Source organism: Micromonospora trifolii, assembly GCF_050516465.1.
GTDB classification, from domain to species: domain Bacteria; phylum Actinomycetota; class Actinomycetes; order Mycobacteriales; family Micromonosporaceae; genus Micromonospora; species Micromonospora trifolii.
This window is the reverse complement of the sequence record NZ_CP191526.1, coordinates 112,577-572,331: the sequence shown is the minus strand read 5'-3', so window position 1 is coordinate 572,331 and position 459,755 is coordinate 112,577. Positions and strand designations below refer to the sequence as shown.

At 71.6% G+C, this 459,755-nt stretch carries 405 protein-coding genes, 5 tRNA genes, 5 pseudogenes and 2 riboswitches (2 of these 417 running past the window's edge); of the genes and pseudogenes, 162 read left to right on the top strand and 253 right to left on the bottom strand.

All coding sequences use genetic code 11. The features are described from left to right. A protein-coding gene (locus ACQRWP_RS02610) for a LytR C-terminal domain-containing protein (protein ID WP_430503387.1) crosses the window boundary here: on the top strand, positions 1–493 show its 3' portion. It extends 20 nt beyond the left edge of the window; only the last 493 of its 513 coding nucleotides appear in the window; its start codon lies beyond the left edge, outside the window; it ends in the stop codon at positions 491–493. A gap of 102 nt (positions 494–595) precedes the next feature. On the opposite strand, the gene ACQRWP_RS02605 is transcribed toward ACQRWP_RS02610, so the two are convergent. Further along, the gene (locus tag ACQRWP_RS02605) at positions 596–1,414 is read right to left on the bottom strand and encodes an inositol monophosphatase family protein (RefSeq protein WP_430500629.1); all 819 of its coding nucleotides are present in this window, start codon (positions 1,412–1,414) and stop codon (positions 596–598) included. A gap of 668 nt (positions 1,415–2,082) precedes the next feature. Between ACQRWP_RS02605 and ACQRWP_RS02600 the strand changes: the two genes are divergently transcribed. Both ACQRWP_RS02600 and ACQRWP_RS02595 read left to right on the top strand, forming a co-directional pair. Next, positions 2,083–3,693 carry an RNA polymerase sigma factor gene (locus ACQRWP_RS02600; protein ID WP_430500628.1) on the top strand — a complete coding sequence of 537 codons (1,611 nt, stop codon included), beginning with the start codon at positions 2,083–2,085 and terminating at the stop codon, positions 3,691–3,693. A gap of 245 nt (positions 3,694–3,938) precedes the next feature. Continuing rightward, on the top strand, positions 3,939–4,172 hold the full coding sequence (locus ACQRWP_RS02595) for a DUF7455 domain-containing protein (RefSeq protein WP_007456919.1): 234 nt from the start codon (positions 3,939–3,941) through the stop codon (positions 4,170–4,172). Positions 4,173–4,516: 344 nt separating this feature from the next. Here the strand turns inward: ACQRWP_RS02595 and ACQRWP_RS02590 are convergent, their stop codons facing one another. The 3 genes from ACQRWP_RS02590 to ACQRWP_RS02580 form a co-directional block, all read right to left on the bottom strand. Next, complete coding sequence (locus tag ACQRWP_RS02590) at positions 4,517–6,250, bottom strand: DEAD/DEAH box helicase (protein ID WP_430500627.1); 1,734 nt, start codon at positions 6,248–6,250, stop codon at positions 4,517–4,519. Positions 6,251–6,440: 190 nt separating this feature from the next. Then, positions 6,441–7,103 carry a trimeric intracellular cation channel family protein gene (locus tag ACQRWP_RS02585; protein WP_210785165.1) on the bottom strand — a complete coding sequence of 221 codons (663 nt, stop codon included), beginning with the start codon at positions 7,101–7,103 and terminating at the stop codon, positions 6,441–6,443. A gap of 40 nt (positions 7,104–7,143) precedes the next feature. Further along, positions 7,144–7,362: a DUF3039 domain-containing protein gene (locus ACQRWP_RS02580; RefSeq protein ID WP_007456912.1), complete on the bottom strand. Its 219-nt coding sequence runs from the start codon at positions 7,360–7,362 to the stop codon at positions 7,144–7,146. Positions 7,363–7,450: 88 nt separating this feature from the next. Here ACQRWP_RS02580 and ACQRWP_RS02575 point away from each other — a divergent pair, with 88 nt between their 5' ends. Continuing rightward, positions 7,451–8,386 (top strand): pseudouridine-5'-phosphate glycosidase, encoded by a 936-nt coding sequence (locus ACQRWP_RS02575; protein ID WP_430500626.1) that lies wholly within the window; start codon positions 7,451–7,453, stop codon positions 8,384–8,386. Beyond that, the gene (locus tag ACQRWP_RS02570) at positions 8,383–9,282 is read left to right on the top strand and encodes a carbohydrate kinase family protein (protein WP_430500625.1); all 900 of its coding nucleotides are present in this window, start codon (positions 8,383–8,385) and stop codon (positions 9,280–9,282) included. The genes ACQRWP_RS02575 and ACQRWP_RS02570 overlap by 4 nt, the downstream gene beginning before the upstream one ends. Positions 9,283–9,347: 65 nt before the next feature. Here the strand turns inward: ACQRWP_RS02570 and ACQRWP_RS02565 are convergent, their stop codons facing one another. Beyond that, a complete protein-coding gene (locus ACQRWP_RS02565) occupies positions 9,348–9,707 on the bottom strand; it encodes a DUF3099 domain-containing protein (protein ID WP_030337423.1) in 360 nt (119 codons plus the stop codon). Positions 9,708–9,811: 104 nt separating this feature from the next. Here ACQRWP_RS02565 and ACQRWP_RS02560 point away from each other — a divergent pair, with 104 nt between their 5' ends. Further along, on the top strand, positions 9,812–10,096 hold the full coding sequence (locus ACQRWP_RS02560; RefSeq protein WP_030489374.1) for a hypothetical protein: 285 nt from the start codon (positions 9,812–9,814) through the stop codon (positions 10,094–10,096). Positions 10,097–10,113: 17 nt separating this feature from the next. Next, the gene (locus ACQRWP_RS02555; protein ID WP_238681291.1) at positions 10,114–10,425 is read left to right on the top strand and encodes a BrnA antitoxin family protein; all 312 of its coding nucleotides are present in this window, start codon (positions 10,114–10,116) and stop codon (positions 10,423–10,425) included. Positions 10,426–10,452: 27 nt separating this feature from the next. Here the strand turns inward: ACQRWP_RS02555 and ACQRWP_RS02550 are convergent, their stop codons facing one another. Next, positions 10,453–11,043 carry an HhH-GPD-type base excision DNA repair protein gene (locus ACQRWP_RS02550; RefSeq protein WP_430500624.1) on the bottom strand — a complete coding sequence of 197 codons (591 nt, stop codon included), beginning with the start codon at positions 11,041–11,043 and terminating at the stop codon, positions 10,453–10,455. On the opposite strand from ACQRWP_RS02550, the gene ACQRWP_RS02545 reads away from it, so the two are divergent. The 3 genes from ACQRWP_RS02545 to dtd are packed head-to-tail and all read left to right on the top strand — an operon-like array spanning position 11,033 to position 14,065. Continuing rightward, positions 11,033–12,121 carry a CPBP family intramembrane glutamic endopeptidase gene (locus tag ACQRWP_RS02545; protein WP_430500623.1) on the top strand — a complete coding sequence of 363 codons (1,089 nt, stop codon included), beginning with the start codon at positions 11,033–11,035 and terminating at the stop codon, positions 12,119–12,121. The genes ACQRWP_RS02550 and ACQRWP_RS02545 overlap by 11 nt on opposite strands. A gap of 37 nt (positions 12,122–12,158) precedes the next feature. After that, a complete protein-coding gene (locus ACQRWP_RS02540; protein WP_430500622.1) occupies positions 12,159–13,643 on the top strand; it encodes a DUF7059 domain-containing protein in 1,485 nt (494 codons plus the stop codon). After that, positions 13,643–14,065 carry a D-aminoacyl-tRNA deacylase gene (dtd, locus tag ACQRWP_RS02535; RefSeq protein ID WP_430500621.1) on the top strand — a complete coding sequence of 141 codons (423 nt, stop codon included), beginning with the start codon at positions 13,643–13,645 and terminating at the stop codon, positions 14,063–14,065. Before ACQRWP_RS02540 ends, dtd begins: the two co-directional genes overlap by 1 nt. A 14-nt stretch (positions 14,066–14,079) precedes the next feature. Here the strand turns inward: dtd and ACQRWP_RS02530 are convergent, their stop codons facing one another. Further along, positions 14,080–14,868 carry a sporulation protein gene (locus ACQRWP_RS02530; RefSeq protein WP_430500620.1) on the bottom strand — a complete coding sequence of 263 codons (789 nt, stop codon included), beginning with the start codon at positions 14,866–14,868 and terminating at the stop codon, positions 14,080–14,082. A gap of 231 nt (positions 14,869–15,099) precedes the next feature. Between ACQRWP_RS02530 and sigB the strand changes: the two genes are divergently transcribed. The 4 genes from sigB (at position 15,100) to ACQRWP_RS02510 (ending at position 17,524) form a co-directional block, all read left to right on the top strand. Next, positions 15,100–16,116 (top strand): RNA polymerase sigma factor SigB, encoded by a 1,017-nt coding sequence (sigB, locus tag ACQRWP_RS02525; RefSeq protein ID WP_430500619.1) that lies wholly within the window; start codon positions 15,100–15,102, stop codon positions 16,114–16,116. A gap of 123 nt (positions 16,117–16,239) precedes the next feature. Then, positions 16,240–16,617 (top strand): ArsR/SmtB family transcription factor, encoded by a 378-nt coding sequence (locus tag ACQRWP_RS02520; RefSeq protein WP_430500618.1) that lies wholly within the window; start codon positions 16,240–16,242, stop codon positions 16,615–16,617. Next, positions 16,614–17,120, top strand: a complete 507-nt coding sequence (locus ACQRWP_RS02515; protein ID WP_430500617.1) for an SRPBCC domain-containing protein — start codon at positions 16,614–16,616, stop codon at positions 17,118–17,120. The genes ACQRWP_RS02520 and ACQRWP_RS02515 overlap by 4 nt, the downstream gene beginning before the upstream one ends. Then, on the top strand, positions 17,117–17,524 hold the full coding sequence (locus tag ACQRWP_RS02510) for a VOC family protein (RefSeq protein WP_210815954.1): 408 nt from the start codon (positions 17,117–17,119) through the stop codon (positions 17,522–17,524). The genes ACQRWP_RS02515 and ACQRWP_RS02510 overlap by 4 nt, the downstream gene beginning before the upstream one ends. 10 nt (positions 17,525–17,534) lie before the next feature. Here the strand turns inward: ACQRWP_RS02510 and ACQRWP_RS02505 are convergent, their stop codons facing one another. From ACQRWP_RS02505 to ACQRWP_RS02495, 3 genes are read right to left on the bottom strand one after another with little or no spacing between them, the layout of a single operon-like run. After that, entirely contained in the window at positions 17,535–20,090 is a 2,556-nt protein-coding gene (locus tag ACQRWP_RS02505) for a GNAT family N-acetyltransferase (protein ID WP_430500616.1), read from the bottom strand. A gap of 24 nt (positions 20,091–20,114) precedes the next feature. After that, positions 20,115–21,296: an acetoin utilization protein AcuC gene (locus tag ACQRWP_RS02500; protein ID WP_430500615.1), complete on the bottom strand. Its 1,182-nt coding sequence runs from the start codon at positions 21,294–21,296 to the stop codon at positions 20,115–20,117. A 48-nt stretch (positions 21,297–21,344) separates the two neighbouring features. Beyond that, a complete protein-coding gene (locus ACQRWP_RS02495; RefSeq protein WP_430500614.1) occupies positions 21,345–22,205 on the bottom strand; it encodes a sulfurtransferase in 861 nt (286 codons plus the stop codon). A 100-nt stretch (positions 22,206–22,305) separates the two neighbouring features. On the opposite strand from ACQRWP_RS02495, the gene ACQRWP_RS02490 reads away from it, so the two are divergent. Then, complete coding sequence (locus ACQRWP_RS02490; protein ID WP_430500613.1) at positions 22,306–22,995, top strand: metal-dependent transcriptional regulator; 690 nt, start codon at positions 22,306–22,308, stop codon at positions 22,993–22,995. 34 nt (positions 22,996–23,029) lie between these two features. Here ACQRWP_RS02490 and ACQRWP_RS02485 read toward each other — a convergent pair whose 3' ends face one another. From ACQRWP_RS02485 to ACQRWP_RS02475, 3 genes are all read right to left on the bottom strand, one after another. Then, positions 23,030–23,581, bottom strand: coding sequence for a hypothetical protein (locus ACQRWP_RS02485; RefSeq protein ID WP_430500612.1), 552 nt, complete (start codon positions 23,579–23,581; stop codon positions 23,030–23,032). A gap of 98 nt (positions 23,582–23,679) precedes the next feature. Next, entirely contained in the window at positions 23,680–23,934 is a 255-nt protein-coding gene (locus ACQRWP_RS02480) for a DUF5522 domain-containing protein (protein WP_430500611.1), read from the bottom strand. Positions 23,935–23,968: 34 nt separating this feature from the next. After that, positions 23,969–24,958, bottom strand: a complete 990-nt coding sequence (locus tag ACQRWP_RS02475) for an asparaginase (RefSeq protein ID WP_430500610.1) — start codon at positions 24,956–24,958, stop codon at positions 23,969–23,971. 167 nt (positions 24,959–25,125) lie between these two features. On the opposite strand from ACQRWP_RS02475, the gene ACQRWP_RS02470 reads away from it, so the two are divergent. Continuing rightward, positions 25,126–25,689, top strand: a complete 564-nt coding sequence (locus tag ACQRWP_RS02470) for a dihydrofolate reductase family protein (protein ID WP_430500609.1) — start codon at positions 25,126–25,128, stop codon at positions 25,687–25,689. A 54-nt stretch (positions 25,690–25,743) separates the two neighbouring features. After that, positions 25,744–26,685, top strand: a complete 942-nt coding sequence (locus ACQRWP_RS02465; RefSeq protein ID WP_430500608.1) for a MerR family transcriptional regulator — start codon at positions 25,744–25,746, stop codon at positions 26,683–26,685. 32 nt (positions 26,686–26,717) lie between these two features. Here the strand turns inward: ACQRWP_RS02465 and ACQRWP_RS02460 are convergent, their stop codons facing one another. Continuing rightward, complete coding sequence (locus ACQRWP_RS02460) at positions 26,718–27,653, bottom strand: DUF2332 domain-containing protein (RefSeq protein ID WP_430500607.1); 936 nt, start codon at positions 27,651–27,653, stop codon at positions 26,718–26,720. 143 nt (positions 27,654–27,796) lie between these two features. On the opposite strand from ACQRWP_RS02460, the gene ACQRWP_RS02455 reads away from it, so the two are divergent. Beyond that, positions 27,797–28,909, top strand: coding sequence for an FAD-dependent monooxygenase (locus ACQRWP_RS02455; protein WP_430500606.1), 1,113 nt, complete (start codon positions 27,797–27,799; stop codon positions 28,907–28,909). A 50-nt stretch (positions 28,910–28,959) separates the two neighbouring features. Here the strand turns inward: ACQRWP_RS02455 and ACQRWP_RS02450 are convergent, their stop codons facing one another. The 3 genes from ACQRWP_RS02450 to ACQRWP_RS02440 are packed head-to-tail and all read right to left on the bottom strand — an operon-like array spanning position 28,960 to position 30,752. Then, positions 28,960–29,928, bottom strand: coding sequence for a CU044_5270 family protein (locus ACQRWP_RS02450; protein WP_430500605.1), 969 nt, complete (start codon positions 29,926–29,928; stop codon positions 28,960–28,962). A gap of 15 nt (positions 29,929–29,943) precedes the next feature. Then, a complete protein-coding gene (locus tag ACQRWP_RS02445; RefSeq protein WP_430500604.1) occupies positions 29,944–30,513 on the bottom strand; it encodes an RNA polymerase sigma factor in 570 nt (189 codons plus the stop codon). Beyond that, a complete protein-coding gene (locus ACQRWP_RS02440) occupies positions 30,510–30,752 on the bottom strand; it encodes a hypothetical protein (RefSeq protein ID WP_430503407.1) in 243 nt (80 codons plus the stop codon). Before ACQRWP_RS02440 ends, ACQRWP_RS02445 begins: the two co-directional genes overlap by 4 nt. On the opposite strand from ACQRWP_RS02440, the gene ACQRWP_RS02435 reads away from it, so the two are divergent. Both ACQRWP_RS02435 and ACQRWP_RS02430 read left to right on the top strand, forming a co-directional pair. Then, complete coding sequence (locus ACQRWP_RS02435; RefSeq protein ID WP_430500603.1) at positions 30,713–30,952, top strand: NIPSNAP family protein; 240 nt, start codon at positions 30,713–30,715, stop codon at positions 30,950–30,952. The two genes, ACQRWP_RS02440 and ACQRWP_RS02435, sit on opposite strands and share 40 nt — an antisense overlap. Before the next feature lie 76 nt (positions 30,953–31,028). Beyond that, a riboswitch (ZMP/ZTP riboswitch) is annotated at positions 31,029–31,110 on the top strand. A gap of 13 nt (positions 31,111–31,123) precedes the next feature. Then, positions 31,124–32,023, top strand: coding sequence for a bifunctional 5,10-methylenetetrahydrofolate dehydrogenase/5,10-methenyltetrahydrofolate cyclohydrolase (locus ACQRWP_RS02430; RefSeq protein ID WP_430500602.1), 900 nt, complete (start codon positions 31,124–31,126; stop codon positions 32,021–32,023). 71 nt (positions 32,024–32,094) lie between these two features. Here the strand turns inward: ACQRWP_RS02430 and ACQRWP_RS02425 are convergent, their stop codons facing one another. Both ACQRWP_RS02425 and nrdR read right to left on the bottom strand, forming a co-directional pair. Continuing rightward, positions 32,095–35,001: a vitamin B12-dependent ribonucleotide reductase gene (locus tag ACQRWP_RS02425; protein ID WP_430500601.1), complete on the bottom strand. Its 2,907-nt coding sequence runs from the start codon at positions 34,999–35,001 to the stop codon at positions 32,095–32,097. Positions 35,002–35,036: 35 nt separating this feature from the next. Next, positions 35,037–35,537: a transcriptional regulator NrdR gene (gene nrdR / locus ACQRWP_RS02420; RefSeq protein WP_354941865.1), complete on the bottom strand. Its 501-nt coding sequence runs from the start codon at positions 35,535–35,537 to the stop codon at positions 35,037–35,039. A 539-nt stretch (positions 35,538–36,076) separates the two neighbouring features. Here nrdR and lexA point away from each other — a divergent pair. Continuing rightward, complete coding sequence (gene lexA, locus ACQRWP_RS02415) at positions 36,077–36,862, top strand: transcriptional repressor LexA (protein WP_030489395.1); 786 nt, start codon at positions 36,077–36,079, stop codon at positions 36,860–36,862. A gap of 73 nt (positions 36,863–36,935) precedes the next feature. On the opposite strand, the gene ACQRWP_RS02410 is transcribed toward lexA, so the two are convergent. Both ACQRWP_RS02410 and hflX read right to left on the bottom strand, forming a co-directional pair. Beyond that, complete coding sequence (locus tag ACQRWP_RS02410) at positions 36,936–38,705, bottom strand: hypothetical protein (protein ID WP_430500600.1); 1,770 nt, start codon at positions 38,703–38,705, stop codon at positions 36,936–36,938. 50 nt (positions 38,706–38,755) lie between these two features. Continuing rightward, positions 38,756–40,210, bottom strand: a complete 1,455-nt coding sequence (gene hflX / locus ACQRWP_RS02405) for a GTPase HflX (RefSeq protein WP_430500599.1) — start codon at positions 40,208–40,210, stop codon at positions 38,756–38,758. A gap of 183 nt (positions 40,211–40,393) precedes the next feature. On the opposite strand from hflX, the gene ACQRWP_RS02400 reads away from it, so the two are divergent. After that, a complete protein-coding gene (locus tag ACQRWP_RS02400; RefSeq protein WP_112700124.1) occupies positions 40,394–41,860 on the top strand; it encodes an NAD-dependent malic enzyme in 1,467 nt (488 codons plus the stop codon). A 101-nt stretch (positions 41,861–41,961) separates the two neighbouring features. On the opposite strand, the gene dapF is transcribed toward ACQRWP_RS02400, so the two are convergent. From dapF to ACQRWP_RS02385, 3 genes are read right to left on the bottom strand one after another with little or no spacing between them, the layout of a single operon-like run. Next, entirely contained in the window at positions 41,962–42,807 is an 846-nt protein-coding gene (dapF, locus tag ACQRWP_RS02395) for a diaminopimelate epimerase (RefSeq protein ID WP_430500598.1), read from the bottom strand. Positions 42,808–42,814: 7 nt separating this feature from the next. Then, positions 42,815–43,717: a tRNA (adenosine(37)-N6)-dimethylallyltransferase MiaA gene (gene miaA / locus ACQRWP_RS02390; RefSeq protein WP_430503386.1), complete on the bottom strand. Its 903-nt coding sequence runs from the start codon at positions 43,715–43,717 to the stop codon at positions 42,815–42,817. A 17-nt stretch (positions 43,718–43,734) separates the two neighbouring features. Further along, entirely contained in the window at positions 43,735–44,502 is a 768-nt protein-coding gene (locus ACQRWP_RS02385) for a class III extradiol dioxygenase subunit B-like domain-containing protein (protein WP_430500597.1), read from the bottom strand. 150 nt (positions 44,503–44,652) lie between these two features. Here ACQRWP_RS02385 and ACQRWP_RS02380 point away from each other — a divergent pair, with 150 nt between their 5' ends. The 3 genes from ACQRWP_RS02380 to ACQRWP_RS02370 all read left to right on the top strand — a co-directional run bounded on the left by ACQRWP_RS02380 (position 44,653) and on the right by ACQRWP_RS02370 (position 49,574). Further along, on the top strand, positions 44,653–45,861 hold the full coding sequence (locus tag ACQRWP_RS02380; protein ID WP_430500596.1) for a DUF349 domain-containing protein: 1,209 nt from the start codon (positions 44,653–44,655) through the stop codon (positions 45,859–45,861). 513 nt (positions 45,862–46,374) lie between these two features. After that, a complete protein-coding gene (locus ACQRWP_RS02375; protein ID WP_430500595.1) occupies positions 46,375–47,970 on the top strand; it encodes a cellulase family glycosylhydrolase in 1,596 nt (531 codons plus the stop codon). A gap of 236 nt (positions 47,971–48,206) precedes the next feature. Next, complete coding sequence (locus tag ACQRWP_RS02370) at positions 48,207–49,574, top strand: cellulose binding domain-containing protein (protein WP_430500594.1); 1,368 nt, start codon at positions 48,207–48,209, stop codon at positions 49,572–49,574. A gap of 48 nt (positions 49,575–49,622) precedes the next feature. Here ACQRWP_RS02370 and miaB read toward each other — a convergent pair whose 3' ends face one another. Next, positions 49,623–51,116: a tRNA (N6-isopentenyl adenosine(37)-C2)-methylthiotransferase MiaB gene (gene miaB, locus ACQRWP_RS02365; RefSeq protein WP_430500593.1), complete on the bottom strand. Its 1,494-nt coding sequence runs from the start codon at positions 51,114–51,116 to the stop codon at positions 49,623–49,625. A gap of 220 nt (positions 51,117–51,336) precedes the next feature. Between miaB and ACQRWP_RS02360 the strand changes: the two genes are divergently transcribed. After that, the gene (locus ACQRWP_RS02360; RefSeq protein WP_430500592.1) at positions 51,337–52,245 is read left to right on the top strand and encodes an alpha/beta fold hydrolase; all 909 of its coding nucleotides are present in this window, start codon (positions 51,337–51,339) and stop codon (positions 52,243–52,245) included. A 64-nt stretch (positions 52,246–52,309) separates the two neighbouring features. Here ACQRWP_RS02360 and fxsT read toward each other — a convergent pair whose 3' ends face one another. The 6 genes from fxsT to ACQRWP_RS02330 are packed head-to-tail and all read right to left on the bottom strand — an operon-like array spanning position 52,310 to position 61,492. Then, complete coding sequence (gene fxsT, locus ACQRWP_RS02355; RefSeq protein WP_430500591.1) at positions 52,310–56,179, bottom strand: FxSxx-COOH system tetratricopeptide repeat protein; 3,870 nt, start codon at positions 56,177–56,179, stop codon at positions 52,310–52,312. Further along, positions 56,176–57,447, bottom strand: coding sequence for a TIR-like protein FxsC (locus tag ACQRWP_RS02350; protein WP_430500590.1), 1,272 nt, complete (start codon positions 57,445–57,447; stop codon positions 56,176–56,178). Before ACQRWP_RS02350 ends, fxsT begins: the two co-directional genes overlap by 4 nt. After that, positions 57,444–58,103, bottom strand: a complete 660-nt coding sequence (locus ACQRWP_RS02345) for a TIR-like protein FxsC (protein WP_238681825.1) — start codon at positions 58,101–58,103, stop codon at positions 57,444–57,446. The genes ACQRWP_RS02350 and ACQRWP_RS02345 overlap by 4 nt, the downstream gene beginning before the upstream one ends. A gap of 52 nt (positions 58,104–58,155) precedes the next feature. Then, positions 58,156–58,980, bottom strand: coding sequence for an aminoglycoside N(3)-acetyltransferase (locus ACQRWP_RS02340; protein WP_430500589.1), 825 nt, complete (start codon positions 58,978–58,980; stop codon positions 58,156–58,158). Further along, positions 58,964–61,273 carry an FxsB family cyclophane-forming radical SAM/SPASM peptide maturase gene (locus ACQRWP_RS02335; RefSeq protein ID WP_430500588.1) on the bottom strand — a complete coding sequence of 770 codons (2,310 nt, stop codon included), beginning with the start codon at positions 61,271–61,273 and terminating at the stop codon, positions 58,964–58,966. Before ACQRWP_RS02335 ends, ACQRWP_RS02340 begins: the two co-directional genes overlap by 17 nt. A 30-nt stretch (positions 61,274–61,303) precedes the next feature. Further along, the gene (locus ACQRWP_RS02330) at positions 61,304–61,492 is read right to left on the bottom strand and encodes a hypothetical protein (protein ID WP_354941896.1); all 189 of its coding nucleotides are present in this window, start codon (positions 61,490–61,492) and stop codon (positions 61,304–61,306) included. 163 nt (positions 61,493–61,655) lie between these two features. Between ACQRWP_RS02330 and ACQRWP_RS02325 the strand changes: the two genes are divergently transcribed. Next, positions 61,656–61,904, top strand: a complete 249-nt coding sequence (locus tag ACQRWP_RS02325) for a DUF2277 family protein (RefSeq protein WP_238681829.1) — start codon at positions 61,656–61,658, stop codon at positions 61,902–61,904. Between the two features lie 49 nt (positions 61,905–61,953). Here ACQRWP_RS02325 and ACQRWP_RS02320 read toward each other — a convergent pair whose 3' ends face one another. Together ACQRWP_RS02320 and selD are read right to left on the bottom strand one after the other, a co-directional pair. Next, entirely contained in the window at positions 61,954–62,433 is a 480-nt protein-coding gene (locus tag ACQRWP_RS02320) for a hypothetical protein (protein WP_238681830.1), read from the bottom strand. Between the two features lie 230 nt (positions 62,434–62,663). After that, positions 62,664–63,653, bottom strand: coding sequence for a selenide, water dikinase SelD (gene selD / locus ACQRWP_RS02315; RefSeq protein ID WP_430500587.1), 990 nt, complete (start codon positions 63,651–63,653; stop codon positions 62,664–62,666). Between the two features lie 195 nt (positions 63,654–63,848). On the opposite strand from selD, the gene ACQRWP_RS02310 reads away from it, so the two are divergent. From ACQRWP_RS02310 to ACQRWP_RS02290, 5 genes are all read left to right on the top strand, one after another. Continuing rightward, positions 63,849–64,604 (top strand): amino acid ABC transporter ATP-binding protein, encoded by a 756-nt coding sequence (locus ACQRWP_RS02310; protein WP_238660654.1) that lies wholly within the window; start codon positions 63,849–63,851, stop codon positions 64,602–64,604. A gap of 56 nt (positions 64,605–64,660) precedes the next feature. Then, a complete protein-coding gene (locus ACQRWP_RS02305; protein WP_430500586.1) occupies positions 64,661–65,539 on the top strand; it encodes a glutamate ABC transporter substrate-binding protein in 879 nt (292 codons plus the stop codon). A 41-nt stretch (positions 65,540–65,580) separates the two neighbouring features. Continuing rightward, on the top strand, positions 65,581–66,288 hold the full coding sequence (locus tag ACQRWP_RS02300) for an amino acid ABC transporter permease (protein WP_430500585.1): 708 nt from the start codon (positions 65,581–65,583) through the stop codon (positions 66,286–66,288). Further along, positions 66,285–67,256: an amino acid ABC transporter permease gene (locus ACQRWP_RS02295; RefSeq protein ID WP_430500584.1), complete on the top strand. Its 972-nt coding sequence runs from the start codon at positions 66,285–66,287 to the stop codon at positions 67,254–67,256. Before ACQRWP_RS02300 ends, ACQRWP_RS02295 begins: the two co-directional genes overlap by 4 nt. Before the next feature lie 73 nt (positions 67,257–67,329). Continuing rightward, positions 67,330–67,701 carry a hypothetical protein gene (locus ACQRWP_RS02290; RefSeq protein ID WP_430500583.1) on the top strand — a complete coding sequence of 124 codons (372 nt, stop codon included), beginning with the start codon at positions 67,330–67,332 and terminating at the stop codon, positions 67,699–67,701. Here the strand turns inward: ACQRWP_RS02290 and rny are convergent. From rny to ACQRWP_RS02245, 9 genes are all read right to left on the bottom strand, one after another. Next, positions 67,698–69,464: a ribonuclease Y gene (rny, locus tag ACQRWP_RS02285; protein WP_430500582.1), complete on the bottom strand. Its 1,767-nt coding sequence runs from the start codon at positions 69,462–69,464 to the stop codon at positions 67,698–67,700. The genes ACQRWP_RS02290 and rny overlap by 4 nt on opposite strands. Before the next feature lie 556 nt (positions 69,465–70,020). Further along, positions 70,021–70,725, bottom strand: coding sequence for a 3-keto-5-aminohexanoate cleavage protein (locus ACQRWP_RS02280; protein ID WP_430500581.1), 705 nt, complete (start codon positions 70,723–70,725; stop codon positions 70,021–70,023). Between the two features lie 37 nt (positions 70,726–70,762). Next, positions 70,763–71,461, bottom strand: a complete 699-nt coding sequence (locus tag ACQRWP_RS02275) for a regulatory protein RecX (RefSeq protein ID WP_430500580.1) — start codon at positions 71,459–71,461, stop codon at positions 70,763–70,765. A gap of 14 nt (positions 71,462–71,475) precedes the next feature. Continuing rightward, complete coding sequence (gene recA / locus ACQRWP_RS02270; RefSeq protein ID WP_053656326.1) at positions 71,476–72,522, bottom strand: recombinase RecA; 1,047 nt, start codon at positions 72,520–72,522, stop codon at positions 71,476–71,478. Positions 72,523–72,706: 184 nt separating this feature from the next. Further along, the gene (locus ACQRWP_RS02265; RefSeq protein WP_030489422.1) at positions 72,707–72,907 is read right to left on the bottom strand and encodes a DUF3046 domain-containing protein; all 201 of its coding nucleotides are present in this window, start codon (positions 72,905–72,907) and stop codon (positions 72,707–72,709) included. Between the two features lie 5 nt (positions 72,908–72,912). Next, positions 72,913–74,304: an MFS transporter gene (locus ACQRWP_RS02260; RefSeq protein ID WP_430500579.1), complete on the bottom strand. Its 1,392-nt coding sequence runs from the start codon at positions 74,302–74,304 to the stop codon at positions 72,913–72,915. Between the two features lie 101 nt (positions 74,305–74,405). Continuing rightward, positions 74,406–74,969 (bottom strand): hypothetical protein, encoded by a 564-nt coding sequence (locus ACQRWP_RS02255; protein WP_430500578.1) that lies wholly within the window; start codon positions 74,967–74,969, stop codon positions 74,406–74,408. A 132-nt stretch (positions 74,970–75,101) separates the two neighbouring features. Further along, the gene (locus tag ACQRWP_RS02250; RefSeq protein ID WP_430500577.1) at positions 75,102–75,806 is read right to left on the bottom strand and encodes a UdgX family uracil-DNA binding protein; all 705 of its coding nucleotides are present in this window, start codon (positions 75,804–75,806) and stop codon (positions 75,102–75,104) included. A gap of 326 nt (positions 75,807–76,132) precedes the next feature. Then, complete coding sequence (locus ACQRWP_RS02245; protein WP_430500576.1) at positions 76,133–77,473, bottom strand: aminotransferase class I/II-fold pyridoxal phosphate-dependent enzyme; 1,341 nt, start codon at positions 77,471–77,473, stop codon at positions 76,133–76,135. A 36-nt stretch (positions 77,474–77,509) separates the two neighbouring features. On the opposite strand from ACQRWP_RS02245, the gene ACQRWP_RS02240 reads away from it, so the two are divergent. Both ACQRWP_RS02240 and leuE read left to right on the top strand, forming a co-directional pair. Next, positions 77,510–78,754 (top strand): bifunctional pyridoxamine 5'-phosphate oxidase family protein/GNAT family N-acetyltransferase, encoded by a 1,245-nt coding sequence (locus ACQRWP_RS02240; protein WP_430500575.1) that lies wholly within the window; start codon positions 77,510–77,512, stop codon positions 78,752–78,754. Beyond that, positions 78,754–79,425 (top strand): leucine efflux protein LeuE, encoded by a 672-nt coding sequence (leuE, locus tag ACQRWP_RS02235; RefSeq protein WP_430500574.1) that lies wholly within the window; start codon positions 78,754–78,756, stop codon positions 79,423–79,425. Before ACQRWP_RS02240 ends, leuE begins: the two co-directional genes overlap by 1 nt. Before the next feature lie 129 nt (positions 79,426–79,554). Here the strand turns inward: leuE and ACQRWP_RS02230 are convergent, their stop codons facing one another. From ACQRWP_RS02230 to ACQRWP_RS02180, 11 genes are all read right to left on the bottom strand, one after another. Then, positions 79,555–80,484, bottom strand: coding sequence for a sporulation protein (locus ACQRWP_RS02230; protein ID WP_430500573.1), 930 nt, complete (start codon positions 80,482–80,484; stop codon positions 79,555–79,557). 149 nt (positions 80,485–80,633) lie between these two features. Beyond that, positions 80,634–81,698 carry a hemolysin family protein gene (locus ACQRWP_RS02225; RefSeq protein WP_112676136.1) on the bottom strand — a complete coding sequence of 355 codons (1,065 nt, stop codon included), beginning with the start codon at positions 81,696–81,698 and terminating at the stop codon, positions 80,634–80,636. A 52-nt stretch (positions 81,699–81,750) separates the two neighbouring features. Further along, positions 81,751–83,106, bottom strand: a complete 1,356-nt coding sequence (locus ACQRWP_RS02220) for a hemolysin family protein (protein WP_430500572.1) — start codon at positions 83,104–83,106, stop codon at positions 81,751–81,753. 202 nt (positions 83,107–83,308) lie between these two features. Then, the gene (locus ACQRWP_RS02215; protein ID WP_430500571.1) at positions 83,309–88,324 is read right to left on the bottom strand and encodes a fibronectin type III domain-containing protein; all 5,016 of its coding nucleotides are present in this window, start codon (positions 88,322–88,324) and stop codon (positions 83,309–83,311) included. Between the two features lie 179 nt (positions 88,325–88,503). Continuing rightward, positions 88,504–88,833, bottom strand: a complete 330-nt coding sequence (mnhG, locus tag ACQRWP_RS02210) for a monovalent cation/H(+) antiporter subunit G (protein ID WP_430503385.1) — start codon at positions 88,831–88,833, stop codon at positions 88,504–88,506. Continuing rightward, positions 88,833–89,096, bottom strand: coding sequence for a monovalent cation/H+ antiporter complex subunit F (locus ACQRWP_RS02205; protein ID WP_430500570.1), 264 nt, complete (start codon positions 89,094–89,096; stop codon positions 88,833–88,835). Before ACQRWP_RS02205 ends, mnhG begins: the two co-directional genes overlap by 1 nt. Continuing rightward, on the bottom strand, positions 89,093–89,704 hold the full coding sequence (locus tag ACQRWP_RS02200; protein ID WP_430500569.1) for a Na+/H+ antiporter subunit E: 612 nt from the start codon (positions 89,702–89,704) through the stop codon (positions 89,093–89,095). The genes ACQRWP_RS02205 and ACQRWP_RS02200 overlap by 4 nt, the downstream gene beginning before the upstream one ends. After that, positions 89,701–91,206 (bottom strand): Na+/H+ antiporter subunit D, encoded by a 1,506-nt coding sequence (locus ACQRWP_RS02195; RefSeq protein ID WP_430500568.1) that lies wholly within the window; start codon positions 91,204–91,206, stop codon positions 89,701–89,703. Before ACQRWP_RS02195 ends, ACQRWP_RS02200 begins: the two co-directional genes overlap by 4 nt. Continuing rightward, on the bottom strand, positions 91,206–91,685 hold the full coding sequence (locus ACQRWP_RS02190) for a Na(+)/H(+) antiporter subunit C (RefSeq protein WP_430500567.1): 480 nt from the start codon (positions 91,683–91,685) through the stop codon (positions 91,206–91,208). The genes ACQRWP_RS02195 and ACQRWP_RS02190 overlap by 1 nt, the downstream gene beginning before the upstream one ends. 55 nt (positions 91,686–91,740) lie before the next feature. Further along, positions 91,741–94,575 (bottom strand): Na+/H+ antiporter subunit A, encoded by a 2,835-nt coding sequence (locus ACQRWP_RS02185; protein ID WP_430500566.1) that lies wholly within the window; start codon positions 94,573–94,575, stop codon positions 91,741–91,743. 279 nt (positions 94,576–94,854) lie between these two features. Continuing rightward, the gene (locus ACQRWP_RS02180) at positions 94,855–95,241 is read right to left on the bottom strand and encodes a hypothetical protein (RefSeq protein ID WP_430500565.1); all 387 of its coding nucleotides are present in this window, start codon (positions 95,239–95,241) and stop codon (positions 94,855–94,857) included. A gap of 144 nt (positions 95,242–95,385) precedes the next feature. Here ACQRWP_RS02180 and ACQRWP_RS02175 point away from each other — a divergent pair, with 144 nt between their 5' ends. After that, positions 95,386–100,089 (top strand): Lhr family helicase, encoded by a 4,704-nt coding sequence (locus tag ACQRWP_RS02175; RefSeq protein ID WP_430500564.1) that lies wholly within the window; start codon positions 95,386–95,388, stop codon positions 100,087–100,089. Positions 100,090–100,248: 159 nt separating this feature from the next. On the opposite strand, the gene ACQRWP_RS02170 is transcribed toward ACQRWP_RS02175, so the two are convergent. Then, positions 100,249–100,806 carry a hypothetical protein gene (locus ACQRWP_RS02170; protein WP_430500563.1) on the bottom strand — a complete coding sequence of 186 codons (558 nt, stop codon included), beginning with the start codon at positions 100,804–100,806 and terminating at the stop codon, positions 100,249–100,251. A gap of 100 nt (positions 100,807–100,906) precedes the next feature. Here ACQRWP_RS02170 and ACQRWP_RS02165 point away from each other — a divergent pair, with 100 nt between their 5' ends. Together ACQRWP_RS02165 and ACQRWP_RS02160 are read left to right on the top strand one after the other, a co-directional pair. Continuing rightward, a complete protein-coding gene (locus ACQRWP_RS02165) occupies positions 100,907–101,707 on the top strand; it encodes an SAM hydrolase/SAM-dependent halogenase family protein (protein ID WP_430500562.1) in 801 nt (266 codons plus the stop codon). Between the two features lie 25 nt (positions 101,708–101,732). Beyond that, positions 101,733–101,975 carry a CPCC family cysteine-rich protein gene (locus ACQRWP_RS02160; RefSeq protein WP_238671784.1) on the top strand — a complete coding sequence of 81 codons (243 nt, stop codon included), beginning with the start codon at positions 101,733–101,735 and terminating at the stop codon, positions 101,973–101,975. A 33-nt stretch (positions 101,976–102,008) separates the two neighbouring features. Here ACQRWP_RS02160 and ACQRWP_RS02155 read toward each other — a convergent pair whose 3' ends face one another. Then, positions 102,009–103,271 (bottom strand): hypothetical protein, encoded by a 1,263-nt coding sequence (locus ACQRWP_RS02155; RefSeq protein WP_430500561.1) that lies wholly within the window; start codon positions 103,269–103,271, stop codon positions 102,009–102,011. A 109-nt stretch (positions 103,272–103,380) separates the two neighbouring features. Here ACQRWP_RS02155 and ACQRWP_RS02150 point away from each other — a divergent pair, with 109 nt between their 5' ends. Then, entirely contained in the window at positions 103,381–104,190 is an 810-nt protein-coding gene (locus tag ACQRWP_RS02150) for a DNA-formamidopyrimidine glycosylase family protein (protein ID WP_430500560.1), read from the top strand. A 165-nt stretch (positions 104,191–104,355) separates the two neighbouring features. Next, complete coding sequence (locus ACQRWP_RS02145) at positions 104,356–107,967, top strand: hypothetical protein (RefSeq protein ID WP_430500559.1); 3,612 nt, start codon at positions 104,356–104,358, stop codon at positions 107,965–107,967. A gap of 69 nt (positions 107,968–108,036) precedes the next feature. On the opposite strand, the gene pspM is transcribed toward ACQRWP_RS02145, so the two are convergent. From pspM to ACQRWP_RS02110, 7 genes are all read right to left on the bottom strand, one after another. Then, positions 108,037–108,822: a phage shock envelope stress response protein PspM gene (gene pspM / locus ACQRWP_RS02140; RefSeq protein ID WP_425696933.1), complete on the bottom strand. Its 786-nt coding sequence runs from the start codon at positions 108,820–108,822 to the stop codon at positions 108,037–108,039. Between the two features lie 23 nt (positions 108,823–108,845). Next, on the bottom strand, positions 108,846–109,718 hold the full coding sequence (locus ACQRWP_RS02135; protein ID WP_430500558.1) for a PspA/IM30 family protein: 873 nt from the start codon (positions 109,716–109,718) through the stop codon (positions 108,846–108,848). A 196-nt stretch (positions 109,719–109,914) separates the two neighbouring features. After that, positions 109,915–110,349 carry a helix-turn-helix domain-containing protein gene (locus ACQRWP_RS02130; protein WP_091400451.1) on the bottom strand — a complete coding sequence of 145 codons (435 nt, stop codon included), beginning with the start codon at positions 110,347–110,349 and terminating at the stop codon, positions 109,915–109,917. A gap of 219 nt (positions 110,350–110,568) precedes the next feature. Continuing rightward, positions 110,569–111,078 (bottom strand): CinA family protein, encoded by a 510-nt coding sequence (locus ACQRWP_RS02125; protein WP_430500557.1) that lies wholly within the window; start codon positions 111,076–111,078, stop codon positions 110,569–110,571. A gap of 221 nt (positions 111,079–111,299) precedes the next feature. After that, positions 111,300–111,890 (bottom strand): CDP-diacylglycerol--glycerol-3-phosphate 3-phosphatidyltransferase, encoded by a 591-nt coding sequence (gene pgsA / locus ACQRWP_RS02120; protein ID WP_357362565.1) that lies wholly within the window; start codon positions 111,888–111,890, stop codon positions 111,300–111,302. 77 nt (positions 111,891–111,967) lie between these two features. Beyond that, positions 111,968–113,476: a 30S ribosomal protein S12 methylthiotransferase RimO gene (gene rimO / locus ACQRWP_RS02115; protein WP_354941969.1), complete on the bottom strand. Its 1,509-nt coding sequence runs from the start codon at positions 113,474–113,476 to the stop codon at positions 111,968–111,970. 80 nt (positions 113,477–113,556) lie between these two features. After that, on the bottom strand, positions 113,557–114,480 hold the full coding sequence (locus tag ACQRWP_RS02110; RefSeq protein ID WP_430500556.1) for an ornithine cyclodeaminase family protein: 924 nt from the start codon (positions 114,478–114,480) through the stop codon (positions 113,557–113,559). Positions 114,481–114,571: 91 nt separating this feature from the next. Continuing rightward, a riboswitch (guanidine-III (ykkC-III) riboswitch) is annotated at positions 114,572–114,642 on the top strand. Between the two features lie 61 nt (positions 114,643–114,703). On the opposite strand from ACQRWP_RS02110, the gene sugE reads away from it, so the two are divergent. Together sugE and ACQRWP_RS02100 are read left to right on the top strand one after the other, a co-directional pair. After that, a complete protein-coding gene (gene sugE, locus ACQRWP_RS02105) occupies positions 114,704–115,018 on the top strand; it encodes a quaternary ammonium compound efflux SMR transporter SugE (protein WP_091400443.1) in 315 nt (104 codons plus the stop codon). Between the two features lie 83 nt (positions 115,019–115,101). After that, positions 115,102–115,347, top strand: a complete 246-nt coding sequence (locus tag ACQRWP_RS02100; RefSeq protein ID WP_091400441.1) for a hypothetical protein — start codon at positions 115,102–115,104, stop codon at positions 115,345–115,347. Positions 115,348–115,415: 68 nt separating this feature from the next. Here ACQRWP_RS02100 and ACQRWP_RS02095 read toward each other — a convergent pair whose 3' ends face one another. After that, entirely contained in the window at positions 115,416–117,875 is a 2,460-nt protein-coding gene (locus tag ACQRWP_RS02095) for a DNA translocase FtsK 4TM domain-containing protein (protein WP_430500555.1), read from the bottom strand. Between the two features lie 113 nt (positions 117,876–117,988). Here ACQRWP_RS02095 and ACQRWP_RS02090 point away from each other — a divergent pair, with 113 nt between their 5' ends. From ACQRWP_RS02090 to ACQRWP_RS02080, 3 genes are all read left to right on the top strand, one after another. After that, entirely contained in the window at positions 117,989–118,468 is a 480-nt protein-coding gene (locus tag ACQRWP_RS02090; protein ID WP_430500554.1) for a YbjN domain-containing protein, read from the top strand. Next, the gene (locus ACQRWP_RS02085) at positions 118,465–120,123 is read left to right on the top strand and encodes a YbjN domain-containing protein (RefSeq protein ID WP_430500553.1); all 1,659 of its coding nucleotides are present in this window, start codon (positions 118,465–118,467) and stop codon (positions 120,121–120,123) included. The genes ACQRWP_RS02090 and ACQRWP_RS02085 overlap by 4 nt, the downstream gene beginning before the upstream one ends. Positions 120,124–120,246: 123 nt before the next feature. Next, positions 120,247–121,299, top strand: coding sequence for an LPXTG cell wall anchor domain-containing protein (locus ACQRWP_RS02080; protein WP_430500552.1), 1,053 nt, complete (start codon positions 120,247–120,249; stop codon positions 121,297–121,299). Positions 121,300–121,378: 79 nt separating this feature from the next. Here the strand turns inward: ACQRWP_RS02080 and ACQRWP_RS02075 are convergent, their stop codons facing one another. The 5 genes from ACQRWP_RS02075 to ACQRWP_RS02055 all read right to left on the bottom strand — a co-directional run bounded on the left by ACQRWP_RS02075 (position 121,379) and on the right by ACQRWP_RS02055 (position 127,751). Continuing rightward, positions 121,379–123,067 (bottom strand): ribonuclease J, encoded by a 1,689-nt coding sequence (locus ACQRWP_RS02075; RefSeq protein WP_124816796.1) that lies wholly within the window; start codon positions 123,065–123,067, stop codon positions 121,379–121,381. 52 nt (positions 123,068–123,119) lie between these two features. Beyond that, positions 123,120–124,046 (bottom strand): 4-hydroxy-tetrahydrodipicolinate synthase, encoded by a 927-nt coding sequence (dapA, locus tag ACQRWP_RS02070; RefSeq protein WP_330440207.1) that lies wholly within the window; start codon positions 124,044–124,046, stop codon positions 123,120–123,122. Between the two features lie 47 nt (positions 124,047–124,093). Continuing rightward, a complete protein-coding gene (gene thyX / locus ACQRWP_RS02065) occupies positions 124,094–124,834 on the bottom strand; it encodes an FAD-dependent thymidylate synthase (RefSeq protein WP_030336847.1) in 741 nt (246 codons plus the stop codon). 990 nt (positions 124,835–125,824) lie between these two features. Then, on the bottom strand, positions 125,825–126,517 hold the full coding sequence (locus ACQRWP_RS02060) for a DUF2752 domain-containing protein (RefSeq protein ID WP_430500551.1): 693 nt from the start codon (positions 126,515–126,517) through the stop codon (positions 125,825–125,827). A 4-nt stretch (positions 126,518–126,521) separates the two neighbouring features. Further along, positions 126,522–127,751, bottom strand: a complete 1,230-nt coding sequence (locus ACQRWP_RS02055; RefSeq protein WP_430500550.1) for a winged helix-turn-helix domain-containing protein — start codon at positions 127,749–127,751, stop codon at positions 126,522–126,524. Between the two features lie 79 nt (positions 127,752–127,830). Between ACQRWP_RS02055 and ACQRWP_RS02050 the strand changes: the two genes are divergently transcribed. Further along, positions 127,831–128,382 carry an N-acetyltransferase family protein gene (locus ACQRWP_RS02050; RefSeq protein WP_430500549.1) on the top strand — a complete coding sequence of 184 codons (552 nt, stop codon included), beginning with the start codon at positions 127,831–127,833 and terminating at the stop codon, positions 128,380–128,382. Here ACQRWP_RS02050 and ACQRWP_RS02045 read toward each other — a convergent pair. Further along, positions 128,281–129,558, bottom strand: coding sequence for a glycosyltransferase 87 family protein (locus ACQRWP_RS02045; RefSeq protein ID WP_430500548.1), 1,278 nt, complete (start codon positions 129,556–129,558; stop codon positions 128,281–128,283). The genes ACQRWP_RS02050 and ACQRWP_RS02045 overlap by 102 nt on opposite strands. A 35-nt stretch (positions 129,559–129,593) precedes the next feature. Between ACQRWP_RS02045 and ACQRWP_RS02040 the strand changes: the two genes are divergently transcribed. Further along, entirely contained in the window at positions 129,594–130,175 is a 582-nt protein-coding gene (locus ACQRWP_RS02040) for a GNAT family N-acetyltransferase (protein ID WP_410820793.1), read from the top strand. Between the two features lie 40 nt (positions 130,176–130,215). Here the strand turns inward: ACQRWP_RS02040 and ACQRWP_RS02035 are convergent, their stop codons facing one another. The 4 genes from ACQRWP_RS02035 to ACQRWP_RS02020 form a co-directional block, all read right to left on the bottom strand. Beyond that, positions 130,216–131,103: a carbohydrate ABC transporter permease gene (locus tag ACQRWP_RS02035; protein ID WP_091400413.1), complete on the bottom strand. Its 888-nt coding sequence runs from the start codon at positions 131,101–131,103 to the stop codon at positions 130,216–130,218. 1 nt (position 131,104) lies between these two features. Beyond that, complete coding sequence (locus ACQRWP_RS02030; RefSeq protein ID WP_430500547.1) at positions 131,105–132,226, bottom strand: carbohydrate ABC transporter permease; 1,122 nt, start codon at positions 132,224–132,226, stop codon at positions 131,105–131,107. 72 nt (positions 132,227–132,298) lie between these two features. Then, entirely contained in the window at positions 132,299–133,549 is a 1,251-nt protein-coding gene (locus ACQRWP_RS02025) for a sugar ABC transporter substrate-binding protein (RefSeq protein WP_430500546.1), read from the bottom strand. A gap of 23 nt (positions 133,550–133,572) precedes the next feature. After that, positions 133,573–134,550: a LacI family DNA-binding transcriptional regulator gene (locus ACQRWP_RS02020; RefSeq protein WP_430500545.1), complete on the bottom strand. Its 978-nt coding sequence runs from the start codon at positions 134,548–134,550 to the stop codon at positions 133,573–133,575. Between the two features lie 157 nt (positions 134,551–134,707). On the opposite strand from ACQRWP_RS02020, the gene ACQRWP_RS02015 reads away from it, so the two are divergent. Further along, positions 134,708–136,813 carry an amylo-alpha-1,6-glucosidase gene (locus ACQRWP_RS02015; RefSeq protein ID WP_430500544.1) on the top strand — a complete coding sequence of 702 codons (2,106 nt, stop codon included), beginning with the start codon at positions 134,708–134,710 and terminating at the stop codon, positions 136,811–136,813. A 130-nt stretch (positions 136,814–136,943) separates the two neighbouring features. Here the strand turns inward: ACQRWP_RS02015 and ACQRWP_RS02010 are convergent, their stop codons facing one another. From ACQRWP_RS02010 to truB, 7 genes are all read right to left on the bottom strand, one after another. Further along, positions 136,944–137,414, bottom strand: coding sequence for a GNAT family N-acetyltransferase (locus ACQRWP_RS02010; RefSeq protein WP_430500543.1), 471 nt, complete (start codon positions 137,412–137,414; stop codon positions 136,944–136,946). Positions 137,415–137,482: 68 nt separating this feature from the next. Beyond that, positions 137,483–138,250 carry a 4-hydroxy-tetrahydrodipicolinate reductase gene (gene dapB / locus ACQRWP_RS02005; protein ID WP_430500542.1) on the bottom strand — a complete coding sequence of 256 codons (768 nt, stop codon included), beginning with the start codon at positions 138,248–138,250 and terminating at the stop codon, positions 137,483–137,485. A 108-nt stretch (positions 138,251–138,358) separates the two neighbouring features. Beyond that, positions 138,359–139,783: a M16 family metallopeptidase gene (locus ACQRWP_RS02000; RefSeq protein ID WP_430500541.1), complete on the bottom strand. Its 1,425-nt coding sequence runs from the start codon at positions 139,781–139,783 to the stop codon at positions 138,359–138,361. Positions 139,784–139,830: 47 nt separating this feature from the next. Next, a complete protein-coding gene (locus ACQRWP_RS01995) occupies positions 139,831–142,230 on the bottom strand; it encodes a polyribonucleotide nucleotidyltransferase (protein ID WP_430500540.1) in 2,400 nt (799 codons plus the stop codon). A 228-nt stretch (positions 142,231–142,458) separates the two neighbouring features. After that, positions 142,459–142,728, bottom strand: coding sequence for a 30S ribosomal protein S15 (gene rpsO / locus ACQRWP_RS01990; protein WP_030337594.1), 270 nt, complete (start codon positions 142,726–142,728; stop codon positions 142,459–142,461). Between the two features lie 199 nt (positions 142,729–142,927). Then, a complete protein-coding gene (locus tag ACQRWP_RS01985) occupies positions 142,928–143,857 on the bottom strand; it encodes a bifunctional riboflavin kinase/FAD synthetase (protein WP_354942011.1) in 930 nt (309 codons plus the stop codon). Positions 143,858–143,933: 76 nt separating this feature from the next. After that, positions 143,934–144,818 (bottom strand): tRNA pseudouridine(55) synthase TruB, encoded by an 885-nt coding sequence (truB, locus tag ACQRWP_RS01980; RefSeq protein WP_430500539.1) that lies wholly within the window; start codon positions 144,816–144,818, stop codon positions 143,934–143,936. A gap of 215 nt (positions 144,819–145,033) precedes the next feature. Here truB and ACQRWP_RS01975 point away from each other — a divergent pair, with 215 nt between their 5' ends. Beyond that, positions 145,034–146,044, top strand: coding sequence for a hypothetical protein (locus ACQRWP_RS01975; protein ID WP_430500538.1), 1,011 nt, complete (start codon positions 145,034–145,036; stop codon positions 146,042–146,044). Positions 146,045–146,065: 21 nt separating this feature from the next. Here the strand turns inward: ACQRWP_RS01975 and ACQRWP_RS01970 are convergent, their stop codons facing one another. Further along, on the bottom strand, positions 146,066–147,388 hold the full coding sequence (locus tag ACQRWP_RS01970) for an MATE family efflux transporter (RefSeq protein ID WP_430500537.1): 1,323 nt from the start codon (positions 147,386–147,388) through the stop codon (positions 146,066–146,068). A 204-nt stretch (positions 147,389–147,592) separates the two neighbouring features. Here ACQRWP_RS01970 and ACQRWP_RS01965 point away from each other — a divergent pair, with 204 nt between their 5' ends. Continuing rightward, positions 147,593–148,429 (top strand): hypothetical protein, encoded by an 837-nt coding sequence (locus ACQRWP_RS01965; protein ID WP_430500536.1) that lies wholly within the window; start codon positions 147,593–147,595, stop codon positions 148,427–148,429. A 445-nt stretch (positions 148,430–148,874) separates the two neighbouring features. Here the strand turns inward: ACQRWP_RS01965 and ACQRWP_RS01960 are convergent, their stop codons facing one another. The 9 genes from ACQRWP_RS01960 to rimP all read right to left on the bottom strand — a co-directional run bounded on the left by ACQRWP_RS01960 (position 148,875) and on the right by rimP (position 156,856). After that, positions 148,875–149,084: a DUF6186 family protein gene (locus ACQRWP_RS01960; RefSeq protein ID WP_181539437.1), complete on the bottom strand. Its 210-nt coding sequence runs from the start codon at positions 149,082–149,084 to the stop codon at positions 148,875–148,877. After that, a complete protein-coding gene (locus tag ACQRWP_RS01955; protein ID WP_350859803.1) occupies positions 149,084–149,491 on the bottom strand; it encodes a hypothetical protein in 408 nt (135 codons plus the stop codon). Before ACQRWP_RS01955 ends, ACQRWP_RS01960 begins: the two co-directional genes overlap by 1 nt. A gap of 103 nt (positions 149,492–149,594) precedes the next feature. Then, positions 149,595–150,644: a DHH family phosphoesterase gene (locus ACQRWP_RS01950; RefSeq protein ID WP_430500535.1), complete on the bottom strand. Its 1,050-nt coding sequence runs from the start codon at positions 150,642–150,644 to the stop codon at positions 149,595–149,597. Further along, the gene (rbfA, locus tag ACQRWP_RS01945) at positions 150,641–151,141 is read right to left on the bottom strand and encodes a 30S ribosome-binding factor RbfA (RefSeq protein WP_112624086.1); all 501 of its coding nucleotides are present in this window, start codon (positions 151,139–151,141) and stop codon (positions 150,641–150,643) included. The genes ACQRWP_RS01950 and rbfA overlap by 4 nt, the downstream gene beginning before the upstream one ends. 126 nt (positions 151,142–151,267) lie before the next feature. Beyond that, the gene (locus ACQRWP_RS01940) at positions 151,268–151,564 is read right to left on the bottom strand and encodes a DUF503 domain-containing protein (RefSeq protein ID WP_354942021.1); all 297 of its coding nucleotides are present in this window, start codon (positions 151,562–151,564) and stop codon (positions 151,268–151,270) included. A 90-nt stretch (positions 151,565–151,654) separates the two neighbouring features. Next, positions 151,655–154,684 carry a translation initiation factor IF-2 gene (gene infB, locus ACQRWP_RS01935; protein ID WP_430500534.1) on the bottom strand — a complete coding sequence of 1,010 codons (3,030 nt, stop codon included), beginning with the start codon at positions 154,682–154,684 and terminating at the stop codon, positions 151,655–151,657. 93 nt (positions 154,685–154,777) lie between these two features. Continuing rightward, complete coding sequence (locus ACQRWP_RS01930; protein WP_112624296.1) at positions 154,778–155,110, bottom strand: YlxR family protein; 333 nt, start codon at positions 155,108–155,110, stop codon at positions 154,778–154,780. Positions 155,111–155,126: 16 nt separating this feature from the next. Continuing rightward, a complete protein-coding gene (gene nusA, locus ACQRWP_RS01925) occupies positions 155,127–156,170 on the bottom strand; it encodes a transcription termination factor NusA (protein ID WP_238682199.1) in 1,044 nt (347 codons plus the stop codon). Then, positions 156,167–156,856 carry a ribosome maturation factor RimP gene (gene rimP, locus ACQRWP_RS01920; protein WP_430500533.1) on the bottom strand — a complete coding sequence of 230 codons (690 nt, stop codon included), beginning with the start codon at positions 156,854–156,856 and terminating at the stop codon, positions 156,167–156,169. Before rimP ends, nusA begins: the two co-directional genes overlap by 4 nt. Before the next feature lie 155 nt (positions 156,857–157,011). On the opposite strand from rimP, the gene ACQRWP_RS01915 reads away from it, so the two are divergent. The 7 genes from ACQRWP_RS01915 to ACQRWP_RS01885 all read left to right on the top strand — a co-directional run bounded on the left by ACQRWP_RS01915 (position 157,012) and on the right by ACQRWP_RS01885 (position 163,648). Continuing rightward, positions 157,012–157,539, top strand: coding sequence for a hypothetical protein (locus tag ACQRWP_RS01915; RefSeq protein ID WP_430500532.1), 528 nt, complete (start codon positions 157,012–157,014; stop codon positions 157,537–157,539). Next, positions 157,536–157,973, top strand: coding sequence for a ferritin-like domain-containing protein (locus ACQRWP_RS01910; RefSeq protein ID WP_124856468.1), 438 nt, complete (start codon positions 157,536–157,538; stop codon positions 157,971–157,973). The genes ACQRWP_RS01915 and ACQRWP_RS01910 overlap by 4 nt, the downstream gene beginning before the upstream one ends. A 53-nt stretch (positions 157,974–158,026) precedes the next feature. Then, a complete protein-coding gene (locus ACQRWP_RS01905; protein ID WP_430500531.1) occupies positions 158,027–158,629 on the top strand; it encodes a PadR family transcriptional regulator in 603 nt (200 codons plus the stop codon). Further along, a complete protein-coding gene (locus ACQRWP_RS01900) occupies positions 158,626–159,360 on the top strand; it encodes an ABC transporter ATP-binding protein (protein ID WP_225855205.1) in 735 nt (244 codons plus the stop codon). Before ACQRWP_RS01905 ends, ACQRWP_RS01900 begins: the two co-directional genes overlap by 4 nt. Further along, positions 159,357–162,134 carry an FtsX-like permease family protein gene (locus tag ACQRWP_RS01895; protein ID WP_430500530.1) on the top strand — a complete coding sequence of 926 codons (2,778 nt, stop codon included), beginning with the start codon at positions 159,357–159,359 and terminating at the stop codon, positions 162,132–162,134. The genes ACQRWP_RS01900 and ACQRWP_RS01895 overlap by 4 nt, the downstream gene beginning before the upstream one ends. A 74-nt stretch (positions 162,135–162,208) precedes the next feature. After that, entirely contained in the window at positions 162,209–162,709 is a 501-nt protein-coding gene (locus ACQRWP_RS01890) for a nitroreductase/quinone reductase family protein (RefSeq protein WP_430500529.1), read from the top strand. Between the two features lie 210 nt (positions 162,710–162,919). After that, positions 162,920–163,648 carry a nucleotidyltransferase domain-containing protein gene (locus ACQRWP_RS01885; protein WP_430500528.1) on the top strand — a complete coding sequence of 243 codons (729 nt, stop codon included), beginning with the start codon at positions 162,920–162,922 and terminating at the stop codon, positions 163,646–163,648. Between the two features lie 6 nt (positions 163,649–163,654). Here ACQRWP_RS01885 and ACQRWP_RS01880 read toward each other — a convergent pair whose 3' ends face one another. After that, on the bottom strand, positions 163,655–164,368 hold the full coding sequence (locus tag ACQRWP_RS01880) for a VIT1/CCC1 transporter family protein (protein WP_430500527.1): 714 nt from the start codon (positions 164,366–164,368) through the stop codon (positions 163,655–163,657). After that, positions 164,365–165,222: a type I methionyl aminopeptidase gene (gene map, locus ACQRWP_RS01875; RefSeq protein WP_430500526.1), complete on the bottom strand. Its 858-nt coding sequence runs from the start codon at positions 165,220–165,222 to the stop codon at positions 164,365–164,367. Before map ends, ACQRWP_RS01880 begins: the two co-directional genes overlap by 4 nt. 95 nt (positions 165,223–165,317) lie before the next feature. Here map and ACQRWP_RS01870 point away from each other — a divergent pair, with 95 nt between their 5' ends. Then, positions 165,318–165,632 carry an STAS domain-containing protein gene (locus ACQRWP_RS01870; protein WP_430500525.1) on the top strand — a complete coding sequence of 105 codons (315 nt, stop codon included), beginning with the start codon at positions 165,318–165,320 and terminating at the stop codon, positions 165,630–165,632. A 26-nt stretch (positions 165,633–165,658) separates the two neighbouring features. Here the strand turns inward: ACQRWP_RS01870 and ACQRWP_RS01865 are convergent, their stop codons facing one another. From ACQRWP_RS01865 to ACQRWP_RS01840, 6 genes are all read right to left on the bottom strand, one after another. After that, entirely contained in the window at positions 165,659–169,318 is a 3,660-nt protein-coding gene (locus ACQRWP_RS01865; RefSeq protein WP_430500524.1) for a SpoIIE family protein phosphatase, read from the bottom strand. 193 nt (positions 169,319–169,511) lie between these two features. Further along, complete coding sequence (locus tag ACQRWP_RS01860) at positions 169,512–170,063, bottom strand: pyridoxamine 5'-phosphate oxidase family protein (RefSeq protein ID WP_430500523.1); 552 nt, start codon at positions 170,061–170,063, stop codon at positions 169,512–169,514. Between the two features lie 47 nt (positions 170,064–170,110). Next, on the bottom strand, positions 170,111–170,818 hold the full coding sequence (locus ACQRWP_RS01855) for a gamma-glutamyl-gamma-aminobutyrate hydrolase family protein (RefSeq protein ID WP_430500522.1): 708 nt from the start codon (positions 170,816–170,818) through the stop codon (positions 170,111–170,113). A gap of 44 nt (positions 170,819–170,862) precedes the next feature. After that, a complete protein-coding gene (locus ACQRWP_RS01850) occupies positions 170,863–171,630 on the bottom strand; it encodes a 3-oxoacyl-ACP reductase (RefSeq protein WP_030489498.1) in 768 nt (255 codons plus the stop codon). Positions 171,631–171,635: 5 nt separating this feature from the next. Then, positions 171,636–172,982, bottom strand: coding sequence for an aldehyde dehydrogenase family protein (locus ACQRWP_RS01845; RefSeq protein WP_430503384.1), 1,347 nt, complete (start codon positions 172,980–172,982; stop codon positions 171,636–171,638). Between the two features lie 123 nt (positions 172,983–173,105). Beyond that, the gene (locus tag ACQRWP_RS01840; RefSeq protein ID WP_430500521.1) at positions 173,106–174,470 is read right to left on the bottom strand and encodes a glutamine synthetase family protein; all 1,365 of its coding nucleotides are present in this window, start codon (positions 174,468–174,470) and stop codon (positions 173,106–173,108) included. 90 nt (positions 174,471–174,560) lie between these two features. On the opposite strand from ACQRWP_RS01840, the gene ACQRWP_RS01835 reads away from it, so the two are divergent. Next, positions 174,561–175,709: a PQQ-dependent sugar dehydrogenase gene (locus tag ACQRWP_RS01835; protein ID WP_430500520.1), complete on the top strand. Its 1,149-nt coding sequence runs from the start codon at positions 174,561–174,563 to the stop codon at positions 175,707–175,709. Positions 175,710–175,726: 17 nt separating this feature from the next. Here ACQRWP_RS01835 and ACQRWP_RS01830 read toward each other — a convergent pair whose 3' ends face one another. The 5 genes from ACQRWP_RS01830 to pcaF all read right to left on the bottom strand — a co-directional run bounded on the left by ACQRWP_RS01830 (position 175,727) and on the right by pcaF (position 182,636). After that, positions 175,727–177,313 (bottom strand): amino acid permease, encoded by a 1,587-nt coding sequence (locus ACQRWP_RS01830; protein ID WP_430500519.1) that lies wholly within the window; start codon positions 177,311–177,313, stop codon positions 175,727–175,729. A 352-nt stretch (positions 177,314–177,665) separates the two neighbouring features. After that, the gene (locus ACQRWP_RS01825) at positions 177,666–178,166 is read right to left on the bottom strand and encodes a DUF456 domain-containing protein (protein ID WP_238679981.1); all 501 of its coding nucleotides are present in this window, start codon (positions 178,164–178,166) and stop codon (positions 177,666–177,668) included. Positions 178,167–178,283: 117 nt separating this feature from the next. After that, positions 178,284–180,503 carry a putative bifunctional diguanylate cyclase/phosphodiesterase gene (locus ACQRWP_RS01820; protein ID WP_430500518.1) on the bottom strand — a complete coding sequence of 740 codons (2,220 nt, stop codon included), beginning with the start codon at positions 180,501–180,503 and terminating at the stop codon, positions 178,284–178,286. A gap of 4 nt (positions 180,504–180,507) precedes the next feature. Continuing rightward, on the bottom strand, positions 180,508–181,320 hold the full coding sequence (locus ACQRWP_RS01815; RefSeq protein ID WP_430500517.1) for an SAM-dependent methyltransferase: 813 nt from the start codon (positions 181,318–181,320) through the stop codon (positions 180,508–180,510). A 110-nt stretch (positions 181,321–181,430) separates the two neighbouring features. Beyond that, positions 181,431–182,636 carry a 3-oxoadipyl-CoA thiolase gene (gene pcaF, locus ACQRWP_RS01810; RefSeq protein ID WP_430500516.1) on the bottom strand — a complete coding sequence of 402 codons (1,206 nt, stop codon included), beginning with the start codon at positions 182,634–182,636 and terminating at the stop codon, positions 181,431–181,433. Positions 182,637–182,742: 106 nt separating this feature from the next. Here pcaF and ACQRWP_RS01805 point away from each other — a divergent pair, with 106 nt between their 5' ends. The 4 genes from ACQRWP_RS01805 (at position 182,743) to ACQRWP_RS01790 (ending at position 186,979) form a co-directional block, all read left to right on the top strand. Next, positions 182,743–183,705 (top strand): glutathione S-transferase family protein, encoded by a 963-nt coding sequence (locus ACQRWP_RS01805; protein ID WP_430500515.1) that lies wholly within the window; start codon positions 182,743–182,745, stop codon positions 183,703–183,705. Continuing rightward, entirely contained in the window at positions 183,698–184,381 is a 684-nt protein-coding gene (locus tag ACQRWP_RS01800; RefSeq protein ID WP_430500514.1) for a DUF998 domain-containing protein, read from the top strand. The genes ACQRWP_RS01805 and ACQRWP_RS01800 overlap by 8 nt, the downstream gene beginning before the upstream one ends. A 168-nt stretch (positions 184,382–184,549) precedes the next feature. Next, positions 184,550–185,842: a dicarboxylate/amino acid:cation symporter gene (locus tag ACQRWP_RS01795; RefSeq protein WP_430503383.1), complete on the top strand. Its 1,293-nt coding sequence runs from the start codon at positions 184,550–184,552 to the stop codon at positions 185,840–185,842. A 69-nt stretch (positions 185,843–185,911) separates the two neighbouring features. After that, entirely contained in the window at positions 185,912–186,979 is a 1,068-nt protein-coding gene (locus ACQRWP_RS01790) for an NADH:flavin oxidoreductase/NADH oxidase (RefSeq protein WP_430500513.1), read from the top strand. Between the two features lie 48 nt (positions 186,980–187,027). Here ACQRWP_RS01790 and ACQRWP_RS01785 read toward each other — a convergent pair whose 3' ends face one another. Further along, positions 187,028–190,633 (bottom strand): ATP-binding cassette domain-containing protein, encoded by a 3,606-nt coding sequence (locus tag ACQRWP_RS01785; RefSeq protein ID WP_430500512.1) that lies wholly within the window; start codon positions 190,631–190,633, stop codon positions 187,028–187,030. Between the two features lie 1,100 nt (positions 190,634–191,733). Between ACQRWP_RS01785 and ACQRWP_RS01780 the strand changes: the two genes are divergently transcribed. Continuing rightward, positions 191,734–192,294, top strand: coding sequence for a hypothetical protein (locus ACQRWP_RS01780; RefSeq protein WP_430500511.1), 561 nt, complete (start codon positions 191,734–191,736; stop codon positions 192,292–192,294). Between the two features lie 602 nt (positions 192,295–192,896). Here ACQRWP_RS01780 and ACQRWP_RS01775 read toward each other — a convergent pair. After that, a complete protein-coding gene (locus ACQRWP_RS01775; protein WP_430500510.1) occupies positions 192,897–193,736 on the bottom strand; it encodes a GNAT family N-acetyltransferase in 840 nt (279 codons plus the stop codon). Further along, entirely contained in the window at positions 193,666–195,006 is a 1,341-nt protein-coding gene (locus ACQRWP_RS01770; RefSeq protein ID WP_430500509.1) for an MFS transporter, read from the bottom strand. Before ACQRWP_RS01770 ends, ACQRWP_RS01775 begins: the two co-directional genes overlap by 71 nt. 112 nt (positions 195,007–195,118) lie before the next feature. On the opposite strand from ACQRWP_RS01770, the gene ACQRWP_RS01765 reads away from it, so the two are divergent. After that, complete coding sequence (locus ACQRWP_RS01765) at positions 195,119–195,712, top strand: PadR family transcriptional regulator (RefSeq protein WP_430500508.1); 594 nt, start codon at positions 195,119–195,121, stop codon at positions 195,710–195,712. A 138-nt stretch (positions 195,713–195,850) separates the two neighbouring features. On the opposite strand, the gene ispG is transcribed toward ACQRWP_RS01765, so the two are convergent. From ispG to ACQRWP_RS01740, 5 genes are all read right to left on the bottom strand, one after another. Further along, a complete protein-coding gene (gene ispG / locus ACQRWP_RS01760) occupies positions 195,851–197,023 on the bottom strand; it encodes a flavodoxin-dependent (E)-4-hydroxy-3-methylbut-2-enyl-diphosphate synthase (RefSeq protein ID WP_210787026.1) in 1,173 nt (390 codons plus the stop codon). 9 nt (positions 197,024–197,032) lie between these two features. Then, entirely contained in the window at positions 197,033–198,283 is a 1,251-nt protein-coding gene (locus ACQRWP_RS01755) for a M50 family metallopeptidase (RefSeq protein WP_430500507.1), read from the bottom strand. Further along, positions 198,283–199,494, bottom strand: a complete 1,212-nt coding sequence (gene dxr, locus ACQRWP_RS01750; protein WP_430500506.1) for a 1-deoxy-D-xylulose-5-phosphate reductoisomerase — start codon at positions 199,492–199,494, stop codon at positions 198,283–198,285. Before dxr ends, ACQRWP_RS01755 begins: the two co-directional genes overlap by 1 nt. Before the next feature lie 208 nt (positions 199,495–199,702). Further along, complete coding sequence (locus ACQRWP_RS01745) at positions 199,703–203,674, bottom strand: CARDB domain-containing protein (protein ID WP_430500505.1); 3,972 nt, start codon at positions 203,672–203,674, stop codon at positions 199,703–199,705. 448 nt (positions 203,675–204,122) lie between these two features. Next, entirely contained in the window at positions 204,123–204,674 is a 552-nt protein-coding gene (locus ACQRWP_RS01740) for a GNAT family N-acetyltransferase (RefSeq protein ID WP_430500504.1), read from the bottom strand. A gap of 51 nt (positions 204,675–204,725) precedes the next feature. On the opposite strand from ACQRWP_RS01740, the gene ACQRWP_RS01735 reads away from it, so the two are divergent. Continuing rightward, the gene (locus tag ACQRWP_RS01735) at positions 204,726–205,565 is read left to right on the top strand and encodes a YhjD/YihY/BrkB family envelope integrity protein (RefSeq protein ID WP_430500503.1); all 840 of its coding nucleotides are present in this window, start codon (positions 204,726–204,728) and stop codon (positions 205,563–205,565) included. Between the two features lie 75 nt (positions 205,566–205,640). Then, the gene (locus tag ACQRWP_RS01730) at positions 205,641–207,236 is read left to right on the top strand and encodes a phytoene desaturase family protein (RefSeq protein WP_430500502.1); all 1,596 of its coding nucleotides are present in this window, start codon (positions 205,641–205,643) and stop codon (positions 207,234–207,236) included. A gap of 96 nt (positions 207,237–207,332) precedes the next feature. Here ACQRWP_RS01730 and ACQRWP_RS01725 read toward each other — a convergent pair whose 3' ends face one another. After that, complete coding sequence (locus ACQRWP_RS01725) at positions 207,333–208,913, bottom strand: Rieske 2Fe-2S domain-containing protein (RefSeq protein WP_430500501.1); 1,581 nt, start codon at positions 208,911–208,913, stop codon at positions 207,333–207,335. Between the two features lie 198 nt (positions 208,914–209,111). Between ACQRWP_RS01725 and ACQRWP_RS01720 the strand changes: the two genes are divergently transcribed. Continuing rightward, positions 209,112–209,333 (top strand): DUF2631 domain-containing protein, encoded by a 222-nt coding sequence (locus tag ACQRWP_RS01720; RefSeq protein ID WP_091400308.1) that lies wholly within the window; start codon positions 209,112–209,114, stop codon positions 209,331–209,333. An 87-nt stretch (positions 209,334–209,420) separates the two neighbouring features. Here the strand turns inward: ACQRWP_RS01720 and ACQRWP_RS01715 are convergent, their stop codons facing one another. The 3 genes from ACQRWP_RS01715 to ACQRWP_RS01705 all read right to left on the bottom strand — a co-directional run bounded on the left by ACQRWP_RS01715 (position 209,421) and on the right by ACQRWP_RS01705 (position 213,260). Continuing rightward, on the bottom strand, positions 209,421–210,584 hold the full coding sequence (locus ACQRWP_RS01715; RefSeq protein ID WP_430500500.1) for a DivIVA domain-containing protein: 1,164 nt from the start codon (positions 210,582–210,584) through the stop codon (positions 209,421–209,423). Positions 210,585–210,615: 31 nt separating this feature from the next. After that, on the bottom strand, positions 210,616–211,773 hold the full coding sequence (rlmN, locus tag ACQRWP_RS01710) for a 23S rRNA (adenine(2503)-C(2))-methyltransferase RlmN (RefSeq protein WP_091400305.1): 1,158 nt from the start codon (positions 211,771–211,773) through the stop codon (positions 210,616–210,618). Between the two features lie 104 nt (positions 211,774–211,877). After that, positions 211,878–213,260: a phosphatidate cytidylyltransferase gene (locus ACQRWP_RS01705; protein WP_430500499.1), complete on the bottom strand. Its 1,383-nt coding sequence runs from the start codon at positions 213,258–213,260 to the stop codon at positions 211,878–211,880. A gap of 382 nt (positions 213,261–213,642) precedes the next feature. Between ACQRWP_RS01705 and ACQRWP_RS01700 the strand changes: the two genes are divergently transcribed. After that, a complete protein-coding gene (locus tag ACQRWP_RS01700; RefSeq protein WP_430500498.1) occupies positions 213,643–214,086 on the top strand; it encodes a hypothetical protein in 444 nt (147 codons plus the stop codon). Positions 214,087–214,138: 52 nt separating this feature from the next. Here ACQRWP_RS01700 and frr read toward each other — a convergent pair whose 3' ends face one another. From frr to ACQRWP_RS01675, 5 genes and pseudogenes are all read right to left on the bottom strand, one after another. Then, entirely contained in the window at positions 214,139–214,696 is a 558-nt protein-coding gene (gene frr, locus ACQRWP_RS01695; RefSeq protein ID WP_204943784.1) for a ribosome recycling factor, read from the bottom strand. Positions 214,697–214,778: 82 nt separating this feature from the next. After that, the gene (gene pyrH, locus ACQRWP_RS01690) at positions 214,779–215,546 is read right to left on the bottom strand and encodes a UMP kinase (RefSeq protein ID WP_030335195.1); all 768 of its coding nucleotides are present in this window, start codon (positions 215,544–215,546) and stop codon (positions 214,779–214,781) included. Between the two features lie 161 nt (positions 215,547–215,707). After that, on the bottom strand, positions 215,708–216,535 hold the full coding sequence (gene tsf / locus ACQRWP_RS01685; RefSeq protein ID WP_387168164.1) for a translation elongation factor Ts: 828 nt from the start codon (positions 216,533–216,535) through the stop codon (positions 215,708–215,710). Positions 216,536–216,669: 134 nt separating this feature from the next. Further along, on the bottom strand, positions 216,670–217,614 hold the full coding sequence (gene rpsB / locus ACQRWP_RS01680) for a 30S ribosomal protein S2 (RefSeq protein ID WP_430500497.1): 945 nt from the start codon (positions 217,612–217,614) through the stop codon (positions 216,670–216,672). A gap of 389 nt (positions 217,615–218,003) precedes the next feature. Next, positions 218,004–219,105 (bottom strand): annotated as a pseudogene (locus ACQRWP_RS01675) (hypothetical protein). 166 nt (positions 219,106–219,271) lie between these two features. Here ACQRWP_RS01675 and ACQRWP_RS01670 point away from each other — a divergent pair. From ACQRWP_RS01670 to ACQRWP_RS01650, 5 genes are all read left to right on the top strand, one after another. Then, positions 219,272–219,631, top strand: coding sequence for a YraN family protein (locus tag ACQRWP_RS01670; RefSeq protein WP_355005226.1), 360 nt, complete (start codon positions 219,272–219,274; stop codon positions 219,629–219,631). A 30-nt stretch (positions 219,632–219,661) separates the two neighbouring features. Then, positions 219,662–221,182 carry a YifB family Mg chelatase-like AAA ATPase gene (locus tag ACQRWP_RS01665; RefSeq protein WP_430500496.1) on the top strand — a complete coding sequence of 507 codons (1,521 nt, stop codon included), beginning with the start codon at positions 219,662–219,664 and terminating at the stop codon, positions 221,180–221,182. Then, entirely contained in the window at positions 221,179–222,393 is a 1,215-nt protein-coding gene (dprA, locus tag ACQRWP_RS01660) for a DNA-processing protein DprA (protein ID WP_430500495.1), read from the top strand. Before ACQRWP_RS01665 ends, dprA begins: the two co-directional genes overlap by 4 nt. A gap of 339 nt (positions 222,394–222,732) precedes the next feature. Next, positions 222,733–223,719 carry a tyrosine recombinase XerC gene (locus tag ACQRWP_RS01655; protein ID WP_430500494.1) on the top strand — a complete coding sequence of 329 codons (987 nt, stop codon included), beginning with the start codon at positions 222,733–222,735 and terminating at the stop codon, positions 223,717–223,719. A 76-nt stretch (positions 223,720–223,795) separates the two neighbouring features. Next, positions 223,796–224,977, top strand: a complete 1,182-nt coding sequence (locus ACQRWP_RS01650; RefSeq protein ID WP_430500493.1) for an aminotransferase class V-fold PLP-dependent enzyme — start codon at positions 223,796–223,798, stop codon at positions 224,975–224,977. Here ACQRWP_RS01650 and ACQRWP_RS01645 read toward each other — a convergent pair. Further along, positions 224,898–225,596: a murein hydrolase activator EnvC family protein gene (locus tag ACQRWP_RS01645; protein WP_430500492.1), complete on the bottom strand. Its 699-nt coding sequence runs from the start codon at positions 225,594–225,596 to the stop codon at positions 224,898–224,900. The two genes, ACQRWP_RS01650 and ACQRWP_RS01645, sit on opposite strands and share 80 nt — an antisense overlap. 245 nt (positions 225,597–225,841) lie before the next feature. On the opposite strand from ACQRWP_RS01645, the gene ACQRWP_RS01640 reads away from it, so the two are divergent. Further along, the gene (locus tag ACQRWP_RS01640; protein WP_430500491.1) at positions 225,842–226,984 is read left to right on the top strand and encodes a sulfite oxidase; all 1,143 of its coding nucleotides are present in this window, start codon (positions 225,842–225,844) and stop codon (positions 226,982–226,984) included. A gap of 63 nt (positions 226,985–227,047) precedes the next feature. Here ACQRWP_RS01640 and ACQRWP_RS01635 read toward each other — a convergent pair whose 3' ends face one another. The 12 genes from ACQRWP_RS01635 to proS form a co-directional block, all read right to left on the bottom strand. Next, positions 227,048–227,371 carry a DUF2469 domain-containing protein gene (locus ACQRWP_RS01635; protein WP_007075222.1) on the bottom strand — a complete coding sequence of 108 codons (324 nt, stop codon included), beginning with the start codon at positions 227,369–227,371 and terminating at the stop codon, positions 227,048–227,050. After that, the gene (locus ACQRWP_RS01630; RefSeq protein ID WP_430500490.1) at positions 227,368–228,180 is read right to left on the bottom strand and encodes a ribonuclease HII; all 813 of its coding nucleotides are present in this window, start codon (positions 228,178–228,180) and stop codon (positions 227,368–227,370) included. Before ACQRWP_RS01630 ends, ACQRWP_RS01635 begins: the two co-directional genes overlap by 4 nt. Continuing rightward, positions 228,174–228,713, bottom strand: a complete 540-nt coding sequence (locus ACQRWP_RS01625; protein WP_430500489.1) for an NUDIX hydrolase — start codon at positions 228,711–228,713, stop codon at positions 228,174–228,176. Before ACQRWP_RS01625 ends, ACQRWP_RS01630 begins: the two co-directional genes overlap by 7 nt. A 47-nt stretch (positions 228,714–228,760) precedes the next feature. Then, complete coding sequence (lepB, locus tag ACQRWP_RS01620; protein ID WP_091400282.1) at positions 228,761–229,396, bottom strand: signal peptidase I; 636 nt, start codon at positions 229,394–229,396, stop codon at positions 228,761–228,763. Positions 229,397–229,406: 10 nt separating this feature from the next. Continuing rightward, positions 229,407–230,276, bottom strand: a complete 870-nt coding sequence (gene lepB, locus ACQRWP_RS01615) for a signal peptidase I (protein ID WP_430500488.1) — start codon at positions 230,274–230,276, stop codon at positions 229,407–229,409. A 182-nt stretch (positions 230,277–230,458) separates the two neighbouring features. Beyond that, complete coding sequence (rplS, locus tag ACQRWP_RS01610) at positions 230,459–230,815, bottom strand: 50S ribosomal protein L19 (RefSeq protein ID WP_030335223.1); 357 nt, start codon at positions 230,813–230,815, stop codon at positions 230,459–230,461. 144 nt (positions 230,816–230,959) lie between these two features. Beyond that, positions 230,960–231,733, bottom strand: coding sequence for a tRNA (guanosine(37)-N1)-methyltransferase TrmD (gene trmD / locus ACQRWP_RS01605; RefSeq protein WP_430500487.1), 774 nt, complete (start codon positions 231,731–231,733; stop codon positions 230,960–230,962). 11 nt (positions 231,734–231,744) lie between these two features. Then, entirely contained in the window at positions 231,745–232,299 is a 555-nt protein-coding gene (gene rimM / locus ACQRWP_RS01600; RefSeq protein WP_430500486.1) for a ribosome maturation factor RimM, read from the bottom strand. Then, the gene (locus tag ACQRWP_RS01595; RefSeq protein ID WP_186718042.1) at positions 232,299–232,559 is read right to left on the bottom strand and encodes an RNA-binding protein; all 261 of its coding nucleotides are present in this window, start codon (positions 232,557–232,559) and stop codon (positions 232,299–232,301) included. Before ACQRWP_RS01595 ends, rimM begins: the two co-directional genes overlap by 1 nt. Then, positions 232,534–233,049: a 30S ribosomal protein S16 gene (gene rpsP / locus ACQRWP_RS01590; protein WP_430500485.1), complete on the bottom strand. Its 516-nt coding sequence runs from the start codon at positions 233,047–233,049 to the stop codon at positions 232,534–232,536. The genes ACQRWP_RS01595 and rpsP overlap by 26 nt, the downstream gene beginning before the upstream one ends. 229 nt (positions 233,050–233,278) lie before the next feature. Next, positions 233,279–233,899, bottom strand: coding sequence for a DUF402 domain-containing protein (locus tag ACQRWP_RS01585; protein WP_430500484.1), 621 nt, complete (start codon positions 233,897–233,899; stop codon positions 233,279–233,281). 49 nt (positions 233,900–233,948) lie between these two features. Beyond that, the gene (gene proS, locus ACQRWP_RS01580) at positions 233,949–235,355 is read right to left on the bottom strand and encodes a proline--tRNA ligase (RefSeq protein ID WP_430500483.1); all 1,407 of its coding nucleotides are present in this window, start codon (positions 235,353–235,355) and stop codon (positions 233,949–233,951) included. Positions 235,356–235,424: 69 nt separating this feature from the next. Here proS and ACQRWP_RS01575 point away from each other — a divergent pair, with 69 nt between their 5' ends. Together ACQRWP_RS01575 and ACQRWP_RS01570 are read left to right on the top strand one after the other, a co-directional pair. After that, entirely contained in the window at positions 235,425–235,982 is a 558-nt protein-coding gene (locus tag ACQRWP_RS01575; RefSeq protein ID WP_430500482.1) for a hypothetical protein, read from the top strand. Between the two features lie 22 nt (positions 235,983–236,004). Then, positions 236,005–236,601, top strand: a complete 597-nt coding sequence (locus tag ACQRWP_RS01570) for a TetR family transcriptional regulator (protein WP_430500481.1) — start codon at positions 236,005–236,007, stop codon at positions 236,599–236,601. 308 nt (positions 236,602–236,909) lie between these two features. Here ACQRWP_RS01570 and ACQRWP_RS01565 read toward each other — a convergent pair whose 3' ends face one another. The 9 genes from ACQRWP_RS01565 to ftsY all read right to left on the bottom strand — a co-directional run bounded on the left by ACQRWP_RS01565 (position 236,910) and on the right by ftsY (position 248,177). After that, on the bottom strand, positions 236,910–237,989 hold the full coding sequence (locus ACQRWP_RS01565) for an amidohydrolase family protein (protein ID WP_430500480.1): 1,080 nt from the start codon (positions 237,987–237,989) through the stop codon (positions 236,910–236,912). Between the two features lie 65 nt (positions 237,990–238,054). After that, positions 238,055–239,614 (bottom strand): signal recognition particle protein, encoded by a 1,560-nt coding sequence (gene ffh / locus ACQRWP_RS01560; protein WP_430500479.1) that lies wholly within the window; start codon positions 239,612–239,614, stop codon positions 238,055–238,057. Positions 239,615–239,728: 114 nt separating this feature from the next. Next, positions 239,729–240,385 carry a response regulator transcription factor gene (locus ACQRWP_RS01555; protein WP_430500478.1) on the bottom strand — a complete coding sequence of 219 codons (657 nt, stop codon included), beginning with the start codon at positions 240,383–240,385 and terminating at the stop codon, positions 239,729–239,731. Further along, on the bottom strand, positions 240,382–241,545 hold the full coding sequence (locus ACQRWP_RS01550) for a sensor histidine kinase (RefSeq protein ID WP_430500477.1): 1,164 nt from the start codon (positions 241,543–241,545) through the stop codon (positions 240,382–240,384). The genes ACQRWP_RS01555 and ACQRWP_RS01550 overlap by 4 nt, the downstream gene beginning before the upstream one ends. 182 nt (positions 241,546–241,727) lie before the next feature. Then, entirely contained in the window at positions 241,728–244,058 is a 2,331-nt protein-coding gene (locus ACQRWP_RS01545; protein ID WP_430500476.1) for a [protein-PII] uridylyltransferase, read from the bottom strand. 14 nt (positions 244,059–244,072) lie between these two features. Then, positions 244,073–244,411 carry a P-II family nitrogen regulator gene (locus tag ACQRWP_RS01540; RefSeq protein WP_172862163.1) on the bottom strand — a complete coding sequence of 113 codons (339 nt, stop codon included), beginning with the start codon at positions 244,409–244,411 and terminating at the stop codon, positions 244,073–244,075. Positions 244,412–244,436: 25 nt separating this feature from the next. Beyond that, positions 244,437–245,849 carry an ammonium transporter gene (locus tag ACQRWP_RS01535; protein ID WP_430500475.1) on the bottom strand — a complete coding sequence of 471 codons (1,413 nt, stop codon included), beginning with the start codon at positions 245,847–245,849 and terminating at the stop codon, positions 244,437–244,439. Between the two features lie 276 nt (positions 245,850–246,125). Next, the gene (locus ACQRWP_RS01530; protein WP_181518597.1) at positions 246,126–246,989 is read right to left on the bottom strand and encodes an aminoglycoside phosphotransferase family protein; all 864 of its coding nucleotides are present in this window, start codon (positions 246,987–246,989) and stop codon (positions 246,126–246,128) included. Positions 246,990–246,995: 6 nt separating this feature from the next. Next, positions 246,996–248,177 carry a signal recognition particle-docking protein FtsY gene (gene ftsY, locus ACQRWP_RS01525; RefSeq protein WP_334508007.1) on the bottom strand — a complete coding sequence of 394 codons (1,182 nt, stop codon included), beginning with the start codon at positions 248,175–248,177 and terminating at the stop codon, positions 246,996–246,998. 161 nt (positions 248,178–248,338) lie between these two features. Here ftsY and ACQRWP_RS01520 point away from each other — a divergent pair, with 161 nt between their 5' ends. The 5 genes from ACQRWP_RS01520 (at position 248,339) to ACQRWP_RS01500 (ending at position 253,385) form a co-directional block, all read left to right on the top strand. Further along, on the top strand, positions 248,339–250,066 hold the full coding sequence (locus tag ACQRWP_RS01520) for an alkaline phosphatase D family protein (protein WP_430500474.1): 1,728 nt from the start codon (positions 248,339–248,341) through the stop codon (positions 250,064–250,066). A 10-nt stretch (positions 250,067–250,076) separates the two neighbouring features. Further along, entirely contained in the window at positions 250,077–250,517 is a 441-nt protein-coding gene (locus ACQRWP_RS01515) for a MarR family winged helix-turn-helix transcriptional regulator (RefSeq protein WP_430500473.1), read from the top strand. Between the two features lie 178 nt (positions 250,518–250,695). Beyond that, positions 250,696–252,315 (top strand): MDR family MFS transporter, encoded by a 1,620-nt coding sequence (locus ACQRWP_RS01510; protein ID WP_430500472.1) that lies wholly within the window; start codon positions 250,696–250,698, stop codon positions 252,313–252,315. A gap of 9 nt (positions 252,316–252,324) precedes the next feature. Continuing rightward, positions 252,325–252,819 (top strand): universal stress protein, encoded by a 495-nt coding sequence (locus ACQRWP_RS01505; protein ID WP_238681242.1) that lies wholly within the window; start codon positions 252,325–252,327, stop codon positions 252,817–252,819. A 44-nt stretch (positions 252,820–252,863) separates the two neighbouring features. Further along, positions 252,864–253,385: a DinB family protein gene (locus ACQRWP_RS01500; RefSeq protein ID WP_430500471.1), complete on the top strand. Its 522-nt coding sequence runs from the start codon at positions 252,864–252,866 to the stop codon at positions 253,383–253,385. A 6-nt stretch (positions 253,386–253,391) separates the two neighbouring features. Here ACQRWP_RS01500 and ACQRWP_RS01495 read toward each other — a convergent pair whose 3' ends face one another. From ACQRWP_RS01495 to ACQRWP_RS01485, 3 genes are all read right to left on the bottom strand, one after another. Beyond that, positions 253,392–254,012: an HAD family hydrolase gene (locus ACQRWP_RS01495; protein WP_430500470.1), complete on the bottom strand. Its 621-nt coding sequence runs from the start codon at positions 254,010–254,012 to the stop codon at positions 253,392–253,394. Beyond that, on the bottom strand, positions 254,012–257,626 hold the full coding sequence (gene smc / locus ACQRWP_RS01490; RefSeq protein ID WP_430500469.1) for a chromosome segregation protein SMC: 3,615 nt from the start codon (positions 257,624–257,626) through the stop codon (positions 254,012–254,014). Before smc ends, ACQRWP_RS01495 begins: the two co-directional genes overlap by 1 nt. Before the next feature lie 348 nt (positions 257,627–257,974). Further along, positions 257,975–258,169, bottom strand: coding sequence for a hypothetical protein (locus ACQRWP_RS01485; protein ID WP_007456482.1), 195 nt, complete (start codon positions 258,167–258,169; stop codon positions 257,975–257,977). Positions 258,170–258,561: 392 nt separating this feature from the next. Here ACQRWP_RS01485 and ACQRWP_RS01480 point away from each other — a divergent pair, with 392 nt between their 5' ends. Continuing rightward, positions 258,562–259,704: a CAP domain-containing protein gene (locus ACQRWP_RS01480; RefSeq protein ID WP_430503382.1), complete on the top strand. Its 1,143-nt coding sequence runs from the start codon at positions 258,562–258,564 to the stop codon at positions 259,702–259,704. Positions 259,705–259,820: 116 nt separating this feature from the next. Next, the gene (locus ACQRWP_RS01475; protein ID WP_430500468.1) at positions 259,821–260,663 is read left to right on the top strand and encodes an endo alpha-1,4 polygalactosaminidase; all 843 of its coding nucleotides are present in this window, start codon (positions 259,821–259,823) and stop codon (positions 260,661–260,663) included. Between the two features lie 138 nt (positions 260,664–260,801). Here ACQRWP_RS01475 and ACQRWP_RS01470 read toward each other — a convergent pair whose 3' ends face one another. From ACQRWP_RS01470 to rsmD, 9 genes are all read right to left on the bottom strand, one after another. Next, on the bottom strand, positions 260,802–263,021 hold the full coding sequence (locus tag ACQRWP_RS01470) for an MMPL family transporter (protein ID WP_430500467.1): 2,220 nt from the start codon (positions 263,019–263,021) through the stop codon (positions 260,802–260,804). A 220-nt stretch (positions 263,022–263,241) separates the two neighbouring features. Then, on the bottom strand, positions 263,242–264,099 hold the full coding sequence (gene mutM, locus ACQRWP_RS01465) for a bifunctional DNA-formamidopyrimidine glycosylase/DNA-(apurinic or apyrimidinic site) lyase (RefSeq protein WP_430500466.1): 858 nt from the start codon (positions 264,097–264,099) through the stop codon (positions 263,242–263,244). Beyond that, positions 264,092–265,015 carry a ribonuclease III gene (gene rnc / locus ACQRWP_RS01460; RefSeq protein WP_430500465.1) on the bottom strand — a complete coding sequence of 308 codons (924 nt, stop codon included), beginning with the start codon at positions 265,013–265,015 and terminating at the stop codon, positions 264,092–264,094. Before rnc ends, mutM begins: the two co-directional genes overlap by 8 nt. Then, entirely contained in the window at positions 265,012–265,995 is a 984-nt protein-coding gene (locus tag ACQRWP_RS01455) for a phosphate acyltransferase (RefSeq protein WP_430500464.1), read from the bottom strand. Before ACQRWP_RS01455 ends, rnc begins: the two co-directional genes overlap by 4 nt. A gap of 114 nt (positions 265,996–266,109) precedes the next feature. Next, complete coding sequence (gene rpmF, locus ACQRWP_RS01450) at positions 266,110–266,283, bottom strand: 50S ribosomal protein L32 (protein ID WP_030335284.1); 174 nt, start codon at positions 266,281–266,283, stop codon at positions 266,110–266,112. Positions 266,284–266,288: 5 nt separating this feature from the next. Further along, the gene (locus ACQRWP_RS01445) at positions 266,289–266,852 is read right to left on the bottom strand and encodes a YceD family protein (RefSeq protein ID WP_110562455.1); all 564 of its coding nucleotides are present in this window, start codon (positions 266,850–266,852) and stop codon (positions 266,289–266,291) included. A gap of 109 nt (positions 266,853–266,961) precedes the next feature. After that, positions 266,962–267,459 (bottom strand): hypothetical protein, encoded by a 498-nt coding sequence (locus tag ACQRWP_RS01440; RefSeq protein WP_430500463.1) that lies wholly within the window; start codon positions 267,457–267,459, stop codon positions 266,962–266,964. A gap of 259 nt (positions 267,460–267,718) precedes the next feature. Beyond that, positions 267,719–268,201 (bottom strand): pantetheine-phosphate adenylyltransferase, encoded by a 483-nt coding sequence (coaD, locus tag ACQRWP_RS01435; RefSeq protein WP_030335289.1) that lies wholly within the window; start codon positions 268,199–268,201, stop codon positions 267,719–267,721. Beyond that, a complete protein-coding gene (gene rsmD, locus ACQRWP_RS01430) occupies positions 268,198–268,761 on the bottom strand; it encodes a 16S rRNA (guanine(966)-N(2))-methyltransferase RsmD (RefSeq protein WP_425696833.1) in 564 nt (187 codons plus the stop codon). Before rsmD ends, coaD begins: the two co-directional genes overlap by 4 nt. A 395-nt stretch (positions 268,762–269,156) precedes the next feature. Between rsmD and ACQRWP_RS01425 the strand changes: the two genes are divergently transcribed. After that, a complete protein-coding gene (locus ACQRWP_RS01425; RefSeq protein WP_430500462.1) occupies positions 269,157–270,119 on the top strand; it encodes an LPXTG cell wall anchor domain-containing protein in 963 nt (320 codons plus the stop codon). A gap of 76 nt (positions 270,120–270,195) precedes the next feature. Here the strand turns inward: ACQRWP_RS01425 and recG are convergent, their stop codons facing one another. Both recG and ACQRWP_RS01415 read right to left on the bottom strand, forming a co-directional pair. Continuing rightward, positions 270,196–272,394 carry an ATP-dependent DNA helicase RecG gene (gene recG, locus ACQRWP_RS01420; protein ID WP_430500461.1) on the bottom strand — a complete coding sequence of 733 codons (2,199 nt, stop codon included), beginning with the start codon at positions 272,392–272,394 and terminating at the stop codon, positions 270,196–270,198. Beyond that, positions 272,391–274,004, bottom strand: coding sequence for a DAK2 domain-containing protein (locus ACQRWP_RS01415; RefSeq protein ID WP_430500460.1), 1,614 nt, complete (start codon positions 274,002–274,004; stop codon positions 272,391–272,393). Before ACQRWP_RS01415 ends, recG begins: the two co-directional genes overlap by 4 nt. 287 nt (positions 274,005–274,291) lie before the next feature. Between ACQRWP_RS01415 and rpmB the strand changes: the two genes are divergently transcribed. Continuing rightward, a complete protein-coding gene (gene rpmB, locus ACQRWP_RS01410; protein WP_007456456.1) occupies positions 274,292–274,483 on the top strand; it encodes a 50S ribosomal protein L28 in 192 nt (63 codons plus the stop codon). Positions 274,484–274,609: 126 nt separating this feature from the next. On the opposite strand, the gene ACQRWP_RS01405 is transcribed toward rpmB, so the two are convergent. Together ACQRWP_RS01405 and ACQRWP_RS01400 are read right to left on the bottom strand one after the other, a co-directional pair. Next, positions 274,610–275,071, bottom strand: a complete 462-nt coding sequence (locus ACQRWP_RS01405) for a GNAT family N-acetyltransferase (RefSeq protein WP_430500459.1) — start codon at positions 275,069–275,071, stop codon at positions 274,610–274,612. Between the two features lie 29 nt (positions 275,072–275,100). Beyond that, complete coding sequence (locus ACQRWP_RS01400) at positions 275,101–276,090, bottom strand: thiamine-phosphate kinase (protein ID WP_430500458.1); 990 nt, start codon at positions 276,088–276,090, stop codon at positions 275,101–275,103. A gap of 96 nt (positions 276,091–276,186) precedes the next feature. Here ACQRWP_RS01400 and ACQRWP_RS01395 point away from each other — a divergent pair, with 96 nt between their 5' ends. Then, positions 276,187–276,420 carry an Lrp/AsnC ligand binding domain-containing protein gene (locus ACQRWP_RS01395; protein ID WP_030487446.1) on the top strand — a complete coding sequence of 78 codons (234 nt, stop codon included), beginning with the start codon at positions 276,187–276,189 and terminating at the stop codon, positions 276,418–276,420. A 9-nt stretch (positions 276,421–276,429) separates the two neighbouring features. Then, positions 276,430–277,113 carry a DUF3515 family protein gene (locus tag ACQRWP_RS01390; RefSeq protein ID WP_430500457.1) on the top strand — a complete coding sequence of 228 codons (684 nt, stop codon included), beginning with the start codon at positions 276,430–276,432 and terminating at the stop codon, positions 277,111–277,113. A gap of 54 nt (positions 277,114–277,167) precedes the next feature. On the opposite strand, the gene ACQRWP_RS01385 is transcribed toward ACQRWP_RS01390, so the two are convergent. Together ACQRWP_RS01385 and ACQRWP_RS01380 are read right to left on the bottom strand one after the other, a co-directional pair. Continuing rightward, on the bottom strand, positions 277,168–278,268 hold the full coding sequence (locus tag ACQRWP_RS01385) for a D-alanine--D-alanine ligase family protein (RefSeq protein ID WP_112603452.1): 1,101 nt from the start codon (positions 278,266–278,268) through the stop codon (positions 277,168–277,170). A 195-nt stretch (positions 278,269–278,463) separates the two neighbouring features. Beyond that, positions 278,464–278,682: a hypothetical protein gene (locus ACQRWP_RS01380; protein ID WP_030335309.1), complete on the bottom strand. Its 219-nt coding sequence runs from the start codon at positions 278,680–278,682 to the stop codon at positions 278,464–278,466. A gap of 278 nt (positions 278,683–278,960) precedes the next feature. Here ACQRWP_RS01380 and ACQRWP_RS01375 point away from each other — a divergent pair, with 278 nt between their 5' ends. Together ACQRWP_RS01375 and ACQRWP_RS01370 are read left to right on the top strand one after the other, a co-directional pair. Further along, positions 278,961–279,806, top strand: coding sequence for a helix-turn-helix domain-containing protein (locus tag ACQRWP_RS01375; protein WP_430500456.1), 846 nt, complete (start codon positions 278,961–278,963; stop codon positions 279,804–279,806). Between the two features lie 5 nt (positions 279,807–279,811). Next, the gene (locus ACQRWP_RS01370; RefSeq protein WP_124817266.1) at positions 279,812–280,012 is read left to right on the top strand and encodes a DUF397 domain-containing protein; all 201 of its coding nucleotides are present in this window, start codon (positions 279,812–279,814) and stop codon (positions 280,010–280,012) included. A gap of 41 nt (positions 280,013–280,053) precedes the next feature. Here the strand turns inward: ACQRWP_RS01370 and ACQRWP_RS01365 are convergent, their stop codons facing one another. The 5 genes from ACQRWP_RS01365 to ACQRWP_RS01345 all read right to left on the bottom strand — a co-directional run bounded on the left by ACQRWP_RS01365 (position 280,054) and on the right by ACQRWP_RS01345 (position 285,109). Further along, the gene (locus tag ACQRWP_RS01365; protein WP_430500455.1) at positions 280,054–281,103 is read right to left on the bottom strand and encodes an ROK family protein; all 1,050 of its coding nucleotides are present in this window, start codon (positions 281,101–281,103) and stop codon (positions 280,054–280,056) included. A 183-nt stretch (positions 281,104–281,286) separates the two neighbouring features. Next, positions 281,287–282,072: a putative protein N(5)-glutamine methyltransferase gene (locus ACQRWP_RS01360; RefSeq protein ID WP_430500454.1), complete on the bottom strand. Its 786-nt coding sequence runs from the start codon at positions 282,070–282,072 to the stop codon at positions 281,287–281,289. Between the two features lie 8 nt (positions 282,073–282,080). Continuing rightward, on the bottom strand, positions 282,081–283,199 hold the full coding sequence (locus ACQRWP_RS01355) for a cystathionine gamma-lyase (RefSeq protein ID WP_430500453.1): 1,119 nt from the start codon (positions 283,197–283,199) through the stop codon (positions 282,081–282,083). Positions 283,200–283,207: 8 nt separating this feature from the next. Further along, positions 283,208–284,215 carry an NAD(P)H-dependent glycerol-3-phosphate dehydrogenase gene (locus ACQRWP_RS01350; protein WP_328650593.1) on the bottom strand — a complete coding sequence of 336 codons (1,008 nt, stop codon included), beginning with the start codon at positions 284,213–284,215 and terminating at the stop codon, positions 283,208–283,210. Positions 284,216–284,371: 156 nt separating this feature from the next. Then, positions 284,372–285,109 (bottom strand): lysophospholipid acyltransferase family protein, encoded by a 738-nt coding sequence (locus tag ACQRWP_RS01345; protein WP_430500452.1) that lies wholly within the window; start codon positions 285,107–285,109, stop codon positions 284,372–284,374. Between the two features lie 128 nt (positions 285,110–285,237). On the opposite strand from ACQRWP_RS01345, the gene cofC reads away from it, so the two are divergent. The 5 genes from cofC to ACQRWP_RS01320 all read left to right on the top strand — a co-directional run bounded on the left by cofC (position 285,238) and on the right by ACQRWP_RS01320 (position 290,968). Beyond that, positions 285,238–285,882: a 2-phospho-L-lactate guanylyltransferase gene (gene cofC, locus ACQRWP_RS01340; RefSeq protein WP_430500451.1), complete on the top strand. Its 645-nt coding sequence runs from the start codon at positions 285,238–285,240 to the stop codon at positions 285,880–285,882. 59 nt (positions 285,883–285,941) lie between these two features. Continuing rightward, entirely contained in the window at positions 285,942–286,139 is a 198-nt protein-coding gene (locus ACQRWP_RS01335; RefSeq protein ID WP_030335323.1) for a cold-shock protein, read from the top strand. Between the two features lie 291 nt (positions 286,140–286,430). Further along, entirely contained in the window at positions 286,431–288,557 is a 2,127-nt protein-coding gene (locus tag ACQRWP_RS01330; protein ID WP_430503381.1) for an RNA degradosome polyphosphate kinase, read from the top strand. Positions 288,558–288,581: 24 nt separating this feature from the next. After that, positions 288,582–290,102 carry a CHAD domain-containing protein gene (locus tag ACQRWP_RS01325; RefSeq protein WP_430500450.1) on the top strand — a complete coding sequence of 507 codons (1,521 nt, stop codon included), beginning with the start codon at positions 288,582–288,584 and terminating at the stop codon, positions 290,100–290,102. Further along, positions 290,090–290,968, top strand: coding sequence for an NUDIX hydrolase (locus ACQRWP_RS01320; RefSeq protein ID WP_430500449.1), 879 nt, complete (start codon positions 290,090–290,092; stop codon positions 290,966–290,968). Before ACQRWP_RS01325 ends, ACQRWP_RS01320 begins: the two co-directional genes overlap by 13 nt. A gap of 28 nt (positions 290,969–290,996) precedes the next feature. Here the strand turns inward: ACQRWP_RS01320 and ACQRWP_RS01315 are convergent, their stop codons facing one another. The 4 genes from ACQRWP_RS01315 to leuC all read right to left on the bottom strand — a co-directional run bounded on the left by ACQRWP_RS01315 (position 290,997) and on the right by leuC (position 295,979). Beyond that, positions 290,997–292,913 carry an endonuclease/exonuclease/phosphatase family protein gene (locus ACQRWP_RS01315; protein ID WP_430500448.1) on the bottom strand — a complete coding sequence of 639 codons (1,917 nt, stop codon included), beginning with the start codon at positions 292,911–292,913 and terminating at the stop codon, positions 290,997–290,999. 162 nt (positions 292,914–293,075) lie between these two features. Continuing rightward, positions 293,076–293,759: an HU family DNA-binding protein gene (locus ACQRWP_RS01310; protein WP_430500447.1), complete on the bottom strand. Its 684-nt coding sequence runs from the start codon at positions 293,757–293,759 to the stop codon at positions 293,076–293,078. Between the two features lie 172 nt (positions 293,760–293,931). Further along, the gene (leuD, locus tag ACQRWP_RS01305) at positions 293,932–294,519 is read right to left on the bottom strand and encodes a 3-isopropylmalate dehydratase small subunit (RefSeq protein WP_196921481.1); all 588 of its coding nucleotides are present in this window, start codon (positions 294,517–294,519) and stop codon (positions 293,932–293,934) included. A 14-nt stretch (positions 294,520–294,533) separates the two neighbouring features. After that, positions 294,534–295,979, bottom strand: a complete 1,446-nt coding sequence (gene leuC, locus ACQRWP_RS01300) for a 3-isopropylmalate dehydratase large subunit (RefSeq protein ID WP_430500446.1) — start codon at positions 295,977–295,979, stop codon at positions 294,534–294,536. A gap of 49 nt (positions 295,980–296,028) precedes the next feature. Here leuC and ACQRWP_RS01295 point away from each other — a divergent pair, with 49 nt between their 5' ends. Beyond that, positions 296,029–296,715, top strand: a complete 687-nt coding sequence (locus ACQRWP_RS01295; protein ID WP_007456408.1) for an IclR family transcriptional regulator — start codon at positions 296,029–296,031, stop codon at positions 296,713–296,715. 170 nt (positions 296,716–296,885) lie between these two features. Here the strand turns inward: ACQRWP_RS01295 and ACQRWP_RS01290 are convergent. From ACQRWP_RS01290 to ACQRWP_RS01275, 4 genes are all read right to left on the bottom strand, one after another. Then, positions 296,886–296,958 (bottom strand) — tRNA-Glu (locus ACQRWP_RS01290). Between the two features lie 174 nt (positions 296,959–297,132). Then, a tRNA-Glu gene (locus ACQRWP_RS01285) sits at positions 297,133–297,205 on the bottom strand. Positions 297,206–297,339: 134 nt separating this feature from the next. Beyond that, positions 297,340–297,411: transfer RNA gene (locus ACQRWP_RS01280), tRNA-Gln, on the bottom strand. Between the two features lie 108 nt (positions 297,412–297,519). Continuing rightward, positions 297,520–298,323: a fumarylacetoacetate hydrolase family protein gene (locus ACQRWP_RS01275; protein WP_410820681.1), complete on the bottom strand. Its 804-nt coding sequence runs from the start codon at positions 298,321–298,323 to the stop codon at positions 297,520–297,522. Between the two features lie 174 nt (positions 298,324–298,497). Here ACQRWP_RS01275 and ACQRWP_RS01270 point away from each other — a divergent pair, with 174 nt between their 5' ends. Beyond that, positions 298,498–299,961: a hypothetical protein gene (locus ACQRWP_RS01270; protein ID WP_430500445.1), complete on the top strand. Its 1,464-nt coding sequence runs from the start codon at positions 298,498–298,500 to the stop codon at positions 299,959–299,961. Positions 299,962–299,994: 33 nt separating this feature from the next. Next, positions 299,995–300,861, top strand: coding sequence for a 3-methyladenine DNA glycosylase (locus tag ACQRWP_RS01265; RefSeq protein ID WP_430500444.1), 867 nt, complete (start codon positions 299,995–299,997; stop codon positions 300,859–300,861). A gap of 44 nt (positions 300,862–300,905) precedes the next feature. Here the strand turns inward: ACQRWP_RS01265 and arfB are convergent, their stop codons facing one another. The 7 genes from arfB to ACQRWP_RS01230 form a co-directional block, all read right to left on the bottom strand. Continuing rightward, positions 300,906–301,331 carry an alternative ribosome rescue aminoacyl-tRNA hydrolase ArfB gene (gene arfB, locus ACQRWP_RS01260; protein WP_430500443.1) on the bottom strand — a complete coding sequence of 142 codons (426 nt, stop codon included), beginning with the start codon at positions 301,329–301,331 and terminating at the stop codon, positions 300,906–300,908. A gap of 34 nt (positions 301,332–301,365) precedes the next feature. Next, the gene (locus ACQRWP_RS01255) at positions 301,366–301,662 is read right to left on the bottom strand and encodes a hypothetical protein (RefSeq protein ID WP_238659950.1); all 297 of its coding nucleotides are present in this window, start codon (positions 301,660–301,662) and stop codon (positions 301,366–301,368) included. A gap of 98 nt (positions 301,663–301,760) precedes the next feature. After that, entirely contained in the window at positions 301,761–302,615 is an 855-nt protein-coding gene (locus tag ACQRWP_RS01250; RefSeq protein ID WP_430500442.1) for a S1C family serine protease, read from the bottom strand. A gap of 38 nt (positions 302,616–302,653) precedes the next feature. Beyond that, the gene (locus tag ACQRWP_RS01245; protein ID WP_430500441.1) at positions 302,654–303,613 is read right to left on the bottom strand and encodes a VWA domain-containing protein; all 960 of its coding nucleotides are present in this window, start codon (positions 303,611–303,613) and stop codon (positions 302,654–302,656) included. Continuing rightward, on the bottom strand, positions 303,610–304,623 hold the full coding sequence (locus ACQRWP_RS01240; RefSeq protein WP_430500440.1) for a DUF58 domain-containing protein: 1,014 nt from the start codon (positions 304,621–304,623) through the stop codon (positions 303,610–303,612). Before ACQRWP_RS01240 ends, ACQRWP_RS01245 begins: the two co-directional genes overlap by 4 nt. After that, positions 304,620–305,669, bottom strand: coding sequence for an AAA family ATPase (locus ACQRWP_RS01235; protein WP_430500439.1), 1,050 nt, complete (start codon positions 305,667–305,669; stop codon positions 304,620–304,622). The genes ACQRWP_RS01240 and ACQRWP_RS01235 overlap by 4 nt, the downstream gene beginning before the upstream one ends. 284 nt (positions 305,670–305,953) lie before the next feature. Continuing rightward, entirely contained in the window at positions 305,954–306,463 is a 510-nt protein-coding gene (locus tag ACQRWP_RS01230) for a hypothetical protein (protein WP_430500438.1), read from the bottom strand. 304 nt (positions 306,464–306,767) lie between these two features. On the opposite strand from ACQRWP_RS01230, the gene ACQRWP_RS01225 reads away from it, so the two are divergent. Continuing rightward, the gene (locus ACQRWP_RS01225) at positions 306,768–307,799 is read left to right on the top strand and encodes an endonuclease/exonuclease/phosphatase family protein (RefSeq protein ID WP_430500437.1); all 1,032 of its coding nucleotides are present in this window, start codon (positions 306,768–306,770) and stop codon (positions 307,797–307,799) included. A gap of 173 nt (positions 307,800–307,972) precedes the next feature. Here the strand turns inward: ACQRWP_RS01225 and cimA are convergent, their stop codons facing one another. Then, positions 307,973–309,556, bottom strand: a complete 1,584-nt coding sequence (gene cimA, locus ACQRWP_RS01220) for a citramalate synthase (RefSeq protein WP_430500436.1) — start codon at positions 309,554–309,556, stop codon at positions 307,973–307,975. A 316-nt stretch (positions 309,557–309,872) separates the two neighbouring features. Here cimA and ACQRWP_RS01215 point away from each other — a divergent pair, with 316 nt between their 5' ends. The 4 genes from ACQRWP_RS01215 (at position 309,873) to ACQRWP_RS01200 (ending at position 312,066) form a co-directional block, all read left to right on the top strand. Next, positions 309,873–310,070 carry a hypothetical protein gene (locus ACQRWP_RS01215; RefSeq protein WP_430500435.1) on the top strand — a complete coding sequence of 66 codons (198 nt, stop codon included), beginning with the start codon at positions 309,873–309,875 and terminating at the stop codon, positions 310,068–310,070. A 2-nt stretch (positions 310,071–310,072) separates the two neighbouring features. Beyond that, on the top strand, positions 310,073–310,603 hold the full coding sequence (locus ACQRWP_RS01210) for a carboxymuconolactone decarboxylase family protein (protein ID WP_430500434.1): 531 nt from the start codon (positions 310,073–310,075) through the stop codon (positions 310,601–310,603). Between the two features lie 178 nt (positions 310,604–310,781). After that, positions 310,782–311,240 (top strand): PRC-barrel domain containing protein, encoded by a 459-nt coding sequence (locus tag ACQRWP_RS01205; protein ID WP_430500433.1) that lies wholly within the window; start codon positions 310,782–310,784, stop codon positions 311,238–311,240. A 19-nt stretch (positions 311,241–311,259) separates the two neighbouring features. Further along, positions 311,260–312,066 (top strand): tyrosine-protein phosphatase, encoded by an 807-nt coding sequence (locus tag ACQRWP_RS01200; protein ID WP_430500432.1) that lies wholly within the window; start codon positions 311,260–311,262, stop codon positions 312,064–312,066. Between the two features lie 51 nt (positions 312,067–312,117). On the opposite strand, the gene ACQRWP_RS01195 is transcribed toward ACQRWP_RS01200, so the two are convergent. Both ACQRWP_RS01195 and ACQRWP_RS01190 read right to left on the bottom strand, forming a co-directional pair. Beyond that, the gene (locus ACQRWP_RS01195; protein WP_430500431.1) at positions 312,118–313,215 is read right to left on the bottom strand and encodes a branched-chain amino acid aminotransferase; all 1,098 of its coding nucleotides are present in this window, start codon (positions 313,213–313,215) and stop codon (positions 312,118–312,120) included. Between the two features lie 154 nt (positions 313,216–313,369). After that, entirely contained in the window at positions 313,370–314,401 is a 1,032-nt protein-coding gene (locus ACQRWP_RS01190) for a 3-isopropylmalate dehydrogenase (protein ID WP_430500430.1), read from the bottom strand. Between the two features lie 228 nt (positions 314,402–314,629). Here ACQRWP_RS01190 and ACQRWP_RS01185 point away from each other — a divergent pair, with 228 nt between their 5' ends. Beyond that, positions 314,630–315,472, top strand: coding sequence for an FAD:protein FMN transferase (locus ACQRWP_RS01185; RefSeq protein WP_430500429.1), 843 nt, complete (start codon positions 314,630–314,632; stop codon positions 315,470–315,472). A gap of 425 nt (positions 315,473–315,897) precedes the next feature. Continuing rightward, a complete protein-coding gene (locus ACQRWP_RS01180) occupies positions 315,898–316,254 on the top strand; it encodes a hypothetical protein (RefSeq protein WP_091393184.1) in 357 nt (118 codons plus the stop codon). A 74-nt stretch (positions 316,255–316,328) separates the two neighbouring features. Here the strand turns inward: ACQRWP_RS01180 and serA are convergent, their stop codons facing one another. After that, entirely contained in the window at positions 316,329–317,927 is a 1,599-nt protein-coding gene (gene serA / locus ACQRWP_RS01175; protein ID WP_430500428.1) for a phosphoglycerate dehydrogenase, read from the bottom strand. A gap of 265 nt (positions 317,928–318,192) precedes the next feature. Here serA and ACQRWP_RS01170 point away from each other — a divergent pair, with 265 nt between their 5' ends. Continuing rightward, positions 318,193–319,182, top strand: coding sequence for a hypothetical protein (locus tag ACQRWP_RS01170; protein ID WP_430500427.1), 990 nt, complete (start codon positions 318,193–318,195; stop codon positions 319,180–319,182). Between the two features lie 88 nt (positions 319,183–319,270). On the opposite strand, the gene ilvC is transcribed toward ACQRWP_RS01170, so the two are convergent. From ilvC to ACQRWP_RS01150, 4 genes are all read right to left on the bottom strand, one after another. After that, positions 319,271–320,284 carry a ketol-acid reductoisomerase gene (gene ilvC / locus ACQRWP_RS01165; RefSeq protein ID WP_112625850.1) on the bottom strand — a complete coding sequence of 338 codons (1,014 nt, stop codon included), beginning with the start codon at positions 320,282–320,284 and terminating at the stop codon, positions 319,271–319,273. 94 nt (positions 320,285–320,378) lie between these two features. Next, positions 320,379–320,894 (bottom strand): acetolactate synthase small subunit, encoded by a 516-nt coding sequence (gene ilvN, locus ACQRWP_RS01160; RefSeq protein WP_088946549.1) that lies wholly within the window; start codon positions 320,892–320,894, stop codon positions 320,379–320,381. Next, complete coding sequence (locus tag ACQRWP_RS01155; RefSeq protein WP_430500426.1) at positions 320,894–322,774, bottom strand: acetolactate synthase large subunit; 1,881 nt, start codon at positions 322,772–322,774, stop codon at positions 320,894–320,896. Before ACQRWP_RS01155 ends, ilvN begins: the two co-directional genes overlap by 1 nt. 188 nt (positions 322,775–322,962) lie before the next feature. Further along, positions 322,963–325,317 carry a putative bifunctional diguanylate cyclase/phosphodiesterase gene (locus ACQRWP_RS01150; protein WP_430503380.1) on the bottom strand — a complete coding sequence of 785 codons (2,355 nt, stop codon included), beginning with the start codon at positions 325,315–325,317 and terminating at the stop codon, positions 322,963–322,965. Between the two features lie 129 nt (positions 325,318–325,446). Between ACQRWP_RS01150 and ilvD the strand changes: the two genes are divergently transcribed. Both ilvD and ACQRWP_RS01140 read left to right on the top strand, forming a co-directional pair. Next, complete coding sequence (ilvD, locus tag ACQRWP_RS01145; protein WP_430500425.1) at positions 325,447–327,294, top strand: dihydroxy-acid dehydratase; 1,848 nt, start codon at positions 325,447–325,449, stop codon at positions 327,292–327,294. 126 nt (positions 327,295–327,420) lie between these two features. Continuing rightward, positions 327,421–328,263: a hypothetical protein gene (locus ACQRWP_RS01140; protein WP_430500424.1), complete on the top strand. Its 843-nt coding sequence runs from the start codon at positions 327,421–327,423 to the stop codon at positions 328,261–328,263. 116 nt (positions 328,264–328,379) lie between these two features. Here ACQRWP_RS01140 and ACQRWP_RS01135 read toward each other — a convergent pair whose 3' ends face one another. Both ACQRWP_RS01135 and ACQRWP_RS01130 read right to left on the bottom strand, forming a co-directional pair. Further along, entirely contained in the window at positions 328,380–329,207 is an 828-nt protein-coding gene (locus ACQRWP_RS01135; protein WP_430500423.1) for a DUF3152 domain-containing protein, read from the bottom strand. Between the two features lie 176 nt (positions 329,208–329,383). Next, a complete protein-coding gene (locus ACQRWP_RS01130) occupies positions 329,384–330,559 on the bottom strand; it encodes an ROK family transcriptional regulator (RefSeq protein ID WP_430500422.1) in 1,176 nt (391 codons plus the stop codon). Positions 330,560–330,722: 163 nt separating this feature from the next. On the opposite strand from ACQRWP_RS01130, the gene ACQRWP_RS01125 reads away from it, so the two are divergent. The 6 genes from ACQRWP_RS01125 to ACQRWP_RS01100 are packed head-to-tail and all read left to right on the top strand — an operon-like array spanning position 330,723 to position 335,722. Then, a complete protein-coding gene (locus ACQRWP_RS01125; RefSeq protein WP_210781094.1) occupies positions 330,723–331,451 on the top strand; it encodes an amino acid ABC transporter ATP-binding protein in 729 nt (242 codons plus the stop codon). 19 nt (positions 331,452–331,470) lie between these two features. Beyond that, the gene (locus ACQRWP_RS01120) at positions 331,471–332,439 is read left to right on the top strand and encodes a glutamate ABC transporter substrate-binding protein (protein ID WP_430500421.1); all 969 of its coding nucleotides are present in this window, start codon (positions 331,471–331,473) and stop codon (positions 332,437–332,439) included. 16 nt (positions 332,440–332,455) lie between these two features. Next, on the top strand, positions 332,456–333,100 hold the full coding sequence (locus tag ACQRWP_RS01115) for an amino acid ABC transporter permease (RefSeq protein WP_430500420.1): 645 nt from the start codon (positions 332,456–332,458) through the stop codon (positions 333,098–333,100). Further along, positions 333,097–333,966: an amino acid ABC transporter permease gene (locus ACQRWP_RS01110; protein ID WP_430500419.1), complete on the top strand. Its 870-nt coding sequence runs from the start codon at positions 333,097–333,099 to the stop codon at positions 333,964–333,966. Before ACQRWP_RS01115 ends, ACQRWP_RS01110 begins: the two co-directional genes overlap by 4 nt. Then, entirely contained in the window at positions 333,963–334,982 is a 1,020-nt protein-coding gene (locus tag ACQRWP_RS01105) for an asparaginase (protein WP_430500418.1), read from the top strand. The genes ACQRWP_RS01110 and ACQRWP_RS01105 overlap by 4 nt, the downstream gene beginning before the upstream one ends. Further along, positions 334,979–335,722, top strand: a complete 744-nt coding sequence (locus tag ACQRWP_RS01100; protein ID WP_430500417.1) for a copper homeostasis protein CutC — start codon at positions 334,979–334,981, stop codon at positions 335,720–335,722. Before ACQRWP_RS01105 ends, ACQRWP_RS01100 begins: the two co-directional genes overlap by 4 nt. Positions 335,723–335,792: 70 nt before the next feature. On the opposite strand, the gene ACQRWP_RS01095 is transcribed toward ACQRWP_RS01100, so the two are convergent. Both ACQRWP_RS01095 and ACQRWP_RS01090 read right to left on the bottom strand, forming a co-directional pair. Further along, positions 335,793–336,329 carry a hypothetical protein gene (locus ACQRWP_RS01095; RefSeq protein WP_430500416.1) on the bottom strand — a complete coding sequence of 179 codons (537 nt, stop codon included), beginning with the start codon at positions 336,327–336,329 and terminating at the stop codon, positions 335,793–335,795. A 133-nt stretch (positions 336,330–336,462) separates the two neighbouring features. Further along, complete coding sequence (locus ACQRWP_RS01090; RefSeq protein ID WP_430500415.1) at positions 336,463–338,913, bottom strand: glycoside hydrolase family 2 protein; 2,451 nt, start codon at positions 338,911–338,913, stop codon at positions 336,463–336,465. A gap of 112 nt (positions 338,914–339,025) precedes the next feature. Between ACQRWP_RS01090 and ACQRWP_RS01085 the strand changes: the two genes are divergently transcribed. Further along, positions 339,026–340,045 carry a LacI family DNA-binding transcriptional regulator gene (locus tag ACQRWP_RS01085; RefSeq protein WP_430500414.1) on the top strand — a complete coding sequence of 340 codons (1,020 nt, stop codon included), beginning with the start codon at positions 339,026–339,028 and terminating at the stop codon, positions 340,043–340,045. A 6-nt stretch (positions 340,046–340,051) separates the two neighbouring features. Here the strand turns inward: ACQRWP_RS01085 and ACQRWP_RS01080 are convergent, their stop codons facing one another. After that, on the bottom strand, positions 340,052–342,424 hold the full coding sequence (locus ACQRWP_RS01080; RefSeq protein ID WP_430500413.1) for a putative bifunctional diguanylate cyclase/phosphodiesterase: 2,373 nt from the start codon (positions 342,422–342,424) through the stop codon (positions 340,052–340,054). A gap of 217 nt (positions 342,425–342,641) precedes the next feature. On the opposite strand from ACQRWP_RS01080, the gene ACQRWP_RS01075 reads away from it, so the two are divergent. Next, positions 342,642–343,034, top strand: coding sequence for a PH domain-containing protein (locus ACQRWP_RS01075; protein ID WP_430500412.1), 393 nt, complete (start codon positions 342,642–342,644; stop codon positions 343,032–343,034). Here the strand turns inward: ACQRWP_RS01075 and ACQRWP_RS01070 are convergent. Further along, on the bottom strand, positions 343,028–343,954 hold the full coding sequence (locus tag ACQRWP_RS01070) for a 2-hydroxyacid dehydrogenase (protein ID WP_354943314.1): 927 nt from the start codon (positions 343,952–343,954) through the stop codon (positions 343,028–343,030). The genes ACQRWP_RS01075 and ACQRWP_RS01070 overlap by 7 nt on opposite strands. Positions 343,955–344,140: 186 nt before the next feature. On the opposite strand from ACQRWP_RS01070, the gene ACQRWP_RS01065 reads away from it, so the two are divergent. From ACQRWP_RS01065 to ACQRWP_RS01055, 3 genes are all read left to right on the top strand, one after another. After that, positions 344,141–345,958 carry a SpoIIE family protein phosphatase gene (locus tag ACQRWP_RS01065; protein WP_430500411.1) on the top strand — a complete coding sequence of 606 codons (1,818 nt, stop codon included), beginning with the start codon at positions 344,141–344,143 and terminating at the stop codon, positions 345,956–345,958. A gap of 92 nt (positions 345,959–346,050) precedes the next feature. Then, on the top strand, positions 346,051–347,223 hold the full coding sequence (locus ACQRWP_RS01060; RefSeq protein ID WP_430500410.1) for a PQQ-dependent sugar dehydrogenase: 1,173 nt from the start codon (positions 346,051–346,053) through the stop codon (positions 347,221–347,223). A gap of 60 nt (positions 347,224–347,283) precedes the next feature. Beyond that, on the top strand, positions 347,284–348,894 hold the full coding sequence (locus ACQRWP_RS01055) for a metallophosphoesterase (protein WP_430500409.1): 1,611 nt from the start codon (positions 347,284–347,286) through the stop codon (positions 348,892–348,894). 43 nt (positions 348,895–348,937) lie between these two features. On the opposite strand, the gene ACQRWP_RS01050 is transcribed toward ACQRWP_RS01055, so the two are convergent. Beyond that, the gene (locus ACQRWP_RS01050) at positions 348,938–351,295 is read right to left on the bottom strand and encodes a transketolase-like TK C-terminal-containing protein (protein ID WP_430500408.1); all 2,358 of its coding nucleotides are present in this window, start codon (positions 351,293–351,295) and stop codon (positions 348,938–348,940) included. 122 nt (positions 351,296–351,417) lie between these two features. Further along, positions 351,418–352,917 carry an Asp-tRNA(Asn)/Glu-tRNA(Gln) amidotransferase subunit GatB gene (gene gatB, locus ACQRWP_RS01045; protein ID WP_210781079.1) on the bottom strand — a complete coding sequence of 500 codons (1,500 nt, stop codon included), beginning with the start codon at positions 352,915–352,917 and terminating at the stop codon, positions 351,418–351,420. Positions 352,918–353,038: 121 nt separating this feature from the next. On the opposite strand from gatB, the gene ACQRWP_RS01040 reads away from it, so the two are divergent. Both ACQRWP_RS01040 and ACQRWP_RS01035 read left to right on the top strand, forming a co-directional pair. Then, the gene (locus ACQRWP_RS01040; RefSeq protein WP_430500407.1) at positions 353,039–353,284 is read left to right on the top strand and encodes a hypothetical protein; all 246 of its coding nucleotides are present in this window, start codon (positions 353,039–353,041) and stop codon (positions 353,282–353,284) included. Further along, positions 353,281–353,835 carry a hypothetical protein gene (locus ACQRWP_RS01035; RefSeq protein WP_430500406.1) on the top strand — a complete coding sequence of 185 codons (555 nt, stop codon included), beginning with the start codon at positions 353,281–353,283 and terminating at the stop codon, positions 353,833–353,835. Before ACQRWP_RS01040 ends, ACQRWP_RS01035 begins: the two co-directional genes overlap by 4 nt. A gap of 76 nt (positions 353,836–353,911) precedes the next feature. Here the strand turns inward: ACQRWP_RS01035 and gatA are convergent, their stop codons facing one another. The 4 genes from gatA to ligA form a co-directional block, all read right to left on the bottom strand. Next, positions 353,912–355,405 carry an Asp-tRNA(Asn)/Glu-tRNA(Gln) amidotransferase subunit GatA gene (gatA, locus tag ACQRWP_RS01030; RefSeq protein ID WP_430500405.1) on the bottom strand — a complete coding sequence of 498 codons (1,494 nt, stop codon included), beginning with the start codon at positions 355,403–355,405 and terminating at the stop codon, positions 353,912–353,914. Continuing rightward, a complete protein-coding gene (gene gatC, locus ACQRWP_RS01025) occupies positions 355,402–355,707 on the bottom strand; it encodes an Asp-tRNA(Asn)/Glu-tRNA(Gln) amidotransferase subunit GatC (protein ID WP_091393256.1) in 306 nt (101 codons plus the stop codon). The genes gatA and gatC overlap by 4 nt, the downstream gene beginning before the upstream one ends. Positions 355,708–355,852: 145 nt before the next feature. Continuing rightward, entirely contained in the window at positions 355,853–358,567 is a 2,715-nt protein-coding gene (locus tag ACQRWP_RS01020) for an EAL domain-containing protein (RefSeq protein WP_430500404.1), read from the bottom strand. 144 nt (positions 358,568–358,711) lie between these two features. Next, positions 358,712–360,847 carry an NAD-dependent DNA ligase LigA gene (gene ligA, locus ACQRWP_RS01015; RefSeq protein ID WP_430500403.1) on the bottom strand — a complete coding sequence of 712 codons (2,136 nt, stop codon included), beginning with the start codon at positions 360,845–360,847 and terminating at the stop codon, positions 358,712–358,714. Between the two features lie 319 nt (positions 360,848–361,166). Here ligA and ACQRWP_RS01010 point away from each other — a divergent pair, with 319 nt between their 5' ends. Further along, positions 361,167–361,703 carry a type II toxin-antitoxin system PemK/MazF family toxin gene (locus tag ACQRWP_RS01010; protein ID WP_430500402.1) on the top strand — a complete coding sequence of 179 codons (537 nt, stop codon included), beginning with the start codon at positions 361,167–361,169 and terminating at the stop codon, positions 361,701–361,703. 202 nt (positions 361,704–361,905) lie between these two features. Here the strand turns inward: ACQRWP_RS01010 and ACQRWP_RS01005 are convergent, their stop codons facing one another. The 7 genes from ACQRWP_RS01005 to ACQRWP_RS00975 all read right to left on the bottom strand — a co-directional run bounded on the left by ACQRWP_RS01005 (position 361,906) and on the right by ACQRWP_RS00975 (position 368,457). Next, positions 361,906–362,916 carry an ADP-ribosylglycohydrolase family protein gene (locus tag ACQRWP_RS01005; RefSeq protein ID WP_430503379.1) on the bottom strand — a complete coding sequence of 337 codons (1,011 nt, stop codon included), beginning with the start codon at positions 362,914–362,916 and terminating at the stop codon, positions 361,906–361,908. An 84-nt stretch (positions 362,917–363,000) separates the two neighbouring features. After that, a complete protein-coding gene (locus ACQRWP_RS01000; protein WP_425696779.1) occupies positions 363,001–363,366 on the bottom strand; it encodes a VOC family protein in 366 nt (121 codons plus the stop codon). Between the two features lie 36 nt (positions 363,367–363,402). Further along, positions 363,403–364,407 (bottom strand): methionine synthase, encoded by a 1,005-nt coding sequence (locus ACQRWP_RS00995; protein ID WP_430500401.1) that lies wholly within the window; start codon positions 364,405–364,407, stop codon positions 363,403–363,405. Positions 364,408–364,444: 37 nt separating this feature from the next. After that, positions 364,445–365,518, bottom strand: a complete 1,074-nt coding sequence (gene mnmA, locus ACQRWP_RS00990; protein ID WP_430500400.1) for a tRNA 2-thiouridine(34) synthase MnmA — start codon at positions 365,516–365,518, stop codon at positions 364,445–364,447. A 179-nt stretch (positions 365,519–365,697) separates the two neighbouring features. Further along, positions 365,698–366,873: a cysteine desulfurase family protein gene (locus tag ACQRWP_RS00985; RefSeq protein ID WP_430500399.1), complete on the bottom strand. Its 1,176-nt coding sequence runs from the start codon at positions 366,871–366,873 to the stop codon at positions 365,698–365,700. A 103-nt stretch (positions 366,874–366,976) separates the two neighbouring features. After that, on the bottom strand, positions 366,977–367,630 hold the full coding sequence (locus ACQRWP_RS00980; protein ID WP_430500398.1) for a class F sortase: 654 nt from the start codon (positions 367,628–367,630) through the stop codon (positions 366,977–366,979). After that, entirely contained in the window at positions 367,627–368,457 is an 831-nt protein-coding gene (locus ACQRWP_RS00975) for a DUF4397 domain-containing protein (RefSeq protein ID WP_430500397.1), read from the bottom strand. The genes ACQRWP_RS00980 and ACQRWP_RS00975 overlap by 4 nt, the downstream gene beginning before the upstream one ends. 230 nt (positions 368,458–368,687) lie before the next feature. Here ACQRWP_RS00975 and ACQRWP_RS00970 point away from each other — a divergent pair, with 230 nt between their 5' ends. Both ACQRWP_RS00970 and ACQRWP_RS00965 read left to right on the top strand, forming a co-directional pair. Next, entirely contained in the window at positions 368,688–369,290 is a 603-nt protein-coding gene (locus ACQRWP_RS00970; RefSeq protein ID WP_238684699.1) for an RNA polymerase sigma factor, read from the top strand. Further along, the gene (locus tag ACQRWP_RS00965) at positions 369,244–370,077 is read left to right on the top strand and encodes an anti-sigma factor (protein WP_430500396.1); all 834 of its coding nucleotides are present in this window, start codon (positions 369,244–369,246) and stop codon (positions 370,075–370,077) included. The genes ACQRWP_RS00970 and ACQRWP_RS00965 overlap by 47 nt, the downstream gene beginning before the upstream one ends. Positions 370,078–370,173: 96 nt before the next feature. Here ACQRWP_RS00965 and ACQRWP_RS00960 read toward each other — a convergent pair whose 3' ends face one another. The 4 genes from ACQRWP_RS00960 to ACQRWP_RS00945 form a co-directional block, all read right to left on the bottom strand. Next, the gene (locus tag ACQRWP_RS00960; RefSeq protein WP_387167849.1) at positions 370,174–371,133 is read right to left on the bottom strand and encodes an electron transfer flavoprotein subunit alpha/FixB family protein; all 960 of its coding nucleotides are present in this window, start codon (positions 371,131–371,133) and stop codon (positions 370,174–370,176) included. A 15-nt stretch (positions 371,134–371,148) separates the two neighbouring features. Beyond that, positions 371,149–371,928 (bottom strand): electron transfer flavoprotein subunit beta/FixA family protein, encoded by a 780-nt coding sequence (locus ACQRWP_RS00955; protein ID WP_430500395.1) that lies wholly within the window; start codon positions 371,926–371,928, stop codon positions 371,149–371,151. 187 nt (positions 371,929–372,115) lie between these two features. Further along, the gene (locus ACQRWP_RS00950; protein WP_430500393.1) at positions 372,116–372,529 is read right to left on the bottom strand and encodes a hypothetical protein; all 414 of its coding nucleotides are present in this window, start codon (positions 372,527–372,529) and stop codon (positions 372,116–372,118) included. Continuing rightward, on the bottom strand, positions 372,526–373,323 hold the full coding sequence (locus ACQRWP_RS00945) for a GNAT family N-acetyltransferase (RefSeq protein ID WP_430500392.1): 798 nt from the start codon (positions 373,321–373,323) through the stop codon (positions 372,526–372,528). The genes ACQRWP_RS00950 and ACQRWP_RS00945 overlap by 4 nt, the downstream gene beginning before the upstream one ends. Before the next feature lie 41 nt (positions 373,324–373,364). Between ACQRWP_RS00945 and ACQRWP_RS00940 the strand changes: the two genes are divergently transcribed. The 3 genes from ACQRWP_RS00940 to ACQRWP_RS00930 are packed head-to-tail and all read left to right on the top strand — an operon-like array spanning position 373,365 to position 374,497. Next, positions 373,365–373,757 carry a YidH family protein gene (locus ACQRWP_RS00940; protein ID WP_430500390.1) on the top strand — a complete coding sequence of 131 codons (393 nt, stop codon included), beginning with the start codon at positions 373,365–373,367 and terminating at the stop codon, positions 373,755–373,757. Next, a complete protein-coding gene (locus ACQRWP_RS00935) occupies positions 373,754–374,059 on the top strand; it encodes a DUF202 domain-containing protein (protein ID WP_430500389.1) in 306 nt (101 codons plus the stop codon). The genes ACQRWP_RS00940 and ACQRWP_RS00935 overlap by 4 nt, the downstream gene beginning before the upstream one ends. 27 nt (positions 374,060–374,086) lie before the next feature. Beyond that, positions 374,087–374,497: a PLD nuclease N-terminal domain-containing protein gene (locus tag ACQRWP_RS00930; RefSeq protein WP_430500387.1), complete on the top strand. Its 411-nt coding sequence runs from the start codon at positions 374,087–374,089 to the stop codon at positions 374,495–374,497. 48 nt (positions 374,498–374,545) lie between these two features. Here ACQRWP_RS00930 and ACQRWP_RS00925 read toward each other — a convergent pair whose 3' ends face one another. Together ACQRWP_RS00925 and ACQRWP_RS00920 are read right to left on the bottom strand one after the other, a co-directional pair. Beyond that, positions 374,546–376,168: an acetolactate synthase gene (locus tag ACQRWP_RS00925; RefSeq protein WP_430500385.1), complete on the bottom strand. Its 1,623-nt coding sequence runs from the start codon at positions 376,166–376,168 to the stop codon at positions 374,546–374,548. Between the two features lie 122 nt (positions 376,169–376,290). Beyond that, a complete protein-coding gene (locus ACQRWP_RS00920; protein WP_430500384.1) occupies positions 376,291–377,064 on the bottom strand; it encodes an enoyl-CoA hydratase/isomerase family protein in 774 nt (257 codons plus the stop codon). A gap of 98 nt (positions 377,065–377,162) precedes the next feature. Here ACQRWP_RS00920 and ACQRWP_RS00915 point away from each other — a divergent pair, with 98 nt between their 5' ends. The 4 genes from ACQRWP_RS00915 to ACQRWP_RS00900 all read left to right on the top strand — a co-directional run bounded on the left by ACQRWP_RS00915 (position 377,163) and on the right by ACQRWP_RS00900 (position 379,380). Then, positions 377,163–377,642, top strand: a complete 480-nt coding sequence (locus ACQRWP_RS00915; protein WP_410820624.1) for a DUF6232 family protein — start codon at positions 377,163–377,165, stop codon at positions 377,640–377,642. 94 nt (positions 377,643–377,736) lie between these two features. Beyond that, positions 377,737–378,219 carry a DUF6232 family protein gene (locus ACQRWP_RS00910; RefSeq protein WP_430500382.1) on the top strand — a complete coding sequence of 161 codons (483 nt, stop codon included), beginning with the start codon at positions 377,737–377,739 and terminating at the stop codon, positions 378,217–378,219. Beyond that, positions 378,216–378,605 (top strand): hypothetical protein, encoded by a 390-nt coding sequence (locus ACQRWP_RS00905; protein WP_430500380.1) that lies wholly within the window; start codon positions 378,216–378,218, stop codon positions 378,603–378,605. Before ACQRWP_RS00910 ends, ACQRWP_RS00905 begins: the two co-directional genes overlap by 4 nt. A gap of 46 nt (positions 378,606–378,651) precedes the next feature. Next, complete coding sequence (locus ACQRWP_RS00900; protein ID WP_430500379.1) at positions 378,652–379,380, top strand: hypothetical protein; 729 nt, start codon at positions 378,652–378,654, stop codon at positions 379,378–379,380. A 24-nt stretch (positions 379,381–379,404) separates the two neighbouring features. Here ACQRWP_RS00900 and ACQRWP_RS00895 read toward each other — a convergent pair whose 3' ends face one another. Then, entirely contained in the window at positions 379,405–379,863 is a 459-nt protein-coding gene (locus ACQRWP_RS00895; protein ID WP_430500377.1) for a rhodanese-like domain-containing protein, read from the bottom strand. A gap of 70 nt (positions 379,864–379,933) precedes the next feature. Here ACQRWP_RS00895 and ftrA point away from each other — a divergent pair, with 70 nt between their 5' ends. After that, on the top strand, positions 379,934–380,962 hold the full coding sequence (ftrA, locus tag ACQRWP_RS00890; protein WP_430500375.1) for a transcriptional regulator FtrA: 1,029 nt from the start codon (positions 379,934–379,936) through the stop codon (positions 380,960–380,962). A gap of 39 nt (positions 380,963–381,001) precedes the next feature. Here ftrA and ACQRWP_RS00885 read toward each other — a convergent pair whose 3' ends face one another. Then, positions 381,002–381,898: a ribokinase gene (locus ACQRWP_RS00885; RefSeq protein WP_430500373.1), complete on the bottom strand. Its 897-nt coding sequence runs from the start codon at positions 381,896–381,898 to the stop codon at positions 381,002–381,004. Between the two features lie 23 nt (positions 381,899–381,921). Beyond that, complete coding sequence (locus ACQRWP_RS00880) at positions 381,922–382,764, bottom strand: ABC transporter ATP-binding protein (RefSeq protein ID WP_091397101.1); 843 nt, start codon at positions 382,762–382,764, stop codon at positions 381,922–381,924. 131 nt (positions 382,765–382,895) lie between these two features. Here ACQRWP_RS00880 and ACQRWP_RS00875 point away from each other — a divergent pair, with 131 nt between their 5' ends. Beyond that, positions 382,896–383,894 (top strand): ABC transporter ATP-binding protein, encoded by a 999-nt coding sequence (locus ACQRWP_RS00875; protein WP_430500371.1) that lies wholly within the window; start codon positions 382,896–382,898, stop codon positions 383,892–383,894. After that, positions 383,891–384,904, top strand: a complete 1,014-nt coding sequence (locus ACQRWP_RS00870) for an ABC transporter permease subunit (RefSeq protein ID WP_430500369.1) — start codon at positions 383,891–383,893, stop codon at positions 384,902–384,904. Before ACQRWP_RS00875 ends, ACQRWP_RS00870 begins: the two co-directional genes overlap by 4 nt. A 126-nt stretch (positions 384,905–385,030) precedes the next feature. Here ACQRWP_RS00870 and ACQRWP_RS00865 read toward each other — a convergent pair whose 3' ends face one another. Beyond that, complete coding sequence (locus ACQRWP_RS00865) at positions 385,031–386,206, bottom strand: ROK family transcriptional regulator (protein WP_430500367.1); 1,176 nt, start codon at positions 386,204–386,206, stop codon at positions 385,031–385,033. 170 nt (positions 386,207–386,376) lie between these two features. Here ACQRWP_RS00865 and ACQRWP_RS00860 point away from each other — a divergent pair, with 170 nt between their 5' ends. The 4 genes from ACQRWP_RS00860 to ACQRWP_RS00845 all read left to right on the top strand — a co-directional run bounded on the left by ACQRWP_RS00860 (position 386,377) and on the right by ACQRWP_RS00845 (position 389,689). Then, the gene (locus ACQRWP_RS00860; protein WP_430500365.1) at positions 386,377–387,831 is read left to right on the top strand and encodes a glycoside hydrolase family 3 N-terminal domain-containing protein; all 1,455 of its coding nucleotides are present in this window, start codon (positions 386,377–386,379) and stop codon (positions 387,829–387,831) included. Between the two features lie 136 nt (positions 387,832–387,967). Next, entirely contained in the window at positions 387,968–388,537 is a 570-nt protein-coding gene (locus tag ACQRWP_RS00855) for a hypothetical protein (protein WP_430500363.1), read from the top strand. Beyond that, entirely contained in the window at positions 388,534–389,028 is a 495-nt protein-coding gene (locus tag ACQRWP_RS00850) for a thiol-disulfide oxidoreductase DCC family protein (RefSeq protein WP_430500362.1), read from the top strand. Before ACQRWP_RS00855 ends, ACQRWP_RS00850 begins: the two co-directional genes overlap by 4 nt. Continuing rightward, entirely contained in the window at positions 388,991–389,689 is a 699-nt protein-coding gene (locus ACQRWP_RS00845; RefSeq protein ID WP_430500360.1) for a TetR/AcrR family transcriptional regulator, read from the top strand. Before ACQRWP_RS00850 ends, ACQRWP_RS00845 begins: the two co-directional genes overlap by 38 nt. 220 nt (positions 389,690–389,909) lie before the next feature. On the opposite strand, the gene ACQRWP_RS00840 is transcribed toward ACQRWP_RS00845, so the two are convergent. Beyond that, positions 389,910–390,572, bottom strand: a complete 663-nt coding sequence (locus tag ACQRWP_RS00840; RefSeq protein ID WP_430500358.1) for a GNAT family N-acetyltransferase — start codon at positions 390,570–390,572, stop codon at positions 389,910–389,912. Positions 390,573–390,741: 169 nt separating this feature from the next. Here ACQRWP_RS00840 and ACQRWP_RS00835 point away from each other — a divergent pair, with 169 nt between their 5' ends. Further along, positions 390,742–390,936 (top strand): DNA repair protein, encoded by a 195-nt coding sequence (locus tag ACQRWP_RS00835; RefSeq protein ID WP_430500357.1) that lies wholly within the window; start codon positions 390,742–390,744, stop codon positions 390,934–390,936. Positions 390,937–391,081: 145 nt separating this feature from the next. Further along, positions 391,082–391,600: a hypothetical protein gene (locus tag ACQRWP_RS00830; RefSeq protein ID WP_091393365.1), complete on the top strand. Its 519-nt coding sequence runs from the start codon at positions 391,082–391,084 to the stop codon at positions 391,598–391,600. 10 nt (positions 391,601–391,610) lie between these two features. Here the strand turns inward: ACQRWP_RS00830 and ACQRWP_RS00825 are convergent, their stop codons facing one another. Both ACQRWP_RS00825 and ACQRWP_RS00820 read right to left on the bottom strand, forming a co-directional pair. Continuing rightward, positions 391,611–392,336 (bottom strand): Clp protease N-terminal domain-containing protein, encoded by a 726-nt coding sequence (locus ACQRWP_RS00825; RefSeq protein WP_430500355.1) that lies wholly within the window; start codon positions 392,334–392,336, stop codon positions 391,611–391,613. A gap of 60 nt (positions 392,337–392,396) precedes the next feature. Continuing rightward, positions 392,397–393,416, bottom strand: a complete 1,020-nt coding sequence (locus ACQRWP_RS00820) for a glycosyltransferase (RefSeq protein WP_430500353.1) — start codon at positions 393,414–393,416, stop codon at positions 392,397–392,399. A 123-nt stretch (positions 393,417–393,539) separates the two neighbouring features. Here ACQRWP_RS00820 and ACQRWP_RS00815 point away from each other — a divergent pair, with 123 nt between their 5' ends. Then, entirely contained in the window at positions 393,540–394,355 is an 816-nt protein-coding gene (locus ACQRWP_RS00815; protein WP_430503378.1) for a DUF72 domain-containing protein, read from the top strand. Positions 394,356–394,365: 10 nt separating this feature from the next. Here ACQRWP_RS00815 and ACQRWP_RS00810 read toward each other — a convergent pair whose 3' ends face one another. Beyond that, positions 394,366–396,210 (bottom strand): glycoside hydrolase family 15 protein, encoded by a 1,845-nt coding sequence (locus tag ACQRWP_RS00810; protein WP_430500351.1) that lies wholly within the window; start codon positions 396,208–396,210, stop codon positions 394,366–394,368. Between the two features lie 113 nt (positions 396,211–396,323). Next, on the bottom strand, positions 396,324–396,650 hold the full coding sequence (locus ACQRWP_RS00805; RefSeq protein WP_430500349.1) for a hypothetical protein: 327 nt from the start codon (positions 396,648–396,650) through the stop codon (positions 396,324–396,326). 197 nt (positions 396,651–396,847) lie between these two features. Here ACQRWP_RS00805 and ACQRWP_RS00800 point away from each other — a divergent pair, with 197 nt between their 5' ends. Then, on the top strand, positions 396,848–397,273 hold the full coding sequence (locus ACQRWP_RS00800) for a VOC family protein (protein ID WP_430500347.1): 426 nt from the start codon (positions 396,848–396,850) through the stop codon (positions 397,271–397,273). Between the two features lie 57 nt (positions 397,274–397,330). Here ACQRWP_RS00800 and ACQRWP_RS00795 read toward each other — a convergent pair whose 3' ends face one another. After that, positions 397,331–398,545 carry an FUSC family protein gene (locus ACQRWP_RS00795; RefSeq protein ID WP_430500346.1) on the bottom strand — a complete coding sequence of 405 codons (1,215 nt, stop codon included), beginning with the start codon at positions 398,543–398,545 and terminating at the stop codon, positions 397,331–397,333. 65 nt (positions 398,546–398,610) lie between these two features. After that, positions 398,611–398,907 (bottom strand): DUF6582 domain-containing protein, encoded by a 297-nt coding sequence (locus tag ACQRWP_RS00790; protein ID WP_196921397.1) that lies wholly within the window; start codon positions 398,905–398,907, stop codon positions 398,611–398,613. A gap of 144 nt (positions 398,908–399,051) precedes the next feature. Here ACQRWP_RS00790 and ACQRWP_RS00785 point away from each other — a divergent pair, with 144 nt between their 5' ends. Continuing rightward, positions 399,052–399,363: an amphi-Trp domain-containing protein gene (locus tag ACQRWP_RS00785; RefSeq protein ID WP_430500344.1), complete on the top strand. Its 312-nt coding sequence runs from the start codon at positions 399,052–399,054 to the stop codon at positions 399,361–399,363. A gap of 190 nt (positions 399,364–399,553) precedes the next feature. After that, complete coding sequence (locus ACQRWP_RS00780; RefSeq protein ID WP_430500342.1) at positions 399,554–400,744, top strand: DUF1996 domain-containing protein; 1,191 nt, start codon at positions 399,554–399,556, stop codon at positions 400,742–400,744. A 44-nt stretch (positions 400,745–400,788) separates the two neighbouring features. Here the strand turns inward: ACQRWP_RS00780 and ACQRWP_RS00775 are convergent, their stop codons facing one another. Next, a complete protein-coding gene (locus ACQRWP_RS00775; RefSeq protein WP_430500340.1) occupies positions 400,789–403,464 on the bottom strand; it encodes an RICIN domain-containing protein in 2,676 nt (891 codons plus the stop codon). A gap of 654 nt (positions 403,465–404,118) precedes the next feature. On the opposite strand from ACQRWP_RS00775, the gene ACQRWP_RS00770 reads away from it, so the two are divergent. Genes ACQRWP_RS00770 through ACQRWP_RS00760 form a run of 3 tightly spaced genes read left to right on the top strand, consistent with a single transcriptional unit; the run spans position 404,119 to position 407,632 of the window. After that, positions 404,119–404,721, top strand: a complete 603-nt coding sequence (locus ACQRWP_RS00770) for a DUF4956 domain-containing protein (protein ID WP_430500339.1) — start codon at positions 404,119–404,121, stop codon at positions 404,719–404,721. Further along, a complete protein-coding gene (locus tag ACQRWP_RS00765; RefSeq protein ID WP_430500337.1) occupies positions 404,718–405,539 on the top strand; it encodes a polyphosphate polymerase domain-containing protein in 822 nt (273 codons plus the stop codon). The genes ACQRWP_RS00770 and ACQRWP_RS00765 overlap by 4 nt, the downstream gene beginning before the upstream one ends. Continuing rightward, the gene (locus ACQRWP_RS00760; RefSeq protein ID WP_430503377.1) at positions 405,536–407,632 is read left to right on the top strand and encodes a CotH kinase family protein; all 2,097 of its coding nucleotides are present in this window, start codon (positions 405,536–405,538) and stop codon (positions 407,630–407,632) included. Before ACQRWP_RS00765 ends, ACQRWP_RS00760 begins: the two co-directional genes overlap by 4 nt. Before the next feature lie 64 nt (positions 407,633–407,696). On the opposite strand, the gene ACQRWP_RS00755 is transcribed toward ACQRWP_RS00760, so the two are convergent. After that, positions 407,697–410,681 carry a glycoside hydrolase family 3 C-terminal domain-containing protein gene (locus ACQRWP_RS00755; protein ID WP_430500336.1) on the bottom strand — a complete coding sequence of 995 codons (2,985 nt, stop codon included), beginning with the start codon at positions 410,679–410,681 and terminating at the stop codon, positions 407,697–407,699. Between the two features lie 286 nt (positions 410,682–410,967). Between ACQRWP_RS00755 and ACQRWP_RS00750 the strand changes: the two genes are divergently transcribed. Continuing rightward, entirely contained in the window at positions 410,968–413,820 is a 2,853-nt protein-coding gene (locus ACQRWP_RS00750) for an FtsX-like permease family protein (RefSeq protein WP_430500334.1), read from the top strand. Between the two features lie 20 nt (positions 413,821–413,840). Further along, positions 413,841–414,548 carry an ABC transporter ATP-binding protein gene (locus tag ACQRWP_RS00745; protein WP_430500332.1) on the top strand — a complete coding sequence of 236 codons (708 nt, stop codon included), beginning with the start codon at positions 413,841–413,843 and terminating at the stop codon, positions 414,546–414,548. Positions 414,549–414,556: 8 nt separating this feature from the next. Here ACQRWP_RS00745 and ACQRWP_RS00740 read toward each other — a convergent pair whose 3' ends face one another. Both ACQRWP_RS00740 and ACQRWP_RS00735 read right to left on the bottom strand, forming a co-directional pair. Further along, the gene (locus tag ACQRWP_RS00740; protein WP_430500330.1) at positions 414,557–414,907 is read right to left on the bottom strand and encodes a DoxX family protein; all 351 of its coding nucleotides are present in this window, start codon (positions 414,905–414,907) and stop codon (positions 414,557–414,559) included. Between the two features lie 76 nt (positions 414,908–414,983). Further along, a complete protein-coding gene (locus tag ACQRWP_RS00735; RefSeq protein WP_430500329.1) occupies positions 414,984–415,922 on the bottom strand; it encodes an oxidoreductase in 939 nt (312 codons plus the stop codon). Between the two features lie 96 nt (positions 415,923–416,018). Between ACQRWP_RS00735 and ACQRWP_RS00730 the strand changes: the two genes are divergently transcribed. From ACQRWP_RS00730 to ACQRWP_RS00700, 7 genes are all read left to right on the top strand, one after another. After that, a complete protein-coding gene (locus ACQRWP_RS00730) occupies positions 416,019–416,654 on the top strand; it encodes a TetR family transcriptional regulator (protein ID WP_430500328.1) in 636 nt (211 codons plus the stop codon). A gap of 64 nt (positions 416,655–416,718) precedes the next feature. Next, a complete protein-coding gene (locus ACQRWP_RS00725; RefSeq protein ID WP_430500326.1) occupies positions 416,719–419,841 on the top strand; it encodes a hypothetical protein in 3,123 nt (1,040 codons plus the stop codon). 266 nt (positions 419,842–420,107) lie between these two features. Then, complete coding sequence (locus ACQRWP_RS00720; protein ID WP_430500324.1) at positions 420,108–421,607, top strand: SulP family inorganic anion transporter; 1,500 nt, start codon at positions 420,108–420,110, stop codon at positions 421,605–421,607. Continuing rightward, complete coding sequence (locus ACQRWP_RS00715) at positions 421,607–422,059, top strand: MerR family transcriptional regulator (RefSeq protein ID WP_430500322.1); 453 nt, start codon at positions 421,607–421,609, stop codon at positions 422,057–422,059. The genes ACQRWP_RS00720 and ACQRWP_RS00715 overlap by 1 nt, the downstream gene beginning before the upstream one ends. Positions 422,060–422,162: 103 nt before the next feature. After that, positions 422,163–422,495: a hypothetical protein gene (locus tag ACQRWP_RS00710; protein ID WP_430500321.1), complete on the top strand. Its 333-nt coding sequence runs from the start codon at positions 422,163–422,165 to the stop codon at positions 422,493–422,495. Continuing rightward, a complete protein-coding gene (locus tag ACQRWP_RS00705) occupies positions 422,492–422,938 on the top strand; it encodes a MerR family transcriptional regulator (protein ID WP_430500320.1) in 447 nt (148 codons plus the stop codon). Before ACQRWP_RS00710 ends, ACQRWP_RS00705 begins: the two co-directional genes overlap by 4 nt. A 78-nt stretch (positions 422,939–423,016) precedes the next feature. Continuing rightward, positions 423,017–423,361 (top strand): YnfA family protein, encoded by a 345-nt coding sequence (locus ACQRWP_RS00700; protein WP_430500318.1) that lies wholly within the window; start codon positions 423,017–423,019, stop codon positions 423,359–423,361. Between the two features lie 71 nt (positions 423,362–423,432). On the opposite strand, the gene ACQRWP_RS00695 is transcribed toward ACQRWP_RS00700, so the two are convergent. Beyond that, positions 423,433–423,585, bottom strand: a complete 153-nt coding sequence (locus ACQRWP_RS00695) for a hypothetical protein (RefSeq protein WP_430500317.1) — start codon at positions 423,583–423,585, stop codon at positions 423,433–423,435. A 277-nt stretch (positions 423,586–423,862) separates the two neighbouring features. Between ACQRWP_RS00695 and ACQRWP_RS00690 the strand changes: the two genes are divergently transcribed. Then, positions 423,863–424,396 carry a hypothetical protein gene (locus tag ACQRWP_RS00690; RefSeq protein ID WP_430500316.1) on the top strand — a complete coding sequence of 178 codons (534 nt, stop codon included), beginning with the start codon at positions 423,863–423,865 and terminating at the stop codon, positions 424,394–424,396. 118 nt (positions 424,397–424,514) lie between these two features. On the opposite strand, the gene ACQRWP_RS00685 is transcribed toward ACQRWP_RS00690, so the two are convergent. From ACQRWP_RS00685 to ACQRWP_RS00665, 5 genes are all read right to left on the bottom strand, one after another. Next, entirely contained in the window at positions 424,515–425,084 is a 570-nt protein-coding gene (locus ACQRWP_RS00685; RefSeq protein ID WP_430500314.1) for a kinase, read from the bottom strand. Positions 425,085–425,099: 15 nt separating this feature from the next. After that, positions 425,100–425,762, bottom strand: coding sequence for a pentapeptide repeat-containing protein (locus ACQRWP_RS00680; RefSeq protein ID WP_430500313.1), 663 nt, complete (start codon positions 425,760–425,762; stop codon positions 425,100–425,102). 724 nt (positions 425,763–426,486) lie between these two features. After that, positions 426,487–427,503: a hypothetical protein gene (locus tag ACQRWP_RS00675; protein ID WP_430500311.1), complete on the bottom strand. Its 1,017-nt coding sequence runs from the start codon at positions 427,501–427,503 to the stop codon at positions 426,487–426,489. Positions 427,504–427,676: 173 nt separating this feature from the next. Then, complete coding sequence (locus tag ACQRWP_RS00670) at positions 427,677–429,503, bottom strand: exonuclease domain-containing protein (RefSeq protein ID WP_430500310.1); 1,827 nt, start codon at positions 429,501–429,503, stop codon at positions 427,677–427,679. A 156-nt stretch (positions 429,504–429,659) separates the two neighbouring features. Continuing rightward, the gene (locus ACQRWP_RS00665; RefSeq protein WP_430500308.1) at positions 429,660–430,916 is read right to left on the bottom strand and encodes a DUF4041 domain-containing protein; all 1,257 of its coding nucleotides are present in this window, start codon (positions 430,914–430,916) and stop codon (positions 429,660–429,662) included. A 618-nt stretch (positions 430,917–431,534) separates the two neighbouring features. Between ACQRWP_RS00665 and ACQRWP_RS00660 the strand changes: the two are divergent. Beyond that, positions 431,535–431,621: pseudogene (locus ACQRWP_RS00660) on the top strand (transposase); the annotation flags it as partial. Positions 431,622–431,665: 44 nt separating this feature from the next. On the opposite strand, the gene ACQRWP_RS00655 reads toward ACQRWP_RS00660, so the two are convergent. The 8 genes from ACQRWP_RS00655 to ACQRWP_RS00620 form a co-directional block, all read right to left on the bottom strand. Further along, a complete protein-coding gene (locus tag ACQRWP_RS00655; RefSeq protein WP_430500306.1) occupies positions 431,666–432,733 on the bottom strand; it encodes a hypothetical protein in 1,068 nt (355 codons plus the stop codon). 13 nt (positions 432,734–432,746) lie between these two features. Beyond that, entirely contained in the window at positions 432,747–435,860 is a 3,114-nt protein-coding gene (locus ACQRWP_RS00650) for a hypothetical protein (RefSeq protein ID WP_430500304.1), read from the bottom strand. A gap of 143 nt (positions 435,861–436,003) precedes the next feature. Further along, a complete protein-coding gene (locus ACQRWP_RS00645; RefSeq protein ID WP_430500303.1) occupies positions 436,004–436,561 on the bottom strand; it encodes a hypothetical protein in 558 nt (185 codons plus the stop codon). A gap of 616 nt (positions 436,562–437,177) precedes the next feature. Then, the gene (locus ACQRWP_RS00640; RefSeq protein WP_430500302.1) at positions 437,178–441,725 is read right to left on the bottom strand and encodes a PIN domain-containing protein; all 4,548 of its coding nucleotides are present in this window, start codon (positions 441,723–441,725) and stop codon (positions 437,178–437,180) included. Positions 441,726–441,827: 102 nt separating this feature from the next. After that, the gene (locus ACQRWP_RS00635; protein WP_430500301.1) at positions 441,828–443,294 is read right to left on the bottom strand and encodes a tyrosine-type recombinase/integrase; all 1,467 of its coding nucleotides are present in this window, start codon (positions 443,292–443,294) and stop codon (positions 441,828–441,830) included. Then, positions 443,291–443,692 carry a helix-turn-helix transcriptional regulator gene (locus ACQRWP_RS00630; RefSeq protein WP_430500299.1) on the bottom strand — a complete coding sequence of 134 codons (402 nt, stop codon included), beginning with the start codon at positions 443,690–443,692 and terminating at the stop codon, positions 443,291–443,293. The genes ACQRWP_RS00635 and ACQRWP_RS00630 overlap by 4 nt, the downstream gene beginning before the upstream one ends. Then, entirely contained in the window at positions 443,667–444,590 is a 924-nt protein-coding gene (locus ACQRWP_RS00625; RefSeq protein ID WP_430503376.1) for a DUF2637 domain-containing protein, read from the bottom strand. The genes ACQRWP_RS00630 and ACQRWP_RS00625 overlap by 26 nt, the downstream gene beginning before the upstream one ends. Before the next feature lie 376 nt (positions 444,591–444,966). Then, entirely contained in the window at positions 444,967–445,854 is an 888-nt protein-coding gene (locus ACQRWP_RS00620) for a replication-relaxation family protein (protein WP_430500297.1), read from the bottom strand. A gap of 508 nt (positions 445,855–446,362) precedes the next feature. On the opposite strand from ACQRWP_RS00620, the gene ACQRWP_RS00615 reads away from it, so the two are divergent. Then, positions 446,363–446,875 carry an HAD domain-containing protein gene (locus ACQRWP_RS00615; protein WP_430500296.1) on the top strand — a complete coding sequence of 171 codons (513 nt, stop codon included), beginning with the start codon at positions 446,363–446,365 and terminating at the stop codon, positions 446,873–446,875. Positions 446,876–446,979: 104 nt separating this feature from the next. On the opposite strand, the pseudogene ACQRWP_RS00610 reads toward ACQRWP_RS00615, so the two are convergent. The 4 genes and pseudogenes from ACQRWP_RS00610 to amcA all read right to left on the bottom strand — a co-directional run. Continuing rightward, positions 446,980–447,147: pseudogene (locus tag ACQRWP_RS00610) on the bottom strand (kinase); the annotation flags it as partial. Next, a pseudogene (locus ACQRWP_RS00605) lies at positions 447,143–447,343 on the bottom strand (cyclophane-forming radical SAM peptide maturase AmcB); the annotation flags it as partial. The pseudogenes ACQRWP_RS00605 and ACQRWP_RS00610, both read right to left, overlap by 5 nt. Before the next feature lie 44 nt (positions 447,344–447,387). Further along, positions 447,388–447,687, bottom strand: a complete 300-nt coding sequence (locus tag ACQRWP_RS00600; protein ID WP_430500294.1) for a hypothetical protein — start codon at positions 447,685–447,687, stop codon at positions 447,388–447,390. Next, positions 447,684–447,848 (bottom strand): multiple cyclophane-containing RiPP AmcA, encoded by a 165-nt coding sequence (gene amcA / locus ACQRWP_RS00595; RefSeq protein WP_327031735.1) that lies wholly within the window; start codon positions 447,846–447,848, stop codon positions 447,684–447,686. Before amcA ends, ACQRWP_RS00600 begins: the two co-directional genes overlap by 4 nt. 369 nt (positions 447,849–448,217) lie before the next feature. On the opposite strand from amcA, the gene ACQRWP_RS00590 reads away from it, so the two are divergent. After that, entirely contained in the window at positions 448,218–449,444 is a 1,227-nt protein-coding gene (locus ACQRWP_RS00590) for a helix-turn-helix domain-containing protein (protein WP_357071112.1), read from the top strand. A gap of 6 nt (positions 449,445–449,450) precedes the next feature. On the opposite strand, the gene ACQRWP_RS00585 is transcribed toward ACQRWP_RS00590, so the two are convergent. Both ACQRWP_RS00585 and ACQRWP_RS00580 read right to left on the bottom strand, forming a co-directional pair. After that, positions 449,451–450,131, bottom strand: a complete 681-nt coding sequence (locus ACQRWP_RS00585) for a YdcF family protein (protein WP_357071109.1) — start codon at positions 450,129–450,131, stop codon at positions 449,451–449,453. 145 nt (positions 450,132–450,276) lie between these two features. Next, the gene (locus tag ACQRWP_RS00580; protein ID WP_430500293.1) at positions 450,277–451,074 is read right to left on the bottom strand and encodes a DeoR family transcriptional regulator; all 798 of its coding nucleotides are present in this window, start codon (positions 451,072–451,074) and stop codon (positions 450,277–450,279) included. Positions 451,075–451,849: 775 nt separating this feature from the next. On the opposite strand from ACQRWP_RS00580, the pseudogene ACQRWP_RS00575 reads away from it, so the two are divergent. Continuing rightward, positions 451,850–452,127 (top strand): annotated as a pseudogene (locus ACQRWP_RS00575) (IS5 family transposase); the annotation flags it as partial. An 88-nt stretch (positions 452,128–452,215) separates the two neighbouring features. Here the strand turns inward: ACQRWP_RS00575 and ACQRWP_RS00570 are convergent. The 3 genes from ACQRWP_RS00570 to ACQRWP_RS00560 all read right to left on the bottom strand — a co-directional run bounded on the left by ACQRWP_RS00570 (position 452,216) and on the right by ACQRWP_RS00560 (position 455,972). Beyond that, positions 452,216–454,441 (bottom strand): N-6 DNA methylase, encoded by a 2,226-nt coding sequence (locus ACQRWP_RS00570; protein ID WP_430500292.1) that lies wholly within the window; start codon positions 454,439–454,441, stop codon positions 452,216–452,218. A gap of 10 nt (positions 454,442–454,451) precedes the next feature. Next, a complete protein-coding gene (locus ACQRWP_RS00565; protein ID WP_357071100.1) occupies positions 454,452–455,087 on the bottom strand; it encodes a hypothetical protein in 636 nt (211 codons plus the stop codon). Positions 455,088–455,899: 812 nt separating this feature from the next. Continuing rightward, a tRNA-Lys gene (locus tag ACQRWP_RS00560) sits at positions 455,900–455,972 on the bottom strand. Positions 455,973–456,159: 187 nt separating this feature from the next. On the opposite strand from ACQRWP_RS00560, the gene ACQRWP_RS00555 reads away from it, so the two are divergent. Continuing rightward, on the top strand, positions 456,160–457,422 hold the full coding sequence (locus tag ACQRWP_RS00555; RefSeq protein ID WP_430500290.1) for an Ig-like domain-containing protein: 1,263 nt from the start codon (positions 456,160–456,162) through the stop codon (positions 457,420–457,422). Between the two features lie 248 nt (positions 457,423–457,670). Further along, a complete protein-coding gene (locus tag ACQRWP_RS00550) occupies positions 457,671–458,963 on the top strand; it encodes an Ig-like domain-containing protein (RefSeq protein WP_430500288.1) in 1,293 nt (430 codons plus the stop codon). Between the two features lie 114 nt (positions 458,964–459,077). Here the strand turns inward: ACQRWP_RS00550 and ACQRWP_RS00545 are convergent. After that, a tRNA-His gene (locus tag ACQRWP_RS00545) sits at positions 459,078–459,150 on the bottom strand. Positions 459,151–459,262: 112 nt separating this feature from the next. Next, positions 459,263–459,755: the 3' portion of an oligoribonuclease gene (gene orn / locus ACQRWP_RS00540; RefSeq protein WP_430500287.1), read on the bottom strand. Its footprint extends 98 nt past the window's final position; only the last 493 of its 591 coding nucleotides appear in the window; its start codon lies off the right edge, out of view; it ends in the stop codon at positions 459,263–459,265.

Sequence of the window (459,755 nt, the reverse complement as noted above, 5' to 3'; positions counted from 1 at the left end):
CGGCCTGCTGGCGATCATCGCCCTGGTCTTCGTCGTCGTGGCCGTGGTCCGCGACAGCCAGGGCAACGTGGGCACCGCGGCGGGTTGCCCCGAGGGTTGGCCGCTGGCGGATCTGACCCTGCGCGAGCGCAAAGACGTCAAGATCAACGTGTTCAATGCCACGGATCAGCCCGGTCTCGCCCACACCGTCGCCGACGAGTTCAGCAATCGACAGTTCCAGGTCAAGAAGACCGGGAACGAGAAGAAGATCAACAGCGTCGCGGTGCTGCGGTACGGCCCGAAGGGTGTCGGGTCCGCGCACCTGCTCCAGGCGTACTTCCTCAACAACGCCACCCCGGGCTACGACGAGAAGCGCACCGACGACACCGTGGACGTCGTGCTGGGCAACAACTTCCAGCAGCTCGCCACCACGACCGAGGTCAACCAGTCACTCGGCGACTCGGGCCCGCCGGAGGCGCCGAAGGGCTCCTGCCCGTCTCCAGCGGCCAAGTGACGGTGTAACCGGCCCCAGGCGACGCCACGTCGGCGAGCCGGCACCGAGCCGGCCCACCGGCCAGGGCCGGCCGCCCAGGCGCCGGCCGACCTGGTTCACCGGTCAGGGCCCGCCTGCGGCGTCCAGCGCGGCCAACCGGTCGTGCAGCGGAGCGAAGAGCGCGGGCGGGGCCGCGACCACCAGGTCCGGTCCCGGCGGCCGACCGGCCAGGCCGGCGACCCGAACCCCCGCCTCGGCGGCCACCAGCCCGCCCGCCGCCAGGTCCCAGGCCGCAAGACCCTTCTCGAAGTACGCGTCGAGCCGCCCCTCGGCGACCAGGCAAAGGTCAAGCGCCGCGGCGCCGAGCCGGCGGATGTCCCGTACGTGTGCGATCAGCCCGGCCACCACCTGCGCCTGGTGCGCCCGACGGCCGGCGTCGTAGCCGAAGCCGGTGCCGACCAGCGCCTGCCCCAGGTCGACCTCGCCGGAGCAGCGCAGCCGGGCACCGTCGCGCCAGGCCCCGCCGCCGGCCGTGGCGGTCCATTCCTCGCCGGTGCTCACGTTGCGCACGACGCCGGCAACCACCATCCCGTCCACCTCGGCCGCCAGCGAGACCGCCGAGTACGGCAGCCCGTACAGGTAGTTCACCGTGCCGTCGATCGGGTCGACGATCCAGCGGACCCCGCTGGGCGCCGCGCCGGAAGCCCCCTCGCCGTACTCCTCGCCCAACACCGAGTCGTCCGGACGCAGCGCGGCCAACGCGTCGAGGATCTGCCGCTCGACCGCCCGGTCGGCGGCGGTGACCACGTCGGTGACGGTGCTCTTGGTGGCGGCGACGACGACTCCCTCGGCGCGCATCCGGTACGCGGTGTCGGCCGCGTCCCGAGCCACCTGCACCGCGATGGTCAGCAGCTCGGACGGTGTCGTAGCCGAGTTGGTCATGATTCGCCTCTTTCCGCAGTCCGGGTGCATGTGGGTGGGTGAAACTACCGACCCGGCCTCCGAAGATCATCGTTCCCGATACCGCGCGACGGCACCAGACCAGGATCTTTAATGCCTGGCATCCAGCTGGGAGGTGGGTGCACACGCGCCGCCCGCACGGCTTGAGCGGCCGACCTCCGGCAAGATGCCCCTTTAGGTTGGTAATGTCGCTTAAGTGCCTACCGCCCCGTCCATGCCCGGCTCACAACCGTTGCCCAACCGCGACCTGATCGGGACGCCACCGGCCGGACCGGCAGCGACCTCGGTGATCCACACGCGCACCCTTGCAACCGCCACATTGACCTCGTACTGCCTGCTCAAACGGCAGTTCGGACACGATCTGCGCGCCAATGGGCTCGACGACGGAAGCCCTTCGCCGGCCGCGCGGCTATCATTACCGCGAAGCCCATATCTCCGCCCCACCGACGGTCCCCACCGGCGGTACGCGGTGCGGAGCAGGATGATCGCCGCAGACGGCGTTACAATTCACCCCTGCCCACGCGGCACGGACCGCCGACCACCGGCCGGACCGTGACACGAGGGTCCCTCAACCACATCGCCCGGCACGGTAACCCTCGCTGCGCTGGACGAACCCGCCGTGCCCGCTCTTCGCCTCCGGAAGGTCATTCGTGACAGAACCCCGCCAGCCCGGCGCCGACGTTCGCTCGCTCACCGACACCCTGATCGCCCACGCGCAGAGCGCCGGTGGTCAGCTCACGTCGGCTCAGCTCGCGCGCACCGTCGAGTCCGCCGAGGTGACTCCGGCCCAGGCCAAGAAGATCCTGCGGGCGCTCTCCGAGGCGGGAGTGACCGTCGTGGTGGACGGCTCGGCGAGCACCCGTCGCCGCGTCGCCGCGGCCCGCTCGACCACGCCAGCGTCCCGGGCCACCACCGCCAAGACCACCAAGAAGGCCGCTGCGCCGGCCCCGAAGCAGGCGCCCGCCGCCGACGACGCCCCGGCGACGTCGGCCCCGCGCAAGGTGGCCGCTCGCAAGGCGACCGGTACCGCCGCCGAGGCTGCCGGCGCGACGCCGGCGAAGGCGACCCGGTCGACCCGAGCCACCAAGGCGACGGTGGCCGCGGCTGCCGGAGCCAAGCCGACCAAGGCTGGCGGCAAGGCCAAGGGCGAGGGCGCCGAGGGCGAGATCGACCCCGAGGAGCTGGCCGCCGCGATCGAGGACGTGGTGGTCGAGGAGCCGGCCGAGCTGGCCCAGGCCGCCGAGACCGACGCCGCCGCCTCGGCGACCGACAACGACTTCGAGTGGGACGACGAGGAATCCGAGGCCCTCAAGCAGGCGCGACGTGACGCCGAGCTGACCGCCTCCGCCGACTCCGTCCGGGCGTACCTGAAGCAGATCGGCAAGGTTCCGCTGCTCAACGCCGAGCAGGAGGTGGAGCTGGCCAAGCGGATCGAGGCCGGGCTCTACGCCGCCGAGCGACTGCGGGCTGCCGACGAGGGCGAAGAGAAGCTCGTCCGCGAGATGGTCCGTGACCTGGGCTGGATCTCCCGGGACGGCGAGCGGGCCAAGAACCACCTCCTGGAGGCGAACCTCCGACTGGTGGTGTCGCTGGCCAAGCGCTACACCGGCCGTGGCATGGCGTTTCTCGACCTGATCCAGGAGGGCAACCTCGGTCTGATCCGGGCCGTGGAGAAGTTCGACTACACCAAGGGCTACAAGTTCTCCACGTACGCCACCTGGTGGATCCGACAGGCCATCACCCGCGCCATGGCCGACCAGGCCCGCACCATCCGCATCCCGGTGCACATGGTCGAGGTCATCAACAAGCTCGGCCGCATACAGCGTGAGCTGCTCCAGGACCTGGGCCGCGAGCCCACTCCGGAGGAGCTGGCCAAGGAGATGGACATCACACCCGAGAAGGTGCTGGAGATCCAGCAGTACGCTCGGGAGCCCATCTCACTGGACCAGACCATCGGCGACGAGGGCGACAGCCAGCTCGGCGACTTCATCGAGGATTCCGAGGCCGTGGTCGCGGTCGACGCGGTGTCGTTCTCGCTCCTGCAGGACCAGCTTCAGCAGGTGCTCCAGACGCTCTCCGAGCGTGAGGCGGGTGTGGTACGCCTGCGCTTCGGCCTGACCGACGGCCAACCTCGGACGCTCGACGAGATCGGTCAGGTCTACGGGGTGACCCGGGAGCGGATCCGGCAGATCGAGTCCAAGACGATGTCCAAGCTGCGTCACCCGTCCCGGTCTCAAGTCCTCCGGGATTACCTGGACTGAGCGGGTTTCGTCAACCGAACGTGTCGTTTTGATCACCTGGCGTGCAACGCCAGATGGTGATCGTCCGGTTGCACGAATGTGATCGTTGACGTGGCACCCTTGGTACACGGCACACTGTCCCTGCCATGTGTGACCTCGGTCCCCCGCGGGCACACAGGGAAGGCAGTGCCTAGCAAGGGTGTTGCACGATAGGTGAGCAACGACCGAAGAGATTGTTCATCGGTGACGACCAGAGGAGGAAGGCGATGAACTCGACCCTCACGCCGCCGCCCGAGACGGTGGCGCCCCCAGCCGCCGATGAACGGTGCGACCGCTGCAATGCTGCCGGGAAGCTCCGAATCACTCTCGTGGGTGGGAGCGAGCTGGTGTTCTGCGGGCACCACGCGAACAAGTACGCGGAGGATCTCGTGAAGATCACCGAGCGGTTCGCAACGGAGCCCGATTTCAGCTGGCGTGGCGCCGATCTGATGGCGAACTAAATCCGCAAACCGACATAGCTGGCCGGAGGCACCCCGAGGGGTGCCTCCGGCCAGCTTTTCTGTCCAAACGCCCCGCGCGCCGCGCCCCGCCGCCCCGCGCCCCGCGCCCCGCGCCCCGCGCCCCGCGCCCCGCGCCCCGCGCCCCGCGCCCCGCGCCCCGCGCCCAGATCGTGCTCGAACCAGGGTGTAGTGGCCTCGACGACGCACCGAGGCCACTACATCCCGGATATTGCGCGATCTTGACGCGAGACACCCCGCAGGGGGACATCGGGGCCGTCCGTCCCGGGCAGGCAATCCTCGGCGCTCCGGCCGCCACGGTTGGGCGGGTCTGGAGCTGGGCGGGTCTAGAGGGTCTGCACAGTGGCGATGCGTTCCTCAAGCTGCTCGATGGTGGCCTGGGCGCTCGGCGGGCCACCGCAGAGCCGGCGCAGCTCGGCATGAATCTTGCCGTGCGGCTGGCCGGTGCGGTGGTGTCGGGCGGCCACCAGAGCGTTCAGCTGGCGCCGGAGCGCCACGCGACGCTGGGCGGCGCTCATGGGTGCGGGTGGCGCTGCCGTGGCCGCAGCGGCCGGCTGAGCGGCCCCGTCGGCCGTACGGCGGCGCTGGGCGGCGAGCTGTGCGGCCTGCCGCTTGGTCAGCAGCAGTGAGACCTGGTCGGCGGTGAGCAGGCCGGGCAGGCCCAGGTATTCCTCTTCCTCGGGGGTGCCGGCCTGGGCCGCGGTGCCGAACGACGCGCCGTCGAAGATCACCTGGTCCAGTTCGGCGGTGGCCGAGAGCGCCGCGAACCGCTTCTCCAGCTCACCGCTGGCCTGGTCGTCGCGCTGCGCGCGTTCCAGCAGGTCGTCGTCGAAACCGTCGGCTTCCTTGGGTTTGCCGAGTACGTGGTCGCGCTCGGTCTCCATCTCGCTGGCCAACCCGAGCAGGTGCGGCACGCTGGGCAGGAAGACCGACGCGGTCTCCCCGGCCCGGCGAGCCCGCACGAACCGGCCGATCGCCTGGGCGAAGTAGAGCGGCGTGCTGGCGCTGGTGGCGTAGACCCCGACCGCCAGTCGCGGGATGTCGACCCCCTCGGACACCATCCGCACCGCGACCAGCCACCGCTGCTCGGACGCCGCGAACGTCGCGATCCGGGCGGACGCACCCTGGTCGTCGGAGAGCACCACTGCGGCCTTCTCGCCGGTCACCTGCTCGATCAGCTTGGCGTACGAGCGGGCGGTCTGCTGGTCGGTGGCGATGATCAGACCACCGGCGTCGGCCATGCCCGCGTTGCGCAGCACTGTGAGTCGGGCGTCGGCGGCCCGCAGCACCTGTGGCATCCAGTCGCCGGCCGGGTCCAGGGCGGTACGCCACGCCTGGGCCACCAGGTCCTGGGTCATCGGCTCGCCCAGCCGGGCGGCAAGCTCCTCGCCCGCGTTGGTACGCCAGCGGGTCTCCCCGGAGTACGCCAGGAAGAGCACCGGCCGGACCACACCGTCGCGCAGCGCGTCGGAGTAGCCGTACACCGAGTCGGCGCGGGAGCGCAGCAGCCCGTCCCCGCCCCGCTCGTAGCTGACGAACGGGATCGGGTTGTCGTCGGAGCGGAACGGCGTCCCGGTGAGCATCAGTCGGCGTACGGCGGGTTCGAAGGCGTTCTTCACCCCGTCGCCCCAGGATCGGGAGTCGCCGGCGTGGTGGATCTCGTCGAGGATGACCAGGGTGCGTCGGGTCATGGTGCGCCGCCGGTGCACCTGCGGGGCCATCCCCACCTGGGCGTAGGTGACCACCGCGCCGTGGAAGTCGGCAGCGGAGTGCAGGTCGGCGTTGCGGAACGCGGCGTCGAGCTGGATGCCCACCCGGGCCGCGGCGTCGGACCACTGGTTCTTCAGGTGCTCGGTCGGCGCGACCACGGTGACCGCCTCGATGGTGCCGTCACCGAGCAGCTCCGCCGCGATCCGCAGGGCGAAGGTGGTCTTGCCGGCACCGGGCGTGGCGACCGCGGTGAAGTCCTCGCTACGGCGACGCAGGTACTCCACCAGGGCCTTGCGCTGCCAGGCGCGTAGTGCCGGGAACGTCTCGAGCACCGGCGTCCGGGCTGCCACGCGAAGCTCCTCTCCGACCGCACGATGGCGGACCCCGGGCGAGGGCCACGAGGATCCGCCGCCCATGAAAACGCCTCCGCGCAGAAGCTGCCGCGAAGGCCGACTCAGCATAACCAGCGCGGGCCGCCGGGCCCAGGCGACGCCACGCTGGTCACAATCCCGCACCCGACCGGACAGCGGCCCGACCGCCTCACCACTCCCGGTCGGTGCGTGGATCCGCCCCGTCGGCGCGGGGCGGGCGAAGCGTGGCCACCGGCGCGGACCAGCGTCGACGCAACGCGATCAGGCGCAGCCCGAAGACCAGGACGGCGGCGGCGGTGAGCGGTGCGGGCCCGGTCTGCCCGGTGACGTACAGCAGCACCACCAGGACCGAACCGGCCAGTGCGGCCAACGCGTAGATCTCCCGGCGCAGCACGACCGGGATCTCGGCGGTGAGCAGGTCGCGGCCGAGCCCGCCGCCGATCGCGGTGAGCATGCCGATCAGGCAGGCCCCGACGGCCGGCACCCGGGCGTCGAGCGCCTTGAGCGTGCCGGTGACGGTGAACAGCGCCAGACCGGCCGCGTCCAGCACCAGCACGGTGGTGCGCAGTCGGGCCAGTTGCGGGTGCAGCCAGAAGACGGCGAGCGCGGTGATCGCGGCGGTGGCGACGTACCGCCAGTCGGCGAAGGCCAGCGGCGGCACCTCGTCGATGACCAGGTCCCGGAAGATCCCACCGCCGAGGGCGGCCACGAAGCCGACGAACGCGACGCCGAACAGGTCCAGTCGCTTGGCCACCGCCGCCGAGGCCCCGGACGCGGCGAAGACCGCCACCCCGGTCAGGTCGGCGAGGAGCAGGGCGGTGGAGGTGGTCACCGCCGCAGGCTACGTCGCCGGTCGGAGCACCGGCCGAGGTTCACTCACGGTACGAGTCGTAGATCTCCTTGCACTTGGGGCAGACCGGCGAACCCGGCTTGGCCGCCTTGGTGACCGGGAAGGTCTCGCCGCAGAGAGCGACGACGAAAGTGCCCATGACGGCGCTCTCGGCGATCTTCTCCTTGCGGACGTAGTGGAACATCTCGGGACCGGTATCGGCGTCCTTCAGCTCCGGACGCTCGAGAACCTCTGTGCTCACGTCTGCACCTCCAACCGACAAGTTTGGCAGGTCATCACGGCCGGGTCCACTTGAGGCCGGCCGAGGCCCCACCCCGTACGGTGCCCGTGTGACTGACTTTCGCATCAGCTACGGCACCGAGGTGACCGAAGCCCAGCGCGACGGCCGGCCCGTCGTCGCACTGGAGAGCACCATCGTCTCGCACGGTCTGCCCCGGCCGGAGAACCTGCGGGTGGCCAGGGAGATCGAGCGGACGGTTCGGGACGCCGGGGCCGTTCCGGCGACGATCGGCATGATCGCCGGTGAGCTGGTGGTCGGCCTGGACGACGCGCAGCTGACCCGGCTGGCCATGGTCGACGGCGTGACCAAGCTCTCCGTTCGCGACCTCGCGGTGGCCGCCGCGACCGGCGCTGACGGCGCGACCACGGTGGCCGCGACCAGCGCGGTGGCCGCCGCCGCCGGGATCGGCGTGTTCGCCACCGGCGGGCTGGGTGGGGTGCACCGGGAGGCCGCGCACTCCTTCGACGAGTCGGCGGACCTGGTGACGCTGGCGCAGACCCCGATCGCCGTGGTCTGCGCCGGGGTCAAGTCGATCCTCGACGTGGGCGCGACGCTGGAGCGTCTGGAGACCCTCGGGGTCGCGGTGGTCGGTTACCGCACCCGCCGGTTCCCCGGCTTCTACCTGACCGACGCCGGCTTCGACCTGGACTGGTCGGTCGACTCGCCGGAGCAGGTCGCCGCGGTGCTCGCCGCCCGGGACGAGCACGCCGTGCACACCGGCGGGCTGCTCATCGCCAACCCGCTGCCGGTCGACGAGCAGCTCGACCCGCAGCTGCACGACCGGACGCTCACCGAGGGCCTGGCCCTGCTGGAGCGGGACGGGATCACCGGAAAGGCCGTCACCCCGTACCTGCTCGCGCACTTCCACTCGGCCACCGAGGGCGCCAGCCTGGCGGTGAACGTGCGGATCATCCTGCGCAACGCCGACCTGGCCGCGCGGATCGCGGTCGCCTCGGTGGCCCGCGGCACCGCCGTCCCGGCATGACCCGACCGGCCCGGGTGGTCGTCGTCGGGGACGTGATCACTGACGTGGTCGCCGTGTTGTCCGGGCCGCTCGCGGCCGGCTCGGACACCGGGGCCGCGATCAGTCTCGGCGGCGGCGGTCAGGCGGCCAACACCGCCGCCTGGATCGCCGCGCAGCGGGTGGACGTCACGCTCGTCGGGGCCGTCGGTGACGACGACGCCGGGCGGGACCGGGTGGCCGAGCTGGACCGGGCGGGCGTCGACTGCGCCATCGAGCGGGTCGAGGGCGCACCGACCGGCACGGTCATCGTGCTGGCCGCCGACGACGAGCGCACCATGGTCAGCCAGCGGGGCGCGAACCTGCGGCTGAGCGCCGCGCACGTCGAGCAGGCCCTCGCGGCGGCGCCCGACGCTGGGCATCTGCACCTGTCCGCGTACACACTGTTGGACGCGGAGTCGCGCGGAGCGGGGCTGCGGGCGTTGGCCGCCGCCCGCGAGCGCGGGCTCACCATCAGCGTCGACGCGGCCTCCGCGGCGCCGCTGCGGCGGGTCGGCGCGGCGGCGTTCCTGAGTTGGGTACGCGGCATCGACCTGCTCCTGGTCAACGCGGACGAGGCCACGGTTCTGGCCGGCGGGCTGGACCCGGCGGCGCAGGGGCGGGCGCTGTCGGCGACGGCTCGGAGGGTCGTGGTGAAGCGCGGCGCGGCCGGCGCGGTCTGGGTCGACCGCACCACGCCGGTCTGCGTGGCTCCGGCCCGCCGGGTGGCGGTGGTGGACGTCACGGGCGCGGGCGACGCCTTCGCGGCCGGTCTGCTCACCGCGTGGCTCGCCGGTGCCACCCCGACCGCGGCGCTGAGCCGCGCCACCGACCTGGGCGCGCTGGCCGTCTCCACCGCCGGGGCTCGGCCACAGGCGTAACGGCCAGCGCACGGCCACCGGGCACAGCGCGGCCGTGTCGAATCGAACCCTGGCCCGTTCGCGGGTCAGGGTTCGACGTCGATGACCTTGTGTGGGCGCTCCTCGGCGGTGAGGCTCATCGGCGGGGTGTCGTCCTGTTGGCGAGGGTGGAACCGGTTGGCCAGCCGGTGCTCTTCCTTCGGCGGCCGGTCGTTGGCCAGCAGCACGGCCAGCCAGGGGATGAGCACCATGCCGAGGCCGCACAGTGGCAGCCAGAGCCAGAGCAGTGGGGCGTTCGCACCGACCAGGATCGCGCCGACGATGATGCACAACACTCGGATGCCCATCATCAGGACATAGCGGCGCTGGCGACTGTTGAGCTGATCGTCCTGGCTGCGCGAGGCGTCGGTGATCAGAATCGGCTGGTACGCCTGACGCTTCACCATGGACCTCCTCGAGGGGGTTACGCCTCATCCTGTCACCGCAGGTCCGTGATCAGCGAACTTCGACTCATCCCGCCGCGTGTTACGACCGTGGTACGCTCCGCGATGTGGGCAGCAGGTTCAGCTTCACCGACGAGGCGTTGGCCAACCTGAGGGTCTACGACGTCACACCTGGGGAAGTCTGGGAGGCGCTGCACAGCGCCCGACGGGTCATCCGTCATCTGGGTGACGACGTGATGGTGGTCTACGCCGCCGCCCGTCGGGGCCGCCGGCTGGCGGTGCTGCTCGCCGAGGCCGATGGCACCGACAACGACTGGGACATTCTCTCCGCCCGCGAGTTGAGCGACGTCGAGTCCAAGCGCTACGACGAGGCCGTGCGGAGATCTCGGTAGATGAGGAGGCCGTGACGATGCACCGTAACGACGCGACCAAGCAGTTCCACGACGGCGGCGACCGGATCGCCGAGCTGATCGACGAGAGCCCGGCGGCCGAGCTGCCCACCCCCGACAGCGACGTGCCGATGGTGAGCCGCTCGGTGCGGCTGCCACTGGACACCTACGAGCGGGTCCGCGCCGCCGCCGACGCCCGGGGCATCGGGGTCACCACGCTGATGCGCCAGTGGATCGAGACCGGCCTGGCCGACCTGGACGACTCGGCCACCGTCTCGCTGGCCGACGTCCGGCGCGCGCTGGCCTCACTGGCTCATCCCACCGCCGCCTGAGCAGACCGCCCCTCGCCAGCGGTCGGGTCAGCCGCCGGCGGTCTTCGCCTTGGCCGCCGCCTTCATCTGCTGCTTGAACTCCCGCACCCGACGCAGCGAGTCTGCGTCGGTGACGTCGGCCACCGACCGGTACGCGCCCGGGTCGCCGTAGTCCCCGGCTACCTTCCGCCAGTCCTGCGGGGTCACCCCGAACCGCTTGCCGAGCAGGGCCACGAAGATCTGCGCCTTCTGCTTGCCGAAGCCGGGCAGCGCGGAGACCCGGCGCAGCAGTTCCGGCCCGTCGGCGACCTCGGCCCAGAGCAGCGCCGCGTCACCGTCGTATTGCTCCACCAGAACCTGGCAGACCTCCTGCACCCGGGCCGCCATGGCCTTCGGAAACCGGTGCAGCGCGGGCGGCTGGGCGAAGAGCGCGACCAGGGCCTCCGGGTCGTACCCGGCCAGCTCCGCCGCGTCCAGCTCATGGCCGAGCCGCTGCTGAAGCACGTACGGCGACGAGAACGCCTTCTCCATCGGCACCTGTTGATCAAGAACCATGCCGACCAGCAGGGCCAGCGGGCTACGCTCCAGCAGCCGGTTGGCCTCCGGGTCGATGGGCAGCACAAGCGTCATGCGGACCATCCTGCCCGGCCCACCCAGCCGGGCGGACACCGACGCTCCGACGGTGCACGACAGATGGCGCCCGCATGCCACGCTCGACGACATGCTTCGGACCGCCCCGCCCGGATCCCCGTACCACCGGCTCGGCCGCACCGACCGGCACCGCTGGTGGCAACCCGTCGTCGGCACCCTCGCGCTGGTCGCCTCGGCGCTGGTGGTCGTCTGCCTGCTCTTCGGCGTCGCCGCCGTCGTGGCCGAGCTCACCGACCGCCCGTACGACGCCGACGGGCTGCCGACCTTCGGCCCGATTCCGGACACCGCGCTACTGATCGCCTCGCTGGCACTGCTGCTCCCACTGCTGCTCGGCGCCGCCTGGCTCGTGCAGCGCCGACCCGCCGGCACGCTCTCCTCGGTGCTCGGCCGGCTGCGGTGGGGTTGGCTCGGCCGCTGCCTGCTGATCGCCACACCGCTGATCATCGTCATGTTGGTCGGCGCGGGCCTCTTGCTCAATCTGACCGGCGAGAGCTTGATACCCGCCCCGGACACGTGGGTGGGATTGCCGGAATTCGCCGCCGGGCTGCTGATGGTCCTCCTGCTGGTGCCGTTCCAGGCCGCCGCGGAGGAGTACGCCTTCCGCGGCTGGCTGTTGCAGGCCGTCGGCGCGTACCTGCGCTCGCCCTGGCCCGGGATCGCCCTCCAGGCGGTGCTCTTCGCCGCCGCGCACGGCTGGGGCAGCGGCTGGGGTTTCCTGGACCTGGCCTTCATGGGCGTGTTGTTCGGCTGGCTGACTGTGCGAACCGGCGGGCTCGAGGCCGCGATTGCGCTGCATCTGGTGAACAATCTGTTCGCCTTCGCCCTGGCGGCGGCGTTCGGCGGGCTCAGCGCCGACGAGACGATGGCCGACGCCCCGTGGCAGGTCATCGTCGTCGACGTGCTGGCCCTGTCGGCGTACGCCCTGGCCGTCGACCGGTTGGCTGCGCGTCGGGGGCTGGCGACAGTCGTACCGCCAGCCCTGGTCGTGGCGGTGCCCGGCGAGCCCTCGGCCCCGACCGGTGCGGAGCCGAGGCTGCCGGGCGTCGGGGTCGAATCTCGCGGGTGATGCTGGCTTCCTCCGCGACGGCAGGCAGGATGTCGGGGTGGACGAACACGACATGCTGCTCTCCCCCGCCGGTGTCGACGCGCTGCGGGCCGCGCTGACCGGGACCGGGTTCACCAGCCAGGGCATCGCCGAGCGGTTGGGCGCGCAGGCGACCGCCGCGGTCGCCCGCAACGACTACCGGGCCGCGCTGCGCGCCACCGAGGACGGCGACCCGCTCGGCACCCTGATCCGGCTGTTCATCTGCGCCCAGACCGAGGCCGAGGCCGCGGTGGCGGCCGCGCTGGCACCGCTGGGTCTGCCGGAAGCGCTGGCCGGCGGGCTGGTAGAGCGGCACGGCGACGGCCTGCGTGCCGGCGTGGACCTGGAGCCGTACGGCGAGGACTGGTGGGTGCTCGCCGACGTGCCGGCCAGCGCCCGCCCGGGTCGCCCGTTGCACGCCGAGCACGTCCTCGGCGTCGGCGGGGCGACCCACACGCTGATCGGCGCGACCATGCGCCGGCCGGTCGACACCGCACTGGACCTGGGCACCGGCTCCGGCATCCAGGCCCTGCACCTGGGCACCCACGCCAGGTCCGTGACCGCCACCGACCTCTCCGAGCGGGCGCTGCGCTTCGCCGCGACCACCGCCGCCCTCAACGGTCAGGACTGGGAGCTGCTCCGCGGCGACCTGGTCGCCCCGGTGGCCGGTCGGCGGTTCGACCTGGTGGTGAGCAATCCACCGTTCGTGGTCGGTCCGGGCACGACCACGCACGTGTACCGCGACTCCGGTCGGGTCGGTGACGCGATCGGCGCCGAACTGGCCGCCGCCGCCCCGGGCCTGCTCACCGAGGGCGGCACCATGCAGTACCTGGCGAACTGGGTACACGTTGCCGGCGAGGAGTGGGACGAACGGGTGGCCGGCTGGTTCGCCGGGACCGGCCTGGACGCCTGGGTGATCCAGCGCGAGGTGGCCGACCCGATGGCGTACGTCGACCTGTGGCTCACCGACGTCGGCGAGACCCCCGACCCGCAGCGGATGGCCGCGTGGCTGGACTGGTTCGACGCGCACAAGGTGGAGGGCATCGGCTTCGGCATCGTGTCACTGCGCCGGGGCGGGCACGCCGACCCGGTGGTCCGGGTGGAGGATCTGCGCCAGCGGGTGCAGCCACCGCTGGGCGATCAGGTCGCCGCCTGGTTCGACCGCCAGGACTTTCTCCGGGTACGCGACACCGAGGCGTTGCTCGCCGAGCGTTACCGGGCCGCCGAGGGCCTCCAGCTGCGACAGGAGGCCACCATGGGCGACGACGGCTGGGGGGTGGACCGGCAGGTCCTCGCGATGCCGCACGGCCTGCGCTGGACCGAGGAGATCGACCCGCTGGTGCTGGCGCTGGTCGGTGGCGCCGACGGCCGGCTGCCGCTGCGTGACCAGCTCGCCCTGCTCGCCGCCGCGCACGACGTCGAGCCCGACGAGATGGCCGAGGCCGCCGGCCCGATCGTGGCGCACCTGGTGGAGCGCGGCTTCATCGAGCCGGTGAGCGCCTGATGAGGGCAGTGGTGCAGACCGTTGGGCGGGCCAGCGTGACGGTGGACGGCGAGGTGGTCGGTGCCATCGAGAACGGCCTGCTGGTGCTGCTCGGCGTGACTCACACCGACACCGCGCAGACCGCTCAGACGATGGCCCGCAAGGTGCACGAGGTACGCATCCTGGACGGTGAGCGGTCCGCCGCCGACACCGGCGCGCCGATCCTGGTGGTCAGCCAGTTCACCCTCTACGGCGATGTTCGCAAGGGCCGCCGACCGAGCTGGACCGCCGCCGCCCCCGCCGAGGTCGCCGAACCACTGGTGACAGCGGTGGTCGACGCCCTCCGCGAACGAGGAGCGAAGGTCGAGACGGGCCGCTTCCGCACCCACATGCTGGTCGAGAGCATCAACATCGGCCCGCAAACCCTCCTCCTGGACCTCTAACCAACAGCGGTGATTCAGGAGAAGAGGCCTCGGCGGGACAGGGACTGGCGGAGCCAGTTGTCGAGTTCGGCGGTCCAGTCGGTGCGGTCGGCGGTGGCGTGGTCGACCGTGAACCGGCCGAAGGCGTCCCGGCCCTCGGTGAAGACACCGCCGCGCTTGTCGACCTCCAGCACCACCTGCATCTGCTGCGCGTCGGCGATGAAGGTGACCTCCAACTGGTTGATCGAGCGGGCGTACTGCGGTGCCGGGCTGAACTCGATCTCCTGGTAGAACGGCAACGTCTGGCGTACGCCGTAGATGTGACCACGCTCCACATCGGCGCGTGCGAACCGGAAGCCCAGCCGCAGCAACGCGTCCAGCAGTCGCTCCTGCGCCGGCAGTGGGTGCACCGACACTGCGTCCAGGTCCCCCTTGTCGACCGCGCGGGCGACCTCCAGCTCGGTACGCAGGCCCATCGTCATCCCGTGCAGGTGCTGCCCGTACAGCTCGGTGACCGGTGTCTCCCACGGCACGTCGAAGCGGAACGGCAGGTCGTAGCGCTGCCCCGGCTCCAGCCGGAACGCGCCGGTGACCTGCTGGCGGTGGAACTCCTGAGTGGTGTCGTGGTCGTTGTCACCACTCTCGACCTCGACCCGGGTGACCAGGCCGAGGGCGACGTGATCGATGTCGACCTGGTGGTCGCCGCCCATCACCTGGATGCGGCCCTCCAACTGGCCGCCCGGGCGGCAGTTCGGGTTGGCCAGCACCGTCTCCACCGACGGGCCGCCGACGCCCATCGCCTTCATGAGCCGCTTGAAGACCACACCGTCCTCCATTTGTCGTGTCGGCCGACCAGAGGTGGCCGGCCGTCCGCAACGTAGCCGGGGCGGGCAACCACACACTCCGACGACACACCGCACCGGCGATCCGACGCAATTCCTGTCGGGTGCCCGATCGCCTCACTCCCGTTTTACGCCCCGCCCGCCAAGCTGTTGTCACACCGGCACCACTGGGCCGGGAACACGGCACCGACGTGGAAACGGGGAGAGACAGAGATGGTCCTGCAGATGACGGAACACCGGACGCGCCCGGCCACCACGACCGACACTGACGGGGCCCCCGAGGCCCTCGTCGACCTGGACGCCACCGACGAGCGCGGCATCTCCACCGACCTGGTCCGGGCCTACCTCAACGGAATCGGCCGGACGAAGCTGCTGACCGCCGCGCAGGAGGTCGACCTGGCCCGGCGCATCGAGGCCGGCCTGTTCGCCGACGAGAAGCTGGCCACCTGCACCCCGGTCTCCGCCGAGCTGCGCGCCGACCTGGAGCTGATCGTCGCCGAGGGTCGGGCGGCCAAGGACCACCTGTTGGAGGCGAACCTGCGGCTGGTGGTCAGCATCGCCAAGCGCTACACCGGCCGTGGCATGGCGTTTCTCGACCTGATCCAGGAGGGCAACCTCGGTCTGATCCGGGCCGTGGAGAAGTTCGACTACGCCAAGGGCTACAAGTTCTCCACGTATGCCACCTGGTGGATCCGGCAGGCCATCACCCGCGCCATGGCCGACCAGGCCCGCACCATCCGCATCCCGGTGCACATGGTCGAGCAGGTCAACCGGATGGTCCGGGCCCGCCGCGAACTCTCGGTGACGCTGGGCCGCGAACCGACGGTCGCCGAGGTGGCCCGCGCACTGGAGATCCCCGAGATCCAGGTCATCGAGCTGATCTCCTACGACCGGGAGCCGGTCAGCCTGGACCAGGCCGTCGGCGACGACGGTGAGAGCGCGCTCGGCGACTTCGTGGCCTCGGTGGACCCGCGCACCGAGCCGGGCGACGCCGCCGCCCAGGGTGAGCTGCGCAACGAGGTCAGCGTCGTGCTCTCCACCCTGTCCCAGCGGGAGCAGGCGGTCATCCGCCTCCGGTTCGGCCTGGACGACGGCCGCCAGCGCACCCTGGACGAGGTCGGCCGGGAGTTCGGCCTGTCCCGGGAGCGGATCCGGCAGATCGAGAAGGTGACGCTGCTGAAGCTGCGCGCCCCGGAGCGGGCCCAGCGCCTGGAGGCGTACGCCTGCTGACGCACCCGGTTCCCACGGAAGGCCCCGGCGGTTCGCCGGGGCCTTCCGTGCTGTGCGGTGCTTGACGGCGGCCTTCAAGCCCTGATAGAACCAAATGGTTATTTAACCAGGAGGTTATGAGCGATGGGTGCGGAGTTGCTGGACGCGACCTTCGCGGCGCTGGCCCACCCGACCCGGCGGGCCATCCTCGCCCGGCTCGCGCGGAGCGAGGCCACCGTGACGGAGTTGGCGGAGCCCTTCGAGATGAGCCAGCCGGCCATCTCCAAGCACCTCAGGGTGCTGGAGCGCGCTGGCCTCGTCAGCCGGGGGCGGGACGCCCAGCGCCGGCCGTGCCGGTTGGAGGCCCGACCACTGCGCGAGGCGACGGCCTGGCTCGCCGACTACCGCGACTACTGGGCGGAGAGCTACCAACGCCTCGACGCGCTGCTCGACGACCTCCAAGCCGGTGACCGCACCGACGTCGAGCGTCGGCCCGACCGACCGGACGGGACGGGAGGGTGACCGGCGTCGATGATCCGCTCGTCGTCCACACCTCGGGCGACCGGGAGATCGTGTTGAGTCGGCTGTTCGAGGCCCCGGCGCAGTTGGTGTTCGGCGCCTTCACCCAACCCGAACTGCTGGTTCGGTGGTACGGCGCGCGCGGCTGGAGGCTGGCAGAGTGCGACATCGACCTGCGGGTCGATGGACGGTGGCGGTTCGTGTCACTGGGCCCGGAGGGCGCCCGGATGGTCCAGGCTGGGGTCTACCGGCACGTCGAGCCGACGCGCCGGCTGGTCTACACCGAACTCTTCGACGACCAGTCCTATCCAGGCGAGACGCTGGTCAGCCACGAGTTCTCCGAGGTGGCCGGGCGAACGACAGTCACCACCACCCTGCTCTACGCCACCGCAGGAGGGCGGGACACCGTGCTGCGGTACCCGATGGCGCGGGGCGTCGGGCAGAGCTTCACGCGGCTCGCCGAGCTGCTGAGCGCGACAGCGACGACAGGAGGAGAACAACCATGAACTGGACGTTGGAAGTAGTGATCGTGCCGGTCTCCGATGTGGACCGGGCCAAGAAGTTCTACGCCGACCAGCTCGGCTTCACTGTGGACCACGACACCGTGATCAACGACGAGGCGCGCATCGTCCAGTTGACGCCGCCCGGCTCGGGTTGCTCGATCGTGATCGGTAAGGGCGTCGTCCCGGAGATGCCGCCCGGCTCACTCAAGGGCCTGCAACTGGTGGTGCCCGACCTGAAGCGGGCCCACGAGGAGCTGGTCGGGCGGGGCGTGGAGGTCAGCGAGATCCAGGTGGTGGGTCAGAACCCCCGGCCGGTGCCGGACCCGCTGGACAACGTCGGCTTCGTCTTCTTCGCCGACCCGGACGGCAACACCTGGGGCGTCCAGCAGATCTCCAGCCGCGCCTGACCGGGCACGCTCACAGGCGGCGGGGGCCGGTGTCCGGGCGGGCGGCCGCCCCACCCACCCCCACCTGGGCGTGCAGGACCGAGATGCCGTCCGGGCGGGCGAGCACCGGGTTGAGGGTCAGCGCTCGTACCCGGGGCTGTTCATCAGCGAGCTGACCCACCCGCAGCAGCAGATCGGCCAGCGCTGCCCGGTCGACCGGCGCGGCCCCCCGGTGCCCGCGCAGCAGCGGCGCCGCCCGAGGCTCGTCGACCAACTCGGCCGCGTCACGGTCGGTCAGGGGCACCGCCCGCCAGGCCCGATCGCCGAGCAACTCGGTGGCGACCCCGCCCAGGCCGAAGCCGACCACCGGTCCGAACGCGGGGTCCTCCACCACCTCCACCACGCAGGCCACCCCGGGCGGGACCATCGGCTGGACCAGCGCGTCCGCGCCGAAGGTCGCTGCCAGGTCGGCGTACGCCCGGCGGAGGGTCGGCTCGTCGGGCAGGTCCAGCCGGACCGCGCCGAGGTCGAGCCGGTGCCGCAGCCCGGGGGCGGCCGCCTTGAGCGCCACCGGGAAGCCCAGCCGCGCCGCCGCGTCGACCGCCGCGTCGGCCGAGTCGACGGACACCGACGCCACCACGTCGATGCCGTACGCGGCCAGCAACGCATCCGGGTCGGTGGCGTCGGCCCGGAGCGCGGCCTGCGCGGCAGCCCGATCGAGGCCGGGCAGCTCCGGTGCCACCCCGGGCGGGCGGCGAAGCCACTCGGCGTACCGGTGCGTGCGGGCGAGCGCGCGGACCGCCTCCTCCACACCGCCGTACGCCGGCACCCCCGGCGGCAGCCGCCCGACCAGGAACGTCGCCACGGTCGGCTTGCCCAACGCGAGGGCGGCCGGCAGCGCGGCGGTCACGTCGACGTCCACCTCGGTCAACTGGCCGGGTAACGGCGGGGCGAAGACCACCACCAGGGCGTCCACCCGTTCGTCGGCGGCCGTCTCGGCGAGCGCGGCAGCGAACTCGGCGGCACCGGCACTCGGCCCGACGTCGCGGGGATAACCGTCGGCCACGCTCAGACCGTGCCCGACGCAGGCGGTCGCGGCGAGCCCGGTTAGCGCCGAGGAGTTGCCCACCACACCGACCCGGCCCCCGGCCGGCAACGGCTGGTTGGCCAACAGCACACCCACGTCGAGCAGCTCCGGCACGGTGTCCACCCGAATCACCCCGGACTGGGCGAAGAGCGCCGCCACCGCCACCTCGTCCGGCCCGGCGGCGTCACCGACCCCGGGCGGGCGGGCCGGCGAGGCGAGCGCGACGACCGGTTTGGCGCGGCCGATCCGCCGGGCCAGCCTGGCGAACTTCCGCGGGTTCCCGAAGGTCTCCAGGTAGAGCATGATCACGTCGGTGCCGGGGTCGTCCTGCCAGTACTGCAGCAGGTCGTTGCCGGAGACGTCGGCCCGGTTGCCGGCCGAGACGAAGCTGGACAGTCCGAGGCCCCGCCGGTCCGCCTCGGCGAGCAGCGCCACCCCGAACGCACCGGACTGACTGAAGATGCCGACCCGGCCGGCCGGCGGCAACGCCGGGGCGAGGGTGGCGTTGAGGCGTACCGTCGGGTCGGTGTTGGCCACGCCCAGGCAGTTCGGGCCGACGACCCGCATCCCGGCCGCGTGCGCCGCACGGACCAGCGCCCGCTGCGTGGCCGCGCCCTCGCCGCCGGCCTCGGCGAAGCCGGCCGAGATGACCACCAGGCCGTGCACCCCCGCGGCGGCGGCGTCGGCCACCACGGCTGTCGCCGCCTCCGGCGGGACCGCCACCACCGCCAGGTCCACCGGCGCTCCGGCGTCAACCGCCGACGGGTACGCGGGGAGGCCCGCCACGGTCGGCGCGCTCGGATGCACCGGCACCACCGCACCGGTGAACCCGCCGTCGCGCAGGTGCCCGAGCACCGCCGCGCCGACGCCCTGGCCGGTGGCACTGGCGCCGTAGACGACGATGCCGCGCGGGGCGAGCAGCCGGGCGATCGAGCGGGCCTCGGTCCGGTGCTCCCGGCCGCGCTGCACCTCCAGGCTCGCCTCGGTGGGCGCGATGGGGAAGCTCAGGTGGACCACGCCGTCGGCGTACTCGCGCTGGACCTGATAGCCGAAGTCGGCGAACACCCGCAGCATCGTCCCGTTGGCCGGCAGCACCTCCGCGACGAAGCTCATGATGTCGTTGCGGCGGGCCGCGTCGGCCAGATGTTCCATCAGCACCGAGCCGATGCCCCGCCCCTGGTAGGCGTCCTCCACCACGAAGGCCACCTCCGCCTCGGGGGCCTGCGGGCCGAGCCGCTCGTACCGGCCGACCGCGACGATCTGGTCGGCGGCCAGCACCACGAACGCCTCGCGGTCGTGGTGGTCCACGGTGACGAAACGGATCAGATCCCGCTCCGGGATGCGCGGGTACGGCGAGAAGTACCGCAGGTAGCGGGTGCGCTCGGAGAACCGGCTGTGCATCGCCACGATGCCCGGCGCGTCGGCCGGGTCGATCGGTCGCAACTGGACCGTGCTGCCATCGCTGAGCAGCACGTCGACCGGCTGGTCCACGGTCGTCACCGGAACGCCCTCCCCCGGCCCGGCTCAGTCCCGTGGATCGTGCGGGTCGAGCCCGAGCAGCGGGAAGACCGTCTTGCGGGTTGCCGCGATCGCCCGGTCCACCGCGTTCGGCTCGCCGGTCGGCTGCCACGGCTCGTACGACGGGTCGGCGTCGTCGGTCATCCGCAGCGGCACCTCCCGGCCCAGACGGCGGGAGGCGACCAGGTCCCGCCACGCGGGTGGGGTGAGCGTGGCCGGGTCGATCGGGTCACCGGTGGCCACGGCCAGCAGATGACTCCAGGCCCGGGGCACCACCTCGACGAGCGCGTACCCGCCGCCGCCGGTGGCCACCCACCGGCCTTCACACAACTCGTCGGCGAGCGCCCGCATCGCCAGGTAGGTGGCCCGCTGCCCGTCCACCGTCAGGTTCAGGTCGGCGAGCGGATCCAGTCGGTGCCCGTCGGCGCCGCACTGGCTGACCAGCACCTGCGGCCGGAACGCGCGCAGCACCGACGGCACGATCGCGTGGAACGCTCGCTGCCAGCCGCTGTCGTCGACACCCGGCGGCAACGGCATGTTGACAGCGGTGCCCTGCGCGCCCGGCCCACCCGTCTCGTCCGGGAAGCCCGTGCCCGGGAAGAGCGCCAACGGGGTCTCGTGCAGGCTGACCGTCAGCACCCGGGGGTCGTTCCAGAAGATGTCCTGCACCCCGTCGCCGTGGTGCACGTCGACGTCCACGTACGCGACCCGCTCGGCGCCCAGGTCGAGCAGGCGGGCGATGGCCACCGCCGGGTCGTTGTAGACGCAGAAGCCGGAGGCTCGGGCGGACATCGCGTGGTGCAGCCCACCGGCCACGTTCACCGCCCGGCGGGCGTCGCCGCGCCAGACCGCCTCGGCGGCGGCCACCGTCGCGCCGGCGATGAGCGCGCTGGACTCGTGCATCCCCTCGAAGACCGGGTTGTCGGAGGTGCCCAGCCCGTACCCGGCGAAGAGCGGGTCGCGCGGCGCGTTACGCACCGCGGCGAGGTAGGCCGGCTCGTGCACCCGGGTGAGCACTGCATCGTCGGCGGGCTCCGGCTTGACCACCCGCACCCCTGGCCGATCCAGGATGCCCAGCTCGCGGGCGAGCGCGATGGTCAGCTCCACCCGGACCGGGTCGAGTGGATGGTCACCCATGTCGTAGGCGAGCAGCGACTCGTCCCACACCACCACCGTGTCGTCGGACATGAGCCCATCGTCGCACGAGGACCGGCGCCGGCCCACCGCACGCGCTGGTCAGCGGCCGGGTGTCGACCCGGAGGCGACCGGCCGGGCCGGGTCGGCCACCCAGTTGCTCCACGATCCGACGTAGAGCGCGGCGTCCGCGCGGCCGGCCAGGTGCAGCGCGAGCACCGCCTGGGCGGCGGTCACCCCCGAGCCGCAGTACGCCCCGACGGCCCGCCCCTCGGTCACCCCGGCGGCGGCGAACCGCTCGCTCAACACGTCGGCGGCCAGGAATCGGCCGTCCGGCCCGACGTACTCACCGGCGGGCAGGTTCGCCGCTCCCGGCACGTGCCCGGCGACCGGGTCGATCGGCTCGACCTCGCCCCGGTAGCGGGGCGCCGTCCGTACGTCGAGCAGCACGGCGTCGTCCGCGGCGGCCAGCGCGGCGGCCTGCCCGGCGTCGAGCACCGGGAGATCACCGGGGCGCACCACGACGTCACCGGGGGGCGGGTTGGGCGCGTCGGTGGAGACGGGCCGGTCGGCGCCGACCCAGGCCGGGTAGCCGCCGTGCAACACACGGACCGACCGGTGACCAGACCAGCGCAGCGTCCACCAGGCCCGTGCGGCGGCCATGCCGTCGCCGCCGTCGTACACCACCACGGGGTGACCGGCGCGGACGCCGGCGGCCCGCAGCGCGGCCTGCAACGCGGCCGGGTCGGGCAGGGGGTGCCGGCCGCCGGCGCCCGGCGCCCCACAGAGCGCGGTGTCCAGGTCGACGAAGACCGCCCCGGGCAGGTGGCCGGCGAGGTAGTCGTCGCGGCCGGGCGGGCCGACGAGCCGCCAGCGGACGTCGAGCAGGGTGGGCGGATCGACCTGGTCGAGTTCGGCGACGAGCCGATCGACCTCGACCAACGGCTCCTGGGTACCGGACATGGCGACCATCCAACACCATTCGCGTAGACGGCACGCGGTTCGGCGAAGGTCGCCAGCCGTTCACCGAGGTAACATCGTGTACCGGAGGGCCGCTGACCTTATGAAGTCTCACGACCTGGTCGACACGACCGAAATGTACCTGCGCACCATCCTCGAGTTGGAAGAAGAGGGGGTGCCACCGCTGCGTGCCCGGATCGCCGAAAGGCTGCAGCAGAGTGGCCCCACCGTGAGCCAGACCGTCGCCCGGATGGAGCGCGACGGCCTGCTCACCGTCGAGGGAGACCGGCACCTGACGCTCACCGCCCAGGGTCGCGGCAGCGCCGTGTCCGTGATGCGCAAGCACCGCCTCGCCGAACTGTTGCTGGTCAACGTCATCGGGATGCCCTACGAGGAGGCCCACGAGGAGGCCTGCCGCTGGGAGCACGTGATGAGCGACGCCGTGGAGAAGCGGGTCTACGACCTGCTCAACCGGCCGAGCCGTTCCCCATACGGCAACCCGATCCCCGGGCTTGAGGAGCTGGGTTCGCCGGCCGCGGAGACCACCGAGGCCCCCGAGGGCGAGCGCAACCTGGCCTTCCCCGGCCTCTCCGGGTCGGTAGTGGTGCGCCGGATCTGCGAGAGCGTGCAGAAGGACGCCGACGTGCTGCGCCAACTGCACGCCGCCGGTGTCGACCCGGGCGCCACTGTGACAGTGGCCCAGGAGCGCGACGGGGTGTCGATCGACCGCTCCGGTGACCGGGTGCGGCTGCCCCGCGAGGTCGCCTCCCGGGTCTTCGTCGCCGCCAACTGAGTCGCCGCCCACTGACCAACCGGGCACCCGGGCGTCACAACGCCCGGGTGTCCACCTTTTTCGCCAACGCGGCCAGGTCACCGGTCAGCTTCTCCACCGCCGAGCGCTCACTGCCACGGGCCGCGGTCCAACTCACCGTGGCCAGCCGTCCGTCGCCGGCCAGCCAGCCCACCTCGGCGACCGGCCCGCGCCCGCTCGCCGCGGCGGTGGTCCGCTTGTACGCCTGCTGGCCCAGCCCGGTGACCTTCGCCGCCTTGTCCGGCACCACGTCAGCGCCGAAGCTGGTCTTGTCGATCGTGGTCTCGGTCACGCTGAGCGTCAGCTCCGGCAGGGCGGCACCCGCGGCCCGGACAACACACGTGTGGGTGTCGCCCTGTTCGCTGGCCGCCGCCACGTCGAAGCGGACCTTCACCGCCTGCTCGATCACCGTGAAGTCCAGCAGACGGCAGGCGCCGCCCGAGGAGGCCGCCGCCACGTCCACCGCGATCGGCACCGGCGGCGGCACCGCCACCGGTTCCGCCTCGTCGGAGCAGCCGCTCACCAGCAGCAGCCCGGCCAGCCCGGCGACAACGATCCGCCCGCGCACATCCCACCCTCTCGCCGACCGACGGCGGAAGGCGCCCGCCAGATGTCCGTCGGAAACCGTACGGGCTGTCGGTGTCGGGCGAAAGCCCTCACTGACGCCTATTCCGACGGTGTATCGCCCACGTACGGACAGTGCCGGCAGCCGCGCCCGCAGCACGTGCCGCGGCGGGCCAGGAACCCGGCGCTGAGCACGAACAGCCCGCTCTCCGGGTCGAGATAACCGGCCTCCCCAGCGGCCAACGCGGCGGTGTGCGCGGCGAGGATCCGGGCCCGGTCCGGGTGTTCGGACGACAGCCGGGACGGGTGCGGCTCGGTGAGCGGCCGGTCAGCCAGGGGTCGTCGCTCTCCGGTCACCGCAGCAGTCTAGGGACGAGCACCGCCGCCAGGCTCATCCGTGCCGGGCCAGCGCGGCGGCCACCTCGTCCCGGCCGGCACCCGCGGCGAGCAGCAGGCGCAGCAGCACCCGGGCCTTGTACGGGTCGAGCAGCCCCCCGTTGAGCAGGCCGCGTCGTTGCAGGTCGGTCTCCGAGCCGACCGCCCCGTACGTGTGGCGCAGCACCGACCCGGCCCCGGAGCGGGAGGTGAGCACGACCGGCATCCGCTCGGCCAGATCCCCGAGCACCGGGGCGAGCGCGGCGGGCACGTGCCCAACGCCGAACCCGGCTACCACCAGGGCGTGGTGGGTATGGTCCAGGTCGTTCAGCAGCAGCCCATCGTCATCCATCGTCACCACGTACAGGGCCACCCGGGTCGTGTCGAGCCGGTCCGGGTCGACGGGTGACAGCGGCTCGTGCCGCACCGGCCGGGTCAACACCCGCACCTCGCCCTCGATCACCTGCCCGAGCGGCCCGGTGTTGGGCGAGGCGAAGGTGCTGATGCTGGTGCTGTGCGTCTTGCACAGCCACCGGGCGGCGTGTACCTCGTCGTTGACCGCGACCAGCACGCCCAGGTCACGGGCGGCCGGGGCGGCAGCCACCCGCAGCGCCGCGAGCAGGTTCGCCGGCCCGTCCGCGCCGGCCAGCGTGGGGTTGCGCATCGCGCCCGTGAAGACCAGCGGGACGGCGTGCGGCCAGACCAGGTCGGCCAGGAAGGCCGTCTCCTCCAGGGTGTCGGTGCCCTGGGTGACCACGACACCGGTCGCCCCGTCGGACACCGCCCGGGACGCCTCGTCGACCACGGCGAGTAACTGCCGGCCGGTGAGGTGGGCGCTGGGCACGGCGTGGGTGTCCCGCACGTCGACCGGTACGCCCAACTGGGCCAGGCCGGGCACTGCGGCGGTGAGGTCGGCGCCGGTGAGCCGGGTGACCACACCGGGGCGGCCGGCGTCGGCGCCACCCATCGCGATCGTGCCGCCGAGGGTGATCAGGGCGATGGACACGGGTTTCGAGCCTCCGTTCGGCCGCTCGGTGCAGCGGCCCCGGGACCGTACCCGCCGTCCGGGATGCGACGACATGCCCCCACAGGCATCGCGGCGAGCGGTCGTTTCGTCGTACGGTCCGACGACGATCGGGTTCGACACCCGTCGACGCACACGGAGGAGACGCGATGCGGAAGATCGTTGTGCAGATGAGTCTGTCGTTGGACGGGTTCTTCGAGGGCCCGGGCGGCGACATCGGCTGGCACCAGGTCGACGAGGAGTTGCACCAGCACTTCAACGACGTGATCGCCCCGATGGGCGGGTTTCTCAGCGGCCGGGTCAGCCACGAGATGATGGCCGCCTACTGGCCGACCGCCGATCAGGACCCGGCCGCCAGCGGCCCGGAGCGCGAGTTCGCCCGGATCTGGCGGGACATGCCGAAGATCGTCTACTCGCGCACCCTCGACCACGCCGACTGGAACGCCACTGTCGTGCGCGAGGTCGACGTCGAGCAGGTCCGCAAGCTCACCGCAGAACCGGGCGGAGACCTGGCGCTCGGCGGGGCCGACCTGGCCGCGACGTTCGCCCGGCACGACCTGATCGACGAGTACCGGATCTACATCCACCCGGTGCTGGTCGGTCGGGGCCGTCGACTCTTCCCCGACGCCGAGACTCCGACCGGTCTGCGGCTGGTGGAGAGCCGGGTCTTCGGCAACGGGGTGGTCCTGCTCCGCCACCAGCGGGTCCGCTGACCGATGAGCGCGGCGGCTTGAGTCTCCACCGGGGGGAGACGCGAAGGTGGGGGCATGAGCGGCGAGACGCGTCACACGATCGGCGACCTGGCCCGACGGACCGGCCTGAGCGTCAAGACCATCCGGTACTACGCCGACAGCGGGGTGGTGCCGCCGACGGACCGGAGCCCGGCCGGCTACCGGCGGTACGGCCCGGCGGCCGTGGCCCGGTTGGAGCTGGTCCGGACGCTACGTGACCTGGGCCTGGACCTGGCCACCATCCGGCGGGTGGTGAACCAGGAGGTGCCCCTGCACGAGGTGGCCGCCGCACACGCCGAGGCGTTGGCCGTGCAGATCCGGGTGCTGCGGCTGCGTCAGGCGGTGCTCACCGTCGCGGCGAGGCGCGGGTCGGGCCCGGCCGAGGTGGACGAACTGCACCGGCTGGCCCAGCTCACCACCCGCGAGCGGGGGCAGTTGGTGAGCGACTTCCTGGACAGCGTCTTCGCCGGCGTCGGCGACCAGCCCGCCTACCCGGGTGTGATCGTCTCGTTGACGCCGGAGCTTCCCGACGACCCCAGCACCGAGCAGGTCGAGGCGTGGCTGGAGCTGGCCGAGTTGTGCCGGGACCCGGAGTTCCGGGCCCGGATGCGGCGGCTGGCGCAGCAACACGCCGCCGACCACGACGTACCGGGGCTGCCCCGCCCGGACGCCGTCGCTGTGGTCCGGGACGCGGTGGCCCCCGCCCTCGCCGCTGGTTTCGACCCGACCAGCCCGGACGCCGATCCGGTGGTTGCGGCCGTCACCAGCCGGTACGCGAGCCTGCACTGTCACTCCGACGACGCCAACCTGCGTCGGCGGTTGCTCGACCGGCTGATTCCGGCCAACGACCCCCGCCGGGACCGCTACCTCGACCTGTTGGCGGTGCTCAACGGCTGGTCCACCGGCGATGCGACGGCACCGGCGGTGGACTGGTTCATCCGGGCCCTGCGCCACCGCATGCCCGAGCCGGCAAGTTGAGCTGACCCAGTCGAATCAGAGGCCTGGTGACGTCAGCCGAACCAGGTCAGCGCCTGGCCGTGGCCTCTGGCCCAGGCCAGCGGCTTTCCGTCGAGCGCGAGGACGTTGTGCAGCGCATCGCTCGGCGGGTCGGGCAGCCCGTCGTACCGGAGCACCTCCGGCCCCTCGTTCGCCACCCAGTGCCCCGGCAACTCCCGGACCAAGCGGACGAACGCGTCCCGGCGCGGGGGCGGCACCTGATAGAGCACTGACGTGTGGAAGACCACCAGCGTCGCGTCGGTCGGCGCCCGCGCGGCGAGCGCCGGCAGGTCGTCCACCAGGTCGCCGCGGACCAGCAGCGGCGGGTCGGCCGCGGCGACCGCAGCCGCGGCGCGCAGTCGGGCCCGCCGGTGGGCGTGTTCCGGCCAGATCAGCGCGTCCAACCAGGACACATCGTCGGGGTCGGTCACGTCGAGCGGGTTGAGGTCCAGGCCGGCCCGCCACACCACCTGGGGTACGCCTGCCGGCGGCACCAGCCCGTTGGCCGCGCAGTCGAGGACCGGCTCATCGGAGCCGACCTGATGGTCGCCGTAGCGGTACGCGTACCGGTCGGGGTAGAGGCAGAGCCCGGCCGACGCACCGACCTCCAGCAGGGCGAGGGGCTGCGGCAACGCGGCGAGCACCGGCAGCAGGACGGCGCACCGGCCCGCCTCGTTCGTCTGGGTGGCCCGGGCACGCATCTGCGTCTCGATGGCCGGCCAGTGCGACACCACGTAGTCGTGGAACGCGGCCGGGTCGTCGACCGGGCCACCGAGCCAGCGGACGACGCCGAACAGCAGATTCGGCTGCCGCTTGGCCGGCGGAAGCCCGTCGAGCAGGGTGAGCAGGTCATCGTCGCGGGCGACGGCCTGCGACAGGCGCTCATACGTGGGCGACACCCCGCGCGCCTCGCGGCTGCCGAACTCGGCGTACGCCTCAGCGGTCGTCATGCCCTCATCGTCGCAGCCCATTCCTCGGTAATTCAGCCCCCATTTCCGTGCGCTGACTCACCCGCCTCGTAGAGTGCGGCGGCGGCCGGACCGTTGAGCAGCAGCTCAGAGGGGTCGGCGAGGGTAACGGGGAGGAATGTGTCGTGCGGGGTGACGGTGTCCGGGTACTGATCGTCGGCGGAGGTGTCGCCGGACTGGCGGCGGTGGCCGCGCTGCGCGAGTGGGGCGCGACGGTCGACGTGGTCGAGCGGGCGCCCGGGCCGACCGACTCCGGCACGGGCATCTACCTCACCGGTAACGCGACCCGGATGCTCGACGTACTCGGTCTGCGGGAGCCGGTCGCCGACGTCGCCGTGGAGATCACCCGGCAGCGCAGCGCCAACCAGCGCGGGCGTCGCCTCTTCGACATCGATGTGGCCGCACTGTGGCGGGGCGTCGGGCCGTGCGTGTCGCTGCCCCGGGCACAGCTGCACCGGGCGATGCTCGCCGGTGTCGGCGACGCCCCGATCCGCTGGGGCCGCCAGTCGGTCGCGCTCCTTGTGGAGGGCGACCAGGTCGCCGTCGAGTTCGACGACGGTGCCACCGAACGGTACGACCTGGTGCTCGGCGCGGACGGGGTGAACTCGGCCGTCCGCCGGCTCGCCTTCGACGGTCAGGCGGCCCGCGACCTCGGCCAGTACGCGTACCGGTGGGTCGCTCCCCGCATCGACGACGAGCCGGTCTGGTCTGTGCAGTTGGGGCGCGGTCTGCAGTTCCTGACCATCCCGATCAGCGCCGAGCAGACGTACTGCTACTACAACGACGGCCCGGTGGCCGACCGGCCCGGCTGGCGCGACGAGCTGGCCGAGACGTTCACCGAGCCGGTGGCCACCATGCTCAAGGCCCTCGACTACGACGACAGCACCCTGCACGCCGGGCCGAACCATGAGGTCGTGCTCGACTCCTGGTCCCGTGGGCCGGTGCTGCTGATCGGCGACGCCGCCCACGCCACCTCGCCGAACATGGCCCAGGGTGCGGCGATGGCCCTGGAGGACGCGGTCGTGCTCGCTTCCTCGTTGGCCAGCGCCAGCTCCATTGCCGAAGCCCTGCGCGGGTACGAGGCGCGGCGCCGCCCGCGTACCGACTGGGTGCTCAGCCAGACCCATCGCCGGGACAAGGCCACCGGGCTCCCGCCCGCGCTACGCGACCTGGTGATGCGCCGCCTCGGCGAGCAGATGTTCCGCTCGAACTACGGCCCCCTGTTCGCCCAGCCCTGACCGGTCCGACGTGACCGGCCCGGCCACGTCTGGGGCGGTGCCTTCACTGCTCAGGGCAGCTGGCCCGGCCGGTCGACGATTGCGATGCGGAGTAGCGCGACAGCGTCGGACAGGGACTCCTTGCCGTTGCGCACCACCGACCCTCGGGTGCCGAGGAATACGTGGGAGTCGCGATCAAAGATCAGGTCCTGGTTACCGCCGATCACCCCGGGCATCCGGATCGCCACCCCGTGCCGGCCAGCCGCGTCCACCACGTCGCCCGATATGACGACCGCTCCGGGCTCCCGTGCCAGCACTTCGAACAGCGCCGCCAGCGCGCGGGGCGGCACGTAGCCGCCGCGGACCATCGACCGCGCGGTGGTGTACGCCATGCTCTCGTCCCCGTAGAGGGCCTCCTCATCGGCCCCTTCGGGGAGATGCAGGTCGACAGGGTTCTCCCGAAGGTATCGAAGCAGCTCGTCCGGATCGGAGGGCAGGTCGCCGTGGTACGCGGGCGGTTGGAACGCGTCGAGTTCCTTCGTGGGATCGGCGGCATCGCCCATCCGGAGCACCTTCAACTCGCCCCACCCGTTCGGGTCGCTCTCCGGTCGGTAGCGTCCCTGCGTGTACGCGACTCCACCGGCCGACTGCCACAGTTGGCTCCGTGTGGTCTGGTAAGGACCGCTGTCCGGCAGGTCCCGGATCGTCACCAGGTATTCCGTGAAGACGTACTGATCGGGTCGGGCGGTGAGCTCCGGCTGCTGCCGGGCCGCGTCGGCCGCCAGATGGAAGATCTCCGACGCGCTGGCCGTCGGCGGCGGCTGATCGCCCACGCTGATCGTCTGCGCCACCAGCGCACCGGCGGTCAGCGTCACTGCCAGCCCGAACGTTCCGGCGAGGCGCCAACCGCGGAGGAACCGGGTACGACGCCCGGCGGGACGGGCCGCCGACGCCATCTCGGCCCGGTGGGCGACGTGTGCGGTCAGATCCCTGAGGAGCTGCTCCTCGAAACCCTGCGGCGACCGTTCGGTCTCGTTCATCGTCATCTCCGTCTCTCAGGCGAGGGTGGTGACCGGGCGGGCGAGCACGGCGCGGACGACGCGGCGGGCACGATGCAGACGGACCCGAGCGGCGACCGGCGACATCCCGAGCACTGTCGCCGCCTCCGCGACGGTGAGGCCGTCCACGGCGACGAGTTCGACAAGCGTTCGGGTGCCCTCGGGCAGCTCGCTCAGAGCCCGATGGGTGCGGCGGGCCGCCGACTCGGCGTCGATCCGCTCCTCGATGCGGGCGATGTCATCGGGGCCCAGGTCCCGCCGTCCGGCCAGTCGACCGGTCACCCGCAGCCGTTGAGCCGCCCGACGCCGCTCGTCGCCGATGACGTTGCGGGCCACCCCGTACAGCCAGCCGATCTGGCTACCCCGCTCCGGCCGGTAACCGGCCGCCGACTCGATCACCGCCAGGAACACGTCGGCGGTCAGGTCGGCGGCGAGATGCGGGTCGTCGACCCGCCGTGCCACGAACCGGCCCACCGCCTCCAGGTGCCGCCGGTAGAAGACTTCGAAGGCCACCGGATCGACTCCGATGCCGGAAATGTCGTCATCGGCTCGGCTGGGCTCATTCACAGGCCGTCCTCCCTCGTGCCTTCACACCCCTTCTTCGTAAGGCGGAGCACGAGTGTTACCGAACCATTCGGACGGCGGGCGCGGGTCGAGGCAGCGCCGTCGCGATCACCGGGCCGTATGGTGACGCCGTGATCACCTGTGTCGTGCACTACACCATCGATCCGGCGCAGATCGAAGCGTTTGAAGACTTCGCCCGGGCGTGGATGCGTCTGGTGGCCAAGCACGGTGGTGTGCACCACGGCTACTTCCTGCCCGCCGAGGCGCCAGCGACAAGGCCGAGGCGCTGTTCAGCTTCGAGAGCCTGGCAGTCTATGAGCGTTACCGCGCACGGTTCGGCAAAGACCCGGAGTTTGTCGCGGCGGACAGCATCCGCGACAGCTCGGGTTGTGTCGTGCGGTACGAGCGAACGTTCATGCGCCCGCTCCTGCCGACTGATTGAGCCCGACCGGCTCCCACGGCGCTGACGGTGGCGCTGCTGGTCCAACTGGGCAACCGCCCTGGTGATACGGCATCATCGAACCACCGGCGACTGGCGGCACGGGGATGGTGGAACCATCGGGGAGCCTCTCGCGGGCGTCGACCGCCTGGGCGCCTGCGTCGAGGAACCGTCATGACCACGACCAGCGAATCCGCCGAGCACCACACCCCATCCGGCACGGCCCGGCTCCTGCCCGGTGCACCGGTCGCCGAAGCCGTCCTGGCCGAGACCGCCGCCGCGGCCGCCCGCCTGCGCAGCCGCGGGATCACACCGAGCCTCGCCACCATCCTCGTCGGAGACGACGACGCCAGCGCCGGTTACATCGCCATCAAGCAGCGTCAGGCCGCCGCGCTCGGGTTCGCATCCCCGCACGTGCATCTGCCCGCCACCGTCACCCAGGCTGAGCTACACCAGGCCATTGCCCGGTTCAACAGTGATCCGGCCGTGCACGGGCTGCTCGTGCAGTACCCCGTGCCGGGGCACCTGGACTACGACGCGGCGCTGCAGACCATCGACCCGGACAAGGACGTCGACGGCATGCATCCACTGAACATGGGGCGTCTCGCCGTCGGCCTGCCCGGCCCGCTGCCGTGCACCCCCGCCGGCATCGAAGCCCTCCTGGCGTACTACGAGATCCCCGTCGCCGGTCGTGAGGTCGTCATCCTCGGCCGCGGCGCCACCCTTGGCCGCCCCCTGGCCATGCTGCTCGCCCAGAAGCGCCCGACCGCCAACGCCGCCGTCACCGTCGTCCACACCGGGGTGCCCGACTGGGCCCGCTACACCCGCCGCGCCGACATCCTCGTCGCCGCCGCCGGCGTACCCCGGATCGTGCAGCCTGAGCACGTCAAGCCCGGCGCCGTCGTCATCGGCGCCGGCGTCCGCTACGAAGGGCGGCGCCTCCTACCGGACGTGGACGAAGCGTGCGCCGAGGTCGCCGGCGCCATCACGCCCCGGGTCGGCGGGGTCGGTCCGACCACCGTCGCGATGCTGTTCCGCAATGCCGTGCGCGCCGCCGAGCGAGCGAGCCAGTAACCAGCGGAGGGCGGAAACGCCGCGAGCGCGGCAGGTGGTCCCTGCCGCGCTCGCGGGTGGTGCGTGGTACGTCAGCTGCAGCCGCTGGTGGAGCCGCAGCCCTCGCAGACGTAGCAGCTACCGGCGGGGCGCATCTTCGTACCGCAGGTGAAGCAGAGCGGCGCGTCGGCGGCCTTGCCGATCACGGCCTCCAGCAGTTCGGTGCTGGAACCCACGCTCGGAGCCGGCTTGGCGGCGGCCACGTCGGCCATCTCCTGGGCCGGCTGGGCGACAGCCTCCGGCTTGGCCGGGGTCTCCACCGGCGCGGACGACGCCATCGCGGTGAGCTCGGCGCCGTTGACGCCGGCGGCCTCCGCGTCGGCCTCGGCCCGCAGCTGCGCGGCCCGCTCCGAGGCGGTGAAGATGCCCAGCTCGGCGCGGCGTTCGTAGGGCAGGAAGTCCAACGCCAGGCGACGGAAGATGTAGTCCATCACCGAGGCCGCCATCCGCACGTCCGGGTCGTCGGTCATGCCGGCCGGCTCGAAGCGCATGTTGGTGAACTTGCTGACGAACGTCTCCAGCGGCACGCCGTACTGAAGGCCGATGCTGATGGCCACCGAGAAGGCGTCCATCACGCCGGCCAGGGTCGAGCCCTGCTTGGACATCTTCAGGAAGACCTCACCGAGGCCGTCGTCCGGGTAGGACGACGCGGTCAGGTAGCCCTCGGCGCCACCGACGGAGAAGCTGACCGTCTCCGACGGGCGCTTCTTCGGCAGGCGCTTACGCACCGGCCGGTACTCGATGACCTTCTCGACCGCGGCCGGCGCGGCCGGTGCGGTCTCGACGGCGGCCGGCTCGGTGGCCTTGTTGGACTTGGCCACCGAGAGCGGCTGGCCGACCTTGCAGTTGTCGCGGTAGATCGCCAGCGCCTTGAGGCCGAGCTTCCAGCCCTCGAAGTAGATCTTCTCGACGTCCTCGACGGTGGCTGCCTCCGGCATGTTGACCGTCTTGGAGATGGCGCCGGAGACGAACGGCTGGATGGCCGCCATCATCCGCACGTGACCCATCGGGGCGATCGTCCGCTCCCCCATGGCGCAGTCGAAGACCGGGTAGTGCTCCGGCTTGAGGCCGGGGGCGTCCACCACGTGGCCGTGGTCGGCGATGTGCTCGACGATCGCCTCGACCTGCTCCTCGGGGTAGCCGAGGCTGCGCAGGGCGCGCGGCACCGTCTGGTTGACGATCTGCATCGAGCCGCCGCCGACCAGCTTCTTGAACTTGACCAGCGCCAGGTCCGGCTCCACGCCGGTCGTGTCGCAGTCCATCATGAAGCCGATCGTGCCGGTCGGGGCGAGGACGCTCGCCTGCGCGTTGCGCCAACCGTTCTTGTCGCCGATCTTGTTGCCCTGGGTCCACTGCTTGGTCGCCTCGCGGACGATCGCGGTGGCCACCGGGCTGGTCGGCTTGATCTCATCGTTGGCCGCGGCGTGCTTACGCATGACCCGCTTGTGCGGCTCGGCGTTGCGGGCGTAGCCGTCGTACGGGCCGACGACGCCGGCCAGCTCGGCCGAGCGGCGGTAGGCGGTGCCGGTCATCAGGGACGTGATCGACGCGGCGACCGAGCGGCCCTGGTCCGAGTCGTACGGCAGGCCGGTGGCCATCAGCAGGGCGCCCAGGTTGGCGTAGCCGATGCCGAGCTGCCGGTAGGCGCGGGACGTCTCACCGATCTTCTCGGTCGGGAAGTCCGCGAAGCAGATCGAGATGTCCATCGCGGTGATGACGAACTCGACGGACTTGACGAACTTCTCCACCTCGAAGCCACCGTCGGAGCGGAGGAACTTCATCAGGTTGAGCGAGGCCAGGTTGCACGAGGAGTTGTCCAGGTGCAGGTACTCCGAGCACGGGTTCGACGCGGTGATCCGCCCGGTCTCCGGGCAGGTGTGCCAGTCGTTGATCGTGTCGTCGTACTGCAGACCGGGGTCGGCGCACTCCCAGGCTGCCTGGGAGATGGAACGGAACAGGTTCTTGGCGTCGACGGTCTCGATCACCGAGCCGTCCAGCCGGCCTCGCAGGTCGAAGCCCTTGCCGTTCTCCACCGCCGACATGAACTCGTCGGAGACCCGAACCGAGTTGTTGGCGTTCTGGTACTGCACGCTGACGATGTCGGAGCCACCGAGGTCCATGTCGAACCCGGCGTCACGCAGCGCGCGGATCTTGTCCTCCTCGCGCGCCTTCGTGACCACGAACTCCTGGATGTCCGGGTGGTCGACGTCGATGATGACCATCTTGGCCGCCCGGCGGGTCGCGCCGCCGGACTTGATGGTGCCGGCGGAGGCGTCCGCGCCGCGCATGAAGCTGACCGGGCCGGAGGCGTTGCCGCCGGAGGAGAGCAGCTCACGGGACGAGCGGATCCGCGAGAGGTTGACCCCGGAGCCGGAGCCGCCCTTGAAGATCAGCCCCTCCTCCTTGTACCAGTCGAGGATCGAGTCCATCGAGTCGTCGACGGCCAGGATGAAGCAGGCGCTGACCTGCTGCGGCGACGGCGTGCCCACGTTGAACCAGACCGGCGAGTTGAAGCTGAACACCTGGTTCAGCAGCATCCAGGTCAGCTCGTGCGCGAACACCTCGGCGTCGGCCGGGCTGGCGAAGTAGCCGTACTCCTCACCCGCGGTGCGGTAGGTGGTGACCACCCGGTCGATCAGCTGCCTGAGCGACCACTCCCGCTCCGGGGTCCCCACCGCGCCCCGGAAATACTTCGTGGTCACGATGTTGGCCGCGTTGACGCTCCACGACTCCGGGAACTCCACCCCACGCTGCTCGAAGTTGATCGAGCCGTCCCGCCAGTTCGTCATCACGACGTCACGGCGCTCCCAGGAGACCTCGTCGTACGGGTGGACCCCCTCGGTCGTCCACACCCGCTCGATCTTCAGCCCCGCGCCTGCCTTGTTTCGTGAACGGCTAGTAGTCACGCCGTTGCCCCCCTCGTCTGCGCGGTCACCCACCGCGCGTCCCAATCTCTTTGAAAAACTGTGAAGACTCAGCTGGTACGGCCGGCGGTCTCGACCGCATCGGCCCGGCCCTGCTCCCGGGCTCGCGCAGCGGCCCGCAACGTCTCGATCTCGCGCTCGAAGTCGGCGAGCGAGTCGAACGAGCGGTAGACGCTGGCGAACCGCAGGTAGGCGATCTCGTCCAGGTCGCGCAGCGGACCCAGGATCGCCAGGCCCACGTCGTGGCTGGGGATCTCGGCGGCCCCCTTGGCCCGGACCGTCTCCTCCACCCGCTGCGCGAGCAGCGCGAGTGAGTCGTCGTCCACCGGCCGGCCCTGGCACGCCTTACGCACCCCGCCGATGATCTTCGTGCGACTGAACGGCTCGGTCACCCCGCTGCGCTTGACGACCGCGAGGACCGCCTCCTCGACGGTGGTGAACCGCTTGCCGCACTCCGGGCAGGACCGCCGCCGTCGGATGAGCTGGCCGTCGTCGGCCTCCCGCGAGTCGACCACCCGGGAGTCAGCGTGCCGGCAGTACGGACACCGCATCGCCCACCTCCAAATAATGATCAACTGCGAGCACACCGGACACTCCCGGGCACGACTGACCGCGACGGTGCCGTCCTCGGACGACGCCCGCCGTGATCGACGTTACGGGAGTGCGGTCGGTAGTCAGACCCAACCTGTAGGCAACTTACGCCCGTGTCACTACTACATCTAGGGGTCGACCGTATGTCGCCGGGGAAGCCGGGTCAAGTTGGCCGGCGTGTCCGGCGCGTCACGGACCATCCGGTCAAACACGCCCCGCACAACGCCCGAAGACCCAACGTCACGATCCCGCCCGGGTTACCGGCCAGCCGGCCGGATCCGGCCGGAAAATGGTCCACGATCGAACACCAGTGCTACCTGACGTACCATTTATCAGAACATCCGTACGACCGGAGCGCTTTTTCACCCCGACACGCCGGTGAGAGGTCGTACAGATGTTTGAAAATGACTGATCTCACCTATACGGTCATGAACAACGTGGCACCACCGCACGCACCACGAGCCGACGAGGCACCCAGCGCCGACCAGGGAGGACGGACGTGACCGAGGACCGGGCCAGCCGGCCGAAGAGCCCGCAGCAGATCACCGAGGCGGGCCCCCCGGCCACCCGACGCCGCAGCGCCGCGCGCAGCCGGACGGGTCAGCCCGCCGTGCGCCCGGTCACCCCGGTGGTCAGCGCCTTCCCCGACCCGGCGACGGTCGACCTGACCGCCCGCCAGCGGCGCATCCTGGAATTCATCCGCAACTGGGTGGAACGACACGGCTACCCGCCGAGCGTCCGCGAGATCGGCGAGGCGGTCGGCCTCGTGTCGCCGTCCAGCGTCGCCTACCAGCTCAAGGAGCTGGAGAAGAAGGGCTTCCTGCGCCGCGACCCGAACCGGCCGCGCGCGGTGGACGTCCGCGCCCCCAGCGAGGCGATCGACGACGAGTTGTCGAGGGCACAGCGGCCGACGCCGGCGTACGTGCCGATGCTCGGTCGGATCGCCGCCGGTGGGCCGATCCTCGCCGAGCAGGCCGTAGAGGACATCTTCCCTCTCCCCCGCGAGCTGGTGGGTGAGGGCGAGGTCTTCATGCTCCAGGTCAAGGGCGACTCGATGCTCGACGCGGCGATCTGCGACGGCGACTGGGTGGTCGTCCGGCAGCAGCCCACCGCCGACTCCGGCGAGATCGTGGCCGCCATGCTCGACGGCGAGGCGACAGTGAAGACCTACCGGCGGCGCGACGGGCACGTCTGGCTGATGCCGCAGAACCCGGCCTTCGACCCGATCCCCGGCGACGACGCCACCATCATGGGCCGGGTCGTGGCGGTGCTCCGCCGGATCTGACCGATCGGCGGGTGGGTGCCGACGGCACTCACCCGCACCGCTCGTTCAGGCCGGATGAGCGCCTCAGCGCCGATCAGTAACGGTCGCCCCGGTGACCGCGACCGCCCCCGGGATACTGCCCGTACGGGTCGACGGGCGGCGCGTCGTCGTCACGTCGGCGGCCGGGCCGCTGACCCCGGTGGTCGGGCTCCTGCCCACCGCGCCGTGGCGGCTCCGCGCGACCGGGCTGACCGCCGTCGCCGCCGTACACGCCACCGCCAGGACGACCACCGCCGCCGCCCTGGGGGCGACCGCCGCCGCCACCCTGCGGACGACCACCGCCACCAGCCGGGGGACGACCGCCGCCAGCCGGAGGACGACCACCGCCACTGGCCGGAGGACGACCACCGCCACTGGCCGGGGGACGTCCGCCGCCGCCGTACACGCCAGCACCGCCGCCGTCCGGTCGCGGCGCACCGTAGCCACCGTCAGCCGGGGCCGGCCGGCCGGCGCCGCCGTACACGGCACCACCCGCTGGGGCCGGGCCGCCACGACCCGCACCACCTGCTGGGGCCGGGCCGCCACGGCCCGCACCACCGCCGTACACCGCGCCGCCGACCGGCGCGCCACCCCCGTAGACACCACCCCTGCGGTCATCGTCGGCCGGGAAGCCGTCGACGGCACGGCCCGCGCGCGGGCCGAACGGCTCATCATCCGGCTCCGACGGGTCGGAAGCGTCAGCGGGCGGCGGCCGACGGCGGGCGCGAACGATGCCGAAGATGCCGCCGGCGACCAACAGCAGGCCGATCAGCCCGACCGCCCCGACCAGGTACGTGATGTCGTCGAGGCTCAGCCCGTCGGTCCAGGATTTCGAGGCGGCCGGCTTGGCGCCGTCCTCGGCGGCCAGTGGCACCGCGGTCGACGTGGACGGGGCGTAGCTGAGGATGTCGAGCGGCTCGTCCTCGGTGAACCGGCCCGCGTCGGAGACGGTGAGGAACGACTTCCCGTCCGAGGTGTAACTGATGGCCTCGCCGAACGGGTCGGCCAGCGGCGTCACCCGCGGCTTGCCGGTGGTGAGCGCGCCCACGATGTCGCCACCGGTCACGTCGAACTCGAAGGCGTCCGCGTAGGTGCGCAGGACCACCCGGGAGCCGTCCGGTGCCCGGGACGCGCCCGTGATGGCGATCCGGCCGAACGTGTTGAGGGCGTTCTCCGTCTGGGTCTTCGGCAGCGTGAGCTCGCCGGCCTTACGCATCGGCACCGGGTCGGTGTCGCCACTCTTGAGCGCCGCCGACGGCGTGTAGATCTCGGCCTTGCCGCTGGTCACCTTGGTGATGATCAGCGGCTTTCCGTCGTCGCCGATGAGCAGCGCCTCGGCGTCGTGCGGCTTGGCCTCGGGGTAGGAGAGCCGGTGCAGCGTCGGCTGCTTGCCGCCGGTGACCGGCATCGACCAGAGCGCGACGCGGCTGCGGCGCTCCTTCGAGTCGGGGTTGTCACCGGTGTCGGCGATCCAGAGGGTCTTGCCGTCCTTGGACAGGGCGAGATCCTCGGTGTCGAACGGACCCTGCCCCGAGTAGCGGACCGGCTCCTTCGAGGTCTTGCACTTGCTGTCGAGGAAGAAGACCCGCTTGCGCTCCGGGACCTCGGTGCTGTCGTTGATGAGGATGTAGCCACTCTTGGTGGCGACCAGCCCGGACAGCTCCCGTAGGCGCTCGTCGGTGATCGTGCACCGCTTCTGGCCAGGGTTCGCGGCGGGCGGCCCGGACGCCCCAGGGGCGGGAGCCGCTGCGGCGACTCCGGCGAGCGCCACGGTTGCCCCGAACAGGCCGAGGACAACCGTGACCGAGGAAACAACGCGGCGCATTCGGCCAGTGTCGCATGCCGCGCGTTTCCGGTGGATGACGCCGTGGCCGCTCAGGACCGGCTGCCGGCCGCCTGACCCTGCCGCTCCACGTCGAACGCCGCCAGCTCCGCCGCCAACTCCGCGCCGACGCGGACGTGCAGCAGAGTGCCCTCCGGCAGGTGCGACGTGCTGAGCACCTCACCCGTGCGATGCGCCCGAGCCACCAGGTCGCCCCGGTCGTACGGGAGCACGGCCCGGACCTCCACAGCCGGGCTCGGCAGCCGCTCCTCGATCGCCGCGCGCAGCTCGTCCATGCCCCGCCCGGAGTACGCGGACACGAAGATCGCGTCGGGCCAGAGCCGCTTGAGCCGGAGCAGAGTGTCCTCGTCGGCCGCGTCCGTCTTGTTGACCACCAACAGCTCGGGGAGCCGGTCCGCGCTGACCTCGGCGAGCACCGCGTGGACCGCCCGGACCTGCTCCTCCGGATCCGGGTGGGTGCCGTCCACGACGTGCACCACCAGATCCGCCTCCGCGACCTCCTCCAGCGTCGAGCGGAACGCCTCGACGATCTGGTGCGGGAGGTGTCGGACGAAGCCGACAGTGTCGGAGAGGGTGTAGAGCCGCCCGTCCGAGGTGGTGGCCTTGCGGGTCGTCGGGTCCAGCGTGGCGAACAGCGCGTTCTCCACCAGCACGCCCGCGCCGGTCAGGCGGTTGAGCAGGCTCGACTTGCCGGCGTTGGTGTAGCCGGCGATGGCGACCGCGGGAACGGCGTTGCGGGAACGCCGGGCGCGCTTGGTCACGCGTACCGTCTTCATGCTCTTGATCTCGCGACGCAGCCGGGAGATGCGGTGACGGATGCGCCGCCGGTCGGTCTCCAGCTTGGTCTCACCGGGACCACGAACACCCACACCGCCGCCGGCACCGCCACCCCGGCCGGAACCACCGGTCTGCCGGGAGAGCGTCTCACCCCAACCGCGCAGTCGGGGCAGCAGGTATTGGAGCTGAGCCAGCTCGACCTGCGCCTTACCTTCCTTGCTCTTGGCGTGCTGGGCGAAGATGTCGAGGATCAGCGCGGTGCGGTCGACGACCTTGACCTTGGTGCGCTGCTCCAGGTTGCGCAGCTGCGACGGGGACAGCTCACCGTCACAGATGACCGTGTCGGCGCCGGTGGAGAGCACCACCGCGCCGAGATCGTCGACCTTGCCACGGCCGATGTACGTGGCCGGGTCGGGTCGGGTACGACGCTGGATGAGCCCTTCGAGCACCTGCGAACCGGCGGTCTCAGCCAGCGCGGCAAGCTCGGTCAGCGAGTTTTCCGCGTCGGTGACAGTGCCTTCGGTCCAGACGCCCACCAGGACGACCCGCTCCAGCCGCAGCTGGCGGTATTCCACCTCGGTGACGTCGGTGAGCTCGGTTGACAGGCCCGGGACGCGTCGGAGGGACTGCCGCTCCGACAGCTCCATCTCGCCGGTGGTGACGTCGTCGAGCTCGTCCTCGACGGGGACAAAGCTCTCCTGGTCTCGCAAGCGGTTCTCCTGTCCGTTTTGATAAGTAGAACGTAATCCTGACATGACACAACGCCGAACGCACCTGCTATATGCCCATGGTGAAGGTCGCCAAAAGTGGGGGCGAATGCTGGTCGGCCGCGACAACCCGGTAGAAATGCGGGCGGCGGCCGATCGGCCGCACAGCCGTTACGGAGGGATCCCGTGGCCATCACCCGAATGCCCAGCGCCGGATTTTCGATCACCATTCGGATCGCCGTGACCGCGGACGCCTCCTCGATCGGCCGGCTCACCACCTCCGTCGGCGAGGCCGGGGCGATCGTCACGGCGCTGGACGTGGTGGACTCGGACCCGACCCATGTGATCGTCGACCTGACCTGCGACACCGCCGACGCCGGTCACGCCGACCAGGTGGTCGACGCGCTGACCGCGCTGGACGGCGTGGACGTGCGCAAGGTGTCGGACCGAACGTTCCTGCTGCACCTCGGCGGCAAGATCGAGGTGACCTCGAAGGTCGCGCTGCGCAACCGCGACGAGCTGTCCCGCGCGTACACCCCGGGGGTGGCCCGGGTCTGCATGGCGATCGCCGAGAACCCGGCCGACGCGCGGCGACTGACCATCAAGCGCAACACCGTCGCGGTGGTCAGCGACGGCTCGGCGGTGCTCGGCCTGGGCAACCTCGGCCCGGCCGCGTCGCTGCCGGTGATGGAGGGCAAGGCCGCGCTGTTCAAGCGCTTCGGCGGGGTGGACGCCTGGCCGGTGGTGCTGGACACCCAGGACACCGACGAGATCGTGCAGATCGTCAAGGCGATCGCGCCGGCCTACGGCGGCATCAACCTGGAGGACATCGCCGCACCGCGCTGCTTCGAGATCGAGGCCCGGCTGCGCGAGGCGCTGGACATCCCGGTCTTCCACGACGACCAGCACGGCACCGCGATCTGCGTGCTGGCCGCGCTGACCAACGCGCTGCGGGTGGTGGGCAAGCGGCTCGAGGACGTCCGGGTGGTCGTCTCCGGAGCCGGCGCGGCCGGCACCGCGATCATGAAGCTGCTGCTGCGCCAGGGCGTCGGCGACATCATCGCGTACGACCGGGAGGGCGCCCTGCACCGCGGGCTGACCGGGCTCAACTCGGCCTGGCAGTGGCTGGCGGAGAACACCAACAAGGAGAACTACTCCGGCGACCTGCCCGGCGCCATCCGCGGCGCCGACGTGTTCATCGGGGTCAGCGCGCCGAACCTGCTCACCGGCGACGACATCGCGCAGATGGCGAAGGATTCGATCGTCTTCGCCCTCGCGAACCCGGACCCGGAGGTCGACCCGCGGGAGGCGCGCAAGCACGCCGCCGTGGTCGCCACCGGCCGCTCCGACCAGCCGAACCAGATCAACAACGTGCTCGCGTTCCCCGGGGTGTTTCGCGGCATGCTCGACGCGCACGCCGAGGAGTTCACCGAGGAGATGGCCCTCGCGGCCGCCCGGGCCATCGCGGACGTGGTCGGCGAAGAGAAGATCAACCCGACGGTGATCGTGCCGAGCGTCTTCGACTCCCGGGTCGCCCCGGCGGTCGCCGCCGCCGTCCGCGCCGCCGCGCACAACCCCAGCCCGCTCCCGGCCGCCGACCCCGGCCCGGCCGACCTCCCCGAGATCGCGGCGAACGCCAGCGCCACCCCGTAACGCGAACGACCCACCGGCCACGCCGTTGATCAAGAGGTTTGCGTCAGGAACAACGCGAAATCTGACGCAAACCTCTTGATCGACACGGGTGGGCGGGGGCGTCAGGGGCGGAGCGTGGGAAGGCTCAGCTCGCCGGTGGCCACCAGGACGGCTGGGCCGGAGAGCCAGCAGGAGTCGGCGGTGACCGTCACCGTTAGGCGACCGCCGGGCACGTCCACGGCGACCACGCCGGTGTCCCGGCCGGCGTCGCGCAACGCCACGGCACCCACCGCGCAGGCACCGGTGCCGCAGGACAGCGTCTCGGCGCTGCCGCGCTCGTACACCCGCATCAGGCTGTGCTCGTCGGTGCCGTCGACCGGGTCACCCGCCACGATGAACTCCACGTTCACCCCGCTCGGGAAGACCGCCGGGTCGAACCCGGGCGCGACGGTCAGGTCCAGTGCCGACAGCTCCACGCCGGCCGGCAGCACACAGACCAGGTGCGGGTTGCCGACGTCCACCACCGCACCCGTCAGGGTCAGCCCGCCGAGGGTGGCGGCGGAGCTGTCGTACACCTGGGGTCGGCGCATCTCGACGGACACGACGTCGCCCTCGACCAGCGCGCGCACGACGCCGGCCCGGGTGGCCACCGGCAGCGCCGCGCCGGCGGGCGTGGCCAACCCGGTGTCGAGCAGGTAGCGCACGAAGACCCGGGCGCCGTTGCCGCACATCTCGGCGAACGAACCGTCGGCGTTCCAGTAGTCCATGAACCACTCGGCCTCGCCGGCCAAACCCGCGCCGTCCGGATGCTTGGCCGCGCGGACCACCCGCAGTACGCCGTCCGCGCCGATGCCCCGACGCCGGTCGCAGAGCGCCGCGACCAGCTCAGGGGTCAGGTCGAGCTGACCGTCCGGGTCGGGAAGGAGGACGAAGTCGTTGCCGGTGCCGTGGCCCTTGGTGAACTCCACAGCCCCATCATCGCGCAGCGGCCGGCACCAGACGCAGGGCGGCCCCGATCAGGTCCGGGGTCGTCGAGTCCAGCCAGTGGATCCGCGGGTCGCGGCGGAACCAGGACCGCTGCCGGCGGACGAAACGCCGGGTCGCCCGGACCGTCTCGTCGTGCGCCTGCTCCTCGGTCAGCTCACCGGCGAGCAGGCGCAGCACCTGCTGGTAACCCAGCGCCCGACTCGCCGTCCGCCCCTCGGCCAGACCGCGCCCGACCAGCTCACGGGTCTCCGGCACCAGGCCGTCGGCCCACATCCGGTCGACCCGCAGTGCGATCCGCTCGTCCAGCAGGCCGGTGTCCAGGTCGACGCCGAGCTGCACCGACGGGTAGTACGGCGTGGGCTGCGGCAGCGAGGCGGCGAACGGCGCGCCGGTGAGCTCGATCACCTCCAGGGCCCGCACGATCCGCCGACCGTTGCCGGGCAGGATGCCCTCGGCGGCGACCGGGTCGGCGGCGCGCAGCCGCGCGTACAGCGGAGCCGGGCCGACCTCGGCCAACTCCCGTTCCAGCCGCTCCCGCAGCGCCGCGTCCGTGCCGGGGAACTCGAAGCGCTCCAGCACCGCCCGCACGTACAGCCCGGAGCCCCCGACCAGCAGCGGCACCCGCCCCCGGGACAGGATGTCGTCCACCGCCGCGCGGGCCAGCCGCTGGTACTCCGCGACGCTCGCCGGCTCGGTGACCTCCCAGATGTCCAGCAGGTGATGCGGCACCCCGTCCCGCTCGGCGAGGGTCAACTTGGCGGTGCCGATGTCCATGCCCCGGTAGAGCTGCATCGAGTCGGCGTTGACCACCTCCCCGTCCAGGGCGTGCGCCAACGCGATACTCAGCGCCGACTTGCCGGCCGCGGTCGGGCCGACCACCGCGACCACCATGCCGGCACCGGCGCTGGTCACACCCGCTCCCAGGACGCCACGAAGTAGGCCACCCCGTAGGGGGCGGAGTCGTGCAGCAACTCGCCGCGCCAATCACCACCGGCCGCGCGGGCCACGCCGGCGAGCACCTGCCAGGGGGCGCGACCGGCGGCCTTCAGCTCCGTCGACACCACCGGGTCGAGGTCGAGCAGGGCGTCCAGGTCCGCGTCAGCCAGCGCCGCGGCAACCCCCCGGTCGTACGGGAGAGCGCGCGCGTCGTCGTACCCGGGTGCTTTCTCCCCCCGGCAGGCCGACCCGTCCCCGAGCACCAGCAACGCCACCCGGTCACCGGCGGCACCGACCTCGTCGGCGAGCGCGGCCAGCTCGGCCTGGCCGGCGTCGGCGGCCACCTGCACGGCGGTCACCGGCGGTCGGGTGCCGTGGCGGGCCAACAGCCACGCGCCGATGGTCAGGCTCAACGGCAGCACCGCACCCCGGTCCGGTTGACCCGGCACCAGCGGCACGTCCAGGTCGACACCCCAGGGCTGGAGGGAACCGGTCGCCGGGGTGCGGATCGGGCCGGTCACCGGGCCGGTGCCCAACAGCACCACAATGTCCGGATCGGTGGCCAACAGCCGGCGTACGGCGCTGTCACAGGCCGCCCGCAGATCGTCCAGCTCCGGGGCCGCGGAGCCGGCCACCTCGGGCACGAGCAGGGGCGGATGCGGGCAGACGGCGGCGGCGACCAGTGGCACCCGTCCACCGTAGCGGGAATCCCCGGTGCGTCTCCGAGCCGATCCGGTCATTAGGCCCCTAGGACACCGTATGGTCACGGTCGGCGATAGGCGCTCGACGCGGACCGGGTCGGACCTGTGACAATGCCGGAAGCAACTTGGCTGCGCCGTGGCGGCGACGGGGGATCGATCCCTCGACGCCGGGAGAACGAGGATGGGCACATGAGCGACTGGACTGCCTTCGGACGGGTGGACGCGGACGGCACCGTGTACGTCAAGACCACCGAGGGAGAGCGGGTGGTCGGATCCTGGCAGGCGGGAGCACCGGAGGAGGGCCTGGCACACTTCGCCCGTCGCTTCGCCGACCTGGTGACCGAGGTGGACCTGACCGAGGCGCGACTCAAGTCGGGTGCGGCGGACGCCGGGCACTCGTTGAGCACGATCCGGCGGATCCGTGCCACGCTGCCCGAGGCCAACGTGGTCGGCGACATCGACGCGCTGGCCGCTCGCCTGGACAAGCTGGCGACCCTCGCCGAGGAGAAGGCCGGCGAAGCGCGCGCCGCCCGGGACGCCGCTCGCGGCGAGGCCCTGGCCCGCAAGACCGCGCTGGTCGAGGAGGCCGAGAAGCTGGCCGCCGAATCCACCGGGTGGAAAACCGCCGGGGACCGGCTCAAGGAGATCCTCGACGAGTGGAAGACCATCCGCGGGGTCGACAAGAAGGCCGACGGTGAGCTGTGGAAGCGGTTCGCCGCCGCCCGGGACGGCTTCACCCGCCGCCGCGGCGCCCACTTCGCCTCCCTGGACTCGCAGCGCAAGCAGGCGCAGACCGCCAAGGAGGAGCTGGTCGCCGAAGCGGAGAAGCTCTCGGACTCCACCGACTGGGCCGCCACCGCCAACCAGCTCAAGGACCTGATGACCCAGTGGAAGGCCGCTCCGCGCGCCTCCAAGGAGGCCGAGCAGAAGCTCTGGGAACGGTTCCGGGGTGCGCAGGACGCCTTCTTCAGCCGGCGCAGCGAGGTCTTCTCGGCACGGGACAACGAGCAGCGCGGCAACCTGGAGCGCAAGCAGGCCCTGCTCGCCGAGGCCGAGGCGTTGAACATCGACGCCGACCCGAAGGGCGCCCAGGCCAAGCTGCGGGAGATCCAGGCCCAGTGGCACGAGGCCGGCCGGGTGCCCCGCGAGGCGGCCGCCGGGCTGGAGCGCCGACTGCGCGTCATCGACGACAAGGTCCGTGACGTGATGGACTCGGCGTGGCGCCGCACCACCAAGGAGGACAACCCGCTGCTCGCCCAGATGCGGGCGCAGGTGGCGGAGGCCGAGGACCGGCTGGCCCGGGCGCAGAGCGCCGGGGACGCACGCCGGATCAAGGAAGCTGAGCAGGCCCTCGCCTCCAAGCGGCAGTTCCTCCAACTCGCCGAGCAGGCCGGCTGAGCTGACGACGTCCGGAGCCCTCGGTCCCCAGCGGGACCGGGGGCTCCCGCATGTCCGACCCCAGGCGTCCGCGCCCCCGCGCCCCCGCGCGTCCGCGTCCGCGTCAAGATCCGCGCAACTTCCCGGATGTTGCCACAGGCAGCAAGATCGTGCTCGAACCTGGATGTAGTGGCATCAGCGCGCCCGGAGACCACTACATCCATGTTCTAGCGCGATCATTCAGGGTTGCGCGGCGCAAAAAGGGCAGCGCGGGGCGGCGCGGGCGGGCAGGTTGACGCATTGACGTGGGCTGATCAGAATGAGCGACGGAGCCAGGTAGGGCCACCGGCACGAGGGCGACGAAGGCGGAACATCCGCCGTCGAGGGTCGCCGGTGAGCTTCCGCGAGTGACCACGTCCGTGTGACATGGGCCGTCGCGCACTGTCCGCGTACCCCTGAGGGACCGTGACGTGCGGACGGCCGCCTGCCGGCGTCGTCTCTGGATGGCGCCGGACCTCCGAAGTGGAGCTCGAATTGTTCCGTCCTAAAGCTCTCGGCGGCGCGCTCACTGCGCTCGTCACCGTCTCGGCTGGCGTGTTCCTCGCCGCCGCCGTCAGCACCAGCCCGGCCGTTGCCGCTGGCACCGGTACGGGTTATCTGCATACCAGTGGCAACCAGATCGTGGACAGCACCGGTGCCACTGTGCGGTTGACCGGCATCAACTGGTTCGGCATGGAGACCGACAACAAGACCTTCCACGGGCTGTGGTCGAACAACCCGTGGCGGGGACAGCTCGACACGATGGCCCGGCTGGGTTACAACACGTTGCGGGTGCCGTACTCGAACGACGCGCTGAAGCCGGGCGCCACCGCCAGTGGGATCAACGACTTCGTCAACCCGGACCTGATCGGGCTGTCGCCGTTGCAGATCCTGGACAAGGTGATCGACTATGCCGGCAGCAAGGGCATGCGGATCATCCTGGACCGGCACCGGCCGACGGCGGCCGGGCAGTCACCGCTCTGGTACACGTCGACGGTTTCCGAGGCGACCTGGATCAACGACTGGAAGATGCTCGCCCAACGGTACGCGGGCAACACGACGGTGATCGGCGCCGACCTGCACAACGAACCGCACGCGGAGGGCACCAACCCGGCGGCCACCGGGGCGTGCTGGGGCTGCGGCGACACCACCCGGGACTGGCGGCTCGCCGCCGAGCGGGCCGGTAACGCCATCCTCGGCGTCCAGCCCAACTGGTTGATCTTCGTGGAGGGGGTGAGCTGCCCGAGCGGCGGCCTCTCCAACGTCTGGGACGGCGACACCAGCAACGACGAGGACTGCGGTTGGTGGGGCGGCAACCTGTCGAAGGCGGGGCAGTTCCCGGTCCGGCTGAGCGTGGCGAACCGGCTGGTCTACTCGCCGCACGAGTACGCCACCTCGGTGTACCGGCAGACCTGGTTCGACGCCCCGGACTACCCGGCGAACATGCCGGCCATCTGGGACAAGTACTTCGGTTACCTCTACAAGCAGAACATCGCCCCGATCATGATGGGCGAGTTCGGCAGCACCCTTGTCGACCCGAAGGACAAGGTGTGGCTGGAGAAGCTGATGGCGTACACCGGAACCGGGGTGACCGGGATGTCCTTCACCTACTGGTCGTGGAACCCCAACTCGGGTGACACCGGCGGTATCGCGTTGGACGACTGGACCAACATCAACACCGCCAAGCAGGCGATCCTCCAGCCGTACCTGATCGCGCCGTCCGGTGGCGGCACCAGCGAGCCGCCGACCGGTGAGCCGACGGGCCCGCCGACGGATCCGCCGACCGGTGCCTGCACGGCCACCTACCGACAGGTCAACGCCTGGCAGGGCGGCTTCCAGGGCGAGTTGACCGTGAAGAACACCGGTTCGGGCGCGGTGAACCCGTGGTCGGTCACCTGGAGTTGGCCGTCCGGGGTGACGTTGGGCAGTGGTTGGAACGCCACCGTCACGCAGTCCGGTACGACGGTCACCGCGGCGGCTCCGAGCCACGCGCCGTCCCTGCCGGCGGGCGGTTCGGTCACCGTGGGCTTCACCGCCAACGGCACCGCGAGCACGCCGGGCACTGTGAAACTCAGCGGCACCAGCTGCTGATCCACCGGGACGGCCGGTGCGCACCGCATCGGCCGTCCCGGCCATTTACATCAAGGTTCTTCTATGCTTTCATCGGGAAAGCGCTTGCCTCTTCATCGGCGGGCGCGAGCGCGGGAGCCGCTTTCCTTCACGAACCTGCACTGGCGGGCCCGAGGACCACTGGTCCCGGCCGAGATTCGCCGCTCACGGGCATGGGCGTCGCGACACCTCCGTCCGCCTCATCGAAAGGAAGCAGCATGCGCACAGGACGGCGTCGAATGACGCTGATCGCCACCACGGCCGCAGCCACCGCCACCCTGGTCACCGCCGGGCTGTTGACCTCCGTGTCCGCCCAGGCGGCCGCCGGCTGCCAGGTGGCCTACTCGGTCGCCAGCCAGTGGCCGGGCGGGTTCACCGGCAACGTCACCGTCACCAACCTCGGCGACCCGGTCTCGGGGTGGACGCTGCGCTGGTCGTACGGGGCCGGTCAGCAGGTCAGCCAGGCGTGGGGCGCCACCGCCTCGCAGAGCGGCAGCCAGGTCTCCGCGACCAACGTCGACTACAACGGCAACCTCGCGACCAGTGCCAGCGCCACGTTCGGCTTCAACGCGAGCTGGAACAACTCCAGCAACCCGGCTCCGAGCAGCTTCAGCCTGAACAACGTGGCCTGCACCGGCAGCACCGCACCGACCACCCCGCCGCCCACCACGCCGCCACCACCGACCACCCCGCCGCCCACCACGCCACCACCGACGAGCAACCCGCCGCAGACCGGCCTGGTCGGCTGGGCCACCCAGAACGGCGGCACCACCGGTGGCGGCAACGCCGCCACCACGACCGTCACCACCGCATCCGCGCTGACCAGCGCGTTGAACGCGACCGGCGCCGCGGTGATCCGGGTGTCCGGGACGATCTCCTGCTCGGGCATGCTGCGGGTGCGGTCCAACAAGACCATCCTCGGCAACTCCGGCGCGACCATCGCCGGCTGCGGGTTCAACATCAACGGTGACCGCAACGTGATCATCCGCAACCTGACCTTCCGCAACTGGAACGACGACGCGATCAACGTGCAGGAGTCGGCCACCAACATCTGGATCGACCACAACAGCTTCACCAACGGGTACGACGGCGCCGTCGACATCAAGCGCGGCTCGGACTTCGTCACCGTCTCGTGGAACCGGGTCTTCAGCCACGACAAGACGATGCTGCTCGGCCACAGCGACGACAACGCCAGCCAGGACGTCGGCCACCTGCGGGTGAGCTACCACCACAACTGGTTCGACGGCAGCAACCAGCGCAACCCCCGGGTGCGCTTCGGCAACCCGGTGCACGTGTACAACAACTACTACCGAGCCAACGGTGGCTACGGCGTCGCGTCCACCGAGAACGCCGGGGTGCTCGTCGAGGGCAACTACTTCGAGAACGTCGACGACCCGTACCACCTCGGTGAGGGAGACTCGGGCCCCGGCAGCCTGGTCGCCCGCAACAACCACTTCGTCAACTCGCCCACCGGCCAGGCCGGTGGCAGCGTGGCCAGCATCCCGTACTCCTACCAGCTGGACACCGCGAGCAACGTCAAGTCCATCGTGACGGCGGGCGCCGGCGCCGGCCGGATCACCGTCTGACTCAGTCCTTCGCGGAAGGGCCCCTCGTTGAGGGGCCCTTCCGTGCGGTCAGTGGGTGGCGCAGCCAGCGGCGGGGGCAGCCGCGACCGGCGGCGCCCCGATCGTCGGCAGACCGAGCAACACCCCAGGGGTACGCGGGGAGCGACCCGCCTCGGCCGCGTCGCCGGCCCGGGTGCGTCGGTGCGCCACCGGCGCTCCGTCGGCGTTCAGGTGGTGCGGGGCGGCGTAGGTGACAGTGGTGTGCACGATGTCGCCCGGCCGGATCTGACCAGCGAGGGACTCCCCGTCGGCGGTCTCGGTCGCGAAGTGCACCAGTCGACCGTCGCGGGCCCGACCGGACATCCGGCCGGTCCGCTCGTCCTTGCGGCCCTCGCCGACCGCGACCAGCACCTCGACGGTTTCCCCGACGAGGCGCTTGTTCTCCGCCCAGGTGATCTCCTCGACGCAGGCGACCAACCGCTCGTAGCGCTCCTGCACGACCTGCTTGGGCAGCTGATCGTCCATGGTCGCGGCGGGGGTGCCGGGCCGCTTCGAGTACTGGAAGGTGAAGGCCGAGGAGAACCGGGCCTCCCGGACCACGTCCAGGGTGCGCTGGAAGTCGGCCTCGGTCTCACCGGGGAAGCCGACGATGATGTCGGTGGTGATCGCCGCGTCCGGCATCGCCGCGCGGACCTTCTCGATGATCCCCAGGTAGCGCTCGGAACGGTAGGACCGGCGCATCGCGCGGAGCACGTCGTCGGAGCCGGACTGCAACGGCATGTGCAGCGAGTGGCAGACGTTCGGCGTCTCGGCCATCGCGGCGATCACGTCGTCGGTGAAGTCCTTCGGGTGCGGGCTGGTGAAGCGCACGCGCTCCAACCCGTCGATGTCGCCGCAGGCCCGCAGCAGCTTGCCGAACGCGTACCGGTCGCCGAACTCCACGCCGTACGAGTTGACGTTCTGCCCGAGCAGGGTCACCTCCAGCACGCCCTCGTCGACCAGGGCGCGCACCTCGGAGAGGATGTCGCCGGGGCGCCGGTCCTTCTCCTTGCCGCGCAGCGCCGGCACGATGCAGAACGTGCAGGTGTTGTTGCACCCCACCGAGATCGACACCCAGCCGGCGTACGTGGACTCGCGGCGGGTGGGCAGCGTGGACGGAAAGACGTCGAGGGACTCCAGGATCTCCACCTCGGCGGCGGCGTTGTGCCGGGCCCGCTCCAGCAGCACCGGCAGCGCGCCGATGTTGTGGGTGCCGAAGACCACGTCCACCCAGGGGGCCTTGCGGACGATGTCGCCGCGGTCCTTCTGGGCCAGGCACCCGCCGACCGCGATCTGCATCCCGGGGTGCTTGTCCTTCACCGGGCGCAGGCGACCGAGGTTGCCGTAGAGCCGGTTGTCCGCGTTCTCCCGCACCGCGCAGGTGTTGAAGACGACGATGTCCGGGGTGTCGTCGGTCGGCACCGCGCGCACGTAGCCGGCCTGTTCGAGCAGGCCGGAGATCCGCTCAGAATCGTGCACGTTCATCTGGCAGCCGTACGTCACGACGTTGTAGGTCCTAGCCACCCTCTTGGTGCCCCTTCCCCTCGGGCTACCAGGGTAGCGGCCCGTTCGGGAGGCCCGACCCACCGGCATTGACCCGCTGGCCCATGGCGGGCATCCACGACGGGCAGTACGCTGCACAACAAGAATGTGTTCTGGGCGATTTCGGGGGCTTTGCACTCGGCGCCGACGATGCGCGGCTCCGTTCACGGGGGAGCACATGACGACCCGCGGGAGGCCAACCGTGACGCGACAAGATGCGACACAGCGCACCGTCACGACCCCGGACGGGCGGCACCTCGCGGTGGAGACCTCGGGAGCGCCGGACGGGCCGGCGGTCTTCCTGCTGCACGGCACCCCGGGCAGCCGCAGCGGCCCCCGCCCCCGGGGCATCGTCGTCTACCGCCTCGGCGTGCACCTCGTCTGCTACGACCGACCCGGGTACGGCGACTCCGACCGGCACGAGGGTCGGCGAGTGGCCGACGCCGCCGCCGACGTGGCGGCGATCGCCGACGACCTCGGCATCGACCGATTCTCGGTGGTGGGCCGATCCGGTGGCGGGCCACACGCCCTGGCCTGCGCCGCGCTGCTGCCGGACCGGGTCACCCGGGCCGCCGTGCTGGTGGGGCTCGCCCCGGCCGGCGCGCCCGACCTGGACTGGTACGCGGGCATGGCGGAATCGAACGTGGAGGACTACGGGCGGGCCGACGAGGACCTGGCCGAGCTCACGCTCAACCTGAAGGTTCGCGCGGACGAGGCCCGTCGGGACCCGATGACGCTGCTGGACTTCCTCCGCCCCCAACTGCCCGACGAGGACATCCGGGTCGTCGACGACGTCGCGATCCGCCGACTGCTGACCGACATGTACTCCGAGGCGCTGCGACACGGCCCCGAGGGTTGGATCGACGACGTGTTGGCGATCCGGCGCGGCTGGGGGTTCGACCTGGGCGCCATCCGCGCGGAGGTCCGGCTCTGGCACGGCGAGCAGGACCGCTTCTCCCCGGTGGAGCACTCCCACTGGCTCGCCTCGCGGATTCCGCGCGCCGAGGTGCAGGTGCAGCCCGGCGCCGCGCACTTCGGGGCGGTGGAGATCCTGCCGCAGACCCTGACCTGGCTGGCCACGCCGGACCTCGCGACCAGCCCGCAGCTCTGAGCGCCCGGCCAGGCCGGAGCGGCGGGCCGGCCCGGACAGTCGGCCCGCCCGCCGGACGACCCGCTCAGATGGTGTGTGGGTCGATCACCCGGACCACGAACCGCCGTTCGCGCAGGGTCTGCACGGTCGGGTGTTCCAGACCGATCACCTCGGCCAGCCGGTCCGCCACGACGCCGACGTCCTCGGTGGCCGGGCCGTCGGCGGCCCGCCTCGCCACCAGGGCGAGATCGCCGAGGCAGCGCAACGTGTCGGGGTGGTCTGCACCGATCACCGCGGCCAGTCGGCCGGCGGTCTCCCGCAGCCGGTCCCGCGCCGACTCCCAGTCACCCTCCTCGGCGAGACACACCGCCTGGTTGACCTCCGCCGCGAGGGTGTGCGGGTGGTCCGGACCGAGTACCTTGCGCAACTCGCCGACCGCCCGGGACGCCGACGCGAGCGCGTCCGACCTGCGCCCGAGCGCGCGCTCCGCCGCCGAGATGTTGCTCACCGTCGCCAGGGCGTGTGGGTGCTCCGGGCCGAGCCGGAGCTGCTCCTCGAACGCCACCCGCACGGCGTTCATCTCGGTCAGCGCCCGAGCCGCGTCGCCGACGGCCAACAGGTTCGCCGCGCGACTCGACCGGCACGCCACCGTGTCCGGGTTGTCCGACCCGAAGCGTTCGTCGAGTTCGCGGTAGGCCGTCTCGAACATCGGCGCGGCCTCGCTGCCCCGACCGGAGCTGCGCAGGGACACCGCCAGGTTGACCTGGGCGGCGAGACTCTGGCCGTCATCCGGCCCGAGCACCTCGCAGTACGTCTCGTACACCGTGCGCAGCAGGGTGGCCGACCTCTCGTACTCGCCAGCTTCCCGCAGGTCGCTGCCGAGCCGCACGGCGGAGACGAGGGTGTAGGGATGCGTGGGGCCGAGCACCAGCCGCCGCCGCTGGTGCACCTCGTCGTCCCAGCGACGGGCCGACCGGTAGTCGCCGACCAGCCGGTACGAGACGGCGAGGTTGTTGGCCGCGCTCAACGTCCGGGGGTGATCCTCGCCGAACACCTGGAGCCAGGAGGCGTAGGTGGACCGGTCCCGTTCCAGTGCCTCGGCGTAGCGGCCGAGCGCCCGCAGGTCACCGCCGAGGCTGCCGGCGGTCATCAGACTGTGCGGGTGCAACGGGCCCAGCAGCCGGCGTTGCTCGGCCAGCACCGCCTCGTCCAGGTCCCGGGCCTCGTTGAACCGGCCCAGGCTGCGCAGGATGTTCGCCCGGTTGAACCGCAGGTGCAGCAACTGGCGGCCCAGCGCCGACGCCTCGACCTCGTCGTGCGTGTCGCCGAGCCGGGCGCTCCAGGTGTCGTCCACCTCCTGGCTGAACGCGTCGGCCTGGTCCAGACCGCCGCGCTGCCACAGATAACGGACCCGGTCGATCAGCAGCTGACACACCGGCTCGTCCGGGCAGGTCAGCGCCTCGGAAACCTCCAGGTGCGGCCAGAGCATGCGCAGCCGGGCCCAGGTGGTCGGGTCGTCCACGTCGCCACGGGGCCGGGACGCGGCCAGCACCAGGTGCACCTGGTGGCGGGCGGCGACGATCTCGTCGTCGGTCATCCGGTCGCGAACCACCGCCTGCAACAGCCGGTGCACCTGGACCCGACCGCCCTGGACATCGAGTTTGAGCAGTGCCAGGCGGTTGATCTGCTGGACCAGGGCGCCGCGCACGAGCCGCTCCGACACCGACGGGTCGAACGGCACAAGGGCCGCCGCCATCTCGTCGCTGTAGATGAGTTCGAGGGCGATCTCCGGGGCCAGCACCGAGCAGAGCTGCAACAGCCGGTACGCGGCGGGCGCCTGCTCGAGCAGCCGGTTCAGCGACAGATCCCAGGTCGCCTCCACGGAGAGGGCGCTGGGGCCGTGCCGTTCGATCTGCCGCAGGTAGTCGGCGACCGACGTGCCGGTGTCGGCGAGCCAGGCGCCCGCCGCGGCCACCGCGATCGGCAGGTCGCCGAGAGCCTCGGCCACCCGGTCGGCCTCCTCGGCGCTGATCGTGGGCACCCGCTGGGCGAGGTGCGCCACGCTCTCGGTGCGGTCGAAGACATCCACCTGGATCGGGTTCGCCCGGTCACCCCAGGCGCGGTTGCGGGAGGTCAGCAGGACGTGCCCGGGGCCCTGCGGCAGGAACGGCTCAATCTGGTCGAGCTCTTCGGCGTTGTCCAGTACGACGAGCCACCGCTCGTACGGCTCACCACGGCCGAGCACCTGGAGCACCGACCGGACCGTGTCGGGCAGGGTCGGCCCGACGAGGATGCCGAGGCGACCGGCGAGGTCGGCGAGGGCGGTGTCGACGAACTGCGGCGGGTCCGCCACGATCCACCAGACCACGTCGTACGCGGCCTTGAACCGGTGCACGTATTCCAGAGCCACCTGCGTCTTACCGACGCCGCCCATGCCCTGCAGGGCGACCGGCAGCACCACAGCGCTGCCCCCGCTCTGCAACTGCGCGCGCAGCCGCGCCAGGTCGTCCTCGCGGCCGGTGAACCGGGCGTTCCGGTTGGGGGCGTTGAAGATCAACGGCTCGGTGCCGGGATAACGGGTGGCCCCGCCCGCCGGCCCGTCCGCCGACGACGGCACCGGCCGCCCAACCAGCCGCAAAACCCGCTCCACGGCGGTCGCGGCGCTCACGTTCACCAGGTTGGTGGAGCTCTGCGACGGGAACTCGGCCAGCGGGCGCAGGTCGGCGACGTACACGGCCAGGGCCGTGGAACCGGTGCTCGTGTCCCGGTCGGGCAGACCACCGGACGGCGTCGCCACGTAGGCCGGCGAGACCACTGTCAGCGTGCGCGGGGCCGGCGTACCGGCGGACCCGACGGCGGACGTCGGCTCCACCACCCGCAGCCCGGCCGAGCTGAGCACCCGCTCCAGCCACTCGGCCCAGATGGCGTCCTCCGGCGCGTACCGGAGCACGATCTGGTCGTCGATCGCCTCGGTGCGTCGGCGGAACCGGGCCTTGCCCCGCTCCCGTACCGACTCGTCCATCACCGGCAGCGCGGTCACCGCGCCGTCGGTGAGGATCCCGGTCAGCGTCTCAAACGCGGCCAGCAGCGACGTCGGTGAGCCCGGCGGGTCGCCGAACGTCGCGAGGGTCTCCTCGTACGCGTAGAACGGCCGGTACGGGACCTCCACCGCGGCCCAGTAACGCCGCCGTTCCGCCTCGGTCATGCCGGCCGGCAACCCGGCGAACCGGCGCATGGCCAGCAGGCGACCCGCCTCGGCCCGCTCCTTCTCGGCCTGGTCGACCCGCATCGGCACCGGCAGGACCCGGATGTCGCGCCGCCGGTACCGGTCCCGTACCGAGTGCGCCACCCGGGCCGCGCCGTCGATGCCCTGGTCGCTGAGGGTGAAGCAGTCGACCAGGGTGTCCGGTAGGTGCAGGGTGCAGATGTCGGCGACGTCGCTCAACCCCGTCCGGCTGTCGATCAGGGTGAAGTCGTACTGGCGCTTCATGTCCGCCCGCAGCGCCTCGAAGAACTGCGCCCCGCCCAGCCGGTTGTAGAAGTTGTCCCAGTCCAGCCCGCTCACCGAGACGGCGTAGTCGCTGTTCTGCCGGCCGGCGGAGAGGAAGTCGAGGCCGCCGCCGTCGGGGAAGTTCCAGCGCAGCGAGAACGCGTGCCGCCCGACCCGGGCGTACTGCTCCATCCAGCGGTCCGGCCGGTCGTCGACCCGGGTGGTCTCCCACTCGTAGTCGCGAATCATGTCGATCACGCCGCTGGTGCCCTGGATCGCCTCGGCGTCGAGGAACGGGTGGAAGAAACGGTGCAGACCGGGTGACTCGAGGTCCCAGTCGGCGACGAGCACCCGCCGGCCGCTGGCCGCCAGGATCCAGGCCACGTTGGCCAGCGCCATCGTCCGGCCCGTCCCACCCTTGAACGAGTAGAAGGTGACGACCTGGCCTTCGCGATCGTTGTTCATCGGTTTTCTCCGTGGGGACGCGGTGGGGCCGGATCATCAGGCGGGGACGCGGGGTCGGTGGAAGCGGTCGAGCCGGCAGCGGGCAGGCCGTCACGCAGGCTCGGCACGGGCTCCGGCGGTGGTTCGAAGGGGACGACCGGGCCGTACTTGAGGAACTGCCGGCGCGCCTCGGTGACCAGCGCCGGCATCAGGTCGACGAACTCCGGCATGTTGCACGCCCGCTTCACCTGGGGCAGACCGGCGTCGTGCAGCAACTGCGTCACCTCGGTGGCCCAGCGGGTGGCGTCCTGACTGTCGTCGTCGTCGGTGACCACCAGCGGAACGACCCATTCCCGCAGGCCGTGCAGCATGCGGGCGAGGACCGCAGCCGCGTCCGGCGCCGCCGCGATCCACGGGTCGACCAACAGCACGGCCGGCCGCCGATCGAGCATCGCGGAGGCCTGCGCGAAGTCCTCGGTACGGGCCGACAGCCCGAGCCGCTCGGCGGTGCTGACCGCGTACTCGGCGGCGGGCAGTTGCTGGCTGCGCCCGTACGGCCGCCAGAGCCGGCCGCTGGCGGCGTAGCCGGCGGGGTCGCGATCGGTCGGCAGCCGGTCCCGGGTCGGGGCCAGGACGGCGACGACGAAGTCCGGGTCGGTCGGCGACGGACGGACCACCTCGTCCAGGCCGGGCGCCCGGGACGGGCCCATCGGACGCCGCTCCGCGGTGTGCACGATCCGGCTCGCCAGGCGGCTCAGCATCAGCTCGTACTGGGCCCGGTAGGAGGCCAGCATGCAGAACGCGCGCAGGCCGTCCGCGGCGTACTCCGGGACGTCCCGGCCCAGGTCCAGGGCGCCGTCCAGCTCCGGGTGGGCCTCCCACGGGGGGAACGGGATCCACAGCACCGGGGTGAGATGGCCGGCGGTGAGCCGGGCCGACCCGGCGGCGGCCAACCGGGCCCGGAAGGACTCCTGCTCCCCCAGCGCCCAGGGGCGACTGAAGTAGCCGGGTGAGTAGAGCGGAACGAAGACCTCGGCGTCACCGAGCGCCTCGGCGAGGGCGGCCTTCCAGTCGGCGCCCAACGGGATGTGCTGGTCGAAGAAGCCGATCCGCATCCCGGCGACCGGTCGCGCCTGGCGCCGCACCTCGTCGGTCAGGTCGGCGAAGAACTGGCCGACCCAGACGTCGGCGTCGGCCCGGCCGCCCGGCGGCGGCGCCGAGTGGGCGTAGCTCAGGAAGAAGTACGTCCCGCGTGCCCCCGGCCGGCGCCGGGCCGTCGGGGGGCTCACTCCGGCTCCTCGGCGAACCGGTTGCACAGCTCGTCCACGCTTGCCGGCACCCAGGGTTCGACCAGGTACGACCGGTGGATGGCCACGATCCGTTGGGCGAGGCGCCAGACCACCGCCCGGTACGCGTTCTCCCACTGCATGGTCAGCAAGCCGTAGACCCCGTCCCGCTGGTAGTGCACCGCGATGTCGGGATCCGGCATCGCGGTCGGGGTGAAGCGCTGGATGTCGCGGAGCACCCGGGGCAGCGCCGTGCCGTTCGTCGGCGACCAGGTGACCGGCACGATCGCCGTCTCGTGGACCGAGGCGGAGCTGTGTCGCGGGGTGATCCGTCGGCGGGAGAACGCGTCCCACTCCCGGCCGCACCAGTCGCTGCCGAGCAGCGCGCTGGAGACCAGCGGAACGAAGACCTGGCAGGTGCCGGCGGCCTGGAGAAGCTCCGGGCTCCAGCGTTCACCGCCGGCGATGGAGCTGTCCAGGAAGCCGGCGTCCACTCCGGTCACCGGGCCGACCAGCTCGCTGACGTGGACGGAGAGGTCCTCGAAGAAACGGGAGACGTACTCGGCGGGTTTGCCGGTGGCCCGGCCGACCGGCGCCCGCGAGTAGCTGATGAAGAAGAGTGGGGCGCGTGCTTGGGAGGGTGCGTCCACTGTGCTCACCGCAGCCCCTCCGCCCTCCCCACGCGGCCGGACCATCAGCGTAGTCCCCGCGTCAACGTCGCGCCGCCAACCGGTTCGTGGCGAACCAACCAGTCGCGAAGTCGACAGCGGCTCGCGCGGGCAGCAGGCGGGCGTTGGCCCGCCCCACCCGACCGTGCCGCACCAACGGCGTCTCGTCGAGTGCGGCACCCACCGTCGGGAAGTCCCGGTCGTCCAGGTCCAGAGCTCGGAAGTCGAGGCGGACCCGCCGCCCGTCGACGAGCCGGAAGCACTGGTAGTCGCGCTCGGGCGGCGGCACCGGCAGCCGGTACTCGGCCAGGTGCAGGGCGCTGCACGCCTCGTAGCCGAGGCCGAGCAGCAGGATCTGCCCGTCCGCCGCGTAGAGGCCGCCGACCGGTGAGCGTTCCCCCAGGTGGCAGGTGAGGTCATGGCCGTCGGTGAGCTGCCGGGCCCGAGGGCCGAGCGCGACGAACGAGGTCTGCGGATGATCACTGCGCACCGCGCCGGGGGTGCACCGGACGTACTCGGCGAGCACACCCATCCGCTGCGAGGGGGTGCTCCGGCGGTCCCAGCCCGGCAGTGCCGCCTCGTACCGTTCCCGCTGCGCACGATCCATGCCGGCGGTGGCCGCCAGGTGGGCCCGGGAGGTGGTCGAGTTGCCGTCGTTGTGGGTGGGCACCAGCAGCGTGCCGGCCGGACCGAGGACGTCGCGCAGCGCGCCGGCGAGGGTCGCCGGGCCGTGTTCCAGCGGGCCCACCCGACGCAGGCCGCAATGCACCAGCAGGCACACCCCCGGGCGTACGCCCAACGCCCGCAGGTCGTCGGCGAGGCGGGGACGGCCCAGTCTGGGCGGTAGGTGCTCATCTGGACCCGACACGGGTCTCCTCCAGGGCGTGGTGCAGCTGGCCGACGAACCGCTCACCCGCCGCGGTGAGCGACCGGCTGGCCAGCAGCGCGTCGACGCCGTCCCGGGTCCACGCCAGGAAGTGGGCCGCGTGCGCCGACGCGTCCGGATCGTCGGTGGCCGCCCGGGACTGCCAGACCTGGGTGACGGCGAGATGGGCGTACACCCCCTGGAGGACGCCCTCCGGTGGCCGCGGGTCGGGGCGCCAGGGCACCCGGATCCGAAGGCCCTGCCCGGGTTCGACCAGGTCGTACAGGTCGAGCACCGCACCCAGCTTCGCGTGCTGCCACTCGTGCACGAGCAGCACCGCCATCGTCTCCGGGTCGGGATGGGGGGTGACGGCGACCGCGCCGAACGCGTGCCGGGCGGTCGCGCTCCGCAGGGGTCGCGCCGGGTCGGGCGCCAACGGAACCACGGCACGCAGGCCGCCGTCGAGCGCCGCCGCGTGCGCCGGCACGTCCCGGTGCACGACCCGCCAGGCCGCCGCCAGGGTACGGCCCAACGCCCGCGCCGCCGGAACGTCCAGGCGGGACTCCACCGGCTGGCCGTAGCAGTCGCGGTACGGGTCACCGTCCTCAAGGAGCAACCGGCCACCGGGCACCGACACGTCGCGGGTCGGAAACCAGCCGGTCGACGGCGGCGCCAGCGGATCGAGGAGCACCGTCTGCGCGACCGACCCGCCCCGGACCTGGAACTCGCCGGGCCGGACGGTCACCTCGGCGCTCTCCCCCAGGCCGGGCAGCACCAGGCTGCCGAGCGTGGGGAACGTGATCGTGCCGGCTCGCACCGGGACGTGCAACGCGGCCGGGACGCCGGCCCGCAGCGCCGCGGCGATGGCGATGGCGGGCAGTGGGTCGACTGCCGCGCCGAGGCCGGGCGGGGCCGACGAGTCGAGGCGATGCACCAACCAGGGCCGGACGAAGGGGTGCGCCAGGATCGCCCGGACCGCCTCCGGCGCCGCCTGGTCGAGGTGGACGAGCAACTCCCAGGCGGCAGTGGTGCCGGACCCGTCCCGGCAGGCCGCCAGCAGCGCCCGGGTGATGGAGAGCTGGGTGTCGGCGAGCAGCGCGAGCGTCGACGCCGAGCCGTGCCCGGTCGCCAGGTCGTCCAGCAACCCGTCGACGGGCGAGGTGGTCGACCCGTCCCCCGACGCGGGCGGGGCGGGTGGCGGGTAGGCGTCCACGGTGTCGATCAGGCGGAGCAGGTCGGCGCAGTACACCGAGGGGTTGTCGAAGCCGGTGCCGGTGCGCCAGCGGTGGGCGTACAGGCCGCCGCCGCACCGGTCGACCACCGGGCAGGCCCGGCAGGTCGCGCAGAGCCCGTCCACGCCCTCCTGCCGGACGGCGACCCCGGGGTGCCGCGCGACCTCGTCCACCGAGTGGTCGAACACGTCGAACCCGGTGCCGGCCGCGCCGTGGTACGCGGTCTTCAGCGAGTCGACCTGCTCCCAACTGCCGTCCGCCTCGATGACCAGCACGTCGGCCGGCGCGAGGCCGAACGCCTCGGTGCCGCCGCCACCCGGGCGCAGCGCCTCGAACATCCGGATCGACATCGTGCGCCCGTCGTCCACCCACCGCCGGTGCAGCCGCCCCAGCCAGTCCGCGTACGGGGTGGGCTCGGGGCCGGGGCGCTCCGGGGGGTGGTCCCAGGTGGCGTGGGGCAGCAACAGGTCGACCCGGGGCGGGCTCTCGGCCAGCAGCGCCTCGTACACCCGGTCGGGATCGTTGCGGACGTCGATCGTGCAGAGGATGCCGGCGTAGCTGGCGCGGTGTTCCGGCCGTCGGAGCAGGGCCAGCGCCCGCCGGACGAGGTCGTGGCTGCTGCCGCCGTGGGCGAAGACCCGGTGGCGGTCGTTGGCGGCACGGTCGCCGTCGAAGGAGACCCCGACCCGCACGTCGTACTCGACGAACAGCCGGCACAGCTCCTCGTCGAGCAGCACGCCGTTGGTCTGCATGCGCAGGTCGAGCCGCGCCCAGGGGGTGATGGCCGTGCGCAGCTCGGCCAGCACCTCCCGTAACCCGGTGGCCCCCAGCAGCAGCGGCTCACCCCCGTGCAGCACCACGTGCACGACCGGCAACTCGTGCTCGCGGGCGTGCTCGGCGATGCGTCGTGCGGCGGCCCGGACGGTGGCCGGCGGCATCCGCGCCGGACGGCCGCGCCAGGTCTGGTCGGCGTGCTGGTAGACGTAGCAGTGGTCGCAGCTGAGGTCGCACCGGCTGTGCACCTTCAGCACGAACTGGCTGATCCGCCGGCAGGATCCGCCCACTCCGGGCGGACCGCACCGGCAGACCATCACTCAGATGGACGAGTTGAAGGCGGCGACGGCCACGATGCCGGACGGCACGGAGTCGTTCGTGACGACGCGGCTGCGCACCGCCTCGATCAGATCGGCGTGCTCGACGGCGATCCGTTCCAGCGGAATGTGCAGGCTACGGGTGAGATCGTCTAGGTCGGGACGGGATGGGCGGGTGGGGGCATGGTCCACAATGAGTCTCCGGGGGCCCGGGGCGCTGGGAGCGCGAGCGGCGGCTGTGGCTCGAACGGCTCTGGTCCGTGACCAGGATAGACAAATATCGACCCAGTGTCACCGTCGGTACCACCGCCGGCACGGCGAGTGGCACGCCGCGGTGGACGGAGGAGGAGCTGACATGTGCCGGAGCATCAAGACGCTGCGTGAACCGTTCACCCCGCAGGTGACCGACGCGGACGTCGAGGCGGCGGCGTTGCAGTACGTCCGGAAGATCTCTGGCTTCCGGACGCCCGCCGCGCACAACGCCGCCGCTTTCGACGCCGCGGTTGCCGCCGTGGCCGAGGCGACGCGCACCCTGCTCGACCAACTGGTGGTGCGGGGTGCCGGATCGGGCACCACGGACCGGTCGGCCACCGCCGCCAACTGACCGCCGCTCACCGGCACGGCACCCCGGCCGGGCCTGACCCTGGGGAGGGTCAGGCCGCGGCGAGCGCCGGGGCGACCGTGTCGGGCGCCCAGCGCGAGCGGTGGCACTGCGACCAGCCTCGGCAACCCGGGTCGCCCAGCGAGCAGAGCCGCAGCCTGCTGAGCACCTCGCCGTCCTCGGTGTCCCGCACGTCGAAGTGCACCGGACGGACCGTGCCGTCCGGGGCGACGAGCAGGTGCCGGCCCGCGTCGAGCGTGTCGTCGCGCAACAGGCAGTTGCGGCCCAGCAATCGGGCCAGTGCCGCGATGCTCGCGTGCTCGGAGAGCTGCTCCGGCACCCCGTAGCAGTCCACCACCGTCGAGAACTCGCCCGGCGCCTGCCAGACGTCACACACCACCGCGTACGCCGGCAGCCGCGCCGGGTCGGCCACCGCCAACGGCATCACCACCCGACCAAGCGCCTCGGCCAGCGCCGGGTAGACCTCCACGGGTTGAGCCCCGTCGATTCTCCAGTTCCACAGCTCGGTCATTCCGCCTCCTCGCTGCGTTCGTCCCCACCGGCCTCCGGATCGGGCCTTACACACGATGGTGGGGGGCATTTGACCCCAGCCGGGGGCAAGTTACCGGTCTGTGACCATTCCGGGCAAAATTTCCCTGAGCAGCATTGCTCGGAGTAGCGGGAAGGTGACAGTTTATCGGCTATGGTGCGCCATTCGCACCACCGCCACCGCGTGTCCTGCCGCGGGTCGGCCGCCCCCGGTCAGCGCAGGATCACCCGGTGCTCCCCCCGGGGCAGCAGCTCGCCCACCACGGGAGCGCCGGGCACCTCGCCGGCGACCAGCAGCCCACCGGAGGTCTGCGCGTCGGCCAGCAGCAGCCGCTCGGCCTCGTCCGCCGCGCCGAAGTCGGTCCACGGGGTCACCCAGTCCAGGTTGCGCCGGCTGCCGCCGCTGACGAACCCGTCGCGCAGCGCCTCGCGGGCGCCGGCCAGATAGGGCACCCGGGCGGTGTCGATGGCCACCGTGAGCTGGCTGGCCCGGGCCAGCTTCGAGGCGTGCCCGAGCAGCCCGAACCCCGTCACGTCGGTGCCGCACCGGATGCCGGCGGCGACCGCCGCGCGGGCGGCGTCCCGATTGAGCGCGCTCATCGTCGCCACCGCCTCCGGGAAGCTCTCCCCGGTCGCCTTGTGCCGGGTGTTCAGCACACCCACCCCGAGCGGCTTGGTCAGCGACAACGGCACCCCGGCCCGCCCAGCGTCGAGGGTGATCAGCTCCTCCGGTCGGACCGTGCCGGTGACCGCGAGACCGTACTTCGGGCCGTCGTCGTCCACGCTGTGCCCGCCGGCCAGGTGACAGCCGGCCTCCCGCGCCACGTCCTGGCCGCCGCGCAGCACCTCACGGGCCAACTCCAGCGGCAGCACGTCGCGCGGCCAGCAGAGCAGGTTGAGCGCCACCAGCGGGGTGCCGCCCATCGCGTACACGTCGGAGAGCGCGTTCGCCGCGGCGATCCGACCCCAGTCGTACGCGTCGTCGACCACCGGGGTGAAGAAGTCGGCGGTGCTGACCAGGCCGGTCCGCTCATCCAGGCGCACCACCGCCGCGTCGTCGCCGTGGTCCAGCCCGACCAGCAACTCGGCGGTGCCGGTCGCCGGGCCGAGACCGGCCACCATGATCTCCAGCTCACCCGGCGGGATCTTGCAGGCGCAGCCACCGCCGCGGGCGTACTTGGTCAACCGTACCGGTTCGGTCATCCCCACATGATCTCGACAACACGCCACGATCGCCACCGTGACCACCCAGTCGGTGACCGAAATCGGACGCCCGAGAACGATCGCGACCGGTGTTACCGCTCCGTGACCCGCTGGGTTGTGTTCTGCCACATCAGGCCGCCTACAGTGGCCGCACCGGGGGTCAACCGACCCCGATCCGGGATACGACAGGGGACGGTGGACGACGTGACGACGGGCGAACCGCTCATCGTGCTGGACGCGGTCAACAAGTGGTTCGGGCCGCTGCACGTGCTGGACGACGTCTCACTGTCGGTGGGTCGGGGCGAGGTGGTCGTGGTGATCGGCCCGTCCGGCTCCGGCAAGTCGACGCTGTGCCGCACGATCAACCGACTGGAACCGATCAACTCGGGCACCATCACGTTCGACGGTCAGCCGCTGCCGGCCGAGGGCAAGCCCCTCGCGAAGCTGCGCAGCGAGGTGGGCATGGTCTTCCAGTCCTTCAACCTCTTCGCGCACAAGACCATCCTGGAGAACGTCACCCTCGGCCCGATCAAGGTCCGCAAGGAGAAGCCGGCCGCCGCTCGCGAGCGCGGCCTGGCCCTGCTGGACCGGGTCGGCATCGCCAACCAGGCGGACAAGTTCCCGGCCCAACTCTCCGGCGGTCAGCAGCAGCGGGCGGCCATCGCCCGGGCGCTGGCCATGCAGCCCAAGGCGATGCTCTTCGACGAGCCGACCAGCGCCCTGGACCCGGAGATGGTCGGCGAGGTCCTCGACGTGATGACCTCGCTGGCCAGCGACGGCATGACGATGGTCGTGGTGACCCACGAGATGGGCTTCGCCCGGCACGCGGCGAACCGGGTCATCTTCATGGCCGACGGGCAACTGGTCGAGGACGCCCCACCGGCGGAGTTCTTCGCGAACCCGCGTAGCGAGCGGGCCCGAGACTTCCTCTCCAAGATCCTCACGCACTAGGCGTCCGTAGTGGAGCGCGCCGTACTCGGTGGGCTCCGTTGAAGAAGGAGAAGAGTATGCGTATCAAGCGCGTTGCGGCAGTCGCCGCGGTCGCCGCTCTGGCGCTCGGCCTCACCGCCTGTGGTGGCGACGACGGCGGGGAGGGCACCGGCGCTGGCAGCAAGTCCTTCACCGCCGGCAGCACCATGGAGAAGCTGAACAAGGCCCAGAAGATCAAGGTCGGCACCAAGTTCGACCAGCCCGGCTTCGGCCTGAAGGGCCTCTCCGGCAAGCCGGAGGGCTTCGACGTCGAGGTCGCCAAGATCATCGTCAAGGAGCTCGGCATCCCCGAGGACAAGATCGAGTGGGTCGAGGCCCCCTCGAAGGTCCGCGAGGACGTGATCGTCAACGGCACGGTCGACCTGGTCGCCGCGACCTACACGATCAACGACAAGCGCAAGGAGCGGATCGCCTTCGCGGGCCCGTACTACGAGGCCGGCCAGAACATCCTGGTCAAGAAGGACGACACGACCATCACCGGGCCGGACTCGTTCAAGGACGGCACCAAGAAGGTCTGCTCCGTCACCGGCTCCACCCCGGCCGAGACGATCAAGCAGTACGTCAAGGACGTCGGCTCCCAGCTGGTGCTCTTCGACACCTACGACAAGTGCCGGGATGCCCTCAAGGGCGGCCAGGTCAACGCCGTGACCACGGACAACGTGATCCTGCTCGGCTACATCGCCAAGGACGAGGCGTCCTTCAAGCTGGCCGGCAGCAACTTCACCAAGGAGCCGTACGGCATCGGTGTGAAGAAGGAGGACGCGGACTTCCGCAGCTTCATCAACGACACGCTGGACAAGGCGGTCTCGGACGGCAGCTGGAAGAAGGCCTGGGACGGCACCGCCGGCAAGTTCGGCGCGGAACTGGGCTCGGCGCCCACCATCAACCGCTACTGATCTGATCCTTCGATCTGGAGGGTGGGGAGGAACACCGACCCGTGAACGTGCTCATCGACAAGTTCGACGTCTTTGCGGGTGGTTTCTGGCTCACCCTCCAGATCTGCATCCTCGCCGCGATCGGTGCCCTCGTCCTGGGCGCCATCGTGGCGGTGCTGCGCATCTCACCGGTGCCGCCGCTACGCGCACTCGGCACCAGCTACGTGAACGTCTTCCGCAACATGCCGCTGACCGTGGTGATGTTCTTCGCCGCGTTCGGCCTGCCGGCGCTCGGTTCCAACGCGGACTTCCTCCGCATCCCGGTGATCGACTCGCTGTTCACCCGGCTCGGCACCGATCTTCCGTACTTCCGGTTCGCGCTGATCGCCCTCGTGCTCTACACCGCCGCGTTCGTCTGTGAGGCGCTGCGCTCCGGGGTCAACGCGGTGCCCGCGGGCCAGGCGGAGGCGGCCCGGTCACTGGGCCTGACCTTCGGGCAGAACCTGCGCCACGTCGTACTGCCGCAGTCCTGGAAGGCCTCCGTGGTGCCGCTCGGCTCAGTGATCATCGCGATGATCAAGAATTCGGCACTGGCCGGCTTCTTCGGCGTGGTCGGCGATCTGTCGGCCAGTGCCGATCAGCTCACCGGGGCCGAGGGCTACGCGTTCGTCCCGGTCGCCATCGGCATCTCGCTCGGCTACCTGATCATGACGGTGCCGCTCGGCGCCCTGCTGGACCGGATCGAGAAGCGACAGGCGGTGGCCCGATGAGTCAGCAGACCAGCGTCCTCTACGACGTTCCCGGGCCCCGGCAGCGGCGGATCACGCTGATCAGCAGCATCGTCGCCGGAGTCGTCCTGCTCGTCGGGGCGTACTTCCTGATCTACCGGCCCCTCGAGGAGAAGGGCCAGCTCTCGATGGAGCTGTGGGGCCCGTTGGTCGACCCCTCCAACGAGAACTTCTCCCAGGTGTGGGACCGGATCGGCCTCGGCTTCAAGAACACTCTGATCGCGGCGGCTCTGGCCGTCGTCTCCTCGCTGGTGCTCGGCACGCTGCTCGCCGTCCTGCGGATCCAGCTCAAGAGCCTGACCCGGCTCCGGTTCACCGGTATGGCAACGCCGGTGGCCTACCTGCTGCGTGGCGTGAGCACGCTGCTGTCGGCGGTCACCCGCGTCTGCGTCGAGGTGTTCCGCGGCCTGCCCGTCGTGCTCACCATCTTCTTCGTGGCCCGGGGCTTCCCCGAGTTCGGTCTCTACTTCGACAACCTGTGGTACCTGGTCATCGGCCTCACCATCTACAACTCGGTGGTGATCGGCGAGATCCTCCGCTCCGGCATGGAGGGGCTGCCCGGCGGCCAGGGGGAAGCCGCCGCCGCCATCGGGCTGTCCCCGGCACAGACCACCCGGATGATCCTGCTGCCGCAGTCTTTCCGGATCATGCTGCCGGCACTGATCAGCCAGCTGGTCGTGGTGCTCAAGGACACCTCGCTGGGATTCATCATCAGCTACGAGGAAACCCTGAACATCGGCAAGCAGATCATCGGCGTGCTGGGCAACCCGATCCAGGTCTACGTCGTGATCGCCGTGCTCTTCATCGTGGTGAACTACTCGCTGTCGAAGCTCGCCCAGTACGTCCAGCGACGGCTCGCACGGGGCCGCAAGACTGCTGGCACCCCGGCGCAGAACCCGCCGCCTGCGGCACTGATGTCCCAGGCCGAGGGCACCGGCGGGGCCTTCTGACGCTCCGCTTGCAGTGGGGGCCAGTCCGGTGTCCGGGCTGGCCCCTTTGCTCCACACCGGCAGACTCCCACCGATGAACACCGTTGCCCGGTCCGTCCTGGGCGCGGTGTTGGCGCTGGCCGCCGCCACCGTCGTCTATCTGCACGGAGTGTGGGTAGGTCATTTCCTCGATCTCCGGGCCATCACCGAGTTCTGTCCCGCGAAGCCGTTGGCGTCGACGCCGACGAGCGCACACCTGCTGCCGCTGCGATACACCTGTCGTTACGCCGACGGCAGCACCAGTGACCTGGTGCCCCCGTACGTCAACCCGACCGTGTTCCTCTGTCTCGCAGTCGGGGCGGCGTGCACGGCACTGGCCGTGCGATCCGCCCGCCGGACGGCCAGGATCAGTCCGACCGTTGAAAGGGCCGGGCCACCTGCCGGACCGGCAGGCGCGACAGACTAACGGGCGATCTCGGTGACCCGGGACTCGCGGACCACTGTGACCCGGATCTGACCCGGGTAGGTCAGCTCCTCCTCGATCTGCTTGGCCACGTCGCGGGCCAGCACGGCCGCCCCGATGTCGTCCACGTCGTCCGGCTTGACCATCACCCGGATCTCCCGGCCGGCCTGCATGGCGAAGACCTTGTCCACACCGAGCTTGCCGGCCGCGATCTCCTCGATCCGCTCCAGCCGCTTGACGTACGCCTCCAGGCTCTCCCGACGCGCGCCCGGCCGACCACCCGAGCAGGCGTCGGAGGCCTGGGTGAGCACGGCCTCGATGGTCTGCGGCGGCACCTCGTTGTGGTGCGCCTCGATGGCGTGCACCACGTCCTCGTGCTCGCCGTACTTGCGGGCCAGATCCGCGCCGATGATGGCGTGGCTGCCCTCCACCTCGTGGGTGAGCGCCTTGCCGATGTCGTGCAGGAACGCCGACCGCTTGATGATGGGCACGTCCAACCGCAGCTCGGCGGCCATGATGCCGGCGATGTGGGCGGTCTCGACCAGGTGCTTGAGCACGTTCTGCCCGTACGAGGTGCGGTAGCGCAGCCGGCCGAGCAGGGTGACCAGCTCCGGGTGGATCTCGGTGATGCCGACCTCGACCAGGGCGTCCTCGGCGGCGCGGAGACAGAGCTGCTCCACCTCCTGCCGGGCCAGGTCGTAGACCTCCTCGATCCGGTGCGGGTGGATGCGCCCGTCCAGGACCAGCTTCTCCAGGGTCACCCGGCCCACCTCCCGACGGACCGGGTCGAAGCAGGAGAGCAGCACCGCCTCGGGGGTGTCGTCGATGATCAGGTTGACGCCGGTCACCGACTCGAAGGCGCGGATGTTGCGCCCCTCCCGGCCGATGATCCGCCCCTTCATCTCGTCGCCGGGCAGGTGCAGGACGCTGACCACGCTCTCCGCGGTCTGCTCGCTGGCGACCCGCTGGATCGCGTCCACCACGATGTGTCGGGCGCGCTGCTCGGCCGTGTTGCGCGCGTCGGACTCGATGTCCCGCACGAGTAGCGCCGCTTCCCGCTTGGCCTGCGTCTCGATGGCGTCGACCAGCTCCAGTCGGGCGGAGTCGGCGGTGAGCCCGGCGACCCGCTCCAGCTCCCGGCGGCGCAGTTCCTCCGACTCGGTCAGCTCGGCCTCCCGCTGGGCGAGCGCGGCCTCCCGGGCGGCGAGGGCGGCCTTCGCGGCGGTGAGCTGCCGCTCCCGCTCGGCGAACCGCTCCACCTCCTCGGTGTGCATCCGCTCCCGCTCGTCCATCCGAGCTGCCCGACGTTCCACCTCGGCGGCCTGCTCCCGGGTGGTGGCGGCGAGCACCGCGACCTCCCGCTCGCCGCTGCGCCGGGCTGCCGTCCGCAACTGCTCGGCGTCCGCCTCGGCCTGCTTGTGGGCGCGCTCCAGAACAGTGTCCGCCTCGGCCCGGGCGTCGTCGAGGACCCGACGCGCCTCGGCGCGGGCCGCCTTCGCCTCGGCCTTCGCCGCCGCCGCCTCGGTACGGGCTGCGGCGGCCGCGGACTTTGCCACGTCGATCGTGCTGTTCGCCTCGTCGGCCGCGGTCCGCAGCGCAGCGAGGGACTGCTCCTGGCGGTCCTTCTCGGCGATGAAGGCGGGATCCTCCGGAGCCGGCGCGGCGCCCATCCGGCGCAGTGTCCGGATGCCGACCAGCACGGCCCCGATCACCACCACCGCGAGGACGAGGACGGCCGCGAGGAGCACGACGTCGAACGCGTTCATACCGGGACCCCGTCGGGTCTACCGATGAACCTGTGCCGCCGCCCCGCCATGGCCGCCTCCCCTAACGTCGAGACCGCAGCGACCGTGCCGGGGGCACACTCCTGCGGCTGTGGACGCCCGACCGGAGCGGCTGGCCGTGGATAGCTTTCTCCGCCGGCGGTGCCCATGGGGCAGCGTCGGCGACCGGGTGCAGTTGTCGCAGCGTTCCGGACCGGCCTGTCCGGAACTGCCGCCAAAGGCCGTGGAGCCGGCCAAAGTGATGCTGTCTTGTTACGCGATCTATGTTGTGCGCTTAGCCTGCGATGGTCGGGCAATGTGAGCCTGTATGGCGAGGCTAGGTCTCCGGGGGTGCTCTGGTCAAGGACTCATGATCAAACCCCCCGAACGGAGAGAAGTTGAACCGTCACCGCGCGCTGATGTCGCGGCGGACAGGAGGGGACAAACTCCGCGAGGTGTGCTGCCCACTGGACGTGTCGGGCCTGCTCAGCGGCCGCCCAGGCGGTTGTCAGACGGGAGCGACGACGAGCGAGGTGTGACCGATCCGTCTTCTCCGACGTCAGCTGGCTCCGACGCCAACCGCTGCCGCGACCAGCGTCGCGTTGTCCGCGGCGGGTGAGCCGTCCGGCAGGCACAGGGTGTCCTCGAGCCCGATTCGGGTGTCCAGACCCCGGCGTACCGCCTCGGCGAGGACCGGCCAGGTCGCCGGACCCTCGGCGTGCAGCAGCACCGACGGCGCGTCCGCCGGCAGCGCGGCGAGAATCCGGGAGGCGTCGGCCAATGCGGCCGCCACGTCCTCGGCCATGCACTCGACCAGAACCCGCCCGGCCGGCACCCGCCACCGCCGGTACGCCGCGACCGCTTCGAGCGTCCACAGCCCCGCCTCGACGAGCACCCCGCGCTCGTGCAGGACGGCCGCTACCGCCTCGGCACCGGGCTCGTGCGCGTTGACCGAGGCGAAGTCGGGCAGCACCGGCCAGGCCCGGACGGCGGCCACCCGGGCGGCCGGATCCGGCGAGATCCAGGCGCCGGTGCTCACCCCGACCGGCAGCCCCGGCCGAGCGGCACGGATCGCGGTCAGCGCGTAGGCGATCACCGCCGGCCGCAGTGACTCGGCGCCGGCCTCGTCCCGGGGATGGACGTGCACGGCCGTGACGCCGAGCGTCGCGCAGCGGGCCGCATCGGCGGCCAACTCCGCCGCCGTGAGCGGCACGGCCGGATGGGCCTCCCGGCCGTGCCCACCGTTCAGACATGCCTTCAACATCGGGCCCGCACCTCCATCGGGAGTCGCAGCGGACCGCTCACTCGACCAGACGGTTGTCGCGCTCCAACTCGCCCTCGGCGTCGGCGAGCGCGTCGGCGTCGATCTGCTCGGCGAACTCGGCCGCCTCTGCGCTCTGCGCGGCGAGCGCGTCCTTCACCGCCCGGATGGCCACGCCAGGTGGGTAGCCCTTGCGGGCCAGCATCCCCACCAGTCGACGGAAGACCGCGTCCGGCTCACCTCGGGCGGTGCGCAGCTTGCGCTCCACCAGGCCACGGGCGGTGTCCGCCTCGGTCTCCTCGTCCAGCTCACCCAGCGCCTCGGTGGCCACCTCGCCGTCCACGCCCTTGCGGCGCAGCTCGTTGGCGAGCGCCCGGCGAGCCAGGCCACGCCCGGCGTGCCGGCTGGACACCCAGGCCCGGGCGAACGCGGCGTCATCGATGATGCCGACCTCGTCGTACCGGTCGAGGACCTCGGCCGAGACCTCCTCGGAGATGCCCCGCTTGGCCAACGCCCCGGCCAGCTCGGCCCGGGTGCGGGGCCGGACGGCGAGCTGGCGCAGACAGATCTCGCGGGCCACCTCGGACTCGTCGCGCGGGGGGGCCGGAGACTCGACGGTGTCGGCCTCCTCGGACCGACCCCGGCGGGCTCGCCGAGGGCGGGGCGGATCGGTGGCGTCGCCCGTACGAGGCGGACTGGCATCCCAGCCCCGCCCCGTACGAGCGCGTCGTCCTGCCATGGGTCAGCGACCGGTCAGAAGTCGACCGGCGGCAGCTCCGGGCCACCGGCGGCGTCACCCGCGCCGACCCCGACGCCGAGCTTCTCCAGGATCTTCTTCTCGATCTCGGCGGCCACGTCCGGGTTTTCCTTCAGGAACTCCCGGGCCTTCTCCTTGCCCTGGCCGAGCTGGTCGCCGTCGTACGTGTACCACGCTCCGGACTTGCGGATGATCGCCTGCTCCACGCCGACGTCGATCAGCGAGCCCTCACGCGAGATGCCCTTGCCGTACATGATGTCGAACTCGGCCTGCTTGAACGGCGCGGCGACCTTGTTCTTCACGACCTTGACCCGGGTGCGGTTACCGACCACGTCGGTGCCGTCCTTGAGGCTCTCGATGCGTCGCACGTCGAGCCGGACCGAGGCGTAGAACTTCAGCGCCCGACCACCGGTGGTGGTCTCCGGGCTGCCGAACATGACGCCGATCTTTTCCCGCAGCTGGTTGATGAAGATCGCCGTGGTGCCGGTGTTGCTGAGCACACCGGTGATCTTCCGGAGCGCCTGGCTCATCAGCCGGGCCTGGAGGCCCACGTGGCTGTCGCCCATCTCGCCCTCGATCTCGGCGCGCGGCACCAGGGCCGCCACCGAGTCGATCACGATGATGTCGATCGCGCCGGAGCGGATCAGCATGTCCGCGATCTCCAGCGCCTGCTCGCCGGTGTCCGGCTGGGAGACCAGCATCGCGTCGGTGTCGACGCCGAGGGCCTTCGCGTACTCCGGGTCGAGCGCGTGCTCGGCGTCGATGAAGGCGGCGATGCCGCCGAGGCGCTGGGCACTGGCCACCGAGTGCAGCGCCACCGTGGTCTTACCGCTGGACTCGGGACCGTAGATCTCGACCACCCGGCCACGGGGCAGGCCGCCAATGCCGAGGGCCACGTCGAGCGCGATGGAGCCGGTCGGAATGATTGCGGTCTGGACGACCGGCCGGTCGCCCAGCCGCATCACCGAGCCCTTGCCGAATTGCTTGTCAATCTGAGCGAGAGCAAGGTCGAGTGCCTTCTCCCGGTCAGGCCCTGCTGCCATGTTTGCCACCCCTGCCTTCGCCGGCGTCTTTGCTGAGCTTCGCGTCACGCGGACACGCTAGGCGCTAGGTCCGACAGAAAACCAGCCGACGGGCCGCGAGCTGTGGACGAGCACCCCGCTGTGGACAGTAGCCGAACAGGTGTACGACTCGACAAGCGACACGCGGAATGAGCGAGAAGGCTGCTCAGCGTAGTCGGGCGGGCACTCGATCGGGGTACGCGGCACAGACCGCCCGCCACACCACGTGCGTCTGCTCCCCCGATGCCAGGGCCTGCTCGATGGTCCGTCCGCCGAGCTGGGACAGCACCTGATCGCGGGCGATGCTGGCCGCGTAGCCGGGCCCGAACGCCTCGTCCAACCGCGTCCAGAAGTCGGTCAGCCGCACAGTGATCAGCCCTCCTCGTCCGGTGCCCCGGTCGGCACCGGGCGCAACGCTAGCGCCACCAGGGGCGCCGCCGCGACCGCCGCGAGCAGGGTGAGCACGGGATATCCGGCGAACTGCATGACAAACCCGCTGACCACGGCGGCCCCGGCCCCGGCCAACCCCATGATCAGGTCGGACAGCCCCTGGACGCTCGGCCGCACCTCGGCGGCCACCGACTCGGACAGCAGGGTCGAGCCGGCCACCATCGTCCCCGACCAGCCCAACCCGAGCAGAACCAGACCGACGGAGAGCCGGGGCGTGTGGTGCCCGGCGGTGCCGGCGACCGCGCAGGCGGCCAGCAGCAGCCCGACCCCGCCGAGGATCACCGCCCGACGACCGAGCCGGTCGGTGAGCCACCCGACCACCGGGGAGAACGCGTACATGCCGGCGATGTGCAGGCTCAGCACGATGCCGACCAGCCGCAACACGTCGGCGTCGGCGTGCGACTCACCGAGCCGCACCGGAGTCATCGCCATCACCGCCACCATCACCAGGTGACCCACCGCCACGGCGGCGATGCCGAGTCGGGCGGCAGGCTGTCCGCGTACCACCGACCAGGCCGCACGCATCCCGGCGCCGCGCGGCGCGCGCACCTTGACCGGCGCGGCGGCCGGCGTCGCACCGCCACCTGCCGCCGGCGCCTCGGCCGCCACCGCGGTCGCCGTCGCGTCGGCGGCCGGCGGCAGATCGGCGGCCGGCGCGTCGGCCGCCACGAGCCGCCGCGCGGTGAGCAGCGGGTCGGGCCGGAGCAACCCGAGGAGTACGACGGCGGCCAGCACGAACGCGGCCGCGCTGAACGCGAACGGGCCGGCCAGCGGGGGCAACCCCCAGCCGGTGGTGACCCGGTCGGCCAGCGCGGCGAAGTTCGGCGCGGCCACCGCACCGATGGTGGTGGCCCAGACGATCAGGGAGAGCTGCCGCCCCCGGCGGGCCGGCTCGGCGAGGTCCACCGCCGTGTAGCGGGCCTGGAGGTTCGCGGCGGTGCCCCCGCCAAAGAGCAGCATGCCGAGGAAGAGCAGCGGCACCCAGCGGGTGGCCGCGGCCACCACCACCAGCAGGCCGCCGACGGCGCCGACCGCGTACGCCAGCACCAGGCCCGGCCGGCGACCGTGCCGCGCCATGATCCGGGTGACCGGGATGGCGAGCAGCGCGGCACCGACCACCCCGGCGCTCTGCGCGACACCGGCCACCGCGGTCCCGGCGATCCGTGCGGCGAGCAGCGCGCCCACGGCGATGCCGATGGTCACGCCGATCCCGCCGATGATCTGGGTGGTGAAGAGCAGCCGCAGGGTACGCCGCTGGATCGACGCGACGTCGGGTCGGGCGGCGGTACGCGGCGCGGTCAGGTCGGTCGCCATCGGCGCTCCTGTCGGAAGGGGGTGACTCATCCTCGCGCACCCGCACCGACCGGCGGCAGTGGGTTTCGCCGGAGCGGGGTCGCCGCCGCCGCGGCCCGGACCTAGGGTGCCCGTGTTTCCAGCCGGCGGATACGGGTGAGGGTGCGCGCGGCGACGGCCACACTGACGGCGGCGACCACGCCGAAGAGCACCGCGAAGCCCTCGTTGTCGGCGGCGACGAGAGCGAGCAGGATCAGCCCGAGGGAGATGCCCAGGATGGACAGCAGCGCCGCCCAGGTGGCACGCCGCTGTCCGGCGAGGTAGCCGGGCAGGTCGGCCCGTACCGCGTCGTCCTCGGGCACGGTGCCGGTACGCATCGCCTCGCGCAGCGCGTACCCCTCGGGATCCCGCCGGGCATTCTGCTGGCCCGCCATCCGCCGACTCAGGTAGAGCGCCGGGCCGATCGAGACGGCGTTCAGCGCGGCACCCAGCACGGCTTCGTCAAGTGATTCCTGTCGGTCGAAGAGCCAGCGCACCGGCAGCCCGATGAGCACCGTCATCGGCACCCAGTAGACGGCCATGAGCTGCAAGCCGGGCGCCCGCTCGAAGAACCGCTTCCACCTCCCGCGACGCCCGGAGGCCACAGCGGGCGCACCCGCCCGACGCTCCTCGTTGTCGACATCCATCGACCCCCGTTACCCACCCACGCGACCCGCGACGCACTGTCGATCTTGGACAGTTTCCGTCAGCTGGGTGGGCCCCGCGAATGGAAACCGTCCAAGATCTGAACAGGTCCTGGCGGCGCGCGGGGTGGCTGGCTAGCCGGGCAGGGCGCGGGTGACGACGGTGAGGTCGGCGACCAGGCCCTCGTACGCCTTGTCCTGGTCGTCGGCCCGCAGGACGGCGGACGGGTGGATGGTGGCCAGCAGCCGAGCCTGCGGCGCGTCGGCCCGCTTTCCGGCGTTGTCCACCGGCACCTGCTCGAAGTCCGCGGGGTGTTGGGCCGACTCCGGCCAGGGCAGCAGCTCGCCCCGCTGTCGGGTGACCCGGAAGGACGGGCCGAGCAGCGCCTTGGCGGCGGTCGCGCCGAGCACCACCACGATCTCCGGGCGCAGCCGGGCGAACTCGGCGACCAACCAGGGGCGGCAGGCGGTGATGTGCGCCTGGTCCGGGGTCTGGTGGATCCGACGCTTGCCACGAAGCTCAAAACGGAAGTGCTTTACGGCATTTGTCAGGTAGAGGTGGCCCGGGTCCAGCCCGGCGTCATCGACGGCGCGGCGCAGCAGGCGTCCGGCCGGGCCCACGAAGGGCAGCCCCTTCTGGTCCTCCATGTCACCGGGCTGCTCGCCGACGAGCACCACGCGGGCGCTCTCGTCGCCCCGGCCGAAGACCGTCTGCGAGGCGTCCCGGTACAGCTCGCAACCCCGGCAGCCGCCGGCGGCGGTGCGCAGGTCGTCGATGGTGTCGGCGTCGGACGGGATGAACCGCTGGGCGCCCGGAGCGCTCCCGGTCTGCTCGGCCATGCCGACTGTTATATACCCGTTCGATGCTCGCCGCCGGATACGCCCCGGCGCCCCGGCCGCCTCGCGTCAGTACCCGTTACCGCCCCCGTCGCCGCCGGACGCGATCGCGATCAGCACGATGACGATGATGATGATCGCCACCGCCACCGCGATCCAGATCCCCTTACGAGCCCCACCAGAAGCCATGTCCCCCACCTCCGGGCGCCCGCATACCCGTCCCCGCCGTCCCGAATCCTCGCGGTCTTGCACTTTCTGTCACGACCAACACGCACAGGCCCGACATTTCACCAACACAACCCGCAAGATCGCGAGAGCGGGGGGTGGGGTCAGGTCGGGAAGCCCTGGGAGGGGGGTGGGTTCTCGGCGTGGGCCAGGGCGGCGGCCAGCGGGGCCAGGTCGACGGTGTCCAGGGAGCTGACGGTGATGCGCAGGGCGGGCGGGGCGGCGATCCGGTAGAGCGCGCCGGGGGCCACCGCCCAGCCGGCGTCGCGTAGCGCGGTCACCGTGCTGGTCTCGTCCGCGACCGGCAGCCAGACGTTGATGCCGCTGCGACCCTGTGCGGTCAGGCCGTGCTCGGCCAGCGCGGCGAGAAGCCCTTCGCGGCGCTGCTCGTAGCTCTGCGCCGCCCGCTGCACCAACTCGGTGACCGCCGGGTCCCGCCACAGGGCGAGCACCAGGCGTTGCAGCACGGTGGAGACCCAGCCGGCACCGACCCGGGTACGGCCGCTCACCCGGGCCACCGTCGTCTCGTCGCCGACGAGCACCGCCAGCCGCAGGTCCGGGCCGAAGGGCTTGCTCACCGAGCGGAGGAAGGCCCAACTCGCGGTCGCGCCGGCGAGCGGGTGCAGGGGTACGCGGGCCAGTTCGGCCGCGTGGTCGTCCTCGATCAGCAGCAGGTCCCGCCGGCCGGCGAGCAGAGCCCGCAACGCCTCCGCGCGCTCCTCGGAGACGGCGGCGCCGGTCGGATTCTGCGCCCGGCTGGTGATGATCAGCGCCCGCGCTCCGGCGGCGAGCGCCGCGGCCACCCCGGCGACCAGCGGCCCCTCGTCGTCCAGCGGTACACCGATCGGGCGCAGGCCCAGCGCGGCGACCAGGTCGAGCAGGTTGGCCCAGCCCGGGTCCTCGACCGCCACCGCGTCGCCGGGGCGCAGGTGGGCGCCGAGCAGCCGCTCGATGCCGTCCAGCGCACCGCCGGTGAGCGTCAACTCCCCGGCCGGTACGCCGTCGGCGCGCAGCCGGGCGCGGGCCGCCTCGGCCAGTTCGGGCAGCACTCCGGCATCGGAGTAGCCGACCGGCGGGGCGTCGGCGGCGGCGAGCGCCGCCAGGTGCGGGCCCAGCGGGGGAAGCAGCCGGGGGTCGGGTTCACCCCGGGACAGGTCTCGGGCGCCGGGCAACGGTGGGGGGCGCAGCGCGGAGCGGCGGGCGGCAACCGGCGGGCGCGGGCGCACCCGGGTGCCGTGCCGACCGGCGGTGGCGAGCAGGCCGCGCTGGCGTAGCTCCTGGTAGGCGCGGGCGACGGTGGCGGGGCTGACCCCCAACTCGACGGCGAGTGCCCGCACGGGTGGCAGGGCGGCCCCCGGTGACAGGGCGCCGGTACGGATGCCCGACTCGATGCTGGCCGAAATCTCGACGGCTGTCGTACCGGTGAGCTGATAGTGTGCTGACACAAATAAGAGATTGTACTAGAACAAAGGGGCGAGCGCATGTATCCACCCACCGCCCGGACCACACCCCACCGCTCCCGCGACAAGATGAGCTACGACCGGGCCGCCGCCCACGCCGTGCTCGACGAGGCGTACGACTGCGCGCTCAGCTTCACCGTCGACGGCCAGCCACGGGTGCTGCCCACCCTGCACGTCCGCATCGGCGACATCCTCTACCTGCACGGCTCCACCGGCAGTCGGCCGCTGCTCGCCGCCCGGGGCGACGACGGGTTGCCGGTCTGCGTCGCGGTGACAGTGCTCGACGGGCTGGTCTACGCCCGCTCCCAGTTCCACCACAGCGCCAACTACCGCTCGGTCGTCGCGCACGGCACCGCCCGACTGGTTACCGACGAGCGGGAGAAGCTCGCCATGCTCACCGCGCTGGTCGAGAAGGTCGGCGCGGGACGCAGCACCGCCACCCGCCCGCCCAGCCGTCGCGAATTGGCCGAAACCGCCGTACTGGCGCTGCCACTGCGCGAGGTGTCCGTCCGGGCCCGCACCGGTGGGGTCCGCGAGGACGAGGCCGACCTGCACCTGCCGCACTGGGCCGGCGTGCTGCCACTGCGACTGACCGCCGGGGCACCCGAGCCGGACGCCGGGGTCACCGCGCCGCTGCCGGCGTACCTGCGGACGCCCCGCACTCCCTGGCACGACCCGGTGCCGCTGCACGGCGAGCACGTTCGGCTGGAGCCGCTGGAGTTGGCCCACGCCGACGAGTTGCACACCGCCACCGCGGACGAGGAGGTGTGGCAGCACCTCGGCAGCACCCGGCCCAGCACACCGGGCGAGACCGCCGAGGTGATCGGCACCGCCCTGGCCGCCCAGCACCGGGGCGAGCGGGTGGCCTGGGTGCAGCGCTGCGCGGCGACCGGTGCGGCGGTCGGCACCACGTCCTACTACGAGATCGACCCGCAGCGGCAATCGGTGGCGATCGGGTACACCTTCCTCGGCCGGCCCTGGTGGCGCACCGGGATCAACACCGAGGCGAAGTTGCTGCTGCTCGGCCGGGCCTTCGACGACCTGGGCGCGGTACGGGTCGCCTGGCACACCGACATCCGCAACGTTCGCTCCCAGGCGGCCATCGAACGGCTCGGCGCGACCCGGGAAGGGGTGCTGCGGATGCACCGGCAACGCCCGGACGGCTCCTGGCGGGACACCGTGCAGTACGCGATGACCGTCGACGAGTGGCCGAACGCACAGGCCAGGCTGCGAGAAAGACTTCTGCGGACGGCACCGGTGGCGTGATGATGGCGGGCGTGCTGGGGATCAACGACATCTGGACGTACGTGCTGGGCACCGTGGCCATCATCCTGCTGCCCGGGCCGAACTCACTCTTCGTGCTCTCCACCGCGGCCAAACGGGGCGTCGCGGTCGGCTATCGGGCCGCCGGTGGCGTGTTCGTCGGCGACGGGGTGCTGATGTTCCTCTCCGCCGCCGGGGTGGCGTCGCTGCTCAAGGCGTACCCGCCGCTGTTCATGGTGATCAAGTACGCCGGTGCCGCGTACCTCGGTTATGTCGGGGCGACCATGCTGCTCGGCGCCGCGCGGCGCTGGCGCGACCGCAACGACCCGAGCACGCCGCGGCTCATCGACGCCGCGGAGCCGGCGGCGATGCGCAGCCCGTTCCGCAAGGCGCTGGTGATCAGCCTGTTGAACCCGAAGGCGATCCTGTTCTTCATCTCGTTCTTCATCCAGTTCGTCGACCCCGGCTACGCCTGGCCGGCGCTGTCGTTCCTGCTGCTCGGGCTGATCGCGCAGGTGACCAGCGCGCTCTACCTGACCGCGTTGATCTTCGCGGGCACCTTCCTGGCCGCCCAGTTCCGTCAACGCCGCCGCCTGGCGGCCGGTGGCACCACCGCCGTGGCCGCCCTGTTCCTGGCCTTCAGCCTCAAACTGGCCACCGCCAGCGCCGGCTAACCCTTCGCCCTCCCCGCTCGCGTCGATCATGGACTTGTGGTGCCCCGCAAAAGGTGTGAACGGGATATTCATCCCACCACAACTCCATGATCGACGCGGGCCGGCGGCGAGGCTGATCCGGCTGCGGGGTCAGGTGCCGTCGCCGCCGGAGCCGCCGCCTCCTACGCCGGCGCCGCCGGCGGTGCCGCCGAGGCCGTAGCCGGATTGGATCGGCTCGTCGGGATGGCGGCTGACGTGGGCCGACCCGGTGATCTGCGCGGACCAGTCGGCGTGCGCGGCCGCGGCGGCATGTCGGTTGATCGCCTGGCGGATCCAGCCGTCCACGGTGGCGACCCAGTCGCGTCGGTCGGCGTCCTCGTGCCAGATCCGGAACCGGCTGATGCTCTGGTGGGTGATTCCGGCCAGCGCGAGCCGGCGGTCCATCCAGAGGATCGCCTCCAGGCCCGCCGAGTTGGTCACGAAGATCACCTCCAGCTCGGTGATCGGGCCGGCGTAGAGCGGCCCCACCCAGTAGCCCCAGCGCTGGTGCAACGGCAGGGTGTGCTCCACCCCCGGCAACCCGCCCTCCTGCAACCCGGACTGGCGGATCATGAAGCCCAGCGTGCCCAGCGCCGCCAGCACGTGCTGCTGGGTGGGGATCGGATGCACGAAGACCGGCACCATGGCCCCCTGGTCACGGTCGGGGTCGAGCGACACCTCGGTCCGCAGGCCCATCCGCAGGCTCAGCAGCGGCACCCCACCGAAGGTGGTCACCGGGGTCTCCCAGGGCAGCGGGAAGGCGAAGTCGACAGCCCGCCGCCGACCGGCCGGTACGACGAACCGGCCGGCGATCGGCAGGTGGTGGAACTGCACGAGACGCCGGGCAGCGTTCGGGTCGTCCGGTTCGACAGTGGTGACGAGGCCGAGCCGGATGTGCCGCACGAGCACGTCCTCCGGGCCGGCCGCGAGGGTCACCCGCCCCGGCAGGCGCAGGCCCGGGCGGGTACTCGGGTTGGGCAGCGCGGTCTGCACGGAGAGCCCGGTCCGACCGGACTCCGGGGACACTCCCGTCAGCCGCACCGCGCGCCCCCTCCCGGGACGGGGCCCCGCCGGCCCCCACCAGGCGCGCCTACCCGGTCGGGGTCGGCTCAAGCCCGCCCGCGTCGAGCAGTGCTGCCAGGCCGAGCGCCGACCCGGCCGCACGTCGTCAGTACGGCCGGGTCGGCAGGTCAGCGCAACCGACGCCCGCGCGGGACCGTGTCGGTCTCGTCGTCGAACTCCCCGATGACCTCCTCCAGGAGGTCCTCCAGGGCCACGAAGCCGATCGGCCGGGCCGGGCCACCGCCGTTGCGTACCAACGCGAGCTGCGACTGCCGGGCCCGCATCGCCGCCACCGCCTCGGTGACCGAGGACGTGGCGGGCAGGGTGAACGCGGGCGTCATCAGCTCCCCGGCGGTGGCGACGCGGCCGGTGGTGACCACCCGTACCGCCTCCCGGACGTGCACGAGCCCGCACACGTCACCCGCCTCGTCGAGCACCGCGAGCCGGGATCGGCCGCTGTCCCGACTGACCTCCTCGATCCGCTCGGCCGGGTCGTCCCGGCGGACGGTGACCATGGTGGCGAACGGTTCCATCACCTGCGCCACCGACGTGCCCTGCAACTCCAGCATGCTGGTCAGCAGTTGGTGCTGCTCGGCACCGAGCAGCCCGTGCTCACGGGACTGCTCCAACAGGATCCGCAGCTCGTCCGGGCCGTGCACCTGGGCGAGCTGGTCCTGCTGGTTGACGCCGAACAGCCGCAGGATCGCGTTGGCCAGGGCGTTCAGCGCGGAGAGCACCGGCCGGGAGACCCGGGCGAAGGCGCGGAACGGCAACGCGAGCAGCGTCGCCGAGCGCTCCGCGTCGGTGATCGCCCACGACTTCGGTGCCATCTCCCCCACCACCAGGTGCAGGAAGGTCACCACCCCGAGGGCGAAGACCAGGGCGACCAGGTGACTGGCCGCGTCCGGTAGGCCCACCGCGTGCAGCAGGGGGCTGAGCAGGTGCTCGATCGCCGGCTCGGCCAGCGCACCGAGACCCAGGGTGCACAGCGTGATGCCGAGCTGCGCGCCGGCCAGCATCAGCGACAGCTCGCGGACGCCATCCAGCGCGGCGCGTGCCGCCCGGCCACCGTTCGCCGCCGCCTGCTCCAGGCGGTAGCGCTTGCTGGCCACCAGGGCGAACTCGGCGGCCACGAAGAACCCGTTCAGCGCCAGCAGGATCACCGAACTGAACAGTGCGATCCCGGGGCTCATCGATGCTTTCCTTCATTCGCGACTGCGGGATTCGCAAGCTCACTCCTCGCGCTCATGCAGTCACCCCCGGTTTGGTGAGCTGCAGCCGCACCGAGTCGGCCACGTGTCGATCCACGGCCAGCACCTCGACCAGCGCTCGGGGCTCCGCCTCGTTTTCCTCGCCGTCCGCTCCCTCGGGCAGCAGGCTGATCTCCAGCCGGTCACCGACCTCCGGCACCCGGCCCAGCTCCCGCATCACCAACCCGGACAGGGTGTCGTACTCCGGGGCCTCGGGCAGGGCGATGCCGGTGCTGTCGGCGACCTCGTCGATCCGCCAGCGGGCCGGCACCACCCAGGACCCGTCGTCCTGCCGGGCCGGTGCCCGGTCTGGCGGGTCGTCCTCGTCCCGGATCGGGCCGACCAGTTCCTCGGCGATGTCCTCCAGCGTGATCACCCCGGCGAAGCCGCCGTACTCGTCGACCACGCAGGCCATCTGCCGGTGCCCGGACCGCAGCCGGTCCAGCACTGTGGGCAGGGCCAACGTCTCCGGTACGAGCAGCGGCGGCCCGGCCACCGCGCTCACCGGGGTGGTGGCCCGCTCCCCCGGGGGTACGCCGAGCACGTCGGCGATGCCGACGATGCCGAGCAGGTCGTCGACGCCCTCCGCACCGCGTACCGGGAAGCGGGAGTGGCCGGTGTCCAGGAGCTCGACCACCCGGCTCACCGGTTCGTGCGCCCGGACGGTGTGTACGTCGACGCGCGGCACCATGGCCTCGCCGGCGGTCAGCTCGCGGAAGTCCAGACCTCGGTCGAGCAGCGTGGACATCTCGGCGTCGAGGCTGCCCTCCTCGCGGGACTCGGCGATGATCTGTTCCAGGTCCGCCGGGGTGGCGCCGCTGGGCAGCTCCTCGATCGGCTCGATGCCGATGCGGCGCAGCAGCCGGACCGATGCCCGGTCGAAGAGCCGGATCAGCGGCCCGGCGACGGCCAGGTAGATCAGAGTGGAGCGGCTCAGCGCCCGGGCCAGTTGCACGGCCCGGGCGATGGCCAGGTTCTTCGGGGCCAGCTCACCGAGAACCATCTGCACGACGGTGGCGATGACCAGGGCCAACGCCACCGACAGTGGCAGGCTGACCGCCTCGCTGACACCCGCCACGCCGAGCAGGTCGGCGAGGCCACCGCCCAGGTACGGCTCGGCGACGTAACCGACCAGCAGCGCGGTGACAGTGATGCCCAGTTGGGCACCGGAAAGCACGAAGGAGAGCCGGCTGGTGACGGTCAGGGCCCGGACGGCGGCCTGGTCGCCGTCATCGGCGAGCTGGCGCAGCTTGCCCCGGTCCACGGCGACATAGCCGAACTCCTGCGCCACGAAGTAACCGGTGGCGGCGGTGAGCAAGATGATCAGAAGAAGACCAACGACGATCAACACGGGTCGCTCAGGGCTCCCGGGGTCGTCGGTACGGGGATATGCCGGGCACGACCCGGCTGGCTACTGCTGCCCTCCTGGGCAGAGGAGTCGATCATGCCGTCATTTTATCCACCCCGGCTGGAGGCCCGCTGGGAGATGGTGGCGATGCGGGCAGCCCGGCCCCGGACTGCGTCCGGGGCCGGGCTGCCTGGTCGATGCGGGGTCAGTACAACCAGTTGCACCCCGAGGGGCCGCTGTAGTGACGACCCACCCCCCAGTGGATGTATCCGCCCCAGTAGAGATTGGCGTCCTTCTCGAACCTGTTCTCCAGGTAGGGGGTGCCGGTCTTCAGTTTCGAGTAGCCCGACTGGATTGCGTAGTCCGCGAGGAAATTGCCCGCGGACAAGTACCTCGAGTACGCGTCGGAATGGATCACCTCGTGCCGTGGGAGATCCGGGCCCCTGCTGTCGGCATAGCTCCGGCCATAGTCGTAACGGATGTTCGCCCGCTTGTACGCCTCACACCTCAGGCGGGCCCGGTACGAACTCTCGCTCCCGCCGTAGAAAAAGTAGTCTCCGACGGTTGCCGGTTGATCTCCCGCGGGAGAGGTGCCGTAGCACACCCGCGAGCCGAGGCCCGGGTCACACCAGCTTCCGCCCCCCAATACCCGGGTGGCGACGTAGTTGCTGCCATTGAGGTCGTTTCCGCCGCGGGTCCTCGCGTACTCGGACCGTTCGACGACCGCCTCGGCATTCGGGGACCTGGCGCTCTCCCCGGACATGTTGAAGGCGACCACGCGGAATTCATGCAACTCGCCGTCCGAGAATCCGTACTTCAGGGAGGCGGAGGTGCCCGAGGCGGGCAGCGGCAGACGAATCCAGTACGGATCCCCGGCGGTCCGGTACTCCATCCAGTAGAGCACCCCGGCGGTGCTGCTCCTGGTCCAGCTCAGGTTCACCTGGCTGACCCCGTTTGAGCTGGCTGAGACATACGACACGCCCAGGGGGAAGGGCGGCATGGGTTTGGCCGAGGCGACGTTGCTCGGCGCGCTGTCACCGGACATGTTCGTCGCCCGTACCCGGAAGTTGTACGTGGTGCCGTTGCCCAGGTAGCCGGCGACGAAGGTGCAGCACGAGGTGATCGGCACCTTGACCCTGGTCCAGGTCGACGAACTGCTGGTCTTGTACTCGACCAGGTAGTAGACGTTCGCCGTCGAGCTCCTGCTCCATGTCAACGTCACCTTGCCGTCCCCGGCCGACGCGCTCAGCCCCGACGGCGCCTGCGGGAACGGCGGCATGGGCCGGGCCGACGCGGTGTTGCTCGCAGCACTGTCCCCCGCCTGGTTGGTGGCGCGCACCCGGAAGTCGTAGGTCGTGCCGTTGCCGAGGTAACCGGCAACGAAGGTGCAGCACTGGGTGACCGGCAACTTCAACCGGGTCCAGTTCGCCGCGCCGGAGACCCGGTACTCCACGAGGTAGTACACCTTCGCCGTGGCGCTGGCCGTCCATTTCAGCGTCACCTTGCCGTCGCCGGCACTGGCGGTCAGGCCGGACGGTGCCTGGGGGAACGGCGGGAGCGGGGTCGCCGCCGCGACGTTGCTGGTCGCCGACTGACCGGCCATGTTGCTGGCTGCCACCTTGAACTCGTAGCGGTGGCCGTTGGCGAGGTAGCCCGCGGTCATCGTGCAGCAGGTCGCCGGCAGTCCGACCTTCTGCCAGGACTGTCCCGCGGTCACGTCGCGGAGGTAGACGTCGTAGTAGACGCCGCCGGTCGGGCTTGCCGTCCAGCCCAGGACGACCTTCCCGTCCCCCGCGGTGGCGGTGAGGCCGGACGGTGCGGACGGCGCCGGCGGCAGGGGCTTGGCGCTGGCCACCGACGTCGGTGTGGACTCCCCGGCGCCGTTGATGGTGGTGACCTTGAACTCGTAGACATCGCCGTTGCTGAGGTAACCGGCGGTCATGGAGCAGCAGGTGGTGACCGGACTGGCCAGCTTCTGCCACGACTGGCCGGCGCTCGCGTTGCGCAGATAGACCTGGTACCAGGAACCGCCGGTCGGGCTGGCGGTCCAGTTGAGGATCACCTTGCCGTCGCCGGCAGTGGCCGTCAGCCCACTCGGCGCCTGCGGCACCCCGCCCACGGCGGTGACCCGGACGGTCGCCGAGGCGGAGCCCTCCCCGCCCTGACTCTCACCGGTCACCTTGAACTCGTAGACATGGCCGTCGGCCAGGTAGCCCCGGGTCGCCGAGGTCGTGCTGCTGGGCAGGGCGGACTTGGTGAAGGTGGCCTGCCCGGCGGTGACATCGCGCTGGTAGACCCAGTACAGGAGGCCGGGTGCCGGTGCGTCCCAGTTCAGTTCGATGGTGCCGGACCCGGCCGGTTGACCGCGCAGGTTTGTCGGCGCGGCCGGACGGGGCTGGCTGCTCGTCGCGGACACCACGTTTCCGGTGGGGCCCTCACCACCGGAGCCGATCGCGGCGATCTTGAACTCGTACGAGTGGCCGTTGGTGAGGTAGCCGGCGGTCATCGTGCAGCAGGTGGTGACCGGGGCGGCGAGCTTGGTGAAGGCGGCGTCCCCGGCGGTCACGTCCCGCTGGTAGACCTGGTACCACAGATCCGGGGCGGGAGCCGTCCAGGCCAGCTTGATGGTGCCGTCGGCCTGGGCCGTCGCGCTCAGTCCGCTGGGGGCCGCTGGCAGCGGGGCCGTCGGCGTCACCGCGACGACGTTGCTCGCCGCGCCCTCCCCGCCCGACCCGTTGGCGGTCACCTTGAACTCGTAGCGATGGCCGTTGGTGAGATAACCGGCCGTCATCGTGCAACAGGTGGTGACCGGCAACTCGAGCGGGCTGAACGCCGTCTCGCCGGCCGTCACGTCCCGCACGTACACCAGGTGCCAGTTGTCGGCAGCACCGTCCCAGGTCAACACCGCCTGGCCGTCTCCGCCCGTGGCCCGCAGGTTGGTCGGAGCGGCGGGTGCCGCGACGTCCGCGGTCGCGGAGGCGACGGCGGACGTCGATGACTCACCGGCGGCGCCGAGCGCGCTGACCTTGTACTCGTAGGTGTGCCCGTCGACAAGGCCGCCGGCTGTCATCGTGCAGCAGGCGGTCACCGGCCACTCCAGCTTGGTGAAGCTCATCTCGCCGGCCGTGACGTCGCGCTGGTACACCTGGAACCAGACATCGGGCTGCGACTGCTGCCAGGTGAGCTTGATGCTGCCGTCCGCCTGCGCGGCTGCGGCCAGGCCGGTGGGGGTGGCGGGAAGGGGTCGCTGCGCCGTCGCCGTCGCCACCCCGGACTGCGCCGACTCGCCGCCCTTGCCGAGGGCGGTGACCTTGTACTCGTAGGTGTGCCCGTCCGCCAGGCCACCCGCGGTCATCGTGCAGCAGGTGTCCACCGGCCACTCCAGCCGGGTGAAGTCCGTCTCGCCGGCGGTCACGTCGCGCTGGTAGACGTAGAACCAGTCGGTGTTGTTGGCGTGCGTCCACTGGAGTTTGATGTCGCCGCTGGTCTGGGTGGTGGCGGTCAGCCCGGTGGGCGTCGGCGGTCTGCTGTGGAACGCCGTCGCGGTCACCTCGGCCGACCGTGGCGACTCGCCGCCGCCGTGCACGGCCACCACCTGGAACACGTACTGATGGCCGTTCTCCAGGCCGTTCAGCGAAAGGGTGGTGTCCTGCGGGGAGGAGTCCCACTGTCGGGTGGCCTCGGACTCGCCGGCGGTGACGTCACGCCGGTAGACCTCGTACCGCCAGACGTACGGAACGGTGTTCCAGTTGAGCGTGATGACACCCCCGTCGACGGCGGTCGCGACCAGACCGGTCGGCGACGCGGGCGCTCCGACGGTGACGGCCACCGTGGCGGGGGCGGAGAGCGGTCCGGCCCCGGCGGTGTTGCGGGCCGCGACCCGGAACTCGTAGGTGTGGCCGGTTTCGTAGAACACACTCAGCTCGGTGGAACTTGCGGTGATCCCGGTGGAGACCCGCGCGGGGTGGGTCTGCCCCGCCGTCACGTCCCGCTGGTGGACCTCGTATGTCAGGCCGGTGCCGGCGGGCGCCTGCCAGCGCAGGCTGACACTGCCGCTGCTGTCGGCCTGCGCCGTCAGGGCGGTGGGCGCGGCGGGCACCGCGGCCGGATCGGGCGTGGGCCGGGGCCAGTCGACCTCGACGAACCGGGGCCGGTAGGTGCTCACGTCGCCGTAGACGGCGTCCGCGACCAGACTGTTGACGTTGTACGACACCAACAGCTTCCCGGCGCGTGCCAACTCCGGGTGCACGCGGGAGTCGTACACGATGCTGCCCGGGATGGAGGCCGGTTCCGGGGCGGTGAACAACGGCACCGGACCGGCGAAGGGCCCGGTGGGCGAGCTGGCGGTGTAGGCCACGAAGTCGGCCGAGAAGGTCAGGTTGTTCTCCTGGGTGACCAGAACGTAGTCGCTGCCCACCTTCTGCATGCCGAAACCGGCACCAACGCCGGACAGCACCCGAGCGGAATCGCCCTGGGCAGTGGACCAGCCGCTGCCGGTCCAGAACTGCCAGGCGCCGGAGAGTCCTCCGGCCGGTACCCGGGCGACGTGGGCGAAGCGCATCTGGCCGACGGACTCGGCCCCGTAGATGTAGGTGAACGCGCCGTCCTCGAGCACCGCTGAACCCCAGGCGATCCTGTTGCCGTAGCCCCGGTCCACGATGCTCCGCACGGTGAGCGCCGGCAGGTCGAAGGTGACCACGGCGCTGTCCAGTTGGGCGAAGTCCAGCGGCCCGGCGCCCGTCGTCTTCATCCGCTGGTAGACCACCCGCAGCACGCCACTCTCGACCGTGCCGTCGCCGACCCAGTACTTGTCGGCGCTGCCATCGGTCGGGCGGACGAGCGAGGCGGGTGCGGCGGCCGAGCCGCCGTGCACTGTCTGGACCAGGTCGGATCCGTCCTGCACGACGATGGAGTTGTTCACCATCGGGGTGTTCTTCGGCAGAGTGTGGTCCGCGTTGACGGTGCCGATCAGGCTGTCCGAGAAGAGCCAGGCGTCACGGCCGTCAGGCAACGGGATGGAGACGGTGCTGTCTCCACTCGTCCACTTGCCGCCGGTGTCGCCGTACGAGTTGAACTCGGTGTTGAGTGCGGCGGCCGTCATCCCGCCCGCGGGCAGGGCGGCGGCGGCGGGCCCGGGCGGCACGCCGACCAGCAGGCCGAGGGTCACCGCACCGACGAGTGCGACAGCGACACGGGTCCGGGCCCGCGAATGTCTCTTCATTTGTGTCTCCCGTTGTGATGCGCACATCGTCACAGCGGTCGATTCGAAGCAGCAAGAGGCGTTCGGGCGAGGCGATAGATACCTGTACATCTAGAGATGGAACAGGAGTGTGTGCTAATCGCAGGGCGCGGTCGGACCGGCGATCACACCGCCGGCTGGGTCCGGGCGGCCGGGTCGGGTCACCGGTCGGCCAGTTCGTCGGCGTCGAGGAGACTGCGGTCCACCCGCCCCGACCGGTACGCGGCCCGTCCGATCATCTGGGCCGCAACCGGCGCGGTCGCCAACTGGAAGACCGCCACCAGCAGGATCATGCCCAGGTCCGCCGGGGAGCGCAGCCGCAGCGCGATGCCCAGCAGCAACAGCAGCACCCCGAGCACCTGCGGCTTCGTGGCCGCGTGCATCCGGCTCAGCGCGTCCGGGAATCGCAGCACGCCGATCGCGGCGGCCAGGCCGAGCAGGGCACCGGCCACCAGGCAACCGGCGCCGAGCCAGTCCGCGATCGTCGCGATCACTGCCGCTCCCGGACCGCGAAGCGGACCAGCGACACCGAGCCCACGAAGCCGAGCAGGGAGAGCACCACCAGCACGGGCAGTGTGGTCGCGTGCCGGTTGACCGCCGCCTCGGCGCCCACCGCGCCGACCATGGTGGCGAGCAGCATGTCCGCGGCGATCACCCGGTCCACCAGTGACGGGCCACGGTAGAGGCGCAGCAGCGCGAGCAGCGCGGTCACCGACAGCAAAACGGTGAGGACGACGGCCAGGAACGTGGTCACGAGCGGGTTCCCTTCTCGGAAGGTTCGGTCTCGACGCGGCGCAGTTCGGCGGCGGAGCCCACCGCACGGACGATCCGCCGTTCGACGGTGCGGGTGCGTTCCCGGGCCACCTCCAGGTCAGCCGGCCCGTGGGTGTCCAGCACGTGCAGGTAGAGCGTTCCGGAGTCCCGGTCCACCTCGAGGATCAGCGTGCCCGGCACCAGCGAGACCGCCTCGGCGGTGAGCGCCAGGTTCAGGTCGGTTGGCACCCGCAACCGGACCGCGATGATCGCTCCGCGCGGCCGGTAGCCGGGCTGCACGGCGATCCGGGCGATGTGCAGGCTCGCGCTGACCAGCTCGACGACGAACCGGCCGGCGAACACCAGCAGCGCCCCGGGCCGCAGCCGGCCGCCGAAGCTGACCGCCGGAAGCGGATAGAACACCAGCACCGCGCCGCCCACCAGCAGGCCGCCGACCAGGTTGGCCCAGCTGAGGTTGCCCCAGAGCAGGCTCCAGACCCCCACCAGCCACCCGAACGCCACCACCTGGTCGCGCCAGCGCCCGAGCCGGCCGCGACCCACCACGGGGGGCCCGGGGGCGTCGGGAGCCGGCTCCGGAGGGCCGTTCACGGCGCGCCGCCCGGGAACACGGCATGCACGTACGGGGTGCGCAAGCGCAGGTCGGCGGCCGCGTCCGCGGTGACGTCGAACAGCGGACCGGCCAGCAGGGTCAGCGCCAGCCCGAGGGCGACCAGGGCCACTGTGGCCCCGACCATCAGCTTCGGCAGCGGGACGGTCGGCTCGCTGGTGGCCAGCCGGGGCGCCCGCCAGAAGGCGATGTTCCACACCCGGGACGCCACGTAGAGGGTGAGCAGGCTGGTCACCGTGCCGGCCGCCACCAGCACCCCGGGCAGCGGCCCGCCGGCCGCCACCCCGGCCTGGAGCAGGCCGAGCTTGCCGAGGAAACCGGAGAACGGCGGCACACCGGCGAGGTTCATGGCCGGGACGAAGAACAGCACACCGAGCACCGGCGCCACCCGGGCCAGCCCGCCGATACGGCGCAGGTCAGTGCTGCCCGCGCGCTCCTCGACCAGCCCGGCGACGAGGAACAGCGTGGTCTGGATGGTGATGTGGTGCACGACGTAGAAGATCGCGCCGGAGAGCCCGGCGACGGTGCTCAACGCCACCCCGAAGATCATGTAGCCGATGTGGCTGACCAGGGTGAACGAGAAGACCCGCTTCAGGTCGGACTGGGCCACCGCGCCGAGGATGCCGACCACCATGGTCAGACCGGCGACGACCATGAGCAACGTGTCCGCGTGCCCGCCCGGAAACAGCAACGTCTCGGTGCGGATGATCGCGTACACGCCCACCTTGGTGAGCAGACCCGCGAAGACGGCGGTGACCGGGGCCGGCGCGGTGGGGTAGCTGTCCGGCAGCCAGGCCGACAACGGAAAGACCGCCGCCTTGATCGCGAACGCCAGCAGCAGCATCAGCTCCAGGGCCAGACGCACGCCGTCGGGCAGGTCGTCGAGGCGCTGGGTGAGCTGAGCGAGGTTGAGCGTGCCGGTGGCCGCGTACACCAGGCCCACAGCCATCAGGAACATCGTCGAGGAAAGGATGCTGACCACCACGTACGTCGACCCGGTCCGGATCCGGGTCTCGGTGCCCCCCAACGTGATCAGCACGAAGCTCGCGGCCAGCAGGATCTCGAAACCGACGAAGAGGTTGAACAGGTCACCGGCCAGGAACGCGTTGGTGACGCCCGCGGTGAGCACCAGGTACGTCGGGTGGAAGATCGCCACCGGCGTGGACTCGCTTGTCTCGCTGCGACCCTGGCCGATCGAGTAGAGCAGCACGCAGAGGGTCACCGCCGACGAGACCACCACCATCAGCGCGGCGAGTTGGTCGGCGATCAGCACGATGCCGACCGGCGCCGGCCATCCACCGACCGCCACCACCACCGGCCCGTGCCGGTACGCCTGCACGAGCAGCAGCAGCGCCACGGTGAGAGTGCCGCCCAGACAGAGCACACTGATCGCGCGCTGGAGGCGGGGCTTCCCGGCCAGCAGCAGCGTCAGTGCCGCACCGAGCAACGGCACCACCACCGGCAGCGGCACCAGCGCGCCCATCACGCCTCGTCCCCCCGTCGGAGCCGACGGCGGGCGGGCTCGGGATCGACCTGCTCCGGGTCGCCGTCCGGACCCTCCCCACCGTGGTCGACAGCACCCATCTCGTTCCGCACCGCCCGGCGGATGATCTGCCGGTCCTCCAGGTCGTCGGGCACCTCGTCGTCGCCCGTGAGATACCAACTGCGGTACGCCACCGCGAGCAGGAACGCGGTGAACCCGAAGGTGATCACGATGGCGGTCAGCACCATCGCCTGCGGCAGCGGATCACTCATCTGCTCCACCGCACCGGTGCCGACGATCGGCGCCCCACCCGAGCGCCCACCCAACAGGATCAACAGGTTCACCCCGTTGCCGAGCAGGATCACACCGAGCAGGATCCGGGTCAGGCTGCGCTCCAACAGCAGGATCACCCCGCAACCGACCAGCACCGCGACGGCCAGCACCAGCACCAGCGTTGGTTCCGCACCGCTCGCCGTCACTGTTCCGCCTCTGTTCGCGACTGCGGGGCTCGCAGAACCGGCTCACTCCTCGCGCTCACGGCCGGTCCCCCTTGTCGACGGCCAGGCCACCCGTGGCCGTTCCGGTGGCCTCGATGTGCCGGTCCACCTCGGCGCCGAGACTGCGCAGGATGTCCAGCACCAACCCGATCACGACCAGGTACACACCGACATCGAAGAAGAGCGACGTGACCAGGTGGACGTCGCCGACCAACGGCAGCACCCGGTCGACCTTGGCGCTCTCCAGCACCGACCCACCGACCAGCAGCGCCACCACACCGCTGCCCACCGACATGGCCAGCCCGGCACCGAGGATCGCACCGGCGCCGATCGGAGCCGCCTCGGTCAACTCGTACCGGCCGCCGGCCAGATAGCGCACCACCAGGGCGAGACCCGCCACCAGACCGCCGGCGAAGCCACCACCCGGCGCGTTGTGCCCGGAGACGAGCAGGAAGAGGGAGAACAGCACCACGGTGTGGAAGATCAGCCGGATGACCACCTCCAACACGATCGAGCGGCGCTCCTCGTACAGGGTGGGACCGCCGCGCAGCCACACCGGCCGGCCGGGTTCGTCCACCCGCTGATCCGACTCGGGCCGGCGCGGTCGGGGGCCGGTGCGGGACCGCTCGAAGATCAGGCTGGCCACCCCGGTCGCGGCCACCACCAGCACCGCCAGTTCGCCCATGGTGTCCCAGGCCCGGATGTCGACCAGGGTCACGTTGACCACGTTGCGGCCGTACCCCTGGACCACCGCCAGGTCCGGGAAGGCGGCACTGATGTCCGGTGCCCGACGGGCACCGGCGGCGGTGAGGGCCAGCCCGGCGGCCACCACACCCACCGCCAGCCCGATCGCCCGGCGAGCCCAGCGGGTACGCCGCAACGGACGGGCCGAGAACCGCTCTGGCAGACGACGCAGCACCAGCACGAAGACCGCGATCGTCGCGGTCTCCACCAGGAACTGGGTGAGCGCCAGGTCGGGTGCACCGTGCAGGACGAACAGCATCGCGGTGCCGTAGCCGGTCATCCCCACCAGCAGCATCGCGGTCAGGCGACGGCGGGCACCGACCGCCAGCACCGCGGCGACCGTGATCACCAACACGACCACCGGTTGCAGCAGGCTGTCCCAGAGCGGGATCCGGGCTCGCCACGGACTGGCGGAGATCATCGCCGTTCCGGGCACCAGCACCAGGGCGACCAGGATGATGCCCAGATACTGCGGTAGGGAACCTCGCTGGGTCGCGCCGGTGACCTCGATGGCCAACCGGTCGAACCGGCCCACGACCCACTCGTACCCCTGATTGCCGCTCACCGGCGTCCGAAGCCGGGCCAGCACCGGGGCGAGCGGCCCGCGCACGGCGAAGAGCAGCCCACCGCCGACGAGCGCCAGCACGGACAGGCCGAGCGCCGGGGTCGGCCCGGACCAGAGCGCCAGGTGCGCGTCGACGCCGCCGAGCAGATCGGCGTACGGGCGCAGCAACTCGTCCAGCACGCTCGCCGCCGGGCCGGCGAGCAGACCGACCCCGGCGAGCACCGCTGGCGGGACCAGCAGGGACGCGGCGACGGGTCCCGGCTGGACCGGTGTCACGCCCGGCCGGTCGGCGAAGGCGCCCCAGAGGAAGCGGGCGCTGTACGCGACGGTGAGCACGGTGCCGGCGACCAGGCCGGTGAGGAGCACCGGCTGATCGGTGAACGCCCCGAACACCGCCTCCTTGGACACGAAGCCGACCAGCGGCGGCACACCGGCCATCGACGCCGCGGCCAGCACCGCGACCACGAACAGCGGCCCGGACCAGTGCCGCAGCCCGGACAGCTCGCGCAGGTCACGGGTGCCGGCGCCGTGATCGATGATGCCGACGACCAGGAACAACGCCGCCTTGAACAACGCGTGCGCCAGCAGCATCGCCGTGCCGGCCAGGGCGGCGTCCGGGGTGCCCGAACCGGTTACCGCGACCAGGAGGCCGAGCTGACTGACCGTCCCGTACGCCAGCAGCAACTTCAGATCGGTCTGCCGCAGCGCGGCCCAACCACCGAGCAGCATGGTGGCCACGCCAGCGACCTGCACCACCGGCCGCCACGGACCGACCGTGGCGAGCACCGGCGCGAGCAGCCCGACCAGGTAGACGCCAGCCTTGACCATGGCGGCTGCGTGCAGGTACGCGCTGACCGGCGTGGGTGCCGCCATCGCGACCGGCAGCCACGAGCTGAACGGCAGCACCGCCGACTTGGACAGCGCACCGGCCAGGATCAGCAGCGCGGCGCCCACCAGGTACCCGCCGCCGGGCAGCGGCTGCGCGCTGATCTCCGACCAGCGGTAGGTGTCGGCGTGCTCGCCCAGCATGATGAACCCGACCAGCATGGCGAGCCCGCCCACCGTGGTGACGGTCAGCGCCTGCGCCGCCGCCCAGCGGCTGGAACGCCGTTCGGTGCTGTGCCCGATCAGCAGGTAGGAGAAGATCGTGGTCAGCTCCCAGCCGACGTAGAGCAGCAGCAGGTCGTCGGCGAAGACCAGGACGAGCATCGCGCCGGCGAAGGCGACCAGGACCCCGGCGAACTGCGCGAGCCCGACCGAGCGGGCATCGAAGTAGCGGGCGCTGTAGACCAGCACCAGCGCACCGATGCCGCCGATCAGCAGCGTCATCAACCAGGACAGCGTGGTGAGCCGCAACGCGATGTCCAGGCCCAACTGCCCGATCCACGGGTACGTCTCGACCACCGCCCCGCCGTCACTGACGGCCGGCGTGCGAACCAGCGCCCAGCAGAACGCTGCGGCCGGCGCCAGCGCCAGCGGATAGCAGGCGCCGGATCCCCACCACCGGACGAGAAGGGGTGCGACGAGGGCCGCCACGAGGTGGAGGACGAGCAGTACCAGCACCTGCGCTCCCGATCGACATGGCCGACGCCCGTGGCAGCGGTGGCGCCTAGCAGCGATCAGACGCCAGTTCCTCCCCCGCCGGGCGGTTTTGCCAGAATTCGCCCGCCAACCCCCAACCCGAGCCCCGACCCCGACCTCGCCTCGCAACCTCCCCGTCGGCGCCGATCTTGCAGTTTCGGTCGTCGAGATGCACGGAATGCCCCCTGTTCCGCGACAGCAAGTGCAAGATCGCGCAGGTGGACAGCTTGATCGACGCGGGAGGAGGGTGGCGGAAGGTCGTCAGCGCAGCAGGGCGTTGTTGAGGGGTTGCGCGTCGTCGGGTGTGGGGCGATCGCGGCGCAGCTCGGCCAGCAGGTCGAGGCGGCCGAGTTGGCGGGCGACCCGGTCGACCACCCGCTCGGCGGCGGTCAGCGACCGCACCGAGAGCAGGCGGCCACGGCTCTCGCGACGCAGCACGAAGTAGTGGACGGCGACGCGGACCTGACCCCGGTCGGCGGCGCTGGCCTGGGCGGTGCAAAGGACCAGCTCGCGCAGGCAGCGGGCGAGGCGTTCGGCGAGCTCCAGCTCGGGGCCGTGCAGACCGGCGCGGAGCGCGGCGAGGTGGCTGTCGACCTTGCGAATCAGCACGTCGGTGCCCGGTTCGACGGTGCGCTGCTCGCCGCCCATCAAATCCCCTCACCCCGGTTCGCGTTGCGAGTGAAGTTACTTTATGTTGCTCCTTAGAAGCAAGCAGTTAAGTGAGACTTAACGGATTAAGCGCACCTTCCACGCTTTTTGTTTCTGCCGGGCACTTTCCGCCGTGGGTCGCTCGTGGATGTCGGACCGGCGGGGCACCATGGACCGGTGACCGGGGCAGACGCAGACGCCGGCGCGGTGCTCGCCGGGTTCGGCCCGGCCACCCGCGCCTGGTTCGACAACGCCTTCGCCGCCCCGACCGCCGCGCAGACCGGCGCCTGGCGGTCGGTCGCCGCCGGCCGCAACGCGCTCGTGGTGGCGCCCACCGGCTCGGGCAAGACGCTCGCGGCCTTCCTCTGGTCACTGGACCGACTCGCCCGCGAGCCGGCGCCGGCCGAGGCCCGCCAGCGGTGCCGAGTGCTCTACGTCAGCCCGCTCAAGGCCCTCGCCGTCGACGTGGAGCGCAACCTGCGCGCCCCGCTGGCCGGCATCCGGCAGGCGGCCACCCGGCTGGGCGTCGCACCGCCCGACATCACCGTCGGCATGCGCACCGGCGACACGCCCGCCGACGAGCGACGAGCCTTCGCCCGCACCCCGCCGGACATCCTCATCACCACGCCCGAGTCGCTGTTCCTGCTGCTCACGTCCGCGGCTCGCGACTCGCTGCGCGGCGTCCAGACGGTGATCGTCGACGAGGTGCACGCGGTGGCCGGCAGCAAACGCGGCGCCCACCTCGCCCTCTCCCTCGAACGCCTCGACGAGCTGCTGCCCGCCCCGGCGCAGCGCATCGGCCTCTCCGCCACCGTCCGGCCGATCGACGCCTGCGCGCAGTTCCTCGGCGGCGCCCGCCCGGTCGACGTGGTGCAGCCGGCCACGCCGAAGACCATCGAGGTCAGCGTGCAGGTCCCGGTGGAGGACATGACCCGCCTGGACGAGCAGGAGCAGCCACCGGAGGACGACCTCGGCGGCCCCGGGCCCCGTCGGGCGTCGATCTGGCCGGCCGTTGAGGAGCGGGTCTTCACCCTCATCGGGCAGCACCGCTCGACAATCGTCTTCACCAACTCCCGCCGCAGTGCCGAGCGCCTCTGCGCCCGGCTCAACGAGCTGGCCGCCGAGGCGGTGGCCGCATCCGCGTCGGGCGAGGGCGCGATCGGCGTACCGGAGGGGTTGCCGGCCGGCGACGACCCGGCGGGCGACGACGGCCCGGCGTCCGGCGCGCAGCGGTGGGGTGGCCCCGCCGGGCCGGTGCGCAACCGACCGCCGGCCGAGGTGATGGCCCAGTCCGGCGTGGCCACCGGCGCAGCGCCCGTGATCGCCCGCGCCCACCACGGCAGCGTCTCCCGGGAGGAGCGCAAGCACATCGAGGAGGCGCTCAAGTCCGGTCAGCTCCCGGCGGTGGTGGCCACCTCCAGCCTGGAGCTGGGCATCGACATGGGCGCGGTCGACCTGGTGGTGCAGATCGAGGCGCCGCCCAGCGTGGCCGCCGGCCTGCAACGCGTCGGCCGGGCCGGGCACCAGGTGGGCGCGGTCTCGCGGGGGGTGGTCTTCCCCAAGCACCGCGGCGACCTGCTCTCCTGCGCGGTGGTCGCCGAGCGGATGACCGCCGGTGCCATCGAGGAGCTGCACTACCCGCGCAACCCACTGGACGTGCTGGCCCAGCAGATCGTCGCGATGGTGGCGCTGGAGCCGTGGCCGCTCGGCGACCTGGCCGTGCTGGTCCGCCGGGCCGCGCCCTTCGCCGAGCTGCCCGACTCGGCGCTGCACGCCGTGCTCGACATGCTCTCCGGCCGCTACCCGTCCACGGCGTTCGCCGAGCTGCGCCCCCGCCTGGTCTGGGACCGAGCCACCGACGTGCTCACCGGCCGCCAGGGAGCGCAACGCCTCGCGGTGACCAGCGGCGGAACGATCCCCGACCGGGGCCTGTTCGGGGTCTTCCTGGCCGGCGCCGAGCGGGCCGCCCGGGTCGGCGAGCTGGACGAGGAGATGGTCTACGAGTCCCGGGTCGGCGACGTCTTCCTGCTCGGCTCCTCCTCCTGGCGCATCGAGGAGATCACCCCTGACCGGGTGCTGGTCTCGCCCGCCCCGGGGCAGGCCGCGCGCATGCCGTTCTGGAAGGGCGACCAGCTGGGTCGGCCGGTGGAGCTGGGCCGGGCCATCGGCGCCCGGGTGCGCACCCTGCTGCGCCAGACCGACGAGGCGGCCCTGGCCGCGCTGCGCGACGGTGGGCTGGACGACTGGGCCGCCGGCAACCTGATGGCCTACCTGCGCGAGCAGCGGGAGGCCACCCGCTCGCTGCCCGACGACCGCACGGTCGTGGTCGAGCGGTTCCGCGACGAGCTGGGTGACTGGCGGCTGGCCGTGCACAGCGTGCTCGGTGCCCGGGTCAACGGGCCCTGGGCCCTCGCGGTGGGCCGCCGGCTGGCCGAGCGGTACGGGGTGGACGCCCAGGTGATGCCCTCCGACGACGGCATCGTGGTGCGTCTTCCGGACACCGCCGACGAGCCCCCCGGTGCCGACGTGGTGGTCTTCGAGCCCGACGAGATCACCCAACTCGTGGAGGAGTCGGTCGGCACCTCCGCCCTCTTCGCCGCCCGTTTCCGGGAGTGCGCCGCCCGGTCACTGCTGCTGCCGCGCCGCGACCCGCGCCGCCGCCAACCACTCTGGCAGCAACGGCAACGCGCCGCGCAACTGCTCGACGTCGCCCGCGAGTACGCGGACTTCCCGGTCACCCTGGAGGCCGCCCGCGAGTGCCTCCAGGACGTCTTCGACCAGCCGGCGCTGGCCGGGCTGATGCGCGACCTGGCCACCCGCAAGGTGCGGCTGGTCGAGGTGGAGACCAACGCGCCGTCGCCGTTCGCGCGGTCGCTGCTCTTCGGCTACGTCGGCGCGTTCCTCTACGAGGGCGACGCCCCGCTGGCCGAGCGCCGCGCCGCCGCACTCGCCCTCGACTCCACGCTCCTCGGCGAGCTGCTCGGCCGGGTCGACCTGCGGGAGTTGCTCGACCCGGCGGTGCTCACCGAGACCGACCGGCAACTGCGGTGGCTGACCGAGCAGCGCCGCCCCCGCGACGCCGAGGACGTCGTCGAGCTGCTGCGGGTGCTCGGTGACCTGAGCGACGCCGAGTTGACCGAGCGGGGGGTGCCGGAGACGTGGCTCAGCGAGCTGGAGGCCACCCGCCGGGTGCTGCGGGTCCGGATCGCGGGCGAGCAGCGCTGGGTGGGCGTCGAGGACGCCGCCCGCCTGCGCGACGCCCTCGGCGTGGCGCTGCCGATGGGGGTGGCCGAGGCGTACCTCGCCCCGGTGGCCGATCCGCTCGGTGACCTGGTGGCCCGCTACGCCCGCACCCACGGCCCGTTCGCCGCGGCCAGCTGTGCGGCCCGGTTCGGGCTCGGCGTGTTCGTCGTCGAGCAGGCGCTGCGCCGGCTCGGCGCCACCGGGCGGGTGGTCTCCGGGGAGTTCACCCCGGAGTCGGCCGGCGCCCAGTGGTGCGACGCCGAGGTGCTGCGGATGCTGCGCCGCCGCTCCCTCGCCGCGCTGCGCCGGGAGATCGAGCCGGTGCCGCCCCGGGCGTTGGCGACGTTCCTGCCCCGCTGGCAGCAGGTCGGCTCGTCCGCCCGAGGTGTGGAGGCGCTCGCCGCCACAGTGGAGCAGTTGCAGGGCACTGCGGTGCCGGCGTCCGCCCTGGAGCGGTTGGTGCTGCCCGCCCGGGTCGCGGACTACTCCCCCGCCCAGCTCGACGAACTGTGCGCCAGCGGGGAGGTGCTCTGGGCGGGGTCGGGCGCGATCTCCGGGGGCGACGGCTGGGTCACCCTGGCGTACGCGGACGCTGCGCCATTGCTGCTGCCGCCGCCGGACGAGGCGTTGACCCGCACCCCGCTGCACGACGCGGTGCTCGACGCGCTCGGCGACGGGCAGGCGCTGTTCTTCCGCCCGCTGGCCGACCGGGTCGGCTCGACCGACGACGCCGCGCTGACCGCGGTGATCTGGGACCTGGTCTGGGCCGGGCACCTCAGCAACGACACCCTCGCCCCGCTGCGCGCGGTGCTCGGCGCTGGCGGCGCACATCGCTCCCGGCCGTCCGCGCCCCGCACCCGTTACCGGCGGCCCGGTCGAGTTGCGCTGCCGACCCGGGGTGGCCCGCCGACGGTCGCCGGCCGCTGGTCACGTCTCCCGGAGCGGGACCTCGACCCGACCCGGCGGGCCGCCGCGCTCGCCGACCTGCTGTTGGAGCGGCACGGGGTGGTCACCCGGGGCGCGGTGATGGCCGAGCAGGTGGTCGGCGGGTTCTCGGCGGTCTACCCGGTGCTGTCGGCGCTGGAGGAGCGCGGCGCGGCCCGCCGTGGTTACTTCGTCGAAGGGCTGGGGGCGGCGCAGTTCGCCGTACCCGGTGCGGTGGACCGGCTGCGCGCGCTGGCCGAGCCGACCGACGGTGCCCGGGGTCGGGGCACGGCGGCCACAGTGCTCGCCGCGACCGACCCGGCCAACCCGTACGGTGCGGCGCTGCCCTGGCCGGAACGGGTGGTCGACTCCGGCGATGGGGCCACCCCGGCGACCGGGCACCGGGCCGGTCGCAAGGCGGGCGCCCTGGTGGTGCAGGTCGGCGGTGACCTCGTCCTCTACGTCGAACGCGGCGGCCGGACGCTGCTCTCCTTCACCGACGACACCGACACGCTCGCCGCGGCCGGCAAGGCGCTCGCCGACGCCGTCCACTCCGGGGCGTTGGGCGCGATGTCGGTGGAGCGGGCCGACGGCGAAGCGGTGCACTCGTCACCACTGCGGGACGCGTTGACCGCCGCCGGCTTCCGGGCCACCCCCCGCGGCCTGCGCCTGCGCGGCTGACCCCCCGTCCTGCTCGCGCCCCTTCCACTCCGCAGCGGGGCCGGCCCCGACGGGGACACACGCGATTGGGCGATATACCTGTGAGTCATTTAATGACTCACAGGTATATCGCTCCGAAGGACAGACATGCCCCGGGCCGTGGACACCACGGACCGGTGCTCAGCGCAGGCCGTTGAGCACCTTCTCGTAGCGCGGGCGGTCGGCGGCCGGGGTCTTCGCCTCCAGGTAGTTCAGCACCACCGCGCCGCGCTGGTACGACTGGCCGCCCCAGGTCTCCGCGATGTCGCTGGCGCTGGTCTCGTCCGGGAAGACGTAGACGGTGACGGCGTCGGTGGCCATCAGCTCGGAACAGCCCAGGCCGAGGCCGTCCGGCCCACAGTCGACCGAGCGGTCCTTCGGGTGCGCCACCTTCAAACCGGCGGCCCGGAACGCCTCGATGACCTGCTTCGCGCCGGGCGCACTGGCCGGGCGCTTGGGCAGCACCACCGGCGGCGGGCTGGCCGGCCGTCGCTGCGTCGTGCCCTGTGCGGCGGCGGAGGGCGGGGTCGCGCCGTCGGCATTGGGTGAGGCTTGGGGCGTCGGCAGGCCGGTCGGGGCCGCCTCGGACGAGACGGATGGGGTCGCGTTCGGGCTGCCGTCGTCGTCACTGCCACAACCGGCGCTGAGGGCGACGGCGACCAGCAGGATTCCGACTGCGGGGAGGTTCCGAGTTGTCACCAGGGCAGTCTGCCCAACGTCCTCCGGCGGCGGGAGGGGCCGGTCGGCCACTGCGCTGTCCCGTATCCGCCAGCACCCGCCGTTCTACTAGCCTGCGGACATGTCCGCCGTGCCCTGGATCTCGCTGACCACCGACTACGGCCTCACCGACGGCTTCGTGGCCGCCTGCCACGGGGTCGTCGCCCGGATCGCGCCGGCCGCCCGGGTGATCGACGTGACCCACCTGGTGCCGCCGGCGGATGTCCGGCGCGGTGCCGCCGTGCTGGCGCAGACCGTGCCGTACCTGCCGGTGGGAGTGCACATGGCGGTGGTCGATCCGGGCGTGGGCACCGCCCGACGGGGGATCGCGCTGGCCACCCCGGGTGGGTTGCTGGTCGGCCCGGACAACGGGTTGCTGGTGGACGCGGCCACCGCGCTCGGTGGGGTGACCGACGCGGTCGAGCTGACCGAGCCGCGCTGGCTGGCCGCCCGGGTGTCCGACACGTTCCACGGCCGGGACGTCTTCGCACCGGCGGCGGCCCGGCTGGCGCTCGGCGCGCCTCTGGCCGAGGCGGGCCCACCGGTCGACCCGGACGGGCTGGTGCGACTTCCGACGCCGACGCTGACCCGGGACGCCGAGGGCTTCACCGCCGAGGTGCTGACCGTGGACCACTTCGGCAACGTCCAACTGGCCGCGCCGGCCGAACTGCTCGACCCGCTGCCGGCCACGCTCCGGGTGGGTCCGCCCGGACCGACGCCGGCCCTCGCGGCGGTGCGCGGGCGGACCTTCGGCGACGCCCCGGCCGGCGGCTTGGTGGCGTACGTCGATTCGGCCGGTCTGGTCGCGGTCGCGGTCAACGGCGGGCGGGCCTCGGACCTCCTCGCGGCCTCCCCGGGGGACCTCCTGCGGGTATCGGGCTGATGTTCGACTGTGGAATGCTTCTCCGGTGGGTGAGCATGTGGTTCCTGTGGGCTGTCCCTGCTGTGCATCCCGGACCGGCGGGGGGACCTGCCCCGTCTGTTTCTGGACCGACGACGGCCAGACCGACGCCGACGCCGACGCCGTCCGGGGTGGCCCCAACGGCGACCTGAGCCTTACGCACGCCCGTCTCAACTACGCCGTCTACGGTGCCAGCCACCCGCGCTACCAGGACATGGTGCGGACGGCTCGCCCCGACGAGCGCCCCTGACGTTGACGGGGCGCCCGCCGGGGTGAGCGTGGCTCAGCAGACCGGCACGCTGCCGCCGTACACGCTGGAGATGTACGCGTGGCTGACGTACTGCCCGCTGGCCAGACGGTTCCAGCGGGTGGTGGTCCGGTAGGGGCCGGCGACCGACTGACCGGTGACGTAGCACTGGATCGGCACGTGGGCCAGCCGGGCGGCGAGGCCACGGGTCGCGTACGACGTGCTGGCCCCGGTGCGGATGTTGAGTGGCCCGTCACCGACCACGCCGCGCGGCCCGCCTCCGGTCCACAGATAGGCGACGTCCACCCAGGCGTTGGTGGTCAGCCGCAACCCGTCCCAGAAGGTGCCGTCGGCCAGGTCGATGCCGGCCGGGTTGAGCACGGTCCGCCCGAACTGGTCCCGTCCTCCGTTGTAGCCGGACTGGTAAGCGGCCTGCGCCTCGGGCCGGCCCTGCGGCAGGTTCTTCCAGTTCTCCCGGACCGACGAGGGGTTCCAGTAGTCGTCGCGGGTGTTCCACGGCCCGACGTCCCAGACCGGGGCGTACTCACAGCGGGAGCCGCTGGTGGTGCAGACCCGCACTGTGTAGTCGCCGGTGTTGATCGGCGAGAGACCCCGCCGCGACGGCAGCGCCGCGAAGTGGTCCCGGGGTTGCACGGTACGGCCGTTGGCGGTCAGCTCACCGACCAGTCCGATGCGGGTGGCGTACACCCGGTAGGTGCGGCCGGGCGTGGCGGCGGAGACGCCGGCGTTGGCGTCGGCGGTGAGCCGCACACCCCGTACCGTCGCCGTGGCGCCACCATCGGAGGCGGTGAGCACCACCCGGGTCTGCACCCGGGTGACCGGCCGTTCGAAGACCGCGCCGGAGGTGGCCGCCCGCCACTCCGTCCAGCCGGCCGCCCGCCAGCCGCGGACCTGCGCCTCCACTGTCGCCCCGGCCGGCACCGCGGCGTTGATCTCGGCGCGGACCCGGGTGGCCGGCCGGGCGAGAGTGCGGGGAGCGGTCAGCAGCATCCCCTCGGCGACCGCGCTGTGCGGGCTGCGGGCGCCGCGCCCGGTGGACCGGGCCTCCCGCAGGCGTAGGCCGGCGGCGGTGCGTCGGACGTTGACATCATCGCGGTCGACGATGGTGAGGTCGGCGCTCCACCGTTCGTCGCCGGGTGCGGCGGCGAGGAGGGTGATCGGGACGCCGCCGGGTGCGGCCGGGACAGGGCCGGTAGCGGGTAGGAGCGCTGCGGTGAGCAGGAGGGCGAGGGTGGCGATGAGGGCGAAAGATCGGATACGACAATGGTGTCGTGTCATGGGCATTCTCCTCAGAACCCCCTGACCTTCGCATGTCAGGAGATCATGAGGAACCTGAGTACAAATAGCGACACATGCGAATCTTGCTCGAAAGAGGGAGGATGGCAGGGTGCCCGAAGGCGACACCGTCTGGAACACCGCGCGCGTGCTGCACCGCGCGCTGGCCAGCGCGCGGATCACCGGCAGTGACTTCCGGGTGCCGCAGCTGGCGACCACGGACCTCACCGACTGGACCGTCCGCGAGTCGGCCAGCCGGGGCAAGCACCTGCTGCTGCGGCTCGACGCCCCGACCGAGGAACACTGGACCCTGCACTCCCACCTACGGATGGACGGCGCCTGGCGGGCGTACGCCCCGGGGGAACGCTGGAGCGGCCGACCCGCGCACCTCATCCGGGTGGTGCTGCGCAGCCCCAGCGCCGTCGCGGTCGGCTACCACCTGCACGACCTGACTCTGGTGCCGACAGCCGAGGAGGACCAGCTGGTCGGCCATCTCGGCCCCGACCTGCTCGGCCCGGACTGGGACCCGGCCGAGGCGGTCCGCCGCCTCGCCGACCACCCGGAGCAGACCATCGGCGAGGCGCTGCTCGACCAGCGCAACCTGGCCGGCGTGGGCAACCTCTACAAGTGCGAGGTGCTGTTCCTGCGGGGCGTGTCACCGTGGACCCCGGTCGGCGGGGTGCCCGACCTGCCGGGCCTGGTGGCCCTCGCGCAGCGGTTGCTCGCCGCCAACCGGGGCCGGTGGACGCAGAGCAGCACCGGCTCGCTGCACCGGGGGCAGACCAGCTACGTGTACGGCCGCCGCGCCCAGCCCTGCCGCCGCTGCGGCACCGCCATCCGCAAGGAGGAGCTGGGCGAGCGGGTCACCTACTGGTGCCCGGTCTGCCAGCCCGAGCGCCCCGGTTCGTCGTCATCCGGCTGACCAGGCTCTCGCCAGGCGGGACCCAGGGCAGAAACGGACGATTGGGTAATTCCTAACCGGCCGCCGGAGTCGCATGCTGCGGTTGAGCGCTCACCGACCGTCAGCAGAGTGCCGAGGTCCCCCACGCCGGGGTGGCGGACCTCGCGCCCCGAACCGGGGAGAGTCATGGCGATGTTCCGCAGACTCCGCTCCACCTTCTTCGAGCGGACCACCCACGACACCGACGCCGACGGCCGGGCGGCGTCCGTGCCGGCCGCGCGTACCGCCGAGGAGGCCGTTCGCACGCCGAGCCTGGACCCGGCCGTCGTGCCCCGCTACTTCGGCCCGGTGCCGAACTTCGCCCACAGCCCTCGCCCGACGCGGGACCCCGACGGGCAGGTGGTGGCCGGGACCGGGCTGCGCAAGTTCGTCGACCCACTGCCCCTCCCGGGCCAGCCCGGCCGTGGCGATCTCGGCAGCCACCTACCGGTGGCGGTGCCGGACACCATCAGCTATCCGGGCTGCGACTACTACGAGATCGGCCTACAGGAGTACGCCCAGCGGCTGCACCGGGACCTGCCGGCCACCCGGCTGCGCGGCTACCGGCAACTGAACCTGGGCACCGACCCGGCCGGACACAACACTGTGGCGCCTCCGGAGCGACAGTGGCACCTCGGGCCGATATTCCGGGCCCGTCGGGGTCGACCGGTTCGGGTGAAGTTCATCAACCAGCTCCCCGCCGGTCGGTCCGGCGAGCTGTTCCTGCCGGTCGACGACACCATCGAGGGGGCCGGCCTGGGCCCCCTGGACGGACCGGCGCCCTACCCACAGAACCGGGCCGTGCTGCACCTGGCCGGGGCGCAGACCGGCTGGACCAGCGCGGGCAACCCGGGGCAGTGGATCACCCCGGCCGGGGAGATCACCCCGTACCCGACCGGGCCCGGCCTGGCCCACGTGCCGGACATGCCGGCGCCCGGCGCCGGGGCCACCACGCTCTACTTCCCGAACGAACAGAGCGGCCGGCTGCTGTGGTTCCACGACAACACCCTCGGCCTGGCCCGGCTCACCGTCTACGGCGGACAGCTCGCGCTCTACCTGCTCACCGACCCGGCGGAGGACCAGCTCGTCGCCGACGCGGTGCTGCCGGCCGACCAGGTGCCGTTGGTGATCGAGGACAAGACGTTCGTTCCGGACGACACACAACTCGCCGCCGAGGACCCGACCTGGGACCGGGAACGCTGGGGCGCCCGGGGCAGCCTCTGGCACCCGCATGTCTACCAACCCCGGCAGAACCCGTACCGGTCCGGCGGACGCAACCCCACCGGCCGGTGGGACTACGGCCCCTGGTCCCACAACTCCTCTCCGGACGACGCCCGCGCCGACGGCTGGGTGCCGAACCCGTACCACGACCCGGTCGGCGCTCCGGACGAGCCGCCGCTGAGCCCCGGCGTACCGCACCCGTCGGCCGTTCCCGAGGCGTACGGCGACACCCCGCTCGTCAACGGCGTCGCCTACCCGTACCTGGAGGTGCGGCCGCGCGCGTACCGGTTCCGGATCCTCAACGCCTGCCTGGACCGCAGCCTCAACCTCCAGCTCTACCGCGCCTGCTCCGACGCGCCGATGTGGACGGCCGACGGGGCGCTCGCCGACCCCGACGCCGGTGAGGTGCCGATGGTGCCCGCCGCTCGGGCGGCGGACCGTCCGGCGGGGTGGCCGACCGACGGACGCGACGGCGGTGTGCCGGACCCGCGCGCCGCCGGCCCGGAGTTCATCCAGATCGGCAACGAGGCCGGCCTCCTGCCGGCGCCGGTGGTGCTGCCGAACCGACCGATCGGCTACCGCTACGACCGGCTCGACCCGACCGTGCTGAACGTCGACGGGCACACCCTGCTGCTCGCCCCGGGCGAACGGGCCGACGTGCTCGTCGACTTCTCCGCCATGCCGCCGGGCAGCACGCTGATCCTGTACAACGACGCCCCGGCCCCGCTGCCCGGCTTCGACCCCCGCTACGACCAGCACACCGATGCCCCGGACCGCAGCGCCGAGGGTGGCCCGCCCCCAACCGAACCGGGGTACGGCCCGAACACCCGCACCGTGCTCCAGTTCCGGGTCGCCGGGACGCCCGAGCCGCCGTACGACCTGAGCCGGCTGCGCGAACGGCTACCCCTGGCGTACGCGGCCAGCCAACGCCCGCCGATCGTCCCGCAGCCGGCGTACGACCCGGCGTTCGGCACCCGGACCCCGGCGCAGACGTTGGTACCGGTGCACGCCGCCACTGCGACGTTCACGCCGACGGCCGGCACCGGCCCGGTGACCCTGCCGATCGCGGTCAAGGCCGCACAGCAGATCTTCGAACCGGACCACGGCCGGCTGGCGGGCCGGCTCGGCGTCGGGCACCCGCACGCCGGGCCGCTCAACCCGACGACGCTGCCGCTCGGTGCGACCGACCCGGTCACCGAGGTGCTCTTCGCCACCGACCCCGCCGTGCCGGTGGGCGCCCCCGCCGACGGCACGCAGCTCTGGCGGATCAGCGGCAACGTCCGGCAGACCGAGCCGCTGCACGTCGGCGGCTGCGACGTGCAGGTGGTCAACCGGGTTGGCTGGGACGGCACGCTGCGACTCCCGCACGGCACGGAGCTGGGCTGGAAGGGAATCATCCGGGTCAACCCCCGGGAGGACGTGGTGGTGGCGCTGCGCCCGCTCGCGCCGACGCTGCCGTTCAAGCTGGGTGACAGCGTCCGGCTGCTCGACCCCTGCCGCCCGGCCGGAGCCCGCACCGGGTCGACGCCGGTCAGCCCGGCCGACGGGCGACCGGCCACGGTGGTCAACCAGCTGGTCAACCTGGGCTGGGAGTACCGCTGGCACAGCCAGCTCGCCGGCCACCACGACGGCGGGATGAGCCGACCGCTGGTGCTGCGGGTGGCGCCGAAGGCGCCGACCGGGCTGACCGCCACACCGGTGCCCGGCTCGGCCACCGCGCTACCCGCGATCGCGCTGGCCTGGACCAGCAACGGCGGGCGACCCCCCGCCACCAGCCACCTGCTGCAACGGGCCACCGACGCGACCTTCGGCGGCGAGGTCACCACGATCACCGTCGCGGCCGCCGCCACCCGCTACACCGACGCGACCGTCACCCCCGGGGTGACCTACCACTACCGGATCCGGGCGGAGAACGCGGTCAGCTACTCGTCCTGGTCGAACGGCGTACCCGCCTCGGTGCACCTGGCCGCGCCGAGCGGTCTGGTCGCGATGCTGCCGCCGGCCGCGCCGCTGCGCGTGGCGCTGCGTTGGACGAACCGCTCGTTCGCCACCGGCATCGACGTACAGCGGGCCACCAACCCGACGTTCACCAGCGGCCCGGGCACCACGGCGATCGGGGTCGGCGACAGCCACCTGGACGCGGCCGTGGCACCGGACACCACGTACTACTACCGGGTGCGGACCACCTACCTGGGCGCTGCCTCGGCGTGGTCGACCGTCGCCACGGTGACCTCGCCACCCGCGCCGGGAACCCCCAGCGGGGTGAGCGCCACCGCCAGCGCACCGGGGCCGGACACCGCGACGGTGACCCTGGCCTGGGAGGCGAGCACACCCGACGGTCCGGGGTCCGGGTTCACCGTGCAGCGGGCCCTCGACCCGGCCTTCGAGCAGGGGACGGCCACCTTCACGGTGACCGGTCGCGGCTTCACCAACACGGGGCTGGCCCGGGGCGTGAAGTACCACTACCGGATCCGGTCGTTCAACGTCGTGGGCACCTCGCCGTACACCGGGCCGGTCCTGGTGACGACGCCACCGTGACCGGCTCAGGGTCGGCGCGCGGTCCCGGAGCACGCGCCGTCGGCGCGCGCCCTCTCGGGGCGTGCGCCGTCAGCGCGTCGGGGCGCGCAGCGGGGTGCCGACGGCCCGCAGCTCGGCCAGGGCCCCGGCGACCCCGTGCAGCAGGTCGGTCGCCTCGGTGAGCCGGTCGGCCGCCGGGTGGGCGGTCTCCGGTCGGGCGTCCTCGGCCAGGTAGCCGGCGGCGGCGACCACCAGTCGTTCGTACGCCGCCACCCCGCCCTCCAGTTGAGCGGTCAGCGCGGCGTGCGCCTCGGCCAGCGGCGGCCGGGCGTCGGCCGGTGCCAGCCGCAGGGCGCGTTCGACGCTGGCCACCCGGGCGGCCAGGTCGCGCAGCGAGCGGTCGGCGGCGGCGGCCTCCAGCACCGCCGGCTCGGCCAGCCCGGTGAGCCGGGGGGCCATCCCGGCCAGGGTGAGCGCCGCCCGGTCCAGTCGGGCCCACTGCTCGCCGGCGCTGGTGCCGCGCAGCGCGATCCGGGAGCGGACTCGGCGCACCTCGGCCAGCACGCCCGGGCCGACCGGCAGCCGCTCGACGGCGGCGATCAACCGGGCCCGCGACCGGGCCGCCGCCTCGGCCGGGTCGAGGGCGGGGGGCGCCGGCTGGGCGGCCAGGGCGCGCACGTCGATCCAGCGCCAGGCGGCGAGCGCCACCGCACTGCCCGCGGCGCCGGCCCAGGCCGCGTCGGGCAGACCAAGGCCGGCGTACGGAGTCAGCACCACCGCCGCGCCACCGAGCCCACCGGCCAGCACACTCCACCGTCGGGCCGACCGGCGAAGCCGACCCAGCCTCCGGAAGTACCGTGTCCGCTCGTCTGCCACAGTGACCCCCTCGATCCGGTCGTTCAGCCGGCGGCGGTCGGGTCGCCGGTGCCCCGCTCGCGAGCCATGCTGGCGCGCAGCTCGTCCAGTCGGGCGGCGGCCGTCGGGTCGTTGGCCGGGCCGGCCTTCTCGGCCTGCGGCACAGCCGGTCGCTGGGCAGCGCCGCCGAGCTGCTCCCCCGCCATGCTGGACCGGATCTGCTCCAACCGGGCGGAGCCGGCCGAGTCGATCGTGGCCTTCTGAATTTCCAACATACGGCCCTCGACGGAGTTGCCGGCCAGTTCGGCGCGACCCATCGCGTTGGCGTACCGCCGCTCGATGCGGTCGCGCACCTCGTCCAACGACGGGGTGTTGGTGGGCGCGGTCAACGACGACATCGACTCCAGCGAGCGGGCCACCGTCTCCTGCATCTTGGCCTGCTCCAGCTGACTGAGCAGCTTGGTGCGCTCGGCGAGCTTCTGCTGGAGGATCATCGAATTGTTCTCGACCGCTCGGCGGGCCTGGGCGGCGGCGCCCAGCGCCTGGTCATGCAGGGTCTTCAGGTCCTCGGTGGCCTGCTCGGCGGAGACGAGCTGGCTGGCCAGCGTCTGCGCGGTCTGCTCGAACCGCACCGCCTCGGCCTCGTCGCCCTTGGCCCGAGCCTGGTCGGAGAGCACCAGGGACTGCCGGGCGTTGCCCTGCAACCGCTCGACCTCGGACATCTGCCGGGACAGCTTCATCTCCAGCTGACGCTGGTTGCCGATCACCGCGGCAGCCTGCTGAACCAGCGCCTGGTGCTGCCGCTGGGCATCCTCGATGGCCTGCTGGATCTGCACCTTGGGATCGGCATGCTCGTCGATCTTCGCACCGAAGAGTGCCATCAGGTAGTTCCAACCCTTGACGAACGGGTTCGCCATCTCCGTGGTATCCCCTCAGTAGCGTCGCTCCACCACGGCCGGGCCGGTTGAACCGACCGACCGTGACCGGCCGGTCTCCATCGTCCCAGCAGAACGCCAACGAGGCATCCGTACCGGGCGGTCGACAGCACCGGCGGCTCCTGCGAGCAACCCTACGCGGCCGGGGCCAGCCCGCCCATGGTCAATGTTCGGCGGCTCAGGCCGCGCAAACCACGTCCCGGTCGCGCTCGGTCGGGCGGACCCGGGTGCTGCGCAGGGTGGCCTTGAGCGGCGAGTCCTGGCGGACCGAGACAGCGACCTTGCCGTCGGAGGTGACCTGACGAACACCCCGGTTGGTGCTCTTGGCTGCGGCGTCGGCCGGCTCGTCCTGCATCGAGACGAGCACCCCGGGCATCTGCTCGGCGAGCGCCACGGTGTCGCTCACCTCGCGCAGCAGCTCGGAGAGGCGGGCGCCGAGGGCGTCGCAGATCGCGGCGAGCAGCTCGCTCGACGGTTCCTTGTGCCCGCGCTCGATCTCGGAGAGGTAGCCGAGGCTGACGTTGGCGGCGGTGGAAACCTCACGCAGCGTGCGCTGCTGGCCCTGCCGGCGCGCTCGCAGTGCGTCACCGATCACCCGGCGTAGCAGGATCATCGCACCTCCCCCTGAGGGATACCTCGCGCCCGCCGCTGGGCAGCCGGCCGCGGCGGACCGCGCCGACCCCGAACGTCGGAGCCTTCCCGCAACCGTACCCGTTGCGGGCCCGGGCGACATCCCGCCCCGCCCGTCGGTTCGCCGGGACGGGCTCACCGGGGCGCGCCGCCGCCCGTGTGGCGTCGGCTTGGGTGGCTCTGACCGATTCGGCCCTGGCGTTCACGACGTCGCGGCTGCGAGCCGCTCGGCGAGCAACCGCAGCGCCTCGACCACCGCCTCCGCGCGGACGTGGTCCCGCCCGCCGCCCAGGTCGAGCTGGCGGACCTCGCCGCCGTTCGGGCCGGCGACCGCGACGTAGACCAGGCCCACGGGTTTCCCGTCCTGCGGCTCCGGGCCGGCGACCCCGGTGGTGGCCAGCCCCCAGTCCGCGCCGCACCGCTGCCGGCCGCCCTCGGCGAGCGCCGCTGCCACCTCCGGGTCCACCGGGCCTCGCTCGGACAGCAGGTCATCCGGTACGCCAGCCAGGGTCGCCTTCAACTCGGTGGCGTAGACCACGAGGCCACCCCGGTAGACCCCGCTGACCCCGGCGATGTTCACGATCGAAGCGGCCAGCGACCCACCGGTGAGCGATTCGACGGTGGCCAGGGTCTCGTGCCGCTCGGCCAGCCGGTGCACGACCCCGGCCGCCGCACTGCCCACGTCGGCACCGTCCGCCTCAGCACCACTCACCCCAGCACCGTCCGCTCCGCCACCGTTCACCGACACCCCACCCGCCGTCGCACGAACCAGTCCTTCCCCACCCACAAGACCCCAACCCAACTGCCCCCAACCCCGACCCCGACCCAACCGTGTCGATCATGAAGTTAGCGTCACGACACGCCGCCTCGACTGGCAATAACCTCATGATCAACTGCGGGAGGGGGCCGAAGGGCCGAAGGGGGAGGGCAGGGTTAGCGGGGGCGGCGTAGGCGGAGGGCTTGGGCTATGTAGTCGAAGCCGGTGGCGACCGTGACCAGGACGGCGGCGGCCATGATCCAGGGGCCGACGGTGGCGAGCGCTGCCGGCATCGGCCAGAGGTACCAGGCGATGGCGAGGATCTGGAGCGCGGTCTTGACCTTGCCGCCTCGGCTGGCGGCGATCACGCCGTGCCGGATCACCCAGAACCGCAGCCCGGTGATGCCCAGCTCGCGGACGAGGATCAGCGCGGTCACCCACCAGGGCAGTTGGTCGTACCAGGAGAGCAGCACCAGCGCCGCGCCGGTGAGCGCCTTGTCGGCGATCGGATCGGCAACCTTGCCGACCGAGGTGACCAGCCCGAAGCGGCGGGCGATCCAGCCGTCCACCAGGTCGGTCGCCGAGGCCACCGCGAAGATCAGGCAGGCCGCCATCCGCCAGCCGGCGTGGGTCATCCCGGACATGATCACCGAGGCGCCGAAGACCGGCACCAGCACCAGCCGCAGGGCGGTCAGCGCGTTGGCCGCGTTGACGACGGGCACCACGGCCACCACCCGGCCCGGCGTCGACTCCGTCGCCCCGGTCACCGCCGCACCCCGCTCGGGCCGCCGTGGCGTTCCCGGCACCACACCACCTGGGTCCCCCGCTCCGCTCGGGCCCGCCGTCACCGTGCCGCGCCGGGCGCCGCCGAGATCATCTCATCCGGCACAGCGAGCAGGTCCACCCCTTCGGTGCCGGTCACCGTTGCACGCACCAGATCGCCCGGGCGCAGCGCGGCCAGGTCGACCCCGCCCTCGACCGGGGCGACCAGGGTGGTGGAACCGTCCACCTCCGGCGCCTGGTGGGCCGCCCGGCCCTCCACCACGCCGTCCTCGATCGAGTCGACCAGCACCTCGACGGTCGAGCCGAGCCGGTCCTCGGCCCGCTGCGAGCAGAGCTCGTCGGCGAGGGCGCTGAGCCGGTCGTAGCGCCGCTTGATCGTCGCGGCGGAGACCTTGCCGGGTAGACCGGCGGCCTCGGTGCCGTCCTCGTCGCTGTAGTCGAACATGCCGATCGCGTCGAGCCGGGCCTCGGTCAGGAACCGGACCAGCTCGTCGACGTCGGCGCGGGTCTCGCCGGGGAAGCCGACGATGAAGTTGCTCCGGGCGCCCGCGTCCGGGGCCAGGGCGCGTGCACTGGCCAGCAGCTCAAGGAACCGGTCGGTGGAGCCGAAACGCCGCATCCGGCGCAGCACCGGCTCGCTGGAGTGCTGGAACGACAGGTCGAAGTACGGTGCCACGCCCGGGGTGGTGGCGATCGCCTCGACCAGCCCGGGCCGGGTCTCGGCCGGCTGAAGGTAGCTGGCCCGCACCCGGACGATGCCGGTCACCGCGGCGAGCTGCGGCAGCAGCTTCTCCAGGGCGCGTGGGTCACCCAGGTCCTTGCCGTACGAGGTGGAGTTCTCGCTGACCAGCACCAGCTCCCGTACGCCGGTCTTGGCCAGCCATTCCGCCTCGGCGAGCAGCTCGTCCGGGGTACGCGAGACGAAGGCCCCCCGGAAGGCCGGGATGGCACAGAACGCGCAGCGGCGGTCGCAGCCGCTGGCCAGCTTGAGCGAGGCCACCGGGCCGGTGTCGAGCCGTCGGCGCAGCACCTGGCGCAGGTGCGCCGGGGTGTGCTCGTCGGTGTCGACGACGGTGCGGGTCACCGTGCCGTGGCCGGGCAGCGACACCCCGCTGTCGCGGCGCTGCACCGGGGTCAGCGGCAGCAGCTCGCGCCGGTCCCGTGGGGTGTGCGCAGTGATCTGCTCGCCGGCGACGACGGCGTTCAGCCGGGCGGCGATGTCGGGGTAGTCGTCGAAGCTCAGCACCGCCTGCGCCTCGGGCAGGCTGTCGGCCAGCTCCCGGCCGTACCGCTCGGCCATGCAGCCAGCGGCGACCACCTTGGCGCCCGTTCCGGCGGCGGCGAGCAGGGTCTGGATCGAGTCCTGCTTGGCCTTCTCCACGAAACCGCAGGTGTTGACGACCACCACGTCGGCGCCCTCGCCGTCGGTGGTCACCTGCCAGCCGTCGGCGTGCAGGCGGGCGGCCAGCTCCTCCGAGTCGACCTCGTTGCGGGCACAGCCCAGGGTCAGCAGGGCGACGCGACGGCCCTCGGCGTGGTCAGCGGGAGAAGGAGAGGTGGCAGACACCATCCGAGGGTACCGGGCCGGCCGGGTAAGCCCACGCACGCGGGCTGCGGAGACGGTCGACACGGAGGCGAACGTCATTCCGATCAGCGCGCCTCGGCGCCAACCCGGGTCAGCGCGTCGAGCAGGAACACCTCGGTGCCGGCCAGGCCGGTGGAGCAGAAGACGGAGATCTGGTCCGCGGTGGTCCGGCCGGGGACCGCGCCGGCCAGGATGCCGCCCAGGTCGCGCAACCGCCCGGCGTACGGGGGCGTGGCCGCGAGCATCGGCGGTCGGTAGTCCGCCGCCTGGGCCGGCGAATCGGTGACCAGCAGGTCGGCGGCGTCCAACAGGTCGGTGTCGAACTCGCTGCGGTCGCGCTGCTTGAAGCCGACCGCGTTGACGTGCGTGCCGGGGCTGAGGTCGGCGGCGCAGAGCACCGGGGTCGGGCTGGTGGTCGCCAGCACCACCAGGTCCCGCCCGGCGACGGCCGAGCCCGGGTCGGCCACCGCGCGGGCCGGCACGCCCAGTTCGGCACGGACCCGGGCGGCGAAGGCCTCCCGGCGAGCGGCGGACCGGCTGTGCACCACCACCTCGCGCAACGGGCGGACCGCGGCGGCGGCCCAGACCTGGGTCCACGCCTGCCGGCCGGAGCCGATCACCCCGAGGGTGGCGGCGTCGGGACGGGCCAGCGCGTCGACCGCGAGGCCCCCCAACCCTCCGGTACGACGGGAGCCCAGCTCCTCGCCGACCGCGACCGCCCGGATCGCCCCGGTCCGGGCATCGTGCAGCACCACCAACTGCTCACCCTGCGGGTGGCCGAAGGTGTCGTACGAGCGGAAGCCGTACCACTCGCCGACCAGGTGCCCGGCGGTGAGCACCATCCGCCCGCCGCTCAGCGGCGCGGCGGCCCGGGGCGGCGCGATCAGGCGTCCCTCGTACGCGGCCAGGAGGGCGGCGCGCATGGCGTCGACCGTGGTGGCGGCGTCCAGCGCGGCGGCGACCTCGGGGTCGGCGTAGAGCATGGTCATGCTGGCGATACTGCAAGTTGAAGTCAGGTGGAGGTCAACGGACCGTGGCGGTGGTCACCGCCCCGCCACCGGGTCGGTGCTAGCGTCGGCAACGGTGGCCGGATGTTCGTGGCCGCTCCGGACGAGTGGTGGGCGTACCCGGTCAGGCCAAGACGCCCCGCGTGACGTGCAGACTCGACTCGTCCCGGCGCGGCAGCCCGGGCGCTTTCCGGTGAGGTGAACGATGGCCTGGCTCGTACTGGTGATCTCGGGACTGCTGGAGACGGCCTGGGCGATCGCCCTGGACCGTAGCGCCGGTTTCAGTCGGCTGATCCCGTCCGTGGTGTTCGTGGTGACCCTGCTCCTGAGCATGGCCGGGCTGTCGTACGCGCTCCGGGACATCCCCGTTGGCACCGGCTACGCGGTCTGGGTCGGCATCGGCGCGGTCGGCACCGCGCTGGTCGGAATGCTGGCGCTCGGCGAGTCGGCGAGCCTCCCCCGGATCCTCTGTCTCCTGCTGGTGGTCGCCGGCGTGATCGGTCTCAAGATCTTCCACTGAGTTGCCCCGTCGGCAGGCGTGGCCAGCGCCCACAGTGGGTAGTGATCGATCCGTCACGACAGGCTCTCAAACCGGAGGAAGACATGGCCGACATGCCGAGCACCGTTCGTCCCCGCAGCAACGCCGCCCGCATCATCACCATCGTGGGCTTCGTCTTCGCGGTCCTGGCCCTGCTGCTCAACCCGATCATCTTCGGCGTGCTCGGCGTCATCGCGGGCGTCGTCGGCGCGGTGCTCGGTGACAAGCCGCTGGGTTGGTACGCCGCCGCGGCCAGCGTCGTCGCCGCGATCCTCGGTCTGGTGGTCTTCGCCGCGCTGATCAACAACTGACCGCTCCCCCACGTCACGGGCCCGCCGGATTCCGGCGGGCCCGTCGTGCGTCCGGGGTCGACGGCCGGTCAGTCCACGTCGCCGCGCAGGCCGACCAGGACCTCGTCCAGCTCGTCCGGCTTGACCAGCACGTCGCGCGCCTTCGACCCCTCGGACGGCCCGACCACTCCCCGGGTCTCCATCAGGTCCATCAGGCGGCCCGCCTTGGCGAAACCGACCCGCAGCTTGCGTTGCAGCATCGAGGTCGAGCCGAACTGCGAGGTGACCACCAGCTCCACCGCCTGCACCAACAGGTCCAGGTCGTCGCCGATGTCCTCGTCGATCTTCTTCTTGCTCTCCTGCGCCGGGGCCAGCACATCCTTGCGGAACTCCGGCTCACGCTGGTCCTTGCAGAACTTCACCACGTCGGCGATCTCGCGCTCGGTGACCCAGGCGCCCTGGATCCGGACCGGCTTGGAGGCGCCCATCGGCAGGAAGAGCCCGTCACCACGGCCGAGCAGCTTCTCCGCGCCCGGCTGGTCGAGGATGACCCGGGAATCGGCGAGGGAGGAGGTGGCGAACGCCAGTCGGGACGGCACGTTCGCCTTGATCAGACCGGTCACCACGTCGACCGAGGGGCGCTGGGTGGCCAGTACCAGGTGGATGCCGGCGGCACGAGCCAGCTGGGTGATCCGGACGACCGAGTCCTCCACGTCGCGCGGCGCGACCATCATCAGGTCGGCCAGCTCGTCCACGATCACCAACAGGTACGGGTACGGCCGCATCTCGCGTTCGCTGCCCGGCGGCGCCTTGATCTCGCCGTTGCGGACCTTGCGGTTGAAGTCGTCGATGTGCCGGACCCCGTTGGCGGCGAGGTCGTCGTACCGCATGTCCATCTCGCGGACCACCCAGTCCAGCGAGTCGGCCGCCTTCTTCGCGTTGGTCACGATCGGGGTGACCAGGTGGGGGATGCCCTCGTAGCCGGTCATCTCGACCCTCTTCGGGTCGATCAGCAGCAGCCGCACCTCGTCCGGGGTGGCCCGGGTGAGGATGGACACCAGCAGGGTGTTGAGACAGCTCGACTTGCCCGCGCCGGTGGCGCCGGCGATCAAAATGTGCGGCATCTTGGCGAGGTTGGCCACCACGTAGCCGCCCTCGATGTCCTTGCCGAGCGCGACCACCATCGGGTGGTGATCGCTGGTGGCCGCGCGCGAGCGCAGCACGTCGCCGAGGGCCACGTTCTCCGGGTCGGTGTTCGGGATCTCCACGCCGACGGCGCTCTTGCCCGGGATCGGACTGAGGATCCGTACGTCCGGTGACTTCACCGCGTACGCGATGTTGCGGGACAGCTGGGTGATCCGCTCGACCTTGACGCCGTGCCCCAGCTCCACCTCGTAGCGGGTGACGGTCGGGCCACGGGTGAAGCCGGTGACCGCGGCGTCCACATCGAACTGGTCGAACACGCCGGTCAGCGCGGCGATCACCTCGTCGTTGGCCTTGCTACGGGTCTTCGCGGCGGCCCCCGCGCTGAGCATGTTGGCCGGCGGCAGGGTGTAGTCCCCGGCCAGCCCGGTCAACGCGAGCTGCTCTGCCCGGGTCGGGGCGGGTGAGTGCTCCGGCGGCTCGACCGACGGCTTGCGGCTCCCCGGCACCTTCGCCGGAGACTTGCGCGGCAGCACCATGGTCTCCTGGAGGTCCGCGCCGTCCAGGTCCTCGAAGTCGTCCGGGTCCAGTGGCGCGGGCATCCGCTTCGCCGGTCGCTTGCGCGCGGGCTTGGCGGCCGCCTCGTCCGCCTCCTCGTCGGCTTCCGGTGCGCCGACCAACCCACCGGCGAGCAGACCCAGCCGCTCGGGGATCTTGTTGATCGGCGTCGCGGTCACCACGAGCAGGCCGAAGAGCAGCAGCAGGACGAGCAGCGGCACCGCCACCCAGGCGGTGACGGCCCGCTCCAGCAGCCCACCGACGCCCGCACCGACCAGACCGCCGGCGAAGTCACGCTCCAGCGGGTCGGCCGGGTCCTGACCGATCTGGAGCAGCGCGGCGGTCGACACCAGCAGCGAACCCCAGCCGATCAGCCCACGACCCCGGTGCTCCGGATCGGCCGGCTGACGCATCAGCCGCCACGCCCCGATCATCAGCAGCACCGGGACGACCACCGAGATCGCGCCCAGGAACAGCCGGATCGTGTCGGCCAGTCGCGCGCCCACCGGCCCCGCGCCGGACAGCCAGAGTGCCACTGCGGAGAGCAGGGCGAGCCCGAACATGAGCAGCCCGGCGCCGTCCCGGCGGTGCTCCGGGTCGAGGTCACGGGCCGAGGCGGCCTGCCGGCCAGCGGCGCGCACCGCCCAGCCCATCCCGTGCGCCAACCCCATCCACAGTGCACCGACCGCACGGCCGACGTAGACCGCCGGGCCGGGCCGGGCCGGCGTGGTGCGACGCCGGACCGGCGCCCGGGTGGCCTTCTTCGCCGGTTGACGGGCACGACTGTTGGTGCCACCGCGCGGCGACGCGCCGCGCCGCCGGCTCGCCTGAGAGGTACGGCCCGCCATAGAGTCACGGTAACGGTGGGGCCGGGCAGATCCCCGCTTTTCCGGGTCGTGTCCGCGCGTCGTAACACGAACCCCACCGCCGGCCGTGATATCCGCCTCAGAAGGGATGCCCCATGGCGTCGCCGGAAATCGAAGGCGATCCGGACGATCCGCTGGCCGGGCACCCTGGCGCCCTGCGTCCGCTGACCGGCGAACTGGTCGCCGCGGTGCTCGCTGCCCGCGGCCGGTCCGTCGACCCGACCCCGGACGGCGAGCTGGTGGGCCACTTCGACGACAACCTGATCTGGTTCCTCCGCGTCGGCGGGGACGGAGAGCTGCTCCAGATCCGCACCATGGTCGATCCGACCTTCGGCATCGAACGGGTGCCCGACCTGTACGCGTTCTGCAACTCCTGGAACCACGACCGGCTCTGGCCGAAGGCGTTCGTGCACGTCGACGACGACGGTCGGGCCCGGGTGTACGGAGAGGTGATCACCGACCTGGAACGCGGCGTGACCCCACACCAGCTCGACCAACTGCTCGACTGCGGCATCTCCACCGGCTGCCAGCTGGCCGTGGCGGTCCGTCGACTGCCCGGCGCGGTGCCGTCGTGACCGGCCGGGACGAGTTCACCGGCAGCCGCACCGGCACCCCACCGACCGGCTCCGGTGACCGCCTGGCGCGGGAGCGCGTACCGGCGCTGGAGGCCGCGCTCGCCGAGGCCCGGGACCTCCCCGACGGCCCGGCCCGGCAGGTGGCCCTGGAACGGCTCGCCGAGCGCGCCGACGCGGCCGGCGACGTCCGGTCCGGGATGGACGCGCGGTTCGCGCTGATCGAGGCGTACCTGCTGCACGGGGAGCGGTGGCGTCTGGTCGAGCCGGTCCGGCGGTGCCGGGCCGCCGCCGACCACCGACCCGACCTGCTCACCGAGACGGAGACCGGGCTGCTGCTGCGCTACCAGCGGTACGCGGTGGAGGCGCTGCTCGGCACCCCCCGGGTCGGGCTGGACCAGACCCGCTCCCTGCTGCACGACCTGGCCCACCGCGTCGGCGCGGACGGTCCGGACACACCGACCGTCGCGGAGCTGCACTGCCGGATCGCCGATCACCTGGGCGACGAGCCCACCGCCCGGCACTGGTACGAACGGTGGTCCGGAAGGCGGCCCGGCCCGGCCGGCGGCTGCCCGGGCTGCGCCTCGGCCCGGCGTGCCGAGCTGCTGGCCGGCTGGGGCGAGTGGAATGCCGCGGTCACCGAGCTCGCGGAATCCGACGGCGACCCGCAGTCCTGCACCGACCAGCCCGAGCGGGACCTGGTCGCCGGTCTGCTGCCGGCACTGCGCACCGGCGAGCCGGCGCGGGCGGCGACGGCGCACGTGCGGGCGTACCGCCGGCACCGGCGGGAGCGCGCGGCGTTCCCGCACCTCGCCGCGCACCTGCGGTTCTGCGCGCTGGGCGGGCACCTGGAGCGCGGGCTGGCCATTCTGGCCGAGCAGCTGCCCCGGTTGGACCAGCCGACCGACGATCTCGCCGCCATGGAGTTCGCCGCCGCCGGGGCCCTGGTCTGCGGGCTGGCCGCCGATGCCGGGCTGGGCGGTCGGACGATGCCCCGGCCGGCGTATGGCGAGCGGACGGCCACCGAGTTGGACGTCGCCGCGCTCGGGGCGCTGCTGCTCGGGGTGGCCAACGAGTTGGCCGGCAGCTTCGACGCGCGCAACGGCACCGGGCACCACTCCGGACGGATGGCCGCCTGGCTGGCCGAGCGTCCCCTCCCGGCGCCGGTTCCGCTGCCCACCGACGACGAACCTGACGACCTCGACGAGCCCGACACCGACCGGCCCGACGCCGATGCCGAGCTGGGCGAACGCGAGTTGTCGGCCCTCTCCCTCGGCATGATCGCCGCGATCCTGGACGGGCGTGGCGACCGGTACCTGGTGGACGAGGGCGAGACCGTGGTCGGCCACTGGGAGGGCGCGGTGATCCAGTTCCGGCGGGCCGGTGAGCGCGGTGAGGTGCTGCACGCCCGCGCCATGGCCAACCGCCGGCTGCCGGCTGCCCGCCGCGCCGAGGCGTACGCCTTCTGCAACGCGTGGAACCACGACCGGCTGCTGCCCAAGGCGTACGCGCACGACCTCGGCGACGAGTTGGTGCTGGCCGGCGACGTGGCCACCGACCTGGCGCACGGGGTCGCCCCGGCGCAGCTGCGGGTCCTCATGGACGCCGCCATCGCCACCGGCGTCGCGTACGCCGAGGCCGTCGCCGCGCTGCCCTGATTCGCCGGGGGCCCCAACGGTTGCAGTCGCCGCGCGACTGCACGACATCCGACAGCTCGCAACCGGGAGTACGGCACTGGGGTGATATCGCCGTCAGCCCACCGCAACCCCTCGGGAGTCGTCATGAACCGCCCGCTCCGGTCCGGCATTCTCGGTGCCGCCGTGCTCGCCCTGTCCGCCCTGGCCACCCCGACCGTTGCCGGTGCCGCCGCTGCGAGGCCGACCGTCTCGCCGAGCACGACGGCCGGGAGCGCCGCGCCCACGATCCTGGCCCGAGGCGACATCGTCTTCCTCGGCGGCGACCCGTGGCACCCGTCGGGCCCGCTGGAGGTCAAGGTCGTCAACGAGGGTGGGACAGCGGCGAAGGGCTTCTTCGTGCTCCGCCTGCCACCGGATGCCGACCTGACCGCGGGCGGCGACTGCCGGGCCGGCGACGGTGCGACGAGGACCTGGGTCTGCGGCGGCGCGGAACTGCCCGCCGGGGGCGACCGGACGTACCGCCTGACGGTGACCTCATCGGCCGCGCAGCCGGTCTTCGGGGCGACCGAGTGGGGTTCCGTTGCCGGTCAGGACGCCACTGGCCGCGCCGACCGACCCACCGACTTCCGGATCAACTGGCCGGACCGCACCACACTGCGGCTACGGGCCACCGCCGGCCCGGTCGTGCACGGTACCGCGACCCTCCGGGTACGGGTCACGAACACCGGCACGTTCGACATCGGCGGGTACTCGTTGAACGTCGCCACCCCGGACGGGGTGCGGGTGACCGCACCGGGGTGCTCCGACAGCGGCCGGATGAACGGTGTGGGCTGCGAGATCCTGCGCGAACGCCGCCTCGCGAACGGCGCCACGGACAGCTTCGACGTACGGGTGGCGGCCACTGGCGGCACGACGAGCGTTCGGCTCTGGCTCGCGCCCACCAACCGGTACACCAACCGGGACACCTCGGTGACGCTCCGGCTGACCGGCGGCGGATCCGGGGGCGGCGGGGCCACCACCGCGCCACCGGCCGACCCGACCACGCCACCGGCCACGCCACCAGCCACGCCCGCCCCGGAGGCAACGGAACTGCCGCGCACCGGCACGACCACCGTCGCGTACGGCCTGATCGGCGTGTCACTGCTGACCCTCGGCGGCGGACTGCTGCTGCTGCGACGCCGGCTCCAGCGCGACTGACCCGCAACGGCGAGCCCGATCGTGATACGGCGACGCCCGCCCGCACACGAGGTGCGGGCGGGCGTCGTGACGCGTGCGGTCAGACCTCGACGACGGTGGGAACGATCATCGGCCGACGACGGTACTTGTCGTTGACCCACCGCCCCACGGTCCGCCGGACGATCTGCTGAAGCTGGTGCGGGTCCGTGATGCCGTCCGCCGCGGCCCGGTTGAGCGCCTCGGTGACCAGCGGAACCACCGGGTTGAACGCCTCCGGGTCCTCGGAGAAACCCTTCGCGGAGAGCGTCGGGCCGGCGACCACCTTGCCGGTGACCGAGTCCACTACCACGGTGGTGGCGATGAAGCCGCCGTCGCCGAGGATCCGCCGCTCGGTGAGCAGCGACTCGCTGACGTCACCGACGGCGAGGCCGTCCACGTAGACGTACCGGCTCTTCACGTGCCCGACCAGGGTGGCGCGGCCCTCGACCAGGTCGACCACGTCGCCGTCCTCGCAGATCACCACCCGGTCGGCGGCGACCCCGGACTCGATGCCGAGCCGGGCGTGGGCGCGCAGGTGACGCCACTCGCCATGCACCGGCATCAGGTTGCTGGGCCGGACCACGTTGAGCAGGTAGAGCAGCTCCCCGGCGGGGGCGTGCCCGGAGACGTGCACCTTCGCCACGTCCTTGTGCACGACCACCGCGCCGGCCCGGGCGAGCCGGTTGATCACCCGGTAGACCGAGGTCTCGTTGCCGGGCACCAGCGAGGAGGCCAGCACGACGGTGTCGCCGGGGGCGATGGTGATGTGCCGGTGGTCGCCGCTGGCCATCCGGCCCAGCGCGCTCATCGGCTCACCCTGGGAACCGGTGGACATCAGCACAATCTCGTCCGGCGGCAGAGTGGTCGCCTCGTCGATGCTGATGACCAGGCCGGCCGGGATGTTGAGCAGGCCGAGGTCCCGGGCGATGCCCATGTTGCGGACCATGGAGCGACCGATCAGCGCGACCTTGCGGCCGTGCTCGGCGGCGGAGTCGAAGACCTGCTGCACGCGGTGCACGTGCGAGGCGAACGAGGCCACGATGATCCGACCCTTGGCCTTCGCGAAGATCGAGTCGAGCACCGGCCCGATCTCCCGCTCCGGGGTGACGAAGCCGGGGATCTCCGCGTTGGTGGAGTCGGACAGCAGCAGGTCGACGCCTTCGGCGCCGAGCCGGGCGAAACCGGCCAGGTCGGTGATCCGGCCGTCCAGCGGCAGCTGGTCCATCTTGAAGTCGCCGGTGTGCAGCACCAGGCCGGCGGGGGTACGGATGGCCACCGCGAGGGCGTCCGGGATCGAGTGGTTGACCGCGAAGAACTCACACTCGAACGGGCCGAGCCGCTCGCGGCCGCCCTCCCGCACGGTCAGCGTGTACGGCTGGATCCGCCGCTCGGCCAACTTCGCCTCGACCAGGGCGAGGGTGAACTGTGAGCCGACCAGCGGGATGTCGGGCTTGTGGGCGAGCAGGTACGGCACCGCGCCGATGTGATCCTCGTGACCGTGCGTCAGCACGATCGCCTGGACGTCGGCCAGCCGGTCCAGGATCGGACCGAAGTCGGGCAGGATCAGGTCCACACCCGGCTGCTCGACGTCGGGGAACAACACCCCGCAGTCGACGATCAGCAACTTGCCGTCGTACTCGAAGACGGTCATGTTCCGACCGATGGCGCCGAGCCCGCCGAGCGGGATGATCCGCAGGCCACCTTCCGGTAGCGGCGGGGGTAGTTCCGCCTCGATGTGCGCCTCGGTCACGCGTCCACCTCATTCTGCGACGCCGTTACTCGACGTCCATCGTGTCGTTCGTTCATTCGGGCAACTCCAGGCCCGCTGCCGCGAAGTCCGCGCGCAGCTGGGCGATCTCGTCGTCGGTGGCGTCCACGAGCGGGGGTCGCACCGGGCCGGCCGGCAGGCCCAGCGACGCCAGGCCCGCCTTCACCAGGATGGTGCCCTGGGTGCGGAAGATGCCGGTGAACAGCGGCAGCAGCCGTCGGTGCAGGGCCAGCGCGGTCGGCATGTCCCCCGCGTCGTACGCCTCGATCATCTGTGCGGTCAGCGCCCCGGTGAAGTGCGTCGAGGTGCCGACCACGCCCACGCATCCGACGGCCAGCGCCGGCAGGGTGAGGGCGTCCTCGCCGCTGTAGAAGGCGAGGGTGGTCCGGCTGGTGACCCAGCTGGTGGCGGTCAGGTCGCCCTTGGCGTCCTTGACCGCGACGATCCGCCCGTGTTCGGCGAGCCGGACCAACGTCTCGGTGTCGATCGGCACGCCGGAGCGGTGCGGAATGTCGTACAGCATCACCGGCAGGCCGGTGGCGTCGGCCACCGCGGTGAAGTGTCGCAGCAACCCGCTCTGCGGCGGCTTGTTGTAGTACGGGGTGACCACCAGCAGGCCGTGCGCACCCGCCTTCTCGGCGGCGGCGGCCAGCTCGATGGTGTGCCGGGTGTCGTTGGTGCCGACGCCCGCGACCACCTTGGCGCGGTCACCGACGGCCTCCACCACGGCCCGGATCAGGTGTTCCTTCTCCGCGTCGGTGGTGGTCGGCGACTCGCCGGTGGTGCCATTGACCACCAGAGCGTCGTTGCCCTGCTCGTCGACCAGGTGGCTCGCCAGCCGGGCGGCGCCGTCGAGATCGAGGGAACCGTCGGGGGTGAACGGGCTCACCATGGCTGTGAGCAGCCGGCCGAAGGGGCGGGACGCCGGTCGGGCCGCGGCGTCGAGGTGGTCGTGCGTCATACCCTCCAACCTAGCGGACGACCAGCCGGGGCCTGCCGGGGAAGGGCTCAGGACGCCTCGTGCGGGCTGGCCGCCACTTCGGTGCCGTCCGGCAGCGTGGAGATCACGAAGTCGGCGAACACGTTCGGGGCGACCCCCTGGAGCTGGCGCAGGCACTCCACGGCCAGCTCACGGATCTCCACATCGGCGTGCTCGGTGGCCCGCATCGCGACGAAGTGCCGCCACGCCCGGTAGTTGCCGGAGACCACGATCCGGGTCTCGGTGGCGTTGGGCAGCACCGCGCGGGCCGCCTGCCGGGCCTGCTTGCGGCGCAGCGTCGGGTTGGGCTCGTCGGAGAAGCGCTGCTCGAGGCCCTCCAGCAACTCGGTGTACGCCCGAACGCTCGCCTCGGCGGCCTCCACGAACTTCTTGTGAAGCTCCGGGTCGTCGGCGATGACAGCCGGCTCGACCATGGCCGCGTCCCGCTCCGGGACGTAGCGCTGCGACAGCTGGGAGTACGAGAAGTGCCGGTGCCGGATCAGCTCGTGGGTGAAGGAGCGGGACACCCCGGTGAAGTAGAAGGTGACCGACCCGTGCTCCAGCACCGAGAGGTGCCCGACCTCGAGGATGTGCGCCAGGTAGCCGGCGTTGGTGGCGGTCGCCGGATTCGGCTTCTTCCACGACTGGTAGCAGGCCCGACCGGCGAACTCGGCGAGCGCCTGGCCGCCCTCCGCGTCGGTCGACCACGGCACGTCGTCCGGGGCCGCGAATTGGGTCCACGCGATCAACTTGACCTGGGGCTGCACCATGTCCGGCATTCCTGGGACTTTAGTGGTGGGTTGCCGCCCAGCCCAACTCAGGCGCGCCCCGTGCAATGTCGATCACTCAGGTAGCGGCAAACCCGCCGATGCCCTGCTGTTGGTCCGAGGTCCCGGGTCCGGGTCCAGGGTCCAGGGTCCGAGGTCCGGGTCCGAGGTCCAGGTTCGAGGTCTAGGTCCGAGGTCTCCGGGGTCCGGGGTCGAGGCCGGGGCCAGGGCGGACAGTTCCATCGGCGCCCTTTGGAGCTGAATCGTTGGCGACATCAGCCCCGGCGGATGGGCCGCACAAGCCGACGACTGAGGCCCGAGCGCCGCCCAGGAGCCCAAGCGCCTAAGCGACCCGAACGAGCCGAGCGCGACCCGAACGAGCCGAGCGACCCGAACGAGCCGAGCGGCCCGAGCGCGACCCGAGCGGCCCGAGCGGCCCGGCGGCCCGAGCGGCCCGGCGGCCCGGCGGCCCGAGCGGCCCGGCGGCCCGGCGGCCCGGCGGCCCGGCGGCCCGAGCGGCCCGAGCGACCCGAGCGGCCCGGCAGCCGCTTCCGATCGCAAGATCGCGCAACATCATGGATGTAGTGGCATCCGTCGCGCCCGACCCCACTACATCCGGGATCGAGCATGATCTTGGAGCGAGACGCGTCGGCCTTTGTGCGCCGCGGACGCGGGTGCGCGGCTACCCAGTGGGGTGATCGACTCGGGTTCCTGAAAGTCGGGGTGTCCGGGTCGGATGGATGGCCCGGTTTCCTGGATGCCGAGTCGATCATGGGTGGTGGGCGCCGGAGGGCCCGTGATGACGTAAGCGAATCAGCTCCAAAGGACGCCCGAACAGCGCATGCCGGCCGAGCCCCGTATCCCGCCCGCCGGTCGCATCCGGGCACCGGCCCGTCGGGGAGCGGCAGGACCGGCGGCGGCGCGGCGGGCGGCGGCAGGACCGGCGGCAGCGCGGCGGCGCGGCGGGCGGCGGCGCGTCCGGCGGTGGCGCGGTCAGACGTAGAGCGAGGTGAACGGCGCCCAGGGCAGGTTGCGCAGCACCGAGAAGGCCAGCCACGCGGCCAGGAAACCGCCGATGACCTTGGAGCTGATCCGCAGCTCGGGCAGTCGCCAACCAAACGCCTGACTTCCGGCCCAGGCCACGAAGAGGTACGCGAGGAACGGCAGTGCGAAGACGAACAGGAAGTGGTGCCGGGCGGCGGCCGGCAGGTCGCCGTGCAGCACGTACCAGAGCGCGCGGGTGCCACCACAGCCCGGGCAGTCCAGCCCGGTGGTCAACTTGAGCAGACAGGTGGGTGCGGCGTCCGGGTCGGCGTAGGTCGGGTTGCTGAGCAGCGCGTAGCTCATGCCGATGGCAACACAGCCGACCGCGGCCAGCGGCACCGCCCAGCGCGGGGAACGTTCGTAGAGCCGCAACACGAACCGGGTCAGCCGGTCCGGCTCAGGCGCCGGGTAGCCACCAGGCGGGGTCGCCGGCCAGCCCTCCGGACCCGAGCCGCCGGGACCCGAGCCGCCGGGACCGAAACCGCCGGCACCGAGGCCGCCGGGACCAAGGCCACCCGGACCCGCTCGACCGGGATCGAAGCCATCGGGACCCGCGCCACCGGCAGCACCGTCGGCCGGCGCCGTGTGGACCGCGCCGGGGGCGGGATGCGGCTGGTCGACCGGTCCGGGAGCGCTCGTCACGCGCTCACGGTACACCGGACACGCCGGCCAACGCGGCGGTGAGCGGACCAGCCAGGTCGCCGGCCGCCGGCGGTGCGACCGCGTCCAGGCCGAGCCAGCCGGCGAGCCGGTACAGCTCGGCGGCGAGCGCGACCGCGGTCTCCCCCGGGTCGGCGCCGGGTTCGAGCCAGGCGGCCGGCACCAGCAGCACCCCGGCCTTGCGATCGGCCTTCAGATCGACCCGGGCGGTGAACCGGTCGCCCTGCAGGAACGGCAACACGTAGTAGCCGTAGACCCGTTGTGGCGCCGGGACGTAGATCTCGATCCGGTAGGTGAAGTCGAACAGCCGCTCGGTGCGGGCACGTTCCCAGATCAGCGGATCGAAGGGGCTGACCAGTGTGTTGCCCCGGACCCAGCGGGGCAGCCGGGCGGACGTGTGCAGCCAGGCCGGCTGTCGCCAGCCCGGCACAGTGACCGGCACCAGCTCACCGGCCTCGGCCAGCTCCGCGACGGCCTGCCGGGCGCCGGCGAGCGGCAACCGGAAGTAGTCGCGCAGCTCCGGCTCGGCGGCCACCCCTAGGGACCGCGCGGCGAGGGCCACCAGCGTCCGGTACGCCTCGGCGTCGGTTGGCGTGGGCGCGGCCAGCACCGCCGGGGGCAGCACCCGCTCGGGCAGGTCGTAGCGGCGGGCGAAGGAGGTGCTGCGCTCGGCGGCGACCACCTCCCCGGCCCAGAACAGGAACTCCAACGCCCGCTTGACCGCCGACCAGTTCCACCCCCAGTTGCCGGTCTCCCGGGGCGCGTCGTGCTCGATCTCGGCGGCGGTCAACGGCCCCCGGGCAGCCACCTCGTCACGGACCCAGGCGACCAGCTCCGGTTGCTCCTGGGCGATCCGCCGCATGCCGCCCCAGGATTCGCTGTGCGCGCGGGCCATCCGCCAGCGCAGCATCGGGTGCAACTCCACCGGGACCAGCGACGCCTCATGGCCCCAGTATTCGAACAGCTCACGCGGGCGCCGGTAGGCGGCCTGGTCGAGCAACGTGGTCGGGTAGGGCCCGAGCCGGCTGTAGAGCGGCAGGTAGTGCGCGCGTTGCAGCACGTTGACCGAGTCCATCTGGATCAGCCCGACCCGGCCCAGCACGCGACGCAGGTGCCGGCGGGTGGGCACGCCCGTCGGCGCCGGGTCGGCGAAGCCCTGGGCGGCGAGCGCCACGCGGCGGGCCTGGGCGAGCGAGAGTGATTCCGGTGCGGTCATCGTCGGCGACCTTAATTCATCGGTACGACGCCGGTGCGGGAAGCTGGACGTGACGACCAACGGGGCATAGAACGGTGCAATGCTGACCATCCGTCGGGAGGAGCCGGACGACGCCGAGGCGGTCGCCCGGGTGCACGTGCACGGCTGGCAGGCGGGCTATGCCGGCTTCATGCCGGACGAGGTGCTGGGACGGCTCAACGTGGTGGCCTGGGCGCAGCGTCGTCGCGACGTCGGCACCGCCGATCCGGAACACCCGTTCACCACCCTGCTCGGCGAGGTGGACGGGTTGGTCGTGGGCTTCACCACCTTCGGGCCGTACCGCCGCAACCAGGACCGGAACGACCTGGACCCGACGGTCGGCGAGGTGGTGGCGCTCTACGTGGAGCCGGCCCACTGGGGTGACGGGACGGCCGCGGCGCTGCTGGAAGCCGCCCGGAGCGGGCTCACCCAGCGGGGCTGGGCCGGGTACCGGGCGTGGGTGCTGGCGGACAACCGGCGGGCCCGGCGGTTCTGCGAGCGCGCCGGCCTGTCACCGGACGGTGAGCGGTCGACCTACCAGGTGCCGCTGGCCGGTGGGGGCCCGCCGGTCGGGTTGGTCGAGCTGCGGTACGCCGGACGCCTCGACCGCTGACCCGTTCGGGGTCAGCCACCGGCGGATCGGCAGGAAGGCCAGCAGCGCCAGACTGACCCACACGTAGGCGTTGCTGCCCAGGAAACCGTCGACGCCGGTGAAGTCCTTCTCCCAGAGCCAGACGGTCCGGCTGATCAGCAGCGCGTACCCGATGGTCGCGGCGACCAGCAGAACCCGCCGCCGCCGGCGGCCGGCCGGCGCGGCCATCGCGTTGTCGACCAGCAGGATCAACGCGGGCAGCAGCCAGACCAGGTGGTGCACCCAGGTGACCGGGCTGACCAGGCACATCACCGCGCCGGTCAGCGCCAGGCCGGTCGCCTCGTCGCCGGCCGCGACGGCGGCCCGGGACCGCCAGGCCCAGAGCGCCAGGGTGCCGAGCACCAGCAGCAGCCACAGCAGGGTGCTCGGGTGCTCCGGGTCGAGCCGGGCGACCACTCCGCGCAGTGACTGGTTGGAGACGAAGGCCAGCTCGCCCACCCGCCCGGTGTTCCACAGCGCCTCGGTCCAGAACTCCCGGGACGCGTCCGGGAAGAGCGCGGCGGCCAGCAGTGACACCCCGGCGGCGGTGCCGCTGGCGGTGAGCGCCGCCCGCCACCGCCCGGTCACCAGGAGGTAGACGATGAACACGCCAGGGGTCAGTTTGATCGCGGTGGCGAGGCCGATGCCCACCCCGGTCCACCGGTTGCCGGCCGGCAGCAGCCGCAGCAGGTCCACCGCCACCAGGAAGAGCAGCAGCGTGTTGACCTGGCCGAAGTTGACCGTCTCCCGCATCGGTTCGAACGCGGCGGCCAGGCAGAGCGCCACGGCGAGGGCGAACCACCGGGTCCAGCCGGAGCGGCGGGCGATCGGGTCGACCAGCCACCAGATCAGCACAGTGGTGGTGGCCACGCTGGCGAGCACGCTCACCACGATCGCGGCCGTCCACGGCAGGTACGCCATCGGCAGCATGACCAGCGCGGCGAACGGCGGGTAGGTGAAGCCGTACTGGGTGCCCGGTTTGAGGTAGTCGTAGATCTCCCCGCCGTCGTGCACCCACCAGGTCAACGCGCCGTAGTAGACCTTCAGGTCGAAGAACCCGTGCCGGACGGCCGCGACGGCGAGGAACCCGGCGACCGCCGCGGCGAGCACCACCACCCCGACGACCTGCGCGGTCGTCCTGTTGGCACCCTGCGCCACCGTCGTCTCCCTCGCCCTGCGTAGGCTTCCGTCCCATGGCTCTCGGGTACGTCCGCCCGGCGCGTCCCGAGGACGCCGGCGAGATCGCACGCATCCAGCTCGCGACCTGGCGGGTCGCGTACCGCCGGATCCTGCCTCGGCATGTGCTCGACAACCTGGACGAGGCGTTTCTCGCCCGGCGGTGGAGCGCCGCGGTGCTGGAGCCGCCCTCGGGCGCGCACCGGGTGCTGGTCGCCGTCGAACAGGCCGAGCAATCGTATCTGGTGGGGTTCGCCGCCTCCGGCCCGGCCGACGGCGAGGCGTTGGCCCCGGGTGAGCCGGCCGACGCGCTCGGCTCGGACGTGGCGGCGGTGACCGATCTGCTGGTGGAGCCGCGGTGGGGCCGGCGGGGGCACGGCAGCCGGCTGCTCGCGGCCACCGTCGACCTGTGGCGGGAGGACGGGATGAGTCGGGCGGTGGCCTGGGCGTTCGACGCTGACGAGGCGACCCGCAAGTTCCTCACCAGCACCGGGTGGGAGCCCGACGGCGCGGCCCGGGCGCTGGACGTCGACGACATGCTGGTGCCCCAGGTGCGCCTGCACGTGGGCGTGCCGACCGAGAAGGTACCGGCCGAGTGAACCGGTGTGGCGGCCCGGCCGGGTCGCCACACCGGGCCGGTCAGCCCTTGTCCGAGCCGTCGTTGGCGTCGCGGACGAAGTACCGCTGGAACACCACGAAGATGATCGCCACCGGGATGGTGGCCAGCAGCGCGGCGCCGAGCTTGAGCGGGTACTGGGTGCCCTTGCCGAGTGAGCCGCTGACCAGGTCGGCCAGTCCCCGCGGCAGGGTGAACAGGTCCGGGTCCTGCACCGACACCAGGCTGTGCGGGAACTCGTTCCAGGAGCCCTGGAACGACAGGATGGTGAGGGTGATCAGCGCCGGTTTCGCCATCGGCAGCACCACCGACCAGAAGGTGCGGAAGATGCTCGCCCCGTCGATCCGGGCGGCCTCCTCGACACTCACCGGGATCGACTCGAAGAACTGCTTCATGATGAACACGCCCGCCGCGTCGGCCAGCAGCGGCACCACCAGCCCGGCGTAGCTGTTGTAGAGGCCGAGCTGGTTGAGGACCAGGAACTTCGGGATCAGCAGCACCACCCCGGGCACCGCCATCACCGCGATGACGGCGGCGAACAGCCCGCCACGGCCGCGGAACCGCAGTCGGGCCAGCGCGTACCCGGCGAGCGAGTCGAAGAAGACCCGGCCGATGGTGACGAGCACCGTCACCAGCAGCGAGTTGCCCAGCCACAGGGGGAAGTTGGTGCCGGCGAAGATCCGTTCGAAGCCGGCCAGCGTGAGCGGGTCCGGAAACGGTGACAGCGGGTTCGCCGCCGCGTCGGGCTCGGTCTTGAGCGCGTTGCCGATCTGGATGACGAACGGATAGAGGAACACCAGCCCGAAGAAGACCAACGTGGCGTACCCCAGGAAGCGGGTGGCCAGGGTGCGTGCGGCGCGCTGCTGACGCCGCGCGGGCGCCGCCGCCGGGCGGTCGGTGAGCACGGCCATCTCAGGACCTTTCCGGTACGCGCCGACGCCACCAGCCGCGGCGCGGCCGGTCGGAGTCCCGCTCGGCCAGCGCCCGGCGCTGGATCAGGGTGAGCACGATGATGATCAGGAACAGGACGAAGGAGATCGCCGCGCCGGAGCCGTAGTCGAAGTCCCGGAAGGCGGTCCGGTACGACAGGTACGCCGGGGTGAGCGTGGTCTTGGCCGGGTCGCCCTGGCTCATCACGTACACCTGGTCGAAGACCTGCCAGGAGCCGATCATGCCGAGGGTGAGCACCAGGAAGGTGGTGGGCCTGATCATCGGCAGGGTGACGTACCGGAAGCGCTGCCACCGGGACGCGCCGTCGAGGGTGCTCGCCTCGTCCAGCGTGACCGGCACGTTCTGCAGCCCGGCCAGGAACATCAGCATGAAGGTGCCGGAGGTGGTCCAGACGACCAACGTGATGATCGAGATCATTGCCACGCTCGGGCCGGCCAACCAGTCCCACCAGGTCAGCCCGAACGGGCCGCCGTCGGCCAGTGCCGCCGGTGGCGAGTCGACGCCGACCGCGCCGAACAGCAGGTGCAGCACGCCCCGGGAATCGGCGAACCACTCCGGGCCGTCGATCCCGAGGAAACCGAGCAGCGCGTTCACCGCGCCGGAGTTGGCGAAGAGGAACAGGAACACCACGCTGATCGCGACCGAACTGGTCACCGAGGGGAAGTAGAAGGCGCTGCGGAAGAAGCTCTTGCCCTTGAGCATCCGGTTGTTGACGACCAACGCCAGTCCGAGCGCGAGCACGGTCTGCGCCGGCACCACGATCGCCACGTAGTAGATGTTGTTGCGGATGCTGGTCATGAAGTCGCGGCGGGCCAGCCCGTCCTCGGTGAACAACTGGGTGTAGTTGTGCGCGCCGACCAACGGGACGTCGCCGGTGAACGGGCTGCCCTGGCCGTTCCAGTCGGTCAGGCTGACCCAGAGCGCCATCAGGATGGGCAGCAGCAGGAACAGCCCCAGAATGACGATCACTGGTGCGACGAAGAGCCAGCCGGCGAGGTTCTCGTTGCTCCGGATGCCGCCCCTGCGTCGGCGGGGGTCGCCCCCGCCCGCGGTCGCTACGGCGGTCAGTGTCTCGGTTGCCATCTTCCCTCCCTTCCTCTCTCCGGCCGACGTACGGCGGGGGCCCCGATGCTCGCCGGGGCCCCCGCCATCACCTCAGCTCCCGCCGAGCGCCGCCTTGGCGTTCTTGTCGAAGTTCTGCAGCACGGTCTTCGGGTCGCCGTTGGTCAGCCCCTGGAGACCGGTGTCGAGGTCCTTGAGGACGCTGTCCATCTTCGGGGCGTTCACCGGGCCCTGGGCGTACGCGGCACCGTCGATGAACACCTTGTCCGCCGGGAAGGCGGCGGTGTACTGGTCGCGCGCCGACTGGCGGGACGGCATGACGCCGAACGCCTTCGCGAAGGTCATCTGCTGCTCGCCGCTGGTCATCGCCTCGACGAACTTGATCGCCTGATCCTTGTACTTGCTCTTCGCGGCGATGCCCCAGCACTGGGTGAAGGAGAGGGTGCCCTGGCCCTTGGGGCCGGCCGGCAGCGCCACGACCTTGTACTTCACGTTCGGGAAGTCGTTCTGGAGAGCACCCTTGATCCAGTTGCCCTCGATGGTCATGACGGCCTTGCCCTTGCCGAACGCCTCACCGGACCAGCCGGCGTCGAGCTGCTTCGGGTACTTGGCCAGCCCGGTGCTGAGCATGGTCTTGACGTACTGGAGGGCGGCGAGGTTCTCCGGGGTGTCGGCGGTGGGCTGCTTGCCGTCCTTGCTCACCAGCCAGCCGCCGTTCTGCACCATGAAGGCGCCGATCCGGTCCCGGGTGTCACCGAGGGCCAGCGGGACCTGCCCCTTGGCCTTGATCTTCTGGGCGACGGCGGTGAGCTGCTCCCAGGTCGTCGGCACGTCGGCGTCGGTCAGCCCGGCCCTGGTCCACAGGTCGGTGTTGATCTGCAGGGCCAGGGTCGAGAAGTCCTTGGGCGCGCAGTAGAGCTTGCCGTCGTACGTGAAGGTGGTGCGCAGGCTCTCGTAGAAGTCGCCCGAGTTGCTGACCTTGTCGCCGTACGGCTCGAGGGCGCCGACGCTGGCGTAGTCGGCGAACTGGGCCGCGTCCACGTAGAAGACGTCCGGCGGGGTGCCGCCGGCGAGGGCCTGACCGAGCTGCTGGGTGAGGTCCTGCGCCGGGGTGACCGTCGCGGTGTTGCCGGAGCTGCTGGCCCACTTCGCGGCGGCGTCCTGCACGGCCTTGGTCTCGGCCTCACCGGACGAGCCGATCAGGATCTGCAGGCTGGCCGGGCCGCTGGACTGGGCGGTGTCGCCGGAGGAGTCGTCGAAGCCGCTGCCGCAGGCGGCGGAGAAAAGGAGGGCGACGGCGGCGAGGCCGGCCACCGCTGCCCGGGTGATTGTTCGGGGTGCCATGGTTTCTCCTGGTGGGGGTGGGACTACGCGGTGTGCCGCAGCGCCAACGAGGGCTGGAGCAGCACGGGGGTGGGGGTTTCGTGGGCGCCGTCGAGGACACCGGTGAGCAGGTCCACGCAGCGGGCGGCGGCCTCGCCGAGCGGTTGGCTGACGCTGGTCAACCCGACCGCGGCGGCCACCGGCGTGTCGTCGAAGCCGATCACCGACACGGGCGGGTCGACGCCGCGGATCGCCTGGAGGGCGCCGAGGGCGAGTGAGTCGCTGGCGCAGACCACGGCGCTCGGCGCCACGGTGTCGAGCAGGTCGCGCATCAGGCGTTCGCCCTCGGCGATGCCGTCCTCGGTCTCCCGGTGCAGCCGGGTCGGGTCGACGCCGGCCGCGCGCAGCGCGTCGCGCCAGCCGGCCCGCCGGTCGTCGCCGACGCCGGAGCCGACCGGCCAGCCGATGAAGGCGATCCGCTGGTGGCCGGCGTCGAGCAGGCGCTGGGTGGCCTGGGCGGTGCCGGCGGCGCCGTCCACGTCCACCCAGGGGTGCGCGTCGAGCGCGTCCCATGGGCGACCGAAGGTCACGAACGGTACGTCCCGATCGGCGAGCCATTCGGTACGCGGGTCGCCGTACTTGGTGCCCACCAGCACGAACGCGTCCAGCTCGTAGGTGCCGAGCAGGTCGCCGTAGGTGGCGATCTCCCGGTCGTCGTCGGTGGCCGTGTAGAGCAGCACCCGGTACCCGGCGGCGTCGGCGGTCTCGGTGAGGCCGTGCAGGAAGCGGTCGAGCACGGAGCCGTTGATGCCGTCGCGGGTCGGGTCGATCCGGGCGGCGATGAGGCGGGACCGGCCGGTGCGCATCTGTCGGGCGGCCTGGTTGGCCCGGTAGCCGAGCGCGTTGATCGCGTCCTCGACCCGCTGACGGGTCTCCTGCCGCACGATGTGCGGGCTGTTGAGCACGTTGGACACCGTCTGCCGGCTGACTCGGGCGTGCCGGGCCACCGTCGCGATGGTCACCTTTTCGGCCACTTAATCCCTCTCGCCATCTTGAACGATCCAATTTGGATAAGGCAGGATTGGATCGTTCAAGTTTCTGGAATGTTTCGCACTTTGCACCGCCAGGGGCGCGTTGTCAAGATGGCCGCCCCGCACCCCGAGGATCTGGAGCCACGCCGTGATCGAACGCCAGCTGCAACCCCTCCTGCACGAGTTGGTCGGGGTGGTCTTCGCCCCGACCAGCGCGCTGGGGGACGCGACCGGGCAGATCCGCCCGACCGGCGTCCAGGGCGTCTTCCACGCCGATGCCCGGGTGCTCTCCCGCGCCGAGCTGCGGGTCGATGACCGGGAGCTCGAAGGGCTGACCCGCGGCGACGACGGCCCGCACGGCGCACACTTCGTGAGCCTGGCCCGCTGGCTCGGTGACCCCACGCCCGACCCCACCGTCCGCGTCGACCGGCTCCGGCGGGCCACCCGCAACGGCCTCACCGAGGAGCTGCGGATCGTCTCCACCGCCACGGTCGACGTACGGGCCACCATCTCCGTCGACCTCGGCTGCGACCTGGCACCCATCGAGGTCGTCAAGTCCGGTGGCGCCACCGACGCGCTGGCGGCCAGGACCGGTCAGCCGGGCACGCTCACCTGGTCGGGCACCGGGATCACCGTCAGCGTCACCGCGCCGGGCGCCGACGTGCTGGTCGGCGGCGAGCGGGCAACCGCGCCCCGGCTGGTCTGGCCAGTCGACCTGCCCCCCGGCGGCGAGACAGTGCTGCGCTGGCAGTTGACCGTCGACGACCCGCGCGCCGTCGTCGTCGGCCCGCCCGGCGAGCTCGAGTGGTCCCGACCCGAGGTGACCGCCGACGACCGACGGCTGGTCCGACTGCTCGACCGCAGCCTGGACGATCTGCGCGGCCTCCGACTGGCCGAAACCGGCGCACCCGGCGACGTGTTCCTCGGCGCCGGGGTGCCCTGGTTCCTCACCCTGTTCGGCCGGGACAGCCTCTGGGCCGCCCGGATGATGCTGCCGCTCGGCACCGACCTGGCCGCCGGCACCCTGCGTGTGCTCGCCCGGCGGCAGGGCACCCGCGTCGACCCGGCGACCGGCGAGGCCCCGGGCAAGATCCTGCACGAGCTGCGCCGCCACGCGTTCGCCCTGCCCGACAACGGCCTGCGCCTTCCGCCGGCGTACTACGGCACCGTCGACGCCACCATGCTCTGGGTCAACCTGCTGCACGACGCGTGGCGTTGGGGGATGCCCGCCGAGCAGGTCGAGCCCCTGCTGCCGCACCTGGAGGCGGCGCTGCGCTGGCTCGGCGAGCACGCCGACCCGGACGGTGACGGCCTAATCGAGTACGTCGACACCACCGGGCACGGCCTGTCCAACCAGGGTTGGAAGGACTCCGGCGACGCCGTTCGCTTCCGCGACGGCACCCTGGCCACCGCGCCGATCGTGCTGGCCGAGGTGCAGGGGTACGCGCACGAGGCCGCCGTGAACGGCGCCGCCCTGCTGGACGCCTTCAGCCGACCGGGCGCCGACCGCTGGCGCGAACACGCCGCCGCGCTGGTCGGCCGGTTCCGCAAGAACTTCTGGGTCGACGGTCGCCACGGACCGCAACCCGCGCTGGCCCTCGACCGCGACAAGCGCCCGGTCGACTCGCTGACCAGCAACATCGGCCACCTGCTCGGCACCGGCCTGCTCGACCGCGACGAGGAAGCCCAGGTCGCGCACCTGCTCACCACCGACACGATGGCCGCCGGGTTCGGGCTCCGCACCATGTCCAGCGACGACGCCGGGTTCAGCCCGCTGTCGTACCACTGTGGCTCGATCTGGACCCACGACACCGCGATCGTGCTCGGTGGGCTGGCCCGCGCCGGGCACCGCGAGGCCGCGCTCGGCCTGGCCGACGGGTTGCTCAGCGCCGCCGAGGCGTTCGACTACCGGATGCCGGAGCTGTACGGCGGCGACGACCGGGCACTGGTGAATCGCCCGGTGCCGTACCCGGCCGCGTGCCGACCGCAGGCGTGGGCCGCGGCGGGCACGGTGCTGCTGCTCCAGGCCGCCACGGGGCTCTACCCGGACGTGCCGGGCGGCACGGTCCGACTGGCACCCCTGGCGGGAGCAGAGTTCGGTGCCGTAGCGGTCGACGGCCTCCGAGTGGCCGACACCCCGGTGCGCGTCACTGTCGACCGCACCGGCGACGCCAGCGTCACCGGGCTCCCCACCCCGCTGACCCCGACCCTCCCCGCCCAACGCCGCCCCACAACCCCGTCCCTCCCCCGCTGAGGCCGGGACCGCCCCGCTCTGCCCCGCCGTCGATCATGGAGTTGTGGTGGGCAACAGCTCCATATGTGCCCCTTATGCGAGGCACCACAACTCCATGATCGACCCAGGCCGGCCTGCAAGATCGCGGGGATCAGGGGGTGTGTTCGGCGATCAGCTCGTCGTCGTCCACCGCCCCGGTGGGGTGGAAGCCCAGGGATGTGTAGAGGGCGGCGGCTGGGGTGTTGTCGGGGTGGTACGACAGGCGGACCGGGGGGTTGCCGTCCCGGGCGGCCAGCCAAGGGGCCAACGTCTGGACGGTGGCCCGGCCGACGCCCCGGCCCTGTTCGGCGGCGTCGATCAGCATTCCGCCGATCCAGTGCGAGCCGTCGTCGTCCACGCCCCACATGACGTGGCCGACAACGGTTTCGTCGGCGTACACGGCCAGCGAGGTCCACACCTCGGAGCGGGTGCTCAGCAGCAGATAGCGCGCGCCCAGCGCGGCTACGAACCGGCGCTGGTCGTCACGCGGGGCGACGTCGGCGACCGCCCGCCAGTTGTCGTCGTCGACCGGCCGCAGCGTCACTCGCCGCCCGGCCCGGTCGCCATGTCCACCATCGATCATCGGGGCAGCCTAGGGGCGGCCGGACCCGACCCGCGACCAGGTTTCGGCCCCGGAAGAACCCAGGCTGGTCAGTCGAGCAGGGCGTCCAGGCCGACGGTGAGGCCGGGACGGTTGCGCACCGCGCGGACGGCCAGCAGCACGCCCGGCATGAACGACACCCGGTCGTACGAGTCGTGCCGGATGGTCAGCGTCTCCCCGGTGCCGCCGAAGAGCACCTCCTGGTGGGCGACCAGACCGGTGGCGCGCACCGCGTGGACGCGTACCCCGTCGATCTCGGCGCCGCGCGCACCCGGCACCTCGTCCTTGGTGGCGTCCGGCACCGGGCCGAGACCGGCCTCGGCGCGGGCCTGGGCGATCTGGCGGGCGGTGTGGGTGGCGGTGCCACTCGGGGCGTCCAGCTTGCGCGGGTGATGCTGCTCGATGATCTCGACGGACTCGAAGTGTCGGGCGGCGCGCGCGGCGAACTGCATCATCAGCACCGCGCCGATGCCGAAGTTCGGGGCGATGACCACGCCCACCTCGGGCTTGTCGGCCAGCCAGCCGCGCACCTGCTCCAGCCGCTGCTCGGTGAAGCCGGTCGTGCCGACCACGGCGCTGATGCCCTGCTCGATGCACCACTGGAGGTTGTCCATGACGACGTCCGGCGTGGTGAAGTCGACGACCACCTCGGCTGCGGAGACGGCGGAGCGGCTGTCGCCCTGGTCGATCGCCGCGGCCAGGGCCAGATCGTCGGCGGCGTCGACCGCCTTGCAGACCTCGATGCCCATCCGGCCACGCGCACCAAACACGCCGACCGGCAGCTGCTGGGCCGGGGTCCTTCCCTGCTCGTCAGTCACGGGGCACAACCTATCCCAATCGGGACGGGCCCTTCCGGCCGGATCCGCTGTGCTCCACCCGTCGGGACGCCCGACCGGGGTGCCTCGACCGAGCTGGGGCGGCAGACCTCAGACCGCGAAGTCGCCGGCGCCGAACGGGCCCACCACGGCCAGCGACATCGGCCGGCTGAGCAGCTCGGCGGCGAGGACGTTCACGTCCTCCACGGTGACCTCGTCGACCCGGCGGAGCAGCTCGTCGACCGGCATCAGGTCGCCGTAGAGCAGCTCACCCTTGGCTAGCCGGCTCATCCGGGAACCGGTGTCCTCCAGGCCGAGCACGAAGGAGCCCTTGCTCATCCCCTTGCCCCGGGCCACCTCGGCCTCGGTCAACCCGTCGGCGGCCACCCGGGCCAGCTCGGCACGGGTCAGGGCCAGCACCTCGTCCACCTTGCCCGGCGCGCACCCGGCGTAGACGGCGAACAGGCCGCTGTCGGCGTACTGGCTGGCGTAGGAGTAGACCGAGTACGCGAGGCCGCGCTGCTCGCGGATCTCCTGGAACAGGCGGCTGGACATGCCGCCGCCGAGCACGTTGTTGAGCACCCCGAGGGCGAACCGCCGATCGTCGAGCCGGTCGATGCCGGGGCAGCCGAGGATGACGTGCGCCTGCTCGGTCTCCTTCGGCTCCACCACTGTGGTCGCCGGCTTGGTGCGTACCGCCGGGGTCGCCGCGCGGTGCGGCGCCGGGCTGGCCGGGTCGCTGTCCAGTGGGGTGCCGCGCACGGCCTGACGGACCAGCTTGACCACCGCGGCGTGGTCGAGGTTGCCGGCGGCGGCGATGACGATCTGCGGCGCGGTGTAGCGACCCCGGTAGAAGGTCTGGATCTGCCGCCGGGTCATCGGGGTGACGGTCTCCGCGGTGCCGGAGATCAGCCGGCCCAGCGGGTGGTCGCCGTAGACGGCCTGGACGAAGAGGTCATGAACCTCGTCACCCGGCTCGTCGTCGTGCATGGCGATCTCCTCCAGGATCACGCCACGCTCGGTCTCGACGTCGGCCGGCTCCAACAGCGAGTCCGCGACCAGGTCACACATCACATCGATCGCCAGCGGCAGGTCCTCGTCCAGCACGCGGGCGTAGTAGCAGGTGTATTCCTTCGTGGTGAAGGCGTTGGTCTCGCCACCCACCGCCTCGATCTGCGAGGAGATCTCCAGTGCGGTGCGCTTGTGGGTGCCCTTGAAGAGCAGGTGCTCGAGGAAGTGCGCGGCACCGGCCTGCGGGCCGGTCTCGTCACGCGAGCCGACAGCCACCCAGATGCCGAACGAGACGCTGCGCATCGCCGGAATCGCCTCGGTGAGGACGCGCAGACCGCTGGGCAACACGGTACGACGTACCGTGCCGCCCAGCGGGTCGTCGCTGAGCGTCCGGGTCACCGCGCGGGCGGTGCCGCCGGAGCGGCCCGCCCCGGTGTCCCGGGCTCGACTCGATTGGCTGGCCTGCCAATCGGAGGCCACCCCCCGTCGATCCGGTGGAAACGGCGCGCTGATGGCCCGACTCACGACTTGCTCCCGGTTCGACGAGGGGTGGGTGATGCGTTGTACGACTGTCAGCTGTGCCGGGTCCGGCGGCGCGGACGCTCGCCGCCCTCGCCACCCTCGCCGCCGCCGTTGCCGCCGCCGTTGCCGCCCTCGCCGCCGCGCTCCGGGCCACGCCCGCCACGGTCGCCGCCACGCTCACGGTCGCCGCGGTCACGCGGAGCCCGGTCGCCGCGGTCCCGACCAGCCGGCCGGTCGCCAGCGGCGGCCTCACCGGCGGCCGGAGCCTCGGTGCCCTCCGGGCGGACCTTGTCGAGGTAGATCTTGCCGCGGGCGTCGATGTCCGCGATCTCGACCTCGACCCGGTCACCGACGTTGAGGAAGTCCTCAACACGCTCGACCCGCTTGCCGTCGCCCACCTTGGAGATGTGCAGCAGGCCGTCACGGCCCGGCAGGAGCGAGACGAACGCGCCGAACGCGGCGGTCTTGACCACCGTGCCGAGGAACCGCTCGCCCTGCTTCGGCAGCGTCGGGTTGGCGATGCCGTTGATCCGGTCGACGGCCGCCTGGGCCGACGGGCCGTTGGTGGCGCCGACGTAGATCGTGCCGTCGTCCTCGATGGAGATCTCGGCGCCGGTCTCGTCCTGGATCGCGTTGATGGTCTGCCCCTTCGGGCCGATCACCATGCCGATCTTGTCCACCGGGATCTTGACGGTGGTGACCCGCGGCGCGTAGTCGGACATCTCGGCCGGAGCCTCGATCGCCGCCTTCATGACCCCGAGGATGACCTGCCGGGCCTCGTTCGCCTGCTGCAACGCGGAGGCCAGCACGTCCGACGGGATGCCGTTGAGCTTGGTGTCGAGCTGGAGCGCGGTGACGAACTCCGGGGTGCCGGCGACCTTGAAGTCCATGTCACCGAACGCGTCCTCGGCACCGAGGATGTCGGTCAGCGTCACGTACTGGGTCTTGCCGTCCACCTCGTCGGAGATGAGCCCCATCGCGATGCCGGCGACCGGCGCCTTCAGCGGAACACCCGCGGAGAGCAGGCCCAGCGTCGAGGCGCAGACCGAACCCATCGAGGTGGAACCGTTGGAGCCGAGCGCCTCCGACACCTGCCGGATGGCGTACGGGAACTCCTCGCGCGACGGCAGCACCGGAATCAGCGCGCGCTCGGCGAGGGCGCCGTGGCCGATCTCGCGACGCTTCGGCGAGCCGACCCGGCCGGTCTCACCGGTCGAGTACGGCGGGAAGTTGTAGTTGTGCATGTAGCGCTTGCGGTTCTCGGGGGACAGCGTGTCCACCATCTGCTCCATGCGGAGCATGTTCAGCGTGGTGACGCCCAGGATCTGGGTCTCGCCCCGCTCGAACAGCGCCGAACCGTGCACCCGGGGCAGCACGCCGACCTCGGCGGTCAGCGCCCGGATGTCGCGCGGGCCACGCCCGTCCATGCGGACCTGCTCGCGCAGCACGCGGTTGCGCACCTCGGACTTGGTCAGCGACCGGAAGGCAGCGCTGAGCTCCTTCTCCCGACCCTCGAACCGAGCGCCCAACTCCTCGGCGACCCGGGCCTTGACCCGGTCCAGGGCCTCCTCGCGGTCGGCCTTGCCGGCGATGGTGATCGCCTCGGCCACGTCGGCGCGGGCCAGCTCGGAGACGGCGTCGTACACGTCGTCCTGGTAGTCCAGGAAGACCGGGAACTCGGTGACCGGCTTGGCAGCAACCTCGGCCAGCTCGCTCTGCGCGCGGCACAGCTCACGGATCGCCGGCTTGGCGGCCTCCAGACCGCTGGCGACGACCTCCTCGGTCGGGGCGGTGGCACCGGCCGAGATGAGGGCGACGGCGTTCGGGGTGGCCTCGGCCTCGACCATCATGATCGCGACGTCGCCGTCTTCGAGCGTGCGGCCGGCCACGACCATGTCGAAGGTGGCGCGAGCCAGCTCCTCCAGGGTCGGGAAGGCGACCCACTGGCCGTCGATGTGGGCGACGCGGGTCGCACCGATCGGGCCGGAGAACGGCAGGCCGGAGAGCTTGGTCGACATCGAGGCGGCGTTGATCGCCACGACGTCGTACGGGTGCTGCGGGTCGAGCGCGAGGATGGTCTCGACGACCTGGACCTCGTTGCGCAGGCCCTTGACGAAGGACGGGCGCAGCGGCCGGTCGATCAGCCGGCAGGTGAGGATCGCGTCCTCGCTGGGCCGACCCTCACGGCGGAAGAACGAGCCGGGGATGCGGCCCGCGGCGTACATCCGCTCCTCGACGTCGACGGTCAGCGGGAAGAAGTCGAACTGCTCCTTCGGGTGCTTACCGGCGGTCGTGGCGGAGAGAACGACCGTCTCGCCCAGTTGGGCGATGACGGAACCGGCGGCCTGGCGAGCCAGCCGACCGGTGGAGAAGGTGATCTCGCGGGTACCGAAGGACCCGTTGTCGATCACGGCGGTGCGGGATTCGGTGCCGAGTTTGGTCTCGGTCATGTGCTGTCGTGCTCCTTCGCGTCGTGGGCCCACGACATCGGGGAGCTGCTCAGCCGGCCGGTCTTCGATCGAAGCGCCCGGGTGGCCGGCATGATGCCGGGGTTCCCGGGGGCCACTACCGGAGACCGGTACGCTGACCGGCTCCCTCTCGGGTGGTCGCGCGGCCCGTGTTTCCTTCAGGTGGGACGCGGTACGGGGGAGCGGCCGTCCGGCCACTCCCCCGTCACGTCACCGGCGCAGACCGAGCCGCTCGATGAGCGACCGGTAGCGGGCAATGTCCTTCTTCTGGACGTAGTTGAGCAACCGACGGCGCCGGCCGACCAGCAGCAGCAGCCCACGGCGGCTGTGGTGGTCGTGCTTGTGCACCTTCAGGTGCTCGGTCAGCTCGGCGATCCGCTTGGTGAGGACCGCTACCTGGACCTCCGGCGAACCGGTGTCGCCCTCGGCGGTCGCGTACTCCGCGCGGATGCTGGCCTTGGCTTCCTGATCGAGCGCCATGTTCTCCCTGTTTCGATGGGTTGATCAAGTGGGTGTCCGTCGTCCCGGTGGACCGGGAACGGACTGGTACCTCGCACCCGCGGCGTCGAGCAGGCACGCGAGGCCCCACGCCGGTCACCCGACGTCCCGGCAAGACTACCAGCACTCGCCGGTAACACCCGGCTAAGGGCCTCGGTGGCGGCCCGTCATGCCACCACGATCAGGCCAGTACGTGCCGGGTGCGCTCGACGTCCTGATTCATCTGGGCGATCAACGGCTCGATCGAGTCGTACCGGATCTGACCGCGCAGGTGCGCCACGAAGTCCAGGGCCAGCCGCTCGCCGTACAGGTCGCCGGAGAAGTCCAGCGCGTACGCCTCCACCCGCCGCTCCCGGCCGGAAAAGGTCGGGTTGGTGCCCACGGACACCGCCGCCAGCAGCGGCTCGTGCTGGCCGCGGCGGATCAGCCGGGCCGCGTACACGCCGTCGGCGGGCACCGCCGCGTACCGGTGGCAGAGCAGGTTGGCGGTGGGGAAGCCCAGCTCCCGGCCCCGCTGGTCGCCGCGGACCACGACGCCCTCCACCCGGTGTGGGCGGCCCAGCGCGGCGGCCGCCGCGCCCACGTCACCCGCGTCGACGCAGGACCGGATGTAGGTGGAGGAGAAGACGGTGCCGTCCTCGGCGACCAGCGGGCCGCCCTCCACGCCGAAGCCGAACGTCTGACCCAGCCGTTCCAGCAACGCCACGTCGCCGGCGGCCCGGTGCCCGAAGCGGAAGTTGCTGCCGACCACCACCAGCGCCGCGTGCAGGTGCTCGACCAGGACGTCGTGCACGAACTGTTCGGCCGGCACCCGGGAGAACTCCGGGGTGAACGGCACCACGCAGAGCACGTCCACGCCGAGCGCCTCGATCAGCTCGGCCTTACGGGCCGGCTCGGTGAGCACCGCCGGGTGCGAACCGGGGCGGACCACCTCGGCCGGGTGCGGGTCGAAGGTGACCACCACCGACTGCACGCCCAGTTCGCGGGCCCGGGCCACGGCGTGCCCGATCGTCGCCTGGTGCCCCTTGTGCACGCCGTCGAAGACGCCGATGGTGACCACCGAGCGTCCCCACCCGCCGGGCGCCGCGTCGTAGCCCCGCCACCGCTGCATGCCGTTCCTCTCTGCTGTCCCGCCGGCCGGCGGGTCGACACCGCCGGCTGCGGGCCGGCGGACCTGCGTTCCGCTGTCAGGCCGGGGCGAGCACGATCTCCGCGCGGGCCCGCCCGTCCCGCTCGCTGACGATAGCGATCAGACCGCCGGCCGGCCCGAAGACGGCGTACGGCCCGGTGAGGCCGGCCGGGTCCAGTGGCCCGCCGTGGGCGAGCACCCGGGCCTCGTCGGGCGTGGCCTCCCGGCGCGCGAAGAACCGGGCGGCCGCCGCGTCCAGTGGCAGGTTCACCACGTCCGGGGCGCGCTGCTCCAACTCGTCGAGGGTCGCCGCCTCGGCGAGGGTGAAGCCACCCACCGCAGTGCGCCGCAGCGCCGTGAGGTGCCCGCCGACGCCGAGCGCCAGGCCGGCGTCCCGGGCGATGGCCCGAATGTACGTGCCGGAGGAGCAGGTCACGTCCACGTCCACGTCCACCACGTCCGGCTCGGTGCGGCGGATCGCCAGCACCTCCAGCCGGGAGATGGTGACCCGCCGCGCCGGCAGCTCGACGCTCTCCCCGTCGCGAACCCGCTTGTACGCCCGCTGCCCGTCGATCTTGATGGCGCTGACCGCGCTCGGCACCTGGTCGACCTCGCCGCTCAGCCCGGCCAGCGTCGACCGGATCGCGTCGTCGGTGACCTGGCCGGCCGGCACGGTGGCGGTCACGTCGCCCTCGGCGTCGTCGGTGACGGTGGTCTGACCGAGCCGGATGGTGCCGGTGTAGCTCTTGCCGGCGCCGATCACGTAGGTCAGCAGTCGGGTGGCCCGGCCGACACCGATCACCAGCACGCCGGTCGCCATCGGGTCGAGGGTGCCGCCGTGCCCGACCCGTCGGGTCTTCGCCAGTCGGCGGATGCGTGCCACCACGTCGTGCGACGTCATGCCGCCGGGCTTGTCGACCACGATCAGACCATCGGTGCTCACGTCGGCCAAGCCTGCCAGATGGCCCGTACTCCGCAGTGCGTGGGCACGCCCGGCGTGACCCCAGCCTCCGCTCACGCGGTCTGAGCCGGTTTGTCGGGACGAGGGTCCATCCGGCGCAATGTCGAGCGGGGCAGCAGTGCCCGGGGACGCACTGATGCCCGGCACCTACTATCTGCTCGCGCACGCCACCAGCGGCGAGAGCTGACGGGGGAACCATGGAGAACACGTCGTCGAGCGAGCCCACACCGACGGACCCGGTCGACCCGCCACCGCCGCCCGCGGCGGTGGCGCAGGTCAACCCGGTGCAGCTACCGGAGTGGCTGCGGTCAGCGCAGACCGAGCACCAGCCCACCGGGTGGGACCGGGTCCGTTTCTTCTCGGCCCGGCACAACGGGGCGCTACTGCTCGGCCTCGGGCTGGTGCTGGCACTGCTGATGGTCGTCGGCGGCGTGGTGTTGGTCGGTCGGGTCGCCGACGGTGTCCGCACGTCCGCCTCGGCGAGCCCCACACCGAGCCCCACCCCACCGCTGAGCAGGGTCGGCGAACCACGGGACCTGTTCGCCGGGTCGCCGGCGGCATCCTTCGCGCCAGCCGAGGAGGCCGTGCGGATGCCGGCGGCCAAGGGCACCGGGCCGTTCACCGCGGCCCAGGTGCGGACCGCGCTGGAGTCGGTACGCAAGGCACTGATCGAGAGTCGGGTCGACGCCTCGATGTTCATGGGTGATCCGGAGCCGTTCCTCGCGCTGCTCGCCCCGGACGCCCGCGAACGGAGCCGGGGAGACTTCACCAACGGCAGCTTCCTGCGGTACGCCACGAGGATGGCGTCGCCGTCGGAGTGGGAGTTCGGCGTCCGCGCCGACGGCCGGGTCAGTTACCGGGCCACCAGGCAGAACGGTGTTCGGCTGCTGGAGGTCTCCACGGAGTTCGTGTGGGCGTACCCGTTCGACGTGGACCTGCGGGCGCCCGCCGGCGCGACAGTGGTGGCGCTGCGCGACCGGGTGGTGTGGCAGGTGCCGCACCCGGACGACGTGCCGGCCTCCGCCCGCGGCCTCTGGATCACCTCGGCGGAGGCCGTGACCTGGAACGCTGACTGCGCCCAGCTCCGTGAGGGCTGGGTGCAGGAGCAGTTCTGGATAGCCGACGTGCACCGGGATCAGATACCCGCAGGCGACCCGGGCACGATCTTCGACCTTGACGCTCCCGCGCCGACCACCACGCGCTGCTGACCGACAGGCCCGGCGACCCGGTCAGCGGACCGCGCCGGTCACCGCCCACCTGCCGTCGCGCAGTCGCAGCAGGAGGGCGACCAGCCGGATCACCACGAACAGGGTGAGCCCGGCCCAGATGCCGCCCAGCCCCAGGTTGAGCGCGTACGCCAGCCAGATGGCCGGCAGGAAGCCGCCGAGCGCCGCCACGATGGTGAGGTTGCGCAGGTAACGCACGTCGCCGGCGCCGATCAGCACGCCGTCGAGGGCGAACACCACCCCGGCCAGCGGCAGCATGACGACGAACCACGGCCAGGCCACCATGGCCTGCTCGCGTACCCCCGCATCGGAGCTGAACCACGACGGCACGACGCCGGCACCGGCGGCGACGAGCAGCGCGAAGCCCACGCCGCAGACGCCGCCGAGCAGCCCGATCCGGCGGGCGAGCGCCCGCGCACCGGCGTCGTCGCCGGCGCCGAGCGCGGCACCGACCAGGGACTGCGCGGCGATGGCGAGGGCGTCGAGCACCAGCGCGGTGAAGAACCAGAGTTGCAGGGCGATCTGGTGGGCGCCGACGGCGGCGGCGCCGAAGCGGGCGGCGACGGCGGTCGCGGACAGGAAGCTGGCCTGGAACGCCAGCCCACGGATCAGCAGGTCCCGGCTGAGCACCAGTTGCTGGCGGATCACGCGGGGTTGGGGCCGCAGTGACACCCGCTCGCCGACCAGGGCGGCGGCGAAGAGCACCCCGCAGAGCGTCTGCGCGACGACGTTCGCCACGGCCGAGCCGACCAGACCCAGCCCGCCGGGGTAGACCAGCAGCGGGCAGAGCAGCGCGGAGAGCAGGTTGGGACCGAGCACGAAGAACAGCGGGCGGCGAGTGTCCTGCACACCGCGCAGCCAGCCGTTGCCGGCGGCGGCGAGCAGCAGGCCAGGAGCGCCGAGGGCCGCGATCCGCAGCCACTGCGCGGCCGCGTCGGCCACCTCGCCACCACCTCCGGCGAGGGTACGCGCGAGCGCGCCGCCGCCGACCTGCATGCCGATCGCAATCAGCAGACCGACACCGAACGCCAACCAGGACGACTGGACGCCCTCGGCGACCGCGGCGGCCCGGTCACCCGCGCCGAAGCGGCGGGCCGCGCGGCCGGTGGTGCCGTAGGCGACCACGGTGCCCACCCAGGCGGTGAGCGTCATGACCGTGCCGCCGACGGCGAGCGCGGCGAGCGGCACCCGGCCGAGGTGACCGACCACGGCGGTGTCGACCAGCACGTAGAGCGGCTCGGCGGCGAGCACGACGAGGGCCGGCAGGGCGAGCGCGGCGATCCGCCGAGGCGAGGCGGGTCGGTGAGCGGTGGCGGCGTGGTTCATCGCCGCCGATCCTGGCATGGCTGCGGTAAGGAGCACAAGGCCACCGGTGACTTACGGGGCCACCTCTCGACCGGCTCGGCGGACGTCACCGAGGATCAAGGCCCTGATGCGCTCCCTGTCGCCGGCATCCCGGTTTGCGCCGCTCACTACCCTGTCCGAGGCTCCCACGCGGGGGGCACCACGACAGCGATAGGCCTTATCACAGTGAGCGACAGTTACCCTCCGCCCGACCCGAACGTCACGCCCTGGAGCGGCCCGCCGGCCCCGCAGCAGGGCGGCTACCCGCCGTACGGACAGCCACCACCCCAGCCGTACTACGGCACACAACTGCCGCCTCCGAACAAGTCGAACAAGGGCCTGATCATCGGGCTGGTCGCCGGCGCGGTGGTCCTCATACTCGCCATCTGCGGCGCGGGAATCGGCATCCTGCTCGCCTCCGATGACGACGAGCCCGCACGGGGTACGTCCTCCACCCCCACGCTGGGCACCGGCAGCACGCCGGGCACTGGGACCGTCCCTACGCCGGGGCAGGCGGATCCACCGAACAACAACTCGATGACCGCCCGTTACTCCAGCGACCTGGCGAACGTCTGCGAAGGCAGCCCGATCCTGAACGCGGCGCCCTACAGCGGCCCGGCCGGTGCCAAGGCGTACACGTTCTCGAACAACCCCGACCGGCCGACGTCCTGGTCGTCGACGTACGTCCCCTCGGACAAGTCCTACTACGCCAAGGGCGCGGACTACCAGAGGGTGTCGGTCGTCGGCTGCCTGAAGTTCGACGAGGGCAGCCAGGGCGCCCCGAAGAAGTGTCAGTACAAGGACAAGGCGGAGAAGCAGGTCACCATCGACTACGTCTCGTCGCGCTACACCCTGACCTTCTACGCGGCCAGGACCGCCGAGAAGATCGGCGACGGCGGCACCGTGACCGCCCCGACGAACAGGTGCCCGAGTTTCATCTCGTACGACAGGACCACCATGAGGGCGTACGCGACGCCGGACTCCGGCACCATCGAGGCGGCCCTGGACACGTTCCTGTCCTGAACGACTCGACCCCCACTGACGGCCGGACGGTGACGCCGTCGGCGCGACGCGTCGGCGGCGTCACCACCGGTCGAGATGAGTCACTGACGGGTGTCCATCGACGTCTGCAGCGCGCGGCGGGCCTGCTCGCGGGCGTCGTCGGTGGTGGTCTCGGGCTTGGGCTTGTTCGGCATGGTGGCGCTCCTCTTCCCAGGGCGTGAGCCGCCGACACGCGGCGGCCCTCACGGGCGGTCCTGCTGAGCGCCCCACGGCGGTCCGGGGTTACCGGAGCAGCCGACTGGGCAGCGTGAGCCCGGGTCGATCCGACCCTGGAGGGAGGCGGCACGGGGTGTGGCACCACCGCCCATGACCTGCACCGCTAGGCGGCACCGGCCTTCTCCCAAGTTATCGTTCAGGTCCACATACTGCTTACGGTTCCCGCCATCTGGACAGTCGACAACCTGGCTCAGCGAGCCAGGAAGTGCCAGCCCAGCCACCACCAGAACCCGAACAGACCGATCCGGCCCACCGGCACCGAACCGACCTCGTAGCGCATCACGTAGGCGCAGACCTCGCCCAGGGTGGGGATCCGCGACCCCTCCCGCCGGGCCATCCACTCGACCACCGCGAAGAGGACCAGCGCGGCGAGGAAGCCGCCGATCGCGAGCGCGCGCATCATCGCCGCACCAGCCCCCAGAAGGCGGCCAACCAGGCGAACCAGACCGCCGACCGGGTCAGTTGATCCTCCAGGAGAGGGTCGGCCAACCGGGAGAAGGTGGGGAAGTCATCGCCGGCAGCCAGCACGAAGGTCACGCCCTCGAAGACCCCGAAGACCACCACCGGCACCGCCCACCAGGCCGCCCCCGTGCCCAGCCGGCGTGGCGCCGGCCGGCGGGGCACCCGGTTGCTCAGACCGAGCCAGATCAGCACCCCACCCGTCCCGAGGGTGAACAGATTCGCCTCGGTGGAGAAGGACGCGAACCGGCCACCGACGAGCGACAGGCAGACGAGGACGGGAACGGAGACGGCGGGCCGGTCCCAGGCGCGGGGGGCCTCCACGGTGAGGTCGTGCGGCTGCTCCATCCCGCAATTCTTCCCGGTATCACGGAACGCGGGAAGACCAACACTCCCCGGAGCTGACCCTGATCTTCCAGACCGACGGATCGATGACGGCCGAAGCCCGGCGTCAGCCGATCAGCGCCGCGTCCAGCTGACCGCGGATCGACTCGACCACCTGCTCAACGGTGCCCCGACCGGTGAACCCGGCCGCGAACGTGTGCCCACCACCGCCCAGCGCTACGGCGACCCGACTGACGTCCACCGCGCCCTTGCTGCGCATCGACACCGCCCACTCGGCAGGCCTGGTCTGCTTCACCACACAGCTCACATCCGCCTCGGCGGTGCAGCGCACCGAGTCGATAAGTGCCTCCAGCACGTACGGCCGCTGGTCGTGCCGGGCCAGGTCGTCGAGGGTGGCGAAGGTCCAGACCAGGCCCCGACCTCCGGCGGCGGCCGGCTCCAGTCGAGCCCGGCCGAGCACCTCACCGAAGAGGCGGACCGCGCCGAAGGGCCGGGTGTCGAAGACCCGCCGGGAGATGTCACCCGGCGAGATGCCGGTCGCCAGCAATCGGGCGGCCATCTGATGCACCGCCGGAGTGGTCGCCTCGAACCGGAACGAACCGGTATCAGTGGTCAGCGCCACGTAGAGGCACTCGGCGATGGCCGGATCCACCACCACCCCGAGCCGGGCCAGCAACTGTTCGGCAACGACCGACGTGGCCGCCGCACCCGGGTCGATCAGGTTGACCGTGCCGAAACCTGGGTTGGAGGCGTGGTGGTCGAGCACCAGCGCCGCACCCGCCGACGACAACCGCCCGGCCAACTCGCCGAGACGCGACTCGCTCGCCGCGTCGAAGCAGATCACCAGCTCGGGCTCCGGGTCGGCGGCGTCCGCCGGGACCAGCAGGTCCAGCCCGGGCAGCCCTCGGAACGGCTCCGGCACCTCCGGCGGCCCGGGAAAGGTCGCCTGCACGTCGCGTACGCCGAACTGCCGCAGACCCAGACCGAAGCCGAGCATGCTGCCCAGCGCGTCGCCGTCCGGGTTGATGTGACAGATCAGCAGCACCCGGGCGGTCGGCGGGAGAGCCCGCACCAACGCCTCGGCCGCAGCCCAGTCCGCCTCGGCGGGGCCGAGCCCGGCTGCCCCGGCGAACGGGGCGCTGGCGGTGCTGGTCACCGCGTTTCCCCACCCCGCGGGGTCTCCTTGACGTCGGTGGCCTCGTCGGCCTCGTCCGTCTCGTCTGCCTCATCGGTCTCGTCGTCCACCCGGTACGGCTGGGCCTCGCCCGCGTACTTCGCCTGGGCGGCGAGCCGCTGCACCTCGGCGTCGGCGTTGCGGGCGGCGGCGAGCAGGTCGTCGATGTGCTTGACCTGGTCCTGCACGTCGTCGAGGACGAACGTGAGGGTCGGCGAGTGGCGCAGCCCGAGGGCCTTGCCGACAGTGCTGCGCAGCAGCCCCTTGGCGCTCTCCAGCGCCGCCGCGGTGTCCGCCTGGGCCACCGAGTCACCGAGCACGGTGTAGAAGACCGTCGCGTCGCGCAGGTCAGCGGTAATCCGGGCATCGGTGATGGTGATCATCCCGAGCCGCGGGTCCTTGATCTGGCTCCGCACCACCGACGCGACCAGCTCACGCACCCGTTCCGCGTGCCTGCGTACCTTGGCCGGATCAGACATCTCGCCACCTCCACGGCGTCCTGCTTCCGGTCGACCCGGCGGCCCGGAGGCCGCCGGCCGACCGGCCAACATCTCGAACATTACCTTCGGGGCCGCTCCGGTCGCCCGGCACAGCCGGCACCATGGTCAGTCGTCGTCCACGCCGTAGAGCCGGCGTCGAACGGACAGCAACTCGACCTCGGGGCGATTGGCCACCAGGCGCTCACAGGAGTCGAGCACCTCGCGGACGTGCGCCGTCTCGGCGGCCACCACGGCCACCGCCAGCTGCGCTCGACCATGCAGGTCGAGCGCACCCACCTCGGCGGCCGACACCTCGTAGCGGCGCAGCGCCGCCACGATCGGCCGTACATATGATCTCTTGGCTTTGAGCGACCGGGAGTCGCCCGGCAGCAGCAGGTCGAAGACCGCGGTTCCGGTGAACATCGCCCCGGACGATACCGCCAACCCGCCCCGCATGATCAAGGGGTTTACGCCACCCGGCGTAAACCCCTTGATCAGCGTGTCACTGCCGGATCAGGCGCGAACCTTCTCCCGCATCTCGAAGGTCTCGATGACGTCGCCGACCTGGACGTTGTTGTAACCACCCAGGGTCAGACCGCACTCGAAGCCCTCGCGGACCTCGGTTGCGTCGTCCTTGAACCGCTTGAGCGAGGTGATCGTGAGGTTGTCCGCCACGACCGCCCCGTCCCGAAGCAGGCGAGCCTTCGCGTTGCGTCGGATGATGCCCGACCGGACGATGCAACCGGAGATGTTGCCGATCTTGGACGAGCGGAAGACATCGCGAATCTCCGCGCTGCCCAGCTCGGCCTCCTCGTACTCCGGCTTGAGCAGGCCCTTGAGCGCCGCCTCGATCTCCTCGATGGCCTGGTAGATGACGGTGTAGTACCGGATCTCCACGCCCTCGCGGTCGGCCATCTCACGGACCTTGTTCGAGGCCCGCACGTTGAAGCCGATGATCGTGACCGGCTCGGACGAGGCGCTCGCGAGCATGACGTTGCTCTCGGTGATCGCGCCCACGCCCCGGTCGAGGACCTTGAGCTGGACCTCCTCGGGGATGTCGAGGTTGAACAGCGCGTCCTCCAGGGCCTCCACCGAACCGGAGACATCGCCCTTGAGGATGAGGTTGAGCGAGGTCTTCTCGCCCTCCTTGAGCTGCTCCATGAGCGTCTCGAGGGTGGCCCGACCACGCGAGTTGGCGAAGGACGCCGCCCGCCGCCGTGCCTGCCGCTGCTCGGCGATCTGCCGCACCGTGCGGTCGTCCGCCGCGGCGAGGAACGTGTCGCCCGCGCCGGGAGGCGCGGTCAGACCCAGCACCATGACCGGACGCGCCGGACCAGCCTCGGTGAGCTGGTTGCCGTTCTCGTCGAGCATGGCCCGGACCCGGCCGTGGGCCCCACCGGCGACGATCGAGTCGCCCGCCCGCAGGGTGCCCTTCTGCACCAGCACCGTCGCCACCGCACCGCGACCCTTGTCCAGGTGCGCCTCGATGGCCACACCCTGCGCCGGCCCGTCGATCGGAGCGGTCAGCTCCAGCGACGCGTCGGCGGTCAGCAGGACAGCCTCGAGAAGCTCCTCGATGCCGATGCCCGGCTTGGCGGCCACGTTGACGAACATGGTCTCGCCGCCGTACTCCTCGGCGACCAGGCCGTACTCGGTCAGCTGCTGGCGGACCTTGTCCGGGTTGGCGTCCGGCTTGTCGACCTTGTTGACCGCGACCACGATCGGCACGTCGGCCGCCTTGGCGTGGTTCAACGCCTCGATCGTCTGCGGCATCACACCGTCGTCGGCCGCGACGACCAGGATCACGATGTCCGTGACCTGGGCACCACGAGCACGCATGGCGGTGAACGCCTCGTGACCCGGGGTGTCGATGAAGGTGACCGCCCGGTCCTCGCCCTCGTGCGGGACGTGGACCTGGTAGGCGCCGATGTGCTGGGTGATGCCACCCGCCTCACCGGCCACGACGTTCGCCTTACGGATGGCGTCGAGCAGCTTGGTCTTACCGTGGTCGACGTGACCCATGACGGTCACCACCGGCGCACGGCTGACCAGACGCTCCTCGGCCACCTCCGCGTCGAGGTCGATGTTGAACTGCGCGAGCAGCTCGCGGTCCTCGTCCTCCGGGCTGACGATCTGGATGTCGAAGCCCAGGTGCTCACCCAGCAGGTGCAGGGTGTCGTCAGAACAGGACTGGGTCGCGGTCACCATCTCGCCCAGGTTGAACATCTCCTGGACCAGCGAACCCGGGTTGGCGTTGATCTTGTCCGCGAAGTCGGACAGCGAGGCGCCACGGGAGAGCCTGACGATCTGACCCTGACCCCGGGGAGCACCCGAGCTCATGGTCGGAGCCGACAGGTTGTCGAACTCCTGTCTGCGCTGCTTCTTGGACTTGCGACCGCGCGTCGGCCGACCACCCGGACGCCCGAAGGCACCCGCGGCGCCGCCGCCACGGCCACGACCGCCAGCACCCGGACGACCGCCGCCACCGGCCGGACCACCCGGACGGAAACCGCCACCGGGCGCACCCGCACCGCCGCCGGGACCGCCACGGTAGCCACCGCCACCGCCGGCACCCGCGCCGCCACCAGGGCCGCCTCGGTAACCGCCGCCGCCACCGGCGCCGCCGCCGGGACCACCACGGAAGCCGCCACCACCGCCGCCACCACCGGGACGACCAGCGCCACCGCCGCCGGGGCGACCAGCGCCACCGGGACCGGGGCGACCGGCAGCCGGACGCTGACTCGGCATGGACGCCGGGCTGGGCCGCGGCGGCATGGAGTTCGGGCTCGGCCGCGGCGGCATGCCCGCCGGGCTGTTGGGCCGAGGGCCACCCGCACCGGCGGCCGGGGGCCGCTGCTGCTGGCCACCCTGGATGCCGAACGGGTTGTTACCGGCACCGCGCGCCGGCGGACGACCGCCCGGCCGGGCACCCGGACCGGGAGCCGGCGTGTTCGGACGAGCTGCCGGCGAACCGGGACGGGGCGGCATCGCCGCGGGACCCGGCCGAGGGCCGGGGCGGTTACCGCCGTCTGCCGGAGGCTCCCGGCGAACGGGGTTGTCCCGCTGCTGCTGGCGGGCGGCCTGCGCGGCCTTGACCGCGGCCTCCTGCTCAGCCTTCAGCGCGGCGGCACGCGCCTCCGCGGCCGCCACCTCGATGTCGTGGGCACTCGCCGGCTTGGCGACCGGGGTCGCCGTCTGCGGAGCACCGGGAACCGGACCCTTGGGCTTCGGACCGGGTGCCGGCGCGGCCGGCCGCCGAGGCGGCATCGGCTTGGCCGAGACCCGGGACGCGCCCGGGGCCGGGGTTGGCGTCGGGGTCGGGTTTGAAGCCGGCGTCGACGCGGGCGCCGACGGGGCGGCGGCCGGAGCCGGGGCTCCGGCGGACGCGACGAATGCGTTACGCAGCCGTCGGGCGACGGGCGCCTCGACGGTGCTGGACGCGGACTTCACGAACTCGCCCATTTCCTTCAGCTTGGCGAGAACGGTCTTACTCTCGACCCCGAGCTCTTTTGCAAGCTCGTGTACGCGGGCCTTGCCTGCCACTGCACTCCTCACTCCGAGGTCGTGCGGGCAGCACCCGCAGCGACCTCACTCGTGCACTTGAAGCCTGGTCATTTCAGGGACTTCATCGTGTGCTCATGTCGGTCGTCCTACCCTGCTAGCGACCCTCGCCCGGTCGGGCTGACCGGACGTAGTGGTTGGCGCATCGACGTGCTCCGCCAGCGCACCGTGGTCGAGGACCTCGGTGCTGCGCAGCGCACGCCCGAAGGCGCGGCGCCGCACCGCCAGCGCGAAGCAGGCCGGATCCGGGTGCATGTTCGCTCCCCGACCCGGCAGCCTGCGGCGCGGATCAGGCCGGAGACTGTGACCAGCCTCGTCCCTGACCGCGACGATTCGCAGCAATTCGCTGGCCGGCGCACGTTGCCGGCAACCCACACAGGTGCGCTCCGGCTGCGCGCGTCGTACCACTGGAGGAAGTCTACCCCTAGCTCCCCGAGATCGCGCCGCCCGGCTCCCGCACGTGATCAGTTACCCCCCGCGCTGCCGGCGCGGTCTGCTCCGCATCGGAGCGAATGTCGATCCGCCAACCGGTCAATCGGGCCGCGAGTCGGGCATTCTGCCCCTCCCGACCGATCGCGAGCGAGAGCTGGAAGTCGGGAACGGTCACCCGGGCGGCCCGGTTGGCCAGGTCGACCACCTCGACCCGCAGCGCCTTGGCCGGCGACAAAGCGTTACCGACGAAGGTGGCCGGGTCGTCCGACCAGTCGATGATGTCGATCTTCTCACCGTGCAGCTCGCTCATCACGGCACGCACCCGCTGACCCATCGGGCCGATGCAGGCGCCCTTGGCGTTCACCCCGGGCACCGTTGAGCGGACGGCGATCTTCGTGCGATGGCCCGCCTCACGGGCGATCGCACCGATCTCCACGGTGCCGTCGGCGATCTCCGGCACCTCCAGCGCAAAGAGCTTCTTGACCAGCGCCGGGTGCGACCGGGACAGCGTGATCTGCGGCCCGCGCATGCCCTTGGCCACGTGCACCACGACGCAGCGGACCCGCTCGCCGTGCGCGTACCGCTCGCCGGGCACCTGCTCGGACTGCGGCAGCACGCCCTCCAGCTTGCCCAGGTCGACGCTGACGATGCCCTTCTCGGTACGCGTCTCGTGCGCCTGCACCACGCCGGTGACCAGGTCACCCTCGCGGCCGACGTACTCACCGAAGTGCACCTCGTCGGTGGCCTCCCGCAACCGCTGGAGGATCACCTGCTTGGCGGTCATGGCCGCGATCCGGCCGAAGTCGTGCGGGGTGTCGTCCCACTCGCGCACCAGGCTGCCGTCGGCATCCATCTCCTGCGCGTACACCAGGGCGGCGCCCGACCTGCGGTCGATCTCCACCCGGGCGTGCGGTTCGGCCCCGTCGGTGTGCCGGTAGGCGGTCAGCAACGCGGTCTCGATCGCCGCGAGAATCGTGTCGAACGGGATCTCCCGCTCGCGCTCGAGTGCGCGCAGCGCCGCGAGGTCGATGTTCACCTCTCCTCGTCCTCCACATCATCTTCGTCGTCGATGTCGTCTGAATCGTCGATCTCGTCGGAATCGTCCGCGTCGTCGAACTCGTCGTCCGGCTCACCGAGTTCGGCGAGCCGGGTGAACTCGACCTGCACGCGGCCGGGGCCCAGCTGGGCGTACGCCCAGGCGGCGCGGCCGTCGTCGGTCTCCAGGTGCACGCCCTCGTCGTCGGCCGCGACCACCCGGCCGGTCAGCTGACGGTCACCGGCGGGCTGGTCGTTCCGCTGGCCGGGCAGCGCGGCCGCGCCCCGCGCGGTGACCTTCACCAGTCGGCCCACGTTGCGCCGCCAGTGGCGGGGCAGGGTGAGCGGCCGGTCGACGCCGGGCGAGCTGACTTCCAGCTGGTACTCGCCGGCGACGATGTCGCCACCGGTTTCCTCCGCGGCGTCCAGCGCGGCCGAGACCGCGCGGGAGACGTCCGCGACGGCGTCCAGGTCGATCCCGCCGTCGGTGTCCACCATCACCCGCACCACGTGCCGGCGGCCGGCTCGGGAAACCGACAGGTCCTCCAGGTCGTAGCCGGCGTCGTTGACCACCGGCTCGATCACGGCCCGCAGTCGGTCCCGCCGGGCGGCGAGGTCACCGCCGCGGGGGCCCGCAGCACCGCGGGGTCGACCCGTCGGCCTGGTGGCACGGCCACGCTGCGTCATCTCCGCACCCTCTCCCTGGTCGACGGGGACCGGTCGTCCCGCCATGCCGGCACGCCACCGGAGTGGACACGCCGGTGGTTGCGCAGAGCGTAACGCGCCTGCCCGGCGGCGGACCGGGCGGCGCACCGACGCCGGTGCCCCCCGGACCGGCACGGATGGTGTTGACTTGGCCGGTGGGGATCGGCAGAACGACACAGCGCGACCAAGCATCCGGACATTCCCGGCGAAAGCTCCTGAGTGCCGGGGCGCTGCTGGTGCTCGGCGGGGCCGTGACGCCGCTGACCGGCTGTGATCTTTTCGACCGCGACGACCAACCAGCCCCACCGCCCGACCCGCTGCGGCCGATGGTGGACGAGTCACTCGCGCTGGCCGCCGCGTACCGGGCGGGCGCTACCGCCCATCCCGAGCTCGCCGACCGGCTCAACCCGATCGCCGAGACGCACACCGCGCACGCCACCGAGCTGGCCCGGGTGATCGGTGTGACACTGCCGTCGGCGGCCTCCGCAGCCCCGACCGCCGCCCCGGCCGCCGATCCGAGCGGCGCGCGCGCCGCTCTGCGGGCGCTGGAGAAGACCGCTCAGCAGTCCGCCACCGCCGCCTGCGCCGCGGCGCCCGCCGAGCGGGCGGCGCTACTCGGGTCGATCGTCGCCGCCCGGGCAACTCACCAGGAGGCACTGAAGTGAGGCAGCCGTCCGCCGGGGAGGCACTCGCCGCCGCCCTGTCCGCCGAGTACGCGGCCATCTACGCCTACGGACGGATCGGTGTCCGGCTCAGCGGAGCGGCGCGGGACGCGGCACGCCAGGCCGAGGCCGCGCACCGACGCCGACGTGACGCGCTGGTGGTGCAGCTCACCACGGCCGGCGGCGTCGTTCCGCCGGACCGCGCCGGGTACGCCCTGCCGTTCCCGGTCACCGATCGGGCCAGCGCCCTACGGCTCGCCGCCGAGGTGGAGGAGCGCACGGCCGCGCACTGGCGAGCCGCCCTGGCGTCCACCACCGGCGCCGACCGGGACCAGGCGCTGGCCGCCCTTGTCGAGTACGCCGTGCGGGCCACCCGGTGGCGGAAGACGGCCGGGCAGACCCCGCTGACTGTCCCGTTTCCCGGTCGACCCACCTGAACCCGGTCCACTCCGGTTGCGGTGCGCATACCAGGTATGCATACTCCGTTGCCATGTCCATCCGTCACGGGTTGCTCGCCCTGCTCGAACGCGGCCAGATGTACGGCTACCAGCTGCGCGCCGCGTTCGAGGAGTCGACCGGCTCGACCTGGCCACTGAACATCGGGCAGGTCTACACCACGCTGTCCCGGCTGGAACGGGACGGTCTGGTGCGCCCGCTGCCGGAGAGCGAGGCCGGGCAGCGCCCGTACGAGATCACCGACGCCGGCCGGGCGGACCTGGCGCTGTGGTTCGCCACCCCGATCAGCCGTAACGACCGACCCCGCGACGAGCTGGCGATCAAGTTGGCGCTGGCGCTGACCACCCCGGGGGTCGACGTGCGGTCGGTGGTGCAGGCCCAACGCAGCGCGACGATGCGGGCCCTTCAGGAGTTGACCCGGTTGAAGTACGGCAGCAACCGGCCGGAGGACCTTCCCTGGCGCCTCGTACTGGACTCGATGGTCTTCCAGGCCGAGGCCGAGGTGCGCTGGCTGGACCACTGCGAGACCAGTCTGGTCCGGCACCAACCCAGCGGCCCGGCGCCTCCCGCTCCCCGGCCCGATGGCGCTGACGTGCGGGACGCGGCTCGATGGGCCGGCGAGGAGGCACGACGGTGAGCGGATCGGACGACGCGGTGCTGGAGCTACGCGCCGTCCACCGCACCCACGGCGCCGGGCCGGCGGCGGTGCACGCGCTGCGCGGCGTCAGCCTGGTCGTCCGGCCCGGCGAGCTGGTCGCCGTGATGGGGCCGTCCGGCTCCGGCAAATCGACCCTGCTGGCTCTCGCCGGTGGGTTGGACCGTCCGACCGGCGGCGAGGTCCGGGTCGAGGGGCAACCGCTGGGGGCACTGGACCGCCGCGGGCTGGCCCAGCTGCGCCGCCGTCGGATCGGCTACATCTTCCAGCAGCTCAACCTGCTGGGCAGTCTGAGCGCACTGGAGAACGTGGCGCTCCCGTTGGAACTCGACGGGACCAGCGGACGTCGGGCCCGCGCACTGGCCATGGCAGCGCTCACCGAGGTGGGCCTACCCGCGTTGGGTGACCGTTTCCCGGACCAGCTCTCCGGCGGGCAGCAGCAGCGGGTGGCGATCGCCCGCGCGCTGGTGGGCGAACGCCGGCTGGTCCTCGCCGACGAGCCCACCGGGGCGTTGGACTCCCAGACCGGCGAGGCGGTGCTGCACCTGCTGCGCCGCCGGATCGACGCGGGCGCCGCCGGAGTGCTGGTGACCCACGAGGCGCGGCACGCCGGCTGGGCCGACCGGGTGGTGTTCCTCCGCGACGGCGTGCTGGTCGACACGACCGCACCGCTGGGCAGTGTCGAGCAGCTGCTGTCCGGCAGCGACCGGTGACCACTCGCCGTCCGACGCGGGCCCCCGGTCGGGCCGACATCGCGACGCCGCGGCCGGTCGCGCCGCCCGCCCCGGTCGGCCGGCGGCGGTTCGCCGAGCTGACCGGCTCCTGGCGGGCGGCGCTGCGGATCGCCCGGCGGGAGTCACGCCGGTCCCGGCGGCGGACCGCCCTGGTGCTCGCGATGATCGCCATGCCGGTGGCGGCGCTGGCCTTCCTGGCGGCGAGCTACGACATGGCCGAGCTGACCCCACAGGAACGCGTCGACCGCCGGCTCGGCGTGGCCGACGCGCAGTTGCAGTGGATCGCCAACGCCCCGGTGGGGCAGGACGAGTGGGGTGAGGGCTGGTACACCCGCGACGGGGAGCTTCCCGCGAAGGTCACCGCGGCCCAGCTGACCGCACTGCTCGGGCCGGGCAGCCGGGTCACCGAGGTGCGTCCACGCGTCCCGCTGACCCTGCGCGGCCCGCACCGCGACGAGGTCGTGAACGCTCGGGTGCTGGACCTCACCGATCCGCTGGCCCGCGGGCTGGTGCGGTTCCGGGCCGGCCGGGCGCCGCAGCAGCCCGGTGAGGTCGCGGTCAGTCCGAGGGCGCTGCGTCGCCTCGACCTGCGCCTCGGCCACGCCGTGGCCGCCGCCGACGGCAGCAGGGCGTACACAGTGGTGGGGGTGGTCGAGTTTCCCGACGACCTCGGACCGGTGGTGGCGCTGCACCCGGGGGCCGTGCCATCGACCGGTCCGGAGCCGGACGGAGTCTGGCTGGCGGACGTGCCGGGCACCGTCGACGCAGCCTTGGTGTCCCGGCTCAACGACCGTGGGGTGGTGGTCACCGCGCGACACCGGATCGGCTCGACGACCGCAGCGGACCGGACGCGGCTCGGGTCGATCATGGGGGACAACCCGAACGACCTGAGCACCGGCGTCCTGATCGCCGGCCTCGGGCTGCTGGAGGTCGTCCTGCTGGTCGGGCCGGCCTTCGCCGTCGGAGTCCGTCGCCGCCGACGGGATCTCGCGCTGGTCGCGGTGGCGGGCGGGGACGCCGCCCAGCTTCGCCGGGTCGTGCTGGCCGACGGTGTGGTGCTGGGTGTGCTGGGGGCCGCCGCCGGCCTGCTGGTCGGCGTCGGCGCGGCGTTCGCCGGTCGCCCGCTGATGGAGCAGTACGTCTTCAGCGCCCGTTTCGGCGGCTACCGCTGCTGGCCGAGCGCGCTGCTCCTGCTCGGCGGCGTCGCGGTGCTGGCCGGGGTGCTCGCCGCGCTGGCACCGGCCTGGACCGCCGCCCGGCAGGACGTCAGCGCCGGGCTCGCCGGACGACGCACCCCAGCGAAATCCCCGGGCCGGTGGTTGGCTCTCGGACTGGCGCTGGTGGTCGGCGGTGCGGGGCTGGCGGCGTTCGGGGCCACTCGGACTTCCCCGGCGGTGGTTCTCACCGGGCTGATCCTCGGCGAGTTGGGCCTGGTCTGCTGCACGCCCACGCTGCTCGGGGTGCTCGCCCGCCTCGGCCGGGTGTTGCCGCTGGCACCACGGATCGCGCTGCGCGATGCCAGCCGCAACCGGGCCGCCGCGGCACCGGCCATCTGCGCCGTGATGGCCGCCGTCGCCAGCAGCGTCGCCCTCGGCGGATACCTGGCCAGCGACGGCGCTCGCGACGCGCGCGCCTACCGGCCGGCGCTGCCGAACGGTCATGTAATGGTCAGCCCGGTCGGATCGGCCGGGCAGCCCACGCTGGCCCAGATCAACGACGCGGCCCGGAACCAACTCGGGGTCGGCGCGGTGGCCCCGGTGCGGACGCCAAGCTGCGGGGCGGGCCGCACCGGCTACTGCGACGTCGCACCAGTGCTCCCGCTGAACCGGGCCTGCCCCTGGCAGCCCGGCGTTCAACTCCCCGCGGCGCAGCGACAGCAGGCCCGCGCCGATCCCCGCTGCCAGATCCACGAGGTGGACTACTTCGGCGGCTACGTGGAACCCGGCGTCGACGACGGGACCGCACTTCCCCTGCTCACCGGCGCGGACCCGGCGACGACCGCCGCCGCCACGGCCGTGCTGCGCGCCGGTGGCGTGGTGGTGACCGACCCGCGCTACCTGCACGACGGTCTGGTGACCGTCCGGGTCACCGAGGTGGAGGCCGGGCCGGACGTGCCGGTCACCGCCCACGATCTTCCGGGGTACGCGCTGCCCCGGGCGACCGGCCAGCCCCGCCTGCTGCTGTCCGCCGCAGCCGCCCGGCAACTCGGCCTGAGCTGGTCTCAGACCGGCTGGGTGATCGGCACCACGACCCCGCCCGACGAGGAGCAACAGGCACGGTTCGCCGCCGTCCTGCGGCCATTCGGGACGCTCTCGCTGAGCGTGGAGAACGGCGGCGCCCCACGCGACGTCTCACCGTTGCTCCTGCTGCTCGCGGCGGCGGCCGGGCTGATCACCGTGGGGGCGGCCGGGATCGCCACCGCGCTCGCCGCCGCCGAGGGGCGCGCCGAGCTGACCACCCTCGCGGCCGTCGGCGCGGCCCCAGCGGTACGCCGGCTGCTGGCGATCTGCCAGGCCGGGGTCATCGCCGGTCTCGGCTCGGTGCTCGGCATCGTGGCCGGCCTCGGCACCGCCGCGATCGTGCTGGTCTCGGTGAACCGGCAGTACGCCAGTGACTGGCCGGCATCAGATCCGTACCCCTTTCTGGTGCCGTGGCCCGCGCTCGGGGTCCTGGTGCTGGTGCCGGTGGTGGCGATGCTCGGGGCGGGCCTGTTCACCCGGGCCCGGCTGCCGATCGAACGGCGACTGGACTGACCGATCCGCCGGGCGACCGAAAGGGGACCGCGGAGGGGTGCCGCCGGGGCCGGGCAGCCGGCAGACTGACCGGCGTGTCAGTGCTGGGAAGAGTCACCCGTCGGCTCGGTCATCATCGTTGGTTCGGCAAGGCGGCGCGTCTGCTGGTCCCCGTCGACCGGGTGGTCGGTCGCCTCACCCGGGGCCGGGTGGTCGCGCTGGGCCTGATCCCGTCCCTGGTGATCACCACGACCGGCCGTCGTTCCGGTAAGCCCCGTAGCAATCCGCTGGTCTTCGTGCCCGACGGCGACGCGTTCGTGGTGATCGGCTCCAACTGGGGGCAGACCCAGCACCCCGGTTGGGCGATGAACCTGCTCGCCGATCCCGCCGCCGAGGTGGACGTGAAGGGGCGGCGGGTCGCGGTGCGGGCCGAGCGGGCGTCCGGCGCCGAACGGGAGCGGTTGTGGCAGTTGCTGGTCACCGAGTGGCCCGCGTACCGCACGTACGTGCAGCGGGCCGGCGGCCGGGAGATCCACATCTTCCGGCTGGCCCCGACCGGGCGCGGCGCGCCCGACGGTCCGCCGGCGGCTGGCTAGGCTGACGCTCGGTAGCCAAGTCGAGGTGGTCCCGTGAGCGCGAGGAGTGAGCCGGGGTTGCGAGCCCCGCAGCCGCGAACAATGGCGGTCCCGTGAGCGCGAGGAGTGAGCCGGGGTTGCGAGCCCCGCAGCCGCGAACAAAGGCGGTCCCGTGAGCGCGAGGAGTGAGCCGGGGTTGCGAGCCCCGCAGCCGCGAACGGAGCTGGTCCGGTGAGTGAGCGAGCGGGCGTCGACCGGGGCGTCGACGATCGACGGTGGACGGTCGCGGAGCAGGTCGCCGAAGCGGTCCGACGGCGGTTCCCGGCCGATGCGCTCGCGATCGCTGTGCACGGGCCCCTGGCGCACGGTGACGACGACGGCGGCGGGGACCGCGAGGCCGGGATGTTGGTGGTCACCTATCGACCCGGGACGGGCCCGCCGCCGGCGACCCGGCGGGTGGACGGGGTGCTCGTCGACCTGACCGTGGCCGCCGCCGAGGACTACCTGGCCCAGGCCCGGGTGCTCTCCCCGCTCTGGCCGCTGACCGCCGACCGGTACGTCACCACGCAGGCGTTGCACGATCCGACGGGCTGGTTGCGGACGCTGCGCGACGAGCATCTCGCTCGGCTGGCTCGGGCCCGGCCGGCGGAGTTCAGCACCGCGGCCCGGCAGGCGTGGTACCGGGGCAGCGCGGCGCACTCCCGGGCGGCCCGGCTCGCCGAGTGGTACGAGACCGACCAGGCACTGCTGATGCTCGGTGAGGCCCGGCTGGCGGCGGCCACGGTGACCGGTCTGCTGAGTCGCACCTACTTCCGTGACCCGGGGGACGCGGTGCGGCGCACCGGGTTGGCCGGGGCGGACATGACCGAGGTGGGTGTGGTGCTGGCCCGGCAGGCCGAGGAGTTGGCCGCCCGTGGTCGCGCGGTCGACGGCACGATCGACGAGCTGCTCAGCACCTGAGGCGCGTCACAGCCCGCCCGGTACGCCGATCAGCGAGCCGATCAGGTAGGTGGCGCCGGCCGCCGCGGCGCCCAGCAGCAGCTGGCGCAGCCCACTGGTCCACCAGGGACGGTTGGTGAAGCGGGCCACCACGGCACCGGCGGCGAACAGCCCGAGCCCGCCGACGGCGAGCGCCAGCCACAGCTCGGTGGCACCGAGCAGGTACGGCAGCAGCGGGACCAGCGCGCCGACCGAGAAGAACAGGAACGACGAGATCGCCGCGGCCCACGGGCTGGGCTGGTCGTCGGGGTCGACGCCCAGCTCCTCGCGGACGTGCACCCGCAGCGCCTCCTCCGGGTCGCGCCGCACCGCCTCGGCGACCTGGGTGGCGAGATCCCGGGGCAGGCCCCGGGCCACCCACGCGTCAGCCAACTCCCGGGCCTCCGCCTCGGGGTGCCGTTCCAGTTCCCGTCGTTCCTTGGCCACCTCGGCGGCGACCTGCTCGTTGGCGGAGCGCACGCTGGTGTACTCGCCGAGCCCCATCGAGATCGCACCGGCGACGAGGCCGGCGCTGCCGGTGAGCACGATGCTGCGCGGCGACACTCCGCCACCGCCGACGCCGGCGATCAGGGCGATGTTGGTGACCAGGCCGTCCATCGCGCCGAAGACGGCCGGGCGAAGCCAGCCGCCGGAGACGTCCGCGTGGTGCGCCTCGCGCAGCGCCGCTGGGGTGTCGGTCACGGCAGGGTCAGGATCTCGTGGCCGTCGTCGGTCACCACGATGGTGTGCTCGAACTGCGCCGTCCACTTCCGGTCCTTGGTGACCACGGTCCACCCGTCGTCCCACATGTCGTACTGGTAGGTGCCGAGGGTGATCATCGGCTCGATGGTGAACGTCATGCCCGGCTCCATGATGTCCGTGGGGCGCGGGCTGTCGTAGTGCGGCACGTAGAGGCCGCTGTGGAAGGCCTCGCCGATGCCGTGGCCGGTGAAGTCACGGACCACGCCGTAGCCGAACCGCTTGGCGTACGACTCGATGACGCGGCCCACCACGTTGATCTGGCGACCCGGGGCGACGGCGCGGATGCCGCGCATCATCGCCTCGTGGGTCCGCTCGACCAGCAGCCGGGCCTCTTCGCTGACCTCGCCGACGCAGAAGGTGGCGTCGGTGTCACCGTGCACCCCACCGATGTACGCGGTCACGTCGACGTTGATGATGTCGCCGTCCTGGAGGACCGTGGTGTCCGGGATGCCGTGGCAGATGACCTCGTTGAGGCTGGTGCAGCAGGACTTCGGGAAGCCCTTGTAGCCCAGCGTCGACGGGTAAGCGCCGTGGTCGCAGAGGAACTCGTGCACCACCTTGTCGATCTCGTCGGTGGTCACGCCGGGCTTGCAGTGCTCGCCGGCGAGCTGGGTCGCCTGGGCGGCGAGCCGGCTGGCGATCCGCATCTTCTCGATGGTCTCCGGCGTCTGCACGTGCGAGCCACGCCACTCCTGCGGGCGCGCCTTGCCCACGTACTCCGGTCGGGCGATCTGGGATGGCACCGGTCGCATCGGGGAGAGCGTGCCTGGTGTCAGCGGCGGACGGACGGTCATGCCGCAAGCCTATCGCCGGGGCCGCTGGTGACCCGCGCCACGGCCGCCCGGTGGAGGTTGTTGCCCTGCCAGGGTGGCTGTGCCATGGTGTCAGCGTGGATCAAGGGGGAGCACCGCCCGTCTTCTCCGCCAGCGCCGAGATCGACGGTGACCACCTCCACGTCGTGGTGGCCGGCGAGGTTGACATGGCGACCGCGGACACGATGCTCCAGACGGCGCTGCGCGAGCCCGCCGGGAAGATCACTCTCGACCTGAGTGCTGTCACCTTCTTCGACTCGGCCGCCATCCACGCCTTGGTCCGGCTCGCCCAACAGGTTCCGGGCCGGCTCACCGTTCGTCCGTCCCGGCAGGTCCGTCGGGTGCTGGAGATCTCCGGCCTCGGCGAGCAGGGCTGGCTCGACCCGGCCTAGGCACCCGGCCGCTGCCGGGCGCGCGGTCAGTTCTGCAACTGCCGGCGCAGCGTCACCTCGGTGCCCTCGGCGGTACGCCGTACCGACAGCTCACCCAGTGCTCTGATCAGGTCCAGGCCCCGGCCCCGGAAGCCGGAGCCGGTCGACTCCCGCCACTGCCCGCTGTCGCGCACCGTGGCCGTCACCGTCCGATCCTCGATGGCCACCTCCACACTGATCATGGCCTCGGCGGGGTGTACCGGGTGCTCGATGGCGTTGGCGGCGGCCTCGGAGACGGCGACGGTCAGGTCGAACAGGTCGGTCTCGCCGACCGAGTGCGCGACCAGGAAGTCCTCCAGCCGCTTCCGCAGCACGCTGAGCCGGGTCGGGTCCGCTGGTAGCCGCAGCGCGAAGCGGTTCAGCTCCGCTGCCTCCAGGGCGAGGACCGCCACGTCGTCGCGGCGTGGCCGTCCGGTGACCCGCTCCACGACCGCGTCGATCAGGTCCACCACGTGCTCACTCGGGGTGGCCGCGTCGACGCGGAGCTGGGCCAGTGAGGCATCGATGCCGAGCTGACGATCCTCGATCAGCCCGTCGGTGTAGAGCAGCAGTCGAGTGCCGGCCGGCAACTCGCCCTCGACCGACTCGTACGTCGCGTCGGGGAGGGCGCCGACCGGTGGACCGAGCGCCCGGTCGTGCAGGAACGCCACGTCGCCTCCGGTGATCAACAGTGGGGACGGGTGACCGGCGCTCGCGTACCGCAGCCGACCGGTGCGGGGGTTGAACAGCAGGCAGACCACTGTCGCGAAGGAGCGGCCCTCGGTGGAGCCGACCAGCCGGTTGAGCCGGGTCAGCGACCCACCCGGATCGAAACCCTCCAGCACGTACGCCCGCAGCGCGTTGCGCAGTTGCCCCATCGCCGCGGCGGCCCGGACGCCCTTACCGACCACGTCGCCGATGACCAGCACCAGTTCGTCACCGTTTAGCGCGATCGCGTCGTACCAGTCGCCGCCGACCTCGACGTCGGCGCTGCCGGGCAGGTAACGGCTGGCCACCACCGCGCCGGGCAGTTGGGGCAGCGACCGGGGCAGCAGGCTGTGCTGAAGGGTGGTGGCGATGCGGTGTTCGGCCTCGTAGAGCTGGGCGTTCTCCAGTCGTACCCCGACGAGCCGGGCCAGCTGGGTCAGCGCGGCGTCGTCGGCCTGCGCCTCGTCGCCGTCGGCCCGCCAGACCTGCAACTCACCGAGTTGCTTGCCGGTGGTGCCGGTCAACTCGGCCACGAAGGACGGGTCGGCGGCGGTGGTGCCGCCGCCGTCCGCCTCGAAGCGCGCCTCGGCCGCGGTGACCACCACCCGAGCCGCCTCGGCGAGGCTCAACGCGTGCCGGGCGGCGACCTGGAGCACGTCGGCGGTGGATCGGGCGGTGTTCACCGCCACCGCCGCGTCGGCCAGCGCACGGAGCCGGCGGATGATCTGCCCGCGCAGCTGGCCCAGCTCGACGTTGGCCCGCACCCGGGCGATCAGCTCCTGCGCGGAGAACGGCTTGGTGAGGTAGTCGTCGGCGCCGACGGCGAGACCGGCGACGGCCTCCGCGGAGCCGGCGCGGGCGGAGAGCAGCACGATCGGCACATGCCTGGTACGCGGATCCGAGCGCAGCGCGCTCACCAGCCCGAACCCGTCCAGCCGAGGCATCATCACGTCGGTGAGCACCAGGTCGAACCCGCCCTCGCGGGCCAGCGGCAGGGCATCGAGCCCGTCGTTCGCGGTGACCACGTCCCAGGTCGGGGAGAGCAGCCGACTGACGTGCTCCTGTAGGTCGGCGTTGTCGTCGACGACCAGGATCCGGCCAGCCGAGGTGCCCTTCGCCGGCTGACGGTCGAGTTCGGGTGTCGACGCGACACCGGCCCACAGCGCGGTTTCCGCCACGAAGAGCCGGGCCTGCTCGGGCTCACCCATGGGCAGCGGGTCGAACGCCGCCACCCGGTCCGCCGGCAGGTGCGCCGAGCCGAACGGAACGGTCACCGTGAAGGTGCTGCCCACGTCGACCTGGCTGGTCAACCCGACCTCACCGCCGTGCATCTCGACCAGTTCCCGGACCAGCGCGAGGCCGATGCCGGTGCCTTCGTGGGTGCGAGCCCGCACCCCGGGGACCCGGTGGAACCGTTCGAAGACGTGCGGCAGCTCGTCCGGCACGATGCCGATGCCGGTGTCCGTCACCTCCAGCCGGGCGGCGCCCTCGACGGCCCGGATCCGCACCCGGATCTCGCCGTCGAAGGTGAACTTGACCGCGTTCGACACCAGGTTGAGGACGATCTTTTCCCACATGTCCCGGTCGACGAAGACCGGCGTCGGCAGCGGCGGACAGTCCACGCCCAGTCGCAACCCGGCCCGGTCGGTGGCCGAGCGGAAGGTGCTGGCCAGCCGGGCGGTGTAACCGGCGAGGTCGGTGGGCTGGTAGCGGGCGGCGAGCCGACCGGACTCCAGTCGGGAGAAGTCCAGCACGGTGTTGACCAGCTTGAGCAGGCGCAGCGCGTTGCGGTGCATCATGGTGAGCCGGTCGGTTTCGGTGGCGGGCAGCTCCGGGTCGGCCAGCATGTCCTCCAGTGGGCCGAGCACCAGGGTCAGTGGGGTGCGGAACTCGTGGCTGACGTTGGCGAAGAAGTTGGTCTTCGCCCGGTCCAGCGCGGCCAGCTCGGCGGCGCGGGCCCGTTCCTGCTCGTACGCCCGCTGGGTGCCGACAGCCCGGGAGATCTGGGCGGCGACCAGGCCGAGGAAGTCGCGGTAGTCGTCGCTCAGCGGCAGCTGACGGGCCACGCCGACGACCAGCGCGCCGACCGTCTCGTTGGTCGCCGTGAGCGGCAGCACGAGGGCCTGGTCGGCGGCGTCGACCGGCGGCGCGTCGAGCAGAGCGGCCACCTCGATCGTGGCGGGCGCGCCATCGGCGGTCAGCCGGGCCGACAACTGCGTAGCGACATCGACGGAGGGCGGGGTGGTGCCGGTGCAACCGGCCAGGGTGAGCTGGTCGTTGTCGTCGGCCAGATAGATCAGGGCGAACGGCACGTCCGCCCGGTGCCGGCCGAGCACCCCGGCGGCGGTCCGGCCCAGTTCCGTGGCGCTGCCGGTGTCGCTCAGCTCGGCACCCAGTTCGGACAGCGCCCGCAGCCGACGCTCGCCGAGCACCCGCCCGGTGGTCTCGCTGACGATGCAGTAGACGCCACTGACCGAGCCGTCGTCACCGCGGATCGGGTCGTACGAGACGTTGAAGTAGGTCTGCTCGACAAAGCCGTAACGGTCCAGCAGAAAGGGATGGTCCTCGCCCCGATAGGAGCGGCCGGTGCTCCGGACGCTGTCGAGCAGCGGGCCGAGCACCGCCCAGGTCTCCGCCCAGTTCGAGCGGGCCGGTTGGCCGATCACGTCCGGGTGTTTGCCACCGATGGTCGGCCGGTAGGCGTCGTTGTAGAAGGCCAACTGCTCGTCGCCCCAGAACATGACGATCGGCGCGCTGGAGGCGAGCATCATCCCGACCGCGTTGGAGAGCGCCGGGGGCCACTGACCGGGCTCACCCAGTGGGCCGGAGGACCAGTCGAAGGAGGCCAGCCGCTCGCCCATCTCGCCGCCGGCCGCGAACGCGGCGGCCAGCATCGGTGGGGTCTCGCGGCCGGACAGGGCGGGATGCCCGATGTCCGCGCCCCCCTGGGCCGAGCTCATGCAGCCTCCCGCTCCGGCCGTACCCCTCGACCGTTGATCTTCACCCGCCGTGCTCCGACTTGTACCCCAGCGGACCAGCAACGTAACGCATCACGAGCGATGGACGCTGCTTACGTACGCCGGAGCCGTCGGGCACCGGACAGTGCGGGTGGACGGCGGCGTCGAACGGCGGTGGCCGGAACGCTCTGACGAGTCAGAAGACCGGTAGTCCGTCGATGCTTGCCGCGTTCTTGGTGGCGCGGTAGACGACCAGATCATCGGTGCTACGGCGGGAGTGTGAGGTGAGTAACAGATCGCGTTCGGCCCGGAAGTCCATCAGAGGCACCGCGTATCCGCAGGAGTCACTGACCCGCTCCACGTCGACCGTGATGACCGCCCGGACGGCGTGCACGTCCGGCGGCGCGGGAAACTCGGCGAGCCGATCGGCGAAGTCCTCCTCGGTCACCGCGACGCTGCTGCCCCGACCATGCAACCGGATGATCTTCGGCGGGCCGTCGAAGGCACAGAACATCAGCGTGATCCGACCGTTGTCCCGCAGGTGGGCGATGGTCTCCGCCCCACTACCGTGATAGTCGAGGTAGGCCACCCGGTGCGGGCCGAGGATCACGAACGTGCCCCGCATGCCCTTAGGTGACACGTTGACGTGCCCCTCGACCCCGGACGGGGCGGTCGCCACGAAGAAGAGCGGCTGGGCCACGATGAAGTCACGCAGTCGACCGTCGATCTCCTGATAAACCTTGCCCATACGCCGATCCTCCCATCGGCGCCATCGACGGGCGGGGGCGATCTCAGTCACACCCGCCGGCCGGCGGCCCGCACCAACGCCGTGATCGGGCGGGGATCCGACTCGTTCTCCGGATGCCACTGCACCCCGAGCACGAACGGCAGGGCCGGGTCCTCCACCGCCTCGACCACGCCGTCCCCCGCCCAACCGGTCACCGTTAGCCGGCCCGGATCGGCGACCGCCTGGTGGTGGTAAGAGTTGACCTGGTCGACCCCGGCCAGCACCGAGGCGGCCAGGCTCCCCGGCGCGAACCGCACCGCGTGCGCCCCGTACACGCCCGGCGCCGGGCGGTGCTCCTCGTGACCCACCACGTCGGGCAGGTGCTGGTGCAGGGCGCCGCCGTACGCGACCGCGAGCAACTGCATCCCCCGACACACACCCAGCACCGGCAGCTCGGCGGCGAGCGCGGCGGCCAACAGGGTCAGCTCGCCGGCGTCCCGGTCCGGCCGGTCCTCGGTACGCGGGTCGGGCGGCTGGCCGTACCGCCCCGGGCCGACGTCCGCGCCACCGGCCAACAGCAACCCGTCGAGGACGGCCACCACGTCCGCGTCCACGTCGTCCGGCGGCAGCACCACCGCCCGGCCACCCGCGCCCGCCACCGCCCGCGAGTACGCCTCCGGCACCAGCACCGCCCGCACACCCCGCCAGGCCGCCCAGTCGGCGGCTTCGACGTACGCGCTGACCCCGATCAGCGGCCTCTTCCTCAGGGTTGGCACGGTTCGCGACTGCGGGGCTCGCAAACCCGGCTCACTCCTCGCGCTCACAGAGGAGTGACGTAGGCGCCCGTGATGCCTCCGTCGACCACGAACTGCGCGGCGGTCATGAACGAGGCGTCGTCGCTGGCCAGGAACGCCACCGCGGCGGCGATCTCCTCCGGTTGCCCGAAGCGACCCATCGGCACGTGCACCAGCCGACGGGCGGCCCGCTCCGGGTCGGCGGCGAAGAGTTCCAGCAGCAACGGGGTGGCCACCGGGCCGGGGCAGAGGGCGTTGACCCGGATGCCCTCGCGGGCGAACTGCACACCCAACTCCCGGGTCATCGCCAGCACCCCGCCCTTGCTCGCGGTGTACGCGATCTGCGACGTCGCCGCACCCATCAACGCCACGAACGAGGCCGTGTTGATGATCGAACCCTTGCCCTGGCGACGCATGTGCGGAATGGCGTACTTGCAGCACAGGTAGACGCTCGTGGTGTTGACCCGCAACACCCGCTCCCACGCGTCCAGGCCGGTGTCCAGGATGGAGTCGTCGTCCGGCGGTGAGATGCCGGCGTTGTTGAACGCGATGTCCACCCGGCCGTGCCGGTCGGCCACCCCGTCGAACAGGTCGCGTACCGCCGACTCGTCGGCCACGTCGGTGGCCACGAACTCGCCGCCGCACTCCTCGGCGGCCTTCGTACCGGCCGCCGCGTCGATGTCCACGCAGACCACCCGGGCCCCCTCGGCGGCGAACCGCCGCACGGTGGCCAACCCGATGCCACTGCCCGCCCCGGTGACCACGGCCACCCGGTCCTGCAACCGACCCTGCACTGGCGTCACTCCTCTGTCGCGATGAACACGTTCTTGACGTCCGTGAAGGAGTGCAGCGCGTCCGGGCCCAGCTCACGGCCGAGCCCGGAGCGCTTCATCCCGCCGAACGGGGTCCAGTAGCGCACCGAGGAGTGCGAGTTGACGCTGAGGTTGCCCGAGTCGACGGCGCGGGCCAGGCGCAGGGCCCGACCCACGTCCCGGGTCCAGATCGAGCCGGAGAGGCCGTACTCGGTGTCGTTGGCGAGCCGGACCGCGTCCGCCTCGTCGTCGAACGGCAGCACCGAGACCACCGGGCCGAAGATCTCCTCCCGCCAGTGCCGGTCGGCCGGCGAGTCGGCCAGCAGCACCGTGGGCGCGTGCCAGAACCCGGGGCCGTCGGGGCAGGAGCCGGTGAAGGCGACAGTCGCTCCGGCGAGATAACCGGCTACCCGGTCCCGGTGGGCCGCGGAGATCAGCGGGCCCATCTCGGCGGTGTCGCGGGACGGGTCCTCGACGCGCACCGCGCGTACCGCCGGTTCGAGCAGTTCCAGAAACCGGTCGTACACCGAGCGCTGGACCAGGATTCGCGACCGTGCGCAGCAGTCCTGGCCGGCGTTGTCGAAGACCGCGCCCGGCGCGGTCGCGGCGGCGCGTTCCAGGTCGGCGTCGGCGAACACGATGTTCGAGCTCTTGCCGCCCAACTCCAGGGTGAGTCGCTTCACCTGGACGGCGCAGCCGGCCATGATCCGGGTGCCGACCTCGGTGGAGCCGGTGAAGCAGATCTTGCGGACCGCCGGGTGGCTGACGAACCGCTCCCCCACCACCGAGCCCTCGCCCGGGATGACGGTGAAGACGCCGTCGGGCAGGCCCGCCTCGCGGGCCAACTCAGCCAGGCGCAGCGCGGTGAGCGGGGTCAGTTCGGCGGGCTTGAGCACCACTGTGTTGCCGGCGGCGAGCGCCGGGGCGAACCCCCAGGCGGCGATCGGCATCGGGAAGTTCCAGGGCACGATCACGCCAACCACACCGAGTGGCTCGTGGAAGGTGACGTCCAACCCGCCGGACACCGGGATCTGCCGCCCGGTCAACCGCTCGGGCGCGCCTGCGTAGTAGTCCAGGACGTCGCGGACGTTGCCCGCCTCCCACCGGGCGTTGCCGATGGTGTGCCCGGAGTTGCGCACCTCCAGCAGGGCCAGCTCGTCCAGGTGCGCGTCGACCACGACGGCGAACCGTCGCAACAACCGCGCCCGATCCCCCGCCCCCACCTGGCGCCAGGTATCGAATGCGGCAGCCGCCCGCGAGATGGCCGCGTCAACCTCGTCCACAGAGGCCGCAGCAACCTCCCGAAACTCCACCCCGCCAGCGGGATCCACCAAGACCGTCACACCCTCACCCCCTTGCGCGATCTTGCAGTTACTGCTCCGACAAGAGCCGTGAATCGCCACGAATCATCGACACAGAGTGCAAGATCGCGGGAGCCGGGGCGGGAGGCGCCGTGGTCAGAGGCGTTCGAAGCCACGGGTCAGCTCCCAGTCCGTCACCGCGGCGTCGAAGGCGGCCAGCTCGACTTTCGCCTGGTTGGCGTAGTGGGCCACCACCTCGGGGCCGAACGCCTCCCGGGCCGCAGTGGATTCTTCCCAGAGGGCCAGGGCATCGCGCAGGGTGCCGGGGACCCGCTCGGCCTCCGGGTCGTCGTACGCGTTGCCGGTGCACTCCGCGCCCAACTCCAGCTCGCCGTCGATGCCGTGCAACGCCCCGGCGACCAGCCCGGCGATCGCCAGGTACGGGTTGACGTCGGCGCCGGGCACCCGGTTCTCCACCCGCATGCCCTGCCCGTGCCCGACCACCCGCAGCGCGCAGGTGCGGTTGTCGACACCCCAGCGCAGCGCGGTCGGGGCGAACGATCCCGGCTGGTAGCGCTTGTAGGAGTTGATGTTCGGGGCGAAGAGCAGGCTGAACTCCCGCATGGTGGCGAGCAGCCCGGCGAGCACCCGCTGCCCGGTCTGCGACAGGTGCGCCGGGCCGTCGCCGAGCATCGCCGACGAGCCGGAGGAATCCCGTAGTGAGAAGTGGATGTGGCAGGAGTTGCCCTCCCGCTCGTTGGGCTTGGCCATGAAGGTGATCGCCATCCCCTCCTGTGCGGCGATCTCCTTGGCGCCGTTCTTGTAGATCACGTGGTGGTCCGCGCAGGTCACCGCCTCGTCGTACCGGAAGGCGATCTCGTGCTGCCCGAGGTTGCACTCGCCCTTGGCGCTCTCCGGGGTGAGCCCCGCGCCGGCCATCTCGGTGCGAATGCGACGCAGCAGCGGCTCCACCCGGGCGGTGCCGAGCAGGGAGTAGTCGACGTTGTACTGATTGGCCGGGGTGAGGTCGCGGTAGCCACGTTGCCAGGCGTCCTCGTACGAGTCGCGGAACAGCACGAACTCCAACTCGGTGCCGGCGTACGCGGTCAGCCCGTGCTCGGCCAGCCGGTCCAGCTGCCGGCGCAGGATCTGCCGAGGCGAGGCGACCACGTCACCCGAGCCGTCGAGCCAGGTCAGGTCGGCCAGCAGGAGGGCGGAGCCAGGCTGCCAGGGCATCCGGCGCAGGGTGGCGAAGTCCGGCACCATCGCGAAGTCGCCGTAGCCGCGTTCCCAGCTCGACATCGCGTACCCGTCGACGGTGTTCATGTCGACGTCCACGGCGAGCAGGTAGTTGCAGCCCTCGCTGCCGTGCTCGGCCACCTGATCGAGGAAGAACGGCGCGTGAAACCGTTTGCCCTGCAAGCGGCCCTGCATGTCGACCAGGGCCAGCACCACCGTGTCGATCTCACCGGCTTGGACGGCGACCCGCAACTCTTCCAGCGAAAACGGCGTTCTGCTCATCAGGGGGCCTCCATCACCAAGGTCTACTGGCAATCCGGATCACCGTCAATGCCCCCGGCCCGGTCGGCGGCAAACCCGCGAGGAGCTGTCATGCGTCTTCGAGCAATCCTGGCCGTCGCCGTCCTCGTCACCGGGCTGGGCACGGTGACGGCCGAGGCGGAGGCGGAGGCGCAGCCAACGCCTGGTCCGGTCATCGCACTGGGTGCCGGCGGTTTCGACTTCGCCGACCCGGAGGTCGTCGCGACGGGTCTCGACGTCCCCTGGGGGCTCGACTTCCTCCCCGACGGCAGCGCCCTCGTGGCGCAGCGCGACCTGGGCACCGTGGTGCGGATACGACCAGGTCAGCCTCCCGTGCAGGTCGCCCGGATCCCCGGGGTGGTCGCCGGCGGCGAGGCGGGGCTGCTCGGCCTGGCCGTCTCCCCCCGCTACTGGCTGGACAGGTGGGTGTACGTCTGCTTCACCACCGCCTCCGACATCCGCATCACGCGGTTCCGGCTCAGCACGCCGCAGACCCAGCAGGTGATCCTCAGCGGGCTCACGCGGGCGTCGGTGCACAACGGTGGGCGGATCGCCTTCGGCCCGGACGGGCTGCTGTACGCAGGCATCGGCGACGCCGGTGTCGCCTCCAACGCCCAGAACCTGGCCAGCCGCAACGGCAAGATCCTGCGGGTCCGACCGAACGGCGGCATCCCGGCGGACAACCTGTTCCCCGGCTCGCCGGTCTACAGCTACGGGCACCGCAACGTGCAGGGGCTGGCCTGGGACCCGAGCGGTCGCCTGTTCGCCACCGAGTTCGGTCAAGCCACCTGGGACGAGGTCAACGTCATCGTCCGGGGCGGCAACTACGGCTGGCCAATCGTGGAGGGCCCGAGCAACGACCCCCGGTTCCGTGCCCCGGTGGTCGTCTGGCCGCCGGCGCAGGCATCGCCGAGTGGTGCCGCCTTCACCAACGGCACCCTGTTCGTCGCCGCTCTGCGAGGCACACGGCTCTGGACCGTGCCGGTGGGGGCCTCCGGACAGGTTGGCACCCCGGTCGCCGAGCTCGTGGGCGCCTACGGCCGCCTTCGTACCGTCGTCGCAGCCCCGGACGGCTCGCTCTGGGTGGCCACCAGCAACCGGGACGCCAATGGCACGCCGGCGCCGGCGGACGACCGCATCCTGCGGTTCACGACCGGCGAGCGGCAGCCGCCGCCCGCCGGCCGTGCCGGATCCCACGCCGTTGACGCCGCGCAGCCCTGACCCGCCGCGGGGCACCGTCATTCCGACCCGTCGACCGCCGCCGACCGTCGTTCGTCAGCGGGTTCCTCGACGGTACGAACCGGGCCGGTGAACCACTTGCGGGCCGAGGCGTACCACCAGACGGCGACCACCAGTAGCACCCCGCCGACGGCGAGCGGCGCGTAGTTCACCGCCGACCAGGTGAACCCGTCGTTGCCGGGCACTCCGGCGGGCACGATCGGCAACACGAAGTAGACGGCGATGATCGCGATCTCGATCACCGCGATCCAGCCGAGCAGCTTGTACTTGCGGCCCAGCGTCCACGGCCCGGGGACGAACCGGTCGCCCATCCGCAGCCGGAGCGCGATCGGGATGAGGAACGACAGGTAGAGCCCGAGCACCGCGACGGAGACGACCGCGTAGAAGGCGATCGGGATACCGGCGGAGCTTTCGTACAGCGCCGGCAGGGTCAGCACCAGGCCGGCCAGGGTGGCGCCGATGATCGCGTTGACCGGGGTGCCGTTGCGGTCGACCTTCGACCACAGCCGCCAGCCGGGTACGGCACGGTCCCGGCTGAACGCGTACGCCATCCGGCTCATCGAGGTCACGCAGCTCATGCCGCAGAAGAACTGGCCGATGGTCGAGATGATGATGACGATCTTGAAGAAGACCGGGGTCAGCGCCGACTCGAAGATGGCGCCGGAGAAGCCGCCCGCGGCGTTGACCGCCTCGACGTCGGTGGCCGCGAAGAGGAACGCCAGCAGCAGGATCCAGCCGCCGACCGCCGAGTAGAAGATCGACTGCCAGAGTCCGCGGGCTGCGGCCTGTGAGGCGCCCCGGGTCTCCTCGGAGACGTGCGCGCAGGCGTCGAAGCCGGTGATCGTGTACTGGGTCAGCAGGAAACCCAGCGGCAGCACGTAGAACCAGAACGTCAGCCCGCCGATGTCCCCGTCGCCGAAGCCGGAGTTGTTGAACCGCTCGGTGAACACGAACTGGAAGCTCTGGTGGTTGTCGGGCACGAAGACCAGGATGGCCACCACGACGGCCGCGCCGGCCACGTGCCACCAGACCGAGACGTTCTGGAGTACGTCGATGATCCGGTGCCCGAAAATGTTGATCAGCCCGTGCAGCACCAGGATGATCACGAAGAGGACGAACGCCTGACGCAGCGTCCCGGCCCAACCGTCGAAGAGCGCCGACAGGGTGAGGTTGAGGAACGTCGCACAGCCGTAGTCGACCGAGGCGGTGACCGCCACCAGACCGATCAGGTTCAGCCAGCCGGTGAACCAGCCGTGCACCGGGCGGCCCATGGTGGCCGCCCACCAGTAGATCCCACCCGCGGTCGGGTACGCCGACACCAGCTCCGCCATGCAGAAACCGATGATCAGGATGAACAGCGAGATCAGCGGCCAGCCCCAGGAGATGGCAACCGGCCCGCCGTTGTTCCACGCCTGACCGAAGGTGGTGAAACAACCGGCCAGGATCGAGATGATCGAGAAGGAGATGGCGAAGTTGGAGAAGCCACTCCACTTACGGCGCAACTCCTGTTTGTAGCCGAGTTCGGCGAGCCGCCGGGCGTCGTCGTCCATTGGTTGCTCGGCGGTCGGCACGGGCGTCGTGGCCACTGCACACCTCCCTGAGGTGGTTCCGCGTGCGAGTGGGCAAAGTGTCGACCCGGCCGATCAAGGCGGTCAATACGTAGTCGGTGGGAATCTCACCGCCGTCGGGCTAATTGCGTTGCCGTCCGGCCGCCCCGGCCGGCATCCTGGACCAGTGACCAGGCCCGATAAGGGCCAACCCGGGCGCTCGGACCGCCCGACCCGGTGGCGCGGGGCACGCCTCTCTCTCACGTACGGCCACTCCGCCGTACCCGAAAAAGTGCCCCGCGCCCCACTCCACCTCGTGATCAAGGGGTTTGCGTCAGATTTCCGGCCATCCCTGACCGAAAGCTCTTGATCACCGCAGGAAGGGCGTGGGTCAGGTCAGGAGGAGGCCGGCTACCCAGAGGGCCGCGACCACGAGGCCGGCCAGGAACTCCACGAGCATCGACAGGCCGGCGGCCTTCAGGGCCTGCACGGTGGAGGGCCACGCGAGCTGGTTGCTGCCCAGCCGGAGCCGTTCGGCCGCCCACACCCCGGCGACGAAGCCGAGTACCAGGCCGACGACAGGCACCACGAAGAACCCGATGATGCCGAGCACCCCGCCGGCGAGCAGCGTGGACGTCGGCACACCGGTGCGCTTCAGGTTCCGGCCCGGCCACGCGTACTTGATCACGGCGCCGCCCCCGGCGACCAGGGTGGCGGCGGCGAACACCGCCCAGCCGCCCAGGCCGGCGCCGCCGAAGACCGCCCAGAGCAGCACGCCGCCCCAGCACAGCGGCAGCGCTGGCAGACCGGGCACCACCACTCCGGCCAACCCGGCCAGGATGGCCAGCCCGGCCACCACGGTCACCGCCGTCTGCGAGTCCGTCAGGTCCACGCCGCCACCCTCCGTCGCCACCCTCCGGATCGAAACAATCCCCCACTCACGCCAGCATTCCGCTTCGCTCCGTGCCGTCGCTTCGCGCCACGCTGCTGTGCCTGCTGGTTCGCTCGCTCACGCCAACACTCCGCTGCCGCGAAGCCGGGCCGTGATCACGTCGGCCGGGGCCGGCGCACCGAAGTAACGGCCCTGCCCGGTGTCGCAGCGCAGCGCCCGCAGCCGTTCCGCCTGCACGCCGGTCTCCACCGCCTCGGCCGTGACCCACAACTCCAGGGCGTGCGCCAACCGGACCAACGCGTCGACGATCCGTTCGTCGCGGTGGTCGGCCACCACGTCGGTCCCGTCCGCGCGGATGCCCTCGACGAACGGACCGGCGAGCTTCAGGCAGTGGATCGGCAACCGGCGCAGGTACGCCAGGTTGGAGTACCCGGTGCCGAAGTCGTCCACGGCCAGCCGGACGCCGAGCGCGGCGAGCCGGTGCAGGCTGCGCAGGGGTTCGCCGGCGCTGCCCATCACGGCGCTCTCGGTCAGCTCCAGTTGGAGCAGTTCCGCGGGCAGTCCGCTGGTCTGCAACGCGTCGGCGACGGTGTCCACGATGGCTGGTTCGTCGGCCTGCCGGGCGGCCAGGTTGACGCTGACCACCAGCCTGGCGTCGGGGAACTCCCGCCACCACCGCTCGGCGTCTTCGCAGGCCCGTCGCAGCACCCACTCGCCGAGCCGGACGATCAGGCCGGTCTCCTCGGCCAGGCCGATGAACCGGTCCGGCCCGATCAGGCCCAGCTCCGGATGCTCCCAACGGACCAGTGCCTCCACCGCGAGCATGGTGCCCTCCAGCAGCGACACGATCGGCTGGTAGTGCAGCACGAACTCGCCCCGGTCCAGTGCGGCGGGAAGCCCGGCGACCAGCGCCGAGCGGGCGATGTCCCGGGCGCCGCGCTCCGGGTCGTAGACCGCCCACCGGCCCCGGCCCGCCGCCTTGGCCCAGTAGAGCGTGGTGTCCGCGGCCTTCATCAGTTCGGATGCGCTGGTCTCCGAGGCCGGGCACTGCACGATGCCCACACTGGCCGAGACGGCCAACTGGTGCTCGCCGACGTGGACCGGGGCTGCGACGGCGGCCAGCGCGGCCTCCGCGACGGCGACCGGGTCGTCGGTGTCGTCTCCTCCGTCGACGAGGATCACGAACTCGTCGCCCCCCATCCGGGCGACCAGGTGGCCGTGGTCGGCCACGCACGCGGCCAGCCGCCGGCCGATCATCACGAGCAGCCGGTCACCGAGGTCGTGGCCGAGACTGTCGTTGATCGCCTTGAAGCCGTCCAGGTCGAGGAAGCACACCCCGACCTGCTGCCCGACGCCCGCGGTGTCGAGCACCCGTCCCAACGTCTCGAAGAACAGCGTCCGGTTGGGCAGCCCGGTCAGCGGGTCGTGCAGCGCCTGGAAGCGCAGCCGCTGCTGGAGTTCGTACCGCTCGGTGATGTCCTCGATCATCGCGACGGTGAATCGCGGCCGGCCCTCGTGTCGGATCAGCGAGACGGCAAGATCCGTCCAGACCACGGTGCCGTCCTTGCGGTGGTAGCGCTTCTCCACCCGGGCCGCGTCGTGCTTGCCCTCGATCATCTCCTGGTAGAGCTCCCACATCCCGGCCGCGTCGTCGGCGTGGAACAGCGCCGCCACGTTGATCTCGCGCAACTCCTCGATCGAGTAGCCGAGCATGTCGGCGAACGCCTGGTTGACGTCGATGATCCGACCGTCCACGCCGGCGATCCCGATCCCGATCGCGGCGCCGGTGAACACCGCCCGGAACCGTGCCTCGCTCGCACGCAGCGCCTGCTCGACCTCGTCGCGTGCCTGCCAGGCCGACCGGGCGATCCGCTCCTGCTGGCTGAAGGTGCGGTCGCGCAGGGCACGGGCGAACCCGGCGGCCAGCCCGCCCTGCACCGCCGCGACCCGGTCGGCGAGGTCGGCTGGCCGGTCACCGTCGCCCAGCACCTGACGCCCGAAGGTCGCGCCGAGCGCGTGCAGCGTCCACTCCAGGGCCTGCGGCTCGGTGATCTGCGCCTCCACCAGGGCCCGCCCGACCTCCTCGGCCGGGTGAGCGCTGAACGGCTCCGCCCGTACCACCTGGGCCAGCCGGAGCGTGTGCACCAGCAGCAGCCGCTCGGTCTCGGCCACGCTGAGCGGCACGAACCCGAGCCGGCGCACCGCGCGGGCCCAGTCGGCGGCGTACCCCTGGGCATCCGCCCGACCGGCAACGACCCCGGCGGGGTCCCGACCGGCAACGACCCCGGCGGGGTCCCGGCCGGCAACGACCCCGGTCGGGTCCGGGACGGCGGCCACGAGATCAGCCGGCGGGCTGGTCGTACCGGGCGACGCCCCCGAAGGCGCCGAACCGCTCCGGGTGCTCGTCCACGTCGGACGGTGAGTCCGGGCGCCAGAGCGGCATGTGCACCACGCCCGGTTCCAGGACGGTCCAGTCGCCGAAGAAGCCGGTGACCTGCGCGCGGGAGCGCAGGGTGATCTCGGTGGCGGTGCGGGCGGAGAGGCGCTGGGCGTCCAGCATCTCCTGCGGCTGGTCCTCGAAGGTGGAGTGTGAGACGACCAGGAAGCTGCCCGGCGCGGCGGCGGCCCGCAGGGTGGCCAGGATCGCCTCGGGCCGGTCGGTGTCCGGGATGAAGTGCACCACCCCGGCCAGCAGGATGCCCATCGGTCGACTGAAGTCGATCAGCCCGAGCTGTCGGGTCTCGGCGAGGATCCGCTCCGGCTCACGCAGGTCGGCGTGGATCACCCCGGTCAGCTCGTTGCCGGCCAGCAGCTCCCGGCTGTGTGCGACCGCCACCGGGTCGATGTCGACGTACACGACGCGGGCCTTGGGGTTCACCCCCTGCGCCACCTCGTGCACGTTGCCCACGGTGGGAATTCCGGAGCCGATGTCGAGGAACTGGTCGATGCCGGCATCGAGCAGCACCCGGACGGCCCGGCGCAGGAATTCCCGGCCAGAGCGCATGGTGGCGGCGAGATTCGGGGTCATGCTGGCGATCTGCTCCGCCAACTGCCGGTCGATCTCGAAGTTGTGCGCTCCACCCAGAAAGTAGTCGTACACCCGGGCCGCGCTCGGCCTGGTCAGATCGATCTCGGTCGGCAGTCCGTCCGGCATCAGCGTGCTCCCCAGTTCATCGCCGCGGCGCGGGACGGCACCGGCGTCGGGTCGCGCAGCGGGCACGCGTGGGCACCGGTCGACCCGCGGGTCGTGTGGTGTGGACCACTCTAGGCGGCTGACTCCAGCAACAGCGAGATGCCTTGACCAACGCCGATGCACATGGTGGCCAGAGCCCGGCGGCCGCCGCGGCGGCGCAGCTCCAGTGCGGCGGTCAGCGCCAGCCGCGCGCCGCTGGCGCCGAGCGGGTGCCCCAGCGCGATGGCCCCACCGTTCGGGTTGACATGGTCGGCGTCCACGGGCAGCCCCAGCTCGCGCAACACCGCCACGGACTGCGCGGCGAACGCCTCGTTCAGCTCCACCACGTCCACCGCGCCCATCTCGACGCCGAGGCGGTCGAGCAGCTTGCGGGTGGCCGGCACCGGACCGATCCCCATGATCCGGGGCGGCACACCGGCCGCCGCCGCACCGACGATCCGGGCCAGCGGGGTCAGGCCGTACCGGGCAACCGCCGCCTCGCTGGCCACCAGGAGCGCCACCGCGCCGTCGTTGACGCCCGAGGAGTTGCCGGCGGTCACCGTGCCACCGTCGCGGAACGGGGTGGGCAGCGCGGCCAGCTTTTCCAGCGTGGTCTCCCGGGGGTGCTCGTCGACCTCGACCAGCCGCGTCTCCCGACGACCGGCCGGCACGGACACCGCCACGATCTCCTCGGCGAACCGGCCGTCGGCCTGCGCCTTGGCCGCGCGCTGCTGCGACCGGTACGCGAAGGCGTCCTGCTCGGCCCGGCTGACGCCGTACTCGGCGGCCACGTTCTCCGCCGTCTCCGGCATCGAGTCGACCCCCCACCCGTCACGCATCAACGGGTTCACCAACCGCCAGCCCAGGGTGGTGTCGTACACCTCGGCCGAGCGGGAGTACGCCGACGTCGCCTTCGGCATGACGAACGGCGCGCGGCTCATGCTCTCCACCCCGCCGGCGATCACCAGCTCCGCGTCCCCGGCGACGATCGATCGGGCGGCGGTGGCGAGCGCGTCCAGGCCCGAGCCGCAGAGCCGGTTGACAGTGCTGCCCGGCACCTCCTCGGGAAGCCCGGCCAGCAGCGCCGCCATCCGGGCCACGTTGCGGTTGTCCTCGCCGGCCTGGTTGGCGCAGCCGAGCACGACGTCGTCGACCCGGGACCAGTCCACCGACGGGTGGCGGGCGACCAGCTCACGGATCACGTGCGCGGCCAGGTCGTCGGGGCGGACGCCGGCCAGCGCGCCCGCGTACCGGCCGATCGGGGTGCGGACACCGGCCACCAGGTATGCCACGGTCATCGCGAGTCCTTAGGGGGTGCAGACGGCGGGGGTGGGGCACGCCCACCGGGTCGCGAGGGCTGCCGGCCGCCAGGATATCCGCGCCGGCAGCGGATAGGTTGACGGCATGGCCCGGGCCCAGTTCAGCGCAGAGACCAGCGGCGGCGCGTTCGTCCGCCAGCCGAACCGGTTCACCGGTCGGGTCACCGCCGACTCGACCTCGCCACCCGGCGGCGGCCCGGACGAGCAGGACCGCTGGCCACTGGAGGCCGGCCGTTACCGGCTGATCTGGTGTCGGGCCTGCCCGTGGGCGCACCGGGCGAGGATCGTGCGCGGTCTGCTCGGGCTGGACGACGCCATCTCGCTGGGCACCGTCGACCCGATCCGGGACGAGCGGGGCTGGGCGTTCGCCCTCGACCCGGACGGCTTCGACCCGGTCCTCGGCGTGAGCTTCCTCTCCGAGGCGTACCTGGCCACCGACCCGGACTACACCGGCCGGGTGACCGTGCCGGCGCTCGTCGACACCCTGACCGGCCGGGTGGTCACCAACGACTATCCGCAGCTCACCCTCGACCTCTCCACGCAGTGGCGGTCGCTGCACCGTGCGGGGGCGCCGGACCTCTACCGGGAGGCACTGCGCCCCGAGATGGACGCGCTGATGGCCGAGATCCACACCGACGTGAACAACGGCGTCTACCGGTGCGGGTTCGCCACCTCCCAGGAGGCGTACGACGAGGCGTTCCGGGCGCTCTTCGCCCGACTGGACGCGCTCTCCGAGCGGCTGGCCGGGCAGCGTTACCTGATGGGTGACGCGATCACCGAGGCGGACGTGCGGCTGTTCACCACGCTGGTCCGCTTCGACGCCGCGTACCACGGGCACTTCAAGTGCAACCGCAACAAGCTGACCGAGATGCCGGTGCTCTGGGCGTACGCCCGGGACCTGTTCCAGACGCCGGGCTTCGGCGAGACGGTGGACTTCGACCACATCAAGCGGCACTACTACGGCACGCACCGGGAGATCAATCCCAGCGGCATCGTGCCACTCGGGCCGGACGAGTCCGCCTGGAGCACGCCGCACGGGCGTGGCTGAGCCGGGTCGGCCCGCCGCCCCGACCGTGCCGAGGGCCCGTGGCGACGTCGCCCGCCGGGTCGCCGGGTCCGCCGCGGCCGGCTGCACCCTGGCCGGTGCGGTGGCGGTGACGCTCGCCGTGGTCGCCGGTCCCGGTCCAGGGCTCACCGGGTACGTCAGCGAGGCGGGCATCGCCGGCAGCGCCCACGCCACGACGTACCGGATCGGGATCCTGGCCCTTGCCGGCGCGTTGCTGCTGATCGGCGCGGCGCTGCCCCCCGGGGTGTGGGCGGCGGCCCCGGCGCTGCTCGCCACCGGGGCCGTGTTCACCGCCGTGTCCGGGGCGGTGACCTGCTCCGACGGCTGCCCGTTGCCGCCGTTCGAGCGCGCCACGACGGCGGACCTGGTGCACGGCGGCGCGAGCATCGCGGCGACCGCGTCCGTGGTCTTCGCCATGATCGCGCTCGCCGTCTCCGGGCCGGCCGGCCGGACGGTGCGTCGGCTGGCCGGCGTCGCCGCCGCGCTGGCTCTGCCGCTCTGTGCCACGGTGGGACTGGCGATGCTCGTGATCGGTCGAGGCCCGGTGGTGGGGGTGCTGGAACGGCTGATCCTCGCCCTCACGGTGCTGTGGGGCGTGGGCACCGCCACCGCGCTGGCCCTCTGTAAGGAGCCTCACGCCGTCCGGTCCTTCCGATGAGCGGGAATCGGCGTATCGTCGGCCAGCGATGACCAATGTCTGGGGCCTCACTGTCCGCCTGTATGTCGATCTCCGACTGCAGGCCAGTGGCATCTGTCCGGGCTAGCCGCGTTCCTACGCCTGCCCCGATCGGACCGGACAATTGGATACATCCCCATGCCCTTCAGCCTGCGCAAAATTCCCTTCTCCGTGCAGATCCTGCTCGGCCTCGTGCTCGGCGTCGCGCTGGGCTTCCTGGCCCGCAGCAACGACCTGAGTTGGCTGACCAGCACCCTGCACACCGTCGGTAGCCTCTTCGTCCAACTCCTCAAGCTGGCCGTGCCGCCGCTGGTCTTCACCGCCATCGTGGTCAGCGTGGTCAGCCTGCGCGGCGTCGCCAACGCCGCCCGGCTCGCCGTCAAGACCCTGCTGTGGTTCGGCATCACCGCACTGATCGCGGTGAGCATCGGCATCGGCCTCGGCCTGCTCACCAACCCGGGCAAGGGCGTGACCCTCGACCTGGGCGGAGCGGCACCGCCGAAGAACACCGGCTCGTGGACCGACTTCCTCACCGGGATCGTGCCCACCAACCCGGTCGGCGCGTTCGTCGAGGGCAACGTCCTCCAGATCGTCTTCCTCGCCGTCGTCATCGGTGCCGCGGCCCTGCTGGTCGGCGAGGCCGCCGAACCGTTCGTGGCGCTGAACCGCTCCCTGCTGGAGATCGTCCAGAAGGCGCTCTGGTGGGTCATCCGGCTCGCCCCGATCGGCACCCTCGGCCTGATCGGCAACGCCGTCGCCTCGTACGGCTGGGATCTGCTGGCCCCCCTCGCGAAGTTCACCACCGCCGTCTACGTCGGCTGCGCCATCGTGCTGTTCGTGGTCTACCCGCTGGTGCTGATCCTCGCCGGCCGCCTCAACCCGCTGCGCTTCTTCGCCGGTGCCTGGCCGGCGATCGAGCTGGCCTTCGTGTCCCGCTCCTCGGTCGGCACCATGCCGGTGACCCAACGCTCCGTCGAGCGTCTCGGCGTGCCCCGCGAGTACGCCTCGTTCGCGGTGCCCTTCGGCGCGACCACGAAGATGGACGGTTGCGCCGCCATTTACCCGGCCCTCGCCGCGATCTTCGTGGCCCAGGTGTTCGGCGTGCACCTCGGCATCGGCGACTACCTGCTGATCGCCTTCGTCTCGGTGGTCGGCTCGGCGGCCACCGCCGGCCTGACCGGCGCGATCGTGATGCTCACCCTGACCCTCAGCACGCTGGGTCTGCCGCTGGCCGGCGCCGGCCTGCTGCTGGCCATCGACCCGATCCTGGACATGATCCGCACCGCCACCAACGTCGCGGGGCAGGCGTTGGTACCGACAGTGGTCGCCGCCCGCGAGGGCACTCTCGACCGGGCCGCGTACGAGTCCGCCGGCCGGCGTGACCTGACCGACCCGGAGCCGGTCGCCGACACCCGGCCCGAGCTCACCCCCGTTCCTGCCTGATCGATTCACCAGTACGACGACGGGCCCCTCTCCCCGGGGGCCCGTCGCCGTGTCGGAGAGGATGACCCCATGAGTTCCCTGTTCACTCCCCTGGCCCTGCGCGGGGTCACAGTGCCCAACCGGATCGCCATGGCACCGATGTGCCAGTACTCCGCCGGCCCCGACGGTCTGCCCACCGACTGGCACCTGATCCACCTCGGCAGTCGCGCGGTCGGTGGCGCCGGCCTGGTGCTGACCGAGGCGACCGCCGTACTCCCCGAGGGCCGGATCAGCCCGCAGGACACCGGCCTCTGGTCCGGCGCGCACGTCGACGCCTGGCGACCGGTGACCGCGTTCGTCGCCGCCCACGGCGCGGTGCCGGCCGTGCAGCTCGCGCACGCCGGCTTCAAGGCCTCCACCTACCGGCCGTGGGCACCGGAGAGCGGTGGCGTGCCGGACGCCGAGGGCGGCTGGACGCCCGTCGCCCCCGGCTCGGAGCCGTTCACCGCCGACTACCGGACGCCGACCAGCCTCGACGAGGCCGGCATCGCCGGTGTGGTCGAGGCGTTCGCGGCCGGAGCCGTTCGCGCCCTGGACGCCGGCTTCGCCGCCGTGGAGATCCACGCCGCCCACGGTTACCTGCTCAACGAGTTCCTGTCGCCGCTGACCAACCACCGCACCGACGCGTACGGCGGTGACCGGGCCGCCCGGATGCGGCTCACCCTGGAGGTGGCGCGCGCGGTGCGCGCCGCGGTCGGCGAGGACGTGCCGGTGCTGACCCGGATCTCCGCCACCGACTGGGTCGAGGGCGGCTGGACGATCGAGGACAGCGTGGTGCTCGCCGGTGAGCTGGCCGGCGTCGGCGTCGACCTGGTCGACGCGTCCTCCGGTGGGGTGAGCACGGACCAGCGCATTCCGCTCGGCCCCGGCTACCAGGTGCCGCTGGCCGCCCAGATCCGCCGCGAGGCCGGCGTGCCGACCGGCGCGGTGGGCCTCATCGTGGAGCCCGAGCACGCCGAGCAGATCGTCGCCGGCGGCGAGGCCGACCTGGTGCTGCTGGGCCGGGAGTTGCTGCGCGACCCGTACTGGCCGCGCCGAGCCGCCGCGAAGCTCGGCGTCGCGTACTCCGGGCCCGCCCAGTACGCCCGCGCCGCCTGATCCCGGCCGGTCGGGCGGCCGCCGCGTGAGCGGCCGCCCGACCGTCGGTCAACCGGCCAGGTGCGACCAGTCGCCCTCCAGGTCCTGCCAGGTGCCCTGAGCGGCCACCGTGCCGCCGAGCAGCACCACCACGTGGTCGGCCCGGACCAACGCGGCGCGCTTCGCGGTCGAGCCGACAACTGTCACCCCGTGGGCGCGCAACGCCTGCCACAGCGCCAGCTCGGTGGTGACGTCCAGCGCCGACGACACGTCGTCGGCGACCAGCAGCTCGGTACGCGGGGCCAGCGCCCGGGCCAGCGCCAGCCGCTGCAACTGCCCGCCGGAGAGCCGGGTGCCCTTGTGCCCGATGAGCAGGCCCAGCCCGCCACCGGCGGCGGCCAGGTCGTGGTCGAGCTGGGCGGTGCTGACCGCCCCCGCCGCGTCCACCTGGTGCCCGAGGGCGATGTTCTCGGCCACCGTGCCGGAGAGCACCCGGGGCAACTGACCGACGTAGCCGACCTGGTTGGGACGCAGGAACAACTCCGGCTCGGTGACCGGGTCACCATTCCAGGCCAGCTCGCCGGTGTGGTGCACGATCCCGGCCAGCGCCCGCAGCAACGAGGACTTGCCCGACCCCACCGGCCCGACGATCAGCACCAACTGCCCCCGCTGCACGGTCAGGTCCACGTCCCGGACGGCCACCGTCCCGTCGGAGTGCACCACCCCGAAGCGACGCAGCTCCAGCCGGCGCAGCGGATGCCGGGGCGGCATGGTCGGCGCGGGCGCCGTCCCGGCCGTCAGGTCGACCTCCGGCACCCCCGCGGAATACGCGCTCACCCCGGTCATCGCCGCCGTGCGCCGGGTCCAGACCCGCGCCGAGGGCAACTGCGAGATCAACGAGGCCGTCGTCCAGGCGAACCAGCGGGCCGCGCCCAGGGTGGAGACGGCCACCAGCACCGCCCCGGCGGAGAGCGAACCGTTCAGGTAGAGCGCCCAGGCGCCGATCGGCAACAGCCCACTGGCCATCGACGGTGTGGAGCGCGCCCACACCTGCACCGAGATCTCCCGCCGCTGCCGGTCGCTGCGCAGCACGTCCAGGCCCGCCAGGTGGCGCAGCACCGCCGCGGTCGCGCCGGCGAGCTTCACCGTCCGCGCCGCGGAGAGCGCGGACACCAGCGCCGTGGCGAAGGCAGCCCGCGCCGCCACCGTCGCCCGGGCCGCACGCTCCAGCTTCGGCCCGAACAACGTCGCGGCCAGCCCGGAGACCACCATCGTGCCGAGGAAGAACAGCCCGGGTACGACGCTGCCGGTGACCGCCGTCATGGCGACCACGAGCACCAGCGCGACGGTCTGGTCCAGCACGTTGTCGGCGAGTTGGACCACCCGCTCGGTGTCCCCACCCTGCGCCACCACCTCGGCGGGGGTGTGGGAGCTGACCCGGCGCGGCCCGGTCTGGCCGTGCACCAGGCGTAGACCGATCCGCAGCATCTGCCGCACCCACCACTGCGGGAACCAGACGTGGGTGTAGAAGGGCAGCGGCAGGGTGATCAGCAACCCCGCGACGATCCCCACCGCCGGCAGGTACGGGTTGCCGGTCCCGTCGACCAGGTCCGCCCAGAGCCAGGGCAGCACCGGGCCGTCCAGCCCGAGCAGACTGAGCCCGAGGAACAGCACGATCGCCGCCGCCCCGTACCGGGGATCGTTGGTGCAGAGTCGGAGGATCTCCCGCAGCGTCCGAGCCGGCGGCACCGGCGGCAGTGGCGGCGGGTCGGCCCGGGTCGGCGCGACCGCGCCCTGCGTGCTGTCGGGCGGTGTCTCCCGCGTGGCCTGCTCATTCGGCTGTACCCGCGTTGGTGCCGGCTCGGTCGGCCAGGCGGCGCCCTGCTCATTCGCCACGACCGGCTCGACCCGCGCGGGTGCCGGCTCGGCCGGCCAGGGGTCGGCCGGGCCGGGGCCGACCAGCAGGTCGGTGCCGACGCCGGTGCGACCGGTCGGCGCCACCGTGGCGTACGCGGCGGCGTGGCTGGTCGCCAACAGTTCGGCGAAGCGCGTCGACGTCTCCAGCGGACCGGCCTCGACCACCGCGCCGTCGGCCAGGACGACCACCTCGTCGCAGCGGCGCACCGAGGAGAGTCGGTGCGCGATGACGATGCCGATCCGGTCGCGCAGCAGTCGTTCGGTGGCCCGCTGCACCCGTGCCTCGGTGACCGGGTCCAGCCGCGCGGTGGCCTCGTCGAGGATCACCACGTGCGGCTCCCGGACCAGGATCCGGGCGAACGCCACCAACTGCTCCTGACCGGCGGAGAGCACGTGCCCGCCCTCCCCCAACCGGGTCGTCAACCCGTCCGGCAGCTCGGCGATCCACCCGGCCAGGCCCAGCTCGTCGAGCGCCCGAGCCGCCGCGTCGAGCAACTCCGGGTCGAAGAGCGCCACGTTCTCGGCGAGCGTGCCGGCCAGGATCTCGGTGCGCTGCGGTACCAACGCCACCCAGCGGCGCAACTGCTCGACGTCGAGGTCGCACAGGTCGGTTCCCCCGAGGAAAACCGTGCCCGGCGGCACGTCGACCGCCCGGGTGAGCACCTTCGCCAGCGTCGACTTGCCCGAACCGGTCCGTCCGATCAGCGCGTACGACCGACCGCGCGCGAAGGTGAGGCTGAGCCCGCGCAGCGCGGCCCCCCGGTCACTTTCGCCGTACCCGAATGTCAGGTCCCGGATGCGCAGGTCACCCTCGCTCGGGCTGGCCCCGCCGACCGGCTCCTGGCGGGCCTTGTAGAGCAACTGCACCCGCGCCCACGCGCCGAGGGCCTCCTGGATCTCCGGCACCATCCGGCTGACGTGCTCCGCGGTCGCTCCGAAGGCCAGGGCGAGCAGCCAGATGGCGGTGAGCCGGGCGGCGTCGATGCGGTCGGTGGCCAACGCCCAGGCACCGCCGAGCACCACCGCGCCGATGCCCGCCCGGATCGTCGCGGTCGCCACCGTCGCCACCCGGGCGGACAGCACCCAGACCACCAGGCCCCGGGACAGCACGGCGGCAGCCCGCCGGGCGTACAACCGCAGCACGTACGGCCGCGCCAAACTGGTGCGTACGTCGTCCTGGCCGTGCACCGCCTCCTCCATCACGGCGGCCAGGTCGGACCACGCCTCCTCCTCGGCCATCCGGGCCGGGCCGATCCGCGCCGTGGGCCGGCGCAGGCCGACCGCGAGCACCACCGTGAGCAGCACCATCGCGATCCCCGCCGGCCACCACACGAACAGCGCCACGACCATCGACAACAGACCGACGCAGAGGCCCTGGGCGAGTCGGGTGCCCTGGTTACGAATCGCCGACGCCACCTGATAGACGTCCCCGTCGATCCGGTCCAGCAACTCGCCCACCGGAGTGGTCTCCAGGGTGGGCAGATCCTGCCCGAGAGCGACACGACAGAGCCGGCGACGCACATCAGCGGACCAGTCGGCGGTCAGACCGGCCATCAGCAGACTCACCGCGAGGTCGCTGAGGACCACGGCGACCAGGGCCACGGCCAGTACGCCGAAGAAACCAGCCGAACGATGCACCAGCACCGCGCCGGCCAGCGCCGACGCGCCCGCCTGCCCCGCGGCCCCCAGCACGATCAGGACGGCCACGATCGTCATACGACGGGTCGAAGTACCCCACAGATCACGGAGCAGGCGCATGGAAAGTCCTCCGGGACGTGGGTGGCGGAGACCTCAGCCTGCCGGCACCACCCCGTCAACTCAACCGATTTTCCGGTCCTGAGCAGGGCATCCATCAGTTCCGCCAGCGGCGACAACTGACCTGCTCGATGCCGCAGCCACAGCCGCGCCGCCCGATGCCTGAACCAGACAGAGGGCACCGAACCGACGATTTCCGAGTCATCGTCGCCAGCGGCCGGGGCAAAGCCGGCACAGTGGGCGAACCAAGGCCGACGGTCCGGGGCCAGAGCCGGCGGGGTAGGCAGGTCAGGGCCGACAGGCCCGGATCGAAGCCGGCGCGGTGGGCAGGTCAGGGCCGGCAGGCCCGGGTCAGCGCCGGCAGAACCCCGGTGGCACTGCCGGCACCCTGGGAGTTTTGTCCGATCTGATGCCATCTAGACACCCGCGGTCCCATCAGAGGCTTCTTGATCGACTCGGGTTCCTTGATATCGCGGTGTCCCGGCATCCCGGATGCCCCGACTTCCGTGAACGCGAGTGGATCACGCGGGTGAGGGTGATTCGACGGCGCAGGCCCGGCGGGTGCGTGGGCGGTTTGTCCGTTGGTGGGTGCTTGCGGGGTTGTGACCGGGCGCACCCGTGGGCCGGAATCATGGCGGGGCCGGGGTCGTTACATACCCTGACGATCGCAGTACCACCGACCCGCCGCCCGACCCTTGAGGGCTGGTCGCGCAGGTTGGAATGCCAGCCCGCACCCGGTCGTTGCAGTCCCCACGACCGACCGCCTGGCACCGCCGAAATGCGGGTGCCGGCAGATGGGCCAACCCGGAACGACCTCGGCCCCCCGGTCGTTACAGTCCCCACGAACGACCGACGGGCACCGCCACGATGAGGGTGCCAACGGATGGGCCAACCCCGGAATTGCTCCGGCCCCCCGGTCGTTACATCTGGACCCGGCGCCACGAGCCCCCGCTCGCTAGGTCGCCGACCCGACGCCCGACAGGGCGTCACCCCCCCAGACTTCTTCCCCTTTGTATGTTGCAGCGCCGGACGAGGTGCTCACACCCTGCCGCCACCCCCCTGTTGGCGGTTCGGGTGTCCTACCCCCGAAGGAGCTACCCCTCATGAACACGATCTTCCGTAAGAGCATGCTGTCCGTTGCTGGTCTCGCGTTCGCCGGTGGTGTCTTCGCCGGCCCGATCGCCGCCCACGCCGCCCCGGCCGAGGGCAAGCCCGTCGCCGTGGCAGTGCAGCAGTCGGCGTCGAAGCCGCAGGGCGAGCAGTCCCACATCACCCTCAACGACGAGCAGAGCGCCAACGTCAAGGCCATCATCGCCGCCACGAAGAAGGCCGGCCTGCCGGAGCGGGCCGCGGTCATCTCGATCGCGACGAGCCTGCAGGAGTCGAAGCTGGAGAACCTCGGCCACCTGGGCGACATGAACGACCACGACTCGCTGGGCCTGTTCCAGCAACGCCCGTCCAGTGGTTGGGGTACGCCGGAGCAGATCACCGACCCCGCCTACTCCACCACCGCGTTCCTCAAGGGCCTCAAGCAGGTCGACGGGTGGCAGGACATGCCCCTGACCGACGCCGCGCAGACCGTGCAGGTATCGGCCTACCCGGACGCCTACGCCCAGTGGGAGCAGCAGGCCACCGACCTCGTCGCCCAGCACTGGAACAGCTGACCCCGCACCACCCGCAGAACACGCACACCAGCACCACCGCAGCACGGCAAGACCACAGCACGACACCGACCGCTGGCCGGCACCCGCAACCCAGGGTGCCGGCCAGCGGCATTTCTGTTGTGGCCAGACGCTGACCTCCGGTCATTAGCCGCCGCCGGCCGCCGGACGCCCGCCGCCGTCGCCGGATGCCCGCCGCTGGCCGCCCGCCGCCGGTCGCGGGACGCCCGCAGCCAGCGACCGGCCGCTGGCCGCTGGCCGCTGGCCGCTGGCCGCCGGATCCCGGACGCCAGACGCGGTCGCTGGCCGACCGCCGCCCGCGACCGGACGCTGGCCACCGCTCACCGCTCACCGCTCACCGCCCTCCGGCCACCGGGCCGCCGGCCACCGGGCCGCCGGTCACCGGGCCGCCGGGTCGCTGGTCACCGGGCCGCCGGGTCGCTGGTCCCAGAACTGGAGATCTCGCGGTGCCGGAGCCCTCGCGGGATGCGGATGTCATTCAACCCGCATCCGCCCGCAGATCTTGGACACTTTCCGTTCCGCGGGCCGAACGGTAACTGTCCAAGATCTGCGCGGATGCATCACCGCGAGCCGACCCGCAGCTGTCAGAAGAGGACGGTGGCCAGGGTGCCGATCGGCTGGAAGCCGCAGCGCTCGTAGACGCGCCTGGCCGGGAGGTTGAAGTCGTTGACGTACAGGCTGACGGTGGGGGCGACCCGGAGCAGCGCGTCGCGGACCACGGCGGCCATGGCGGAGGTGGCGATCCCCCGACCTCGCCATTCCGGTGCCACCCAGACGCCCTGGACCTGGGCCGTCCGTTTGGTCACCACGGCCAGCTCGGCCTTGAACACGACCTTGCCGTCGATGATGCGGGCGTACGCGCGGCCGGTCCGGACCAGGTCGTTGACCCGCCGGCGGTAGCTGCGTCCGCCGTCTTCGGCCAGCGGGGACACGCCGACCTCTTCGGTGTACATGGACACCGCCGCTGGGAAGAGCCGGTCGACCTCGCCGGAGCGCACTTGGCGTACCTCCGGATCGGCCGGTACGGGTGGCAGCGTGTCGGTGACCAGCAGTGGCTGATTTGGGCGTACGTCTCGCGCTGGCCCCCAGGTGTCGGAGAGGCGGTCCCACAACCCGAGGACGGCGTCGGCGCGGCCGACGATGGAGGAGCAGAGCCGTTCCTCGCCAGCGAGCAGGTCAGCGAAGGCAGCCACCGCGGCATCGCTGGCCAGCACCGGGGTCAGGTTGCCGCCGAGCCAGCAGAGTGATTCGAGGTTGCGCCGGGCCCCGTACCCCAGGATTCTGCCCTCGGCCCGCCACCAGGAGAGTCCGCGCGCGGCGATCCGCTCGGCGACCTGCGCGCCCGCGAACGGGTCATGGTCGAGCAGTCGCTCGACCGCGCGGCGCTCCGATTCCCCCAGTTGGCGTACCGGCACCGTCAGCACGACTATCAGCCTGCCAGATCGACCCCCCGCTCCGCCGGTCGAGTGCCGAGGCCGGTGCCGGTTCTGCTGGCCCACTGAGCGGCCGGGTCCGCCCGGCCCACCGGACGACCGGGGGCACCAGGGCTCCGAGCAGGAGGAACAGGGCACCGAGTACGAGCCAGCCAGGTACGCCCCAGCCGAGCGCGAGGGTGGTCACCACGACCGGTGCGAGCATCTTGCCCAGTTCGTAGCCCATGCCGTATGCCCCCTGGTACTGCCCCTGGGCGTCCGCTGGTGCCAGCCCGAAGGAGATCCCCCAGCCGGCGGCGGAGTGCCACAGCTCTCCGGTGACGTGCGCGAGTGCCCCGAGGCCGAGCAGGCCCATCGCTCCAGCGGTGGGCAGCGCGCCGCTGGCGGCGAAGAGTACGCAGGCCAGGGCGATGGCCACGCCCGCTCGGCGGGCGGCGCGGGCGGCTCCGGGCAGGGTGGCGGCGGTACCCGCGGCGCGTACCTGAAGGAGCACCACCAGCACGGTGTTGACCAGCGTCAACGCGGAGATCATCCAGGCGGGGGCCCGGGTGTGGCCGGCGATCCACAGCGGCAGGGCGATGGTGAGCAGGCTGAAGTGCATCGACATCAGCCCGTCGACCAGGGTGAAGGCGAGGAACGGGCGGTCCCGCAGGGCGACCAGCCGAGGGCCGTGCGTCGGGGCGGCGACCGGGGCGACGGCGGGCAGTCGGAGGAAGACCACCGCTGCGGCCAGTGACGTCGCCGCCGAGGCCAGGATCAGCGCGACGTACCCGGTTCGGGTGTCGGCGGCGATGGCGAACCCGCCGAGGACGGCGCCGACGGAGATCCCGACGTTCGTGGTGGCTCGCAGGTAGGCGCGGGTGCGGACCCGCTGGTCGGCTGGGATCGCTCCGGCGATCAGCGCGCCGCGGGCACCGCGCTCGACCGCGTCGGCGAGCGCGGTGGCCGCTCCCACCAGCACGAACGTGGGAAACGACCGGACGGCGATCAGGCCGATGGTCAGGGTGCCGGCGACGAAGAGCGCGCCGACCTGCACACCGCGTGGGCCGACGCGGTCGGCCAGGTAACCGCTCGGGGCGCTGGCCAACACACCGACCAGGGCCGAGATGGTCAGCCCGATGCCGACCTGGGTGGCTGACAGGCCGACCGACCGGGTGAGGAAGAGCGCGCTGGCGACGAGCCAGAGGCCCCGTCCAACGGTCTTGACCAGGGTGCCGAGGGTGAGGACCCGGGCCGGGCCCGGCGGGGGAAGCAGGCGCATGACCAACACCCTAACAAGACGTACGTACGGTTTGGTAAATCAGGGTTGTCGGCGATGCATTGCCGATATATCGTTGATGCATCAGCGATAGTCCAAAGGAAGGAAGAACCCGATGAGGTTCCACCGACAGCACCACCCGATGCACGAGGCCCGGATGCGGGGGTTCGGCTTCCCGCCGGTCCCGCCCGGTCCGCACGGTCATGGCCACGAGCACGGACACGGCGGCCCCTGGGGCGGCCGGGGCCGTGGACGGGGTCGGGGCCGGCGCCCCAACGTCCGAGCCTCAGTGTTGGCCCTGCTCACCGAGCGGGCGATGCACGGCTACGAGATGATCCAGGAGATCGACTCCCGCACCGGCGGTGCGTGGCGGCCGAGCCCGGGCTCGATCTACCCCACCCTCCAGCTACTGGAGGACGAGGGCGTGATCGTCGCCAGCACCGAGGAGTCCGGTGGCGGGCGGAAGCGGTTCACTGTCACCGAGGCCGGTCAGGCGGAAGCCACCGAGGCCGCGCAGACCCCGCCGTGGGCGGACGTCGCCCAGGGCGCTGTGAGCAGCTGGCACGACATCCGTGACTCCGGCGCACAGGCGATGAACGCGCTGCGCCAGGTGATGATGAACGGCACCGACGACCAGCGTGAGCGGGCCGCCCAGGTGCTCGACGAGACCCGGCGCAAGCTGTACGCGATCCTCGCCGAATCCGAGTGACGCCAGGCCGCACCACTGCAAGGCACGGCACGGGCAGCACGGCACGGCACGGGCAGCACAGCGCGAGAGCGCAAGATCAGCACAAACGCACAGCGGCCGTTCCCCACACGGGGAACGGCCGCTTTTCCAAGTGGAAAATCAGTGAACGGTGACGGTCGGGCCGGTGACCAGCCCGCGCAGCTCCTCGGGGAGCTCGGCGCCCATCTCGTCGGCGATCCGCAGCGCCTCCTCGATCAGCGTCTCCACGATCTGCGCCTCGGGCACCGTCTTGACGACCTGCCCCTTGACGAAGATCTGGCCCTTGCCGTTGCCGGAGGCGACGCCGAGGTCGGCTTCCCGGGCCTCGCCCGGACCGTTGACCACGCAGCCCATGACGGCGACCCGCAGCGGCACCGGCAGCCCTTCCAGGCCGGCGGTGACCTCCTCGGCGAGCTTGTAGACGTCGACCTGGGCCCGCCCGCAGGACGGGCACGAGACGATCTCCAGGCCCCGCTCGCGCAGACCGAGGGACTCCAGGATCTGGTTGCCGACCTTGATCTCCTCCACCGGCGGGGCGGACAGCGACACCCGGATCGTGTCGCCGATCCCCTCGGCCAGCAGCGCGCCGAAGGCGACCGCCGACTTGATGGTGCCCTGGAACGCCGGCCCGGCCTCGGTGACGCCGAGGTGCAGCGGGTAGTCGCACTGCTCGGCGAGCTGCCGGTACGCCCGGATCATCACGACCGGGTCGTTGTGCTTGACCGAGATCTTGATGTCGCGGAAGCCGTGCTCCTCGAACAGCGAGCACTCCCACAGCGCCGACTCGACAAGCGCTTCGGCGGTGGCCTTGCCGTACTTGCTCAGCAGGCGCTTGTCCAGCGACCCGGCGTTGACGCCGATCCGGATCGGCGTCCCCGCCGCTCCCGCGGCACGAGCGATCTCCTTGACCTTGTCGTCGAACTGCCGGATGTTGCCCGGGTTGACCCGGACCGCCGCACAGCCGGCGTCGATCGCGGCGAAGACGTACTTGGGCTGGAAGTGGATGTCGGCGATCACCGGGATCTGCGACTTCTTGGCGATCGCGGGCAACGCCTCGACGTCGTCCTGGGACGGCACCGCCACCCGGACGATCTGGCAGCCGGACGCGGTCAGCTCGGCGATCTGCTGAAGGGTCGCGTTGATGTCGGAGGTGAGGGTCGTGGTCATCGACTGCACGGACACCGGCGCACCACCACCGACCGGGACCGAACCGACCATGATCTGGCGGCTGGCCCGACGGGGAGCGAGCGGCGGGGGCGGCACGGCGGGCATACCGAGACTGATAGCTGTCACTTCAGGCACTCACCTTGAGAAGAGCGTGATGGGGTTGACGACGTCCGCGGCGATGGTCAGCAGCGTGAACGCTCCGCCGATCAGGATCACCGCGTACGTGAAGGGCATCAGTTTGAGGTAGTCCACCCGGCCGGGGTCGGCCCGGCCGATCCGCGCGTAGAGCCAGGAGCGGGCCCGTTCGAACCAGGCGATGGCGATGTGGCCGCCGTCCACCGGGAGCAGCGGCAGCAGGTTGAACACGCCGATGAAGAAGTTCAGCGACACGAACAGCATGAAGAAGACCAGCCAGGCGTTGTTCTCCACCGCCTCGCCGCCGAGTCGACTCGCGCCGACCACACTGATCGGGGTGTCGATGTCCCGCTCGCCGCCGGTGAGGGCGGTCCACAGGGCGGGAACCTTCTGCGGGAGGCGCTGGAGCGCCTGGGCGGTGCCGACGGCCAGTTGACCGGTGAAGTCGGCGGTGGCGCCGAAGGCGCCGACCGGGCCGTACGTCACGCGGGTTGGGGTGCTGGGGACGAGCCCGACGCCGAGCGCGGCCACCGGCGCGGCGGCGCCGTTGGGGTCGTTCAGCGGCGGACGCTGGGTCTGCGCGAGCACCGTGCTGGTGGTGCCCGGCTGCCCGTCGCGGACGTATGCGATCTGCGCGGTTTCGCCCGGCTTGAGCCCGCGCAGCGTAGTGAGCAGGTCGCCGTAGGAGTTGATCTGGGTGCCGTTGACCGAGGTGATCCGGTCCCCGTTGCGCAGTTGCGCCTGGGCGGCCGGGCTGGCCGCGTCGGCGGGGGTGCACGCCCGCACCGCGTTCTCCGGAACCACGCACTCACTGAGCTGGATGACGGCGGGCTCCTGGCGGGCCTGCGCGTCGGTGGTCGGGAAGTCGGGGTTGGGCAGGCCGGCGGAGACGGCGAGGATCCAGATCGTGACCAGGGCGAGCGCGAAGTGCGTGATCGACCCGGCGGCCATCACGATCGTCCGCTTCCAGACGGGGTAGCGCCACATCACGCGCGACTCGTCGCCCGGCTCGACATCGTCGTCCTGTGGCGTCATCCCGACGATCTTGCAGAAGCCGCCGAGGGGGATTCCCTTGAGGCCGTACTCCGTCTCACCCCGGCGGAACGACCAGATGGTGGGGCCGAAACCGACGAAGAATCTCGTGACCTTCATCCCGAACGCCTTGGCGGTCACCATGTGACCCGCCTCGTGCAGGCTCACCGAGATGAGAATGGCCAGGGCGAAGAGGACCACCCCGAGCAGGTACGACATCAAGCTCCTTCCACCGAACCCGCGATGATCTCCTGCGCGTGCGCGCGTGCCCACGACTCGGCCGCGAGCACGTCCTCGACGGTACCTGGTTCGTCGAAGTCCGGAGCCTCCTCCAACACCCGTTCGAGGGTGTCGACGATGCCGAGGAACGGCAGCCGGCCCGCCACGAACGCGGCCACGCACTCCTCGTTCGCCGCGTTGTAGATCGCCGGCCGGCAGCGCCCGGCCTCCCCGGCGGCCTTGGCCAGGGCGACGGCCGGGAACGCCACGTCGTCCAGCGGGGCGAACTCCCAGGTGTGCGAGGCGGTCCAGTCCACCCCGGCGGCAGCTCCGGGCACCCGGTCCGGCCAGCCGAGTGCGACCGCGATGGGCAACCGCATGTCCGGTGGGCTGGCCTGGGCGATCGTCGACCCGTCGACGAACTCGACCATCGAGTGGATCACCGACGTCGGGTGCACCATCACGGTGATGTCGGCATAGGGCACGTCGAACAACTCGTGCGCCTCGATCACCTCGAGGGCCTTGTTGACCATGGTGGCCGAGTTGATCGTGATGACCTTGCCCATGTTCCAGGTCGGGTGTGCGAGGGCCTGCTCGGGTGTGACCTGCGTCAACTCGTCGCGGCTCCGGCCCCGGAACGGGCCGCCACTGGCCGTGACGATCAGCCGGCGCACCTCCGGGCGCGAGCCCGAGCGCAGGCACTGGGCCAACGCCGTGTGCTCCGAGTCGACCGGCACGATCTGCCCCGGCCGCGTCACAGCGGCCTTGACCAGCGGGCCGCCGGCCACGAGCGACTCCTTGTTGGCCAACGCGAGAGTACGACCACCGCGCAGCGCGGCCAGCGTAGGAGCGAGGCCCAGCGAGCCGACCACCCCGTTGAGCACGATGTCGCACGGCCACTGGGCCAGCTCGGTCATGGCGTCCGGGCCGGCCACGATCTTGGGAAGCTTGAAGTCACCGGTGGCCCACCCGCGCCGGCTCGCCTCGGCGTAGAACGCGAGTTGCAGGTCCTGCGCGGCGGACGCCTTCGCCACCCCGACCGCCTCGACGCCCAGTTCGAGAGCCTGCGCGGCGAGCAGCTCGACGTTGCCGCCGCCGGCACCCACGGCGACCACCCGGAACCGGTCCGGGTTGCGCCGGACGATGTCGATGGCCTGGGTGCCGATCGAGCCGGTGGACCCGAGCAGAACAAGGTCGCGGGGGAAAGTCACCCGGCCATTCTTCCCCACCCCCGCTGCACGCCCGCTGGGAGCCTCAGCCCTCCCCCTCCGACGCTTCCGCTGGCGCTCCCGGCGATGATCGACTCGGGCTTACGGAAGTCGGGGCGTCCGCATGCCCCGGACACCCCGACTTCACTGAAACCGTGTTGATCAAGCGTGGTCGTCGACCGGGGGCCGCCGGAGCGGCCCCCGGTCCGGGTCAGCCGCCGTTGATGACGAACTGCGAGCCCGGCTGGATGACGATGTTGCCGTCGGCCGAGTTCGTGATCGTCACGTTGGTCAGGTTGGCGTTGCCGCGCGCGCCGCTCATCGCGAGGATGCCGGCACCGTTGACGGACCTGTCGATCCGCACGTTGGTGATGGCGACGTTCGGCATGTTGCCGCCACCGTTCTTGAACTGGATGCCGTCGTAGGTGGAGTCGATGATGTCGGTGTCACGGATGGTGACTCCGACGATGTCCCTGGTGGCCGGGAAGAGGGTGATGGCACCGAATTCCTGGTCCTCGTTCCAGAACGCGCCGCCGGTGCGGTAGAGGCCGTTGTTGGCGATCAGCGTCGTGCCGGAGAACGGCAGAGGGTCGTGGTCGGTCGCCAGCATGATGCCCGGGTAGTTGGCGGTGTCGTAGATCAGGTTGTTCTCGATCGAGTTGTCGTAGCCGCCGTAGATGGCGATGCCGTTGGCCCGCCAGGGCAGCTGGATGGTGTTGTTGACGAAGTGGTTGTCGTGCGCGATGTCGACGTTGCGGTCCTTGACGTACGGGTTGGCCCAGACGGCGAGCGCGTCGTCACCGGTGGTGCGGAAGGACGAGTTGAACACCCGCGAGTTACGCGTGCCGTTGCTGAAGTTGATGCCGTCGGCGTACGTGTTGCGGATCCGCATGCCGCTGAAGTCCAGCCCGTCGGCCGGCCCCCACAGGTCGGGGATGTTGTCGTAGTCGCGGCCCACCCAGACGCCCACGTTGGCGTGCTCGATCCAGACGTTGCTGATCTTCGTGCCGGTGCCGAAGCGCCCGTTCAGACCGACGCCGCCCTCGGCGTTGCCGTCACCACCGCGGATCCGGCCCGAGCCGAAGATGGCGATGTCGGAGATCTGGGTGTTCTTGTCGATGTCGAAGCCGAAGTTGCCCTCGTGCGGGTGGTTGATGCCGCCCACCACGTTCTGCGGCTCGGTCAGCGTGTAGAGCTGCGAGTGCCACATGCCGGCGCCCCGGATCGTGACGTTGCTGATGCCGACCTGGTTGTGCATGCCCCGGTTCAGCGGGTCGTCGGTCAGGATCTTCTGTTCCTGCCGCCACTGCCCGGCGGGGATCCAGACGCAGCTGATGACACCGTTCTGGTCGTCGGTCACCGCCCGCTGGATGGCGGCGGTGTCGTCGAGCCCGTCGTTCGGGACCGCACCGTACGAGGTGATCGAGGTGCAACCGGCCGGCTGGCTCGCCGCCGGCGCCACCTGCTCCAGATCGATCATGTCGATGACGTAGAAGGAGGCGGTGTCACCCGAGTCGCGCTGCAACTTGAACCGGGTGCCGGCCGGGTACGACTGCGCCAGCAGCGCGTTCGACTCGTCGAAGAGCCGCCGGGCGTCGGCCTGCGGGGTGTTGGTCAGCGCCTCCGGCCCGTCGGTGTTGCCGTAGAGCCAGCTGTGCTTCGACGACAGGGTCAACTTCCGGGAGAAGACGTCGTTGACGTAGAGGCTGATTGTCGCCTCGATGCCGCCGCCACCGGGCGCGTCCGGGATGGAGTTACGCACCACGATGGAGTTGGCCTGGTTGGCCGAGGTGAACTCGACGAACTGGCCGGTGCTGGCGAGTCGTACCGACTTGCGACCCGAGGACTCGCTGGCGAAGTTGGTGTGCCCGAAGGTGCGCAGCGGGTCGGCCTCCAGCAGCGTGCCCTGGTAACGGCCGGCCTCCGCCTCGTAGGAGACGTACGGGACGGCGGCCCCACGACCAACCACGATCGACTGGCTGAACGCGTTGTTGGTCTCGTTGGTCTCGGCGACAACGTTGGTGGCGTCGGCGGTTGCGGTGATGGTGGCGCCGCCGCTGGTGGCGGTCCAGCTACCGCTGACGGCCACGGTGACCGTCGCGCCGGCGGCGATGGAGGCGGTGTTGGTGTTGAGCGTGGTGCTGCCCGCCACCAGCCGGGTGACAGTGGTCGCGCCGGTCGCGGTGGTGCCCCGGTTGCGGACCGTCACGGTGAAGGTGACGGACGCCCCGACGGCCGGGTTCGGCGGGTTGGAGGCGATGCTGAGCACCTGGAGGTCGGGGCCCGGTGCCTGCGCAACCACCAGCGGCGACGCCGCGGTGCGGCTGTTGTTGCCGTTGTTCTGCTCGACGATCGTGTTCGCCGGGTCGACCACCGCCGAGACGGCGTAGCTGCCCATCGGCCGCGTACCGGCGTTGAACGACACGGTGGTCGAGGCGCCCGCGGCGAGCGTGCCCACCGAGGCGCTGCCGACGACCGCGCCGGCCAGGCTGAAGTTCACAGTGGTCGCACCGGCGGTGGCGGACCCGATGTTCTGCACCACGGCCGAGAGGGTGACCGGGGAGACCTCGCTGGGCGACGAGGGCGACCAGGTCACCGAGTTGACGACCAGGTCCGGGTTGGGTGCCGGGGTGCCGCACACCTCAAGCTCGGCCACCTGGCCGGACGGGGCACCGGTGTTGCCGGTGAACCGCAACTGAACGTCCGCGGTGGTCGCGCTGACGGGAATGGTCACCAGGTTGGTGCCCTGGGCGAACTGGTAGGCCGCCGCCGACACCAGACTGGTGTACGAGGACGACGCCTGGTCGCGGCCGAGGACCTGGATGGTCTGGGTGCGGGTGCCCCAGGCCGGGTCCGGGTTGAGCTTCACGGTGACGCCGGAGATGGAGTGGTTCGCGCCCAGCGCCACGGTCAGGTTCTGCGGGTAGCTCGCCGCACCCTCCCAGTAGGTGGTGAGCTGCCCGTCGTTCGCCTTGTCCGGGGTGAAGCTGAAGGTGGAGCCGCTCGCCGTCATGCTCTTGCCCTGCGCCACGTTGGTGCAGGCGGGCGGGTTGCTGCCAGTCCGGGTGACGGTGTTGCTGTTGCCGGAGAGGTTGCCGGCGCCGTCGCGGGCGCGGACGTAGTACGACACGGTAGCCGTCGCCGGTTGGGTGTCCTGGTAGGTGAGGACGGTGCCCAGCGTCGCGATCAGGCTGCCGCCCCGGTAGACGTTGTAGCCGGCGAGCCCGCTGCCACCGGAGTCGGTGGAGGCCCCCCAGGTGAGCGTGATCGTGCTGCCCGACGTGCTGTGCGACAGCGTCCCCGGGACGCTCGGCGCGGTGCTGTCACCACTGCCGGTGCGGGTCACCGTGTTGCTGTTGCCGGAGAGGTTGCCGGCGGCGTCGCGGGCGCGGACGTGGTACGACACGGTCGCCGTGGCGGGCTGGGTGTCGTTGAAGGTGGTCACGTTGCCGATGGACTGGAGGAACGCGCCGTTGCGGTAGACGTCGTAGCCGGCGATGCCGCTGCCGCCCGCGTTGTCGGTGGAGGCGACCCAGTTGAGGGTGATGGTGGTGCCCGACTGGGTGTACGAGAGGTTGCCGGGGACGCTCGGCGCTGTGGTGTCGGGGGTGGTGCCGCCGCTGCCGTACACCTCCAGTTCGGAGAGCTGCCCGGCCGGCCAGCCGCTGTTGGCGGTGATGGTGATCCGGACGTAGCGGGTGGAGGTCGAGCTGAAGTTGATCGTGACGGCGCTGCCGCTCGCCGGGTTGAAGGTGTACGTCTGCGACCCGACCAGGTCGGTGAAGGACGAACCGTTGGTGCTGCCTCGCACGCTCAGCGTCTGCGTCCGGGTCCCCCAACCGCTGGTCGGCAGCTTCAGTACGACCTGGTTGACGCTCTGCGATGAGCCGAGATCGACCTGCACCCACTGCGGGAAGGCGTTGTTGACGCTCTCCCAGTAGCTGCCCGCGTTGCCGTCGACGACCTTCGACGAGTCGTAGACGTCGGCGTGGCCGCTCTCCTGGGTGGGACGGCCCTGGGCGAGGTTGGTGGCCGCCGGGGCGAAGCCGGCGCTCGGGGCGGCCGCGGGGTCGGCCGGGCGGGCGGCGGCGGCCGGGTTCGCGACGGCGGTCGCCCCGGCCGTGGCGATCAGCGCGGCGGCGGCCGTGGCCGCCACCATCCTGAACAGATTCGTTCGTCTCATCACTGTCCTTGTCGTCGGGGGACGGTTGCCGCGGTGGCTGGACCACGGGGTGGGGGTGCGGCGGTGCAGCGCCGGCCGACGCGAGAGGGCCGGTGTCGAGAGAGACGGGGTGGTACGGGCGGCGCGGGGGCGCCGCTCGTCCTGGAAACACCAGATGGGTACGACCATCAACGGGCCTCCCCAGGAGGCCCGTTGAATCTTCCGAGAGCATGCGCAGAACGTGCATGCCTTTGTCCAAATCTTGCGTTACTTTGGCCCAAAGGTTACTGACGTGCTACGGGAGCGTCAACACTTCGACCACCGTGACTATTGATGGACTTGTCTGCCCTGACGGCCGCCACCCGTGCCGACCTGCCCACAATTTCGGGGAAGGTGCCGCCTCCCGACGGCTGGAGGCCACACCTTCCCCGAAGTTGTGCGGATCTTGCGTCAGGTCGTGCGGGAACGATCAGGCATCTGGTGCCGTCAGCACGAAGGTCTCCAGCAGTTCCCCGCCGTACCAGTCGGTGCGCTGGCCCACATGCTTCATGCCCAGCCTCCGAGCGACAGCCATCGACGGCTCGTTGCCCGGCGACACGACCGCGTAGATCTCCCGGGTACCGGTGGCGAACTCCCGGTCCAGCAGCACACGAGCGGCCTCGGTGGCGTAGCCGTGACCCCACGAGTCCGGATGCAGGTGCCAGCCCGTCTCGATGTCCTCGGTACGCACCGCCTCGTCCCGGCCGGGCAGCGGCTTGAGCAGCGCCGTGCCCACCACCTGACCGGTCTCGCGTACCTCGACCGCCCAGGTGCCGTACCGGCCACCGTCGTCGGCGTGCCGGTCCTGCCAGATGCGCAGCCGCTCGACGGCCTGGGCCGGGTCCGTCATCGGCATCCCCGACGACACGGCCAGCCAACGGGCGATCTCCGGGCGACGGTAGATGTCGTAGATCCGGGCCAGATCGGCCGGATCGTCGGTCCAGTCACGCAGGATGAGGCGTTCGGTGGTGAGAACAGTCATGACCGGCGATCTTAAGGAGTGACGGCCGCGACGACAGGGAAGGAGGACCCGATGGGCAACGGATGGCAGCGCGCGAAACGGATCACCAGTGCCGCGTTCCGTCCGGTGCGCGGACGGGACCTGTCGCTGCACGCCGCCGCGATCACCTTCTACGGGGCGATCGCCGTGGTGCCGGTCGCCCTGCTGGCGATCTGGCTCACCGCACTGGTGGCCGGGGCCGACCGGGTACGCCGGCTCACCTCGTACGCCGTGGAGGCCCTGCCCACCGCGATCGGCGCGCCCCGGGCGGTGGAGGCGCTGGTCGAAGCCGGGGTGGGGTTGACCCCGCTGCTGGCGCTGGCCTCCCTGCTGCCCGCCTCGCTGTACGGCGAGGGCCTGCGCCGGGCGTTCGTCTCGGTGGCCGCGCCCCGCTCCGACGAGCACCTGGTCGGCTGGCGGGGCCGGCTCCTGCTGCTGCCACTGCTCGCGCCAGCCCCCGCGCTGCTGCTGTCGATCCTGCTGGCGCTCCCGCTCACCACCCGTCTCGTACGCCAGGGCGGTTGGCTCGGTGTGCTCGGCGTGGTGCTGTCGTTCCTGGCGGTCTGGCTGGTGCTCACACCGGTGCTGGTGTGGGTGTTCCGGGTCGTCGGGCCGGCCTCACCGGACTGGCTCTCCACCCTCGGGGTCGGGTCGTTCACCGCGGCGAACCTCTCCGGCTTCCTGCACGGCTTCGTGCTCTTCGCCTCGCTCCCGCTGGACCTGGGAGTGCCCTTCGGCGGCTTCGACGAGATCGGCGGCGGCGTGGCCGTCCTCCTCTGGCTCTACCTGTTCCACGTGATCGTCCTGGCCGGCTACTCCGCCACCCTGGCCCTCTCCCACTGGCGCACGAACCCCAACCCCGAGGCCGGGTGATCAGGAGGGCGGGATGGGTGAAGCAGATAGCGGAAGGGGTGACCGGTTCGGTGGGGCGGACTAGGCTGCCGCGGCATGAGCAGTGAGATTCCGGCCCGCACCGACGTCGTGATCGTCGGTGCCGGGCACAACGGTCTGGTCTCCGCGGTCCTGCTGGCCCGGGCCGGCCTGGACGTCCTCGTGCTGGAGGCCGCCGACGTGATCGGCGGCGCGACCCGTACCGAGAGCCCGTTCCCGAAGGTGCCGGGGCTGCGCCACTCCACCGGCTCGTACCTGCTCGGGCTGATGCCCCCGGAACTGCTCGCCACGCTCGACGTCCGGATCCCGGTGCTGCGCCGCGACCCGCACTACTTCCTGCCCACCCCGGGTGGCCTCGGCTCGCCGTACCTGCTCTTCGGCAGTGACACCGCCGCCACCCGGGCGCAGCTCGCCGAGTTCTTCTCCCCCGCCGACGTGGCCGCCGACGACGCCATGCAGGCCGAGCTGGCCGCGCTGCGGGAAGACCTCGCCCCGGCCTGGCTGGCCGAGCCGCTGAGCGTTGAGGAGACCGCCGAGCGGCACGTCCGCCCGGCGCTGCGCCAGGTCTTCGTCGACCTCGTGCAGGGCTCCGTGGCCGACTACCTGGCCCGGTTCGAGTTCCGCTCCGAACTGCTGGTCAGCATGTACGCGGTCACCGACGGCCTGTCCGGGCTCAACGCCGGCCCGGACGACCCCGGCACCGGCCACAACTTCCTCGTGCACAACATGTGCCGACTGCCCGGCTCCGGCGGCACCTGGATGATCGCCGAGGGTGGGATGGGCACGGTATCCCGGACGTTCGCCGAGGCCGCGAGCGCCGCCGGAGCGACCATCCTGACCGGTACGCCGGTGCACGCGGTGACAGTGGACGGCGGCGCGGCGAGCGGAGTGGTGCTGGCCGACGGTCGGGAGGTCGCCGCCCGGGTGGTGCTCGGCGCGTGTGACCCGTACCGGTTGATGGACCTGTTGCCCGACGGCGCGCTCCCGGCGCGGCTCGGCGAACGGATGGCGGCGGTCCGCCGGCCCGGCACCACCCTCAAGCTCAACCTGGCGCTCACCGGGCTGCCCCGGTTCTCCTGCCTGCCGGACGGCACGCCGAGCCCGTTCGGCTCCACCATCCACCTGCTGCCCGGGTCGGCGTCGCTGGTCGGCGGGGCGGAGGCGTCGCCGATGACCGCGCTGCGCGCCATGTGGGCGGACGTGCAGGCCGGCCTCCTGCCGGCGGAGCCCACCATCGAGTGGTACCTGCACACCACCGTCGACCCGTCGCTCTCCGACGCCGCCGGGCACCACTCGTCGGCGCTCTTCGTGCAGTCCGTCCCCTACGAGCTGGCCGGCACCACCTGGGACGCGGAGCTGCCCGGCTACGTCGACCGGCTGCTGGGGATCGTCGAGCGGTACGCCCCCGGCACCGCCGACCTGATCGCCGACGCGGTGCCCCTGCCGCCGCCCGGCATCGAGGAGCACTTCGGCATCACCGGCGGGCACATCCACCACGTCGACAACACCGTCTCGTTCACCGACCGGATGCCCTACGCCACCGGCGTCGACGGTGTGTACGCCGGCAGCGCCGGCTGCCACCCGGCCGGCAGCGTCATCGGCGCGGCCGGCCACAACGCCGCCCGCCGCATCCTCACCGACCTGGCCCGCTAACCCAGACTCCCGCGATCTTGCACTTACGGACGTCGCTATGGGTCATATGCCCCGCTTTGTCGCAACAGCAAGTGCAAGATCGCGGTGGTGAGGGGTTCAGATCACTGCCTCGCCGGCGGGGGCGGGGGTTTCCGCGTCTACACGGTGGGCTCTCACCTTGTGGCCGACGCTCGTCAGGCAGCGTCCGCTGGGCAGGTCGAACCGCCAGCCGTGCAACTGGCAGGTGAGCTGGTCACCGTCGACGATGCCGAAGCGGGTCAGGTCCGCCTTCAGGTGCGGGCACCGCCGCTGCACCACCCAGTCGCCCAACGTGATGTCCTCGGCGTCGGTGCTGCGTTCGTGCTCGTCGTACCAGCCCTCGGCGTACTGGAGCCGCTCCTCGGAGAGGCACTTGAAGAACGCGTAGACGAACTCGTTGTACTGGCCGATCCGGGCCGCCGAGAACCGGCAGGACAGGAAGAGCGAGTTGACCCAGTCCACCTCGTCGATGAAGAGCAGGTGCTCGATCAGCGACCGCTCGGTGCGGAACCGGTAGCGCACCTTCTCGTCCGCGTACGGCCGGACCTCCTTGCCGGGGAAGTCCACCACGATCGACTCGACGCTCTCGCCGTCATAACCCACCAGGTCGAAACGGACCGGGCCGCCGACCCCCTTGGCCAGGTAGATCGACTCGTCGAGCAGCGGCTCGATCCGACGCTTCATCTCGCCGAGCACGTCCACCTCGGGGTGCCGCCAGGACGCCTTCTCCGCCTCGATGATCGGGCGCTTGCGCTCCCGCATCTCCTCCAGGTGCGCGACCTTGTTCGCGAAGAACTCCTGCACCGGCACCGGGTGGGTGGTGCTCGCGCCGTCCGTGGTGACCTCGGCGACGCTGCCCGGCAGCAGCACGATCCCGTTGGTGCCGCCGACCTTGGCGTACTCCGACAGGAAGACGGACTGGTCGGGGAAGATGTTGCCCTCGTCGCCGTGGATGTCGTTGAACTGCCACAGGGCGTCGTCGAGGAAGCACGGCGGCCCGGCGATCGGGAAGACGTGCGACGCCTTCAGGTCGTCGATGTAGCGCCAGGTCCGGTCGAACTGCCGGTCACGCTTCTGCTTGCCGAACGCGGTCTTCGCCGCCTGCGGCAGTTCGTAGACCATCGGGTACCAGATCGCACCGGAGAACTGGAGCAGGTGCGCGTGCACGTGCCCCAGTTCGGCGAAGACGCTCAGGTCGGTGGGGCGGGCGTCGTTCTGGTTGAGCAGCCGCACACCCTCGTACTCGACCCAGAGCGAGGAGTCGCCGATCGGCCCGTCGGTCGGGCTGGTCAACGCCTGAATCATGATCTTCAGGCCGCCGGGCAGCTCCACCACCTGCTCGTTGGGCGCCTTCAGGAACTTGGTGAATCCCAGCGCCCGGAACTCGTCCTCCATCTCCGAGGTGGGGAACTCGGGGAGCAGGACCGTGGCGTCCTTGGAGACGAAGTCGCGCAGGTGCTTCGCGTCGAAGTGGTCCCGGTGCAGGTGGGAGACGTACAGGTAGTCGACCTGACCCAGGCTCTCCCAGTCCAGCAGAGAATTGTCCGGGAACGGGAACCACGACGCGAAGTAGGCCGGGTTGACCCACGGGTCGCACAGGATGCTGCCCGCGGCCGTGTCGATCCGCATGCTGGCGTGCCCGGTTCCGGTCACTCGCACCGCACAGTCCCCCTCAAACAGACAATCAGGTGTACGCCAAACGCTACCGGAGCGAGTCTGACCGCCGCCCCGCGACGCCGGTAGTGCCGTCCAGCCCAGGTGGGGCGGGGCCGATGGCCAGGAAACCCCCACCCCACCGCACCGCGCACGAGGCGTGCCAGACTAACCAAAGATCCGATCGCGAGGGAAGGACCGACAGTGGCAGGAAGCGAGCCGGTAACGTCGCCAGACCAGCACAAGCCCGGGCACCGCAAGGCCGGGCAGATCGGCGCCGTGCTGTCCGCACTGGCGCTGCTGGCGATGATCTGCGGCAACCACGAGGGCAGGGTCGAGGACATCTGGCTGATCGGCCTGGCCGCGCTGCTGCTGATCATCGTGATCGGCGACGTCGTGTTGCGGCGCAGCGGCCTGCGCTCCTGACCCGACCCACCGCCGGACGACCGGCCGACGTACGCCGAGGGCCCGCCCCCACCTGGGGGACGGGCCCTCGTCCGTATCGCGTCGGGGTCAGCGCCCGAAGAGGATGTCCTGCACGTCCTTGAGCGCGGCGTCGACCTCGGCCTCGAAGTAGCCACCCGGCACCAGGCCGAACCGGAGCGTGTCCAGGTCCTTCGGGTCGACCGGCATCGGGTTGCGGCGCTGCATGCCACCGAGCAGGGTGTCGAAGAACCGGTCCACCTGGTCGGGGTCGTACCCGCTGCCGAACCGGCGCACCTGGAAGCTACGACGGATCTGGTCGACCCGGTACAGGTCGCTGCCGGGCGGACCGGCCATCGGGGGACCACCCATCGGCGGGCCACCCATCGGCGGGCCGGCCACCGCGGGCGGGCCGGCCATCGGCGGACCACCCATGCCCTGCTGCGGCAGCGGAGGCGGACCGGCCGGACCACGGCGCATGTCGCGCAGATCCCGCTCCGGCATCCGGATCTCGGCCGTCATGTCGGCGCGGCCGTGCCGCCCGGCCTCGAAGCCGTCGAAGCGCGGCTCCTCCGGCGGCGGCGGATAACCGCCGGGCGCGCGCTGGTCGTCGGGGCCGTACCCGCCACGCTGATCATCCGGGCCGTAGCCACCGGGTGAGCGCTGGTCGTCCGGGGGGCCGTACCCGCTGGGGCCGGCGGGAAGGCCGCGCTGCGGCATGCCGTGGCCACCCATCGGGCCGGGGCCCATCGGGCCACCGGGACCCATCGGAGGGCCGGCCGGTCCACGGGGCGCGTCGTAACCACCGCCGCGGGGGGCGTCGTACCCGCCGGCGAAGGCACCGGTCGGCTCGTCGTAGCGGCCATAGGGCGGGCCGGCCTGCGCGGGCATCGGCCGGGGCGGCATCGGCTGCGGAACCATGCCCCGGTCATCACGCATCGGCGGACCCATCCGGTCCGGTGGGCCCATCCGGTCACCCATCCGGGGGTCGCCACCGCGCCCGGCGGTGTTGCGCTCCTCCAGCTCGGCCAGCTGCCGCTCGACCCGGTCCAGGTGAAGGTCGACCTGCCACTCGTCGTAGCCGTTGAAGCGGACCCGGAAGACGACGTCATGGACCTCCTGGGAGGCCACCGGGGCGCCGACCTGTCGGCCGTCGAGCGTCGCCTCGACCCGGTCGAGGAAGGCATCCACCTCGTCGACCTTGTATCCCCGGCGGAGCGCCTTGCGCCGGAAACGCTGACCCTGACTCGCCACTATGTCTCCTGGTCTCGTTCGCCACGCCCGGTCACGCCGGTGCCTCTCCGGCGCGGTCGGTGTTGGTGTCGTTGTCTTCGGCGGCGGCAAGCTGGCCACACGCGCCGTCGATCTCGCGACCTCGGGTGTCCCGAACTGTGGTGGACACCCCGGCGTCGCGCAACCGCCGGACGAACTCCCGCTCGACCGGCTTCGGGCTCGCGTCCCAGCGGCTGCCCGGCGTCGGATTGAGCGGAATGAGGTTCACGTGGGCCAATTTGCCGGCCAGCAGCCGCCCGAGCAGGTCGGCTCGCCACGGCTGGTCGTTCACGTCCTTGATCATCGCGTACTCGATCGACACGCGGCGGCCCGTCCGGGCGGCGTAGTCCCACGCTGCGTCCAGCACCTCGGCTACCTTCCAGCGCTGGTTTACCGGCACGAGTTCGTCGCGCAGATCATCATCGGGCGCGTGCAACGACAACGCAAGGGTCACTGAGAGGTCTTCGCTGGCCAGTCGGTGGATGGCCGGAACCAGGCCGACCGTGGAAACGGTGATGTGCCGCTGGGACAGGCCGAGCCCCTCCGGGGCCGGGCTGACCAGCCGACGGATCGCCGCGATCACCCGGTTGTAGTTGGCCAGCGGCTCGCCCATGCCCATGAAGACGACGCGCGACAGCCTCGGCGGGGAACCGGCGACCACGCCGGAGGCCGCCACTCCGGCCATGTACACCGCCTGGTCGACGATCTCCGCCGTCGACAGGTTGCGGGTCAACCCGGCCTGGCCGGTCGCGCAGAACGGACAGGCCATGCCGCATCCCGCCTGGCTGGAGATGCAGACGGTCACCCGGTCCGGATAACCCATCAGCACGCTCTCCACCAGCGCACCGTCGTGCAGCCGCCAGAGCGCCTTGCGGGTCGCGCCGTCATCGCAGGCCAGCTCGCGCACCGGGTTGAGCAACGTCGGCAGCAACTGGTCAGCCAGCCGCTCCCGGGTCGCCGCGGGCAGATCGGTCATCGCCTGCGGGTCGCGGACCAACCGCCCGAAGTAGTGGTTGGAGACCTGCTTGGCGCGGAAGGCCGGCTCACCCAGCCCGGTGACCAACGCCTGGCGGCCGGCCAGGTCCAGGTCAGCGAGGTGCTGAGGGGGCATGGAGGCCCGGCGCGCGGCGGGGGCGACCGAGATGGCGGGGATCAAGGGCAGGCTCGTCATGGCTGGTCCAGTGTGTCACGCCTTCGGCGGCGGCTGCCGGTCCGGAGGTGTCGAACGGGCCGCGACCGCCGGAGCCGGATGGCCTGGTCGCCGTGATTCATACCTCAGTTCACCACCGGAACGAGGACCGCCAACAGCAGGTAGGCCGTCGGCACCGCGAACAGGATCGAGTCCAGCCGGTCCATCAGACCGCCGTGGCCGGGCAGCAGGTTGCTCATGTCCTTGACACCGAGATCCCGCTTGATCATCGACTCGGCCAGGTCGCCGAGGACCGCGGCGCAGGAGACGGCCACCCCGAACAGCGCACCCCACCAGGGGGCCACCTCGAACATCAGCCACAGCAGCAACGCGCCGCCCAGGGCCGCCGCGGTGACCGAGCCGGCGAAGCCCTCCCAGGACTTCTTCGGGCTGATCGACGGGGCCATCGGGTGGCGGCCGAAGGAGACCCCCGCCGCGTACCCACCGGTGTCGGAGAGGACCACCCCGATCAGCGTGGCCAGGATGCGCAGGCGCCCATCGTCGGGGGCCGCCGCCAGCAGCGCCGCGAAACCGGCGAGGAACGGCACGTAGACGGCGATCAGGGTGGCCGCGGTGAGGTCCCGCTGGAAGCCGGCCGGCCCATCACCCAACCGCCAGATCATGGTGCCCAGCACGGTGACCAGCAGCCCCAGGCTGAGCGCGTCCGGGCCGGCGTACCAGGCCAGCCCCACTGTCAACACGCCACCGGCGATCAGTGGCACCAGCGGTGGGTGCGCGCCGCTGCGTCGTACCGCGCGGGCCATCTCCCAGATGCCGATGGCGACAGCGGCGGCGATCACCGGCAGGAAGGCCAACGGATAGAAGACCAGCGGCACCACGATGAGCGCGCCGAGGCCGAGCCCGACCCCGATCGCCGCGGGAAGGTTGCGCCCGGCCCGCCCGGTGCCCAGCTGCTGGGTGGCCGGTCGGTCGAGGCTGGCCCGACGTCGCCCCTTCGACCGTCGACCGGTTGTCGGAGCCTCGTCCGGCACCACCTCGGCCCGCACGGGCGCGAGCTGCTCGGTCGGGTACCCCGGGTCGTCGAAGCGGATGGGAGGGCCGTCGAGGCGGCTCGGCTCGTCGAAACGCCCACCGTCCGGGCCGTCGTAACTGGGCGGACCGTCGCCCGCGGGAGGTCGGTCCGGGTAGCGGTCACCGCGACCCCGGTCGTCGTACCGGTCGGGCTGGTTGCGGTCGTCGAAACGATCGTGCCGGTCGCGGTCGTCGAAGCGGTCGTGCCGGTCGCGGTCGTCCGGGCGGACCGGGCGGCCACGCTCGTCGTACGGGTCCGCGGGGTGCGGGTCCGCGTACGGCCGGGCGTGCGGGTCGGCGTACAGCTCAGGGCCGGCGGCCGGACGGCGGCTCCACTGGCCGGCCTCCAGCTCCTGGTCCGGCCAGGGCAGCGGCACCGGGCGCTCCGGCCGGTCCCAGCCGCGAGGCTCGCTGCCGTAGGGGTCGGGGTGGGACATCACGCACCGCGACGCGGCACGAGAACCACCACATGACGCAAGACCACAAGCATCCCCTACACGTGCGATGTTCCTCCGATTGACCGCCCCGACGGTCGGTCGATCCCCGGTGTTCACCACCCGGTGGCCGGGAATCCTGCCGAGCCTACTGCACACGCCGGATCGGCACGGCGGACGAGGCACGCCCACGGACGCCACCCGGCGCCGCCAGGCCACCGGCCAGCGACGCACACCCATCCGGTACGGCAGACCGCAGGCAATCCGCAGCCGTCGATCCGACTCGTCCGGTGCGCGATCGAGTACTGAGCGAACGCGCCCGGCGTGGTCCGCTGGTGCCGCGCTGGCGCCAGCCCGCGCTCCGGAACGGGGGAAGGGCACTCACATGTTCAAGTTCGGTCTCGCGGTGTTGACGGTGGCCGCCATGGTCCTGGGAGCAGGGTCACCGGCCGCCGCCACCACGGCACGGACCAGGATCACCATCGACCGCCACACCAGCGAGCTGTTCCCGTTCGAGCCGCCCCTCGGCGAGCCGGGAGTGACGTACCCGGCAGCAGGGGTCACCGCCACCGCCCGGCGCTGCCCGGCCGGCATCGTCCTCATGTCGGCCTCGCTGGTGCAGGACGGCCTGCCGACCCTCTGGGCCACCGGGGGACACGGCGCCGGCGAGATCCTCTGCGACGGCGGCACCGTCGACCTCGGGATGGCGTTCGCCCGGATCGCTCCGGCGCTGCACCCCGGTCGGGCCACCGCCCACTTCTCGCTGCGCGACTTCAACACCGGCGAGCAGTTCGCCGAGAGCACCAGGACCGTCTGGATCCCCTGCTGACCTATGGAACGAGGCCCGTTCCCGACGTCGGGAACGGGCCTCGGAGCATGGGTCACACCTCGAGCAGCTCAGTTTCCTTGTGCTTCACCAGGTCGTCGATGTTGGCCACGTACCGCTGGGTCAGGTCGTCGAGTTCCTTCTCGGCGCGGCGACCGTCGTCCTCGCCAGCCTCGCCGTCCTTGACGATCCGGTCCAGCTCTTCCTTGCCACGGCGGCGGACGTTGCGGATCGCCACCTTGGCCTCCTCGCCCTTGTGCCGAGCCACCTTGATCATGTCGCGGCGGCGTTCCTCGGTCATCTGCGGGAGCAGGATGCGCAGCTGGTTGCCCTCGTTGTTCGGGTTCACCCCGAGGTCCGAGTCGCGGATCGCCTTCTCCATCGCGTTGATCTGCGAGTTGTCGTACGGCTTGATGATGGCCATCCGCGGCTCGGGCACCGCGATGGACGCCATCTGCGTCAGCGGCGTGGGCGTGCCGTAGTAGTCGATGATGACCTTGGAGAACATGGCGGCGTTGGCGCGACCGGTACGGATGGCGCCGAACTCCTCCTTCGCGTGCTCAACCGCACGCTCCATCTTTTCCTCGGCCTCGAGGAGGGTGTCGTCGATCACCGGTCTCCTCGCCTCCTTCTGTGCTCGTGGTGGGCTCTGCTGAAAGTCGTCAGACCGCTGTCGCCGTCGCCGTCGGCGGGACTCAGGCGGTGATCAGGGTGCCGATCTTGTCGCCACCCACCGCGCGGATGATGGTGTCGTCACCCTGCGCACCAAAGACCAGCATCGGCAGGCCGTTCTCCATGCAGAGGCTGAAAGCCGCCGCGTCGGCCACCCGCAGGTTGCGGCGCAGCACCTCGGAGAAGGTGATCGAGTCGAGTTTGCTGGCGGTGGGGTCGATCCGCGGGTCGGCGGTGTAGACGCCGTCCACGCCGTTCTTGCTCATCAGCACCACGTCGGCCCGGATCTCCAGCGCCCGCTGAGCGGCCACCGTGTCGGTGGAGAAGTACGGCATCCCGGCACCGGCGCCGAAGATGACCACGCGGCCCTTCTCCAGGTGCCGGATGGCCCGCAGCGGGATGTACGGCTCGGCGACCTGGGCCATCGTGATGGCGCTCTGCACCCGGGTCTCGATGCCTTCCTTCTCCAGGAAGTCCTGGAGCGCGAGGCAGTTCATCACGGTGCCGAGCATGCCCATGTAGTCGGCGCGGGCCCGGTCCATCCCACGCTTCTGCAGCTCCGCGCCTCGGAAGAAGTTGCCGCCGCCGACCACCACGGAGACCTGCACGCCGCGGCGGACCACTGTGGCGATCTGCCGGGCGATGGCCTGGACGACGTCCGGGTCGACGCCGATCGCGCCGCCACCGAAGACCTCACCGGAGAGCTTCAGCACCACCCGGCGGGCACGTCCCGGCGGCGGTGCCGTCGGATCGTCCAGCTCCAGCGTCCGGTCACTCACAACCTGCGTCATCCGCCCCGCCCTTCCCCACGCGCACGCCCCGTGCGGCGCGTACCGCGAACCTGCCGCTGCCGACCCTATGTGACGAGGAGGCCGCGGTGCCTGTCACGTACACCGGCGGCCTCCTCGTTGATGTCTCCTGCCCACGGGCGCCAGCGGCGCCCGGTGGCGGCTCAGGCCTGGCCGACCTCGAACCGCACGAAGCGGGTGACCTCGATGCCGGCCTCGGCCAGCAGCTGCTTCACCGACTTCTTGTTGTCAGAGACGGACGACTGCTCGATCAGGACGAAGTCCTTGAAGAAGGAGTTCACCCGACCCTCGATGATCTTCGGCAGAGCCGCCTCGGGCTTGTTCTCCTCGCGGGCGGTCTGCTCGGCGATGCGCCGCTCGGACTCGACGACCTCAGCCGGAACCTCGTCCCGGGTGAGGTACTTCGGCCGCATCGCGGCGATCTGCATGGCCACACCACGGGCGTCGGCGTCGCCGGCCTCGTCGGTCTTGCCGGTGTACGACACCAGCACGCCAACCGCCGGCGGCAGGTCCTGGGCCTTGCGGTGCAGGTAGACGGCGGTGGTGCCCTCGACCCGGGCGAACCGGTTGAGCACCAGCTTCTCGCCGATCTTGGCGGACTGCTCCTGGATCAGGTCCGCGATGACCTTGCCGTCCAGCTCGGTGGCGAGCAGCTCCTCGGCGGAGTTCACGCCGGCGCGCTCACCGTGCTCGACCAGCTGCTGGCCCAGCGCGATGAACGACTCGGTCTTGGCGACGAAGTCGGTCTCGCAGTTGAGCTCGAGCAGTGCCTTGCCGGAGTGGGCGACCAGGCCGTTCGCGGCCGTACGGCCAGCCCGCTTGCCGACATCCTTGGCGCCCTTGACGCGCAGGATCTCGACGGCCTTGTCGAAGTCGCCCTCGGCCTCGGTCAGCGCCTTCTTGCTGTCCATCATGCCGGCGCCGGTGAGGTCGCGGAGCTTCTTGACGTCCGCGGCGGTGATTTGGGACATGGCTCTCTCTTCGGTGTTGAGACGGCGTGTGGATGGTCAGAGGTGCCGGTTACCCGGATCCGGGCGGATCGTGCCCGGCGTACCGTCGCTGCCCGCCGTTCGCGAAAACGGACGGCGGGGCAGCGACGATGCGATCACTCCGCGGTGGCGGCCGCCGGCTGCTCGGTGGCGGCCTGCGCCGGCTGCTCGGTGGCGGCCTGCGCCGGCTGCTCGGGGGTGGCGGGCTGCTCCGCGGCGGCAGCGGCGGGCTGCTCGGCCGAGGCGGCCGGAGCGGCCGGAGCGGCCGACTCGTCGGCCTTCTTCGGCTCGAGCAGCTCGCGCTCCCACTCGGTCAGCGGCTCGTCGCTCGCGACACCCTCGGGCTTCTCGTCGTTGCCCCGGCGACGGCCGGAACGCGCGATCAGGCCATCCGCGACGGCGGCCGCGACGACCTTGGTCAGCAGCTCGGCCGAGCGGATCGCGTCGTCGTTACCCGGGATCGGGAAGTCGACCTCGTCCGGGTCACAGTTGGTGTCGAGCACCGCGATCACCGGGATGCCCAGCTTGCGGGCCTCGTCGACGGCGATGTGCTCCTTCTTGGTGTCGACGATCCAGACCGCGGCGGGAAGCTTCTGCATGTCCCGCAGGCCACCGAGGGTGCGGGTCAGCTTGATCTTCTCGCGGGAGAGCTGCAGCGTCTCCTTCTTGGTGTAACCGGCGGCGGTGCCGCTCAGGTCACCCAGACCCTCCAGCTCCTTCATCCGCTGGAGCCGCTTGTACACGGTCTGGAAGTTGGTCAGCATGCCACCGAGCCAGCGGTGGTTGACGTACGGCTGGCCGACCCGGGTCGCCTGCTCGGCAATCGCCTCCTGGGCCTGCTTCTTGGTGCCGACGAACAGGATGCTGCCACCCTCGGCGACGGTCCCACGCACGAACTCGTACGCCTTCTCGATGTACTCGAGGGTCTGGCGCAGGTCGATGATGTAGATGCCGTTGCGCTCGGTCATGATGAAGCGCTTCATCTTCGGGTTCCAGCGCCGGGTCTGGTGCCCGAAGTGGACACCGCTCTCCAGCAGCTGACGCATGGTCACGACGGCCATGGTTGGGGTACTCCTCAAGGTCCCTGGTTGTCACGCCCGGCCGGTGGCCGGGCGTCCTGGCGCCTGGTCGCCGACCCATGGTGGACCCGATCAAGATCGGGACCAGGGAGGCCGTCGCTCCACGACGATTCGTGAAGAGGGCGCGCGAGGTCGACCGCACGAGGCGGTCGCCAGTTGGCCAGTGTACGCCCCTCGCCCCTTCAGCCGCCCCGGGGTGCGCGTGGCGTGCTGCTCCGCCGCTCGCCCGCTCCGCCGCTCGATCGCGCGAGTTGCCGGGAAGATCGCACTGGTTCGTGGAAATAGTGGCCTCCGCGTCGGCCGGAGGCCACTATTTCCTGGTCTTTGTCCGAACCGTCAGCGCGCGCCAGGCCGGCGGGGGTCGGGCCGGGTCAGCCGGCGGCGAGCGCGGCGGCCACGAAGAGCACCAGGCCGACGGTCAGGTAGGCCGTCGGTGGGCGCAGCCAGCCCCGACCGTTGTCGGCGAGCGCCAGACCTCCGGTTCGTAGCCCGTACAGCCCGGTCGCGAAGATCGGCAGTCCGGCGACCAGGGAGATACCCACCACCACGTTCCCGGCGTCCACCGGGTCGCCGGTCACGCCCGCCAGCAGCACCCGCAACGCGGGGACCTCGAAGACCAACACCAGCAGAGCGAAGAGTACGGCCAGCACCGGTCGACGGGTCCGATAGACGCCGTCGGCGGCCGGCGGATACACCGGCGGCTCGCCTGCGGGCAGGTCGGGTCGCGGGCCGATCCCCGGCATCGGGCCGGTCGGCATCTCCAGCGGGTGCGGCGTGTCGCCGCCGCCCCGGGTCGGCTCGATGATCGGGTAACCGGCGAGCGGAGCGGGACGAGCCTGGTCAGGGAGCACGCTGGCCGGCGCGGTCGACGTGCTGTCGCGGGTGGTCTCCGGCGCGGCACCGGTCAGCGGGGATCCCGCCGTGGTCGCCTCGCGGGCGGCCCGGCGACCCGGCAGCTCACCGGAGGTCTCCGAGGGGTCTCGGTCCGCCCGCCGGGACCGGGTGGCCCGGTAACCGTCGGCTTCCGGCCGCGCGGCGCCCAACGGGTCGACCGCGCCGAAACGCCCCGAATCAGCCTCGCTCGCCCCGAACCGACCGGTCTGATCGTCGAGGGCACCGAAGCGACCCGAGTCCGACTCCGGCACACCGAAGCGACCGGCGTCGACGGCGCTCAGGCGACCCGAGTCCGACTCGGGCGTACCGAAGCGACCCGCGTCGACGGCGCCGAAGCGTCCCGAGTCCGGCTCGCGGCGGCGGCCGACGCCGGTGTCCTCGACGGAACGGCTGTCTTCCGCGCCACGCTGCTCGGGAATCTCGCTGTCCCGGTACCGCGGTTCGCCCGCGCCGCGCCACTCCGACTCGCCGTAACCGCGACCCCGCTCGTCGGGGTACCAGCGCGACTCCTGATCTTCCGGAAAACTCCGTCGTCCGTCCACGTCAGGCACCGTATGCGACCGGCCTCGCCCGCGCCATTTCAGCCCGGCCGGCCGCGCTGCCGATCGCCCGGGCAGCGCGGACACGAGTCACGCCGTAGCACAGCGCGGGCATGATCGTCCGACTGTCCACAGCACCCCTGTTGTCCACAGTTGGGCCCCTGCCGGGTCGCGGCGATCGCCTCGCGGCGGGCACGGTGCCGGCCATGACGAAGCGGAACCAGGCGGTTGGCGCGTACGGCGAGCAATGCGCGGCTCGGCACCTGACCGAGGCGGGGCTGCGCCCGATCGCCCGTAACTGGCGCTGCCCGGCCGGGGAGATCGACATCATCGCGTGGGACGGGCCGGTGCTCGCCTTCTGTGAGGTGAAGACCCGCCGGGGTGAGGGCTTCGGCACCCCGGCCGAGGCGGTCGTGCCGGCCAAGGCGCGCAGGCTGCGAGGGCTCGCCGCGCGGTGGCTGACCGAGACCGGTACGACAGCCGAGGAGGTGCGTTTCGACGTGCTGTCGGTGCGGCTGCCCGACGCCGGTCCGGCGCAGGTCGACCACCTCAAGGGCGCGTTCTGACATGCGTACCCGGAGGATCGGTGACGCGCCATGAGCTACGCGAAGGTGCTCTGCGTGGGGTTGGTCGGGGTGACCGGCCACCTCGTCGAGGTGGAGGCCGACCTGGCCGCCGGTCTGCCGGCGGTGGTGATCTCCGGTCTGCCGGACACCGCCCTGCACGAGGCCCGCGACCGGGTCCGCGCCGCCGTGGTCAACTCCGGCCAGCGTTGGCCCAATCGGCGGATCACCCTCAACCTGCTGCCCGCCACGCTGCCGAAGTTCGGTTCGGCCTTCGATCTGGCCATCGCCGCAGCGCTGCTGGGCGGGTCGGGTGAGCTGCCGCTGCTCCCCCTGGAGGGGGTGGTAGTCCTCGGCGAGTTGGGGCTCGACGGGACGGTCCGGCCCGTGCGCGGCGTACTCCCGATGGTCGCCGCCGCGGCCCAGGCGGGCGTCGCGCGGGTGATCGTCCCGGTCGGCAACGCCGCCGAGGCCGCCGTCATCCCCGGGGTACGGGTGCGAGCGGTGGACACCCTGCACCGGCTCGTCGCCTTCGTTCGGGACGGGACCCCGCTGATCGAGCCACCGGCGGACATCCCGGCACCGGTGGTCGGCGGACCGGATCTCGCCGAGGTCGCCGGGCAGCAGATGGGGCGGCGCGCCCTGGAGGTCGCCGCGGCCGGCGGGCACCACCTGGCACTGCTCGGCCCTCCGGGCGCCGGCAAGACGATGCTCGCCGAACGGCTGCCGTCGATCCTGCCCGAGCTGGACGACGACGCGGCGTTGGAGGTCACCGCGCTGCACTCGGTCGCCGGGCTGCTGCCGCCGGGCGGCCGGCTGCTGCGTCGCCCGCCGTTCCAGGCGCCGCACCACACCGCGACCGTGCCGTCGCTGGTCGGGGGCGGCTCAGGGCTGGCCCGACCCGGCGCGGTGTCGCTGGCGCATCGCGGGGTGCTCTTCCTGGATGAGGCTCCCGAATTCAGCAAGGGCGCACTGGAGGCGCTGCGCCAGCCGCTGGAGCACGGCCGTATCCAGCTGAACCGCAGCGGGGGCGGCACCGTGTACCCGGCCCGCACCCAGTTGGTGCTGGCGGCCAACCCGTGTCCGTGCGCGAAACCGGCCGGCGATGCGCACTGCGAGTGTTCGCCGCTGGCTCGCCGCCGCTACCTGGGCAGGCTCTCCGGGCCGCTGCTGGACCGGATCGACGTCCAGGTGCGGCTGATGCCGGTGCGGGCGGCCGAGCTGATGGCGGCCGACGGCGACGTCGAGCCTTCGGCGACTGTCGCCGCCCGGGTGGTGGCGGCCCGGCAGGCGGCGGCCGCCCGCTGGGCCGACCTCGGCCGGCGACTCAACGCCGAGGTGGAAGGGCCGCACCTGCGCCGACCGCCGTGGCGGCTGCCGGCCCGGGTCACCGTGGAGCTGCGTGGCCGGCTCGACTCCGGCTCGCTGTCGGCGCGCGGCTTCGACCGGGTGATCCGGATGGCCTGGACCATCACCGATCTGGACGGTCGCGACCGTCCTGACCGGGACGACGTCCGGGAAGCGCTTCAACTACGGACGGGGGAGGCGACGTGAGCGCCGAGGAGGAACGCAGGCTGGCCCGGGTCGCCCTGACCTGGTTGGCGGAGCCGGGCACGCGCGCGGTGCATCACCTGGTCGAACGGCACGGCCCGGTGGCGACCCTGGATCTGCTGCTCGACGGCGGCAGCCCGGACGGCTGGCTGCACACCACGGTCGCCGCACGCTCGGCGGCCGGCGACGCACGCGCGGTGGCTGCGGAGTCCCTGGAGCGGGCGGACCGACTGGGTGCCCGGCTGGTCACGCCGGACGACGAGGAGTGGCCGGCCCAGGTCGCCAGCCTGGCCGCGTTGCGGCTGCCGGACGTCAGCCGCCGGGTCGACGGTGAGACCGCCCCGCCGCTCTGCTTCTGGGTACGCGGGAGCTGGCCGCTCGGCGAGGCGCTGGATCGCTCGGTGGCCGTGGTGGGGGCACGGGCGGCCACCGGCTATGGGCAGCACGTCGCAACCGAGCTGGGGTACGGGTTGGCGGAGCGGGACTGGACGGTCGTGTCCGGTGGCGCGTTCGGCATCGACGCCGCCGCCCACCGGGGCGCCCTCACCGCGGGCGGTCTGACCGTCGCGGTGCTCGCCTGTGGGCTCGACCGTCCGTACCCGATGGGCAACGCCGCGCTCTTCGACCGGATCGCCGAGACGGGGCTGCTGGTCAGTGAGTGGCCGCCCGGTGCCGAGCCGCTGCGGCCCCGGTTCCTGATCCGCAACCGGGTGATCGCCGCAGGCACCCGGGGCACCGTCGTGGTGGAGGCGTCAGCGCGCAGTGGCGCGACGCAGACCGCGCGGCGAGCCATCCACGCCAATCGGGTGGCCATGGTGGTGCCGGGGCCGGTGACCTCGGCGATGTCCGTCGGCGCCCACGAGTTCCTGCGCGAGCACCCCAAGGCCCGGCTGGTCACCGGGGTGGCGCACGTGCTGGAGGAGGTGGGTCGGATCGGCGCGGACCTGGCCCCGCTGGCGCGTGGACCGCAACGGGCCACCGACGCGCTGGACGACGACGCGCGGTCGCTGCTGGAGGCGCTGCCCCGCCGAGGCGCGATGGGCGTGGACCGGCTCTCCTCGCGCGCCGGCCTCGACGTACGGACCGCGTTGCGCAAGCTGTCGCTGCTGGAGGAACTGTCCATGGTGGTCCGTCGCGACGACGGCTACGCCCTCGCCCCACCCGCCAAACAGAAGCGTGCGGCGGCGGAGACGTCCGGTCGACCTGTCACCTGAGCGGATGCGTCACCGCCGCCCGGCCGGGGTGGTCGGCAGGATGCCCGCACCCCCTCGTGCTCGGGGCCCCGGCCAGCCGATACTGCCGGTACGGTGCCCGGTCATGGGTGCAATCAAGCCGTGGCACATCAGCGTGCTCTGCTGTCTCGTCGTGACCGCCGTGCTCGTTGTCGGGTTGGTCGTGTTCCTCGTCAAGAAGAGCGACCGCCGATAGTTCGGGTGGACACCGGGACCGTCATGTCCGGTGACGTACCCGGCCCGGCCGTAGGCTGATGCCGTGCCAGCTGTGATCGAGAGTGCCGGGGCCGACGAACCGGCCGGCACGCCGGCGCGGCCACGATGAGCCGGTCCGACCGGGGCACCCGGGCCATGCACCAGGCACTGCCGCCAGCGTTGCGCGACGCTGTCGACGACTTCGCCGAGCACCTGTCCGGGGTTCGTAACCGGTCGGCGCACACCGTTCGCGCGTACGTCACCGATCTGGTCTCGCTGCTCGACCACGCCGTCCGGATGGGCTGCGTCGACCTCGCCGAGCTGGACCTGTCGGTGCTGCGCAGTTGGCTGGCGCGGCAGCGCACCACGGGTGCGGCCCGCACGTCGTTGTCCCGGCGGGCCGCGTCGGCGCGGGCATTCAGTGCCTGGGCACACCGGGCCGGGCTGCTCCCCGCCGACGTGGGCGCCGCGCTGGCGAGCCCTCGCGCGCACCGGGAACTGCCCAGCGTGCTGCGCGCCGACCAGGCCGCCGTTCTGGTCGAGGCACCGTCCCGGCAGGCACCGCCCACCAACCCGCCAGCGGAGTCGGGCCCGAGCGGAGCGGCCGAGGCGGTGCCGCTGCGGGACCGGGTGCTGCTGGAGCTGCTCTACGCCACCGGCGTACGGGTCAGTGAGGCGTGCGGGTTGGACGTCGGGGATGTCGACCACGGCCGGCGGGTGATCCGGGTGTTCGGCAAGGGCGGGCGGGAACGCTCGGTGCCGTACGGGGTGCCCGCCCAGCGGGCGTTGGACGACTGGCTGCGCCGGGGCCGCCCGGCGATGGTGGGCGCCCGCTCCGGCGACGCCCTGCTGCTGGGTGCGCGGGGTGGTCGGCTCAACCCGACGACCGCGCGTCAGATCGTCGGTGCGTACGCCGAGGCCGCCGGGCTGCCCCGAACCAGCCCGCACGATCTACGCCACTCCGCGGCCACCCACCTCCTGGAGGGTGGCGCGGACCTGCGCGCCGTGCAGGAGTTGCTCGGCCACTCGTCGCTGGCGAGCACGCAGATCTACACCCACGTCTCGGTCGAGCGGCTGCGTGCCGCCTACCGGCAGGCGCACCCACGCGCCTGATCAAAGGCCGGCAGGCACGCACGCGTGCCTGATCAAGGGCCGGAGGGCACGCGAGGGTGGCGGTTACGATCATCAAGTGAGCGTCCCGAATCCTCCTGAGCCGATCCCGGGCGCCCGCCTGCTCTTCTCCCTGGACCCGGCGGTCAGCCACCTCAACCATGGTTCGTTCGGCGCGGTACCGATCGGCGTGCAGCGCGCCCAGCAGCGGCTGCGCGACGAGATGGAGGCGAACCCGCTGCGCTTCTTCACCCAGGGGCTGGTCGACCGGATCGCGCACACCCGCCGGCACCTCGCCGGGTTCCTGGGCGCCGACCCGGACGGCAGCGCCCTGGTGGGCAACACCACCACCGGCGTCGCCGTGGTGCTCCAGTCGGTGGGCCTCAAGCCCGGCGACGAGGTGCTGAGCACCGACCACGGGTACGGCGCGGTGAGCCTGTCCATCCAGCGCGAGTGCCGCCGCACCGGCGCGGTCAGCCGGGTCCTGCCGATCCCCTTGGCCGCCACCGACGAACAGATCGTGCAGAGCGTCCGCGCCGGCCTGCGCCCCGGGCGGACCCGACTGCTCGTCGTCGACCAGCTCACCTCGGCCACCGCCAAGCTCTTCCCGACCGCCGCCATCGTCGGGGTGGCCCGCGAACACGGCGTGCCGGTGCTGGTGGACGCCGCGCACGCCCCGGGCATGCTGCCCACCCCGGTGGCCGGCATCGGCGCGGACTTCTGGGTGGGCAACCTGCACAAGTGGGCGTACGCCCCGCGCGGGACCGCCCTGCTGGCGGTGGCACCGCAGTGGCGGGACCGGATCGAGCCGCTGGTGGTGTCCTGGGAGCAGGAGTCGGGTTTCCCGGCCCGGCTCGAGTGGCAGGCGACGCTCGACTACACGCCCTGGCTGGCCGCTCCGGCAGGTCTGTTCACGATGCGCAGTCTCGGCGTCGACCGGGTGCGGGCGCACAACGCCGCGCTCGCCGCGTACGGCCAGCGGGTGGTGGGGGACGCCCTGGGGGTGACCCCCGCCGATCTGCCCGACCCCGGCGGGCCGGGGGTGGCTCTGCGCCTCATTCCGCTGCCGGCCGGCACGGGCACCACGATCGACGCGGCGCGGGCGTTGCAGGCGCGGATCGGTGAGCGGCTCGCCGCGGAGGTGGCGGTGATGAGTTGGAGCGGCCGGGGGTGGCTGCGGCTCACCGGCCAGGTCTACAACGCCGCCGACGAGTACGAACGGCTGGCCGCGCGGCTGCCGGCACTGCTCGCCCAGCGCTGACCGGACGGCCGGGAGCGGACACCGGGACCGGACCGACCGGGAGCAGGCGCACCGGGCCGAGGCCGAGCAGGGCCAGCGGGTCGAGATACTCCTCGCCCCGGCGCAGGCCCCAGTGCAGGCACGCCTCGGCCGGGCACCCCGGATGCCCGGGCAGCAGCTCGCCCAGCGGCGCGCCGGCGGTGACCGGCTGGCCGGGGCGTACGGCGGGTTGGACCGGCTCGTGGGTGGTCCGCAGCCCGTCGGCGTGCCCCACGGTGACCACCGGTCGACCGGCCACCAGGGCGGCGAAGAGCACGGTGCCCGGCCCGGCGCTGCGGACCACCGCTCCGGCCGGGGCGGCCAGGTCGACGCCGCGGTGGCCGGGCAGCCACGGTCGCGGCGGCGGGTCGAACCGGCGCACCGGGCGGGGCGGCCCGTCGAGCGGCCAGCGGAACCGCCCGGCGGACGCTGGGGCGGCGACCGGCTCCGCCAGTGCCGCGACCGGCACGGTCGGTGTCGGTTGGCCGGGCACCGCCGCGACCAGCACCGCCAGCCCGCAGAGCTGCACGGTCAGTGCGAGCGGAAGCGCGGCGCAGAGCAGCAGCGTGCGGCGGATCGAACGGGCGGATGGCGGTCGCATGACGGCAGCCTCCGGCCGACGCCGGGTCGCCGGCCAGCCCGGCCGACGCATCTGTGGACAACCGGAGGTGCTGTGGACGACCACCCAACGGCTTCGATGATCTGCTATGCCCGGGACGGCGGGCCGCTGTCCACGGCCCGTCGCGCGCACGCCGCCGTACCTCCGGTGCCGTTTTCGGGCCGCCACGAAGGGCCTAGGCTGGGCCGCGTACGGCGGGTCCCGCCGTCTGTACCGGGGAGGCCCTCATGACCACTCTCGATGACCGGACGCCGTCCACCGCCGGGCCGACGGTGGCCGACGTGAGCGGCCCGTCCCGGCTCGCGGAGCCGGACGAGACGATCAGCGCCGAGGAGTTGCAGCTCGCGGCCCGCAACCACGGCATCCCGCTGGAAGCGCTGCGCTACGACGTCACCCCGGCCGGGCTGCACTACCTGCTGATCCACTACGACATCCCGGAGCTCGACCCGGCGACGCACACGTTGACCATCGGCGGGGCGGTGGACCGACCGTTGACGGTCACCCTCGCCGACCTGCGCGAGCGGCCCCGGGTCACCCGGCAGGTGACCCTGGAGTGCGCCGGCAACGGGCGGGCCCTGCTGCACCCCCGGCCGGTCAGCCAGCCCTGGCTGGTCGAGGCGGTCGGCAACGCGGAGTGGACCGGCACCCCCCTCGCTCCGCTGCTGCGGGAGGCGGGCGTCGACCCGGACGCGGTGGACGTGGTCTTCACCGGCGCCGATCACGGTGTGGAGCGCGGGATCGAGCAGGACTACCAGCGGGCGCTTCCGGTCGCCGACGCGCTGCGCGAGGAGGTGCTGCTGGCGTACGAGATGAACGGTGCTCCCCTGCTGCCGCAGCACGGCGCGCCGCTGCGGCTGATCGTGCCGGGTTGGTACGGCATGGCGCACGTGAAGTGGGTCCACTCGATCGAGCTGCGGACCGAGCCGTTCGAGGGGTACCAGAACGCGGTGGCCTACCGGGTGCGCCGCGACGCCGACGACCCGGGCGTGCCGGTGACGCGGATCGAGCCGCGTGCGCTGGTCCGCCCGCCCGGCTTCCCCGACTTCATGTCCCGCCGTCGGGTGCTGCGGCCCGGCCCGTGCACCCTGGATGGTCGGGCCTGGTCAGGGCACGCCCCGGTGGTCGCCGTGGAGGTGACCACCGACGGTGGGGAGAGCTGGGCGCCGGCCGAGCTGGACCCGACGGGCGCGGGGGATTTCGCCTGGCGGCGCTGGCGGCACGAGTGGGTCGCCACCCCCGGCCGGTACGTGCTCGGCGCGCGGGCGACCGACGCGTCCGGGCGGACCCAGCCGGTCGAGCAACAGTGGAACCGTGGCGGCTTCGCCAACAACATGGTGCAGCGGGTCGAGGTCGTGGTGCCGGCCGAGTGATCGGCGGTGGGTGTCACGCCACGGGTGGGGGGCCCGTGGCACGGCCCGGCGGCTCGGGTGCGCTCAGCCGCCGAAGCCGGAGTCGGCGGGAAGTGAGATGTCGGGCTTCTCCAGCTCTTCGACGTTGACGTCCTTGAAGGTCATCACCCGGACGTTCTTCACGAAGCGGGCAGGACGGTACATGTCCCACACCCAGGCGTCGTGCATCTCGACCTCGAAGTAGACCTCGCCGTCGGAGTTACGCACGTGCAGGTCGACCTGGTTGGCCAGGTAGAACCGGCGCTCCGTCTCCACCACGTAGGAGAATTGGCGGACAATGTCGCGGTACTCCCGGTAGAGCTGCAGCTCCATCTCGGTCTCGTACTTCTCGAGATCTTCCGCGCTCATCGCACTCCGCCTTCCATGGCCACATCTTCCCCCACCGGCGTCGGAGGCCGAAGCTGCTCGCCCAACGCCACGCCGACGGTACCCCCTGACGCCCACGAGCGCTCCATCGGCTCATCCGAGCCGTGGCCGCCGGGCCGTCGAGCGCGCGGCGGCCGGCCGTCGCGGCCGGAGACCGCGGCGACATTGACGTACGAGAACCGGTGCTCCCGGCACGGCCCGTGCTCCCGCAGCGCCGCCGAGTGCTCCGGGGTGATGTAACCCTTGTGCTCGGCGAAGCCGTATGCCGGGAACACCCCGTCCAACTCCACCATGAGCCGGTCCCGGGTGACCTTGGCCAGCACGCTGGCCGCCGCCACACACGCCGCCACCCGGTCGCCCTTCCACACCGCCAACCCGGGCACACCCAGGCCGTCCACGCCGAACCCGTCGGTCAGCACGTACTCCGGGCGGGTGGTGAGCGAGGCGAGCGCCCGGCGCATCGCGGCCAGGTTGCACACGTGCAGACCCCGGGCGTCGACCTCCTCGGCCGGGATGACCACCACGGCGTACGCGAGCGCGCGGTCCACGACCTCCGCGTACACCCGTTCCCGGCTGGCCGGGGTGAGCAGCTTCGAGTCGGCCAGCCCCTCGATCTCGCCGCGCCGCCCCTCGGGCAGCACCGCCGCGGCGGCGACCAGCGGACCGGCGCACGCCCCCCGGCCCGCCTCGTCGGCGCCGGCGACGTGCCGGAAGCCACGCCGCTGCAACGCCCGCTCCAGGGCGTACAGGCCGGCCTCGCGGCGCACCACAGTGCGCGGCGGGGTCAGCACGACGCCTCGTCCTGGTCGGCGGTGGTCGACTGCCCCAACCGGGTCAGCAGGGCGGGTAGTTCGGGCGGGTAGAACCGGTCACCGCTGGCCGCCAGCTCGTCCGGAACCCACCAGCGGTGGTCGGCGATGCTGCGACGCTCGATGTCGTTGAAACCCGTGGTGTCCACCTGCCAGGAGTCCACCCGGAAGAGGAAGAAATCCTGCTCCTGGCGGTACCAGATGCCGTCGAAGGAGAACTCGGTCGCGTCGGACCAGACCGGCTCGCCCAACTCGGCCGGGTCGAGCCGCAGGCCGGTCTCCTCGGCCAACTCCCGGGCCGCACCCGCCGCCGGGGACTCCGACGGATCGAGCCCGCCGCCGGGAGTGAACCAGTATCGGTGCCCGGGTCGGGCCGGGTCGAAGCCCTCGAACAACAGGACCCGGCCGGCCGCGTCGACGAGCAGCACGCGGGCCGCGCGTCGAGGGGTGTAGGCACGATCGCCACTGTTCGCGCCTGCGGGGCTCGCAAGCTCACTCCTCGCGCTCACGGTCACCGCACCAGCCTGCCAGACCGAGGACGGATCGCCCACGCCCCGTCGGCCTACGGCTTGGGAATGCCGTCGAACCCGTCGGGCACCGTGAGCCAGGTGGCCCGGTTGACCGGCCAGAAGACGGTGAACGCCCGCCCGACCACGTCGTCCTCGGGGATCGTGGCCTCGGTGATGTTCTGCTGGGACTGCTGCCAGTGCTCCAGTGAGTCGCCGGAGGCCGACCGGTGGTCGCCCATCACCCACAGCCGGCCCTCCGGCACGGTGATGTCGAACTCCTGATCGGCGGGCTTGTCGCGAATCCCGTCCATGGAGAAGATGTACGGCTCGTCCAGCGACTTGCCGTTGATCATCAGCCGTTCCTCGGGGTCGCAGCAGACCACGTGGTCGCCGGGGATGCCGATCACCCGCTTGATGAAGTCCTCACCGTCGGGGTTGCCGCTCCACGCGGTCGGAGCCTTGAACACGATCACCTCGCCGCGGTGCGGTGATCGGAAGTCGTAGACCAGCTTGTTGACCAGCACCCGGTCATCGATCTTGAGGGTGTTTTCCATGGACGGGGAGGGGATGAAGAAGGTCTGCAGCACGAAGGCGCGGACCAGCACCGCGACCAGGATCGCCACACCCAGCAGGATCGGCAGCTCCTTCCAGAAGGAGCTGCGCGGCTTGTCGGTCTGCTCGTCAATCACGCCAAGGAGCCTACGTTGCCCGGCTGGACGGCACCGTCCGGAACGCGCGGGAACCACGTAGCGCGGCTGCCAACGGAAGCATCAGCAGCACACCGCCCTGCGGAGTCGGTCGCGCCGGAGGCGCACCGGGTGACGCCGTGGCCGGCCCGGAGACGTCCTCGAACGTGGACGGCACCGACAGCGCGCTCCACCGCGACGACGGCCAGACCACCATGAAGGCCCGGCCGACCACGTTGTCGATCGGCACCGGCCCCTGGCAACGCGCGTCCTGGGAGACCTCACGGTGGTCACCCATGACGAAGATCTGACCGGGCGGCACGACGATCTCGTCGAAGCGCCGGGAGCGACACTCAGCCGGGTTGGGCGGCAGGTCCAGGGGTGAGTCCCGCAGGACGTACGACTCGTTGAGCGGGGTGCCGTTGACGGTCACCCTGCCCTGACTGTCGCAGCACTTGACCCGGTCACCGGGGAGACCGATCACCCGCTTGATGAAGTCCTTCTCACCGGGGCGGCTCACCCCGACCAGGTCGCCGACGGTGCGGGCGAGCCGGCCGCCGACGCCGGGCTTCGGCTGCTCGTCGACCTGCGGCGCCCAGCGGTCGGTGCCCCGGAAGACCACCACCTCGCCGCGCAGCGGGTCACGAACGTCGTAGACGACCTTGTTGACCAGCACCCGGTCACCGACGAGGAGGGTGTCCTCCATCGAGCCGGACGGGATGAAGAACGCCTGGAGCAGGAAGGTGCGGATCAGCACCGCGAGGCAGAACGCGACCACCAGCAGCAGCGGCAACTCCTGCCAGAGAGGCATCTGCCGGCGGGTGCGGCGAGCCCGTCGGCGCCACGGATCGACGGTGCCGTCCTCGTCAAGCGTCTGCACCACGCCACTCCCCGGTCCGCAGAAACACCACCGCCCGGGAGCCTCGTCGAGGCTCCACGGGCGGTAGTGGACAACTGCCCGCCACCTGGGCGGGACCGCCGCCTCGCTGCGCCCGTACCGACCAGGGTAGTGCGCTCTGGTCAGTACGGCATACGCGCAGCTCGGGCGGCGTGGCGAGCGGGAAGTCAGCTGGGCTGCTTCTCCCGCTTCTCCTTGATCTTGGCCTTCTTGCCGCGCAGCTCGCGCAGGTAGTAGAGCTTGGCGCGACGCACGTCACCGCGGGTCACGACCTCGATCCGGTCGATGCCCGGGCCGTTGAGCGGGTAGGTCCGCTCGACACCGACACCGAAGCTGACCTTGCGGACCGAGAAGGTCTCGCGCAGACCGTCACCCTGGCGACGGATCACGACGCCCTGGAAGATCTGGACACGGGACCGGTTGCCCTCGACGACGCGGGCGTGCACCTTGACGGTGTCACCGGCCCGGAAGTCGGGAAGGTCGGTCCGCTTCGACTGGGCGTCAAGGGCGTCCAGGATGTTCATCGCTGCGTCCTCGTAAGGCTCACGGCGCACCGTCACTCGGTGCGCGGGTGGGTGATTCTGATTCCCGGGTGGTGATCGGCGAACCGACCCCCGGTCGGGGATCCTCGCAGCCGACCGCGGGCGCGGACGGATGCGGCAACCCCCCTACTTTGCCACATCCCCCGGTGGAGGTTGAAATCCGGCCTGGTCCAGGGCCGCGATGTCCCGTTTGTCGAGCCGATCGGCCGGCAGCGCGGCCAGCAGGTCCGGGCGGCGGGCCGCGGTCCGCAGCAGACCCTCCTCGCGCCGCCAGCGGGCGATCTTGCCGTGGTCACCGGAGCGGAGCACCTCCGGCACGTCGTGCCCACGCCAACTCGGCGGCTTCGTGTAGATCGGCGCCTCCAGCAGCCCGTGCGCGTGCGACTCCTCGTCCAACGAGCCCGCGTTGCCCAGCACCCCCGGCAGCAGCCGGGTGACCGCCTCCAGCATCACCAGGACCGCGACCTCGCCGCCGAAGAGCACGTAGTCACCGAGCGACACCTCGGTGACCGGCATCCGGGTGGCGGCGTGCGTCAGGACCCGCTGGTCGATCCCCTCGTAACGGCCGCAGGCGAAGAGCAGATGCGACTCGGCCGCCAGCTCGTGCGCCATGGCCTGGGTGAACGGGGCACCGGCCGGCGACGGCACCAGCAGCCTTGGCGGTGGGGCGTCGACCGGCGCGAGGGCGTCCAGTGCCTCACCCCACGGCTCGGGGCGCATCACCATTCCCGGCCCACCGCCGTAGGGGGTGTCGTCGACAGTGCGGTGCACGTCGTGGGTCCAGGTCCGCAGGTCGTGCACGGCGAGCTGGAGTACGCCGTTGGCCCGCGCCCGTCCGATCAACGACAGGTCCAGCGGGGCGAAGTACTCCGGAAAGATCGACACGACGTCGACGCGCATGCGGGCTGGTCCTAAAGGTCGAGCAGTCCGGCTGGCGGGTCGACGATCACACGTCCGCCGGCCAGGTCGACCTCCGGGACGATCGCCCGGACGAACGGGATCAACGCGGTGCGCCCCTCGGGGCGCCGCAGCACCAGCAGGTCGGACGAGGGTGCGTGGTCGATGCGGGCGACCTCACCCAGGCGTTCGCCGGCCGGGGTCACCACGGCCAACCCGACCAACTGGTGGTCGTGGAACTCCTCCGGGTCGTCCGGTGGGGTCACGTCGGCGCTGTCCACCACGAGCAGCGTCCCACGCAGCGCCTCGGCGGTGTTGCGGTCCGGGATGCCCTCGAACGCGATCAGCACCCGGCCCTGGTGGAAGCGGGCTTCCTCGATGGTCAGCTCCGCGGGAACCTGGAACGGCACCCCGGGCTCATCGCTGGTTGGAGGGGGTGTCGCCCCCGGCTCAGTGCGCAGCACCGTACCGGGGGCGAACCGTGCCTCGGGCTCGTCGGTCCGCACTTCCACGGTGACCTCACCGCGGACACCGTGCGGCTTGCCGATCCTGCCGACGACGAGCTGCATCAGTACGAGTCGACGATGTCGACGCGAACCCCGCGCCCGCCGATGGAGCCGATCACCTGGCGCAGCGCCTTGGCGGTCCGGCCGGACCGCCCGATCACAGTGCCGAGGTCCTCGGGGTGCACGCGGACTTCGAGCCGCTTGCCCCGACGGGAATCGACCAGCCGCACCCGGACGTCGTCCGGGTGGTCGACGATGCCCTTGACCAGGTGCTCCAACGCCGGACGCAGTGGCATATCAGGCCTGCTCACCGGCGTCGGCAGCGGCCGGGGCCTCGGCCGGAGCCTCGGTCTTCGGCGCCTCGGCGGTCGGAGCCTCAGCCGGAGCCTCGGTCTTCGGAGCCTCGGTCTTCGGAGCCTCGGCAGCCTTGGCGGCCTTCTTGGCCGGCTTGGCCGGGGTCTCCGGGGCGAGCCCGGCGGCGGCCTTCGCCTCAGCCTCGTACGCCGCCTTGCGGTCGGCCCGCTCGGGGGCGACCAGGAGCGGCGGCGGGGCCGGCAGGCCCTTGTACTTCTGCCAGTCACCGGTCAGCTCCAGCAGACGCTGCACCGCCTCGCTCGGCTGAGCGCCGACGGACAGCCAGTACTGGACCCGCTCCGACTTGACCTCGATGATCGAGGGGTCTTCCTTGGGCTGGTAAATCCCGACGAACTCGATCGCCCGACCGTCACGCTTGGTGCGCGAGTCGGCGATGACGATGCGGTACTGCGGGTTGCGGATCTTGCCCATCCGCAGGAGCCGGATCTTTACGGCCACAGTTGTTTCGCTCCTGTTGCGATCTCACCGGCCCAAACGGGCGGTGTGCATGGGTGAGCGCCGACCGGACCCGTGGGGTTGGGCCGGAGACTACTCGGTGGACTGGCGACGCGCCCGGGTTAGAGGGCGCCGGACGCGCGCCGGATACCAGCGACCCATTCTGCCAGATCCGTTGTCGATCGCACGCATCGGACCCGTACACCGCGTTGTCGGTGACCTGGAATACCGCTCAGCGCACCGGCGGACGATCCCACCCCGGTGGCAGTTTGTCCGGTACGCCCCACTCCGGCGGGGGTGCGAAGTCACACCAGGTGCCGTCGAACGGGAACTCACCGGCCTCGGCGAGCGCGATCACCCGCTCCCCCTCCGCGCGGACCGCCTTCTCGTCGGTCACCCAGTAGTCGGCGCCGAAGGCGAGCCGCTCGACGAACTCGTCCTCGTCCTTCCACTCCCAGCTGCGGTCCGGCCACACCACCACGTCCAGGTCCTGGTCCACCACGTCGACGCCGGCCACCGGGCCGTCGTCCCAGCGGACACCGGGCTCCTCCAGGTTGACGTACCAGTGGGCGAACCGGCCCTCGACGTCCCGGAACCACCAGACCGAGTGCGCCGCCCCCGTGGGCAGGAACTTCAGCAGCGGCGGGCCGTTCCAACGCCCCTCGGCCAACCGGTACGTCGACGAGATCCACTCGGCGAACGGCATCGCCCGCATCCCCAGCCCGGCCTCGGTCACCTCGTGGGCCACGGGCGAGTCCCGGGCGATCCAGACCAGCAACCCTCGATCGTCGTCGCTGACCACGCGGGCCGGCCGGACCCACCCGATCCGGCCGTGCCGCACGTTCCGATGCATGATCAGCCGACCCGGCTCGAACCGGTCGACAGGGTTGCCCGGCCGCACCTCAGTAGGCGCGGGCGAGAATGGCGATCAGATCCGGCTCGTCCTCCGAGTCCGGTACCGAACCGTCGGCGCGCAGCAGGCAGCGCACCGTGACGCCCTGACCGTTCGCCTCCGCCTCACCGGCCACGCCGACCGCCGACCACGGCACCCGCGCCCAGCCGGTCGCGGCGGCCTCGATCGCCTCGGCCAGGGTGGCCACCTCCACCGTGCGCGACTCGCGGTTGGCCAGCGCCTGGTCGTGCAGCACCTGCTGGTCGGTCTCCAGGGCGGCCAGCACCGCGGTGACCACGTCCGCCACCGGCGTCGGAGTCTTCGAACCGTCGGTGCGTCGCACCACCACCGCGTTACCGGCAGCGAGGTCACGCGGGCCGACCTCGACGCGTACCGGATAGCCGCGCAGCTCGGCGTCGACGGCCCGGCGGCCGAACGGGGTGTCGATCCGGTCGTCGAGCGCGACCCGGACACCGGCGTCGCGCAGGCCGTCGCGCAGCTTGGCCGCCGCCTCGCCGACGCCGTCGCCGTCCTTGACGATCATGACGTACGCCTGGATCGGCGCGAGCCTCGGCGGCACGCGCAGGCCGTTGTCGTCGCCGTGCGCCATGATCAGGCCACCGAGCATTCGGGTGGACGTGCCCCAGGAGGTGGTCCAGGCGTGCTCCCGGCCGCCCTCCTTCGACGAGTAGCTGATGTCGAACGCCTTGGCGAAATTCTGGCCCAGCTCGTGGCTGGTGCCCAGCTGCAACGCCTTGCCGTCGCCCATCATGCCTTCGCAGGTGTACGTGGCCGTCGCCCCGGCGAAGCGCTCACGCGTCGTCTTCAGGCCGACCACCACCGGAATGCCGATCACGTTGACCATCAGGTCCTCGTACGCCTCGTGCAGGATCCGCCGCGCGTACGCCCGGGCGTCCTCACGGGTGGCGTGCGCGGTGTGCCCCTCCTGCCAGAGGAACTCGCTGGTACGCAGGAAGATCCGCGGACGGAGCTCCCACCGGACCACGTTCGCCCACTGGTTGAGCAGCAGCGGCAGGTCCCGGTACGAGTCGATCCACTTGGCCATGAACTCGCCGATGACCGTCTCGCTGGTCGGACGCACCACCACCGGCTCGGCCAGGGGCTTGCCACCACCGTGGGTGACGACCGCCAGTTCCGGCGAGAAGCCCTCGACGTGCTGCGCCTCGCGCTTGAGGTAGCTCTCGGGGATGAACAACGGGAAGTACGCGTTCTCCGCACCCGCCGCCTTGATCCGAGCGTCCATCTCAGCCTGCATACGCTCCCAGATGGCGTAGCCGGCCGGTCGGATGACCATGGTGCCGCGAACCGGGCCGTTGTCGGCCAGCTTCGCCTTGGCGATCAGGTCCTGGTACCAGCGGGGGAAATCCTCCGCACGGGGAGTGAGCACGCGTGCCATGACCGCACATCCTATGCGCCGCTCGTCAGGGCAGTGCGCTCGGGCGCGGCATCGTTAGCATCTGCCGTCATGACCTTCCTCAATCCGCACACCGGAGCGGCTCCCACCCCCGAGCCCGAGGCCCCCGATCTGGCACACCTGGCCGCGAGATGGGTGAGCTGGGTGGCCCGGCACCGGCGGCCGACCAGCCCGATCGCCGACCCGTCCGGACGGCACGCCGGGCGTCACCAGCCCGCCGACGTGTGGTTCCTCGCGGGTACGCACGGTGGCTCTGTGCAACGGAGTTGCGTGGTTCCCGCCGGACGGCCGCTCTTCTTCCCGGCGTTCTGCTGGTGGCAGGTCGGCGGCGGAGCCGGCCCGGCCGAGGCCGACCTCGACGCGACCGGTCACGCGCAGCTCGACGGACTTCCGGTCGCGCTGACACCGGCCGGCTCGGCCGAGCCGTTCCCGGTTCGCGGCTTCTTCAACAACGTCGTCACCATGTGGCCGTGGTCCGTTCCGGTCTCCTGCTGGGGTCTGTGGGGGCTGATCCCGCCGCCCGGCCCCGGCCGACACGAGCTGAGCTTCGGTGGCACCGACGGCGGGCGGTTCTGGGTCGAGGCGCAGTACCAGATCGAGGTGCGCTGACCCGTCCTACACTTCGACCACCATGATTGAGCAGAGGGGCCGCACCCCGGTACGGACCGGCATCGTCGACGCCGCCCGCGCGCTGACCGTCGCGACCGGATGGGACGGCGTCCGGATGGGCGCCGTCGCGAACGCCGCCGGGGTGAGCCGGCAGACCGTCTACAACGAGTTCGGCAGCAAGGCAGGTCTGGCCGAGGCGCTCGCCCGCGCCGAGGTGGACCGGTTCGTCGGCGCCGTCCGGGCCGCTCTGCTCGCCCACGGCACCGACGTACGGGCCGGCGCGTACGCGGCTATCGCGCACACCCTCACCACGGCAGCGGAAAATCCGCTGGTCAAGGCCATCCTGACCAGCGCCCGGGGCGGCTCGGACGAACTACTGCCGTACCTCACCACCCGGGCCGAGGTGGTGCTCACCGAGGCGTCCGGCGCGCTGATCGACTGGGCCGGCGACCACCTGCCCGGAGCGGACCAGGCCGCGCTGGCCTTCGCCGCCGACACCATCGTCCGTCTGGTGGTCAGCCACATCGTGCTTGCCCGCGAACCGATCGAGCAGACCGCCACGGCCCTCGCCGACCTCGCCGTACACCTCTTCGGCGCCGCCGTCCGCCCAGCCCCCTGACCCGCACCCCGCACCCCGCACCCCGCACCCCGCACCCCGCACCAAGATCCGGGCAACTTCCCGGATGCTGCTGCCTCAGGCGCGCAGGAGGCAGCAGCATCCCTGATGTTGCCGGGATCTTTCTCATTGACCTCGCCGCCCGCCAAGATCGCGCTCGATCCTGGATCTAGTGGCATCCCCAAACGCCGAGGCCACTAATTCTTTGTTCGAGCACGATCTTGCGGCGCACCCGGCGCGGAACAGCCCGGCGCGGCGCGGCACGGCCCGGCGCACACGGCGCGACGCGGCGGGGGCGACGCTTGCGGGGGTTAGCGGATGATGCGGCCGCGGAGGATCGTGCGGGACGGGGCGCGGACGACGCGCAGGTCGCTACGGGGGTCTTCGGGGTAGACGGTCAGGTCGGCGAGGCCGCCTTCGACCAGGCCGGGGAAGCCGAGCCAGGCGCGGGCGCCCCAGGAGGCGGCGGCGAGTACGTCGATGGGTGCCATGCCGGCCCGTTCGTGCAGCAGCAGCATCTCCTCGGCGGCCAGCCCGTGATCGATGCCGCCGCCGGCGTCGGTGCCCACGTAGATCGGCACCCCGGCCTCGTGCGCGGCACGCACCACCTCGGGGAATCCGTCGCGCAGCGCGAGCATGTGGTCGGCGTACCCGGGGAACTTGCCCCGCGCCTGCTCGGCGATGCCCCCGAAGGTGGCGATGTTGATCATTGTGGGGATCAGCGCGGTGCCCTGGCGGGCCATCTCGTCGATCAGGTCGAGGCTGAGCCCGGTGCCGTGCTCCACCGAGTCCACTCCGGCCCGCACCATGATCTCGACGGCCGATTCGGAGAAGGTGTGCACCGCGGCGCGTACCCCGGCGTCGTGCGCCGCCCGCACGGCGGCGGTGAGGGTGTCCGCGTCCCAGGCCGGCGCCAGGTCACCGACGCCCCGGTCGATCCAGTCGCCGACCAGCTTGACCCAACCGTTGCCGGCCCGCGCCTGCGCGGCCACCGTGGCGGCCACCTCGGTCGCGTCGACCTCCACGCCGATGTCGCGCAGGTAGCGCTTCGGCGGGGCGACATGCTGGCCCGCACGGGCCAGTCGCGGCAGGTCCGGCTCGTCGTCCAGTTCGGGGTACGGGTACGGCGAGCCGGCGTCGCGGATCGCCAACACCCCGGCGTCCCGGTCGACGTGGGCCAACTCGCGGGCCTGGTCGAGCGACGTGATCGGGGCGCCACCTCGGGCGATGCCGATGTGACAGTGCGCGTCGACCAGCCCCGGCAGCACGAAACCGCCGTCGACGACGGTCTCCGCGCCCGACACCGGGGTGAAGGTCACCCGGTCGTCGACCAGCCAGAGATCCCGTACCTCGTCATCGGGCAGCAGCACACCGCGCACATGAAGAGCCATGCGCACAGTCCTACCCGATCACTCCCCGTCGGGGGCGAGCAGGTCGCCCCCGACCGGCACGACGGTCAGCGGGGGCGGTTGTCGCCGCCCTTGCCGAGCTTGTTGAAGTCGATCTTCGGGAGCTTGAAGCCGGGGGGCAGGCCCTGGCCGCCAGCGAGGTCGTTAGGGTCCATCCCCGGCGGGAGCTGCGGCATGCCACCCGGGAAGCCGGCGGGCATCCCGGCGCCGGCGCCGGTACGCGGACGACCGCCGCCCTTGGTGCCCTTGCGCTTGTTCTTCGGCGACTTGGTCGCCTTGCGGCGGCCACCGCCGGGCAGGCCCATCATGCCGCCCATCTGCTTCATCATCTTCTGCGCGTCGGCGAAGCGGTTGAGCAGCTGGTTGACGTCCATCACGGTGACCCCGGAGCCGTTGGCGATGCGCGCCCGGCGGGAACCGTTGATGATCTTCGGGTTGGTCCGCTCGCCCGGGGTCATCGACCGGATGATCGCGGTGACCCGGTCGAAGTGGCTGTCGTCCAGGTCGGCGAGCTGGTCCTTCATCTGCCCCATGCCGGGCATCATGGCCAGGACGTTGGCGATCGGACCCATTCGCCGCACCGCGATGAGCTGGTCGAGGAAGTCGTCCAGGGTGAACTGCTCACCGCCCATCAGCTTGGCGGTCATCTTCTCCTTCTGATCGGAGTCGAAGGCCTGCTCGGCCTGCTCGATCAGAGTGAGGACGTCGCCCATGCCGAGGATCCGGCTGGCCATCCGGTCGGGGTGGAAGACGTCGAAGTCCTCCAGCTTCTCACCGGTGGAGGCGAACAGGATCGGCTGCCCGGTGACCTCGCGGACCGACAGCGCGGCACCACCACGGGCGTCGCCGTCGAGCTTGGAGAGCACCACACCGGTGATGCCGACACCGTCGCGGAACGCCTCGGCGGTGCGGACGGCGTCCTGACCGACCATCGCGTCGATGACGAAGATGACCTCGTCCGGCGAGACGGCGTCGCGGATGTCGGCGGCCTGCTGCATCATCTCGGCGTCGATGCCGAGGCGGCCGGCGGTGTCGACGATGACGATGTCGCGGGCGGCGCGCTTCGCGTGCTCGATCGACGCGCGGGCCACCTGCACCGGGTCACCGGTGCCGTTGCCGGGCTCCGGGGCGTACACCTCGACACCGGCCCGGCCACCGAGCACCTGGAGCTGCCCGACGGCGTTGGGGCGCTGGAGGTCGGCGGCGACGAGCAGCGGTTGGTGCCCCTGACCCTTGAGCCAGCGGGCCAGCTTGCCGGCGAGGGTCGTCTTACCGGAACCCTGGAGGCCGGCCAGCATGATCACCGTCGGCGGCTGCTTGGCGAACTGGAGCCGTCGCCCCTCACCACCGAGCACCTTGATCAACTCTTCGTTGACGATCTTGATGATCTGCTGGGCCGGGTTCAGCGCCTGGGAGACCTCGGAGCTGCGGGCCCGCTCCTTGACGGCCGCGATGAAGCCCTTGACCACCGGCAGCGCGACGTCCGCCTCCAGCAGCGCGAGGCGGATCTCGCGCGCGGTGGCGTCGATGTCGGCGTCGGTGAGCCGCCCCTTGCCGCGGAGCTTGGTGAAGATCCCGGACAGGCGGTCACTCAAGGTGTCAAACACGCGAACATCCCGTTTGTCAGTGTTCCGGCGGGCACAACGCGGCCGGCACTGCGGAGTCCGGCCACCGCTAGGGTAACCGCCCGGCCGTAGGGCCGCTGTCGCCCGGCCCGGGCCTCACCCCGACACCAACCCCGACTGGTACGCGAACACGACGAGCTGGGCCCGGTCCCGGGCTCCCAGCTTGCCCATCGCCCGGCTGACGTGGGTCCGCGCGGTCGCCGGGCTGACCACCAGCTGTGCGGCGATCTCCTCGTTGTTCAGACCCTCGCCGACCAGGCCGACGACCTGACGCTCCCGATCCGTGAGCGTCTCCAGTCGGGGGTGCGGACGAAGCACCCGGGACGGCCGGGTGGCGAACTCCCGCACCACCCGACGGGTCACCGACGGCGACAGCAGCGCCTCCCCCTCGGCGACGAGCCGGATCGCGCGCAGCAGCTCGGCCGGTCTGGTGTCCTTGGTGAGGAACCCGCTCGCACCGTGGCGCAGCGCGTCGAAGACGTACTCGTCCAGCTCGAAGGTGGTGAGCACCACCACCCGCGTACCGGCCAGATCGGGGTCGGCGACGATACGGCGGGTCGCCTCGATGCCGTCGATACCGGGCATCCGGATGTCCATCAGCACCACGTCCGGCCGTTCCCGACGGGCCAACTCGACCGCCCGCAGCCCGTCGGACGCCTCGCCGGCCAGCGCCAGGTCGTCCTCGCTCTCCACCAGCGCGCGCAGCCCGAGCCGGACCAGGTCCTGGTCGTCGGCGATCAGCACCCGGATCATGTCGTCGGCTCCACGGGCAGCCCGGCGTACACCCGGAACCCGCCCCCGGCGCGCGGTCCGGTGGTCAACCGCCCGCCCAGCGCGGCGACCCGCTCGCGCATCCCGGCCAGACCGTGACCGCCCTCGCCGTCGGCCGGAGCCGTCCCGGCGCGGTCGGCGCCCACCCCCCGGTCGGTGACCTCGACGGTCACCTCGTCGACGCGGTAGTCCACTGTCACCTCCGCGCTCGCCACCCCCGCGTGACGCAAAACGTTGGTCAACGCCTCCTGCACCACCCGGTACGCGGCCAGGTCCACAGCGGCCGGCAACTCCCGCGGGTCACCGACCACGCGCACCTCGACGGCGAGCCCCGCCCCGGCGAGCCGGTCGCGCAGCACGGGGAGCCGGGCCAGGCCGGGTACCGGCTCGCGCTCGGCGCCCCGCCGCACCGCGCCCAGGGTGACCCGCAGCTCGTCCAGCGCCTCGCGGCTGGTCCGGCTGATCGCGGTCAGGGCCACCTCCGCCTGCTCCGGCCGCTTCGGCAGCAGGTGCAGGGCGATCTCCGCCTGCATGCTGATCGCGGCCAGCCCGTGCCCCACCACGTCGTGCACCTCCTGCGCGATGCGCAGCCGCTCCTCGTCGGCCTGCCGTCGCGCCTGCTCGGCACGGCTGCGGGCCTCCTCGGCACGGGTACGCGCGGTCGCCTCACGGCTCACCCGCACCACCACCCCCACCGCGAACGGTACGACCACCCAGGCCGACGCGGGCAGCACTCCCGTCCAACCCGGCGCCGGCCCCCGGCCGAAGAAGACGTGCGCCAACAACAGGACGAACGCGCCACCGGTGGCGAGCGCCGCCGGTCGCACCGGCAGGCACACGGCCACGGTGTACACCGCGACCAGGAACGTGACCAGAATCGGCCCGTACGGGTAGCCGATCAGCAGGTACGTCGAGGTGGCCACGGTGACCACGGCGAGGGCGGCGACCGGAGTGCGCCGCCGGACCAACAGGGCGAGCGCGGCGACGGCGATCAGCACCCGACAAGCGGCGTCCACCGGCCTCGACCCCGGCTGGTTGTCCCCGGCCAGACCGGTGGCGAGCAACCCGAACGCGAGCAGCACCAGGGCGAGCGCGGCATCCGCCGCCACCCCCGGCCACCGCCACTGCCCGCCTCGTCGCATGGCCGTCATTCTGCCCGCGCAGATGCCGCTCGACGTGCGTCCACGAGCGGCACCGCCCCTACGCTCCCGGACGTACCCGCCGCCCGCCACCACCCGCGATCTTGCACGTTGGGTCGCCGCAATACGTCTGTTGCGCAGTATGCGGGGACGTAAAGTGCAAGATCGACGCGGGAGTGGGGGTGTCAGACCGCGGCGAGGACCGCAGCCTCCAGGCGGGCCCGGGTGGCGTCGTCCGGCCAACCTCCGACCAGGTAGAAGGCGTCGACCACGTCGGCGCCGAGGGTGGAGATGCGGGCCGCGCGAACCAGGGCGCCGGCCTCGTCGAGCGCACAGGCGACCCGGTAGAGCAACCCGGCGGCGTCGGCGGCGCGCAGTTCCAGCAGTACGGCGTCGGTGGCCGCCTCGCGGTGCCAGACCACTCGTGGCGCGGCGCCGCCGCCACGGCTGGCGAGCGCGCGGCCGCGTAGCCGTTGGGTGACCGACACGTCGCCGGCGACCGCCCGGCGCAGGTCGGCGCGGAGGGGGACCGGGTCCGGCGGCAGGCCGTAGCGGGGCTGCACCCGGCACTCGACCAGGGCGCGGCCGTCGACGGCGGAGGCGTCCGCGGAGATCACCTCCAGCCGGTGCAGCGCCAGGCAGCCGGCCACCGTGGCGAGCAGACCCCGCCGGTCGGCCGCCGCGACCGACACCCGGTCGCCGGTCAGGTGGACGACCGGCAGGGGCCCGGCCAGCAGCTCCGGGTCCGGGGCGGGTGGCTCGGGGAGTACGCCGGTGTCCAGCGCGGTGCGAACACGGGCGACCAGCTCGGCGACGAGTCGGCCCTTCCAGTCTGACCAGGCCGCCGGCCCGGTCGCCGCCGCGTCGGCGCGGACCAACGCGTGCAGCACGTCGAGGGTGCCGGTGTCACCGACCGCCTCGGCCACCGAGGCGATGGTGACCGGGTCGGCCAGGTCCCGGCGGGTAGCCACGTCGGGCAGCAGCAGGTGCAGCCGGACCAGCTTGCCGATCAGCTCGACCTCCGCCGTGGGCAGACCGACCCTGGTGGCCACCGCCTGGGCAACCGGCACACCGACGGTGCTGTGATCACCGGGGAGGCCCTTGCCGATGTCGTGCAGGAGAGCGCCGAGGAGCAGCAGGTCGGGGCGCTCCACCTCGCGGGCGTGCCGGCTGGCCTCGTGCGCGGTCTGCACGAGGTGCCGGTCGAGGGTGAAGCGGTGCACCGGGTTGTGCTGGGGCAGGCTGCGCAGCCGGGTCCACTCGGGCAGCCAGCCGTCGACCAGCCCGTACCGGTCGCAGGTTTCCCAGGCCGGCACCAGGCCGGCACCGGCGCCGAGCAGGGTGATCAGCGCGGCCCGGGCCTCGGCCGGCCAGGGGGCGGGCAGAGGCGGGCAGTACGCCGCCAGCCACTCGCAGGTGGCCCGCGCGATGGGGATTCGAGTCGTGGCCGCCGCGGCGGCCACCCGCAGCGAGAGGCTCGGGTCGGGGCGTGCCCCGATCGCCGTACGGGCGAGCACCAGCTCGCCGTCGTGTTCCACCACGTCGCGGGCGACCGGGCGGCGGGCCGGGCGGCCGTTCCCGCCCCGGGAGCGACCGGAGCGAAGCCGGTCGGCGGCCCGGAAGGCGTCGTCCAGGGCGTGGCTGACCGTGCGGGCGTCACCGGCGACCCGACGCAGCAGCGCGTCGCCGTCTTCCACGACGGCTCCAGGCTGCCGCGCGGCGTCAGACGCGCCGGGCCGGAGTCGTCGCAGGTCGAGCAGGGTGGCCACTCCGTCGCGTTCCTGGGCGACCAGCCGGTCCACCCGTCGGCCGACCTGCTGGTGCAGGGCGTCGCGGGTGTCCAACAGGCGCAGGTGTGCGGCACGTACGGCGGGGCGCAGCGCGTCGGTGATACCGGCCGCGGAGATCGCCCGCAGCAGCCCCACGTCACGCAGACCACCGGCGGCCTCCTTGAGGTCGCCCTCCAGCAGGAACGCCAGCTCACCGTGCGCCTGCCAACGGGCTTCGGTGACCTCCCGCAGGCCGGGCAGGTGCCGGACGGCGGTGCGCCGCCAGTGATCGGCGGCGGTGCGGATCAGCGCGTCGGCCAGCGCCTGGTCCCCCACTACCAGCCGGGCGTCGAGCAGCCCGAGGGCGACCTTGACGTCGTCCTGGGCCACCGAGAGCGCCTCGGCGACGGTGCGCACGGAATGGTCGAGCCGCAGGCCCGCGTCCCAGATCGGGTACCAGACCGAGGCGGCCAACTCGTCCGTGCCGGGCACCCCGGCGTGCACCAGCACCAGGTCGAGGTCGCTGTACGGGGCACACTGCCGCCGACCCAGACCCCCGACGGCCAGCAGTGCCACCCCGTCCCGCGCCGGCAGCAACCCCCGCAGGAACGAGTCGTACGCCGCGGCCCGCCCCCGCCGGGCCGCTTCCCCGATCCCCCCGGGAAGGCCGACGACCTCGTTGATCAAGAGGTTCGCGTCACCGTCATCGGCGGGTCCTGACGCGTTCTTCTTGATCAACGAGGTCATGTCAGTGGCCGCGGTCAGAGTGCGTCGAGGCCGCGTTCGCCGGTACGCACCCGGACGACCTCTTCGACACCGGTGACCCAGACCTTGCCGTCACCGATCTTGCCCGTGCGGGCCGCTCCGACGATGGCGTCGACCACCTTGTCGACGTCGATCTCATCGGTGAGCACCTCTACCCGGATCTTGGGCAGGAACTCGACCGTGTACTCGGCACCCCGGTAGACCTCGGTGTGCCCCTTCTGCCGCCCGTACCCCTGAACCTCGCTGACGGTCAGCCCGGCCACCCCGAGGGCGTGCAGGGCCTCCTTCACCGCGTCCAGTTGGTACGGCTTGATGACTGCGGTCACCAGCTTCATGTCCAACCCCTCCATCCCAGGAACGTTAACCGGCGACCTTTTCGCTGACCGGCTCGGCGGGCTCCGCCTCCGGCTTGGCACCGCTCGTCGCGCCGCCACCGGGGGTGCCGATGCCGGCCATCGCGAACGCGCTGCCCGTGCCGCCGCCGGCCGGGGACAGGTCGTAGCTGCTCTCGGCGTGCTCGGCGATGTCGATGCCCTCGACCTCCGCCTCGCCCTTGACGCGGAAGCCGATCGTCATCTCGATCACGAAGGCGAGCACCCAGGCGATGCCGAACGACCAGGCGGTGACGATCAGGCCGGCGAGGGCCTGCCGCCCGAGCTGGGTCGCGCCACCGCCGTAGAAGAGGCCGTCGGAGGCGCCCACCACGTCGGTGATCGCGGCGTTGACCGAGTTGGTGGCGAAGAGGCCGAGCCAGAGCGACCCGATCCAACCACCGACGAAGTGCACACCGACCACGTCGAGCGAGTCGTCGTAGCCGAGCTTGTACTTCAGGCTGACGGCGAGCGCGCACACCGCGCCGGCGACGATGCCGAGCAGGACGGACGCCCACGGTGCGATGAAGCCACAGGCCGGGGTGATGGCGACCAGACCGGCGACGGCGCCGGACGAGGCACCGACCATCGTCGGCTTGCGGGTCTTGACCCACTCGACAGCGATCCAGCCGAGCACCGCCGCCGCCGTGGCGAGCTGCGTGTTGATGAAGGCGAGGCCGGCGACCGAGTCGACGGTCAGCTCCGAGCCGGCGTTGAACCCGAACCAGCCGAACCACAGCAGACCGGCACCGAGCGCGACCAACGGGATGTTGTGCGGCTTCATGCCCTCACGCGGCCAACCGAGCCGCTTACCGAGGACCAGCACCACGGCCAGGGCCGCCGCGCCGGCGTTGATGTGCACCGCGGTGCCACCGGCGAAGTCCAGTGCGTGGATGTCGCCGCCGATGATGCCGCCGCCCCACACCCAGTGAGCGACCGGGAAGTAGACCAGGGTGGCCCAGCCGAAGGCGAACAGCAGCCAGCCGGCGAACTTGGCCCGGTCGGCGATGGCACCGCTGATCAGCGCGACGGTGATCACCGCGAAGACCATCTGGAAGGCCATGAACACGTAGAGCGGAACGCCGATGCCGCTGGGGTTCTCCGCCGTGGCACCCCACAGGTCGGTTTCGGCGAGGAAGGTCTTGGTGCCGAGGTACGCGCCCGGGTCGCCCCAGAAGCCGTTCACGTCGGCCCCGAAGGCGACGCTGAATCCGTAGAACCACCACAGAATAGAGATGAGCCCGATAGCCGAGAAGCTCATCATCATCATGTTGAGTACGCCCTTGGCCCGGTTGAGGCCGCCGTAGAACAGCGCCAGTCCGGGGGTCATGAGCAGCACGAGCGCGGTCGAAACCAGCAGCCACGTGGTATTGGCGCCGTCGATCGTCGGTGCTTCAGGCACGCTGGCCTCCTAAAAGGTGAAGTCCTCCTTCGCGGCTTTCCGGGGCAGCGTCGCCCGTAGGCCGGTTGCGCGGAAGCTTCGCGGCCGGCTGTTTCACTTTGGGTCCCGTGCGGGTTTCCGTTTCGTGACGGGTTGTTTCGGACGTGTCACGAACTCCGCACAGTCATCAGCATGGACGACTGTGGATCGACCGGACGGCGCTCGTCGATGGCTGACCGGTCAATGGCATCGACCGGTGCGCTCGACGCGCCCGGCCGAGCATCGCCCGACCGGCGCTCAGCGGAGGGCGTTCTCCAGGGTGTGCCGCTCGTAGTCGAGCAGCCGCAGATCGCGCATCGGGCGACGCAGGTGACCCTTGTGCACGATCCGGACGAACGCCGGCTCACCGGCGGCGGCCATCCGGCGGATCCCCTCGACGTGGTCCACGATCCGTTTACGGATGGTCCGGATCAGCCGGTGCCGGTCCCGGGGGATCAGCCCGTACGCGTCGGCGAAGAGCCGGAGGCGGCGGGGCCGGTCCGGGTGCTTCCAGCCCAGGGTGATCGAGTCGCGGTCCGCGAAGATCGGCACCCAGGTCCAGGCCGCGTACGCCACGTCGTAGATCCGCGCTCCCGGTGAGGCGAGATCGAAGTCGATCAGCCCGAGGGTGCCGTCCGGACGCCAGATCACGTTGTGCGGCGCGGCGTCGTGGTGACAGATCACCTCGGTGTCCGGTGGTGGGGGCCCGAACGAGCGCCAGACCGCCGCCTGCGGAGGGGTGAAGCCGTACTGCGCGTCGTGGAACATCCGCAGCATGGTGGCGACGGTGACCAGGGCCTCGTCGGTCACCCAGTGCGGGGCGAGCGGATATTCTCCGCACTCCCCCTCCAGGTACGACAGCACCTCACGGTTGCGCTCGTCCATCCCGAGCGCCCGGGGGGCGCCGGTGAACCCCACGTACTCCAGGTGCCGCAGCAGCGCGTGCACGGACGGGGTCCACGGCCCGGCGTTGCGCCGCACCGTGTCACCCACGCGGACAACGGTGCTCACGTTGCCGCCGTGCAGCGGGATCTCCTGCGAAGTCACGTACGGTCTCCCGAGGCGCTGCGAGGGATGGCCGGGGTCACGCCAGCCCGCGTACGCGCGATCGTCAGTGGTCACCCGAGACTACGCGTCCCGGCCGGTGGCCTCGGTCCCCAGCAACGCGTCGACGAACTGCGCCGGGTCGAACGGGGCCAGGTCGTCCTTGCCTTCGCCGAGGCCGACCAGCTTCACGGGGATGCCGAGCTTGCGCTGCACGGCGATCACGATGCCGCCCTTGGCGGTGCCGTCGAGCTTGGTCAGCACCACACCGGTCACGTTCACCACCTCGGTGAAGACCCGGGCCTGCTCCAGGCCGTTCTGCCCGGTGGTCGCGTCCAGGATGAGCAGTGTCTCGTCGATCGGGCCCTGCTTCTCCACCACGCGCTTGACCTTGCCCAGCTCGTCCATCAGGCCGACCTTGTTCTGTAGGCGGCCGGCGGTGTCGATGAGCACGGTGTCCACGCCGGTGTCGATGCCGCGCTTGACGGCGTCGAAGGCGACGCTGGCCGGGTCGGCGGCCTCGGGCCCCCGGACGGTCTCCGCGCCGACGCGCGAGCCCCAGGTCTCCAGTTGGTCGGCAGCAGCGGCCCGGAAGGTGTCCGCCGCGCCGAGCAGCACGCTGCGACCGTCGGCCACCAGCACCCGGGCGATCTTGCCGCAGGTGGTGGTCTTGCCTGCGCCGTTGACGCCGACGACGAGGACCACCGCCGGCACGCCGTCCTTGGGGGCGGTCCGCAACGAGCGGTCCAGGCTCGGGTCGAGCGCGTTGACCAGCTCGGCGGCGAGCAGTGCCCGCAGCTCGGAGGCCGAGCGGGTGCCGAGCACCCGGGTGCGCTCGCGGAGCCGGTCGACGATGTCGCGGGTGGCGTCGACGCCGACGTCGGCGGTGATCAGGCTGTCCTCGATCTCCTCCCAGACGTCCTCGTCGAGGTGGTCACGGGCGAGCAGGCCGAGCAGGCCCTTGCCGAACACGCTCTGTGAGCGGGACAGCCGCGAGCGGAGCCGGACCAGCCGCCCGGCGGTCGGCTCGGGGACCTCGACCTGTGGTTCGAGCACCGGCGGCGGCTCGACCAGGACGCCGGTGGACAGATCGGACTCCGGTGCCTCGACCGGCGGGCCGGCGAGATCCTCCTCAGCCCTGGTGTCGACCTCCGTGCGCGGCAACGGGGGCTCGGGCCGTCGCCGCAATCGCGGCACGACCAGCCCGACTGTGCCGGCGATCAGCACACCGAGCAGGACCAGAGCGAGGACGAGATATTCGGCCATGCCGGAATCCTGTCAGATGCGGGCGGCGGCGTCCCAGCCACCGCACCCCGAGCCGTGCCCGGAGCGGTGCTCGGAGTCTCAGCCACCGCACCTCGAGCGGTGCTCGGCGTCTCAGCCACCGCACCCGGCCGGCGCCGGAGACCGGCGGTAGGCTCGGCCGCATGCCCGCCGCACACCTCCTCATCGGCCCACTTCTGCGGCGAGTGGTGGACACCCGGGCGACGATCTGGGTGGAGACGGCGGCGCCCGCCGTGGTCACCGTCCGCACCGCCAGCGGCGCCACCGGCACCGCGCCCACCTTCTCGGCGTACGACCACCACTACGCCCTCGTGGTGGTGGAGGGCCTTGCCCCGGACAGCGAGACCACCTACGAGGTGCTGGTCGACGACGAGATCGTCTGGCCGGTGCCGAGCAGCGGTTTCCCGCCCAGCGTGATCCGCACCCGGGCCGCCGACGATCGGGACCAGCCGGTCAATCTGATCTTCGGCTCGTGCCGGGAGACCACCCAGCACGCCACCACCCGCAAGCTGCCACCGGACGCGCTGGACGCGTACGCCCGGCGGTTGATGGCCGACCCGGAGTCGAATCCGCTGCCCGACCTGCTGGTTCTGCTCGGTGACCAGGTCTACGCCGACGTCACCTCGCCCACCGTGCGCCGGCTGCTGCGTCGACGGCGGCGGCGGCCGAAGGGCGCTCCGGCCGACCAGGTGGTGAGCTTCGACGAGTACACCAAGCTCTACCTGGAGTCCTGGCGTGATCCGGAGATCCGCTGGCTGCTCTCCACCGTGCCGAGCGTGATGATCTTCGACGATCACGAGATCATCGACGACTGGAACACCTCGGCGGCGTGGCGAGCCGAGGTGCGTGAGCAGCCGTGGTGGCAGGAGCGGATCGGCAGTGGGCTCGCCTCGTACTGGGTCTACCAGCACCTGGGCAACCTCTCCCCCGACGAGATCGTCGCCGACCCGGTCTTCGCGAAGGTCGCCGCCGCCGAGGACGCCACCAGCGTGCTGCGCGAGTTCGGCCACCGGGTCGACCAGGAGTCCGACCTGGCGCACGACACCGAGCGCTGGCGCGCGGTGCAGTATCAGTGGAGCTACGCACTGGACCTGGGCCGGACCCGGCTGGTCATGCTGGACAACCGGTGCAGCCGGGTGCTCGAGCCCAACAGCCGGGCGATGCTGCCGCCCGGCGAGTGGGCCTGGTTCCTCGACCAGGCGCACGGGGTCTACGACCACCTCGTGGTGGGCGCCTCGCTGCCCTGGCTGCTGCCGCAGGGCATCCACCACATCGAGGCGTGGAACGAGAAACTGGCGGACTCACGCCGACCGTGGGTGGCGCGCGGGGCGGAGAAGCTGCGCCGCGCCCTGGATTTGGAGCACTGGGCGGCGTTCCGGCGTTCCTTCGAGGCGCTCGCGGAGACGTTCGCCCGCATCGGCACCGGCACGCCGCGGCAGTCCGGCGCGCGGATCGGGGCCGGCCCGGCGTACGCCCCACCGGCGTCGATCAGCGTGCTCTCCGGTGACGTGCACCACTCGTACGTGGCGCGGGCCCGGTTCGCGGACCCGGCGGTGGTCACTCCGGTGCACCAGCTCACCTGTTCGCCGATCCACAACCAGGTGCCGGCGGGCATCCGTCCGCTGATGCGGCTGGGCTGGTCGCCCGGTCCGGCCGGGGCCACCCGGGCGCTGGCCCGCTCGGCGGGCGTACGGCGGCCGGGGGTGCGCTGGCGCAAGCTGGCCGGCCCGTACTTCGGTAACGCGGTCGCCACCCTGACCCATAACGGGCGCGGGGCCGACGTGGTCATCGAGGGCACCACCAAGGACGGGCACCTACGCCCGGTGATGCGGCGTCGACTCTCCGGCGACGGCGAGCCTGCCGCGCCGTAGTCTCTACGCCGTGGACGATCACCTGCCGGAGCCGATCCGGGCGGTCGAGCACGAGTTGACCGCTCTGCTGCGCCGTGGCCGGGCGGTCTCCTGGGAGATCGCCCGGGAGGTGCACCCGAACCTGGAGCCGAACACCTACGGGTTGCTGCTCTGGTTGCGGCGTAGCGGGTCGATCCGGTTGACCGAGTTGGCGGCGCGGCTGGGCGTGGGCAAGGGGACGCTGAGCCGGCAGATCAACGCGCTGGAGGTCCTCGGTCTGGTGCACCGCGACCCCGATCCGAGCGATCGGCGGGCCGCGCAGATCAGCATGACCGAGGAGGGGCAGCGCCGGTTCGACGTGGCCCGCGCGGCCCGGCTGGGTGAGTTCCTGCGCGCCCTGGACGGCTGGCCGGAGCGGGACATCGAGGAGTTCGCCCGGCTACTGGGCCGGTTCAACGACTCCTGGCAGTAGCCGCCCAGTGCCAGGGACTCCTGGCAGGTAGGCGCACAGACCCGGGGAATAGCGCGCCGGTCCGACAAGTTGTTGCTTCAGGCAACCAAGGCATACGGTTGCTTCAGGCAACTCTCAGGCGGCCCGTGTACCAAGCCCGCCGCCGTTCCACCTCGACTCCGCTCGGAGGCAACAAACGATGAGCCAGGCGACAGTGCCTTCCCAGGCGACCGCCGTGACCATGACCCACCGGCAGATCCTGGAAGCACTCTCCGGTCTGCTGCTGGGCCTGTTCGTCGCGATTCTCTCGTCCACGGTCATCTCGAACGCGCTGCCGCGGATCATCACCGAACTGCACGGCGGCCAGTCCGCGTACACCTGGGTGGTGACCTCGGCCCTGCTCGCGACCACCGCGACCACCCCCATCTGGGGCAAAATGGCCGACCTGACCAGCAAGAAGACCCTGGTCCAGCTGGCCCTGGGGATCTACGTGCTGGGCTCGGTGCTGGCCGGCCTCGCCCAGGGCACCGGTGAGCTGATCGCCTGCCGGGTGCTCCAGGGCGTCGGCGCCGGCGGCCTCACCGCGCTGGCCCAGGTGATCATGGCCACGATGATCGCGCCCCGCGAACGCGGCCGCTACAGCGGCTACCTCGGCGCCGTGATGGCCGTCGGCACCATCGGGGGCCCGCTGATCGGCGGCGTGATCGTGGACACCTCCTGGCTCGGCTGGCGCTGGTGCTTCTACGTCGGAGTGCCGTTCGCCATCCTCGCCCTGATCGTGCTCCAGAGGACCCTGCACCTGCCGGTGGTCAAGCGGAAGGCCGTGATCGACTGGTGGGGCGCCACCCTGATCACCGCGGCTGTCTCGGTGCTGCTGATCTGGGTCTCGCTCGCCGGCGACCAGTTCGCCTGGGCCTCCTGGCAGAGCGCCGTGATGGTCGTCGGCGCGCTGCTCCTCGGCGCGCTGGCGATCCGGGTCGAGACCCGGGCCGCCGAGCCGATGATCCCGCCGCGGCTGTTCCGCAACCGCACCATCACTCTCGCCGTCGTCGCCAGCATCGCGGTCGGTGTGGGCATGTTCGGCGCGTCGATCTTCCTGGGCCAGTACTTCCAGATCAGCCGCGGGCAGAGCCCGACCATGTCCGGTCTGATGACCCTGCCGATGATCCTCGGCCTGTTGGTCGCCTCCACGGTCATCGGGAGGGTCATCAGCAAGACCGGCCGCTGGAAGAGGTACCTGGTGATCGGGTCGGCGCTGCTCACCATCGGCTTCGCGCTGATGGGCACCCTGCGCGCCGACACCAGCTTCACACTGCTCAGCGTCTACATGCTGCTGATCGGCGTCGGCCTGGGCATGACCATGCAGAACCTGGTCCTCGCCGTGCAGAACACCGTCGGCCCGCACGAACTCGGCGCGGCCAGCTCGGTGGTGGCGTTCTTCCGCAGCCTGGGTGGCGCGATCGGCGTCTCCGCCCTCGGCGCGGTGCTCGCCCACAAGGTCAAGGACTACACCGCGGACGGCCTGGCCCAACTCGGTATCCCCGCCTCCAGCTCGGGCAGCGGCGGTGCCCTGCCCGACGTGCACACCCTGCCCGGCCCGCTGCGGGCGGTGGTGGAGAGCGCATACGGCCACGGCGCCGGTGACATCTTCCTGACCGCTGCCCCGTTCGCGCTGATCGCGCTGATCGCGGTGGCGTTCATCAAGGAGGTGCCGCTGCGCCAGCACAACGGCAACCCGGTTTCCGACGAGGTCGAGCGGGAATCGACAGTCGCTGCCGGCGCCGGCTCACCCGTGATCCGTACCGGCGAGCAGAGGTGAGGTAGAGCCATGGGCGTGGGAGCACCGGACCGCGAGGAGTACGGCCCCCGGACCCGACCGCTGCCCTTCGAGCGCGGCACGGACGGGCCTCGGGTGATCATGGTGGGTGTCGACGGCACCCGGACCTCCGAGCGGGCCGGCTCCTACGCCGCGGGCCTGGCCCGTCGACAGAGCGCCGCGTTGGTGGTGGTCTTCGTCAGCTCGCCGAGCGGGCTGACCGCCCTGGTGCCCGGCATGGACGCCGGCGCGGTCCAGCGCACCCACGACGAGTTGGCCGACGAGCTGCGCCGGGAGTGCCGGCGCGGGGCCGAGCAGTGGGGCATCCCGGTGACACTGCTGGTGCGGCGCGGCGACGCGTACGGCGAGCTGCGCGCGGCGGCCGACGAGTTCCAGGCCGACATGGTGGTGGTCGGTGCCTCCGAGCAGGCCGGACATCGGCTGGTCGGCTCGGTCGCCACCCGGCTGGTCCGCGCCGGCCGCTGGCCGGTCGTCGTGGTGCCCTGATAACCCCTCGCGGGGTGTCCGAGGTGCCGGGCAGGATGCGCGGCATGACCTGGATCGCACCGGAGATCACCCGGACCCCCGAACCGTACGTCGGCGACGAGCGCACCATGCTCGACGGCTGGCTCGACTACCACCGACAGACACTGCTGCTCAAGTGCGCGGGCCTCACCGAGGAGCAGTTGCGGACGCCGAGCGTGGAACCGTCCGGGCTGACCCTGCTCGGCCTGGTCAGGCACCTGGCCGAGGTCGAGGCCTGGTGGTTCCGGGAGAACTTCGCCGGCGAGCAGGTCGACTACCCGTACTTCACCCCGGAGAACCCGGACGCCGACCACGACGTCAGCGCCGCCGACGCCGAGGCCGACTTCGCCATCTTCCACCGCGAGGTGGCGCTGGCCCGCGAGGCCGCCGCCGGCCACGCGCTCGACGAGACGTTCACCGAGGTCGGCGCGAAGAAGCGCACCTTCAACCTGCGCTGGGTGTACGTGCACATGATCGAGGAGTACGCCCGGCACAACGGCCACGCCGACCTGATCCGGGAACGCATCGACGGCGTCACCGGCGAGTGACAGCGCTCAGTAGTCCAGGGCCGCCCGCAGGTAACGCAGGTCGGCGTGGCCGCCCCAGCGGTGCGCCGACAGCCCGGCGGACCGAGCACCCCGCACGGCCCAGTCCTCGTCGTCGACGCAGAGGACCCGGGCCGGCGGGGTGGCCAGGGCCACGCAGGCGGCCTTGAAGTATTCCGGGGCGGGTTTGTGCACGCCGATCACCGAGGAGTTGACCACCACGTCCAGCTCGCCGACCAGGCCGAGCGCGGCCAGGTCGGCGTCGAGCAGGTCGGTGGCGTTGGTGCCCAGCCCGACCCGGACGCCCGCCGCACGGACCTCCCGGACGAACGCCAGCACCTCCTGGTCGACCTCTCCCCGGTAGCTCTGCCACTGCTCCACCGCGGCGCGGGCCCGTTCCGGGCTGCCCACCGATTCGCTCAGGGCGTCCGCCACGCTGTTCATCCACTCGGCGTGGTTGACCTGACCGGTGAGCACCGGCTGGAGCCGCCCCCACTGCATGGCGATCTCGCCGAGCACCCCCTCGGAGAGGCCGTACTCCCGCTCGACGACGGCGGCCACCGCCGGGTCCCACCGGCGCAGTACGCCGTCGAAGTCCAGCAGGAGCGCCGTCGCGCGTTCCCGAGCCACTACCCGTTCTCCTCGCCGCGGCCGCGCCGCTGGTCGTCCTCGTCGGCCCGGTTGAGCCGTTGGCTGATCACCTGTGTGACCCCACTGCGCATGGTCACGCCGTAGAGCGCGTCGGCGATCTCCATCGTCCGCTTCTGGTGCGTGATGACGATCAGCTGACTCTTCTCGCGCAACTGTGCCAGCAACAGGATCAGCCGGCCCAGGTTGACGTCGTCCAGGGCCGCCTCCACCTCGTCCATGATGTAGAACGGGCTGGGTCGGGCGCGGAAGATCGCCACCAGCATGGCCACCGCGGTCAGCGACCGCTCACCACCGGAGAGCAGCGACAGCCGCTTGATCTTCTTGCCCGGCGGGCGGGCCTCCACCTCGACGCCGGTGGTGAGCAGGTCGTCCGGTTCGGTGAGGATCAGCCGCCCCTCACCACCGGGGAAGAGCACTGTGAACACCTGCTCGAACTCCCGGGCGGTGTCCTCGAAGGCGCTGGCGAAGACCTCCAGGATCCGCTCGTCCACGTCCTTGACCACTGTGAGCAGGTCGCGACGGGTGGCCTTGAGGTCCTCCAACTGCTCGGAGAGGAACTTGAAGCGCTCCTCCAGCGCGGCGAACTCCTCCAGCGCGAGCGGGTTGACCTTGCCGAGCAGGGCGAGTTCGCGTTCCGCCTTCGCGGCCCGCTTCTCCTGCACCGGCCGCTCGTAGCGCACCGGCTCGGGCACCGGCAGACCGTCACGTTCGGCCGTCGCGACGTCGACCTGGGTCGGCGGAACGGGCTGAGTCGGACCGTACTCGGCGACCAGCGTCTCCACGTCCAGCCCGAAGTCCTCGGCGGCCTTCGCCTCCAACTGCTCGATGCGCAGCCGCTGCTCCGCCCGGGCCACCTCGTCGCGGTGCACCTGGCTGGTCAGCCGCTCCAACTCCGCGGCGAGCCGCTTGGCGGCCCCGCGTACCTCCTGAAGCTCTGCCTCCCGCGCGGCGCGCTCCAGGGCGACCGCGTCGCGGTGCTCCTCGGCCGTCGCGATCGAGGTGGTCAGCCGGGTCAGCGCCTCCCGGGCGCCGCCGGCGACGGACCGGGCGATGCCCGCACCACGGGCGCGGGCGGCCCGCCGGGCCGCCGCGCGTTCCCGGGCGGCCCGCTCCGCGGTGGCCTGCCGGGCGAGCGAGTCGGCCCGGCCGGCGATCGAGGAGACCCGCTCCTCGGCGGTACGCACGGCGAGCCGGACCTCCATCTCGTTCTGCCGGGCCTGCGGCACCATGGCCGCCAGCTGATCCCGTTCCTCGGTCGAGGGCTCGGCGTCGACCGGGGTTTCCTCGGCCAGCCGTAGCCGCTCCTCCAGCTCGGCGAGCGCGGTGAGGTCCCGTTGCCGTGCGGCCTCGGCGCGGGAGCGGGAGTCGCCGAGCCGGTCGGTCTCGGCCTTCGCGGAGCGGGCCGCCGCCCCCAGCTCGGCCAGCCGGCGAGCGGCGGCGTTGCGGTGGCTCTCCGCCTCGCGCTTCTCGGCGGCGGCGTGCTGCACGACCTCCTTGGCGGCGGCCACCTCGGCGCGCGCCTCGACCAACTGATCACGCAGCTCCAGGCCAGCGCGTTCGGCGGTGACCCGGTTGGCGCGGGCCTCCTCGACGGCGGCCTGCACCTCGATGTAGCTGGGAGCCTTGGCCGACCCACCCGCGGCCGCGTACGCCCCGACCACGTCACCGTCCGGGGTGACCGCCCGCAGCTCGGGGTTGCTGGCGACCAGCTCCGCGGCGGCGGCGAGATCGTCGACGAGCGCCACGTCCCGCAGGGCCCGGTGCACCGCCGGACGCAGCTCGGCGCTGCACTCCACCAGGTCGGGCGCCCACCGGGCGTCGTCCGGCAGCTTCGGTCGCAGCGCGTCGGCGGAGCCGGTCATGCCGGGCCCCGCCGGACTGCCGACCAGCAGTCCGGCCCGGCCGGCATCGGAGATCTTCAGCAGCCGCATCGCCTCGACGGCCTCGTCCACCCCGCTGACGGCGACCGCGTCGGCGAGGCCGCCGAGCGCGGCGGCCAGCGCGGCCTCGTGACCGGGCGCGACGGTGAGCAATCCGGCGAGGCTGCCGAGCAGGCCGGGCACGTCGCCGGCGCGGGCGAGCAGCGCCCCCGCGCCGTCCTTGCGCCGCAGCCCCGAGGCGAGCGCCTCCTCGCGGGCCTTCCAGGTGGCGGCGTCCTTCTCCGCCGCCCGCTCGGCGTCGGACAGCGATCGAACGGTGGCCTGGGCCCGTTCCTGCACGGCGACCGCCTCGGCGTGCCGGGCGTCCAGGTCCGCGTTGTCCCGGTCGGCCTCGGTGGACTGGGCGGCGACCGCGTCCAGGTCGGCCTGCGCCTGCTCGGCGCGGCCCAGCGCGTCGGCGTGCGCGATCGCGAGGCGTTCGATCTCCTCGCCGGCGCTGGTGGTCCGGGCCCGGGCGGAGTTGACCTGGCCGGTGAGCCGGGCCATCCCCTCCCGCCGGTCGGCGATGGCCTTGGCCGCGGCCACCAGCTCGCGCTCGGCGGCGGCCAGCTGCCGCTCCAACTCCTGGCGGTGCTCGACCGCCTCGGCCAGTCGGATCTGGTCGTCGGTGAGCGCGCCGCGCAGCTCCTCCTCCTGCTCGCGGACGCGTTCCGCCTCGGCCTCCAGCTGGTCCGGGTCGCGGCCGGGCCGCTCGTCGTCGCCGGTGGCGCTGAGGTGCCGCAGCCGCTCCCGGGCCAACTGCTCGATCGAGCGGAAGCGTTCCTGGAGGGCGGAGAGCTTGTACCAGGTGTCCTGGGCGGCGGCGAGCAGCGGCGCGTCCTCAGCGAGGGCGGCCTCCAACTCACCGAGCCGGCCCTGCACCTCGGTGTGCTCACCCTCGATCTGCTCGCGCCGCTCGCGCAGGGCGGTCTCGTCGGCGATCTCCCGGTCGAGGGTGGTCCGCAGGGTGGCCAGGTCGTCGGCGAGCAGCCGCAGCCGGGCATCGCGCAGGTTGGCCTGGATGGCGGCGGCGCGCCGGGCCACCTCGGCCTGCCGACCCAGCGGCTTGAGCTGACGACGCAGCTCGGCCGTGAGGTCGGTCAAACGATTGAGGTTCAGTTGCATCGCGTCGAGCTTGCGCAGCGCCTTTTCCTTGCGCTTGCGGTGCTTGAGGACGCCGGCCGCCTCCTCGATGAACGCCCGGCGGTCCTCCGGCTTGGCGTGCAGCATGCCGTCGAGGCGGCCCTGCCCCACGATGATGTGCATCTCCCGGCCGATGCCGGAGTCGGACAGTAGCTCCTGGATGTCGAGCAACCGGCAGGAGTTGCCGTTGATCTCGTACTCGCTCTCGCCGGAGCGGAACATCCGGCGGGTGATGGAGACCTCGGTGTACTCGATCGGCAGCGCGCCGTCGGTGTTGTCGATGGTGAGGGTGACCTCGGCGCGACCCAGCGGCGCCCGGCCGGCGGTGCCGGCGAAGATGACGTCCTCCATCTTGCCGCCACGGAGGGCTTTGGCGCCCTGCTCGCCGAGGACCCAGGCGATGGCGTCGACCACGTTGGACTTGCCCGAGCCGTTCGGGCCCACCACGCAGGTGATCCCGGGCTCCAGCTTCAACGTCGTCGCGGAGGCGAAGGACTTGAACCCCTTCACCGTCAGGCTCTTGAGATACACCTACTCGATCCTCGTCCGGTGGCCGCCGTACCGTCGCCGGCTGTGGGGACCTGGGTGAACTCGCAGACTAACCCGGCGGTGGGAGCGGCCCGGCACGCGACCCGCCCCGTGTCGCGTCGACCGTGGGCGCGCTGCTGTTCCGTCGACCACGATAAAGACAAGCGCCTTTCATGATCGGCTTATCCGCCGACGCGCTTTTCGGTAACTGTGCGGCGCTGTTCCCACACGATCGGCCGCAAGATCATGAATCGTCGGCGCCGAAAAGGTGCCGGACAGTGTTGCGCGCCGGCACAGAGGTGTCGGCGCGCATTTTTGCGATGGTGCGATTCAGTTTTTACGACCTGAAGATCAGGTCAGCGCCGGCTCGGCCAGACGGAGCAGATCGTCCGCCTCCGCCGCAGCCGCCGCGAGCCGATCATTGTCGGCACGCAGACGCGTGATCTCGAACTCCAGTGCCTGAACCCTGGCACGCAGTCGGGTGACCTCGTCGAGCAGACGCCGGTCGGGCGCTGCACCTACGTGGCCGTAGAGGGCCTTCGCCATGCTGACTCCTTGATATGCGCTGCCGGAAAGGCCGGCCAACGCGCGCCCATTTGTACGCGGCTGTCATTCCAGGCTGTATCTGGGCATGACCGGGCGCGACTGGCGACACCTATATATTGAGCCGCAAACCCCTCCTTCGTCAAGTTCTCGCAGGCCGTAGATCATCTCTACGTCGACCTGTCCACTTGTCGGGGGGCTGCCGCAAGGCACGGACACTCTCTGTCCGGACGCCTTTACTGTACGCCCGGATCTGCGGAAGTCCGCACCCTGGCGTCCGACTTCCCCTTAACTCTTTCTTAGCCACGTTGCCGCAGGTCGTAGGCGCGCCGTAGCGTCACCTCGGCCCGCAACCAACCCCTGGAGGCATAGGCGTGTACGGCTGGACCGATCCGATGGACCCGAACGGCGCACCCCGGCGCGCCGAGGGGCCGACCGACGAGCCGGCCTGGCTGCACGACCGCCCGGAGCCCCGCTCGGCCTACCTCTTCGGCGACGAGCCCGGTCAGCCGGGCGACGAGTGGCACCGGGAGCAGCCCCCCGGCGGCCGGCAGCCGGACCCGGCGATCCCCGCCGAGGCGGCCGACGCCCACACCGCTGCCTGGGAGGCCTACCAGCCGGAGGGCGAGACCGGCGGCTGGGGCGACAGCCACCAAGCCCAGGACACCACCGGCGGCCGGCGCGCCGAGGCGCCCGGCGGCTGGCACACCGACACCGACCCGGAGACCACCGACGGCTGGCGCGGCGCCGCCGAGACCGGGCGGCCCGGCGAGGGACGGCACCGCTCCCCACGCCGCTGGCGCCGGCCGCTGATGATCGGGGGCGCCGCCGCAGCCGCCACCCTCGTGGTGAGCTTCGGCGTCGGCGCACTCACCCTGCCCGGCGGTGACGACGGGGCCGCGCAGCCGACGGCCGTCGACGACTCCTTCGCCACGTCGGCCGCGCCGACCGGGGAACCGGTGCTGGACACCCTCGCCGCACCCTCCCCGTCCACCATCCCCAGCCCGGCGTCTCCGAGCCCGTCGCCCAGCAAGGTCGTCAAGCCCACGCCGGCGACGTCGCGGAGCACCGCCGCGTCGCGCCGCAGCGTCGAGCGCAGCACCGCGCCGAGCAACACCGGCAGCTCCACTGGTTCCAACGGCTCCAGCGGCTCCGTCAGCGCTCAGGCCCGCGAGGTGGTGGACCTGGTCAACGCCGAGCGCGCCAAGGCCGGCTGCAAGGCGTTGAGCATCGACGACAAGCTGATGACGGCCGCCCAGCGGCACAGCCAGGACCAGGCCGACAACCAGAACATGTCGCACACCGGCAGCGACGGCAGCAACGCCGGCACCCGGCTGGACCGGGTCGGCTACACCTGGCGCACCTACGGCGAGAACGTGGCCTGGAACCAGAAGACCCCGGCTGCGGTGATGGACGCCTGGATGAACAGCTCCGGCCACCGGGCCAACATCCTGAACTGCGCGTTCACCGAGATCGGCGTCGGCATCGCCAACAGCAACGGACCGTACTGGACGCAGGTCTTCGCGGCGCCGCGCTGACCGCGCGTCGTTCCCGCCCCCGCGCTCGTTGACCCGGTGAGGTACGTCGGGCCGGAGCGTGGGGGCCGCGTACCGGTGCGGGCGGCGACCGGTCGTCCGGGACCCGGGAGCTGCCGATGCGGATCCGGCCGCGGCGACGCGTCGCCGTACGCCCACTGCGCCGCGTCCTGTCCGCCAGCGTCGCTGTCGTGCTGGTGGTGCCGGCGTACGGGTGCCGGCCCGCGCTGACCCCGCCCGGCGCGCCCACCGCGTGGCCGGCGGAACAGGCCCGGCACTGGCAGTGGCAGTGGCAGCTCAGCGGCCCGCTCGACCCGGCGGTGGACGCCCATGTCTTCCTACTCGACCCGGTGGCCACCACCGCCGCACAGACCGCCGAGCTGCGCTCCCGGGACCGCCGGTTGATCTGCCAGGTGAACGTGGGATCCGTCCGCTCCGACGACCCGGACGCCAGCCGGTTTCCGGAGATCGTTCGGGGCGCGGCCGGACGTCGACCCGACAGCCGGTGGCTGGACGTCCGGAGTTGGGACGCGCTCCGGCCGGTGCTGGCCGACCGGTTCCGGCTCTGCCGGGGCAAGGGCTTCGGCGCGGTGGCGCTCTTCGACGCCGACGGGTACGCGGCACGCACCGGCTTTGCGCTCGACTTCGACGACCAACTGCTGTTCAACCGCCGACTGGCCGAGCTGGCCCGCTCGCTGAGCCTCTCCCCCGGACTGGTCAACGACGTGCCGCAGCTCGCCGCTCTGGCCCCGGACTTCGACTTCGCGGTCAACGAGGAGTGCGTCCGGCTCGCCCAGTGCGCCAAGCTGCTGCCGTTCAGCGACGCCGGCAAGCCGGTCTTCCACGTCGAGTACACCGGCTCGACGGACGACTTCTGTGTCACCACCGTCGGCTACGGCTTCGCGTCGATCCGCAAGGACCGCACGTTGGACGCGTCCCGGGAACCCTGCCCCCTCCCCTAACCCCGCTGGACCCCGCCCCGCGATCTTGCACTTTCGGTCGCTGAATTGCCGGGGTTTGCCCGCTTTGTCGCGACAGAATCTGCAAGATCGGCGGAGCAAGGGCGGGGCGGGGGCGGGGCGGGGCGAGGGTTCGGGCGGTCAGGGCACCGGGACCAGTTCCGGGGCGGGGGCGGGCGGGTCGGTGGGCGCGGGTGCCGGGCGGGGGCGCAGGAAGCGCGGGGCCCACCAGTTGGCGTCGCCGAGCATGGTCATCAACGCCGGCAGCACCACTCCCCGGATGATCGTGGCGTCCAGCAGGATCGCCGCCGCCAGACCGATGCCGAGCTGCTTCATGTCGATCGTGCTCAGCGTGGCGAAGATCGAGAAGACCCCGACCATCACGATGGCCGCGCTGGTCACCACTCCGGCCGACGAGGTGATTCCGTACGACACGGCGTCACGGTTGGGCAGGCCGGACCGGACGCCCTCGCGGATCCGACTGACCACGAAGACGTGGTAATCCATCGAGAGGCCGAAGAGCACCACGAACAGGAACAGCGGCAGCCAGGACACGATCGCGCCCATCGACGTGAAGCCGAGCAGTCCCTGCGCCCACTCGCCCTGGAAGATCAGCACCAGCAGGCCGTACGCGGCACCGGCAGAGAGCAGGTTCAGCGCGATCGAGCTTGCCGCGATCACCACCGACCGGAAGGTGAACGTCATGACCAGGAAGGTCAGCACCAGCACGAATCCCATGACCAGCGGCAACTTGTCCCGGACGTGCTGGGCGTAGTCCTCGCTGTCGGCCACGCCCCCGCCCACCGCGTACTCGATGCCGGGAATGCCGCGCAGCTCGGCCGGGACCAGGTCCCCGCGCAGCTTCTCCAACGACTGCACCGACCGGTCGTCCCGACTGGCGTACGGGGTGGGGACGTCCAGCACCGAGACCCGCCGGTCGGCCGACACCTCGATCTTCGGGCCGTCCGCCTCGGCCGGGGCGAACAGCGGATCGCCGGCCGCCCGGGTGGACAGGCCGGTGAGGGCGGCGCGCACCCGATCGGCCTGGTCGGCGGGCGCCCGGACGGCCACCACGTGATTGGTGCCGGCGCTCGGGAAGGCGGCGGTGAGCCGGTCGTACGCCTGCATCGCCGGAGTCGTGCGGGGCAGGTCCTCCATGCCGGGGAACTTCAGCTTCATGCCGAGCGCCGGCGCGGCCAGCGCGAGCAGCAGCCCGACCGAGATGACAAGCGTCGCCACCGGCGCGCGCAGCGCGGGCCGGAGCACCGCCGGCCACAGCCGGGGCGCGCGGGGCTCGCCGTGCCGGCCGGTACGCGGCGCGGTCAGTCGCCAGAGCAGCGGCACCCGGGGCCGGTCCACCCAACGGCCGAGCCGGGCCAGCAGGGCGGGCAGGACGGTCAGTGAGCCAGTCACCGCGACGGCCACCACGAGGATCGAGCCGATGGCGAGGGACGAGAAGACCACGTCGCCGGCGAGCAGCAGCCCGGCCATCGAGATGATCACCGCGAAGCCGGAGACCACCACGGCGTGCCCGGAGGTCTCCGCGGCGATCTCCACCGCGTCCAGACCGGACCGACCCTTGGCGCGTTCCTCCCGCTCGCGACGGATGTAGAACAGCGAGTAGTCGACGCCGACCGCCATGCCGATCAGCAGGATCACCGGTGCCGTGGTGTCGGTGGCCGGCACCAGGTGCGAGGCGAGAGTGGACAGACCCATCGCGGCGGCGACCGAGGAGAGTGCCAGCAGCACCGGCACGCTCGCCGCGATCAGCGCGCCGAACGCGATGATCAGGATCGCCAGGGTGACCGGCAGACTGAGCAGCTCGGCACGCTTGAAGTCCTTGCCCAGGGTGTCGTCGAGGGCCTGACCGATCGACGGCCCGCCGACCTGCTCGACGCGCAGCCCGGGATGCGCGGCCTGCACGGTGGCGGTGGCGTCCCGCAACGGCTGCACCCGCTCCGAAGCTGTCTCCGGGTCACCCGACATGGTGATCGGCAGCAGCAGCGCCGAGCCGTCCCGCGCGGTGACCGGCTGGCCCACCCCGGCCACCCCGACGACCGTACGCAGCCGGGCCGCCGCGTCGTCGGCCGCCGCCTTCGCCGCCGCCGGGTCCAACGCGCCACCTCGGGAGGTGATGAGGACGTTGTCCACGGCCGGGTCGTCGAAGTCACCGGCGTCCACGATCAGGCTGGCCCGCCCCGCCTCGCCGATCGCCTGGTCGCCGCTGGTGGCCTCGTTGAGTCCGGCGGCGCTGCCGCCCACGAAGCACACCGCCACGAACACGGCCCACAGTGCGATCGCCCGCCACGGGTGCTCGGCGCTCCACCGCGCCAGCCGCACCGTCACCGGTTTTCTCCCCATCTCGGGTCCCCCTGTCACGTCAACCCCCTGTCAACGGTGCTGACGCTAGGTGCGTGACGAGGCGGTCACATCGGGGATCGACCCGGGCCCACCCTGGAACCACCGGACCGGGAGCGGGGGTGCGTTCCTCGGGCGTCGGCCCGCGATCCGGACGTACACCGGGGCCCATCCCGGAGCGACCCGCCGCGACCCGCCGGCAGCGCCCCGAGCCTTCTCCGGGTCATCCCCGAAGGGAACCCCGGGGCCGTGGCTGACAGTGCGGGCAGCTGTACGAGGATCGGTTCATGAACGCCTCGCGGCGGATCGGCGCGCCGCACCGACGGCACGGCTCGCCCTCGCGGCCGTAGGCGTTGAGCGCCCGGTCGAAGTAGCCACTCTCGCCGTTGACGTTCACGTAGAGGGCGTCGAAGCTGGTGCCGCCCTCGCTGATCGCCTCGGCCAGCACGTCGCGGACGTGGCCGAGCAGGCGCTGCGCGGCCGGGCCGGTCAGCGCGTCGGTGGGTCGGCCGCCGTGCAGCTTGGCGCGCCAGAGCGCCTCGTCGGCGTAGATGTTGCCCACCCCGGAGATCAGGGTCTGGTCGAGCAGTGCCCGCTTCACCTCGGTGTGCCGGCGGCGCAGCGCCGCGACGAACGCCTCGTCGGAGAACTCCGGGTCCATCGGGTCGCGGGCGATGTGCGCGATCTCGTCGGGCAACTCGGCGCCGCCCTCACTCACCGAGAGTCCGCCGAACGTGCGCTGGTCGACGAAGCGCAGCTCCGGGCCGTCGTCGCTGAACCGGAACCGGACCCGCAGGTGGGTTTCGTCCGTCGTCCCGGGTGGCTGGAGCAGCAGCTGACCCGACATACCGAGGTGCCCGACGATCGCGTCACCGCTGTCCAGTGGCAGCCACAGGTACTTGCCGCGACGGCGGGCGTCCAGCACCGTCCGGCCGGCGAGCACGTCGGCGAAGTGCACGTCGCCCGGAGCGTGCCGGCGGACCGCACGCGGATGACGAACCTCGACGGAGGTGATCCGACGGCCGACGACCCACTGGGCCACCCCCTGTCGGACGGTCTCCACCTCGGGCAGCTCAGGCACGCCGCCGACCCGTCTCGTGACCGTCGGCGCCCCCGGCCGGCAGCGCCTGCGCCAGGTGGTCGGCCTGCTCGGCCTGAGCCGCCCGCTCGGCGCGCTCCAGCGGCCCGAACGGCTCGTCCCGGTCGGCCGAGTCGTCCCGACCGATCGGCTGGTCCTGGCGGTCGTCGCCGGCCCGACCGTCCTGGCCGTCGTCGCCGTTCTGACCGTTCTGCTCGGCGAGCGTCCGCCAGGCGGCCTCGGCGGCCCGCTGCTCGGCCTCCTTCTTGCTGCGCCCCTCGGCGCCGCCGTACCGGTTGCCGGCCACCACCACCCAGGCGGTGAACGTCTTGAGGTGATCCGGGCCGGTGCCCTCGATCCGGTACTCCGGGACGCCGAGCCCGAGCGCCGCCGTCAGCTCCTGGAGGCTGGTCTTCCAGTCCAGTGCCGCCCCGCGACCGGCCGACTCGGCCATCAGCGGGTCGAAGAGCCGGTGGATGACGATCCCCGTGGTGTCCAGGCCGTACTGGAGGTAGATCGCGCCGAGCAGCGCCTCCAGCGTGTCGGCCAGGATGCTCGCCTTGTCCCGGCCCCCGGTCGTCTCCTCACCCTTGCCGAGCAGCAGGTACGCGCCGAGCCCGTCCGGGCCCAGACCGCGGGCCACGTCGGCGAGCGCACGCATGTTGACCACGCTGGCCCGCAACTTGGCCAACTGCCCCTCGGGCAGATCCGGGTGGTTGTGGAAGAGCGCCGTGGTGATCACCACGCCGAGAACCGAGTCGCCGAGGAACTCCAGCCGCTCGTTGGTGGGCAGCCCGCCGTTCTCGTACGCGTACGACCGGTGGGTCAACGCGCGCTGGAGCAGCTCGGGTTCCAGGCTCACTCCGAAGGCGGCTTCCAGGTGACCGACGGACGCCCGCCGCCGCTTGTCGTTGCTCATGTGCGTACCTCGGTGTCGGTGGAGCGGTCGGTGCGATCCGTCGCGGCGTCGCGGTCGAGCAACGCGGAGACCAGATCGGTGGCGCGCCGCCGCCACAGGTGGGCGGCGAGAGCTATGCCGGAGGCGACGTCGTCGGCGCGGGCGGACCCGTGACAGACGACCACCGTCCCCGCGACGCCCAGCAGGGCCGCCGCGCGGGGCGCGCCGCCCTGGGCAGGTGGGCCGCCGGCCATCGCGTACGCGCCCTCAATGGCCTTGAGCAGCACGTTACCGGTGAAGCCGTCGGTGACGACCACATCGGCGCGCGCGCCGAGGGCCACGTCGTACCCCTCGACCAGGCCGATGTAGCGCGCCCCGTCGGGCAGCGGTTCGACGGCGAGCAGAGGGTCGGTGGCGCGGCGGACCCGGTCGCCCTTGCCGGCCTCGGTGCCGACCGAGAGCAGCCCGACCCGTGGCGCGGCGATCGAGTGGGCCACCGCCGCGTACGCGGCGCCGAGCACGGCATGGCGGGCGAGGGTCGCCGGGCGGGGTTCCAGGGAGCCGCCGACGTCGAGCAACACGACAGGCCCCGCCACGGCGGGCAGGGTGGCGGCCAGCGCGGGTTGGCGGATCTCCGGCGAGCGGCCGAGGCCGAGCACGGCCGCGGTGACCGTGGCGCCGGTGGCGCCGGCGGAGACCAGGGCGTCGGCGGTCCCGTCCCGGACGGCGGTGACCGCGGCCCGGACGGTGCTCTCGGAGCGGGCGGCGCTGGGATGGTCGGCCATGCCGACGACATCGCGGACGGGCCGCACCGTGATCCGGGCGCGTTGCGCCGGATCGAGGGCAGCAATCAACTCGTCGGCGACCTCGGTCGGACCGACGAGAAGCAGATGCAGGTCAGGGTCGGCGCGCATGGCCCGCAGAGCGCCGTCAACCACGACGGCGGGAGCGTCGTCCCCGCCGAGGAGGTCAACGGCGATCCGCGCGGCGCCCGGCTCCACCGGAACGCCGGCCGGATTGGGCCGGCCGGCGTCGGAGGGAGCCGGAGCACCGGGCGAATGCCAGGATGCGCGCGCCGCCCGACCTGGGGTCGGGGGCGTCACTCGGCGTCCAGGTCAGACCTCGAGAACCTGGCGGCCGTTGTAGGTGCCGCAGACGGAGCAGGCGGCGTGCGGCAGCTTCGGGGACTTGCACTGCGGGCACGCAACGGTCGCGACCACGGTCGCCTTCCAGTTCGCCCGGCGGGACCGGGTGTTGCTGCGCGACATCTTGCGCTTCGGGACGGCCACGGTTCTTACTCCTCTGTAACGGTCAGTTGCGACAGGCCCGCCCAACGCGGGTCGATCTGCTGGTGACTGTGGTCGGCCGGCAGATCGTCCCAGTGCGCCCCGCATTCGGGGCACAGTCCTGGGCAGTCCTCCCGGCAGAGCGGGTTGGTCGGCAGCGTGAGCACCAACGCGTCCCGCAGCGCCGGCTCCAGGTCGATCAGATCGCCCTGCATCCGGCCCACCTCGTCCTCGTCGGTCGTGGCGTCCGTGGTGCTGTCCTCGTACGCGTACAGCTCCTGGATCGTCACGCCCATCGAGTCGTTGATCTCGCGCAGGCAACGGCCGCACTCGCCCCGGACGGGACCGGTGATGGTCCCGGAGACGAGCACGCCCTCGGACACCGACTGCAACCTCAGATCGAGGTCGAGGTCCGCGCCCTCCGGCACGCCGATCAACTCCACACCGAGGTCCGCCGGTGCCGGCACGACCCGCTGGACCTCACGCAACGCGCCAGGGCGACGCGGCAGGTCCCTCGTATCGAGGACCAGCGGCGACCTGGGGTTGAGTGTCGATGGCGAGTGCTTGGGCATAGTTAGACTCCGGCCGGTGAGAGGCCGACAAAAGAGGTTACCTGGGCGACCGCCGGACCGTCGAACCGGGGGCGACGCCCGCCTGAGAAGTCGGCTGGTGAGGTGCCGCTCAGAAGGGTAGCGGGCGTTCCGCCTCATCCCCACCGAAGGTGCCGATCTCCCGCAGCGCGTGCATCTTGTCCCGGCCGCGCTCTATCGAGGCCAGCGCCCGGGTGAGGAACTGCTCGAAGTTGGCCAGCGCGGTGTCGACGTAGTCGTCGACCTCCTCACGCAGGCGCTGCGCCTCGGCGCGGGCCTCGCCGATGATCCGGGCGCCCTCGTGCTCGGCCGACACGGTGATCTCGTTCACCGAGACCAGGCGGGCGTGTTCTGCCTCACCCTCGCTGATGATCCGGTCCGCCTCGCGCTTGCCGGCTTCCATGATCTTGTCGCGCTCCTCCAGGAGCGCGGCGGCGCGACGCAGGTCGGCGGGGAGATCGGCACGCATCTCATCGAGGGCAGCGATCATCTCACCCCGGTCGACCATGCAGTTGTTGCGCGACATCGGGACGGAGCGCGCCTGCTCCAGGATGGCGATCAGTTCGTCGATGCGATCGAGCGGGTCCACCGGCTACCTCACTCCTGTCGTTCGTCGGCCGACCTCCATGATGCGGGCTACGGCCGTTCCCCGCGCCACCAATCATGTCGTGCCCGCCCCACCGCCGCCCCACTCACCCCAACCCGGCGAGTCGCGACATAGTCACCCCCGGCTCCCACCGCGCCGATCTTGCACTTCCGGTCGCGCCAAACTGCGCCGAAAGAGGCAATCCGGGCACCATAAGTGCAAGATCGCGAGGGTGGAGGGGTGGAGGGGAGCCAGGGGCCGTTTAGCGGCGGGGGCCCAGGCGGGCCTGGAGGGCTTCGCGGACCGGGTCGGGGACGTGGGCGGAGATGTCGCCACCCCACTTGGCCACGTCCTTGACCAGGCTCGACGAGAGGAACGAGTAGAGCGGGTTGGTCGGCATGAAGAGCGTCTCGACGCCGGCCAGACCGATGTTCATCTGGGCCATCTGCAACTCGTAGTCGAAGTCGCTGACCGCCCGCAGGCCCTTGATCAGCACACTGGCCTGCTGAGCCCGGCAGAAGTCCACCAGCAGCCCTCGGAACGACTCGACCCGCACGTTGCCGTACGACGAGGTCACCTCGCGGAGCATCTCGATGCGCTCCTCGACGGTGAACAGGCCACTCTTCGACTGATTCACCAGCACTCCGACGATCACCTCATCGAAGAGCCGACTGGCCCGCCCGATGATGTCGAGGTGTCCGTTGGTGACCGGGTCGAACGAACCGGGGCACACCGCACGTCTCATGATCGGCGACCGTACCAAAGGGTGGTCTCGCCGTAACGGCGACTGCGCTCGGGGGTGATCCCGTCCACCCAGTCGAACTCCCTGGTGCGACGGGACCGCTCCACCACCACCAACGCGTCGGGCGCCAGCCAGCCGCCGTCGACCAGCGCGGCCAACAGCGCGGTGATCTCCTCGTCCGGCACCGCGTACGGCGGGTCGGCGAAGACCACGTCGTACGGCTCGCCGTCCGGCCCGGCGGCCAGCACCGTCGCCACCTTGCCGGTGACCAGACGGGCCGCCGGACCGGCACGGAGGGCCGCCACGTTCTCCCGGATCACCCGGGCCGCCCGCGGGTCGGACTCGACCAGCAACACGTGCCGGGCACCCCGGGAGAGTGCCTCCAGGCCGACCGCGCCGGAGCCGGCGTACAGGTCGGCGAAGCGGGCACCATCGAGATCGACCTCGGCCTGGACGGCACTGAACAGCGCCTCCCGGACCCGGTCCGAGGTGGGTCGGGTGCCGGCGCCGGGCGGCGCGGCGATGCGCCGGCCACCGAGGGTCCCGGCCACGATCCGGGTCACCGTTTCCTCCTGCTCATGCCCGCGACGCTACGCGATGCGGCGCGGACCCGGTCAGCACGGCGCGGATCCGGGGAGCTGGCCGGCGGCGACGACGCGGAGCACCTGAGCAGCCCCGACGGCTCGGAATCCATCGTGGAGCCCAGGCGGACGGACCGTCCCCAGTGATCGGACCGACACCTTCGGTATATCAAAGATCACGAATCGACTACATTGCCGGATGGCAATGATCTGAACTCCCCTCATTAACCGCCCATCAGTACAGTCACCCCCTGTCCCCGCTTTAGCCGCGGGAACACCACCGCGTCGCGCGACGCCTTGGTGAGCAGGTGACTCCCCGGTCACGATGTCTCCCGGCCTCCCGCCACGCGATCCGTACCCCCTCACCAGGAGCAGGCGTGAACCCTCCCAAGTCTCCGTTCCGGCGCGTCGCGGCCATCGCCGCGGGCGCGTTGATCGGCATCGCCGGCGTCGGCGTCCTCGCGAGCCCCGCGAGTGCCCACCACCCCGAGCCCTCCGGCACCTACTGCCTGACCTCCGACGGCCAGGTCAAGGTGACCTGGACGGTCGGCAACAGCGAGGACATCGAAGCGAAGATCACCAAGCTCGAGTCGACCGTCGCGGCCGACTTCACCGGCGGCCTGACGAAGGACGCCACCCTGCCGGCGAAGGGCAACGGAGTCCTCACCGGCACCCAGGCTCACCGCTTCGACACCAAGCGGCCGACGATCGAGCTGACCGTCGAGGCGCGGTGGGTGCGCTCCGACCGGATCGTGACCGAGGAGCGGACCGTCGCCGCCGAGTCGAAGGGCACCTGCGCGGCGGAGTCCACGCCCACGCCGAGCAGCCCGACGCCGACCGCCACTCCGTCGGCGACCCCCACCCCGACCCCCACTGTCGCCTCTCCGTCGCCGAGCCAGTCTCCGACCCAGACCCCGCCCCCGGCTGCCACCCCGGCTCCGGCGGAGCCGGTGGGCTCGGTCGAGTCGACCTGCGACAAGCTCACCTTCACGATCGAGAACCCCGCCGACGGTGAGACCGTCACGCTCACCCTCACCCCGAACAAGGGCGAGGTGAAGACGCTGGTCGTGAAGCCGGGCGAGACCGGTTCCGTCTCCTTCGACGCGACCGAGGGTCTGGTCGTCACGCCGGCCGCCGAGGGCCTCGACGACACCGCGCCGATCGCCTGGGAGCAGCCGGCCGACTGCGCCCCGGGTCAGGGTGGCGGTAAGGACGAGCCGGCTCTGCCGCTGACCGGTGCCGCCACCGGCGGCATCATCGCCGGCGCCGTCGTGCTGCTCGCGGCCGGTGCTGCCCTGTTCGTGGTGGCCCGTCGTCGTCGGGTTCGCTTCACCGCCTGAGACAACCCGCTCTGACACCTGAGGGCGCGTCGACCAACCGGTCGGCGCGCCCTCAGCCATGTAGTGGCCTGCGGAGTCAGCCCTTCTCCAGGTACTCCGCGCGGTCCTCGTCCACGAGTGCGGCCACCGAGGCGGCCAGCGCCGGGCTGCGGGCCAACTCCGGGTCGTCCTCGATCAGGGTGATCGCCTCGGCGCGGGCATCGCGGATCAGGTCGGCGTCGCGCCGCAGGGACAGCAACCGCAGGTGCGAGCGGTGCCCGGACTGGGTGGCACCCAGCACGTCGCCCTCGCGGCGCTGCTCCAGATCCAGTTCGGCGAGCTTGAAACCGTCGCCAGTGGACGCCACCGCGTCCAGCCGTTCCCGCGCCGACGAACCCTCGGCCGCCTCGCTGACCAGCAGGCAGAGCCCGGCGGCGGCACCCCGGCCGACCCGACCCCGCAGCTGGTGCAGCTGGGAGACGCCGAACCGGTCGGCGTCCAGCACGATCATCACGGTGGCGTTCGGCACGTCCACGCCGACCTCGATCACTGTCGTCGCCACCAGCACGTCCAGGTCACCGGCCGCGAAGGAACGCATCACCGCGTCCTTCTCGTCGGCCGGCAGGCGGCCGTGCAGCACCCCGATCCGCAGGCCGTGCAGCGGGCCCTCGGCCAGCAGCGGAGCCACCTCGGTCACCGCCAGCGGCGGCCGACGGCCGTTGTCGTCCTCGGGTGGCGGTTCCTCGTCGCTGGTCGGGCCGTCACCAATTCGCGGGCACACCACGTACGCCTGGTGGCCGGCGGTCACCTCCTCGCGCAGCCGACGCCAGGCCCGGTCCAGGTAGGCCGGCTTCTCGGCGGCCGGCACCACGTGCGAGGCGATCGGCGACCGCCCCCGGGGCAGTTGGGAGAGCGTGGAGACCTCCAGGTCGCCGTAGACGGTCATCGCCACCGTGCGCGGGATCGGGGTGGCCGTCATCACCAGCACGTGCGGCGGCTGATCGGCCTTGGCCCGCAGGGCGTCGCGCTGCTCCACGCCGAAGCGGTGCTGCTCGTCGACCACCACCAGGCCGAGGTCGGCGAAGTCGACCCCCTCGTAGAGCAGGGCGTGGGTGCCGAGCACGATGCCGGCGGCACCGCTGGCCACCTCGCCGAGCGCCCGGCGGCGGGCCGCCGCGCCCAGCGAGCCGGTGACCAGCTCGACCCGTGTGGCGTGCTCGGCGGAGCCCAGCTCACCAGCCCGCCCGAGCGGCCCGAGCAGGTCGAGCATGCCGCGGTGGTGCTGGGAGGCCAGCACCTCGGTGGGTGCCAGCAGCGCGGCCTGCCCACCCGCGTCGACCACCTGGAGCATCGCCCGCAGCGCCACCACCGTCTTGCCCGAGCCCACCTCGCCCTGCAACAGGCGGTGCATGGGGTGCGGGGCGGCCAGGTCCGCCGCGATCTCCACACCCACCTCAAGCTGACCGGCCGTCAGCTCGTACGGGAGTCGGGCGTCGAACGCTTCCAGCAGCCCGCCCGGGCGCGCCGGGCGGGGCCGGGCCGGCCAGTCGGCCGCCCGGTGCTTGCGCTGCACCAGGGTCACCTGGACGGCGAAGGCCTCGTCCCACTTGAGGCGCCGCCGCGCCTGGTGCAGCGCCTCCTTGCGGGACGGCCGGTGGATCTCGGTCAGCGCGGCGCCCAGCCCGACCAGCTTGCGGCTGGCCCGCACGGCGCTCGGCAGTGGATCGTCCGGCGGGGTGAACGTGTCCAGTACGACGCGCACGCAGCGCGCGATCACCCAGGTCGGCACGGCCGCGGCGGCCGGGTAGACCGGGATCAGCGCCCCGGCGAACTCCTCGATGTCGTCGCTGACCGCCGCCTCGCCGTCGCCACCCTCGCCGAGCAGGACGTACTCCGGGCCGTTGAGCTGCCGTTTGCCCCGGAACTCGGTGACCTTGCCGGCGAACAGGCCCCACCGGCCCGGACGCAGCTCGCGCTCGCGCCACGCCTGGTTGCCGAAGAAGGTCAACGTCAGGACCCCGCCGGAGCCGTCGCCGACGGTCACCTCCAGCAGGTTGCCTCGCCGCTGACGCATCGGGCGCACCGCGGTGCGCTGCACCTGTGCCAGCACGGTGACCTGCTCACCGACGTCCAGTGAGCGGATGTCGGTGTGTTCACCACGCTCGTCGTAGCGACGTGGAAAGTGGTAGACCAGGTCCCCCGCGGTGTGCAGGTCGAGGTGCGAGGCCAGCGCCTTGGCTGTCTTGTCCCCGACCAGCTTCTTCAGCGGAGTGTCCACCGTGGCTGGTTCGCTCATTCGATCCCTACCAGGAGCGGATAAAACGGCTGGCCGCCCGGGTACGCGTGCACCTCGACGAACGGCCAGCGTCGCGCGACGTGCGCGCGGACGGCATCGGTGAGCCCGGCCGGAGCGTCCACCCCGGCCAGCAGGGTGACCATCTCGCCGCCACCACCGAGCATCCGGTCGACCACGGCCGCGCAGGTGTCGGTGAGGTCGGTGCCGATCAGGTGCACCTCCCCCTCCACCAGCGCCAGCACGTCACCGGGACGGCACGGGCCGGCCACGGTCAGCGCCTCCCGGCTGGCATGGCAGACCTCGGCGTAACGGCAGGCGCCAGCCGCCTCGGCCATCGCGATGACGTCGTCCTCGAAACGGCGGTCACCGTCGCGGACCGCGAGGGCTGCGAGGGCCTGCACCGGCGAGCGGGTCGGCACCACGCTCACCTTTATGCCGTACCGATGTGCCTCGCGGGCGGCCGCGCTCGCCACCGCCTCGGTGTTGGCGTCGTTGGGCAGCACCACCACCCGGGCCGCGCCGGTGCTGCGGACGGCGTCCAGCAACTCGCCAGTGGACGGGTTGCCCGGCACGACGGTGGCGCCCTCCGCGGCGAACAGGTCGGCGATGCCGCCGCCGGTGGCCACCACCACCGCGGCCCGGCCGGCCACCACCGGGCCGGAGGGCGACTCCGACTGGTCGGCGAAACGGGTCACCGAGATCCGGTACGGGCGGCCGGCGGCGACGCCGGCCTCGACCGCCGCGCCCACGTCGTTGACGTGCACGTGCACGTTCCAGGTGCCTTCCGGCTCACGCCCGTCGCCGACGACGACCAGCGAGTCTCCCAGGGCGTCGAGCGCCCGCCGCAACCCGGTGACCGCCTCGGCTCGGGCGTCGAGCAGGAACTGCACCTCGTACGCGTACTCGTCGGAACCGGTCTCGCGGGCGACGGTGGCCGCCGGCCGGGCGGAGCGCGGCGCCGGCGCGGGCCGGGCGGTGCGCTCCCCGGTCAGCACCTCGACCAGGGCGTCGAGCAGCACGCAGAGCCCTCGGCCACCGGCGTCGACCACGCCCGCGCGGGCCAGCGCCGGCAGCTGTTCCGGGGTGCGGGCAAGCGCCTCGGCCGCCGCCCGGGCCGCGGCGCTGGCCACCGCCGGCAGGTCGTCGCTGTCCGTGCCCTCGGCCGCGGCGGCGGCTGCCGCGACCACGGTGAGCAGAGTGCCCTCGACCGGCCGGGAAACCGCGGTGTACGCGGCGGTGGTGCCGGAGCGCAGCGCGGCGGCCAACTCCCGGCCACGCACCGCCGGCACCCCGGCGACCTGGTCGGCGAAACCGCGCAGGATCTGCGAGAGGATCACCCCGGAGTTGCCCCGCGCGCCGAGCAGCGCGCCCTGGGCCATCAGCCGCAGCGCGTGCCCGTGCGCGGTCGGCCCGCTGTCGGGGAGAGTGTCCAGATCCATGGCGAGGGCCTGCTGTGCCGAGGTGAGGGTGAGCACCAGGTTGGTGCCGGTGTCGCCGTCGGGCACCGGATAGACGTTGAGCTGGTCGATCTCGCCCTGGTGGCGCTTCAGTGCGGCCAGCCCGCTCGCGCACCAGCGGCGGACCGCGGCGGCGTCGAGGGTGTCCAGCACGGGCAGAAGCCTACTGGCGCGCACCGACACCCGTCGGACTCGTCCGGCGTGTCCTCGCCGGCCTGGGCCGGCGCTGGCCACAGCGGGGACGAGCGCCTCCGGTACCCTTGCCGCCGGGCCGGCCCACCGCAGGGCGGACGGGCCCACGACCAGGCGTGAGCCGGGGCACGGGCGAGCGCCGGACCGGGCCGGTTGGCCGGGTCGGCGAGTCATCGGGTAACCTGACCAGGTTGCCCGGGCAGCACCTGCCGGCGACCTCATGAACGTATCAATCCCAGGAGTATCCCGTGGCTAGCGTGTGCGACGTCTGTGGCAAGGGACCGGGCTTCGGCCACAACGTGTCCCACTCGCACCGGCGGACCAACCGCCGCTGGAACCCGAACATCCAGTCGGTGCGTACCCCGGCCGGTGGCGGCAACACCAAGAAGTTGCAGGTCTGCACCTCGTGCATCAAGGCCGGCAAGGTCACCCGCGCCTGACGCGGTAGCACCCACCTTCTCGTACGGCTCAGCCGGCGGACCCTCGGGGTCCGCCGGCTCTGTCGTGTCCCCGGGGCAGACGCCGCACACCGGCCGCGCCGGGCCCGCCGGGGCTCGGCGCGCAGGTCAGAGGGTGCGGCCGAAGGAGACGCAGCCCTCCGCGTCCTTGTAGAAGCCGAAGTTCGGGATCCGCTCGTACCCGGCGGAGCCGTACATGGCGATCGCCTCGGGCTGCTTGTCGCCACATTCCAGGACCACTCGCTTGCGGCCCTGTTCGCGCGCGGAGCGCTCGACGGCCGCCAGCACCGCGCGGGCCACGCCCCGCCCCCGCGCCGCCGGAGCCGTGTACATCCGCTTCAGCTCCGCGGTGTCCGCGCCGTGGCTGCGCCAGCCACCGCAGCCGACCGGCTCGCCGGCCAGGTAGGCGACCAGGAACGCGCCATTGGGCGGCTCGAACTCGGCCGCGTCCACCGGGGTGTCGTCGCCGGTGCCGCCGTATCGGGCACCAAGGTCGGCCAGTGCGGCGTGGATCAGGTGCTGTGCCACCGGTGCGTCGAACCGCACCGCCCGGATCTCGATCTCACTCACGGTGTCCAGGGTACGGCGGCGCGCGGGCCTCACCGGAAGTGGTCCCAGCCGGCCGGGCCGTCGTAGGCGACGCCGTCCACCGTCACGCCGGCACCGTCGGTGACCAGGCCGATCGGCCGCCATTCCGGCGGCAGCGCCACCGCCGCAGGGAAGGTCGCGGCCAGCGCGTGATCGTCGCCACCGGCCAGGATCCAGGTGTACGGGTCGACGCCGAGCGCCTGCGCCGCGTCGGCCATCTGCCGGGGCACCTCGAACCCGTCGCGGCGTACGTCGATCGCCACCCCGCTGGCCGCCGAGACGTGCCCGAGGTCGGCGAGGAGCCCGTCCGACACGTCGATCATGGAGGTGGCGCCGAGCTGGGCGGCCTGCGGGCCGGCCTGGTAGGGCACCTGCGGCCGCCGGTACGCCTCGACCAACAGCCGGGGCGTACGGAAGCCCCGGGTCAGCACGGTCAGCCCGGCTGCCGCGTATCCGGTGCGCCCGGCCAGGGCGAGCACGTCCCCGGGCTGGGCACCCGAGCGCAGCACGGGCGGGCGGCCCGCCAGGTCGCCCAGCGCGGTGACCGCGACGGTCAGGGTGGGGCTGGCCGACATGTCCCCGCCGACGACGCTCGCGCCGACCGTCGCCGCCTCCGCGGAGAGCCCGTCGGCCAACTCCTCCGCCCAGGCGGTGTCCAGGTCCGCCGGCATGCAGAGCGCGACCAGCAGGGCGGTCGGCGTGGCACCCATCGCCGCGATGTCCGCCAGGTTGGCGGCTGCCGCCCGGTGCCCGACGTCGCGGGCCGAGGACCAGTCCCGCCGGAAGTGCCGCCCGTCGACCAGCACGTCGGTCGAGGCTGCCACCCGGCCGTCCGGCGCGGCCACCACCGCCGCGTCGTCGCCCGGGCCGAGCAGCGTCGTCGGCCCGTACGACAGCCGGGCGGTGATCCTCCCGATCAGCCCGAACTCCCCGATCCCGGACACGCCGAGGCCACCGCGGGCGTTCCGCCCGTGCTGCCCGGCTCCGCCGTGCTCGCTCACCGCTGCTCCTTGACGACCGATAGGGATCAGACCTGGTCCGTAAGGTAGTTTCACCCTTCGGGCCGCTCCCGGGCGGCGACGGACGGAGGTCGAGTCGTGGTACAGGCGTACATCCTCATCCAGACCGAGGTCGGCCGCGCACGTGACGTGGCGGGTCTCATCGCGGACATCCCCGGCGTGGTACGCGTCGACGCCGTCACCGGGCCGTACGACGTGGTCGTCCTCACCGAGGCGAACACCGTCGACGAACTCGGCAAACTCATCGTCAGCAAGGTGCAGATGGTGCCCGGCATCACCCGCACCCTCACGTGTTCGGTGGTGCGGCTGTAAGTGGACGAGATGACGACCTCCTCCTCGGCTCTGGACGACGACGGGGCGCGCGACGCGGCCGACCGGACGCCCGAGCCGGCTGACGGTAACCGCGAGTCGACCGATCCCGCCGCCGCCGCGCCGGCCGGCCGCGATCGGACCATGCGTGGCGCGGCCCTGCTGGCCACGTTGATCGCGCTGCCGATCACGCTGCTGGTGGCCGTGCTGGCTTTCAGCAAGCTCAGCCCGGACGCGCCGGCCGCCGCGCCGACGCCCTCCGCGACCACCGCCCGGGTGCAGTCCACCACCCCGGTGGAGATGGCAGCCCCGGCGCTGGCCGCCCGCCCGGCCACTGTCTGCCGGGCCCTGCTCTCCCAGCTTCCGGCGAGCATCCGCGACCTGGCCCAGCGGCCGGTCACCGCCGGTCCGGAGCAGAACGCCGCGTACGGCGACCCCGCGCTCACCGTGGCCTGCGGCGGCACCGAGCCGAACCTCCCCAGCACCGACGAGGTCTGGACGGTAAACCGGGTCTGCTGGCACCTGGCCGAGCAGGCCGACGCGGCGGTCCTCTCCACGGTCGACCGGGAGACGCTGATCACCGTGCGCGTCCCGCGCTCGTACGAGCAGCCGTTGCAGTGGTTGCCGACGATCTCCAGCACGATCGTGGCGAGCGTGCCCTCCGGCGGCGCCATCCCGTCCGGCTGCCAGCGCTGACGTCGAACCGGCTCCGCCCGCGCCTGCTGACCTGCGCGGGCGGGGCCGGACGGCTCAGTGCAGGCCGACGCCGCGCCGCTGGGCGGTACGGATCAGCCGGTTGACCAGCTTCGGGTACTCCAGGCCGGAGGCCGCCCACATCCGCGGGAACATCGACGTCGGGGTGAACCCGGGCATCGTGTTGATCTCGTTGAGGTAGACGTCCAGCTCGGGGGTGACGAAGAAGTCGGCCCGGGCCAGACCGGCACAGTCCAGCGCGGTGAACGCGCGGACCGCGTACTCCTGCACCTGGCGGGTCACCTTCTCCGGCAGGTTGGCCGGAATGTCGTACTCGCAGGAGTCGTCGAGGTACTTCGCCTCGAAGTCGTAGAAGTCGTGGTCGGCGACGACCCGCACCTCGGCCAGCACGGACGCCTCGGGCGCGCCCCCGGCCTCGCCCTCCAGCACACCACACTCGATCTCGCGGCCGACGATCGCGGCCTCGATGATGACCTTCGGGTCGAACTGCCGGGCGGCGGCGACGGCCGCGTCCAGCTCGGCCCAGTCGGTGACCTTGCTGACGCCGAACGACGACCCAGCCCGGGACGGCTTGACGAAGACCGGCAGGCCGAGCCGCTCCTTGTCCTGCTCGCTGAGCGTCATCCCGTTACGCAGCACGGCGTACGTGCCGACCGGGATGCCCTCGACGGCACAGAGCTTCTTGGTGAACTCCTTGTCCATGGCAGCCGCGGAGGCGAACACGTTCGCCCCGACGTAGGGGATGCCGGCCATCTCCAGCATTCCCTGGATGGTGCCGTCCTCGCCGTAGGTGCCGTGCAGCACCGGGAAGACCACGTCCACGTCGGCCAGCGCCCGGGGGCCCTCGGTCGGGTCGAGCACCATCAGGCCATTGCCGGTGGGGTCGGCGCGCAGCACGATGTCGTCGCCGGAGTCGGCGGTGATCTCCGGCAGCTGACGGGCGTTGATCGCGAGCTGGGCGGGGTCTCCGTTGGTCAGCACCCACTGGCCGGCCCGGGTGATGCCCACCGGCACCACCTCGAACTCGTCCGGGTCGAGTGCGCCGAACACGCTGCCGGCGCTGACGCAGGAGATGCCGTGCTCCGGGCTGCGGCCGCCGAAGACGATCGCCACGCGGGTCTTGCCTGGGGTGGTCACTCCGGTCACCTCTTCGTACGCGACTGCGGCTGGTCGTGCTCGCCGGTGGCGCTCACCCGGTTGACCTTACTGTGCGTGGCGACAGGGCGAGGCGATACCCGGCGAGCCACGGCACGACACGGCAATCGGCCGAGAGAGGATATACGGTGCGTGATCGGGCGGTAGCGGTGTCGCAGACCGCTGACCTGGGCCTGCTCAGTCCCGGGAGTGCCGGCGGCCGACCGCGATGACCTTCACCCGCTGCCGGCCGGCCCGCACCATGCCCAGCGCCATGAACGCTCCGGCGATGCGGTCGGCGGCCTCCCGGCTGCTGGCGCCGACGACCTGCCGGCGTCGTTCCGGCGCGACCCGCTCGTTGCGGTTGACGCCCTCGACGGGACGCACGTCAGTGAGCACCACGAGGAAGCGGGTCATCGCACGCCGCCCGAGGGTAAGGCGGGGGGCTCCGGGCGGGTTCGCACGTCGTCTCCTTCCGGCAGGCCGGGGTGGAGGGGCGGCACGCGACGATCGGGTACGGGGGAGAAACCCGATCGCCGCGCGCCCCATCCCCTCCGGTCGCTCACCACCACCGTCGCCACGACAACCGGCGGTGAGGACGCCATAACAGATTGACACGTGTACAGCCGTGAATGCAACTCTCATCGACGTTCTCTCATGCAGACGTTCCCGCAAATGTGTGCGACCATCGATGCATGGCTCCGAAGACCGCCCGTGCCCGCCGGCTCGGCATCGCCCTGCGCCACCACCGGGAAGCCGCCGGGCTGACGCTGGAGACCGCGGCGGATGAGATCAACAGCACCCGCAGCACGCTCTCCCGGTACGAGAACGCCCAGACCCTGATCAGCCCGGCCACCGTGCGCGCCCTGCTCACGTCGTACGGGGTGGGTGCCGAGGAGGTGGCTGCGGCGGTGCAGCTCGCCAAGGACGCCCGCAAGCCCGGCTGGTGGGTGTCGTACTCCTACCTGCTGGATCCGCGCACCATCGACTTCATCGCGCTGGAGGCCGAAGCGACCGCCATCGCCAACTTCGAGCCCTCGGTGGTGCCCGGCCTGTTGCAGACCGCTGACTACATCCGTGGCGTGATGCGCGGCGGGCCGCACACCCTCGGCGACGACCTGGTGGAGCAGCGGGTCAAGATCCGGCTCGACCGACAACAGCGGCTCACCGCCGACCAGCCGCCCATCCTCGACGCGATCATCGACGAGGGCGCGCTGCTACGGCCGGTCGGTGACCAGTCGGTGATGAACGGGCAACTACGGCACCTGGTCAAGATGGCCGAGTTGCCGAACATCAGCGTCCAGGTGATCCCGCTCTCCGCCGGCTACCACCGCGGCACCCGGGGTTCCCTGCACATCCTCGAGTTCGCCGACCCGGAGGACCCGATCATCGCGTCGGTGGAGACCGTCGCGGGTCAGATGATCCTCGACCGCGCCGGCGAGACGCGTACCTGCACCAAGATCATGGAGCATCTCCGAAGCGTGGCGCTCAGCCCGGCGGACAGCCGCGAGATGCTCCTATCAGTCCTGAAGGGACGGTAGGACCGATGACACCGATGATCACAGCGGCCTTGGCCGCGGCGCCGTGGCGCAAGAGCAGCCGCAGCGGCGACGAAGGCGCCTGCGTGGAGGTGGCCGCGATCCCGCGGCTCGTGGCAGTCCGCGACTCCAAGGACCCGGCCGGCCCGGCCCTGCTGTTCCCAACGGCGGCCTGGGCCGCCTTCGCCCAGGCACCACCGCAGCGCTGACCAGAAGTGCCATGCCGGTGCGGGCCGAGGCCCGCGCCGGCTCAGGCAACCAGCGGGCGGGGCTCCGGAACGGCGCGTAGCGCCTCCAGCGCGGCGATCGCGACGCCTCGGGCACCGGCCATGTCCCGGTCCGGTACCAGGGCGAAGGTGGCCAACGCCGCCTGCTCCTCGCGGAGCACTGTGTGCTCGCGAACCGTCGCCAGGAACCAGTCGCGGAACTCCGGTGCCGCCTCCACCACCCCGCCGCCGACGAAGTACGCGTGCGGGTCGGTGAAGTTCGCGGCCACGGTGAACAGCCGCCCCAACGCCATCGCCTGCTGGGTGAAGAGGTCCCGCGCGAGGGCGTCCTCGCGCTCGCCGTACCCCCGGACCAGCTTGGCCGCCCGGGCCACCGGCTCGGCGGCGAGCGGGTGGTCGGGGTACCGGGTCAGCCAGTACGGCAGCAGGTTGCGTTCGATGCCGGTCAGCGAGGCGACGCTCTCGACATCCCCGGTGAAGCCGCAGGCGCAGGTGGGCTCCGGCTGACCCGGGCCGAGCAGCCCGCCCAGCGGGATGTGCACGTGGCCCAACTCCCCCGCCATCCCGGCCGCACCGGCGATCACCCGACCGCTCTCGACCACACCGCCGCCCAGGCCGGTGCCGACGATCGCGGACACCGACGAGCGGTTCATAGCGTCGGCGCCGAAGTGGACGTGGTGCGCGTAGAGCGCGGCCGCGTTGCCGTCGTTGTGATAGATCACCGGAAGGCCGAGCCGTCGCTCCAGCGCACCTCGCACGTCGAAGCCGCGCCAGGCCGGCTGGGAGAAGTTGGTGGAGCCCCGCGACGAGATGACGCCATCGGCGCTGGCCGGGCCGGGAGTGTCCAGCCCGACCGCCTGGACCAGGTCGCGCGGCACGCCGGTCTGCGCCAGGGCACCGTCCAGCGCCTGGGCCAACGCCTCGATCGCCGCCTCCGGCCCGGATCGCACCTCGCTGGGGATCTCCAACAGCCCGTCCACCAGGAAGCGGCCGTCCACCGTCAGCACTGTGGCGTTGTTGCTGGTGCCGCCGTTGTCCAGCCCGACGACCACCGGCACCCCTGCGCTGCCCACCGAAACCGCCTCCCGCCGTCATGAGTGTGAGCCGAGGCTAGTGCCAACCCCCCTCCCCCGCCATGCCCGGGCGGCCCCACCCTCCCCGCGATCTTGCACTTGCTGTCCCGACACAAGGGGCATCCCCCTCATCCCGACAACCGAAACTGCAAGATCGCGGGGGTCGGGGTGGGGTGGGGTGGGTTAGAGGCGGCGGGCGAAGACCGCTGTGGCCTCTAGGTCTTCGTTGTGGCGCACGGTTGGTGCCAGGCCGGCTGCTTGGAATGCCTCGCAGAGGGCTTCTACCTGGGTGGTGCCGGCTTCGACCACCAGGTGACCGCCGGGGGTCAGCCACCCGGCGGCGTCGGCACCGACCCGGCGCAACACGGAGAGCCCGTCCGGGCCGCCGTCGAGCGCCACCGGGGCCTCGTGCAGTCGCGCCTCCGGCGGCATCAGCGCGACCGCGTCGGTCGGCACGTACGGGGCGTTGGCGACCACCAGGTCCAGCCGACCCCGCCACTTCTCGGGCAGCGGCGCGAAGAGGTCGCCCTCGTACACCTCGACGTTCAAACCGACGACGTTGCGGCGCGCACACGCCACGGCCGCCGGGTCGATGTCGGCGGCGGCCAGCCAGCGCGGCGCGAGCCGGTGCGCCAGCGCGACGGTGGTGGCCCCGGAGCCGCAGCACAGGTCGACCACGGCCGGCGCCGCGCCGGTCAGTTCGGCCGCCACCTCGACCAGCAGGGCGGTCCGGGCCCGGGGCACGAAGACGCCGTCGTCGACGGCTATCCGCAGGCCGCAGAACTCCGCCCAGCCGAGCAGGTACTCCAACGGTTCGCCGGCCACCCGACGGTCGGTCAGGTCGGCCAACGCCGCCGGGCTGCGCGCGGCGGCCAGCAGCAGCTCGGCCTCGTCCTCGGCGTAGACGCAACCGGCGGCCCGCAACCGGCCCACCAGGGCGGCCCGGTCGGTGGCGGAAGGAAGCGCCATGGGAGACGTCAAACCGATCCCGCCGCATCCAACGCGGCGGCGACGTCGGCCACCAGGTCTGCGGTGTCCTCCACGCCGCAGGAGAGCCGGACGAAGCCGGGAGCGGTGTCGTCGCCCCACTGCGCCCGCCGGTCCGCCGTGGTGTGCAGGCCACCGAAGGAGGTCGCCGCCGCCACCAGCCGGGCGGCCTCGACGAATCGGCCCACCCGATCGGCGTCGCCCAGGTCGAACGAGAGCACCCCCGGTATCCGGCGCATCTGCGCCGAGGCCACCGGGTACGCCGGGTCGTCCGGCCGCCCCGGCCACCGCAGGCCGGTCACGTCCGACCGGCCGGCGAGCAGGTCGACGACCGCGGCGGCGTTCGCGCTCTGCCGCGCCAGCCGCAGGTCGAGAGTGGCCAGTGACCGGTGGGCCAGCCAGGCGTCGAACGCGCCCGGAACCGCCCCGGTGGTGGTACGCCAGGTCGTCACCGCGTCGATCAGCTCGGCGGACCGGCTGGCCAGGTAGCCCAGCAGCAGGTCGGAGTGGCCGGTGAGCGCCTTCGTGCCGGAGGCGACCACCAGGTCGGCGCCGAGATCCAGCGGACGCTGACCGAGCGGGGTGGCCGTGGTGTTGTCCACCGCGAGCAGCGCGCCGGCGGCGTGCGCCCGCTCGGCCAGGGCCGCCACGTCGACCACGTCGAGACCCGGGTTGGCGGGCGTCTCCACCAACACCAGCCGGACGCCCTCGAACGACGGGTACGGCCCGACGGTCGGCACGAACAGCACCCGGACGCCGATCGCCTCCAGCACACCGGTGGCGAACGCCCGGACCGGGAAGTATCCGTCGGTGGGGAGCACCACGGTGTCCCCCGGCCGCAGCAGGGTGAGCAGCAGGCCGGTGATGGCCGCCTGACCGGTCGCGAAGACCCGGCAGTCACCACCCTCCAGCTCGCCCACCGCCGCCTCCAGCAGCCGCCGGGTCGGGTTGTCGGGGCGGCCGTAGCCGTTCGGCGACGTGCCCTGACCCTCGAACGGGTCGAGGTGGTACGGCGCGGCGAAGACCGGCCCGGGTAGGAACGGGTCTCCCGGTGCCGGCTCGGGCAGGCCAGCGCGTACGCAGCGGGTGCCGTCTCCCCACTCGCTCATCGGGTTCCTCACTCGTACGACTCGGGTTTGGCGGTGCGGCTCATCAGGGTCTCCACGGCGAGGCGAGGGTCCATCCCCTCGTGGCAGATCCGCTCGACGTGCTCGGTGATCGGCATCTCCACGCCGTGCGCCCGGGCCAGGTCGCGGATCGCCAGGCAGCTCTTCACGCCCTCGGCGGTCTGCCGGGTGGCGGTCTGGGCCTGCTCCAGCGTCTCGCCCCGGCCCAGATGCTCGCCGAAGGTACGGTTGCGGGCCAGCGGGGACGAGCAGGACGCGACCAGGTCGCCCATGCCGGCGAGGCCGGCGAAGGTGATCGGGTCCGCGCCGAGCGCCACGCCCAGTCGGGCCGTCTCGGCCAGCCCACGGGTCATCAGCATGGCCCGGGTGTTGTCGCCGAAACCCATCGCGGTGGCGATGCCGTACGACAGGGCGATCACGTTCTTGACCGCCCCGCCCAGCTCACAGCCGATCACGTCGTCGTTGGTGTAGGGGCGCAGGTACGGCGTCCGGATCGACGACTGGACGAGCGTGGCGCGGGCGCTGTTCGTCCCGGCGACCACTGTCGCGGCGGGCTGCTCGGCGGCGATCTCCGGGGCCAGGTTCGGGCCGGACACGACGACCACCCGGTCCGCGGCGACCCCGGCGGTCTCCACGATGACCTCGCTCATCCGCTTGGTGGTGCCCAGCTCGATGCCCTTCATCAGCGACACCAGGGTGGAATCCGGGTGCAGGTGCCCGGCCCATTCGGCGAGGTTGCCGCGCAGGGTCTGCGACGGCACGGCCAGCACCACCACCTCGGCGCCGGTGATCGCCTCGGCGGCGTCGGCGGTGGCGGTGACGCGGGCCGGCAGCAGCAGGTCGGGCAGGTACTCCGGGTTGCGGCGCTCGGTCCGGATGCTCTCGGCGACCGGCGCCCGGCGGGCCCACACCGTCACGTCCCGCCCCGCGTCCGCGAGGATCTTGGCGAACGCGGTGCCCCAGGAACCGGCACCGAGCACCGCGACGTGACCGTTCATGCCACCGCTCCGCTTCGCTTCGCGGCGGCCTGAACGGCACCACTGCCGAGCCCGACGATTCTCTCGCTTCGCTCGCTCATGCCACCGCTCCGCTTCGCTTCGCGGCGGCCTGAACGGCACCACTGCCGAGCCCGACGATTCTCTCGCTTCGCTCGCTCATGCCGCGTCGTCCCGCTGCTCGCGGCCGGCGGAGGACCGGACCGGTCGCTCCCACAGTGGCGGCGGGGTACCGCCACGGATCTCGGCGAGCATGTCCCGCAGCCGCAACATGATGGTGTCCGTCATCTCCTCGAGGGTGGCCCGGGTCGGCTGGGCGTCCGCCCACCGGCTCAGGTCGATCGGCTCCCCGGCGGCAACGGTCACCGGGATCCGGGGGCGCAGGCTGACACGGGTCGTCCGCGGGTCGAAGATCCGTTCCGGCCCCCACATCACCACCGGTACGACCGGGGCGCCGGTGGCCAGGGCCAGCCGGGCCGCACCGGTCTTGGCCTTCATCGGCCAGAGCTCCGGCTGTCGCGTGGTGGTGCCCTCAGGGTAGATCACGACCGCGCCGCCCTCGTCGAGCGCGGCGACCAGTGCGTCCAGCGAGCGGACGGCGTCCGCGCTGCCCCGCTCGACCGCGATCTGCCGGCACCGGTGCAGGATCCAGCCGACCACCGGCACCCGGAACACGCTGGCCTTGCCCAGGTACTGCGGCCAGCGCCCGGAGTCGTAGATGAAGTGCGCGGACACCAGCGGGTCGGCGTGGGAGATGTGGTTCGCCACGATGATCACGCCGCCGTCGCCGTGGAGGTGCTCCTGACCACGCCAGGTGCGCCGGGTCCAGACGGTCATCACCGGCTTCACCAGCCACACGGCGAACCGTTGCCAGAACCCCAGCCTCCGCCGTGCCACTGTGCCTCCTCTTCGCGCCCCAACCCCGTCGCGAAATCCCGCCCGCGACGCCCGCAGCGGAAATCATGCCTGCTCGCCCCCGGTACGGCCAGCGAGGGGCCCGCCGTCCGGCTGGCAGGATTGCGGACGTGACTCAGCCGAGGTGGGCCGTGGTGGTGCCGGTGAAGCGGCTGGCCGTGGCCAAGAGCCGGCTGCGGGGGGCGCTGCCCGGCGTACCGCATGAGGAGTTGGCGCTGGCCCTGGCGGCCGACACGCTCCGCGCGGTGCTGGCCTGCCCGGCGGTCGCCGAGGCCCTGGTGGTGACCGACGACCCCCGGGTGGCGGCAGCGGCGCGCGCCGCCGGCGCGCGGGTCCTGCCGGACGAGGCGGACGCCGGCCTGAACGCCGCGTTCCGGCACGGAGCGGCCGGGGCCACCGCCGGGTGGGTGGCCGGGATCACCGCGGATGTGCCGGCGCTGCGCCCGGCCGAGTTGGCCGGCGCGCTGCTCGCAGCGCAGCACGGCCGACCCGGGGTACGCCGGTTCCTGCCGGACGCGCCCGGCGGGGGCACGGTGCTGCTCACCGCCGGGCCGGGTGTGCCGCTGGATCCGCGCTTCGGGGTGGGCTCGGCGGTCGCCCATGCGGCGAGCGGGGCACTGCCGCTCGACGGCGACTGGCCCAGCCTGCGCCGGGACGTGGACACCGCCGCGGACCTGACCGCCGCCGCCCGGCTCGGGCTGGGGCCGCGCACGGCCGCACTGGTGGCCGCCGGTCGCCCCGCCCGCGCCGGCTGAACCGCCCCGGTGGGCTCAGCCCGCGCCACGGGCTGAACCTCCGGGTGTACGGTGCCAGCATGCAGGGCACGGTGGCCAGCTACGACGCGGCGACGCGCAGCGGTGTCCTGCTGCTCGACGACGGCACCGAGATGCGCTTTCCCGCCCGGGCCTTCGACGCCTCCGGGCTGCGGCTTCTCCGGCTCGGCCAGCGGGTTCGCATCGACACCGATCCCGACGGCGAGGTCGTCCGGGTGACATTGCCGACGATGATCTGACCCGTCGAGCCCAAGTTCATTTTGCGTTTACCGTAATCGGGTGATTATGAGCGGGTGAGCACCCCTCGCGAGCAACCGGCCCACCCGCCCGCCACCGACCTCCGCAACGGCTCCCGTACGCGCGGCACCGATGGGCGCTTCCGCCCGTCCCGCGCCGAACGTGCCGGTGCCGCCCGCGCCGACACGCTCGCCGACGACCCCGGCGCCGCCTCCTCCGGGCTGGACGAGGTCATCGACCCCGCCCCGAAGATCGAAGCGGACGGCCCGGCCGCCGGTGACGTCCACCCGGTCCTGCCGAACGACCTGCCGACCGGCGCCGCACCGGAGGACGACGACGAGCCCCCGGCGGCCCCGCCGCTGCCGGAGGACCGGTTCCTCAACCGGGAGCTGTCCTGGCTCGACTTCAACGCCCGGGTGCTCACCCTGGCCGAGGACCAGCGCACCCCGCTGCTGGAGCGGGCCAAGTTCCTGGCCATCTTCGCCAGCAATCTCGACGAGTTCTACATGGTGCGCATCGCCGGGCTGAAGCGGCGGCTCTCCGCCGGCCTGCCGGTGCGCGGCGGCGACCGGCTGCCCCTGCGTACGCAGTTGGAGCTGATCGCCGAGCGGACCGCCGCGCTGGGCGCCCGGCACGCCGCCTGCTTCGTCGACGACGTGCTGCCCAAGCTGGCCGACGAGGGCATCCGCATACTGCGCTGGGGCGAGCTGGGCGACGGCGAACGGGAGCGGCTGCGCACCTACTTCCGGGAGCACATCTTCCCGGTGCTGACCCCGCTCGCGGTGGACCCGGCGCACCCGTTCCCGTACATCTCGGGGCGGTCGCTGAACCTGGCGGTGGCGGTTCGTGACCCGGACGGCGGTTCGGAGCTGTTCGCCCGGGTGAAGGTGCCCAACAACGTCCCCCGCTTCGTCCGGGTGGACCGGGACCAGCCGGGCGTCCGGATGTTGCCGGTGGAGGACCTGATCTCGGTGCACCTGGGGCAGCTGTTCAGTGGCATGCAGGTGGTCGAGTGCCACCTGTTCCGGGTCACCCGCAACGCCGAGGTGGAGGTCGACGAGGACCGCGACGAGGATCTGCTCCAGGCCCTGGAGCGGGAGCTGGCCCGACGGCGGTTCGGCCCCCCGGTCCGGCTGGAGGTCGCCGCGTCCATCTCCGACCACATGTTGGAGCTGCTCGTCCGCGAACTGGACATGGACGACCAGGACGTGCTGCGGGTGCCGGGCCTGCTCGACCTGTCCGCGCTGTGGCAGGTCTACGGCGAGGCGGACCGGCCGGACCTGAAGGACCCGCCGTTCGTGCCAGCCACCCATCCCCGGCTCGCCGAGGGCGAGGTGCCGCGCAGCGTCTTCGCCACCCTGCGCGACGGGGACATCCTGGTGCACCACCCGTACCACTCGTTCGCCACCAGCGTGCAGCGCTTCATCGAGCAGGCCGCCGCCGACCCGAACGTGCTGGCCATCAAGCAGACCCTCTACCGGACCAGCGGCGACTTCCCGATCGTCGACGCGCTCGTCGACGCGGCCGCCGCTGGCAAGCAGGTGGTGGTGCTGGTGGAGGTGAAGGCCCGCTTCGACGAGGTGGCCAACATCGGCTGGGCCCGCACGCTGGAACGCGCCGGCTGCCACGTGGTGTACGGCCTGGTCGGCTTGAAGACGCACTGCAAGACCGCGCTGGTGGTCCGGCAGGAGGGCAACCAGATCCGTCGCTACTGCCACATCGGCACCGGCAACTACCACCCGAAGACGGCCCGACTGTACGAGGACTTCGGCATGCTCACCGCCGACCCGGAGATCGGCGCCGACCTCACCGACCTGTTCAACGTGCTCACCGGGTACAGCCGGCAGACCGCGTTTCGGCGATTGCTGGTCGCCCCGCAGGGCATCCGCAGCGGCCTCATCGAGCGGATCGAGCGGGAGATCTCGCACGTCCGCCTGGGCATGCCCGGCCTGGTCCAGTTCAAGGTCAACTCCCTGGTCGACGAGGGGGTGACCGACGCGCTGTACCGCGCCTCCCAGGCCGGCGTACACGTCGACCTGCTCATCCGGGGCATGTGCACGCTGCGCCCCGGGGTGCCGGGGTTGTCGGAGAACATCCGGGTCCGCTCGATCCTCGGCCGCTTCCTGGAGCACTCCCGGGTGTTCCGGTTCGGCAACAACGGCGAGGCCGAGTTCTGGATGGGCTCGGCCGACCTCATGCACCGCAACCTGGACCGTCGGGTGGAGGCGCTGGTGCAGGTGAGCGACCCGATCGCCCGCGCCGAGCTGGACCACGTGCTGACCGCCGCGATGAGCCCCGAAGTGGACGCGTTCGAGCTGGCCGGCGACGGCACCTGGACCCGGCGGACCGGTGGTGACAACGCCGCCCGGGCCCATCTGCAGGAACTGCTGCTGCGCCGCGTCGGTGGCACGGCCAGCTGACCGCGCAGCGCATAGGCTGAGCTGATGGTCGAGGAGGAGCAGAAGTACGAGGTGGACGACTCCTACGTGCTGCCGGACCTGGCCGGCACAGCCCCGGCCGGCGGTCGGGTCCGGGCACTGCCACCGGTGACGTTGGTCGCCCGCTACCTCGACACGGTGGACTTGCGGCTGGCCCGGGCCGGTGCCTCGCTGCGCCACCGCCGGGGCGACGAGCTGCCCTGGACGGTGAAACTACCGACCGGGACGCCGGGCGTCCGGCACGAGATCTCCCGTCCCGGGCCGAAGGGGCAGCCGCCGTCGGAGCTGGTGGAGTTGGTCACCGTCCTGCACCGGGGGGCGCCGCTGGCCCCGGTGACGGTGGTCCGGACGGTGCGGCACGCGTACGAGGTGTGTGACCGGGCCGGCACTGTGCTCGCCGAGGTGGTGGACGACCGGGTGACAGTGCTCGACGACGCCGGCAGCACCACCGATACCTTCCGCGAGGTGGAGGTGGAGCTGATGGCCGGCGACCGGAAGCTGCTCGACCGGGTCGGCGGGGTGCTGCGCGAGGCTGGCGCCCAGGGCGGGTCGTTCACGCCGAAGCACGTACGGGCGCTGGGCGCGACGGCGCAGGCCGATCCGGACCTGGTCGCGCCGGCCGGGTTGACCGCCGAGCCGAGCGCCGGTGACGTGGTGACCGAGGCGCTACGCAAGGAGATCCGTCGGCTGTTGGCGCACGACCCGCTGGTCCGGCTGCGCGCCCCGGCCGCCGGTGGCGACACCGCCGTGCACCAGATGCGGGTGGCCTGTCGACGCCTGCGCAGTGATCTGCGCACCTTCAAACCGTTGGTCCGCAAGACCTGGTCCCGTCCGCTGCGCGACGAGCTCCGCTGGCTGGCCGGAGTTCTCGGCGGGGCTCGCGACGCCGAGGTGCTGCGCGCGCGGCTGCGCCGCACCGCCGATGCCGATTCGCTCAGCCCGCTGGACCAGGGCGCGGTGGACAGGCTCGACGAGGTGCTCGCCGAACGGCAACGGCAGGCGCTCACCGCCATCGACGAGATGCTGCGCTCCGCGCGCTACCTGGCCCTGGTGGACTCCCTGGTGCTGGCCGCCCGCGCACCCCGGTTCACCCGCCGCGCGGCAGCCCCCGCCGCGCAGGCGCTACCCGCGCTGGTGGCCCGCCCCTGGCGACGGTTGACCGGGCCGGACGGCGTCGGCGGGCTCGACGCGCAGTCGCCGGACGAGCGCTGGCACGCCGTCCGCAAGGAGGGCAAGCAGGCCCGGTACGCGGTCAACGCGGTGGCCCCCACGGTCGGCAAGGGCGCGCGCCGGCTGTCCCGCGCCCTCGCCCGGGTGCAGGACGTGCTCGGCGAGCACCAGGACGCGGCGGTGGCGGCGGACACCTGGCTGGAGATCGCCGCCGAGCGACCGGACGACCACGAGCTGGCGGTCACCGCCGGGCGGCTGGCCGAGCGGGAACGCCTGTCGGTACGCCAAATGCGGGGTCTGCTCCCGGCCGCCTGGCACCGGGCCACCCGGCGACGGCGTACCAATTGGCTGCCGTGACGGGCATCCGGGCGGCGGGCGGGGTGGCCTGGCGACCGACCGACGACGGCGTACGCGTCTGTGTGGTGCACCGCCCCCGCTACGGCGACTGGACGCTGCCGAAGGGCAAGCTGGAACCGGGCGAGCATGCGCTGGCCGCGGCGGTCCGTGAGGTGGCCGAGGAGGCCGACGTGCGGGGCGTGCCGCAGGTGCGGCTGCCGTCGGTGCGGTACCGCAGCGAGGGGCAGCCCAAACTGGTCGACTACTGGTCGATGCTCGCGGTGGCCAGCGGCGGTTTCCAGCCGGACACCGAGGTGGACGACATCCGCTGGCTCGCGGTGGACGACGCGATCCGCTTGGTCAGCTACCCGCACGACGTCGAGGTGTTGGCAGCGTTCGCCGCCCTGCCGTCGGTGACGGCGACGGTCGCGCTGGTCCGGCACGCGCAAGCCGGTAAGCGGGCCACCTGGTCCGGCCCCGACGTCGGACGACCTCTGGATGCCAAGGGGTGGGCCCAGGCGAGCACGCTGGCCGAGCTGATCGCCCTGATCCGGCCGGCCCGGCTGGTGTCGGCGTCGCCGCGACGGTGCGTGCAGACACTCGACCCGGCCGCCGCGTTGCTCGACCTGCCGATCGAGGTCTGCGGCGACCTGGACGAGCCACAACCCGGCCAGCAGAGCGACGAGCAGATCCTGGCCACCGCCGCCCGGCTGCTGGAGCTGGCCGGCACCGGTGGGCAGTCGGCGGTGTGCAGCCAGGGCAAGGTCCTGCCGGGGGCCCTGGAGCGGCTGACCGGCCGCACCGATGAGGACTTCACCACCCCGAAGGGCGGCGGCTGGCTGCTGGCCTTCGCCGCCGACCGGCTGCTGGCCGCCGATCGCCTGTAGGGCCCGCGTTCGCACGGGCCCGGCCTGGTCAGCGGGGCGGCAGGGTCACTGTCACCGCGACCGGCAGGTGGTCGCTGGCAGTGCTGCGCGGCGCGACCGGATCACTCGGGGTCAGGCCGGGCGAGACGAAGATGTGGTCGATCTGCTGGCGCGGGTCGTCCGCCGGGCTGGTCGCCAGCGGTCGGGCGGCGGCCAACGCGTCGACCAGGCCGGCGTTGGCGAACTCCGCGAACGCCTCGTCGCCCGGCTCGGTGTTCAGGTCACCCGCCACCACCAACGGCCGACCGGCCGCGTACCGGGTGGCGAAGTCGGCGACCGCGCGGGCCTGGACCACCGGGCCCTTGCCCGGCGGCGGTTGCAGGTGGGTGCTGACCACTGCGGTACGGACACCGTCACCGAGGTCCAGCGTGACGGCCAGGGCCTGCGCCCCGGTGGGCGCGCCGACGGCGGCCAGCGGCAGGGTCCGCGGATCGCGCACCGGCCAACGGCTGAGCACCGCGTCACCCCAGACCGGGTCGGCGGCCGGCCCGAAGACGTACGGCATACCGAGCCGGTCGGACAACAGGTCCAGGGTGTCGTGCCCGCCGTTGAGCAGCCAGGCCCGGTCCACCTCGCTGAGCAGCACCACGTCGGGCCGTTGCCGGTCGACGACCTCGGCGAGGCCGGCCAGGTCGAACCGGCCGTCCAGCCCGAACCCCATCCGGATGTTGTACGCCACCACTGTCAACCGCTGCGGCGGGCCGTCCCGGTTGCTGGCCACCGGCACCTCGTCGGCGAGCACCGGTGCCAGCAGGGCCAGCGCGGTGACGGCGGCGGCGGCCCGGAGCGGCGGAAACGGCCCGGGCAGCCGGTGGACGACGGGGCGGGCGGTGAACGCCACGGCGGCGATCAGCACGGCCACCACCACGGGCACCGCCGCGTTGGGGTAGCCGAGGTCGTAGGCCGAGTAGTACCCGACCGCCCCCAGTGCGAAGACGAGCATCCCGGCGGCGACCGCGTACCCCCGCCGCGAGGCGCCGGCGCCGGCGCTCGCGGTGTCGCTGGCCGGCTGGCTGGTGTCGTCGGTCAGGGCCAGGCAGGCGCCGAGGCCGACCGCGGCGAGGAGGATGGCCGGCAGGAGCAGGTCGCCCCGGTCGAGGGCGAACAGCACCGCGCCGCCGAGCAGCGTCACCGGGCCGTACGCCCGGCCCCACCCACGGGGCGGCCGGGTCAACGCGGCGCACAGGAACCCGGCGACCGCCACCGGCACCGGCGCCAGGCCGAACAGCGGCGAACGGGCCACCCCATCCCCGGCGACGAGGTACGACATCCCGGTCCGGGCCAGTGCCGGGTTGAGCGCCACCATTCCGGCCAGCAGCAGCGCCGGCCCGGCCAGCAGCCAGGCTCGGCCCCCACCAGGGCCGACTGGGGCGTCAGCGAGGGCGTCAGCGCTGAGCTGGCCGGGTTGCGCCGTGCCGACCAGGAACAACGCCACCGCGACGGCGCTGAGCAGCCAGGCCACCCAGTCGCCCCGCCAGACCAGGTCGACGGTGTCCAGTACCGCGTGCAGGGCCGCGTTGACCGCGAACCCCAACGCCAGCCCCGGGACCGGGCGGTCGGTGTCGGCGGCGACGCCGACCAGCCAGACCAGCCCGGCGAGCAACCCGGCGGTGGCCAACCAGAGCTGCGTACGTCCGCCGGGAGCGGCGGTGAGCGCGAGCCGGGCGACGGCGAGCGCGACAGCGGCGACGACAGTGACCGGGCGGGCTCCGACGCGGCGGACCACGGCGGGTGCGCCCATCGCGAGCACGAACCAGCCGAGGGCGAACGCCCCCATCAGCTCGGCCGGGGTGGACGCCGCCTGACCGAAGATGGTGATGATGCCGGGCAGCCAGACCCGCAGCACGTCGATGAGGAGGAGCACGCCCAGCGCGAGCGTGCCGGTGGTGAGCTGGCGGTAGCGCACCGGCGCCCCATTTCCCGTCGACGGGCCGGCGGAGGGGTGGCCGGCACGGCGATTCTGCGCGAGCGAGCCAACCGGGTCAACGGTCCTCATACACCGGAAAGCCGTCCCGGTACGCCGAAAGGGCGCCCACCCACGGGTGGACGCCCTCGCGGTACCGGTCGGTCAGCGCTTGCTGGCCGCCTTCTTCGCCGGAGCCTTCTTCGCCGGCGCCTTCTTGGCCGCCGTGCTCTTGCTCGCCGCCGCGGTGGTCTTCTTCGCCGCGGTCGACCGGGTCGCGGCGGTGGTCTTCTTCGCCGCGGTGGTCTTCTTGCTGGCGGCCGTCTTGGTCGCCGTGGTGGTCTTGCTCGCCTTGGCCGGGGCGGTCTTCTTGCTGGCGGCCGTCTTGGTCGCCGTGGTGGTCTTGCTCGCCTTGGCCGGGGCGGTCTTCTTGCTGGCCGCCTTCGCCGTGGTCGCCTTGGTGCCCGCCGCCTTCGCGGTGGCCGCCTTGGTGCCGGTCGCCTTCGTGCCCGCCGCCTTGGCCGTGGCGGTGCTGGTGGCGGCCTTCTTGGTCGCCACCGTGGCCTTGGGCACCTTGCCGCTAGCCACCATTTCCTTGAACCCGGCGCCGGGGCGGAAGGTCGGGACTGACGTCTTCTTGACCTTCACCGCCTCGCCGGTACGCGGGTTGCGCGCTGTTCGCGCGCCACGCACACGCTTTTCGAATGCTCCGAATCCGGTGATCGCCACCTTCTCGCCCTTGGTGACCGCCGCCTGGACCTCGGTGAGGACCGCGTCGAGCGCGGCCGTCGCCATCTTCCGGTCCCCCAGGCGAACAGCGAGCGCCTCGATGAGCTCGGCCTTGTTCACGACTTCCTCCCGATTGTGCAACTGACTCGTCGCGAGCCATTCTGCGCGCACGGTATGCCCTGTGCTGCCGGGACACAAACATTCGGTAGAAAAAAGCCCTTGTGTCGTAACGGATTCACCCCCATCGGATGGCCCGATGGGGGTGAAATCCGCTGTGCGAGCGGCCTAACGGCTATGCCACGGAGGGCAGGAACGGCAGTCGGCGCGCCTCGTAGGAGTCGATGTCGGCGGCGTGGCGGAGGGTGAGTCCAATGTCGTCGAGGCCTTCCAGGAGCCGCCAACGGCTGAAGTCGTCCAGCGGGAACGACCAGCTCGCGTCCCCCGCCCGGAGCTGGCGGGCGGTCAGGTCGACGGTCACTGGGGTGGTGGGATCCGCCTCGATCAGGTCCCACAACTCTTCGACGGCTTTCAATTCCAACTCGACCGGCAACAGACCTTCCTTGAGGGCGTTGCCGCGGAAGATGTCACCGAAGCGCGGGGCCACCACGGCGCGGAAACCCCAGTCCCGTAGCGCCCAGACGGCGTGCTCCCGGGAGGAGCCGGTGCCGAACTCCGGGCCGGCGATGAGGATCGACGCCCCGGAATAGTTTTCATCGTTGAGCACGAATGCCGGATCTTCCCGCCAGGCGCTGAACAGCCCGTCGGCGAAGCCGGTCCGGGTCACCCGCTTGAGGTACACGGCGGGGATGATCTGGTCGGTGTCCACGTTGGACCGGCGCAGCGGCACGGCGGTGCCGGTGTGGGTGGTGAACTTGTCCATCTCGTCGGTCCCTTCTACAGGTCGGCGGGGGCGGCCAGCCGGCCGACCACGGCGGTGGCGGCGGCCACCGGCGGGGAGACCAGGTGGGTACGCCCGCCCCGGCCCTGACGGCCCTCGAAGTTGCGGTTCGAGGTGGAGGCGGAGCGCTCGCCCGGCTTCAGCGTGTCGGGGTTCATCCCCAGACACATGGAGCAGCCGGCGAACCGCCACTCGGCCCCGGCGTCGGCGAAGACCTTGTCCAGCCCCTCGGCCTCGGCGGCCTCGCGCACGGCGGCGGAGCCGGGCACCACGAGCATCCGGACGCCGTCGGCGACCCGGTGGCCACGCAGCACGTCGGCGGCGGCCCGCAGGTCCTCCAGGCGGCCGTTGGTGCAGGACCCCACGAAGACCACGTCGATGGGCAGCTCCCGCAGCGGGGTGCCGGGGCGCAGGTCCATGTACTCCAGGGCCCGACGGGCTGCGGTGCGCTCCGAGTCGGTGGTGAACTCCTCCGGGTCCGGCACCGGGGCGCTCAGCGGCGCACCCTGCCCGGGGTTGGTGCCCCAGGTCACGAACGGGGTGATCCGGCTGGCGTCCAGGGTCACCTCGGCGTCGAAGCGCGCGCCCTCGTCGGTGGGCAGCGTCCGCCACCACTCCACCGCCGCGTCCCAGTCCGCGCCCTGCGGCGCGTTCGGTCGACCCTTGAGGTACGCGAAGGTGGTCTCGTCCGGCGCGATCATGCCGGCCTTGGCGCCCCACTCGATGGACATGTTGGCGATGGTCATCCGCCCCTCCATGGAGAGGGCGCGGATCGCCTCGCCGCGGTACTCGACGATGTGCCCGCGACCCCCACCCGTGCCGACCTGCGTGATCAGCGCGAGCACCAGGTCCTTGGCGGTCACGCCGGGCGCGAGCCGGCCGGTGACGTTCACGGCCATCGTCTTCGGCCGGCTCTGCGGCAGCGTCTGGGTGGCCAGCACGTGCTCCACCTCGCTGGTGCCGATCCCGAAGGCGAGCGCGCCGAAGGCGCCGTGGGTGGCGGTGTGCGAGTCGCCACAGACGATCGTCAGGCCCGGCTGGGTGAGACCGAGCTGCGGGCCGATCACGTGCACGATGCCCTGGTTGTCGTCGCCCAGCGGGTGCAGCCGCACCCCGAACTCGGCGCAGTTGCGGCGCAACGTCTCGATCTGCGTACGCGACGTGGGGTCCGCGATGGTGAGCAGGTCACCACGGCGGAGGCGGAACGCCGGGTCGGCGTACCCGGTCGGGGTGTTGTGGTCCTCGGTCGCGAGGGTCAGGTCGGTACGACGCACCCGGCGCCCGGCGAGCCGCAGCCCGTCGAACGCCTGCGGGCTGGTCACCTCGTGCAGCAGGTGCAGGTCGATGAAGAGCAGGTCCGGCTCACCAGCGGCGGACCGTACGACGTGCGCGTCCCAGACCTTCTCGGCCAGGGTCCTCGGCTCAGGAGTGACTCCCACCATCTGGACATCCTAAATTCTGGGAGGTAAGTTTCGGCTTGTGGGACACAGTATGAGCGGTGTCGGCGTTCTCGACAAGGCGGTGGTCATCCTGGCCGCCTGCGTGGACGGCGCCAGCCTGGCCGAACTCGTCGAACGCACCAAGCTGCCTCGAGCGACAGCACATCGCCTGGCCCAGGCCCTGGAGATCCACCGAATGTTGGTGCGCGACACCCAGGGCAGATGGCGGCCCGGCCCCCGCCTGGGCGAGCTGGCCAACGCCGCACCGGACGTTCTGCTGACCGCCGCCGAGCCGCTGCTGGCCGCGCTGCGCGACGCCACCGGTGAGAGCGCGCAGCTCTACCTACGCCGCGCCGACGAGCGGATCTGCGTGGCGGCGGCGGAACGCGCCAGCGGGCTACGGGACACCGTTCCGGTCGGCTCGGTACTGCCGATGACGGCTGGCTCCGCAGCCCAGATCCTGCTCGCCTGGGAGCCACCGGAGGCCGTGATGCCGCTGCTGCCGCGCAGCAAGTTCACCGGCCGCACCCTCGCCGAGGTACGCCGCCGCGGCTGGGCGCAGAGCGTCGCCGAGCGGGAGGCCGGTGTGGCGAGCGTCTCCGCCCCGATCCGCGACCGCACCGGCCGGGTCATCGCCTCGGTCAGCATCTCCGGCCCGATCGAGCGCCTGGGCCGCCGCCCCGGCGAACGCCACGCCATGGCCGTAGTAAGAGCCGGCCAACGCCTGTCCGGCCTCTAACCCCGCTGCCCACCCCCGTCCAAACCCATTCTCTCTGCGTTGATCATGAGGTTAACGCCACCGGCATCGGCGTGTCGCGACGACAACCTCATGATCAACGCAGAGAAGCGGGAGACGGGGTGGGGTAACGAGAAAGGCTCATCTCGCGTAGCGAGATGAGCCTTTGGTTGTAGCCCCGACCGGATTCGAACCGGCGCTACCGCCTTGAGAGGGCGGCGTCCTGGGCCGCTAGACGACGGGGCCAGAACTTTCCGTTCACCACCCTCGCGGGCGGTGCGACTGTAGTCTAGCGGCACCGTACCCGGGCACGAGCGCGGGGTGCGCTGCCACCCGAGGGCCCGGCAGCGGGCCGTAACGGGCCCCGGCGGCGGACACGAAACAGCCCGCCTCACCAGGTGAGACGGGCTGTACACGCTGTAGCCCCGACCGGATTCGAACCGGCGCTACCGCCTTGAGAGGGCGGCGTCCTGGGCCGCTAGACGACGGGGCCAGAACAACTTTTGCTCCCCCACCTTAGTGGCGGAGGAGCTGCACTCTACCGAAGACCACCCTCCGCCCCCGAAGGGGCGGAGTCGAACTCCGTCAGAATCCAGCGTCTGGAAATTCTCGCGAACTCCAGCAGCGCTGGGGTACCAGGACTCGAACCTAGACTAACTGAACCAGAATCAGTCGGGCTGCCAATTACCCCATACCCCATTGGCCCCTTGCGGCGCCGGGAGTGAACTTTACCCTCCCGGTGCCGGCAGGCCAAATCCGATCCCCCCGAACCACCAGTGAGCTGCGGAAACAGGGGCATCAGACGGATCAGGCGACGGGAACCACCGGGTTGGTGAGCTCGCCGATGCCGTCGATCCGCACGGTGACCGTATCCCCCTCGACAAGCGGGCTAACCCCGGCTGGAGTGCCGGTGAGAACGACGTCGCCGGGCAGCAGAGTCATCACGTGCGAGATGTACGACACCAGGCCCGGCACGTCGAAGACCATGTCCTTCGTCCGGCCGAGTTGGCGTACCTCCATCTCCTCCGGGTTGCGACCCACCTCACACCGGATCTCCAGGTCGGAGACGTCCAGCCCGGTGGTGATCCACGGGCCGATCGGGCAGAACGAGTCGAAGCCCTTGGCCCGGGTCCACTGCCCGTCCGAACGCTGGAGGTCCCGAGCGGTGACGTCGTTGGCGCAGGTGTAGCCGAAGATGGCGCGTTCGGCGGCGGCGCGGTCGGCGCGGCGCGCACCCGGCGCCCCGATCACGACCGCCAGCTCCGCCTCGTGCTCGACCTGCTTGGAGAAGATCGGCAGTCGGATGGCGTCCCGGGGGCCGATCACCGAGGTGGACGGCTTGAGGAAGAGCAGCGGCTCCTTGGGCACCTCGTTGCCGAGCTCGGCGGCGTGGTCGGCGTAGTTGCGGCCGACGCAGACGACCTTGCTGGGCAGGATCGGCGAGAGCAGCCGGACGTCGGAGAGGGCCCATCGGGCCCCACTGAAGGAGAGATTGCCGAACGGGTGGCCCTCGATCTCGGCGATGGTCAGGGCCTGCGGCCCGGCCTCCGCTTCGCCTTCGACGGCACCGAACGACATTCCCTTGGCATGGGCGAAACGAGCGATACGCACCCGGCCAATCTAGCCCCGCCGGCGCCCCAACCGGCCAGGACCGGCGGTCGGGTGTGCTCAACCCGTCAGCGCGCGGCACCCTACCGGAGCTGGAGGTGACCGGGGCGGACTTCTCGACTTCGTACCCGCACGGAGGCGGCCCGCCCCTAGCGTCGGCTCCGGAGGTTCGTTCGTATGCCTGCATCGACACGACACCACAGAGCCCTCGCAGTGTTCGTGCACTGCCTCGGCATCCTCGCCGCCGTGCCGGCCCTGCCGACGGCGGCTCCGGAGGCGGCGGCCGCGCCACGACCACCGGCCGCGACGCCACAACCAACGGCTGCCGCGCCACGACCGCCGGCCGCGATGCCACAACCAACGGCGGCCGCGCCACCAGCACCGGCCGCCACACCAGCACCAGCGGGAACCCGGCCACCGGTGGCGATGGTCGCGCGCGTGACCGAGCCCACCCCGCCCTCGGCGCCACCGGCGATGGCACCGCCGACCCGGGCACCGGCGTCGGCGCCCCCGCAACAGGTCACGGTGGCGGTCGCCACGGAGAGCAGCCCGGCACCGAGGTACCGGATCCAGGTGCGCAACGTGAGCAACTCGCCGCTGGTGACCACCGTGCGTCAGGAACTGCCGCCCGGCTCGTCGACGACCGCGATCAGCGGTGGTGGCCAATCCACCCCGGCCGGCGGATCGGCCACCGAGGTGACCTGGCGGTTGCGGCTGCCCGCGCACAGCACCACCACCCTGGGCACCGCGCTCGCCGCGACCGCGCCGGGCCGGCCGCTGACCGCGCCGACCTGCGCGTTCACCAGTGACGGCAGCCGGCCGTACGACTGCGCCACGGCCACCTGGCAGGCGGCAGCGGCACCGGCGGCCGAGGTGACCGAGGCACCGCCGTGGCGCCGCTACCCGGCGCTGCTCGCCGGACTGGCGGTCCTGCTGCTGATCAGCGCCGCCCTGTTGTGGGTGTGGCGACGTCGGCGCGGGCGTCGGGTGACGGCTGCCGCGCTCTCCACCGGCGGCGGCGCCGAGGGGGGCCGCGGGACGGTCTACCCCCGCCCGGCGGCCCCGAGTCCGGTGCGGCGGCGGCGTACCCCGCCGGTCTGGATGTTGGTGGGCGCCGCCGTCGTGGTGCTGGCCGTCGTGGTCGGCACCGCGGGTTGGACGGCGACCCGGCAGGTAGCGGCGATCGACACGCAGAAGCAGCCCACCAGCGGCGCGTGGGTGGGCACCGGGGTCAACGGGTCGCTGGGCGTGCCGCTGCGTGAGTCGGCGTTCGAGTTCACCGTCTACCGGATGACCTGCGGCGCGCCCGGCACCGCCGGGAAGCCCGACGGCGGCGGTGCCGCACCGGCCAACGGGCGACGCTGCGAGGCAACCGTGGGTGTGCGCAACATCACCGGCGACCACCAGCCGTGGCACAGCGAACTGCAACGGGCGTACCTGCCCGGTGGGCGCTTCGTGAGCACCGACGAGTCGGCCACCCGGACGGCGAACCTGGGTCGGGACGTCTTCGCCGACCCGATGGCGGCGGGCACCCGGATGGTGCTCCCGCTGGTCTTCACCGTCGACGGGCGGGACCCGCCCCAGCAGCTGGAGCTGCGCAGCGGGGTGTTCTCCGCCGGGGTCCGGGTGCAGATGCCCTGACCGGCGTGCGGGCGGCGGTCGTACCCTGGATGCGTGACCGCCGCCCTCGCCCCCGCCGTGCTCGACGTGGCGCAGTGGCAGGCCCGCCGGCGGGCCCACGAGGAGCGGGTGGACGTCTGGCTGACCCCGCACCTGGCCCGGCGACGACGCGGTGAGCGGCATCCGGTTGCCGACTTCCTGTTCACCTACTACTCGCACCGCCCGGCCCAGCTGCGTCGCTGGCATCCGGGGCCCGGGGTCGAGCTGCGCGACGCCGATCCGGCCGAGTTCGGCCGCGACTACCGCGCCAGCACCGCCGGGGTCACCCTCGACACCGAGGGGGTACGCGCGCGGCGCAGCGAGTCGATCGCCTGGATCCGCTCCCTGCTGGAGGCGACGCGGGGACGGGCACCGCACTTCGGCTGCTTCGGGATGCACGAGTGGGCGATGGTCTACCGGCAGACCCGGGAGGAGCTGCGGCACAACGCCTGGCCGCTGCGGCTCAGCGCGGAGCGCACCGCCGAGGTCGTCGAGGAGCGGGGCGTGCGGTGCAGCCACTTCGACGCGTTCCGGTTTTTCACGCCGCCGGCCCGCCCGCTGAACCTGCTCACCCCGACCCGGGAGACGCAGCACGCGCACGAGCAGCCGGGCTGCCTGCACGCCAACATGGATCTGTACAAGTGGGCGTACAAGTTGTCGCCGTTGGTCGCCTCGGAGTTGGTGGCCGACGCGTTCGACCTGGCCCGGGACATCCGCACGCTGGACATGCGGGCCAGCCCGTACGACCTGGCGGCACTCGGCTACCCGCCGGTGCGGGTGGAGACTCCGGACGGCCGGGCGGAGTACGCGGCGGCGCAGCGCGGGTTCGCCGAGCGGGCCGCCGTGCTACGCGATCGGTTGCTCGCCGCCGTCCCGGCCTGAGGTAGAACCGCCAGGCTGATCGCGCTGGCTGAACGGCGTGGGGCCTAGTCGTCGTCGGCGCGGCGGTCCCGCTTGCGCAGGGACTGGCGTTTCTTCTCGGCCAGCCGGCGTTCCTTGGCCCCACGGGACGGGCGGGTCGCTCGGCGGGTCGGCGGTGGGGGCGCGGCGGCCTCCCGCAGCAGTGCGGTCATCCGGGCCCGGGCCGCCTCCCGGTTGGCCAGCTGGGCCCGGTGCTCGCTCGCGGCGATCGTCAGCACCCCGTCGATGAGGCGGTTGGCCAGCCGGGCCAGCGCCCGCGACCGCAGCCACTCGGGCACGGCCGGCGAGTTGGCCAGGTCGTAGCTCAGCTCGACCCGGGAGTCCGCGGTGTTCACACCCTGCCCGCCCGGCCCCGACGAGCGGGAGAAGCGCTCCCGTAGCTCCCCGGCGGGGACGACCCACCGGTCGGTCACCCGCAGTCCGTCGTCCACGCCCCGAGGCTAACCCGCGACGGCCCTCCGAGGGTCATCGGTGCGGAGGCTCACTCTGCGTCGGGGACTGGCTGGGCGCCGGCCCGGCGGTCTCCTCGTCGGAGCCGACGGCCGCGTACGCCACCGCGCCGAAGAGCAGTACCCCGATGACCGCGGCCTTCACGGCGACACCGCGGATCAGCGACCAGGCGCCCCGGCGGGCGCCTGGCACCGATTTCTTGACGGTCTGGTAATCGTTCCACCCGCGTCGTGCCCGGGCGTACGCCGACCCCACTGCACATCCGATGACCAGGCCCACCAGCAGGAGGACCGTGAGAAGAGGACGCTCCACCTCCGCCAGTATCCATACCGAGCGTAATATTTCCATGGTCCGATGCCGTCCCGCCGGATATCTGACAGTGGTGGCCCCCGTCAGGGCGTTCGAGCAGCTCAGCCACCCTTGCCGATGATCGTGTCGGCGGTCTGCTGCACCTGGTCGATCGGGATCGCGAACCCGATGCCGATCGAGCCGTTGCCGTCGATGGTGGCGATGGCGGTGTTCACCCCGACCACCTCCCCGCGCGCGTTGACCAGTGGCCCACCGGAGTTGCCGGGGTTGATGGACGCGTCGGTCTGCACCGCGCTGTGCCGGTTGTTGCCGAGCCGTACCTCCCGGTCGAGCGCGCTGACGATGCCCGCGGTGACCGTGCCGGCCAGACCGAGCGGGGAGCCCACCGCGAGCACCGGCTCACCGACCCGGGTCGCGCCCGGCTTGGCCAGGGGCAGCGGGGTGAGACCGGCCGATGCCGGCACCTTCAGCACCGCCAGGTCGCTGCGCGGCTCCCGTCCGACGACCTCGGCGGCGAACCGGCGGCCGTCGGGCAGCTCCACCGTCACCGGCCCGCCACCCCCCTTGGCCAGGATGTGGTCGTTGGTGATCAGGTGCTGCTGGTCGTCCACGGCGAAGCCGGAGCCGGTCGCGGACCCGCCGGTCGTGCCGCCGGCCAGCACCGACACCACCCCGGGTACGGTCCGCTCGGCCGCGGTGACCAGCTCGGCCGGCACCGGGGCGGCGGACGCCGCAGCCGGGCCCCCGGCACCGTCCCGGCTGGCCACCACACCACCGGCGAGAGCACCGGAGACGGCCGAGACCGCCACCACGGCCAGCACGGCGAGCAGCCGCCCAGGCCGTCGCCCGCCCGGGTCGCGTTGGGGCGCGTCCCACCACCCGCGCCCGTCCGGGTCGAGTTCCGGCGAGATGAACCAGGGACCGCGCGGTTCGCCCAGTCCGGTCTGTACTGCCATGCGTACTCCTCACGGTCGACGTCGGTTGTGCGCGGCGGTCAGGGCAGCCGGGAGAACCAGCGCATCGAGCCGGCGGCGGCACCCATCGCGAACACCAGTCCGAGGCCGATGAACCGGGCCGAGACGTCCTGCCGCTCGGTGCGGTAGCCCACCGAGCTGCCGATGTCGTCGTAGACGGCGCGTAGCTCGTCGGTGGTGCTGGCCTCGTGGAACATGCCGCCGGTCTCCTCGGCGACCGCCTTGAGGGTCTGGCCGTCCACCGGCACCTGGATGGGCCGTCCGCCTCGGTCGACGAACCCGGACGGGGTGCCGAACGAGATCGAGTGCACCGGCACCTCCGCCTTCACCGCTTCCGCGGCCGCCTCCATCGGGTCCATCCCGGAGGTGTTGGCGCCGTCGGAGAGCAGGATGACCCGGGCGGGTGGGGTCTCCTTGGCGGCTTCGCTGTCCAGGCTCTTGACCGCGCCGAGCGAGGTGTTGATGGCCTCGCCGATCGCGGTGCCCTGGACACCGGTGATGCCCTCGGCGAGCCGGTCGATCCCCTCGTCGAGGGCGTCTCGGTCGGTGCCCGGGGGCACCAGCACGGCCGCGCTGCCGGCGAACGCGACGAGACCCACGTTGAACTCGTCGGGCAGGCCCTCGACGAAGCGCCGGGCGGCCTCCTTCGCCGCGGCCAACCGGTCCGGTTCGACATCGGTGGCGAGCATCGACGTGGAGACGTCCACCGCCACCATCACCGTGGCCCGTTCCCGGGGCACCCGGACCTCGGCGCTCGGGCGGGCGAAGCCGACCACGAGCAGCGCCAGCATGGCCAGGAAGAGCCCGGCCGGTACGTGCCGACGCCAGGCGGGCCGCTCCGGCGCCACCCGGTCCAGCAGCCGCAGGTTCGTGAAGCGGACCGCGTACCGGCTGCGTCGCCGCTGCATCACCAGGTAGGCGACGACCAGGGCGAGCACGCCGAGCAGCAGCCAGAGTCGCAGCGGCGACTGCCAGATCACGCGGCACCTCCCCGGGGCCTGCCGACCGGCGCGGCGGCCAGCCGACGCTGGGCGTGCACGTGCCGGACGATGTCCGCGCTCCAGTCCCCGTCGGTGCGCAGCGGCAGGTGGGTGGCCCCGCTGCGGCGCAGCGCCTGGTGGACCTGTTCGCGCTGGGCGGTGGCGGCCTCGGCGTACCGCTCGCGCAGCCCACGGTCCGATGTGCACACCTCGCGGTGCCGACCGGTCTCCGGGTCGACGAGCGTGATCAGGCCGACGTCCGGTAGTTCCAGCTCACGCGGGTCGGTCACCTCGATCGCCAGCACCTGGTGCCGGACGGCCAGCCGGCGCATGGTCCGCTCCCAGGGCGCTGCCTGGCCGGGATCGTCGGGCAGGCCGTCGAGGAAGTCGGAGACCACCACGACCAGCCCACGCCGGTTGGCGATCCGGTGCAGCGCGTCGAGCCCGTCCGCCAGATCGGGCGGTAGGGCCGTCGGCCCGCGCCCCGGCCGGTCGGTGGGCGCGGTGGCCCGGGGGGCGGCGAGCAGCGCGCGGAGCAGAGCAAGCAGATGGGTACGCCCGCTGCGGGCCGGAAAGCGGCGTACCCCGTCGGCGCGCAGCACCTGGGCGCCGAGGCGGTTGCCGACGCCCGCGGTCAGGAAACCGACCGCCGCGACGGCGGCCACCGCCAGTTCCCGTTTGTCCAGCTCGGCGGTGCCGAACTCCATGCTGGCGCTGCCGTCGACGAGCAGCCAGGTGGTCAGTTCCCGGTCGGCGTCGACCTGCCGGACGTGCGGCACGGCGGTCCGGGCCGTCACCGCCCAGTCCATCCGGCGGACCTCGTCCTCACCCGGCCGGTACTCGCGGCTGCCGGAGGGTTCACTGCCGAGACCGGGCAGCAGACCACGGTACTGGCCGTGCAGCAGGCCGTTCAGTCGGCGGGTGACGGTCAGCTCCAGGCGGCGCAGGCGCTGGTCCGGGGCCAGCTCGGCCAGGCCGGGGTCGGCGGGCGCGACGGCGGCGCGTTTCATGCCGCCGCCAGATCCGGTGTCTGCTGCGGGTGTCCGGTGGCCAGCCGGGGCGGCGGCACCGCCTCGACGAGCCGTCGCACCACGCTCTCGGCCGACACCCCGTCGGCCACCGCGTCGAAGGAGAGCACCAGCCGGTGGGCGAGGACGTCGACGGCCAGCTCACGGATGTCCTCGGGCAGGACGTACTCCCGCCCTCGCAGCAGGGCCTGTGCCCGGGCGGCCGCGACCAGGCCCAGGGTGGCCCTGGGGCTGGCCCCGTACGCCAACAGCGGGGCGATCTCGGGCAGCCCGAACCGGCCCGGGTCGCGGGTGGCGAGGATCAGCCGCACCACGTACTCGGCCAACGCGTGGTGGACGAAGATCCGCTCGGCGTGGATCTGGAGGTCCCGCAGCCGTTGCGCGTCGAGCACCTGGCGCGGGGTCGGCCGGTCGGTGCTCATCCGGTAGAGGATGGCCAGCTCGTCGGCGTCGCTGGGGTAGTCGACCACCACCTTCATCAGGAACCGGTCACGCTGCGCCTCCGGGAGCTGGTAGACCCCCTCGGACTCGATCGGGTTCTGGGTGGCCAGCACCAGGAACGGCTCCGGGACCGGCCAGCTGCGCCCGCCGATCGAGACCTGCCGTTCGGCCATCGCCTCCAACAGTGCCGACTGGACCTTTGCCGGGGCCCGGTTGATCTCGTCGGCCAGCACCAGGTTGGCCATGATCGGGCCCAGTTCGATGTCGAAGGTCTCCTTGGACGCCCGGTAGATCCGGGTGCCGACGATGTCGGAGGGCACCAGGTCCGGGGTGAACTGGATCCGGGAGAAGGTGCCGCCGACCACTGTCGCGAGGGTCTGCGCGGCCAGTGTCTTGGCCACGCCGGGTACCCCCTCCAGGAGGCAGTGTCCGTTGGCGACCAGGGCGGTGAGCAGGCGTTCGACGAGGCGATCCTGCCCGACGATCACGCGTTTGACCTCGAAGAGGGTCTGTTCCAGCTCGATGCCGGTCGGCTCCGGATCGACCGGGCTGGGCATGCTGGCCAGGGTGTCCGAGATGTCCGTCACGGTGCTTGCTTCCCGGGCACACGCCCGGCAAACGTCGGATTGTGCGGCCCGGACCGGCCCGGAGTGGCCGGAATGGGGAGGAGCCGCGCGGAAGGGTGACGACCGTCGCGAGCTTGCCGAGGTGGGGACAACCAGCGAGGGACCGGCCACCGTGCGCCCGCCGGCACGAACCGGTCGTGGAGGGCCGACGCTCCCTGGGCCGCCGATCCGGGCGGGCGGTGCGCGCCGGGCAGACAGAGTCCGGCCCCCGCGCCGGAGGCGACGGGGGCCGGGTGTCGGTTCGGTCAGGGTGTGTGGGTGAGCAGGGTGAAGCCCAGGTTGGCCGGCGTTCCGGCCGAGTTGCGGGTCTGCACGAAGACCGCATTGGGTGTCAGCAGCCGCGGGGCGACCGAGACCTCGCCACCGGGCGGGATGCAGCAGGAGCCGGCCAGGGAGAGTGTGGCCAGGAAGGCACCGGCCGAGACGGTGTGACCGAAGATCACCTCGTACTCCCCGACGCCGTACTTGACCACTGTGCCGCCGCCGCGTGCCTTGGTGCCGTTGGAGTTGACGACGGTGAAGACGTTGGTGGCCACCAGTGGGGTGGCCGCACCCGCCTTCAGCGCGGCTTTCGCGATGCGCGCCGACTCGGCGCTGACCGGCGGCTGGGAATTCGTGCCGCGTGCCGCCGGCTGGACCGTTTCCTGCGGCGCCTTCGCCGACGGCTGGGCGATAGCGATGCCCCCACCGGCGAGACTGAGCCCCAGGACAGCGAACGTGACCGCCGCCACCTTACGTCGGAAGGATGTGCTCATGACAGGTCCCCCTTGTGTGACCGTGCGAATTCGGCCGACCCGCGGGGCGGGACGGATGACTGCCCATAAATAGGCGTACGACGACAGTTGGGCGGGGAAAGCTGCCTCGCTCTCACCCGACGAGATTGATTTCCTAGCAATCTGCATCCCACCTGAGCTGCGGTTACTACTCAGAGTTTCGTCGTTTAAACCAGATGGAACGTAGCACCGAAAAAAGCCGCCAGTCAATAGTTGATCTCGCTTTTCCAGGTTGTAAACCAGCCGTCAGATAATTGTGAAATGTGAGCGCACCACCATTCATGAAATGGCTTCGCGGGGTCCGCCTAGGATCACCGTCGTGAACGTTGACGCTCCGCCCGCGCACCGAAACGCTCGGCTCGGCACGGTGCTCTGCTGGCTTGCCGTCGTACCCGTCGCCCTCTGGGCGGCCGCCCGACTGCTCGGCCTGGACCGGGGGCCGCTGGTGCAGGCGCTCGCCTTCACGCCGTACGTCGCGGGCGTCAGCGTGCTGGTCCTGGCCCTCGCGCTCGCCCTGCGGCGCTGGTGGCCGGCGGCGCTCGCGGCCCTGGCGGCGGTGGCGTTGCTCGGCACCGTCGCACCTCGGGCGCTGGCCAACCCGCAGCCGGCGGCGGCCGGGCCGACCGTGCGGCTACTCACCGCCAATCTGCTCGCCGGTGCCGGCGACGCGCGGACGCTTGTGGAGCTGGTCCGGCGACACCGGGTGGACGTGCTCGCCGTGCAGGAGTTCACGCCGGACGCGGAGGGCGCCCTGGACCAGCTCGGCCTCGACACGCTGCTGCCGCACCGGCAGCTCAACCCGGAGGTGGGCACCGCCGGCTCCGGGCTCTACTCGCGGTGGCCGATCACCGACGGCGGCATCCGGCGCAACCTCGAAGGTTGGGGCTTCAGCCAGGCGTACGCGACGGTGTCCGTTCCCGGCGGGCCCCCGGTCCGCGTCGAGTCGGCCCACCCCTCGGCGCCGTACGCGCTGGACCAGGTGGGCGCCTGGCGTGCCGACCTGACCGCCCAACCACCGGCCACCCCGGACGGTGGCCTGCGGATCCTCGCCGGAGACTTCAACGCGACCCTCGACCACAGTCCACTGCGGGCCCTGCTGCGCAGCGGTTACGTCGACGCCGCCGACGCCACCGGAGAGGGCCTGACCGGCACCTGGGGTCCGTACGACGGCGACCTCATCCCACCCGTCACCATCGATCACGTCCTGGTCGACCACCGGATAGCGGTCCGCTCGGTGAGAGTGCTCGACCTGCCCGGCAGCGACCACCGCCCCGTTCAAGCCACCCTCACCCTCCCCACCCCCCAACCCACCCCCTAACCCACCCCCACCCCACCCCGCCCCGCCCCGCCCCGCCCCGCCCCGGTCGATCATGGACTTGTGGTGGGCGTTTTGGGCACCGAAGCCCCTTAGGTGCGCCACCACAACTCCATGATCGACGCCGGCGGGGGCGGGGGGCGGGGTGGGGAATGGGGGTGGGGTGGGGCGGCGAGTCAGACGGTGGTGGGGGCTAGGCCGTAGGTTAGGGCGTCTACCAGGGCGTGCCAGCTGGCTTCGACCACGTTGGGGTGGACGCCGACCGTGGTCCAGTCCCGGCCGCCGCCGTCGGAGGTTTCCAGCAGGACCCGGGTCACCGCGCCGGTGCCGTGGCTGCCCTCCAGGATGCGCACCTTGTAGTCGGCCAACTCGAAGTCGCGCAACTGCGGATAGTGCCGCGCCAGCCCCACCCGCAACGCCTCGTCGAGGGCGTTGACCGGGCCGTTGCCCTCGGCGGTGGCGATCACCCGCTCGCCGCGAACCCGGATCTTGACGGTCGCCTCGGAGACCACCGCGCCGTCCTCGCGGTGCTCGACCAACACCCGGTACGACTCCAGGGTGAACGGCCGGGCCGGGCTGCCCTCCGGCAGCTCGGAGCGGACCAGCAACTCGAAGGAGGCATCGGCCGCCTCGAAGGACCAGCCACCCGCCTCCAACTCCTTGACCCGCTTGGTGACCCGGTTCAGGGCGTCCGGGCTGTCGGCCAGGTCCAGGCCGAGCTCACGACTCTTGAGCTCGACGCTGGCCCGACCGGCCATCTCGGTGATCAGGATCCGCATGTCGTTGCCCACCACCGACGGGTCCACGTGGTTGTAGAGCAACGGGTCGACCTTGATCGCGCTCGCGTGCAACCCCGCCTTGTGGGCGAAGGCAGCGGCCCCGGCGTACGCCTGGTGGGTGTCGGGGGCGATGTTGGCGATCTCGGCGATGGCGTGCGAGACCCGCACCATCTGCGCCAGGCAGCCCTCCGGCAGGACGGGTATGCCGAGCTTGAGTTGGAGGTTGGCGACGACCGCGAAGATGTCGGCGTTGCCTGGGCGTTCGCCGTACCCGTTGGCGGTGCCCTGCACGTGGCGGACGCCCGCCTCCACGGCGGCGATCGTGTTGGCGACCGCGCAGGCGGTGTCGTTCTGGGCGTGCATACCGAGCAGCCCGGCGTCGATCCCCAGCCGGTCGGTCAGGTCACGGATCACTGCGGTCACCTGGGACGGCAGCATGCCGCCGTTGGTGTCGCAGAGCACCATCCGCTCGGCGCCGGCGGCGAGCGCGGTCTGCACCACTGCCGCGCCGTACGCGGGGTCGTGCCGGTAGCCGTCGAAGAAGTGTTCGCCGTCGACGAAGACCCGTCGACCCTCGCGGACGAGGTGGTTGACGGTGTCGTGGATCATCGCGAGGTTCTCCGCGCCGGTGGTGCGCAGCGCGCGCTCGACGTGCCGGGTGTCGGCCTTGGCGACCAGGGCCACGGCCGGGGTCTGCGCGTCCAGCAGGGCGCGCACCTGAGGGTCGTCCGCGACCGGAACACCGGCCTTGCGGGTGGCGCCGAACGCGACGAGTACGGCGTGCCGTAGGTCCAGCTCGGTGCGGGCGCGTCGGAAGAACTCGGTGTCCTTGGGTACCGCGCCCGGCCATCCGCCCTCGATGAAGCCGACGCCGAACTCGTCGAGCAGCCGGGCCACGGCGAGCTTGTCGACCACCGAGTAGGTGAGCCCCTCGCGCTGGGCGCCGTCGCGCAACGTGGTGTCGAAGACCTGGAACGTCATCAGGATCCTTTCTCGGAGCAACAAAAAGACCTCCCGCGGATGCGGGAGGTCTGCGCGCTCGGCAGAGGGGAGAGCCGGCGCGCTAGGTCGCAATAATCAGGGCGGTGCTGGTCACGATGGCCACTCTGCCACCCCTCTCCTGTTTTTGGGAGGAACAATCCAGATAGCGGGATGGTGACGGGGGGTTCGTTCGCACCGAACCGCCGCTCGTGATCGGCTTCACAAGCCACCAGGCCACTCATCGGCGGAAACAGCCATGCGGAAGCATCTGGAACGGATCCGATGATGGCCACCGCGCCGTCTGCAAGGAGGACCTGTGCTCACCGTCAGTGACCGCTTACCTGAGCACGGACTCGCCGCCTGCGTATCGCTGGGCGCCAACAACGCGTCCAGGACGATCAACCACACGTCCCACGAGGGCACGTGGTGTGTGGTCTTCGTCGGGCCGATGGACTTCACCTCCATCAGCCCGACGGAGATCGCCGACGAGGCCCTCTCCGTCGCCGGGGTCTGACCATGGGCCTGGACGCGATCAGGGCAGCTCTGCCGGAGTACGCCAAGGACATCAAGCTCAACCTGGGCTCCACCGTCGGTTCCTCGGCGTTGACCCCCGTGCAGACCTGGGGCACCGCGCTGGCCTGCGCGGTGACCGCCCGTAACCCGGTGGTGCTGCGGGAGATCGCGGCCGAGGCGCTCGGGCACCTCGGGCCGGAGGGTGTCGAGGCGGCCAAGGGCGCTGCGGCGATCATGGCGATGAACAACATCTACTACCGGGCCAAACACCTGATCGGCGACGAGCAGTACGCCTCGATGCCGGCCCGACTGCGGATGCAGATCATCGCGAGGCCGGGGGTGGACAAGGGCGACTTCGAGCTCTGGTGCCTCGCCGTGTCGGCCATCGCCGGCTGCGGGGTGTGCCTGGAGTTGCACGAGAAGAAGCTGCGCGCCAGCGGCTTCACCCGGGAGCAGCTGCACGAGGCCCTGCGGATCTCCGCAGTGGTGCACGCCGCTGCGGTCACCCTGGACGCCGAGGCCGCACTGGCCTGAACACGTACGCCCCGACGGGCCGATGCCGCACCTCGCGGCCCGACCCGTCGCCGTACGCGCTGCGGCCCGTCGCCGTACCGCGGCCTGTCGCCGTTTCCGGCCCCCGACGGCCGGGTAGCTCCTGCGGGGACGCACCCACCTACGCCGAGACGATCGGCGACAGTCAGGAGTGAACGGCATGGACAGGATCGATCCGCACGCCACCCACGCCGGGCCGGACCCGCTGCGCGGCGGCGACCAGGGCACGGTGCCCGGCGGCGCGCCGGCCGGCACGTTCGACCCCTGGCGCTACCGGGACCAGGCCGGCGTGGCCGATGCCGACCTGGTCGGCTACAAGGTCGAGGCCACCGACGGTGGAATCGGCAAGATTGACAGCGCCAGCCACGAGGTGGGCGGCAGCTACCTGGTCGTGGACACCGGGCCCTGGATCTTCGGCAAGAAGGTGATGTTGCCGGCCGGCACCGTCAACCAGGTCGACCACGACCAGCGCACCGTCTCCGTCGACCGGACCCGGGACCAGATCAAGGCCGCTCCGGAGTACGACGAGGCCAGCCACAGCGACCCGAGCTACCGGGATCAGCTGGGTGGCTACTACGACGAGACGTACGGCGCGCTCCCGCCCGGCACCGCACGGTGACTGTTCGACCCGACGGCCGGTGGGGCGCTGTCCCACCGGCCGTTACCGTGTGAGCGTGGACGCCACCGGGAACAACCCCCAGCTCTCGCTCCCCGCCACCTTCAACTTCCGTGACGTCGGTGGCTACCTCGGCCACGACGACCGGTCCGTACGCCGAGGCCGGCTCTACCGCTCCGACTCGCTGCACCGCCTCACCGAGCAGGACCGGGACGCGTTCGCCGCGATCGGGATCCGCACCGTCATCGACCTGCGCCGCCCCACCGAGGTGGAACGCGACGGCCGGGTGCCGGCGTACCAGGGGCTGACCTACCGGCACATCCACCCGGAGCACGCCGACTGGGCGGGTACGCCGCACGAGGAGGGCGCCAGCCTGGCCCGGTACCTCGCGGACCGGTACGCCGACCTGGCCCAGACCGGCACGGCCGGGTTGGCCGAGGCGGTCGGCCTGATCGCCGACTCCGCCAACACCCCGGTGGTGGTGCACTGCGTCGCCGGCAAGGACCGCACCGGCATCGTCTGCGCGCTGACCCTCGCCGTGCTCGGCGTCGACGACGCGGACATCACCGCGGACTACGCGTTGAGCAGTGTGGCGTCGGCCCGGTACAGCGCCTGGCTGGCCTCCGTCACCCCGGGCGGCGTGGACGTGCCGGCGCCGTTCCTGAGCTCACCAGCCGAGGCGATGCAGATCTTCCTGGACGAGCTGCGTGCGGGGCACGGCTCGGTCGAGGCGTACCTGCGCCACGCCGGGGTGACCGACGAGCAGCTCGCCGCGCTCCGCGACCACCTGCTCGACGAGCCCACCAAGGCGCAGCCCACCGACGCGTAGGGCCGACTGCGCCGGCCCGTCCGGGTGGACGGGCCGGCGCAGCGACGGAGATCAGAAGACCCGCTGCACCCAGCCGTGCGGGTCGGCCACCTTGCCCCGCTGGATGTCGACCAGCTGCTGACGAAGGGCCATGGTGACCCGACCGGGCTCGCCACCACCGATCAGGAACTCCCCGTCCGGGAAGCGGACCCCACCGATCGGGGTGACCACCGCGGCGGTGCCGCAGGCGAACACCTCCTTCAGGCGTCCGCTGGCGGCGTCGGCCTGCCAGTCGGCGAAGCTGACCGGCCGCTCCTCGACCTGGTGCCCGGCCGCGCCGGCCAGCGCGAGGACGGCGTCGCGGGTGATGCCCGGCAGGATCGTGCCGGTCAACGGTGGGGTGACCACCGTGCCGTCGTCGTAGACGAAGAAGACGTTCATGCCGCCCAGTTCGTCGACGAACCGGCGCTCCACAGCGTCCAGGAAGACGACCTGGTCACAGCCGGCCTCGATGGCCTCCGCCTGGGCCGCCAGCGACGCGGCGTAGTTGCCGCCGCACTTGGCCGCGCCGGTGCCACCGGGCGCGGCCCGGGTGTAGTCCGGAGAGACCCAGACGGTGACCGGCTTGACGCCACCGCTGAAGTACGACCCTGCCGGTGAGGCGATCACCATGTAGAGGTACTCGTTGGCCGGGCGGACGCCGAGGAAGACCTCGCTGGCGAACATGAACGGCCGCAGGTAGAGGCTGCCGTCCTCGTCGGTGGGGATCCACTCCCGGTCGATCTCGATGAGCTTGTGCAGCGAGTCGACGAACACCTCGGGCGGCAGCACCGGCATCGCCATCCGCTGCGCGGAGGTGGCGAAGCGGGCCGCGTTGGCGTCCGGCCGGAACATCGTCACGCCACCGTCGGCCGTGCGGTACGCCTTGAGCCCCTCGAAGATCTCCTGCGCGTAGTGCAGCACCGCACTGGCCGGGTCCATCGGGATCGGGGCACGCGCCTCCACCCGGGCGTCGTACCAGCCCTTGCCGTCGGCGTAGCGGACGGTGACCATGTGGTCGGTGAAGACCCGGCCGAACCCGGGGTTGGTCAGCAGTGCGGCCCGATCGGCGGCGGATACCGGCGCGAGATTCGGACGGATCTCGAAGTCGAGCTTGTCACCACCGCTCATCGCGCTGACCTCCCTGCGGGACAACGGCATGCGGGACCGCACACCGACGTGGCTGTGCCAGAAACTTACCCCGAACGGTCGTTAAGCGGGTAGCGCCGTCGGGCTGCCCGTGGCAGACCGGCCCCGGGGCCGGTCTGCGCTCGGGGCAGGGTGATCAGGCTACGGCGTGGGCGGCGAGCCGGTCGCCGACCTCTTCGGTACGCAGCGTTACGCCCGGCACCCGGCTGGCCAGCTCGGCGGCGACCGCCGCGTTGACCCGGGCGGCAGACTCGCTGTGCCCGAGCTGCTCCAGCAGCAACGCGGCGGAGAGCACCGCGGCGACCGGGTCGGCGATGCCCTGACCGGCGATGTCCGGCGCCGAGCCGTGCACCGGCTCGAACATCGAGGGGTACGCCCCCTCGGGGTTGATGCAGCCGCTGGCGGCCAGCCCGATGCCGCCGGTGACGGCCGCGGCGATGTCGGTGAGGATGTCGCCGAAGAGGTTGTCGGTGACCACCACGTCGTAGCGCTGCGGCTGGGTGACCAGGAACATGGCCGCCGCGTCGACGTGCTGGTACTCGGTGGCCACGTCCGGGTGCTCGGCGGCGACCGCGTCGAACGTACGCGCCCAGAGCGACCCGGCGTGGGTGAGCACGTTGGTCTTGTGCACGAGGGTGACCTTGCGCCGCTCCCGGCGGCCGGCGCGGGCGAACGCGTCGCGGATCACCCGCTCCACGCCGTGTCGGGTGTTCAGGCTCTCCTCGGTGGCGACCTCGGCCGGGGTGTCCCGGTGCAGGGAGCCACCGGCACCGGCGTAGAGCCCCTCGGTGCCCTCGCGCACCACCACGAGGTCGACCTCGCCCGGCTTCACGTTGCCCAGCGGGCCGGCGACCCCGGGCCAGAGCCGCGACGGGCGCAGGTTGACGTACTGGTCGAAGGCGAAACGGAGCTTGAGCAGCAGCCCCCGCTCCAGCACACCCGGCGGGACCGTCGGGTCACCGACCGCGCCGAGCAGGATCGCGTCGTGCCCGGCCAGCTCGGTCAGCACCGAGTCGGGCAGCACCTCTCCGGTACGGTGCCAGCGGGCGGCACCGAGGTCGTACTCGGTGGCCTGCACGTCGGGCAGCACCGCGTCGAGGACCTTGCGGGCCTGCGCGACCACCTCGGGCCCGATGCCGTCTCCGGCCACCACCGCGATCCGCGCCACGACCGCACTCCTCTGCTCAACGGTTCCGTTCGGGCAACGGTACGTCGCCGTCCCGCCTCCCGGTACGCCGCGTCCACGATCTGGGATGCAGGAATGCACAGCACCCTCTCAGCTGGGACTCATGAGGCGGTCATCTCCGCTGCGTACCGTAGTGCTCAGTGGGTCGCGGGGGCCCGCTGACCAACGGGGTCGCGATGACGCGGCGCCACGTGCGAGGGGGCAGATGCGATGCGCATCGACGAGCAGCCACGGACCCGCTGGCCGGACCCGTCCGCGTTCCGCAACCGCCGGCCGGACCTTCGACTCGGCAGCCGCCGGCACCGGATCGACCCGGCCGCCGCCACCGACGGCCGGATCGCGGTGCAGCACACCGTACGCACCGCGACCGCCGAGTACACCCTGCTGCTCAACGCCCCCGAGTGGCTCGGCCGCCGGGGCGTGGGTGAGGCGCTGCGGGACAGCGTCGCCGAGCTGCGCGCCATCGACCTCACCTACGGCCCCAACCGACCGGAGAGCCTGGTCTCCCGGCTGCGTCGGGGCGAGATCAGCCCGGAGTCGTACCCGCCGCTCGCCGACCTGGTGGACCGCTGCACCGCGATGCGCGCGGCCACCGACGGGTGGTTCGACGCCTGGGCGGTGCCCGGCGGCTTCGACCCGGGCGGCCTGCTCGGCGGTTGGGCGGTGGAACGCGCCGCAGAGCGGCTGCGAGCTGCCGGCATCCACGACTACGCCGTACTCGCCGGCGCCGACCTCGTCGTCCGGGGTCGCGCGCCGCACGGCGGACCCTGGCGGGTGGCGGTGCACCACCCAACCGCACCCGAGCGCGCGCCGCTGGTGCTGGAGATGACCGCCGGCGCGGTGGGCACCTCCGGGGTGACCGGGCGGCAGGGGCACGTGGTGGACCCGCACACCGGCGAGCCCGCCGATCACCTCGTCGCGGCCACCGTGGTGGGCCCCGACCTGGCGATCGCCGACGCCTACGCCACCGCGCTCTACGCCGCCGGCCCCACCGGCCTGGCGTGGTTCCGGGGCAACTCCGACTATCGCGCGCTCTTCGCGCACCGTCGCTGAGCGGAACGTCGCCGCACCGAGCCCGTCTCCCCGCGGTGCTCCGGCGCGTTCCCTGGGAGCCCGATTCGCACCTCGGCCGCCTACCGGCGAACCAAGCCGTTCCCGGTGACCTGTCGGCCGGTCGGGCCCGCGATCGGCCCCCACGGTCTCGGCAACGACCGTGGGGGCCGGTCAGCGACGAGTGCGCGTGGCTCGCACAACCGAGGGGTGCGGACCGGTCGGGCCGGACGTCGACCGCGCCACCCGAAGACGGGCCGGCGCCTCGAACTCGGCCAGTGACCGCAGTGCGTACGCTAGCGAATCGACGCAACTCGACGCAAGAGTCTCCACACCGGACCGTCGCGACCGGAGACTGCGGTAATCGGTGGTTGACCGGCGGCGAGGCAGTTTCGACATGGTGAACGGCGGATGGCACGCTATCCGCCGTGAGTTTCGATCTGAGCGTGTGGGCCCTGGAGGACGGGGCGACGCCCGAGGACGTGCGGACAGCGGTCAACGGTTGCCGGCAGGGGCGGCACGTGGACCGCTACCCCGATCCGCGGGTGGTCAGCTTCTACCGGGCGATCACCGCCTCCTATCCGGACCGTCACCCCGGCCCGAACAGCCCGTGGGCGGTGGCGCCGCTGCACGCAGCCCATGACCACGTCGAGCTGAACCTGCACCCGACCTGCGCGGACCAGGTTCTACTGGACATCGAGCGGCTGGCCGGCGAGCACGGGCTGATGCTCTTCGACCCGCAGGACGGATCGGTCTACCCGCCGCCGGCACGGCTGCCCGGCTGACCTGACCGGCGGCACGGACGGGAAATGACGAGGGGCCCGGCGAATCGCCAGGCCCCCACGGTGTCTGTCGTCTACTACTCGTCGCGCAGGTCGGCGGCGCTGGCCGACGTGGCGCCGATCGACTCGGCGGCCGAGGTGAGCAGGTCGGCGCCGAGCGCCTGGTCGACGGTGAGCGTCATCAGCGTCTCACCGCCCGCCTCCCGACGAGCCACCTGCATGGCGGCGATGTTGATGCCCGACTCGCCGAGCAGGGTACCGACCGTGCCGACCACACCGGGCCGGTCGGCGTAGCGCAGGAAGAGCAGGATGCCCTCCGCGCCGATCTCCACGTCGAAGCCGTCCACCTCGGTCAGCTTCAGCACGTCGCGAGCGCCGGAGTGGGTGACCGTGCCGGAGACACTGACCGTCCGGCCGTCCGGCAGCGCGCCGCGCACGGTGACCAGGGTCGGCTGCTCGGCCGTCTCGGCCAGGGTGGCCAGGGTGACCTCGACGCCTCGCTCGGCGGCCAGGTGCGGGGCGTTGACGTAGGTGACCTGCTCCTCGACCACGGAGCTGAACAGGCCCTTGGTGGCGGCGAGCTTGAGCACCGACACGTCGTGGCTGACGATCTCACCGCGGACCTCGACAGTGACGCTGGCGGCGACCCCACCGGCGACCGCGGTGAACGCCCGGCCGAGCTTCTCGGCCAGCGGCAGCAGCGGCCGAACGTCCTCGGCGACCACACCGCCGGCCTGCACGTTCACCGCGTCCGGGACGAACTCGCCCTGCAACGCCAGCTTGACGCTCTTGGCCACGGCGAGACCGGCCTTGTCCTGCGCCTCGTGGGTGGAGGCGCCCAGGTGCGGGGTGGCCACCACGTTGTCGAAGGCGAACAGCGGCGACGAGGTGCACGGCTCCTTGCTGTACACGTCGACACCGGCGCCGGCGACCCGGCCCTCGGCGATCGCGTCCGCGAGCGCCTGCTCGTCGACCAGCCCACCACGGGCGGCGTTGACGATGCGAACGGTGGGCTTGACGAGCGCCAGCTCCTTCTCACCGATCAGGCCCACCGTCTCCGGCGTCTTCGGCAGGTGGATGGAGATGAAGTCGCTCTCCCGCAGCAGCTCCTCCAGGCCGACCAGGCGGACGCCGAGCTGCGCCGCACGGGCCGGCTGGATGTACGGGTCGTACGCGATCAGCCGGGTGCCGAACGCGGCGATGCGAGAGGCGAAGAGCACCCCGATACGACCGAGACCGACCACGCCTACCGTCTTGCCCTGCACCTCGACGCCGGTGTACTTCGACCGCTTCCACTCCCCCGCCTTGAGCGCGGAACTGGCGCTCGCGGTGTTACGGGCGACGGCGAGCAGCAGCGCGACGGCCTGCTCGGCGGCGGAGACGATGTTGGAGGTGGGCGCGTTGACGACCATGACGCCCCGCGCGGTGGCGGCCGGCACCTCGACGTTGTCCAGCCCGACGCCCGCCCGGGCAACCACCTTGAGTCGCGGCGCGGCGGCGACGGCCTCGGCGTCGATCTGGGTCGCGCTGCGCACGATGACGGCGTCGGCCTCGGAGAGCGCCGAGAGCAGGGCCGGACGGTCGGTGCCGTCGACGTGACGGACGTCGAAGTCGTGGGCGAGCACCTCAATGGCGGCGGGGGCGAGTTCTTCGGCGATCAGTACGACAGGATTCATCGGTCCTCGTAGAGGTCGTGTTTGCGATCGGCCCGGGCGGCGGGGCGCCGCACTGCGCCCTGCGCTGATCCGTGCCGTGGCCGTCAGGTGCCGGCTGCTGCACCTACAGGCGATCGTAGGGGCCCCGCTGGTCGGCGTGTTCCGGTCTTCAGGGTGAGTGCCCTCACACGCCCGGTCGGGCGACGGACATCGGCCGTTCACCGGACCGACACGGTTGCTCGCGCCCACTACAACCGGAGGCACACCCCTGCGGGAGGATCCGCCCTTGTCGCTCGCCGTACGCGTCACGCTGCTCCGACAGCTGAGCCGCATCGATTTCCCGCGGTTCGGTCCGATGCTGGCCGAGGCGTTGGTCACCCGGTCCCACCAGGTGAAAAGCCGACGCACCTTCGTGTCCCGGCGCACCGCCGCCGCGGACGAGGCGGTCGCGCTCTACCGGCGGCTGGTCCAGGATCGGCCGGGCCGGCACGAGGTGGGGCTCGCGCGGGCGCTCGTCGCGCAGGGTTCGGTCCCCGACGACCGCACCGTCGAATCCGCGCTCGCGCAGGGCCGGGAGGCGATCGGGTACGTCGAGAACGCGACCGACCGGGACGGCCTCGCCGTCCTGGCCGCAGCGCAGCTGATGGTGGCCATGCAACTCCGCTCCGACGCACCCCGCGACGCGCTGCCGCTCGTCGAACAGGCCCGGGAGACCTGGCTACGGTGCGCGCCGCTCGGCGCCCGTGAGCGGACGGCGTTGGCCCGGTCCCTCACCGTGCTCGGCTACTGCCGGGCGGTGCTGGGTGAGCCGGCCGAGGCGCTCGCCGCCCGGGAGGAGGCGGTCGAGTTGTTTCGGCGGCTTCCCGGCCGGACACGGCTGAAGTACCTGCCCGCCCGACTCGAAGCGGTGACCGGGCTGGCGGACTCCCTCGCCACCCATCGTCGGTGGGCCGAAGCGCTGACGCTGACCACGGGCGCCCGTGAGGACCTGACCTTCATGAGTCGTTGGGAGCCCCTGCGGTTCCGGCCGGCGCTCGGCAACCTGTTGTTCGTGGTCGCCAGGTGCCACGTGGGGCTCGGCGAACCGGAGGCGGCCCTGGCGGCGGCCGAGGAGGCCGTCGGGCACTACCGCTGGCTGGCCGAGCACGACCCCGTTCGGTACCACCACCGGTTGGTCGTCGCGCTGCGCACGCTCGCCGGCACTCTCAAGGCCCTCGGCCGGTACGAGAAGGCCGCCTGGGCAGCCGCTGAGGCCGAGTCGATCGAAAGCCGCTGACGCAGGGGCTGCGGCCAACGGCCGGCGACCCGCGCTGGGGAGAGCGCTGGATCGCCGGCCGTTGGAGGACCGTTCTGTGTCGAACGGGTCAGGCGGTCTCGGTGATCGGGCGGTCGACCCAGCTCATCATGCCGCGCAGCTTCTTGCCGGTCTCCTCGATCGGGTGCGCCGCACCCTCGGCCTGCCACTTGGTGAAGTTGGGCCGGCCGGCCTCGTCCTCGGCGACCCACTCGCGGGCGAACTCGCCGGACTGGATCTCACCCAAAATCTTGCGCATCTCGTCCTTGACCCGGGAGTCGATGATGCGCGAGCCGCGGGAGAGGTCACCGTACTCGGCGGTGTCGGAGATGCTGTAGCGCATCTTCGCGATGCCGCCCTCGTACATGAGGTCGACGATCAGCTTCAGCTCGTGCAGGCACTCGAAGTAGGCGACCTCCGGGGCGTAGCCCGCCTCGGTGAGCACCTCGAAACCGGTCTGCACCAGCGCCGAGGCACCGCCGCAGAGCACCGCCTGCTCGCCGAAGAGGTCGGTCTCGGTCTCCTCGGTGAAGGTGGTCTTGATCGCGCCGGCCCGGGTGCCGCCGATCCCCTTGGCGTACGCGAGGGCGAGCGCGAGCGCGTTGCCGCTGGCGTCCTGCTCGACGGCGACGAGACAGGGCACGCCCTTGCCGTCGCTGTACTGGCGGCGGACCAGGTGGCCGGGGCCCTTGGGCGCGACCATCGCCACGTCCACCTCGGCCGGCGGCTTGATCAGGCCGTACCGGATGTTGAAGCCGTGGCCGAAGAAGATCGCCTTGCCCGGGGCGAGGTGCGGGGCGATCGACTCCGCGTAGATCCCGCGCTGGGCGGTGTCCGGTGCGAGCACCATGATCACGTCGGCCTCGGCGGCGGCCTGCGCGGGCGTGACCACCCGCAGGCCCTGCTCCTCAGCCTTGGGACGGCTCTTCGAGCCCTCCGGCAGACCGATCACCACGTCGACGCCGGAGTCACGCAGCGACAGCGCGTGGGCGTGGCCCTGGCTGCCGTAACCGATCACCGCGACCTTCTTGGCCTGGATCAGGCCGAGGTCGGCATCGTCGTCGTAGTACACCTCAACGCTCATGAGAACTTCCCTTTCGTACGACGGCCGGGGCGGCCCGTCGTGGTCTGTGCGGATGAATTCGCCGGACGGCCGGCCGGGGCCGGCCGGCGGCGGGTCAGGCGGCCCGCAGCGCGGGACCGGCGGTGATCGAACGCGAGCCGCGCCCGATGGCCACCAGCCCGGACTGGACCATTTCCTTGATGCCGAAGGCCTCGAGGTCGCGCAGCAGCGCGTCGAGCTTGTCCGGGGTGCCGGTGGCCTCGATGGTCAGCGTGTCCGGTGCGACGTCGACCACCCGGGCGCGGAACAGGTTGACGGTCTCCAGCACCTGCGACCGCGCGGACCGGTCGGCGCGAACCTTCACCAGCAGCAACTCCCGGGCAACCGAGACCTGCGGATCCAGCTCAACGATCTTGAGCACGTTGACCAGCTTGTTCAGCTGCTTGGTGACCTGCTCCAGCGGGGACGACTCCGCGTTGACCACGATGGTGATCCGCGAGACGTCCGGGTTCTCGGTCTCGCCGACCGCGAGGCTGTCGATGTTGAACCCGCGCCGGGAGAACAGGCCGGAGACCCGGGCGAGCACGCCCGGCTTGTTCTCCACCAGCACGGACAAAGTGTGCATCGTCATTAAATGTCATCCTCGTCGAAGGCCGGGCGGACGCCGCGGGCGAACATGATCTCGTCGTTGCTGGTGCCGGCCGCGACCATCGGCCACACCATCGCGTCCTTGCCGACCACGAAGTCGATCACCACGGGCGCGTCGTTGATCTCCATGGCGGCGGCGATGGTCTTGTCCACGTCATCCGCGCTCTCGCACCGCAGCCCGACGCAGCCCAGGGCCTCGGCGAGCTTGACGAAATCGGGGATGCGGTGCTTGTGGGTGCCCAGCTCGGTGTTGGAGTAGCGCTCGTTGTAGAAGAGCGTCTGCCACTGCCGGACCATGCCGAGATTGCCGTTGTTGATGACGGCGATCTTGACCGGGATGCCCTCCAGCGCGCAGGTGGCCAACTCCTGGTTGGTCATCTGGAAGCAGCCGTCCCCGTCCACCGCCCAGACCACCGTGTCCGGCTTGCCGACCTTGGCGCCCATCGCCGCCGGCACCGCGTAGCCCATCGTGCCGAGGCCGCCGGAATTCAACCAGGTGTACGGCTTCTCGTAGGAGATGAACTGCGACGCCCACATCTGGTGCTGGCCCACCCCGGCCACGAAGATGGCGTCCGGGCCGACGATCTCGCCCAGCCGCTTGATGACGTACTGCGGGGACAGGGTCCCGTCGACCGGCTCGTCGTAGCCCAGCGGGTAACGGTTGCGCAGATCGTCCAGCTGCGTCCACCAGTCACCGAGGTCGGCGGTGCGTCCCGCCGACCGCTCGGCGGTGACCGCGGCGATCAGCTCGTCGATGACGTGCTTGGCGTCGCCGACGATCGGCACGTCCACGTGCCGGTTCTTGCCGATCTCGGCGGGGTCGATGTCCGCGTGCACCACTGCCGCGTCCGGGGCGAACGAGTCCAGTTTGCCGGTGACCCGATCGTCGAAGCGCGCGCCCAACGCGACGATCAGATCCGCCTTCTGCAGGCCGTAGACCGCAGCGACCGTGCCGTGCATGCCGGGCATCCCGAGGTGCTGCTGGTGCGAGTCGGGGAACGCGCCGAGCGCCATCAGCGTGGTGACGACCGGGATGCCGGTCAGCTCGGCCAGCCGGCGCAGCCCGTCGGTGGCACCGGCCTTGAGCACCCCGCCGCCCACGTAGAGCACCGGCCGTCGGGCTGCGGCCATCAGCCGCGCCGCCTCCCGGATCTGCTTGCCGTGTGGGTGCAGGGTGGGCCGGTAGCCGGGCAGGTCCAGGGTGGGCGGCCAGGAGAAGGTGGTCGGGGCCTGGAGCACGTCCTTGGGGATGTCGACCAGCACCGGGCCGGGTCGCCCGCTGCTGGCCAGGTGGAACGCCTCGGCCAGCACCCGGGGGATCTCCTCGGCGTTCTGCACGAGGAAGTTGTGCTTGGTGATCGGCAGGGTGATGCCCTGGATGTCGGCTTCCTGGAAGCCGTCGGTGCCGATCAACGGGCTGGCCACCTGCCCGGTGATCGCCACCATCGCCACCGAGTCCATGTACGCGTCCGCGATCGGGGTGACCAGGTTCGTCGCGCCCGGGCCGGAGGTGGCGATGCAGACGCCGACCTTGCCGGTGGCCTGCGCGTAGCCGGTCGCCGCGTGCCCCGCGCCCTGCTCGTGTCGCACCAGGATGTGCCGGACCGTCGAGTCGTAGAGCGGGTCGTACGCCGGCAGGATCGCGCCGCCCGGAATGCCGAAGACGACGTCGACCTCGAGCGCCTCAAGGGACCGCACGAGCGAGCCGGCCCCGGAGATCGGGGTCGCGGCGGCGGGCCGTACCGCCGGGACGGCCGGGGTGGCCGTGCGCGTGGCGGCCTGGTCGACGTCGAGGGTCGGGTCGGCGGCCGCGCGGGCCCGGCGGGCGGTGTGGGCGAGGGTCTCGGGCGTGGGTCTCGTCATGGCGGTTCTGGCCTTCGGCTGGAGTGGCTGGTGGCTAGTCAAGCGATGCGACGCGGGCGCGGCCCGCTTCGCCAGGTTCCGATGGCAATAAAAACGGCCCTCGTGCAGATGCACGGGGCCAGCGCACTCTCGGTGAGGGAGAGTGCGCTCAGGTAAGTACTCGCAGCGACCGGTACGACGACATGCGGCTAAGCCTGACGCATCTCACGCGATGAGTCAACTGATCCCACATGTTGGTTAACGGAGGTCGGCGCGTCGGCCGGCGACGCGCCATCGGCAGGCGGGGTGAGCTGCCCGGACCCGCCCGGAGCGCGACGTGGCGCGGGCACCGGAGCGGGGCGCGCGCCCGGGGACGTGGCCGCCTCCAGCATCGCCTCCAGGTGCTCGGCCGGCACCCCCCAGCCGAAGAGCGCGCCCTGGCCGAAACGGCAACCGGCGGCCACCACAGCGGCCAACTCGGTCGGGGTGGTCACCCCCTCGGCGATCACCTCCAGCCCCAACTGGTGGCCCAGGCGCATGACGATGTCGACCATCGGGGCGAACGCCGGGCCGTCCTGGCCGACCGGACGGACCGGCTCGTGCTCGGCGACCAGACTGTGGTCGATCTTGAGGATGTCGATCGGCAACCGGCGCAGCTGCCCCAGCGACGAGTAGCCGGCCCCGAAGTCGTCCAGCGCGATCCGGACACCGGTCAACCGCAGCGCGGTGAGCCGCCGGATCAGCTCGTCCAGGTCGGTGGCGACCGCGTGCTCGGTGACCTCCAGCACCAGCCGCTGCGGCGGCACGTGATGGGCGCGCAGCGCCTCGGCGACCTGGACCACGTACTCCGGGGCGTGCAGCTCGCGTGGGGAGACGTTGACCGACACCCAGACGTCGTGCCCGTCCGCCAGCCACCGGGAGAGCTGGTAACAGGCCTGATGCAGCACCCAGGCGCCGAGCGGGGCGATCATGCCGCACTCCTCGGCGAGCGGGATGAACTCGTCCGGACGCACGTTGCCCAGCTCAGGATGGTGCCAACGGAGCAGCGCCTCGGCGCCGACCGGCCGCACCGACGGCAGCGACGCCACCGGCTGGAACGCCAACCGCAGCTCGTCGCGGTCGATGGCCCCGCGCAGCTCGTGCTCCACAGTCGTACGCCGACGCAGCAGTAGGTCGTACGCGGCGTCGTACCGCTCGATGCGGTTCTTGCCACGCTGCTTGGCGTAGCGCAACGCCAGGTCGGCGTGGCGCAGCAGCAGCTCCACGTCCGGCTCGTCGGCCCAGTCGGCCACCCCGATGCTCACCGACAGGAAGACCGGCCCCTCCGGCTGGTCGTAGGGCCGGTTGAGCACCCCGAGGAGCCGTTCGGCGACCCGGTCCGCCTCGACCGGCCGGCCCTGCATGAGTACGGCGAACTCGTCGCCACCCAACCGGGCGGCCACGTCGCCGGGGCGCAGGTTGCCGCGCAGCCGCCGGCCCACCTCGGCCAGCACGGCGTCGCCCACGTCGTGGCCCCGCATGTCGTTGACGTTCTTGAAGCCGTCCAGGTCCAGGCCGAGCAGCACACACGGGTTGTGGTCCGCGGCGTTGCGGTGCAGCGCCCGGAGCAGCCCGCGCCGGTTCGCCAACGACGTCAGCGGATCGGTGTGCGCCAGCTCACGGAAGTGCGCCTCCCGCTCGGCCAGGCGGCCCGCGTACCCCCGGACGTCGCGCAGGGTGAGGTACTGCCGTGCCACCAGGGCGAAGCCCTCCACGCTGCCGGCCACGATGCCCGCCGCGGTGAACCGGCCGTCCTGGGCGAGGTGGTACATCGCCGAGGCGGCCATCGCCAGCATCGGGGCGATCGCGTACTCGCCGTCGCTCCCGACCAGGTCCAGGTCGACCTGCCCCGGCCGGTCGGCCCGGTACACCGCGAGCGCCACGGTCAGCAGGCCGGCGGCGAGTACCGCCGCACCGGTCAGCGCCATTGTCGGCCCGGCCTGGCAGAGCCCGGCGCTCAGGCCCAGCCCGCCGCAGGTCACCGCGCTGATGCCGGCACCCAGCGCGGCGAGCCGTCGACGTGGGGTGGCGGCCCGGAAGACGATGATCACGACAAGCCCGGCACCGAGCGCGGCGCTCACAGTGGCCACCAGGATCGCCGGGCAGGCCATCGGGGTGGCGGCACCGAGCAACCGGGTGGGCTCGGAGAAGAGCACCCAACCGACGAACCACAGCGCCGCCGCCATGACCAAGCCGTCCAGGGCGAGCCGGGCCGTTCCCGCCGCGTTGGCGGCCACCCCGGGCAGCCGGAGCAGACCAGCGGCGAAGGCCAGCCCGCTCACCGCCGTGCCGATCGCCACCACTGTCGCCCAACCGGTGCGCTGACCCTGCTCGTGGGCCCAGTGGTCGTTGGCGCTGAGCGCGGCGAGCACCCCGGTCAGGAGGCTGAGCAGACCCCCTCCGGCGGCCGCTGCGAGCAGCACGTGTGCCGGTCGACGCCGCCCCGTCCGCCGCCGGGCGACGACGGTCAGCAGCACGACGGCCACCGCGGCGACGAGCCCGCTGAGCGCCGCGACAGCGACCATGCCCGGTGGAAAATGCACGCCTCCAAGAGTGCCGGATGGGCGCACGTCATGGGGGGCTGAGTGTGCATCTGTTGGGACACGGCAGATACCCGGGTGGGCCGGCGTGCCGACGGTGTCATGCTGGTATGCATGCCTGAGCTGCGGTCGAGGACCTCCACACACGGTCGGACGATGGCCGGCGCCCGGGCCCTCTGGCGGGCCACCGGGATGACCGACGACGATTTCGGCAAGCCGATCGTCGCCATCGCCAACAGTTTCACCCAGTTCGTGCCTGGTCACGTACACCTCAAGGACATGGGTGGCCTGGTCGCCGACGCGGTCGCCGAGGCCGGCGGGGTGGGCCGGGAGTTCAACACCATCGCGGTCGACGACGGCATCGCCATGGGCCACGGCGGCATGCTCTACTCGCTGCCGAGCCGTGAGCTGATCGCCGACGCGGTCGAATACATGGTCAACGCGCACTGCGCGGACGCCCTGGTCTGCATCTCCAACTGCGACAAGATCACCCCCGGGATGTTGCTGGCCGCGTTGCGGCTCAACATCCCGACCGTCTTCGTCTCCGGCGGCCCGATGGAGGCCGGCAAGACGATGGCGATCGAGGGCGTCGTGCACAGCAAGATCGACCTGATCGACGCGATGATCGCCTCCTCGAACGAGGCGGTCACCGACGAGCAGCTCGGTGAGATCGAACGCTCCGCCTGCCCGACCTGCGGCTCCTGCTCCGGCATGTTCACCGCCAACTCGATGAACTGCCTCACCGAGGCGATCGGGCTCGCGCTGCCCGGCAACGGTTCGACGCTGGCCACCCACGCCGCCCGCCGGTCGCTCTTCGTCGAGGCCGGCCGGACCGTCGTGGAGATCTCCAAGCGGTGGTACGACGGCGACGACGACTCGGTGCTGCCGCGTACTGTCGCCTCCAAGGCCGCCTTCGAGAACGCTGTCGCCCTGGACGTGGCGATGGGCGGCTCCACCAACACGGTGCTGCACCTGCTCGCCGCCGCCCGCGAGGCGGAGATGGACTTCGGCGTCACCGACATCGACGCAATCTCCCGGCGGGTGCCGTGCCTGGCCAAGGTCGCGCCGAACTCGCCGAACTACCACATGGAGGACGTGCACCGTGCCGGCGGCATCCCGGCGATCCTCGGCGAACTGGACCGGGGCGGGCAGCTCAACCGGAACGTGCACGCCGTGCACTCCCCCTCGCTGGCGCAGTGGCTGACCGACTGGGACGTGCGCGGTGGCTCCCCCACCCCGACGGCCGTCGAGCTGTTCCACGCCGCTCCCGGTGGGGTGCGCACCACCGAGCCGTTCTCCACCACCAACCGGTGGTCGTCGCTGGACACCGACGCGGCCGGCGGCTGCATCCGGGACCGCGAGCACGCCTACTCCGAAGACGGTGGGCTGGCCATCCTGCACGGCAACCTGGCGCCCGAGGGCAGCGTGGTGAAGACCGCCGGCGTGCCGGACGACTGCCTGACCTTCCGTGGCCCGGCGAAGGTCTACGAGTCGCAGGACGACGCGGTGACCGCGATCCTCGCCAAGCAGGTGGTCGCCGGGGACGTCGTGGTGATCCGGTACGAGGGGCCCAAGGGCGGCCCCGGCATGCAGGAGATGCTCTACCCCACCTCGTTCCTCAAGGGACGCGGGCTGGGCCGCTCCTGTGCGCTGCTCACCGACGGCCGTTTCTCCGGTGGCACCTCCGGGCTCTCCATCGGGCACGTCTCCCCCGAGGCGGCCTCCGGCGGGCTGATCGCCCTGGTCCGCGACGGCGACGAGGTCGTCATCGACATCCCAGGCCGGTCAATCGAGCTGAACGTGCCCGCCGAGGAGCTGGAGGCACGGCGGGTGGCCGAGGAGAAGCGCGACAAGCCGTACACCCCGACCGATCGGCAGCGCCCGGTGTCGGCGGCGCTGCGCGCGTACGCCTCGATGGCCACGTCGGCCAGCGACGGCGCCTACCGCCGCGTCCCGGAGTAACCACCGCTCGCGATCGACGCTGGATCACCGATGTAGTCGGCGAAACACGGTCCGCGGATGTCGGTCGCGTGGGCTAGCGTGTCGTCGATCGATTCGGGGAGAGCCCGGATTCCAGCGGGAAGAGGCGTGTACGTGTCATTTGGCAAGAAGTTCGTGGCTGTGGCGGCCTCGGCGCTCACCGCGCTCGCTGTCTCCGGGTGCGGCACGACGTCCGGCGGATCCGACGCGCCCAAGCAGCCCAGTGTCCTGGAGCTACTGGCCAGTGACCTGAAGGGGTCGCTGCAGAAGACCGCCGAGGCCACCGACAAGAGCGACTCGGTGACCGTGACGATGACGGGCACGGCGGGCGGCGAGAAGGTCTCGATGAAGGGCGTCCTGGACCTCGGCGACCCGGTCAAGGCCGAGATGACGACGACGGACGAGAAGGGCGCCGCGACGATCGTCCGGATGGTCGGCGCGGTCATCTACGTCGAGATTCCGGCCGAGGACCGCGCGGAGATGGACGGCAAGCGCTGGATGAAGATGGACCTGGGCGCCGCCGGCAAGCAGGCCGGGATGAACTTCGGCAAGCAGTTCGAGGACATCGACCCGACCAAGCAGGTCAAGACGCTGCTCGCCACCGAGGGCACGAAGGTGGTCGGGCAGGAGACGGTGAACGGGACGGCCACCGTCCACTACACAGTCACCACGCCGATGGCGACCTACCTTCAGCAGATCGACGCGAAGCTGCGGGCGGGCGTCGAGCAGCAGATGACCAAGATGGGCGTCAAGGACATCACCACCGACCTGTGGGTCGACGAGCAGTACCGGCCCAGCCGGGCAACCATGAAGATGGGCCCGCTGGGCGACCTGGTGATGGACTACACCGACTACGGCAAGGCGGTGACCATCGAGACGCCGCCGACGGCGGAGACCTTCGACTTCGCCGAGATGCTCAAGGGCCTGCAGGGTCTGACCACCACCAGCTGATCGGTTCGGTGTTCGGGCGGGCTCGGCGTCACGCCGGGCCCGCCCGTTCCGTTCCGTACTGCCGGTGCGCATGCCGAGCCGCCCGCCGGGCAGTGATCACCACGAGGTCCGTGCGGTCAGGACGGCGCCCACGGTCCGCTGACGAACTGGCCGTTGCCGACGAACGGGCTGACGTTGGGCACGCACCCGCCCAGGCCCATCGTCTGGGTCATCATGACCGGGGCCGGCTTGCCGCGACCGCCACACTTCATGTGGGCGAAGCCGAGGAAGTGACCGAACTCGTGATTGATCACGCCGGCGTGGTACTCGTCGATGCTGACCGGGTATCCCGGTGAGCCTTGGAGCCACCGCCGCAGATTGATCATGATGGTCTTGCCGTACTTGCAGGAGTAGACGCCCTCGGTGTCGACGCCGCTCGCGCCGCAGAGTCTGTCCACTGTCCTCGGTGTCGCGAGTCGCACGTCGACGTCGACAGTCGAGCTGCCGACCCGCTGGAAGGACCACGACGCCCGGGTCAGGTTCACCGCGGAGTTGGTGACCGGGTGCTGCGCGGACGTGGCCCATCCGTTCGGTGCGGCCAGCACCTGTTCGATGCTCGCGGCGAACCGGTCCGGCTTCCAGGCGGGGACGTCACCCCAGGCGATGCCCTTCTCCACCGAGACGCTGTAGCGCACCCGCTTCTTGCCCTTGCCGATCACGCGACCGTTGCCGGTGGCGGTGGTGAAGGTGCCGGCGGCCCTGGTGGGGATCTGCGCGTCGGTCGGGATCTCCGGAGTCGGGCTGGAGGTCGGCGTATCGCTGGGACTCGGAGCTGAGCTCTGCGTACTCGGGCCGGAGGGTGGGACTTCGGCCTGCCCGGACGCCGGTGCCGACAAGCCACAGGCGGCGGTTGCCAGCACCAATGCCAACGAGATCGGCACGAGCAGCCGTCCGTTGATCCGCACGTCGAAACCTCCAGGAGCAGTCACGGGTGAGTGAGGAACACCGGAAGGCTACGTGACTGCCTGTAAGGAAACTGTCAGGACGATCGGTGCCGGCATACGCGGAAAAGCACATAGATCCGGCATGCAACACAGAGAAAGGTCACACCAGGTGACCACCGCTGTCGCTTTGAGCGAGGTCAGGCGGGCGCCACGACGTGGTCGATCACCAGGTGGGCGGCACCGGTGATGCCGACGTCCTGGCCGGCGGCGACCCGTTCGATGAGCAGCGTCTGGGTGGCCAGCGGAAGGCACCGCTCGTAGAGGGTGGCCCGCATGCTGGCCAGCAGCGGCTCGCAGTCGGCGAGCCGACCACCGATGGCCACCACCTGCGGGTTGAAGAAGTTGACCACCACGGCCAGGATCTCGCCGACGGCGCGGCCGGCCTGCCTCGCGAGGGCGGTGGCCTGCCGGTCACCGTCGTCGATCAGGCGGATCACACCGGTCAGGTCGGAGACCGGCACGCCCTGCTCCCGGAGCGCGGTGACCAGGGCGGCGCCGCTGGCCACCGCCTCCAGGCAACCGGCGTTTCCGCAGGTGCACGGTGGCGCGGGGTCGGCCACCACCCGGCAGTGGCTGATGTCCCCGGCCGAGCCCTGCGCGCCCCGGTGCAACCGTCCACTGGAGATCACACCGGAGCCGATTCCGGTGCCAGCCTTGATGTAGATGGCGTGGTCCAACTCGGGATGCGCGGTGCGGTGTGCGCCGAGCGCCATCAGGTTGGCGTCGTTGTCCACGATGACCGGCACGTCGACGCGGCCGGCGCAGAACGCGGCGACGTCGAAGCCGTTCCAACCGGGCATCCGTGAAGGGCTGACGATCCGCCCGGTGGCATGTTGCACCGGACCGGGAATCCCGATGCCGACGCCGCGGAGCGCACCCGACGCCGAGCCGCCGTCGGCCGCCGGACCGCTGCCCACCAGCGTGGCGACCTCGGCCAGCAGGGCGCCGAGCACCGCCTCCGGGCCGTCCTCGATGCGGACCGGCAGGGTGCGGGCCTGGACCACCCGCCCGGAGAGATCCAGTGCGCCGACGCGGGCGTGATGCGCGCCGAGGTCGATGGCGCCGACCACGGCGCCGCCGGTGGGCACGGCGAGCTGGCGGGGTCGCCGCCCACCCCGGGACCTCCCGGCGCCGGTCTCCTCCAGCAACCCCTGGCTGATCAACGCCTCGACCCGCTGGGAAACCGTGGACGGGGAGAGCCCGGAGAGGCGGGACAGGTCGGCCCGACTGACGGCCGCACCGGTGGCCACCCAGCGCAGTAGCTCCCGGGGGCCGCCCCGGAGGGCATCGCGTGGCGCGTCGTCAATCGTCACGTCAGCTTCTTAGCACCCGGAGTTTGTTCAAGCAACCGGTTGACTTAGTTTGCTAGCTACCTTTAGATGGCGCTGTTGGTTCGATATGAAGCTGGCTTAGTTTTGTAGTCGAAGGAAGTGAGGCCGCCTGGTGGCACCGGAGACGACGGGTGCGGACCGACCGATGGTGTCGGTACGCGGCCTGAACAAGTGGTTCGGTCCGCTGCACGTGCTCAAGGACATCGACCTCACGGTGGCCGCCGGCGAGGTGGTCGTCGTGGTGGGGCCCTCCGGCTCCGGCAAGTCGACCCTGTGCCGCTGCCTCAACCGGCTGGAGACCGCCGGGCAGGGCAGCGTCGAGATCGACGGTGAGCCGTTGCCCGCCGAGGGCCGAGCGCTGGCTCGGCTACGCGCCGATGTCGGCATGGTCTTCCAGTCCTTCAACCTCTTCGGCCACAAGACGGTGCTGGACAACATCACCCTCGGCCCCACCCGGGTCCGCCGGATCCCCCGACCCGAGGCGCGGCAGCAGGCGATGGCCCTGCTGGAGCGCGTCGGTATCGCCGACAAGGCAGACCACCACCCGGCCCAGCTCTCCGGCGGGCAGCAGCAGCGGGCCGCGATCGCCCGGGCCCTGGCGATGCAACCGAAGGTGCTGCTCTTCGACGAGCCGACCTCGGCGCTCGACCCGGAAATGGTCAACGAGGTGCTCGACGTGATGGTCTCCCTCGCCGCCGAGGGGATGACCATGATCGTGGTGACCCACGAGATGGGCTTTGCCCGTCGCGCCGCCGACCGGGTGGTCTTCATGGACGACGGCCGGATCGTCGAATCCGGCGCACCCGACGACTTCTTCGCAGCTCCGCGCACCGAGCGGGCCCGCGACTTCCTATCCAAGATCCTCCAGCACTAGCCCCCAACGGGAGGGTGTCATGTCAATCCTCAAGATGAGCTTCACCGGGCGGCGGTCGCTCGCCCTCACCGCCACCGCGGTGGCGGTGGCCCTCGCTGCCGCCGGCTGCGGCGGCGACAGCGGCGGCAGCGCTCCGACGCTGCCCGGCAACCCCGGCCTGGGCGGCGACGGCGTGGTCGCCCAGTCGGTGTACGACGCCGCCCCGGTGGCCACCGACGCGGACATCCCGGCCGGTTCGACGATGGAGACGATCCGCAAGCGCGGCTACCTGAACATCGGCGGATCCCTGGACGCGCCGCTGCTCGCCCAGCAGAACCCGGTCAGCGGCACCATCGAGGGCTTCGACGCCGACATGGCGAAGTTGCTGGCGAAGTACATCATCGGCAAGCCCGAGGTGAAGACGACGACCATCGGCACCCAGACCCGGGAGGCCATGCTCCAGGCCAAGTCGGTGGACGTTGTCTTCCAGACGTACACGATCACCCCGCAGCGGGCCACCCAGGTCGCCTTCGCCGGGCCGTACCTCACCTCCGGCCTCGCGGTCGGGGTCCGCAAGGACGACACCTCGATCAAGAGCGTCAAGGACCTCGCCGGCAAGACCGTGATCGTCGGGGCGAACACCCCCGCCGTCACCGCGCTGCCCTCCGCCGCGCCCGGCTCGAAGCAGATCGCCTTCGGCACCGACCCGCAGGCGTTGCAGGCGCTGCTTCAGAAGCGCGGCGACGCGTACGTGCAGGACTTCACGCTGCTCGCCTCGGGCGCCAAGGCGAACCCGGGGATGAAGGTGGTGGGCGAGCCGTTCACCACCGAGGCGTACGGCATCGGCCTCAACAAGGAGGACGCGCAGTTCAAGGAGTTCGTCAACAACTGGCTGAAGAAGATCCAGGCCGACGGCACGTGGGCGAAGGTCTGGGAAGGCACCCTCGGCTCGGTGGTGGAGGGTGGGGCGCCCACCCCGCCCGCCCTCGGTTCCGCCGACGGCTCCTGAGCAGTCTCTCGTACCGATGGAAGCCCTCACCGCCCACCTGAGCGAGCTTGGCCACGGCCTGGTCACGACGGTCGAACTGACCGTCGTGACCACCGTCGGCGCGATGCTGCTGGGCATTATCGTGGCCACCCTGCGCATCGCCCCCGTCCCGCTGCTGCGCGCCATCGGCACCGCGTACGTGGAGGTGTTCCAGAACCTGCCGCTGCTGGCGCTGCTGGTGCTCTTCGTGTTCGCGCTGCCGACCATCGGCATCACGTTCCCGCTGTTCACCTCCGCCGCGATCGTCATCGCGGTGTACGAGGGGGCGTACCTGGCCGAGGCGATCCGCGCCGGGATCAACACGGTCGGTGTGGGCCAGGCCGAGGCAGCCCGTGCCATCGGGCTCACCTTCGGCCAGTCCCTGCGGCACGTGATCCTGCCGCAGGGACTCCGGGCGGTGATCCAGCCGATCGGCAACATCTGCATCGCGCTGCTGATGAACACCTCGCTGGCCGCCGCCGTCGGCGTGGTCGAGCTGACCCAGGCGGCCAACACCGTGAACCTGGTCGAGGCTCAACCGATCGCTGTCTTCACCGGCGCCGGCCTCGCCTACATGCTGCTGGCGCTGATCATCGGTCAGGTCACCGGCCTGCTTGAACGAAGGCTGGCGATCGTCCGATGAACAAGACGCAACAGATCCTCTTCGACGAGCCCGGCCCGCGCGCCCAACGGCGGATCCGGATCGCCACAGTGCTGGGCGCCGTTCTCCTGGCCGGCGCCCTGGTCGCGGCCGTCTACCAGTTCGCCAGCCACGGCGAGTTGGCCGCCGCCCGGTGGGAACCGTTCACCACCTGGCCCATCTGGCGGTACCTGCTCAACGGCCTCTGGGCCACGCTGCGCGCCGCCGCCGCGACCGCCGTGCTGAGCGCCGCCCTGGGGCTGCTGCTGGCGCTCGGCCGGCTGTCGACGCATCGACCGCTGCGCTGGCTGGCCGGCGCGTACGTGGAGATCTTCCGGACCGTCCCCACCCTGCTGCTGATCTACGTGACGCTGTTCGCCCTGCCGCAGTACGGGCTGAACTTCCCGCTGTTCTGGAAGCTCGTGGTGCCGCTGGTGGTCTCCAACTCGGCGGCGTTCGCGGAGATCTTCCGGTCCGGCATCCTGGCGCTGGACCGTGGGCAGACCGAGGCCGGCCTCGCGGTCGGGCTGCGCCGCGGGCAGGTGATGGCGCTGGTGGTCCTGCCGCAGGCGCTGCTCCAACTCGCCCCGTCCCTGGTCAGCCAGCTGGTCGGGCTGCTCAAGGACACCTCGCTCGGCTTCGTGGTCAGCTACACCGAGCTGCTCTACAGCGGGCAGGTGCTCTCCTCGTACACCCACCTGCTGATCCAGACGTTCCTGGTGGTGGCGCTGATCTACCTGGTGGTCAACGCCTCGCTGTCGAAGTTCGCCCGCGTACTCCAGGCCCGCAACGGCCGCTTCGGTGGCCGGCGCGGACGGCGGACCGCTGAACTGCCCCCGCCGCTTCTCGAAGGGAACACCCCGCGGTGACCATATTCCGCTACGCCGAACTGGCCCGGGTCGTGCGCAACGGCTTCGTCGAGAGCCGGCACTACGGCAGCGTCGTGGTGCTCGCCCCGGACGGGAAGGTCGCCCTCGCCGCCGGCGTACCCGACGAGCCGGTGCTGCCCCGCTCCACCCTCAAGCCGGTGCAGGCACTGGCCTGCCGGATCGCGGCGGGCGACGAGCTGACCGGCCCGGCGCTGGCCCTCGCCGCCGGCAGCCACACCGGCGACGACCGGCACGTCGAGGTGGTTCGGGCGATGCTGGCCGGGGCCGGCCTGACCGAGGACGCGCTCGGCTGCCCGGTCGACTGGCCGGAGGACGAACCGACCCGGGACCGGCTGATCCGCGCCGGCGGACAGCGCGACCGGATCCGGATGAACTGCTCCGGCAAGCACGCCGCGATGCTGGTCGCCTGCGTCGCCCGGTCCTGGAGTACCCACGACTACCTCGACCCCGACCACCCGCTCCAGCGGGAAACCGCCGCCGCCGTCGCCCGGCTGGCCGGCACGCCGATCGCGCACCACGCTGTCGACGGCTGCGGGGCACCGCTGTTCGGCCTGTCGCTGACCGGCCTGGCCCGCACCTTCCAGTCGTTGGTCACCGCGCCCGCCGGGAGCGACGAGGCGCTGGTCGCGCAGGCCATGCGCCAATACCCGGAGTACGTCGGCGGCTGGAACGGGCACCCGAACACCGACCTGATGCGGGCGCTGCCCGGCGTCCTCGCCAAGGGCGGGGCCGAGGGCGTGCTCGCAGTGGCCGCACCGGATGGTCACGCGGTGGCGGTGAAGGCGATCGACGGGTCGCCCCGGGCCACCACCGCCATCGCCCTCGCCGCCCTCGACGCCGTGGGCGTACCGGTGGGTGGGGCCGACGCGCTGCGCCAGGTGCCGGTGCTCGGCGGCGGCGTACCCGTTGGTGCCGTCACGGCCGTCATCGACTGGACCACAGCATCGTCTCGGACCGAAGCGGCATCGCCTCGCACGGAAAAGGAAGAATCATGAACACATTCGAGATCTGCATCGACAGCGTCGAGGGAGCGGTCGCCGCCGAGGAGGCCGGCGCCGACCGGGTGGAGTTGTGCTCCGCGCTCTTCGACGGCGGGCTGACCCCCAGCCTGGGCACCATCGAGACGACCCTGCGCGCGGTCAGCCGGATCCGGGTACACGTGATCGTCCGTCCCCGGGCCGGCGACTTCATCTACTCGCCGTTCGAGATCGAGGCGATGGAGCGGGACGTCCGGGCCGCGGTGGCGGCCGGCGCGCACGGCATCGTGATCGGCGCGTTGACCGCCGAGGGTGACGTCGACGTGCCGACCACCCGCCGGCTGATCGCCGCCGCGGGCGACGCCAGCATCACCTTCCACCGGGCGTTCGACATGACCCGCGACCCGTACGCGGCGCTGGAGCAGCTGATCGAGCTGGGCGTGCACCGGGTGCTCACCTCGGGTCAGGAGGTCAGCGTGCTGGAGGGTGCTCCGCTCATCGCCGACCTGGTGCGCCGGGCCGCCGGCCGGATCGTCATCATGCCGGGCGGTGGCATCACCCCGCGCAACATCGCCCGGATCGTCGAGGCGACCGGCGCCGACGAGTACCACTTCGCGGCCCTGGTCAGCTCGGACAGCCCGGCCGTGCACCGTAACCCGGCGCCGCTGATGGGTGGCAGCCTGAACCGGCCCGAGTACGAGCGTTCGGGCACCTCGGGCACCCTGGTCGGCCAGGTGCTCGCCGCCGCCCGCGCCTGACCCCGTCGTCAGCTTCGCCGAGCGGTGGGTCTGAAGGAGCTTCTCCAGTCCCACCGCTCGGCGGCCCGTCTCAGTACGCGACCAGGGCGATGACCAGCGAGGACACCGCGCCAAGCAGCAGCGCGACGCCGGTGCTGAGCCCGACCACCGCACTCACCGCCAACGCACGGGCCCGGGCAACCGGGACCGCCACGACCGCCACGACGGTGACGAGCGCGGCGACCAGGTGGATCAGCCGGTAGCCGAGCAGCTCCGCCACCGGGAAGAGGTGGACGCCCACGACCAGGGCGACCCACGGGGCGATCAGCTCGCGACGCCGCAGCCGGGCCAGCAGCCCGGCACCGATGGCCGCGATACCGAACTCGATGCCGACGACGATGCCGAAGGTACGGCTGGTGTCGGCGTCGAACGCCGTCCCGTCCGACCAGTGAGTCCAGGCGAGAAGACCTCCGGCGGTAGCGGTGAGCAGGGCGAGGATCGAACCGGCGACGAGCACCGGCCGCCACGGCTTCGGAGGCGCTTCCTGAGCCCAGCCGAACCAGCTGGAGGCGAAGAACCCGAAGACGAACGCTGTCGCCGCCGCGTCTCGGACATGTTCGGTGATCATTGCGCTCCTCGGGGTGCCGTCCGCCTTGCCGCGCCTGCCGCTGGACTGCGATGAGCGGTATACCTCAGCGGTATAAATATGCCGCTGAGGTATATCACTCACCGCGCCACCTGATCCGGCGCGAGCCGAGCGACTATCGCCGCTCGATGTCGTTCACACAGCGCAGCACCGGTCGACTGGTCAGGGCCGCCTCGTCCAGCAACCCGTCCGCGTGCACGGTGAACGTCGTCGACTCGCCGGGCAGCAGGGTGACCAGGGCCGTGTCCACTGTGGCTGAGTCGTCGAGGCGGTCCGCGAACAGCGTCAGGTCGCGCAGCACAGTGCGGGCCGTGACCCGGACCCGCTGCCCACCGTCGACCGGCTCGACCGTCGCGTCCCAGGCCGCCGCCGGCCAGTCCACCTCCCGGTCCTCGGCGAAGAACCACAGGGCGCGCTCCGCGGTGCCACCGGCCTCCGCGACCAGCAACTCGCGGCGGCCCTCGTCCGGCCGCGCGAGGTCCGCCGGCAGCGCCAGCACCACCGAGGAGTACGCCGGCACGTCGAGGTCGACCGAGGTCTTCGCCCTCGGCTCCCCGGTGAGCGTGAACCGGGTGACCGCGGCCGGTACGGCCCACGCCTCGGCGGTCTCGTTGACCGCGACCAGGGCCAGGCCGCCGTCGCGGGGCTGCACGGTGAGCAGCCGGTCGGCGTACGCGTGGCGCAGCGCGTACCACAGGGGTTTGCGGCGGCCGTCGCCGTCGACGGCCGACCAGGAGGTCACCGGCCAGCAGTCGTTGAGCTGCCAGACAATGGTGCCCGCGCAGACGTCCCGGTGGGAGCGGAAGTGCTCCACCCCGAGCTGGATCGCCCGGGCCTGGTTGAGCTGCGTCAGGTAGTGCCAGTCGTCGAAGTCCGCCGGGGCGGGCAGGTGCGCGTCGAGGCCCCGCTGGAGCTTGGCGTCACCGTTGGCCGCCTTCTGGTGGTGTGCCATGCCCGGTGAGTCGTGCGCCAGGGGTTCGTCGCTCAACGCCCGGCGCAGCGTGGCGTACGCCGGTGGGGCCTGGTAGCCGAACTCGGCCACGAAGCGCGGGACGTACTCCCGGTATCTGGTGTAGTCGTCGGTGTTCCACACGTCCCAGATGTGGGTGGTGCCGTGCGCCGGGTCGTTGGGGTGGATCGCCTCGGTGCCCGACCAGGGGCTGCCCGGCCAGTACGGGCGGGTCGGGTCCAGCTCGCCGACGATCCGGGGCAGCACGTCGAGGTAGTAGCCGCGCCCCCAGGTGCGCCCGGCGAGGGCCGGCTGCCAGTCCCAGTCGTGCCAGCCCCAGATGTTCTCGTTGTTGCCGGTCCAGAGCACCAGCGACGGGTACGGCGCGAGCCGGGTCACCTGCTCGGCGGCCTCGGCGGCCACCTCGGTGCCGAACGGCTCCTCCTCCGGGTACGCGGCGCAGGCGAAGAGGAAGTCCTGCTGGACGAGGAGACCGCGCTCGTCGGCGAGGTCGTAGAAGTCCGCCGACTCGTACCGACCGCCACCCCAGACCCGCAGCAGGTTGACGTTGGCCGCGACCGCCTGGTCGAAGCGCTCGGCCAGCCGGGCCCGGGTGATCCGGGTGGGGAAAGCGTCGTCCGGGATCCAGTTGACCCCGCGGACGAAGACCGGGACGTCGTTGACCGACAACGCGAACGGGGTGCCGTGCTCGTCGGGTGTGGTGTCCAGCCGTACCGAGCGGAAGCCGATCCGGTGCGACCAACTGTCCAAGGTGTCGCCGTCCGGTGCGTGCACTGTCACCTCGATCGGGTGGCGCGCCTGGTCGCCGTACCCACGGGGCCACCACAGCGCGGGCTCGCGGACGGTGAGGGTCAGCACGGCCGTGCGCTGCCCGGCCGGGACGACCACCTCGGCGCGGGCGCCGGCCACGGCGGCACGGACGGTCAGCGGGACGTCCGCGACCCGCTCGACCTCGACGTGCACCTCGACCCGGCCGTCGCGACCGTCCATGGTGACCAGTGGGCGGACGCTGGCCAGTCGCGCGGTCGACCAGGCGTGCAGGCTGATGTCCTGCCAGATCCCGGCGGTGACCACTGTCGGCCCCCAGTCCCAGCCGAAGTTGCAGGCCATCTTGCGGATGAAGTGGAACGGCTCCGGGTAGGCGTTCGGCCGGTCGCCGAGCCGCTCCTGCTGTGCCTCGGCGTAGCGGTACGCGGAGTCGAACGTGACGACCAGGTCGTTGTTCCCGTCGCGCAGCAGCGGTCGGACGTCGAACCGGTAGCCGCGGTGCATGTTCGCGGTGCGGCCGACCTCCACACCGTTGAGGGTGAGCGTGGCGACGGTGTCCAGGCCGGCGCAGACCAGATCGACGCGCTCGTCGTCGCCCGCCCGGTGGACGAAGGTGGACTGGTAGACCCAGTCGGTGCGCCCGATCCAGGCCACCGCCCGCTCGTTGTCGTCGAGGTACGGATCGGGGATCAGCCCGGCGTCGAGCAGATCGGTGTGCACGCAGCCCGGCACGGTAGCCGGCACGGACCGGCCGGCGACCTCCTCGGGCACCTGCGCTCCGGGGGCCGCTCGCAGGGTCCAACCGTCGTAGAGTGCCTGTCGGCTCACGATTTCACCGCACCTTCTGCATCGAAAGATGCCGGACTGAACCGGATAAGCTAAGCCACGGTACGGTTCGGAATCCGAGCTGTCAACGGCCACAGAGCGAAGGAGCACGCCGGTGAAGCGGCCGACCATCGCCGACGTCGCCCAACGCGCCGGGGTGTCCAAGGGCGCCGTGTCGTACGCGCTGAACGGGCAGCCCGGCGTCTCCGAGGCCACCCGGCAGCGCATCCTGGCCATCGCCACGGAGATCGGTTTCAGCCGCAGCAGCGCCGCCCGCGCCCTCTCGGCCGCCACCGCCGGGGCGATCGGCCTGGCCCTGTGCCGACCGGCGCGGACCCTCGGCGTCGAGCCGTTCTTCATGGCGCTGATCAGTGGTGTCGAGGCCGAACTCTCCGCCCGCTCGTACGCGCTGACCCTCCAGGTGGTGGCCGACCCGGACGCCGAGATCGCGGTCTACCGGCGCTGGTGGGGCGAACGACGGGTGGACGGGGTGCTCGTCTGCGACCTGCGCACCGACGACCGTCGCATCCCCGCACTCGAACAACTGCAACTGCCAGCGGTGGTGATCGGCGGCCCCGGCGGCACCGGTGAGCTGGCGAGTCTCTGGTCCGACGACGCCGCCGCGCTGACCGAGACGGTGGAGTACCTGGTCGCGCTCGGGCATCGGCGGATCGCCCGGGTTGCCGGCCTGCCCGACCTGCGGCACACCGAGATCCGCACCGACGCCTTCGCGGCGGTCTGCCAACGCCTCGGTCTGGTCGACGCGGTCACCGTCTGGTCCGACTACACCGGCGAGGAGGGCGGCCGGGCCACCCGCCGGTTGCTCAGCTCGGCCGACCGGCCCACCGCGGTCATCTACGACAACGACGTGATGGCCATCGCCGGGCTCTCCGTCGCCCAGGAGATGGGCCTGACCGTGCCCGGCGATCTGTCCATCGTGGCCTGGGACGACTCGCCGCTGTGCCGGCTGGTGCACCCGCCGCTGACCGCGCTGGGCCGGGACATCCCGGCGTACGGCGCGCACGCCGCCCGGCAACTGCTCGCCGTCGTCGCCGGGCAGCCGGCCGGGCGGATGCAGGACGAGACGCCCCACCTCACGCCGCGCGGTAGCACCGCACCGCCCCGAGGGAGATGAACCGGTTCAGCGAGACGCTGAGGGGAACTCCTCGAAGTACGCCTCGACCCGCTCGGCCGTCGCCGGCCGGGCCAGCGCGAACCCCTGCCCGTACCGGCAGCCACCCCGGCGCGCCCCCTCGACCTGGGTCGACGACTCCAACTCCTCGGCGACGACCTCGACGCCCAGCCGCTCGCCCACGTTGACCACCACGTCGATCAGCGGCGGTTGCCCGTCCGGCCGTGCGCCCACCAACTCTGGGCCCACCTTGAGCAGGTCGATCGGCAGGCGGCGAAGCTGGGCCAGCGAGGCGTGCTCGGCCCGAAAGTCGTCCAACGCGGTGCGTACGCCCAGCGACCGCAGCCCGGCCAGCCGAGCCACCACGGTCGGCAGGTCACCGGCGACCCTCGGCTCGCTCACCTCCACCACCAGCCGCTCCGGCGGCACCCCGTACGCGGCCAGTACGGCCGCGAGCCGCTGAACGAAGTCGGGCGTGGTCAGCTCCCGGGTCGTGACGTTGACCGCCATCCACAACTCCCGGACACCCACCGACCAGTCGGACAACTGCCGGCAGGCCCGATCCAGCACCCACCACTCCAACTCGCCGACCAGGTCCAGGTCCTCGGCGACCGGCAGCAACTCGGCCGGAAGCACGGTGCCGAGCACCGGGCTGCGCCACCGCAGCAGCGCCTCCGCGCCCACCGGCTGCCCGTCGGCCAGGTCGACCACCGGCTGGTAGACGAGGTCGAGCTCGCCGCGCGCCACCGCACCGGGCAGCTCGCGCTCCAGGTCGAGCCGGCGCACCAGCTGTTCCTCCAGGAACGCGTCGTACCACTCCACCCGGTCCCGGCCCAGCTGCACGGCCCGTCGTCGGGCCAGCTCGGCCTGCCGGAGCACGTCCGCCGGCCCGGCGCCGCTCACCTCGGCCAACCCGATGCTCGTCTGCACGCGCAGCATCGCGCCGGCCAGCCGGTAAGGCGGGCTGAGCGCGCTCAACAGTCGGGTGCCCAGCGCGTACGCCAGCACCGGGCCGGCGGCGGTGACCACCGCGAAGCCGGTCCCCGTGCACCCGGTGACCAGATCGTCGGGGGCGATGACCGCGCGGACCCGGTGCACCGCCTCGGCCAGCACGTCCTCCCGGGCCGTCGGGCCGAAACCCTCGGTGCCGTGCAGGTCCACCAGCAGCAGCGCGCCGGCCGGCGCCGGAACGTCGCCGATCGCGGCCAGTGCGTCCAGCAGGGCAGCCCGGTCGCCGGGGGCGCCGCTCGCCGCCGCGGGTCGCCGGTCGAGCCCCGACCAGGCGGAACTGTGGTCAGGCGACCAGGTCGAGCCGGCCACCATCGCGGTGGCCGCGCTCTCCGGGACGGCGGGGCCTCGCTCGGGCGGCGGCTCCGGCGTGCCCGGCCAGCGGGCCGGGGCCGTGCGGCGGTGCCGCAGCGACCGGCCGGCCGGTCGTCGATGAGCGGCCCGCCGAACGGACGTGGACGCGTCACCCGCGCGCAGCAGCTCGCGCAGCACCAGGGGCGGCACCGCCGCCAGGGCCAACAGCACGCTCGTCTGGTCCGGTGCGCGGCCGGCGCCCAGGTGCAGACCCGCCGCCAGCAGCAGCACCGCCGCGGGGAGCACCGACCGGGGCCAGGCCGCGGCGACCGGCTCCACCGGCTCCGACTCGTCCGCCGCATCCGCCGCGCCGACCGCGACGAGCAACATCCCGAACACCAACGGGGGTACGGCCAGCAGGGCCACCCGGCCGGCCGGCGCGGACGGCAACGTGGCCAGCAGCACCAGCCCGCCCAGGGTGAGCAGGACGCCGCCCCGGCAGACCGCCGCACCGGAGCGCCGCCGTGGCCCCGCGAACGCATTCAACGCGGCCATGCCCAACCCGCCGAGCGTCAACGCGGCGACCAGCCCAACCGGGGCCGGCAGGCCGCCCCGGGGCAGCAGCAACCAGCCGGCGAGGGCCAGACCGACGGCCGGACCGGTCGACTCGACCAGCCACCGCAGCCGGACCGAGGCCGCCGCCCGGGATCGGCCGGGAAGCCGGTACAGACCGGCCGTCGAGAGGGCCGCCACCACCAGCGACCCGATCAGCACGGCGAGGGTGTGCCCGATGCCGGCCAGAGGCAGCACGACGGCGGTGAGACCCGCCGCCACCACCGCCGCGTCGAGCAGCACGCCCGCCGCACGCGGTGTCGGGTCGGTGCCGCGCCGGGAGGCCAGCCGGGAGAGTCGCAGCCCGGCGAGCGTGGCGCCGGCACCGGCGGCCAGTGCGATCACCACCGAGGGCGGGACCAGGTCGACGGCAGCGGCGAGGAGGAGCAGCGCCACCGCCACGGACGTGGCGGCCTCCGGTGCCGCACGGCGGGGGACGAGGACGCGGAACGGGTACGCGAGGAGCACGGCGGTCGCCTTCGTGAGGGGGCACGGGGGCGGTGCGGCGGTGCGGGACATCGGACGTTGCGAGTCCGCTACCCACGATTGGCAACGATGGACGGCCGAATTGGTTACTTGCCGGTCACTCAGGGGAGACAACGACCTGTGTCACTGTACGGCGTGCCGCACGCTGCCGGCACCGCCCGCCGCGAGCCGAAACAACCCGGAGTGGGATCATCGGAGGGTGAGTAAGCCCGACACGGTCCGCTTCCGGTACAACCAAGCCATCCTGGTGGCCGCGATCATCGCCTTCGTCGGCGCCCTGCCGCTGGCCAACGCCCGGGACTACCTGCTGCCGGTGCTGCTCGTCCCGCTCGCCGTCGCGGTGTGGGCCTGGCGGGCCGGCACCGACGCCGACGCGCGGGAGCTGCGCATCCGTGCGCTGGTCGGGCAGCGTCGGATCGACTGGGACCAGGTCCTCGAGCTGACCACCGACCAGCGCGGGCGCGCGGTGGCCCGACTCGACGACGGCCGCCAGGTCACCCTGCCGGCCGTCCGTGAGGCGGATCTGCCCCGACTGGTCGCGGCGACCGGCCAGCCGCTGCCGGACGCTCCGGCGGAGACCCCCGGTCAGTAGCCGTCGACCACCGTGTTGATCAGCGGCTGTCCGGCGGCGAACCTGCGGACCTGATCGCCCACCAGTCGGTAGGCCCGTGGCAACAACCCGCGCACCGACCCGCCGACGTGCGGGGTGAGCAGCACGTTCGGCATGACCCAGAGCGGAGAGTCGGCGGGCAGCGGCTCCGGGTCGGTGACGTCCAACGCCGCCGAGATCCGACCGGTGCCCAGCTCGGCGACGAGCGCCTCGGTGTGCGCCACCGGGCCCCGGGCGGCGTTTACCAGCAGCGCCCCGTCCGGCATCGCGGCCAGGAACGCCTTGTCGATCAGGCCACGGGTCTGGTCGGTGAGCGGCACCAGCACCACCACCACGTCCGCGTCGGGCAGCAGCCGGGGCAGCTCTTCGACGGCGTGCACCCCCTGCTCAGGGCGGGCCGTCCTGGCGACCAGGGTGAAGCTCACGTCGAAGGGGGCGAGCCGGTCGCGCACCGCGGCGCCGATCGAGCCGGCGCCGATGATGAGCACCCGCTTGCCGGTCAGCTCGTCGGTCGGGGTGTTCTCCGCGTACGTCCAGCGCCGCTCGGCCTGCGCGCGGACGAACGCCGGGAACGCCCGCAGCTGGGTGAGGATCGCCGTGACGACCCACTCGGCGGTGGAGGGGTCGTGCACGCCCCGGGCATCGCAGAGGGTGACAGCCGGCGGTGTCCGGCCGGCCCAGGCGTCCGCTCCGGCGGAGAGCAACTGCACCACCGCCAGGTCGGGCAGCTCCCGCAGCACCGCCGTCGCGTCCGAGCCACCCAGGAACGGCGGCACCCAGAAGCGGACGTCGGCCGCCTCGGACGGCATCCGGTCGGTCTGCTCGAAGACCTCCACTGTCACGTCCGCGGGCAGTTCACCCAGGAGGTTCAGGCCGGCCTGGTGCGGAATCCATACCTTCACGTCCGCCGACGATAGTCCCCAACGCCGCGGCCGGTGCAGGCACGGCGGCGAACCGGCGTCCCGGGGGATGGCGCGTCGGGCCGGGGCGGGCGAGACTCAGCACACCGATGTTCGACTCCGACCCGAACGAGGTATAACGAAGGGTCGGAGGGCCGGTCGGCCTCCGCCCCGGCAGACAGGTGCTCGATGACCGACGGCTCCCCCGGCCCAGCCCGGCATTCGATCGCGCCACCTTCGGTGCTCGGCGACCCGGAGCGGCTGCGCGCGCTCGCCGACACCGGGCTCGACGCCGCCCCGGACGAGGCGTTCGACAGGTTCGCGCGGCTGGTCAGTGACCTGCTGGACGTGCCGGTCGCGCTGGTCTCCCTGGTCTCCGCCGACCGGCAGTTCTTCCCGGGCGCGGTCGGGTTGCCGGAGCCCTGGTCGGAGCGCCGGCAGACCCCGCTGAGCCACTCGTTCTGTCAGCACGTGGTGGACATCGAGGTGCCGATGGTGCTGCCGGACGCCCGGCTCTACCCCCGTGTCCGGGACAACCTGGCCATCGAAGACCTCGGTGTGGTCGCGTACGCCGGGATGCCGCTGACCGACCTCTCCGGCCGGGTGCTCGGCTCGCTCTGCGCCATCGACAGCAAGCCCCGTGCCTGGACGGCCGCGCAGCTGCGGACCCTGGCCGACCTGGCCGCCGCCTGCTCGTCCGAGCTGCGGCTGCGGATCGCGCTGGACGGCGCGCAGGAGGCCCGGCGGCGGGTGGTGCAGGCGCACGAGCGGCTGGAACTGTTGGCCGGGGTGAGCGAGACGCTGGCCGGCACCCTGGACGTGGGCACCGCGCTGCGCCGGCTCGCCGCCACCATGGTGCCGCTGCTCGCCGACTGGTGCCTGCTCACCCTGATCGGGCCGACCGGCCTGCCCCGCGAGGTGGTCTCGGTGCACCGGGACCCGGCCCGCGCGGCGGACGTCGACCGCTTCGGCGATCTGCTGCGCACCGGGCTGAGCTCCGAGTCGATCATCCGGACGGTGCTCCGGACCGGCCAGCCCCGGCTGGGCAGCGTGGCGTCCCTGGCCGACGTGACGAGGGGTACCACCCACCCGGAGATGGCCTCCATCGCCAGCCGGCTGGGCATCGCCTCCTACCTGAGCGTGCCGGTGCGGGGCGTCGGCGGCACGGTGCTGGGGGCGATCACCCTCGTCAACGGCGGCCAACGTCAGCAGTTCGACGACCGGGACCTGCTCACCGCTGTCGACATCGGCCGTCGGGCCGGCCAGGCCGTCGGCAACAGCTCGATGTACGGCGAGCAGCGGCACGTCGCCGAGGTCCTGCAACACAGCATGTTGCCCCGACTGCCGGTGGTGGCGGAGCTGGAACTGGCGGCCCGCTACCAGCCGGCGGCCGACCGGGTGGAGGTGGGCGGTGACTGGTACGACGCCTTCGTGCAGCCCGACGGCGACGTGATCGTGGCGATCGGGGACGTGGCCGGGCACGACATCGAGGCGGCGGCGACCATGGGCCAGCTGCGCAACCTGGTGCGGGGCAACGCCTTCGGCCGGCCGGACGCGGTCGGGTCACTGATGAGCAACCTGGACGGCGCCATCCGTGGCCTGCGACTGCCGATCGCCGCCACCGCGACGCTGGTGCGGATCTGTCCGCAGCGCGCCGGTGTGCACGAGGTGACCTGGTCCAACGCCGGGCATCCACCGGCCCTGGTCGTCCGGGTCGGCGGGGCGGTCGAGGCCCTGGAGGCGACGCCGGAGCCTCTGCTCGGCCTGGCCCGCCCGTCGCCCCGCAGCAGCCAGTCGACCATCCTGGCCACCGGCGACACCCTGCTGCTCTACACCGACGGGCTGATCGAACGGCGGGACCGCTCGATCGACGAGGGGTTGGCCGAGCTGGCGGGCCGGCTGACCGGCACCGACACGCTGTCCCTCGACGACATGTGCGACCTGCTGCTCGCCTCGATCCGGCATCGTGAGGACGACACCGCGCTGCTGGCCGTACGGGCTCGGTGAGGGGTCCACCGGGGACCATCGGGCGGGTCCGTCGGCACCCGTTGCATCTCGACGGGCCCGGCCGGGTCGCGCAGCGGGCTACCCTGGGCCGGGTGAGCGCCCGTCCCCCGTACCCTCGCATCCACCGCCTCCGGGTGGCCCTCGCGGCGTCCTGCGCGGCGCTGCTCTTCACCGCCGGTTGCAGCTTCGGCGAGCCGGCGCCCGACCCGGCCGGCGAACCGCCCAACCTGCCGACCCCGTCCGCGTCAGCGAGCCCCGGCGGCGCCGGCCAGCAGGCGGTGGCGACAGTGCTCGCCAAGGGTCTGCGGGTGCCGTGGGCGATCGCCTTCCTGCCGGACGGCGGCGCGTTGGTCACCGAACGGGACAACGGCCGGATCCTTCAGGTCGGGCCCGAGTCCGGGCCGGACGGGCTGCGGGTCCGACCGCTCCAGACCATCCCCGACGTAGCGGCGGCGGGCGAGGGCGGCCTGCTCGGCATCGCCGTCTCCCCCGACTACGCCCGGGACCAGACGGTGTTCGTCTACTACACCACCGAGCGGGACAACCGGGTCGCCCGGCTGCGCCTCGGCGGGCAGCCCACCCCGATCCTCACCGGCATCCCCAAGGCCAACGTGCACAACGGCGGAGGGCTCGGCTTCGGCCCGGACAAGCAGCTCTACGTCAGCACGGGTGACGCCGGCCAGCGCCCCCTCTCGCAGGACGTGAAGAGCCTCGGCGGCAAGATCCTCCGGGTCACCCCGGACGGCAAGCCCGCCGCCGGCAATCCGTACCCCAACTCCCCGGTCTGGTCCCTGGGGCACCGCAACGTCCAGGGTTTCGCCTGGGACGCCGCGAAGCGGATGTACGCCGTCGAGTTCGGTCAGAACACCTGGGACGAGATCAACCAGATCACCAAGGGCGGCAACTACGGCTGGCCGGAGGTCGAGGGTCAGGCCGGCGACAAGCGGTTCACCGACCCGATCGCGCAGTGGGCGACGTCGGACGCGTCCTGCTCCGGTCTGGCCGCCACGGACCGGCTGCTGGTCACCGGTTGTCTGCGCGGCAAGCGCCTCTGGGTGATGGAGCTGACCGACACCGGCACCCTGCTCGGTCAACCCAGTGAGCTGCTCACCAACCGCTACGGTCGGCTGCGTGCGGTGGCCGCGGCACCGGACGGATCGCTCTGGGTGAGCACCTCCAACCACGACGGCCGGGGCGACCCGGCGGGCGACGATGACCGGCTCCTGCGGGTGGTCTTCGCGGGTGGTGACGGCGGACGCAGCTGATTGCGTCACCATCCGTTCAGGTTTGCCAAGATCTTCCGACGGGCAGGTCAGACTTTCAGCATGGACGGGCAACGCGACGAGCGGCACGACGACGCCGATGACCGGGACGACCCGGTGACCGGCGACGATCAGCCGCGCCCGACGGGCTGGTGGGTCGGTGGCGCCGGCCCGCTGCGCCGCCTCGGGCTGATCGTCGCCGTCCTCGCCGTGGCCCTGGCCGGGGCGGTGCTCGGGGTGCTGGCCCTTGGCCAGGTGAGCACCGACATCGGCCCGTTCCGGGCCAATCTCAGCATCTCCCCCGCCCGGGACGGCGGCACCACCGTCGACATCCCGCCGCTCGGCGCGCTGCTGCTCGACAGCCACGACGGGCCGACCCATCTCACCGTCCGGCTGGGCGCCCTCGACCAGGGGCGCACCGAGGCGCTGATCGACGACCCGGCCAGCATCAGCCGGGCCAGCCAGAGCGCCGTGGAGGACGTCCGCTCCGGGGTGATGCGCCTCGGTCTGCGTACCCTCGGCGCGTCGGTGCTGGTCACGTTGATCCTGGCCGGGCTGATCTTCCGTGACGTCCGACGCACCGCCTGGGCGGGTGGGCTGGCGCTGCTGGTCACCGCCAGCAGCCTCGGCACGGCGGCGGCGACCCTTCGTCCGCAGGCCATCGAGGAACCACGCTACGAGGGGCTGCTGGTCAACGCGCCGGCCATCGTCGGTGACGCCCGCCGGATCGCCAACGACTACACCAAGTACGCGGAGCAGTTGCAGCGCCTGGTCGGCAACGTCAGCCAGCTCTACACCACCGTCTCGGCGCTACCGCTGCTGGAGCCGACCCCGGGCACCACCCGCGTGCTGCACGTCTCCGACATGCACCTCAACCCGACCGGCTGGCAGCTGATCCGGACGGTCGTGGAACAGTTCGGCATCGACGTGGTGATCGACACCGGGGACATCACCGACTGGGGCAGCGAACCGGAAGCCTCCTTCGTCGCCTCGATCGGCCTGCTGAAGAAGCCGTACGTCTTCATCCGGGGCAACCACGACTCCGGCAAGACCGCCGCCGCGGTGGCCCGCCAGCCGAACGCCATCGTGTTGAACAACACGACCACGACGGTCGCCGGGCTGACCATCGCCGGCATCGGCGACCCGCGCTTCACCCCGGACAAGAACACCTCGCCGGCCGGCAGCGGGTTGACCCAGCAGGTGGCCGACCAGGTGATCGGGACCGGCAACCAGCTCGCCGCGACGGTCCGCAGCTCACCGCGACCAGTCAACATCGCTCTCGTGCACGACCCGGCGTCGGCCGGGCCGCTCGCCGGCACCTGCCCGCTGGTGCTGGCCGGGCACACCCACGCCCGGCAGGTCTCCGAGCTGCCGCAGGCGCCCGGGCAGCAGCCCACCACGCTGATGGTGGAGGGCTCCACCGGCGGCGCCGGGCTGCGCGGCCTGGAGGGCGAGAAGCCCACCCCGCTGTCGATGAGCGTGCTCTACTTCGACCAGCAGAAGCTGCTCCAGGCGTACGACACCATCACCGTCGGCGGCACCGGGCAGGCCCAGGTCAACCTGGAACGACGCCTGGTGGAGAACCCGACCGCTGGCGTCCCCGCCACGCCCACACCCACGCCGAGCGGCGGTGTCCCCGCCACACCCACACCCACCCCCACACCGACCGGCTGAGCCGACGCCGACGCCCGCCAGCGGACCGGCGGGCGCCGACGGGTCAGCGGAGGGCGATGGCGGCCAGTGCGGCGTTGACGATGCTGCCGGGCAGCAGGTCGTGCAGCTCGTACAGCTCGGCGACGCTGCCGGACTGGCCGAACTCGTCCACCCCGAGCGGCACCGCCGGTGCGCCGACCGCCGAACCGAGCCAGGCCATCGCGTGCGACGCGGCGTCGTGCACGGTCACCACCGGCACCCGATCGGCGAACGCGGACCGCAGCGCGCCCGGCACGCTGGGCACCGTGGCCGTCCGTACGCCCTGACGCAGGGTGCGCTGCCAGGCCCGGTAGAGCCGGTCCAGCGAGGTCACGTCCACCACGTGCGCGGCGATGCCCTCGTCGGCCAGCTCCGCCGCGGCGGCCAGCACCTCGGGCAGCACCGCGCCGGAGGCGGCCAACTGCACCACCGGGGCGTCGACCAGGTGCGGGTACGCCTGGTGCGCGTCGACCAGCCGGTACGCCCCGGCGACGACCTGCCGGCGCAGCACCGCGTCGCCGAGCCGGGCCCGGGCCGCCTCGAACGGCGTCTGGTCCAGCGGTCGGGTGCTCAACCGGAAGTAGTACGCGCCGTCCTCGGCGGGTGCGGCGGTCGCGGCCGGGGCCGACCCACCGGCGATCTGACCGAGCGCGTCGCAGAGCAGCCAGTCGAGGGTGGCCGCGTACGCCGGCTCGATGAAGGTCACCCCGGGCAGCTCCAGGCCGACCGACGCGGTGATCGTGGACTGGTGGGCGCCGCCCTCCGGGGCGAGGGTGATGCCGGACGGGGTGCCGGCCACCACGAACCGGGAGCCGGAGTAGGTGCCGTACAGGAAGGCGTCGAGGCCGCGCAGCACGAACGGGTCGTAGACAGTGCCCACCGGCAGCAGCGGCTGCCCGGACAGGTCCCAGGACAGCCCGAGCTGGCCGAGCAGCAGGAACAGGTTCATCTCCGAGATGCCCAGCTCGATGTGCTGCCCAGCGGGGCTCTCCGTCCAACGCAGCATCCGGTCCTCGGTCCAGGAACGCTGCTCGGTGGGGGCGAACACCCCGGTCTTGTTGATGAACCCGGCGAGGTTGGTGGAGGTGGCCACGTCCGGGGCGGTGGTGACCAGGTAGCGGCCCACCTCCCGGTCCCGCGCCAGGTCCACCAGCACCCGACCGAAGACCTCCTGCGTGGAGATCGGCTTGTTGGCGCGTACTCCAGTGCTTTCCGGGACGGTGACGCCCAGCGCACGCTCGCGCGGCGGGCGGGACAGCGCCTCCCGGCGGGCGCCGGCCCGGATCCCGGCGGGTGACGCCGGGTCGAGGCGGTCCCACTCGGTGTCGGCGGTCAACCCCTGCGCGGCGCGCAGCGTGTCGACCTGCTCCGAGCTGAGCAGCGCGGAATGGTTGCGCGGATTGCCGGCGATGGGCAACCCCCAACCCTTCACCGTGTACGCGAAGACGACGCTGGGCCGGTCGGTGACCGCGTCGCACTGGGCGTACGCGTCCAGCATCGCCTGAAGGTCGTGCCCGCCCAGGTCCGTGACGAGCGGGCCGAGCTCCTCGTCGGAGACGTCGGCGATCAGCTCGGCGATGCCGGTCGGAGCGCCGTCCAGGAACTGCTTGCGCAGCGCCGGCCCGACCAGCCCGAACAGCGACTGGTACTGCTCGTTGGGCATCGCGTCGATCCAGTCGCGCAGCGCCTCGCCGCCCGGCCGGGCGTACGCCTCGGCGAGCCGGCGGCCGTACTTGACCTCCACGACGTGCCAACCGGCGGCCTCGAACTGGCCCCGCCACTGGTTGATCCGGATGCCGGGAACCACCCGGTCCAGCGACTGGCGGTTGAAGTCGACAAGCCACATGACGTTGCCCAGCCCGGTGGTCGCCGGGTCGGCCACCGCCTCCCAGATGTTGCCCTCGTCCAGCTCGGCGTCGCCGATCAGCGCCACGAACCGGGAGTGCGGACGGGCACCGAAGTGCGCGTCGACGTACCGCCGGGTGGCGGCGGCGAAGAGCGGCGCCGCCGCGCCCAGGCCGACCGAACCGGTGGAGAAGTCCACCTCGTCCGGGTCCTTGGTGCGCGACGGATACGACTGGAGGCCGCCACGGGCCCGCAGCCGGGGCAGGTAGGAGCGGTCCAGGTTGCCGAGCAGGTACTGGATGGCGTGGAACACCGGGGACGCGTGCGGCTTCACCGCGACCCGGTCCTCGGCGTCCAGGTGCGCGAACCAGAGCGCGGTCATCGCCGTGACCAGGGAGGCGCTGGACGCCTGGTGGCCGCCGACCTTCACACCGTCGCCGGTGGCCCGGTCATGGTTGGCGGCGTCCACGATCCGGGTGGCGAGCCAGAGCACCCGCCGCTGGATCTCGTCGAGGACATCGAGGTCGTGCTCGGTCACGGTGGCTCCATCCAGGCGTCGCCGTTGACGCCCTCGCGAGGGGTGCGGGGTGGCCGCGTAGTCGACAGGTGGTGGCGGCATGCCGCCGCCGGGTCGCGGCGGCGGCGTGCTCCGGGTGGGTGTCAGCCCTGGACGCCGAGGCGCTCCAGGATCAGCTCACGCAGGGTCTTCGCGTCGGCCTGACCCCGGGTGGTCTTCATGACCGCGCCGACCAGCGCGCCGACCGCCGCGACCTTGCCACTGCGGATCTTGTCGGCGATGCCGGGGTTCGCGGCGATCGCCTCGTCCACGGCGGCGGTGAGCGCTCCGGTGTCCGACACGACCTCCAGGCCCCGGTTGGTCATGATCTCGGTGGGCGAGCCCTCACCATCGACCACGCCCTCCAGCACCGTGCGGGCCATCTTGTCGTTGAGCTTGCCGGCGTCGACCAGCCCCTGAAGCTCGGCGACCTGGGCGGGGGTGGCACCGATCTCGGCCAGCTCCACGCCGCTCTCGTTGGCCCGGCGGGACAGCTCACCCAGCCACCACTTGCGGGCCGCGGCCGGGGTGGTGCCGGCGGCCACGGTGGCCTCGATCAGCTCGACCGCGCCAGCGTTCAGCACCGACTGCATGTCCAGGTCCGAGAGGCCCCACTGCTCCTGAAGCCGACGCCGGTGCACCCGGGGCAGCTCCGGCAGAGCGGCCTTCAGCTCGGCGACCCAGGCCGGGTCCGGGGCGATCGGCACCAGATCGGGCTCGGGGAAGTACCGGTAGTCGGTAGCGGTCTCCTTCGAGCGACCCGGGGTGGTGTCACCGGTGTCCTCGTGGAAGTGGCGCGTCTCCTGGGTGATCCGGCCGCCCGCGTCGAGCACCGACGCCTGCCGCAGCATCTCCGAGCGGACCGCCCGCTCCACCGACCGCAGCGAGTTGACGTTCTTGGTCTCGGTACGGGTGCCCCACTCCGCGCCCGGCAGGTTGAGCGAGGTGTTCACGTCGCAGCGCAGCGAACCCTCCTCCATCCGCACGTCGGAGACGCCGAGGGTGCGGATCACGTCGCGCAGCTCGGCGACGTACGCCTTGGCCACGTCGGGGGCGAGCGCACCGGTGCCCGTGATCGGCTTGGTGACGATCTCGACCAGCGGGATGCCGGCCCGGTTGTAGTCGACAAGCGATTCCGTCGCGCCGTGGATGCGGCCGGTGGCGCCGCCGACGTGCAGCGTCTTGCCGGTGTCCTCCTCGAGGTGCACCCGCTCGATCTCGATCCGGACCGTCTCGCCGTTGACCTCGACGTCCAGGTAGCCGTCGACGCAGATCGGCTCGTCGTACTGGCTGATCTGGAAGTTCTTCGGCATGTCCGGGTAGAAGTAGTTCTTCCGGGCGAACCGGCACCACTCGGCGATCGAGCAGTTCAACGCCAGGCCGATCCGGATGATCGCCTCGATGGCCGCCTTGTTGGCCACCGGCAGCGAACCGGGCAGGCCCAGGCACACCGGGCAGACCCGGGTGTTCGGCTCGCCGCCGAAGTCGGTCGGGCAACCGCAGAACATCTTGGTGTTCGTGCCCAGCTCGACGTGGGTCTCCAGGCCGATCACCGGTTCGAAGCGCGCAACGACCTCGTCGTACGCGGGCAGTGTCGTGGTCATGAGACGCTCCAGGCGCGATCCGGGACAGAACCTGTCCAGCCTAATGGGGTTGCCCGATCAATCCTCGGCCGGGTTTCGTCCGGCGTGCGTGGCGTCACCGACAGTGGGGTACGGAGCGACCATGACGAATACGGTCAGAGAGCGAGGAATGCAGGTCCGGCCGGTGCTCGTCGGGGTGGTCGCGGTGTGGGCGGTGGCCGTCGTGGTGACCCTTGTCAGCTGGTTCGCCTCCGGGGAGGACCGCCAGCCGGACACGACCGCCGAGTTGGTGATCGGCATGGTGCTGCCCGGGGTGGTGGCGGTGGCGATCGCGTACGCCGTCGTGCGCCTCGTGAACCGGCGGCGTCGGAATCAGGGGCGGCCGTGACGAGCGGGGAACATGTCGCCGCGGACGAGCAGGTGCCGCAGGGGCGGCACCGCCGCAGCACGTACGTCGTCGCCGCGATCGTCGTGGTCGGCGCTGCCGCGATGGGCACCGCCGCGATGGTCGACCGCGACACCGGGAGGTCCGACCTCCTCGCGGCGTTCGCGCTGATGCTGATCCCGCCGCTGTTCGGCGCGGTCGTCGCCCTCGTCTTCGGCCGTCGGCTGATCAGGCGGATGCCCCGGACGGCCGGTGACGACCCGGCGACGAGGCGGCGGATCGGCCAGGCGTTACGCGACGGGTCCACCGACGACCCTCGTCTCGACCCGCTGGCACGCAAGGAAGCCCGACTCCGCGTCAGTCAACGCTGGCTGCTGTGGCTGTTCGCGGCGGTCGTTGTCACCCAACTGCTGGCCCTGGTGAACGCGGTCCACCCGTTCACCCGCGTACTGGCCGTACTGCTGATCCTGTTCGTGGTGGGTTCCGCCTGGTATCGCTGGCGTGGTCTGCGGGAGGCCCGCCGCTACCTCGCCGGGCCGCCGAGTCAGCCCTGATCGACGCCCAACCCGTTCAGACGCGCGATCGGCGCCGAGGGACATGTCCCTCGGCGCCGATGCGGTGACATCCGGTCTAGAGCGTCGGCGGGGTGAACGTGCCGACGGCGGACTCCAACGCGGCGGCGACCCGATACATCCGGTCGTCGGCCATCGTCGGGGCCATCACCTGGAGACCGACCGGCAGCCCCTCGGAGAGCCCACAGGGCACCGAGATGCCCGGCCCGCCGTACAGGTTGGTCGGAATCGTGTACAGGTCAGCCAGGTACATCTGGTACGGGTCGGCGGTCCGCGCGCCCATCGGGAACGCCACCGACGGGGTGGTCGGCGAGATCAGCGCGTCGACCCGCTCGAACGCGGCGGTGAAGTCCCGGGTGATGAGCGTCCGAACCTTCTGCGCCTGCCCGTAGTACGCGTCGTAGTAACCCGACGACAGCGCGTACGTGCCGATCATGATGCGGCGCTTGACCTCCGGGCCGAACCCGGCCTCCCGGGTCAGCGACATGACCTCCTCCAGCGACCGGTTGCCGTCGTCGCCGACCCGCAGGCCGAACCGGACGCCGTCGAACCGGGCCAGGTTGGAGGAGCACTCGCTCGGGGCGATCAGGTAGTACGCCGGCAGGGCGTACGCGAACGTCGGGCAGGACACCTCGACGACCTCGGCGCCCATCTTGGTCAGCGCGTCGACCGACTCGCGGAACGCGGCCATCACGCCCGGCTCGGCGCCCTCGCCGACGAACTCGCTCACGATGCCGAGGCGCACACCGGTCAGGTCGCCGGTAGCGCCGAGCTTCGCCGCCGCCACCACGTCCGGCACCGGCTGCGGGATCGAGGTGGAGTCGCGCGGGTCGTGCCCGCCGATCACCTGGTGCAGCAGGGCCGCGTCGAGCACCGTACGGGCACACGGGCCCGGGGTGTCGAGCGACGAGGAGAAGGCCACCAGCCCGTAACGGGAGGTGCCGCCGTAGGTGGGCTTGGCGCCCACGGTGCCGGTGACCGCGCCGGGCTGGCGGATCGAGCCGCCGGTGTCCGAGCCGATTGCCAGCGGCGCCTCGTACGCGGCCAGCGCGGCGGCGCTGCCACCACCCGAGCCACCCGGGATCCGGCTCAGGTCCCACGGGTTGTGCGTCGGGCCGTACGCCGAGTATTCGGTGGAGGAGCCCATCGCGAACTCGTCCATGTTGGTCTTGCCGAGCATCACCGTGCCGGCCTCTCGCAGCCGCTGCACGATCGTCGCGTCGTACGGCGGGCGCCAGCCCTCCAGGATCTTCGACCCCACGGTGGTGGGCACGCCCCGGGTGGCGAGCACGTCCTTGACCGCGACCGGAACGCCCGCGAGCGGGCCCAGCTCCTCGCCGGCGGCCCGGCGCTCGTCCACCGCGCGGGCCGCGGCGAGCGCGCCGTCGGTGTCGACGTGCAGGAAGGCGTGCACCCGGTCGTCGACCGCGGCGATCCGGTCCAGGTGCGCCTGGGTCACCTCGACGGCGGAGGTCTCGCCCCCAGCGACCAGGGCCGCGATCTCCGTCGCGGTCATGCTGATGAGATCGCTCTTGCCGGTCAGATCGCTCATGAGGCCACATCCTCGGTCAGGATCCGCGGTACGCGGAACCGCTGGTCCTCGGCGTCGGGCGCGCCCGACAGCGCTTCCTCCGGGGTCAGGCACGGCGTGACGACGTCCTCGCGGAAGATGTTGGTCAGCGGCACCGAGTGCGAGGTCGGCGGGATGTCCGCGGCGGCGACCTCGCCGACCTGGGCGACCGCCTGGAGGATCACGTCGAGCTGGCCGGCGAACGTGTCCAGCTCCTCCTCGGTGACGGCGAGCCGCGACAGGCGCGCCAGGTGCGCGACCTCCTCGCGGGAGATGGCGGCCATCCGTGCCCCCTTCTGAATTCCTGCTGGTCGGGCGGTGTGCCGGCCGCGCGACAGGTGGAGCGTGACACGCGGTGACCGGAGCGAGTCTATTGTTCCGCTCCGGTGCCGCATCCCCGACTCCCCCTCCAGCGACCCTCGTGCCGGGTCAGCGGGTGGGGCGGCGGGCGACATCCGGCTGCGGGTGCCCGCCGGTCGGGCGGACCGGCCGGTACCTGGCCAGCCAGGTGACCAACTCCTCGGCCGGCATCGGCCGGGCGTAGAACCAGCCCTGAGCGGCGTCGCAGCCGGCGGCGTGCAGCAGCCGCCAGGTCCGCTCGTCCTCGACACCCTCGGCGACCACCCGCAGCCCCAGCGCGCCGGCCAGCTCGATCATCGACCGGACGATCGCCGCGTCGTCGGCGTCCTCGGCCATGCCGAGGACGAACGACCGGTCCACCTTCACCTCGGACAGCGGCAACCGGCGCAGGTGCTGGAGCGAGGAGTAGCCGGTGCCGAAGTCGTCCAGGGAGATGGCCACCCCGATCCGGTGCAGCCGGGAGATGGTGGCCAGCACCCGACGCGGGTCGGCCATCAACGCGCCCTCGGTGATCTCGACCTGGAGCCGCTCGGCCGGCACCCCGTAGCGGCCCAGCCGGTCGGCGATCTGGTCGGCGATCTCGCCGGTGTGCAGGTCGCGCACGCTCACGTTCAGCGCGGCGCGCAGGCCGATGCCGGCCGCCGACCACTTGGCGAGCTGCTCCACCACGTCGTCAACGACCCGACGGGTGAGCAGTCGCATCACGGCGCTCTGCTCGGCGACCCGGATGAGCTCCTCCGGGTCGACCATGCCCCGCCGGGGGTGCCGCCACCGCAGCAGGGCCTCGACGCCGACCACCTCGCCGGTCGCGATGGCGATCTGCGGCTGGTAATACATGGTGATTTCCCCGGCGTCGTCGGCCGGCTCGTCGTCCGCGTGCGCCCACCCGGTCGGTTCGAGTGGCTGCCCAGGTGTACCCGGCCCGGCGTCCCGCCGTGCCCCGGGCCGACCCTTGCCCACCGCGCTCCCGTTCGGGGAACGCCGGCCAATCCCACCCCCGGCGCGCCGCTCCCGGGCCGAGCCGGAACGGGCGCCGGCCACCGTGGCACGGGCGTTACGGCCCCGGATCGGGTCGGCTCCGGTGGCGATCCGGTTGATCAGCTCATCGGAGTGCACCAGCTCGGCGTCGGTGCGCCGACGGCGTGCCCACCACCGGCCAGCCCCCGGTGGTGCCGGGGCGAGCGTCGGCGCCGGGTCCGCCGCCGGCGCGGACCGGCCCGGCGCCGCGGTGGGCAGCGCGCCCTCGGCCGGGGCGCCGGTGGGCAGCGCGGCGCCGTCACCGCCGCGCACCTCCGCCGACGCGACAAGGGGTACGTCGGCCGTCCGCTCGGCGTCGCTCGGCACACCGTGCCGGCCGGTTCCGTCCGGCTGCGCACCCTCGCCCTGGCCCTGACCTGCCGGCTCGGCGTCGGCATCGGCATCGGCATCGGCGTCGGCGTCGGCGTCGGCGTCGGCGTCGAACGGCGCCTCGGTCGAGGGGCTGGTCTCCAGTACGCGACGCAGGTCGGCGAGGAGGCCGAGTCGCTCGGCCGAGTTGTGGTCGGACTCCGGGGCGTACACGGCCACCGTGTCGTTGCGGTGCTTGGCGTCGTACATCGCGACGTCGGCGTGGCGCATCAGGGTGGCGAAGTCCTCGCCGTGCTCCGGGAAGAGGGCAATCCCGATCGATCCGCCCACGTCCAGCGGCAGCCCGTCGAGCGGCACCGGCTCGGCCAGCGCCTGGACCACCCGGTCGGCCAACTCCCGCGCCTGACCGACGTCGCTCAGCCCGGTCATCACGATGGCGAACTCGTCACCGCCGAGCCGGGCGATCATCTGTGGTCGGGGCTGCATGTCGGTGAGCCGGGCGCTGACCTCGACCAGCAGCCGGTCGCCCACGGCGTGCCCGAGGGCGTCGTTGACGTTCTTGAAACGGTCCAGGTCTATCAGCAGCAGCGCGAGCTGCCCGTCGGGTTCACCACGGGCGGTCCGCTCGGCATGCAGGTGCACCTGCTCCGCCACCTCGGTCAGCAGGGCCTTGCGGTTGGGCAGCCCGGTCAGCGGGTCGGCGGCGGCGAGGTGCTGCTGTTCGTTGGTCAACCGCGCCATCCGGTAGACGGCGAAGAGCGGCACCAGCACCAGCGGGATCAGCGCGGCGCTGACCCGCGCCGCCGCGACCAGCACCGGGGCGAGCAGCAGCAGTGAGCCGGTGGAGAGCAACTCGAAGCCGAGGCCCTGACGGACGGTGGGCCACCAGCGGTCCCCGAACCGCAGCCGCACCGCCCAGCTGACCAACCCGTAGTTGACGACGAACCAGGCCAGCGCGGCACCGCCGACGGCGGCCACGTCGGTCCAGTGCAACCGCCCGCCGGAGAAGATGGTGCCCGAGCCGAGCTGGATCACCCCGTACGCGGCGGCGAGGGCGCAGGCGTACTGGCCGACGTTGAACGCCGTGCGCCACGCGGCGTGCCGCATCCGCCAACCCGAGACGACGACGCCCACCGCCTGCACCACCACCGCCGGGCCGAGACCCCAGCCGAGCAGGATCGCGAAGGTGAAGCAGGTGGACGGGAACACCGCCGACGTCTGCCGGCGCCCCGGTGGCACGAACGGGCGCGCGTCGCAGACCACGGCGAGCGCGGCCATCGTCCAGAACGCCACCGGCAGCTGGGACAGCTCACCGGGGAGCGTCGCGAGTGGAACGGCGGCGGTCAGCGCGGCGACCGCCAGGATGCCGGCGACGAAGGCGGCGAACGGTGCGACCCGTCCCGCAGGAAGCGAGTTGCGTGGGTCGGCGACCTCCACCACACCTCCCGACCGACCATCGGCGTGCCGGTGCGCACGCCGTGACCCAATGAAACGCCCTCGGCCCCCAGTTTCCCGGTATGACAGTCACGAATCGGTCGTAGTCGTAATTAAGTTGGTATACGCGGCCAGCCGTCGGCGAGGTCAACCGCCCGGCTGAGCGACGTCCCGGGCGGCGTCCGGGCCCGCGTCCAGCAGGAGCCGGAACCCGTCCTCGTCGAGCACCGGCACCTTGAGACTGGCGGCCTTGTCGGCCTTCGACCCGGGGTTGTCCCCCACCACCACGAAGCTCGTCTTCTTGGAGACCGACCCGCTGACCTTGCCGCCCCGGCTCTGCACGGCCTCGGCGGCCTGGTCGCGCGAATAGCCAGCGAGCGTGCCGGTCACCACCACGGTCATCCCCTCCAACGGGCGCGGCCCCTCGTCGACCGCCTCCTCGGCCATCCGTACGCCGGCCTCGGCCCACTTGCGGACCACCTCGCGGTGCCAGTCCACCGCGAACCACTCCCGGATGCTGGCCGCGATGGTCGGCCCGACACCGTCGACGGAGGACAGCTCCTCTTCGGTGGCCGCGTCGATGGCGTCCATCGAGCGGAAGTGCCGGGCGAGCGCCTGGGCCGCGGTCGGGCCGACGTGCCGGATGGAGAGCGCCACCAGCACCCGCCACAGGTCCCGTTCCCGGGCGACCGCGAGATTGTCCAGCAACTTGGTGGCGTTGCTGCCCAGGCTGCCGTCCTTGTTGACGAAGAACGGCGACCGGGACAACTGCTCGGCGTCGAGTTGGAAGAGGTCCCCCTCGTCGCTGATGATCTCCGCGTCGAGCAGGGCGGCCGCGCCCTTGTAGCCGAGCACCTCGATGTCGAACCCACCCCGGCCGGCGAGGTGGAACACCCGCTCCCGCAACTGCGCCGGGCAGCTGCGGGTGTTGGGGCAACGGATGTCCACGTCGCCCTCTTTGGACGGCGCGAGCGGGGTGCCACAGGCCGGGCAGCTGGTCGGCATGACGAACGGCCGGGCATCGGCGGGCCGCAGGTCGACCACCGGGCCGAGCACCTCGGGAATCACGTCGCCGGCCTTGCGCAGCACCACCGTGTCGCCGATCAGCACCCCCTTGCGCTCCACCTCGCGGGCGTTGTGCAGGGTGGCGAGCGCGACTGTGGAACCGGCCACGCGCACCGGCTCGAGCACGGCGAACGGGGTGACCCGGCCGGTGCGCCCCACGTTGACGTCGATGTCGAGCAGCTTGGTGGTGACCTCCTCCGGCGGGTACTTGAAGGCGATCGCCCAGCGGGGGGCACGACTGGTCGACCCGAGCCGGCCCTGGATGGAAACCGGGTCGACCTTGACCACCACGCCGTCGATCTCGTGCTCGACGTCGTGCCGGTGCTCGGCGTAGTAGGCGATGAACTCCGCGACGCCGGCCAGGCCCGGAACGACCCGCCACCGGTCGCTGGTCGGCAACCCCCACGACTTGAGCGCCGCGTACGACTCGGACTGCGCCGTGGGCTGGAATCCGCGGCGGGCGCCGATGCCGTGCACCACCAGGCGCAGCGGCCGGGTGGCGGTGACCCGGGGATCCTTCTGTCGCAGGCTGCCGGCGGCGGCGTTGCGGGGGTTGGCGAAGGGTGCCTTGCCCTGCTCCACCAGACCCGCGTTGAGATCGGCGAACGCGGCGATCGGGAAGTAGATCTCGCCCCGGACCTCCACCAGCTCGGGGATGTCCGGGAATTCGCCGGACGGGACGAGCTGGCTGGGCACGTCCCGAATGCTGCGTACGTTTGCCGTGACGTCCTCACCGGTGCGCCCGTCGCCCCGGGTGGCGGCCCGGACCAGCCGGCCGTTCTCGTAGGTCAGGTTGATCGCCAGCCCGTCGACCTTCAGCTCGCACAGGTAGGGCACCGGGCCGCCCGCGTCCCGTTCGACCCGCTCGGCCCAGGCCGCCAACTCCTCGTCGGCGAAGGCGTTGTCGAGCGAGAGCATCCGTTCGGCATGGGTGACCGGGGTGAAGTCGGTGGAGAACGTGCCGCCCACCCGCTGGGTCGGCGAATCGGGCGTCCGTAGCGCCGGAAACTCCGCCTCCAGTGCCTCCAACTCGCGCAACTGCCGGTCGAAATCGGCGTCGGGGATGGTCGGCGCGTCCAGGACGTAGTAGCGGTACTGGTGCTCGGTCAACTCCTGGCTGAGCGCGGCATGCCGCTCCCGGGCCTGCGGCGTCGGCTCAGCCCCGGCCGCCGCCTCCTGCGCCGGGCTGACCTGCTGACCGATCTGCTCCTCGGACACACCGCCACCTTCGGACACGCCTGCGACCTCCCTGATCACGCTACTCCGGCACCGTATCGGGCCGGTGAGACAATCCGCCGCCCGCCCGCGCCCGAAGCGATCTCGCCCTCAGCCGCGTCCCATGATCAGTTGATCCACCCTTTCCGCGATCTTGCATTTGCTGTCGCGGCACAGGGGGCGTTCCGCGCATCTCGGCGACCGAAACTGAAAGATCGGCGCCGGCGGGAGACAGCGGTGTGGTTGGCGGGCGGCACGGGCGACGGCGTGCAAGGATCGCCGGACGGCGCGACCGGCGGGTCGCCGGAACGCGGAGGTACGGATGCCCGAGGCACTGCTCTGGGCGGTGGCGATCCTGCTGGCGGTGGCCGCCGGCTGGGCGTGGAACAGTTGGCGGCACCGGGTGGCGAACCGGCGTTCGGGCACCCGGCCGGGTCGGGGCGGCACCGGTGGCCGTCGTTCCACCCCGCCGCGGCCTCGTGGCGCCGAACGGCCCTCCACCAAACCCCGCTCTCGCGACACCGACCGGCACGGAGACACCCCGGCGCCCGGTGAGATCTGGTGGGCCGACGTGCCGTACGCCGACGGCAGCGGGTCGAAGGTGCGCCCGTGTCTGGTGCTGCGCGCCGACTCCCGGGGCGCCGACGTCCTGAAGATCACCAGCCAGGACAAGAGCGACCGGGACGACCACGTGCGGATTCCCACCCGGGACTGGGACCCCGGCGCGGAGCACGACAGCTACCTCAGCCTCACCGAGCCGATCCGACTCGGCTCGGCCGCCTTCGCCGACCACGCCGGCCGCTGCGACGCCGACCTGTGGCGAAAGGTCCGCAGCCTGCGTCACCTCCCCACCCCCTGACCACCCGGTCCATCCTCGTGGCCGGCCGCCGCCCATGATCAACTCGGGTTCCTGAAAGTCGCGGTGTCCTGAGCTCCCGGATGCCCCGATTTACGGAAACTCGAGTTGATCATGCCCACGGGCCACGCCGGGCCACGCCGGGCCACGCCGGGACGCGCCGGGCCACGCCGGGACGCGCCGGGCCACGCCGGGACGCGCCGGGTCAGTCCCAGGTCCCGCCTAGGGTGGCCAGCTGGTCCGCGTACTCGATGCGGTTGGCCCACTCGCGCGGCCAGGCGGTCATGCCGACGGCCGCGCCCACGAACGCGCCGGCCAGGGCGGCGATCGAGTCGGAGTCGCCGGCAGTGGTCGCGCCCCGGGCCAGTGCCGCGACCGGGTCGTCGGCGTGCCGTACGGCGCAGAGCAGCGCGGTGGCCAGTGCCTCCTCGGCCACCCAGCCCTCCCCGGTGGCCTGACACGGGTCACCGCCGTCGTCCGGCTGCGCCAGGGCGGTGGTCAGCCGGCCCAGCACCGCCAGGCACTCATCCCAGCCCTGGGCGATGAACTCCTGTGGAGTAGCGGAACCGGCGCTCTGCCAGAGGTCGCCCAACCACCGCTCCCGGTAGACCAGGCGCTGGGACAGTGCCCGTTCGGTGAGCACCGCGGGAAGTTCGGGCAGCGAAACGCCCTCGCGCAGCACGAAGACCGCGTACGCGGTGAGTTCGCTGGCGGCCAGCCCGGTCGGGTGGCCGTGGGTCAGCCCGGCCTGCAACTGGGCCAACCCGGCGAGCGTGTCGAGGTCCACGTCGAGCAACCCGACCGGGGTGACCCGCATGTTGGCCCCGCAGCCCTTCGAGCCGACGACCGTCGCCTCCTGCCAGGACACCCCACGGCTCAGCTCGGCACAGGCGCGCAGGCAGGTCATGCCCGGGGCACGGTTGTTGTCCGGGCTGACCGCCCAGGCCAGGAAGCGTCGCCGCAGCAGTGGCTCCACCGCCTCCGGCGTGAACGACGGCGCCTCGCGCAGCGCCCAACCCACCGCAAGCGCCATCTGGGTGTCGTCGGTGACCAGCGCCGGCTCGCCGGACAGCTCACGCGGGCCGGCCGGGCCGTACCGGCGCTCGATCTCGGCGACGGTCAGGAACTCGGTCGGCTTGCCCAGCGCGTCACCGTAGGCGAGGCCGAAGAGCGAGCCGGAGGCGCGCAGCGCGGAGGTGTGGATCACGGCGGCCATCATGCCCGGCCGCCGCAACCCACCACGAGCTCAGGTTCGGACGTGCTGGCCGGCCTACGCCGACCGACACCTCCGAAACCCGCCCTAGTCCCAGCAGAGGCAGAACGGGTGCCCGGCCGGATCGGCGTAGACCCGGAAGCCCTCGCCCTCGCCTCGCAGCCGCCGAGCACCCAGCGCGAGCGCCGCCTTCTCGGCGGCCTCGATGTCGTCCACCGTCACGTCGAGGTGGAACTGCTGTGGGCGCTCGGGATCCGGCCAGGCCGGTGGGCGCAGGTTGAGCGCCTGTTGGAAGGCGAGACGCGGCTGGTGACCGGGTGGGCCGCCCAGCACCACCCAGTCGTCGTCGGAGTCGCCCTCGACGAGCGGCACGCCGAGCAACTCGGCGTAGAACGCCGCCAATGCCCGCGGATCCGGGCAGTCGATCACCACTGAACGAAGCTGTCCAATCATGACCGTCATCCTGCCCATCGGGTACGACAGGAAACCTCAGTCCTCGGCGAGCCGCCGGCCGGCGTCCCGGCAGGCCGCGAGGACCGTCCGCGCGTACTCCGGGGTGGCGCCGGCGAGACCACAGGCCGGGGTGACCACCACCTGCTCGGCCAGCTGGCGACGAGGAAAGCCGAGGCGGTCCCAGACCTGGCGTACCCGTTCGGCGATCTGCGCGGAGGTCGGCGCGGCACCGGCCGACGGTGGCCGGGTCGGCGCGGCACCGGCCAGCAACCCGAGGCCGGCGTCGATCGCCTCGCCCAGCGGGTCGAGCTTGGTGACCAGGTCCAGGTCGAGGGCGACCGCGACGGCGCCGGTGGAGCGGATCAGCTCCAGCGGCACGTCCGGGGCGCAGCAGTGCACCAGTGTCGGCACGCCGACCGCCTCGACGATCGTGCGCAGCAGGGCGGCGGCGTCCACCGACTCGACCGCCCGGTACGCGCCCAGCCCGCTCTCGGTCGGCACCCGCCCGGCCAGCACGGTCGGCAGTGACGGCTCGTCCAGTTGCAGCAGTACCGACGCCTGGGGCAGCCGGCGGGCGACCGCCGCGACATGCGCGCGCAGCCCTTCGGCGAGGGAGCCGGTCAGGTCGCGGACCGCGCCGGGATCGCGCAACAGTCGGCCACCGATCGGCAACTCCAGGGAGGCGGCCAGCGTGAGCGGGCCGGCGGCCTGCACCTTGATCGGCCCGGAGTACCCCTCGGCCTGCTCGGCGAGCTGGTCCAGGTCGCGTTCCATCAGGTCACGGGCCCGGCGCAGGTCGCGGCCCGGGCGTGGGGCGACCCGCCACCGCCCCGCGTACACCTCGACGGGCAGCTCGACGAGCAGCCCGGCGGACCGGCCGATCATGTCCGCTCCGGGGCCACGGGCCGGCAACTCGGGCAGGTGGGGCAGCTCGGGAAGCTCACCGAGGACCACCCGCTGAGCCTCGCCGATGTCGGTGCCGGGCAGCGAACCAATGCCGGTTGCCGCGCCGGCCGGCCAGGGCCACGCCTGATCTGTCACGGGCGAAGGCTATCCCGCGAACACCCAGGCCGTGCGGTCAGCCGGTGATGGTCGCGGAGCCGAGGACCACGTCGCCGGCCGGGTCCGGCCGGTACGCCACCACGGCCTGACCGGCGGCGACGCCGCGTACCGGTCGGCGCAGCTCGGCGTGCAGCCGGTCACCGTCGAGGGCGACGGTCGCCGGCACCACGTCGCCGTGCGCGCGCAACTGCACCTCGCACTCGACCGGGGCGTCCGGACGGGCGCCGCCGGTCCAGACCGGACGTCGGGCGTGCACGTCGGACACTTCCAGCGCCTCGGCCGGGCCGACCGTCACCGTGTTGGTCTTCGGCGTGATGGAGAGCACGTAGCGTGGCCGGCCGTCCGGGGCGGGCCGATCCAGGTGCAGCCCGCGACGCTGCCCCACCGTGTACGCGTACGCGCCGCTGTGACTGCCGACGACCGCGCCGGTGGAGGCGTCCACCACGTCGCCGGGCGCCTCACCGAGCCGGCCGGCCAGGAAGCCGCGGGTGTCCCCGTCGGCGATGAAGCAGATGTCGTGTGAGTCCGGCTTGTCGGCCACCGCCAGGCCACGCTCGGCGGCCTCGGCACGGACCTGCGCCTTGGTCGAGTCACCGAGCGGGAAGATCGACCGGTCGAGCTGCTCGCGGGTGAGCACGGCGAGCACGTACGACTGGTCCTTGGCCAGGTCGACACTGCGCCGCAGCAGCCCGTCCGCGCCGAGGCGGGCGTGGTGACCGGTCACCACCGCGTCGAAGCCCAGGGCCACCGCCCGGTCCAGCACCGCCGCGAACTTGATCTTCTCATTGCAGCGCAGGCAGGGGTTCGGCGTACGGCCGGCGGCGTACTCGGCGACGAAGTCGTCGACCACGTCCTCGTGAAAACGGTCGGCCATGTCCCACACGTAGAACGGGATGCCGATCACGTCGGCCGCCCGCCGGGCGTCCCGGGAATCCTCCAGGGTGCAGCAGCCGCGCGCCCCGGTCCGATAGGTCTGTGGGTTGCGGGCCAGCGCCAGGTGTACGCCGGTCACGTCATGCCCGGCAGCCACCGCCCGCGCCGCCGCCACGGCCGAGTCAACCCCACCCGACATCGCCGCCAGAACCCTCACTGACCCACTCCCCTTCCCGTCCCCACCACAACCCTATCCACCAGCCCCGAAAACCCCCGGACCCGTGCCCGCCCCGCCCACCACCTGCCCGCGCGATCTTGCGGTTTCTGCGGCGACATATGCCGCACAAGGCGCGAACGGCCGGCCGAAAGCGCAAGATCGCGGGATGCGGAAAGGGGCTAGCGGGGGGTGCGGAGAGCGGCGGCTCGGCGGGCTCGGTCGACCGCCGCCGGGAGGGCCGCGATGAGGGCGTCGATGTCAGCCTGGGTGCTGGTGTGGCCCAGGGTGAAGCGCAGCGAGGAGCGGGCACGGTCGTCGTCGGCGCCCATCGCGAGCAGCACGTGCGAGGGCTGGGCCACCCCGGCCGAGCAGGCGGAGCCGGTCGAGCAGGCGATCCCCTGCGCGTCGAGCAGGAGCAGCAGCGCGTCGCCCTCACAGCCGGGGAAGGAAAAGTGCGCGTTGCCGGGCAGCCGATCGGTCGGGTCACCGTTGTAGATCACCTCGGGCACCGCCTGGCGGACCCGCTCGATCAGGTCGTCGCGGAGCGCGGCCACCCGGGCCGCGTACTCCTGCTGACCCTTCACGGCCGTCTCCACGGCGACCGCGAAGGCGACGATGCCGGCGGTGTCCAGGGTGCCGGAGCGGATGTCGCGTTCCTGGCCGCCGCCGTGCAGCAGCGGCGTGGCCGGCACGTCCCGGGCGAGCAGCAGCGCCCCCACCCCCGTCGGGCCGCCCAACTTGTGCCCGGTGACGGTCAGCGCGGCGACCCCGCTGGCGCCGAAGTCGACGGGCACCTGACCGACCGCCTGGATGGCGTCGGTGTGGAAGGGCACACCGTGTTCGGCGGCGACGGCGGCCAGCTCGGCCACCGGCTGGACGGTGCCCACCTCGTTGTTCGCCCACATCGCGGTGACCACGGCCACCTGGTCGGCGTGCGCGGCCAACTCGGCGCGCAGGGCCTGCGGGTCGAGCCGACCGACGGCGTCCACCGGCAGCCAGCCGACCTCGGCGCCCTCGTGCTCGGCCAGCCAGTCGACCGCGTCCAGCACCGCGTGGTGCTCGACGGCGCTGGAGACCAGCCGGCGGCGGTCGGGCCGGGCTCCTCGGCGGGCCCAGAAGATGCCCTTGACCGCGAGGTTGTCGCTCTCCGTGCCACCACCCGTGAAGATCACCTCAGAGGGCCGGGCGCCCAGCACCGCGGCCACCCGCTCGCGTGACTCTTCGACCCGGCGGCGGGCACGGCGGCCCGCCGCGTGCAGGGAGGACGCGTTGCCGACCTCGCGGGCGGTAGCGACGTACGCCTCCAGTGCCTCATCGAGCATGGGAGTCGTCGCCGCGTGATCCAGGTAAGCCATCGCCGTTCAGCGTACGGCCGACACCTTGGGGACCGGATGCCGGAGGGGACCGCACGCAAAGGCCGGGGTGGAACTCCACCCCGGCCCGACGCGCGCGGACCGGTCAGGCGGGCACCGCGGTGACGACGATGTTGTCGCGGTACCTGCGCGCCTTGGCGTCGAACGGCCCGCCACAGGTGATCAGGGTCAGCCGCGGCTTGCCGTCGCGGGCGAAGTACCGGTCCAGCGGGATCTTGGTCTTGGCGTACTCCTCCCGGGCGACGACCCGGTAGCGCCGCGCCTCGCCGTCACTGCCGGTCGCTGTCAACGTGTCCCCCTGGTCCAGCTCACGCAGCCGGAAGAACGCCCCCTTGCCCTGCTTGGCGCTGTCGACGTGACCGGCGATGACCACCGAGCCGGCATCCGCCTCCAGGCCGGGGCCGTAGCGGTACCAGCCGATCTGGTCGACGCTCGGCGGCACCTCGAACTCGTTGGTCCGCTCGTTGATGCCGACCGCGTTGACGGTGGCGGTGACGCCGATCTCCGGGATCAGCAGCCGCACCGGCGGGATGATCTTCGGACCGGCGGGCAGCTCACCGGCGGTGACCGGCACCGACGGGGCGCTGGCGGCGGTCGGTGGGGCGCTGGCCAGCGTGCTGGCCTCCTCGGCGCCCACGGTCCCGGCCGGCTGGGCGGCACACGCCACCAGCGCGGCGACGGTGAGCGCGGCAACGCCGGCGGCCAGGGCCGCCAGCGCGCCGCGATTGCGCACCGTCACTTGCGGCCGGTCCGCGCGGTCGCCATCCGCACCCCACCACCAAGCAGCAGGAGTACGCCGGCACCGGTGAGCACGTACCACCAGGTGTCCACGCCGGTGCCGGCCTGGCCGCCGTCACCGCTGGGCACGCCGCCCGGGGCGGAGTGCAGGCCGGTGATGGTCTGGGCCACCACGTCGAGGGTCTTGCCCTCGGCGGAGCCGATCGCGTAGACGATCGTGGCGGTGCCCTCCTTGAGGTTGAGGTCCGCCGGGCCGATGGCCACGGTGTCGGTGCCGGCCAGCACCACGTCCGCCTTGACGTTGCCCGCGTCGACGTCGCCCTTGGCCTCGTTCGGGTTGGTGAGGCCCTCGAAGACCGGGGTACCGCCGGCGCGGACGTCGACCGCCGGGGCGGCGGCGGTGTGCCGGACGATCAACCGGGCCTTGCCGGCGTCGACCTTCGAGACGTCGTTCACGAACGGGGTGATCTTCGGCTGGCCGGCGGCGTCGAGGTGAGCCGCGATGCTGATGTTCGCACCGCCCGGCACCGCGGCGTTGTCGACTTTGAGGATCGCGCTGCCGATCGGCTCGCCCGGCTTGGTGAGCGCGATGTCGTAGTCGCCCTCCTCCAGGTTCAGCGGGCCGGCGACGTCGCCGGGCTTGAAGTTGTCCAGCGTCTTCTTGCCGTTGACGTAGACGTCGACCGGGGTGTCCGGGATGCCGTGCACGACGGAGACCTTCGACGTGGCGGCGTACGCGGGGCCGGCGGTGAACGCGCCGACACCGGCGAAGGCCAGCGCGGCGACCGCGCCGCCCGCGGCGACCCGACGGAAGTACGAGAGCTGCATGTCTGCCTCCTGATATTTGGTGCTGATTCGTCAGGCCTGGCTTGCAGAACGGGTTACGCCGGCTGTCGGACGGGCGGATGCGCCCCGGAGGCACTTTTCTTTTCCGGCCCCGACTGCATCCGGACCGGGGTCGGGAGACGAAGAGCTGGTGAGATGACATCGACCGGGGAAGTGGGGCGAGGGCTGTGGCAGCTACAGTCGGGCATGCCCCATCGAAGGCGAGCCGCCCGATGACGGCGCTACGACAGGAACCGGACCCTCCGGTGGACGACCTCGACCGCAGGTTCCGCGACGGCGACGACGTGGCGCTCCGCGAGGCGTACGACCGCTACGGTCGTGCCGTGCTCCACCTGGCCACGTCCATGCTGGCGAACCGCAGCGACGCCGAGGACGTCACCCAGGCGACCTTCGTCGCCGCCTGGCTGGGTCGCGACACGTTCGACCCGGCCAAGGGGTCGCTGATCGGTTGGCTGCTCGGCATCGGCCGGCGGAAGGTGATCGACCGGATGCGCGCCTCGGCCCGGGAGACCCGGGTGGTGGAGACGGTCCGACAGCTGCCCGAGCCGGCGCAGACCCAGCCGGACCCGGACCGCGTGGTGGACCGGTTGGTGATCGCGGACGAGCTGGCTCGTCTCCCGGACGACCAGCGACGGATGCTGGAGCTGGCGTTCTACGACGACCTGACACACCAGCAGATAGCCACGGTGACCGGCGTGCCGTTGGGCACCGTGAAGAGTCACATCCGACGCGGCATGGCGAGCTTGAAACGCAGATGGGAGGTGGACGGTGCAGCACCTGGACCACGACCGGCTGGTATTTCTGGCACTCGGTGAGAGCGAGGCGGACGACGGGGAGAGCACCCACCTCGGCACCTGCGCGCTCTGCCGGGCGGAGGTGGCGACCCTTCGGCAGGTGGCGGGGCTCGGCACCGAGACGCAGGGCCTGGCCGACCTGCCCGACCCGCCGGAGCACGTCTGGCAGGGCATCGAAGCCCAGGTCAGGGCCGCGGAGGCCGGGCCGTTGCTGACCGAGACCCGTCGACACCGGGTGCCCGAGCAGGCCGACTTGACGACGGCTGAGCAGGCCGACACCACGACGGCCGAGCAGACCTTCGGCGCGGCGGGCGAGTCGACGGTGACCCGACTGGATCCGGCGCGGCGATCCCGCCGGGGTCGTGGCTGGTCCGGTTGGGTGGCCACCGCGGTGACCGCGGCCGCCGCCGCGGCGGTGGGCGTGGTGGGCACCGTCTCGGTGCTCCGACCGGACGATCCGACGCCCACCCCGCCGCCGGTGGTGGTGGCGAGCGCGCCGCTGGCGGCGTACGGGGCGACCCCGCCGACGGCCAAGGGTGACGCCCGGGTTCTCCAGGACGGCCAACTTCATCTGCATGTGGCGAATCTCCCGAGCGTCCCGGGGTACTACGAGGTCTGGCTCATCAATCCGACGACGATGGAGATGTTCTCGGTCGGCACCCTGGGTGGCGGCTCGGACGCCCTGCTACCCCTGCCCCCGAATGTCGACCTCAAGAGCTACTCGGTGGTCGACGTCTCCGCCGAGCAGTACGACAACAACACCCGCCACTCCGGCGACAGCCTGCTGAGGGGCTCCCTGACGGGCTGATCGGCGGGCCGGCTCAGCTCCCCGGCTCGCCGATCAGCTCCCATCCAAAGACAGTGGCCGCCCCCACCGGGGGCGGCCACTGGTCTCAGCGCGGGGTCACTTGCGCTTGCGGATCTCCTCGGCGGCCTGCGGGACGATCTTGAACAGGTCGCCCACCACCCCGAAGTCGGCCAGCTCGAAGATCGGCGCCTCGCCGTCCTTGTTGACCGCGACGATGGTCTTCGAGGTCTGCATGCCGGCCCGGTGCTGGATGGCACCGGAGATGCCGAGGGCGACGTAGAGCTGCGGGGAGACCGTCTTGCCGGTCTGGCCCACCTGGAACTGGTGCGGGTAGAAGCCGGAGTCGACGGCCGCGCGGGACGCGCCGACGGCGCCGCCGAGCAGGTCGGCCAGCTCCTCGACCAGCTTGAAGTTGTCGGCGTTGCCGACGCCTCGGCCACCGGAGACGACCACGCCGGCCTCGGTCAGCTCGGGGCGGGAGCCCTTCTGCTCGGCGACCCGCTCGACGACCTTGGCCAGCTTGTCGGTGTCGGTGACCGACACGCTGAGCTGCTCGATCGCCGGGGTGGCCGCCGCCGGGGCGGGGGTGACCGAGTTGGGCCGGACGGTGACCAACGGCAGGCCCTTGGTGACCTTGGACTTGACGATGGTGGAGCCGGCGAAGGCGACCTGGGTCGCGGTGCCGTCGGCGTCCAGGCCGACCACGTCGGTCAGGATGCCGTTGTCGAGCTTGACGGCGAGCCGGGCGGCAATCTCCTTGCCCTCCTGGGCCGACGCCAGCAGCACGGCGGCCGGCTGCACCCGCTTGACCAACTCGGCCAGCACGGTCGCCTTGGGGGCCACCAGGTAGCCGTCGATCTCGTCACCCTCGGCGGCGTAGATCTTCTCCGCGCCGTACTCGCCCAGCTTGCCGCTCAGCGCCTCGGCGGCGCCAGCGCCGCCGAGCACCACCGCGCTCGGGGTGCCCAGCTCACGCGCGAGGGTGAGCATTTCCAGGGTGACCTTCTTGACGCCGAATTCCTTGGTGGCTTCGACGACGACGAGAACCTCAGACATGTCAGAACCCCCCTCTCACACGAACTTCTCGGTGGCGAGGAACTCGACCAGCTTGACGCCGCCCTCGCCCTCATCAGTGATCTTGGCACCGCCGGAGCGCGGGGGGCGCTTGGTGTGCTCGACGACGGCGCTGGTGGCACCGTCGAAGCCCACCTCGCCGGCCGCGACCCCGAGGTCGGCCAGCGAGAGCGTCTGCACCGGCTTCTTCTTGGCGGCCATGATGCCCTTGAAGGAGGGGTAGCGCGGCTCGTTGATGGTGTCCCAGACGGAGACCACGGCCGGGGTGGCGGCGGTGACCACCTCGTAGCCCTCCTCGGTCTGCCGCTCGACGGTCAGCGTCGCACCGTCGACGGTGAGCTTGCGGGCACCGGTGAGCGCCGCGACGCCCAGTCGCTCGGCGATCATGTGCGGCATGACCTGGACCCGGCCGTCGGTGGACTCGGCACCACAGATGATCAGGTCGGCACCGAGCTGACCGAGAGCGGCGGCGAGCACCTTCGAGGTGGCGACGGCACACGAGCCGTGCAGGGCGTCGTCCAGCACGTGCACGGCCTTGTCCGGGCCCATGGAGAGCGCCTTGCGGATCGACTCGGTCGCCCGGTCCGGACCCATGGTCAGGATGGTGACCTCGCCACCGTGCGCCTCCTTGATCTTCAGCGCCTCCTCGATGGCGTACTCGTCCATCTCGTTGATCACGTTGTTCGCCGAACCGCGGTCGACGGTGTTGTCGTCATTGCGCAGGTTGCGGTCCGCGCCCGAATCAGGCACCTGCTTGACGAGTACGACGATGTTCATCGCGCTTCGACGACCCTCCTGTGTGGTGTTGCGATTCGCTCGCCCGGTCTGGGGCGCAGCGTCGCGCGTCGGTCGACGCCAGGTCAACCGCGGGCGGTTGTGCAGTTGCCCACGGCGCAATGTTACCTGCCAGTAGGTTGCGCTCCGGCAGCACTCAGAGTGACACAGCTCACCGACGCGCGGCCGGTCAGGCCGGCTCGGCCAACGCGACCCGGATCTGGTCGATGGCCGCCGCCTCGGCGGGGGCCACCCCGTCGTGCGCCCGGGCCACCTGGTCCGCCGCGGTCAACACGAGTTCGCGGTACGCGTCCACGTCCCGTGGGGACTTCTCGCGCAGGATCCGCACCGCCTGCCCCAGCGCCGGCAGCACCACCGACTCGATCTCCAGCTGCGAGTCCCGGGGAAGTCGCGGCAGCGGGCCGGTGGTCAGCGCCTCCTTGACCGTGCCACTGGCGTCGGCCAGCGCGCCGGACGCGGCGATGCTCTCCCGGATCACCCCCAGCACACCGGGGTCGGCGTTGGAGACCAGGAAGACGGCGCCGAAGGCACCGGTCTTGAGGGTCAGCCGCTCCTCGTCCGTCAACCGCTGCTCCATGATCACGGAGTGTAGACGTACGGGGTGGTGGTGGTGATCGGGACAAGGCCGAGTCGCTCCAGGATCGGCCGGCTGTCCTCGGAACAGTCGACCTGCATCAGCGTCCGGCCCCGCTGGTCGGCCAGCCGCGAGCGGTAGGTGACCAGCGCCCGGTAGATGCCCTTGCGACGCCACTGCGGCAGGGTGGACCCACCCCACAGGGTGGCGAAGCCGGTGTTCGCCGGAAAGCGCACCCAGCCGGCGCTCACCACCGTGTCGTCCACCTCCGCCACCACCACTGTGATCGAGTGCGGGTCGGCGTCGATCTCCTTGGCCAGCCCCCAGACCAGGTGCGAGCGGTCCTCCTGCCAGACCTCCTCCTCCATGGCGGCGATCCGCTCCAGGTCCTCCCGGGACGTCACCTCACGCAGGCGTACGCCCTCGGGGGCGACCGGCAGCGCGGCGGCCAGCGGCGCGACCGGACCGACCACGACGGTCTCCCGGTCCTCCGGCACGAAGCCGGCGGCGCGCAGACGGTCCGCCAGGTCCGCCGGTTCGTCGTGTTCGTTGAGCTTCCACTCCGCCGACTCGCCCCGCTCACGGCACAACCGCACCTGCCGGGCGATCAGCTCGTCCAGCGCGTCGCCGGTCAACCCGCCCAGGTCACGGTAGGTGATGAACCCACCGGAATCGAGCCCGGTGATCCGGACCAGCGGCCCGTCCCGCTCCACCGTCACCCCGGCCGGAACCGGGTCGGGGATCTCCGGGCGGAGTTGGTTGTCGTAGGCGGTACGCAGCGTCAGGATGTCGAGATCAGTCACCGGCCCAGGCTAAGCGGGATGGGAAGCGGATAATCGGCTCCGTGTGGGAGGCGATCAGGCGGTGGTTCGACCCGGCGGAGCTGGGCTCGGTCGGTGAAACACCGGACTACCGCTTCTCCCTGGCCAACGAACGGACCTTCCTCGCCTGGCTGCGCACCGGGTTGGCGCTAATCGGAGGCGGGCTGGCCGCCGCGCAGTTCCTGCCACCCCTGCCGATGAGCCACCTACGCGAGGTGATCGCGGTGGCGTTGCTGCTGCTCGGCGCGGCGGTCGCGATCCGCGCGGTGGACCACTGGGCGCGTACCGAACGGGCCATCCGGCTCGGTCAGGAGCTGCCCGCGTCCCGTTTCCCCGCCATCCTGGCGCTCGCCGTCGGCGTCGGCGCGTTGCTGCTGGTGGTCGCCGTCCTGATGCGGGCGATCGGCGGGCCGTGAGCACAGGACGCGACCCGGGGCTGCAACCGGAGCGGACCCGGCTGGCCTGGCGGCGCACCCTGCTCACGGTGACCGTGGTGACCGTGCTCGCCGTCCGGCTGGCGTCGACGGGCGACCCGACCGGCGCGTTGATCGCCGGCGGCACCGTGCTGGTGTGGGGCGCCCTGCTGGTGCTCTGCTGGCCCCGGGGCACCGGCACCGGTCCGGCCCGCACCGGCGGCCGGACACTGCCCCTGGTCACGGCGGGAACAGTGGTGCTGGCGTTACTGGGAGTGCTGCTGGTCCTGCGCGGACTGTGGTGACGCGCGCCGGTGCGCCATGATGGGTGGATGGCCCGGCTTGGCGTACTCCTCTTCCTGGTGCAGATTGTCCTCGCCGTCTGCGCGCTGATCAGCTGCCTCTCCGCCGAGGAGGGCAAGATCCGTGCCCTTCCCCGGATCGCCTGGGTGCTGATCATCTTGTTCTTCCCGCTGGTCGGCTCGATCGCCTGGTTCATCGTCGGCCGGGAGCCCAGCCCCAGCGCCCGCAAGGGCTGGCCGGGCGGCGGCGGCGAGCGGCAGCGCCCTCGGCCGGTGGCCCCCGACGACGACCCGGAGTTCCTGCGCTCCGTCGAGGAACGCGCCCAGCAGCAGGACCAGGCGCTATTCCAACGCTGGGAGGAAGACCTGCGGCGACGCGAGGACGACCTGCGCCGCCGCGACGGTGAGCCGCCGCGCGAGGGTGACCGACCGGAGGTGTGAGCGCGACGCCGCCGCCGGCGCAGGAGCGACGGCGGCGGCGGGTGCGACTCAGGCCAGGTTCGACGACCGGGGGTACGCGTCGGTCGGGTCGGTGAGCACGTTCACCAGGTACGGCACTCCGGAGTCGAACGCCCGCTGGAGCGCCGGGCCCAGGTCGGCCGCCTTGGCGACCGTCTCCCCCGCCCCGCCGAGCGCGCTGACCACGGTGTCGTACCGCAGCTCCGGCTGGAGGTCGGCGGCCACGTCGTAGCCGTACATGGCCCGCATCGGGTGCTTCTCCAGCCCCCAGATGCCGTTGTTGCCGACGACGATCACCACGGGCAGCTTCTGGCGGACCAGCGACTCGACGTCCATCAGCGAGAAACCGGCCGCACCGTCGCCCATCAGCACGCAGATCTGCCGGTCCGGGTGACTGACCCGGGCACCCATCGCGTAACCCATGCCGGTGCCCAGGCAGCCGTACGGGCCCGGGTCCAGCCAGGTGCCGGGCTGGGCCGGCTCCAGGTACCGCCCGGCGTACGACACGAAGTCGCCGCCGTCGCCGATGGTGATCGCGTCCGGGGCGAGCGCCCGACGCAGCTCGCCGTAGATCCGGGCCGGGCGGATCGGGTCGGTCTCGGCGGCCATCTCGGCGGCGTCCCGAGCCTTCGCCGCGTCCTCGGCGACGCGCAGGTCCGCGATCCAGTCGGCGTGGTCGGCCCGGTCACCGGAGTGGTCGGCCAGCGCGGAGAGGATCAGGCGCAGGTCACCGGCGGGGGCGGCGGCCGGCTGCACGTGCGTCGCCCGCTGGCTGGGCGCGTCGACGATGTGCACCACCTTGGCGTCACCGAAGTCACCGAAGCTGAGCCGGAAGTCCAGCGGGGTGCCCACCACCACGACCACGTCGGCGCCGGAGAGCGCGGCCCGGCGGGCCTTGGCGAACGCCAACGGGTGCTCCGGCGGGAGCGAGCCGCGACCCATGCCGTTGGTGAAGACCGGCACCTGCAACGCCTCGGCCGCCTCGCGCAGCGCGGCGACCGCGTCGCCCGCGTACACGTCGGAGCCGGCGATGATGACCGGTCGCTGCGCACCGGCGATGAGCAACGCGGCGCGGCCGACCTCCTCCGGGTCCGGCGCGATCGGGTCGACACCCGTCACGGTGGGCAGCTCGGCCTCGGCGACCGAGAAGACCGTCTCCAGCGGAAAGTCGAGGAAGGCCGGGCCCCGGTGCGGGGTGAGCGCGGCGTTGAGCGCCGCGCCGACCGCGCGCGGGATGTCGTCGGTGCTGAACACCGTCTCGGCGTGCTTGGTGACCGGGGAGACCAGCGGCAGGTGGTCCATCTCCTGGAGGCTGCCCGAGCCCCAGCGGAACGCGGGCGCGCGCCCGCCGAGCACCAGCACCGGCGAGGCGTTGAAGAACGCGCTGGTCATGCCGGAGATGCCGTTGGTGACACCGGGCCCGGCGGTGAGCACGGCGAGGCCGGGGCGGCGCTGGAGCTTGGCCACCGCTTCGGCGGCGAAGACCGCGGACTGCTCGTGCCGGACGTCGTAGATCGGGAAGTCGGTCTTGTACGCGGCGTCGTAGAGCGGGAAGACGTGCCCGCCGGACAGCGTGAACATCTCCCGTACGCCGTGCGCGCGTAGTGCCGCGAGCGCCAACTCGCCGCCGTGACCCTCGATCCGCTCCGTCATGTCGCTCCCATCGTCCGTGGCCGGGATCACAGGTTACCGGCCAGTCACTTGGCCGTGCGACCGTGGCCCCGGCCAGTGGACGTTGCCGAGGTCAGAGGGCCGCCGGGGCGGGAAGCGACGGATCAGCGGCCGGTGAAGCCCGGCTTGCGCTTCTCCACGAAGGCCGCCATGCCCTCCCGGCGGTCGTCGGTGGCGAACAGCGCCGCGAAGAGCTGACTCTCCCAGGCCAGACCCGAGTTCAGGTCCATGTCCAGGCCGCCGTCGACCGCCAGCTTCGCCGCGCGCAGCGCCTGCACCGGGCCGGTCAGGTACGGAGTGATCAGCGCGACGGCCGTGTCGTACACCTCGGCGGCCGGGGCGACCCGGTCGGCCAGGCCGATCCGCAGCGCCTCCTGCGCGTCCACCATCCGCCCCGACATGATCAGGTCCTTGGCGCGGGCCGGGCCGACCAGGCGGGCCAGCCGCTGGGTGCCGCCCGCGCCCGGGATGATGCCCAGCTTGATCTCCGGCTGGCCGAGCTTGGCGTCCTCGGCGACCACCCGCCAGTCACAGGCCAGCGCCAGCTCACAGCCGCCACCGAGGGCGTACCCGGTGATCGCGGCGACCACCGGCTTGGGGATCCGGGCGATCGCGCCGAGCGCGCTGGACAGGTTCGCCGCACGGTCGGCCATGTCCACGTAGGACATCTCGGCCATCTGCTTGATGTCGGCGCCGGCGGCGAAGACCTTCTCCCCGCCGTACACGATGACGGCGCGGACCTCGGGATCGGCGGTGGCCGCCGTGGCGGCGGCGCGCAACTCCTCCTGCACCTGGGTGTTGAGCGCGTTCATCGGCGGCCGCTCCAGCCGGATCGTGCCGATGCCGTCCTTGGTCTCCAGCCGAACGAACTCGCCCACGCTGCCCTCACTTCCTCGTCGAAGTCGCGTGCCAACCTTACGACCCGGCTCGTTTGGGTAAGTAGTGTGGTGTCAGCCCCGTGGGCGGGAGTCCAGCCATGATCACGTATTACGACGACAGATCGGTGCAGGTCACCTCCACCACTGTCCGTGTCGACGGTCGCAGCTACGCGCTGGCCGACATCACCATGATCTGGCACCGCCGTGGCACCCGTTCCTGGCGCGTGCTGGTGGGCCGGGGTGCGATCGGCGCCGCGCTCGCCGGCCCGTTGGTCGCGGCGGTGCTCGGCATCGGCGTGGCCGTCTGGCTGCACCGCTCCCCCACCGTGACGATCGCGATCGTCGGCGCGTCGGTGCTGGTCGGGTTGGCCGTCGGGCCGGTCGCCGACTTCCTCTTCGAACACCTGGACCGCTCGTATGCCCGGGGCAGCCGCCAACTGGAGATCTGGGCCCGTTGGCGGGGTCAGCCGGTGCGTCTGCTGCGCACCGGTGACGCGCTGCGCTTCGGGCAGATCTACCGGGCGGTGCAGCGCGCGGTCGAGCACAGCCAGCCGGCCCGCCCCGTCACCCGCCGCTAGCCGCCGCAGATCTTGGACAGTTTCCGTTAGCGGCTAACGGAAACTGTCAAAGATTGCCGAGGCGAGGGTTGCCTGCCGGTGGTTAGGCTTAGTGATGACCCTCTATTACCGGGACGACGCGGTGCAGGTGACCTCCGAGTCGATCCGGGCGGGCGGTCAGGTGATCGCCCTGTCCGACGTGACGTTCGTCTGGCACGCGCGGGGGCAGAAAACCCTCGCCGTACGCGGCCGTGTGCTGGGGCGCGGTGTCCTGGTCCTGCTGCTCTCGCTGCCGCCGCTGGTCGCCGTGGTCTGCGTGCTGTCGCTGGCCTGGTCGGCTCAGGACCGGGGCAACTGGCAGCTGGCGTTGATCATTCTCGCCGCCTGCGCGGTGGGGGCGCTCGCGTTGGCACCGTTCCTGGAGATACCCCTCGGCTGGCTGGACCGCTCCTACGAGCGCGGCAGCCACGTGCACGAGTTGTGGGTTCAGCACCACGGTCGAGAGGATCTGCTGGTGCGCACCCCGGACGCGCTACGGTTCGGGCAGATCTACCGGGCCGTGCAGCGCGCCGTCGAACAGCAGGGGGACCATCGATGACCACCCGCCGTGGCGAGGCCGTCGCCCTGGCCGGCCTGCTCGCGGCGGCCGGCGTCACCCATCTGGTACGCCCCGGCGTCTACGACCCGATCGTGCCGCGCGCGTTGCCCGGCCCGGCCCGGTTCTGGACGTACGCCAGCGGGGTGGCCGAACTGGCGGTGGCGGCGGCGGTCGCGAACCCGGCCACCCGGCGGGCCGGCGGTCGGGCAGCCGCCGCACTCTTCGTCGCCGTCCTACCGGCGAACGTGAAGATGGCCGTGGACTGGCGGCAGCGCCGCCCGACGAAGCGGGCCATCGCGTACGGCCGGGTGCCGTTGCAGGTGCCGCTGATCTGGTGGGCGCTGCGGGTGGCCCGCGCCGACACCGCCGGTCCACGGTCCCACTGACGGCTCCGTCGGGCGGTTGTGGCCCGGCCGACGCACACTTGATCCCATGGCGATTCCCCTCCCCACCCCGACCGCCGTGGTCGGCCTGACCCGCTCCGCTCTCGACCAGGCGCTCGGCTCGGCCGCCTCGATGGCCGCCGTGCCCGCCCGCGCGTTCGCCGTGCTGGACGGGGTGGAGGCGCTGCTGGCCCGGATCAACGGTGTGGTCGACCGGATCGAGACGACCCTGGACCGGACCGATCAGGTGCTCACCGACGCCGAGGCCGCGGTCCGCGAGGTGGCCGTCATCAGCGCCGCCGCGACCACCGCCATCGACACGGCCACCGAGGTGGCCACCGCAGCCGCCGTCGTGGTCGCCGAGGCCGATCGGGTCTCCCGGGCGGCGAGCACTGTGGTCGCCGAGGCCGATCGGGTCGCGAACCGCGCCGCCGCCACCGTGGGCACCGCGACGGAGGCCGCCGCCACTGCGGCCGAGCTGCTGACGGCGTACGAGCCGGCGTTGCGCCGGGCCGCGCCGATGGCCGGCCGGTTCGTCGAGGAGCTGAGCCACGAGGAGATCAGCGCGGCGATCCACCTGATCGACGAGTTGCCGAAGCTCAAGGAACACCTGACGGCGGACATCCTGCCGATCTTGGCCACGCTGGACCGGGTCGGTCCGGACCTGCACGACCTGCTCGACGTGACCCGTGACCTCAAGCTCGCCGTGGCCGGCATCCCCGGGTTGGGCATGCTGCGCCGACGCGGCGAGAAGCTCACCGACGAGCCCATCGGCTGAACCCTCGCTCGCCTGCGCCCAGGCTCAGCAGTCGCAGGTGATCGTTGTGGTGGGCGCTGTGAGGTCGTCGACCGGTCGCCGGGTCAGCCCGGCCTCCGTCACCACCGGCAGCCCCTCCCGCACCCAGTACTCGAACCCGCCGAGCATCTCCTTCACCGGATGACCGAGCCGGGCGAACTCCAACGCGGCCCGGGTCGCGCCGTTGCAGCCCGGGCCCCAGCAGTAGGTCACCACCGCCGAGCCCGGCGGGATCAGGTCCGCCGCCCGGGTCGCGATCTCGGCGGTGGGCAGGTGCACCGCGCCGGGGAGGTGCCCCTGCGCCCAGGCGGCCGCGCCCCGGGAGTCGACGACCACCAGACCCGGGGTACGGGCCGACAGGTCGGCGTGCACGTCACTGACGTCGGTCTCGACGCTGAGCCGATTGCGGAAGTGGGCGACGGCGGTGGCCGAATCGGCCGGCGGAACGGCGAAAGTGGAGGTCATGCACCGATCCTCGCCAGAATGCCAGCTCGGGACGAGTGGCGGGAACGACGTCCTGCGCTAACATCCCGCCATGCCGATCCCGGCCACGACAACCGGCCCGCGCCCGCTGCCAGCGTCCCGACGACAGGCAGCCGCGCACCGGGTCGCCGTGCTCGCGTACCCGGGGATGTCGGTGTTCGAGACCGGCATCGTCACCGAGGTTTTCGGGCTGGCCCGGCCGGAGTTCGACGTCGACTGGTACGACCTGGTGCTCTGCGCCGAGCAGCCGGGGCCGGTGCCGGTGGTCGGCGGGGCCAGCCTGCACACCCCGTACGGTCTGGCCGAGCTGGCGGCGGCGCGGACGGTGATCGTGCCCGGCGTGCCGGACGTGACCGCTGACCCGTCGCCCGAACTGACCACCGCGCTGCGCCAGGCGCACCGGCGCGGGGCCCGGATCATGTCGATCTGCTCGGGCGCGTTCGCGCTGGCCGGAGCGGGGCTGCTGGACGGTCGGCGGGCCACGACCCACTGGCGGTACGCGGAGCTGCTGGCGCGACGCTACCCGCGGGTCGAGGTGGACGCGGACGTGCTCTACCTCGATGACGGTGACCTGCTCACCAGTGCCGGCAGCGCAGCCGGGCTGGATCTCTGCGTGCACGTGATCCGACGCGACCATGGCGCGGCTGTCGCCAACGCGGTCGCCCGACGGCTGGTGATCCCGCCGCACCGCGACGGCGGGCAGGCCCAGTTCGTCGAGGCACCGGTACCCGCCGACCCGGACGACGACCGGATCGCCGGCAGCATCGACTGGGCGCTCGCCCATCTCGCCGAGCCGCTGACCGTGGCCCAGCTCGCCGGGCGGGCGCACATGTCGTCCCGCACCTACCTGCGGCATTTCGCCCGGGCCACCGGGACCAGCCCGATCCGCTGGCTGATCGACCAGAGGATCCGCGCCAGCCTGGCCCTGCTGGAGGAGACCGACGCCCCGGTCGAGCAGGTCGCCCGCGCGGTGGGCTTCGACACGCCGGTGACCTATCGGCACCACTTCGGCCGGGTCATGCTGACCTCACCGTCGGCATATCGCCGGGCCTTCCGCACGGGCGCGGGCCAGCGGGCGTAACCGGCCGACACGGTCAGGCCGGCGCAGCGCGGGACGTGCTCAGGCCGGTGCGTACAGCTCGTCGATCTCGGCGCGTTGCGGTAGCGCCACCGAGGCGCCGAGCTTGCGGACGCAGGCAGCGCCGGCCGCCGACGCCCAGCGCACCGCGTCGACCAGGTCGCGTCCTTCGCCCCAGCCGACGGCCAGCGCGGCGGTGAACGCGTCACCGGCGGCGGTGGAGTCGACCACGTCGACCCGTACCGCCGGCACGTGCACCTCGGTGCCGTCCCGGTCGACGTACCAGGCGCCCTCACCGCCGAGAGTGAGCACGGCCCGGGGGGTCAGGTCGAGCAGCGCGCGGGGCTCCTCCCGACCTCGGCCGGCGAGCGCCTGCGCCTCGCCCTCGTTGACGACCAGCAGGTCCACGGCGGCGAGCAGCTCGGGTGGGAGGTCCCGTGCCGGGGCGGCGTTCAGGATGACCCGGGTGCCGGCCTCACGGGCGGCCACCGCGGCGGCGGTCACGGTCTGCACCGGGATCTCCAGTTGGGCGACCAGGACGTCCGCCGCGCGCACTGTGGTCAGCTCCTCCTCGGTGAGGCCGACCAGGGCGTCGTTCGCGCCGGGGGTGACCACGATGGCGTTCTCCCCCTGGGCGTTGACCATCACCAGCGCCACCCCGGAGGCGCCGTAGACCACGCGAAGCTGACTGGTGTCCACGCCGGCCGCCGTGATGCGGGCCTTGAGGGTGACGCCGAAGGCGTCCGAGCCGATCGCGCCGAGGAAGGCACAGGAGGCGCCGGCCCGGACCGCGGCCACGGCCTGGTTGGCGCCCTTGCCGCCGGGCACCATCACGAAGTCGGTGCCGAGCATGGTCTCGCCCTGTCGAGGCAGCGCGGGCGCCATCGCGACCAGGTCCATGTTGGCGCTGCCCACCACGGCAACCCGGGTCTGCGGCACTGTCGCCTCCGCCTGTCCGAAGCTCAGGCGGCGCGAGCCGTGAAGCGGTCGCCCGACCGCTCGACCACCAGTGGCAGCCCGAAGGTCTTGGAGAGGTTGTCACCGGTCAGCGTCTCGGCGAGCAGACCCTGGGCGACCACCCCACCCTCGCGCAGCAGCATCGCGTGGGTGAACCCGGGCGGAATCTCCTCGACGTGGTGGGTGACCAGCACCATCGCCGGGGCGTCCGGGTCGTACGCCAGCTCGGCCAGTCGGGCGACCAGGTCTTCCCGACCGCCCAGGTCGAGCCCGGCGGCGGGCTCGTCGAGCAGCAGCAGCTCCGGGTCGGTCATCAGGGCACGGGCGATCTGCACCCGCTTGCGCTCACCCTCGGAGAGGGTGCCGTAGCGGCGTTCGGCGAGGCCACCGACGCCGAGTTGACTCAGCAGTGCCCGCGCCCGCGCCTCGTCGCCCCGGTCGTAGTTCTCCCGCCAGCGGCCGACCACCGACCAGGCGGCGGTCACCACCACGTCGCTGACCCGCTCGTCGGCGGGCAGCCGCTCGGCGATCGCGGCGGTGGTGAGCCCGATCCGGGTACGCAGCTCGTTGACGTCGGTGCGGCCGATCCGCTCGCCGAGCACGTGCGCGACACCCGTGGTGGGGTGCAGCCGACCGGCGGCGAGGTTGAGCAGTGTGGTCTTGCCGGCGCCGTTGGAGCCGAGCACGACCCACCGTTCGTCCAGTTCGACGCGCCAGGTCAGGTCCTGGAGGAGGGCGGTGCCAGAGCGGCGTACGCCGACGCCGTCGAGGCTGACCACCAGATCCGGGTCCACGAAAGCGGCGGCAGGCGCGGCGCCGGCAGCGCCGGGGATCAGGTCACCAGTCACCGCTCCATCCAACCACGCAGCGCCGCGGTGCCCCCCATGGGCGGCACCTCAGCCATAGGGTGAAGCGCCGTGTCATTGATCACCAAGCCCGAAGGACGGCCCATGCCCCTCCGACGTACGGAGCCGCGCGGATGAGCGCGGTCATCGAGATCGAGGGTCTGCGCAAGACCTTCCACAGCCTGCGCAGCGGCCGACGGGTGGCGGTGGACGGCTTCGACCTGCTGGTCGAGGCGGGCCAGGTCCACGGCTTCCTGGGCCCCAACGGCTCGGGCAAGACCACCACCCTGCGGGCCCTGCTCGGGCTGGTACGCGCCGACAGCGGCCGGATGACAGTGCTCGGCGAACCGTCGCCGGAGCTGCTGCCTCGAGTGGCGGGCCAGGTCGGCGCCATCGTGGAGAGCCCGCAGTTCTTCGGCAACTTCAGCGGCTACCGCACGCTGCGGTTGTTGGCCCGCGCGGGTGGTGTGCCGGTCTCGCGGGTGGACGAGGTGCTGGATCTGGTGGGCCTGAACGACCGGGGCGATGAGCGGGTGAAGGGCTACTCGCTGGGCATGAAGCAGCGTCTGGCGGTGGCGTCCGCGCTGTTGAAGGACCCGCGGTTGCTCATCCTGGACGAGCCGGCGAACGGGTTGGACCCGGCGGGCATCCGGGAGATGCGGGACCTGATGCGGTCGCTGGCGGCCAACGGGGTGACAGTGCTGGTGTCCAGTCACATCCTGGGCGAGATCCAGCTGATCTGCGACCACGTCACGATCATCTCCCGGGGGCGGCGGGTCGCGACCGGTCGGGTGGACGAGGTGCTGGCGGGCCACGACCGGCACGAGTTCCTGGTGCGGGTGGCCGAGCCGGAGCGGGCCGTCGAGCTGCTGCACGCGGCCGAGCTGACGGCGGTCGTGGACGGCGGAGCGTTGGTGGTGAGCGGGGTTGGCGACCCGACGGTGGTCAGCCGGGTGCTCGGTGAGCAGGGTCTGTGGGTGGGCGAGCTGACGCCGCTCCGGCCGGATCTGGAGAGCGTCTTCCTGGAGCTGACCGGCGCGTACGAGCATCCGTCGGTGCCCCGGCAGGTCGGCGACTCGTCGCTGCCGCAGGGCGAAGCTGTGATCGACCTCGATCGGGGAGTGGACGCGTGAACCTGGTGCGTGCCGAGTTGGAGCGACTGTCCGCGCGTCGCTTCGTGCAGCTCATGGTCGTTCTGTTGGTGTTGGCGTTCGCGGTCACGGCGGCAACCACCCTTGCCGGCTCCCACAAGCCGAGCGTCAGTGAGCTGAACTCGGCGCGGCAGCAGGCCACCGAGGCGCGGCAGAGCATGGAGGCCACGTTCCGGGAGTGCCTGGCCCGCCAGGGCGGCGCGCTTCCGACGGAGGACGGCGGGATGTACCTCCCCTCCGACTGCTCCGAGATCGACCCGGTCCTGCAGGATCGGCTGCCGATCGCCGCCGACTTCCTGCCGGGTGTGTTCACCTTCGCCGAGCAGGCACAGCCGCTGCTGTACTTCCTCATCGCGTTCCTGGTGCTGTTCGGGTTCCTGGTCGGCGCCTCCTACATCGGCGCGGACCTGACCTCGGGCGGCGTGGTGAACCTGTTGCTCTGGCGACCGCGCCGCGTGACTGTGCTCGCGGCCAAGTTGGGCACCCTGCTCGGCACGGTGCTGGTGCTGGCCCTGCTGGCGTCGGTGGCCTACCTCGCCACGTTCTGGGTGATCGGGCAGGCCGCCGGGTTGCCGGGCCGGCTGGACGGTGACTTCTGGCGCTCGCTCGGCGCGGTGCACGGCCGTGGCCTGGTGCTGGTGCTGCTGGCCTCCGCGCTGGGCTTCGCGATCGCCACGCTGGGTCGGCACACGTCGGCGGCGCTCGGCGCGTTCGCCGCGTACGCGGTGGTCTGGGAGTTGGGCGCCCGGCTGGTCCTGGAGATCGTCGACGCGCGGAAGTCGGACCTGTTCATGCTCTCCAGTCACATCGGGGCGTGGCTCAACGGCGGTGCGCGGTTCTACGACGAACGGCTCTGCACGGGCAGCACCGGCCTCAACTGCGACGCGTTCTACACGATCACCTGGGAGGCGTCGCTGCTGGTGCTGCTCGTGCTCGCTGGCGGCCTGACCGCGGCGGCGTTCGCCGTGTTCCGCCGCCGCGACCTGATCTGAGGCCTTCACCGGGCTGCCCATCCTTTGCTGGGCGGCCCGGTAGGCCGGGCCGCCCAGCAGGCGGCAAGAGCTTGCACCCGGCGGACGCGCGGTGAAATATTCCTTCACATGACCGCCGCAGCGGGCTCAGCCGACGGTGGAGCCGAACACCTCGTCGCGCACCGCGTCCAGGGCGGTGCGCAGCGCGCCGTGCAGGATGGGCTCCTCGGTCAGCCCGGTCGGCACCACTCGCGGCTGCACCAGGGTGATCGCCGCGACCTCCTGCTGCACCCGGTCGGCGAGCGCCGCGCCACCGGCCTGGCCCACCTCGCCGGCGAGCACGACCAGCGGCGGGTCCAGCACCACGCAGGTGCTGGCCACGCCGAGCGCGAGCCGTCGGGCCAACTCGTCGAGCATCGGGCCGCCGTCGGCGCCGGCCGCGACGGCCGCGCGGACCGCCTCGGCGGCGTCGGCGTCCGGGTAGCCGTGCTCGCGGGCCACCAGGCGCACCGAGTCCGCACCGATCAACTGCTGGAAGGCCGGCTTGGCGCGACGGGAGACGTCGCGCGGGATGGGCGCGCCGGGCACCGGCAGGTAGCCGATCTCGCCGGCGGCACCGCTGCTGCCGTGGTGCAACCGCCCGCCCAGCATGATCGCCAGGCCGACGCCGGCGCCCACCCAGACCAGCACGAAGTCCGACAGCCCCTGCGCTGCGCCGGACTGCGCCTCGGCCACCGCGGCCAGGTTGACGTCGTTCTCGAAGACCACCGGCGTGTGCAGGTCGTCCCGCAACGCGGCGAGCAGACCGCTGTGCCAGCGCGGCAGGTTGAAGGCGAAGGTGATGTCGCCGGTGCCGGGGTCGACCAGACCCGGCGTGCCGAGCACGATCCGTCGTACGCTGCTCAGCTGCGCCTGGGCGCTGCTCGCGGCCTGCACGACGGCGTTGTGCACCACGCCCACCGGGTCGTCGGTGTCGCGGGTCGACTGCTCCACCCGGCCGATGACCGCACCGGTGATGTCGGCGCACGCGGCCACCACCCGGTCCGGCCCGACGTCCACGCCGACCACGTGCGCGCTGCCCGGGCGGACGGCGTAGAGCTGGGCGTTCGGCCCTCGCCCGCCGGCCTGCTCGCCGACCCGCGCGACGAGGCCGCGCTCCTCCAGCCGCTCGACCAGCTGCGAGGCGGTGACCTTCGACAGCCCGGTCAGCTCGCCGAGTCGAGCCCGGGTCAGCGGGCCGCGTTCGAGGAGCAGCTCCAGCGCGGCACGGTCGTTGAGTGCCCGCAACAGACGGGGGGTGCCGGGCAGCCGGGTCGCACTCATGACACGTCCTCTAGTTTTAGTAAACTTTGCTAACTGTAAACCTACCTGCGAACGGGTAGCCGTAGCGTAACGGCCACCAGACGGTGGGACGCTCCGCCGAGTCGGCAGGGCCAAGACCACCACCGGTACGACGTTTCGTACCCGCGGGGGCACCGAAGGGGGAAGATCACGTGGGGTTGGATCCAGGACTGCGCCGGCTCGCGCTGGGCACGCTGCTGGCCGCGTACCCGGGACCGGTCCCGCCGGACTGGGCGGTCGACCTGCTGGCCGACGGGCTGGCCGGGCACACCCTGTTCGGCACCAACGTGCACGACCCCGCGCAGGTGGCGGCGAGCACCGCCGCGCTGCGCACCGGTCGGCCGGACGCGCTGATCGCCATCGACGAGGAGGGTGGCGACGTGACCCGGCTGGCGCACGCCACCGGCAGCCCGTACCCCGGCAACGCCGCCCTGGGGGCGATCGGCGACGTGGCCCTCACCCGACGGGTCTACCAGTCGATCGGCGCCGAACTGGCCGCGCTCGGCATCACCGTCAACCTCGCCCCCACTGTCGACGTCAACACCGCCGACGACAACCCGGTGATCGGCACCCGGTCCTTCGGCGCAGACCCGGTGCGGGTGGCCGCCCACTCGGCCGCAGCGGTGGCCGGGTTGCAGGCCGCCGGCGTGGCCGCCTGCGCCAAGCACTTCCCCGGGCATGGCGCCACCGTCACCGACTCCCACCACGAACTGCCCACCGTGGACGCTCCACTGGGCCTGCTCCGCCAGCGGGACCTACCGCCGTTCGCGGCCGTCGTCGCCGCCGGGGCGCGCGCCGTGATGACCGCGCACATCCGGGTGCCGGCGCTCACCGGCGCTGACCCGGCCACCTTCAGCCGGGCCGTCCTGGTCGACCTGCTGCGCACCGAGTACGGCTTCACCGGCACCGTCATCACCGACGCGCTGGAGATGAAGGGTGCCGCGGTGGCCGCCGGCGGGGTTGGGCCGGCCGCGGTCCGGGCCCTGAGCGCGGGTGCCGACCTGCTCTGCATCGGCGCGAAGGTCGACGCCGAACTGGTCGAGCGGGTGGCCGCCGAGATCGTCGACGCGCTCACCGACGGCCGGCTGGCGAGGGTGCGGGTCGAGGAGGCGGCCGGCCGTGCCGCCGACCTCGCCGCCTGGACCCGGGCCGCCAGCGGGTCGCCGACCACCGGCGACACCGAGCTGGGGTACGCGGCAGCGCGCCGAGCGGTCCGGGTGGACGGCCTGCTCACCGGCCTGGACCAGCCACTGGTGGTGCAACTGCACACCGAGTCGACGATCGCCGAGGGTCGGGTGCCGTGGGGCCTCGGTCCGCACCTGGACGGGGTGCCGGAGATCCGGGTGATCGCCGCCGAGACCGACCCGGCCACGCTGCGCGGGTTGGCGGGCGACCGTCCCATCGTGCTGGTCGGGCGGCACCTGCACCGGCTGCCCGGCGGCCCGGAGCTGATCGCCGACCTGGCGGCCCAGCACCCGGTGACAGTGGTGGAGATGGGCTGGCCGGCACAGTGGCGGCCCGCGGGCGTCCGCGCCTTCGTCACCACCTACGGCGCGAGCCACGCCAACGGTCGCGCGGCGGCCGAGGTGCTCGGCCTGGCCGGCTGAGCCACGGCGCCGTCCGGCCGGGCTGAAACGCTCGGCCGGACGGCGCGCTCTCAGCGCCGCACCAGAGTGTCCACAGTCACTGGTCGCCACTTCTTGAACATGTTCAATATCAGCCCTAGTCTGATGACGTCGGTAGTTGAACACGTTCAAGAAGGGCGTCCACATGGACATCAAGGTCTGGATGTACGTGATCTACCTCGCGGTCAGCGTCGGCCTGACCATCTGGGTGGCTCGAGCGCTGTCCCGCAACGGGCTGGTCTTCTTGGAGGAGGTGTTCGCCGAGAAGCGACTCGCCCAAGCGGTCAACAGCCTCCTCGTGGTCGGCTTCTATCTGCTCAACCTCGGCTACGTCACTGTGGCGATGAAGCACTCCGACCCGGTGGGTTCGACCAGCCAGGCCATGGAGGAACTGTCACTCAAGATCGGCTTGGTGCTGCTGGTGCTCGGCGCGCTGCACTTCTTCAACGTCTTCGCGCTCGGCCGCTACCGCCGAAACCGACTCCGCCAGCTCGCCACCCACCCCCCGCTCGCCCCGATCGGCCGACTCCCCATGCCGTCCACCCCACCCGGATCGCAGTTTGTCGGCGCGTACCCGGGCGGAGGGCAACCGACCGGCGCACACCCGGCAGTACCCCAGCCGGCCGGACCGCAGCCGACCGGGCCGCAGCCGGGTGTCGGCCCGACGAACAACCCACCGACCCGATGACCGTGCCCCCGACCGGTGGCGTCGGTCGGCTCCCGGATCCCACCGCCCACTCCGGCGGTGGGATCCGGGGGTTCACCGTCCTGTTCGACGAGGCCTGCCCGCTCTGCCGCGCCGCCCGCCGCTGGTTGTCGTCCCGCGCCCAGCTCGTACCCCTGGAGTTCGTGCCGGCCGGGTCCGCCGAGGCCCGGCGGCGCTTCCCCGGCCTGGACCACGACGCGACGCTGCGCGACCTCACCGTGATCGCCGACACCGGCGAGGTGTACGCGGGCGACGGCGCCTGGTTCGCCTGCCTCTGGGCACTGGCCGACCATCGATCCACGGCCGAGCGGCTGGCCCGACCGCACCTGCTGCCCCTCGCCCGGCAGACGGTGGCCGCCGCCTCGGCGATCCGGGAGCGGATCCGCGACCCGCGGGCCGAGCCGACCGACGAACCGGCGGGATACGGTGAGCCCGATGACCGAGCAGCCTGCGCAGACGACCACTGCGGGTGACCCAGCCACCGCCCGGGGCGAGCAGACCCGGCAGCTGATCCGGGACACCGCGATGCGGCTGTTCCGCGAACGCGGATACGCCCAGACGACCATGCGGGCTATCGCGCAGGAAGCCGGCGTGGCGGTCGGCAACGCCTACTACTACTTCGGTTCCAAGGACCACCTGATTCAGGAGTTCTACGCCCAGTCCCAGGTCGAGCACCGGGCCGCCGCGCAGCCCGTGCTCGATCGGGAGGAGGCGTTCGGTCCCCGGCTCGCCGGGGTGCTGCACGCGGGGATCGACGTGTTGACGCCCTCACACGGATTCGCGGCGACCTTCTTCAAGACGGCGGCGGAGCCCACCTCCCCGTTGAGCCCCTTCTCCGCGGAGTCCTCCGGCCCCCGACAGGCGGCCATCGACCTCTTCGGCGAGGTGTTGACCGGCTCGACGGCCAAGGTCGACGCCGAGCTGCGTCCGCAGCTGCCCGAGCTGCTCTGGCTCGCGTACATGGGCGTGATCCTCTACTGGGTGCACGACCGATCGCCGGACCAAATCAAGACCCGCCAACTGATCGACGGGGCCGTACCACTGATCGACCGGCTCGTGGCACTGTCCCGGCTCCGGGTCCTGCGGCCGGTGACCCGACAGGTGCTCGACCTGATTCGCACGCTCCGTCACTGATCCGGCCGGCACCATGCTGGCAGCGAAGCCGCAGGTCAAGTCTGGTTTTCGACACTCCGAACCGACAGCTTCAACCTTGCCCCGAGCCAGTTCGATACGTAGCGTGATCGACACGTAGCGGCTCGCCCAGGCGAGGCCGCTACACCCGGTACCGGGGCCTGGGGGGAGGTTGCGGACCGTGGATCCGGCCCGGGATCCACGGTCCGCGCCGGTTGCCCGCTCAGCGGGGATAGACGCCGTACGCGCGCCAGCCCCGGTCCGGGAACCCGGCCGCTTCGGCGACCCGGGCCGAGGTGTGATTGTCCCGCTCGTGCAGGTAGGTGGGGACCGCCCCCTCGTCGAGCACCCGCCGCGCCGCCTGAGCCACCAGTCGACGGGCCAGGCCGCGCCCCTGGGCGGCCGGCACGGTACCGACGGCCAACTCGTGCCCGTACGCGTCGTGCCGTTTGATCCCGGCACCGGCCAGGTAGGCGCCGTCCGGGTCGCGGACCACCAGCACCGGCCGGTCGAAGAGTCGCAGCCACGGCGGCAGCCCGGGGGCGGTCGGCTCGGTCCACTCCCCCACGTCCGGCAGCGGCGCGGGCGCCAGGCTCCACCGGAAGGGGCCGTCGTGTACGCAGAAATTGGGCCGGCCGACGGCCTCCGGCAGTGCGGCGAGCAAGCGAGCCGGCGTACGGCTGACCAACGCGCGGGTCGCCGCCACGCGGTCCGGCGCCACGGAGAGCACGGCGCTCTGCCCGGTGTCCACGGCGAGCGCGGGGCGCAGCCGGCCATCCCAGGCCGGTTCGGCCCGCCGCTGCGAGGCGACCACGTGCAATCCCGGCCCGGCCGGCCACTGGCCGAGCCAGGTGGCCAGGTGCAGGTGAAGTCGCCGGTCGAGCATGCGCACCTCCCCGTCACCCGACCCGTCGTCGATCACCGTACGCCGGACGGCAGGGCCGGGCGCAGGATACGTCAGGGCCGAGCGGGAAAGGGGTGCGGGAACCAGGCGCGCGAATCGACCGTCATATGTATTTCCATACCTGGACACCTTTGTTTGGGACGGTGAACGCATGCCGATTCAGCCGAGCGACCACTACCAGCAGGACCCCGAGCGACTCTGGCAGGCGGCGGAGGCCGTCGGAGGCAATCCGCCTCAGCCGCGCTACCGGAACCCGCGGACGATCGGTGGCGGAACGCTGTCGTGGGCCGGGCTGAACAAGCTGTCCGTCGGCAGCTCCGGTCGGCACCGCCTGAACACCCACTGACGCACCACCGGTTGGGTGGCACCGAGGGGCAGCCTCTGACGTTCGGGGCGACACACCGGAGGAGGTCCAGCGGCGGCTTTCGCACACCTGTCGGGTAATTTCTTGTGGTCCGCCATCCCGGCCTACGACAGGAGAAGCTCCGCGCATGGGCAAGAAGACGATCCACGTCTCCGACTTCACCGGCACGGTTCTGCAGCAGGACGACGAGGTGGTCCGCGTCGTCGTGCTGGAGCACCCGGACCTGGTCGCCGGGCCCGTGCAGTTGGACGCCACCCCGGGCGAGGTGGAGAACATCGACGACGCCGCGCTGGACGTGGCGGTGGTGGAGATCCACGACCGGCACGGTGGCGGCGAGCCCCGCCGGGTGGTGTTGACCGCCAGCGAGTTCGACGCGATGGCCACCGACGTGCCGATGGCGCAGCTGTTGAAGACGGCCGAGCGGGTCCGCCCACCCAAGGCCCGCAAGACCACCGAGAAGATCGACTACGGCACGCTGGAGCACGCCGGCAAGCCACACCGCGGCCGGGTCACCGAGGAGGAGGCCCGCCTGGTGCGTGAGCAACTCGACGAGGTCAACAAGCGCCTCGCCGACGCGGGCGTACGCCAGATCGACCCGGCCGATCCGGAGCACGCCCTGCGTTACGGCTTTCCTGAGGTGTCCTGACCCCGGTCTCTCACTTTTTCCCGACGGCGGCGAGGGCGGCGGCCAGGTCGGCCTCGACCGTCGCCTTGTCCAGGCCGAGGTTGGTGAGCACGCCGGCGCCGTCCTCCTGCTCCAGCAGGGCGAGCAGCATGTGCTCGGTGCCGATGTAGTTGTGCCCGAGGCGCAGCGCCTCCCGGAAGGTCAGCTCCAACGCCTTCTTGCCGCGCGCGTCGTACGGGATGAGGTCCGGAACCTGCTCGACCCTCGGTGGGAGGACGGCGCCGACCGCCTCCCGTACCGCCTCGGGGGTGGCGCCGCGACCAGCCATCACCCTGGCTGCCAGCCCTTCCGGCTCGGCCAGCAGGCCCAGCACCAGGTGCTCGGGGCCGATCTCGGCGTTGCCGCTGGCGCGGGCCTCCTCCTGCGAGGCCATCACCACGTTGCGGGCGCGAGGGGTGAACCGGCCGAAGCCGGCGTTGGGGTCGAGCGCGGCCGCGTCGGTCGTCTTCGGCACGAAGCGCTTCTGGGCGGCCTGCTTGGTGACACCCATGCTGCGGCCGATGTCGGTCCAGGAGGCGCCCGAGCGCCGGGCCTGGTCGACGAAGTGCCCGATCAGGTGATCGGCTACCTCGCCGAGGTGGTCGGCGACAAGCACCGCGTCGGTGAGCTGGTCGAGTGCGTCGGTGTGCAGCTTCTTGATCGACTGAATGAGGTCGTCGAGCTTCAGCGTGTTGCTCAGTTGGCTGGGGTCCGTCATGCGTCAACTATAGGTTGACGACATCTGGTCGTCAACGCTGGGTTGACGTCCGCGCTCGGGTCAGGCTTCCGTTGCCACGTACTCCGATAGGCGCCGGGCGACGGCCGCCGGGGAGGGCATGCCAGCGATCTCCTCGGCGACCGCCCGGACCGCGTCGCGTTGCTCGGCGTTGCCATGCTGCGGAAGCAGCCGGTGGACCTGCTCGGCGATCGCGCCCGCGTCCACCTGGCCGGGAAGGAGCCGCAGGGCGACACCGGCGGCGGCGAGCGTGTCGGCGTTGGCGAACTGGTCGGCGCCCTGTGGCAGCAGCAACTGCGGTACGCCAACCGCGAGCGCGCCGAGGGTGGTGCCGCTGCCCCCGTGGTGCACCACCACGTCGACGAGCGGCAGCAGCTCAGCCTGCGACACCCACGGGTGGACGCTGACGTGGTCGGGGATCTCGCCCAACTGTTCCAGGGGCACCCGGCCGGCCGCGACCACCACCTGGGCGTCCAGCGCCGCCAGGCCGGCGATGGCGGTGCGCAGCAGCTCCGGCGTACCGAACGCGGTGCCGAGGGTCAGATAGATCAACGGTCGCGACGTGCGACGGCTCACCCGTTCGGGCAGCGGTGCCGGTGTCGAGAACGCGACCGGTCGCAGCTCGATACGACGTTCCGTGGCGAGGAAGTCCTTGTCCTGGAGCGAGGGCGGCCAGATGTCCAGGTGCGGCCGGCCGACGACCTCGGCGTTCCTGGTGGGCAGTTCCAGGCCGATGCCCTCGGGAAACATCCGGCCGAACCCGTGCCACAGGCCCGGGATCCCGGCCCGGTGAGCCGCCACGGCCGCCCCCGGCAGCCCCCACTCGTGCACCACCAGGTCGGGCCGCAGCCGCGCCAACTCCGGTGCGAGATCCTCGGCGTACACCTCGTAGAAGGCGTCGCCGGGACGGAACGGCCGCAGGCCGTGCGTGGCGAGCGGCGCGTGCACCTCCGTCCCGGCAGCGAAGTGGACCTCGTGCCCGGCGTCCCGGGCGGCGATCGCCAGCGGGATCAACGGGTAGGTGTGACCGACGGACGCCAGACTGGCGAACAACACGCGCATGGCGCCGGACCCTACCTGCCGCACCGTCTCCCGGTCGGGTCCAGTGGCCCGTATACGGTGGGCCCCGGTCGAGCGCGGTCACCGGCGGGAGGGGCGGTCATGCGTCTGCACGTGGGGTGCGCGATGTGGAGCCACCGGTCGTGGCCGGGCCACCGGCTGCCGCCCACCGAGCGCCTGCGGCACTACGCCAGCTGGTGTGACGCCGTGGAGGGCAACACCACGTTCTACGCGACCCCGGCCCGGGACACCGTGGCCTCGTGGGCCGCCCAGACGGATCCCGACTTCCGGTTCGTCCTCAAACTTCCCAAGGTCATCACGCACGAACGCCGGCTCACCAACGTCGACGAACCGCTGGGCGTCTTTCTGGACGCCATCGAACCGCTCGGCCCGCGCGCCCATGCCCTCTGGATCCAGCTACCCGGCTCGTTCGCGCCCGCCGACGTCCCGGCCCTGGGCCGTTTCCTGGAACAGCTTCCGCAGTCCCATCGGTACGCGGTGGAGGTCCGCCATCCCGCGTTCTTCACCGACGCCCACGCGGCCCGACTGCTCGGGGCGACCCTCGCCGCCGCCCGCGCCGAATGGATTCCCTTCGACACGACCGCCTTCTTCGCGAGCCCGCCGACCAGTGACGCGGAACGGGACGCCTGGACCAAGAAGCCCCGCGTGCCGCTCCGGACCCTCGCGCTGACCGACCGGCCGATCGTCCGCTACCTCGGTCGCGACAACCCGACGCGCACGGTCAAGGGGTGGCAGCGCTGGGTCGATGTGACCGTCACCTGGCTCCGCGAGGGGCGCTCGCCGACGATGTTCATCCACACCCCGGACAACGCCGAAGCGCCGGCGCTCGCCCGCCGGTTCCACGACGAGGTACGGGCACGCGTACCCGGGCTCGACGCGTTGCCCGAGCCGATCCCGGTCGAGCCGCTGACGCTGTTCTGACCCGGTCCGGTCAACCCTGCTGGTCGAGCAGGTCGTCCAGGTGCGCCGCCGTGCTGATCAGCGAGAGGTGGCTGAACGCCTGCGGGAAGTTGCCGATCTGCTCACCGGTCGGCGCGATCTCCTCGGAGAAGAGGCCGAGCGGGTTGCTGTAGGTGAGCATCTTCTCGAAGGTCAATCGGGCGTCGTCGATCCGGCCGGCCAGGGCGAGCGCCTGCACGTACCAGAAGGTGCACATGTTGAAGGTGCCCTCGGTGCCGGCGAGACCGTCCGGCGAGGCTTTCGGGTCGTAGCGGTAGACCAGGCTGTCGGAGACCAGGCCGGTGTCCATCGCCCGCAGCGTCGACTCCCACATCGGGTCGGTCGGCGAGATGAAGTTCAGACCCGGCATCGCCAGCAGCGACGCGTCCAGGATGTCGGAACCGTAGTGCTGCACGAACGCGCGACGTTCCTGGTTGAACCCACGAGTCATCACCTGCTGGTAGATGGCGTCACGTTCGGCGGACCAGCGGGCGATGTCGCCCGGGCGGCCCCGACGTCGCGCGATGCGGATGGCCCGGTCCAGCGCGACCCAGGACAACACCCGACCGTAGGTGAAGTCCTGCCGACCGGAACGGGTCTCCCAGATGCCGTCCTCGGGCTGGTCCCAGTGCTCACAGAGCCAGTCCATCAACCCGGCCGTCTTGCGCCACCCCTCGTACGGCGCGATCAGCCCGTTGCGGTCCGCGAGCTCCAACGAGACGAGCGCCTCGCCGTAGATGTCGAGTTGGAGTTGGCCCGCCGCGCCGTTGCCGATCCGCACCGGGGCGGAGCCGCGGTAACCCTCCAGGTGACCCAGCACCTCCTCGGGGAGGTCCGGTGAGCCGTCGATGCGGTACATGATCTGCAGGGGCAGGTTGCCGTCCCGTGCCTCACGGATGCGCGCGTCGAGCCAGAGCAGATACTTCTGGGCCTCGTCGGTGAAGCCCAGGCGCAGCAGCGCGTGCACGGAGAAGGACGCGTCCCGGATCCAGGTGTAGCGGTAGTCCCAGTTCCGCTGCCCGCCGATCTGCTCGGGCAGCCCCGCGGTGGGCGCGGCGACCAGGGCACCGGCCGGTGCGTACGTCATCAGCTTGAGGGTCATCGCCGACCGCTCGACCACCTCCCTCCAGCGGCCCTTGTACCGGGAACCGCCCACCCACCGCCGCCAGTAGTCGCGGGTCTCGGCGAGCAGATCGCACGCCTCGTCGGTGCTGAGTGCTCGGGGCTCGTGCGGACAGGCCGTCTCCAGGACCACTCCGCCGATGTCGCCGGCGTGCAGGGTGAACGACGCGGACACACCGTCGGTGTCCCGTTTGATGTCCCTCGCGTCGAACTCGCGGAGCGAGTTCTTGAAGGCGGCCAGGGTGAGGCTCATCGTCGGGCTCCGGAAGACGTCGCCCTCGGGGTGCACCTCCAACTCGTACGGATCGCGCCCGTAGTTGAACCGTGGGTGGCAGTGGAAGCGGAACTGCATGCTCCCCCGGACCATCCGCACCAGCCGGATCAACCGGTGCCGGTCGGTGGCCTCCGCACCGGTGACCGGCATGAAGTCCAACAACTCACCGACACCGTCGGCGCTGTGGAAGCGGGTGATCAGGATCGGCGTACCGGGCAGGTAGAGCTGCTTGCTCGTGTAGTCGACGCCGTCGGGCGAGAGCTGGAAGTGGCCGCCGTTGCGGCGGTCCAGCAGCGCGCCGAAGACGCTCGGCGAGTCGAAGCGGGGCGCGCAGAACCAGTCGACCGTACCGTCCGTGCTGATCAGTGCCGCGGTCTGTAGATCACCGATCAGACCGTGGTCCTCGACTGCCGGGTAGCTGTCCACGCTGTCCCCCGCCATCCATCGTCGCGACGGCGGCGACTACCCGGGAATCGGCGTGCGTACACGCCGTTCCGGGCCCGGGACGGGGCTGGTGGCCAACCTCGGCCCCGTCCCGAAACGCGGTCAGTCGCTCAGATCGCCCGGAAGCTCGTGTACTGCCCGGCCGGATAGGTCCGGAGCGTGCCCACACCCGTCGCCTGCCCGGAGCAGTCAGCGGTCCGGTAGAAGGTGACGTCCTGGAAGCCGCTCCACCCGACGTGGCTGTCGGCCGTCGAGGGCAGCGGCGTGCAGGCGCCGGTCGGTGCCGGGACGTGCGCGACGACAGTGGTGAAGGTCCCGCTGTAGAAGGTCAGGCCGGATTCCTGAGCCGAGGCGGGCGAGGCCAGGGCGCCGAGCCCGGCGGTCAGGATCGCGGACATGGTCAGCACTGCGCCGGCCCGGGCTGCTCTTGCTCGCATGCGCGCACTCCAATGCGTCGATGGATCTTCCCACCATCGTCGCCGCACTTTGTTGACATCGCAAGCATTTGGTTGAGGTGTTCACCTATTTCCGTGCGCCGGCTCGACACGGTCGAGACCCACCACTCATTGCGGAAGCAAACCTTCCGCAATCGTCGATAGCGTCAACACCAACGACATCGACGAGAGGACACCTGATGAGCCTGCGAGGATTCGCCACCCTGAACATCTGGGCGGACGACGTGGAAGCGGCCACTGCCTGGTACGCGGAATTCCTTGGCGTCGAGGCGTACTTCATGCGCCCCGGCCCCGACGGACGCCCGGCCTACACCGAGTTCCGCGTCGGCGACTACCAGGCCGAACTGGGCATCATCGACCGCAGGTACGCACCGGCCGGCGCGGCGAACGGGCCGGGCGGCGTGGTGATGCACTGGTACGTCGACGACCTCGACGCGACCGTCGAGCGGCTGCTGGCGATGGGTGCCACGGAGTACCAGCCGATCACTCCGCACGGAGACGAGGGGTTCATCACCGCGGCGGTGGTCGACCCGTTCGGCAACGTGCTGGGGGTCATGAAGAACCCGCACTACCTCGACGTCCTCGCGTCGTTGAAGGCGACCTGACGTCGGCGCGCTCGACGTTCCCGCTCGGCGATAGTGGCGGAGACGCCGGTCCGGGGCTCAGTCCCAATCGTCCCGGTCCGCCGTCCGCCGCACCAACGCTGCCGCTTCGCCGGCGTTCAGCCCACTGGCCATCAGCAGGTCGTGTGCGGAGGTGCGGAACTCACCCACGGCGATCATGCCCGAGTAGCCCAACCGGTGGGTGTGTGGGCGGGTGGGATCCGGTACGGCGTCTCCCTGCGCCTTCCCGACCAGCTCCACGGCGGTCAGGACCTGCTGGCGCGCCTCCTGCGGCTCGGCACGCGCGCGGATCGCGCATCTCAGGGTCTGCACGCTGGCGGCCAGCAGGTCGATGGCCGCAGGGAACTCCTCCGGCACCGGTTCGCCGTCCCGAAGGGCCTTCGTGAGCCGCCTCGCGATCCCGCGACAGCTGTAGAGGCTGCGCTCCAGGTGGCGGACCGCGTCCGTGTAGTAGGCCAGGGACGTGCGTTCGCGCCAGCGCAGGGGCGCCAGCCGCACCACCTCCTGTGCGGCGCCGAGCCCCTCGTCCAGCGCGGTCAGCCGGGAGCCGAGGCCGCGTAACGCGCCCAGGCTCCGCTGGGCGCCGTCAAGATCCCGAAGACGCAGCGCCGCGGCCAGTTCGTGCATGGCGGCGATGGCCGGGTCGAGGACGGGTTCGGCCAGACGCCGCACTGTCCGCTGCGGGTGAATGGGCACCAGCAACAGACCGACCGCCAACCCGACCAACCCGCCGACCGCCGCGTCGACGAAGCGAGGGACGGACAGGTCACGCACGGGCGGTTCCAGGGTGGCGATGAGCACCGCGGTACCGCCGGCCTGGGTGAGTAGTGAACCACCGCCCTTGAGCAGGATGGCGACGATGATCGCCAGTACGACGACCACGCCGGTCTGCCAGGCCCCGATGCCGAACAACGGCATGAGCGCGTCACCGACGGCGAGCCCGAGGACGACCCCGACCAGCAGCTCGATGGTGCGGCGCAGGCGTGAGCCCATCGCGGCGGCCACGATGCCGACCGCTGTGGTGGGCGCGAGCACCGGGGCAGGATTGTCCAGGAACTGGTACCCCACGAACCAGGCGATCGTCGCCGCGACGCCGGCCTGCACGGCGAGCAGCCCGTAGAGGCGCAGGCGCCAGGCGCGGGAGCGCAACCCGTGCCACACCCGCTCGCGCAGGCCGGCCCAGGTTCGGTCGACCCGGGGCACCCGGTGCGGGGGCAGGTCGTGGTCAGCTGCCGGCTCCTGCTTGGCGGGCATCCGCGCCGCTTACCCAGCGGAGGCGGACCTATCCGGTCAGTGAGCCGAATCGTGTGGGTGTCCCGTCAGTGGGCGGGGTTCGGCGTATGCGGAAGTTTGCCGAGTTGGCGCCAGTTCGTCTCGGCGACGTCGACACCGTAGTGCTTGGCGGCAGCGAGGATGTTCTGGAAGGCCAGGTCGCGGTCCTTGTCGGTGACGCCCTGCACCTGATCAAACCGGGCGATGGCGTTGCGGACGTGGCTCGCGTCGGTCATCGGTTCCTTGCGTTTGCCGGGGAACGCGAAAACGGTCTCCGGCAGCTCGCGCTTGTCCTTGTCCGACAGGCCGCCGTGCTTCTCGTGGGGCTTCCAGGTCGATGTCATCGCCCAGCATTACCCGCGCGCTGCCCGGCAGCACCTCCGAAGCCGACTTTTCCGCACCACCGCCAACCCGCAAGATCCATATCATGCCGGCACGGGCGCGTGAAGGCGAAGCCCTCAACGCGCCGTCCCTTGTGGAGTGCGAGCATGGCCGACATGGATATCTATGAGGACTCCCGTACGGTGTCACGCTCCGACCTGGCCGCCTGGCTGCGCCAGCTGGCGAACCAGCTGGAGTCTGACGGGCGGCTCTTCTACGGCGCGGCGGGTGCGGTGACGGTCGCGGACACGGTGCGGTGCGAGCTGGAGATCGAGCGGGAGAGCGAGACGGAGGTGTCCGTCGAGATCGAGTTCTCCTGGACCGAGCCCGCGCGCGTCAAGGCGGCGGACGAGGAGGAGCCCGCGAAGGACGACGAGGCCGCCGAGCCGACCGACACCACGCCGCCCGCCGCCTCCTAGCGACGTCGAGCCGACCCGAGATCGGGCGCGGGCACCGTCCGTCGGATCCGGCGGACGGTGCCCACGACGCGGCCAGCCCCGCGTACTTTAAGGAAGGTTTAAAGACCTTCCGGGCGCGGGCCGCAAGCGCCTACCATTCGGCCGCCGTGGCCGTTCGGGTCATCCTGGCGTCCAATCGTTGGGAGTGACCGTGTCGTACGAGAGCCCGCAGCCGCCCCGTCATCGCGTTCCTGGCTGGCTGGGCCGCAACAGGCTGGGCGTGGCCGTCGGCGCGGCGGCCGTACTCGTCATCGCGGCCGGGGGCGTGTACCTGGGTTCAGGCGCACCGCAGCCCGAGCCGTCGAACGCGGCCAACGCCCTCGAATACCCGTCGCCACCGGCCGGGCAGCCAGCGTCGCCCGGCGTGGCGGTGTCGACCTCCGCGACGCCGTCGGCCTCCACGACCCCGTCGACCGGCGCGACGCCGTCGACCGCAGCCGCGCCGAAGGTTCCGGCAACCGGCTGGATTCCGCTCGACCGGGCGGCCTGGAAGGCGCAGGCCGACGCGTACCGGACGTTGAAGGTCGACCCCGTCCCGTCCGGGGTGGGTAACCTCCCGGAGTTCCGGGCGGACTGCCAGTACAGCCACCGGCTGCCGGACGACCCGATCGTCGCCCCCGGCCTACCGGGCGCGTCGCACATGCACTCGTTCGTCGGCAACAAGGCCGTCGACGCGAACACCGTCGCCGGCGACCTGACAAAGTTCACGGCCACCTCCTGCAAGCCCGTCCAGGACCACTCCGCCTACTGGGTGCCCACGCTCTACGACAACGCGACGGGAAAGCCGGTCGAGACCACCGGGTTCCGGGTCTACTACCGCTCGCTCGCCAAGAACTCGACCGGCCAGATGCCGATGCCCAACGGCCTGCGCATGATCTCCGGCGACGCCAAGAAGAAGAAGCCGACGCCGCGTGGCGCGACCGGCCAGTTCTACTGCGCCTTCTACGGCCCCGGTGACCTCGACGGCATCGCCCGCAGCACCAACGGCAACTGGCCCATCTGCGGGGGCGACGCGACGCTGCACTTCATGATGCAGTTCCCGGACTGCTGGGACGGCAAGCACCTGGACAGCCCCAACCACAAGGACCATGTGGCGTACGGCAGCGGCAACTCCTGCCCGACCAGTCACCCGGTCCGAATCCCGGCGATCACCTTCGACATCCAGTACCCGGCGAAGGGCACCCCGGCGGGCTACTACCTCTCCTCCGACAAGGAGGGCAAGAGCGCCTCGTCGATGCACGGCGACGCGTTCGTGATGTGGGACGTCAACACCATGAACAAGCGCACCAAGAACTGCGTCCAGGGACGCCGGACCTGCGACAACTACGGCTACCAGGAGTAGCCGGGGCCAGGCCCGTGTCGGCCTGGCCCCGGAGTCTGGTCGGGTCAGCTACGCAGCGTCCACTGCTGGTTCGTGCCGCCGTTGCAGGACCAGAGGATGAGCTTGGTGCCGTTGGCGGTGGCGGCGCCAAAGGCGTCGAGGCAGAGCCCGGACTGGGCGTTCGTCACGGTGCCGTTGGCGTTGACGTTCCACTGCTGGTTGAGCCCACCGTGGCAGTCCCAGATGATGACCGCGGTGCCGTTGGCCGTGCCGGCCCCGGAGGCGTCCAGGCACTTGTTGCCGTACACGGTCAGCTGCTTGCTGGCGGTCTGGGTCCACCGCTGGTTGGTGCCCGTCGAGCAGTCCCAGAGCTGGGTCTGAGTGCCGTTGGTGGTCGAGGAGTTGGGCACCTCGGCACAGCGACCCGACTGGCCACCCACGAGTTGTCCGCTCCCCGTACCGCTGCCACCGCCCTGCTGCTGCCGGACGATCGCTGTCGACTCGGCCGACCGGTTGCCCTGTGCGTCGACGACGTAGAGCCGGTACTCGCCCTGGTTGGCCGGCACGGCGATGGACGTGGCGGTGCCGGCTGCCCTGGTCATCGTCGCCCCGGCGGTGAAGGTGGTCGTGCCGTACGGCGCCAACCAGACCGACTTGGTGGCGTCGCCGATGCTCCGGATCGGGATCGACGCCGTGGCACTGGTGACGAAGGTGCTGGCCGGCAGCACATAGTTCGGTGCGGAGAAATTGCTCGCCGGAATGATGTCCCGGTACGCGTCCTCAAGGCCGGAGTTCGCGGCGATGCCGTACGCTGCCGCCGGCCAGACATAGTCGGAGGAGACGAGGATGTCGGCGACCGTGCTGTTCGGCAGATTCTTGTTCGAGACCTTGTTGATCGGGCCGTAGATCTGCGTGATGCTCAGATCGTGCTTCCGCCCGAAGTCGTCCGAATTGATCATCCAGGTGACGTTCTTGTCGATACTCAGGACGTTGTCGCGGAACGTGATGAACGCCGATCCCTCGTCCGGGTGCAGTCCGTACTTGTGGCCCGACGGAACACCCTGGAGATAGTTGTTGGTGATGGTGGTCCCGGGCTGACTTCCGAGCGTGTAAATGGGGGCCGTGTCGCTGAGGCGCTGCACCGTGTCGATGATGTGGTTGTAACTGATGGTGTTGTTTCTCGCCGTGGTGGTCGGTCGGTTCGGCACGATCGAGCCCGACGACCCGTCGAAGTTCCACCAGCCCCAGCCGAGCGTGATGCCCGACCACGGGGTCTTCTCGATCCGGTTGCGCTGGATGGTGAGGGTGTCGGCGAAGTACGCGGAGATGGGGCTGTGCCCGTTGAACAGAACCGCGCTGTCGTAGAGGTAGTTGTTCTTGATGTCGATGTTCTTCGGTAGCCCCTCGACCGACGCGGAGTACTTCTCCCGGTTGGTCGACGTGCCGTCCCCGATGTAGACGTGCTGGGGATGGCCGACGGTGATGGCGGACCCGGCGATGTCGTTGGTGTGGTTCCCGATCAACTGTGTGCTCTGCACATCATTGATCATGTTGATTCCGTCGGCGCCGGTGTGCTGGATCCGGTTGCGTTGCAGGAGGATCCCGTCGGCGTTCTGCACGTGGATGATGCCGGGGGTCACGTCCACATTCCGGTAGTGGTAGACGTGGAAGTTGCCCTTCGCATACACCTGGGCGCCGAGATTGCCCTGCTGCGCCTGCTTGAAGGACGAGCCGGCGACGTTGAACAGGTTCCAGTCGGAGTGCTGGACCGTCAGCCCGGAGAAGGTGATGTTGCGCGCATGGCTGCTGGTCGAGGTGCCGGCCACCCGCAACACGGTGGTCACGTTGTTCGGCGCGTAGACCGTCGCGGTCGACATGTTCTCGGCACTGGCCTTGTAGTAGTACAGCGTGCGGCTGGTCTTGTCGAAGTAGAACTCACCGGGGGCGTCCAGGAACTCGTAGGCGTTCATCACCTTGTGGGTGCCACCAACCTGGGCGTTGCCGTTGAACGCGCCCTGCGCGATGGCCGCACCTGGTTGCTGGAAGAGGGCGACCCGGTTGGCGCCGTCGGAACTCGTGGTCACCTGGCGGACTCCCACGATGGCCGTGGTCCAGGTCGTTCCGGTCTCGATCTCGATGTCGTCCTGATTGCTGGCGACGGCCGGGAAGTCGTTCAGGCTGTATTTCGCGCCGTCGCACTGCGAGCCCGACTCCCAGGCCCAGGAGGCCTGGTTGGCCGTGATGTTGTACGTCCCGTAACACCCCGCCGAGCTGATCGTCTTCGACGCCATGTACGCGCGCTTGTCATTGACGTAGAGCGCCCGCAGCTTGTTGGCGCGGTCGAGCGGCGCCTTCCAGATGTTGCCGCTGTGCTGGCTCCACCCGGTCACCTGGACGCCACCGTCAAGGACTGGCTTCTCATTGGGGTAGGCCGCGTAGCTGACCCGGAACCCGTTGGTGCCGGAGTCGCTCGGTCCGAATTCGACGGTGCTGCTCACCGGATAGGTTCCACCACGGAGTTGGACGTTCACGTCGCCGGTCATGTTCGTGTTTACCGTACGAACGACATCCCGGGCACGTTGCAAAGTCCGGAATGGCGACTGCAGGGTGCCCGGATTGGCGTCGTTACCGTCCGGGGCGACATAGTAGGTCGCCTGGACTGCGGCCGAGGCCGGCAGTTGGTCTGTCAGCACTGCCGGCAGTGTGGCGGCGACGAGCGCCGCCACCGCCAACACTGACATTCGAGCGGTGGATATGGCTGACTTCACGTCTGTTCCTCTCACTGGTCGTCGATGTGGTGCCCAAAGTGCGTATCGAGCGACGAGTACGGAACAGCGACGCCACTAAGGGCCGGCGGGGACTTCCGTCGCCCCGACCGCACTCTTTGTTAACCGCCCCGAAATTCTTACTGGGAGCGTAGGTCACACGTCTGACCATTGCAACTGTCAATTGGAGGGCGTCTATGCCGAAATGCCGTCGGATCGGGCAGATCAACCATGCCGACCGCACACCCCTGCTTGCGTCGTCCGACGAATCCGCAGCGACGAGGCAAGGTTCGCAACCTGGTGCCGTCGGCACCGGGAACGCAGGTGATGGTCACTGGGCCCCCAACGGCCCGAAAAGCTCCGAAAGTTTCGGCGACCTCACGAGTCGAGGCGTCGTCCTCGGCATGCCCACGTCAGCCGCACCGCGCCCTCGCCAGGCGGCCCAGGGACCTGGACGTGCACAGGGATCACACATTGACTTACGTTAATGTTCTGCTTACAGTCACCAGCGAAATACCGAAAGTTTACCGAAAAGTAGTCCGGAGGTCCGGCCACCTTCCGCAGGTCGCCACGCAGCGACGGCGGCCCGGCGTCGGTCCACTCCGGCGGTGACCAGGAGGAACCCCAGCGATGTCGCAGCTCGTCCTGTTCGCGATCGACATCTGCGCTGTGGCGCTGCTCGTCTTCGGGCTCTACTTTCCCCGGCACCGCCGGCGCGACCTGGTCGTCGCCTACCTGGGGGTCAACGTCGGCGTCCTCGCGGTGGCGAGTGCGCTGAGCGCCAGCGACGTCGGTGCCGGGCTCGGGCTGGGGCTGGCGCTGTTCGGGGTGCTCTCCATCATTCGACTCCGCTCGACGGAGCTCGACCAGCACGAGGTCGCGTACTACTTCTCCGCTCTCGCACTGGGCATTCTCGGCGCGCTCAGCACCACCTCGGTCTGGCTCAGCGGAGGCCTGATGGCACTCATCGTCGCGGTGATGTTCGTCGGTGATCACCGACGGCTGCTCCGGCACTACCGGCACCAGATCATGGTGCTCGACTCCGCCGTCACCGATCACGTCGCTCTCGTCGCCCAGCTGGAGCAACTGCTCAATGCCCGGGTGCACAACGCCATCGTCCAGCGGCTCGACATGGTCAACGAGACCACCGTGGTCGACGTCCGATACTCGGTCGCCCGGCGAAGCCCGGCGGCCGGCACCGGCAAGTCGGTCCGGGCCGGGGCGCTCCGATGAGCGCGCCACCGCTGGCCGGGCTGGCGCCGATCGCACTCGCCGAGGTGATCGACCGAGCGGCGCTACAGTGCAGGGTGGACCGCAAGTACGTGATCGCGGTGGACGAGTTGCCGGACCTGCTGGACCAGCTCACCCCGTACGCCCGGGTGCTGGACATCGATGGTGAGCGCAGCTTCCGGTACGAGTCCGTGTACTTCGACACGCCCTGTCTGGCCAGCTACCACTGCGCCGCGTACCGGCGGCGCAGGCGCTTCAAGGTACGGACCCGGACCTACCTCGACTCCGCCCAGTGCTGGCTGGAGGTGAAGATCAGCGGAGCGCGCGGACGGGTCACCAAGCACCGACTGCCCTATCTCGCCGAGGACCGCCGCACCGTCCGGTCCGGGCGCGGGTTCGTCGACGAGGTGCTCGATCGGGAGTCGATCCTGTCCGATCTCGTCGGCAGCCCGCTCGAGCCGGTACTGGTCACCAGTTACCGTCGCTCCACTCTGCTGCTGCCGTCGACCGCGAGCCGGGTCACCATCGACACCGGGCTCACCTGGCAGGACGGTGACCGCACCCTGCGACTGCCCGGCATCGCCGTGGTCGAGACCAAGACCAGTTCGGCCCCTTCGCTGGTCGACCGCGCGCTATGGCAGCGCGGGACCCGGCCCGTACGCATCTCGAAGTACGCCACCGGTCTCGCTGCTCTCCGCCTGGACCTTCCAGACGTGCCGTGGCGACGGACGCTACGCCGCCATTTCCGCGCCGACCCGTCCTCGGCGTTCCTGGAGTTGACAGTTCCCACCCGATCAGAACAGGAGGCATCGTGCGCATGACCACCCGCAACACCGGTCTTCCGGTGGCGGCCCTTCGTGCCGCCGGGATCGCCGCCACCACCGTGTTCGTCGCAGGCCTCCTCGTGGTGTCGTCGCCACCGGCCGGCGCTGAAACCGTCGCGGCTGCCCAGGCCGCCCAACCGGTCACCGAACTCCTCGCCGGCACCCAGGCCGCCGACGCCGATGCCGCACCGGCCGCGGCAGACGACCTGGTCGGCGACATCACCTTCTCGGTGCCCAGCGGCACCTTCCAGGGCGAGGTGGCGGTGACGCTGAGCAGCACGGTCAGCGGTGCCCAGATCCGCTACACCACCAACGGGCAGCCGCCCACCGCCCAGTCGTCGCTCTATTCGGGCTCGGCGCTGCGCTTCACCCGCACCACCCAACTGCGGGCACAGGCGTTCGTCGGCCAGACACCGACGGGTGCGCCCGGCACCGCCATGTACGCCGCGCAGAACGTCACCACCGCCCACGACCTACCGGTGGTACTGATCGACTCGTACGGCGCAGGCCGGCCCGACCGTGAGTACTTCGACGCCACCACCATGATCTTCGAACCGACGGGCGGCGGCACCACGTCGCTGGCGGCCGCCCCGACGCTCAGCACCCGCGCGGGGTTCCGCCTGCGCGGCAACTCGTCGGCGACGTTCGAGAAGACGCCGTTCCGCGTCGAGTTCTGGGACAACGAGAACGACGACGCCGACCACCCCGTGCTGGGCATGCCCGCCGACTCCGACTGGGTGTTGCGCGGCCCGTTCCCGGACAAGGCGCTGATCCGCGAGGCGCTCGTCTACGACCTCGGCCGCGAGATGGGGCTGCCCGCCCCGCGCTACGCGTTCGCCGAGTTCTACCTCAACACGGACGCCGCACCGGTGGGTGCCAGCGACTACATGGGCGTCTACATGTTCATGGAGACGATCAAGAACTCCAAGGACCGCCTCGACCTCAAGCAGTTGGACGAGGACGACGTGACACTGCCGAAGATCCAGGGCGGGTACATCTGGAAATTCGAGTGGATGGCGGCCGAGGAGCCGACGTTGCCGTGCACCGGGCCGGCGGCCACCTGCTGGAACTACCTTGAGGTCGCCGACCCGTCGCCCCTGCAACCGCAGCAACGGGACTGGCTGCGCGGTCACATCCAGGAGTTCAACGACGTGCTGCACTCGTCGAACTTCGCCGACCCGACCACCGGATACCGCAAGTACATCGACGTCGACTCCTTCATCGACCTCATGATCGTCAACGAGCTGAGCCGGGAGATGGACGCCTACGTCCGCAGCTCGCACTTCTACAAGGACCGGGACAGCAAGATCTTCGCGGGTCCGCTGTGGGACTTCGACCTGAGCTTCGGCGTCGGTGGGTTCTTCGCCAACGACCAGGTGTCGGGCTGGCAGCACCAGCAGACCCGGCAGCCGTCGGCCAACGACTGGTTCGCCCAGTTGCTGCGCGACCCCGCGTTCGTCAACCAGGCCCGATCGCGCTGGCAGACACTGCGACGGGGCCTGCTCTCCGACGCCGCGCTCCAGACCCGGGTCAACGCTCTCGCGACCCCGCTGACCAACGCGGCCCAGCGCAACTTCCAACGCTGGCCGAACCTGACGGCGCCGACGGTCAGCTTCTTCCGCACCCCGACCTCGCCCACCTGGCAGGGGCAGGTCCAGGTCATGCGGGACTGGATGCTGCGGCGCGCCGCCTGGCTGGACTCCACCGCCGGCTGGGGTGGTTCCGTCACCACGCCGCCGCCCACCACCCCACCGCCCACCACCCCACCGCCCACCACCCCACCGCCGGCGGCCGGCTGCACCGCGACGTACGCGGTGACCAGCCAGTGGACCGGCGGCTTCCAGGGCGAGGTACGGGTCACCGCGGGAACCTCGGCGATCAGCAGCTGGACGGTGACGTGGACCTTCGCCGGTGGCCAGAGCGTCACCCAGGCCTGGAACGCGACAGTCACGAGCCAGGGATCCGCGGTCACCGCCCGCAACGTCGCCTACAACGGGGCACTCGGTGCCGGCGCCAGCACCGCGTTCGGGTTCCTCGGCTCGTCCACCGGCACGCCCAGCACACCGACGCTGACCTGCACGGCGAGCTGACCAGCCACCGGCCCGGGGCCGGGGCCGGGGCCGGGTCGACGATCGACCCGGCCCCGAGCTCCGGTCACCTGATGGAGAATTCCGCCAGCCGCAGCGGGGAGTCGAACACCAGGTACACGTCGTGGGTGCCGACGGCCCGGGCCAACTCGGTGCTGGTGCTGACGTACCGGTAGTCGTCGCCGGTGCTGGGGACCGTGGCCGTGCCCAGCAGCCGGCCGGTGGGCGACCCCAACCGGACCTGGATGGTGCCGGCGCCCGCACCGGCCTTGGCGACCTTCGCGGTGAAGGTGCGCGCGCCGGCACGCAGCGCGGAACCCTCGAAGGAGATCCACTGACCGGCCGCGGTGGCACCGACCGCCGTACCGCTGGGTTTCGTCTCGTCGACGAGCCGGACCCCCGCGTACCGGTCGAAGTTCTCCGCCCTGGTGGGCCGGGACAGGTCGCGGGCCGGGATGGTCTCACCACGGACCCGGACCGCGGCGCGGGCCCGAATGTCCTCGGCGGACGCCCCGACCATCAGGTCGTGGACGGACGACTCGACCACCCACCGGCCGCGGGTGACATCCCAGTGCGCCAGGTCGGCGGCGGGCAGGCGCAAGGTCACCGTGCGGGTCTGCCCGGGCGCGAGTTTCACCTGCTCGAATGCCTTGAGCTGGCGGATCGGGGTGGTGTCCCGCGAGGTGCGCTGGTGGGTGTAGAGCTGAACGACCTCGGTCCCGGCCCGGCGGCCGGCGTTTGTCACGTCGACACTGGCCGTGATGGTGCCGTCGGCCGCGACCGACTGGGCACCGGCACGCAACTGGCCGTACCGGAAGCGGGTGTACGACAGGCCGTGGCCGAACGGGTAGAGCGGCTTCGCGGTGCTGTACAGGTAGGTCTGCCTGGACGAGATGATGTCGTACTCCAGCAGGTCCGGCGGCAGTTGCGAGTCCGAGCGGTACCAGGTCTGGGTGAGCCGGCCGGACGGGTTGCGGTCGCCGAAGAGGACGTCGGCGATGGCGTGACCAGTTTCCGCGCCCGCGTGGGTGGTCCAGACGATGGCCGGCACGTGCTCCTGCTCCCACCGAATGGTGACCGGGTAGCTGGTCTGGAGCACGAGCACGGTCCGCGGGTTGGCCCTGACCACGGCCTTGACCAGCGCCTCCTGGCCGGCGCTCAGCGCCGTTGAGGTCCGGTCGTGCGCCTCACGGCCGTTGATGAACGGGTTGCTGCCGACCACCAGCACGGCGGTGTCGGCCGCCTTGGCCGCCGCCACGGCCCGGTCGATTCCGCTGCTGATCACCTCGCGACTGAAGTGGGTCGCGGCGGCCGGGGTGGATGCGCCGAGCTTGAGGGCGCCGTCGTCGCCGATCGTCACGTACGTGTCGGCGCCGAACCAGCTCTCCTTGGTCTCGTAGCCGACGTAGCGCAGCACCACTGTTCCGTCGGCCTGCGGCTCCAGCTTGAACTGCTGCTGGACGTACCAACCGTTCGGCTGTTCGTCGCGGGTGAGGAACGGCCCCCAGTTGTAGCCGAGGTAGCGGCCGTTGGCGGCGTTGCGCAGCGTCACCACATCCTGTCCCCAGTCGACCATGTCGAACTGGGCGTCGAGCGAGGCAGTGGCGCCGGTCGCCGTGACCGGGTTGGCGTCGGTGGTGCCGGTGGCCGTGACGTACCGGCCGGTCGCCGCGTCCTTCAGGGCGATCCGGTCCGCCCCGTCGAGCCCGCTCACACTGGCCGAGCCGCCCAACCGTTCGCGGATGCCGCCGAGCGCCGTCACCTGGTACGGCAGGTCGCCGCCGTACCAGTCCGAGTAGAGGGTGTCGGCCAGCGGGCCGAGCACCGCCACCTTGCGGGTCCGGGCCGGGTCCAGCGGTAGCGCCTGCCGCTCGTTCTTCAGCAGCACCATCGCCTCGCCGGCGGCCTGCCGGGCCAGTCGCTGGTGTTCGGGGCTGTTGATGACGTCCGGGGTGATGCCGCCGTACCGGCCACCGCCCGGGTCGAACTCACCCAGCCGGAACCGGACGTTCAGGATCTCGCGGATCCGGGCGTCGATGTCCCCCTCGGTGAGCAGGCCGGCCGCCAGCGCCTGCTTGATCGCGGTGATGGTCGGCTGCGCGTTGGTGTCGTCGGTGATGAAGCTGTTCAGGCCGGCCTTGATGATCGCGGCGTTCCCCTCGGCCTGGGTCGGGTAGTACCCCTGCGAGGCGACGAGGTTGTTCGGCGCCCAGGCGTCGGTGACGTTCATCAGCGGCTGGTCGGTCCAGTCGCGTACCACAGTGGCCAGATCCGGGTCCACCGTGGCCGGACGGCCGTTGACCAGGTTGTACGCGGCCATCATCCCGGTCGCCGCGTCGGCGGCGATGGCCGGTTTGAAGGCGGCACGGTCGTACTCGTTGAGAACCCGAGGCGGCACGTTCGAGGAGGTCACGTCGCGCCGGACCTCGTTGTTGTAGGCCAGGTAGTGCTTCAGGGTCGGTGCGCTCTTCAGGTGGTTCGGGTCACCGCCGGTCATTCCCGACCCGTACGCGGTGGAGATCGCGGCGGTGAGCAGCGGGTCCTCGGAGTAGCCCTCCTCGTTGCGGCCCCACCGGGGGTCGCGCAGCAGGTTGACCACCGGCGCCCACAGGTTGAGCCCCCACACCCGGGGGTTCTGCGCGTGGTAGCCGCGCGCCTCGTCGCCGACGGCCGAACCGACCTGCCGGATCAGATCGGGGTTCCAGGTGCTCGCCATGCCCACCGGCTGTGGGAAGACGGTGCCGCGGGCCTTTACCACCGCGCCGTTGTTGTCGATGTCGGTGGACCAGGCCACCCCGTGCAGCGCCTCGGTGCCGGTCTTGAACAGGCCGATGCCCAGCCGGGGAATGGCCGGCTGGTACTGGTGCAGCCACGAGATCTTCTCGTCCTGGGTGAGCCGGCCGAGCAGGTCGTCGACCCGGGCGTTCACGGGCAGGTCGGGATCTCGGAACGGGTAGGTGGGTTCGGCGAGCGCGGTGCCGGGAACGGCCGGTAGGGCTAGCAGGGCGAGCGCGAGCGCGGTGATTCCGCGCCGAAGGCGCCAGTTCCGCATGCGGTTCTCCTCATGTCGTACGACAGACGCCCAGTGGGGCGCCGAGACCGGCGTGACCAGGCTCGACACCCGGCTGACGGGCCTGAACGACGAATCGTCGAAGCGCTTCGACGACCCGGCCGCGTCACCACGGCCATGATTGTTGTGATCCGCGCAACTATAGATGCACGCCAATGACCCGGCAATACCTGCTCCCTCCGTCGACAAGCCGTCGTACCCCGCGGAGAAGGCGAAAGGTCGTATGATTTTCAGCGGGAGGGCCAACGATGCGGGGCACGGTGCGTCAATGCTGGGGATAGCCGCGTCGCAGTGGCGAGTACGGCTGCGCCGGTCGCTGGCCCTGCTCTCGATGATCGCCGTCGCGGTGGCCGGGTTCACCCTGCTCACCGGAGCCGCGGTGACGTCCCGGCTGGACGCGGTGGGCACGGTCAGCGCCAACTACCGCCCGGTCTACGACCTGCTGGTGCGCCCCGGGGACGCGGTGCTGCCGCTGGAGCAGGAGCGCAATCTGGTCCAGTCGGGACAGTTGGCCGGCATGCGTGGAGGCATCACCAACGATCAATGGCACGAGATCCAGGCGGTGCGCGGGGTGTCGGTGGCGGCACCTGTCGCGATGGTCGGGTACGTGATGCGCACCGTGCCCGTGACCGTCGACCTGTCGGATCACCTTGACCCGACAGCCGAGCGTCAGGTGTTACGGATCCAACCGACCTGGGCGACGGACGCGGGGCTCAGCCAGATCCCGGACGGGCCGGCGTTTCTCTACGCGACGCGCAACCGGCTGGAGGTGGTGCCCAACAGCGAGCTGAAGAGCGGCGGGAGCCTGCCACCGCCGGAAGAGGTCGACGCCGACGGCCAGCGGGTGAAGATCTGCCCAGCGGCAGTGGCCATCGGCACGCAGGACTGGCTCGCACCGACGGACCTCCGAGCCCGATCGTCGTTGACCTGCGTCGGTGGCATGGGTTCGACGGATCGCGAGGGAAAGGCGATGCGCCCGACCGTCACATTGGCGTGGACGGTGCCGTTCCTGATGGCCGCGGTCGACCCGGAATCGGAGGCCGCGCTGGCGGGGCTGGACCAGGCCGTCACCTCGGGCCGATACTTCAGCTCGGCGGAAGCGCCGACGTCACGGCGACTGGACGGAATGCCGTACCCCTACTCGGTGCTCCCCATCCTCATCGCGGACCGGCCCCAGGTCGACAGGGCGCTCAACATCAGCGTGCAGCGCCTGAACGCCGACGTGCCCGAGCTGGTCCGGAAATCCGCCGACGACCAGCGGCTACGCGCCGCTCTGGTCAACGAGCCCGGCACGCCCATCGACAAGCGGGTGATGTCGTTCGAGGAGCCGTACCAGAACCTGGTCAACCGGATGCTCCGCCCCGACGACCTGGGCGTCGAGTACGACCTGGCAACGGCGAACACCAGGTGGCTCGACCAGTTCTGGACCGTCGGACCGCCGAAGCGGGTGCGGGACGGGGACGGTCTGCGGGCCCAGCCGGATCCGTACGACCTGAAGATCTGGGGTCAGGGCGCCGACGACGGCGGGTCGTCGCGGCACGTGCCGATGGAGTTCGCCGACACCAGTGTGCGAAGCGGCGTCGCCGTCCATCGGAACCTGGCGCACGGGTACGACGATCAGCCGGGGGACGTGGGCATGCCCGATGCCGCACTGGGCGCGGTGGGCACCTTCGACCCCGCCAAGGTTTCGCTCGGCAGCGCGCTGTCGGCGGTGCCCATGGACACGTACTTCAACCCGGGTGCCGAGGGTGCCGACGAAACGTCGCGGCAGGCGCTGGGCGGCCGACGCCTGGCCCCGAACTCAAATGTCACAGGACTGCTCAGCCAACCACCGCTGATGCTCACCACCATGGCGGCCCTGCCAGCCATCTTCGACCCCGGCGCGTACAGCACCGAGCCCAGCTACCCGGAATACCAGCTCAACACCACCGCACCGATCAGTGTGGTGCGAGTCCGGTTGGCCGGAGACGTTGGTGTCGACAGGGTTTCCCGGGAGCGGGTCCGGGTTGTCGCCGAGGAGATCGCGCAGCGCACCGGCCTACAGGTCGACATAACACTGGGGTCGTCACCCACCGCGATGACCGTGCACTACCCGGCGGGCAACTACGGCCGGCCCGACCTCGCCGTGGCCGAGCCCTGGGTGCAGAAGGGCGTCGCGTCCGTGCTGGTCCGCGCGGCCGACCGCAAGAGCGTGCTGCTGTCCGTCCTGGTGCTCGCTGTGTGCGCGCTGGCGGTGCTCAACGCCAACACCGCCGCCATCCGCGCCAGACGCACCGAGTTCGGCATCCTCACCTGTCTCGGTTGGGGCCGGCGGCACCTCCTTCAGCTGATGTTCATCGAGATCGCCGGCATCGGCCTCGCCGCAGGCATCGCGGGCACCGGGCTGGCGCTCGGGATCGCGTTCGGTCTCGGGCTGAACATCGCGTGGAGCCATACCCTGCTCGCCGTACCCGCAGCGGTTGTCCTTGCCCTGCTCGCCGGCGGCTGGCCGGCCTGGCGGGCCGCCCGGCCGGACCCCGGCGAGATCATCCGCCCCGCCGTCTCGGGTTTCGCCCTCCGCCGGCAGACGCCACGCCGGTTGGCCACCCTCGCCCTGGCCAACCTTGCCCGCACACCCGGTCGGACCGCGCTCGGCGCGCTGAGCCTGATGATCGGGGTGGCCGCGCTGACCATGTTGTTGGCGATCACGTTCGCGTTCCGGGGGGCGATCACCGGCACCCTGCTCGGTGATGCCGTCACCCTCCAGGCCCGCACCGTCGATCACATCGCCGTGGCGGTCACGATCGTGCTGGGTGTCGTGTCGGTCGCCGACGTGCTCTATCTCAACATCTCCGAGCGTGCGGCCGAGTTCGCCCTGTTCGGTGCCGTCGGCTGGACCGACGCCATGGTGAACCGGCTGGTCATCGTCGAGGCCATCGGCATGGGCGCGATCGGCGGCATCCTCGGCGCCGTTGCCGGCCTGGGCGCGGCGGCGGTCTTCGCCGGGGGCGTCACCGCTGCGATCCTCTGGTGTTCCGGGGCCGCCCTGCTGTTCGGCGTCGCCGTCTCCGCCCTGTCCGTGGTGGTGCCGATCGCCGTGCTCCGCCGACTGCCCACCGCCCACCTGCTCGCCGAGGGGTGAGCGGCAAAGGAGTAGGTCCGATGGAACGGACGTCAGCTGCGCCGGCGAGCACCGTCACCATGCCGCTGGTGTGCCTCACCCGGGTGCGGAAGTCCTTCCCCCTGCCCGACGGCGCACCGCTGGTCGCGGTGAACGACGTCAGCCTCGCGATCGGCGCCGGCACCGCGATCGCGTTGACCGGGCCGAGCGGCTCGGGCAAGTCGACGCTCCTGCACCTGATCGGCGCCATCGAACGGAGTGACGGGGGCACCATCGAGGTCGGCGGACAGGAGGTGACCGGCCTGTCCGGCCGGGGGTTGGCAGCCTACCGGCGACGGGTCGGCTTTGTGTTCCAACGATTCCACCTGCTGCCCACACTCACCGCCCTGGACAACGTCATGGCACCGCTGATCCCGTTCCGCACCGATTTCGACAAGGTCGCTCGGGCACACGAACTGCTGGCGACAGTGGGGCTCGCCGACCGGGCCGCCGCCCTGCCGTCGCGGCTCTCCGGCGGGCAGCAGCAACGGGTCGCCATCGCCCGTGCGCTGATCAACCAGCCTGCCCTGTTACTCGCCGACGAACCCACGGGCAATCTCGACAGTCAGACCGGTACCGCGATCGTCGACCTGTTGCTGAGGCTGCGCGACGAGCAGGGCACGACACTCATTATGGCCACCCATGACACCGCCATCGCCGCGCGCTGCGACCGAACCGTCCAGATGCGGGACGGGTGCCTCACGTCGTAGCTGACGGATCACCAGTGGTAGAGCACGTTCACGGTCAGCGCGGCCACCACGGTGACGAAGAATACGGCCGGGCCCACCAGCTGACGGGAGCCGACGCGCAGATGCGCGATGAGCGCGCCGACGAAGTACAGCACCAGCCCAGCGGCGGCGAGGGTGCCCAGCAGCGGTACGGCGAAGCCGGCCAGCAGCCCCAACGAGCCTGCCGCCAGCGCCATGCCCAACCGCGGTAGCCACGACCGTGGCACGCGCTTCATGTCCGCCTGGGCCTTTGGATAGTCGTGACCGATCAGGTAGGTGACGGCGGCGATGCCGGTGAAGATCGACGCGAGAATGGTGACCGTGACATAGGCAGCGAACATCTTTCCTCCGTTGTGGTTGCTCGCCCCCTGGACGATCCGGCGCGGCGGAATGTGACGGCGGCTGGATGCGCCGCGATCAGCTCGTTGGTCGCAGCGAGCCGAACCGTACGCCGGTGGCCTGTTCGGACAGTTCCCACAGACGGCGGCCGTGCTCGGGGTCGGTCGCGGCGGTGGAGAGCTTCGCCGGCGCGGGGTGACCGCGCAGTTCGCCCGGCCCACCCGGGGCGACGAGCTGGCCCGGCTGCGCCCCGGGGTCGGTGGCGGCGAACAGCTGCGGCCAGACGCCGCGATCGACCGGCTGGGCGAGGAGTGGGTTGCCGATCCGGCCCAGCAGCAGCCGCCAGATCGGCGTGGTGGCGCTGGTCTGCAGATTCGTCGCGGTGTAGCCGGGGTGGGCCAGGAAGCTGCCCAGCGGGCTCGCCACGGCACTGAGCCGCCGGTGCAGCTCGTAGCCGAAGATGGCGTTGGCCAGCTTGGACGTGTTGTAGAAGCCCATCGGGGAGTAGCCCCGCTCGCCGGTCGGGTCGGCGAAGCGCACCTTCGCCTGCCGGTGGTTGACCGAGGTGACAGTGACCACCCGTGGATCCCGGCCGGCCAGCAGGAGGTCGAGCAGGAGCCCGGTGAGAGCGAAGTGCCCGAGGTGGTTCGTGGCGAACTGCACCTCGTGCCCCTGCGGGCTGAGGGTGCGCGGCAGGGCCATCACCCCGGCGTTGTTGATCAGCGCGTCCACCCGACGGTGGTCGGCGTGCATCCCGTCGGCGAACTTTCGGACCGAGTCGAGGTCGGCGAGATCGATCCGCCGGACTTCCAGGTCGACGCCGGGTCGGGTCGCGGCGATGTCGGCCGCCACCCGGCGACCCCGCTCCTCGTCCCGGACGGCCAGCACGACGCGCGCACCGCGAACGGCGAGCGCCCGGGTGGTGACCAGGCCGAGGCCCGCCGTGGCACCGGTGACGACGAAGGTACGGCCGCTCAGGTCGGGGATCTGTTCAGTGGACCAGCCATTGACAGTCATGCGACCCACTGTTGCCGTCGGTGGCACTCAGTGTCAAGCAGTGCGCGGAATGCCAACAAGGGCATGATGTGGCACCGGGTGACGTAGCATCGGCGGATGAGAACTCGTGCGGACAGCAGCCTGGCCGAACGCAAACGCCAGCTCGTTGCCGACGAACTGCGCGACGCCGCCCTGATGCTGCTCGCCACCAAGGGCTTCGACGTGGTGACCGTCGACGACATCGTGGCGGCAGCCGGCATGTCGCGGCGTACGTTCTTCCGCTACTTCGCGTCCAAAGAGGACGTGGTCGTCCGGTTCCTGGCCGACACCAGCGCGGACATCATCACCGAACTTGCCACCCGGCCATCCGCCGAGCCACCGTCGGTCGCGCTGCGCCACGCCCTCTGGGTGCCGCTCGCCGCCTGCAACGACCACCCGGAACACTCCGAGCGAGCCCGGGTCGTCGTCCGTCTCATCCTGGACACCCCCGCCCTGCACGCCCGCTGGCTGGAACGCCAGATCGAGTGGCGCGCCGAGCTGGCCGACGAGTTGGCCAACCGCAGCGGCCTCGACCCACACAGCGACCCCTACCCACGGATGGCCGCCGGGATGGCACTGCTGGCACTCGACACGGTGCTCCAGCGGTGGCAGCCGGGCGACGACGAGCAGCACCTGGCCGAGCTGATGGACCAGGCGTTCGCCATCGTGGCGCCGGCCCTCGACGCGCCTGCCACGTCACCCGCCGCCGGCTGAGCGGCAGCCTGCGAGAATCAGCGCGGTTTCAGCGCCCTTTCAGGCCGCTCCATACGTTCGCGGCATGACAATAAAACGTTCCACGCGCGCTCGGCGCGGGACTGCTGTGCTGGCGATGATCGCGGTCACAGCGGCAAGCGTGCTCTTCGGCGAGCCCGCGTCGGCCGATCCCGTCCCCGTCCCCGTCCCTCAGGCGGCGCTCACCGACCGGGCCTTCGGCCAGGTTGCCGAACTCCATCTCCAAGGCGCCGCTCGGATCAAGACCGTCGTGCTGTCGGCCGAGTTCGTCGAGTGGCACCGGCTGCACCCGAACGCCACCGACAAACAGGCACAGATCCAGCTCACCGAACGCCAGCAGCTGCTCGACAGCTCGCTGACCACGTTTGACCTCCTGCTGCCCGAACAGGACCTGCTGCTCAAGTCCGTCGACATCCTGCTCGGCGCTCCCGGCGGCGACACAAGGACCTCGCCGGAGATCACCGGCCTGGTCGGGGCCGTGATCGGCAGGACGGTCGAATCGTGGGACACCCGCGAGGAACTCGCCTCCGGCGCGCTGCGGACCGCCCAGTGGCTGCGCGGCCGCGATGACGCTCTCGCCGCGGTGTGGTCCGCGACCCGACAGGCGGGGGCCGCCAGCGCGCCCGTCGCCACCGCCTGGAACGCCGTCCTCGGTGCGCCGGTCGGGGTGGACATCACCAGCACCTACGAGGAGCTCCAGCAGGATCCCGGACTTTCGCATGTCGACCTCGACGCGATCCTGGCGCTGCGGGACGACTCGGTGGCGTACGTCGCGGCCGCCAAGCAGCAGCTCGCGTCCCTACACGCGGAGCTGCTCGGCCTGAGCCTGGAGATCCGTCTCGAGATCGGCGGAAACAACAGCAAGTGTCCGCCGGAAGGGCCGCCGAGCGCCGCGTGCACCGCGGCGGCAAAGAAGGCCGCCGAGGACCGGGACAAGGCCCGGCAACAGACGATCTCCGACGTCAAGGCCGGAGTGGGCATGGTCTCCACCATCATCGGGTTCGCCGACCCCGACGCCGGAAAGAAGTCAAAGGTGATCGGGGAGGCGGTCCTCACCACGATCAGCGCGATCTCCAAGTACGCGGCGGCGATCGCCGGCCGCGGCCTCGCGGGCTCGATCTTCAGCACCGCGACGTTGGCGATGACCGGCAACATCTTCGGTGCGGTGATGTCGGTCGTCGGGCTCTTCGGCAGCAGCGGGCCGTCGCTGGACGCGCAGATCCTTGCCCAGGTCAAGGCGTTGCGCGACGAGGTGCGGGCCCTCGGCGACGAGATGCGGGCCAGCTTCGCGCGGGTCGAGGCCCAGATCAACACGGTGTACGCGAACATGATGGCCCAGTTCGACAAACTGAACGCGGCGATCGCCGGCAACACCGCGCAGATCACCCTCGTCCAGCAGCAGGTCGCCCAGCTCGGCCTGCGCCTGGAGGACATCGCCGCCACCGTGCTGGCCGCGATCGGCGACGCCACACTGCACGACGCCCGCGCCGACATCAACAAGTACATCGGCTACCTGGAGAACTTCGGTCAACCCATCCCGACGTACAACGAGTTCGTCGGCCCGGAGAACGAGTTCCATCTGACCTCGACGCAGCTGGCCAGCGGCGCCGCCTTCGTGGTGCCGAAAACCGACGCCGACAACCCGGCGGTCGACCCGACCACCGTACTGAACAGCTTCGGCGAAGCCCGTTCGATCAACTACCTGGCCCGGGTCGCCAACGGACGTGACCCGTCGATGGTCGAACCGTCGACGCCGGTCGGCAACCCGACGGTGTGGAACCTCGGCGCGCAGGCGTACGCCATGTTGATGCTGCAGAACCCAACGTACGCCGCCCAGGTCAGCGCCGGCCGCGCGGCGCAGATCGAGGCGGAGGGCACCCGCATCGCCGACCTCGCGGCCAGCTTCGGTCGGCCGGCCAACGGCAACGCCAACGGCCTGATCACCGGGCTGGTCAACGACTACGTCGCCGCCACCAACGAGCTGTCGACCGCGCTGAGGGCGTTCCGGAGCAACGAGGTCCAGGTCCGCTACGAGCCGGACGCCAATGGCGTACAGGTGAAGACGCTCAAGGACTACGACCTGTTCTGGGACACGGACAAACCGCTCGCCCCGGCGCCAGCGAAGGCCGACGAGGCGACGGTGCCGGCGTGTGAGGGCAGCAGGCAGATCGACCGACCCAGCAACGTTCGCTACGAACTGATGTCGAACATGGTGCGGGCACTCCAGTACGCGTACACACCGCGCCACGACGAGCCGCCAGCCGGGGTACGGGAGTTGCCCGAGGTCGGCTACTGCTACACGCCAAGCTGGGTCTACACGCGTACGACGGGCTACGGCACCGGGGTGATCCGCCACTACGGCAAGCTGCGGTTGCAGATCCACAGCCGATTCCGGCTGAACTCGAACACGGCCTGGCAGAACTCGCGCACCGCCGACTACACCTGGCCGGACGAGCAGGTCTACCAGATCGACTGCGAGCGGTTCAACTGTGACAGCGAGACCACGCCCGAACAGGGCCTGACCCAGAAGTGGCCGTCCGGACGCTACGCCTTCGCGAGCGGCGCGACGGCCGTGAACAACACGGCGCTGGACGCCACGCTGACGCCGACCCTGCGCGGCTTCCTTCAGGCCCGGCAGAAGTCCATGTACGACCGGGTGCGGGACCAGAGCACCCAGGTCAGCGGGGCGGTGCCCGCCGCACTGAAGAAGGTGAACACGGCGGCGCGGCTGCTCCAGGCGTACACCCGGTTGGGTCTGCCCAACGCCCTCGACTCGGACGACGTGTTGTCCGCGAACCTGTTCGGGCAGTACCAGATTCCGGTGAACATGCCGACGGACGCCAAGATCGGTAACGCCTACGCCAAAGCGAGCGGGAACTACGCCCTCTGCGGGCCCACGCCGTGCTCGCTCGACCCCAGCCGTCCGCTGCGTGACCAGGTCAGCCTCAAGGTGCCCTGCGAGCCAGCGGTCGACTCTTCCAACCTGCCCGGTGACCCACTGGGCGACTGCCTGATCACCAGCGCGCGGTCCCGCGCCAACACACTGATGCAGCGTTACGAGGTGTGGGCGGACCAGATGACCGCCGGTCTGCACCGCGAGCGGGTGCCGTGGATGAACGACACCCTCATGGGCCTGCGCATCACCACGCGCCTGACCCACGCCAACTGACCCGAGCGTTGCCGGCGTCTCCGGGCGCCGGCAACGCCTTATGCCAAATCCAGTGGCAATCCGGTGATGATCACCACGTACGGTGAACCCTCCCCTCACGGAAGGGTAGCTTCGCTGTCGGCTATCCCGGCGAGGCCGCATGGCTCACCCGTCGACCGTGACGCGTCCGGGCATTGACGCCCTGGCCGTTCAACCGACTGTCGCTCATCGGTGGATAGCTGCCCGAGCTGTGCGCGTCCACGGGACGCCCGAGTGGAAATGGCTGTATGTCTTCTGTGCTGTCCTCGGTCAACCGGCCGCGTCTGTCCCGTCCGTCCTGGTTGTCGCCGAAGGTGTTCCGCACCGAGGTCCTCGCCGGTCTGGTCGTCGCCCTGGCGTTGATCCCGGAGGCGATCTCGTTCTCGATCCTCGCCGGTGTCGACCCCCGCGTGGGGCTGTTCGCGTCGTTCACGATGGCAGTCACCATCGCGATCTGCGGAGGGCGTCCGGCGATGATCTCCGCCGCGACCGGAGCCATCGCCCTCGTCGTCGGGCCGCTGGCGAAGGAACACGGGCTGGACTACCTGATCGCGGCGGTGATCCTCGGCGGCGCGATCCAGATCCTGCTCGCCGTGCTCGGCGTGGCGAAGCTGATGCGGTTCGTCCCGCGCAGCGTCATGGTGGGTTTCGTCAACGCCCTGGCCATCCTCATCTTCGCCGCCCAGGTCCCGCACCTGCTCGGCGTGCCGTGGCTGGTCTACCCGCTCGTCGCCGTCGCCCTGGCGATCATGGTGGGGCTCCCCCGGCTCACCCGCGCCATCCCGGCGCCGCTGGTCGCCATCGTGGTCCTGACCCTGGTCACCGTCTTCGCCAGCGTGGCGGTGCCGACCGTCGGCGATGAGGGAGCCCTGCCGGACAGCCTGCCCACCCTCGGTCTGCCGCAGATTCCCTGGACCATGAACACCCTCACCCTCGTCGCCCCCTACGCCCTGGGGATCGCGCTGGTCGGGCTGATGGAGTCGCTGATGACCGCCAAGCTCGTCGACGACATCACCGACACCCCTTCCAGCAAGACCCGCGAGTCCTGGGGCCAGGGCGTGGCCAACATCGTCACCGGTTTCTTCGGCGGCATGGGTGGCTGCGCCATGATCGGCCAGACGATGATCAACGTGAAGTCGTCCGGCGCCCGTACCCGGCTGTCGACCTTCCTGGCTGGCGTGTTCCTGCTGGTCCTGGTCGTCGCGCTCGGCGACGTGGTGGCGGTGATTCCGATGGCGGCCCTGGTCGCCGTGATGATCATCGTGGCGGTGTCGACGTTCGACTGGCACTCCGTCGCCCCGGCCACGCTCAAGCGGATGCCGTACGGCGAGACCATCGTCATGGTCGCCACCGTCGCCACCACCCTGGCCACCCACAACCTCGCCATCGGCGTCGTGGTCGGCGTCCTCACCGCCATGGTGATCTTCGCCCGGCGGGTCGCCCACCTGGTCGAGGTCACCAGCGTCCTGGACCCGGACGGCACCACACGGATCTACTCGGTGCGCGGCGAGCTGTTCTTCGCCTCCAGCAACGATCTGGTGGGCCAGTTCGACTACGCGAACGACCCCGAGACGGTGGTCATCGACATGACCCACGCCCACGTCTGGGACGCCTCCTCCGTCGCCGCCCTCGACGCCATCACGCAGAAGTACGCCACCCGCGGCAAGACCGTCGAGATCATCGAGCTGAACAAGCCCAGCGCCCGCATCCACGACACCCTCGCCGGTCAGCTCGGCGTCGGTCACTGATGGCCACCACCAGCCGGGACACCGCGCCGGAGCAGCAGGGCTCCGGGTCGGCCACCGGCCGCCTGATGCAGATCGGCGAGGCCGCCGAACGGGTCGGGCTGAGCATCCGCACCATCCGCCACTACGAGGAAGCCGGCCTGATCGTGCCCTCCGCCCGCAGCGAGGGCGGCTTCCGCCTCTACACCGAGCCCGACCTCGACCGCCTCGCCGTCGTCAAACGCATGAAACCCCTCGGCTTCACCCTCGACGAGATGCGGGACCTGCTCACCGTCCTCGACGCCCTCGACACCGCCACCGGCGCCGACCGCGTCGCCCTGCTCGACCGGCTCGCCATGTTCCACTCCGCCGCCACCACCCGCGTCACGGTCCTCCGCGACCAACTCGCCATGGCCGAAGGCTTCGCCGGCACGCTCCGCGCCGAACTCGACCGCCGCAGAGGCCCAACTGTCTGAACGCCCCCGGCATCGGTGACCCTGAACTGTGGTGACCGGTCGGCAAGCTTGTTGAGCGTCGGGCTTGCATCCGGTACTCAGGTACACGCCTACCGTCGTCGGTATGACCGCTGATCCCCAGAAGTGGGTGCCCGAGTCGTGCACCTTGCCGAGCGGGCAACGGCCGCTGCGGCTGGCCGAATTCGACGCCCTGTTCGCCACCGCCCTGCTGGCGCAGCAGCGGCTGTCCCCCACCGAACTGCGGTGGCGTCTCCACCCGGCCGCCGAGGCGACCGCCCGGGACCTGATCGGCCGGGAAAGCTCCTGCTGCTCGTTCTTCTCGTTCACCCTCGCCGCCGATACCGGCACGCTGCGCCTCGACGTGCAGGTGCCGGCCGCGCACGTCGATGTCCTCGACGCGCTCGCGCTACGAGCCGGCGCCGGGATGACGGCATGAGCGGATTGCGCAGCGGCCAGGTCGCCGCCGCGGCCGGGGTGAACCCGCAGACGCTGCGCTATTACGAACGCCGCGGACTGCTCGCCGAGCCGGACCGAAGCCTGGGCGGGCACCGCCTCTACCCAGCCGAAGCGGTCACAGTGCTGAGGGTGATCAAAGCGGCGCAGCGGCTCGGGTTCACCCTCGACGAGGTCGCCGAACTGCTCGACGCGGGCCGACACCGTCACGGCCGCCACCCCGACGCCGGCCTGCGAGTCCGCGCCCAAGCCAAGCTCGCCGAGGTCGAGGCGAAGATCGCTGATCTGCAGGTCGTCGCCGGCACACTGCGCGGCGCGGTGGACGCCGGCTGCGACGACCTCGTCGAGTGCGCCGGCCAGCCGTGCTGCCCCATCCCCTTCGCCACCATCGCTCCAGGAGGTGCCTGCGATGCCGACCCTCGCTGACCGGCGGGAGCGGCTGCGGATGTTCGACCGGGTCACCGGCATGGCCGAGGTCCGTGGGCACATCGGTACGGTCCACAGATGACCGTCGTCCGCTCTGTCCTGCTGTTCATCGTCGCCGCCCTGTTCGAGATCGGCGGGGCGTGGCTGATCTGGCAGGGCTGGCGCGAGCACCGCGGCCTGTGGTGGATCGCCGCCGGAGTCATCGCCCTCGGCGCGTACGGATTCGTCGCCACCTTCCAGCCCGACCCGAACTTCGGGCGCATCCTCGCCGCCTACGGCGGCGTGTTCGTCGCCGGATCCCTCGCCTGGGGCGTGATCGTCGACAAGTTCCGGCCCGACCGGTGGGACGTCATCGGCGCCGGCATCTGCCTGATCGGCGTCGCCTTGATCATGTACGCGCCGCGTTCGGCAGGCGGCTCCTGATCGCCACGAAGACCAGCTGCCCCGAAGTCCACGGCAATTCGACCCCGGGAACCTGGGCATCGGACCGATCCTCACGAGGCCCGGAGCCGGCTCAACACCGCCCTGGCCACCGGCAACTTCGTCGGTGCCGCCATCGGCTCCGCCGCCGCGACCGCGCTCTGGTCCGCGGGCGGCTGGACAGCGGTCACCATCGCGGGAACGGGGCTCTGCTGCTTCGCGCTCATCGTGTGGGCGCTGGGACGTCGTGGTCCACTCGTGATCCGCGTTTCCCCGCCGGACAACGCACCAGGGCTGGCGACTCCGAGACGGCAAGGTGCTCCGCTGGGAGTTCGACACCGACGATGAAGCCCAGCGGATGGTTCAGCGGCTCATGCACGCCGACAACGGCGATGGCGCGAACACACAGGCGAGGCCGCCACCCGGGCCGCCCGCCTAGTGCTAACTATGTGTATTCCAGCTAGGGTGCAAGAGCGACGGTCCCCATCTACCCCTGCGCAGGCCATGTCGATTGATACCCCCGGCGAAGCGGTTGCGGCGCTGGCGCGGCGCCTGGAACTCGGCCGATTCGAGCGGCGGGTGCTCCGCCGGCCCGGCCTTCCTGGGATGGTGTTCTGCTGTGTGCTGCTGATCGTCACCGCGAACTTCCTCGTCAACGGTCCGTATAACGCCCTGACCGTCACCGGGATGACGCTGGCTCTGCTGAGCGTCGCCGCCTGGGTGTACGTGTGGTTCCGGCGGACACGCGGCGGGCTCTACGTCTTCACTGGTGGCTTCGTCGATGCCGCTGGCCGCCGCCTCGTCGGCGTGCGGTGGACCGACGTGGTGTCCATCAGCACCGAGGAAACCTTGTACGCGGTGAACTCGCTGCCGGCCGGCACGACGCTGCACTACACGCTGAAGCTGCGGCGTCCGCCGCGCCCGGAGACCGTTGACTGGACCCTCAACACCACCTACGCCGACGTGGGCCAACTGGCCGGCCTGATTTCCCGCCGCGCCGGTGTTCCGATCACCACCGTGAGCCCACCCGGTCGCTGACCACCTCGACCGACTGGAGGCCCTGCCGTGCCGTGCTTGACAGGCTGTCTGGCAACCCGGGACCGACGTTGAGGAGCGGTGCGCTGGAACGGCGGAACCGGTAGCCGGCTGGGCTGCTCTACGGGGACGGAACCTTCGGTAGCAGGTCGTCGTCGCGTCCGGTCTGGGGTAGCCCGGCAGCAGCCGCGATGGCCTCGACGGCCTCGTCCAGTCCGGTGGTCTCGGGGAGGACGAGTTCGTCGGGCCAGCCTAGGACGTCATGGGCGGCGTACCAACCGCTCATGTGCTCGGCGGTGAACTCGCTGGCCTGCGGGCGGGTGAGGTGCCGGCGCAGGGTCTCGGCCAGGGACACGTCGAGATAGCAGAACAGCGACCGGCCGCGGTGGCCGTCCCGCAGGGAGGTCAGCATGCTTCGGTACCGGCTGCTGTGCATGATGCCCTCCAGCACGACGTGATAGCCGTGGTCCAGCGCGAACCGGACGGTCTGCCCTATCAACGCCGGTGCCGCACCGCCGGGCTTGTCCCGCTCGCGCAGCAGGATACGGCGCAGGTAGTCCTGCTCGACCAGGGCACAGCCCCGGCCGTGCCGGCGTCGTAGCTCGCGGGCGATGCTGCTCTTGCCCGAGCCGGAGTTGCCCCGGACGCAGACGAGGATCGTGTCCGGGCTGCCAGTGGGTTCAGCGAGCACGACGCCTCCTCGGCTTCAGTTGTTGCGGACGGTGAGGTTGAGGGCGGCGACGGTCAGCTGGGTGAGGTCAGGAAGTTGGTCTTCGCCGAGGGTGACGCCGCGCAGGTTGTCCAGCGGCGTCTTGAGGCCCTGGAGGCGGCTGCCCCGCAGGTCGGTGCCGTCGAGGTGGCAGGAGTCCAATTCCAGTCCGGCGAGGTCACATGACCGCAGCGCGATGTGAGGTAGCCGGCAGGAGGACCACGCGCCGTTGGTGAGAGTGCAGTCGGTGAACGCGACCGAGCCGGCGGCGGTGACGCGTTGGAAGGTGGCGTAGTCGAAGCGGCAGCCGTCGAACAGGACATCCTTGAGGCGTACGTCGGTGAGTCTGGTGCCGGTGAACCGGGAGCCGGTGATCGCGCAGCGTTCGATGGTGATGCCGGTCAGGGTCGCGCCGGAGAAGTCGGTGCGGGTGATCTCGCAGCCGTAGAGGCTGCCCGCTTCCCAGGTGCTCTCGCTCAGGTCCACGCCGGTGATCAGACTGCTGCGGATGCGGGCATCCTCAAGGTGCGAGCCGCGCCACGCGGCGCCCTCGACGAGGGCTTCGGTGAGGCCGCCGGCCAGGTCCGTCGTCGTGTCGAGGTCGTGCGGTTCGAGGTCCGGCAGCAGGACCTTCACGTCGCCGATCGTGGTGGTGCGCATGTGTCCTCAACCTGTGTGAGGGCGGGGTGGGCACGCCACCCCGCGCGTCCCAAGGAGAACGCCGTAACCCGAAACCCTGCCGTCCCACACATACGGCACCGGCTGCACCATCGGGTGCGCCAATGCCCTGACGCCGCCCGGTGCAGGATGGCCACCTCAGAAATGACGATGAGCGCAGGCGCCCACGCAACACCGACGTCCCAGCAACGCGAGCCTGGCCCAACGGCTCCCGAGCACCCACCGAGCGACCACCCACGATCGACGTACACGAAAAAGGCCCTGACCCAGTGTGAACCACCAGGTCAGGACCTTGATCGTTGGTGCGCCGCCAGGGACTCGAACCCCGAACCCGCGGATTAAGAGCCAGCGTCGAATCGATGCCTCGCGTGCCCGCGCGTCCCACCAGTCCACACATCGGCAGGTCTCGGCTGATCCCACCGGCCGCACGTACCACACAATCCATACGACGCCGACCCTGTCCACGGCGACCGAGCACCCGCCGAGCACCCGGATGTACGACCATCCGGTTTCCGGGAGTGTCAGCCATGAGCGGTCGATCAGCCGTTACGTGTACACGCCCATCGTCGGTGCCACCAACCCGAAGCGAGTAAGGTGACATCGCTCGCCAGCCCGCCACCATGATCAACGACGGAGTCGGTGGCCCGGGGGTGTGCACACCATCTGGAATGTCAGACGTCGCGACGAGACCGACCCCAAGCGCCAGTCAGTCGAGGAACCCAGTCACCGGACCCATACCGGTCAGAAGGCCGGCAGCACGACCGTAGCGGACCATCTCCTGGTCGAAGTTCGTGTGCTGGTCCCGCATGTGCGCGACGCCGGGGTCGTCCGGGAAGCCTCGGTAGGTGGCGAACATCGCTCCGGCGCGCTGCGCAGCCAACAACCCTGTCAGCGCCGACGCGCTCACGTCGATGACATTCGCGGACCAGGCCGCCTCGTCTCCGTGCATGCTCATGCTGTCCGACAGCCCCCAAACGCGGGCGTGCGCGGTCCCGGACAGCAGGTCGTAGAGGGCGGGCAGGTCAGCGAACGCTTCCGTCACCAGAGTGCTGACCTTCGTGCCCGTCGAGGTCTCCTCGCCGCCGCGGACCACCCGCACGCCCTTGAGGCGTGTACCTGGCCGGTCAGCGATCGTCTCGATGCGCGCATCCTCCAGCCGGTCAAGGAGTGCCTGGCGCCGCCGCTTGATGCCGTCGCCGGGCGCGGCCATGTATGCGGCTGAGGGAACGTGCTGGGCGGCCCTGATCGCGAGGGTCGCGTCCTCGACCAGGAACGCGACGCCGTGACCCAGCCGGGTGGCGAACGGCTCGCCTTCGGCGAGCAGCCACCACAGCCATGACGCCGACTCGACGGCTCCGCGCGTCAAGGCTGCGTGCGCGTAGACGGGAGCGCCCTGCTCTCGCACGTGGGTCAGCAGTAGTCCAAGGGCGCGTACGTGATCGGCGACGTGCACTCCCATGCTCATCGCGGTGAGCACGCAGTCGCGCCAGATCTGCCGGCGGGCCTGGGCACGGACCATCGTGTTGAGCGCCCGGTCGTCGCGGTTACACCACGCGTCCGGCGCTGGGGTGGCGTCATGCACGCGTGTCAGGGTCTGCTGCAACGTGTCGGCCTGCTGCTGACAGGCGCGGGCCGCGCTCAGCAGCAGCCGCATGGCAGGATCCGGCACCACTTCCCCCTCACCATCCGCCACCATGAAGGGGCGAACGAGGTCATCGTGCACCTGAGCACCGGTCTGGCGCCTGCGGTTTCTGCGCCGGGCTGATCGTGGCTTTCATCCTAAGGCGGCGAGGTAGGTAAGCAGGGTTCTGGACAGCGGGGCCGCGCATCCGGTGTCGGAGCAGGGCTGATCGCAACTCCATATCGTGAACGCGAATCATTGACGGTTCGTCGCTGCTATGCGCCGGTAGTGGCCTCACGCAGTCTGCGGAGGCGATCGAGGAGCTGAGGCGGCTTGGCCCCGGGAGCATGTCTCTGCCGCGCGAATCGTTCAAGCACGGCGACCTCGGCAGCGGGGTCGGCCAGTCGGGCGAATATGATGGCGGCCCTCTCGTAGAACCAGGGAGCCACCCCGTATCCGTTGATTCGTGAGTCGTTCTCTACCGCGTCGATGCATCGGACGGTCAGGAGCAGCGCCGCGTGGATGTCGTTCTTCTGCATCGTCATGATCTGGTCCACGAGGGTGTGCGGCTGCTGGCCGTCGACCAGGCCGCCCGTCGTGGGCGCGCACCACAGCGGTAGGGCGGTGCTGTCCGACCACGTACGGCCGTCTCCGCCGCTGACCTTCTCGGTCCAGCCCTGGCCGTCCCAGAATCGGTAGGTCCACCGCCCTGACGGGTCCAGGTACCAGCCAGCGATGACCTGCGGTACACGTTGAGTGGGCACGTGCGCCGCAGCAGCCGGTGTCGGCACCGTACGGGGCCCGGTCCCTTCGGCGCCCACGGCGGGGGCTGTACTGCCGGTCTGCTGGGCTGCCAGGGAAGGCGTGGCGGCGGTCCCAAGCATGTCGTCGAGGGTCAGATCGGAGCGGATAGGTATGGCGAGGATGCGTGCTCGCGCGACCTTCGTGTTGTCTTGGTCAGCGGCAGCGACAACGGCGGTAACGACGTTGCGGGTCAGGTTCAGCGCCAGGACGAAGCCAGCCTGGGTGAGGCGATCGCGGACGTCAGCGGACACGGACGGGCTACACCAGACGCGTTGTCCCCTCTGCTTGGCGGCCTGGATGCGGTCCGTGGTCTCTATCTCGGGCGCGGTGAGGTCCGCGAAGTAGTCCGGTTCACCGAGAATTCGTGCAGCCGTGACGAGCTGCCGGTACTCGGTGCTGGTCAGGATGTCGTCGGCGAGTGCCACGTCCCGCAGTCCGTCGAGGTAGCGATGATGCAAAACGCGTACCTGCTGGGCGCCCATGCCGGACTGCCCGGCCAGTCGTGCCAGCGCCTTGGCTTCGACGCCGGTCAGTTTACCGTCGCTGAGTACGCTCCCGACGGCGGCGAGGTACGCCTCGGCCGAGGCGGGGTCGGCGTCGCCAGTGGAGTAGGGCAATTTTCCTAGCAACGACTGGATCCAACCGTCCGCGCCCTTGCGCAGGCCGGTGACCCGGGTACGTGGCCGGGCATGGCGCGGGTACCGCGGCAGCGGGACAGGAGCGGACGGGAACCGCAGGGCGGGCGCGTGGGCCAGGAGTCTAGGTAGAAGTTGGGCGGTTGCCCGGGTGTCACCGAGAGCGGTGTGGGCGTCATGCAGCTCGATGCCGTACACGGTGCAGCAGGACACGAGCTGGAAGTTCGGCGCGGCCAGGACCTGTCGGGCCAGCCGCAGAGTGCACACCGCCGGCAGGGGCGCGGTGCTGATGCCGACTCGAGCGAACTCCTGCGCGATGAACCCCTCCTCGAAGCGGGCGTTATGCGCCACCGCCACAGCGCCGTCGAGCCTGGACAGGATCTCCCCCGCCACGTCCGCGAACGTCGGCGCTCCGGACAGCATGTCTGCGGTGATGTGGTGGACGAAAGTCGGACCTGGGTCGCGGCCTGGGTCGACGAGGGTGGCCCACTCGTCGACCATCCGACCTCCTTCGATGCGGACCAGGGCGATCTCCACGATCCGGTCGGACGTCGATGACAGCCCGGTCGTCTCCACGTCCACCACCACGAACGGGACCTCACCCAGGTCGACACCTTCCCTTCCGCCCGCTGACCCGTAGGCGAACAGTCCGACCGACGACATGTGTACCTCTCTATCTCAGCAATTCGGCTTGATGCTGGCCAGAGCGGCTGGCCCTCCAGCGACGGATGCTCATGGGTCACCAGAACGGCCGCGTGCACGAGTGATCCGTTGGACCAACCGGCTTAGCAGGCACCCGTCATCCAAGGCCTCGGCATGTCATGTGGTCGCGACTGGTTGCTCCTGCGCCTGGTTGAGGCTCTGCCGGTACTCCAGGGCCTCCGGGACCTCCTCGTACTGCAGCAGGCTGCCGGTCAACGCCAGCAGGTGTTCCTTGGCCTCCTCCGGCGTGGCGTAGAAGAACTCGCGACGGTGGTTGACTAGGTTGACCCGCCGGTCGGCCAGCCGTGCGTGCATCTTCGCCTCGATGCCGGCGGCGTCTTCGGAGAAGAACAGGGCGTGGACGTCGAAGTTGAAGGGCACCGAGGCGTCACTGAGTTCGCGTACCCGGTCCAGCGGGTCCAGGCGACGGGTCATGCCGACCTTGACCAGCTTCTCGCCGAACGCGCCGAGGTTGGAGATCACGTACACGTAGCCGGCCCGGACGTTGGCGGCCCGCAGGTCGACGTCCTGGATCGCGGTGTCGATCTGGGCCAACCGGTCCTGCATCTGGGCGGCACCGTCGGCATCGCCCTTGGCCTGCAAGGCGGCCAGAGCGTTGGCGTAGTGCTGGCGTTCCTTGTCGAGCCGAGCGCGTTCGCGTTCGATCTCCTGCTGGGCACGTCGCTCTTCGCGCAGCCGGGCCTTCTCTTCCCGTTCCCGTTCCTTCTCCTCGGCCAGCTTCTCCTGGTAGTCGGCGGTGAGTTCCAACTCCTTGACCCGCAGCCGGTGGTACTCCTCGGCGATCCGAATGTTCATCGTCTTGCCGAGCTTGGCGATGGTTGCCGCCACCTTCCCCAGCCGGTCGACGGCCGAGTCGAGCTTGTACGGCTTCAAACCCCGTACAAGGTTGTCCGCCTCGGCGTTGTAGGCGCGGAGCATGAGCTTTGAGAAGTCCCGGAGCATCACCCGGCCCTCGGCGGCCGAGCCGTTGACCGTCCATCCGGTGGCAGCCTTGACCGCTCCCCCGTCCTTCCTGGTCATGGCCTTGATCTGGTCCTGAAGCCGGCTGAGCTGGCTCTGGTAGGCAACCGCGTCCGACAGGGGATGCCGGTACTGATAGACACCGGCTTCCTGCAGCAGTGCCGTCTCCTCGGTGACCACGATCTGCTGCCGGAGACCGCGCAGGTATCGATCGAGTTCAGCCTTTTCAGCTTCGCCCTTCGTTGTCAGGGCCGCGATCTCACGACTGAGTCGAACCCGGTGCTGCTCGAGCTCGATCGCGGACAGCACGCCGAGCCGTGACATCTCCGCCCGTAGACCCGTCAGCTCAACGCGTACCTGATTGAGCTCGCCGCGGAGCTGCGCATTCTCCACCGCTAGCTCACGCGCCTTGCCCCGGGCACCGAACAGAGGAATGTCCGGACTTGCGTTGCGCTGCTGCGAGACAACGACTGCGGGAGCACCAGCAGCCTGCGGGGCGGCCGTGACGGGCTCCGTCGGGGCCGGAGCCGGCGAATCCGGGATCCATAACTGCCACCCCGGCGGAGGAGGGCCCCAAGCGGGATCCGGTGTCCAGCCCGAAGGCGGGACCCATCCAGCAGGCGGCGTCGGCCAGTTCGGTGGTGCGTTGAAGCGGTATCCCATTGTTCCCCCAGGCTTGACCACGGCCCGACGACGGTAGCGCCGTAGCCCTCGGGCGGACATCGACGACTCAGATCGGCTGGTCAGCCATCCAGACGGCCACGAACGCCCGAGTGGGGACTTCAGTCTGGTTACCGACAGAAATGAGCGTCGGGAGACAAGTCAGCCGGCGCGGTGCGGGACGCCGTGGGCGGCCTTGAGGTTCCCCCGGTAGCTAGGAGGCTTTCGATCATGCTCTGATGGAACTAAAGGGAGTCATCCGTGGCAGCACCGAAGAAGTACCCCGATGAGCTGTGTGAACGTGCGGTGCGCTTGTATCGGGAGTCAGACCCGAAGCCCGAGATCCGCTAGCTGGCCCGCCAGCTTGGGGTGCATCACGAGGCGTTGCGCAATTGGATCCGCCAGGACGAAGCCGACCGCGGTCAGCGTGACGACCGGCCGACCCCTACTCGGCATCACCTGACGGCTTTGCCGGGGCTCTGCTACAGCCCGTTGAAGGTGTTGTGCTGGACGTTGTGGTCGCCGACTTGCAGACCCCGGACATTCTCCAGCCGGACGTCGCGTGCGGCCAGGTTCGGTGATCGGCCGGCCCGCCGGTCCAGCAGGGCGTACAGGACCTCGGCCGAGGCACGGGCCGCGAACCGCTTGTAGCGGTCGTCCTTGGCCGGGTCGGCGTGGTCCATGACGCCCTTGACCACCAGCCAATCCGGTACGCCCTGGGTCTCGGCCACGGTGGCGATGGTCGCGGCCTCCATGTCCAGGCCGGTGACGGTGCGTACGCCCATCGCCGACAGCCGCGCCCAGGCTTCGCCGTCCTTGGCCACGTAGCTCCCACTGGCCATGGGCGCCACCGCCACCGCGAACGGCAGCTTCGCCGGCCCGTGCACATCGTCGTAGCGGGCGCGCTCGATGAACGTGCGGCCCTCCTCGGTCAGCACCCACTCCACCCCGGGCCGGACGATGTGCCCCCGGGCCTCGATCGCCTCCAGCCGTTGCGGCCACGTGCCCGGTGGGAAGTAGCGGTCGAACGCCGGGTGCTTCACCGGGTCCTGATCGAGGAGCAGCCGCTCCAGCAGCCAGAGGGCGGCCTCCTCCTCGGTTGCGGGGCCGTAGCTGGGCAGCCCGCTCGGAGGATTCAGCTCCTGCGCGGCGCGTATCCACTTCTGGTCGAGCTGGTACTGCCGGTGGTCGCCGACGAAGCCGTCCCTGGTCTGCTTGCCCTCGTCGTACTCGTACGTCATCTCGGCCACCACCACATCGCCCAGCGCGACCTGGCTCGAATTGCCCGCGCACACGCCGGGCATGGCCAGGCAGCCCGGACGCAGCCGGTCGACCAGCGCGGTGGCCGCGACCCCGGTCGGGCGGCCGCTCATCCGGACCGGCCGGGCGAGCGCCACCGACAACCGCCGGCCGTCGGAACATCGGTACTCGCCCCGGAGGTAGGGATGCGGGTCGTCCTCGTCGCAGAGTGTCCAGTCCTCGATGCCGGCCTTGGCGGCCTCGTGCTCCAGCGGGATCGCTGCGACGACCAGAACGTCGATCGGGTCCATGTCATCTCCATCGTCACCACTCGATTCCGCGTCGCCAGACCTCGGCGTCGTGGTCATGCTCGCGGCTCTCCCGCTCGTATGTGTCGGCCAGCTGCCGGAGGATCCGCTGCGATCGAGGCCACTCCTCGGCCTGACGTTCGTACTCCCGATAACGCTTGACCAGCGTCCGTTCCTGAGCGCCGCCGTCCCGGGCGCCTCGCCACGTCACCCCGCGCCGGTTGTAGAGGCCGCCCCAGAGACCACTGTCCATCGCGTCGCTGTCGGCGTCCTCGAGCACCTCGCGCACGTCCAGCGGTGGCACCGAGCCGTCCTCGTTCGGCTGGGCGAAAGCGAGGACGGCGCCGATCTTCCCGTCGGCGAGGCGCAGCCGGCCGGAGGCGGACAACCGTCGTCTTGCCTCCTCGACCCAGGCCGCGAGGGCCTTGGCGTCGATGGTTCCGTCCCGGCCGGTGCCCGGGCAGCGGCGCCAGGAGCGCAGGACCTGGCGAATGGCGCGGATCCGGGCGATTTGGTCTGGGTCGTCGACGGTCTCGTCGGAGCCCTCGGGCCGGAAGGCGGTCTCGACGAGCTCGGCGAAGAAGGCCGGGTCCTCGGCGAGGCGGGCGTGGATCGTCGGCGTACGGGCGTCGTAGCGCAGGAGCGGGATGAGGTTCAGCTCGATCTCGGTCACCCGATGCGGTCCGAGCGCGTCCCGGTGACGTTCGAGCAGTTCGACGACGATCTGCAGGTCGTATCCGGAAAGCCGGCGGTCCTCCTCGGCCGACCGGACGAATCCCTCGCAGGCGGTGGCCGCCTCGACGGCGACCTCGGGCGTGTCGACCTGTTCGGCGTACATCGCGATCAGATCCAGGGCCGCCGAGAACCGGCCCACGCTGATCAGGCCGGCCGCCGCCTTCGCGACACCGGTGAACTCCGGGCCGAGGCCGTTGACGCCGAACTCGCGCCAGTAGACGGCGGCCGCCTCGGGACCGGGATCGGTGTTCTCCGGATCGCGCCGCGCCAGCAGCAGCCTCGCCCGCGCAGTCGGATCCGAGGTGCGGTCGAGGTAGTCGGCGCCGCGCCGGATCCGCAGCGCGAAGTACTCGAACGCGATGTCCGGCCGGCTCGCCGGGCGGTCCTCGGACAGCCAGGTCATCAGCACGTCGTCGTGCTCGGTGGACGGCGACTGGGCGAGGGCGGACCCAATCAGGTCGCCGTTCCCGGTCCGGTCGGCCAGCGCTACCAGCGCGTCGAGACCGCCGGAGGCCAGGATCCGCGCCACCGCCTCGGCTCGTAGCCGGGACAGCTCGGTGAAGTACTCCGCGCTGGACCGTCTCCTCGTGACGCCCTCCGGCTGGGGCCACCGGTTGCCGAACAGCCAGAACGTCTGGTCGGCCGGTTGCGACGGCGCGAGGGCGTCGGCGGCCCGCCGGAACGGCGCGAGTTGGTCGGCCGACATAGCCCACGGCGCGTCGCCGACGTCGGTGTGCAGGGCGATCAGTTCGCGGAGCGCCTCGGACAGACGCCGCCGCATGTCCTGGTCGTCGACCGAACCGGACAGGGACATCAGCCGCTCCACGAAGCCGGAGCGCTGGTCGTCGGGCAGGTTGTCGGACAGCGGGATGAGGGCGAGGAAGCGCTCGGGGTCGTCGCCAAGGTCGTCCAAGGCCAGGCCGGCGACGTCCCGGAAGGCGGCGTAGGTCTCGGCCGGCGGTGGTGCCCCCGGTATCGGCCAGTCCCGCAGGAGCGGCGTCGGGTGGAACGTACCGATGGTTCCGTGCCGGGCCGACCGGAGCAGGTCGAGCAGCAGCGTCCGGGCGACCTCGGGCTGGTCGCGGAGCATCCGCTTCAGGGCGCGCAGCCGGACCGGTCGGGGTGCGTTGGTCTGGGGCCGTGTGACCTCGAAGATCTCGGCAAGCGAGGCGCCCGGCCGGTCCGGCTGATCGCTGGCCGGATCGGCCGCGGCTATCCGGGCCAGAGCCTCGACCGCACCGCCGAAATGTTCGGTCGGCCAGGCGAGGAGCTCCAGGGCCGCCCGGGAGGAGGGGCGGCCGGTCCGCACGGCGTCGAGGAACGCGGTTGGGGATGCCTCGGCAAGATACGTCAGCACGTCCGCGAGGGAGACGTTCGCCTGGCTCATAACCTCGCGCACCACCCGGTGCACGAGGTCGGCCGAACCACCGCGGACCGCGAGGACGGCCAGCGACTCCGCGATGCCGCGCCGGATCGCCACCGACCCGCCGTGCGTGGTGAGGACGCGGACCGCCAAGCCGGCGAATGCCGCCCGGTCCTCCTCGGTGAAGCTGGGCGCCAGCAGGACGATGGTGTCCTCGGGCGCCTGCACGTACCACCGCTGACCCAGGTGCCCGAGCATCGCCGTGTCCGGGTCCGCAGCCGCCTGAGCGGAGATTTCGGCCATCCCGGCGTTATCCACCCCGGTGAACTCACTGACGATCGCCCGATCGCCGTCGTGATCGCCGTGCCAGCCGCCCAGCAGCGCCAGCCGCCGGAGGCGGGCATCGGCCGACCGGGCCCAGGGCGGGATCGCGAGCGAGTGGTGTTTGGCCAGGGCCCGCCACAGCTGACCCAGCCCACGCCGGGCCAGGACGCCGAGGGACCGGGCCCGGTCCGGCTCGATCGGGGCGGACAGGTGCCTCTCGACCTCCTCCTCGTCGAGCGCGGGCACCCTCACGGCCGGGTTCGGCACGAGCTTGCCGTACACCAGGATGGTGTGCGGGCGCCGGAGCGGGATCTCGTTCAGCGGCAGGCTGGTCGGCACGGCCAGGATCCGCGGCTCCTGCGCCGCCAGGTGGGCGCGGAGGGCCGCCTGATCGTCGATCAGCAGCGTGCGATTGCCCAACGGCGTGCCGTTCAGGGCCGCCGCGATGAACGCCTTCAGCTCCAGCGCGCCTAGATCCCCCCCGACCTCGACGACGGGCGGGCCGGTGTCGAGCGCGGCGCACAGGGCGGCGGCCTGCTCCTGGCGCCCGGCCAGCACGATCTCCACGCCGAGGGGCGGGTCGGTGAACGGCAACCATGTGTCGTTCCACCACTCCGTCAGCGGCACGCCGGGCGTGGGGAGCCCGTAGTAGTGGTTGTGCTGAGTGTTGCCGTCGCCGACCTGTACGCCGGAGCTGTTGCTGATCATCGGTTCCCCAGGCGGGTTGAAGCTCAAGTTAGGTCGTCGGCCGGACCAACGCGGCCCGCGCGGCCTGCCCATCAATGGCATGCCTGGCGTCGAGGACGCCGAAAAGAAGCCGGCACAGTGCTGCCTGGACGTCCCCCCCTCGCTCATTTCTCGCTGGCTAGATCGGCGTAGCGAATCATCTGGACGGCGAGGGCGGCTATCGCCAGCGCCTCCACCACGGACACGGTCATGAGATCGCCGCGGCGCGGCCCGGCGACCCAGTAGATCACCAGGGCTGCCAGCGCCGGCACACAGAACGTGCCTAGATCGACGGCAAGCTGAAGATGCTTCCGGATGAGCCGGTCAGGATCGGAGCGATGTGCCACCTCCCACCCGAAGACCGCAGCCGCCTCGTCGCCGGTCGCCCCAGACAACTCGGACAGCTTCGGCGCCACCGTGAGCCGCAGATAACGCCCGATCGCTGAAACCTTTTCGTCGTTTACCAGATACGTCCATCCGAGCACCAGGCACACCGGCGGGAGCAGGAGAAGCAGGCCAAGATTTCCCTTGGGAGTCAACGTCGCGCCGACGACGCCAGCCATCGCGCCGAGCGCCGCGTAGATCAGGTTGTCCCGGAAACCGATGCGCGTCTTCTGCTCGTCCTTCAACCGTTCGTACTCGACAAGGAGCAGCTTCCCGGTCGTCACTGATGCGTCGGTCACTCGTCGATTGTGGCGTGTCAGGTCCAGCCCTGCCCACTTAGCCGCGCCAAGATGATCTTGTAGGCCGGGACGGGTGCGGCAATGCAAGTCCGCGTTCGCCACCCTGACTGGCGTCCCCTCACTACAGCCGGTCAGACAACCCCACCCAGCACGGGCCCAGCCGCAGTGCGACCGACTTCTCAACGGAGTCCTCTACACCCTCACGCTGGCCTGCATGGCCCCGACCCCGCACCTGCGCCTACGTCACCCGCCGCACGGCCGAAGGCCGCACGAAGCGCGAGGAAATGCGCAACCTCAAGGCTGCACCTGCCGGTAGCTCTTTAGGAACCTGACCAACCACCCAGCCCACCAGCACTAGCGACAGACATGGAAGCATCTAAATATTAGCTACGCACGCTTGAGCAGCATGCTCTCATCTGGCTGGGGAAGCGCGCCCAAATGCCATCTCCCGGCCACGCCGGATGCCATCCCCCGCATCATCGACGATGCCCGCAGCCAGCCACGGCGACGTCGATGAGCGGCTCGCCTCGTGCCCACAGCGGGTCAGGCAGACCCATGGCGTCGCGTACCACGATTCATCACTACATACGTCGCACCTGCTCTTTCCGTCCTGCAACTACTTACCCACCGATTGGATATAGGCCGCGAACACCCGACTGCCCACCTCATTGTTGAGTCGGCCCACGAGGGCGGCGACTATACGGCTCGTGCCTTCTGGCCCAATCGAGTCAAGGAGGCCCCGACTCAAGATGTCGACGAGCAGCTCAAGGGCATCTGCGTCCGGGTAGTGGTGATCGCGGAGGTTTTCGGCGACCGTGATGATCAATTCGGTAACGCATCCTGCTTCCTCAGGCAGGTCAGGACCGGCGACGGCGCCGCCGCGGGCTGCGGTGAAGAACGGGTCGGTGAAGAAAATGACCCAGGCCAGGAGCGCTGAGACGGCCTTCGGTCGTGCCGGCGGGATGGTGGCCATCGCGAGTCCATTGGCTGCCAGGTGAGCCCAGTTCGCGGTCTGTTGGGGGTCCATGTCGTGGGGGCGGCGGCGGATGAGCGAGCGGAACTCGTTGAAGGCCTTGGGGATGTCGCGCCATGCGGCGGGTCGGGAGATGGCAAGAGCGAATGAGCTGTCGACGTTCCACTCGGCGTTCTTCGCAAGGCCGTGCCAGGGCTCGTCGATGGGCATGTCGACGACCCTGTTCTCACGGAATGACGCGACCACAGCAGTAAAGCCGTCCTCGTCGGCGAACGCTCGGACGAGGTCGAGTGTCCCGAATGCGGGGACGCCCATCGCGCGGGCGAAGCGTCGCATTACGACGTCGTCGACCCAAATGGGGACGCCGAGTTCTTGGGCGACGGTGATGGCGCTGAGCCAGCGGTCGCGGCGGGTGGTATCGGCGACGGGTGCGACTTGGAGGCCTTGGACGTCGACCCAGACCTGTTCGGCTGCGTCGGCGTGCGCTTGTGCTTCTCCGGCCGTGGTTTTGCTGATGACGGGGCGCTGTTGACGGGTGTCCCAACCAAGGGTGGCGGTGGACCTCATGGCGAGGCTGCTACGGGCGCGGGCGATGTCCTCGCGAACGGGGGCTGGGACGATGACGGAGTCCAGGTGGGCGGCGAGCTTCTTGAACGGGTGTCCGGTCCACGGTGCGACGACGAGGGCGGTGGTGTCGACGACGACGCGGCGTCCCAGGGCCTCCCGTGCTGTTTGTTCGCCCCGGTCGTCGTCATCGACCGCCATGATGTAACCGAGGTCGCGTCGGATGAGGCTTTCGGTGCAGGTTCGTCCTGCGGCTTCGGTGAGGGCGGCGAGGGGGAACCGGCCGGCACGTACTTCGCGTGAGAGCTCCTCGAGGGCCTGTTGGCGGGCGTCGCCGCTGCGGAGGAACTCGATGAGGGGGTCGAGGTTGTCGTCTTCAACCTTAATCTGGGTGATGGAGGCGTTCTCTCCATGCCGCTCGAAGTACTTCTCGGCGTAGTCGCGGAAGTCGGCGATTTGTACGTCGGTGAGGGCGGCGTTCGGTGCCATGAGGACGACCGACATCGCAGCAGCGGCGATCTGCTCGTCGTCGGCCCAATCGGCGGCGGCGCGCATGAACATCGCGTAGACCTTGGGATCGCCGAGGTCAGCGACCGTCGGTCCGGTGTCTGCATCGCTGCGTGAGCGCTGCTCGTCGAGGGCCGAGCGGAGGGTCGCGAGGAATAGTTGAGCCTTCTCGCGTCTGTTGAAGCTCACGGCTGGTGCACCGAGGAGCACGGTGAGTGCCTTATCGAATCTCTGCAGGAAGAACAGAGCCTCGGCCAGCCGCCAATACTCGACCTCGGGAACTGGGAGGCTGTTGTCGGCGGATTCCTGGATGACCTGCTGGGTGCGGGCCGCGACGTCGTGCCACTCGTTCTCGCTGCGGGCAAGCTGCTGGAGTGCACGCAGCGCCTTCAGGCGCACGGGCTTGGCGTCGTCGCGGCCGAGGAGGTTGAGCGCGATGTCGCGGCCGGTTTCCGTGAGCCCGTTGCCCATGGCGATCACCAGGGCCTCGGTCGCGAGAGGGATGTCTCCGCGGCGCATGCCTTCATCGAACACCAGTCGGGCTGCCTCTTCGGCACGGCCACTGGCGATGAGCGCATCGGCGTGGGCCTCCAGCGCGAGCTCGTTGCGCTCCAGCCCTCGGACGTATCGCAGAGCCGCTTCCGGGTCGCCTTGGCTGAGTTGAACCCGGGCGCGCATCACGTCCGCGAGGTCACGGTCGAGCTGCCCGAGGCTGTCGATGTGACGCATGACTATGGCCTGCTCGGCCTCCTTGAGCGAATTGAACCTGCGGGAGAGCGCCATCAGGGCCTGGAAGCCGCTGTGGTGTTTGCCCGCGGACTGCTCGAGTGCAGCGAACAGCGCGTCCTTGGCCTCGTTCGCCATCTGCGGGCGGCCGCCGAGCACCGCAGCGCGCATCAGCTGGCCCTCGACCCGATCAGGATTCTTCGCGGCGAGCTCGAGCGCGAGCTCGTCGTTCCCGATGGCCCGCGCGATGACGGCACCGAGGCGTACGACCTCCGGGTGCTTGGCTTCGCGCTGCAATGCGACCCCGTCGGGTGCGGGAAGGAGCAGCCGTAGGGCACCGGCGAAGTCGCCCTGGATAGACCGGGCACGGGCTGCGACCGCCAACGCGCTCCCCGACGAGCCGTCCCATTCCCGTAGGACATCTCGGACCTGCAGCGCGTCAGTCTCCACGACCCTGGCCCGCTTGGAGATCTCGTCCTCGACGTCGGCTGAGGTCCGGCCGGACATCGAGACGAGCACGCCCAGCATCGTCTGTGCCTGGATTAGCCGTGTCCCTTCGGCGTTCGGGCGCAGGGCTACCGCCCACTGCGCGAGCCGCAGGCCGTCGTCGGCCAGGTCCCGGGTCACCGGGTTGCCGCGCGGTCTGCGCGCGGCGAGACCAGACTGGACGCCGAGCTGGTCTGCCGCGCCGGGCGCCAGCATCATCTGCGCGAGTTGCCGCAGCATCGCGGCCGCCATGACGTCTCGCACCGCCGGGTCGAGGTCGACCTCCGGGACAGGTTCCTCAGGCGCCCCCAGGACGCCGGAGGGATCGGCGAGACCGAGTGAGGCGACGGCTGCCTCCGCGCGCGCCTTGGTCTTGGCGAGGTCGCCATCAATGACCGCGCGGTAGAACGCAATGACGCCGCCGAACCGGGCGACGACATCGTCGTCGAAGTCGTCCATGGCTTCGGGGCCAGGCTTGTCGTTGTCGTTGTCGAGGTCGTCCTCGTCGGGGTCCTTCCCGATGCGTTCGAGTCGCGCGGTGACGGTGAAGTAGGCGCTCGCGTCGATGTTGCCGGTAAGTTTCGCGGCCGCCGCTGCCTGTTCGAACCCGCGCCATGCGACCTTCGAGCCGGCGATCGACGCAAGCGAGGAGACGAGTGCCCATCCGTCACCGGTATCGTCCTCACGCAGCCAGGCCGGCGGCCGATGCAGCGCCCGACTCAGCCACGTCGCTGCCGTTACGCCGTCGCGCCGCATTTCGGCGAGGGCGTCTTTCGCCCGCTGCGCTCGGGCTGGAGATCGACGCTCGAGGCGGTCCATCCACATTTGGACGGCGCCAGGCAGTGCGACCGCGACAGACCCCCCGTGGGGACCAGGCAGCTCAGCGGGCGGTGTTGGCCCGCCGCGCTTGAAGTCGTCTGGGTGAGCGAAGACAAGGACGTCACGCAGCAAGCTAGCGGCGTTCCCGGCAGCCTGCGGCTGTAGGTCGTCATTCCCCGCCTCGGCCTTGTCACCGACGAAGTCAGAAAGGCCGCGGACGGCGAGGACGGGAAGGTCGTGAATATCGGAACCGGCAGCGAGGCCAAACGATTCCATGTCCAGTGCGGCTGCGTCCTGAAACCGGGAACGGATCTCCCGCATGATGGGGCCGTCGGGGTCAGCCTGTACGGCCTCGACGGACACGATAGGCGCAACGTAGGCGTGCGCCTGGTTGGCGTTGTAGTGCTGGCTGCGAGCAGATGGTGTCCACTTGCTGTCGGCGATGCACGCGTTGACGAGAGCGACCAGCGGCGCAGGCACAACGTACGTCTTGTCCCGGCCCAGGAGCTTAGAGCCGGACTCGGTCGGCACCTGTTTGCCGACGTAAGGATTGTGAATCCTACTCCCGACCACGACGTCAAGGTGGCTGTGCTCTGCTGGCCTCAAACCGGCGGCTGTGCCGACGAACGCGACGAGGTTCGCATGCAGGTCGCGTGCGGCGAGCCCGACGAGTGCTGCCGACGTCGCGTTTCCCATCCCGGCGCGAGCCAGGTAGATCGTCCAGTTGATATGGTCACCGGGGACCTCGCCGCGCACCATCCAGATGTCGCTCGTCCGGACCCGTTCGACGTTCACGAGCCGGTTGAGGACCTCGGTGTGCTCCAGCTCGACCGCGGTGACCACGAACGCTACCCGCTCCTGCGGCGAGCCTTCCATCTCTTTGAGCTCAGCGACGTCTGGGGTTGTGGTCCACCGGGTCGCCCGCCCTTCCTTGGTCGACTGAACAAGATTGCGGCTCTGTAGCGCTTTGAGCAACCTGTTCGCGGTGTTGGGCGCGACACCGGCAATCTCAGCCACCTGCCGGCCGCTCAGCGGTTCGGCTGATCGCCGCAGCATCCGGAGGATGTCAAGTTCGAATCGGGTCGCCACGCCACGAGTCTTACATCTGCGTATGGCATGTGCAAGTGCGTCCTTGTATTGCACATGTCTTGCGCGGAGGATCTACTGCCCCCGTTCGGTTACCTATACCGACTACATGCCGGTGCCGCGCCGACGGGGCACGACGGATGCGGTTGCTTCGGCGGCGGCGTGTGAGAGTTCGGGTAGGACGGAGCCGTAGAACTTGGCGGTGAAGTGTGGGCTGGAGTGGCGGAGCCGGTTGGAGATGACCTTCATCTGTACACCGGCAGCCAGGCCCATGGTGGCGGCGCCGTGGCGGAGGTCGTGGAGCCGGATGGGTGGTAGTCCGGCTTGCGCGGCGAGGTGGTGGAAGTGGTCGGTGACGTCGGCGGGGTGGAGCCGTTCACCGGTCGGGGTGGTGAAGACCAGTCCGGTCTTGGTCCAGGTGGCACCCGCAGCGAGGCGTTCGCGGTGTTGCCGGGCGCGGTGGGCGCGCAGGACCGCGACGGTCTCGGTGTCGAGGGCAACGGCGGCTTCGCTGTCGGTGGTTTTGGGGGTGTCGATGGCGGTGGTCCAGCCGTGTTGGACGAGTTGCCAGCGGACGGTGAGGGTGGCGGCGTCGAGGTCGAGGTCGTCCCAGTGCAGGCCGCATGCTTCGCCTCGGCGTAGGCCGGTGAAGGTGATGAGGTGGTAGAGGGCGTAGAGCCGGTCGTTGGCGTCGTGGGTGTGGTCGAGGAATCTGCCGGTGTGTTCGGGGGTCCAGATCATGACGGGGCTGGGGTTCTTGCCGGTGTCGCGCCAGGTTTTGACGCGTTGGTCGGTCCAGACGGTGGGCTTGGGTGGCCTGGCGGTCGGTAGTTCGACCATGAGGGCGGGGTTGGTGTCGATGTAGCGGTGGCGGCGCATCGCGTCGTTGAGGGCCTTGCGCAGGGTGGCGTGGATGACGTGCAGGGTTCTGGGGCCAATGATCCGCTGGTTCTTGACCTGGTCGCGTTTGGCGGGGTCGCGGCTGGCGCGCAGGGTGGCGATGGTGGTGTTGCGTTCGGCGATGGCGTCGTACATGGCGTCGATGTGGCCGGGGCGGAGCCGGTCGATGCGCAGGTGGCCGATGTGCGGGATCAGGTACAGCCGGATGTGCCCTTCGTAGGAGCGCAGAGTCCCCTTCTTGATGTTCTTGCGCCCGGCCAGCCAGTCGGTCAGGTACGCCTCCATCATGGGCAGTTCGGTCGGGGTGATGTCCAGGTGCAGCGCCCGCCGGACCTGATCCGGGGTGGGGACGGGCGCGCCGGTCTTGACGGCGGTTTCGATCAGGTCACCGGTCTTGACCGTGGTGTGCGGGTCGGTGGGATCAGGGACGGCAAGCGCAGCCCGGATGCGGTCCAGGACGGCGTCGGCGTCGGCCTGGGTGGCGTAGGGGCCGTGGCGCAGTGGGCGGCGGGTGCCGTCGGCGCGGGCGGGTACTTCGATTTGCCAGTGCCAGTGGCCGTGGGTGCGGGACCAGCCGCCGCCGGGCCGGCGAAGCTGGGGACAGGATCGTCCCAGTCGCCGGCCCGTGACGCTGTCGCGGCAGCCGCAGCGTTTGAAGGTGGATCCCTTCACTCATCGTCTCCTGGATGCTTCGTATGGTGCCGCCAGCGGTGTCGGGTGGAATCCGCTGGTGGCGGGGTCATGGCATCCACGCTCACCTTCGCGTCGGCTTCAAGTCGTCCGCCGCCGGTTGCGGCGGCATCGGGTTGGAGGAGGTGGAGGAGGGCGGCGACCGGGACGATGATGCGGCTGCCGGCCCGGATCAGCGGTATGGGGAACTGGTTGGTGGCGGCGAGCCGGTATGCCTGGGATCGGCTGATCCCGAGCACCGAGGCGGTGGTGGCGAGGGTGGTGGTGACGCCGAGGGCACGGATGCGCTCAATCGTCCACACCTGCCCGACGGTGGGCGCGGTGGTGTTGTCGGTCGTGGTGCGGGTTGTCTGGTCAGCGGGGTTCGTGGGGCTGTTCATGATCAGGCTTCTCCTGGTTATGAGATAGATGGTTGTGCGGTAGGAGCGGGGTAGCTCTGTCGGGGTCGACCGGCGCAGGGGTGGCTGCTCCGCTACCGTTGCCCCGCTCCGGTGACAGAGGCGGTGGCATCGGGTTGGTCGGCACGGCCGGGCTCGCGATCAGCTCAGGTGGTGCCAACGCTTCGATCTTGAGGGTCTTGAGGAGTTCGGATACTCGGGTGTTGGACACGGTGTGACCGGCTGCGCGGAGGGCTTCGGCGAGTGCCGCCCGGGTCAGTCCCTGCCCGTCCGCGGCTAGCCGGTCCCGGACCTTGCGCGCCGCCGGCAGTAGCTCGGCCACGTCGCCGGACGGCTGCGCGGACCGTCCCCGGTCTGCTCGCTGCCGAGTCCGTCCGCCGTGTCTGCGACGAGCATCCGGTGAGCGGACGGTCCGGCTCCGGGACCGCCGCTCCCCCGCCGTGACAGCGGACCGGGGTCCCTCGTCCAGTCCGCTGTCCGGAGCGGTCCGCCCGGCCTCATCCCGTCGGCCGTCCCTAACCGTCCAGGCGGTGTTGGCGGGTGTGGTGGTGCTGGTCCGTCCGAGGGCGATCTTGACCATGACGAGGAATCCGAGCGCGGGTACGGCGGCGGCGATCCAGCCGATGATCGAGGGTTCGGCCTCGACGACCTGCGCCGCCAGGGACAGGGTGACCGCGCACGCCAGCACGGTGGCCGGGAAGACGGTGGAGGTGTGGGCGCGTTTGCGGCGTCGGAGTTCCAGGCCGGAGGCGATGGACATCAGCTCCAGGACGATCGCGTCGGCCCAGGCCAGCCAGCCGGTTTGGCCGTGCGCGGCAGCCACGTTGTGCACGTGGGTGAAGCTGGCCGCCCCTGCTGCGCCGCCGATGGCCAGCATGATGACGACCTGGACGACACCCTCGACGCGGCTGCCGCGCGGACTGGCGTCTGGGTCAGGGACCGGCGCTGTCGTGGCCCATCACCTCCTCAACCCTGACCGGCGTTCCGGTCCATCTGCCAGCGGTAGGCGGCAGGACCGAATAGTGGACCGACCGGCGTCGGACAACAGTCGGGACGGGGACTGGACACCGGTCCCCGACCGCCCGACGCGGACGCCGGACTGAGAAGTGGTCCGCCGCTGTGGCAGCAGACGGCTGGTGTTCTCACGGATCTGTCGGCGCCGACCGCGCTGCTCACGACAGATCCGTGACAGACGCCGGCCGTTGCTGTCCGCTCCGCCGCGGAGGTACTGTCCACGGCCGTCGTGCCGTCGCCGATCACGCGGCCTCACCCGCTCGGCTGGAGACGTCAACGGCAAACGGGGCCAGGTCGGCCAGCCGCAGTCGCTGCCCTTCCCTGCCGGCCATGGCCCACACCGCCTCTGCCGGGCCAAGGCCCGCCGTCGCAGCGTGGTCGCGGGCCCCGGTGGCGACCGGCACCGACAGCGGCACGTCGGCCAGCACGCGGCGCAGGTTGCGCTCGCGGGCGGCCGAGGGCAGCCAGAACAGCACCGGCCACGCCCGCTCGATCGTGCCGGACAGCTCCTGATAGCCGTCCACCTTGCCGGCCAGGATCGACAACTGCTCGGCGCCGGTGTCGTACTCGACAAAGAACGGCACCTCCACACCGTTCTCAATCCAGCGGCCGTAGCCGTCCGGGCGGACCCGCGGCTGGTACGCCCGCATCAGCCCCGGATCCTGGCGGCTGGTGAACGTCCCGGCGCGCTGGCACACCGCTTCTGGCAACCACTCCACCAGGCCGGTGCCCGGATGGGTACGGGCGTGTCCGGCCAGGTCGGTGAAGAACCCGTTCACCCCGAGCCGGTGGGCGAGGCTGCGGGTCGAGGTCCAGCGCCGCCGCTCCACCCGGGCGTGATCCCGCCGCAGTGGGCGTTCGTCCCGGCTGGCCGCGACGACCTCAGCGCCGAGTTGGTCGATGACGTAGTGGTACGGGTACGAGCCGCCGTCGGCCCGCTGCGGCCGGAACCGGGCCACCAACCGCAACCGGTACAGGGTCCGCAGCCGCCGCTGGCAGAAGTCCAACGACGGGAACAGGGCGTTCGCGATCTGGAACGACGTCAACACGCCGTGGTCGTACAACCAGCCCAGCAGCACACGGTCACGGCTGGTCAGCTGGGACTGGACCCGAAGGACCGGATCATCCACCGGCTACCACCTCCTTCCCGGATAGGGAATGCCAGCCCCAGGGGGAGAGACCCGGGACCAGGCAGGGTCTGTCGCAGGACAAGCCGACTGCGCTGACAGATGGATTGACCTGCGGTGTGAGAGGAAACAGGGGGTCGGTTCGGGGGTCCGGCTGAAGACTGACGTCAACGCTGACGCCAAGCCCGACCCTCGAACGGGGATCAAGCCGGAACTCGTCACTGCCAGTGCCTACGGCAGTAGGTAAAGGTGTCGGCGGAAGCACGAGAACTCCTTGATTGAGGGTGTGAATTGTGGTGTTGCTGGCGTCGTCGGGTCTCCGGGCCGCCGGAGCGAAAGGATCCGGTGAGATGCACCCGGCACCGTCCCTGCCGTGGTCGCCGTCGGAGGCGCACGCCTGCCGGCACGGAGCAGCAGCGAGACGAATGGCCTTGGGAAGGCGGTGCGGGCGTCTGCTTCTCGCCGAGCGCGGAGGTAGCCGTTGGCGGGGTGAGGGCTAGCCTCTGGGGTCATGTCCGCCCCTGCGTCGCGTCCATTGCTGTTCCTTGACGTGGACGGCACCCTCATCCCGTTCGGCACACCCAGGGCGGCTCAGCCGGGCAGGCCGCATGGCCACACCCAGGGAGCGGTCCTACCGGCCGACGCCCATCCCCTGCTGCACAAGGTCGATCCAGAGCACGGCCGCCGGCTGAAGGTCCTGCCATGTGATCTGGTGTGGGCGACGACCTGGATGAGCGACGCGAACGACGTGCTCGCGCCCCTGCTCGGGCTACCGACCCTGCCGGTCGTGGACTGGCCCGACTCTGACGAGGTTGGCGTCCTGCACTGGAAGACCCGTGGGCTGGTCGAGTGGGCGCACGGACGCCCCTTCGTCTGGGTCGACGACGAGATCTCTCACGCCGATCAGCAGTGGGTATTGACTCATCACCACGCCCCGGCCCTGCTGCATCGGGTCGACCCACGTCGCGGGCTGACCGAGCACGACTTCACAGTCATCGAGAGCTGGCTCAGCCGGGCGCGGTAGGGCGAGCTCCATACCGTCGCAGTCGACGGGCTGTCTGGCCACTCGAAACTGATGTTGGCGAACGGTGCGCCGCAACGGCGACACCGGTAGCCGGCTGAGCTGCTCTACGGGGACAGAACGTCCGGGAGTAGGTCGTCGTCGCGTCCGGTCTGGGGTAGCCCAGCGACGGCAGCGATGGTCTTGACGGCCTCGTTCAGTCCGGTGGTCTCGGGTAGGACGAGTTCGTCGGGCCAGTCCAGGACGTCATGGGCGGCGTACCAGCCGCTCATGCCCGCTGTCCTGCTGGGTGATCGACTCGGCGCAAGCCTGCGCGACTGCGCTGCTCATCAGGCGGAGGGATCTCGGGTCGGGCAGGTAGCAGTAGGTGCAGTCGAGGTTGCAGAAGATCGTCGGCTGCACGACCAGGGTGTGGAAGCTGCCGGCGACCGCCGGCTGGCCGGTAGCGTTGATGAGGCCGATGCCGTTCACGAGGAGGCCTCTTCGAAGCTGGCGGCCGTGGTGGTACTGGCGCGCTAGGCGTGGGTGCGGCGGGCGGGCCAGCCGAGGAACCGGTCGAACATGTCGGCGGCGCTGCCCGTGACGCTCGGGTTGAGCCGATGCAGGTCGTCGATCGCATCGTGCAGGCAGCCGGCCAGGTAGAGGAACAGGCTCACCGGCTCTTCCCGGTACTCGGCGAGGAGCGCGAGCTTCGCCGCGCCGCAGGGCCATGGCTGCCCGCACCGGCGGCACAGCCACAGCGGGCGCATCGGCAGATGTTCCACCTCGGCTGACGCGAGCCGGTTCGCCGCGAGACGGCGCTGCTGCCCGGTCACCGGCGACCGCCCTCGCGGGCCTGCTGCTCGAACAGCCGACGCCACACGAAGGTGAGCAGCGGAGGATCAGCGCGCCGCACCTGCCCCTGCGAGGACGTCCACCTGGGCTCGGGGCGCCGGGACTGGCTGGCCATCGCATTACGCGAGACGTACACCGTCATGCCTCCACCCCCACCAAGAACGATGAGCGGCGGGCTCGCCGGGGGAATGGCGAGCCCGCCGCCGCATCACGGCGGCTGGGAGCAGGCCGCCGATCACCCACCCACGCAGCCCTCATGGCGGTACGCAGGGGGGGAGAACACCGAGACAGTTCGGTCCAGGACGGGCCGAGCCAGCGGCCCAAGCCGTGGAGTGGCGCGCCGTCCATCGATCCCTCCATCTGCAGCTCCCTGTTAGTCATCCGGACACCGGCATCGACACACGCCGGTGACCTAGGGTGAACTGAACGTAGGGGCGGTCCGTACGGAGGACCGGGAAAATCCGTACCGGGTCCGGCGGGCTCCAACGGGCAGGGTGATGGTGTGCGAGGGATGACGGACGACATGACCATCGGCCAGCGCGTCGCCTTCTACCGGCGTCGACGAGGACTCTCCCAGGAGGTGCTGGCCGGTCTGGTCGGCAAGACCCAGGAGTGGTTACGCAAGGTCGAAACGAACCGCGCCGACCTCGACCGGCTGTCGGTCATACGCGCGATCGCCAAAGCCCTCGACGTGTCCCTCGGCGACCTGATCGGTGCGCCGAGCCTGTTCGAGTGGTCGGACGACTCAGGGCGCGAGACCATCCCGGCCTTGCGGGCCGCGCTTCACGACTATCGTCACCTCGCGCCGACGCTGGCCAGCACGGGGGACGTCGAGGCCCCCGCCCTGCGCGAGATCGAGAACGACGTCGCCGAGATCTGGACCGCCTACCAGCATTCGCGATACGGCACCCTCGCCCGCCGGCTGCCCTACCTCATCCACGACTGCCTCACCGCCACCGAGGCGTACGACGGTGACGATGGCCAGCGAGCGCACGCGATGACCGCCTACGCCCACCAGCTCGCCGCGTTGTTCCTCACCAAGCTCGGCGAAGGTGACCTCGCGTGGACCGCCGCCAGCCGTGGACTGGCCGCCGCCAACGCCAGCCACGATCACGTCGTCATCGGTTCGCTCAGCCGCTCCGCCGCGCACTCGCTGGCGTCCATCGGCGAATATGCGCAGGCTCGTGGCCTCGCCGCCACGGCGGCGCAGTTCCTGGAACCACGGCTCGCCAACCCCACTCCGCAGCTGCTGTCGGTCTACGGCAGCCTGCACCTCGTCTGCGCGCTGGCCGCCGCCCGAGACGACGACCGCGCTTCCGCCGACACCCACATCGCCGAGGCCGATGCCGCCGCACAGCGGCTCGGCGCCGATGGCAACCACGTCTGGACCGCCTTCGGGCCGACCAACGTGTCGATCCACAAGACGACCGTGGCGATGGAACTCGGCGACGTGCAGCGCGCCATCGCCATCGGCGCCACACTCGACACCAGCACCGTGCCCGTCGAGCGGCAGGTTCGGCACGCCATCGAAACCGCCCGGGCCCTTGCCCGGTGGAACCGCATCGACGACGCGCTCACGGCACTCCTGGAGGCCGAGGTCATCGGCCCTGACCAGGTGCGCTACCACCAGCTCTCCCGCGACCTCGTCCGCGACATCCTCACCCGCCCCCGGCCACCCCGACTGGCCGTCGAACTCAGCGACCGGATGGGCGTCCGGTCGGGAGGACCGCGCTGGTAGCTGGGCTCAAATCAGCCGGCTCGTATAGCCAGCCGCGACCAGTCGCCCGAACGCCCTCCGCACCTCGTCCGGAATCTCCTGCGGGATCGCGAACCCGCGCTCCGCGTACACCTCGATCCGCTGCGTGTCGCCTACCAGCATGTCCACCACCCGCCGCGGGTCGCCGATGCTGCTCACGTAGTCGTCCAGTTCGAGCGGGTTCGACGCGCACACCACATCGACCTCCGGCCACATCAGCTTGCAGGTGGCGTAGGCCCGACGCTGTTGGTAGGGCCGCGACATGATCAGCACCGACTTCACCGGGATCCGGTGTTCGGTCAGGAGCTGACGCGAGTACTCCAGGTTCTGGGCGGTGTTCGTGGCACGCGGCTCCACGAGAATCGCTTCCGCGGGTACGCCCTGCTCGATGGCGTATCCGCGGTAGTGCACTGCTTCTCCACGCGGGAACCGCTCAACGGTCGTCGGGGCGTTCGCGCCGGTGAACACGATCCTTGGGAACAGTCCCTCGTGAAACAAGCGCGTCGCGATGACGGCCACGCCGAGATCGTGACTGCCCAACCCGATCCCCACGTCGCACGGGCGCAACTCGTGGCGCATGTCGTGGTAGCGCCACAGCGTCTCCACATCGGCCCGGATCGCGTCAGGGATCGCCTCGGCAGGTGCCGCTGCATGCCGGTTCATCAGCACCTACCAAGTCCGGTCCGCGCTGGTTCCCTCATGCCGCCAGCGTAGGGCTAGCAGGGCAGCACGACGCCGCTGACTCCAGCACCACGCCACTGACCTCGTCAGACCAGAGGGCTGGCGGCGGCCAAGGCATCGTTACGGGGTGCGGTCAGGATCCGACCTCGACGAGGCAACGCCTACCACTCTCGCCCGGCACCTGCCACACCTGCTCGTCCGGCCAGTGGCGAGCCAACAACTGCCGCCTGGTCGTGGCGACAGCGTTCCGCAGCGGCCCACGAAGCAGGTCGGCCTGCAGTCGTTCCTCCCGCTCGGCGTCCTGCGCGATCAGCAGAACCGCCCCGACCGGCACCAGCCGATCCGCACGCCGGTAGCCGCCCAACAGTCCACCCAGCCCTGACGCCGGCCGCTCGTACTCGGCGACAACGTCTCCGGTCGGGCCACGATCGACGTGTACCAGGAACCGCAGGCACCGCCCGTCCTGCAGCCATACGCCGTAGCCGTCGGCCCGCAGCTGCGCCAGGTCGTGCTGGCGCAACCACGTCGAGGTCTCCATCGTCGCCAACCACTGGAACAACTCGCACCGCCCCGGGTTGCGCCGCGACACCTCGACCAACGGCAGAAACAGCAGAGCATCCGCCACACCGGAGGACCGCTGACCCAACCGCAACGGAACCGGCCGCCCCGACGCCGTCAGGGCGCGCCGGAGCACCTCGGTCCCCTCGGCCGTGACCCCGTACCACCAGGTATGGGTCCGGTCCTCCGCCGAGCGCTCGCGGCGCACCAGTCCCGACTCGTGCAGCCACACCAGGTCTCGGTGAGCGGTCAGCCGCGACACCGCGCAGACAAGCGCCACGTCCAGCGTCGACGCGGACCCATGCTGTGCCAGGTACGACAGGATCCGCCGCCGCCGTGGAGACAACCGCCGCGCGGCAACCTGGTCACCCATCCCCCGATGATCCCAGCGAGCCCCGGCGGTCCGACATCCTGTTTCCCACAGCGGTAACAGAGAGTGGCCGATGCTCCGACCGGAAGATCGGAAACCGGGACCGCCCTGAGCGGAGGCAACGGCTGCCATGGGCCATTGGGCGAGGCGTCGGCGGGCTGTGCGAGCACCCACATACCCAAACCGTGGTTCTGGGGCCAATTCTGGAGATCACTGTTCAATGAATCAGCCGAAGAGCGGAGGACAAAAGAAGCGAAGCGGTCAAATCGGGCCACCAAAAGTTGGTATCTACAGAGTTCACCGCAGTGCGGTACCGATCGCCAGAAACACCTGACACGCGCCTTCCCGGCTCAACGATGAAGCGCCACACGCTGAGACAGTGGTTACTGAAAGTGACGAATCGAGGCGAGCCCTCCACGCCGGCATTCGGCGGGGCAGCTGCCCCTCGCCCCGGCGGGCTAGCGCCAGACCCTCTAGATGCAAGACAGCCCGTGTAGCTGAATGTGTCGAGGTAGCTGCATTAAGCAATGTGGGTGGTTCCGTTGGAACAGCTTCCGTTGTTGGAACCGAGCACCGACAAAGGTCCGAGACCGAAGCGGCGCGAGAGCTGGAAGCCGATCGTGGACACCATCCACCGAGCGGCACATCGCCAGTCAGCAGTCGCGTCGAACCTCCTCGATCCACTCGTCGAAGACGCCATGTGCCGGCTCAACAGACAGACCCGCGACCACCCGAGCGCACGATCGATCGCGTTAATTCGCGTGGCCGACATCTCGGCTCGGGGGCCGATGCGGCCGGGCGGATCGACTGGACCGTCGCGTCGACTCCACGATCAGCCGCGCCCATCAACACGCGTACGGTGCCCGTCGTAACGGCGACCGGCAGAAAGAACCACCCGGCGGGCTCCTTGCCGACCCTGCCGATCACGCGCTCGGCCGTCCGCGGGGCGGGTGGACCACCAAGACTCATCTTGTATGTAAACGGGGCCGCAAGGTCCTGGCCACCGTCGTTACGGCCGGGCACTGCGGTGACAGCCCGCAGACCATTAGCATCATGCCTGCAGAGGCCCTCGCGGCGGATCACCAAACCACTACTGCGTTACACGCGGGTTCCGATCGAAACTGCTCCGGAGGCGCCGCTCAGCTCATGGCTGCATCAGTGAAGGAAAGACCAGATCGCGCAAGGATTGCATGGTCGACGCGCCTCGTTCGTACTGCTCGATATGCACATCGATCGAACCCATCGTGGCTGCGATTTCCCGCTGCACTACAACTGGTGGCAGCGGAATGACCAGTTCTCGCAATGTGGCCGCGCTGATGTGCGGGATGGCGGTGGAGTAGCGCGATTTGGACGTGATCCACCTGTGCACTTCGGGACTGTTCAGGTAATGCACGAGGTACTCGGGAACAACTTCGCCACCGGGTCGCAGGCGCATGCAGCTGGGTCCCAAAAGCCATCCGCCTTCGGCCTCCCGCACGAGTCCGTGTCGGCCGAGCGTTCCTGATCGCGCGCAGACGATGTCACCTGGCCGGAGCATGTATTTTGCGAGTTTCGCGGAGGTCTCGGGCTTGACCGTGTCAAGCTCCTCGTGGCTAACGTGGCCGCGTTTGATGTTGCGGGGCAGCACGAGCGGTGTCCAACCCTGCACAGCCAGGCCGCGCTCGCGATCCACTGTGCCTGGCCCTGCGTGAACGTCGCAGATTTCGCCGAGAGACACTTCGCGCCGACTCCTGGTGGTCGAGCCGTGTAGTGCCTCGAGACGGGTATCGAAATCGCGGCGAGTCCGCTTTGCCCGCTCGTCCAACCCGTCGAGCTCCCGTTGCAACGACTCAAGCCTCGCTGACGGCGTGTCTGCCTGCAAGCTACTGGAGTGGATCTCTTCGCGCACGTACCGCCGTGGTTGGAGATCGTAATCGTTCTGCCGGATCTCCTCGATGCCCACTGGTCGAGCGAGAGCGGCTGAATGGTCGAAGTTTCCCGAACGGCCGAAATCGTGCCAGTCGCGATACTCCTTAACGATCTTCGCCACCTCGTCGTCACAGAGAACCCGTTGAGCACGCTCGTTCGTCGCGCCCATGCTCGTGGCGTCGACGAAGAGGATCTCCGAAGGTGCGGGCGCGCCAGGCTTCGGTCGCCTAATAAGCCAGAGGGACACCGGGATTCCGGTGGCTGCGAAAAGCCCTGGGGGGAATGCGATGATCCCCTCGACCACTCCTGCTTCAATCATCTTGCGCCGGATTTCCGCGTTCACTCCACCGGTGAACAGTGTTCCATTCGGCATGAGAACCCCGGCGCGACCGCCCGGCCTCAACTGGTGCACTGCGAGCTGAAGCCATGCGAAGTTCGCGGCGCGCTTGGTCGGCGCGCCAAACCGCCACGCGTCCTGTTCAATGTCGTCAGGAAGCGTGACATTGAAGGGTGGATTGGACAGAACGACATCGAACTGTTCAGCGGCGAATGCCCCGCGCATGATTTCGGGGCCGCCCATCCGCAGCTTCGCCTCACGGCCGTGCATTGACAGGTGGAGCAGCGTCATCCGGAGCGAGCGTCCGTTCATCGCCTGGCCGGATAGCGCCTCCACACCACGCTGTGCCGCTGCCACGAGCAGTTCGCCAGACCCGCACGACGGGTCGTAGACGGTGTTCGTGCTTCCTGGATCGAGGACCTCAAGCATGCACCTCACCACCGAGGGCGGTGTGAAGTGACCGCCGTGCCGGCCGAGATCGCGATTGACCTTTTCCAGCAAGGCGTCGAACATCGAGGCTGACCCCACGCTGTCGGAGTCGATCTGGTCGAAGAGCCGGATCGCTTCCATCAACTGCTGCTCGCCGGAGAGATTCGAGGCGACGGCGGGGAACAGCGGCACCTCGTGCTCCCACGAGGGCACATCCCGCAGCATCCAGTTAACGGCTCCCCAAGAGCGCTGTTCCGTTACCGCCCGCCAAAGCTCTGGATCGGTTGTCCGGAGGTAAAGCATGGCCATGATGAGGTCGACGGCAGACACGAGCTCGAGGTCGCCGCGTAGCAGATCCATGATCCGCCATAGTTTGTTCGTCCAGTCGGAACGGACCTCTGCCGGGACGTGCGACGGCTCCGCCTGAAGGCGCGGTGCGGGTGCACCACCATTGCGGATGAACCTGTCGCCGTATGTGGTGCCCGGCGCCTCGTCAGCCTGCAGGCCGTTGCGGGCGATCTTGCGCTGACTGAGCCAACGTGCGACCTCGTCGGAAGCGAACAGCTCCTGCCCGGACACCACGGTGGGTCGGGGGAAGTCGGTGTGACGCTTGTGCCAGTTACTGGCCGCACTGACGCCGACCTCCGCCAGCTTCGCGATGTCGGTGAGTGTCAGCTTCCGGCCGCCTTCGGTCATGAACGGATCCTCACCGGTCAACGGACCGCAGCGCGTGCGGGACTTGGTCGACCAACCGCACGGACGCGGCCAGGTCGGACGACATGTGGCCGAACAGCCGATAAATTTTTGCGTGATCAGCCTTCAAGTCACGCCGATGGATCGGCTCGTGGTGCATCACGCGGTTGCGCAGCCGCAGCACTTCCTTGAGCTCGGCATGCAAGGCGTCGCGGCGCCCGCGGTAGTGCGGGAACGCTCGGTACAGAGCGGGCACCCACAACGTGCGGTCGTAGGTCTGACTGACTAGTGACACCCAGAAGCCGAAGGTCAGCTTCGCCACCAGGTCGTCCGCGTTCTGCGGCGAACGACGCCCAAACAGTTTTTCCCGCGCCTGCTTTACCAGTTGCTGCCCATGCTCGTTAATCGGCGCCACCGACCACCAGTCCACACATCCGAACCGCGCACTCAGCTCGCGGTGCAGCGCGTTGCGCAGGGTGATCTCAACGAAGTGCAGCAGTGGATAGAACGCTGCGGATACGCCGATGCTCCACGTGTACAGGCGCCACCCTGTGGCAATGTCGCCGCCGCACTCCTCAAGGTATGGGGCGAACCTCGCATCGGAGAGCGCCTCGCTGATCCAATCGTCGTTATCGCCGGTGGAAGTCATCTTGAGCCCCCTCGGATCGCGACACCACGGCAGCATGATGCTGTGGTACAGTGCCTGGGTACGCCCCAGGTTCGCCTCTGCTTCGGCATGCCGCCTGGGGCATCGTCTTTGGCGCGCCCGATCCGGGACCGCCGAGTCTTCTTCCGACCACGTTCACCGGAACGGTATCCCGACGATCAGTCTGGGGTCAAGTACTCCGGCGTACTAGAATTTGTGAACTCATCCTGTACCTGGTGGTACACAGCTTGGCGAGTCTCAAGCTACGAATGTCCCCGTAGACGTTTTGCAGGTCGCTGTCGCGACTTGGTCCAACTCTGGGTGCCGCGCGCGCAGCTACTATGCCGTTCGCTGACGTCCTTGCCGCTGAACGGGACAACCCACCACCGTCCGCGCGTTAACCGGCCTCATGCTCGTCGGCGGAAAGCGCATCAACGGCAACTTGGTTCGTACGGGCCGGCGGATCAGGCCGGCCTGCAACTCCCGCTCACGCTCGCTGCGGTCGGCAAGGAACAGCACGGCCGCCGCCACCGACGGATCGGCGTTGCCGGCATCCACCCATAACGGGAGTCCGGCCCGTGTGCTCGCTTGTCGTTCCATGACCAGCCACAGACCAACGCAGATCTCGGGCAAGACGAGGCATCGGGCTGCCGGCAGTCGATCACGTCCGCAGTCCCGGGTCGGCTTCCACCATCCCGAGGGGCCCCGGGCAGTCCAACCGCTCCCGAGCACCCCATGAGCACCCAGCCACCGCCAGAGAAGCAGAGAAGGCCCCTGACCGGCGTGAAACGCCAGGCCAGGGGCCTTTCCAAGGGTGCGCCGCCAGGGACTCGAACCCCGAACCCGCGGATTAAGAGTCCGCTGCTCTGCCAGTTGAGCTAGCGGCGCTCGTCGGCAACGGAGAGAACATTAGCACCCCTCCAACACGGGCTCCAATTCGGTTCCCCGGGTCCCCCCTTCGGTCGAGCTTTGCCGGCAAAAAGCCCCAAACCGGCCCCCGCCGCCAAGATCGGGGCGTGGGTTGGGGCGGTGATGCGGCACGATGTCCGCCAGGTACGCGAGAACAGAGGTGGGCATGGCACGGTTCACGCGAGCCGGGGCGGTGGTGGGCGCCCTGACTCTGGCGGCGTCGCTGGCACTGACCGGATGCGGCGGCGACGAGAAGAAGCCGGAATTCGTTGGCGGGGCGTCCTCGGACGTGAGCACCGCCCCTGGGTCAGCCGCACCGTCCACGCCAAGCACACCGAGCGGTCCGCCGCTCACGCTGAGCCCGGCCAACGGCACGAAGAACCGGCCGGTGAGCACGGAGATCAGCACGAAGCTCCCGGACGGCGGGAAAGTGTCCGCGGTCACCGTGACGGCGGACGGCGGCGGCTCGGTCGAGGGCAAGCTGCGTACCGATGGTTCGTCCTGGGTGCCGTCAGCTCCGCTGAAGTGGGGCACCCGCTACACGGCCACGGTGACGGCGAGCGCGTCGGACGGCACGAGCAGCCAGGGCACCAGCAGCTTCACCACGATGGCCAAGCCGAAGTCGACAATCGGTTCGGGCCTGTACCTCTTCGACGACAAGAGTTACGGGGTGGCCATGCCGGTGGTCACCGAGTTCCACCCGGGCATCCCGAAGAAGGACCGGGCGGCGGTGCAGAAGCGGATGTTCGTCCGGACCGACCCGCCGCAGCCGGGCGCGTGGCACTGGGTCAGCAATGGCACGCAGGCCTACTACCGGGCCCCGGAGTACTGGAAGCCGGGCACCACCATCACCGTGCGGATCGCCCTGGCGGGGGTGCCGCTGAGCAACGGCAAGTACGGCGACGTCGACCGCAAGGCCACCGCCAAGATCGGCCGGTCGTTCGAGATGAAGGTCGACAACGCCAACAAGAAGATGACGGTGTACGAGAACGGCGCGCCGGTGCGCACCATTCCGGTGAGCCTGGGCAAGAAGAGCACTCCGTCGTCGAGCGGCACGATGGTGGTGATGGAGAAGAAGGAAGCCACGGTCTTCGACACTCGCGACGACCCGGATCCGGCCAACCGCTACGTGACCGACATCCAGTTCGCCCAGCGGCTCACCTGGGGTGGCGAGTACATCCACGCCGCGCCCTGGTCGGAGCACGTGCAGGGGCGGCAGAACGTCTCGCACGGCTGCGTGAACGTGTCGATGGCGAACGCCAGGTGGTTGTTCGACAAGACCCGGATCGGTGACCCGATCACGATCAAGGGCACCGAGCGCAGGATCGCCGCCGGTAACGGTTGGACGGCGTGGAGCCTGAGCTGGTCGGAGTTCGTCAAGGGCAGCGCGTTGCCGGTGCCCAGCGGTGGGGCCGGCCCGGCGGTCTGAGCCGTCGACCTCGTTGCGCCGGCCCGGCCGTTGGCCGGGCCGGCGTACCCTTGCACTCCCGCCGCTCGATGACGGCGCGCGACCCCCGCACTCCCGGTACGGAGACGAACCAGGCTCACGAAACGCCGGATAGTAGCAGAATCCGGGCACTATTGATGGCGTGCTTCGGTTCACCCTCGGCAACCGGGGCCGGCTCTGGCGCGTCAGTAAGAGACGATGGGGCAGCGACCACAACTGTGAGGGAATTCATGCGAGCTAGCCAGGACCAGCTGATCAGGCCCGGTGGGCGACGCCGCGTGTTCGCGGCGGGGCTCCTCGCCGTGGCGCTGGCCTTCACCTCGGCCTGCACCGACGGCGACGGCGGCAAGCCGTCCTCGTGGCACGGCGGGGGCGAGAACCCGGCACCGAAGGCCGCCGCGACGATCAGTGAGCCGGCGGCCGACGCCAAGGACGTGCCGGCGTCCACCGGCGTCACCTTCACCACGAAGGACGCCGTGGAGACCGCTGTCGAGCTGAAGGACGCCGCCGGCAAGGCGGTCGAGGGCGCCCTCGCCAAGGACGGCAAGTCGTGGCTGCCGGCCGGCGCGCTGGCCTACGGCACGAGCTACACGGCCACCGTGACCGCCAAGGGCGACGACGGCCGTCCGGCCACCGCGACCAGCACCTTCACCACCATGGCCAAGCCCGGCAATCAGGTACGGGTGAGCAGCTTCCTCGGTGACAACCAGGTGGTCGGGGTGGGCATGCCGCTGATCGTGAAGTTCAGCCGGGCCATCCCGGAGGACTACCGCGACGACGTGCAGCGCCGGATGACCGTCACCTCGACCCCGGCGCAGGAGGGGATCTGGCACTGGGTCAGCCCCACCGAGATCCGGTACCGGCCGAAGGAGTTCTGGAAGCCCGACAGCAAGGTCTCCTACCGGGTGCAGGCCGGCGGCCTGCCGATGGGTGCGGGTTGGTACGGCCGCGCCGACCTCTCGGTGGACGTCAAGATCGGCGCGGCGGTGGTCATGACGGTGGACAACAAGACCAAGCGGATGACGGTGACCCGCAACGGCTCTGTGATCAAGACCATCCCGGTCAGCCTGGGCAAGAAGAGCACCCCGTCGTCCAGCGGCACCATGGTCGTGATCGAGAAGCTGCGCAAGACCGTCTTCGACACGTTCGAGGAGCTGGGCCCGGAGGAGGGCTACCGCACCAAGATCGACTTCGCGCAGCGCCTCACCTGGGGCGGGGAGTTCATCCACGCGGCACCCTGGTCCGAGGGTCAGCAGGGCACCACTAACGTGTCGCACGGCTGCGTGAACGTGTCGATGGCCAACGGCGACTGGCTCTTCAAGAACACCCAGATCGGCGACCCGATCACGGTCAAGGGCACCGAGCGCAAGCTCCAGAACGGCAACGGCTGGACCGACTGGAACATGAGCTGGGACGAGTACGTCAAGGGCAGCGCCCTCCCGTACGAGCCTCCGGCCGACCCGGACGCCACCACCCCGACCCCGGACGGGACGGTCACCACGTCCCCCACGCCGACCGCCTGAGCCAGCCGACGGAAGCCCCCTCTTCGGAGGGGGCTTTCGCGTAGGCCCGTGTCTCGCCCCTACAACGACTCAGGCCCCCTCCGAGGAGGGGGCCTGAGCAGTGGAAACCAGCTGGGTGACTGATGGGAATTGAACCCACGACAACCGGGACCACAACCCGGTGCTCTGCCAACTGAGCTACAGCCACCATGCCGCCGTCGCCCGGTCGATCGCTCCGGGCGGGGTGCGGACCAATAATAGCCACACCGCGGCGCGCCTCGTCCAGCGGGTTCCCTGCTCCCCGGGACGAGGCGCCGCGGTCAGAGTTCGGCGGCGACGGCCTTGGCGGTCTCGACATCCGGGCCGGGCAGCGGAACGAAGAGGGTGCGCCGGTAGTACTCCAACTCCCGGATGCTCTCCCGGATGTCGGCCAGCGCCCGGTGCGCGAGGCCCTTCTGCGGCTGACCGAAGTACACCCGGGGGTACCAGCGGCGGCAGAGTTCCTTGATCGACGACACGTCGATCATCCGGTAGTGCAGGTGCGCGTCGAGGCGGGGCATGTCCCGGGCGATGAAGCCCCGGTCGGTGGCGATCGAGTTGCCGCAGAGCGGCGCCGTACGCGGATCCTTGACGAAGGTGCGGACGTACTCCAGGACCAGGTCTTCGGCCTCGGCGAGGGTGACCGCCGAACGACGGACCTCCTCGGTGAGGCCGGACTTGGCGTGCATGGTCTGCACGATCTCCGGCATCCCCTCCAGCGCCGCCTCGTCGGCGTGGATGACCACGTCGACACCGTCACCCAGCACGTTGAGG

What these genes read in the sequence shown, in the direction of transcription:
- ACQRWP_RS01730 (WP_430500502.1), top strand. Translation starts at nt 205,641, where the DNA reads ATGAGCAGTGAGATTCCGGCCCGCACCGACGTCGTGATCGTCGGTGCC.
- ACQRWP_RS01755 (WP_430500507.1), bottom strand. Translation starts at nt 198,283, where the DNA reads ATGTCGTACCTGCTCGGGGTGGTCCTCTTCGCCCTGGCCATTCTCATC.
- ACQRWP_RS00760 (WP_430503377.1), top strand. Translation starts at nt 405,536, where the DNA reads ATGACCACCCGCAACACCGGTCTTCCGGTGGCGGCCCTTCGTGCCGCC.
- ACQRWP_RS02495 (WP_430500614.1), bottom strand. Translation starts at nt 22,205, where the DNA reads ATGTCCGGTACCCAGGAGCCGTTGGTCGAGGTCGATCGGCTCGTCGCC.
- ACQRWP_RS02035 (WP_091400413.1), bottom strand. Translation starts at nt 131,103, where the DNA reads ATGGCCGTGCTCACCGACCGCCCGGCGGCGGCGCCCGCGCGGCGTCAG.
- ACQRWP_RS00970 (WP_238684699.1), top strand. Translation starts at nt 368,688, where the DNA reads ATGACGGCGCTACGACAGGAACCGGACCCTCCGGTGGACGACCTCGAC.
- ACQRWP_RS01985 (WP_354942011.1), bottom strand. Translation starts at nt 143,857, where the DNA reads ATGCAGCGGTGGCGGGGCTACGACGCGGCGCCCGGCGGGTGGGGACGC.
- gatC (WP_091393256.1), bottom strand. Translation starts at nt 355,707, where the DNA reads ATGGCCGCCATCTCCCGCGAGGAGGTCGCGCACCTGGCGCGCCTGTCG.
- ACQRWP_RS02460 (WP_430500607.1), bottom strand. Translation starts at nt 27,653, where the DNA reads ATGACGACCGCTGAGGCGTACGCCGAGTTCGGCAGCCGCGAGGCGCGC.
- ACQRWP_RS00785 (WP_430500344.1), top strand. Translation starts at nt 399,052, where the DNA reads ATGGCCGACATGGATATCTATGAGGACTCCCGTACGGTGTCACGCTCC.
- rpsO (WP_030337594.1), bottom strand. Translation starts at nt 142,728, where the DNA reads ATGGCGCTCGATCAGGAAGCCAAGGCCAGCATCCGCGCGGAGTACGCG.
- ACQRWP_RS01510 (WP_430500472.1), top strand. Translation starts at nt 250,696, where the DNA reads ATGAGCCAGGCGACAGTGCCTTCCCAGGCGACCGCCGTGACCATGACC.
- ACQRWP_RS01995 (WP_430500540.1), bottom strand. Translation starts at nt 142,230, where the DNA reads ATGACCGAGACCAAACTCGGCACCGAATCCCGCACCGCCGTGATCGAC.
- rny (WP_430500582.1), bottom strand. Translation starts at nt 69,464, where the DNA reads ATGAACGCGTTCGACGTCGTGCTCCTCGCGGCCGTCCTCGTCCTCGCG.
- ACQRWP_RS01505 (WP_238681242.1), top strand. Translation starts at nt 252,325, where the DNA reads ATGGGCGTGGGAGCACCGGACCGCGAGGAGTACGGCCCCCGGACCCGA.
- ACQRWP_RS00930 (WP_430500387.1), top strand. Translation starts at nt 374,087, where the DNA reads ATGGCCCGGCTTGGCGTACTCCTCTTCCTGGTGCAGATTGTCCTCGCC.
- ACQRWP_RS01840 (WP_430500521.1), bottom strand. Translation starts at nt 174,470, where the DNA reads ATGAGCAGAACGCCGTTTTCGCTGGAAGAGTTGCGGGTCGCCGTCCAA.
- ACQRWP_RS01110 (WP_430500419.1), top strand. Translation starts at nt 333,097, where the DNA reads ATGAACAAGACGCAACAGATCCTCTTCGACGAGCCCGGCCCGCGCGCC.
- ACQRWP_RS00730 (WP_430500328.1), top strand. Translation starts at nt 416,019, where the DNA reads ATGAGAACTCGTGCGGACAGCAGCCTGGCCGAACGCAAACGCCAGCTC.
- ACQRWP_RS01350 (WP_328650593.1), bottom strand. Translation starts at nt 284,215, where the DNA reads ATGAACGGTCACGTCGCGGTGCTCGGTGCCGGTTCCTGGGGCACCGCG.
- ACQRWP_RS01705 (WP_430500499.1), bottom strand. Translation starts at nt 213,260, where the DNA reads ATGTCCCACCCCGACCCCTACGGCAGCGAGCCTCGCGGCTGGGACCGG.
- ACQRWP_RS01390 (WP_430500457.1), top strand. Translation starts at nt 276,430, where the DNA reads ATGACGACCTCCTCCTCGGCTCTGGACGACGACGGGGCGCGCGACGCG.
- ACQRWP_RS02295 (WP_430500584.1), top strand. Translation starts at nt 66,285, where the DNA reads ATGAGTCAGCAGACCAGCGTCCTCTACGACGTTCCCGGGCCCCGGCAG.
- ACQRWP_RS02510 (WP_210815954.1), top strand. Translation starts at nt 17,117, where the DNA reads ATGAACTGGACGTTGGAAGTAGTGATCGTGCCGGTCTCCGATGTGGAC.
- ACQRWP_RS01445 (WP_110562455.1), bottom strand. Translation starts at nt 266,852, where the DNA reads ATGCCCAAGCACTCGCCATCGACACTCAACCCCAGGTCGCCGCTGGTC.
- ACQRWP_RS01240 (WP_430500440.1), bottom strand. Translation starts at nt 304,623, where the DNA reads ATGAAACGCGCCGCCGTCGCGCCCGCCGACCCCGGCCTGGCCGAGCTG.
- ACQRWP_RS00975 (WP_430500397.1), bottom strand. Translation starts at nt 368,457, where the DNA reads ATGCAGCTCTCGTACTTCCGTCGGGTCGCCGCGGGCGGCGCGGTCGCC.
- ACQRWP_RS00845 (WP_430500360.1), top strand. Translation starts at nt 388,991, where the DNA reads ATGACCGAGCAGCCTGCGCAGACGACCACTGCGGGTGACCCAGCCACC.
- ACQRWP_RS01835 (WP_430500520.1), top strand. Translation starts at nt 174,561, where the DNA reads ATGCGTCTTCGAGCAATCCTGGCCGTCGCCGTCCTCGTCACCGGGCTG.
- ACQRWP_RS00580 (WP_430500293.1), bottom strand. Translation starts at nt 451,074, where the DNA reads ATGGGTGACCAGGTTGCCGCGCGGCGGTTGTCTCCACGGCGGCGGCGG.
- ACQRWP_RS01360 (WP_430500454.1), bottom strand. Translation starts at nt 282,072, where the DNA reads ATGGCGCTTCCTTCCGCCACCGACCGGGCCGCCCTGGTGGGCCGGTTG.
- ACQRWP_RS00790 (WP_196921397.1), bottom strand. Translation starts at nt 398,907, where the DNA reads ATGACATCGACCTGGAAGCCCCACGAGAAGCACGGCGGCCTGTCGGAC.
- ACQRWP_RS00925 (WP_430500385.1), bottom strand. Translation starts at nt 376,168, where the DNA reads ATGACGGAGCGGATCGAGGGTCACGGCGGCGAGTTGGCGCTCGCGGCA.
- ACQRWP_RS00650 (WP_430500304.1), bottom strand. Translation starts at nt 435,860, where the DNA reads ATGATCAGCAACAGCTCCGGCGTACAGGTCGGCGACGGCAACACTCAG.
- ACQRWP_RS01380 (WP_030335309.1), bottom strand. Translation starts at nt 278,682, where the DNA reads ATGACCCGCTTCCTCGTGGTGCTCACTGACGTGCGTCCCGTCGAGGGC.
- ACQRWP_RS00820 (WP_430500353.1), bottom strand. Translation starts at nt 393,416, where the DNA reads ATGCGCGTGTTGTTCGCCAGTCTGGCGTCCGTCGGTCACACCTACCCG.
- ACQRWP_RS01735 (WP_430500503.1), top strand. Translation starts at nt 204,726, where the DNA reads ATGGGCAACGGATGGCAGCGCGCGAAACGGATCACCAGTGCCGCGTTC.
- ACQRWP_RS01055 (WP_430500409.1), top strand. Translation starts at nt 347,284, where the DNA reads ATGGACGGGCAACGCGACGAGCGGCACGACGACGCCGATGACCGGGAC.
- ACQRWP_RS00735 (WP_430500329.1), bottom strand. Translation starts at nt 415,922, where the DNA reads ATGACTGTCAATGGCTGGTCCACTGAACAGATCCCCGACCTGAGCGGC.
- ACQRWP_RS01370 (WP_124817266.1), top strand. Translation starts at nt 279,812, where the DNA reads ATGACACCGATGATCACAGCGGCCTTGGCCGCGGCGCCGTGGCGCAAG.
- gatB (WP_210781079.1), bottom strand. Translation starts at nt 352,917, where the DNA reads ATGACCACGACACTGCCCGCGTACGACGAGGTCGTTGCGCGCTTCGAA.
- ACQRWP_RS00705 (WP_430500320.1), top strand. Translation starts at nt 422,492, where the DNA reads ATGAGCGGATTGCGCAGCGGCCAGGTCGCCGCCGCGGCCGGGGTGAAC.
- ACQRWP_RS00955 (WP_430500395.1), bottom strand. Translation starts at nt 371,928, where the DNA reads ATGAACATCGTCGTACTCGTCAAGCAGGTGCCTGATTCGGGCGCGGAC.
- ACQRWP_RS02240 (WP_430500575.1), top strand. Translation starts at nt 77,510, where the DNA reads ATGTATCCACCCACCGCCCGGACCACACCCCACCGCTCCCGCGACAAG.
- ACQRWP_RS02410 (WP_430500600.1), bottom strand. Translation starts at nt 38,705, where the DNA reads ATGCGCCGCGTTGTTTCCTCGGTCACGGTTGTCCTCGGCCTGTTCGGG.
- ACQRWP_RS00910 (WP_430500382.1), top strand. Translation starts at nt 377,737, where the DNA reads ATGACCCTCTATTACCGGGACGACGCGGTGCAGGTGACCTCCGAGTCG.
- ACQRWP_RS01335 (WP_030335323.1), top strand. Translation starts at nt 285,942, where the DNA reads ATGCAGGGCACGGTGGCCAGCTACGACGCGGCGACGCGCAGCGGTGTC.
- ACQRWP_RS01915 (WP_430500532.1), top strand. Translation starts at nt 157,012, where the DNA reads ATGGTGTTGACTTGGCCGGTGGGGATCGGCAGAACGACACAGCGCGAC.
- rimP (WP_430500533.1), bottom strand. Translation starts at nt 156,856, where the DNA reads ATGACGCAGCGTGGCCGTGCCACCAGGCCGACGGGTCGACCCCGCGGT.
- ACQRWP_RS01205 (WP_430500433.1), top strand. Translation starts at nt 310,782, where the DNA reads ATGGACAGGATCGATCCGCACGCCACCCACGCCGGGCCGGACCCGCTG.
- ACQRWP_RS01700 (WP_430500498.1), top strand. Translation starts at nt 213,643, where the DNA reads ATGTTCAAGTTCGGTCTCGCGGTGTTGACGGTGGCCGCCATGGTCCTG.
- pyrH (WP_030335195.1), bottom strand. Translation starts at nt 215,546, where the DNA reads ATGACGCAGGTTGTGAGTGACCGGACGCTGGAGCTGGACGATCCGACG.
- ACQRWP_RS00550 (WP_430500288.1), top strand. Translation starts at nt 457,671, where the DNA reads ATGCGAGCTAGCCAGGACCAGCTGATCAGGCCCGGTGGGCGACGCCGC.
- ACQRWP_RS01000 (WP_425696779.1), bottom strand. Translation starts at nt 363,366, where the DNA reads ATGATTGGACAGCTTCGTTCAGTGGTGATCGACTGCCCGGATCCGCGG.
- ACQRWP_RS02465 (WP_430500608.1), top strand. Translation starts at nt 25,744, where the DNA reads ATGAGCGGCGAGACGCGTCACACGATCGGCGACCTGGCCCGACGGACC.
- ACQRWP_RS01475 (WP_430500468.1), top strand. Translation starts at nt 259,821, where the DNA reads ATGCGGATCCGGCCGCGGCGACGCGTCGCCGTACGCCCACTGCGCCGC.
- ACQRWP_RS02380 (WP_430500596.1), top strand. Translation starts at nt 44,653, where the DNA reads ATGAGCGACTGGACTGCCTTCGGACGGGTGGACGCGGACGGCACCGTG.
- fxsT (WP_430500591.1), bottom strand. Translation starts at nt 56,179, where the DNA reads ATGAACAACGATCGCGAAGGCCAGGTCGTCACCTTCTACTCGTTCAAG.
- rplS (WP_030335223.1), bottom strand. Translation starts at nt 230,815, where the DNA reads ATGAACATCCTGGACGCCCTTGACGCCCAGTCGAAGCGGACCGACCTT.
- ACQRWP_RS00690 (WP_430500316.1), top strand. Translation starts at nt 423,863, where the DNA reads ATGTCGATTGATACCCCCGGCGAAGCGGTTGCGGCGCTGGCGCGGCGC.
- ACQRWP_RS02255 (WP_430500578.1), bottom strand. Translation starts at nt 74,969, where the DNA reads ATGGATGTCGACAACGAGGAGCGTCGGGCGGGTGCGCCCGCTGTGGCC.
- ACQRWP_RS00825 (WP_430500355.1), bottom strand. Translation starts at nt 392,336, where the DNA reads ATGACGGACCCCAGCCAACTGAGCAACACGCTGAAGCTCGACGACCTC.
- trmD (WP_430500487.1), bottom strand. Translation starts at nt 231,733, where the DNA reads ATGCGCGTCGACGTCGTGTCGATCTTTCCGGAGTACTTCGCCCCGCTG.
- ACQRWP_RS00810 (WP_430500351.1), bottom strand. Translation starts at nt 396,210, where the DNA reads ATGGCGGGGGACAGCGTGGACAGCTACCCGGCAGTCGAGGACCACGGT.
- tsf (WP_387168164.1), bottom strand. Translation starts at nt 216,535, where the DNA reads ATGTCCCAAATCACCGCCGCGGACGTCAAGAAGCTCCGCGACCTCACC.
- ACQRWP_RS01905 (WP_430500531.1), top strand. Translation starts at nt 158,027, where the DNA reads ATGTCCATCCGTCACGGGTTGCTCGCCCTGCTCGAACGCGGCCAGATG.
- ACQRWP_RS00700 (WP_430500318.1), top strand. Translation starts at nt 423,017, where the DNA reads ATGACCGTCGTCCGCTCTGTCCTGCTGTTCATCGTCGCCGCCCTGTTC.
- ACQRWP_RS01860 (WP_430500523.1), bottom strand. Translation starts at nt 170,063, where the DNA reads ATGGGCAAGGTTTATCAGGAGATCGACGGTCGACTGCGTGACTTCATC.
- ACQRWP_RS02385 (WP_430500597.1), bottom strand. Translation starts at nt 44,502, where the DNA reads ATGACCGGATCGGCTCGGAGACGCACCGGGGATTCCCGCTACGGTGGA.
- ACQRWP_RS01640 (WP_430500491.1), top strand. Translation starts at nt 225,842, where the DNA reads ATGACCACTCTCGATGACCGGACGCCGTCCACCGCCGGGCCGACGGTG.
- ACQRWP_RS02095 (WP_430500555.1), bottom strand. Translation starts at nt 117,875, where the DNA reads ATGGCGGGCCGTACCTCTCAGGCGAGCCGGCGGCGCGGCGCGTCGCCG.
- ACQRWP_RS01185 (WP_430500429.1), top strand. Translation starts at nt 314,630, where the DNA reads ATGCGCATCGACGAGCAGCCACGGACCCGCTGGCCGGACCCGTCCGCG.
- ACQRWP_RS01040 (WP_430500407.1), top strand. Translation starts at nt 353,039, where the DNA reads ATGACGAATACGGTCAGAGAGCGAGGAATGCAGGTCCGGCCGGTGCTC.
- ACQRWP_RS00750 (WP_430500334.1), top strand. Translation starts at nt 410,968, where the DNA reads ATGCTGGGGATAGCCGCGTCGCAGTGGCGAGTACGGCTGCGCCGGTCG.
- ACQRWP_RS01570 (WP_430500481.1), top strand. Translation starts at nt 236,005, where the DNA reads ATGATTGAGCAGAGGGGCCGCACCCCGGTACGGACCGGCATCGTCGAC.
- ACQRWP_RS00670 (WP_430500310.1), bottom strand. Translation starts at nt 429,503, where the DNA reads ATGTCGTCGGTCGGACTGTTCGCCTACGGGTCAGCGGGCGGAAGGGAA.
- ACQRWP_RS01665 (WP_430500496.1), top strand. Translation starts at nt 219,662, where the DNA reads ATGAGCTACGCGAAGGTGCTCTGCGTGGGGTTGGTCGGGGTGACCGGC.
- ACQRWP_RS02275 (WP_430500580.1), bottom strand. Translation starts at nt 71,461, where the DNA reads ATGGCAGGACGACGCGCTCGTACGGGGCGGGGCTGGGATGCCAGTCCG.
- ACQRWP_RS00830 (WP_091393365.1), top strand. Translation starts at nt 391,082, where the DNA reads ATGGGCAAGAAGACGATCCACGTCTCCGACTTCACCGGCACGGTTCTG.
- ACQRWP_RS02250 (WP_430500577.1), bottom strand. Translation starts at nt 75,806, where the DNA reads ATGGCCGAGCAGACCGGGAGCGCTCCGGGCGCCCAGCGGTTCATCCCG.
- ACQRWP_RS00895 (WP_430500377.1), bottom strand. Translation starts at nt 379,863, where the DNA reads ATGACCTCCACTTTCGCCGTTCCGCCGGCCGATTCGGCCACCGCCGTC.
- ACQRWP_RS01585 (WP_430500484.1), bottom strand. Translation starts at nt 233,899, where the DNA reads ATGCATCGGAACGTGCGGCACGGCCGGATCGGGTGGGTCCGGCCGGCC.
- ACQRWP_RS00815 (WP_430503378.1), top strand. Translation starts at nt 393,540, where the DNA reads ATGTGGAGCCACCGGTCGTGGCCGGGCCACCGGCTGCCGCCCACCGAG.
- rlmN (WP_091400305.1), bottom strand. Translation starts at nt 211,773, where the DNA reads ATGACGAGCCTGCCCTTGATCCCCGCCATCTCGGTCGCCCCCGCCGCG.
- leuE (WP_430500574.1), top strand. Translation starts at nt 78,754, where the DNA reads ATGATGGCGGGCGTGCTGGGGATCAACGACATCTGGACGTACGTGCTG.
- ACQRWP_RS01805 (WP_430500515.1), top strand. Translation starts at nt 182,743, where the DNA reads ATGGCCCGGGCCCAGTTCAGCGCAGAGACCAGCGGCGGCGCGTTCGTC.
- thyX (WP_030336847.1), bottom strand. Translation starts at nt 124,834, where the DNA reads ATGGTGCAGCCCCAGGTCAAGTTGATCGCGTGGACCCAATTCGCGGCC.
- rpsB (WP_430500497.1), bottom strand. Translation starts at nt 217,614, where the DNA reads ATGGCCGTCGTGACCATGCGTCAGCTGCTGGAGAGCGGTGTCCACTTC.
- ACQRWP_RS01645 (WP_430500492.1), bottom strand. Translation starts at nt 225,596, where the DNA reads ATGCGACCGCCATCCGCCCGTTCGATCCGCCGCACGCTGCTGCTCTGC.
- ACQRWP_RS00720 (WP_430500324.1), top strand. Translation starts at nt 420,108, where the DNA reads ATGTCTTCTGTGCTGTCCTCGGTCAACCGGCCGCGTCTGTCCCGTCCG.
- ACQRWP_RS00795 (WP_430500346.1), bottom strand. Translation starts at nt 398,545, where the DNA reads ATGCCCGCCAAGCAGGAGCCGGCAGCTGACCACGACCTGCCCCCGCAC.
- ACQRWP_RS02550 (WP_430500624.1), bottom strand. Translation starts at nt 11,043, where the DNA reads ATGGTCCGCATGACGCTTGTGCTGCCCATCGACCCGGAGGCCAACCGG.
- serA (WP_430500428.1), bottom strand. Translation starts at nt 317,927, where the DNA reads ATGAATCCTGTCGTACTGATCGCCGAAGAACTCGCCCCCGCCGCCATT.
- ACQRWP_RS02155 (WP_430500561.1), bottom strand. Translation starts at nt 103,271, where the DNA reads ATGACACGACACCATTGTCGTATCCGATCTTTCGCCCTCATCGCCACC.
- ACQRWP_RS01770 (WP_430500509.1), bottom strand. Translation starts at nt 195,006, where the DNA reads ATGCGCCTGCTTCCCCCGCCGGGCCCGGCCCGGGTCCTCACCCTCGGC.
- ACQRWP_RS02040 (WP_410820793.1), top strand. Translation starts at nt 129,594, where the DNA reads ATGGCTCTCGGGTACGTCCGCCCGGCGCGTCCCGAGGACGCCGGCGAG.
- ACQRWP_RS00715 (WP_430500322.1), top strand. Translation starts at nt 421,607, where the DNA reads ATGGCCACCACCAGCCGGGACACCGCGCCGGAGCAGCAGGGCTCCGGG.
- ACQRWP_RS01565 (WP_430500480.1), bottom strand. Translation starts at nt 237,989, where the DNA reads ATGGCTCTTCATGTGCGCGGTGTGCTGCTGCCCGATGACGAGGTACGG.
- ACQRWP_RS02260 (WP_430500579.1), bottom strand. Translation starts at nt 74,304, where the DNA reads ATGGCGACCGACCTGACCGCGCCGCGTACCGCCGCCCGACCCGACGTC.
- ACQRWP_RS00740 (WP_430500330.1), bottom strand. Translation starts at nt 414,907, where the DNA reads ATGTTCGCTGCCTATGTCACGGTCACCATTCTCGCGTCGATCTTCACC.
- ilvC (WP_112625850.1), bottom strand. Translation starts at nt 320,284, where the DNA reads ATGAGCGTTGAGGTGTACTACGACGACGATGCCGACCTCGGCCTGATC.
- ACQRWP_RS01100 (WP_430500417.1), top strand. Translation starts at nt 334,979, where the DNA reads ATGAACACATTCGAGATCTGCATCGACAGCGTCGAGGGAGCGGTCGCC.
- ACQRWP_RS01120 (WP_430500421.1), top strand. Translation starts at nt 331,471, where the DNA reads ATGTCAATCCTCAAGATGAGCTTCACCGGGCGGCGGTCGCTCGCCCTC.
- ACQRWP_RS01210 (WP_430500434.1), top strand. Translation starts at nt 310,073, where the DNA reads ATGGGCCTGGACGCGATCAGGGCAGCTCTGCCGGAGTACGCCAAGGAC.
- ACQRWP_RS02450 (WP_430500605.1), bottom strand. Translation starts at nt 29,928, where the DNA reads ATGAACGAGACCGAACGGTCGCCGCAGGGTTTCGAGGAGCAGCTCCTC.
- ACQRWP_RS01325 (WP_430500450.1), top strand. Translation starts at nt 288,582, where the DNA reads ATGGTCGAGGAGGAGCAGAAGTACGAGGTGGACGACTCCTACGTGCTG.
- dapA (WP_330440207.1), bottom strand. Translation starts at nt 124,046, where the DNA reads ATGACGCACGACCACCTCGACGCCGCGGCCCGACCGGCGTCCCGCCCC.
- sugE (WP_091400443.1), top strand. Translation starts at nt 114,704, where the DNA reads ATGGCCTGGCTCGTACTGGTGATCTCGGGACTGCTGGAGACGGCCTGG.
- leuD (WP_196921481.1), bottom strand. Translation starts at nt 294,519, where the DNA reads ATGGACAAGTTCACCACCCACACCGGCACCGCCGTGCCGCTGCGCCGG.
- coaD (WP_030335289.1), bottom strand. Translation starts at nt 268,201, where the DNA reads ATGAGACGTGCGGTGTGCCCCGGTTCGTTCGACCCGGTCACCAACGGA.
- ACQRWP_RS01940 (WP_354942021.1), bottom strand. Translation starts at nt 151,564, where the DNA reads ATGTTCACCGGAACCGCGGTCTTCGACCTGCTGCTGCCGGGCGACTCC.
- ftrA (WP_430500375.1), top strand. Translation starts at nt 379,934, where the DNA reads ATGCCGATCCCGGCCACGACAACCGGCCCGCGCCCGCTGCCAGCGTCC.
- ACQRWP_RS00985 (WP_430500399.1), bottom strand. Translation starts at nt 366,873, where the DNA reads ATGGCTTACCTGGATCACGCGGCGACGACTCCCATGCTCGATGAGGCA.
- rbfA (WP_112624086.1), bottom strand. Translation starts at nt 151,141, where the DNA reads ATGTCTGATCCGGCCAAGGTACGCAGGCACGCGGAACGGGTGCGTGAG.
- ilvN (WP_088946549.1), bottom strand. Translation starts at nt 320,894, where the DNA reads ATGACGATGCACACTTTGTCCGTGCTGGTGGAGAACAAGCCGGGCGTG.
- ACQRWP_RS00755 (WP_430500336.1), bottom strand. Translation starts at nt 410,681, where the DNA reads ATGCGGAACTGGCGCCTTCGGCGCGGAATCACCGCGCTCGCGCTCGCC.
- ACQRWP_RS00900 (WP_430500379.1), top strand. Translation starts at nt 378,652, where the DNA reads ATGGCGATTCCCCTCCCCACCCCGACCGCCGTGGTCGGCCTGACCCGC.
- ACQRWP_RS02500 (WP_430500615.1), bottom strand. Translation starts at nt 21,296, where the DNA reads ATGTCCGACGACACGGTGGTGGTGTGGGACGAGTCGCTGCTCGCCTAC.
- ACQRWP_RS01815 (WP_430500517.1), bottom strand. Translation starts at nt 181,320, where the DNA reads ATGCCGGACGGACTGCCGACCGAGATCGATCTGACCAGGCCGAGCGCG.
- ACQRWP_RS01740 (WP_430500504.1), bottom strand. Translation starts at nt 204,674, where the DNA reads ATGACTGTTCTCACCACCGAACGCCTCATCCTGCGTGACTGGACCGAC.
- ACQRWP_RS02430 (WP_430500602.1), top strand. Translation starts at nt 31,124, where the DNA reads ATGACCACGACCAGCGAATCCGCCGAGCACCACACCCCATCCGGCACG.
- proS (WP_430500483.1), bottom strand. Translation starts at nt 235,355, where the DNA reads ATGGCACGCGTGCTCACTCCCCGTGCGGAGGATTTCCCCCGCTGGTAC.
- ACQRWP_RS01150 (WP_430503380.1), bottom strand. Translation starts at nt 325,317, where the DNA reads ATGGTCGCTGTCGCGGCGCTCAGCGGGCTCGTCGCCGCGGTGGCCGTC.
- ACQRWP_RS00915 (WP_410820624.1), top strand. Translation starts at nt 377,163, where the DNA reads ATGATCACGTATTACGACGACAGATCGGTGCAGGTCACCTCCACCACT.
- ACQRWP_RS00655 (WP_430500306.1), bottom strand. Translation starts at nt 432,733, where the DNA reads ATGGACCCGATCGACGTTCTGGTCGTCGCAGCGATCCCGCTGGAGCAC.
- ACQRWP_RS01765 (WP_430500508.1), top strand. Translation starts at nt 195,119, where the DNA reads ATGAGGTTCCACCGACAGCACCACCCGATGCACGAGGCCCGGATGCGG.
- ACQRWP_RS01955 (WP_350859803.1), bottom strand. Translation starts at nt 149,491, where the DNA reads ATGGAGCAGCCGCACGACCTCACCGTGGAGGCCCCCCGCGCCTGGGAC.
- ACQRWP_RS01555 (WP_430500478.1), bottom strand. Translation starts at nt 240,385, where the DNA reads ATGATCCGGGTGCTGATCGCCGACGACCAGGACCTGGTCCGGCTCGGG.
- ACQRWP_RS02605 (WP_430500629.1), bottom strand. Translation starts at nt 1,414, where the DNA reads ATGACCAACTCGGCTACGACACCGTCCGAGCTGCTGACCATCGCGGTG.
- ACQRWP_RS00680 (WP_430500313.1), bottom strand. Translation starts at nt 425,762, where the DNA reads ATGCGCACCACCACGATCGGCGACGTGAAGGTCCTGCTGCCGGACCTC.
- ACQRWP_RS01195 (WP_430500431.1), bottom strand. Translation starts at nt 313,215, where the DNA reads ATGAGCGGTGGTGACAAGCTCGACTTCGAGATCCGTCCGAATCTCGCG.
- cimA (WP_430500436.1), bottom strand. Translation starts at nt 309,556, where the DNA reads ATGACGTTCCAGGTCTTCGACACCACGTTGCGCGACGGCGCCCAGCGC.
- ACQRWP_RS01785 (WP_430500512.1), bottom strand. Translation starts at nt 190,633, where the DNA reads ATGCGCCTGCTCCGTGATCTGTGGGGTACTTCGACCCGTCGTATGACG.
- ACQRWP_RS00800 (WP_430500347.1), top strand. Translation starts at nt 396,848, where the DNA reads ATGAGCCTGCGAGGATTCGCCACCCTGAACATCTGGGCGGACGACGTG.
- leuC (WP_430500446.1), bottom strand. Translation starts at nt 295,979, where the DNA reads ATGGTGGGAGTCACTCCTGAGCCGAGGACCCTGGCCGAGAAGGTCTGG.
- map (WP_430500526.1), bottom strand. Translation starts at nt 165,222, where the DNA reads ATGACCGTCCGTCCGCCGCTGACACCAGGCACGCTCTCCCCGATGCGA.
- ACQRWP_RS02050 (WP_430500549.1), top strand. Translation starts at nt 127,831, where the DNA reads ATGCTGACCATCCGTCGGGAGGAGCCGGACGACGCCGAGGCGGTCGCC.
- sigB (WP_430500619.1), top strand. Translation starts at nt 15,100, where the DNA reads ATGGTCCTGCAGATGACGGAACACCGGACGCGCCCGGCCACCACGACC.
- ACQRWP_RS01005 (WP_430503379.1), bottom strand. Translation starts at nt 362,916, where the DNA reads ATGGCCGCCGTGATCCACACCTCCGCGCTGCGCGCCTCCGGCTCGCTC.
- rimO (WP_354941969.1), bottom strand. Translation starts at nt 113,476, where the DNA reads ATGGTGTCTGCCACCTCTCCTTCTCCCGCTGACCACGCCGAGGGCCGT.
- ACQRWP_RS01790 (WP_430500513.1), top strand. Translation starts at nt 185,912, where the DNA reads ATGAGTTCCCTGTTCACTCCCCTGGCCCTGCGCGGGGTCACAGTGCCC.
- ACQRWP_RS01230 (WP_430500438.1), bottom strand. Translation starts at nt 306,463, where the DNA reads ATGAGCACATCCTTCCGACGTAAGGTGGCGGCGGTCACGTTCGCTGTC.
- ACQRWP_RS01010 (WP_430500402.1), top strand. Translation starts at nt 361,167, where the DNA reads ATGCCCGAGGCACTGCTCTGGGCGGTGGCGATCCTGCTGGCGGTGGCC.
- rnc (WP_430500465.1), bottom strand. Translation starts at nt 265,015, where the DNA reads ATGAGCAACGACAAGCGGCGGCGGGCGTCCGTCGGTCACCTGGAAGCC.
- ACQRWP_RS00765 (WP_430500337.1), top strand. Translation starts at nt 404,718, where the DNA reads ATGAGCGCGCCACCGCTGGCCGGGCTGGCGCCGATCGCACTCGCCGAG.
- ACQRWP_RS02520 (WP_430500618.1), top strand. Translation starts at nt 16,240, where the DNA reads ATGGGTGCGGAGTTGCTGGACGCGACCTTCGCGGCGCTGGCCCACCCG.
- ACQRWP_RS01065 (WP_430500411.1), top strand. Translation starts at nt 344,141, where the DNA reads ATGACCGACGGCTCCCCCGGCCCAGCCCGGCATTCGATCGCGCCACCT.
- ACQRWP_RS02215 (WP_430500571.1), bottom strand. Translation starts at nt 88,324, where the DNA reads ATGAAGAGACATTCGCGGGCCCGGACCCGTGTCGCTGTCGCACTCGTC.
- selD (WP_430500587.1), bottom strand. Translation starts at nt 63,653, where the DNA reads ATGACCGAACCGGTACGGTTGACCAAGTACGCCCGCGGCGGTGGCTGC.
- ACQRWP_RS01225 (WP_430500437.1), top strand. Translation starts at nt 306,768, where the DNA reads ATGGCTTCGCGGGGTCCGCCTAGGATCACCGTCGTGAACGTTGACGCT.
- ACQRWP_RS01375 (WP_430500456.1), top strand. Translation starts at nt 278,961, where the DNA reads ATGGCTCCGAAGACCGCCCGTGCCCGCCGGCTCGGCATCGCCCTGCGC.
- ACQRWP_RS00850 (WP_430500362.1), top strand. Translation starts at nt 388,534, where the DNA reads ATGACCGTGCCCCCGACCGGTGGCGTCGGTCGGCTCCCGGATCCCACC.
- gatA (WP_430500405.1), bottom strand. Translation starts at nt 355,405, where the DNA reads ATGAGCGATCTGACCGGCAAGAGCGATCTCATCAGCATGACCGCGACG.
- ACQRWP_RS00745 (WP_430500332.1), top strand. Translation starts at nt 413,841, where the DNA reads ATGGAACGGACGTCAGCTGCGCCGGCGAGCACCGTCACCATGCCGCTG.
- ACQRWP_RS01355 (WP_430500453.1), bottom strand. Translation starts at nt 283,199, where the DNA reads ATGAGCGAGTGGGGAGACGGCACCCGCTGCGTACGCGCTGGCCTGCCC.
- ACQRWP_RS00695 (WP_430500317.1), bottom strand. Translation starts at nt 423,585, where the DNA reads ATGAGCGCGAAGCAGCAGAGCCCCGTTCCCGCGATGGTGACCGCTGTC.
- ACQRWP_RS02195 (WP_430500568.1), bottom strand. Translation starts at nt 91,206, where the DNA reads ATGGGCGCGCTGGTGCCGCTGCCGGTGGTGGTGCCGTTGCTCGGTGCG.
- ACQRWP_RS02305 (WP_430500586.1), top strand. Translation starts at nt 64,661, where the DNA reads ATGCGTATCAAGCGCGTTGCGGCAGTCGCCGCGGTCGCCGCTCTGGCG.
- ACQRWP_RS01480 (WP_430503382.1), top strand. Translation starts at nt 258,562, where the DNA reads ATGGACCCGAACGGCGCACCCCGGCGCGCCGAGGGGCCGACCGACGAG.
- ACQRWP_RS01745 (WP_430500505.1), bottom strand. Translation starts at nt 203,674, where the DNA reads ATGAGACGAACGAATCTGTTCAGGATGGTGGCGGCCACGGCCGCCGCC.
- ACQRWP_RS00565 (WP_357071100.1), bottom strand. Translation starts at nt 455,087, where the DNA reads ATGACTTCCACCGGCGATAACGACGATTGGATCAGCGAGGCGCTCTCC.
- ACQRWP_RS01270 (WP_430500445.1), top strand. Translation starts at nt 298,498, where the DNA reads ATGCCTGCATCGACACGACACCACAGAGCCCTCGCAGTGTTCGTGCAC.
- ACQRWP_RS02545 (WP_430500623.1), top strand. Translation starts at nt 11,033, where the DNA reads ATGCGGACCATCCTGCCCGGCCCACCCAGCCGGGCGGACACCGACGCT.
- ACQRWP_RS02080 (WP_430500552.1), top strand. Translation starts at nt 120,247, where the DNA reads ATGAACCGCCCGCTCCGGTCCGGCATTCTCGGTGCCGCCGTGCTCGCC.
- ACQRWP_RS02370 (WP_430500594.1), top strand. Translation starts at nt 48,207, where the DNA reads ATGCGCACAGGACGGCGTCGAATGACGCTGATCGCCACCACGGCCGCA.
- ACQRWP_RS00875 (WP_430500371.1), top strand. Translation starts at nt 382,896, where the DNA reads ATGAGCGCGGTCATCGAGATCGAGGGTCTGCGCAAGACCTTCCACAGC.
- ACQRWP_RS01635 (WP_007075222.1), bottom strand. Translation starts at nt 227,371, where the DNA reads ATGAGCGCGGAAGATCTCGAGAAGTACGAGACCGAGATGGAGCTGCAG.
- ACQRWP_RS02100 (WP_091400441.1), top strand. Translation starts at nt 115,102, where the DNA reads ATGGCCGACATGCCGAGCACCGTTCGTCCCCGCAGCAACGCCGCCCGC.
- ACQRWP_RS02135 (WP_430500558.1), bottom strand. Translation starts at nt 109,718, where the DNA reads ATGGCGAACCCGTTCGTCAAGGGTTGGAACTACCTGATGGCACTCTTC.
- ACQRWP_RS00615 (WP_430500296.1), top strand. Translation starts at nt 446,363, where the DNA reads ATGTCCGCCCCTGCGTCGCGTCCATTGCTGTTCCTTGACGTGGACGGC.
- ACQRWP_RS01520 (WP_430500474.1), top strand. Translation starts at nt 248,339, where the DNA reads ATGCCCGCCGCACACCTCCTCATCGGCCCACTTCTGCGGCGAGTGGTG.
- ACQRWP_RS01115 (WP_430500420.1), top strand. Translation starts at nt 332,456, where the DNA reads ATGGAAGCCCTCACCGCCCACCTGAGCGAGCTTGGCCACGGCCTGGTC.
- ACQRWP_RS01550 (WP_430500477.1), bottom strand. Translation starts at nt 241,545, where the DNA reads ATGCGACGAGGCGGGCAGTGGCGGTGGCCGGGGGTGGCGGCGGATGCC.
- ACQRWP_RS01540 (WP_172862163.1), bottom strand. Translation starts at nt 244,411, where the DNA reads ATGAAGCTGGTGACCGCAGTCATCAAGCCGTACCAACTGGACGCGGTG.
- ACQRWP_RS00805 (WP_430500349.1), bottom strand. Translation starts at nt 396,650, where the DNA reads ATGCGAGCAAGAGCAGCCCGGGCCGGCGCAGTGCTGACCATGTCCGCG.
- ACQRWP_RS01670 (WP_355005226.1), top strand. Translation starts at nt 219,272, where the DNA reads ATGACGAAGCGGAACCAGGCGGTTGGCGCGTACGGCGAGCAATGCGCG.
- ftsY (WP_334508007.1), bottom strand. Translation starts at nt 248,177, where the DNA reads ATGGCCGAATATCTCGTCCTCGCTCTGGTCCTGCTCGGTGTGCTGATC.
- ACQRWP_RS01960 (WP_181539437.1), bottom strand. Translation starts at nt 149,084, where the DNA reads ATGCGCGCGCTCGCGATCGGCGGCTTCCTCGCCGCGCTGGTCCTCTTC.
- ACQRWP_RS02225 (WP_112676136.1), bottom strand. Translation starts at nt 81,698, where the DNA reads ATGAGCCCCGGGATCGCACTGTTCAGTTCGGTGATCCTGCTGGCGCTG.
- pcaF (WP_430500516.1), bottom strand. Translation starts at nt 182,636, where the DNA reads ATGACCGTGGCATACCTGGTGGCCGGTGTCCGCACCCCGATCGGCCGG.
- ACQRWP_RS01865 (WP_430500524.1), bottom strand. Translation starts at nt 169,318, where the DNA reads ATGAGCTCGGCCCAGGGGGGCGCGGACATCGGGCATCCCGCCCTGTCC.
- ACQRWP_RS02470 (WP_430500609.1), top strand. Translation starts at nt 25,126, where the DNA reads ATGCGGAAGATCGTTGTGCAGATGAGTCTGTCGTTGGACGGGTTCTTC.
- ACQRWP_RS02325 (WP_238681829.1), top strand. Translation starts at nt 61,656, where the DNA reads ATGTGCCGGAGCATCAAGACGCTGCGTGAACCGTTCACCCCGCAGGTG.
- miaA (WP_430503386.1), bottom strand. Translation starts at nt 43,717, where the DNA reads ATGGTGGTCGCGGTGGTCGGCCCGACCGCGGCCGGCAAGTCGGCGCTG.
- ACQRWP_RS01155 (WP_430500426.1), bottom strand. Translation starts at nt 322,774, where the DNA reads ATGACGAGACCCACGCCCGAGACCCTCGCCCACACCGCCCGCCGGGCC.
- recA (WP_053656326.1), bottom strand. Translation starts at nt 72,522, where the DNA reads ATGGCAGCAGGGCCTGACCGGGAGAAGGCACTCGACCTTGCTCTCGCT.
- amcA (WP_327031735.1), bottom strand. Translation starts at nt 447,848, where the DNA reads ATGACGGTGTACGTCTCGCGTAATGCGATGGCCAGCCAGTCCCGGCGC.
- ACQRWP_RS02165 (WP_430500562.1), top strand. Translation starts at nt 100,907, where the DNA reads ATGTCCGCCGTGCCCTGGATCTCGCTGACCACCGACTACGGCCTCACC.
- ACQRWP_RS02010 (WP_430500543.1), bottom strand. Translation starts at nt 137,414, where the DNA reads ATGATCGATGGTGGACATGGCGACCGGGCCGGGCGGCGAGTGACGCTG.
- ACQRWP_RS00835 (WP_430500357.1), top strand. Translation starts at nt 390,742, where the DNA reads ATGCCGATTCAGCCGAGCGACCACTACCAGCAGGACCCCGAGCGACTC.
- ACQRWP_RS01500 (WP_430500471.1), top strand. Translation starts at nt 252,864, where the DNA reads ATGACCTGGATCGCACCGGAGATCACCCGGACCCCCGAACCGTACGTC.
- ACQRWP_RS01970 (WP_430500537.1), bottom strand. Translation starts at nt 147,388, where the DNA reads ATGAACCACGCCGCCACCGCTCACCGACCCGCCTCGCCTCGGCGGATC.
- rimM (WP_430500486.1), bottom strand. Translation starts at nt 232,299, where the DNA reads ATGCAGCTCGTCGTCGGCAGGATCGGCAAGCCGCACGGTGTCCGCGGT.
- ACQRWP_RS02090 (WP_430500554.1), top strand. Translation starts at nt 117,989, where the DNA reads ATGGCGTCGCCGGAAATCGAAGGCGATCCGGACGATCCGCTGGCCGGG.
- ACQRWP_RS02025 (WP_430500546.1), bottom strand. Translation starts at nt 133,549, where the DNA reads ATGGCACCCCGAACAATCACCCGGGCAGCGGTGGCCGGCCTCGCCGCC.
- ACQRWP_RS02180 (WP_430500565.1), bottom strand. Translation starts at nt 95,241, where the DNA reads ATGGGCGGCGAGCAGCGCACCGTCGAACCGGGCACCGACGTGCTGATT.
- ACQRWP_RS01575 (WP_430500482.1), top strand. Translation starts at nt 235,425, where the DNA reads ATGACCTTCCTCAATCCGCACACCGGAGCGGCTCCCACCCCCGAGCCC.
- ACQRWP_RS00590 (WP_357071112.1), top strand. Translation starts at nt 448,218, where the DNA reads ATGACGGACGACATGACCATCGGCCAGCGCGTCGCCTTCTACCGGCGT.
- ACQRWP_RS02110 (WP_430500556.1), bottom strand. Translation starts at nt 114,480, where the DNA reads ATGACCATGCTCTACGCCGACCCCGAGGTCGCCGCCGCGCTGGACGCC.
- ACQRWP_RS02490 (WP_430500613.1), top strand. Translation starts at nt 22,306, where the DNA reads ATGAAGTCTCACGACCTGGTCGACACGACCGAAATGTACCTGCGCACC.
- ACQRWP_RS02145 (WP_430500559.1), top strand. Translation starts at nt 104,356, where the DNA reads ATGGCGATGTTCCGCAGACTCCGCTCCACCTTCTTCGAGCGGACCACC.
- ACQRWP_RS00630 (WP_430500299.1), bottom strand. Translation starts at nt 443,692, where the DNA reads ATGAACAGCCCCACGAACCCCGCTGACCAGACAACCCGCACCACGACC.
- ACQRWP_RS00960 (WP_387167849.1), bottom strand. Translation starts at nt 371,133, where the DNA reads ATGTCTGAGGTTCTCGTCGTCGTCGAAGCCACCAAGGAATTCGGCGTC.
- ACQRWP_RS00770 (WP_430500339.1), top strand. Translation starts at nt 404,119, where the DNA reads ATGTCGCAGCTCGTCCTGTTCGCGATCGACATCTGCGCTGTGGCGCTG.
- ACQRWP_RS02595 (WP_007456919.1), top strand. Translation starts at nt 3,939, where the DNA reads ATGAACTCGACCCTCACGCCGCCGCCCGAGACGGTGGCGCCCCCAGCC.
- ACQRWP_RS00725 (WP_430500326.1), top strand. Translation starts at nt 416,719, where the DNA reads ATGACAATAAAACGTTCCACGCGCGCTCGGCGCGGGACTGCTGTGCTG.
- ACQRWP_RS02280 (WP_430500581.1), bottom strand. Translation starts at nt 70,725, where the DNA reads ATGTTGAAGGCATGTCTGAACGGTGGGCACGGCCGGGAGGCCCATCCG.
- ACQRWP_RS02290 (WP_430500583.1), top strand. Translation starts at nt 67,330, where the DNA reads ATGAACACCGTTGCCCGGTCCGTCCTGGGCGCGGTGTTGGCGCTGGCC.
- ACQRWP_RS02030 (WP_430500547.1), bottom strand. Translation starts at nt 132,226, where the DNA reads ATGGCAACCGAGACACTGACCGCCGTAGCGACCGCGGGCGGGGGCGAC.
- ACQRWP_RS00775 (WP_430500340.1), bottom strand. Translation starts at nt 403,464, where the DNA reads ATGTCAGTGTTGGCGGTGGCGGCGCTCGTCGCCGCCACACTGCCGGCA.
- ACQRWP_RS01545 (WP_430500476.1), bottom strand. Translation starts at nt 244,058, where the DNA reads ATGACCTCGTTGATCAAGAAGAACGCGTCAGGACCCGCCGATGACGGT.
- ACQRWP_RS02565 (WP_030337423.1), bottom strand. Translation starts at nt 9,707, where the DNA reads ATGGTGAAGCGTCAGGCGTACCAGCCGATTCTGATCACCGACGCCTCG.
- ACQRWP_RS02555 (WP_238681291.1), top strand. Translation starts at nt 10,114, where the DNA reads ATGCACCGTAACGACGCGACCAAGCAGTTCCACGACGGCGGCGACCGG.
- ACQRWP_RS01295 (WP_007456408.1), top strand. Translation starts at nt 296,029, where the DNA reads ATGAGCGGTGTCGGCGTTCTCGACAAGGCGGTGGTCATCCTGGCCGCC.
- ACQRWP_RS00905 (WP_430500380.1), top strand. Translation starts at nt 378,216, where the DNA reads ATGACCACCCGCCGTGGCGAGGCCGTCGCCCTGGCCGGCCTGCTCGCG.
- ilvD (WP_430500425.1), top strand. Translation starts at nt 325,447, where the DNA reads ATGCCTGAGCTGCGGTCGAGGACCTCCACACACGGTCGGACGATGGCC.
- ACQRWP_RS01655 (WP_430500494.1), top strand. Translation starts at nt 222,733, where the DNA reads ATGAGCCGGTCCGACCGGGGCACCCGGGCCATGCACCAGGCACTGCCG.
- ACQRWP_RS01485 (WP_007456482.1), bottom strand. Translation starts at nt 258,169, where the DNA reads ATGGCGAAGGCCCTCTACGGCCACGTAGGTGCAGCGCCCGACCGGCGT.
- ACQRWP_RS00555 (WP_430500290.1), top strand. Translation starts at nt 456,160, where the DNA reads ATGGCACGGTTCACGCGAGCCGGGGCGGTGGTGGGCGCCCTGACTCTG.
- recG (WP_430500461.1), bottom strand. Translation starts at nt 272,394, where the DNA reads ATGAGCGAACCAGCCACGGTGGACACTCCGCTGAAGAAGCTGGTCGGG.
- dtd (WP_430500621.1), top strand. Translation starts at nt 13,643, where the DNA reads ATGAGGGCAGTGGTGCAGACCGTTGGGCGGGCCAGCGTGACGGTGGAC.
- ACQRWP_RS00840 (WP_430500358.1), bottom strand. Translation starts at nt 390,572, where the DNA reads ATGCTCGACCGGCGACTTCACCTGCACCTGGCCACCTGGCTCGGCCAG.
- ACQRWP_RS01470 (WP_430500467.1), bottom strand. Translation starts at nt 263,021, where the DNA reads ATGGGGAGAAAACCGGTGACGGTGCGGCTGGCGCGGTGGAGCGCCGAG.
- ACQRWP_RS00865 (WP_430500367.1), bottom strand. Translation starts at nt 386,206, where the DNA reads ATGAGTGCGACCCGGCTGCCCGGCACCCCCCGTCTGTTGCGGGCACTC.
- ACQRWP_RS00570 (WP_430500292.1), bottom strand. Translation starts at nt 454,441, where the DNA reads ATGACCGAAGGCGGCCGGAAGCTGACACTCACCGACATCGCGAAGCTG.
- ACQRWP_RS02130 (WP_091400451.1), bottom strand. Translation starts at nt 110,349, where the DNA reads ATGATCCTGCTACGCCGGGTGATCGGTGACGCACTGCGAGCGCGCCGG.
- ACQRWP_RS01250 (WP_430500442.1), bottom strand. Translation starts at nt 302,615, where the DNA reads ATGGCAGTACAGACCGGACTGGGCGAACCGCGCGGTCCCTGGTTCATC.
- ACQRWP_RS02055 (WP_430500550.1), bottom strand. Translation starts at nt 127,751, where the DNA reads ATGACCGCACCGGAATCACTCTCGCTCGCCCAGGCCCGCCGCGTGGCG.
- ACQRWP_RS00710 (WP_430500321.1), top strand. Translation starts at nt 422,163, where the DNA reads ATGACCGCTGATCCCCAGAAGTGGGTGCCCGAGTCGTGCACCTTGCCG.
- ACQRWP_RS02570 (WP_430500625.1), top strand. Translation starts at nt 8,383, where the DNA reads ATGACCCGACCGGCCCGGGTGGTCGTCGTCGGGGACGTGATCACTGAC.
- ACQRWP_RS02320 (WP_238681830.1), bottom strand. Translation starts at nt 62,433, where the DNA reads ATGACCGAGCTGTGGAACTGGAGAATCGACGGGGCTCAACCCGTGGAG.
- nrdR (WP_354941865.1), bottom strand. Translation starts at nt 35,537, where the DNA reads ATGCGGTGTCCGTACTGCCGGCACGCTGACTCCCGGGTGGTCGACTCG.
- ACQRWP_RS01975 (WP_430500538.1), top strand. Translation starts at nt 145,034, where the DNA reads ATGGAGAACACGTCGTCGAGCGAGCCCACACCGACGGACCCGGTCGAC.
- ACQRWP_RS01125 (WP_210781094.1), top strand. Translation starts at nt 330,723, where the DNA reads ATGGTGTCGGTACGCGGCCTGAACAAGTGGTTCGGTCCGCTGCACGTG.
- ACQRWP_RS01780 (WP_430500511.1), top strand. Translation starts at nt 191,734, where the DNA reads ATGAACACGATCTTCCGTAAGAGCATGCTGTCCGTTGCTGGTCTCGCG.
- ACQRWP_RS01095 (WP_430500416.1), bottom strand. Translation starts at nt 336,329, where the DNA reads ATGATCACCGAACATGTCCGAGACGCGGCGGCGACAGCGTTCGTCTTC.